Origin of the sequence: Actinomadura rudentiformis, from assembly GCF_008923185.1 — a bacterium.
GTDB classification, from domain to species: Bacteria; Actinomycetota; Actinomycetes; order Streptosporangiales; family Streptosporangiaceae; genus Spirillospora; species Spirillospora rudentiformis.
Genome location: NZ_WBMT01000003.1, coordinates 1 through 456,515, shown reverse-complemented (window position 1 = coordinate 456,515; position 456,515 = coordinate 1). Strand labels below are relative to the sequence as shown.

At 69.8% G+C, this 456,515-nt stretch carries 421 protein-coding genes, 6 tRNA genes, 2 pseudogenes and 2 riboswitches (1 of these 431 running past the window's edge); of the genes and pseudogenes, 276 read left to right on the top strand and 153 right to left on the bottom strand.

Translation table 11 applies throughout. The features are described from left to right. The 3 genes from F8566_RS08645 to F8566_RS08635 all read left to right on the top strand — a co-directional run. Window positions 1–529, top strand: partial view of a MerR family transcriptional regulator gene (locus F8566_RS08645; RefSeq protein ID WP_151559401.1) — the 3' portion only. It extends 233 nt beyond the left edge of the window; 529 of the gene's 762 nt are visible here — the last part of the coding sequence; its start codon lies beyond the left edge, outside the window; its stop codon occupies window positions 527–529. A 107-nt stretch (window positions 530–636) separates the two neighbouring features. Then, window positions 637–2,421, top strand: a complete 1,785-nt coding sequence (locus tag F8566_RS08640; protein WP_318836395.1) for an SDR family oxidoreductase — start codon at window positions 637–639, stop codon at window positions 2,419–2,421. Between the two features lie 414 nt (window positions 2,422–2,835). Further along, window positions 2,836–3,789: an LCP family protein gene (locus F8566_RS08635; protein WP_151559399.1), complete on the top strand. Its 954-nt coding sequence runs from the start codon at window positions 2,836–2,838 to the stop codon at window positions 3,787–3,789. An 88-nt stretch (window positions 3,790–3,877) separates the two neighbouring features. Here the strand turns inward: F8566_RS08635 and F8566_RS08630 are convergent, their stop codons facing one another. Continuing rightward, a complete protein-coding gene (locus F8566_RS08630; protein ID WP_225992968.1) occupies window positions 3,878–5,203 on the bottom strand; it encodes a GH1 family beta-glucosidase in 1,326 nt (441 codons plus the stop codon). A gap of 202 nt (window positions 5,204–5,405) precedes the next feature. Here F8566_RS08630 and F8566_RS08625 point away from each other — a divergent pair, with 202 nt between their 5' ends. Continuing rightward, window positions 5,406–6,029, top strand: a complete 624-nt coding sequence (locus F8566_RS08625) for a TetR/AcrR family transcriptional regulator (RefSeq protein ID WP_151559531.1) — start codon at window positions 5,406–5,408, stop codon at window positions 6,027–6,029. A gap of 62 nt (window positions 6,030–6,091) precedes the next feature. Further along, window positions 6,092–6,691, top strand: a complete 600-nt coding sequence (locus F8566_RS08620; protein ID WP_151559397.1) for an LURP-one-related/scramblase family protein — start codon at window positions 6,092–6,094, stop codon at window positions 6,689–6,691. Between the two features lie 42 nt (window positions 6,692–6,733). On the opposite strand, the gene F8566_RS08615 is transcribed toward F8566_RS08620, so the two are convergent. Next, entirely contained in the window at window positions 6,734–7,720 is a 987-nt protein-coding gene (locus F8566_RS08615) for an alpha/beta hydrolase family esterase (RefSeq protein WP_151559396.1), read from the bottom strand. Window positions 7,721–7,956: 236 nt separating this feature from the next. Between F8566_RS08615 and F8566_RS08610 the strand changes: the two genes are divergently transcribed. The 3 genes from F8566_RS08610 to F8566_RS49705 all read left to right on the top strand — a co-directional run bounded on the left by F8566_RS08610 (window position 7,957) and on the right by F8566_RS49705 (window position 11,662). Then, window positions 7,957–9,066, top strand: coding sequence for a ferritin-like domain-containing protein (locus F8566_RS08610; RefSeq protein WP_151559395.1), 1,110 nt, complete (start codon window positions 7,957–7,959; stop codon window positions 9,064–9,066). Window positions 9,067–9,420: 354 nt separating this feature from the next. Then, a complete protein-coding gene (locus tag F8566_RS08605) occupies window positions 9,421–10,581 on the top strand; it encodes a hypothetical protein (protein ID WP_151559394.1) in 1,161 nt (386 codons plus the stop codon). A 502-nt stretch (window positions 10,582–11,083) separates the two neighbouring features. Beyond that, a complete protein-coding gene (locus tag F8566_RS49705) occupies window positions 11,084–11,662 on the top strand; it encodes a septal ring lytic transglycosylase RlpA family protein (protein ID WP_192809580.1) in 579 nt (192 codons plus the stop codon). Between the two features lie 179 nt (window positions 11,663–11,841). Here the strand turns inward: F8566_RS49705 and F8566_RS08595 are convergent, their stop codons facing one another. After that, a complete protein-coding gene (locus tag F8566_RS08595) occupies window positions 11,842–12,786 on the bottom strand; it encodes an alpha/beta hydrolase family protein (protein WP_151559393.1) in 945 nt (314 codons plus the stop codon). Between the two features lie 177 nt (window positions 12,787–12,963). Continuing rightward, complete coding sequence (locus F8566_RS08590; protein ID WP_151559392.1) at window positions 12,964–13,323, bottom strand: nuclear transport factor 2 family protein; 360 nt, start codon at window positions 13,321–13,323, stop codon at window positions 12,964–12,966. A gap of 209 nt (window positions 13,324–13,532) precedes the next feature. Between F8566_RS08590 and F8566_RS08585 the strand changes: the two genes are divergently transcribed. Then, window positions 13,533–13,895: a YkvA family protein gene (locus tag F8566_RS08585; RefSeq protein ID WP_151559391.1), complete on the top strand. Its 363-nt coding sequence runs from the start codon at window positions 13,533–13,535 to the stop codon at window positions 13,893–13,895. A gap of 193 nt (window positions 13,896–14,088) precedes the next feature. Here the strand turns inward: F8566_RS08585 and F8566_RS08580 are convergent, their stop codons facing one another. Then, window positions 14,089–14,838 carry an IclR family transcriptional regulator gene (locus F8566_RS08580; protein ID WP_192809579.1) on the bottom strand — a complete coding sequence of 250 codons (750 nt, stop codon included), beginning with the start codon at window positions 14,836–14,838 and terminating at the stop codon, window positions 14,089–14,091. A gap of 701 nt (window positions 14,839–15,539) precedes the next feature. Beyond that, window positions 15,540–16,115: a hypothetical protein gene (locus F8566_RS08575; RefSeq protein WP_151559390.1), complete on the bottom strand. Its 576-nt coding sequence runs from the start codon at window positions 16,113–16,115 to the stop codon at window positions 15,540–15,542. A gap of 19 nt (window positions 16,116–16,134) precedes the next feature. On the opposite strand from F8566_RS08575, the gene F8566_RS08570 reads away from it, so the two are divergent. The 4 genes from F8566_RS08570 to F8566_RS08555 all read left to right on the top strand — a co-directional run bounded on the left by F8566_RS08570 (window position 16,135) and on the right by F8566_RS08555 (window position 22,459). After that, window positions 16,135–16,359: a hypothetical protein gene (locus tag F8566_RS08570; RefSeq protein WP_151559389.1), complete on the top strand. Its 225-nt coding sequence runs from the start codon at window positions 16,135–16,137 to the stop codon at window positions 16,357–16,359. A 327-nt stretch (window positions 16,360–16,686) separates the two neighbouring features. Continuing rightward, window positions 16,687–18,549 carry a fatty acyl-AMP ligase gene (locus F8566_RS08565; RefSeq protein WP_151559388.1) on the top strand — a complete coding sequence of 621 codons (1,863 nt, stop codon included), beginning with the start codon at window positions 16,687–16,689 and terminating at the stop codon, window positions 18,547–18,549. A 120-nt stretch (window positions 18,550–18,669) separates the two neighbouring features. Beyond that, window positions 18,670–21,441, top strand: coding sequence for an MMPL family transporter (locus F8566_RS08560; protein WP_151559387.1), 2,772 nt, complete (start codon window positions 18,670–18,672; stop codon window positions 21,439–21,441). After that, window positions 21,431–22,459, top strand: a complete 1,029-nt coding sequence (locus F8566_RS08555; RefSeq protein ID WP_151559386.1) for an alpha/beta hydrolase — start codon at window positions 21,431–21,433, stop codon at window positions 22,457–22,459. Before F8566_RS08560 ends, F8566_RS08555 begins: the two co-directional genes overlap by 11 nt. 2 nt (window positions 22,460–22,461) lie before the next feature. On the opposite strand, the gene F8566_RS08550 is transcribed toward F8566_RS08555, so the two are convergent. Continuing rightward, entirely contained in the window at window positions 22,462–23,697 is a 1,236-nt protein-coding gene (locus F8566_RS08550; RefSeq protein ID WP_225992967.1) for a glycosyltransferase, read from the bottom strand. A gap of 19 nt (window positions 23,698–23,716) precedes the next feature. Then, a complete protein-coding gene (locus tag F8566_RS08545; protein WP_264159291.1) occupies window positions 23,717–26,410 on the bottom strand; it encodes an MFS transporter in 2,694 nt (897 codons plus the stop codon). A gap of 312 nt (window positions 26,411–26,722) precedes the next feature. Between F8566_RS08545 and F8566_RS08540 the strand changes: the two genes are divergently transcribed. After that, window positions 26,723–33,430 carry a type I polyketide synthase gene (locus F8566_RS08540; protein ID WP_151559384.1) on the top strand — a complete coding sequence of 2,236 codons (6,708 nt, stop codon included), beginning with the start codon at window positions 26,723–26,725 and terminating at the stop codon, window positions 33,428–33,430. 42 nt (window positions 33,431–33,472) lie between these two features. Then, window positions 33,473–34,792, top strand: a complete 1,320-nt coding sequence (gene ccrA / locus F8566_RS08535; RefSeq protein ID WP_151559383.1) for a crotonyl-CoA carboxylase/reductase — start codon at window positions 33,473–33,475, stop codon at window positions 34,790–34,792. 106 nt (window positions 34,793–34,898) lie between these two features. Here ccrA and qcrB read toward each other — a convergent pair whose 3' ends face one another. Next, window positions 34,899–36,548 (bottom strand): cytochrome bc1 complex cytochrome b subunit, encoded by a 1,650-nt coding sequence (qcrB, locus tag F8566_RS08530; protein WP_151559382.1) that lies wholly within the window; start codon window positions 36,546–36,548, stop codon window positions 34,899–34,901. 342 nt (window positions 36,549–36,890) lie between these two features. Here qcrB and F8566_RS08525 point away from each other — a divergent pair, with 342 nt between their 5' ends. Then, window positions 36,891–38,090, top strand: a complete 1,200-nt coding sequence (locus tag F8566_RS08525) for a helix-turn-helix domain-containing protein (protein ID WP_151559527.1) — start codon at window positions 36,891–36,893, stop codon at window positions 38,088–38,090. Between the two features lie 9 nt (window positions 38,091–38,099). On the opposite strand, the gene F8566_RS08520 is transcribed toward F8566_RS08525, so the two are convergent. From F8566_RS08520 to F8566_RS08510, 3 genes are all read right to left on the bottom strand, one after another. Further along, window positions 38,100–39,140, bottom strand: coding sequence for a HAMP domain-containing sensor histidine kinase (locus tag F8566_RS08520; RefSeq protein ID WP_151559381.1), 1,041 nt, complete (start codon window positions 39,138–39,140; stop codon window positions 38,100–38,102). Beyond that, entirely contained in the window at window positions 39,137–39,793 is a 657-nt protein-coding gene (locus F8566_RS08515; RefSeq protein ID WP_225992965.1) for a response regulator transcription factor, read from the bottom strand. The genes F8566_RS08520 and F8566_RS08515 overlap by 4 nt, the downstream gene beginning before the upstream one ends. Before the next feature lie 185 nt (window positions 39,794–39,978). Next, a complete protein-coding gene (locus F8566_RS08510; RefSeq protein WP_151559379.1) occupies window positions 39,979–41,460 on the bottom strand; it encodes a glutamate--cysteine ligase in 1,482 nt (493 codons plus the stop codon). Between the two features lie 229 nt (window positions 41,461–41,689). On the opposite strand from F8566_RS08510, the gene F8566_RS08505 reads away from it, so the two are divergent. After that, window positions 41,690–43,021 (top strand): sensor histidine kinase, encoded by a 1,332-nt coding sequence (locus F8566_RS08505; RefSeq protein WP_151559378.1) that lies wholly within the window; start codon window positions 41,690–41,692, stop codon window positions 43,019–43,021. 75 nt (window positions 43,022–43,096) lie between these two features. On the opposite strand, the gene F8566_RS08500 is transcribed toward F8566_RS08505, so the two are convergent. Next, on the bottom strand, window positions 43,097–43,645 hold the full coding sequence (locus F8566_RS08500; RefSeq protein ID WP_151559377.1) for a YceI family protein: 549 nt from the start codon (window positions 43,643–43,645) through the stop codon (window positions 43,097–43,099). A gap of 132 nt (window positions 43,646–43,777) precedes the next feature. On the opposite strand from F8566_RS08500, the gene F8566_RS08495 reads away from it, so the two are divergent. Together F8566_RS08495 and F8566_RS08490 are read left to right on the top strand one after the other, a co-directional pair. Next, window positions 43,778–44,395, top strand: a complete 618-nt coding sequence (locus tag F8566_RS08495) for a TetR/AcrR family transcriptional regulator (RefSeq protein ID WP_151559376.1) — start codon at window positions 43,778–43,780, stop codon at window positions 44,393–44,395. Between the two features lie 134 nt (window positions 44,396–44,529). Next, on the top strand, window positions 44,530–46,125 hold the full coding sequence (locus F8566_RS08490; protein ID WP_151559375.1) for an acyl-CoA synthetase: 1,596 nt from the start codon (window positions 44,530–44,532) through the stop codon (window positions 46,123–46,125). 6 nt (window positions 46,126–46,131) lie between these two features. On the opposite strand, the gene F8566_RS08485 is transcribed toward F8566_RS08490, so the two are convergent. Together F8566_RS08485 and sigE are read right to left on the bottom strand one after the other, a co-directional pair. Then, complete coding sequence (locus F8566_RS08485) at window positions 46,132–46,716, bottom strand: GDSL-type esterase/lipase family protein (RefSeq protein ID WP_151559374.1); 585 nt, start codon at window positions 46,714–46,716, stop codon at window positions 46,132–46,134. Window positions 46,717–46,821: 105 nt separating this feature from the next. Next, a complete protein-coding gene (sigE, locus tag F8566_RS08480; RefSeq protein WP_151559526.1) occupies window positions 46,822–47,358 on the bottom strand; it encodes an RNA polymerase sigma factor SigE in 537 nt (178 codons plus the stop codon). Between the two features lie 383 nt (window positions 47,359–47,741). Here sigE and F8566_RS08475 point away from each other — a divergent pair, with 383 nt between their 5' ends. After that, window positions 47,742–49,328 carry an acyl-CoA synthetase gene (locus F8566_RS08475; RefSeq protein ID WP_151559373.1) on the top strand — a complete coding sequence of 529 codons (1,587 nt, stop codon included), beginning with the start codon at window positions 47,742–47,744 and terminating at the stop codon, window positions 49,326–49,328. On the opposite strand, the gene F8566_RS08470 is transcribed toward F8566_RS08475, so the two are convergent. Then, on the bottom strand, window positions 49,286–50,440 hold the full coding sequence (locus tag F8566_RS08470) for a glycosyltransferase family 4 protein (protein WP_225992963.1): 1,155 nt from the start codon (window positions 50,438–50,440) through the stop codon (window positions 49,286–49,288). The genes F8566_RS08475 and F8566_RS08470 overlap by 43 nt on opposite strands. A 128-nt stretch (window positions 50,441–50,568) precedes the next feature. Here F8566_RS08470 and F8566_RS08465 point away from each other — a divergent pair, with 128 nt between their 5' ends. From F8566_RS08465 to F8566_RS08455, 3 genes are read left to right on the top strand one after another with little or no spacing between them, the layout of a single operon-like run. Next, window positions 50,569–51,432 carry a PIG-L deacetylase family protein gene (locus F8566_RS08465; protein ID WP_151559371.1) on the top strand — a complete coding sequence of 288 codons (864 nt, stop codon included), beginning with the start codon at window positions 50,569–50,571 and terminating at the stop codon, window positions 51,430–51,432. Continuing rightward, window positions 51,429–52,472, top strand: a complete 1,044-nt coding sequence (locus F8566_RS08460; RefSeq protein ID WP_151559370.1) for a lysylphosphatidylglycerol synthase domain-containing protein — start codon at window positions 51,429–51,431, stop codon at window positions 52,470–52,472. Before F8566_RS08465 ends, F8566_RS08460 begins: the two co-directional genes overlap by 4 nt. Then, entirely contained in the window at window positions 52,469–54,070 is a 1,602-nt protein-coding gene (locus F8566_RS08455; RefSeq protein ID WP_151559369.1) for a serine/threonine-protein kinase, read from the top strand. Before F8566_RS08460 ends, F8566_RS08455 begins: the two co-directional genes overlap by 4 nt. Window positions 54,071–54,088: 18 nt before the next feature. Here the strand turns inward: F8566_RS08455 and rho are convergent, their stop codons facing one another. From rho to F8566_RS08440, 3 genes are all read right to left on the bottom strand, one after another. Beyond that, window positions 54,089–55,330, bottom strand: coding sequence for a transcription termination factor Rho (gene rho / locus F8566_RS08450; RefSeq protein ID WP_151559368.1), 1,242 nt, complete (start codon window positions 55,328–55,330; stop codon window positions 54,089–54,091). A gap of 318 nt (window positions 55,331–55,648) precedes the next feature. After that, window positions 55,649–56,662, bottom strand: coding sequence for a hypothetical protein (locus F8566_RS08445; RefSeq protein WP_151559367.1), 1,014 nt, complete (start codon window positions 56,660–56,662; stop codon window positions 55,649–55,651). Beyond that, a complete protein-coding gene (locus F8566_RS08440) occupies window positions 56,659–58,758 on the bottom strand; it encodes a PEP/pyruvate-binding domain-containing protein (RefSeq protein WP_192809576.1) in 2,100 nt (699 codons plus the stop codon). Before F8566_RS08440 ends, F8566_RS08445 begins: the two co-directional genes overlap by 4 nt. A gap of 218 nt (window positions 58,759–58,976) precedes the next feature. Here F8566_RS08440 and F8566_RS08435 point away from each other — a divergent pair, with 218 nt between their 5' ends. Next, entirely contained in the window at window positions 58,977–59,789 is an 813-nt protein-coding gene (locus tag F8566_RS08435; protein WP_151559365.1) for an enoyl-CoA hydratase/isomerase family protein, read from the top strand. Here the strand turns inward: F8566_RS08435 and F8566_RS08430 are convergent. The 3 genes from F8566_RS08430 to F8566_RS08420 all read right to left on the bottom strand — a co-directional run bounded on the left by F8566_RS08430 (window position 59,764) and on the right by F8566_RS08420 (window position 61,559). Then, a complete protein-coding gene (locus tag F8566_RS08430) occupies window positions 59,764–60,678 on the bottom strand; it encodes a hypothetical protein (RefSeq protein WP_151559364.1) in 915 nt (304 codons plus the stop codon). The genes F8566_RS08435 and F8566_RS08430 overlap by 26 nt on opposite strands. A 120-nt stretch (window positions 60,679–60,798) precedes the next feature. Continuing rightward, a complete protein-coding gene (locus tag F8566_RS08425; RefSeq protein ID WP_151559363.1) occupies window positions 60,799–61,113 on the bottom strand; it encodes a winged helix-turn-helix domain-containing protein in 315 nt (104 codons plus the stop codon). After that, window positions 61,110–61,559: a hypothetical protein gene (locus tag F8566_RS08420; protein ID WP_151559362.1), complete on the bottom strand. Its 450-nt coding sequence runs from the start codon at window positions 61,557–61,559 to the stop codon at window positions 61,110–61,112. The genes F8566_RS08425 and F8566_RS08420 overlap by 4 nt, the downstream gene beginning before the upstream one ends. 85 nt (window positions 61,560–61,644) lie before the next feature. Here F8566_RS08420 and merB point away from each other — a divergent pair, with 85 nt between their 5' ends. Further along, a complete protein-coding gene (gene merB / locus F8566_RS08415; RefSeq protein WP_225992961.1) occupies window positions 61,645–62,343 on the top strand; it encodes an organomercurial lyase in 699 nt (232 codons plus the stop codon). Here merB and F8566_RS08410 read toward each other — a convergent pair. Both F8566_RS08410 and F8566_RS08405 read right to left on the bottom strand, forming a co-directional pair. Continuing rightward, window positions 62,340–62,987, bottom strand: coding sequence for a LuxR C-terminal-related transcriptional regulator (locus F8566_RS08410; RefSeq protein WP_151559361.1), 648 nt, complete (start codon window positions 62,985–62,987; stop codon window positions 62,340–62,342). The two genes, merB and F8566_RS08410, sit on opposite strands and share 4 nt — an antisense overlap. Continuing rightward, entirely contained in the window at window positions 62,951–64,285 is a 1,335-nt protein-coding gene (locus F8566_RS08405; RefSeq protein ID WP_151559360.1) for a sensor histidine kinase, read from the bottom strand. The genes F8566_RS08410 and F8566_RS08405 overlap by 37 nt, the downstream gene beginning before the upstream one ends. A 254-nt stretch (window positions 64,286–64,539) precedes the next feature. On the opposite strand from F8566_RS08405, the gene F8566_RS08400 reads away from it, so the two are divergent. After that, window positions 64,540–65,166 (top strand): SLATT domain-containing protein, encoded by a 627-nt coding sequence (locus F8566_RS08400; protein WP_151559359.1) that lies wholly within the window; start codon window positions 64,540–64,542, stop codon window positions 65,164–65,166. 655 nt (window positions 65,167–65,821) lie between these two features. Here F8566_RS08400 and F8566_RS08395 read toward each other — a convergent pair. Next, complete coding sequence (locus F8566_RS08395) at window positions 65,822–66,655, bottom strand: polysaccharide deacetylase family protein (RefSeq protein ID WP_151559358.1); 834 nt, start codon at window positions 66,653–66,655, stop codon at window positions 65,822–65,824. A 157-nt stretch (window positions 66,656–66,812) separates the two neighbouring features. On the opposite strand from F8566_RS08395, the gene F8566_RS08390 reads away from it, so the two are divergent. Next, a complete protein-coding gene (locus F8566_RS08390; RefSeq protein WP_151559357.1) occupies window positions 66,813–67,568 on the top strand; it encodes an ABC transporter permease in 756 nt (251 codons plus the stop codon). Here the strand turns inward: F8566_RS08390 and F8566_RS08385 are convergent. Next, window positions 67,565–67,969 (bottom strand): RidA family protein, encoded by a 405-nt coding sequence (locus F8566_RS08385; protein ID WP_151559356.1) that lies wholly within the window; start codon window positions 67,967–67,969, stop codon window positions 67,565–67,567. The genes F8566_RS08390 and F8566_RS08385 overlap by 4 nt on opposite strands. Before the next feature lie 186 nt (window positions 67,970–68,155). Here F8566_RS08385 and F8566_RS08375 point away from each other — a divergent pair, with 186 nt between their 5' ends. The 3 genes from F8566_RS08375 (at window position 68,156) to F8566_RS08365 (ending at window position 72,434) form a co-directional block, all read left to right on the top strand. Then, the gene (locus F8566_RS08375; RefSeq protein WP_151559355.1) at window positions 68,156–69,409 is read left to right on the top strand and encodes an amino acid deaminase; all 1,254 of its coding nucleotides are present in this window, start codon (window positions 68,156–68,158) and stop codon (window positions 69,407–69,409) included. Continuing rightward, window positions 69,409–70,998 carry an N-acyl-D-amino-acid deacylase family protein gene (locus F8566_RS08370; RefSeq protein ID WP_151559354.1) on the top strand — a complete coding sequence of 530 codons (1,590 nt, stop codon included), beginning with the start codon at window positions 69,409–69,411 and terminating at the stop codon, window positions 70,996–70,998. Before F8566_RS08375 ends, F8566_RS08370 begins: the two co-directional genes overlap by 1 nt. 254 nt (window positions 70,999–71,252) lie before the next feature. Beyond that, entirely contained in the window at window positions 71,253–72,434 is a 1,182-nt protein-coding gene (locus F8566_RS08365; RefSeq protein ID WP_151559353.1) for a GH25 family lysozyme, read from the top strand. Window positions 72,435–72,690: 256 nt separating this feature from the next. On the opposite strand, the pseudogene F8566_RS50950 reads toward F8566_RS08365, so the two are convergent. From F8566_RS50950 to F8566_RS08340, 5 genes and pseudogenes are all read right to left on the bottom strand, one after another. After that, a pseudogene (locus F8566_RS50950) lies at window positions 72,691–72,819 on the bottom strand (ClpX C4-type zinc finger protein); the annotation flags it as partial. A gap of 79 nt (window positions 72,820–72,898) precedes the next feature. Continuing rightward, window positions 72,899–73,534 carry a TetR/AcrR family transcriptional regulator gene (locus F8566_RS08355; protein WP_151559351.1) on the bottom strand — a complete coding sequence of 212 codons (636 nt, stop codon included), beginning with the start codon at window positions 73,532–73,534 and terminating at the stop codon, window positions 72,899–72,901. Between the two features lie 283 nt (window positions 73,535–73,817). Continuing rightward, a complete protein-coding gene (locus tag F8566_RS08350) occupies window positions 73,818–74,699 on the bottom strand; it encodes a helix-turn-helix transcriptional regulator (protein WP_151559350.1) in 882 nt (293 codons plus the stop codon). 67 nt (window positions 74,700–74,766) lie between these two features. Next, entirely contained in the window at window positions 74,767–76,413 is a 1,647-nt protein-coding gene (locus F8566_RS08345) for an AMP-binding protein (protein ID WP_151559349.1), read from the bottom strand. Window positions 76,414–76,468: 55 nt separating this feature from the next. Further along, window positions 76,469–78,151 carry an AMP-binding protein gene (locus F8566_RS08340; protein ID WP_151559348.1) on the bottom strand — a complete coding sequence of 561 codons (1,683 nt, stop codon included), beginning with the start codon at window positions 78,149–78,151 and terminating at the stop codon, window positions 76,469–76,471. A 400-nt stretch (window positions 78,152–78,551) separates the two neighbouring features. On the opposite strand from F8566_RS08340, the gene F8566_RS08335 reads away from it, so the two are divergent. Further along, entirely contained in the window at window positions 78,552–79,115 is a 564-nt protein-coding gene (locus tag F8566_RS08335) for a Uma2 family endonuclease (RefSeq protein ID WP_151559347.1), read from the top strand. A 41-nt stretch (window positions 79,116–79,156) separates the two neighbouring features. Further along, window positions 79,157–79,372 carry a hypothetical protein gene (locus F8566_RS08330; protein WP_151559346.1) on the top strand — a complete coding sequence of 72 codons (216 nt, stop codon included), beginning with the start codon at window positions 79,157–79,159 and terminating at the stop codon, window positions 79,370–79,372. Here F8566_RS08330 and F8566_RS52195 read toward each other — a convergent pair. After that, complete coding sequence (locus tag F8566_RS52195) at window positions 79,343–81,676, bottom strand: SCO7613 C-terminal domain-containing membrane protein (protein ID WP_151559345.1); 2,334 nt, start codon at window positions 81,674–81,676, stop codon at window positions 79,343–79,345. The two genes, F8566_RS08330 and F8566_RS52195, sit on opposite strands and share 30 nt — an antisense overlap. Before the next feature lie 157 nt (window positions 81,677–81,833). On the opposite strand from F8566_RS52195, the gene F8566_RS08320 reads away from it, so the two are divergent. Together F8566_RS08320 and F8566_RS08315 are read left to right on the top strand one after the other, a co-directional pair. Then, complete coding sequence (locus tag F8566_RS08320) at window positions 81,834–82,361, top strand: VOC family protein (RefSeq protein WP_151559344.1); 528 nt, start codon at window positions 81,834–81,836, stop codon at window positions 82,359–82,361. Next, entirely contained in the window at window positions 82,354–83,157 is an 804-nt protein-coding gene (locus F8566_RS08315; protein ID WP_151559343.1) for a MerR family transcriptional regulator, read from the top strand. Before F8566_RS08320 ends, F8566_RS08315 begins: the two co-directional genes overlap by 8 nt. A gap of 41 nt (window positions 83,158–83,198) precedes the next feature. Here the strand turns inward: F8566_RS08315 and F8566_RS08310 are convergent, their stop codons facing one another. Then, entirely contained in the window at window positions 83,199–83,573 is a 375-nt protein-coding gene (locus F8566_RS08310; protein WP_151559342.1) for a DUF4267 domain-containing protein, read from the bottom strand. Between the two features lie 87 nt (window positions 83,574–83,660). Between F8566_RS08310 and F8566_RS08305 the strand changes: the two genes are divergently transcribed. Further along, the gene (locus F8566_RS08305) at window positions 83,661–84,227 is read left to right on the top strand and encodes a TetR/AcrR family transcriptional regulator (RefSeq protein ID WP_151559341.1); all 567 of its coding nucleotides are present in this window, start codon (window positions 83,661–83,663) and stop codon (window positions 84,225–84,227) included. A 71-nt stretch (window positions 84,228–84,298) separates the two neighbouring features. On the opposite strand, the gene F8566_RS08300 is transcribed toward F8566_RS08305, so the two are convergent. The 7 genes from F8566_RS08300 to F8566_RS08270 all read right to left on the bottom strand — a co-directional run bounded on the left by F8566_RS08300 (window position 84,299) and on the right by F8566_RS08270 (window position 89,868). Further along, on the bottom strand, window positions 84,299–85,066 hold the full coding sequence (locus F8566_RS08300) for a group II truncated hemoglobin (protein ID WP_151559340.1): 768 nt from the start codon (window positions 85,064–85,066) through the stop codon (window positions 84,299–84,301). Window positions 85,067–85,139: 73 nt separating this feature from the next. Beyond that, window positions 85,140–86,240: a YeiH family protein gene (locus F8566_RS08295; protein WP_225992960.1), complete on the bottom strand. Its 1,101-nt coding sequence runs from the start codon at window positions 86,238–86,240 to the stop codon at window positions 85,140–85,142. After that, window positions 86,237–86,794, bottom strand: a complete 558-nt coding sequence (locus F8566_RS08290) for a cysteine dioxygenase family protein (protein ID WP_225992959.1) — start codon at window positions 86,792–86,794, stop codon at window positions 86,237–86,239. The genes F8566_RS08295 and F8566_RS08290 overlap by 4 nt, the downstream gene beginning before the upstream one ends. A 93-nt stretch (window positions 86,795–86,887) precedes the next feature. After that, on the bottom strand, window positions 86,888–87,793 hold the full coding sequence (locus F8566_RS08285; protein ID WP_151559338.1) for a LysR family transcriptional regulator: 906 nt from the start codon (window positions 87,791–87,793) through the stop codon (window positions 86,888–86,890). A gap of 79 nt (window positions 87,794–87,872) precedes the next feature. Further along, window positions 87,873–88,475, bottom strand: coding sequence for a copper resistance CopC family protein (locus tag F8566_RS08280; protein WP_151559337.1), 603 nt, complete (start codon window positions 88,473–88,475; stop codon window positions 87,873–87,875). Continuing rightward, complete coding sequence (locus F8566_RS08275; protein WP_151559336.1) at window positions 88,472–89,194, bottom strand: YcnI family copper-binding membrane protein; 723 nt, start codon at window positions 89,192–89,194, stop codon at window positions 88,472–88,474. The genes F8566_RS08280 and F8566_RS08275 overlap by 4 nt, the downstream gene beginning before the upstream one ends. Window positions 89,195–89,268: 74 nt before the next feature. Next, on the bottom strand, window positions 89,269–89,868 hold the full coding sequence (locus F8566_RS08270) for an MFS transporter (protein ID WP_151559335.1): 600 nt from the start codon (window positions 89,866–89,868) through the stop codon (window positions 89,269–89,271). A 183-nt stretch (window positions 89,869–90,051) separates the two neighbouring features. Further along, window positions 90,052–90,267: riboswitch (cobalamin riboswitch) on the top strand. A 190-nt stretch (window positions 90,268–90,457) separates the two neighbouring features. On the opposite strand from F8566_RS08270, the gene F8566_RS08265 reads away from it, so the two are divergent. The 3 genes from F8566_RS08265 to F8566_RS49700 are packed head-to-tail and all read left to right on the top strand — an operon-like array spanning window position 90,458 to window position 93,941. Continuing rightward, entirely contained in the window at window positions 90,458–92,737 is a 2,280-nt protein-coding gene (locus F8566_RS08265; protein ID WP_151559334.1) for a ribonucleoside-diphosphate reductase subunit alpha, read from the top strand. Then, window positions 92,734–93,756, top strand: a complete 1,023-nt coding sequence (locus F8566_RS08260) for a ribonucleotide-diphosphate reductase subunit beta (RefSeq protein ID WP_225992958.1) — start codon at window positions 92,734–92,736, stop codon at window positions 93,754–93,756. Before F8566_RS08265 ends, F8566_RS08260 begins: the two co-directional genes overlap by 4 nt. Window positions 93,757–93,791: 35 nt before the next feature. Continuing rightward, window positions 93,792–93,941: a hypothetical protein gene (locus F8566_RS49700; protein WP_192809574.1), complete on the top strand. Its 150-nt coding sequence runs from the start codon at window positions 93,792–93,794 to the stop codon at window positions 93,939–93,941. A 130-nt stretch (window positions 93,942–94,071) separates the two neighbouring features. On the opposite strand, the gene F8566_RS08255 is transcribed toward F8566_RS49700, so the two are convergent. Then, window positions 94,072–94,818, bottom strand: a complete 747-nt coding sequence (locus F8566_RS08255) for a hypothetical protein (protein ID WP_151559333.1) — start codon at window positions 94,816–94,818, stop codon at window positions 94,072–94,074. A gap of 65 nt (window positions 94,819–94,883) precedes the next feature. Here F8566_RS08255 and F8566_RS08250 point away from each other — a divergent pair, with 65 nt between their 5' ends. Continuing rightward, a complete protein-coding gene (locus F8566_RS08250) occupies window positions 94,884–95,303 on the top strand; it encodes an acyl-CoA thioesterase (protein WP_151559332.1) in 420 nt (139 codons plus the stop codon). Window positions 95,304–95,312: 9 nt separating this feature from the next. On the opposite strand, the gene F8566_RS08245 is transcribed toward F8566_RS08250, so the two are convergent. Continuing rightward, window positions 95,313–96,041, bottom strand: coding sequence for a PaaX family transcriptional regulator C-terminal domain-containing protein (locus F8566_RS08245; protein ID WP_151559331.1), 729 nt, complete (start codon window positions 96,039–96,041; stop codon window positions 95,313–95,315). A 66-nt stretch (window positions 96,042–96,107) separates the two neighbouring features. Here F8566_RS08245 and F8566_RS08240 point away from each other — a divergent pair, with 66 nt between their 5' ends. From F8566_RS08240 to F8566_RS08195, 10 genes are all read left to right on the top strand, one after another. Next, on the top strand, window positions 96,108–97,835 hold the full coding sequence (locus tag F8566_RS08240) for an acyl-CoA dehydrogenase family protein (RefSeq protein WP_151559330.1): 1,728 nt from the start codon (window positions 96,108–96,110) through the stop codon (window positions 97,833–97,835). 44 nt (window positions 97,836–97,879) lie between these two features. Then, on the top strand, window positions 97,880–98,362 hold the full coding sequence (locus F8566_RS08235; RefSeq protein WP_151559329.1) for a PaaI family thioesterase: 483 nt from the start codon (window positions 97,880–97,882) through the stop codon (window positions 98,360–98,362). Then, window positions 98,359–99,126 carry a crotonase/enoyl-CoA hydratase family protein gene (locus F8566_RS08230; RefSeq protein ID WP_151559328.1) on the top strand — a complete coding sequence of 256 codons (768 nt, stop codon included), beginning with the start codon at window positions 98,359–98,361 and terminating at the stop codon, window positions 99,124–99,126. Before F8566_RS08235 ends, F8566_RS08230 begins: the two co-directional genes overlap by 4 nt. Before the next feature lie 254 nt (window positions 99,127–99,380). Beyond that, entirely contained in the window at window positions 99,381–100,154 is a 774-nt protein-coding gene (locus F8566_RS08225; protein ID WP_151559327.1) for a hypothetical protein, read from the top strand. Further along, the gene (locus F8566_RS08220; protein WP_151559326.1) at window positions 100,151–100,651 is read left to right on the top strand and encodes an RNA polymerase sigma factor; all 501 of its coding nucleotides are present in this window, start codon (window positions 100,151–100,153) and stop codon (window positions 100,649–100,651) included. Before F8566_RS08225 ends, F8566_RS08220 begins: the two co-directional genes overlap by 4 nt. Window positions 100,652–100,730: 79 nt before the next feature. After that, window positions 100,731–101,930, top strand: coding sequence for a L,D-transpeptidase (locus F8566_RS08215; protein ID WP_151559325.1), 1,200 nt, complete (start codon window positions 100,731–100,733; stop codon window positions 101,928–101,930). An 80-nt stretch (window positions 101,931–102,010) separates the two neighbouring features. After that, entirely contained in the window at window positions 102,011–103,264 is a 1,254-nt protein-coding gene (locus F8566_RS08210; RefSeq protein ID WP_151559324.1) for a cytochrome P450, read from the top strand. 5 nt (window positions 103,265–103,269) lie between these two features. After that, entirely contained in the window at window positions 103,270–104,370 is a 1,101-nt protein-coding gene (locus tag F8566_RS08205; protein WP_151559323.1) for an NAD(P)-dependent alcohol dehydrogenase, read from the top strand. Beyond that, window positions 104,363–105,004 carry a TetR/AcrR family transcriptional regulator gene (locus F8566_RS08200; protein ID WP_151559322.1) on the top strand — a complete coding sequence of 214 codons (642 nt, stop codon included), beginning with the start codon at window positions 104,363–104,365 and terminating at the stop codon, window positions 105,002–105,004. The genes F8566_RS08205 and F8566_RS08200 overlap by 8 nt, the downstream gene beginning before the upstream one ends. 2 nt (window positions 105,005–105,006) lie before the next feature. Further along, window positions 105,007–105,450 (top strand): DUF4334 domain-containing protein, encoded by a 444-nt coding sequence (locus F8566_RS08195; protein WP_151559321.1) that lies wholly within the window; start codon window positions 105,007–105,009, stop codon window positions 105,448–105,450. Between the two features lie 19 nt (window positions 105,451–105,469). Here F8566_RS08195 and F8566_RS08190 read toward each other — a convergent pair whose 3' ends face one another. After that, window positions 105,470–106,378, bottom strand: a complete 909-nt coding sequence (locus tag F8566_RS08190) for an NAD(P)-dependent oxidoreductase (protein WP_151559320.1) — start codon at window positions 106,376–106,378, stop codon at window positions 105,470–105,472. A 62-nt stretch (window positions 106,379–106,440) separates the two neighbouring features. On the opposite strand from F8566_RS08190, the gene F8566_RS08185 reads away from it, so the two are divergent. Further along, complete coding sequence (locus F8566_RS08185) at window positions 106,441–107,415, top strand: helix-turn-helix transcriptional regulator (RefSeq protein WP_151559319.1); 975 nt, start codon at window positions 106,441–106,443, stop codon at window positions 107,413–107,415. Between the two features lie 5 nt (window positions 107,416–107,420). Further along, window positions 107,421–108,464, top strand: a complete 1,044-nt coding sequence (locus F8566_RS08180; protein WP_151559522.1) for a nitronate monooxygenase — start codon at window positions 107,421–107,423, stop codon at window positions 108,462–108,464. A gap of 18 nt (window positions 108,465–108,482) precedes the next feature. Here F8566_RS08180 and F8566_RS08175 read toward each other — a convergent pair whose 3' ends face one another. Next, entirely contained in the window at window positions 108,483–109,520 is a 1,038-nt protein-coding gene (locus tag F8566_RS08175) for a YihY/virulence factor BrkB family protein (protein WP_151559318.1), read from the bottom strand. A gap of 63 nt (window positions 109,521–109,583) precedes the next feature. Then, window positions 109,584–111,047: an aminotransferase class I/II-fold pyridoxal phosphate-dependent enzyme gene (locus tag F8566_RS52600; protein WP_151559317.1), complete on the bottom strand. Its 1,464-nt coding sequence runs from the start codon at window positions 111,045–111,047 to the stop codon at window positions 109,584–109,586. 115 nt (window positions 111,048–111,162) lie between these two features. Between F8566_RS52600 and F8566_RS08165 the strand changes: the two genes are divergently transcribed. Next, window positions 111,163–111,510, top strand: a complete 348-nt coding sequence (locus F8566_RS08165) for a DUF3140 domain-containing protein (RefSeq protein WP_151559316.1) — start codon at window positions 111,163–111,165, stop codon at window positions 111,508–111,510. 85 nt (window positions 111,511–111,595) lie between these two features. Here the strand turns inward: F8566_RS08165 and F8566_RS08160 are convergent, their stop codons facing one another. From F8566_RS08160 to F8566_RS08150, 3 genes are read right to left on the bottom strand one after another with little or no spacing between them, the layout of a single operon-like run. After that, entirely contained in the window at window positions 111,596–111,790 is a 195-nt protein-coding gene (locus F8566_RS08160) for a hypothetical protein (protein ID WP_151559315.1), read from the bottom strand. A 32-nt stretch (window positions 111,791–111,822) separates the two neighbouring features. Then, complete coding sequence (locus F8566_RS08155) at window positions 111,823–112,269, bottom strand: MarR family winged helix-turn-helix transcriptional regulator (RefSeq protein WP_225992957.1); 447 nt, start codon at window positions 112,267–112,269, stop codon at window positions 111,823–111,825. A gap of 10 nt (window positions 112,270–112,279) precedes the next feature. After that, window positions 112,280–113,281, bottom strand: a complete 1,002-nt coding sequence (locus F8566_RS08150) for a nucleotide-binding protein (RefSeq protein ID WP_225992956.1) — start codon at window positions 113,279–113,281, stop codon at window positions 112,280–112,282. 200 nt (window positions 113,282–113,481) lie between these two features. On the opposite strand from F8566_RS08150, the gene F8566_RS49695 reads away from it, so the two are divergent. Genes F8566_RS49695 through F8566_RS08140 form a run of 3 tightly spaced genes read left to right on the top strand, consistent with a single transcriptional unit; the run spans window position 113,482 to window position 117,148 of the window. Next, window positions 113,482–113,826, top strand: coding sequence for a nuclear transport factor 2 family protein (locus F8566_RS49695; protein WP_192809573.1), 345 nt, complete (start codon window positions 113,482–113,484; stop codon window positions 113,824–113,826). Next, the gene (locus F8566_RS08145) at window positions 113,823–114,431 is read left to right on the top strand and encodes a DsbA family oxidoreductase (RefSeq protein ID WP_192809572.1); all 609 of its coding nucleotides are present in this window, start codon (window positions 113,823–113,825) and stop codon (window positions 114,429–114,431) included. The genes F8566_RS49695 and F8566_RS08145 overlap by 4 nt, the downstream gene beginning before the upstream one ends. Window positions 114,432–114,445: 14 nt before the next feature. Further along, on the top strand, window positions 114,446–117,148 hold the full coding sequence (locus F8566_RS08140) for a LuxR family transcriptional regulator (protein ID WP_151559313.1): 2,703 nt from the start codon (window positions 114,446–114,448) through the stop codon (window positions 117,146–117,148). 23 nt (window positions 117,149–117,171) lie between these two features. Here the strand turns inward: F8566_RS08140 and F8566_RS08135 are convergent, their stop codons facing one another. The 4 genes from F8566_RS08135 to metE form a co-directional block, all read right to left on the bottom strand. Then, window positions 117,172–118,077, bottom strand: coding sequence for an alpha/beta fold hydrolase (locus tag F8566_RS08135; RefSeq protein ID WP_151559312.1), 906 nt, complete (start codon window positions 118,075–118,077; stop codon window positions 117,172–117,174). 88 nt (window positions 118,078–118,165) lie between these two features. Next, window positions 118,166–120,916, bottom strand: coding sequence for a helix-turn-helix transcriptional regulator (locus F8566_RS08130; RefSeq protein WP_151559311.1), 2,751 nt, complete (start codon window positions 120,914–120,916; stop codon window positions 118,166–118,168). Window positions 120,917–121,030: 114 nt separating this feature from the next. Then, window positions 121,031–121,465, bottom strand: a complete 435-nt coding sequence (locus F8566_RS08125) for a hypothetical protein (protein ID WP_151559310.1) — start codon at window positions 121,463–121,465, stop codon at window positions 121,031–121,033. 268 nt (window positions 121,466–121,733) lie between these two features. Next, entirely contained in the window at window positions 121,734–124,049 is a 2,316-nt protein-coding gene (metE, locus tag F8566_RS08120; RefSeq protein ID WP_151559309.1) for a 5-methyltetrahydropteroyltriglutamate--homocysteine S-methyltransferase, read from the bottom strand. A 141-nt stretch (window positions 124,050–124,190) separates the two neighbouring features. Here metE and F8566_RS08115 point away from each other — a divergent pair, with 141 nt between their 5' ends. Next, window positions 124,191–125,108: a LysR family transcriptional regulator gene (locus tag F8566_RS08115; protein ID WP_151559308.1), complete on the top strand. Its 918-nt coding sequence runs from the start codon at window positions 124,191–124,193 to the stop codon at window positions 125,106–125,108. 13 nt (window positions 125,109–125,121) lie between these two features. Here the strand turns inward: F8566_RS08115 and F8566_RS08110 are convergent, their stop codons facing one another. Next, window positions 125,122–126,018 carry an NAD(P)-dependent oxidoreductase gene (locus F8566_RS08110; RefSeq protein WP_151559307.1) on the bottom strand — a complete coding sequence of 299 codons (897 nt, stop codon included), beginning with the start codon at window positions 126,016–126,018 and terminating at the stop codon, window positions 125,122–125,124. A 127-nt stretch (window positions 126,019–126,145) separates the two neighbouring features. Here F8566_RS08110 and F8566_RS08105 point away from each other — a divergent pair, with 127 nt between their 5' ends. Further along, window positions 126,146–129,475 carry a BTAD domain-containing putative transcriptional regulator gene (locus tag F8566_RS08105; protein WP_151559306.1) on the top strand — a complete coding sequence of 1,110 codons (3,330 nt, stop codon included), beginning with the start codon at window positions 126,146–126,148 and terminating at the stop codon, window positions 129,473–129,475. On the opposite strand, the gene F8566_RS08100 is transcribed toward F8566_RS08105, so the two are convergent. After that, window positions 129,447–130,436 (bottom strand): zinc-binding dehydrogenase, encoded by a 990-nt coding sequence (locus F8566_RS08100; RefSeq protein WP_318836393.1) that lies wholly within the window; start codon window positions 130,434–130,436, stop codon window positions 129,447–129,449. The genes F8566_RS08105 and F8566_RS08100 overlap by 29 nt on opposite strands. Window positions 130,437–130,711: 275 nt before the next feature. Here F8566_RS08100 and F8566_RS08095 point away from each other — a divergent pair, with 275 nt between their 5' ends. From F8566_RS08095 to F8566_RS08085, 3 genes are read left to right on the top strand one after another with little or no spacing between them, the layout of a single operon-like run. Beyond that, window positions 130,712–131,938, top strand: coding sequence for an ABC transporter permease (locus F8566_RS08095; RefSeq protein WP_151559305.1), 1,227 nt, complete (start codon window positions 130,712–130,714; stop codon window positions 131,936–131,938). A gap of 31 nt (window positions 131,939–131,969) precedes the next feature. Beyond that, window positions 131,970–133,028 carry an efflux RND transporter periplasmic adaptor subunit gene (locus F8566_RS08090; RefSeq protein WP_151559304.1) on the top strand — a complete coding sequence of 353 codons (1,059 nt, stop codon included), beginning with the start codon at window positions 131,970–131,972 and terminating at the stop codon, window positions 133,026–133,028. Continuing rightward, complete coding sequence (locus F8566_RS08085; RefSeq protein ID WP_318836392.1) at window positions 133,025–133,807, top strand: ABC transporter ATP-binding protein; 783 nt, start codon at window positions 133,025–133,027, stop codon at window positions 133,805–133,807. Before F8566_RS08090 ends, F8566_RS08085 begins: the two co-directional genes overlap by 4 nt. 18 nt (window positions 133,808–133,825) lie before the next feature. Here F8566_RS08085 and F8566_RS08080 read toward each other — a convergent pair whose 3' ends face one another. Further along, complete coding sequence (locus F8566_RS08080) at window positions 133,826–134,737, bottom strand: LysR family transcriptional regulator (RefSeq protein WP_192809570.1); 912 nt, start codon at window positions 134,735–134,737, stop codon at window positions 133,826–133,828. Window positions 134,738–134,841: 104 nt separating this feature from the next. Here F8566_RS08080 and F8566_RS08075 point away from each other — a divergent pair, with 104 nt between their 5' ends. Next, the gene (locus tag F8566_RS08075; RefSeq protein ID WP_151559302.1) at window positions 134,842–136,137 is read left to right on the top strand and encodes an aspartate aminotransferase family protein; all 1,296 of its coding nucleotides are present in this window, start codon (window positions 134,842–134,844) and stop codon (window positions 136,135–136,137) included. 8 nt (window positions 136,138–136,145) lie between these two features. Here F8566_RS08075 and F8566_RS08070 read toward each other — a convergent pair whose 3' ends face one another. Continuing rightward, entirely contained in the window at window positions 136,146–136,493 is a 348-nt protein-coding gene (locus tag F8566_RS08070) for a DoxX family protein (RefSeq protein WP_151559301.1), read from the bottom strand. 136 nt (window positions 136,494–136,629) lie between these two features. Between F8566_RS08070 and F8566_RS08065 the strand changes: the two genes are divergently transcribed. Continuing rightward, window positions 136,630–137,493 (top strand): helix-turn-helix domain-containing protein, encoded by an 864-nt coding sequence (locus F8566_RS08065; protein ID WP_151559300.1) that lies wholly within the window; start codon window positions 136,630–136,632, stop codon window positions 137,491–137,493. 71 nt (window positions 137,494–137,564) lie between these two features. On the opposite strand, the gene F8566_RS08060 is transcribed toward F8566_RS08065, so the two are convergent. After that, window positions 137,565–138,548, bottom strand: a complete 984-nt coding sequence (locus F8566_RS08060) for a hypothetical protein (protein WP_151559299.1) — start codon at window positions 138,546–138,548, stop codon at window positions 137,565–137,567. Between the two features lie 102 nt (window positions 138,549–138,650). Here F8566_RS08060 and F8566_RS08055 point away from each other — a divergent pair, with 102 nt between their 5' ends. Further along, a complete protein-coding gene (locus tag F8566_RS08055) occupies window positions 138,651–139,325 on the top strand; it encodes a TetR/AcrR family transcriptional regulator (RefSeq protein ID WP_151559298.1) in 675 nt (224 codons plus the stop codon). Here F8566_RS08055 and F8566_RS08050 read toward each other — a convergent pair. Beyond that, complete coding sequence (locus F8566_RS08050) at window positions 139,251–140,069, bottom strand: hypothetical protein (RefSeq protein ID WP_151559297.1); 819 nt, start codon at window positions 140,067–140,069, stop codon at window positions 139,251–139,253. The genes F8566_RS08055 and F8566_RS08050 overlap by 75 nt on opposite strands. A 106-nt stretch (window positions 140,070–140,175) precedes the next feature. On the opposite strand from F8566_RS08050, the gene F8566_RS08045 reads away from it, so the two are divergent. After that, the gene (locus F8566_RS08045) at window positions 140,176–140,757 is read left to right on the top strand and encodes a TetR/AcrR family transcriptional regulator (protein WP_151559296.1); all 582 of its coding nucleotides are present in this window, start codon (window positions 140,176–140,178) and stop codon (window positions 140,755–140,757) included. An 18-nt stretch (window positions 140,758–140,775) separates the two neighbouring features. Here F8566_RS08045 and F8566_RS08040 read toward each other — a convergent pair whose 3' ends face one another. Then, window positions 140,776–141,405: a DJ-1/PfpI family protein gene (locus tag F8566_RS08040; RefSeq protein WP_151559295.1), complete on the bottom strand. Its 630-nt coding sequence runs from the start codon at window positions 141,403–141,405 to the stop codon at window positions 140,776–140,778. An 89-nt stretch (window positions 141,406–141,494) separates the two neighbouring features. Here F8566_RS08040 and F8566_RS08035 point away from each other — a divergent pair, with 89 nt between their 5' ends. After that, window positions 141,495–142,430 (top strand): GlxA family transcriptional regulator, encoded by a 936-nt coding sequence (locus F8566_RS08035; protein ID WP_151559294.1) that lies wholly within the window; start codon window positions 141,495–141,497, stop codon window positions 142,428–142,430. Between the two features lie 12 nt (window positions 142,431–142,442). Here the strand turns inward: F8566_RS08035 and F8566_RS08030 are convergent, their stop codons facing one another. Both F8566_RS08030 and F8566_RS08025 read right to left on the bottom strand, forming a co-directional pair. Next, a complete protein-coding gene (locus F8566_RS08030; RefSeq protein WP_151559293.1) occupies window positions 142,443–143,426 on the bottom strand; it encodes a Clp protease N-terminal domain-containing protein in 984 nt (327 codons plus the stop codon). Further along, window positions 143,423–143,653 (bottom strand): ribbon-helix-helix protein, CopG family, encoded by a 231-nt coding sequence (locus F8566_RS08025; RefSeq protein ID WP_225992955.1) that lies wholly within the window; start codon window positions 143,651–143,653, stop codon window positions 143,423–143,425. Before F8566_RS08025 ends, F8566_RS08030 begins: the two co-directional genes overlap by 4 nt. A 93-nt stretch (window positions 143,654–143,746) precedes the next feature. Here F8566_RS08025 and F8566_RS08020 point away from each other — a divergent pair, with 93 nt between their 5' ends. The 3 genes from F8566_RS08020 (at window position 143,747) to F8566_RS08010 (ending at window position 145,932) form a co-directional block, all read left to right on the top strand. Then, window positions 143,747–144,097, top strand: a complete 351-nt coding sequence (locus F8566_RS08020) for an ArsR/SmtB family transcription factor (RefSeq protein ID WP_151559292.1) — start codon at window positions 143,747–143,749, stop codon at window positions 144,095–144,097. Then, window positions 144,094–144,729 (top strand): SRPBCC family protein, encoded by a 636-nt coding sequence (locus F8566_RS08015; protein ID WP_151559291.1) that lies wholly within the window; start codon window positions 144,094–144,096, stop codon window positions 144,727–144,729. The genes F8566_RS08020 and F8566_RS08015 overlap by 4 nt, the downstream gene beginning before the upstream one ends. Window positions 144,730–145,014: 285 nt before the next feature. Continuing rightward, window positions 145,015–145,932 (top strand): nitroreductase/quinone reductase family protein, encoded by a 918-nt coding sequence (locus tag F8566_RS08010; RefSeq protein ID WP_151559290.1) that lies wholly within the window; start codon window positions 145,015–145,017, stop codon window positions 145,930–145,932. Window positions 145,933–146,004: 72 nt separating this feature from the next. On the opposite strand, the gene F8566_RS08005 is transcribed toward F8566_RS08010, so the two are convergent. The 6 genes from F8566_RS08005 to F8566_RS49690 all read right to left on the bottom strand — a co-directional run bounded on the left by F8566_RS08005 (window position 146,005) and on the right by F8566_RS49690 (window position 154,289). Further along, a complete protein-coding gene (locus F8566_RS08005; RefSeq protein ID WP_151559289.1) occupies window positions 146,005–148,851 on the bottom strand; it encodes a DUF5682 family protein in 2,847 nt (948 codons plus the stop codon). Then, on the bottom strand, window positions 148,848–149,966 hold the full coding sequence (locus F8566_RS08000) for an ATP-binding protein (RefSeq protein WP_151559288.1): 1,119 nt from the start codon (window positions 149,964–149,966) through the stop codon (window positions 148,848–148,850). The genes F8566_RS08005 and F8566_RS08000 overlap by 4 nt, the downstream gene beginning before the upstream one ends. A gap of 80 nt (window positions 149,967–150,046) precedes the next feature. Beyond that, window positions 150,047–151,339 (bottom strand): VWA domain-containing protein, encoded by a 1,293-nt coding sequence (locus F8566_RS07995; RefSeq protein ID WP_151559287.1) that lies wholly within the window; start codon window positions 151,337–151,339, stop codon window positions 150,047–150,049. Beyond that, a complete protein-coding gene (locus F8566_RS07990) occupies window positions 151,336–152,724 on the bottom strand; it encodes a hypothetical protein (RefSeq protein WP_151559286.1) in 1,389 nt (462 codons plus the stop codon). Before F8566_RS07990 ends, F8566_RS07995 begins: the two co-directional genes overlap by 4 nt. Continuing rightward, entirely contained in the window at window positions 152,724–153,218 is a 495-nt protein-coding gene (locus F8566_RS07985; RefSeq protein ID WP_151559285.1) for a hypothetical protein, read from the bottom strand. The genes F8566_RS07990 and F8566_RS07985 overlap by 1 nt, the downstream gene beginning before the upstream one ends. Before the next feature lie 162 nt (window positions 153,219–153,380). Next, entirely contained in the window at window positions 153,381–154,289 is a 909-nt protein-coding gene (locus F8566_RS49690) for a DUF6010 family protein (RefSeq protein WP_192809569.1), read from the bottom strand. 103 nt (window positions 154,290–154,392) lie between these two features. On the opposite strand from F8566_RS49690, the gene F8566_RS07975 reads away from it, so the two are divergent. After that, on the top strand, window positions 154,393–155,520 hold the full coding sequence (locus F8566_RS07975) for a sensor histidine kinase (RefSeq protein ID WP_225992954.1): 1,128 nt from the start codon (window positions 154,393–154,395) through the stop codon (window positions 155,518–155,520). Further along, window positions 155,517–156,122 (top strand): response regulator transcription factor, encoded by a 606-nt coding sequence (locus F8566_RS07970; RefSeq protein ID WP_151559283.1) that lies wholly within the window; start codon window positions 155,517–155,519, stop codon window positions 156,120–156,122. Before F8566_RS07975 ends, F8566_RS07970 begins: the two co-directional genes overlap by 4 nt. Before the next feature lie 18 nt (window positions 156,123–156,140). On the opposite strand, the gene F8566_RS07965 is transcribed toward F8566_RS07970, so the two are convergent. The 5 genes from F8566_RS07965 to F8566_RS07945 form a co-directional block, all read right to left on the bottom strand. Beyond that, entirely contained in the window at window positions 156,141–156,581 is a 441-nt protein-coding gene (locus F8566_RS07965) for a nuclear transport factor 2 family protein (protein ID WP_151559282.1), read from the bottom strand. Window positions 156,582–156,742: 161 nt separating this feature from the next. Next, entirely contained in the window at window positions 156,743–159,199 is a 2,457-nt protein-coding gene (locus tag F8566_RS07960) for an ABC transporter permease (RefSeq protein WP_151559281.1), read from the bottom strand. Then, complete coding sequence (locus F8566_RS07955) at window positions 159,199–159,981, bottom strand: ABC transporter ATP-binding protein (RefSeq protein WP_225992953.1); 783 nt, start codon at window positions 159,979–159,981, stop codon at window positions 159,199–159,201. The genes F8566_RS07960 and F8566_RS07955 overlap by 1 nt, the downstream gene beginning before the upstream one ends. A gap of 56 nt (window positions 159,982–160,037) precedes the next feature. Beyond that, window positions 160,038–162,182: a sensor histidine kinase gene (locus F8566_RS07950; RefSeq protein WP_151559280.1), complete on the bottom strand. Its 2,145-nt coding sequence runs from the start codon at window positions 162,180–162,182 to the stop codon at window positions 160,038–160,040. Window positions 162,183–162,218: 36 nt separating this feature from the next. After that, window positions 162,219–163,055 carry an aldo/keto reductase gene (locus F8566_RS07945; protein WP_225992952.1) on the bottom strand — a complete coding sequence of 279 codons (837 nt, stop codon included), beginning with the start codon at window positions 163,053–163,055 and terminating at the stop codon, window positions 162,219–162,221. 224 nt (window positions 163,056–163,279) lie between these two features. Here F8566_RS07945 and F8566_RS07940 point away from each other — a divergent pair, with 224 nt between their 5' ends. Next, window positions 163,280–163,546, top strand: coding sequence for a hypothetical protein (locus tag F8566_RS07940; RefSeq protein ID WP_151559279.1), 267 nt, complete (start codon window positions 163,280–163,282; stop codon window positions 163,544–163,546). 105 nt (window positions 163,547–163,651) lie between these two features. On the opposite strand, the gene F8566_RS07935 is transcribed toward F8566_RS07940, so the two are convergent. From F8566_RS07935 to F8566_RS07920, 4 genes are all read right to left on the bottom strand, one after another. Then, window positions 163,652–163,828 carry a DUF397 domain-containing protein gene (locus tag F8566_RS07935; protein ID WP_318836391.1) on the bottom strand — a complete coding sequence of 59 codons (177 nt, stop codon included), beginning with the start codon at window positions 163,826–163,828 and terminating at the stop codon, window positions 163,652–163,654. Window positions 163,829–163,885: 57 nt separating this feature from the next. Next, window positions 163,886–164,935 (bottom strand): NAD-dependent epimerase/dehydratase family protein, encoded by a 1,050-nt coding sequence (locus F8566_RS07930; protein WP_151559277.1) that lies wholly within the window; start codon window positions 164,933–164,935, stop codon window positions 163,886–163,888. A 22-nt stretch (window positions 164,936–164,957) separates the two neighbouring features. Beyond that, complete coding sequence (locus tag F8566_RS07925; protein WP_151559276.1) at window positions 164,958–165,461, bottom strand: hypothetical protein; 504 nt, start codon at window positions 165,459–165,461, stop codon at window positions 164,958–164,960. A 73-nt stretch (window positions 165,462–165,534) separates the two neighbouring features. Further along, window positions 165,535–166,053, bottom strand: a complete 519-nt coding sequence (locus F8566_RS07920; protein WP_151559275.1) for a DinB family protein — start codon at window positions 166,051–166,053, stop codon at window positions 165,535–165,537. A gap of 91 nt (window positions 166,054–166,144) precedes the next feature. Here F8566_RS07920 and F8566_RS07915 point away from each other — a divergent pair, with 91 nt between their 5' ends. Further along, complete coding sequence (locus F8566_RS07915) at window positions 166,145–167,644, top strand: outer membrane protein assembly factor BamB family protein (protein ID WP_151559274.1); 1,500 nt, start codon at window positions 166,145–166,147, stop codon at window positions 167,642–167,644. Between the two features lie 117 nt (window positions 167,645–167,761). On the opposite strand, the gene F8566_RS07910 is transcribed toward F8566_RS07915, so the two are convergent. Then, window positions 167,762–168,991: a CU044_5270 family protein gene (locus F8566_RS07910; RefSeq protein ID WP_151559273.1), complete on the bottom strand. Its 1,230-nt coding sequence runs from the start codon at window positions 168,989–168,991 to the stop codon at window positions 167,762–167,764. After that, window positions 168,984–169,583 (bottom strand): RNA polymerase sigma factor, encoded by a 600-nt coding sequence (locus tag F8566_RS07905; protein ID WP_151559272.1) that lies wholly within the window; start codon window positions 169,581–169,583, stop codon window positions 168,984–168,986. The genes F8566_RS07910 and F8566_RS07905 overlap by 8 nt, the downstream gene beginning before the upstream one ends. 199 nt (window positions 169,584–169,782) lie before the next feature. On the opposite strand from F8566_RS07905, the gene F8566_RS07900 reads away from it, so the two are divergent. Then, on the top strand, window positions 169,783–170,226 hold the full coding sequence (locus tag F8566_RS07900) for a hypothetical protein (RefSeq protein ID WP_151559271.1): 444 nt from the start codon (window positions 169,783–169,785) through the stop codon (window positions 170,224–170,226). Window positions 170,227–170,367: 141 nt separating this feature from the next. Here the strand turns inward: F8566_RS07900 and F8566_RS07895 are convergent, their stop codons facing one another. From F8566_RS07895 to F8566_RS07880, 4 genes are all read right to left on the bottom strand, one after another. Continuing rightward, window positions 170,368–172,794, bottom strand: coding sequence for a SpoIIE family protein phosphatase (locus F8566_RS07895; protein WP_151559270.1), 2,427 nt, complete (start codon window positions 172,792–172,794; stop codon window positions 170,368–170,370). Window positions 172,795–172,928: 134 nt separating this feature from the next. Further along, window positions 172,929–173,813, bottom strand: coding sequence for an ABC transporter ATP-binding protein (locus F8566_RS07890; protein ID WP_404800274.1), 885 nt, complete (start codon window positions 173,811–173,813; stop codon window positions 172,929–172,931). Then, entirely contained in the window at window positions 173,810–174,883 is a 1,074-nt protein-coding gene (locus F8566_RS07885) for a FecCD family ABC transporter permease (protein ID WP_151559269.1), read from the bottom strand. Before F8566_RS07885 ends, F8566_RS07890 begins: the two co-directional genes overlap by 4 nt. Then, window positions 174,880–175,902, bottom strand: coding sequence for a FecCD family ABC transporter permease (locus tag F8566_RS07880; RefSeq protein WP_225992951.1), 1,023 nt, complete (start codon window positions 175,900–175,902; stop codon window positions 174,880–174,882). Before F8566_RS07880 ends, F8566_RS07885 begins: the two co-directional genes overlap by 4 nt. A 97-nt stretch (window positions 175,903–175,999) precedes the next feature. Here F8566_RS07880 and F8566_RS07875 point away from each other — a divergent pair, with 97 nt between their 5' ends. After that, window positions 176,000–176,980 carry an ABC transporter substrate-binding protein gene (locus F8566_RS07875; RefSeq protein WP_225992950.1) on the top strand — a complete coding sequence of 327 codons (981 nt, stop codon included), beginning with the start codon at window positions 176,000–176,002 and terminating at the stop codon, window positions 176,978–176,980. Window positions 176,981–177,180: 200 nt separating this feature from the next. Continuing rightward, window positions 177,181–177,594 (top strand): YybH family protein, encoded by a 414-nt coding sequence (locus F8566_RS07870; RefSeq protein WP_225992949.1) that lies wholly within the window; start codon window positions 177,181–177,183, stop codon window positions 177,592–177,594. Window positions 177,595–177,648: 54 nt separating this feature from the next. On the opposite strand, the gene F8566_RS07865 is transcribed toward F8566_RS07870, so the two are convergent. Then, a complete protein-coding gene (locus tag F8566_RS07865) occupies window positions 177,649–178,839 on the bottom strand; it encodes a sensor histidine kinase (RefSeq protein ID WP_225992948.1) in 1,191 nt (396 codons plus the stop codon). Between the two features lie 49 nt (window positions 178,840–178,888). Continuing rightward, complete coding sequence (locus F8566_RS07860; RefSeq protein ID WP_151559265.1) at window positions 178,889–179,563, bottom strand: response regulator transcription factor; 675 nt, start codon at window positions 179,561–179,563, stop codon at window positions 178,889–178,891. 124 nt (window positions 179,564–179,687) lie between these two features. Here F8566_RS07860 and F8566_RS07855 point away from each other — a divergent pair, with 124 nt between their 5' ends. From F8566_RS07855 to F8566_RS07840, 4 genes are read left to right on the top strand one after another with little or no spacing between them, the layout of a single operon-like run. Continuing rightward, complete coding sequence (locus F8566_RS07855; protein WP_151559264.1) at window positions 179,688–180,233, top strand: hypothetical protein; 546 nt, start codon at window positions 179,688–179,690, stop codon at window positions 180,231–180,233. Next, a complete protein-coding gene (locus F8566_RS07850; RefSeq protein WP_151559263.1) occupies window positions 180,230–181,477 on the top strand; it encodes a peptidoglycan-binding protein in 1,248 nt (415 codons plus the stop codon). Before F8566_RS07855 ends, F8566_RS07850 begins: the two co-directional genes overlap by 4 nt. Continuing rightward, a complete protein-coding gene (locus F8566_RS07845; RefSeq protein WP_151559262.1) occupies window positions 181,474–182,211 on the top strand; it encodes an ABC transporter ATP-binding protein in 738 nt (245 codons plus the stop codon). Before F8566_RS07850 ends, F8566_RS07845 begins: the two co-directional genes overlap by 4 nt. A gap of 1 nt (window position 182,212) precedes the next feature. After that, a complete protein-coding gene (locus tag F8566_RS07840) occupies window positions 182,213–183,442 on the top strand; it encodes an ABC transporter permease (RefSeq protein ID WP_151559261.1) in 1,230 nt (409 codons plus the stop codon). 145 nt (window positions 183,443–183,587) lie between these two features. On the opposite strand, the gene F8566_RS07835 is transcribed toward F8566_RS07840, so the two are convergent. Both F8566_RS07835 and F8566_RS07830 read right to left on the bottom strand, forming a co-directional pair. Beyond that, entirely contained in the window at window positions 183,588–184,151 is a 564-nt protein-coding gene (locus tag F8566_RS07835) for a dihydrofolate reductase family protein (RefSeq protein ID WP_151559260.1), read from the bottom strand. 278 nt (window positions 184,152–184,429) lie between these two features. Then, window positions 184,430–184,960, bottom strand: coding sequence for a cysteine dioxygenase family protein (locus F8566_RS07830; RefSeq protein ID WP_151559259.1), 531 nt, complete (start codon window positions 184,958–184,960; stop codon window positions 184,430–184,432). Window positions 184,961–185,052: 92 nt separating this feature from the next. Here F8566_RS07830 and F8566_RS07825 point away from each other — a divergent pair, with 92 nt between their 5' ends. After that, window positions 185,053–185,910, top strand: a complete 858-nt coding sequence (locus F8566_RS07825) for a LysR family transcriptional regulator (protein WP_225992989.1) — start codon at window positions 185,053–185,055, stop codon at window positions 185,908–185,910. A gap of 380 nt (window positions 185,911–186,290) precedes the next feature. Here F8566_RS07825 and F8566_RS07820 read toward each other — a convergent pair. Beyond that, window positions 186,291–186,376: transfer RNA gene (locus F8566_RS07820), tRNA-Leu, on the bottom strand. 120 nt (window positions 186,377–186,496) lie between these two features. On the opposite strand from F8566_RS07820, the gene F8566_RS07815 reads away from it, so the two are divergent. The 3 genes from F8566_RS07815 (at window position 186,497) to F8566_RS07805 (ending at window position 191,104) form a co-directional block, all read left to right on the top strand. Further along, window positions 186,497–187,807, top strand: a complete 1,311-nt coding sequence (locus tag F8566_RS07815; protein ID WP_225992947.1) for a M20/M25/M40 family metallo-hydrolase — start codon at window positions 186,497–186,499, stop codon at window positions 187,805–187,807. A gap of 114 nt (window positions 187,808–187,921) precedes the next feature. Further along, window positions 187,922–188,728, top strand: a complete 807-nt coding sequence (locus tag F8566_RS07810; RefSeq protein ID WP_151559256.1) for a hypothetical protein — start codon at window positions 187,922–187,924, stop codon at window positions 188,726–188,728. Window positions 188,729–188,935: 207 nt separating this feature from the next. Continuing rightward, complete coding sequence (locus tag F8566_RS07805) at window positions 188,936–191,104, top strand: chaplin family protein (protein WP_151559255.1); 2,169 nt, start codon at window positions 188,936–188,938, stop codon at window positions 191,102–191,104. 370 nt (window positions 191,105–191,474) lie between these two features. On the opposite strand, the gene F8566_RS07800 is transcribed toward F8566_RS07805, so the two are convergent. Continuing rightward, entirely contained in the window at window positions 191,475–191,660 is a 186-nt protein-coding gene (locus tag F8566_RS07800) for a DUF5703 family protein (protein ID WP_151559254.1), read from the bottom strand. Between the two features lie 190 nt (window positions 191,661–191,850). Here F8566_RS07800 and topA point away from each other — a divergent pair, with 190 nt between their 5' ends. The 9 genes from topA to F8566_RS07755 all read left to right on the top strand — a co-directional run bounded on the left by topA (window position 191,851) and on the right by F8566_RS07755 (window position 203,467). Further along, the gene (gene topA / locus F8566_RS07795; RefSeq protein WP_151559253.1) at window positions 191,851–194,544 is read left to right on the top strand and encodes a type I DNA topoisomerase; all 2,694 of its coding nucleotides are present in this window, start codon (window positions 191,851–191,853) and stop codon (window positions 194,542–194,544) included. A gap of 181 nt (window positions 194,545–194,725) precedes the next feature. Beyond that, entirely contained in the window at window positions 194,726–196,798 is a 2,073-nt protein-coding gene (gene tmk / locus F8566_RS07790; RefSeq protein ID WP_151559252.1) for a dTMP kinase, read from the top strand. A 19-nt stretch (window positions 196,799–196,817) separates the two neighbouring features. Then, the gene (locus F8566_RS07785) at window positions 196,818–197,957 is read left to right on the top strand and encodes a DNA polymerase III subunit delta' (protein WP_151559251.1); all 1,140 of its coding nucleotides are present in this window, start codon (window positions 196,818–196,820) and stop codon (window positions 197,955–197,957) included. 736 nt (window positions 197,958–198,693) lie between these two features. Beyond that, window positions 198,694–199,239, top strand: a complete 546-nt coding sequence (locus F8566_RS07780) for an RNA polymerase sigma factor (protein ID WP_225992945.1) — start codon at window positions 198,694–198,696, stop codon at window positions 199,237–199,239. After that, complete coding sequence (locus F8566_RS07775) at window positions 199,236–199,799, top strand: permease-like cell division protein FtsX (RefSeq protein WP_151559249.1); 564 nt, start codon at window positions 199,236–199,238, stop codon at window positions 199,797–199,799. The genes F8566_RS07780 and F8566_RS07775 overlap by 4 nt, the downstream gene beginning before the upstream one ends. Before the next feature lie 52 nt (window positions 199,800–199,851). After that, window positions 199,852–200,328 carry a low molecular weight protein-tyrosine-phosphatase gene (locus F8566_RS07770; protein WP_225992944.1) on the top strand — a complete coding sequence of 159 codons (477 nt, stop codon included), beginning with the start codon at window positions 199,852–199,854 and terminating at the stop codon, window positions 200,326–200,328. 6 nt (window positions 200,329–200,334) lie between these two features. Beyond that, window positions 200,335–201,186 (top strand): fructosamine kinase family protein, encoded by an 852-nt coding sequence (locus tag F8566_RS07765; RefSeq protein WP_151559248.1) that lies wholly within the window; start codon window positions 200,335–200,337, stop codon window positions 201,184–201,186. Between the two features lie 106 nt (window positions 201,187–201,292). Further along, a complete protein-coding gene (locus tag F8566_RS07760; protein ID WP_151559247.1) occupies window positions 201,293–202,336 on the top strand; it encodes a TolB-like translocation protein in 1,044 nt (347 codons plus the stop codon). Window positions 202,337–202,588: 252 nt separating this feature from the next. Further along, window positions 202,589–203,467 carry a PSP1 domain-containing protein gene (locus tag F8566_RS07755; RefSeq protein WP_151559511.1) on the top strand — a complete coding sequence of 293 codons (879 nt, stop codon included), beginning with the start codon at window positions 202,589–202,591 and terminating at the stop codon, window positions 203,465–203,467. 202 nt (window positions 203,468–203,669) lie between these two features. On the opposite strand, the gene F8566_RS07750 is transcribed toward F8566_RS07755, so the two are convergent. Then, window positions 203,670–204,521 carry an AfsR/SARP family transcriptional regulator gene (locus tag F8566_RS07750; protein WP_192809567.1) on the bottom strand — a complete coding sequence of 284 codons (852 nt, stop codon included), beginning with the start codon at window positions 204,519–204,521 and terminating at the stop codon, window positions 203,670–203,672. Between the two features lie 194 nt (window positions 204,522–204,715). Beyond that, a complete protein-coding gene (locus F8566_RS07745; RefSeq protein WP_151559245.1) occupies window positions 204,716–205,687 on the bottom strand; it encodes a hypothetical protein in 972 nt (323 codons plus the stop codon). Window positions 205,688–205,970: 283 nt separating this feature from the next. On the opposite strand from F8566_RS07745, the gene F8566_RS07740 reads away from it, so the two are divergent. Together F8566_RS07740 and F8566_RS07735 are read left to right on the top strand one after the other, a co-directional pair. Further along, window positions 205,971–206,834: a M23 family metallopeptidase gene (locus tag F8566_RS07740; RefSeq protein ID WP_151559244.1), complete on the top strand. Its 864-nt coding sequence runs from the start codon at window positions 205,971–205,973 to the stop codon at window positions 206,832–206,834. Window positions 206,835–206,878: 44 nt separating this feature from the next. After that, complete coding sequence (locus F8566_RS07735; protein WP_192809566.1) at window positions 206,879–207,799, top strand: M23 family metallopeptidase; 921 nt, start codon at window positions 206,879–206,881, stop codon at window positions 207,797–207,799. A 338-nt stretch (window positions 207,800–208,137) separates the two neighbouring features. On the opposite strand, the gene F8566_RS07730 is transcribed toward F8566_RS07735, so the two are convergent. The 4 genes from F8566_RS07730 to F8566_RS07710 all read right to left on the bottom strand — a co-directional run bounded on the left by F8566_RS07730 (window position 208,138) and on the right by F8566_RS07710 (window position 212,560). After that, window positions 208,138–209,250, bottom strand: a complete 1,113-nt coding sequence (locus F8566_RS07730) for a fatty acid desaturase family protein (RefSeq protein WP_151559242.1) — start codon at window positions 209,248–209,250, stop codon at window positions 208,138–208,140. Between the two features lie 17 nt (window positions 209,251–209,267). Beyond that, window positions 209,268–210,704, bottom strand: coding sequence for a flavin reductase family protein (locus tag F8566_RS50930; protein WP_225992988.1), 1,437 nt, complete (start codon window positions 210,702–210,704; stop codon window positions 209,268–209,270). Window positions 210,705–211,373: 669 nt separating this feature from the next. Next, window positions 211,374–211,622: a hypothetical protein gene (locus F8566_RS49685; protein ID WP_192809565.1), complete on the bottom strand. Its 249-nt coding sequence runs from the start codon at window positions 211,620–211,622 to the stop codon at window positions 211,374–211,376. Window positions 211,623–211,798: 176 nt separating this feature from the next. After that, a complete protein-coding gene (locus F8566_RS07710; RefSeq protein WP_151559241.1) occupies window positions 211,799–212,560 on the bottom strand; it encodes a DUF427 domain-containing protein in 762 nt (253 codons plus the stop codon). A gap of 810 nt (window positions 212,561–213,370) precedes the next feature. Between F8566_RS07710 and F8566_RS07705 the strand changes: the two genes are divergently transcribed. Further along, entirely contained in the window at window positions 213,371–214,051 is a 681-nt protein-coding gene (locus F8566_RS07705; protein ID WP_151559240.1) for a YceI family protein, read from the top strand. A gap of 391 nt (window positions 214,052–214,442) precedes the next feature. On the opposite strand, the gene F8566_RS07700 is transcribed toward F8566_RS07705, so the two are convergent. Next, window positions 214,443–215,447: a glycoside hydrolase family 6 protein gene (locus F8566_RS07700; RefSeq protein WP_225992943.1), complete on the bottom strand. Its 1,005-nt coding sequence runs from the start codon at window positions 215,445–215,447 to the stop codon at window positions 214,443–214,445. 113 nt (window positions 215,448–215,560) lie between these two features. On the opposite strand from F8566_RS07700, the gene F8566_RS07695 reads away from it, so the two are divergent. The 3 genes from F8566_RS07695 (at window position 215,561) to F8566_RS07685 (ending at window position 217,508) form a co-directional block, all read left to right on the top strand. After that, the gene (locus tag F8566_RS07695; protein WP_151559239.1) at window positions 215,561–215,785 is read left to right on the top strand and encodes a hypothetical protein; all 225 of its coding nucleotides are present in this window, start codon (window positions 215,561–215,563) and stop codon (window positions 215,783–215,785) included. A 94-nt stretch (window positions 215,786–215,879) separates the two neighbouring features. Beyond that, window positions 215,880–217,376 (top strand): alpha/beta hydrolase, encoded by a 1,497-nt coding sequence (locus tag F8566_RS07690; RefSeq protein WP_151559238.1) that lies wholly within the window; start codon window positions 215,880–215,882, stop codon window positions 217,374–217,376. 56 nt (window positions 217,377–217,432) lie between these two features. Next, window positions 217,433–217,508 (top strand) — tRNA-Thr (locus F8566_RS07685). 120 nt (window positions 217,509–217,628) lie between these two features. Here the strand turns inward: F8566_RS07685 and F8566_RS07680 are convergent. Beyond that, window positions 217,629–220,823, bottom strand: a complete 3,195-nt coding sequence (locus F8566_RS07680; RefSeq protein ID WP_151559237.1) for a BTAD domain-containing putative transcriptional regulator — start codon at window positions 220,821–220,823, stop codon at window positions 217,629–217,631. Window positions 220,824–220,942: 119 nt separating this feature from the next. Here F8566_RS07680 and F8566_RS07675 point away from each other — a divergent pair, with 119 nt between their 5' ends. After that, window positions 220,943–221,788 (top strand): NAD(P)-dependent oxidoreductase, encoded by an 846-nt coding sequence (locus F8566_RS07675; protein WP_151559236.1) that lies wholly within the window; start codon window positions 220,943–220,945, stop codon window positions 221,786–221,788. Between the two features lie 222 nt (window positions 221,789–222,010). After that, complete coding sequence (locus F8566_RS07670) at window positions 222,011–222,817, top strand: SDR family oxidoreductase (protein WP_151559235.1); 807 nt, start codon at window positions 222,011–222,013, stop codon at window positions 222,815–222,817. Here the strand turns inward: F8566_RS07670 and F8566_RS07665 are convergent. Both F8566_RS07665 and F8566_RS07660 read right to left on the bottom strand, forming a co-directional pair. Then, window positions 222,795–224,393, bottom strand: coding sequence for a PP2C family protein-serine/threonine phosphatase (locus F8566_RS07665; protein ID WP_151559508.1), 1,599 nt, complete (start codon window positions 224,391–224,393; stop codon window positions 222,795–222,797). The genes F8566_RS07670 and F8566_RS07665 overlap by 23 nt on opposite strands. 448 nt (window positions 224,394–224,841) lie before the next feature. Further along, on the bottom strand, window positions 224,842–225,222 hold the full coding sequence (locus F8566_RS07660; RefSeq protein WP_151559234.1) for a MarR family winged helix-turn-helix transcriptional regulator: 381 nt from the start codon (window positions 225,220–225,222) through the stop codon (window positions 224,842–224,844). Window positions 225,223–225,324: 102 nt separating this feature from the next. Here F8566_RS07660 and F8566_RS07655 point away from each other — a divergent pair, with 102 nt between their 5' ends. Then, entirely contained in the window at window positions 225,325–226,767 is a 1,443-nt protein-coding gene (locus F8566_RS07655; RefSeq protein ID WP_225992942.1) for an MFS transporter, read from the top strand. A 55-nt stretch (window positions 226,768–226,822) separates the two neighbouring features. Here F8566_RS07655 and F8566_RS07650 read toward each other — a convergent pair whose 3' ends face one another. Both F8566_RS07650 and F8566_RS07645 read right to left on the bottom strand, forming a co-directional pair. After that, on the bottom strand, window positions 226,823–229,411 hold the full coding sequence (locus tag F8566_RS07650; protein ID WP_151559232.1) for a VIT domain-containing protein: 2,589 nt from the start codon (window positions 229,409–229,411) through the stop codon (window positions 226,823–226,825). Continuing rightward, window positions 229,408–230,103, bottom strand: a complete 696-nt coding sequence (locus F8566_RS07645; protein ID WP_151559231.1) for a MerR family transcriptional regulator — start codon at window positions 230,101–230,103, stop codon at window positions 229,408–229,410. The genes F8566_RS07650 and F8566_RS07645 overlap by 4 nt, the downstream gene beginning before the upstream one ends. Window positions 230,104–230,231: 128 nt before the next feature. Here F8566_RS07645 and F8566_RS07640 point away from each other — a divergent pair, with 128 nt between their 5' ends. The 4 genes from F8566_RS07640 to F8566_RS07625 all read left to right on the top strand — a co-directional run bounded on the left by F8566_RS07640 (window position 230,232) and on the right by F8566_RS07625 (window position 235,439). Continuing rightward, the gene (locus F8566_RS07640) at window positions 230,232–231,020 is read left to right on the top strand and encodes a nuclease-related domain-containing protein (protein WP_151559230.1); all 789 of its coding nucleotides are present in this window, start codon (window positions 230,232–230,234) and stop codon (window positions 231,018–231,020) included. Between the two features lie 304 nt (window positions 231,021–231,324). After that, entirely contained in the window at window positions 231,325–233,304 is a 1,980-nt protein-coding gene (locus tag F8566_RS49680) for an RNA polymerase sigma factor (protein ID WP_192809564.1), read from the top strand. 41 nt (window positions 233,305–233,345) lie between these two features. Then, window positions 233,346–234,107, top strand: a complete 762-nt coding sequence (locus F8566_RS07630; protein ID WP_151559229.1) for a hypothetical protein — start codon at window positions 233,346–233,348, stop codon at window positions 234,105–234,107. Between the two features lie 138 nt (window positions 234,108–234,245). Then, window positions 234,246–235,439, top strand: a complete 1,194-nt coding sequence (locus tag F8566_RS07625; protein WP_151559228.1) for an NlpC/P60 family protein — start codon at window positions 234,246–234,248, stop codon at window positions 235,437–235,439. A gap of 158 nt (window positions 235,440–235,597) precedes the next feature. On the opposite strand, the gene F8566_RS07620 is transcribed toward F8566_RS07625, so the two are convergent. Further along, window positions 235,598–236,098, bottom strand: coding sequence for an inorganic diphosphatase (locus tag F8566_RS07620; protein WP_151559227.1), 501 nt, complete (start codon window positions 236,096–236,098; stop codon window positions 235,598–235,600). Between the two features lie 111 nt (window positions 236,099–236,209). Between F8566_RS07620 and dacB the strand changes: the two genes are divergently transcribed. From dacB to F8566_RS07560, 12 genes are all read left to right on the top strand, one after another. Then, the gene (dacB, locus tag F8566_RS07615) at window positions 236,210–237,643 is read left to right on the top strand and encodes a D-alanyl-D-alanine carboxypeptidase/D-alanyl-D-alanine endopeptidase (RefSeq protein ID WP_192809563.1); all 1,434 of its coding nucleotides are present in this window, start codon (window positions 236,210–236,212) and stop codon (window positions 237,641–237,643) included. A 130-nt stretch (window positions 237,644–237,773) separates the two neighbouring features. Continuing rightward, window positions 237,774–238,886 (top strand): zinc-dependent metalloprotease, encoded by a 1,113-nt coding sequence (locus F8566_RS07610; protein WP_151559506.1) that lies wholly within the window; start codon window positions 237,774–237,776, stop codon window positions 238,884–238,886. 115 nt (window positions 238,887–239,001) lie between these two features. Continuing rightward, window positions 239,002–240,117, top strand: coding sequence for a tRNA lysidine(34) synthetase TilS (gene tilS, locus F8566_RS07605; protein WP_151559226.1), 1,116 nt, complete (start codon window positions 239,002–239,004; stop codon window positions 240,115–240,117). Window positions 240,118–240,197: 80 nt separating this feature from the next. After that, window positions 240,198–240,761 carry a hypoxanthine phosphoribosyltransferase gene (gene hpt / locus F8566_RS07600; RefSeq protein ID WP_151559225.1) on the top strand — a complete coding sequence of 188 codons (564 nt, stop codon included), beginning with the start codon at window positions 240,198–240,200 and terminating at the stop codon, window positions 240,759–240,761. Between the two features lie 254 nt (window positions 240,762–241,015). Then, window positions 241,016–243,019 carry an ATP-dependent zinc metalloprotease FtsH gene (ftsH, locus tag F8566_RS07595; protein WP_151559224.1) on the top strand — a complete coding sequence of 668 codons (2,004 nt, stop codon included), beginning with the start codon at window positions 241,016–241,018 and terminating at the stop codon, window positions 243,017–243,019. 5 nt (window positions 243,020–243,024) lie between these two features. Then, a complete protein-coding gene (gene folE, locus F8566_RS07590) occupies window positions 243,025–243,636 on the top strand; it encodes a GTP cyclohydrolase I FolE (RefSeq protein WP_404800273.1) in 612 nt (203 codons plus the stop codon). Between the two features lie 128 nt (window positions 243,637–243,764). Further along, a complete protein-coding gene (folP, locus tag F8566_RS07585) occupies window positions 243,765–244,637 on the top strand; it encodes a dihydropteroate synthase (RefSeq protein ID WP_151559223.1) in 873 nt (290 codons plus the stop codon). Next, window positions 244,634–245,065: a nuclear transport factor 2 family protein gene (locus F8566_RS07580; protein WP_151559222.1), complete on the top strand. Its 432-nt coding sequence runs from the start codon at window positions 244,634–244,636 to the stop codon at window positions 245,063–245,065. Before folP ends, F8566_RS07580 begins: the two co-directional genes overlap by 4 nt. Continuing rightward, window positions 245,062–245,427, top strand: coding sequence for a dihydroneopterin aldolase (folB, locus tag F8566_RS07575; RefSeq protein WP_151559221.1), 366 nt, complete (start codon window positions 245,062–245,064; stop codon window positions 245,425–245,427). The genes F8566_RS07580 and folB overlap by 4 nt, the downstream gene beginning before the upstream one ends. Then, window positions 245,424–246,017, top strand: a complete 594-nt coding sequence (folK, locus tag F8566_RS07570; RefSeq protein WP_151559220.1) for a 2-amino-4-hydroxy-6-hydroxymethyldihydropteridine diphosphokinase — start codon at window positions 245,424–245,426, stop codon at window positions 246,015–246,017. The genes folB and folK overlap by 4 nt, the downstream gene beginning before the upstream one ends. Next, window positions 246,014–246,487, top strand: a complete 474-nt coding sequence (locus F8566_RS07565; protein WP_151559219.1) for a DUF3180 domain-containing protein — start codon at window positions 246,014–246,016, stop codon at window positions 246,485–246,487. The genes folK and F8566_RS07565 overlap by 4 nt, the downstream gene beginning before the upstream one ends. Before the next feature lie 122 nt (window positions 246,488–246,609). Continuing rightward, window positions 246,610–246,813, top strand: coding sequence for a hypothetical protein (locus tag F8566_RS07560; protein WP_151559218.1), 204 nt, complete (start codon window positions 246,610–246,612; stop codon window positions 246,811–246,813). A 17-nt stretch (window positions 246,814–246,830) separates the two neighbouring features. Here the strand turns inward: F8566_RS07560 and F8566_RS07555 are convergent, their stop codons facing one another. Beyond that, window positions 246,831–247,979 (bottom strand): NADH-quinone oxidoreductase subunit D, encoded by a 1,149-nt coding sequence (locus F8566_RS07555; protein ID WP_151559504.1) that lies wholly within the window; start codon window positions 247,977–247,979, stop codon window positions 246,831–246,833. A 223-nt stretch (window positions 247,980–248,202) separates the two neighbouring features. Between F8566_RS07555 and F8566_RS07550 the strand changes: the two genes are divergently transcribed. The 3 genes from F8566_RS07550 to F8566_RS07540 all read left to right on the top strand — a co-directional run bounded on the left by F8566_RS07550 (window position 248,203) and on the right by F8566_RS07540 (window position 251,612). Beyond that, window positions 248,203–248,814 (top strand): PH domain-containing protein, encoded by a 612-nt coding sequence (locus tag F8566_RS07550; RefSeq protein ID WP_151559217.1) that lies wholly within the window; start codon window positions 248,203–248,205, stop codon window positions 248,812–248,814. Between the two features lie 203 nt (window positions 248,815–249,017). Beyond that, a complete protein-coding gene (locus F8566_RS07545; RefSeq protein ID WP_225992941.1) occupies window positions 249,018–250,355 on the top strand; it encodes a PH domain-containing protein in 1,338 nt (445 codons plus the stop codon). Between the two features lie 48 nt (window positions 250,356–250,403). Then, entirely contained in the window at window positions 250,404–251,612 is a 1,209-nt protein-coding gene (locus F8566_RS07540; RefSeq protein ID WP_151559216.1) for a cytochrome P450, read from the top strand. A gap of 47 nt (window positions 251,613–251,659) precedes the next feature. Here the strand turns inward: F8566_RS07540 and F8566_RS07535 are convergent, their stop codons facing one another. Beyond that, a complete protein-coding gene (locus F8566_RS07535; protein WP_151559215.1) occupies window positions 251,660–252,661 on the bottom strand; it encodes an SAM-dependent methyltransferase in 1,002 nt (333 codons plus the stop codon). A 133-nt stretch (window positions 252,662–252,794) separates the two neighbouring features. Between F8566_RS07535 and F8566_RS07530 the strand changes: the two genes are divergently transcribed. The 11 genes and pseudogenes from F8566_RS07530 (at window position 252,795) to lysX (ending at window position 266,389) form a co-directional block, all read left to right on the top strand. Then, window positions 252,795–253,958 carry a sensor histidine kinase gene (locus F8566_RS07530; RefSeq protein WP_151559214.1) on the top strand — a complete coding sequence of 388 codons (1,164 nt, stop codon included), beginning with the start codon at window positions 252,795–252,797 and terminating at the stop codon, window positions 253,956–253,958. Between the two features lie 77 nt (window positions 253,959–254,035). After that, window positions 254,036–254,710 carry a response regulator transcription factor gene (locus F8566_RS07525; RefSeq protein WP_151559502.1) on the top strand — a complete coding sequence of 225 codons (675 nt, stop codon included), beginning with the start codon at window positions 254,036–254,038 and terminating at the stop codon, window positions 254,708–254,710. 164 nt (window positions 254,711–254,874) lie between these two features. Then, window positions 254,875–255,645: an ABC transporter ATP-binding protein gene (locus F8566_RS07520; protein WP_151559213.1), complete on the top strand. Its 771-nt coding sequence runs from the start codon at window positions 254,875–254,877 to the stop codon at window positions 255,643–255,645. 5 nt (window positions 255,646–255,650) lie between these two features. Next, window positions 255,651–258,173: an ABC transporter permease gene (locus tag F8566_RS07515; protein WP_151559212.1), complete on the top strand. Its 2,523-nt coding sequence runs from the start codon at window positions 255,651–255,653 to the stop codon at window positions 258,171–258,173. A gap of 237 nt (window positions 258,174–258,410) precedes the next feature. Further along, entirely contained in the window at window positions 258,411–259,355 is a 945-nt protein-coding gene (locus F8566_RS07510) for a Rossmann-like and DUF2520 domain-containing protein (protein WP_151559211.1), read from the top strand. 36 nt (window positions 259,356–259,391) lie between these two features. Then, window positions 259,392–260,255, top strand: a complete 864-nt coding sequence (gene panC / locus F8566_RS07505; protein ID WP_151559210.1) for a pantoate--beta-alanine ligase — start codon at window positions 259,392–259,394, stop codon at window positions 260,253–260,255. Then, entirely contained in the window at window positions 260,255–260,671 is a 417-nt protein-coding gene (gene panD, locus F8566_RS07500; protein WP_151559209.1) for an aspartate 1-decarboxylase, read from the top strand. Before panC ends, panD begins: the two co-directional genes overlap by 1 nt. A gap of 76 nt (window positions 260,672–260,747) precedes the next feature. Further along, window positions 260,748–263,287: pseudogene (locus F8566_RS07495) on the top strand (L-aspartate oxidase). Between the two features lie 14 nt (window positions 263,288–263,301). Continuing rightward, window positions 263,302–264,084, top strand: coding sequence for a type III pantothenate kinase (locus F8566_RS07485; RefSeq protein ID WP_151559206.1), 783 nt, complete (start codon window positions 263,302–263,304; stop codon window positions 264,082–264,084). A 115-nt stretch (window positions 264,085–264,199) separates the two neighbouring features. Next, window positions 264,200–264,808 carry a hypothetical protein gene (locus F8566_RS07480; RefSeq protein WP_151559205.1) on the top strand — a complete coding sequence of 203 codons (609 nt, stop codon included), beginning with the start codon at window positions 264,200–264,202 and terminating at the stop codon, window positions 264,806–264,808. A 126-nt stretch (window positions 264,809–264,934) separates the two neighbouring features. Continuing rightward, window positions 264,935–266,389 (top strand): bifunctional lysylphosphatidylglycerol synthetase/lysine--tRNA ligase LysX, encoded by a 1,455-nt coding sequence (gene lysX / locus F8566_RS07475; protein WP_404800281.1) that lies wholly within the window; start codon window positions 264,935–264,937, stop codon window positions 266,387–266,389. Window positions 266,390–266,423: 34 nt separating this feature from the next. On the opposite strand, the gene F8566_RS07470 is transcribed toward lysX, so the two are convergent. After that, on the bottom strand, window positions 266,424–267,428 hold the full coding sequence (locus F8566_RS07470) for a LacI family DNA-binding transcriptional regulator (RefSeq protein WP_192809562.1): 1,005 nt from the start codon (window positions 267,426–267,428) through the stop codon (window positions 266,424–266,426). A gap of 547 nt (window positions 267,429–267,975) precedes the next feature. Between F8566_RS07470 and F8566_RS07465 the strand changes: the two genes are divergently transcribed. After that, window positions 267,976–268,206 (top strand): LuxR family transcriptional regulator, encoded by a 231-nt coding sequence (locus F8566_RS07465; RefSeq protein WP_151559203.1) that lies wholly within the window; start codon window positions 267,976–267,978, stop codon window positions 268,204–268,206. A 315-nt stretch (window positions 268,207–268,521) separates the two neighbouring features. Here F8566_RS07465 and F8566_RS07460 read toward each other — a convergent pair whose 3' ends face one another. Beyond that, window positions 268,522–269,484, bottom strand: a complete 963-nt coding sequence (locus tag F8566_RS07460) for a C40 family peptidase (protein ID WP_225992940.1) — start codon at window positions 269,482–269,484, stop codon at window positions 268,522–268,524. Window positions 269,485–269,487: 3 nt separating this feature from the next. Further along, window positions 269,488–269,668: riboswitch (cyclic di-AMP (ydaO/yuaA leader) on the bottom strand. Window positions 269,669–269,880: 212 nt separating this feature from the next. Here F8566_RS07460 and F8566_RS07455 point away from each other — a divergent pair. The 9 genes from F8566_RS07455 to F8566_RS07415 all read left to right on the top strand — a co-directional run bounded on the left by F8566_RS07455 (window position 269,881) and on the right by F8566_RS07415 (window position 278,999). Further along, window positions 269,881–270,396, top strand: coding sequence for an amino-acid N-acetyltransferase (locus F8566_RS07455; protein ID WP_404800272.1), 516 nt, complete (start codon window positions 269,881–269,883; stop codon window positions 270,394–270,396). A 3-nt stretch (window positions 270,397–270,399) separates the two neighbouring features. Then, window positions 270,400–271,182 (top strand): RDD family protein, encoded by a 783-nt coding sequence (locus tag F8566_RS07450; RefSeq protein WP_225992939.1) that lies wholly within the window; start codon window positions 270,400–270,402, stop codon window positions 271,180–271,182. Window positions 271,183–271,668: 486 nt separating this feature from the next. After that, a complete protein-coding gene (locus tag F8566_RS07445; protein WP_151559201.1) occupies window positions 271,669–272,118 on the top strand; it encodes an RDD family protein in 450 nt (149 codons plus the stop codon). A 622-nt stretch (window positions 272,119–272,740) separates the two neighbouring features. Then, complete coding sequence (locus tag F8566_RS07440) at window positions 272,741–273,061, top strand: histone-like nucleoid-structuring protein Lsr2 (protein ID WP_151559200.1); 321 nt, start codon at window positions 272,741–272,743, stop codon at window positions 273,059–273,061. Between the two features lie 396 nt (window positions 273,062–273,457). Beyond that, complete coding sequence (locus F8566_RS07435; protein WP_151559199.1) at window positions 273,458–275,971, top strand: ATP-dependent Clp protease ATP-binding subunit; 2,514 nt, start codon at window positions 273,458–273,460, stop codon at window positions 275,969–275,971. 134 nt (window positions 275,972–276,105) lie between these two features. Beyond that, complete coding sequence (locus F8566_RS07430; protein WP_151559198.1) at window positions 276,106–276,909, top strand: N-acetylmuramoyl-L-alanine amidase; 804 nt, start codon at window positions 276,106–276,108, stop codon at window positions 276,907–276,909. Between the two features lie 156 nt (window positions 276,910–277,065). Further along, the gene (locus tag F8566_RS07425; RefSeq protein WP_151559197.1) at window positions 277,066–277,641 is read left to right on the top strand and encodes an ArsR family transcriptional regulator; all 576 of its coding nucleotides are present in this window, start codon (window positions 277,066–277,068) and stop codon (window positions 277,639–277,641) included. A gap of 106 nt (window positions 277,642–277,747) precedes the next feature. Next, entirely contained in the window at window positions 277,748–278,119 is a 372-nt protein-coding gene (locus tag F8566_RS07420) for a S24/S26 family peptidase (protein WP_151559196.1), read from the top strand. A 136-nt stretch (window positions 278,120–278,255) separates the two neighbouring features. Further along, a complete protein-coding gene (locus tag F8566_RS07415; protein ID WP_151559195.1) occupies window positions 278,256–278,999 on the top strand; it encodes a class I SAM-dependent methyltransferase in 744 nt (247 codons plus the stop codon). Window positions 279,000–279,006: 7 nt separating this feature from the next. Here F8566_RS07415 and F8566_RS07410 read toward each other — a convergent pair whose 3' ends face one another. Then, complete coding sequence (locus F8566_RS07410; RefSeq protein WP_318836390.1) at window positions 279,007–279,900, bottom strand: A/G-specific adenine glycosylase; 894 nt, start codon at window positions 279,898–279,900, stop codon at window positions 279,007–279,009. A gap of 68 nt (window positions 279,901–279,968) precedes the next feature. Between F8566_RS07410 and F8566_RS07405 the strand changes: the two genes are divergently transcribed. Next, window positions 279,969–280,631, top strand: a complete 663-nt coding sequence (locus tag F8566_RS07405; protein ID WP_225992938.1) for a hypothetical protein — start codon at window positions 279,969–279,971, stop codon at window positions 280,629–280,631. 19 nt (window positions 280,632–280,650) lie between these two features. On the opposite strand, the gene disA is transcribed toward F8566_RS07405, so the two are convergent. The 4 genes from disA to F8566_RS07385 all read right to left on the bottom strand — a co-directional run bounded on the left by disA (window position 280,651) and on the right by F8566_RS07385 (window position 285,346). After that, on the bottom strand, window positions 280,651–281,733 hold the full coding sequence (disA, locus tag F8566_RS07400; protein ID WP_151559194.1) for a DNA integrity scanning diadenylate cyclase DisA: 1,083 nt from the start codon (window positions 281,731–281,733) through the stop codon (window positions 280,651–280,653). Between the two features lie 173 nt (window positions 281,734–281,906). Continuing rightward, window positions 281,907–283,412, bottom strand: coding sequence for a DNA repair protein RadA (gene radA / locus F8566_RS07395; RefSeq protein WP_151559193.1), 1,506 nt, complete (start codon window positions 283,410–283,412; stop codon window positions 281,907–281,909). Between the two features lie 48 nt (window positions 283,413–283,460). After that, window positions 283,461–284,522 carry an alpha/beta fold hydrolase gene (locus F8566_RS07390; RefSeq protein WP_151559192.1) on the bottom strand — a complete coding sequence of 354 codons (1,062 nt, stop codon included), beginning with the start codon at window positions 284,520–284,522 and terminating at the stop codon, window positions 283,461–283,463. A 122-nt stretch (window positions 284,523–284,644) separates the two neighbouring features. Continuing rightward, on the bottom strand, window positions 284,645–285,346 hold the full coding sequence (locus tag F8566_RS07385) for a class I SAM-dependent methyltransferase (RefSeq protein ID WP_151559191.1): 702 nt from the start codon (window positions 285,344–285,346) through the stop codon (window positions 284,645–284,647). Between the two features lie 199 nt (window positions 285,347–285,545). On the opposite strand from F8566_RS07385, the gene F8566_RS07380 reads away from it, so the two are divergent. The 11 genes from F8566_RS07380 (at window position 285,546) to F8566_RS07325 (ending at window position 295,728) form a co-directional block, all read left to right on the top strand. Further along, complete coding sequence (locus tag F8566_RS07380) at window positions 285,546–286,430, top strand: sugar phosphate isomerase/epimerase family protein (protein ID WP_192809561.1); 885 nt, start codon at window positions 285,546–285,548, stop codon at window positions 286,428–286,430. After that, window positions 286,427–287,050, top strand: a complete 624-nt coding sequence (locus tag F8566_RS07375; protein WP_151559190.1) for a TetR/AcrR family transcriptional regulator — start codon at window positions 286,427–286,429, stop codon at window positions 287,048–287,050. The genes F8566_RS07380 and F8566_RS07375 overlap by 4 nt, the downstream gene beginning before the upstream one ends. Window positions 287,051–287,175: 125 nt before the next feature. Then, the gene (locus tag F8566_RS07370) at window positions 287,176–287,910 is read left to right on the top strand and encodes an ABC transporter ATP-binding protein (protein ID WP_151559189.1); all 735 of its coding nucleotides are present in this window, start codon (window positions 287,176–287,178) and stop codon (window positions 287,908–287,910) included. Beyond that, window positions 287,907–288,641: an ABC transporter permease gene (locus F8566_RS07365; protein ID WP_151559188.1), complete on the top strand. Its 735-nt coding sequence runs from the start codon at window positions 287,907–287,909 to the stop codon at window positions 288,639–288,641. The genes F8566_RS07370 and F8566_RS07365 overlap by 4 nt, the downstream gene beginning before the upstream one ends. Window positions 288,642–288,700: 59 nt before the next feature. Further along, window positions 288,701–289,936, top strand: a complete 1,236-nt coding sequence (locus F8566_RS07355; RefSeq protein ID WP_192809560.1) for an LCP family protein — start codon at window positions 288,701–288,703, stop codon at window positions 289,934–289,936. A 133-nt stretch (window positions 289,937–290,069) separates the two neighbouring features. After that, window positions 290,070–290,990 (top strand): proline dehydrogenase family protein, encoded by a 921-nt coding sequence (locus tag F8566_RS07350; protein ID WP_151559187.1) that lies wholly within the window; start codon window positions 290,070–290,072, stop codon window positions 290,988–290,990. A 51-nt stretch (window positions 290,991–291,041) separates the two neighbouring features. Then, a complete protein-coding gene (proC, locus tag F8566_RS07345) occupies window positions 291,042–291,836 on the top strand; it encodes a pyrroline-5-carboxylate reductase (RefSeq protein ID WP_151559186.1) in 795 nt (264 codons plus the stop codon). Between the two features lie 94 nt (window positions 291,837–291,930). Continuing rightward, window positions 291,931–292,353 carry a hypothetical protein gene (locus tag F8566_RS07340; RefSeq protein ID WP_151559185.1) on the top strand — a complete coding sequence of 141 codons (423 nt, stop codon included), beginning with the start codon at window positions 291,931–291,933 and terminating at the stop codon, window positions 292,351–292,353. A gap of 111 nt (window positions 292,354–292,464) precedes the next feature. After that, complete coding sequence (locus F8566_RS07335; protein WP_192809559.1) at window positions 292,465–293,847, top strand: efflux RND transporter periplasmic adaptor subunit; 1,383 nt, start codon at window positions 292,465–292,467, stop codon at window positions 293,845–293,847. After that, window positions 293,844–294,530, top strand: coding sequence for an ABC transporter ATP-binding protein (locus F8566_RS07330; protein ID WP_151559183.1), 687 nt, complete (start codon window positions 293,844–293,846; stop codon window positions 294,528–294,530). The genes F8566_RS07335 and F8566_RS07330 overlap by 4 nt, the downstream gene beginning before the upstream one ends. Next, window positions 294,499–295,728, top strand: a complete 1,230-nt coding sequence (locus F8566_RS07325) for an ABC transporter permease (protein WP_225992937.1) — start codon at window positions 294,499–294,501, stop codon at window positions 295,726–295,728. The genes F8566_RS07330 and F8566_RS07325 overlap by 32 nt, the downstream gene beginning before the upstream one ends. A gap of 78 nt (window positions 295,729–295,806) precedes the next feature. Here F8566_RS07325 and F8566_RS07320 read toward each other — a convergent pair whose 3' ends face one another. Beyond that, a complete protein-coding gene (locus tag F8566_RS07320; RefSeq protein ID WP_225992936.1) occupies window positions 295,807–296,364 on the bottom strand; it encodes a helix-turn-helix domain-containing protein in 558 nt (185 codons plus the stop codon). 67 nt (window positions 296,365–296,431) lie between these two features. On the opposite strand from F8566_RS07320, the gene F8566_RS07315 reads away from it, so the two are divergent. Genes F8566_RS07315 through F8566_RS07305 form a run of 3 tightly spaced genes read left to right on the top strand, consistent with a single transcriptional unit; the run spans window position 296,432 to window position 299,543 of the window. Continuing rightward, window positions 296,432–297,115, top strand: coding sequence for an AzlC family ABC transporter permease (locus F8566_RS07315; RefSeq protein WP_151559180.1), 684 nt, complete (start codon window positions 296,432–296,434; stop codon window positions 297,113–297,115). Continuing rightward, entirely contained in the window at window positions 297,115–297,423 is a 309-nt protein-coding gene (locus F8566_RS07310; protein WP_192809558.1) for an AzlD domain-containing protein, read from the top strand. Before F8566_RS07315 ends, F8566_RS07310 begins: the two co-directional genes overlap by 1 nt. Before the next feature lie 32 nt (window positions 297,424–297,455). Next, window positions 297,456–299,543 (top strand): HEAT repeat domain-containing protein, encoded by a 2,088-nt coding sequence (locus F8566_RS07305; RefSeq protein WP_449691190.1) that lies wholly within the window; start codon window positions 297,456–297,458, stop codon window positions 299,541–299,543. A gap of 96 nt (window positions 299,544–299,639) precedes the next feature. Here the strand turns inward: F8566_RS07305 and F8566_RS07300 are convergent, their stop codons facing one another. Further along, on the bottom strand, window positions 299,640–300,608 hold the full coding sequence (locus tag F8566_RS07300) for an alpha/beta hydrolase (protein WP_225992935.1): 969 nt from the start codon (window positions 300,606–300,608) through the stop codon (window positions 299,640–299,642). A 275-nt stretch (window positions 300,609–300,883) separates the two neighbouring features. Here F8566_RS07300 and F8566_RS07295 point away from each other — a divergent pair, with 275 nt between their 5' ends. The 6 genes from F8566_RS07295 (at window position 300,884) to F8566_RS07270 (ending at window position 306,056) form a co-directional block, all read left to right on the top strand. Next, entirely contained in the window at window positions 300,884–302,101 is a 1,218-nt protein-coding gene (locus F8566_RS07295) for an acetoin utilization protein AcuC (RefSeq protein WP_151559177.1), read from the top strand. Then, window positions 302,101–302,961, top strand: a complete 861-nt coding sequence (locus F8566_RS07290) for a phosphatase (protein WP_151559176.1) — start codon at window positions 302,101–302,103, stop codon at window positions 302,959–302,961. Before F8566_RS07295 ends, F8566_RS07290 begins: the two co-directional genes overlap by 1 nt. 349 nt (window positions 302,962–303,310) lie before the next feature. Continuing rightward, entirely contained in the window at window positions 303,311–303,514 is a 204-nt protein-coding gene (locus F8566_RS07285) for a helix-turn-helix domain-containing protein (protein ID WP_026414196.1), read from the top strand. 432 nt (window positions 303,515–303,946) lie between these two features. Continuing rightward, on the top strand, window positions 303,947–304,045 hold the full coding sequence (locus F8566_RS07280) for a 30S ribosomal protein bS22 (RefSeq protein ID WP_018654693.1): 99 nt from the start codon (window positions 303,947–303,949) through the stop codon (window positions 304,043–304,045). 47 nt (window positions 304,046–304,092) lie between these two features. Next, window positions 304,093–305,109: an NAD-dependent epimerase/dehydratase family protein gene (locus F8566_RS07275; protein WP_151559175.1), complete on the top strand. Its 1,017-nt coding sequence runs from the start codon at window positions 304,093–304,095 to the stop codon at window positions 305,107–305,109. Window positions 305,110–305,126: 17 nt separating this feature from the next. Beyond that, window positions 305,127–306,056, top strand: coding sequence for a lysophospholipid acyltransferase family protein (locus F8566_RS07270; protein ID WP_151559174.1), 930 nt, complete (start codon window positions 305,127–305,129; stop codon window positions 306,054–306,056). A gap of 126 nt (window positions 306,057–306,182) precedes the next feature. Here the strand turns inward: F8566_RS07270 and F8566_RS07265 are convergent, their stop codons facing one another. Together F8566_RS07265 and F8566_RS07260 are read right to left on the bottom strand one after the other, a co-directional pair. Then, complete coding sequence (locus F8566_RS07265; RefSeq protein ID WP_151559173.1) at window positions 306,183–307,058, bottom strand: HAD family hydrolase; 876 nt, start codon at window positions 307,056–307,058, stop codon at window positions 306,183–306,185. A 357-nt stretch (window positions 307,059–307,415) separates the two neighbouring features. Then, on the bottom strand, window positions 307,416–308,060 hold the full coding sequence (locus F8566_RS07260; RefSeq protein WP_151559172.1) for a sigma-70 family RNA polymerase sigma factor: 645 nt from the start codon (window positions 308,058–308,060) through the stop codon (window positions 307,416–307,418). A 196-nt stretch (window positions 308,061–308,256) separates the two neighbouring features. Here F8566_RS07260 and F8566_RS07255 point away from each other — a divergent pair, with 196 nt between their 5' ends. The 11 genes from F8566_RS07255 to F8566_RS07205 all read left to right on the top strand — a co-directional run bounded on the left by F8566_RS07255 (window position 308,257) and on the right by F8566_RS07205 (window position 320,516). Beyond that, window positions 308,257–309,663, top strand: coding sequence for an antibiotic biosynthesis monooxygenase (locus tag F8566_RS07255; RefSeq protein WP_151559171.1), 1,407 nt, complete (start codon window positions 308,257–308,259; stop codon window positions 309,661–309,663). 7 nt (window positions 309,664–309,670) lie between these two features. Beyond that, window positions 309,671–309,916 carry a glutaredoxin family protein gene (locus tag F8566_RS07250; RefSeq protein WP_151559170.1) on the top strand — a complete coding sequence of 82 codons (246 nt, stop codon included), beginning with the start codon at window positions 309,671–309,673 and terminating at the stop codon, window positions 309,914–309,916. A gap of 294 nt (window positions 309,917–310,210) precedes the next feature. After that, window positions 310,211–310,981 (top strand): redox-sensing transcriptional repressor Rex, encoded by a 771-nt coding sequence (locus F8566_RS07245; protein WP_151559169.1) that lies wholly within the window; start codon window positions 310,211–310,213, stop codon window positions 310,979–310,981. Next, on the top strand, window positions 310,978–312,426 hold the full coding sequence (locus tag F8566_RS07240; RefSeq protein WP_151559168.1) for a glutamyl-tRNA reductase: 1,449 nt from the start codon (window positions 310,978–310,980) through the stop codon (window positions 312,424–312,426). The genes F8566_RS07245 and F8566_RS07240 overlap by 4 nt, the downstream gene beginning before the upstream one ends. Next, the gene (gene hemC, locus F8566_RS07235) at window positions 312,423–313,337 is read left to right on the top strand and encodes a hydroxymethylbilane synthase (RefSeq protein ID WP_151559167.1); all 915 of its coding nucleotides are present in this window, start codon (window positions 312,423–312,425) and stop codon (window positions 313,335–313,337) included. Before F8566_RS07240 ends, hemC begins: the two co-directional genes overlap by 4 nt. Beyond that, on the top strand, window positions 313,324–314,916 hold the full coding sequence (locus tag F8566_RS07230) for a bifunctional uroporphyrinogen-III C-methyltransferase/uroporphyrinogen-III synthase (protein WP_404800271.1): 1,593 nt from the start codon (window positions 313,324–313,326) through the stop codon (window positions 314,914–314,916). Before hemC ends, F8566_RS07230 begins: the two co-directional genes overlap by 14 nt. A gap of 21 nt (window positions 314,917–314,937) precedes the next feature. Then, a complete protein-coding gene (hemB, locus tag F8566_RS07225) occupies window positions 314,938–315,933 on the top strand; it encodes a porphobilinogen synthase (RefSeq protein WP_151559166.1) in 996 nt (331 codons plus the stop codon). A 424-nt stretch (window positions 315,934–316,357) separates the two neighbouring features. Next, complete coding sequence (locus F8566_RS07220; RefSeq protein ID WP_151559165.1) at window positions 316,358–317,383, top strand: hypothetical protein; 1,026 nt, start codon at window positions 316,358–316,360, stop codon at window positions 317,381–317,383. A 32-nt stretch (window positions 317,384–317,415) separates the two neighbouring features. Further along, the gene (locus F8566_RS07215; RefSeq protein ID WP_151559164.1) at window positions 317,416–318,111 is read left to right on the top strand and encodes a response regulator transcription factor; all 696 of its coding nucleotides are present in this window, start codon (window positions 317,416–317,418) and stop codon (window positions 318,109–318,111) included. Then, on the top strand, window positions 318,111–319,511 hold the full coding sequence (locus F8566_RS07210; RefSeq protein WP_151559163.1) for a sensor histidine kinase: 1,401 nt from the start codon (window positions 318,111–318,113) through the stop codon (window positions 319,509–319,511). The genes F8566_RS07215 and F8566_RS07210 overlap by 1 nt, the downstream gene beginning before the upstream one ends. Window positions 319,512–319,541: 30 nt before the next feature. Next, window positions 319,542–320,516, top strand: coding sequence for a TAXI family TRAP transporter solute-binding subunit (locus tag F8566_RS07205; RefSeq protein WP_151559162.1), 975 nt, complete (start codon window positions 319,542–319,544; stop codon window positions 320,514–320,516). On the opposite strand, the gene F8566_RS07200 is transcribed toward F8566_RS07205, so the two are convergent. Further along, window positions 320,511–321,515 carry a hypothetical protein gene (locus F8566_RS07200; RefSeq protein WP_151559161.1) on the bottom strand — a complete coding sequence of 335 codons (1,005 nt, stop codon included), beginning with the start codon at window positions 321,513–321,515 and terminating at the stop codon, window positions 320,511–320,513. The genes F8566_RS07205 and F8566_RS07200 overlap by 6 nt on opposite strands. A 266-nt stretch (window positions 321,516–321,781) precedes the next feature. Here F8566_RS07200 and F8566_RS49675 point away from each other — a divergent pair, with 266 nt between their 5' ends. From F8566_RS49675 to F8566_RS07165, 7 genes are all read left to right on the top strand, one after another. Beyond that, a complete protein-coding gene (locus F8566_RS49675; RefSeq protein WP_192809557.1) occupies window positions 321,782–322,228 on the top strand; it encodes a peptidase inhibitor family I36 protein in 447 nt (148 codons plus the stop codon). Between the two features lie 71 nt (window positions 322,229–322,299). After that, window positions 322,300–322,731 (top strand): hypothetical protein, encoded by a 432-nt coding sequence (locus tag F8566_RS07190; protein WP_151559159.1) that lies wholly within the window; start codon window positions 322,300–322,302, stop codon window positions 322,729–322,731. 313 nt (window positions 322,732–323,044) lie between these two features. Then, window positions 323,045–324,259 (top strand): peptidoglycan-binding protein, encoded by a 1,215-nt coding sequence (locus F8566_RS07185; RefSeq protein ID WP_151559158.1) that lies wholly within the window; start codon window positions 323,045–323,047, stop codon window positions 324,257–324,259. Further along, on the top strand, window positions 324,256–325,074 hold the full coding sequence (locus F8566_RS07180; protein ID WP_151559157.1) for an ABC transporter ATP-binding protein: 819 nt from the start codon (window positions 324,256–324,258) through the stop codon (window positions 325,072–325,074). Before F8566_RS07185 ends, F8566_RS07180 begins: the two co-directional genes overlap by 4 nt. After that, window positions 325,071–326,336: an ABC transporter permease gene (locus tag F8566_RS07175; protein ID WP_225992934.1), complete on the top strand. Its 1,266-nt coding sequence runs from the start codon at window positions 325,071–325,073 to the stop codon at window positions 326,334–326,336. The genes F8566_RS07180 and F8566_RS07175 overlap by 4 nt, the downstream gene beginning before the upstream one ends. A gap of 115 nt (window positions 326,337–326,451) precedes the next feature. Further along, window positions 326,452–326,904 (top strand): hypothetical protein, encoded by a 453-nt coding sequence (locus F8566_RS07170; protein WP_151559156.1) that lies wholly within the window; start codon window positions 326,452–326,454, stop codon window positions 326,902–326,904. A 274-nt stretch (window positions 326,905–327,178) separates the two neighbouring features. Beyond that, on the top strand, window positions 327,179–327,826 hold the full coding sequence (locus F8566_RS07165) for a bifunctional DNA primase/polymerase (protein WP_151559491.1): 648 nt from the start codon (window positions 327,179–327,181) through the stop codon (window positions 327,824–327,826). On the opposite strand, the gene F8566_RS07160 is transcribed toward F8566_RS07165, so the two are convergent. After that, window positions 327,827–329,500, bottom strand: coding sequence for a serine/threonine-protein kinase (locus tag F8566_RS07160; RefSeq protein WP_192809556.1), 1,674 nt, complete (start codon window positions 329,498–329,500; stop codon window positions 327,827–327,829). Between the two features lie 148 nt (window positions 329,501–329,648). Here F8566_RS07160 and hemL point away from each other — a divergent pair, with 148 nt between their 5' ends. After that, window positions 329,649–330,950 (top strand): glutamate-1-semialdehyde 2,1-aminomutase, encoded by a 1,302-nt coding sequence (gene hemL, locus F8566_RS07155; protein WP_151559154.1) that lies wholly within the window; start codon window positions 329,649–329,651, stop codon window positions 330,948–330,950. Between the two features lie 15 nt (window positions 330,951–330,965). On the opposite strand, the gene F8566_RS07150 is transcribed toward hemL, so the two are convergent. Further along, window positions 330,966–331,847 (bottom strand): 4-hydroxy-tetrahydrodipicolinate synthase family protein, encoded by an 882-nt coding sequence (locus F8566_RS07150; protein ID WP_151559153.1) that lies wholly within the window; start codon window positions 331,845–331,847, stop codon window positions 330,966–330,968. 54 nt (window positions 331,848–331,901) lie between these two features. Beyond that, window positions 331,902–332,825, bottom strand: coding sequence for an EamA family transporter (locus F8566_RS07145; RefSeq protein WP_151559152.1), 924 nt, complete (start codon window positions 332,823–332,825; stop codon window positions 331,902–331,904). 72 nt (window positions 332,826–332,897) lie between these two features. Between F8566_RS07145 and F8566_RS07140 the strand changes: the two genes are divergently transcribed. From F8566_RS07140 to F8566_RS07130, 3 genes are all read left to right on the top strand, one after another. After that, the gene (locus F8566_RS07140) at window positions 332,898–333,806 is read left to right on the top strand and encodes a LysR family transcriptional regulator (RefSeq protein ID WP_151559151.1); all 909 of its coding nucleotides are present in this window, start codon (window positions 332,898–332,900) and stop codon (window positions 333,804–333,806) included. 131 nt (window positions 333,807–333,937) lie between these two features. Then, the gene (locus F8566_RS49670) at window positions 333,938–334,471 is read left to right on the top strand and encodes a hypothetical protein (protein WP_192809555.1); all 534 of its coding nucleotides are present in this window, start codon (window positions 333,938–333,940) and stop codon (window positions 334,469–334,471) included. A gap of 15 nt (window positions 334,472–334,486) precedes the next feature. Beyond that, window positions 334,487–335,086 (top strand): hypothetical protein, encoded by a 600-nt coding sequence (locus F8566_RS07130; RefSeq protein WP_151559149.1) that lies wholly within the window; start codon window positions 334,487–334,489, stop codon window positions 335,084–335,086. Window positions 335,087–335,142: 56 nt separating this feature from the next. Here the strand turns inward: F8566_RS07130 and F8566_RS07125 are convergent, their stop codons facing one another. Genes F8566_RS07125 through F8566_RS07110 form a run of 4 tightly spaced genes read right to left on the bottom strand, consistent with a single transcriptional unit; the run spans window position 335,143 to window position 338,790 of the window. After that, window positions 335,143–336,354, bottom strand: coding sequence for an ABC transporter permease (locus tag F8566_RS07125; protein ID WP_151559148.1), 1,212 nt, complete (start codon window positions 336,352–336,354; stop codon window positions 335,143–335,145). Next, window positions 336,354–337,046: an ABC transporter ATP-binding protein gene (locus tag F8566_RS07120; RefSeq protein ID WP_151559147.1), complete on the bottom strand. Its 693-nt coding sequence runs from the start codon at window positions 337,044–337,046 to the stop codon at window positions 336,354–336,356. The genes F8566_RS07125 and F8566_RS07120 overlap by 1 nt, the downstream gene beginning before the upstream one ends. Continuing rightward, window positions 337,043–338,242, bottom strand: coding sequence for a peptidoglycan-binding protein (locus tag F8566_RS07115; RefSeq protein WP_151559146.1), 1,200 nt, complete (start codon window positions 338,240–338,242; stop codon window positions 337,043–337,045). The genes F8566_RS07120 and F8566_RS07115 overlap by 4 nt, the downstream gene beginning before the upstream one ends. A 5-nt stretch (window positions 338,243–338,247) precedes the next feature. Beyond that, a complete protein-coding gene (locus F8566_RS07110; RefSeq protein WP_151559145.1) occupies window positions 338,248–338,790 on the bottom strand; it encodes a hypothetical protein in 543 nt (180 codons plus the stop codon). Window positions 338,791–338,943: 153 nt separating this feature from the next. On the opposite strand from F8566_RS07110, the gene F8566_RS07105 reads away from it, so the two are divergent. The 7 genes from F8566_RS07105 (at window position 338,944) to ccsB (ending at window position 345,844) form a co-directional block, all read left to right on the top strand. Then, window positions 338,944–339,600 (top strand): response regulator transcription factor, encoded by a 657-nt coding sequence (locus F8566_RS07105; protein WP_151559144.1) that lies wholly within the window; start codon window positions 338,944–338,946, stop codon window positions 339,598–339,600. Next, window positions 339,597–340,877, top strand: a complete 1,281-nt coding sequence (locus tag F8566_RS07100; protein ID WP_151559143.1) for a sensor histidine kinase — start codon at window positions 339,597–339,599, stop codon at window positions 340,875–340,877. The genes F8566_RS07105 and F8566_RS07100 overlap by 4 nt, the downstream gene beginning before the upstream one ends. Window positions 340,878–340,954: 77 nt before the next feature. Beyond that, entirely contained in the window at window positions 340,955–341,596 is a 642-nt protein-coding gene (locus F8566_RS07095; RefSeq protein WP_151559142.1) for a histidine phosphatase family protein, read from the top strand. Between the two features lie 48 nt (window positions 341,597–341,644). Further along, a complete protein-coding gene (locus tag F8566_RS07090) occupies window positions 341,645–342,238 on the top strand; it encodes a TlpA family protein disulfide reductase (RefSeq protein ID WP_225992933.1) in 594 nt (197 codons plus the stop codon). Between the two features lie 111 nt (window positions 342,239–342,349). Next, window positions 342,350–343,099: a cytochrome c biogenesis CcdA family protein gene (locus tag F8566_RS07085; RefSeq protein WP_151559141.1), complete on the top strand. Its 750-nt coding sequence runs from the start codon at window positions 342,350–342,352 to the stop codon at window positions 343,097–343,099. Window position 343,100: 1 nt separating this feature from the next. Further along, window positions 343,101–344,831 carry a cytochrome c biogenesis protein ResB gene (gene resB, locus F8566_RS07080; RefSeq protein ID WP_151559140.1) on the top strand — a complete coding sequence of 577 codons (1,731 nt, stop codon included), beginning with the start codon at window positions 343,101–343,103 and terminating at the stop codon, window positions 344,829–344,831. Window positions 344,832–344,836: 5 nt separating this feature from the next. Continuing rightward, window positions 344,837–345,844, top strand: a complete 1,008-nt coding sequence (gene ccsB / locus F8566_RS07075) for a c-type cytochrome biogenesis protein CcsB (protein ID WP_225992932.1) — start codon at window positions 344,837–344,839, stop codon at window positions 345,842–345,844. Window positions 345,845–345,869: 25 nt separating this feature from the next. On the opposite strand, the gene F8566_RS07070 is transcribed toward ccsB, so the two are convergent. Continuing rightward, window positions 345,870–346,163 (bottom strand): PLDc N-terminal domain-containing protein, encoded by a 294-nt coding sequence (locus F8566_RS07070; RefSeq protein WP_151559139.1) that lies wholly within the window; start codon window positions 346,161–346,163, stop codon window positions 345,870–345,872. A gap of 114 nt (window positions 346,164–346,277) precedes the next feature. On the opposite strand from F8566_RS07070, the gene F8566_RS07065 reads away from it, so the two are divergent. Both F8566_RS07065 and F8566_RS07060 read left to right on the top strand, forming a co-directional pair. Further along, a complete protein-coding gene (locus tag F8566_RS07065) occupies window positions 346,278–347,222 on the top strand; it encodes a hypothetical protein (RefSeq protein ID WP_151559138.1) in 945 nt (314 codons plus the stop codon). 85 nt (window positions 347,223–347,307) lie between these two features. Further along, the gene (locus tag F8566_RS07060) at window positions 347,308–347,574 is read left to right on the top strand and encodes a hypothetical protein (RefSeq protein WP_151559137.1); all 267 of its coding nucleotides are present in this window, start codon (window positions 347,308–347,310) and stop codon (window positions 347,572–347,574) included. 74 nt (window positions 347,575–347,648) lie between these two features. On the opposite strand, the gene F8566_RS07055 is transcribed toward F8566_RS07060, so the two are convergent. Beyond that, complete coding sequence (locus F8566_RS07055) at window positions 347,649–347,849, bottom strand: BldC family transcriptional regulator (RefSeq protein WP_151559136.1); 201 nt, start codon at window positions 347,847–347,849, stop codon at window positions 347,649–347,651. Between the two features lie 244 nt (window positions 347,850–348,093). On the opposite strand from F8566_RS07055, the gene F8566_RS07050 reads away from it, so the two are divergent. From F8566_RS07050 to F8566_RS06950, 21 genes are all read left to right on the top strand, one after another. After that, window positions 348,094–349,053 carry a threonine ammonia-lyase gene (locus F8566_RS07050; protein WP_151559135.1) on the top strand — a complete coding sequence of 320 codons (960 nt, stop codon included), beginning with the start codon at window positions 348,094–348,096 and terminating at the stop codon, window positions 349,051–349,053. 90 nt (window positions 349,054–349,143) lie between these two features. Beyond that, window positions 349,144–349,392 (top strand): DUF4229 domain-containing protein, encoded by a 249-nt coding sequence (locus tag F8566_RS07045; RefSeq protein WP_151559134.1) that lies wholly within the window; start codon window positions 349,144–349,146, stop codon window positions 349,390–349,392. Between the two features lie 83 nt (window positions 349,393–349,475). Continuing rightward, window positions 349,476–352,706, top strand: a complete 3,231-nt coding sequence (locus F8566_RS07040) for a S8 family serine peptidase (RefSeq protein ID WP_151559133.1) — start codon at window positions 349,476–349,478, stop codon at window positions 352,704–352,706. Window positions 352,707–352,791: 85 nt separating this feature from the next. Then, window positions 352,792–354,033, top strand: coding sequence for a glycosyltransferase family 4 protein (locus F8566_RS07035; RefSeq protein ID WP_151559132.1), 1,242 nt, complete (start codon window positions 352,792–352,794; stop codon window positions 354,031–354,033). Window positions 354,034–354,108: 75 nt separating this feature from the next. Further along, the gene (locus F8566_RS07030) at window positions 354,109–354,810 is read left to right on the top strand and encodes a demethylmenaquinone methyltransferase (RefSeq protein WP_151559131.1); all 702 of its coding nucleotides are present in this window, start codon (window positions 354,109–354,111) and stop codon (window positions 354,808–354,810) included. A gap of 122 nt (window positions 354,811–354,932) precedes the next feature. Then, complete coding sequence (locus tag F8566_RS07025) at window positions 354,933–356,189, top strand: geranylgeranyl reductase family protein (protein ID WP_151559130.1); 1,257 nt, start codon at window positions 354,933–354,935, stop codon at window positions 356,187–356,189. A gap of 183 nt (window positions 356,190–356,372) precedes the next feature. Beyond that, a complete protein-coding gene (locus tag F8566_RS07020) occupies window positions 356,373–356,732 on the top strand; it encodes an NADH-quinone oxidoreductase subunit A (protein ID WP_151559129.1) in 360 nt (119 codons plus the stop codon). Between the two features lies 1 nt (window position 356,733). Next, window positions 356,734–357,282: a NuoB/complex I 20 kDa subunit family protein gene (locus F8566_RS07015; protein WP_151559128.1), complete on the top strand. Its 549-nt coding sequence runs from the start codon at window positions 356,734–356,736 to the stop codon at window positions 357,280–357,282. Beyond that, a complete protein-coding gene (locus F8566_RS07010) occupies window positions 357,282–358,061 on the top strand; it encodes an NADH-quinone oxidoreductase subunit C (protein WP_151559127.1) in 780 nt (259 codons plus the stop codon). The genes F8566_RS07015 and F8566_RS07010 overlap by 1 nt, the downstream gene beginning before the upstream one ends. Then, the gene (locus F8566_RS07005) at window positions 358,058–359,407 is read left to right on the top strand and encodes an NADH-quinone oxidoreductase subunit D (protein ID WP_151559126.1); all 1,350 of its coding nucleotides are present in this window, start codon (window positions 358,058–358,060) and stop codon (window positions 359,405–359,407) included. The genes F8566_RS07010 and F8566_RS07005 overlap by 4 nt, the downstream gene beginning before the upstream one ends. Next, on the top strand, window positions 359,407–360,192 hold the full coding sequence (nuoE, locus tag F8566_RS07000) for an NADH-quinone oxidoreductase subunit NuoE (RefSeq protein WP_151559125.1): 786 nt from the start codon (window positions 359,407–359,409) through the stop codon (window positions 360,190–360,192). The genes F8566_RS07005 and nuoE overlap by 1 nt, the downstream gene beginning before the upstream one ends. After that, complete coding sequence (gene nuoF / locus F8566_RS06995) at window positions 360,189–361,490, top strand: NADH-quinone oxidoreductase subunit NuoF (RefSeq protein WP_151559124.1); 1,302 nt, start codon at window positions 360,189–360,191, stop codon at window positions 361,488–361,490. The genes nuoE and nuoF overlap by 4 nt, the downstream gene beginning before the upstream one ends. Beyond that, the gene (locus tag F8566_RS06990) at window positions 361,487–363,913 is read left to right on the top strand and encodes an NADH-quinone oxidoreductase subunit G (protein ID WP_151559123.1); all 2,427 of its coding nucleotides are present in this window, start codon (window positions 361,487–361,489) and stop codon (window positions 363,911–363,913) included. The genes nuoF and F8566_RS06990 overlap by 4 nt, the downstream gene beginning before the upstream one ends. Further along, window positions 363,910–365,295 (top strand): NADH-quinone oxidoreductase subunit NuoH, encoded by a 1,386-nt coding sequence (gene nuoH / locus F8566_RS06985; RefSeq protein WP_151559122.1) that lies wholly within the window; start codon window positions 363,910–363,912, stop codon window positions 365,293–365,295. Before F8566_RS06990 ends, nuoH begins: the two co-directional genes overlap by 4 nt. Further along, window positions 365,282–365,905: an NADH-quinone oxidoreductase subunit NuoI gene (gene nuoI / locus F8566_RS06980; protein WP_151559121.1), complete on the top strand. Its 624-nt coding sequence runs from the start codon at window positions 365,282–365,284 to the stop codon at window positions 365,903–365,905. Before nuoH ends, nuoI begins: the two co-directional genes overlap by 14 nt. Continuing rightward, window positions 365,902–366,831, top strand: a complete 930-nt coding sequence (locus tag F8566_RS06975; RefSeq protein WP_404800270.1) for an NADH-quinone oxidoreductase subunit J — start codon at window positions 365,902–365,904, stop codon at window positions 366,829–366,831. The genes nuoI and F8566_RS06975 overlap by 4 nt, the downstream gene beginning before the upstream one ends. Beyond that, window positions 366,828–367,127, top strand: coding sequence for an NADH-quinone oxidoreductase subunit NuoK (nuoK, locus tag F8566_RS06970; protein WP_151559120.1), 300 nt, complete (start codon window positions 366,828–366,830; stop codon window positions 367,125–367,127). The genes F8566_RS06975 and nuoK (F8566_RS06970) overlap by 4 nt, the downstream gene beginning before the upstream one ends. 21 nt (window positions 367,128–367,148) lie before the next feature. Next, complete coding sequence (gene nuoL / locus F8566_RS06965; RefSeq protein WP_151559487.1) at window positions 367,149–369,059, top strand: NADH-quinone oxidoreductase subunit L; 1,911 nt, start codon at window positions 367,149–367,151, stop codon at window positions 369,057–369,059. Next, complete coding sequence (locus tag F8566_RS06960) at window positions 369,059–370,633, top strand: NADH-quinone oxidoreductase subunit M (RefSeq protein ID WP_151559119.1); 1,575 nt, start codon at window positions 369,059–369,061, stop codon at window positions 370,631–370,633. The genes nuoL and F8566_RS06960 overlap by 1 nt, the downstream gene beginning before the upstream one ends. A gap of 40 nt (window positions 370,634–370,673) precedes the next feature. Then, complete coding sequence (nuoN, locus tag F8566_RS06955; protein WP_151559118.1) at window positions 370,674–372,260, top strand: NADH-quinone oxidoreductase subunit NuoN; 1,587 nt, start codon at window positions 370,674–370,676, stop codon at window positions 372,258–372,260. Between the two features lie 20 nt (window positions 372,261–372,280). Next, complete coding sequence (locus tag F8566_RS06950) at window positions 372,281–373,285, top strand: polyprenyl synthetase family protein (protein WP_225992931.1); 1,005 nt, start codon at window positions 372,281–372,283, stop codon at window positions 373,283–373,285. Window positions 373,286–373,292: 7 nt separating this feature from the next. On the opposite strand, the gene F8566_RS06945 is transcribed toward F8566_RS06950, so the two are convergent. From F8566_RS06945 to rarD, 9 genes are all read right to left on the bottom strand, one after another. Next, window positions 373,293–373,892 carry a GTP-binding protein gene (locus F8566_RS06945; protein ID WP_151559117.1) on the bottom strand — a complete coding sequence of 200 codons (600 nt, stop codon included), beginning with the start codon at window positions 373,890–373,892 and terminating at the stop codon, window positions 373,293–373,295. Continuing rightward, the gene (locus F8566_RS06940) at window positions 373,873–374,280 is read right to left on the bottom strand and encodes a DUF742 domain-containing protein (RefSeq protein ID WP_151559116.1); all 408 of its coding nucleotides are present in this window, start codon (window positions 374,278–374,280) and stop codon (window positions 373,873–373,875) included. The genes F8566_RS06945 and F8566_RS06940 overlap by 20 nt, the downstream gene beginning before the upstream one ends. Further along, window positions 374,277–374,699, bottom strand: coding sequence for a roadblock/LC7 domain-containing protein (locus F8566_RS06935; RefSeq protein WP_151559115.1), 423 nt, complete (start codon window positions 374,697–374,699; stop codon window positions 374,277–374,279). The genes F8566_RS06940 and F8566_RS06935 overlap by 4 nt, the downstream gene beginning before the upstream one ends. Beyond that, the gene (locus tag F8566_RS06930; RefSeq protein WP_151559114.1) at window positions 374,696–377,077 is read right to left on the bottom strand and encodes a sensor histidine kinase; all 2,382 of its coding nucleotides are present in this window, start codon (window positions 377,075–377,077) and stop codon (window positions 374,696–374,698) included. Before F8566_RS06930 ends, F8566_RS06935 begins: the two co-directional genes overlap by 4 nt. A gap of 209 nt (window positions 377,078–377,286) precedes the next feature. Next, window positions 377,287–379,005 (bottom strand): prenyltransferase/squalene oxidase repeat-containing protein, encoded by a 1,719-nt coding sequence (locus tag F8566_RS06925; RefSeq protein WP_225992930.1) that lies wholly within the window; start codon window positions 379,003–379,005, stop codon window positions 377,287–377,289. Continuing rightward, entirely contained in the window at window positions 379,002–379,928 is a 927-nt protein-coding gene (locus tag F8566_RS06920) for a terpene synthase family protein (protein ID WP_151559113.1), read from the bottom strand. Before F8566_RS06920 ends, F8566_RS06925 begins: the two co-directional genes overlap by 4 nt. Beyond that, window positions 379,925–381,382: a cytochrome P450 gene (locus F8566_RS06915; protein ID WP_151559112.1), complete on the bottom strand. Its 1,458-nt coding sequence runs from the start codon at window positions 381,380–381,382 to the stop codon at window positions 379,925–379,927. Before F8566_RS06915 ends, F8566_RS06920 begins: the two co-directional genes overlap by 4 nt. A gap of 463 nt (window positions 381,383–381,845) precedes the next feature. Beyond that, on the bottom strand, window positions 381,846–382,256 hold the full coding sequence (locus F8566_RS06910; RefSeq protein WP_151559111.1) for a hypothetical protein: 411 nt from the start codon (window positions 382,254–382,256) through the stop codon (window positions 381,846–381,848). A 112-nt stretch (window positions 382,257–382,368) separates the two neighbouring features. After that, window positions 382,369–383,274, bottom strand: coding sequence for an EamA family transporter RarD (gene rarD, locus F8566_RS06905; protein WP_151559110.1), 906 nt, complete (start codon window positions 383,272–383,274; stop codon window positions 382,369–382,371). Window positions 383,275–383,350: 76 nt separating this feature from the next. Between rarD and F8566_RS06900 the strand changes: the two genes are divergently transcribed. The 5 genes from F8566_RS06900 (at window position 383,351) to F8566_RS06880 (ending at window position 385,948) form a co-directional block, all read left to right on the top strand. Next, window positions 383,351–383,974 (top strand): class I SAM-dependent DNA methyltransferase, encoded by a 624-nt coding sequence (locus F8566_RS06900; RefSeq protein WP_192809554.1) that lies wholly within the window; start codon window positions 383,351–383,353, stop codon window positions 383,972–383,974. Between the two features lie 4 nt (window positions 383,975–383,978). After that, the gene (gene msrA / locus F8566_RS06895) at window positions 383,979–384,659 is read left to right on the top strand and encodes a peptide-methionine (S)-S-oxide reductase MsrA (protein ID WP_151559108.1); all 681 of its coding nucleotides are present in this window, start codon (window positions 383,979–383,981) and stop codon (window positions 384,657–384,659) included. Between the two features lie 52 nt (window positions 384,660–384,711). Further along, the gene (locus F8566_RS06890) at window positions 384,712–385,068 is read left to right on the top strand and encodes a hypothetical protein (protein ID WP_151559107.1); all 357 of its coding nucleotides are present in this window, start codon (window positions 384,712–384,714) and stop codon (window positions 385,066–385,068) included. A gap of 209 nt (window positions 385,069–385,277) precedes the next feature. Beyond that, window positions 385,278–385,517 carry a type II toxin-antitoxin system VapB family antitoxin gene (locus F8566_RS06885; RefSeq protein ID WP_151559106.1) on the top strand — a complete coding sequence of 80 codons (240 nt, stop codon included), beginning with the start codon at window positions 385,278–385,280 and terminating at the stop codon, window positions 385,515–385,517. Next, window positions 385,514–385,948 carry a PIN domain nuclease gene (locus F8566_RS06880; RefSeq protein WP_151559105.1) on the top strand — a complete coding sequence of 145 codons (435 nt, stop codon included), beginning with the start codon at window positions 385,514–385,516 and terminating at the stop codon, window positions 385,946–385,948. The genes F8566_RS06885 and F8566_RS06880 overlap by 4 nt, the downstream gene beginning before the upstream one ends. Window positions 385,949–386,385: 437 nt before the next feature. On the opposite strand, the gene F8566_RS06875 is transcribed toward F8566_RS06880, so the two are convergent. After that, on the bottom strand, window positions 386,386–386,778 hold the full coding sequence (locus F8566_RS06875; protein ID WP_318836389.1) for an NUDIX hydrolase: 393 nt from the start codon (window positions 386,776–386,778) through the stop codon (window positions 386,386–386,388). 503 nt (window positions 386,779–387,281) lie between these two features. Between F8566_RS06875 and F8566_RS06870 the strand changes: the two genes are divergently transcribed. The 3 genes from F8566_RS06870 to F8566_RS06860 are packed head-to-tail and all read left to right on the top strand — an operon-like array spanning window position 387,282 to window position 388,824. Continuing rightward, window positions 387,282–387,638: a hypothetical protein gene (locus tag F8566_RS06870; protein WP_151559104.1), complete on the top strand. Its 357-nt coding sequence runs from the start codon at window positions 387,282–387,284 to the stop codon at window positions 387,636–387,638. Continuing rightward, the gene (locus tag F8566_RS06865) at window positions 387,635–388,282 is read left to right on the top strand and encodes a hypothetical protein (protein ID WP_151559103.1); all 648 of its coding nucleotides are present in this window, start codon (window positions 387,635–387,637) and stop codon (window positions 388,280–388,282) included. Before F8566_RS06870 ends, F8566_RS06865 begins: the two co-directional genes overlap by 4 nt. A 41-nt stretch (window positions 388,283–388,323) precedes the next feature. Continuing rightward, window positions 388,324–388,824 carry a flavoprotein gene (locus tag F8566_RS06860; RefSeq protein WP_151559102.1) on the top strand — a complete coding sequence of 167 codons (501 nt, stop codon included), beginning with the start codon at window positions 388,324–388,326 and terminating at the stop codon, window positions 388,822–388,824. A gap of 228 nt (window positions 388,825–389,052) precedes the next feature. Here the strand turns inward: F8566_RS06860 and F8566_RS06855 are convergent, their stop codons facing one another. After that, window positions 389,053–389,544, bottom strand: a complete 492-nt coding sequence (locus tag F8566_RS06855; RefSeq protein WP_225992987.1) for a DUF4352 domain-containing protein — start codon at window positions 389,542–389,544, stop codon at window positions 389,053–389,055. 163 nt (window positions 389,545–389,707) lie between these two features. Between F8566_RS06855 and F8566_RS06850 the strand changes: the two genes are divergently transcribed. Genes F8566_RS06850 through F8566_RS06840 form a run of 3 tightly spaced genes read left to right on the top strand, consistent with a single transcriptional unit; the run spans window position 389,708 to window position 390,832 of the window. Next, entirely contained in the window at window positions 389,708–390,100 is a 393-nt protein-coding gene (locus F8566_RS06850) for an NUDIX hydrolase (protein WP_151559100.1), read from the top strand. Continuing rightward, window positions 390,097–390,462: a thioesterase family protein gene (locus tag F8566_RS06845; RefSeq protein ID WP_151559099.1), complete on the top strand. Its 366-nt coding sequence runs from the start codon at window positions 390,097–390,099 to the stop codon at window positions 390,460–390,462. The genes F8566_RS06850 and F8566_RS06845 overlap by 4 nt, the downstream gene beginning before the upstream one ends. Then, window positions 390,455–390,832: a nuclear transport factor 2 family protein gene (locus F8566_RS06840; protein ID WP_151559098.1), complete on the top strand. Its 378-nt coding sequence runs from the start codon at window positions 390,455–390,457 to the stop codon at window positions 390,830–390,832. The genes F8566_RS06845 and F8566_RS06840 overlap by 8 nt, the downstream gene beginning before the upstream one ends. Here F8566_RS06840 and F8566_RS06835 read toward each other — a convergent pair. Then, entirely contained in the window at window positions 390,793–391,314 is a 522-nt protein-coding gene (locus tag F8566_RS06835; RefSeq protein WP_192809553.1) for a GNAT family N-acetyltransferase, read from the bottom strand. The two genes, F8566_RS06840 and F8566_RS06835, sit on opposite strands and share 40 nt — an antisense overlap. A gap of 41 nt (window positions 391,315–391,355) precedes the next feature. On the opposite strand from F8566_RS06835, the gene F8566_RS06830 reads away from it, so the two are divergent. Together F8566_RS06830 and F8566_RS06825 are read left to right on the top strand one after the other, a co-directional pair. Further along, complete coding sequence (locus F8566_RS06830; RefSeq protein ID WP_151559096.1) at window positions 391,356–391,634, top strand: FBP domain-containing protein; 279 nt, start codon at window positions 391,356–391,358, stop codon at window positions 391,632–391,634. Window positions 391,635–391,802: 168 nt separating this feature from the next. Continuing rightward, a complete protein-coding gene (locus F8566_RS06825; protein ID WP_151559095.1) occupies window positions 391,803–392,147 on the top strand; it encodes a VOC family protein in 345 nt (114 codons plus the stop codon). Window positions 392,148–392,581: 434 nt separating this feature from the next. On the opposite strand, the gene F8566_RS06820 is transcribed toward F8566_RS06825, so the two are convergent. Beyond that, on the bottom strand, window positions 392,582–392,923 hold the full coding sequence (locus F8566_RS06820; protein WP_225992929.1) for an MmcQ/YjbR family DNA-binding protein: 342 nt from the start codon (window positions 392,921–392,923) through the stop codon (window positions 392,582–392,584). Between the two features lie 20 nt (window positions 392,924–392,943). On the opposite strand from F8566_RS06820, the gene F8566_RS06815 reads away from it, so the two are divergent. After that, window positions 392,944–393,483, top strand: a complete 540-nt coding sequence (locus tag F8566_RS06815) for an isochorismatase family protein (RefSeq protein WP_151559093.1) — start codon at window positions 392,944–392,946, stop codon at window positions 393,481–393,483. A gap of 36 nt (window positions 393,484–393,519) precedes the next feature. Here F8566_RS06815 and F8566_RS06810 read toward each other — a convergent pair whose 3' ends face one another. The 3 genes from F8566_RS06810 to F8566_RS06800 all read right to left on the bottom strand — a co-directional run bounded on the left by F8566_RS06810 (window position 393,520) and on the right by F8566_RS06800 (window position 397,972). Then, complete coding sequence (locus F8566_RS06810; protein ID WP_151559092.1) at window positions 393,520–394,404, bottom strand: ABC transporter permease; 885 nt, start codon at window positions 394,402–394,404, stop codon at window positions 393,520–393,522. Beyond that, window positions 394,404–397,016 carry a CocE/NonD family hydrolase gene (locus F8566_RS06805; protein WP_225992928.1) on the bottom strand — a complete coding sequence of 871 codons (2,613 nt, stop codon included), beginning with the start codon at window positions 397,014–397,016 and terminating at the stop codon, window positions 394,404–394,406. The genes F8566_RS06810 and F8566_RS06805 overlap by 1 nt, the downstream gene beginning before the upstream one ends. A gap of 290 nt (window positions 397,017–397,306) precedes the next feature. Further along, complete coding sequence (locus tag F8566_RS06800) at window positions 397,307–397,972, bottom strand: TetR/AcrR family transcriptional regulator (protein WP_225992927.1); 666 nt, start codon at window positions 397,970–397,972, stop codon at window positions 397,307–397,309. 130 nt (window positions 397,973–398,102) lie between these two features. On the opposite strand from F8566_RS06800, the gene F8566_RS06795 reads away from it, so the two are divergent. Continuing rightward, window positions 398,103–399,704, top strand: a complete 1,602-nt coding sequence (locus F8566_RS06795; protein WP_151559482.1) for an MDR family MFS transporter — start codon at window positions 398,103–398,105, stop codon at window positions 399,702–399,704. Window positions 399,705–399,728: 24 nt separating this feature from the next. On the opposite strand, the gene F8566_RS06790 is transcribed toward F8566_RS06795, so the two are convergent. From F8566_RS06790 to F8566_RS06770, 6 genes are all read right to left on the bottom strand, one after another. Beyond that, complete coding sequence (locus F8566_RS06790) at window positions 399,729–400,757, bottom strand: SecDF P1 head subdomain-containing protein (RefSeq protein WP_151559091.1); 1,029 nt, start codon at window positions 400,755–400,757, stop codon at window positions 399,729–399,731. 224 nt (window positions 400,758–400,981) lie between these two features. Then, window positions 400,982–402,001 carry a 2-oxoacid:ferredoxin oxidoreductase subunit beta gene (locus F8566_RS06785; protein ID WP_225992985.1) on the bottom strand — a complete coding sequence of 340 codons (1,020 nt, stop codon included), beginning with the start codon at window positions 401,999–402,001 and terminating at the stop codon, window positions 400,982–400,984. A gap of 109 nt (window positions 402,002–402,110) precedes the next feature. After that, window positions 402,111–403,952 carry a 2-oxoacid:acceptor oxidoreductase subunit alpha gene (locus tag F8566_RS06780; RefSeq protein ID WP_151559090.1) on the bottom strand — a complete coding sequence of 614 codons (1,842 nt, stop codon included), beginning with the start codon at window positions 403,950–403,952 and terminating at the stop codon, window positions 402,111–402,113. Window positions 403,953–404,373: 421 nt separating this feature from the next. Then, window positions 404,374–404,475 carry a putative leader peptide gene (locus tag F8566_RS52830; RefSeq protein ID WP_404800280.1) on the bottom strand — a complete coding sequence of 34 codons (102 nt, stop codon included), beginning with the start codon at window positions 404,473–404,475 and terminating at the stop codon, window positions 404,374–404,376. Between the two features lie 79 nt (window positions 404,476–404,554). After that, complete coding sequence (locus F8566_RS06775; RefSeq protein ID WP_151559089.1) at window positions 404,555–405,847, bottom strand: hypothetical protein; 1,293 nt, start codon at window positions 405,845–405,847, stop codon at window positions 404,555–404,557. 180 nt (window positions 405,848–406,027) lie between these two features. Further along, a complete protein-coding gene (locus F8566_RS06770) occupies window positions 406,028–407,155 on the bottom strand; it encodes a hypothetical protein (RefSeq protein ID WP_225992926.1) in 1,128 nt (375 codons plus the stop codon). Window positions 407,156–407,463: 308 nt separating this feature from the next. On the opposite strand from F8566_RS06770, the gene F8566_RS06765 reads away from it, so the two are divergent. Genes F8566_RS06765 through F8566_RS06745 form a run of 4 tightly spaced genes read left to right on the top strand, consistent with a single transcriptional unit; the run spans window position 407,464 to window position 410,754 of the window. Further along, a complete protein-coding gene (locus tag F8566_RS06765; RefSeq protein ID WP_151559087.1) occupies window positions 407,464–407,835 on the top strand; it encodes an NADH-quinone oxidoreductase subunit A in 372 nt (123 codons plus the stop codon). Between the two features lie 39 nt (window positions 407,836–407,874). Continuing rightward, window positions 407,875–409,230: an NADH-quinone oxidoreductase subunit NuoB gene (gene nuoB / locus F8566_RS53250; protein WP_318836387.1), complete on the top strand. Its 1,356-nt coding sequence runs from the start codon at window positions 407,875–407,877 to the stop codon at window positions 409,228–409,230. Next, entirely contained in the window at window positions 409,227–409,805 is a 579-nt protein-coding gene (locus F8566_RS06750) for an NADH-quinone oxidoreductase subunit C (protein ID WP_151559085.1), read from the top strand. Before nuoB ends, F8566_RS06750 begins: the two co-directional genes overlap by 4 nt. After that, window positions 409,798–410,754 (top strand): complex I subunit 1/NuoH family protein, encoded by a 957-nt coding sequence (locus tag F8566_RS06745; RefSeq protein WP_151559084.1) that lies wholly within the window; start codon window positions 409,798–409,800, stop codon window positions 410,752–410,754. The genes F8566_RS06750 and F8566_RS06745 overlap by 8 nt, the downstream gene beginning before the upstream one ends. A gap of 14 nt (window positions 410,755–410,768) precedes the next feature. On the opposite strand, the gene F8566_RS06740 is transcribed toward F8566_RS06745, so the two are convergent. Beyond that, entirely contained in the window at window positions 410,769–411,587 is an 819-nt protein-coding gene (locus F8566_RS06740) for a helix-hairpin-helix domain-containing protein (protein WP_225992925.1), read from the bottom strand. Between the two features lie 78 nt (window positions 411,588–411,665). Here F8566_RS06740 and F8566_RS06735 point away from each other — a divergent pair, with 78 nt between their 5' ends. From F8566_RS06735 to htpX, 7 genes are all read left to right on the top strand, one after another. Continuing rightward, complete coding sequence (locus F8566_RS06735; RefSeq protein WP_151559083.1) at window positions 411,666–412,256, top strand: NuoI/complex I 23 kDa subunit family protein; 591 nt, start codon at window positions 411,666–411,668, stop codon at window positions 412,254–412,256. Continuing rightward, complete coding sequence (locus F8566_RS06730) at window positions 412,253–412,822, top strand: NADH-quinone oxidoreductase subunit J family protein (protein WP_151559082.1); 570 nt, start codon at window positions 412,253–412,255, stop codon at window positions 412,820–412,822. The genes F8566_RS06735 and F8566_RS06730 overlap by 4 nt, the downstream gene beginning before the upstream one ends. Beyond that, window positions 412,822–413,241 carry an NADH-quinone oxidoreductase subunit NuoK gene (gene nuoK / locus F8566_RS06725; protein ID WP_151559081.1) on the top strand — a complete coding sequence of 140 codons (420 nt, stop codon included), beginning with the start codon at window positions 412,822–412,824 and terminating at the stop codon, window positions 413,239–413,241. The genes F8566_RS06730 and nuoK (F8566_RS06725) overlap by 1 nt, the downstream gene beginning before the upstream one ends. Beyond that, the gene (locus F8566_RS06720) at window positions 413,238–415,181 is read left to right on the top strand and encodes an NADH-quinone oxidoreductase subunit 5 family protein (RefSeq protein ID WP_151559080.1); all 1,944 of its coding nucleotides are present in this window, start codon (window positions 413,238–413,240) and stop codon (window positions 415,179–415,181) included. Before nuoK (F8566_RS06725) ends, F8566_RS06720 begins: the two co-directional genes overlap by 4 nt. After that, window positions 415,178–416,683, top strand: a complete 1,506-nt coding sequence (locus F8566_RS06715) for a complex I subunit 4 family protein (protein WP_318836386.1) — start codon at window positions 415,178–415,180, stop codon at window positions 416,681–416,683. The genes F8566_RS06720 and F8566_RS06715 overlap by 4 nt, the downstream gene beginning before the upstream one ends. A gap of 19 nt (window positions 416,684–416,702) precedes the next feature. Beyond that, entirely contained in the window at window positions 416,703–418,238 is a 1,536-nt protein-coding gene (locus F8566_RS06710) for an NADH-quinone oxidoreductase subunit N (RefSeq protein WP_225992924.1), read from the top strand. A 114-nt stretch (window positions 418,239–418,352) separates the two neighbouring features. Then, window positions 418,353–419,210 (top strand): zinc metalloprotease HtpX, encoded by an 858-nt coding sequence (gene htpX / locus F8566_RS06705; protein ID WP_151559079.1) that lies wholly within the window; start codon window positions 418,353–418,355, stop codon window positions 419,208–419,210. Between the two features lie 39 nt (window positions 419,211–419,249). On the opposite strand, the gene F8566_RS06700 is transcribed toward htpX, so the two are convergent. Next, complete coding sequence (locus tag F8566_RS06700) at window positions 419,250–419,600, bottom strand: hypothetical protein (protein ID WP_151559078.1); 351 nt, start codon at window positions 419,598–419,600, stop codon at window positions 419,250–419,252. Between the two features lie 234 nt (window positions 419,601–419,834). Then, a complete protein-coding gene (locus F8566_RS06695) occupies window positions 419,835–420,323 on the bottom strand; it encodes a YajQ family cyclic di-GMP-binding protein (RefSeq protein ID WP_151559077.1) in 489 nt (162 codons plus the stop codon). A 151-nt stretch (window positions 420,324–420,474) separates the two neighbouring features. Between F8566_RS06695 and F8566_RS06690 the strand changes: the two genes are divergently transcribed. Next, window positions 420,475–420,556 (top strand) — tRNA-Tyr (locus tag F8566_RS06690). A 181-nt stretch (window positions 420,557–420,737) separates the two neighbouring features. Here the strand turns inward: F8566_RS06690 and F8566_RS06685 are convergent. Then, on the bottom strand, window positions 420,738–421,622 hold the full coding sequence (locus F8566_RS06685) for an NmrA family NAD(P)-binding protein (RefSeq protein ID WP_151559076.1): 885 nt from the start codon (window positions 421,620–421,622) through the stop codon (window positions 420,738–420,740). Window positions 421,623–421,737: 115 nt separating this feature from the next. Between F8566_RS06685 and F8566_RS06680 the strand changes: the two genes are divergently transcribed. Further along, complete coding sequence (locus F8566_RS06680; RefSeq protein ID WP_151559075.1) at window positions 421,738–422,247, top strand: PH domain-containing protein; 510 nt, start codon at window positions 421,738–421,740, stop codon at window positions 422,245–422,247. A 50-nt stretch (window positions 422,248–422,297) separates the two neighbouring features. Further along, the gene (locus F8566_RS06675; protein ID WP_151559074.1) at window positions 422,298–423,038 is read left to right on the top strand and encodes a protein phosphatase 2C domain-containing protein; all 741 of its coding nucleotides are present in this window, start codon (window positions 422,298–422,300) and stop codon (window positions 423,036–423,038) included. Here the strand turns inward: F8566_RS06675 and F8566_RS06670 are convergent. Continuing rightward, window positions 423,035–424,069: a hypothetical protein gene (locus tag F8566_RS06670; protein WP_151559073.1), complete on the bottom strand. Its 1,035-nt coding sequence runs from the start codon at window positions 424,067–424,069 to the stop codon at window positions 423,035–423,037. The genes F8566_RS06675 and F8566_RS06670 overlap by 4 nt on opposite strands. A gap of 135 nt (window positions 424,070–424,204) precedes the next feature. Between F8566_RS06670 and F8566_RS06665 the strand changes: the two genes are divergently transcribed. The 10 genes from F8566_RS06665 to F8566_RS06620 all read left to right on the top strand — a co-directional run bounded on the left by F8566_RS06665 (window position 424,205) and on the right by F8566_RS06620 (window position 431,245). Further along, window positions 424,205–424,277, top strand: a tRNA-Thr gene (locus tag F8566_RS06665). 111 nt (window positions 424,278–424,388) lie between these two features. Continuing rightward, window positions 424,389–424,462: transfer RNA gene (locus tag F8566_RS06660), tRNA-Met, on the top strand. A 122-nt stretch (window positions 424,463–424,584) separates the two neighbouring features. Then, the gene (rpmG, locus tag F8566_RS06655; protein ID WP_026404241.1) at window positions 424,585–424,749 is read left to right on the top strand and encodes a 50S ribosomal protein L33; all 165 of its coding nucleotides are present in this window, start codon (window positions 424,585–424,587) and stop codon (window positions 424,747–424,749) included. 365 nt (window positions 424,750–425,114) lie between these two features. Continuing rightward, window positions 425,115–425,552, top strand: a complete 438-nt coding sequence (locus F8566_RS06650) for a MaoC family dehydratase N-terminal domain-containing protein (RefSeq protein ID WP_151559072.1) — start codon at window positions 425,115–425,117, stop codon at window positions 425,550–425,552. Further along, window positions 425,552–425,977, top strand: coding sequence for a MaoC family dehydratase (locus F8566_RS06645; protein WP_151559071.1), 426 nt, complete (start codon window positions 425,552–425,554; stop codon window positions 425,975–425,977). The genes F8566_RS06650 and F8566_RS06645 overlap by 1 nt, the downstream gene beginning before the upstream one ends. A 245-nt stretch (window positions 425,978–426,222) precedes the next feature. Then, entirely contained in the window at window positions 426,223–427,290 is a 1,068-nt protein-coding gene (locus F8566_RS06640; protein WP_151559070.1) for a UDP-N-acetylmuramate dehydrogenase, read from the top strand. A gap of 301 nt (window positions 427,291–427,591) precedes the next feature. Then, window positions 427,592–428,185, top strand: coding sequence for a TMEM165/GDT1 family protein (locus tag F8566_RS06635; RefSeq protein ID WP_151559069.1), 594 nt, complete (start codon window positions 427,592–427,594; stop codon window positions 428,183–428,185). Between the two features lie 238 nt (window positions 428,186–428,423). Further along, the gene (locus F8566_RS06630) at window positions 428,424–429,083 is read left to right on the top strand and encodes a GntR family transcriptional regulator (protein WP_225992923.1); all 660 of its coding nucleotides are present in this window, start codon (window positions 428,424–428,426) and stop codon (window positions 429,081–429,083) included. 28 nt (window positions 429,084–429,111) lie between these two features. After that, window positions 429,112–429,645, top strand: coding sequence for a TetR/AcrR family transcriptional regulator (locus F8566_RS06625; RefSeq protein ID WP_151559068.1), 534 nt, complete (start codon window positions 429,112–429,114; stop codon window positions 429,643–429,645). 106 nt (window positions 429,646–429,751) lie between these two features. Continuing rightward, window positions 429,752–431,245, top strand: coding sequence for a DHA2 family efflux MFS transporter permease subunit (locus F8566_RS06620; protein WP_151559067.1), 1,494 nt, complete (start codon window positions 429,752–429,754; stop codon window positions 431,243–431,245). On the opposite strand, the gene F8566_RS06615 is transcribed toward F8566_RS06620, so the two are convergent. Further along, a complete protein-coding gene (locus F8566_RS06615) occupies window positions 431,224–432,279 on the bottom strand; it encodes an adenosine deaminase (RefSeq protein WP_151559066.1) in 1,056 nt (351 codons plus the stop codon). The two genes, F8566_RS06620 and F8566_RS06615, sit on opposite strands and share 22 nt — an antisense overlap. A 236-nt stretch (window positions 432,280–432,515) precedes the next feature. Between F8566_RS06615 and F8566_RS06610 the strand changes: the two genes are divergently transcribed. The 3 genes from F8566_RS06610 to F8566_RS06600 all read left to right on the top strand — a co-directional run bounded on the left by F8566_RS06610 (window position 432,516) and on the right by F8566_RS06600 (window position 434,841). Then, the gene (locus F8566_RS06610; RefSeq protein WP_151559065.1) at window positions 432,516–433,481 is read left to right on the top strand and encodes a hypothetical protein; all 966 of its coding nucleotides are present in this window, start codon (window positions 432,516–432,518) and stop codon (window positions 433,479–433,481) included. 97 nt (window positions 433,482–433,578) lie between these two features. Then, window positions 433,579–434,088, top strand: coding sequence for a SigE family RNA polymerase sigma factor (locus tag F8566_RS06605; protein ID WP_151559064.1), 510 nt, complete (start codon window positions 433,579–433,581; stop codon window positions 434,086–434,088). A gap of 3 nt (window positions 434,089–434,091) precedes the next feature. Beyond that, window positions 434,092–434,841: a hypothetical protein gene (locus F8566_RS06600; RefSeq protein WP_151559063.1), complete on the top strand. Its 750-nt coding sequence runs from the start codon at window positions 434,092–434,094 to the stop codon at window positions 434,839–434,841. Window positions 434,842–435,020: 179 nt separating this feature from the next. Here the strand turns inward: F8566_RS06600 and F8566_RS06595 are convergent, their stop codons facing one another. Next, entirely contained in the window at window positions 435,021–436,232 is a 1,212-nt protein-coding gene (locus F8566_RS06595) for a pyridoxal phosphate-dependent aminotransferase (protein WP_151559062.1), read from the bottom strand. Between the two features lie 238 nt (window positions 436,233–436,470). On the opposite strand from F8566_RS06595, the gene F8566_RS06590 reads away from it, so the two are divergent. From F8566_RS06590 to F8566_RS06495, 20 genes are all read left to right on the top strand, one after another. Beyond that, window positions 436,471–436,543, top strand: a tRNA-Trp gene (locus tag F8566_RS06590). Between the two features lie 124 nt (window positions 436,544–436,667). Next, on the top strand, window positions 436,668–436,916 hold the full coding sequence (secE, locus tag F8566_RS06585; RefSeq protein ID WP_151559061.1) for a preprotein translocase subunit SecE: 249 nt from the start codon (window positions 436,668–436,670) through the stop codon (window positions 436,914–436,916). A gap of 125 nt (window positions 436,917–437,041) precedes the next feature. Next, entirely contained in the window at window positions 437,042–437,920 is an 879-nt protein-coding gene (nusG, locus tag F8566_RS06580; RefSeq protein WP_225992922.1) for a transcription termination/antitermination protein NusG, read from the top strand. Window positions 437,921–438,166: 246 nt separating this feature from the next. Beyond that, the gene (rplK, locus tag F8566_RS06575) at window positions 438,167–438,595 is read left to right on the top strand and encodes a 50S ribosomal protein L11 (RefSeq protein ID WP_151559060.1); all 429 of its coding nucleotides are present in this window, start codon (window positions 438,167–438,169) and stop codon (window positions 438,593–438,595) included. A 76-nt stretch (window positions 438,596–438,671) separates the two neighbouring features. Continuing rightward, window positions 438,672–439,388, top strand: a complete 717-nt coding sequence (gene rplA / locus F8566_RS06570; RefSeq protein ID WP_151559059.1) for a 50S ribosomal protein L1 — start codon at window positions 438,672–438,674, stop codon at window positions 439,386–439,388. A 200-nt stretch (window positions 439,389–439,588) separates the two neighbouring features. After that, complete coding sequence (locus F8566_RS06565; protein WP_151559058.1) at window positions 439,589–440,446, top strand: LppX_LprAFG lipoprotein; 858 nt, start codon at window positions 439,589–439,591, stop codon at window positions 440,444–440,446. Window positions 440,447–440,622: 176 nt separating this feature from the next. Beyond that, the gene (locus tag F8566_RS06560; protein ID WP_151559057.1) at window positions 440,623–441,462 is read left to right on the top strand and encodes a DUF6612 family protein; all 840 of its coding nucleotides are present in this window, start codon (window positions 440,623–440,625) and stop codon (window positions 441,460–441,462) included. 330 nt (window positions 441,463–441,792) lie between these two features. Continuing rightward, entirely contained in the window at window positions 441,793–442,398 is a 606-nt protein-coding gene (gene rplJ, locus F8566_RS06555) for a 50S ribosomal protein L10 (RefSeq protein ID WP_151559056.1), read from the top strand. Between the two features lie 73 nt (window positions 442,399–442,471). Further along, a complete protein-coding gene (gene rplL / locus F8566_RS06550) occupies window positions 442,472–442,858 on the top strand; it encodes a 50S ribosomal protein L7/L12 (protein WP_151559055.1) in 387 nt (128 codons plus the stop codon). Between the two features lie 628 nt (window positions 442,859–443,486). Further along, complete coding sequence (locus tag F8566_RS06545; protein ID WP_151559054.1) at window positions 443,487–444,512, top strand: ABC transporter ATP-binding protein; 1,026 nt, start codon at window positions 443,487–443,489, stop codon at window positions 444,510–444,512. Next, window positions 444,512–445,363, top strand: coding sequence for an MlaE family ABC transporter permease (locus tag F8566_RS06540; RefSeq protein ID WP_192809552.1), 852 nt, complete (start codon window positions 444,512–444,514; stop codon window positions 445,361–445,363). Before F8566_RS06545 ends, F8566_RS06540 begins: the two co-directional genes overlap by 1 nt. Next, entirely contained in the window at window positions 445,363–446,211 is an 849-nt protein-coding gene (locus tag F8566_RS06535; protein WP_151559053.1) for an MlaE family ABC transporter permease, read from the top strand. The genes F8566_RS06540 and F8566_RS06535 overlap by 1 nt, the downstream gene beginning before the upstream one ends. Before the next feature lie 7 nt (window positions 446,212–446,218). Then, window positions 446,219–447,568: an MCE family protein gene (locus tag F8566_RS06530; RefSeq protein ID WP_151559052.1), complete on the top strand. Its 1,350-nt coding sequence runs from the start codon at window positions 446,219–446,221 to the stop codon at window positions 447,566–447,568. Window positions 447,569–447,649: 81 nt separating this feature from the next. Then, window positions 447,650–448,684: an MCE family protein gene (locus tag F8566_RS06525; protein ID WP_151559051.1), complete on the top strand. Its 1,035-nt coding sequence runs from the start codon at window positions 447,650–447,652 to the stop codon at window positions 448,682–448,684. Next, window positions 448,685–449,779 carry an MCE family protein gene (locus F8566_RS06520; RefSeq protein WP_151559050.1) on the top strand — a complete coding sequence of 365 codons (1,095 nt, stop codon included), beginning with the start codon at window positions 448,685–448,687 and terminating at the stop codon, window positions 449,777–449,779. An 18-nt stretch (window positions 449,780–449,797) separates the two neighbouring features. Next, window positions 449,798–451,123 carry an MCE family protein gene (locus F8566_RS06515; RefSeq protein ID WP_192809551.1) on the top strand — a complete coding sequence of 442 codons (1,326 nt, stop codon included), beginning with the start codon at window positions 449,798–449,800 and terminating at the stop codon, window positions 451,121–451,123. After that, window positions 451,120–452,424, top strand: a complete 1,305-nt coding sequence (locus F8566_RS06510) for an MCE family protein (protein WP_151559049.1) — start codon at window positions 451,120–451,122, stop codon at window positions 452,422–452,424. Before F8566_RS06515 ends, F8566_RS06510 begins: the two co-directional genes overlap by 4 nt. Further along, complete coding sequence (locus F8566_RS06505) at window positions 452,421–453,851, top strand: MCE family protein (RefSeq protein WP_151559048.1); 1,431 nt, start codon at window positions 452,421–452,423, stop codon at window positions 453,849–453,851. Before F8566_RS06510 ends, F8566_RS06505 begins: the two co-directional genes overlap by 4 nt. Before the next feature lie 7 nt (window positions 453,852–453,858). After that, window positions 453,859–454,344, top strand: coding sequence for a hypothetical protein (locus F8566_RS06500; RefSeq protein WP_225992921.1), 486 nt, complete (start codon window positions 453,859–453,861; stop codon window positions 454,342–454,344). Further along, the gene (locus tag F8566_RS06495) at window positions 454,344–455,951 is read left to right on the top strand and encodes a hypothetical protein (protein ID WP_151559047.1); all 1,608 of its coding nucleotides are present in this window, start codon (window positions 454,344–454,346) and stop codon (window positions 455,949–455,951) included. Before F8566_RS06500 ends, F8566_RS06495 begins: the two co-directional genes overlap by 1 nt. Window positions 455,952–456,515 lie beyond the last annotated feature (564 nt).

The window sequence follows — 456,515 nt, the reverse complement described above, 5'->3', positions numbered from 1 at the left end:
CGCTCTGGAGGCGGTCCGGGACCGGATGCAGGCCGACCTCGCCCGGCGCCGTCACGCGCTCAGCCTGCTTGAACGCGTACTGGCCGAAGGGCTCCCCAGGGCGGAGGTGACGGTCGTACGCGAGCCGGCTCGCACGGTCTTCGTCGAACGGGACGCGGCGACGCCCACCACCATCGGCGAGGCGACGTCGCGGTGCGTGGCCCGAGTGCTGGCCGCGGCGACGCCGCAGGGGCCGCTGATCGGGCTCTTTCCGCTGGATCTGGCGGACGAGTTCGTGGTCGGCGTGGCGTCCGAGAGTGACGACGGCCGCGCCGACGAGGTCCTGCCAGGCGGCTCGTACGCGTTGGCCACGCACGTCGGGCCGTACGACCAGATCGCCCTGACCGCGCACGGCCTGCTCGCATGGTGCGGGGATCACGGCCACCTCCCGGCCGGGCCGCTGCGGGAGGTCTATCTCACCGCCCCCACCCTCACACCCCCCGAACGCCTGGTGACCCAACTGATGATCCGCCTGGAGGACACACCATGAAACCTGGCCTCGCGTCGCGTTCATGCCCTGGACACCTCGCCTGAGGGGCGTACGTTCGCAACAAAGGGCACCCTCAGCCGCGGAGGTGCAGGATGCGGGATCACCGCGTGAGATCGGGCGAAGTCGAGCTGGCCGTACGCGAACGGGGAGCGGAGCAGGGACCCGCCGTGGTCCTGATCCACGGGTATCCCGACACCAGCGCGATGTGGGACGAGGTGGCCGAACGGCTCGCGACCCGGTTCCGGGTGATCGCCTACGACGTCCGCGGGGCCGGCGCCTCCACCACTCCCGAGAATCCGCTCCACTACGAGCTGGACATGCTCATGGAGGATCTCGCGGCGGTGCTCGACGGGGTCGGCGTCGAAGGGCCGGTGCATCTGGTCGGCCATGACTGGGGCTCGATCCAGGGCTGGGAGGCGGTGACCGGTGATCGCCTCGCCGGCCGGATCGCCTCGTTCACCTCGATCTCGGGCCCGGCGCGGCAGCACGTCGCGCGATGGGCACAGGACACGGCACGGACCGGGCCGCGCGGCGTCCTGGAGGTGTTGGGACAGGTACGGCGCAGCGCGTACATGCCGCTGCTGATCGCCCCGCGTACGGGTGAACTGCTCGCGCGGACCATCCCGCTCGTGTTCGAACGCGGGATGCGGGCGATGGAGGGCGCCGAACCACGACCCGGCCACCCGGCGCCGACGCTGCACCGCGACGCTCTCAACGGGCTGGGGCTCTACCGGGCCAACATGGGACGGCAGAACCCACCCGAAGGCGAGGCGCGCACGGACGTGCCGGTCCAGCTGATCGTGCCGACGAAGGACCGGTACGCCGTGCAGAGCCTGCTGCTGTCGGCGCGCGGCAGGGCAAGCCGGCTGTACGTGCGGCGCGTGCCGGCCGGGCACTGGGTGGCCCGCAGCCATCCGGACACGGTGGCCCGGTGGATCACCGAGTTCGTCGACCACGTCGAGGGCGGGGCGGAGACCCAAGATCTACTGCGCGCCCGGGCGGCGGGCGAGCCGGGCAAGGACTTCGGCGGCCAGCTCGTGGTGGTCACCGGCGCGGGCAGCGGCATCGGTCGTGCCACAGCGGTGGCCTTCGCGGGCGCCGGGGCCAGGGTCGTGGCGGCTGACATCGACGAGGGCGCGGCCAAGCACACGGCGGACGAGATCGCCGCGAAGGGCGGCGAGGCCCACGTCTACCGGGTGGACGTGGCCGACGCCGACGGGATGGAGCGGTTCGCCGACTACGTGCGCGCCACGTTCGGCGTGCCGGACGTGGTCGTCAACAACGCGGGCATCTGGATCAGCGGAGCGCTGCTGGACACCGACGAGGAGGCATGGAACCGCATCCGCTCGGTCAACCTCGACGGTGTGTACCGGGGCTGCCGGCTGTTCGGGCGGCAGATGGCCGAGCGCGGCGAAGGCGGTCACCTGGTCAACGTGGCGTCGATGGCGGCGTTCGCGCCCAGCGCCCGCCTGCCCGCCTACGCGACCACCAAGGCGGCTGTGCTCCAGTTGAGCGAGTGCCTGCGGGTGGAACTGGAGCCGGACGGGATCGGCGTGACCGCGGTCTGTCCCGGCCTCGTCAACACCCCGATCAAACGCCACGTGCAGTTCGTCGGCATTGACCCCGCGGTCGCCGAGCAGCTGCGCGAGCAGGCGATACGGGTGTTCGAACGCCGCGGCTATCCGGCGGAACGGGTCGCCGAGGCCATCATGCGGGCCGTTCAGCACAACCGTGCCGTGGTCCCTGTGACTGCCGAGGCCCAGGCAGGCCGGGTGCTCTCCCGCCTCTCGCCAGGCGCCAGACGCGCGGTGGCGCGCTTCGGGCGCCGCGTGGGCGAACGGACCCAGCAGCGTCTCGAACGGCAGCGACCGGACGACGGGACCGGCCAATAGATCAAAGGTGTGTGACGAAGCCCCCGCCGGGTCCGTGATCCCGACCGCCGGGCCCAGCGGGGCCGTCCCCTTGGAACTGATCGTGGAGTACGGCCGTTGAACGGCTTGAAGGCACGCAAGGTGCTCGTCACCGGCGCCGAGGTTTCATCGGGAGCATCCTCGTCGACCGGCTGGCGGAGCCGGCGCGGGCATCCAGGCCCGCGTCCATGACGGTGTCCACGGCCGCGAGGTGTTCCCTCGCGGCCTTGATCCGAGTCCCTTGAGCCATGACGCGCCGTCTGCGTGCAGACCGGCTGACCAATGCCCAGCACGTGGCGGACGCCTGCCCACGGGCCCGGGTGAGCCTCTACGGGGGTCTGGCGCGTACCTCGGAGTGGGACAACCTGGACCAATTGGTTTCCGGAGGTAGGAGAAATGAGCAGGCACAGGGCCCCGCGAGGGCCGTCCAACCGTGTGCGCTGGTCGATGGGCATCGCGGTCGCCCTTCTGGGCCTGATGACGGCCGGCGCGTACGTCGTGTACAGCGGGCTGGACGGCAACATCCGGCATGTGAGCGCCGACGATCTGGGCGACCGGCCGCCCAAGCGCACCAAGGCCGAGAACTTCCTCGTCGTGGGCTCCGACAGCCGCGCGGGGGCCAACTCGCAGTACGGGAGGGAGGACGGCGCCCGCACCGACACCATGATCCTTTTCCATGTGCCGGCGAGCGGTCAGAACGTACGGGCGATCAGCCTGCCGCGGGACTCGGTGGTGCGGATCCCGTCCTGCCAGAACGCGAACGGCACGACCCTCCCGGCGCAGACCGGGATGATCAACTCGGCGTTCAACAACGCCGGGCTGACCTGTGCGTGGAAGACCGTCGAGGCCACCACGGGGGTACGGGTCGATCACGTCATGGAGATCGACTTCAGCGGGTTCACGAACATGGTCGACGCTCTCGGCGGGGTAGAACTCACCGTGCCGAAGGCCATCAACGACCCCAAGGCCAAGCTCCGGCTGGCCGCAGGCAGGCAGCACCTGGACGGCGAGCAGGCCCTTGCCTACGCCCGCGCCCGCTACACCGTCGGCGACGGCTCCGACCTCTCCCGGATCAAGCGCCAGCAGCAGCTCATGAGCGCCATGGCCACGAAGGCGAAGGCGGAGCTGGCCAACCCGGCCCGGCTCTACTCGTTCCTGCGGGCCGCGACCAAGTCGATCACCACCGACCCGGGGCTGGGCCTGCGCTCGATGTACGACCTGGCACGCAGCACCGGCGATCCGTCCACGATGAAGTTCGTCACCGTGCCGGTCGAGCCGTACCCCGGCGACCCGAACCGCGTCCAGTGGTCTCAGCCCGCCGCGCAGCGGCTCTTCGCGAGCCTGCAGTGATCAGAGAGTTGAGCCTGCAGTGATCAGAGAGTTGAGCCAAGGCGAACCGGGCCACCGGCCCCCGCCCGATGGCCCGGCACGTCCTGTCTCAACTCCGGAGTGAGCGGATCCGATCCCGGTACCAGGCGTACGAACGCTTCGGTGTGCGCCTGAGGGTCTCGTAGTCGACATGGACGAGGCCGAACCGCGGGCCGTAGCCCTCGGCCCACTCGAAGTTGTCCATGAGCGACCAGGTGTAGTAGCCGCGAACGTCGACGCCGTCGTCGATGGCGTCGCCCACGGCCGTGATGTGGGCGTCCAGGAACTCGATCCGGGCGGTGTCGTCCACGGTGCCGCCGGGCGCGATCTCATCGGGGAACGAGCAGCCGTTCTCGGTGATGTAGATCGGCGGCAGCACGTCCCCGTACCGCTCCCGGAGACCGCGGAGCAGGTCGCCGAACGCGGCGGGCACGATCGGCCAGCCCATGCCGGTGACCGGGTGGCCCTCGATCTCGGTGATCTCGAACGGCAGCGGGCCGTCCTGCGGCGGGGCGGCCAGGCGGGTCGGCTGGTAGTAGTTCACTCCGAGGAAGTCGATCGGCGCCGAGATGACCGCCAGGTCCTCGTCCTTGACGACGCCCGCCAGGTCAGGGGCTACGAGGTCGGGATAGGTCCCGCGCAGGACGGGATCGGTGAAGAGCGCGTTCATGAGGGCGTCGAACGCCCCGGCGGCGGCCTGGTCGGCGGCGTTCGCCGGGTCGGCGGGCCAGGCGGGTGAATAGTGGTTGGTGATCCCGACCGTGCGTGCGCCGCGGCCGCGCAGCGCGTTGACGGCGAGCCCGTGGCCCAGCAACTGGTGGTGCGCGGTGGGGAGCGCGTCGAGCATGAGCGCCCGGCCCGGGGCGTACACGCCGAAGGCATACCCGTAGGCCATGACCACGACCGGCTCGTTCAGCGTGATCCACTTGTCGACGCGGTCGCCGAGCCGTTCGGCCACGATGGAGGCGTACTCGGCGAACCGGTAGGCCGTGTCGCGGCTCATCCAGCCGCCGGCGTCCTCCAGCGGCTGCGGCAGGTCCCAGTGGTAGAGCGTGGCGGCGGGGGAGATGCCCCGTTCGAGCAGGCCGTCGACCAGGCGCTCGTAGAAGTCCAGGCCCTTGGCGTTCACGGCTCCGCTGCCAGCCGGCTGGACCCGCGGCCAGGCGACGGAGAAGCGGTAGGAGTCGATGCCGAGACCGGCCATCAGTTCCAGGTCCTCGGGCCAGCGGTGGTAGTGGTCGCAGGCGACGTCGCCGTTGTGGCCGTCCTTCACCCAGCCGGGGGTGTGCGCGAAGGTGTCCCATGTCGAGGGTCCGCGGCCGTCCTCGTCGACGGCGCCCTCGATCTGGTACGCGGCGGTCGCGACGCCCCACTGGAAGCCCGCTGGAAAGCCCACGTGATCCCCTCTGCCCACCCGAATCTCCCGCACGAACACGAATAACTCTCGCATTTTAGGCCCTGTTCAGGGCAGTCAGGTAGGCGGCAGGCGCAGCTTGTCTGGTGGAAAGGTGGCTGTGGCGTGGCTGTGGGGTGGCACGGTCGTGCACCTACGCAAGGTGCCGGTCCCGTAGCCCGCCGCCACGCGCGACAATGGGATGGTGACGGATATCCGGACCCCACTGCGCCGCCGCCCCGCCCAGCGTCGCAGCGCCGAACGAGTCCAGCGCATGCTCGACGCCTGCGCGGAGATCCTCGACGAGGACGGCTACGACGGGCTCACCACGACGCGGATCGCGCAGCGCGCGGAGGTCGCGATCGGCTCGGTCTACCAGTTCTTCCCGGACAAGCGGGCGGTCGCCCAGGCGCTGGCGCTGCGCAACCTGGAGCTCTTCGGGCAGCGCGTCTCCAGGCAACTGGCGGAGGGGGCCTTCTCCAACTGGTCCGACACGGTGGGCGTGATCATCGACATCTACGTGGACATGCATCGCAAGGTGCCCGGATTCCGGGTGCTGCGCTTCGGTGACGTGGCCGACATCAACCTGCTCGACTCCGCCGCCGACAACAACGCCGTGGTGGCCGACCGGCTCCGCAAGATGATCGTGGACAACTTCGCGGTCAACGACACCCCCCAGCTGGCGCTCGCCCTGGCCATCTCCGTCGAGACCGCCGACGCCGTCTTCAAGATGGCCTTCCGCCGCAACCCCGACGGCGACCCCGAGATCCTCGCCGAGGCCGAGCGCCTGATCCACGGCTATCTGGCGGGTTACATAGAGCAGACCTGATCGGATAGATGTGGCACACTCGCCACACTCCTCCCGATGCGCAACAGAACAGGACGCCTCCCGTGGATCTCGAGAAGCTCCAGACGCAGAGCCGCTTCCTGGTGCGCCAGCGTGTGCGGATGATGGTCAACCAGTACGAGGTCCGCGCCGAGGCGCCGGACGGCTCCGAGGGCGAGATGGTCGCGTTCGCCCAGCAGAAGCGGCTGGCCTTCAAGGAACAGGTCACCCTCTACACCGACGACTCCAAGTCCCAGCCGATCCTCGGCTTCAAGGCCCGCAGCGTCATCGACGTGGGCGCGACGTACGACGTCACCGACGCCGGCGGCCAGTCGATCGGCAACTTCCGCAAGGACTTCGCGAAGTCGCTCCTGAAGTCGACCTGGCACCTTGAGCAGCCTGGCCTGGGCGTGGCCACGGGCAGCGAGCGCAACAAGAACGTCGCGATCCTCCGGCGGGTCTGGGAATTCATCCCGTTCGCGAACAACATCCCCTTCGCCTGGCCGTACCACTTCGACTTCTACGCGGGTGAGCAGCTGGTCTTCTCCGTGGAGAAGAAGTTCGGCCTGCGCGACCGCTATGTGGTCGACATCAAGGACCCGAACCTCGACCGCCGCCTGATCCTGGCCCAGGCCGTGGCCCTGGACGCCCTCCAATCCCGCTGAGCCCGATCCGCGACCCGCGCTCGGGGGCGGCCGGTCGTTGACCTAGAGGGCCGAGAAGGTGTCGAGGATCACTTTCGTGGCGTCGATCTGGTCCGTGGTCCTCCCGATCCCGATCGGGAGGGCGCCGGGCCAGGTGTGACCGCCGCCGGTGATCGTGTAGAGGTCCACGCGGACGCCGTTCTGGCAGCCGGTGTGGCTCACCCGCTTGATCTCGTTCGCCGGGGCGTCGCGGGCGGTGCCGGTGCAGCCGAACGTCCGGGCCCATTGGTCGGTGAGAGCCGTCACGGGCGGCAGGGCGAAGACGCCGTCGACGGGGTCCATCCAGGCGGGGATCCGCGTGCGGTCACCGCCGAACGGGCTGCCGCCCCGGTACGGGATGATCTGGTCGGCGGTCCCGTGGAACGCCACGATCGTGGTGGGGCGGGCGCGCGGGCAAGGGCGGGCGAGGTTGAGCCCCGCCACGGGGGCCACGCCCGCAAGCCTTCCGTTCAGGCCGCAGACCAGCGCGGCCGAGAGCCCGGCGCCGTTGGAGAAGCCGGTCGCGAACACGCGCCGCTTGTCGACGCACAACGTCCGTTCGAGGTGGTCGAGCAGCGATCCGATGTAGGCGATGTCCGCCGAGCCTTCCGCCATCCCGGGCAGTTTCCAGCCCGTCCTGCCGCCGCCCCCCTCCGGCTCGACGACCGTGAAACCGCGTGCCGATCCTGTCGTCGCCATCCGGCTGTAGACGGCCTGCTCGAAGCCCGTCGACCTCAGCCCATGGAGATCGACGACCACCGGCATCGGTGTCCGCCCGTCGGACTTGGGCAGCGTCAGCAGGTAGGACCGTCCGCCGTACGTGTGCCGTCCCGTGGTGGCCTGGCGCCCGCATCCCGCGCTCGGCACGGCATTCGAACGCGCCGCCGGGACATGGGTGCGCGGCTGGCCGGACGAGGAGGGCCGGCCGGATGACGGGGGCTCGGCGGGATCCGAGCACCCGGTCAGGAGAGCGCCCACGAGCGCGAGCAGGGCGAGGAACGGCCGTCGCATCGCTTGATGCTATGCGGCCGGGCAAAGTCGGCCTCGGGGCGTGCGGGGGTGGATGCCCTTGATGTGGTTGCGATGGGGCTGTTGGGCGCGCTTGACGGCTGCCATGAGGCGGCGACGGATGCCTGATGCCGGACTTTTCGGGTCTGGTGGGTCATCGCTTTACATGTTACGAAGGTATGTAAAGCGGTGGGTTGATCAGAGACGAGGCCCACGGCGCGCCCGCAGGAGGTTCACACGTGAGTTCCTACGACCGCTACGTCACCCCGGTGCCGCAGGAGACCTGGAATGTGCCGATGGCGGGGGACGCCCGCTTCACCTGGGAGTACGACGACGGCCGCGACCGGCTGCTGAACCTGTACCAGAAGGGCAAGGACAAGCAGTGGGACGCGCAGAAGCGCATCGACTGGGACATCGAGGTGGACCCCGACAACGTCGCCGGGCTGCCCGAGCACTTCAACCCGCTCTTCGGGTCGGAGATCTGGGACCGGATGACGCAGAAGGAACGCGACGAGTTCGGCCGTCATCAGGGCGCGTGGCTGTTCAGCCAGTTCCTGCACGGTGAGCAGGGTGCCCTGAACGTCTCCGCGCGGATCGTCCAGTCGGTGCCGGACCTGGACTCCAAGTTCTACGCCGCCACCCAGACCATGGACGAGGCGCGGCATGTGGAGCTGTACTCGAAGTTCGTGCACGAGAAGATCGGCATGTACTACCCGATCAACCAGGACCTCGCGAAGCTCCTCGCGGAGTCGCTTGAGGACTCCCGCTGGGATCTGCCCTATCTCGGCATGCAGGTCCTCATCGAGGGACTGGCGCTCGCGGCGTTCGGGCTCTACCGGGATCTGTCGACCAACCCGCTGGTCAAGCAACTGCTCGCGTACGTCATGCAGGACGAGGCGCGGCACGTCGCGTTCGGCCGGCTGGCGCTCAAGGACTACTACGCCGAGCTCACCGAGAAGGAACGCGCGGAGCGCGAGGAGTTCGTCGTCGAGGGCTGCTATCTGATGCGTGACCGCTTCAAGGGCCGGGAGATCTTCGAGCAGCTCGACATGCCCGTCGACAAGTGCATGGAATACGTCGACAACTCCGAAATGCAGACGCTCTACCAGTCTCTGCTCTTCAGCCGGATCGTTCCATGCGTGAAGGATGTCGGGCTCTGGGGTGACAAGGTGCAGGCGGCCTACGCGGACATGGGCGTCCTCGACAACGCCAAGGCCGACCTGGAGGCGCTGATGCGCCAGGACGAGGAGATAGCCGAGCAGGTCGACGAGGAGCGGCACGCGCAGGAGCTCGCCGCCCGCAAGCAGGAGGTCGACGAGGCGATCGCCATGGGCGGCACTCAGGCATAGCCGCGTCAGGTAAAAAGCGAGGGCGTCCCGGACCCGTTCTGGGCACCCTCGCTTTGTCGTTTACGCAATTGCGGTGCCAGTGGCGATCAAAGTGGTCGTCATGGATGGGGGTGGATGTCGGAATATGTCTGCCCATTTGAATGGCGTCGATCCATTGTCGTAGATCTTTTAATGGGTCCTTCAATTCATCCGGGAATTCGCTGTGCGGCCACTGCGCGTGTACTAACGTCCCCGCTCGACGGTGCGGCGGAATGCCGGGACCGAAAAGGACCACCGGGTTCCGTCGCGCACGCACGTGCAGGGTCAATCGTCGAACCCCCGGGGGGGAAAATGAATCGAACTACCAGGAGTCTGGTGAGGGCCTCCGTCCTCGCTCCGGTGGCCGTGGTGGTGGGTGTCGGGTCCGTTCCGGCACACGCGAACGAGGGCCCGGTCGCCGGTCTGCTCAAGGGCGCCGTCATGAAGGTGGCGCCGCCGCAGGCGGCACCCATCCTCGACCCGGTGACCGGACTCGGCTCCGTCCGCCTGGACAGCGCGCTCTCGACCAACAAGGCAGAGAACCAGAGCATCGTGAACGGCCGGCGCGCCAAGGGCGGCTCGCAGAGCGCGGTCGCCGGGCTCGGCAAGAAGGCGCTCAAGGCCGCCAGCGGCGACATGGCCCTGGGAGGCCGCGCCGCCGAGTGCGCCCAGGTCGCCAATGGCCAGGTCAATGGCCCCGTCCGCGGCGCCACCGGCGTCGTGCAGCAGGGCACTGCGGGTTCCCTGTTGTCCAAGGTCCCCGCCGCGCCGCCGGCCGCCTTCCGTGTCGCGCCCACCGGCACGGTTGACCCGCTGGGCAGTGTGGCGAGCCTGGACGGCGGCCCTGGGGCCGATGGTGTCAGCCCTGACGCTCGCCCCGCCGACTGCCTGCAGGTGAAGGAGATCGTCGCCCAGGCCTCCGAGCTCACCAAGGACGTCCACGTCGCCGGGGTCGCCCGCGGCCTGCCGATCGGTGGCATCACCAGCGGCGTGCCGCTCAACACGGTCACCGACACCCTGCCGCTTGGCAGCATCACCAATGGCCTGCCTCTCGGAAGCCTGCCGGGCGACCTTCCGATCGCCGAACGCAAGCGAGCTCACGATGGGAAGACCGACACGGTCAAGAACCTGCTCGGCGCCGTGACCAACACCACGACCGCACTGCCGCAGGCCCCGGCTCTCGCGGGTCTCAGCAACGCGCTGCGCCTGCCGGCCGAGACGGCCCAGACCGGTGGCTCGCTGAGCAGCGCGCCCGGCCTGGCGACCGGTCACGTGACCGATGGCACGGGCAAGGCTCCCGGTGGCGCGGCCCGGTTGGCCGACGGAGAGCCGCCCGCGCCTGCACCCGCTCCCGCGTCTGACCAGGGTGGCCTGTTCGGGGGCTTGCCGGGCCTGGACCGCATCCTGCCGGCCAACGGGCTGTCGGACCTTCCCGCGCAGCTGGCGAAGTTCTCCAAGGGGCCGCAGGGCCCAGTCGATCCAGAAGAGAACGACTGACCGCTCATCCGGCGCGCGAACGGGGCGTCCGAGGTGCTCTGAGCACTCTCGGAACGCCCCGTTCGCGTTGGCGGGAATTGCCGTTATCGCTCCGAGATCGGCGTTCCACGTCCCGGTAAAGGTGATCTTCGTTGTGCTCAACACAGAGTGTTTGATCCACTCCATGGCGCCATAAAAGGGGTGATAAACCCCACAAAAGGGCCAAGATTTGTCAAAGGATCGAGATCCGCGACATACGGTCTGGGACTTGTGTGCGGACCCTGACATGAGAGCGATGAGAACCGGCGGGGACCGCACCAGCCGGACGCCAATACCGCGATGACGCGGAGCGCCTCTAGAGCGCACAGCGGCGGGAGCCCACGGGGTCGTTTCCCCTGGAGGGCCGTCCCGCGGGCGGCGATGGATTCGGGTCGACCTCAGGGCGCCTGAACGGCCGCAAGGAACGGCGGTGAGTCGACACGCCGGGCGTCCGGGGTTCTGTCCCCGACCAAAGGACTCCTCTGTGGGTAGGCCTGGAAAACATCGCCCCAAGACCCGTATCCGCACCATCCTGATCGCCACCGGCGTCGCCGTGGCGGTCATCGCAGCAGGAGGCTGGGCCGCCCTCGCCAGTGAGGGAACACCGAGATCCACCCAAGCCGCCCCGGCCCCCTCGTTCACCCCGCAGGCAGACCCGCCGCGGGAGACCCCCGGCCGCGCCAGCCGAGGCGGCGCCCGGGAGGCGGCCCCCACCCCGAAGCCCAAGGCCGTCAAGCCGTCCACGAAGCCCAAGAGGTCGCCGTTCAAGGTGATCGAGTCGGGCTCCTGTGAGGCCTCGTACTACTGGGAGAGCCAGCCGACGGCCAGCGGTGAGCAGTTCGACCCCAGCGAGCTCACCGCCGCGCACAAGACCCTGCCGATGGGTTCGAAGGTCCGCGTGACCAACAAGAACAACGGCAAGGACGTGGTGGTCCGCATCAACGACCGCGGCCCGTACGTGGGCGGCCGCTGCCTCGACCTCTCCAAGGCCGCAATGGCCGAGGTCGGCGGCACCGGATCAGGCGTCATCCCGGTCCGCTACCAAATCCTCGCCCGCCGCTGAGGACCTCGCACGCTAAGCGCGTCGCGCAAACCGAGGCCAACCGCAAGCCGAGCCCCCCGCACGACGAGCATCACCACGCAGTGAGGTCTGCCACGGTGGTGTCCGCCCCGCGCCCAGGTCTGCCACGTGGTGGTGCCTGCGGTGCGGTGGGGCTGGCGTGGGTGGATTTGGTTGCCTTGTCAGGTGCGGTGGCCGGCGCCGCTGGCGGGCTCCAGTTTGGAGCCTTCGAGGTGGAGGGGTACCGGTGCCTGTGCGGGCCGGTGTCCGGGTGGGCGCGCGGCCGTCCGGGCGAGCCGTTCGCGGAACCAGTCGGAGAGCGCGCCGTCCACCCGTACCGCCTCGGTGGTGGGCGGCAGCGGATCGGTGCCGGGCTCGGCCGTCAGGTGATGGCCCATCCGGAACGTCGCCGACTCGGCCGTCTCGGTGCCGTGCCGTCGCAGCGAGTCGCGCAGTGCGGTGATCTCGCTGGGCGGCACCAGGCGGTCCTTGGCGCCGCCGATGAGGAGCAGGGTGGCGCCGTGGCCGGCGATGTCCCCGGCGAGGGTTCCGAGGTCGAGCCGGTCGGCGAGGTCGCGGGCGCGGTCGGACCAGGCTCGCTCGCGGCCGGCCCGCTTTTCGAGGAACCGTACGGTGCGGGCCGGGGCGATCACAGGCGCGATGACCGCCGCGGTGCTGACCGGCACCAGACCCCGAGCCAGCGTCAGCAGTGCCGCGGCGCCGCCGACTGAGAATCCCGCCAGTGCGATGGGGCCATCGGTGATCCCGAGGTCGCGGCGGAGGCCCGCCAGCACGGCCGGGAGCCGCGTGGCCGCCTGTTCGACGATCGCTGCGTACCGTTCGATGCCCGCGTCCTCCAGCAGGTCACCCGAGGTGAGCGCGTTGGGCGGATCGCCGTTCACGGTCGGCAGGTCCAGGTGGACGCGCCATGTCGGCACGCCGGTCAGCGGCACCGCCGCTGCGAACGCCGCGCCGGTCCGGGGCGGATCGAAGCCGGGCCAGGCGATGACGAGCCGGGTGGGGCCCGCCGGCCGGGCGTCGACAGCGGTCGGAGGAAGTGCGAGATACGGTGTGCCGGCCGTGGTGCCGGAGATGATTCGGCTGGTGTTCGGACGCTCGCCGGTCATGCCTGAGTCAGCTCCCCGTGCTCGACGCTGGGGAGACCACGCCAGGCAGGAGCGGCGCTCTCCTGCACGTTCTCGGGTCTCGAAAGCCATGTTTCCAGCAGGCCCCGGGAAACGCGCCCAAATCACCGCCTTTGGTATGGGTACGTGATGGAACCCTTACCTTCGGTGACCGGATTCCTAGACCGTGCGACCGGGGAAGAGCGTCTCGCGGCGGATGATCTTGCCGTCCTGGAAGTGGTGCCAGTCGGTGAAGCGCAGCCGTACGTCCTGCCCGTCACGGAGACGGCCCTGGAACCTGCCGCGCACCGCCACCCAGGCGTCGCCGGGCAGCACCTGGTCGAGCTGGTGGACGCCGGTCTCGATGACGCGGCTGGACTCGTAGAACGTCCGCAGGGCGGGCAGGCCGACGATGGTGGGGGTGCCCTGCCGCTCGTACTCGATATCGTCGTGAAAGAGCGCGAGCAGCGCCTCCAACTGCCCGCGGTCCACATGGTCGTAGTAGCTCCGGACGATGGCCTCAAGGCTGCGTGGCCGCATCTCAGCTCCAAGGGAATTACCCGGGCAAAAGGGATGTGCACGCTACTCGCGATCATCGCCGTACTGCCGCCGCCTGACCGCCTCCGGTCAGGGGGGAGGGTGATCCGGATCATGCTCGATCAATGGAACAACTCGGGCATATCGCGCGTCGTAGATAGTCGTGGGCGCCGCGGGGGCGCGCCCTTGTTCGTGTGATGTAGGAGTGCCCGGTGAACAAGAAGCGCAGTGCTGCAGCGGCCGGCCAGGCCTGGCAGATCTACAGCGAGACACTCCAGCCCGACGCCCCGGGCCTGTTCGAGCGCGTCCGCGCGGTGCCGCGCATGATCAAGTCGGTGCTGTGCGGCAACTACAAGGGCATGTCGTACGGGACGCTCGGCCTGCTGGCACTGGGCCTCATCTACATCATCTCGCCGATCGACGCGATTCCCGAGGTCCTGCCGGTCGTCGGGATCGCTGACGACACCGGCGTGGCCCTGTGGCTGGCCGCCCTTCTGATCAGGTCGGCGGGGGACTTCGTCACCTGGGAACGCGGCGGCCGCCCGAACGTCGTGGTGGGCGAGGTCATCGACTGAGCGCAGGCCACAGAAAGCGATCGCCTATGCGGGGTGGTGCCGGAACACCGGTGCCACCCCGTTCACGTGCGGGACACGCCTTGGACCGATGCCTGCGTCAGAACTGCGAGCGGGACATGTCGGTTTCACCGGCGATCTTGGGCGCGCCGGGTCAAGCGGCTGGGACTTCCGGCGTGGCGCTGGGCGGCTGTCGTCAGGAGGTGGCGGGTTTCAGGTCGGCGGTGAAGCGGGCGGCGGCCTCCTGGACGACGGGGACGATCTCGGTGACGGTGTCGGCGGTCATGCGGGCGGACGGGCCGGAGACCGAGATGGCGGTCAGGGTCGGGGCGCCGGGCAAGGCGACGGCGACGCAGCGGACGCCGATCTCCTGCTCCTCGTCGTCGAGCGCGTAGCCCTGGGCGCGGATGCGGGCCAGCTCGTCGACCAGGGCGTCCGGGTCGGTGAAGGTATGGGAGGTCTGCGCGGCCATGCCCGTACGGGCGAGGATGTCGCGGACCTTGGGCTCGGGGAGCTGCGCCAGGAGGGCCTTGCCGACGCCGGTGCAGTGTGGCTGGACCCGCCGGCCCACTTCGGTGAACATCCGCATGGAGTGCCGGGACGGCACCTGTGCGACGTACACCGCCTCGTCGCCTTCCAGGACGGCCATGTTGGCGGTCTCACCGATGGCGTCCACGAGCTGGGCCAACGTTGGGCGGGCCCACGTGCCCAGGAGGCGGCTCGCCCCCTCGCCGAGGTGGATCAGGCGCGGCCCGAGGGCGTAGCGCTTGGACGGCTCCTGCCGTACGTAGCCGTGGTTCACCAGCGTGCGCATCAGGCGGTAGATCGTCGGCATCGGGAGCCCCGACGCCTCCGTCAATTCGGAAAGGGCCATCTCGCCTCCGGCGTCCGCCAGGTGCTCCAGCAGCTCGAAGGCGCGCTCCAGCGACCGTACGGCCTCCGCCACCGGGGGTCTCCTCTCTCCGCGAGTCTCGATTGTACGGAGAAATGATTTCGCTTAGCGAAAGCGGGTGGTCCCAAAGTCTGGATGATTGACGTTAACGCTGGTGCTGACGTGGCAATACTGACTAAGTCCGGTGTCGAACGGCGTCGTCCCCCCGACGAAGAGTGTGACAAGGGGGGACGGGTGCCTACGAGGGACCGAGCCGCATGGAGGCTCCGGCGATGGGGCGCGGTCGCCTTCTGCGGTGTGCTCGCCGTGCCGCCGGTGATCCTTTTTTCGTCGTCCTCCCGGGCGTCGGACGTACGGCTGACGACCGTGATGGCGCCCGCCGGCCCGGCGACCGGCACCGACCCGGTCCGCACGTACGACGTGGAGGTGCGGACCACCGGAGGAGTCGCCCGCGAGGCCACGTTGAGGCTCATCGCGCAGCGACCGCTGGTCTGGGGGGCCTACCCGGCGGAATGCGTGGTCGGCGGCGCGGGGCACCGGCTGCGGTGCTCGCTGGGTGATGTCGCGGGATCCCGGAATTTCCAGGTCGGCGTGCGGACGTCCGCGGCGATGCGTACCACGAGGGCGCCTCGCATCGTGGCGATCGCGTCCGCTGCCAATGTCAGGCGAGAGTCGACGCTCGCCGTCCAGTTGCCGACCGCACCAGAGAGGCCGGAACGTCCGCCGGAGGGGCCGGAACGTCCCCCGGAGGGTCCTCAGCGTCCCCCGGAGCGTCCGCCGGAGGCCCCGCAGCGTCCGCCGGAGGCCCCGCAGCGTCCGCCGGAGACTCCGGAGCATCCGCCGGAGGCCCCGGATCCGTCCAGCGGCCCCAGCCAGGAGCCGACCCGGTCGGGCAGGCACACCCCGTCCAAGGCTCCCCGCCCGACCGGAAAGTGGACCCCTACGCGGACACCCGGCGCGAGTCCCAGCGCGCGGCCACGGAAAACCGCCACGCCCAGCCGTAAGCCGACTCGGCGCCCCATCCAGAGCAGGCCTGAACGGTCGCCCTCGCTGATCACTCCGCGGGTGCCCAGGGCGATGCCGCCCACCCCGCAGAGCACTCCGCCGGTACCCAAGCGAAAAACACCGGCAGCATCGAAGACGCCTGCCGCGTCGAGGCCGCCTGCCTCGTCAAGGCCGCCCACGACGTTGCGGCCGCCGACCGCGCCGGTGTACCCGGCCACGCCGGTGCCGCAGCCTTCGGCGCAGCGGACTCCCCAACTGAAGATGACACCCCAGCCGGGCGCGCGGACCGATGCGGTCCTGCCACCGTTCAACGCCCCAGTGCCCACGCTGTCGCCGTCTCCCACGATGGCCGTGCCGCCAACGCCGAGCGTCCTCACCGGGCCGGACGGGCATCAGATGACCTTGATCTCGCCGAGCGGTTCGGAGGAGAAGCAGGACACCTCCTGGGCCGTCGTTCTCGGACTCGTGCTCGTCGGCGAGGTCGCGCTGCTGTGGGGGGTCGCGTGCCTGGGCGTCCTGCGGCGTCGCCTCGCGGCTCGGCGCCCCGGTTCCGCCCGCCGCCGTCCGTAGCGGGCTGCCATCGGCAGCGGACCGCCACCCGGAGCAAAAGGGACGAATGCTTGGCCTTACCGTGCCAGAACGGTGGTCAGATCACTAGGCTGGCCGCGTCACATCAAGCGCAATTCGACGCTTGTCACCGCCGTGACAAAACCAGCCGACTCTTATGTGTTCGCGAGCTAAAGCACCTCATGCTTACCATCCGGTAGCTTCACGCTGCACGATCATTCCGTGTGCCGGGGGGCGCCGTCCGCCGTCCGGCCATCGTGCTCACGTCCGCCGACCGCGCCCAACCCCCACGCCGGCGTCGTGAGGCCCCTTCCACCGGGAGATGGATCTATGGCATTGGGCTCTCTGCTCCCCGAACTCGGGCCCGGAGGCACCGGCCGTACGCCGCTGATCGAGCGCGTCGCCAAGTGGGCGGCGGAGAAGCCGGAGGCGCCGGCCTTCACTTTCGTCGACTACTCCGTCGACCCGGCGGGGTCCAAGATCACGCTGAGCTGGGCGGAGGCGCACCGGCGGGCGCGGGCGATGGCGGCGCGGCTGCGGCAGTCCGCCGAGCCGGGTGAACGGGCCGCGCTGCTGCTGCCGCAGACCCTCGAATACATGATGACGATGCTCGGCGCGCTCTACTCGCACGTCGTCGCGGTGCCGCTCTTCTCGCCGGACCTGCCCGGGCACGCGGACCGGCTGATCGGGGCCTACCGGGACTCCGAACCGGCCGTCATCGTCACGTCGCGGAACGCGCTGCCGCACGTGGAGAAGTTCCTGGCCGACCAGGACGTGCCGCGGCCCAGGGAGATCATCTTCGCGGAGGAGGTCGACCCGGGGCTCGCCGATCTCTGGCAGAACGAGCCGATCGGTTTCGACGACCTCGCGTACCTCCAGTACACCTCGGGCTCCACCCGCCGTCCCGCCGGCGTCGAGATCACGCACGGCAACGTGACGGCGAACGCGGCGCAGCTGTGGGCCGGGTGGGCTCCGGAGAAGCCCAACCCCGAGCTGGTCAGCTGGCTGCCGCTCTTCCATGACATGGGCCTCATCGCGACGATGGCGATGCCGCTGGTGAGCGGCGACCACGCGATCTACACCGACCCGGTGTCGTTCATCATGAACCCGATGCGCTGGCTGGAGCTGATCGCCGAGCGCCCCAACAAGAACGTCTACACGGCCGGACCCAACTTCGCCTACGAGTACGTCGCGTCCATGGCGACTCCGGAGAAGATCGCCAAGCTGGACCTGACCGGGCTGACGGCCTGCCTGAACGGTGCCGAGCCGATCCGCACCTCGACGTTGAGGACGTTCGCCGAGACCTTCGCGCCTGCCGGGCTGCGTCCGGGCGCGCAGGTGCCCGGCTACGGGCTGGCGGAGGCCACCGTCTTCGTCACCGCCCACGGAGACGACGAGCCACCGAAGGTGATCAAGGTGGACCGGGTCGCGCTGACCCAGGGCGAGCTGCGCCTGCGCGATGACGTGGATGGCGGTGCGGACCCGGATGGCGGCGCGGACGCGGGCGGCGGCGCGGACGCGGGCACGGGCGGTGCTGACGGGATCAGCACGCTGGTCTCGTGCGGCCGTGCGGTCGGGCAGCTGGTGGCGATCGTCGACCCCGAGACGCGGATTGAGCAGCCCGATGGCAGGGTCGGCGAGATCTGGGTGCACGGCCCCAACACGGCCCCCGGTTACTGGCGCAACTCCGAGCGCAGCCAGGACACGTTCGGCGGCGAGCTGGCCGAGCCGGGCGAGCTGCCCGCCGGTCCGTGGATGAAGACCGGTGACTACGGCGTGATCCACGAGGGCGAGCTGTACGTCACCGGCCGTATCAAGGACCTGATCATCGTCGACGGGCGCAACCACTACCCGCAGGACATCGAGGTCACCACGCAGGAGGCGCACCCGGCCGTCCGCCCCGACCACGTGGCCGCGTTCGCCGTCCAGGGTGAGGAGACCGAGCTGCTCGTCGTGGTCGCCGAGCGCAACCGGCGGGTGCCGCTGGCCCGCCTCGACCTGGCCGAGGTCGAGAGCGCGGTCCGCGGTGCCATCAACGTCGAGCACGAGATGAGCGTGCACGAGTTCCTGATGGTCGAACCGGGTGCGGTCGCCCGTACCTCCAGTGGGAAGATCGCCCGGTCGGCGACCCGCCAGCGGTTCGAGGCCGGAGAACTGCCGACCACGGCGGCCCGGCTGGCAGGACGCAAGTAGGGGTATCAGCGGTGGACATGCAGCGGCAGAGGTAAGCCAAGCAGAGGTAAGCCAAGCAGAGTTAAACGGGGCCGGGCGCGTCCGGCGCCGGACCACAAGGTCGAGGACCACAGGAGGATCATGCTCGCCGGGCTGGGGCGTCTCATTCATCGACGACGCTGGACCAGTCTCGTCCTGATCCTGATCATGACGGTCCTGGCGGGCGGCTGGGGCCTCGGCGTCTTCGCCAAGTTCAAGCAGGGCGGCTTCGAAGACCCCAAGGCCTCCTCCACGCTCGTCGCCAAGCTCGGCGCCACGTACTTCGGCAGCACCAACCCCGACGTCCTGGTGGTCTACAGCAGCGACACCACGACGGTGGACGACCCGCGCTACATGGCCAGCGTCGTCACCACCGTGTCGCGGCTGCCGAAGGACCGGGTCGCCGAGATCATCTCGTACTGGTCGTTCGACGCCGAGGACGCGGCCCCGTTCGCCTCGCACGACAAACGGCGCACCTTCGTCGCGTTGAAGCTGGCCGGGACCGACGCGGAGAAGGGCCTCCACTACGAGGAGATCAAGGACCGGCTCCAGGCGCCCGGCCTGACGACGCAGCTCGGCGGCGCGGTACCGCTCAACATCGAGTTCGGTGAGCAGGTCGTCAGCGACATCGTCAAGGCCGAGATCATCTCGATGCCCATCCTGCTGATCCTGCTCGTCGTGGTGTTCGGCGCGCTCACCGCCTCGGTACTGCCGCTGATCGTCGCGCTGTTCTCGATCGTGGGCGGCCTCGCCGTGCTGCACGTCGTCACGTACGTCACGGACGTGACGTCCATGGCGCTCGAAGTCGTCACGATGATGGGCGTCGGCCTCGCGATCGACTATTCGCTGTTCATCGTGAGCCGCTTCCGGGAGGAACTGGAACGCGGCATGCGAGCCGGTGGCATCGAACCCGGGAAGCCCTGGAAACGGGCACCCGACCGGCGGCAGCGCAGGGCGGAGAAGAAGGCGTACCGCAGAGCGCTGCGACCCGTGCAGCAGGCGGCGCTGGCCCGCACCATGGCCACCGCCGGCCGGACGATCGCCGTCTCCGGCATCACCGTGTCGGCTGCGCTGGGCGGCCTGCTGGTCTTCCCGCAGATGTTCCTGCGGACGATCGGCCTGGCGGGCATCGCGACCGTTCTCGTCGCGGTCTTCGGCGCGGTGGTGTTGCTCCCGACCATGCTGGCGCTTCTGGGCACGCGCGTGGAGGCCGGGCGGATGCCCTGGCGCCGCCACACCTCCAAGCGCGCCCGGCGTGATCCCGACAGCGGGTTCTGGTACCGCCTCGGGCACAGCGTCATGAAGCGCCCGTTGCCCTACTTCGCGGTGACCCTGGTCATCCTCGGCGTCCTGTTCGGGCCGTTCCTGAACGTTCAGTTCGGCAGCGTGGACGCGCGCGTGCTGCCGAAGGAGAGCCCGACCCGCGCCGTCGTCGAGCTCGTCAAGGAGGAGTTCCCGAACGGGTCCGCCGAGCCGATCGACGTCGTCGTGTCCGGTGACCTCATCCCGCGCGACTGGAAGCCGGTGCGCAGCGGCGACAACATCCCGCCCTACCTGGAGGAGTTCCGCACGCGGCTCAGCGAGATGCCGGGCGTGACGCAGGCCAAGTTCACCGGCTACTCCGGCTCGTACGGCGGCGTGCGGATCTCCATCACGCACAAGTACGAACCGCTGGACCAGCGGGCGCTGGACCTCGTCACGGGGATCCGCGCGATGAGCCTGACCAAGAACGGCTTCCCCATGCACATCGACGTCGGCGGGAGCACCGCCGCGCAGATGGACCTCATGGACGCCCTGATGCGGAGCCTGCCGAAGATGGCGGCGCTCGTCTGCCTCACCACGTTCCTGCTGCTGTTCATGTTCTTCGGCTCGGTCGTGCTGCCGCTGAAGGCGATCGTCATGAACGTGCTGTCCATCGGCGCCTCGTTCGGTGTGATCGTGTGGGGTTTCCAGTACGGGCATCTCGCCGGGCTGCTGGACTTCACCCCCACCGGCAGCGTCGAGGCCACCAGCATGATCCTCATCCTGGCGGTCGTGTTCGGCCTGTCGATGGACTACGAGGTCTTCCTGCTCAGCCGGATCCGCGAGGAGTGGGACAAGACGCACGACAACCGCGCCGCGGTCGCGGTCGGCATGCAGCAGACGGGCGGGATCATCACCAGCGCCGCCCTGCTCTTCCTCATCGTGATCGGCGCGTTCAGCATGGCGGGCCTCACGGTCGTGAAGCTGATCGGCGTCGGCATGTTCGTGGCGGTGGTCGTGGACGCCGCGCTGGTGCGGTCGCTGCTCGTTCCGGCCACGATGCGCTTCATGGGCGGGGCCAACTGGTGGCTGCCTCCCGCGCTGGCCGGCCTGCACGCGAAGATGGACCTTCGCGAACGCGACGATCTGCCCGGTGTCGCAGCCAACGTCGCGCCGCCACGTCTCCCCGACGAGCAGCCGTACCCGTACGCGATGCGCTGGGAACAGCCCGCCCCGGCTCCAGCTCCGGCTGCTGCGCCTGCACCGACTCCGCTCCCGCCGCCGCGTTCAAACGGAGCATCCGCTTCACCCGCGTTCGCGGACTACCAAGAGGCCGCACTACCGAACATCACGTTCCAAAGCGCGGCCCCGCCGAACACGGTCTCACAACAATTCTCATCAAGCTCTGAGGGGCCCGGCAGCGCGCCGGGAGACCCGACCTATCCGCCGACCTCGGTGGACCCGTCCATGCCGCCCTCCGCCACCGATCCGCAGACTCCCTGGACTCCGTGGGCGAACGGGCAGCCACAACCAAGACCCACCCGCACCACTCGCACCAAACGTGAGATAGTTCCCAATCCAAGTGGTTCGGGGTGGCGCTGGAGGACAGTGGAGGACAACGATGCCTACTGAGTCACGTCGCCGCGGCGTCCGGAAGACGATGGCCGTGTCCGCGGCCGCCGTCGTCGGTGCGACCGTGCTCCCCCTGGGCGTGGCCGCTCCCGCAGAGGCCGCCGCCTTCCGGAAGGCGGACAGCGGTGCCCGCATCACCACGTACAAGTGGCTGAACAAGGGCAAGACCGCGTTCGACTTCACGGTGCAGTCGCCGTCACTTGGAGGCAAGCAGAACGTTCGCGTGCTGCTCCCCAAGGGCTGGAAGTTCAAGTCCCGGCAGAGCTGGCCGGTCGTCTACGCCTACCACGGCGGCCGTGACAACTGGAAGTCATGGACCCGGAGCACCGACATCCAGAAGCTGGCCCGCAAGTGGGGCGTCATGGTCGTCATGCCCGAGGGTGCGAACGGCTCGTACACCAACTGGTACAACTACGGCAAGGGCGGCCGTCCGAAGTGGGAGGACTTCCACCTTCGCGAGGTGCGCCAGCTGGTCGAACGCAACTACCACGCGGGTGGTTCGCGGGCCACGATGGGCATCTCCTCCGGAGCTCAGGGCGCGTGCACCTACCCCGGCAGGGCTCCCGGCATGTTCCGCTACGCGGCGTGCTTCAGCGGGGTCCTCTCCATGAGCTCACCGGGCATCCCCGCGCTGCTGATGTACACCAACAGCGGCAACGGCGTGGACCCGTACCGCATCTGGGGCCGCCCGATGCTCGACCAGGCCAACTGGGACGCGCATGACCCGATCAAGCTGCTGCCGCGCATGCGCTCGACCCGCTTCTACGTGTCGGCCGGGACCACCGGGAAGCCCGGTCCGTTCGACAACCCCAACATGGCTCCCTGGGACATCGGCCTGATGAGCGAGCGGGCGATCGGCCCGACGGCCAAGGAGTTCGTCCAGCGCGCCAGGCAGCTCCGCGTGCCCATCACCTCGCACATCTACGGCAACGGCCGGCACAGCTGGCCGTACTGGAAGCGCGAGATGCACACCGCCTGGCCGCTGATGATGAAGGCCCTCGGCGCCAAGCGCCGGTAACCCTAGAGGGAGTCCAGCAGGGCGCACGCCTTGGCGACACCGCTCTCGGCCCTGATGCGGAGGCCCAGCTCAGTGGCCCGGGAGGCGATGTCCTGGGAAAGAGCGCCCCGGATCGCGGCGGCCAGCCGGGGGACGGTGAGCGAGGAGAAGGGCACCGGCGCTGGGCCCGCGCCCAGCGCCGCGACGCGTTCTCCCCAGAACGGCTGGTCGCCGAAGAACGGGGTGACGACCGTCGGGACACCGGCCCGCAGCCCCGCCGCCGTCGTGCCCGCGCCTCCGTGGTGAACGACCGCCGCCATCTGGGGGAACAGCCACGAATGGGGCACGTCCTCAACCGCGAGGATGTCGTCGTCCGACGTGGCCGGGTCGCCTTGGACGATGCCGCGGACCCCGGTCAGGCGAAGCGCGGTCCGGACGATCCTGCCGGTCATCTCGGCGTCCTTCGGCACCATGCTGCCGAAGCCCACATAGACGGGCGGTGGACCGGACGCGAGGAAGTCCGCCAGCTCACTCGGCGGCCGCCATTCAGGCTCCTCAAGGAACCAATAACCGGTCACATGAACGTACGAAGGCCAATCAGCCGGCCTCTGAACAACGGCAGGACTGAAACAAGCCAGCACGGGCCTGCGTTCATTACGCACCTTGTGCATGGGGCCGCGTAGCGAAAGTGGCGACAGGCGCAGATCATTGCGGCGCCATGGATTGATGAACGGCCGCGACAACTGCCACGCGATCTGGTCAACGGCCAGGAAACTGGCCTTGTTCGCCCATCCGCCGAGCAATCTCGCCTGCGGTACGAACGGATGCGGAAAGGCCCGTGTCGGCTGGCTCGGCTGGAAGTGGATGAACGCCCACGGAACGTCGAGATGCTCACCGATATGCTGGGGAAGAAACCCCAGGGTCGGCCCCAGAATCAGATCCGCGCCCTTACAGGCATCCAGGCATTCCGAAAGCAGCCGTTCGGCCATCGGCCCCAGAATCCGCCGGAACCCCCCGAGGAACTTCACCGGGTTACGTCCCCCCGCGAGCAGTTCCTGACCGGCATCCGATTCGAGGATCTCTGCCGGATCAGCGGTCAGCGGCGCGAGCTCCAGCCCAGCGGAGAACGCGAGCCGCGCATACCGGTTGCTTGCGACCAGCCGCACATGGTCGCCGCGAACGGTCAAGGCCTGCCCGAGCGCCAGACACGGCTGGATGTCCCCCCGCGACCCGGCAGCGAAGATCACAATACGGCGCACGATGCCCCTCCCAACGACGTCACCAGGCGTCCCCCCGAGACCGTTCCTCATCCTCAGGCTCGACCGCGTCGCCCGGCACATACGGCTGGTACCACCCCTCCGGCGGAGGCGGCGGCCACGTGTCCCCGGCATGCCGTACCGGGTACCGCGGCTTAGCCGGATAGCGAGGCACCACCGCAGAGACCCCCCACGCCCCAGGCCCGGCCGACGGCTTTGTCTCAGCCGAGGGGTCTGCCTTCGCTCGCCATACTGGCTCAGCCTGCAGCGTCGGCTCGGCTCGCTGGACTGGCTCGGCCTCCGGCTCGACTCCCGATGCCGACTCAGCCAGCCACGTCAGCTCAGTCTGCGGCACCGGCTCAATCTCGGCTTGTAGCACCGGCTCGGTCTGCCCGACTGGCTCAATCTGCGGCTCCGGTTCTGCGTGCAGCGCTGGCTCTGGCACGGCCTCGGGTCTCCGTGCCGGCTCGACTTGCAGTGCTGGCTCGGCTCGCACCGGCTCGGCGCTCGGTGTCAGCTCGGCTTTCAGCACCGGCTCAGCCCGGTCGGCCTGCGGTTCCAGCGCTGGGGCGGCTGGCGGCGCCTCGGCCTGCCAGGCTGCCTCTATCTGCGGTTCCGGCTCAGCTTGAGATGCTGGCTCGTCTTGGAGTTCTGGCTCGTCCCACGGGTTTGGTTTGTCGGGTGGTGCGGCCTCGGCTCGCGCCGTTGGCTCGTTCTTCAGCGCTCGTGCGGCCTGCGGTTCCGGCTGTGTGTGCGGTGTTGGCTCGCGCTGTGTTTCCAGGTCTGGCACGGGTCCCGGTGCTGGCTTGACCAGCGGCTCCAGATCACTTTGAGGCTTGGGCGTGGCTGGCAGTGCCTCCGCCCACCACGCTGCCTCGGTTCGCCATGTCGGCTCGGCCTGTGGCCCAGGCTCGTCTTGCAGTGCTGGCTCGGCTCGCACCGGCTCGGCGCTCGGTGTCAGCTCGGCTTTCAGCACCGGCTCAGCCTGGTTGGCCTGCGGTTCCAGCGCTGGGGCGGCTGGCGGCGCCTCGGCCTGCCAGGCTGCCTCTATCTGCGGTTCCGGCTCAGCTTGAGATGCTGGCTCGTCTTGGAGTTCTGGCTTGTCCCACGGGTTTGGTTTGCCTGGTGGTGCGGCCTCGGCTCGCGACGTTGGCTCGGGCTGCGTTTCCGGGTCTGGTGTGGCTCGCGTTGGTTCTGTTGCACGGGCCAGTTGTGGGAGTGCCATGGGCGGGGCGGGGAGGGGGGTTACTGGGAGCAGGGCTTCCTGGTCGTTGGCGCGGAGGGTGGGGATGGGGTCTGGGGTGGTGGCTCGAGGGGATGGCAGTGTGTCCGGGTAGGGGATTCGGTGGGATTGCTTGCCGTGTTTGGGGCCCAGCCAGCCGCGTTTGCTGGGGAGGGTGAGGCCGCTGATCAGGCCGCCTACCAGGACCAGGGTGGCGCCCAGGATCAGGCCTTTGGAGGTGCCGTCGCGGAAGGCTTCGAGGCTTTGGGGGGCGGCGTTCTCCGGGGGGACCTCGTGGATGAGGAGGCCGACGATGGCGATGCCGAAGGCGCCGGAGACCTCGCGGATGACGTTGAGGATGCCGCTGGCGACGCCGGCCTGGTCTTCGGGGACGGCCTTGAGGACGTACATGGCCAGGGGCATGCAGAGGGCGGCGCCGATGCCGACGATCATCACGCCGGGCATGAGGTCGGCGAAGCCGTCGCCGCGGTGGAGGGCGGAGAACATGACCATGCCGGCGGCCATCGCGGCCATGCCGCCGCCGATGATCGGGCGGGGGCCGAGCTTGGCGGCGAGCCAGAAGCCGAGCGGGGTCAGGACCATGATGGCGATGGCCGGGGGCATCATGACCAGGCCTGCCTGGGGCGGCGAGAAGTCCAGGTAGCGCTGGAGGAACGTGGCCGAGTAGAAGATCATGCCGTTGAAGCCGATGCCCCAGAGCATCTGGGAGAGCAGGCCGCCGACGAAGACCCGGTTGCGGAAGAACCGCAGGTTCATCATCGGGTCGGGTGCCCAGGTCTCGACGACGATGAAGCAGGTCAGGGCGATGGCCGCCAGGGCGAAGACGCTCAGGACCGAGGGGTCGGTCCAGCCGTGCTTGCGTCCGGTCTCCAAGCCGTACGCGAGTGCGAAGAGCATGGTGGCGGAGATCAGGACGCCCGGCAGGTCGACGCGGGCGTTCTTGTTCTCACCCTTGGAGGTCAGGACGACAAGGCCCAGGAGGATGACCAGGATGCCGGGGACGATGTTGATCAGGAAGATCCAGCCCCAGTGCCACTGCTGGACGATGAAGCCGCCGATGGCCGGGCCCAGGGCGGTGGCCCCGGAGGCCGCGCCCACCCAGACGATCGTGCCGATCGAGCGTTGCTTGTCCGTACGGCCGACCGTGACCATGACCAGGGTCGCGGGCAGGGCGAGCGCGGCGCCGGCGCCCTGGACGATGCGCCCCAGGATCAGGATCGCCTCGTCGCCTGCGAGGCCGCAGACCGCGGAGGACGCGGTGAAGACGGCCATGCCCGCGGTGAACGTGAGGCGGCAGCCGTAGACGTCGGTGAGGCGCCCGCCCGCGATCATCAGGCAGGAGAACATCAGGATGTAGCCGGTGGCGACCCAGTCCTTGGCGGAATTGGACATGCCCAGGTCGCGCATCATGGTGGGCAGCGCGTTCGCGACCACCGTGTTGTCCATGGTGATCATGAATGCGCTGACGGCCACGACCGCCAGCGCCCATCTGTACCGGCCCCGGGTCAATGCGTCACGCGGCGTGCGCCAATCGCCGCTTCCCCCCATATGCGTGAGTGAATATAGTTACAATTCGTTGGCACGTGGTCACCCTGACCCGCCTGTTGGTCGAGAGGTCCCAACTATCCCATCAGGCCACATTGGTTACCAGTGAGTCTTGTCATCGCCGTGACAAGTCACCAGTGAGAAAAGTGGTCTGGATGCGCATCGTGAGACGGTCACCGTAGGACAAAGTGGGCCCCCTCGCTTCGAACGATCCCAGGTTCAGTTGGGGGAACCGCACGTATGCAAACGACCGATCGTTCCGGAGCCGCGCAGGACGAGACGCGGATCAGTGAGGATTCGATTCGTCGCTATCTGATCGATCAGATCGCGCGTCGCTCCCGGATCCCCGCCGACGAAGTCGACCCCGATCGCCCACTCGAAGAGTTCGGTCTCGCGTCCCGCGACGCGGTGGCCATCGCCGGTGAGCTCGAGCAGATCCTCGGCCGTGCGCTCCCGGCCACGCTGGTCTGGGAGCACCCCACGATCAACCGGCTGTCGGTCGCGCTCGGCGGTGACGACCAGCCGGTGACCGTCGCGGCGGCCCCTGTCCGGCGCGATGACGAGCCCATCGCCGTCATCGGCATCGGCTGCCGGTTCCCCGGCGGCGAACGTGATCTCAAGGGTCCCGGCGACTACTGGCGTTTCCTCACCGGACGCGGCGACTCGATCCGCACGGTGCCCGAGGGCCGCTGGGACGCGTTCGACGACGGCTCTCCCGAGGTCGGCGACCTGCTGGACAAGACCACCCGCCTCGGCGGCTTCCTGGACGACATCGCCGGCTTCGACGCGCAGTTCTTCGGCATCACCCCGCGCGAGGCCGCCGTCATGGACCCGCAGCAGCGCCTCGTCCTGGAGGTCGCGTGGGAGGCGTTCGAGCACGCGGGCATCGGGCCCGCGGCGCTCCGCGGCAGCCGTACGGGCGTGTTCGTCGGCGTCTCGGCGCCGGAGTACGCCGCGTTCACCGCGTCCGACCTCGCCTCGCTCGAACCGTTCACCGCCACCGGCGCCGCGCTCAGCATCATCGCCAACCGGCTGTCCTACCTGCTCGACCTGCGCGGCCCCAGCATGATCGTCGACACCGCGTGCTCGTCGTCGCTGGTCTCCACGCATCTGGCCGTCCAGGCGCTGCGCAACGGCGAGGCCGATGTCGCGCTCGCCGGCGGCGTCAACATCCTGCTGTCGCCGACCGTCACGATGACGTTCGACCTGGCGGGCGGCACGGCGCCGGACGGCCACTGCAAGGCCTTCGACGCCTCCGCCGACGGCATGGTCCGCGCTGAGGGCTGCGGCGCCGTCGTCCTCAAGCGCCTGTCCGACGCCGTCCGCGACGGCGACCGGGTGCTGGCGGTGGTCAGGGGTTCGGGCGTCAACTCCGATGGCCGTTCCAACGGGCTGGTCGCGCCCAACTCCGACGCGCAGCGGGCGCTGCTCCGGGACGTGTACGCGGCGGCCGGCATCGACACCCGCGACGTCGACTACATCGAGGCGCACGGTACGGGCACGTTCCTCGGCGACCCCATCGAGGCCAAGGCGGTCGGCGAGGTCCTGGGTGTGGGCCGCGACGCCGACGCGCCGCTGCTCCTCGGCTCGGTCAAGTCCAACCTCGGTCACATGGAGTCCGCGGCGGGCATCGCCGGGCTCATCAAGACCGTGCTGGCCCTCCACCACGGCACGATCCCGGCCTCCAATCACTACAAGGAGCCGAATCCGCACATCCCGTTCGACGAGCTGAGGCTCGCGGTGGTCGCGGAGGAGACGCAGTGGCCCGAGCGGGGCCGCCCGCCGCGCGCCGGCGTCTCGGGGTTCGGCTTCGGCGGCACGAACGCGCACGTGATCCTCGAAGCCGCCCCGTTCCCGGCCGCTCCGGCCCGGGAGCCCAGGTCAGGTTCCCTGCACACGTTCACCTTGTCGGACACCGCCGACGACAGGATCCGTGACCACGCCGCCGTGCTGGCCGGATGGCTGGAGGCGAACGACGACGTCGCGCTGGCGGACGTCGCCCAGACCCTGTACCGGCGGAACGGCCGCGGCCGTGCCCGCGCGGCGGTGTCGGCCCGTGACCGCGACGGCCTTCTGGCCGGGCTCACGGCGCTGGCCGAGGGTCGCCCGCACCCCGGCGTCGTCTCCGGCACTGCCCTGGGAATGCCGGGCAGGCCGGTGTGGATCTTCTCCGGGTACGGGGCGCAGCGGGCCGGCATGGCGCAGCGTCTCCTGGAGGAGGAGCCCGCGTTCGCCGAGGCCATCGACGACCTCGACACGCTCTTCGCCGAGGAGGGCGGGCCCGAGCTCTGGACGCTGCTCGAGTCCGGCGACAAACCGGCCGACGTCGCCGTGACGATGCCCGTGCTGTTCGCGATCCAGATCGGGCTGGCCCGGATGTGGACGGCGTACGGCGTCACGCCGGGTGCCGTCATCGGCCACTCGATGGGCGAGATCGCGGCGGCGGTGGTCGCCGGCGCGATCACCCTTGAGGGCGCCGTCAAGGTGATCTGCCGCCGGTCCCGCCTGCTCACCCGGATCGTCGGCGGCGGCGCGATGGCCGTGCTCGGCGCGTCCGCGGAGGAGGTCGCCCGTCTCGGCCACGACCTCCCCGAGGTGTACGCGGCGGTGCACTCGTCGCCCAGGCAGACCGTGGTGACCGGCGACGCCGGCCAGATCGCCACCATCGTGGAGCGGGCCGAGGCCGAGGGCCGCCTCGCCCGCATGGTCCAGGCCGAGGGCGCCGGCCATTCGCCCCAGGTCGACCCGCTGCTCGACGACCTGCGCGAGCTCCTCACGGATGTCGGGACCGAGCGCGGTCTCCCGTTCGCCGAAGGCATCCGCCTCTACACGACCGCCCTCGACGACCCCCGGACCTTCATCAACGCCGAGACCGACACTGAGGGCGCCCGGCTCGACGCCGGCTACTGGGCCCGCAACCTGCGCAACCCCGTCCGGCTCACGGACGCGGTCGCGGCGGCGTCCGAGGACGGGTTCCGCACGTTCATCGAGCTCAACGCGCATCCGATCCTGGCCCACGCGGTCGGCGAGACCCTGGACGGCACCGGGGCCCTGGTCACCCATACGCTCAAGCGTGCGCCGAAGGGCCAGGAGCCCGACGACGTCCTGACGTTCCACTCCCAGCTGGCGCTCCTCGCCGCCCACGGCCTTCCGGTCGGTGCGCCGGCCGGTGGCTCGGTGATAGACGTGCCGTCGTCGCCGTGGCGGCACGAACGCCACTGGTTCGACACGTCCACGCGGCGCACGGGCGGCCGCGACGAGCACCCGCTGCTCGGCGCGCACGTCGAGCTGCCCGGTGAAGACCGGCATGCCTGGCGCGCCGACGTCGGTACCGCCGCCCAGCCGTGGCTTGCAGGGACGCGAACCCACGGCCTCGCCACGCTGCCGGTCGCCGCGTTCGCCGAAATGGCCCTCGCCGCAGGAGCCCAGGCGCTCGGCACCGATTCCGTGCGCGTCAACAGCCTGTGGATAGAGCGGCCGCTCGCGCTCGCCCAGCAGACCACCGTCACCACGACGTTCACCGAGGCGGAACAGCGGGTCGAGATCCACGCGCTGACACCCGCCGGCACCTGGGTCCGGCTGGCCAGCGCCGATGTCGGCGACGACCACCTCGGCCCGGCCGTGCCGCTGACGGGTGCCGCCACCGAGGTCGCGGCCGCCGAACACGGCAGCAGGCACTACCGCGTCCACCCCGAGGTCCTGGACCGTGCCCTGTCGGTGCTGTACGCGGAGGCGGGCGACGGGGTCTGGCTGGCCGAGACGGTGGGCAGCCTGCGGGTGTACGGGCCGACGCACCGGGGCGGGCACGTCCGCGCCGAGATCGTCCGGGACGAGGAGGAGACGGTCGGCGCGCTCCAGCTCGTCGGCCCCGACGGCGAGGTGCTCGCGGACGTCACCGGCGTCGTGCTGCGCCGTGTGGAACGTCCCGACCTGCCCGTTCCGTTGGCGGACAAGCTCGTCGAGCTCGTCTGGGACGAAACCGGCGTCCCCGAGCCCACCTGTGATGAGGGCAACTGGCTGCTGCTGGCCGAGGCCGACGACGCGCTCGCCGCGGCGGTCGCAGCCGATCTGGAGGCGCGCGGGCACCGTGTCGCCCGCCGCGTTCTCGCCACCGATCCGGTCGCCGAGGAGGCGGAAGAGCCACCGGCCGGCGTGGTCATGATCCCTTCCGCCGATCTCGTGGACGAGGAGCTCGTCCTCGCGGTCACCGACGTCGCCAACGCGCTCCCCGACGGAACGCGCCTCTGGATCGCCACCCGCAACGCCCTGCCCGTGCGCGAGGGCGAGGCGGGCGAGCCCGCCCAGGGCTTCATCAGGGCGATCGTCCGGGTGCTGGGCTTCGAACGGACCGTGCTCCGTACGACCCTTGTCGACGTCGACCGCCCGTCTGACCTGGTCGGAGAGCTCCTCGCCGATGACACCGCCCGCGAGGTCGCCTACCGCGGCGGCGTCCGGTACGTCGCGCGTCTCGACCAGGCCACCCTGACCACCGACACCGACACCGACACCGGGACCGGCACGGGACGCAAGGCGCGGCGGATCGTGCGGCGTGGCGGCGCCTACATCGTCACCGGCGGCTATGGCGGCATCGGTCTTGTGACCGCCCGTCTGCTCGCCGAACGCGGCGCCGGGCGGATCGTGCTCTCCGGCCGGTCCGGGCCGGACGCCGACGCCGAGAAGGTCATCGCCAAGCTCCGGGAGTGCGGTGTCGACGTCGGTGTCGTCCTCGGCGACATCGCCGCGCCAGGCATCGCCGAACGGCTCATCCAGGTCGCCCAGGAGGGCGGCAAGAAGCTGCACGGCATCGTGCACGGCGCGGGCGCCATCGACGACCGCCTGATCGTCGACCTCGGCCGTGAGGACCTGCACCGGGTGTGGACGGCGAAGGTCGAAGGCGCCCGGCTGCTCAGCCGGGCGACCTGGGACCTCGACGAGCTCGACTGGTTCGTGACGCACTCGTCGGCCGCCGCCCTGCTCGGTTCGCCCGGCCAGGCCGCGTACGCCGCCGCCAATGCCGCGATCGACGCGCTCGTCGCCTACCGCCGCGCCCACGGCCGCCCCGGCACCACGATCAACTGGGGTACCTGGTCGCAGGTCGGCGGGGCCGCGGATCTCAAAGTCACCGTGATCGAGCCCATCACCCCGGACGAGGGCGCCGAGGCGCTGGAGGCATTGCTGGCCGGCGGCCGTGCCGCGACCGGTGTCCTGCGGTTCGACCCGGCCGCCGCCGTGGGCCTGTTCCCCGAGATCAAGAACATGCCGTACTTCGCGGCGCTCACCGCCGCGGCCGCCGACGGTGACGGCACGGCGGACGCGGGCGACTGGCCGGGCATCGACGCGGTCAAGGAACTCGAGCCCGCCGCCGCGCGCGAGCGCATCGCCGCGCAGGTGCGCTGGCGCATCGCGACCGTCCTCGGCTTCGACGCCGAACGGCTCGACCCGTCGATCCCGCTCACCGATCTCGGCCTGGACTCGCTCGTCGCGGTCCGGATCAAGAGCGGCGTCGAGCACGACCTCGGGCTCACCGTCCCGGCGGCGGTCCTGCTCAAGGGCGCCAGCGTCAACGTGTTCGAGGAGTGGGCGGCCGAGGAACTCGGGCTCGCCGGCGCGCCCGCGCCCTCGGCGGGTGCGAGCGCCGTCTCCAACGCCGAGGCCGGGTACGTCATGGCCCGCGACGCCGCCGAACGCCTGGCCGTGCGGATCATCGAGGACGTCCTCGGGCTCGACCGGGTCAGCGTCACCGCCGACTTCTTCGCCGACCTGAGCGGCACCGAACGCCAGGCCGACGAGGTCGTCGCGCAGGTCGCGGCCGAGTTCGGCGGGGAAGTCACGCGAGGCGAGCTGTTCGCCACGCCGACCGCCGAGCACATCGCCGAATACCTGCGCGCCGCCGACGAGGAGGCCGCGCGGCAGACCGTGCGGCCGCTGAAGACGGCGGGCACCCGCCGTCCGATCTTCATCGCGCATCCGGCGGGCGGCACCACGGCCTGCTACCGGCAGCTGATCGACCTGCTCGGGCCGGACCAGCCGGTGTACGGGCTGGAGCGGTTCGACGACGCCCCCCCGGTGGAGGAGCGGGCCGCACGGTACGTCGAGCACCTGCTGGAGGCCCAGCCCGAGGGCGCCTTCCGGCTCGGCGGCTGGTCGTTCGGCGGCGTGCTGGCGTACGAGACCGCCCGGCAGCTCACCGCGGCCGGCCGCGAGGTGGAGTTCGTCGCGCTGTTCGACGCCGGGCTGCCGCTGCCGGTCGACGACGAGTCCGACACCCTGGCCCGCCGGTTCGCCGCGTTCACCGACTACATCAACGAGACCTACGACCTGAAGGTGGACCTCACCTACGAGGAACTGTCCGGGCTGGCCGAGGAGGCGCAGTTCGCGCTGGTCATGGAGCGGGCTGCGGCTCTGGCCGACCTGATCCCGCCGGCTGCGCTGCACCACCAGCTGACCTCGCACCAGGACACCCGATCGCTGGAGGCCTACGAGCCACAGCCGTACGACGGCCGTGTGATCCTCTACTACGCCCCGGAGGAGACTCCGTGGGCCGTCCGGGACGCGCGGTACGTGCTCGATGGGATGAACGGTTTCGGTGAGCTCTGCGGTGCCCTGGAAAAGGTCACGATCCCCGGAGCGCACCACCTGAATCTGCTCGACCCGCCCGGTGTGGAGGCGCTGGCCGCCCACCTGGAGGAACAGCTCGCCGCGAACGAGGACCGGCCCGCCGACGCCCGCAACGGGACGAACGATTCCCGCAGCGGGACGAAGGAACTCCTGAACGGGACGACCAACCCCCGCAACGAGGCGGTCAACGCCCCTAACGGAGTGAACGGTGCCCGGCCCGAGCTCAACGGCGTGAACGGCGTGCGCGACGCGCGCGCGTCACAGGACGTACCGGAGGCCGGGGGCGCGTACGAGGCCGGCCTCTCCGTGTCCGACATTCCGGCGCCCTGACCGGGGCTCCTTCCCCCACCCCCGCCTCAACGGAGGAGATCAATGTCCGACCCCCTGCTCGAAGCCGTACGGTCCGGCGCGTCCGAGAAGGAGCTGCTGGACTGCGAACTGCCCACCCGTTTCCGCGCCGCCTACACCTTGAAGAACGAGGTGGGCATCTTCGAAGGGCAGACCGACAAGGACGTGCGCCGCTCCCTGCACGTCGGCGAGGTCGACATGCCCGAGCTGGCCCCCGACGAGGTCGTGGTCGCGGTCATGTCGGCCGCGATCAACTTCAACACGGTCTGGTCGGCGATCTTCGAACCGGTGCCGACGTTCGCGTTCCTGGAGAAGTTCGGCCGCCAGGGCTGGTACGGGGCGCGGCACGACCTCCCGTACCACATCCTCGGCTCGGACGGCTCGGGCGTGATCGTCCGCACCGGTGCCGGCGTGAAGAGCTGGAAGGTCGGCGACCGCGTCGTCCTCTCGCCGTCGTACGTGGACGAGGAGGACCACGGTTCCTACGACGACGGCATGATGAGCGAGACCCAGCTGGCCTGGGGGTTCGAGACCAACTTCGGCTCGCTGGGCGAGTACTGCATCGCCAAGGCCAACCAGCTCATCCGCAAGCCCAAGCACCTCACCTGGGAGGAGTCGGCGTCCAACACGCTGTGCGCGGCCACCGCGTACCGCATGCTGGTCGGCACGCACGGCGCCCGGATGAAGCAGGGCGACGTCGTGCTGATCTGGGGCGCCACCGGCGGCCTCGGCTCGTACGCCACCCAGCTGGTCAAGAACGGCGGCGGCATCCCCGTCGCGGTCGTCTCCTCCGAGGAGAAGGCCGAGATCGTCCGTGCGCAGGGCTGCGACCACGTCATCAACCGCAACGAGCTGAACCTCGGCGAGCAGGGCCTGCGGCACCCCAAGGCCGGCCGTGTCCTCGGTGAGGCCATCCGCGGGCTGGTGGGCGAGGACCCGGGCATCGTCTTCGAGTACCTGGGCCGTGAGACCTTCGGCGCCTCGGTCTACGTTGCCAAGCGCGGCGGCAAGGTCGTCACGTGCGGCTCGTCCACGGGCTACAAGCACGAGTACGACAACCGCTTCCTGTGGATGCGCCTCAAGAGCATCATCGGCTCGCACGGCTTCAACTACCACGAGGCCGTCGAGGTCAACCGGCTCATCGGCCTCGGAATGATCCACCCGACGCTGTCGACGGTCTTCCCGCTCGACGGGGCCGGTGAGGCCACCCGCGCGGTGCAGACCAACCAGCACATCGGCAAGGTCGCCGTTCTCTGCGGCGCGACGGCCGAGGGCCAGGGCGTGGACGACCCGGCGATGCGCGAGCGCATCGGCGAGGAGAAGTTCCACCTGTACCGCCGCTGAACCACCCCCTACGCCCGTGGTGTGCCGGGGCCTCCCGATGGATTCGGGAGGCCCCGGCACAGCTGATTGAGCCTTGTCGGGGCTCCGGTGCGTATAAAGCGATGTGTCAGGGCTCCAGTGCTTTGTGCTCCGCAGGAGCGCGTTCACCGTCCGGATGTTCGCCGTCATGGCCGTTCGGCGGTGTGGGTGGCTCCGCGAGATCGGCCATGAAGTGCCGGTTGAGGGCCGCGCGGACCTTGCCGAGCCGGCCCCGGAGCTCGGGTGCTTCGACGCCCTCGCGTTCCGGCCGTCCCATCGGCAGGGCGGGCCGTGGCCGGGGATCGGTGATCGCGCCGATCTCCTCGACGGGCAGGGTGCGTTCGACCTCGATGTACTCGCCGCTCGGCCGCTGCCGGATGACGCCGGTCTCCAGTCCGTGCTCCACCAGGGCCCGGTCGCGGCGCTGCAGGCCCAGGCAGATGCGGTACGCGATGACGTAGCCCAGCACCGGTCCGAGGATCACCAGCCCGCGGAAGAACCACGTCGTCCAGAACAGCGGGATCTCGAACCGCTCCGCGATCACGTCGTTGCCGCCGGCCGCCCACAGCCCGCCGTAGAAGATCACGCCGGCGACGCCGATCCCGGTCCGGGCGGGCACGTCGCGCGGCCGGTCGAGCAGGTGGTGGATCTCGTGGTCGCCGGTCACCCAGCGTTCCAGGAACGGGTAGACCGCCAGCCCGGTGAACAGGACGCCCGGCACGACCAGGGCGGGCACGATCACGCTCATCGGCAGCGTGTGCCCCCACGCGGTGATCTCCCACGAGGGCATGATCCGCAACGAGCCCTCCAGCCACCCCATGTACCAGTCCGGCTGGGAGCCCGAGCTGATCGCGCCCGGGTCGTACGGGCCGAACAACCAGACCGGGTTGATCTGGAAGAACGTCGCCAGCAGCACCGTCACGCCGAGGACCCACAGGAAGAACGCCGTGGTCTTGCCGATGAACACCGGGAAGAACGGGCCGCCCTGGACCGTCCGGTTGGTGCTTCCCTTCCCCGGGAACTGCGTGTGCGTCTGGCGCCAGGTCAGCACCACGGCGTGCAGCGGGATGAGGGCGAGCAGGATCCCCGGTATCAACAGGATGTGGATGACGTACAGTCGCGGGATGATCAGGTCGCCCGGGAACTCCCCGCCGAACAGGAACATCAGCGCGTACGAGCCGACCACCGGGATCGACAGGATCACGCCCTCCAGGATCCGGATGCCGGTGCCGGAGAGCAGGTCGTCGGGCAGCGAGTAGCCGAACAGCCCGTTCACCATGACGAGCATGAACAGCACGATCCCGATCAGCCAGTTGAGCTCGCGGGGCTTGCGGAACGCGCCGGTGAAGAAGTTGCGCAGCAGATGGACGACGATCGCCGCCATGAACAGGATCGTCGACCAGTGGTGGATCTGCCTCACCAGCAGCCCGCCCCGCACGTCGAACGTGATGTGCAGCGTCGACGCGTACGCCTCGCTCATCCGCACCCCGCGCAGCGGCTGGTACGACCCCTCGTAGACGACCTCGGTCATGCTCGGCTTGTAGAAGAAGGTCAGGAAGACCCCGGTGAGCAGGACGATCGCGAACGAGTACAGCGCGATCTCGCCGAGCAGGAAGCTCCAGTGGTCCGGAAAGGCCTTGCGCAGGGCCTTGCGGGCGAACGAGCCGCCGCCGAGCCGATCGTCGATCGCGCGGCCGGTCGCCGCAAGCGCCTTCGGAGACTGCGGGGACGCGGGCATTCGGGACCTCCTGCACCGGTGGCCCGGAACCGACCACCTTTCGCATTGGTCGTTCGTCTTGCCTCTACCAATGTCGCATTACCCGCAAAGAGGGGCCAGAGCCCAGCCCTGTGGCGTGTTGTCTTCCGGTCCGGCCGAATCTGGTCGCGGCTCGACTTAGACTTTGCGCCCGGGTGACCAAAGGGACATGATTTCCACCACACGGTGCACATAAGTAATCAATTACCCCTTGTGTCCGGCGCTGTACGCGGGGGAGCGAACGGTGGGGAGGCGCACGTGGTCAACGGTGCCGAGGTGAGCGGAAGACCTTGGACGGACCTGCCTCGTGAGCTGGCGGACCACATGCGGCCGCACCTCGACGAGGTCGCGGACGACATGATCCAGGAGATCCAGACGCGCGTGCGCGAGTACGACCGGCCCGGGGAGGGGCCCTATTCGAGCACGCTCCGTCTCGCCGTCGAGCGCGTCCTGCACTACTTCGTCGAGCGGGTCGCCGATCCGAAGGAGCCGGACTCCTCGGTGATCGACTTCTTCCGGACGATCGGCCGTGGCGAGGCCGGGGAGGGCCGCAGCCTGGACGCCGTCCAGACCGCGATGCGGGTCGGCGGCATGGTGGCCTGGCGCCGCATGGCCGAGGGCGCCGCCGCCCTGGAGGTCCCCGCCCGGACACTGGGCGCCGTCGGCGAGGCGCTGATGTTGTTCCAGGACGAGCTGGCCGCCGCGGCCGGCGAGGGGTACGCGCAGGCCAAGGCCGCCGTGGCCGGTGAGATGCAGCGGCGGCGCAAGCGCCTGCTCGACCTGCTGTTCGCCGACCCGCCCGCTGCGCCCGAGGCCATCGCCGACCTCGCCGCGGCCGCGCACTGGCCCATCCCGCGCACGGTCGCCGCCGTCGCCCTCGGCCAGGAGACCCGCCAGCCGACGGCGTTCCCGCCCGACATCCTCTCCGACCTCGGCCGCCGCACGCCGGCCCTGATCATTCCCGATCCCGACGGGCCGGGCCGCGCCAAGCTGGTGGACCGCGCCCTGAGCGGGTCACTGGCCGTGGTCGGGCCGACCGTGCCGCTGAACGAGGCGGCACGTTCGATCGAATGGGCCCGCAAGACCCTCGGCCTGGCCGAACGCGGCGTCATCGGGGCGACCACCGGCGTGATCCGCAGCGTCGAGCACATGTCCACGCTGATCCTCTTCCAGGACGAGGAGCTGATCACGTCGCTGGCGCGGCTGCGCCTGGCTCCCCTGTCCCACCTGCGTTCGAGCCAGCAGGACCGGCTCGCCGAGACCCTCCTCGCCTGGCTCCAGTCCGGCCGGAACGCCAACGAGGTCGCCATGCGCCTCCACGTCCACCCCCAGACGGTCCGCTACCGGCTCCGCCAGCTGGAGGAGCTCTTCGGCGACCAGCTTCTCGACCCCGACCTGCGCTTCGACCTGGAGATCGTCCTCCGCGCGCGGGCCCTGCTCGGCGACCGTCCCGGCGAGCAGATCATCCCCTCCACCGGAGAGGCCGTCGGCGACACGGCGGAGGTCGTCAGCTTCCGCCGCTAGCCTCCGTCGCTAGTTTCCATCGCAGGCTGCGGCCCGCGGGATGAGGACGCGGATCCGGCAGCCGCTCGGGCTGTCGACGACGAAGATGTCCCCGCCGTGCAGGTCGACGGCCCAGCGGGCGATGGCCAGGCCCAGCCCCGTGCCGCCGCCGGGGGTGCCCACGCCGGTGCCGGACGCGGCTCCGCGGTTGAAGCGTTCGAAGACCTGCGAACGTTCGGCCTGCGGGATTCCGGGGCCCTCGTCGGAGACCTCGAGGCTGAGCCCGCCGTCCGGCGCCGGGCGCGCGGTCACCGTGACGGTGCCGCCAGGAGGGCTGTGGCGGACGGCGTTGTCGAGCAGGTTGGCCAGGACCTGGTGCAGGCGGTCCCGGTCGGCCACGGCCGCCAGACCTGGCGCGACATCGATGTCCAGGCGGGCGTCCGGATACGCGGCGGTCGCCTCGGCGACGAACGCGGCCACGTCGAGGGTGGTGCGTTCCAGGGTGTCGGCGCCGGCGTCCACACGGGAGAGATCGAGCAGCTGGGTGACGAGGCGGCCGAGCCGTTCGGTCTGCTCGACCGCGGATTCGAGGACCTCCGGGGTGGCCGGGGTGACGCCGTCCGCGACGTTCTCCAGCACGGCGCGGAGCGCGCTGATCGGGGTGCGGAGCTCGTGCGACACGTTCGCCACGAACTCGCGGCGCTGGCGGTCCACGGCGGCCAGGTCGGCGGCCATGCGGTTGAACGCCTGGGCGAGCTCGCCCACCTCGTCCCGGGAGCTGGCGCGGACACGGCGGCTGTAATCGCCCCGGGCCATGGCCCGGGCGGCGGTGGTCATCTCGCGTAGCGGCGCGGTCATGCCGTGTGCGATCAGCTGCACCACCCCGAGGGAGATGAGGACGCCGACGGGCATGGTCTGGCGGGCCCGGAAGCCCAGCGCGTACCCCCAGAGCACGATCAGGACGGCGGTGCAGGCGGTCACCACCGTGACGACCCCGAACTTGACCTTGATCGAGCGCAGCGGGTCGAGCGGACGGGGCAGCCGCGCCCACAACCCGTGAAGAAATCTCATGACGGGACCTCGAACGAGTAGCCGACCCCGTGCACCGTGCGGATCAGGTCGGCGCCGAGCTTGCGGCGCAGTGCCTTGACGTGGCTGTCCACGGCGCGGGTGCCGGACGCGTCGGCCCAGTCCCACACCTGTTCCAGCAGCAGCGCGCGGGTGAGCACGGTGCCCGGATTGCGGACCAGGCATCCCAGCAGGTCGTATTCGGTCGGCGTCAGATGTACCTCATGGCCGTCCCGCCGGACGCGGCGCGCCCTCTGGTCGATCTCCAGCGGGCCCAGGCGCAGGACGTCCGGGGCGGCGGGCGCCTCGGCCCGCTCGAACCGCCGCAACACCGTCCGGACGCGGGCGACCAGCTCCCGCATGCTGAACGGCTTGGTGATGTAGTCGTCGGCGCCGACACCGAGGCCCACGAGAAGGTCGGTCTCGTCGTCGCGGGCGGTCAGCATCAGGACCGGGACGCTGCGTTCGGCCTGAACACGGCGGCAGACCTCCAGGCCGTCGAAGCCCGGCAACATCACGTCGAGCACGATCAGATCCGGCTCGTACGAGCGGGCCCGCTCGACCGCCGACGGGCCATCACCGGCGGTCTCCACCGCGAACCCCTCCGCAGTGAGCCGGTCCGCCACCGCGCGCGCGATCGTGGGTTCGTCCTCCACGACCAGAATGCGCGGCGCAGCGGCGGCGGGGGGTGTGGGGGGTCGACCTCCCTCGGGCGACCCCGCGCGCTGCCTGCCTACAGGCTGTGCCTTCTCTGCCACGGCCCGACTTTAGGCGGGCGTCGTGGGTGCTTTGGGAGCGAATTGTGGCGAATCTGTGAAGATCAGCCCCTCAGGCGCGCGGCCTAGGGGCCGGGGGTCCAGGTGTGGACGGGCTCGTTGGTGTTCATGCGCTCGATGTAGCTGCGGGTCATCAGGCGGAGGGCCTCATGCCGTTCGGTGCCGAACGAGTCCTCGATCGCCTGCACGGTCTCGATCTGCCACGCCGCACCGGTGCGGCCGGTGATGCACCGCCGCTCGATGATGCCCATGAGCCGGTCGCGGCGGGCCGGCTCGACGCCCCAGCGGTCCAGTCCCTCGTACGCCAGCGGCAGCAGGCGCCGGAGCACCAGCTCGGCGGCGGGCACGTCGCCCAGGCCGGGCCAGTAAAGGGTCGCATCCATCCCGTCGCGGGCCGCGCGGTGCAGGTTGTCGGCCGCGGTCGCGAACGACATCCGGCTCCACACGGGGCGTTCCTCCTCGGCGAGCATGCGCAGGACGCCGTAGTAGAACGCGCCGTTGGCCACGATGTCGGCCACCGTCGGGCCCGCCGGGAGCACGCGGTTCTCGATGCGCAGGTGCGGACGGCCGTTCACCACGGCGTAGATGGGACGGTTCCAGCGGTAGACCGTGCCGTTGTGCAGCGAGAGCTCGCCCAGCTCCGGGATGCGGCCTTCCTGCAGGGTCTCCAAGGGATCTTCCTCGTCGCACAGCGGCAGCAGCGCGGGGAAGTAGCGGGTGTTCTCCTCGAAGAGATCGAAGACCGAGGTGATCCAGCGTTCGCCGAACCACACCCGTGGGCGCACACCCTGCGCCTTGAGCTCGTCCGGCCGGGTGTCGGTGGCCTGCTCGAACAGCGTGATGCGGGTCTCGTGCCACAGCCGGTGACCGAAGAGGAACGGAGAGTTGGCGGCCATGGCCACCTGGGGCCCGGCGATGGCCTGGGCTGCGTTCCAGTGCGCGCCGAAGTGGTCGGGGCTGACCTGGAGGTGGAACTGCACGCTGGTGCACGCGGCCTCGGGCGTGATGTTGTCGGCGTGCATGCTCAACGGCTCGGGGCCGTTGATGTCGATGTGCAGTTCCTCGCCGCGTGCCGCGAAGATCTGCTCGTTGAGGAGTTTGTACCGTGTGTTCGACGAGAGCGTCTCCTCGCCGATGTCCGAACGGCGCAGCGTCGGCAGGATGCCGATCATCGCCAGCGAGGCACCGACCTCGCGGGCCGCTCCGTCCGCGTGGTTGAGGTGCTCGCGCACCTCGGTCTCCAGTTCGCCGGTGCCCTCCCCGCCCAGTTCCCGGGGCGGGATGTTGATCTCAAGATTGAACTGGCCGAGCTCGGTGGCCCAGGCCGGATCCGCGATCGCCTTCAGCACGTCGTCGTTGCGCATCAGCGGATCGCCCAACCCGTCCACCAGGTTGAGCTCGATCTCCAGCCCGATGTGCGGTCGCTCGAACTCGAACTGCGACTCGCTCAGCATGCGGGCCAGGACATCCAGGCAGCGCCGCACCTTGTCGCGATAGCGCCGCCGATCCTCACCACTGATGGCGACGGCCGATACATCCCTGCCCATGGTCCGTCCCCTACGATCCGGGTGAACTACTACAAAACGGATGTCCCGCCAGGGGCCAGGTGAAACCCAAGGGCGGTTTGCGGTCGTCCCGAAGTGTGTACTGGCGGGTACCTTGTGTCATGGGTCCGGCGCGGGACCAGCGTTCGTGACACTCTGTGATTGGCTGCGGCCGACAGGGCGTCGTCGCCAGGCACCAACGCGAGGACACGTGCGCGGAGCAGGGGGATGGATGCGGCTGCGGCCCCGGTCGATCAGGGCGCGGGACACCCTTGTCGCCGCAGTCCTCGCCCTGCTGGTCTTCGGCGGGGTCGCCGTCGCGGTCGATCTGGGCATCCGGAGCGGCACAGAGGCGCGCATCCTCCAGGAGACACAGCTCGCCGCCCGCCGCGCCAGCGCCAGCGTGCGTGACGGGACGCTGACCAGCCCGATTCCGGACGACTCGGGCGGCCGCATCCTGATCCAGGTCGTCGGTCCGGGCGGCCGCGTGCTGGACTCGACCCCCGCCGCCTCCGGTCTCCCGCCGTTGAGCACCCGGTGGCCGCCGGTACAGGAACGTGTTCATGACTGGATCGAGTGCGACGACGACGGCTGCATGATGATCGAGGCCATCCGGGTCACGACCGCGCCCGACTCGGTGGTGGTCTACGCCGGGACGCCGATGCCCGGGTTCATCGTCTCGGGGCTCCTCGAAGTGCTGCTCGGCGTCGCCGTGCTGATCCTGTCCACCCTCTCGGCCTGGATCACCTGGCGGATCGTGGGCCGTACCCTCCGCCCGGTCGAGGCGATCCGCGCCCAGCTGGCCGAGATCAGCGGCAGCGACCTGTCCCGCCGGGTGCCGGAACCCGCCGGCGACGGGGAGATCGCCGAGCTGGCCCGGACCGCCAACCAGACGCTGGACCGGCTCGAACGCGCGGTGGAACGGCAGCGCCAGTTCGCCTCGGACGCCTCGCACGAGCTCCGGACGCCCATCGCCGGGCTGCGCGCCAACCTCGAGGACGCCGCGATGCATCCCGACGACACCGACCTGAACGACGCGGTCCGGTCCGCTCTGCGCGACACCGACCGGCTGGAGTCGATCGTCACCGATCTCCTGCTCCTCGCCCGCATCGGCACCGGCGGCATCACCGCCCATGAGGAGATCGATCTGGCCGCCCTCGTCGGCGCCGAGGTCCGCCAGCGCGGTTCGAGCCTGCTCGTCTGCACCCGCCTGGACCCGGAGGCGAAAGTGCGCGGCGTACGCATGCAGCTGGTCCGTCTCCTGGGCAACCTGCTCGACAACGCCGAGCGGTACGCGGACAAACGCGTCGAGATCGAGGTGGCCGCCGAGGCGTCCGAGGCCGTCCTCACGGTCACCGACGATGGCGCCGGCATCGACCCCGGCGACCGCGAACGCATCTTCGAACGCTTCACCCGCCTGGACAGCGCCCGCAGCCGCGGTGCCGGCGGTACCGGCCTGGGCCTGGCCATCGCCCGCGAGATTGCGCAGGCGCACGGCGGCCTTCTCGACCTTGAAGACTCCCCGCGCGGAGCGCGCTTCGTGCTCCGGCTCCCCCTGGGCTGAACGCGAAGGGCCGTCCACAGGGTGTGGACGGCCCTTTCGAGACGCGCTGTTCAGGTGCGCTGGCAGGTGCGCTGGTCAGGCGCGCACAGCCTGGACTTCGAGCTGGATGTCGACCTTGTCGCCGAGCAGGGCCTTGTCACCCTTCAGCGGGACGTTGAACTCGATGCCCCAGTCCTTGCGGTTGATGGTGGTCTGGGCGGAGAAGCCGGCGCGGGTGCCGCCCCACGGGTCCTCGCCGACGCCGTGGAACTCCAGCTCCAGGGTGACGGGCTTGGTGACGTCCTTGATCGTCAGCTCGCCGTCGACGAGGTAGTCCCCGCCCTCGGCGCGCACACCCTTGGTGACGAACGTCATCGTGGGGTGGTTCTCGACGTCGAGCACGTCGGCCGTACGCACGTGGGCGTCGCGGTCGGCGTTGCGGGTGTCGATGGACGCGAGCTTGATCTCGGCGGTGGCCTTGGAGTCGGCGGGGTTCTCGGCGATCTCGACGGCGCCGGAGAACTCGGTGAAGCTGCCGCGTACCTTGGTCATGAGGTGGCGGATGGTGAAGGTCACCTCGGAGTGGGCGGGGTCGATGTTCCAGGTGCCGACGGTCAGTTCCTTGGCAACGGTGGCGAGGCTCATGGGTGTCTCCGTAGTTCTTGAAGTTTCAACCAACGGGTCCGAGATTAGTTGAGACTTCAATCGATTGTCAAGCGCTGGGGACCGGTACCTACATACAGCGCGTACTGTTTGTTTGCTGGTTACACTTCCGGCATGTCCACGCAGACGCGGCGTACGCAGGAGGAACGCACCGCGGCAACCCGCAAGGCCCTGCTCGACGCCACGATCGACTGCCTGGTGGAGCACGGTTACCACGGCACCACCACCACCCGTGTGGTCGAACGGGCCGGGGTCTCCCGCGGCGCGCAGGTGCACCACTTCCCGACCAAGAACGACCTGGTTCTCGCTGCCGTGGAGCATCTGGCCCGCAAGCGCGCCGACCAGTTCATCGAGCAGGACCTCGGCCGGCTTCGGGCCGCCGAGGACGGGATCGGCGAGGCCCTCGACCTGGTCTGGGAGGTCCACCAGGGACCCCTCTTCGACGCCTCCATGGAGCTGTGGATCGCGGCCCGTACCGATCCCGAGCTGCGCACCCACGTCGCCTCGCTGGAGCGCACGGTCACCGCGGGCATCCTCGATCTGGGTCGCCGCCTGATGGGCGACCGTGTGGACGACGCCGAGTTCCGCGGCGATCTCTACCTCATGCTGGAGACCATCCGCGGCCTGCGGCTCCTGCAGTTCGTGCACCCGACCTCGCCCGAACGCACCCGCGAACGCTGGCTGAGAACAAAGTCCCGCCTCCGCCTGATGGCCGAGGGCCACATCTCCTGACACCGCCACATCTCCTGACGGGTCACGTGGTTGCCTGCTCTGGTCGATAGGCGCAACGCTAGACCTGTCTAATAAACAGTCCAGATTGTATGTTTCTGTCTGTCGAGTCCCATGAGCGGCGCCCCGGAGGACGGATGTCTCGCAGCTTCAACCTGGCCGACCTGTTCGAGATCGTGGCCGATTCGGTGCCCGGCAAGCTCGCGCTCGTGGCGGGCGAGGTGCGGCTGACCTATCGGGAGCTCGATGAGCGTGCCAACCGGGTGGCCCATCACCTGGCCGCGGCGGGCGTGGGGCCTGGCGATCATGTCTCGATCCTCGCCTACAACCGGGCCGAGTGGCTGGAGACGCAGATCGCGGTCTGGAAGATCCGTGCGGTGCCGGTCAACGTCAACTACCGCTACACGGCGGATGAGCTGGCCTATGTGATCGCGGACTCGAACTCGGTTGCGCTGGTGGGCGAGCGCTCGCTCATCGCCCGCCTGGGCGAGGCCAGGGGCAAGCTGGCGGATCTGCGCCATGTCGTGGTGATCGAGGACGGGTCGGGCGACGAGGTGCCGGACGCGGTCGCGTACGAGGAGGCGCTGGCGGGTGCCTCAGCCGCGCGTGACTTCGCCGAACGGTCGAGTGACGACCTCTACCTTCTCTACACCGGCGGAACGACCGGCATGCCCAAGGGCGTCATGTGGCGCTGTGAGGACATCTTCATCGCCGCCATGGGTGGTGGGAACATGCTCGGCGATCCGGTCTCCACCCCTGAGGAACTCGCCGGCAAGGCCAAGGACGGCGGCCTCACGACAATGGTGTGCGCGCCCATGATGCACGGCGCGGGCATGTGGGTGGCGTGGGCCTCGCTCACGGCGGGATCGACGGTCGTGTTGTGGTCGGAACGCAGGTTCGCACCGGAACGGGTGTTGTCGGTCGCCGCGGCCGAGAAGGCGCAGGTGCTGCTGCTGGTCGGGGACGCGATGGCCCGGCCGATCGCCGACCTTCTGGCGACCGAGCCGGGGGCCTATGACCTCTCGTCCCTCCTCGTCATCGCCACCGGCGGGTCGGTCACGTCGCCCGACGTCAAGGCCAGGCTGCAGGAGGCCGTCCCGTCCCTGATGATGATCCTCGACGCGTTCGGCGGCTCGGAGACCGGTGCGTTCAGCCAGGCGGTCGAGCCGGCGGCGGACGGGTCGCCGCGCTTCATGCCGCGCGACGGGAACGTGGCCGTGCTGGACGCCTCCCTGCGGCGGATACCTCCCGGCTCGGACGAGATCGGCGTCGTGGCCCGCACGGGACGGATCCCGCTGGGTTACTGGAACGACGCGGACAAGACCGCCAAGACCTTCGTCCTCGACGAGGAGGGCACCCGCTGGGCGCTGCAGGGTGACATGGCGCGGATGGACGAGGACGGGGCGATCCTGCTGCTCGGCCGGGGTTCGCTCGTCATCAACACCGGCGGCGAGAAGGTCTTCGTGGAAGAGGTCGAGGCGACGCTCAAATCGCATCCGGCCGTTTACGACGCGCTCGTGGTCGGTGTGCAGGATGAGCGGCTGGGATCACGCGTGGCCGCCGTCGTCTCATTGAACGAGACGGTCCCGGTCGAGGAACTGATCGCGCACTGCCGCAAGACGCTCGCCGGATACAAGGTCCCGCGCGACATCCAGATCGTGGACGAGGTCAAGCGCTCTCCCGCAGGCAAGGCCGACTACCGCTGGGCGAAGGACGTCTGTGGCAATGAGTGACGCGCCCTAACCCGTCATCAGGTCCGCGAAGTTGTCGGCCAGCAGTTGATGGCCGCGCGAGTTGAGGTGTGGCCGGTCCTCGCTGTAGTTGGCGGGGTCGGCCATGCCTGGCAGCGCCCACGCGTCGACGCACAGCGCGCCGTGCGCCGCCGCCTCGGCCCGGATCGCCTCACCGGCAAGGCGAACCCGGTCCTGGACCATGGGGACGAGCACCGACGGTATGTGGAGCCGTTCGGCGATGTCGGGGAGGGTGCAGGTGATCAGTGTGGCCGACATCGCGGCGAGACCGTCGAACAGCCACTTCAGGTCGCTGCTGAACCGGGACTCCTCGAACTCCGGGTCCAGGATGTCGGTCATGCCGGCGGTGAGGCTGATCAGATCGGGCCGGCGCGCCGGAACGGCGGGGAACTGGTCATCGATGATCTCCGTCACCGTCGCCCGGTCGGCGCTGAGGTCGGTCAGCGCGCAGGGGCGCCCGGTCCGCTCCGCGAGCGTCCGGGCCAGCCGCGCGTGCCAGTCGAGATCGTTGTGTCTGCCGCTGGGGCCGGCGCCGAGCCGGTCGCCGAGCGCCACGTAGATCGGCCAGGCCATGGTCGGCCTCCCGTCCAGAGGGGTGCCGTTCTTCTCATGACACTCGTCCTCGGAACGCGGCCTGGCAAGGTCGGCCGTCCGGCAAGGTTCGTCGGTCTCGCTCGATCAGGTGACGGGGATCGTCTCGTGGGCCGGGCGGCGGTGCTCCAGGGCGGCACGGAGCTGGGCGCGGCCCCGGTGGATGCGGCTGCGGACGGTGCCGAGTTTGACCCCGAGGGACGCGGCGATCTCCTCGTAGGTGAGGCCCTCGATGTCGCACAGGACGACGGCGGCGCGGTATTCGGGTGCGAGGGCGTCCAGCGCGGCCTGGATGTCGGCGTCCAGGTGGTTTTCGTCGTAGGCCTGCGCCGGGCTGGGCTCACGTCCCTGGAGGCGTTCGGCGGCGTCGTCGCCCAGCGCGTCGAAGCGGATCCGTGCCTTGCGGCGGGCCCGGTCGAGGAACAGGTTCGTGGTGATCCGGTGCAGCCAGCCCTCGAACGTGCCGGGGCTGTAGGAGGACAAGGATCGGAAGACCCGGACGAAGACGTCCTGGGTCAGGTCTTCGGCGTCGTGCCGGTTTCCCGTGAGGCGGTACGCCAGCCGGAACACCCGTGTGGAGTGTTCGCTGACGATCTCCTCCCATGTCGGAGGCGTCCACGCCATAGCGCCTGCGCTCACCACTACCCCCGTCTGATACGAAATCGTTACGGCACAGCATGCCGGTACCCGGATAAGAGCCGTGTAAGAACGATCCTCGCTGGCCGGAATCGGCGCTTACATACCGTGATACGGGTCCCGCGTGCGGCCGGTTCACCTGGGGATTCACGGGCAGGTCATGGGGTGGCCACTTGGGCCCTCGATCTCTCAGCGTGACAGAGGACACATTGATTACGCTGGATCGGCCTCGGCAGGCGCCGCCCGAAGGGTCACCAACGACGTGTGACCCAACTCATTAGATCAGTTGTCAACAATAATTGAAACCTTATCGGCCGGGTGACGATGATCGGGGCACTGCACACCCACCCCCCGAAACGCGAGGCAGTGGCATGGCGCGAAGCTACAACCTGGCCGACCTGCTCGAGATCCTGGCCGAGGCCGGCCCTGACCGCCCCGCCCTGGTGGCGGGGGGCGAACGCCGCACCTACAGGGAACTGAACGAGCGGGCCAGCCGCGTCGGCCACCATCTGGCGGCCGCCGGAGTCCAGCCGGACGAGCACGTCGCGATCCTCGCCTACAACCGGGCCGAGTGGATCGAGAGCATGCTCGGCGCCTTCAAGATCCGGGCGGTCCCGATCCCGGTGAACTTCCGGTACGTGGCCGCCGAGCTCCACCATGTCCTGTCCGACTCCGACTCGGTCGCGCTCATCGGGGAGCGCTCGCTGCTGGCCAAGGTCGAGGAGATCAGGGGTGACCTGCCGCGGCTGCGGCACGTGATCGTGATCGAGGACGGCTCCACGGCAGAGATCCCGGGCGCCGTCGAGTACGAGAAGGCGTTGTCGGAGGCGTCCCCAGGGGACGACTTTCCTGAACGTTCGAACGACGACCGCTACATCATGTACACGGGCGGCACCACGGGCTACCCCAAAGGCGTCGAGTGGCGCTGTGAGGACATCTTCTTCGGAGCCCTCGGCGGCGGGAACGCCCTGGGCGACCCGATCGACAGTCCCGACGCCATCGCCAAGAACGCCGAGCAGCCGCCGATGGCCGTGCTCGACTGCGCGCCCGTCATGCACGGCGCCGGCCAGTGGGTCGCGTTCATGGGCCTCTTCACCGGGGCCAAGGTCGTGCTCTACACCGACCACGCCTTCGACCCGGCCACGGCGCTGAACCTCCTGGAGGAGGAGCAGGCGAACGTCATGATGCTGGTCGGCGACGTGATGGCGCGGCCGGTCGCCAAGGAACTCGCCGACGGCTCGTACGACACGTCCTCGCTCTTCGCGATCGCCTCCGGAGGCGCGCCGCTCACCGAGAGCGTCAAGGACGCCCTGAAGGTCCACCTGCCGAACGTCATGTTCCTCGACAACTACGGGGCCTCGGAGACCGGCGCGACCGGACCTTCCGTCGGCGGTAAGGAAGGCACGGCCCGGTTCATGATGAAGCCCGAGGTCAGCGTGCTCGACGACGACCTCAAGCCGGTCGCTCCCGGTGAGATCGGCAAGCTGGCCCGGCGCGGCCACATCCCGATCGGCTACTACAACGACCCGGAGAAGACGGCCACCACGTTCTTCACCGACGCCGAGGGCACCCGCTGGTCGGTCCCGGGCGACTTCGCCATGCTGGAGGAGGACGGGACGATCACGCTGCTCGGCCGCGGCTCCCTGGTGATCAACACCGGTGGCGAGAAGGTCTACCCCGAGGAGGTCGAGGTGGCGATCAAGGACCACCCCGACGTCTATGACGTGGTCGTCGTGGGCCTGCCGGACGAGCGTTTCGGCCAGCGCGTCGCCGCAGTGATCGCGCCGCGCCCGGGAACGAGCCCGACGCTCAACGAGCTCACCGGCTACCTGCGCGGGCGTGTGGCGGGCTACAAACTGCCGCGCCAGATCCATCTGGTCGACGAAGTACAGCGCACCGCCGTCGGCAAGTCCGACTACAAGTGGGCCAAGGGCGTCTTCGCCGACGCCAGCTCGTAACACCCGTCGAAGGCCTCCAGCACGGCGGGCCATGTGCACCGCATGGGCTCGGTGGCCCGGTTGTGCGCGGCGATCCGGTTTCGCAGCCGGTGGTCATCGGCCAGCCGCAGCAGCGCCGCCGCCATCTCGGGGAACGTCCGGCCGAGGAGTCCCTCCCGGCCGGACTCCACGAAGTCGGCGACGCCGCTGCCCGTCTGCGCGATCACCGGCAGGCCCGCGAGCCGTGCCTCCAGCGCGGCCAGTCCGAACGACTCGCGTGCCGCCGGTGCCACGAAGACGTCGGCCTGGGCCAGGACGACCCGTACGGCGGAACGGTCCAGCCGCCCCGTGAGCCGCACCCAGCCGGACATCCCGTGGCGGCGCAGGTAGCGCTCCATCCTGGTGCGCGCCGGGCCGTCACCGACGATCGTCGCGCGGATCGGCACGACGGAGCCCACATCGCGCAGCAGCCGAAGCAGGTTCATCGGCTCTTTGCGCGGCGCCAGCCGGCCGACCGCGACCACGTGCAGCGCGTCGCCGGCCGTCCGGAGCCGCGTCGGCGCGTGCGTGAAGTCGTGCCAGCGCGACGTGTCGATCCCGTTCGCCACGACCAGGACGGGCAGCCTGCCGCCCACGACCTGGCGGATCGGCGCGGCGGCGGCCTCGCTCACCGCGGTCACGACCAGGCCGCCGGCGGTCCGCGCCCAGCTCGCGAACAGCCCGCGGTAGACGCTGCGGCTGACCGGGCCCCAGAGGCTGTGGACGGTGAGGACGACGGGCACCGCGGCCCGCCTGGCCTGCGGGACCGCCCGCCAGGCGAACGGAGAGGCCGCACCGGCGTGAACATGCACGACGTCCGGCTTGCGCTCCTCCAGTACGGGCCGGAGCGACCGGCCGACCGGAAGCTCCCAGGGCATCGGCGCGACGAGCCGATCCACGGGCGGCCGCCCGGCGCACGGCCGGCCGGCGGCGAACGGACTCCCGGCCGCGAAGGCCTCGTCCTCCGGCAAGGCCGTGCGGCACGGCGTCGCGGTGGCGATCGAGACGTCGTGGTCGGCGGCGAGCTGCGCACGGGACAGCTCGTCGACCTGGACTTCGATGCCGCCCAGCCGTGGCAGGAAGCAGTCGCTCACGTGGAGAATCCTCACCCCACCGAAGTGTTGGTCGCGGCGGGCCCCGGACACGGCTCGCGCCGTCCTGGTGGTTCAGGTTTGACCGAACGCAGGCATGATCTTCAAGTTGATCAGGGAATCCTGATTCCGTGCGACGGACCTGTGTCTTCTTCCACGCCCATCCCGATGACGAGGCACTTCTCACGGCGGGAACGATGGCCCGGCTGGCGGCCGAAGGGCACCGCACGGTGCTTGTGGTCGCCACCGCTGGAGAAAGGGGCCTCGCGGCGGAGGACGGCGACGGGCGTTCGCTCGGGGAGGCCCGTACAGACGAACTGCACGCGTCGGCACGCGCGCTTGGCTGCTCCAGAGTGGTGTTCCTCGGCTACCAGGACTCCGGGTTGGACGGGAACGCTCCGGGCGGCTTCGCGAGTGCGAACGTGGCTGAGGCCGCTGCCCGGCTCGCCGAACTGCTCCGCCAGGAACGCGCGGACCTTCTCACCGTGTACGACCCGGCGGGGGGCTATGGACATCCCGACCACGTCCAGGTGCACCGTGTCGGCGTCGAGGCGGCGCGGCTGGCCGAGACACCGGTGGTCCTGGAGGCGACCGTCGACCGTGATCTGCTGCTGCGCGTCCTCCGCCCGCTCGCACGGCTGCGGCTGGCGCCTCGCGCGCTGGACGTGCGGAGCTTCGAAAGCACGTACGTGCCGAGCTACCAGATCACGCATCGCGTCAAGGTCGCGGCGTACGCGGAGGCCAAGCGCGCCGCCATGGAGGCGCATGCGACCCAGGCCACGGGGGGCGACTCGATCCGCACCCTGGCGGCGTTGCTCAAGCTGCCGCGGGCGCTGTTCCGGCATGCACTCGGCACCGAGTGGTACGTACGGCGGGACCTGTCACAAGGAACCGTGCTCGGCCATCCGCTGCAGGCCTGGCCGGCGGCACGGCAGGGCGCCCGTCCGGTGCCCGAGCCCAACGTCTCCGCGTTCGGCGATGTGGCCGACGGTTGAGCAGGCCGGCGAGAGTCGTTCTATCAGCCGTCTCGCTCCTCGGCGCCGCGGCACTCCTGATCGCCCTTCCCTACGTGGTCGGGGTGAACTGGAAGGAGATCGTCACTGAGATCGGCGGTCTCAGCACCATTGAGATCGCTTTGCTGACCCTGCTGTGGCTGGGCGGGCTCTCGGCCTACACGTTCGTGCTCACGTCATCGCTGCCGGGCCTGACCCACCTGCACGCGTTCATGCTGAACGCCGTCGGCAGCGCGGTGAGCAACCTGCTCCCCTTCGGCGGCGCGGCCGGCGTGGCCGTCACGTTCGCCATGGCCCGCGGCTGGGGCCACCGTAACGCGGCGATCGCGGTGTCCACGCTCGTCACTGGCGTCTGGAACGTCCTGTCGCGGCTGCTGCTCCCGGCGGTGGGCATGGTGGCGCTCCTGATCGCGGGTGAGCTGCCCGACCGGCGGATGGCCGTGATGGTGGCGCTCGCCGCCGCCGCTCTGGTCGGGATCGTCGTCCTGCTCGTGCTCGCACTCCGCTCCGAGGTGGCTGCGCGCACGGTGGACCGGTGGTTGCGCGGCGCCGTGCGACGACTGCCCCTCCGGCTGCGCGGGCTGGTGTCACGCGCGGACGGCGCGATGCTCGACGTACGTCACAAGACCGTCGGCGTGCTGCGCACCGGCTGGCGGGGCCTCACCGCCGGCATGGTGGCCTACCTGCTGTTGCAGGCACTGCTTTTGAAAGGTTGTCTCTTCGCGGTGACGGCCGATATAGGCCTCGCCGAGGTCGTCGCCGTCTTCGCCATCAACCGGATGCTCACCACCGCCGTCATCACGCCGAGCGGGGCGGGCATCAGCGAGACCGGCACCGCCGCGTTGCTCGTGCATTTCGGTGTGCCCGCGGCGCCCGCCGCCGCAGCGACGATTCTTTACTCCTTCTACACGTATGCGATCGAAGTACCTGCAGGCGGCCTTGCGTGGACAGGTTGGACATTGCGTCGGAGGCGCAAGAAAAGCGACGCTTTGGAGCTAACCCGGACATTGGTCAAGAAATGATTCCGCCGTGGCGAGTGTGGCTTGGGATGCCTCGGGCGCATAACCACCACATGGGGAGAGAACGGATGGTACCCCTCGCGCAGCGGTATCGGATGCTCTCGGTGATGGGCAGCGGAGGGATGGGAACTGTCTGGCGCGCCTATGACGAGATGCTCGACCGCGACGTGGCCATCAAGGAAGTACACCTGCCCGAACGCCGGACCATCGGCGAGCGCCGCGTGCTGTGCCGCCGTCTCATCGAGGAGGCCCGCGCCACGGCGGCGCTGCGGCACCCGGGCGTGGTGGCCGTCCACGACATCGTCATCGAGAACGGCCGCCCCTGGATCGTCATGGAGTTCCTCGAGGCCCGGTCGTTGCACCAGATCCTCAGCGAGGACGGTCCGCTCGCCCCGCACCGCGCCGCCGAGATCGGCGTGGCGGTCCTCGGCGTGCTGCGTGTCGCGCACGGCGCCGGCATCCTGCACCGCGACGTGAAGCCCAGCAACGTGCTCGTCTGCGAGGACGGCCGGGTACTGCTCACCGACTTCGGGCTGGCCGTGCACATGCACGAGGGTCGCGAGATCGCGGACACGATCGTCGCCGGGATCGAGGGGTCGCCCGCGTACCTGTCACCCGAACGGGTGCGGGGCGAACCGAGCGTCGAGGCGTCCGACCTGTGGTCGCTGGGCGCGACGCTCTACGCCGCCGTCGAGGGCCGCTCCCCCTTCCTGCGCTGCCATGCGCTGGCCTCGATGGTCGCGGTGCTCATGGGGGAGTACGAACCGCCCGCGCGCGCGGGACCGCTCGCACCGGTGATCGACGGCCTGTTGCGTCAGGAAGCCGATGACAGGCTCTCGCTGGCCGAGACCTCGTGCCGGTTGACCGACGTCGTGCTCTCCGGATGCACACCCGGGACGGCGCCCGAGAGGGCCGTGGCGGCCGCCGCGGCGGCGGAGGCGGCCGGGGTCGCGGGGGCCGCGGCCGCCGCGAAGGCCGGCGGGGCGGCGGAGAGATCCAGCGAGGAGGCTTCGTTCTGGCGCGGAGCACTGGCGATGGTGGCGGTGGCCGACCGTCCGAGGATCGGCGTGGTCATCAGTGTGGCCACCATGGCCTTGCTCGTCGGCGCGATGGGCGCCTGGACCGCGCGGTGGAACTCGGTGGGCCAGAGCGCCGCCCTGGCGTTGCTGCGGCCCGGTTCCGGGGTCCCGGTGGCCACGAGCGTCAGGTACCACGAGTCAGACGGCTACTCGGTGAAGGTGCCGTCCGGCTGGAAGCGCGAACGGGTGCCGGGGGGCGTTCAGTGGAGCGACCCCGGCAGGCGGCAAGGTCTGCGCATCTCTCCGGTCCGCGGCGACGCGCTGGAGGGGCTCCGGTCGGCCGAACGCAGGGAGGTCAACGAACGGTCGTACCCCGGCTACCGGAGACTGCGCCTGGAGCCCGTGCCCGAGCTCTCGAAGGGCGGCGCGGAGTGGGAGTTCACCTGGGAGAAGGACCGGCACGGTCTGCGCAGCCGCACGGCCGGCTATGAGTTCTACTTCTTCGCACCGGACTCCCGCTGGACACCCGGGCAGCGACAGTATGACGAGATCCTCCAGACCTTCCGGCCCGAGCGATCGTGACACCGAGCGCGCAGAGGCTCAGGTCGTCTGCTGCACCTTGAGCAGGAACTCGGCGTTGGACGAGGTGTCCTTCATCTTGTCCAGAAGCACCTCGATGGCCTGCTGCCGTTCAAGGCCCTGGAGAACGCGGCGGAGCCGCCAGTTGAGCGTCAGCTCTTCGGAGGACATCAGCAGCTCTTCGCGGCGGGTGCCGGAGGCGTCGATGTCGACCGCGGGGAAGATCCGCTTGTCGGCCAGGCCACGGTCGAGCTTGAGCTCCATGTTGCCGGTGCCCTTGTACTCCTCGAAGAACACGTCGTCCATGCGCGAGCCGGTCTCGACGAGGGCCGTGGCGAGGATGGTCAGCGAGCCGCCGTTCTCGATGTTGCGGGCGGCGCCGAAGAACTTCTTGGGCGGGTAGATCGCGGTCGCCGCCACGCCGCCCGCCAGGATGCGGCTGCTGGAGGGAGCCGCGAGGTTGTAGGCCCGGCCGAGCCGGGTGATGGAGTCGAGCAGCATGACCACGTCGTGGCCGAGCTCGACCAGGCGCTTGGCCCGTTCGACGGCCAGCTCGGCCAGCGCCGTGTGCGCCTGGGCGGGCTTGTCGAAGGTCGAGTGGATGACCTCGCCGCGGACGGTCCGCTGCATGTCGGTGACCTCCTCCGGCCGCTCGTCGATGAGGAGGACCATGAGGTGGCACTCGGGGTTGTTCTCGGCGATGGAGTTGGCGAGCGACTGCATGATCATCGTCTTGCCGACCTTCGGCGGCGACACGATGAGGCCGCGCTGGCCCTTGCCGATCGGCGAGACGAGGTCGATGACGCGGGTCGCCATGGCGCCGGTGTCCAGCCGCAGCCGCTCGTCCGGGTACAGCGGGGTCAGCTTGCCGAACTCGGGCCGGCCGGCCGCCTCCTTGGGCGTGATGCCGTTGACCGTCTCGACGTGGACCAGGGCGTTGTACTTCTCCCTGCCCGAACGCGGTGCGCGTGCGGTGCCGGCGACGGCGTCACCGGGGCGCAGGCCGCTCGCCTTGATCTGGGCGAGCGACACGTAGACGTCGTCCGGTCCGGACAGGTATCCGCTGGTCCGCACGAACGCGTGCTTGTCCTCGACGGCCAGGATGCCGTGGAAGGGAAGGATCAGATCGTCGCCGGGGGTGGCCTGAGTCTTGGCCGCCTGGGTCCTGGCGGCCTGAGTTCTGGCGGCCTGACTCCTGGGGGCCTGAGTCTTGGAGGCCTGCTTGGAGCGCTCGGCCGTGATCGTGGTGGTGGTGTCGGGCATGTGCATCCCTTCTGCACACCTGAGAAGAGCGGAGGTACAGCAGCTCGGTTCGCCGGGCTGACGGTGGCTCCCTCGGTGCGGAGGCCCGGGGCCTGCAACGGATCCTGGGCGATGATGAATGGGGAACTCGCATCTCCGGACGCTCAGATGGCCCGGGCGGGGAAGAGACACCTTCGGTTCGTCATCAACGTGTCACGGATCACGAAGGCGTTACTTTGACAGTACAGCACAACGTGGCCGTCGCGCATTCCCCGACGTGGTGACGTGTTTCATGCCGGCCGCTGGGCCAGGCGCCAAGCCGGCCGCTGAGCCGGCCGTTCAGTCGTCTGCGGGCTCGGGCTGGACGGAGACGACGCGGAACGAGCCGTGGTCGATGACCGCGTCCTCCAGGCACCCGCGCAGCCGCCGCAGCGCGTGCTCGCCCAGCGCGGGCCGCACGACGAGCGCGTACTGCCGGTCGCCGAGCGGCGCGAGGCCGCCCTTGTCCAGGTACGGCCTGGTCGAGCCCCGGCAGTACTCCCACAGCCGTGTGGCCAGCGGGTCGACGGTGGCGGCTCCGGTCGGGCCGTTGGTGCTGGCCTCGATGATGAGCGTGCTGGCGGCGGCGTCGACGGGCGAGTCCGGCCGATCCTGCGTGTGCTCCGCCATCTCGATGACGATCAGCGCGGCGACCGCGAGGACCGCCAGCGCGATCGCCGCCACCTTGAGCCGCCGGCGGCGGTCGGGACCGGGCGGGGGCGACAGGTCCGGCGCGCCCGCGAGGACGCCGCCCGAAGGAAGGGCGAGAGACGCCGGTGCCCGTACCTGCCCGAAGGCCGTCCCGGACCCGGCGCCGGCCCGGCGCGCGGAACCGCCGAGCGCCGCCGCCATGCGTTCCACGAGTGCCGCGAGGCCGGACACCATGATCCCCGCGCCGAGCAGCACGGGGATGAAGACCTTGTACGACTCCGGCTCGGGCGCAAGCCACCGGAAGCTCGGCGTCTCAGCCGCCTCCTCGCCCGCCGCGTAGGACCGTTCGGCTTCCCGCGGTGACGGAACGGCGGACAGGCGAGGCTCGTGGACGCCGGGCGGCGCAGGCCGGCCCTGCGTGTTCTCGATCAGCGTGTTCTCGATCAGCAGGCTCAGGCGTCGCTCCAGCCGCGCCAGCCGGTGCGCGCCCGCGACCGCGAGCAGGACGACCAGGCTGATCAGCAGGAGCTCACCCGCCATCAGGGCGCGCTGCCACTCCCAGCGCGCCAGGTAGACCACGACATAGCCACCGGTGAAGACCACCATCGCGCCCAGTCCGGCGTAGACCAGACGCGTGGTGCCTTTCACCGTCGTGCCGTTCACGCCACCGACTCCTCGTCCGGTCGCTGGTCGGCGACCAGCGCGAGGATCTCGACCCGGCCGGTGTCGCCGTCCACCAGGAGGTCGGTGCCGGGCGGGAAACGATCCAGCGCGCCGCGGAGGCCGACGACCGTTGGGACGTTCAGTTCGCGCGCGAGGATCGCCAGGTGGGAGAGCGGGCTGCCGGTCTCGGCGACCAGCCCGGCCAGCTTCGGCAGGGAGGTGGCGAGGGACGGCCGGAGGGTGTCGACGACGAGCACCGATCCTGCCGGGGGAGCGTCCGGGCCGGAGTGCACCGGCCCGGAGCCCCGGCCGCCGCCCGCGGGACGCGCCCCGTCCCCTGTCGGCGCGGCCTCCGCCACGATCCGGTCGCCCGCCAGCCGGAACACGGTGGGCAGCGGCGCGGAACGCGGCGGCGGCACGGGGCGGCGGTCGATGGTCGCGCCGCTGGTGAGCGCATTGTCGAGCTCGTCGAAGCGCAGCGTCCGGACGAGCTCGGGTGACGGCAGCACTCCCGACGCCGTGAGCCGTTGCCCTGCCGCCCACGCGAGCCGCGCGCCCAGCTCCTGGACCCAGCGGATCCGGAGCCGCAGGATCTCGCGCGGTGGCAGTGTCCCGGTGACGGCGGGCGGGTCGAGCGGGTCGGCGGTCACGGCCGGAAGGCGCGGCGCGGAGGTGATGGCGGGCGGGGTCAGGGCGAGGACGGTGGGTTCCGCGGCCAGGAGTTGCGCGTCGTCCTGGCCACGGGAGCGCCCCCGGTGCAGCGCGGCCAGCCCCTGTGCGGCCGCACTGCCGGTGTCACCGCCGGTGCCCTCGGAGAGCAACGACCCCGCGAGTGCCTCCTGTCCGTGCAGGGCGGCGAGCGCCGCCCGGGTCCAGCGCAGCGCCGCGATGAGCTGCGCATCGGTGATCTCGGCGAGCGGCGGCACGGCCGCGAGGTCGGCGTCCACCGCCGCCGCCGTCTGCGCCGCAAGGTCCGGCAGGTCGGCGCGGAGCCGTCCGACCCGCCAGGCCACCGACAGCCGCCGTACGGCGGGCACCGGGTTGAGCATCCGCAGCCGGGACCGGCGTCCTGGAGCGGCCCCCAGCCGCTGCAGGTCGGCCGCCGCCCGGCCGCCGACCGCGAGCACGGTCGGGCTCTTGCGCAGCGCCCGCCGGGACACCGCACCGGCGGTGGCCAGCGCCTCGCCGATGCCGTGGTTCAGCGGCGCGAGCCAGAGGTCCTCCTCCAGCGGGGCGAGCGGATCGGGCAGCGTCTCGGCGACAGGCCCCGGACCGAGCAGCGTCGCCCGTCGTGGCGGGACGGGCGCGAGCGCGGTCACCGGACGGCTCTGCAGCAACCAGAGCCGTCCGTCGTGGTCGAAGGCGAACTCCACGTCCTGCGGCCCGCCGAACACGGCCGCCGCCTTCGCCGCCAGCCGCGCCAGCGCTCGCAACTGCATCCGGGTCAGCGGCCCCTGATCCACCTCGCCGGTGTCGCCGGAGTCGCCGGTGGACCTGCCGTCGTCGTGCTCGACGCTGATGACGCGGCCGCGTCGCGTGAGCGCGTACCGGGTGCCGTTGACCTCGCCGCCGACCAGGGCCTGCGGCCCGCCGGGCACCGCCGAGACGATCACGCGGTCGGTCCGGCCGTCCACCGGGTCGGCGCCGAACATCACTCCGCCGGCCGCCGCCGTCAGCTGCGGCTGGACCAGCACGGCCATCGTGCCGGGGGCCGAAGACGACTCCTGGACGGCGCCGACTGCGGTCAGGAAGGGTTCCCAGCCGGTCACGTCGAGCACCGAGACGAACCGTCCGGCCATCGAGGAGACCACGCCGTCCTCCATCGTGGAGGACGAACGGACGACCAGTGGGATCTCACCGCCACGGCTCAGCTTCGCCCAGGCCTCGCGCAGCTCGCCGGTGTGCAGATAGCGATCGCCATCGGCTTCGGCGCTCGTGGTGTCGCTTCTCACCGGGATGACGAACCCGGGCAGTACGGGCAGGTCGTGCCGCGCCGCGCGGGCGAGATTGGCGGCCTTGGCCCCAGCCCAGTCGGCGGCGGACGCCATGACGTCGTCGAGTTGAATGGTCCAGAAGACGCGTGTGCTTTGTGGCACCACGAACTCCGATCCTCGGGGCCGCCCGTCCATTTAGAATCCGCTGAACCCCCGGTGAATTCCTCCCTCGTAAGGGGTGTCTTACATCTCACCCCTGGGTGTACATCGGGCGGCGTGTCATCGTCCGCAGGGCGGAGAATCCCCGGCCCGGTCTCGGGGTCGAGATCTCCGGGTACGTACGATGACCGCGCGCCGTAGCGAGACCCGAGGGGGAGCCGATGCCCGATGAGCAGCCGGTGGCAGATGGGCCGGTGGCAGATGAGCAGAGCCTGCGCGCTGACGTGGCGGAAGGCGTCGGCACGATCACGATCGACCGGCCCGCCAAGCGCAACGCCATGACGGCGGAGATGTGGCGCGAGCTGCCCGTGCTGCTGGACCGGCTGGCGGCTGATCCGTCCGTGCGCGTCGTCGTCCTCACCGGCGCCGGCGGCGACTTCTGCGCGGGCGCGGACATCGGCGAGCTCGCCGACATCAACCGGCACGACGAGGGGCACCTGTCGACGAAGGCCGAGGAGGCCCTCGCCGCGTTCCCCAAGCCCACCATCGCGGCCATCGAGGGCTTCTGCGTGGGCGGCGGCTGCCAGCTCGCGGCCGCGTGCGACCTGCGCTTCGCGGCGGAGGGCGCGCGGTTCGGCATCACCCCGGCCAAGCTAGGCATCGTCTACCCGGCGTCCGCGACGACGCGCATCGTGCGGCTCGTCGGCCCGGCGGCCGCCAAGTACCTGCTCTACTCCGCCGACCTCATCGGTACCGAGCACGCCCTCCGCATCGGGCTCCTGGACGAGGTGGTCCCCGCCGGATCGCTGCGCGCGCGGGTCGCGGAGTTCACCGCCACGCTGGCCTCCCGTTCCCTCCTCACGCAGCAGGCGACCAAGGAGATCGTCGACGCCATCGCCGCCGGCGCTCCGGTGGAGCAGCGCGTACGGGCATGGCTGGATGAGGTCGTCGCGGGCGGTGATGTGGCCGAGGGCGTCGCGGCGTTCCTCGAACGCCGGAAACCCAACTTCACCTGGAGCGCTCCGACCCGTTGAAGGCCGACAGGTCGCAGAACCGGCTCTCCGGCAGGCCATGCAGCCGTACCGCCGCGCCGACCGGATCGGCCAGCAGCCGCGCCGGTCCGGCCTTGCGCAGCTCGGCGAGCGACAACACGCCGCAGAGCATGGCCTCCGGCGTACGGACGAGGACGAACGGGCCGACCTGAGCGCCGCCCATCTCGATGCCGTGAAGGGAACGCAGCAGCGCGTTCGCGGCTTCGGTCTCCGTCCCGTTCGGTGTGCCGCTGGACGCGCGCAGCCGCCGGACGAGGTCGATGAAGTCGCGTTCGAGATCGCGCGGGCTGCGTCCGGACAGGTAGTAGCGGGCCTTCCAGCTCGTGTCCTCCCCGGTGGGGTCGGACAGCTCGACGCGCAGGCCGTACCGTTCGGCGAACCGCTCGTACGCCCGGATCAGGCCGGACGGTGCCTCCGCGCCCTCGGTGCCGAGCCCGCCCGCGACCGTGTCGATCGGGCCGGCGCCCAGCGAGGCCGCGACGGCCTGGTCGAGGCGCCCGATCAGATGGCCGCGCAGCCGGGCCACCTCTTCGGCCAGCCGGTCGACGGAGTCGCGCTGCTGCGTGAGCCGGTCATTGATCTCGGGCAGCATCCGGTCGTTGATCTGGGAGATGAGCGAGCGGATGCGGGCATCGGTCTCCTGCAGCGACTCGGCGTGCGTGACCTGCCCGGCCGCCAGCCGTTCGAGCTGCTCGCGCTGGACGCCGCGGAACTCCTCGAGTTCCTCGCGGGTGCCCTTGAGCGCGGTGAGCTGGGTGCGGATGTCGGCGATCTCGGGCGCCGGCGCCGTTCCGGTCCGTTTCCTGTCGAACGACAGATAGAGCTCGCGTCCGGCGATCGCCAGGCAGAGGAGGATGAGAATCGCGGTCATGGCGCCCCTCCAGAAGGGCCTTCTTCTGCCTGGCAAGATAGAACACCATGTACCGACCCTGATAGCCCGAAATGGCGGGAAGGCAAGACCAACGCGTGAACATCCGCCGGTTCCGCCTCGCTAGGAGGGCGTCACGTCGCCCGCGGCCTCAGTGATCGCGCGCAGTGCCGCGACATGCGCCGCGAACGCCGTCCGGCCACGTGCGGTCAACGACAGCCAGGTGCGCGGGCGTTTCCCGACATAGCCCTTGGTGATTTTGACGTAGCCCGCCTTCTCCAGCGTGGTCGCCTGCTTGGAGAGCACCGAGTCGCTCACCTCGACGGCGTCCCGGACGTACGCGAACTCGGCCTTCTCCGCCGCCGCGAGGGTTGCCACGATGGAAAAGCGCACCGGTGCGTGGATGACTTCGTCGAGTTCGTGCCGGGGGTGGTTCACGGTCGCGCCGCCCGGCCGGTCACACGCCGCGACGTCAGGTACGCGGCGACGAATCCCGGCAACGACACCGCGACCGCGCCCGGAACCCACCAGCCGGGCTCGCCCTGCATCTGTGTGCCGGGCATGAGCACCGCCAAGTAGAGCACCGTCCAGGCCGCCATCATCACCAGGTGGGAGCGTGCCATGCCGCGGTGCGCGACCGGTTGCCGCACCGCGTAGAAGATCAGCGGCGGGAGCGTGACGGCCCAGAACGCCACGCTGATCACGATGCCGGCGGGCCAGTCGACCAAGCCGAGCATCAGGACCGCCACCAGGGACATCGCGCCATAGGCCAGCTGGAACCGGACCAGCCAGCGCCCGCGCTCGCGCACCGACGCCCGCAACTCGTCCGCGCGGGCCAGCGCGGCGGCAGCGCCCGCCGAGGTCAGTCCATCTCGCTCGCTCATTTCGCCTCCTTGCCGATGGTTCGAGTCTGGCAAGTACTTTCCAATGTGGCAAGTACTTTCCATTCGGCCGGTTTAGGGTGGCGGGGTGGCGATCGACAACGAGGATCTGCGCTTGGCCGTGTATCGCGGCTTCGCGGAGACCGGACGGGCACCGGAACTGCCAGAGCTGGCCGAACGGTTCGGAGTGCGTCCCGAAACCGTCCGTGGTGGTCTCCGGGTCCTGGCGGAGCTGCGTCATGTCGTGCTCGATGACGAGGACCGGGTGGTGATGGCACACCCGTTCTCGTCGATCCCGCTCGGCTTCGCCGTCATGGGGACATCCACGTTGTGGTGGGGCGGGTGTGCGTGGGATTCGTTCGCGCTCGCCCATCTGCTTTTGGACGAGCCGGACGTCCTGGTCTCCACACGCTGCCCCGGCTGCGACCGGGCGCACGCCTGGGTGGTCCGCAGGGAGGCGCCGCCCGCCGGAGAGCAGGTCGCGCACTTTCTCGTTCCGGTGACACGGATGTGGGACGACGTCGTCCACACCTGCGGACACCAGCGGCTTTTCTGCGGGGAGCGTTGCGTGGACGACTGGCTTGAACGCTCGGGCAACGAGCGCGGCTACGTCATGGACCTCGCCACGTTGTGGCGGCTCGCGCGCGGCTGGTACGCGGGCCGCCTCGACCGCGGGTACACGCGCCGCGAGCCCGCCACGGCCGCCGCCTACCTGCGCGACGCCGGGCTGCGCGGCTCGTTCTGGGGATTGCCCTCGGATCCGCCGGACGCGCCAGGCGCGGACTAGGAGCGGTTGAGGTACGCGAGGACGGCGAGCACGCGCCGGTTGTCGTCGTCTGAGACCGCCAAGTCGAGCTTGCTGAAGATGTTGGCGGTGTGCTTGGTGACGGCCCGTTCGGTGACGACGAGCTGCTGGGCGATGGCCGCGTTCGAACGGCCCTGCGCCATCAGCTCCAGGACCTCCAGCTCGCGCGGGGTCAGCCGGCCCAGCGGCTGGTCCCGGGTGCCGCGCGCCACGAGCCGCGAGATGACCTCCGGGTCCATCGCGGTGCCGCCCGCCGCGACCCGGCGGACACCGTCGATGAACTGCTCGGCGTCGAACACCCGGTCCTTGAGCAGGTAACCGATCCCGCCGCTGCCGTCGGCCAGCAGCTCCCGCGCGTACAGCTGCTCGACATACTGGGACAGGACCAGGACCGGCAGCCCCGGCACCTGGCGGCGAGCCTCCAGCGCCGCCTGCAGCCCCTCGTCGGTGAACGACGGCGGCAGGCGCACATCGACCACCGCCACGTCGGGGCGGTGGTCGAGCAGTGCCTTGAGGAGCGAAGGGCCGTTGTCGACCGCGGCGGCGATCTCGAAGCCGTGCGATTCGAGCAGGCTGACCAGGCCTTCCCTCAGGAGGGCAAGGTCTTCGGCGAGGACAACTCGCACGGCAGCTCCAGGGTCACGATCGTCGGGCCGCCCACGGGGGAGTTCAGGGCGAGTACGCCGTCGAATGTACCGATCCTGCGCTCGATTCCGCGCAGGCCCGTGCCGCCCTCCAGGGTCGCGCCGCCGTGGCCGTCGTCGGTGACGGTGATCCTCATGAAGCCGCTCTCGTAGCGCAGGTCGATCCAGACGCGGCTCGCGCCCGAGTGCTTGGCGGCGTTGGTGAGGATCTCCGACACCGCGAAGTACGCGGCGGACTCGACCGGCGGCTGGGGGCGGCCGGGCAGCGTGGACTCGACCTCGACCTGGAGCGGGTGGTCCAGGGCCAGGGCCTTGACGGCGTCGCCGATGCCGCGGTCGGCGAGGACCGGCGGGTGGATGCCGCGGACCAGGTCGCGCAGCTCGTGCAGCGCCTTGGCCGACGACTGGCGCGTCTCGGCGAGCAGCAGCCGCGCCTTGGCCGGGTCCTTGTCGAGGAGGTGCTCGATCGCGCCGAGCGTCATGCCCATCGCGACCAGCCGTGCCTGGGCGCCGTCGTGCAGGTCCCGCTCGATGCGGCGGAGCTCGGCGGCCGACGCGTCCACGGCCTCGGAACGGGTCTCGGTCAGGTGCTGGACGCGCAGGGCCAGCTTCGACTTCTCGGTCGGCCCGAGGAGCGACTGCCCCCACCGGCCGTACACCTTGAGCAGGCGCGGCCCGGACAGGAAACCGGCGACCATGAAGACCGTGCCGAGCAGCACCGTGGCGGTCACCTTCGCGCCGTCGTTGCCGTAGCCCTGCTGGATGGGGATGAAGCCGTACCACTCCTGCCCGCCGGCGTTGGCGATCACATCGCCCATGCCGCCCGCCAGGATCAGGCCCCACAGGCCGTAGGCGACCAGGTAGAACGGCAGCGCCGCGGTGAAGAACACGACGATCGGGTCCGCGACCAGCCAGGCCATGTCACGCCAGGTCGCGGGGTCCGAGGACAGCCGGACGAAGCGGTTCCACTGGCCGACGAAGCCTGGGTCCTCCTCTTCCGGCGGCTCGGGCAGGTACGGCCGCTCGATCTGAACGCCGGTCCACTTGCCGATCAGGTCGCGGTACACGTTCATGAGCGACCGCGCCAGCATGACCACCGGCGGCACCATCAGGATGCCGACCACGCTGGTCACCAGCGAGTACGAGGTGATCAGCAGCGTCGCCAGGGCGATTGCGGGAAAGGCCAGCAGGCTCAGCCGGAACCCGCGCCACGGCGCCCTCAGCCGCTCCGCGGCCCAGTTCTCCTTCGCCAACTCACTGCTCGTCGTGTCACTGCTCATCGTGCTGCCTCCGTGGCTCGCCGTCTTCGAAGTCCAGTCTCCGACGAGGGCCTGCCGCCCACAGTGTGCCCGCAACCCGGACCGGGGGTGTACCTGAGTACACCCCCTCCGGCCAGTCGAGGACGATCTATTCGCGGGCCTGCGTCCCGATGCCTCGGCAAAGGCGACGCCCGGATTGTGTATCGGCGGATGAGGGCGGCGGCCCGTTCCCTGACCATGGCGCTGACCACGCAAGCGCACAGGGGGGCCTCGTCATGGCGGACACGGATCCGAGCGGCGGCACATCACCCGGCGGAGCCGGGCCGGGACCCGGCCGCGCACTCGAGTACTCCTGGCGCGGGGCGGTCGGTGCGGAACTGTTCTGGATCGAGGAGACCTGTTCCTGCGCGACGTTGTGCCAGGAGGAGACCGCGCGGGTGTGGCGCGCGCTCAACATCTGCCTGGCAGTGAGCGCGGTGCTGGCGTCCGGAGTCGCCGGGAGCATGATGCTCGCCGGCAACCGGCACGAGATCGTCGCAGGCGGGCTGGCCCTCGGAGCGGCACTGCTGTCCGCTCTCCTCGGGATGCTCGGCCCGGCGCGCCGGGAAGGCCAGGCGAACGAGTCGGCGGAGGCGTTTCAAGAAGTGCAGGCGATGGCCCGCCAGGCTCGCCAGGTGGACTTGCAGGCACAGTACTTCGAACAGGCCCGCGAGTCCCTCGCCGCCCTCACCGACCGCTGGCAGGCGGTCAACCGGTCGGCGGTCCCGGTGTCCCGCTGGGCGCGGCTGAGGATCAGGAAGCAGACCGTGGCCTCAGACGCGGCGGAGGAACGGATGGCCAAGCGGCTGAGCATGGTCGGCGCCATCGTGCCGCCGCCCCGGGCCGCCGACCAGATCTCCTGACCCGTGCGAAACCGACCCGTGAAATTGACCCGTTCATAACTGGCGCGGGCAGAACAACGGCTCCGCGCGGCGCACGGAGCCGTTGTTCGTGCTCATCTACGAGAAGTCGTCGCCGGGAAAGCCAAACCCGAACCGAACCAGGTGTGGGCGGTATACCCACTTTCCAATGAACCTCGGCCTGACGTTTCCGCGAAGCTTGACCCAGCCGTGTGACCGACGGCATTGCGCCAGCACGACCTTTCCGTGGCGGAGGTGACCGATCCTCCTGCCCCACGGCGTCCTGTGGACGAAAGTGCCGCGCCGGGGCCAGACATAGTAGCGGCACGTCCGCTCGGCCTCCGGAGCGATGGTGGATGCGGTGGTCGTCGCGGCGGCGGGTGTCTGCGTGGCGGCGGCCTCGGCACTGCCGGAGGTGAGCACGGCGGTACCGCTCATGGTCAGCGCCGAGATGGAAAGCGCCACCCCAGTGCGAATGCTCGTACGCATTTCTTCTCCCTCGTGGTGCAGATTGGGCGTATTGGCCGCAATCTCCTCGGAGGGAGACTGTCCTCGTTTCCCTGACGATAGACTTCATGCCGGGCAAACACTGTGTAGATCCCACTCTGAAATGCGCCCAATGTCCGAAATGCCGCAAAGGTACGGCGGTCGATCCGGATCAGAGTGAGACGAAGGTCAGACCGCGCTTTTTCAGCTTGGGAATGGCGCCGCGCAGCGCCTTCACCGTCTGCGAGCGGTCGCCGCCGCCGTCATGGCAGAGCAGGATGTCACCGGAGCCGCACTTGAGGAGTCCGCGCCGGATGCTGCCCACACCGGGCCGTCTCCAGTCCTGCGGATCGACGGCCCAGTCGACCGGCAACATCCCGTGCTCGCCGATGATGTCGAGGGTCGCCTTCGACCAGTTGCCGCCCGGCGCCCGGAAGAACGTGGGCACGATGCCGGTCGACTGCGCGATCCGGTCGTGCGCCTCGACGATCTCTTGCCGCACCTTCTTGGTGGACAGGCGGCCGAGTGAGAGCGGGTGGGTCATGGTGTGGTTGCACACCTGATGGCCCGCGTCGGCGATGCGCCGGGTGAGCTTCGGGTATTCGATGACCTGCTCGCCGATGATGAAGAACGTCGCGCGCACCTCGTGCTCGGCCAGCACGTCGAGCACCTGCGGTGTGTAGAGCGGGTGCGGGCCGTCGTCGATGGTCAGCGCGATCGTCTTCGGCGGTGGCGGCGGCACCAGATCCTGCAGGTCGCGGAGCGGCTTGCGTGGCTTGGGCGTGGTCAACCTGGCGGGCGACCAGGACGCGGCCCGGGGCGACGGTGGAACGGTCGGCGTCGGCGGGGGCGGCGCCGGCTGGTTCGGCGCGACCGTGGACGATGGTGGCGAGGGATGGATCACCGCCCGCGGCCTTGGTACGGCCGTGTGCGGCGCGGCCTTGCCCGGCTCCGAGGAGCCGAGCACGCTGTCGGCGCCCAAAGCGAAGAAGCCGGCCACGCCCATCAGTCCGAGCGCCTTCCGGCGAGATGGCCCACTCGACTCGAGATCCCCCACAAGGCAACGTTAGCGGGGTTTGCGAGGGTTACGCGGTGCCAGTCAGATCACAATCGCTTCAAATGAGTTGGCGGACGATGCGCGTCGTTTGGTTCGGGGGGAAGTCATGAGTGCGGCGCCCGACGTCGGGCCATTGCTCGGCCTGGTCCTCGTCGTCCTCACGGTCGCGGCGGCATGGCTGGTGCGCCTCGGCGGGCTGGGACTCGGCCGCGAGGTCGTGGTCGCCGCGGTGCGTGCGACCGCGCAGCTCGCGGCCGTCTCGCTGCTCATCGCGGCGGTGCTGCGCAGTGCGGGATGGACGGCGGTGTTCGTCGCCGGCATGGTGGTCATCGCGGCCGCCACCGCGGGTCGCAGGATCACCGGATCGACGCGTGGCCGGGCCTGGTGGGCGATGCTGCCGATCGCCGCCGGCGTCGCGCCCGTCCTGGGCCTGCTGCTCGCCTCGACGCTGGTGCCGTTGCGCCCGGTGGCGGTGCTGCCGATCGCCGGTATCTTCATCGGCGGCGCGATGACCGCCTGCGCGCTGACCGGCCGCCGCGCGCTGGACGAGTTGCGAACGCGGCGCGGGGAGTACGAGGGCGGGCTCGCGCTGGGGCTGCTTCCCCGCGACGCCGCGCTGGAGGTCTGCCGGTCGGCCGCCGCGCTCGCGCTGATCCCCGCGCTGGACCAGACGCGCACGGTCGGGCTCGTCACGCTCCCCGGCGCGTTCGTCGGTGTGCTGCTGGGCGGCGCCGACCCCTTGGAGGCCGGAGCCACCCAGGTGCTTGTGCTCATCGGCCTGCTCGCGATCGAGGCCGTCGCTGTGCTCATCACCCTGGAACTGGTGGCCACCGACCGGCTGAAGGACGACCGGCCCGGCTAGTCCACGGCGGCGAGGGCGTCGATCTCCACGAGCATCTGCGGGAGCGGCAGATCGACGAAGACGGTGGTGCGGGAGGGCAGCACGCCGCTGGGGCAGTGCTCCTGGACGAACTCCTCGTACGCCTCGTTCATCGGCCCGAAGTCCTCGCGCTTGGTCAGGTAGCAGCGGAACATCAGCACGTCCTCGACGCTCGCGCCGCCCGCCTCCAGGATCGCCCGGACGTTCTCCAGCGTGCGCCGCGTCTGCGCCTTCACGTCGCCCTCGTGCACGAACGCGCCGGTGCCCGGCTCCATCGAGCCCTGGCCCGACACCTGGAGCAGCGGCCCCTTGCGAACGCCCTGCGAGAACACCGGCAGTGGCGCGGGGGCGGCGTCGGTCTTGATGGCGGTCTTGTCGCTCACACTCTCTCCTCGTATCCGCAGTCGGCGGAGATGGCCCGGGTCGTGGCGAGCAACTCCGGCAACAACTCCAGCACCTGATCACGATTCAACACGACGTCAGGCACCGAGATCGAAGTGGCCGCGAGCACCCGGCCCTCGCAGCAGCACATAGTGAATGTTGCATCATGTGCAACAGAGGAGGTCGGTATGGGTATCGACAGCGCCGCCGTCGACGCGCAGCGCACCGAGCATCTCGACTGGCGGTTCAAGGCGATTCCGGCCGCCGCCCATGGCTCGACGGTCGAGGAGTATCTCCGTGGTCGGCCCACCCTCGACGACTTCGGTACCCCGTTGCTCACGCTCGATGCCGGGGCCCTCGATCACAATCTGCGGCTGATGGCCGGCTGGTCCGAGCGGGCGGGCGTGCGCCTCGCTCCGCACGGTAAGACGACGATGGCGCCAGAGCTGTGGCGGCGGCAGCTCGACGCCGGGGCCTGGGGCATCACCCTCGCCAACCTGCCGCAACTGCGCGTCGCCCGCGCGTTCGGCGTGCAGCGGCTGCTCCTGGCCAACGCGCTCGTCGACCCTGCGGGGCTGGCATGGATCGGGGGTGAGCTGGACACAGACCCGGACTTCACGTTCGTCTCCTGGGTCGACTCACCTCGCACGGTCGAGCTGATGGATGAGGCGCTGCGGGCCGCACGCGTCCAACGTGCTGTCCATGTCTGCGTCGAGCTCGGTGGCCCGCACGGTCGTACGGGCGCCCGTGACGAGGGGACGGCGCTGGCGGTCGCCGAGGCGGTCCGCAAGGCCCCTGCCTTGAGGCTGGCAGGGCTCGGCGGATACGAGGGCGCGCTGGCGCACGACGCGTCAGAGGCGGGACGCGCCGCGGTGGACGCGTACCTCCGCAGGCTGGCCGATCTGCACGGGCGGCTGGAGTACGAGACGGACGAGCCGATCGTGACAGCGGGCGGCAGTTCCTTCTTCGACCAGGTCACCGAGGTGCTGACCGGCCTGGACGGTTGCCAGGTGGTGCTGCGGTCGGGCGCCTACGTCATTCACGACGACGGCTTCTACCGGCGGATCTCGCCCTTCGCGCGCGGTGCGGCGGAGGAACGGCTCCGCTCCGCCATGCACGGCTGGGGCAGGGTCGTCTCACGGCCGGAGCCCGCACTCGCCCTCCTCGACACCGGCAAGCGCGACCTGCCGTTCGACGAGGGCATGCCCAAACCCCAGCTGGTCCGCGGCGCCGGGCCGGAGCGGCTCGCGGGCGCCCGCGTCACCGCCATGAACGACCAGCACACGTTCCTCGAAGGCGGTGACGTCGAAGTGGGCGACGTGGTCAGGCTCGGCCTGTCCCATCCGTGCACCGCGATCGACAAATGGACGTTGCTTCCGGTCGTCGACGACGCGGGCGCCGAACAGCCCGTCGTGGTCGATCTGATCCGGACCTGGTTCTGATGTCCGCCCTGGTGATACGTGGCGCCACGGTGGTGGACGGCACGGGCGCGCCCGGCCGCGTCGCCGACGTCGCCGTGACGGACGGGCGCATCGAGGCGATCGGCCTGGGGCTTGCCGGCGGACGGATCATCGACGCGACGGGGCTCGTGCTGGCCCCCGGATTCATCGACATGCACGCCCACTCCGATCTGGCGCTGCTGGTGGAGCCGGATCACCTCGCCAAGGTCAGCCAGGGCGTCACCTGCGAGGTCATCGGCCAGGACGGCATGTCGTACGCGCCGGTGGACGACGGCACGCTCCCCGCGCTGCGGCAGACGATCGCGGGCTGGAACGGCGACCCGGCGGGCTTCGACTGGAACTGGCGAAGCGTCGGCGAGTACCTCGACCGGCTCGATCAGGGCATCGCGGTCAACGCCTGCTACCTCGTGCCGCAGGGATCGGTGCGGATGCTCGCGATGGGCTGGGAGAACCGCGCGCCCACTGCGGCGGAGCTCGACCGGCAGCGTGACCTCGTCGCGACCGGCATGCGCGAGGGCGCGGTCGGTATGTCGAGCGGACTGACCTACGTGCCCGGGATGTTCGCGGACGACGAAGAGCTGATCGAGCTGTGCCGGGTCGTCGCGTCGCTCGGTGGTTTCTATGCGCCGCACCATCGTTCGTATGGCGCGGGTGCCCTGGAGGCCTACGCCGACATGGTGCGGGTGTCGCGGGAGTCGAGGTGCCCGCTGCATCTCGCCCACGCGACCATGAACTTCGGCGTCAACCGCGGCCGCGCTCCTGAGCTCCTGCGGCTCCTGGACGAGGCCATCGCGGACGGCTGCGACATCAGCCTCGACACCTATCCCTACCTGCCGGGTGCCACGACGCTCGCCGCCCTGCTGCCGAGCTGGGCGTCCGAAGGCGGCCCGGCGGCGACCCTGGCCCGGCTCGCCGACCCGGAGACGCGGGAACGGATCCGCCACACGATGGAGGTCGAGGGCTCCGACGGCTGCCACGGCGTCCCGTCGGAGTGGGAGACGATCGAGATCTCGGGCTCCCGGGACCTGAAGATGATCGGCTGCACCGTGGCCGAGGTGGCCGCCGTGACCGGTCGGCCCGCGTTCGACGTCTACTGCGAACGGCTCGTCGCCGACGAGTTGTCGACCACGATCCTCCAGCATGTCGGGCATGAGGAGAACGTCCAGGCCATCATGCGACATCCCGCGCACACCGGCGGGAGCGACGGGCTGCTGGCCCCGGCCAAGCCGCATCCGCGCGCGTGGGGGACGTTCCCTCGCTATCTGGGGCACTACGTCCGCGAACTCGGTGTGCTGTCACTCGAAGAGTGCGTCTCGCACCTGACCGGGCGGGCGGCGCGACGGCTCAAGCTCGCGGACCGCGGCCTGATCCGCCCCGGTTACCACGCCGACCTCGTGTTGTTCGACCCCGCCTCCGTGCGGGACACGGCGACGTTCGCGGAGCCCCGCCAGCAGGCGGAGGGCATTCCCTACGTCTTCGTCGGTGGCGTCGCGGTCATGGGGGACGGCCGGCACACCGGCGCCTTGCCGGGCCGGTCGCTGCGCCGCGCACCGGACGGAGTCACCCGCTAGGTCCACCCGCAGTTCGCAATGGCGGGCCTGCCCAGCCTGGTCATCTGAGAGAGCTCTCCGGGATCGGGCCCGGAGGACCACTTGATCACAGTTTGGCCCAGTATGTCCGAACGACCATCGCCCTCACCTGCATCGATATCCGATCTCTCATCACTCGTGCATTGATACGTACGTGGACAACGATGCAGGTGAGGTGCTGTGCTGCTGCTCCCCGCGATCCCGATGGACCGTCAGCAAGAGCAGGAAGCCAAGAAATGAAGCGTCTGACTGTGCCGGCCCGCGTGGGCCTGGCCGCTGCCACCGCCGTTTCCGGCGTGGCGATCTCCGGTTCCGCGTTCGCCGACCCGTCTCCGCCCCCCTCCGCGTCGGCAGGGCTCCGTCCCGGCGACGCATACGCCGGTGTAGGGCAGGCCGCCACGGCGCCGCGCGGCGGCTACTCCGCGAAGGCCGCCCCTGCAGGCATCCGCGGCGTCGACGTCGCCTCGTACCAGGGCCCGAGCATCGACTGGGCGAAGCACTACCGGGACGGGATCCGATTCGCCTTCGTCAAGGCGACCGAGGGCGCCGACACCAGGGCCGAGCCTGACGGGGGCTACGTCAACCCGTACTTCGCCGCGCAGTACAACGGCTCTCGCAACGCCAAACTGCTCCGCGGCGCCTATCACTTCGCGCTGCCGCACAAGTCGAGCGGCGCCGTCCAGGCCGACTGGTTCATCAACCACGGCGGCGGATGGCGGCAGGACGGCTGGACCCTGCCCGGCGTCCTCGACGTTGAGAACAACCCGTACAGCAACAACCTCGACACCTGCTACAACCTCAAGCCGGCGCAGATGGTGAACTGGATCCGCGCGTTCAGTGACCGCTACTTCCAGCGCACCGGCCGGCGGCCGATGATCTACACCAACACCGCCTGGTGGGTGAAGTGCACCGGCGCCAATGCCACCTTCGGCTCGCACCCGCTCTGGGTGGCCAGGTACAACACCACGCCGGGCGCGGTCCCGCCTGGATGGAAGACGCACACCATGTGGCAGTACGCCCCTGGGACCGCCGGCAATCCCTACCCGACCGGCAACTGGAGCGTCTTCAACGGCTCGTGGGCATCGCTGCAGAAGCTGGCGGTCGTGGCCCGGACTGGCTTCGCCGGCGTCAACGCCGGCCCGGAACCCGTCCGTCGCGGCCGCGCCCTGACCGTGCTCGGCCGGCTGTACGCGTTCAACGGTGGCTGGAAGGGACTGCCCGGCAAGCGGGTCAACGTCTACTTCCGGGCGAAGGGCTCCGCCAAGTGGGTGTACGCGGGTGCGGTGACCACCGACCGCTATGGCAAGTTCCGCAAGCGCTTCACGGCCAAGAGGGACGGCTCATGGCGCGTGGCGTTCTGGGGTGGTCCACGCTACTTCGGCACCACGAGCGGCTCCGACTACGTGGATGTTCGCTAACGCGGTTTCGCGGATGACGCCCTGACGCCTACTTCTCGCCGGAGAAACGTTCCCAGGCCGACTGCCTGGTCACGCCCAGGGCCTCTCCGATCTTCGCCCAGGTGACGCCGCGGCGGCGCAGCTCCTGGACCCAGGAGCGCAGGTTGGCCTCGACCTGGTCCGCCGCGGCGGAGATCCGGGGAATCTGAGCGAGCATCTGCTCGTCGGTGAGCTCACCCCAGAGGGGGAGCTGCGGGTTGAACGACGTGCCGCGGTACTCCTCGACGATCGAGTCGGCGAGGTCGACGCACTCATCGCAGATGTAGACGCCGGGGCCGGCGACCAGCTTGGCGACCTCGAAGCTCCACTTGCCGCAGAACGAGCATTGCAGGGGATCGTCGGGCATCTCGGGCTCCCGTTGTCAGGATGTCCCTGACACACTAAGGACGTCAGGGGCACCCTGACAACGCCATGGCCGGGGCCGGTCAGCCGGCGGGATCGATGAGGCTGCGGACGTGAGCCATGATCGGCTCGGCGAGGGCGGGGAGGCCGCCATGGTCGCCCTCGGCGACCTTGCCGGTGACCAGCGCGGCGACGCCGCCCACGACGATGCGAGAGGCGAACTCGGGATCCGGCAGCCGCAGCCACCGATCGTCTTCGCGCAGCAGGCCGTTGATGAGCGCGACGAAGCGCTGCTGAATCTGGAACCGGCGCGCCGCCGCGGCGGGGCCGACGGCGTAGACCTCCAGCAGGAACGTCCGTGCTCCCGCGGGATCGTCCGCGAGCCCTTCCAGATAGGCGGCGAGAGTGCGTTCGAGCCGTGTCAGGGCTGGATCGCCCTCCGGGCCCGCGGCCTTCTCGACCATCGCCAGGAGCAGCTCGGCGCCCTCTTCGAACGCCGTCAGGAAGCACGCCTGCTTGTCCGCGAAGTGTTCGTAGAAGGTCTCCCTGGAGACCCGGGCGCGCTTGATCACGTCGGCCACCGACGTGCGGAGGTAGCCCTTCTCGGCGACGACCTCCGTGATGCCCTGGAGCAGGCGTTCGCGCTGGGAGGCGACGACCTGCTCACGAGTGAGGTGATGGCGTCCCCTCGGCAGTGCCTCGTAGCCCGGGGAATCCACGTGACAAAGTTACCAACCGGTCGGCCGGGACGACAGAGAACAATCTCGTACGTCACGAACACATGTGTTCGTGAAGGTGTTAACGTCTTCGCATCGGGGGCGGCCGTCCATGATTCGCGGAGTAGCCCGGACGGCTCGAACGATCATGGCCCGGCGCAGCGGGCTCGTGGTGACCACTCCGCTTCGCAGGGCGCCACGGGGGCCGCGCTGCTGAGCGTCCGGACACCACGCGTCGCTGACCCCGTCGCCGGGCTGATCGGTTCTCCCGCCCCCGCCCTTCCGGTCAGGGCAGGAGGCCTGCCCGGCGTGCGGCGGTGACGGCCTCCAGCCGGGTGTGGCTGCCGAGCTTGCGCATGGCCGACCGCAGATAGCTCTTCACCGTCTCGGGGAGCAGCCCCAGGCGCTGCGCGGCCTCGGCGTTCGTGCAGCCGATCGCCACGTACGACAGGACGTCCACCTCGCGCGGCGACAAGGCCGGACCGGGCGGTGGCACGTCGCACCTGACCGGCCGTCCCTCCATGCCGTCGTCGTCCTGGTTCGCGATGGCCAGCCGGGTGGACGCTTGGAGCAGCCGCGCCTTCACCTCCGGGTCGGCGACCTGCTCTGCGAGCCCGCGCAGTTCGGCGTGGACGGCGCGGACCTCCTCCCAGCGCGCGGCGGAGGCGGCACCGGAGGGGTCACCGCCACCGGCACCCGGATGCTGGAGACGGGCAAGGGCCTCGTCCGCCTCGTCACGCACGGCCAGGTCCTGTTCGAGGTCGCGCACGGTCTCGACCGCGGTCGCGATCACCCGGTCGGCGAGCGACAGCGGCTCGCGCAACGCCCCGTACAGCACGCCGCGCACCCGGCGCCGCACCACGACCGGCACCGCCACCACCGACAGCAGCCCCTCCCGCGACACCGGGGCGTCGTAGTCGTGGCTGATCGTCGCTGCGTGCGGATAGTCGCTGACCCAGACCGGACGGCCCAGGGCCATCGCCTTGCCGCCCAGCCCGCTGCCCTGCCTGACCACGAGCCCGGACAGGGAATCGGTCGTGTTGCCCACCATCTCGGTGATGCGGAGCCTTTCCTGCCCGGCCAGCGCACCGCCGAAGACCACCGGGAGCCCTGTGGTCCGGTGGAGTGACAGCACCGCGGAACGCACCGCTCCGGCGTCGTCTCCCATGCATGTCAGCATGCCTCCCAGAGCTCCGCTTCACCAGTCCGTGCCGTCCGTTCGTGCCGCCCGTCCGTCAGGCATGACTGGTCGAGGCGATCTCGGACAGGCCGAGGATGTCGATCGACTCCGCCCGCATCTGCACCTTCCGGATCTTGCCGGTGACGGTCATCGGGAACTCGTCCACCACGTGGACGTAGCGCGGGATCTTGTAGTGCGCGAGACGTCCGGAGCAGAACGCGCGGAGGGCCTCGGCGGTGAGCGGCTCGGCACCCGGGCGCAGCCGCACCCAGGCCATGAGCTCCTCGCCGTACTTGTGGTCGGGGACGCCGATCACCTGCGCGTCGAGGATGTCGGGATGGGTGTAGAGGAACTCCTCGATCTCCCGCGGATAGATGTTCTCGCCGCCGCGGATCACCATGTCCTTGATCCGCCCGGTGATGTTGACGTAGCCGTGCTCGTCCATGACCGCGAGGTCGCCGGTGTGCATCCAGCGTGCCTGGTCGATCGCCTCGACCGTCTTCTCCGGCTCGCGCCAGTACCCGAGCATCACCGAGTAGCCGCGGGTGCAGAACTCGCCGGGCGTGCCGCGCGGCACCGTCACCCCGGTCTCCGGGTCGACGATCTTGATCTCCAGGTGCGGGTGGACGGTGCCGACCGTGGACACGCGGCGGTCAAGCGAGTCGTCGGCGCGGGTCTGGGTGGACACCGGCGAGGTCTCGGTCATGCCGTAGCAGATCGTCACCTCCTCCATCCCCATCCGCTCGATGACCTGCTTCATCACCTCGACCGGGCACGGGGAGCCCGCCATGATGCCGGTCCGGAGCGAGGAGAGGTCATGGGAGTCGAACGACGGCTCGTTCAGCTCGGCGATGAACATCGTCGGCACGCCGTAGAGCGAGGTGCACTGCTCGACGGCGACCGCTTCGAGGGTGGCCGCCGCGTCGAACGCGGGCGCCGGGATGACGATGCACGCGCCGTGGCTGGTGGCCGCCAGGTTGCCCATGACCATGCCGAAGCAGTGGTAGAAGGGCACCGGCACGCAGATCCGGTCCTCCTCGTCGTAGCCGCACAGCTCGCCGACGAAGAAACCGTTGTTGAGGATGTTGTGGTGCGAGAGCGTGGCGCCCTTGGGGAACCCGGTCGTCCCGCTGGTGTACTGGATGTTGATCGGATCGTCGGCGCTCAGCGTGCGCCCGATCTCCGCGAGCCTGGCCCGGTCGCCGCCCGCGCCCGCGTCGAGCACCGCCGTCCATGAGTTCTGGCCGATGAGCAGGACGTCCCGCAGGTCGTCGCACTTCGGCCGCACCTCGTCGATCATCGCCGCGTAGTCGGACGTCTTGAACGAGGGGGTGGCGACGAGCGTGCGGATCCCGGCCTGGTTGAGCACGAACTCCAGCTCGTGCACGCGGTAGGCCGGGTTGATGTTGACCAGGATCGCGCCGAGCTTGGCCGTCGCATACTGCACGAACACCCATTCCGCGCAGTTCGGCGCCCAGATGCCGACACGGTCGCCCTTGCCGACGCCGAGGTCCAGCAACCCGAGCGCGACCGCGTCCACGGTCTCGGCCAGCTGCGCGTACGTCCATCTGCGGGCGGTGGTCCGGTCGACGAGCGCGTCCCGGTCGGGGTGGGCGGTGACCGTCCGGTCGAGGTCGGCACCGATCGTGTCGCCGAGCAGCGGCGCGGCGGACGGGCCGGAGGCGTAGGAGAGGTGGGTCATCGCAGTGCTCCTCGTGGGGAGGCGACCCCCCGCGCCCCCCGGTTCGCTTCGCTCATCACTGTTCTTCCTCGCGGAACTCGCCCGTGGGCCGGGCATCGGCGTCGGGGTGTTTGTCGATCTCGCTGCCGCGCAGCTCGACGCGGCGGATCTTGCCGGAGATGGTCTTGGGGAGCTCGGCGGTGAACTCCAGCAGCCGGACCCGTTTGTACGCCGACAGCTGCGCGCGGCTGTGCGCGAAGATCGACGCGGCGGTCTCGGCGTTCGGCTCCCAGCCGGTGGCGAGCGTCACGTACGCCTTGGGCACGGCCAGCCGCACGGGATCGGGGGAGGGCACCACGGCGGCCTCGGCGACCGCCTCGTGCTCGATCAGCACGCTCTCCAGCTCGAACGGGGAGATCTTGTAGTCGGACGCCTTGAAGACGTCGTCGGAGCGGCCGACGTAGGTGATGTAGCCGTCGGCGTCACGCGAGCCGATGTCGCCGGTGCGGTAGAAGCCGCCGGCCATCGCCTCCTCCGTACGGCCGTCGTCGCCGTGGTAGCCCTTCATCAGGCCGGTGGGGCGATCTTCAAGGTCGAGGCAGATCTCGCCCTCGTCGGCGGGCCGGCCGGTCACCGGATCGAGCAGCGTCACCTTGTAGCCGGGGGCCGGACGGCCCATCGACCCGGGTTTGACGGGCTGTCCCGGACTGTTGGCGATCTGCACGGTCGTCTCGGTCTGCCCGAAGCCGTCGCGGATCGTCACGCCCCAGGCCTCACGCACCCGTTCGATCACTTCCGGGTTGAGCGGCTCGCCCGCCGCGACCACCTCGCGCGGCGGCGTGGCCAGGCGGGAGAGATCCGCCTGGATCAGCATCCGCCAGACGGTGGGCGGGGCGCAGAAGCTGGTCACGCCGCAGCGGTCCAGCTCGCGCAGGAGCCGGTCGGCGTCGAACCGGGTGTAGTTGAAGATGAAGACGCAGGCTTCGGCGTTCCAGGGCGCGAAGACGTTGCTCCACGCGTGCTTCGCCCAGCCCGGCGAGGAGATGTTGAGGTGCACGTCGCCGGGGCGCAGCCCGATCCAGTACATCGTCGAGAGGTGACCGGCGGGGTAGGAGGCGTGCGTGTGCTCGACCAGCTTTGGCTGGGCGGTCGTGCCGGAGGTGAAGTAGAGCAGCAGCGTGTCGTTCGCCATGGTGGTGCCGTACGGGCTGAACGCCGCGGGCTTGTCGTAGGCGGCCTCGTAACTGAGCCAGCCCGCGACGGGCGTGCCGACGGCGATCCGCGTGTACTCCCCGGGGACCTCGTCGAACTTGCCCGTCTGCGCTGAGGCCGTCACCACGTGTCTGGCCTTGCCTCTGGTCAGCCTGTCGCGCAGATCAGTCGGCCCGAGCAGCGGCGTGGCCGGGATGATCACTGCACCCAGCTTCATCGCGGCCAGGATCGTCTCCCAGAGTTCGACCTGGTTGCCGAGCATCAGGATGATCCGGTCGCCGCGCCGCACGCCGCTGGCGCGCAGGTGGTTGGCCACCTGGTTGGAACGGCGGGACAGGTCGGCGAACGAGTGGCGTTTCTCCGAGCCGTCCTCCTCGACGATCCAGAGCGCCGGGGCGTCGTTGTCCGTCGCGATCTTGTCGAACCAGTCCAGTGCCCAGTTGAACCCCGTGAGGACGGGCCACCGGAACTTCTCGTACGCCGTGGCGTAGTCCTCCCGGTGGGCGAGCAAGAAGTCGCGAGCCGACTGGAACTCGACTGCGGGCATGGTTCCTCCTCGTAACGCCGTACCACCGGTTAGAAGGATCGTCAGCCCAGGCTGTGACCTGCACCACCCCCGAACGGGGGTAGCCGGGGGTGGACTCCGCCTAACGCCCGACGAACGTGGACCGGAGGAGGATCGCCATGTGCTCGCCGAGTCCGGCCCGTCCCGGACCCCGAGCCGGGACGGAAGCTCGCGGCCTCGTCAGCCGAGCCCGGTGACCGCGTCCCGTAGGCGCCTCAGCGGCGCCGCTGTTGGCTCCCGTCCCGGTAGCCACGCCGGTGCGGTCCCCTGGCAGTAACACCCGGTGACGGTGCAGCCACGCCACCGACCGCTCGAACAACGCCACCGCTGCTAAGTTGGTGGATACGACGCGACCAACGCTGAGATCACGAGGAGACCTGTGATGACGGCGATGCCCGAAGAGCCGCCGTTCGTCCGTGACGATCTGCGCGAGGCGTTCGCCACGCTCGACGTGATGCCGGGCTTCCGCGCCGAACTCGTGGATGGAGAGATCATCGTGTCGCCGACCCCCGACGGGCAGCACGAGACGATCGTCGTCGCGGTCGATGACTGGGTGCGCGAGATTCACGGTCTCCGTTTGCACCGCAACCTGACGTTGATCAGTCCGGAGGGCGAGTACGTGCCCGACGGTATCGCCGCCCCCAAGGGGGCGTTCGCGGGACGGGACTGGCACAGCAAACCCGACGGCGTGGTGATGGTCCTGGAAGTGACCTCGGGTCGGCGAGGAGAGCGCAAGGCCGCCGAACGCGACCGGGGGCCCAAACGCCGGGGGTACGCCGCCGCCGACATTCCGCTGTACCTGCTGATCGACCGGCTCGACGGCAAGGCCACGATCTTCTCCGAGCCGCGCGGCGGCGACTACACCCACAGCGCCTCAGTCGCCCTCGGCGAGGACCTGCTCATCCCCGAACCGCTGGAGAGCGTCCTTCCCACCGACGAGTTCTGACCGTTGCTACGTTGTGGGCAACCTCGGTCCGACCTGGGCACATGACGGCGGCGCCCGAACGGCTCCAGGGCACCGCGGGGGTGACGCAGAGCCTGGCCCGGCAGCTCGGATTCGCGTTCGGCCCCGCGCTGGCGACGGCCGCAGGGATCCTCGGGTTGGTCATCCTCTGGCGCACCGCAGTCCGTCCCGTCCCGGCCCCCGAGCCGGGACGGAAGTTCGCGGCCTCGTCAGCCGAGCCTGGTGACCGCGTCCCGTAGGCGCCTCAGGTCACGCAAGCGATGTTCGTACGTCGCGCCCACGACCAGGACGGCCAAGCCGATCACCGCGACGGGGAACCAGCCCGGCAGCCGCACGAGCGCCTCCACGGCGTACGGGGCGAGCTGCAGGCCTGCGTCGAGCACCAGCACGGTGCCTCCCAGGGCCAGCGGGGCCTGCAACCGGGTCCGCGCACCCACCAGGGTGATCGCGAGCGCCGCGACGGCGAGGATGAGCGCGCGCGGCTCGCCGGATTCAGCCGCCCACGCCGCCATGAGACTCGGGACCAGGGTCGCCGCCAGCGCCGGACCGTAGGCGGCCCAGGAGGATGGGGGCTCCACTGACCTCCGGCGCAGGAACCCGAGGACCATGAGAGCCACGGAGATGGGCAGGGTGTAGGCCTCGGGAGCCGAGATGTCGCTCGCGCCAAGCCGGACCCACCATGCCGCCACCATCAGCACCGAGCAGACCCAGCCCGCCGCCGGGCGGCGATCCGCCCGCAGAGCCACGGCGAACGCCAGCACGCCGCCGACCGACAGCGCCAGGCTGAGATAAGCCGGATGGCCCGCAGCCATGACGATGCCGGCCGCCCCGACGACACAGGTGGCGACCTCCGTCGGCACATCCCGCAGCCAGGCCGACGCAGCCAGGCCGAGCGCGGCTGCCGCGAGCACACCGAACGCCGCTAGGTGAACGGGCAGGTCGGCGGTCAGCCCGAGCGTCGCCGCGAACCCGCCCAAGGCGAGCGTGGTGGTGACCGCGGCCCCCGAACGCAGCACCGGGACCACAGCGCACACGATCCCGCCCACGGTCACCGCGCCCAGCACGCCGAGGGTCGTCTCCTCGGTCGCGAGCGCCTCCGCTGTGGCCCACGCGCTTGTGGCAACCGCTGTGAGCCCGGCGGAGACCTGCACCTCGCGATCAAGTGCCGCCCAACCCGCCAGCGCCAGCGCAAGCACGACCATCAATGCCGGAAGCACCGGATACGCAAGGTCCGGGATCATCAACACCGCCAGCGCCCCCACAGGAGGAGCGACCGCACGGAAAGCCACACACAAAGCGACGGCAAGGAGCGCCAGGACGACAGGAGCAGAGGGCAGGATCAGCTCAGACTCACCCGGCGCCCACACCGCCGTTCCCGACCAGACATCGTCGAGATGCCGGAGCGGGCTCAGCAGCGTAAGGGTCGTGCCAGGTATGACGATCAGCGTCGAAAGACCCAACGTCAGCAAGCCGCCGACGCCTGCCATCTTTCGTAGCCGCTTCGGCAGGAGCAGCGCCCCTGCCACGACCGCGAGCGCGAACGCGGCCGCCGCGGCCGGCTCCCACCGGTCTGAGAGCGGAAGTGCCACCGTCGCTCCAACCGAAAGCGTCAGTCCGGTCGCAATCGCGAACCTGCGTTCAACGACCGCCGCCCAACCCAGCGCGACCGCCGCAGCGAACACGAGCAAGGCCGCAGACTGCCGGGAGGAGGATGTATAGGCCATCAGCAAGGCCGTGAGCCCGCTGATCGACAGCGTCAGGATCCCGAGCGCTCCGGCGACGCCCCGTTCACGCGTCGTGGTGACCACGCCCCAGACGCCGAGGTCCAGCAGCGAGAGCAGGAGCAGCGTAAAGACCATCCCGCTCACCGGGACATCGAGCGCGAACGCCCCGAGCGGCAGCGGCAGCTGACCGATCACAACCGCCAACGGACGCGGCATCCGCAGCGGCGCCGCCCACGCATAAACGCTCCAGCCAACGGTCACGGCCGCCGCCGCCCACGCCGCGTACCACCGACCGTCCACGTCTTGGAGACCGAAGAGACCACCCGCGTACGCGGCGTAGCACTCCAGCCCGACCAGCAGCAGCCCGACCACCGCGAGCGTCTCGGCAGTCGCGGACAGGCCCCGGCGGGCGAGCGGCCAGACCACGCCGAGCGTCACGCCCGTGACCGACACCAGGATCAGCGCTCGTGCCCCCAGGCTGAGCGATCCCCAGCTGATGACGGTGAACGCGACGGCTGCGATGCCGAGCAATAGCCCGCCGAGCATGAGCAGCACATTGCGCACCCCGAGCCGCGAGACGTCCCCGTGAGCCGGCTGGAAACCGGGTGGCGGCACCGGCACGGCAGGCCAGGCCACCGGCGCCGGGCCGTAGAGCCTCGCGATCAGCTCGCGCCGCCGCCGGGTCAGCCGGGCGAGCTGGTCGTCGACCCACCACAGTTCCTGCGCGTCCGGACCGGTGAGGACCAGCTCGCAGACCGGGCAGGCGACCAGGCCAGGCCGGGTCATCGGGTTTCGGCAGCCGGGGCAGGTGATGCGCATGGCCGAACACTCCCAGCCCGCCCGGCGCGGCCTCATCCGCTCAAATACTCAGATCCCCGAGCGGCGTACTCATCGCCATCGGTGGCCAGAGGCGATCACAGGGAGATCCACGGACTCGGCTTGACTCTCACGTTGCGTGAGGCTGGAGGGTGAGTGCATGAGCGACCACTACAACGCGTTCGAGATGAGTCCCGTGCCCGAGCCCGGCCCGGATGCGGTTCCGCCGGAGCCGTTCCGTGGCATCTACGGAATGCCCGCGTTCGTGACGATACCCACGAGTGACATGGCGGCCTCGGTCGACTTCTGGACTCGTGGGCTCGGGTTCTTCGAGCTGTTCAGCATCCCCGGCAGGCTTGTGCATCTGCGCCGATGGGCGTTCCAGGATGTACTCCTGGTCGAGGCGGCGAGCGTTCCGGAGCAGGCACCGGCGATGAGCTTCAGCTTCGCGTGCGTGCTCAGCCAGGTCGATTCCGTTGCCGAGGCCTGTCGTGCGCTGCGCCCGGACTCGGTCGACGGGCCACGGGACACTCCCTGGAACACCCGCGATGTGTCGGTGATCACCCCAGAGAACGCACGCATCGTTGTCACGGCGGCGAAGCCCTTTGATCCGGCCAGCCAGGAGGCGCGGAACCTTGAAGCCGTCGGAATCGCCCCACCGGGCGGCGACAATGAGGGTCATGCCTGATGCCACTGGCGCCGATGGCCTGACCGTCGGACAGGTCTCGACGCGTCTGGGCGTGACAGTCCGCGCGCTGCACCACTGGGATGAGATCGGTCTGGCGCGACCGTCGCTGCGCACGGCTGCTGGATACCGGCTCTACACCGCTGGTGATCTGGAACGCCTCCACCGCATCGTCATCTACCGTGAGATCGGTGTCGGCCTGGACCAGATCCGGGCCATCTTGGACGACTCGACCGCGGACGTGTCCGGCGCATTGCGCGCGCAGCGCACCCAGGTCGCTGAACGGATCGACCGCCTCCAGCGGCTCAGCGCCGGACTGGATCGGATGATCGACGCCCACGAGCGCGGCCTGCTGCTGACCGTCGAGCAGCAGGCCGCGATCTTCGGCCCCCAGTGGGACCCGGAGTGGCCCGCCCAAGCTCATCAGCGCTACGGAGACACGACGCAATGGCTGCAGTACGCCGAACGCTCAGCCACTCGCGGTCCGGAGGAATGGCAAGCCATCGCCGGTGCTGTTGCCGATCTCGACCGCGCCCTCGCCGATGCGATGGACGCCGGCGTCGCACCTGGTAGCCCGGAAGCGAACCAGCTCGTCGAGCGGCACCGCGAAGTCTCTGCTTCGTACTATCCCCTCACCAGGCAGATGCAGGTCCGTCTCGGCCGCATGTTCGAGGCCGATCCGGCATTTGCCGCCCACTACGACGGCATCCGCGCTGGCCTGGCCACCTGGTTGCGTCAAATCATCGACGCCAGCGCCCGCGCCCACAACATCGACCCCGACACCGCGACCTGGCAGTAGAGCGCGGCTCCCCACGCCTGCACCCGTGAGTGGCCGCCCGATCAGACCGCGAAGAGGAGGGCGGCGCTGATGAGGATGACCACGGCGGTGGCGAAGTGGATGCCGTACGCCGTCGCCTTGCTGCCGCCGTTGCGCAGCACGTGGACGGTGTCGAAGAGCGGGTTGAGCGCCACGACCAGCATGAACCACGCGCCCGCTTCCGCACCGGCGAAGGCCAGCAGGGCGAGGCCCATGATGCCGTAGCTGCCGTCACGGATTCCCTTGATGGCCAGGTAGGGGCCCGCCTCGCCGTCCTTCTTGGCCGGAATGCCGTAGCCGGTGGCCGCGGCCTCGGGCGTGCGGAGGAAGTTCAGCCCGATGAAGACCACGAAGAGGTTGAGGACGACGGCCAAGCCGTAGGCGATGACGGTGAGCATGAGGATCTCCAACTTCTAGCACTGCTAGGAACGGTATCGACGTTAGCATAGCCATGACAGTTCAGCTAGCAGTGCTAGAATGCAGGCATGTCGATTCAGTCGCGCCGGGAGCGCGAACGAGCGGAGCGGGAACGCCTGATCGTGACGGCCGCGCGCGACCTCGCCGAGACCGAGGGCTGGGACGCGGTGACCACCCGCCGGCTCGCCGCGGAGATCGAGTACAGCCAGCCGGTCCTCTACAGCCACTTCAAGGGCAAGGACGCCATCCTGGCAGCGGTCGCGGTGGAGGGGTGCGCCGAGCTCGCCGCCGACCTCCGCGCCGCCCGCACGGCCGCGTCCGGCCTGGCCCTCGCCGACGTCGCGGCGGCTTACGCCGCGTTCGCCGAACGCCGTCCCGCTCTCTACGACGCGATGTTCACCCTCGCCGTCGACCTGCCGTTCGCCACCCCGGAGGCGCCCGCTCCGCTGAAGGACGCGTTCGGCGAGCTTCGAGAGACGGTCCGCCCGATTGCCGGGGACGATGATGTGGAGGTCCTGACCGAGCTCTTCTGGAGCGGCCTGCACGGCCTGCTCACACTCATGCGCAACGGCCGCATGCGTCGCGAAGACCACGAGCGGCGCCTCGCCCTCTTCCTCAAACGCTTCTCAGGCTGAGCACACGAAGCTGAGCACACGCGAAAGGGGCGGCGCCGGTGTGTTCCGGACGCCGCCCCTCTCGTTGCCGGTCAGGGGTTGGGGATGTAGGGCGGGGCCACGCCCCAACCCCAGTGGGGGACGGGGGCATGCATGGGCGGCTGGGCGTCCGTCTGGGAGTTGCCCAGGGCGATGCGGGTGCCCCATTCGATGTAGCCGGCGAACGCGGCGCGGAACTCGGGGTCGCCGGGCAGGCCGACCTCGTCCGCGGCTTCCATGAGGAGGTTGACCCAGCGGCGGCGCTGGGGCTCCTTGATGGCCTTGCCGAGATGCTGGGTGACCATGTGGTGGTAGCCGCCGCGTTCGTCGGTGTAGCGGGTGGGGCCGCCGAAGACCTCGGCGAGCCACATCGCGACGTACTTGGGGTGACCAGGGTCCATGTGGGCGAAGAGCGGCCCGACGAGCTCGTCCTCGCGGACCTTGGCGTAGAAGGCCTCGGTGAGACGCTGGAAGGCTTCTTCGCCGCCCGCCCAGTCGTAGAGCGTGGGAATCGAGGAACCGGTGCTCCGCACGGGGGTCTGCTCGTAGTGGCGCATCTCCTCGATCTGCTCCACGTACGGGCGGATCTCGGCGAAGAAGGCCGTGAAGTGCTCGCCGCCGCGGAAGACCTCCAGGTGGTCCTTCGCGGAGGTCCAGGTGATGCGCAGGATGTACGACTCGGGCTCGTCCACGCACCGGGAGAGCTCGTAGTCGACACATTGCGGCGCCGCTGCCAGTGGGACGGCGGCGCGTGCGTAGGCGGCCTCGAAGTCGGCCGACCGGGCTTCGGGCACCCGGTAGCGGATGTATTCAACGATCATGAAACGGCCCCCTGCGGCTCGTGATGGGCCGAGTGTAATCTTGTAATCTTCGCCGGTCCAGAGGAATGATCATTCAAGCCGTGACGATCACGCCCAGGTAGGACAGCCCGGCGATGACGATCCAGGACGCCAGGCCGAGGAGGGCCATCCTGCCGCCGGTCCTGGTCATCGACGGCAGATGGATGGAGCTGCCGAGACCGAAGAGCGCCGCCGCGAGGAGCAGGTGCTGGACGCTCGCCGCCTGGGCGAGTGCCGCCTCAGGGATGTGGCCGCCGGTACGCAGCAGGATCATCATGAGAAAGCCCGCCACGAAGAGCGGGATGAGCGGCGGGCGCACGGACGCGTTCTCGTCGGATGCGCTTTCGACGGACGCATGTTCAGCCGTTCTGCGCCGGGCACTGATCGCGATCAGGGCGACCAGCGGCGCGAGGAGCGCCACCCGCATCAGCTTGACCAGGACGGCCTCCGTCAGGGAAGCCGGACCTGCCGTCTGGGCGGCGGCCACGACCTGCCCGACATCGTGGACGCTCGCGCCCACCCAGCGGCCGAAAGCGGCGTCGGTCAGGCCGAGCGGGTGGTGAAGCAACGGCAGCACCGCGATGGCCAGGGTGCCGCAGAGCGTCACCACGGCAACGGCGTTGGCGACATCCTTCTGATCACTCCTGGTCGTCTGGCTCACCGCACCGATCGCGGAGGCGCCGCAGATCGAATATCCGGTGGCCACCAGCAGCGGCTGGTCTCCCGGCAGGCCGAGGCGGCGCCCCAGCCAGAGCGTGCCGGTGAACGTCACAGCCACGACGACGAGCACCATCAGAGCGGTGACCCAGCCGAGACCGACCACGTCGGCCAGGCTCAGTTGCAGGCCCAGCAGCACGATCGCCACCCGCATGAGGCGCTTGGCGGCGACGCCGAGCCCCGGCCGCGCGACGCCCTGTGTGATCGTGCGCAGGGCAGGCAGATGGGCCGCGATCATGCCGAGCACCATGGCCGCGGTGAGAGTCGGGACCATGGGCAGCAGGTCGTGGACGAGCCGCGCACCAGCCACGCCGCCAGCGGCCAGGCACAACCCCGGAGCGTTGCTCCGCAGGGCGGGAGGCCAGCGCAGCCGGGACGTGGCGGAACGCGTGACAGGTCGTGGAGGCCGTGCCCGTAGGGCGGGATGGGCCTGACTCACGACTCCTCGGCCGGTTCCGCGTAGGTCCGGCGGATGCTGGTGCCGAGCTTGGCGATGTCCGCGCCGTAGAGGTGGATCGAGATCGCCTTCGTGGTGCCCCCGTTCCACACCCTGTGGATATCGCCCGGCGGGGCGAACGCGGCGACCGCGCCGGACGGGTTGACGACCTCCTCGATGGCGACCAGGCGGGAGCGCCGGCCGTCGGATTCGAGCAGGTAGCGCCGCTCGGTCTCCTCGCCCTCGTACACGCCGGTCACGCACCAGGACACGTGGTCGTGGATCGGTGTCCGCTGGCCGGGCAGCCAGACCAGCGCGACGACCGAGAAGCTGCCGTCAGGCTCGGCGTGCAGGACGTGCTGCCGGTACCGCTCGGGGTCGCCCGTGCGCTGCTCGGGCGTCAGCAGGCCGGGCCGCTCCAGGAATCGCCGCAGCGCCTGGCCTGCCAGATGTGCAGTCGGCTCCGGCGCCAGACCACGCTGGACGATCTCGCGGACGGCGTCGATCACGTCGGTGAGGACGGGTGTGATCGGTGTGGTGGCGGTGATTGCGGCCATGACCCCAGGTTCGGGGCGCCGGTCCATAACGTCTAACGACGATCTGTTAGATCCTTCAAAGCAGTGCTTATGGATCGTGCCTGGATCGGCTCGTCAGCACCCCACGCGGGTGGCCGCCGCGGCCTTGAGCTCCTCTGTCACCAGTTCGACGGCGGGGATTCGCAGATGGTCGCGCAGGACATATGCCGAGACCTTTCGGGTCGGCTGCCGGGCCACGACCCGTCCCGTCACCTTGGAGTGGCAGAGGAAGGACAGGACGAGCGCGGGCATGAGGGCGATGCCGACCCCGGCTGCGACGAGGCTCTGAACAGCGAGGTTGTCGTCGGTGCTGAAGACGATGTCCGGGACGAACCCCTCCTCCGCGCACAGATGCAGGAGGTTGGCCCGGCAGCGCGGACAGCCCGCGATCCACCGTTCGTTCGACAGGTCCTCCAGGCGTACGGCGTGGTGGCGGACCAGCGGATGCCCGGTCGGCAGCAGGACGGTGAGCAGGTCCTCCATGAGCGGGACCTCGACCAGCTCTTCGGGCATCTCGGCCTGAGGTCCCGGATAGGTGAACGCAAGGGCGATGTCGCTCTCGCCACGGACCAGCCGATGCACCGACTCGGGTGGCTCGGCCTCCTGCAACTCGACCCGTACGCCCGGATGAGTGGCGAGCAGGCGGGCCATCGCGTCCGGAACGAGCGTGGCGTTCGCGCTGGGGAACGCGCAGATCCGGACCAAGCCGGATTCCAGCCTCGCCAGCGCCCGCAACTGCTGCTGCGCCGCCGTCAGGTCGCCGACGATGACCTCGGCGTGCCTCGCCAGGACCGTGCCCGCCTCGGTCAGTTGGAGCCCGCGGCCGGCCCGGACGAACAGCGGCATCCCCACCGCCCGTTCCAGCGCCTTCATCTGCTGGGTGATCGCGGGTTGGGTGTACCCGAGCGCGCGTGCGGCGCCCGAGTACGACCCCTCCCGGACCACTTCCTGGAACGTACGGATATGCCGTGATTCGAGCATTCCTGAATCATAAGGAGTGCTTTGACATGCCTCCAGAGAAGATCACTTGGTGTATCGAAGTGATCTCCGTCCGTTCCACTCAGCCGGTGCGGCGCCGTTTGAGCAGGCTCCCGGCCCCGGCGGCGGCCGCGACGGCCAGGGCTATCAGGCCGATCCACAACCAGCCGGACGAGCCGCCGGAGTCCTCCGCCGCGGCCGGCGCGGTGGTCATTTTCACCGTGAGCGTCGGGACCGGCGCGGCGTCCTTGCTCCGAATGATCCCGGCCGGCGAGGACGAGCCCTTCACGGTGAACGTGAAGCTGCCGCTGACCGGATGGCCGTCGGCCGAGACGACCCGCCAGCCCACGGTGTAGTCGCCGTTGGGCAGCGTGCCGGCGACCGGCTGCGTGACCTTGTTGTCGACCGCCTTGGGCGTTCCCGAGGTGTGCTGCTCGCCCTTGTCGTCGGTGAGGATGACCCGGGGGATCGTGACCGGCTGGTTGTAGGTCAGCGTGATCTGGGTGGGCGACTCGACCGTGGACTTCGCCTTGGGGTCGGAGTCCCGCAGCGCGGTGTGGGCGGAGGCGGGCGCGGCGGTCAGGGCCAGCACGGCGCTGACGGCACCGGTCGCCGCGGCGGTGCGGATCAGGGCGGTGCGGATCAGGGCGGTGCGGATCAGGGCGGTGCGGATCAGGAACGTCATGACCGGCTCCGCGCACGCGAGATGCCGTACCCGCCGATCGCGATGCCGATGAGCCCGGTGGCCAGGCCCAGGCCGCCGAGCAGCCGCGCCGTGCCGTCGTCGGCGTTCTCGGACGTGGTGCCCGCCGCGACCGTCTTGACCGTCGGCGCGCCGGAGGCCCCGGCGCCCGTGGCCGTGGCGCCCTTGGGCGTCAGCTTGAGGATCGGGGCCGGGTGCTCCGGTTCCTCCTGGCCGTCCTTGGGCACCTGGTCCCACTTCACGACCTCGCCGCCGGAGTAGGTCTGCTCGGCCTTGAAGATCAGCCGATCGGTGTCGGTGGGCATCCGGCCCATCGAGACGTCGAACTCCTGGAACTGGCCGGGCTCGATCTTGCCGCCGGACCAGGTGATACGGGAGACGGCCTCGGTGAGCTCGCCGCCGTGGGCCTTGATCGGGGTCTTGAGCTTGGACTTCTCGACCTTGATCTTCCAGCCGGGAACCGGCCGGACCGACACCGACGCGAGCGGGTGGTCCATGGGCAGATCGACCTGGACCTTGGTGGTGCCCGCGTTGTCCCGCTCGTTGGGTACGCGGAAGGCGACCTTGACGTAACCGTCCTGCTCGGCCTCGCGGGGGTTGACCGTGACATGGGCGGACGCGGCGGTGGCAAGCCCGAGGACCGAGACGAGAGCGAGGCCGGTGACGGCGGCGCCCCTGCGGGCGTGCAGCGATATGGACATGCGGAAAGGCTCCGTTCGAGGGAGTACGAGGAGAGGCCGGAGCGCCGGGGGCGGCGTCCGGTGACGTACGGCGCTCAGCTGTGCGCGAGCGCCCTCGAACGGTGCGGAGGTCCGCGGCGGACCACCTCGTGCCGCAGCACGCGTCCGGTGGGGCCGATGGCGACCCGTGCCCGCCGCACAGGGGTACGCACGGGCGGCGCCACGGGTTCGGCGGCGGCCAGGAGAACAGCGAGCAGATCACGGACGGGCCGTCCGACCTGCGCCGCGAGCCGCCGGGTCAGCGCCCAGACGGTCCGTTCACCACGCCGCAGCCACCACGCCGAGATCACGGCGGCGACCACATGCGCCAGCGTCATGCCCAGCCCGGAGCCGTGTTCCGGTGCGGGCGCGGCCATGCCCGGCTGGACGTGGTGCTCGACCGGCGCCGACGCGTTCGCGAACAGGCTGTGCAGCACGAACTGCCCGCCCAGCAGGCCACCGGTGATGGTCGCCAGCGAACGTTCGTGCCCGGCGAGGGCACCCGCCACCACCAGCACCCCGGTGAAGCCCACGATGACCGCCCAGGCCGGAACCGCGGCCGGAGACATCAGGGAGTGCCCGATCGTGGCCAGCGTCACGCAGACGGTGGTGAAGACCACCGCCCTGCCGAGGCGGAAGAACGGACGTGGCGACATTGCGGGCCCATCGTGCCATCTCTCCCCGATGATCTCCATGCCCCCTCCGGACTTCCTGAGGCGGCGGCCTGTGACACGCCCAACATGTTGGGTGTCGGCGATGGTGATGACCAACATGTAGGGTCTTGCCCGTGCTGGTTCGCCCCCGCCGTCGGGGGTGGACTGCGGCGAGATCACGCCGAGTCCCCGTGATCTCGCGGCAGGCCACCCTGCCGGCGGGGGCGTCGTAAGAGGGAACCCGGTGAGAATCCGGGACTGCCCCGCAGCGGTGAGCGGGAACGACCGCCGTCATCAAGCACTGGCCCGTCGAGACGAGCCGGGAAGCGACGGCCATTAGGCCGCACCTCATCTGGTGCGTTGCCCGCGAGTCCGAAGACCTGCCTGCATCGGATGGAGACAGGCGACCAGAGCGACGCGTCAGCGGCGTGAGGATCGCCTGTCGCCCCTTCGGGGGTCTGGGGATCGTCCCCCAGTCCTGCAGAGTCCACAGAGGCCTCGTGGGAGGGTCGCTGGGCAGGTTTGCGGCGGTGAGCCGTGCTCTTGTTCGCGTGCGCCCTCGACGGGGCGAGCTCGCGAGGGAAGAGAGCACGTGACACAGGAACTGATCGCTCCACCGCGTCCTGGCATCGACGCCGAGGTGGTCCGCGCGTGTGCGGGCCTGCCCGACACCGATCCGCAGCGCGTTCTGATCGCCATCCGGGCCGGTGACGATCTCGGTGCGGCGGGGTTGCGGGAGCTGGCGATCGGCGAGGCAGCCGCGCTGGTGGCCGTCGAGCCCGCGTACTCCAAGGTGGCGGCGCGGCTGTTGAGCGCGCTGATCGCCGACGAGGCCGCCGACGAGGGCGTGCGGTCGTTCGCGGGCTCCGTGGCCGCCTCCCACTCCGAGGGCCTGCTGAACGGCGCGACCGCCGGGTTCGTCGCCGCGCACGCCGAGGCACTGAACGCCCTGATCGACGAGTCCGCCGACGATCGTTTCGAATACTTCGGGTTGCGCACGCTGTACGACCGGTATCTGCTGCGGCACCCGCGTTCGCGGCGCGTTCTGGAGCGGCCGCAACATTTCTTGCTGCGCGTGGCCTGCGGGCTGTCCGACACCGTCGACGAGGCCGCCGAGCTCTATGGGCTGCTCAGCACGTTGTCGTACCTGCCGAGCTCGCCGACGCTCTTCAACTCGGGTGCGCGCCGTTCCCAGCTGTCGTCCTGCTTCCTCCTCGACTCGCCGCGCGACGAGCTGGAGTCGATCTACGAGCGGTACGCGCAGGTGGCGCGGCTCAGCAAGTACGCGGGCGGCATCGGCATCTCGTGGACGAAGGTGCGGTCGCGCGGCTCGCTGATCCGCGGCACCAACGGCCACTCGAACGGGATCGTGCCGTGGCTGCGCACGCTCGACTCCTCGGTCGCCGCGGTGAACCAGGGAGGGCGGCGCAAGGGCGCGGCCTGCGTCTATCTGGAGCCGTGGCACGCCGACATCGAGGAGTTCCTGGAGCTGCGCGACAACACCGGCGAGGAGGCGCGCCGTACCCACAACCTCAACCTCGCCAACTGGATCCCCGACGAGTTCATGCGCCGGGTCGAGGCGGACGCGGACTGGTCGCTGTTCGACCCCAAGGAGGTGCCCGAGCTCGCCGACCTGTGGGGCGCGGAGTTCGACGGCGCCTACCGGGCGGCCGAGGCCGCGGGACGGTTCGTACGGCAGGTCCCGGCACGGCGTCTGTACGGCCGGATGATGCGGACGCTCGCCGAGACGGGGAACGGCTGGATGACGTTCAAGGACGCCGCCAACCGCGCCTGCAACCAGACCGCCGAGCCCGGCAACGTGGTCCACCTGTCCAACCTCTGCACCGAGATCATCGAGGTGACCAGCGACGGCGAGACCGCCGTGTGCAACCTCGGCTCGATCAACCTGGCCGAGCACGCCGGGTCCGATGGCATGGACTGGGAGCGGCTCCGCGCGACCGTGCGCACCGCCGTGCGCTTCCTCGACCGGACGATCGACCGCGGCTTCTACCCGACGGACGAGGCGGCGTCCGCCAACCGCACGTGGCGCCCGGTCGGCCTCGGCGTGATGGGCCTCGCCGACGTCTTCTTCAAGCTGCGGCTGCCGTTCGACTCGGCCGAGGCGCGCGAGCTGTCCACGGCGATCGCCGAAGAGATCGCGCTCGCCGCGTACGGCGCGTCCGCCGACCTGGCCGCCGAACTCGGGCCGCTGCCCGCGTACGACCGGACGCGCACGGCCCGTGGCCGGCTGCATGTGGACCACTTCCCAGGTGCGACGCCGCGCCGGACGGCCGAGTGGGAGGCGCTGCGTGCCCGGATCGACGAGACCGGGCTTCGCAACTCGCTGCTGATCGCGATCGCGCCGACCGCCACGATCGCGTCCATCGCGGGCTGCTACGAATGCGTCGAACCGCAGGTCTCCAATCTCTTCAAGCGCGAGACCCTGTCCGGCGAGTTCCTGCAGATCAACAACTACCTGGTCGCGGATCTCAAGGCACTGGGCCTGTGGACGCCCGCGGTGCGCGACGCGATCAAGCAGGCGAACGGCTCCGTCCAGGGCATCACCGACCTGCCCGAGGAGATGCGGAGGCTCTACCGCACCGCGTGGGAGCTGCCACAGAAGGCGCTGATCGACCTGGCTGCGGCCCGTACCCCCTACATCGACCAGAGCCAGTCGCTGAACCTCTTCATGGAGACGCCGACCATCGGGAAGCTCTCCTCGATGTACGCCTACGCGTGGCGTGCGGGCCTGAAGACCACCTACTACCTGCGTTCACGTCCGGCCACCCGGATCGCGCAGACCACCATCTCCGCGACGGAGGCGGTCGTGTGCTCCCTCGAAAACCCCGAAGCCTGCGAGGCCTGCCAGTGAGCGAGCGAACCGGAGGGCACAGCATGCTGCTCGATCCCGGTATGGACCTGACCCTGCGGCCCATGCGTTACCCCGACTTCTACGAGCGCTATCGCGCCGCGATCCGCAACACCTGGACGGTGGAAGAAGTCGACCTCGCCACCGACCTCGCCGACCTGGCCCGCCTGACACCGGCCGAACTGCATCTCGTCAACCGGCTGGTCGCCTTCTTCGCGACCGGCGACTCGATCGTGGCCAACAACCTCGTGCTCAACCTCTACAAGCACGTGAACGCGCCCGAGGCGCGGCTCTACCTGTCGCGGCAGCTCTTTGAGGAGGCCGTGCACGTCCAGTTCTATCTGACGTTGCTCGACACCTACCTGCCTGATCACGACGAGCGCGTGAAGGCGTTCGCCGCCATCGAGCACATCCCCTCGATCAGGGCCAAGGCGGAGTTCTGCTTCCGCTGGATCGACTCGATCGACAAGCTGGACGAGTTGCGCACGGCCGACGAACGGCGTGCGTTCCTGCTCAACCTGATCTGTTTCGCGGCGTGCATCGAGGGGCTGTTCTTCTACGGCGCGTTCGCCTACGTCTACTGGCTCCGGTCGCGCGGCCTCCTCAACGGGCTGGCCTCCGGCACCAACTGGGTGTTCCGCGACGAGTCGATGCACATGGAGTTCGCGTTCTCGGTCGTCGACACCGTGCGCTCGGAGGAGCCCGGCCTCTTCGACGCGCGGCTGAACGAGGAGGTCACGCGGATGCTGGAGGAGGCCGTCGAGGCGGAGATGGCGTTCGCGTACGACCTGTGCGGCGACGGACTGCCCGGCATGAGCGCGACCGACATGCGCGCCTACCTGGAGTACGTCGCGGACCAGCGGCTGGCTCGGCTCGGCATGCCGGCGCGGTACGGCACGGCCAACCCTTTCGCCTTCATGGAACTGCAGGACGTGCAGGAGCTGTCGAACTTCTTCGAACGCCGGGTTTCGGCCTACCAGATCGGCGTGGAGGGAACTGTGGCGTTCGACGAGACATTCTGAGGGTAGGGGCGAACGAAGGACGGCTAGGAGGACACGTGGCTTCACTCATAGCGAAGATCAAGGCCTGGATGCGAAGTCCGCAGGGCCAGCAGGCCCGCGCCAGGGCCGAAAGGATGGCCCGGGACCCCCGCACCAAGGCCAAGGCCCGCGGTCTGCTGACCAAGTTCCGCGGAAAGCGCCACTAACCGAACAGTTTGGACTAGGACATCGGCCCGGGATCTTGTCCCGGGCCGTTCGAGCGTGGAAGGCACGGCCCCTTGGTTCTTTGTTCTTCGCCGGCGCAGATGGCAACCGGACGTAGTCGCCAGTGAGGGCTTAGCTCCAGATCGCCACGGCGGTGGTCTCGGCGTGGATGAATCCGCCGCCTCGGTTGGCGATGCGCTGCGCGTCCTTCTGCCGGGGCGACACCGCGGCGGTGACGACCGCGTACCGGGTGCCGGATCCGACCTTGCCGAACCGCGCGCCGATCCGCTTGGGCACCGAGGCCGTCGTCACGAACCGCATGCCTGCGGCCTTGAGTTGCGTCTCGGCCGTCTCGGCGGCCGCCTTGTCCTTGAGCCGCAGCACGTGCACGCTGACCTGAGCCTTGCTCGGTGTGGTGAACGAGGCCTCGATCCGGCCGTCGCACCCAAGGTTCGACAGCAATGTCCGTGTCGCCGCGTCGATGGCCCCGGCCAGGCAGCCCGCGGAGCCCTCCAGCACTTTTTCGCCGGTCCGGTCATAGGTCTCGGTCGTCTGGTTGATCCGCATCGTGAAATGCCGTTCGTCCTCGAAGAACGTGGTCCAGGTGAAGGGCGAAGGCTTCCGCTCCAGTTTCTCCGTGATCTTGTCGGGCCGTTGGACGAACATGATCGAGGCTATGGCGATGCCGAGGAGTAACGTCGCGCCGACGTAGATGACCGAGAACCCCTTGAGCCCCAGGATGAGCCTCTTTTGGGCTGATCGCCGGCGGCCCTGGTACGGCGGGGCGGGTGTCTCACCTCCGGAACGTGCCTGGGGCGGCTGGTCGAATTGGCCCGGCAGCGGGTAAGGCGAACGGTCTTGCGGTGGAGTTCCCTTCATAAGCGGACATCGAAGCACAGGGCCGTCGCCCCTTGGGGTTACCCGGCAGTACGTAGACTGCCGGCGTGAACAACGGCGAGTACCTGCACTGGCAGAGCGTCCCCACGCGGTGGAAGGACAACGACGTGTACGGGCACGTCAACAACGCCGTCCACTATTCGCTGATGGACACCGCGATCAATGAGTGGATGATCAGGACCGCCGGGTTCGATCCGCTGAGCAGCGATCCGATCGCGCTGTGCGTCGAGTCGCATTGTGTCTACAAGGCCGAGGTGGCCTTCCCCGACACCGTCGAGCTGGGCCTGAGGGTCGGCAAGCTCGGCCGGTCCAGCGTCCGCTGGGAGGTGGGTCTCTACCGCGGATCCGACGAGGCGTTGATCGCCGAGGGCTATTTCGTGCACGTCTTCGTCGGACGCGAGGACCGCCGCCCCGCGGAGATCGTCGACCCGGTCCGCGCCGAGATGCAGAAGCTGCTGATCGCCTGACCGCGCTGGTCAGGGGGCGAGGACGTGGTCGGTGAGGAGGCGGTTGAAGTCGACTTCGAAGCGTTCGTAGTGGGCGCGCAGGCCGGGACCGGGCCAGTCGGCGGGGAGCAGCTCGGCGGGGAGGAGCGGGTCGTTCAGGAGGTGGCGGAGGACGGCGGCGGCCACCGTGAAACGGTCGGCGAGGCTGTCGGCCTCGTCGAGGGCGGTGGTCAGGGCGTGCGCCTTGGCCGTCCACTCGTCGAGGTCCCAGAGGGTGGCGGTGAGGTCGTCCTCGGGGCGGCCGGTGAGGAACGTGCACTGCTGGGCGACGATGTCGGGCCGGGGACGGCTCAGGTTGGCGGGGCGCAGCCAGGTGCCCTCGCGTAGTTCGGCCAGGCGGAGGGCCGCCATGGCCTGGCGGAGGGCGGCACGGTCGGCGGCGGGGCGCCGCTCGGCGGTGATGACGGCGATCTCCCAGGTGCCGTCCCAGGAGGGGGTGCGCGGGAAACGGCTCTCGTCCTGGCGGGCCTGCCGGGCCAGGAGTCGTTCGGTCAGCGCGTACTCGCCGTCGCTCTGGACGAGGTCGCCCGCCGCGACCATCCGGGAGAGCGCCACCCGGATCGTGCCCTCGGCGATGCCGAACAGCTCGCCCACGCGGACCAGATAGCGGGCGCGCAGGCGCGGCGGGTGCGAGCCCAGCAGCGTGCTCAGGACCACGGACCGGGCGGTCAGCGGTCGGAGGCCGAGAGTGTTCGACATGACTGACCGGGACTGTACCCGGATTACAGACTTCCGTCGCATACAGAAAAAGCGTAATGTCCGGGCATGGGCTCATATCTGATCGAACCGGTGGACCGGCTTCCGTTCGGCGGAGCCGAGAAGGCCCGGCGGTACGCGACGGAGCGCTATCAGGGCGCGGTCGGCCTCAACTGGTACACGTGCGATCCGTCGCTGCGGTTCCTGATGCGGCGGCACCTGGGGGACAAGGGGCTGGCCTGGGCCGAGCCCCGGCTGGAAGCCCTCGGTGAGCTGGTGGGCGGGCGGGTCGCCGTGTGGGCGGAGGAGACCGACCGCAACCCGCCGAGGCTGGAGAAGTACGACCGGTGGGGACGGGACATCAGCGAGGTCGTGATGCCTCCGTCGTTCGAGGCCGCGCGAAGCGAGCTGGTGGCGACGAGTTTCACACGACCGGAGTTCCTCGCGGAGGCGCGGGCGGCCGGGGTGGATCCCGCGCCGATGGCGGTGGCGTGGAGCTACCTGCTCGATCAGGCCGACATCGGGATGGCGTGCGCCCTCGGAACGGGCGGGGACATGGTCGTGGGGCTGACCGAGCTCTTCGCGCCGGAGGACGTCAAGGCGCGGGTGCGGGAGTTGTTCTCGGCGGGGATGTTCTCCGGCGAGGCCGCGCAGATGCTGACGGAACGTTCGGGCGGATCCGACCTGGGGGCGCTGGAGTCGACCGCCGCACGCGACGGTGACGCCTGGCGGTTGAACGGCCTCAAGTGGTTCGCGTCGAACGCCAACGGCTCGGCGTTCGTGGTGTTGGCCAAGCCGGAAGGCGCCGAAGACGGTGTACGGGGAATCGCGCCGTTCCTGGTCCTCCGCGAACAGCGCGACGGCTCGCGGAACGGCATCAGGATCCGGCGGCTCAAGGACAAGCTGGGCACCCGCTCGGTGGCCTCAGGTGAGATCGAGTTCACCGACGCCGAGGCGTTCCTGCTGGCGCCCGAGTCGGGAGGCCAGGGCGACGGCAAGGGGCTCGCCCGGATGATGGAGCTGACGAACGGCGCGCGGCTGGGCATCTCGATGATGGGCCTGGGATGCGCACGGCGGTCGCTCGTCGAAGCGCTGTGCTACGCCCGTGCCCGCGAGGCGTTCGGCGCGCCGCTGTACGAGCAGCCGCTGATGCGCCGCAAGCTGGCGGAGCTGATCGTGGAAACCGAGGCCGCCCAGGCGATGGTCTTCGACGGATACCTCGGAAAGCCACGGCTGCGGATCGGAGCTCCTCTCATCAAGCTGCGGGCAGCACGCCTGGGCGTGACCGCTGCGAGCGACGCCATCGAGATCCACGGCGGCAACGGCTACATCGAGCAGTGGCCGGTCGCGCGGATCCTGCGCGACGCCCAGGTGAATCCGATCTGGGAGGGCGGGGACAACATCCTCTGCCTCGACGTCCGGCGAGCCATGCTCCGCGAGCAGGCCCACGAACCGTTCTTCGAACGGTTGGAGCAGGCCGTTGACCACGCACAGGGCGACGACGCCACCGTCTCCCTGGTGAGCGAACGGATCGGACACCTCCGCCAGGCGGTGAAACTGTGGCAGACCCTCGACGCCGAAACCGCCGAGGCGCGTCTCTTCCCTCTCGCCCAATACATGGCGGACGTGTACGCGGCGGCCCTCCTGCTGGAGCACGGCAAGGCCCTCGTCGCCCGCCTGTACGCGCGGAACCATCTCGCCGACCGCGGACCGCTGCGTGGCATCGACGCCCCCGCCGAGGATCTCGACCGGTTCGACGAGCTCGTGGCAGGCGCCCTCATCGACGATCGGGACTGAGCGTACCCTTGAGACCGAATCGGATTCGCCTGCGAAGGAGCCCCGTGACCACGCCTGCCTCGGCCAAGACCACCCCACCGACCGGAGCGGTCGTGCCCGCCCTGAAGGAGCCCCCGCCGACCGAGTACGACGGCTGCTTCGGATGCGGTGACCAGGCCTCGGACGGCATCCGGCTCAAGCACACGGGCCTTGACGGCAAGGTCGCGGAGACGGCGTTCACCGTGGTGGAGGCGCACCAGGGCGCGCCGGGCCTCGCCCACGGCGGGATCCTGGCGGCTGCCCTCGACGAGGCGCTCGGCTCGGTCGCGTGGATGCTCGGCAAGCGCTACGTCACCGGACGCCTGGAGACCGACTTCCTTACTCCCGTACCCGTGGGTTCCACGGTCCAGCTCCGCGCCTGGTGCACCGGAGTGGACGGCCGCAAGGCCTACCTGGAAGGCGAAGGTCATGTCGACGGCAAGCTCGCCGTCCGCGCCGCCGCCCTTTTCATCGAAGTCCCCGAAGAGCACTTCGAGGAACGCCCGTGACCGTTCGCACCGAACGCCAAGGCCCTGTCACCACCGTCATCCTGTCGCGTCCCGAGGTCCGCAACGCGGTCGACGGCCCCACGGCCGCCGAACTGGCCGCCGCCTTCCGCGCCTTCGACGCCGACGATGACGCCTCCGTGGCCGTCCTCTGGGGCGAGGGCGGCACGTTCTGCGCCGGAGCCGATCTCAAGGGCCTCGGCGCCGGACGCGGCAACCGCGTGGACCCCCTCCCCGCCGACGGCCCGATGGGCCCGACCCGGATGAAACTGTCCAAGCCCGTCATCGCCGCGGTGTCCGGCCACGCCGTCGCCGGCGGCCTGGAACTGGCACTCTGGTGCGACCTCCGCGTCGTCGAAGAGGACGCGACGTTCGGCGTGTTCTGCCGCCGCTGGGGCGTCCCGCTGATCGACGGCGGGACCGTACGCCTGCCCCGCCTGATCGGCGAGAGCCGAGCCATGGACCTGATCCTCACCGGTCGCCCGGTCTCCGCCCAAGAGGCGTTCGACATCGGCCTGGCCAACCGCCTGGTGCCACCCACCAAAGCACGCGAAGCCGCCGAGGAACTGGCGGCCGGCATCGCCCGCTTCCCCCAGACCTGCATGCGCGGAGACCGCCTCTCAACCCTCGAACAGGCAGGACTCCCCGAAGAGGAGGCGCTCGCGAACGAGCTGAGCCACGGGTCCAACGCCGCGCACGAGGCCATCGCCGGCGCCGCCCGTTTCGCCTCCGGCACCGGCCGCCACGGCGACTTCACCAACATCTGAAGGCTCGGCGGTCAGTCCTTCTCGTACGGCGAGAACGCGCTCGTCTCGATCTGGTACGCGCCCGCCTGAACCAGGAGCTCCATGAGCTCCTGCGCCACCGGCCGCAGACGGTCGTATGCGCGCACCTGTCAGCCCTCTCGCGCCCGCCGCCCTGGGGTGCTGGGCCGTTACTTGATTGTTATTTGGGGGTGTCACGTTGCCTCTGGTGCCGGACATGTCTGTTGCGAGTGCCGACACTACGGGGGAATGTACGCATGAAATCCGCACCAGGGGACGAGTTGAGCGTCCTGAGGACGGCGGCGCGGGCTGATGATCGAGATCTGGCCTCCGACGGCGCGCTTCAGGAGGTGCTCGGTGATCTCTGCGGCGACATCATGGCCGCGGGACGGCCGCGCCGCAGGTTGCGGTTGCCGATCGGACGGAACGCGGTGGCGGTCGCCGCGGCGTTCGGGATGGCGCTGCTCCTCCTTGGCGGAGTCGGCTTGAAGCAGCTCCAGTCCGCGCCGCGCCCGGAACGGCCAGCGGTGCCGGTGTCCTCTGGCCCGCCGCTGAGGACCGGGGACTTCAGGCAGGCCATGACCGTTGGTCCTTCCGAGGCGACGGACACCAGCGAGTGGCTGAACCTCGGCAGTCCCGCGCTCCAGGTGTTCATGGCGTCGACGACCTCCTCCATCTCGTTGCCCCCCGGCCGCAGTTGGGCCGCAGTCACCCGGGCGCTGACGTTGCCCGGGAAGCGTCTGCAGGCCACCTTCGTGATCGCCAACCTGGCGCGATATGGGATCTGCCAGTGGGGCGGCTACTGGCAGGACCTCCGCCTTCGCGGTGACGTACAGGGCGCACGTGCGGCGGACATCGTGATCAAGCGGCTTGTGTCGCGACGATTCGCTCCGGTCGATCCTGAGACGGGCAGGGCCATCAGGGTCGGGTGGCCGCCGCTCGACAGGAAGCTCGGTGAGTCGTGGCGGCTTGAGCGGTTCATGCGGTCGAGCTGCGGGCCGGCGTGGCGGCTGGTCGGAGCGTTCCGATGAGCCACGAGCAGCGTTTCGAGGCGCTCTTCAAGCAGCACAGCACGAGCATCCTCGGCTACCTCGTCCGCCGGGTCGATGCCGCCGAGGACGCCGCCGATCTCATGGCGGAGGTCTTCGCCATCGCGTGGCGGCGCATCCACGACGCGCCACCCGGTGATGAGGGACGGCTCTGGTTGTACGGGATCGCGCGCAAGGTGCTGGCCAACCACCGGCGCGGCAGTACGCGGCGGGGGCGGCTGGCGGATCGCCTGCGCGAGCAGTTGCGGGCGCAGCCCGGAGACGACGGAGGCGGTCAACCGGTCCGCGCGGCTCTGGAGCGGCTGTCCGTAGCGGACCGGGAACTGCTCACCCTTACAGCTTGGGAGCAGATGTCACCCGGCGAGATCGCCGTGGTGCTCGGCCTCGAACCCGCCACGGTGCGAACGCGGTTGAGCCGTGCCCGCGCCAGGTTGCGGGCCGTACTGGACGAGCACGCGCGGGCCGCGGCCCCCTGCTGATCACTCTCCGGAGCGAAACAAATCCGGTCGATCGGGCAATACCTAGTGTCCCCCTTGTTGATCACCCCCTGGAGACGCCTTGAAGTTCAGGTCGGCCGCGCTCGCGGTCCTGCTCACCTTGACCACCGCGTCGGCTTGCACCGGTGGAGATTCGAAGTCCGGGCGCGGTTCCACCGTGTCCGGGGAGGATGGAGCGCCCTCGGTCACCGTCACTCCGGGTGACGGTACGTCGCGGGTGCGTCCGGACAGCCGGGTCAGCGTGACGGCGGGCGGCGGCACGCTCGCCGAGGTGACCGTGCGGACCGGCGGCGGGCTGGTCGTCGCGGGCGGGTTCACGGCGGACCGCACGGGGTGGCGGGCGAGCCGCGGGTTGAAGCCGGACGCCGCGTACGAGGTGACAGCCAAGGCGACCCGGGGAGGCAAGACCACGACGGTGACCAGCCGTTTCCGTACGCTCAAGCCCGGTAAGACGTTCGGCATCGCCGATATCACCCCGATGAGCGATCGCTCGGAGAAGATCGGCGTTGGTGCTCCGATCATCGTCACGTTCGACCGGCCGGTGTCCGATCGCGCGGCCGTCGAGCGGGCGCTGGAGGTCAAGGCGCAGAAGCCGGTCGAGGGCGCGTGGCGGTGGGTGAGCTCCACGCAGGTCGTTTACCGGACGAAGAAGTACTGGCCCGCGCACCAGAAGGTCCGCTTCACCGCGCGGCTCACCGGCGTCGCTGCGGCGAAGGGCGTGTACGGGGTGGCGGATGTGTCGCGGCGGTTCGCGGTGGGGGCGGCGCAGATCAGCACGGTCAACTCCCGGACGCATCGCATGACGGTGAGAAGGGACGGCCGGGTGATCCGGACGCTACCGGTCAGCCTGGGCAGTGGCGGCAGGGTCGTGAACGGGGAGGACATCTTCCTCACCGCCAGCGGCGTGCACCTTGTCATGGACAAGAAGCGGGTCGAGCGCATGACGTCGGCGGGATCCGGGATCGACCCGAAGGACAAGATCAACGGCTGGGACACGATGGTCAACTGGGCGGTGCGGATCAGCGCCTCCGGGGAGTACGTGCACCAGAGCAACGGGCAGTACCAGTACCTCGGGAACTCCAACCAGAGCCATGGATGCGTGCGGACGACGCCAGACGGAGCGCAGTGGTTCTTCGGGATCGCGCAGCGGGGTGATGTGGTCGACGTCACGGGTACCGCGCGCCGCCTGCCGTGGACGAACGGCTGGAGCTACTGGCAGCTGAGCTGGAAGCAGTGGCGGTCCGGCAGCGCCCTGGCTTAGATGATCATTGGAGCTTGACCTGTAAGAGTTTGCTTACTAGCGTCCTTTCAGACGGAATCCGTCCGGAAAAGGGGACGCCCATGAGCCTGACCGTGGACGAGGCGGGCCGCGCACTCGCCGACCCGCGCTCGTACGCCGACGACAAGCGCCTCCACGACGCCATGGCGTTGCTGCGGCGGGAGGCGCCGGTGCACTGGGTCGCCGACCCGCCGGGCTACAACCCGTTCTGGGCGATCACCAGGCACGCCGACATCATGGAGATCGAGCGCAACCACGCGCTCTTCCTGAACGCGCCGCGCCCGATCCTGGGCACCGCCGAGTACGACGCGATGAACCGGGAGCGCGCCGAGCAGGGCATCGCGCTGCGCACGCTCGTCCACATGGACGACCCGGACCACCGCGTGATCCGGGCGATCGGCGCGGACTGGTTCCGGCCCAAGGCGATGCGCGCCCTGGAGGACAGGGTCAAGGAACTGGCCAGGCGATACGTCGACCGCATGATCGAGCACGGCGGCGAGTGCGACTTCGTCCAGCAGATCGCCGTGCACTACCCGCTGTACGTGATCCTGTCGCTGCTCGGGCTCCCGGAGTCGGACTTCGACCGCATGCTCAAGCTCACGCAGGAGCTGTTCGGCGGCGACGACTCCGACATGCGGCGCGGCACGACCCCCGAGGAACAGCTGACCGTCCTGCTCGACTTCTTCGCCTACTTCCAGGAGCTCACCGCGGCGCGCCGCGCCGAACCCACCGACGACCTGGCCTCGGCGATCGCGAACGCACGCGTCGACGGCGAGCCGCTGAACGACTTCGACACCGCCTCGTACTACGTCATCATCGCCACGGCCGGGCACGACACCACGAGCTCCACGATCTCCGGCGGCCTGCACGCCCTCATCGAGCACCCCGACCAGCTCGGACGGCTCCGCGCCGATCCCGCGCTGATGCCGTACGCGGTGGACGAGATGATCCGCTGGGTGACGCCGGTCAAGGAGTTCATGCGCACCGCGACCGAGGACTACGACCTGCGCGGCGTGACGATCCGCAAGGGCGAGTCGGTGCTGCTGTCGTACCCGTCGGCCAACCGGGACGAGGAGATCTTCGACGACCCCTTCCGCTTCGACGTCGGCCGTGATCCGAACAAGCACCTCGCGTTCGGCTTCGGCGTGCACTACTGCCTGGGTGCCGCTCTGGCCCGGATGGAGGTCCGCGCCTTTTTCGAGGAACTGCTGCCGAGGCTGGAGTCGATCGAGCTCGCCGGGGAGCCCGAGAACGTGGCCACCACGTTCGTCGGCGGGCTCAAGCGCCTGCCCGTCCGCTACTCCCTGAAGGGCTGACCGATATGCGCATCGACGCCGCGGTGCTGCGCGCCGCCGAGGCCCCGTACACCGTCGAGCCGGTCGAGCTCGCCGACCCGGGCCCGGGCGAGGCGCTGGTCCGGATCGCCGGCACCGGGATGTGCCACACCGACCTGCTCGGCCGCGTCCCCGGTGACCTGGTGGGCAAGCCGGTCGTCCTCGGTCACGAGGGTGCCGGAGTCGTCGAGGCCGTCGGGCCCGGTGTGACCGACGTGGCGGTGGGCTCGCACGTCGTGCTGTCCATCGACTCCTGCGGGGCCTGCACCAACTGCCGTGCCGCCCGCCCGGGCAACTGCGTCAAGATGGCCGAGCTCAACATGTTGCCCATGTCGCTGGACGGCGTGCCGCGCGCACATGACGCGGAGGGGGCGGCGGTCGGCAACCGCTGGTTCGGGCAGTCGTCGTTCGCCTCCCACGCGCTCACCACCGTCCGCAACACGGTCACCGTCGATCCGGACGTGCCGCTGGAAAAGCTCGGTCCGCTCGGCTGCGGCATGCAGACCGGTGCCGGGTCCGTGCTGATCTCGCTCGGCGTGGGGGCCGGTGACAGCATCGCCGTCTTCGGCGTGGGCGCCGTGGGCCTCGCGGGAGTGATGGCGGCCCGGGTCGCCGGTGCCACCACCATCGTCGCGGTCGATCTGCATGAATCCCGGCTCGACCTGGCGCGCGAACTCGGCGCCACGCACACGCTGAACGGGGCGGACGACGACCTCGCCGGGCAGATCCGGGCGATAGCGGGTGGCGAGGGCGTCCAGTACTCCTTCGACACGACCGCCGTGCCGGCGATCGTCTCCGCCGCGGTCGCCTGCCTGCGCACGACCGGCGTCTGCGGCCTGGTCGGCGTCGGCAGCGAGGAGTACCGGCTCGACCCGTCGTTGCTCCTGATGGGCCGCACGGTCAAGGGCATCATCGAGGGCGACGCCGTTCCGCAGCTCTTCATCCCCAGGCTCGTGGAGCTCTGGCGCCAGGGCCGATTCCCGTTCGACAAGCTCGTCACGACCTACCCGCTCGGCCAGATCAACCAGGCCGAGGCCGACTGGTTGTCCGGGAAGGTCGTCAAGCCCGTGCTGCTGCCCGGTGGCTGAGCCGGCCAGCCGCCCTGCCCCGGCGACCCGCAAGGGCCGCCCGCCGGACCCTGAGATCGACCAGCGGGCGCTGCGCGCGGCCCTGCAGGTGTACGGGGAACTTGGCTGGGCGGGTTTCAGCTTCGACGCCGTCGCCCGCCGGTCCCGCGTCGGCAAGGCGGCGCTGTATCGCCGCTGGCCCGACAAGGAGCACCTCCTCGCCGCCGCGCTGGAGCTCCTGGCCGAGCCGCCGCCCGACTGGGCCGACCCCGCCGACCTGCGGGCCTGCCTGACCCTGATGGCAGAGCAGGTGGTGGACATGTTCGTCGGCCCCAAGGCGCTGGTGTTGCCGCGCGTCCTGATCGAGGCCTCGCTCTACCCGCCGCTCTTCGACGAGACGGTGCTGACCATCGCGCGGGCCCGCTTCGACGCGGCGCGCGAGCTCGTCCGCGCCGCCGTCGAACGCGGCGAGCTGCCCGCCGGAACCCCGCCCGAGCTGGTCATCGACGCGATCACGGGCCGGGTGCTCAGCGCGATCGTGCTCACCCCCGGCCGCGAACGACCGCGCATCGCCGCCGACCCCTCCCGGCACGCCGCCGCCGCGGTGGACTTCGTCCTTGCGGCCCTGAACGATGCGTCTTCGAGCAAGGAGTGACCATGAACGCCGAATCCCGGGTGCTGGAGCTCGTCCGGAACGGGACCTCCGACACCGCCGAGCTGGAGAGGCTGTTCGGAGAGCTGGCTCCCGTCGATCCCGGCTTCATGCTGGGCACGTGGGAGGGCGGTGTCTTCGACCAGCATGATAAGGCGGCCGGTCTGCTGGTCAAGCTGGGCTGGTACGGCAAGCGGTTCCACGACGCCGAGAACGTCGACCCGCTGCTCTGCCGGGCCGAGGACGGCACGATCTACTCGTTCGACGGCATGGGCCTCGCCCGCCTGCGCGAGGTCGTGTTCCGCGGCACGGTCTCGGCCGCGATGGTGTACGACACCCAGCCGATCATCGATCACTTCCGCCGGGTCTCCGACGAGGTCGTGCTCGGCGCGATGGACGCCAAGGGGCAGCCGGAGACCCTCTACTTCCACCTCACCCGCGCCCGCTGAACTCGCCCGCGCCCACTGGTCAGCGCACGCGGTGGAGGAGCTCCTCGCCGGCGGCCAGGCGGCGGACGTTCTCGGTCGCCACGGTGAAGTAACGCTGCCATGTCTCGGTCGTCACCCAGGCCACGTGCGGCATGACGACCACGTTGTCCAGGGAGAGCAGCGGATTGGTCGCCTTGACCGGCTCCTCCTCGAACACGTCGAGCCCGGCGCCGCCGAGGTGGCCCGAGGTCAGCGCCTCGACCAGGGCGGCCTCGTCGATCACGGCGCCGCGCGCGGTGTTGACGATGACGGCCCCGGGCGGGAGCAGTGCGAGCCGGCGTTCGTCCAGCAGATGGCGGGTCTCGCCGGTCAGCGGGATGTGCACCGAGACGATGTCGCTGGCCCGCAGCAGGTCGTCCAGCTCGCGCCAGGCGGGATCGTCGGGCCGCGGCGTCCGCGAGGTGAAGAGGACCTCCGCGCCCATCGCCTCCAGCATGCCGCGCAGCAGCCCGGCGATCTCCCCGCCGCCGAGCAGCCCGACCGTACGGCCCGCGATCTCACCCCCGACCAGCCCGGGGTTGGCGGGCCAGCCCCGGCCCTCCCGGGTGAGGCGGTCGAACGTGACCACCCGCCGCAGCGTCGCCAGCATCAGCAGCAGCGAGGTCTCCGCGACGGCTTGCGCGTTCTGGCCGGGCATGTTCGCCACGGCGATCCCGCGTTCCTCTGCCGCATCCAAGTCGATGGTGTTCACTCCGCTGCCGAGCTTCTGGATCAGCTTCAGCTTCGGGGCCCGGTCCATGTCGGCGGCGGTGAACGGCCGCAGGACGTGCCAGAGGACTTCAGCCTCGGACAGCAGCTCGTACAGCCGCTCGTCGTCCTCCTCAGGACAGCTCACCACGTCCAGGCCAGGCTCGCTGTAGTCCATGTCGTAGTGCAGCAGGATTCGCATACGCCCCATCTTGCCAATCTTGGTGAACGCCCAGGCCACGCACTCTGCGAGAGGATTGCTCCATGCTGGAGACGTCCGTGCGGCTGCTGAAGCTCCTCTCGCTGCTCCAGGCCCGGCGTGAGTGGTCGGGTGCCGAGCTCGCCGAACGGCTGGAGGTGACGACCCGCACCGTGCGCAACGACATGGAGCGGCTGCGCATCCTCGGCTACCAGGTGCATTCCACGACCGGCACCGCCGGCGGCTACCGGCTGGGTGCGGGCGCGCAGCTCCCGCCGCTGCTGCTCGACGACGAGGAGGCCGTCGCGGTCGCCGTCGCGCTGAGCACGAGCGCGTCCGGAACGGTCGAGGGGCTGGAGGAGACCTCGGTCCGTGCGCTCGCCAAGCTTGAAAGCATGCTGCCGTCGCGGCTGCGACGCCGGCTGAGCTCGCTGCAGGCGGCCACGGTGTCGGTGGCGAGGCGCGGTCCCGGCGTGGACGCGGCGGCCCTCACGGGTATCGCCGCGGCCGTACGCGATCACGAGACCCTGCGCTTCGACTATCTGAATCAGGACGGAGCGCCGACCGTACGCGCCGCCGAGCCGCACCGTCTCGTCTACACCGGCCGCCGGTGGTACCTGGCCGCCTGGGACACCGACCGGAAGGACTGGCGGACGTTCCGGGTGGACAGGATGCGGCTGCGGACGCCGAACGGCCCGCGGTTCACGCCGCGCGAGCCGCCCGAGGGCGATGCCGCCGCGTACGTCATGCGGGGCGTGAGCTCGAGAGCCAGGAGTCACCAGGCGCGGATCAGGCTCCACGTCTCACTTGCGGTCGCTTCGGAACGGCTTCCACCCGAGGCGGGGATGCTGGAGGCCATCGATGAGACCTCCTGCCTGTTCATCACCGGGGCGGACGACATCCACGACCTCGCCTCGTTCCTGGGGAGTCTCGGCTTCGGGTTCAGCGTGATCGAGCCCGCAGCGCTCGCCGACCACCTGCGCGTCCTGGCGGACCGGTTCCGGGTGGCGGCCACTCCATCGGAGACACTGGACGCGTGAACGAGATGTTCGGCGTACCCGAGCTGTCCGAAGTGCTGGCGAGTCCCCTCGTACAGGCGCCGATGGCGGGTGGTGGATCGACCCCGGCGCTGGTGGCGGCCGTGTCCGAGGCCGGTGTCACCGGCTTCCTGGCCGCCGGGTACAAGCCCGCGGCGCGGATGCGCGAGGAGATCGAGGAGACGCGGAAGGCCACCTCCCGTCCGTTCGGGATGAACCTCTTCATGCCCTCGCACGATCGTGCTGACGAGGCGGCGGTCGCGGCCTACCGGGAGCGGCTCGCGCCCGAAGCCGAACGCCTGGGGATCGAGCTCGGAGGGGCCGGTGATCGTTCCGACGACTGGGACGCCAAGGTCGCCGATCTGCTGGCCGATCCGCCGGCGCTCGTCGGCTTCACCTTCGGCTGCCCGGAGCCCGAGGTGCTCAGGGCGTTCGGTGAGAAGGGCACGGTCACCATCGTCACGGTGACCTCGGTGGCCGAGGCGCGCACGGCGGCGGCTGCGGGGGCCGGTGCGCTGTGCGTTCAGGGGAAGGAGGCCGGAGGGCACAGCGGCACGTTCACCGGTGCCGAGGGCACGCCGCTCCGGGAGTTGCTGCCGGCCGTACGGCAGGCGACCGGCCTGCCGCTGCTCGCCGCGGGCGGGCTGGCGACGGGCGCGCACATCGCCGAGGTCCTTGCGCTCGGGGCGGACGCGGCGCAGCTCGGCACCGCCTTCCTGCGTTGCCCGGAGAGCGGCGCGAGCGCCGTGCACAAGGCCGCGCTGGCCGATGAGAGGTTCACCGAGACCGCGATGACCAGGGCTTTCAGTGGCCGTTCCGCACGCGGGCTGGTCAACCGGTTCCTGGTCGAACATTCGCCGTTCGCGCCGGCTGCGTACCCGGACGTCCACTACATGACCGCCCCCCTGCGCAGGGCCGCGGCGGCGCGCGGAGACGCCGACGTGGTCAACCTCTGGGCCGGCGAATCGTTCCGCCTCGCCACCGAAGCCCCCGCGGCCGAGGTCGCGGCCCGCCTGCTGGACGAACTGGCCGCCACCATCCAGAGCCGGTAGAGCGGCCGAACAGGTGCGCTAGAGCTTGCCCAGGCCACCTTCACGGCCGTTCGTGTCATCGATCTTGCGGGTGTCGCGCGGTTCCGCGTAGGGGACGGCGTCCTCCGGCACGCCCTCCTCGATACGCCGCGCCCGCACCAGCTCGGCGTCGAGCTCGGCGCCCAGCAGGATCGCCACGTTCGACACCCACATCCAGACGAGGAAGATGACGACCGCCGCGAGCGCGCCGTAGGTCTTGTTGTACGAGCCGAAGTTCGCCACGTACAGGGCGAAGACCCCGGAGGCGGCGATCCACGCCAGGATCGCGAACGCGCTGCCCGGCGTGATCCAGCGCCATCCTGGCTGCCGCACGTTCGGCGCCGCCCAGTAGAGCGTCGCGATGGCCACCATCACCACCAGCAGGATCACCGGCCACTTGACGATGCCCCAGATCGTGACGAAGGCCGAGCCCAGCCCGAACAGATCGCCCGCCCACTCGGCGAACCGGCCCGTGAACGTGACCGCGAGCGCGCTGGCGCCGAGGAGCACGACCATGGTGAGCGTCAGCGCGAGTCGCAGCGGCGCCAGCTTCCACAGCGGCCGCCCCTCGGGCATCTCGTAGATCGCGTTGACCGCCCGGATGAACGCCGCGACGTACTTCGACGCCGACCACAGCGCCACGACCAGGCCGATCGCGGCGAAGACGCTCGCCGTCGGCGCGGTGCCCTGCAGGCTCTGGATGATGCTGATCACGGTGTCCCGGGCCTGGCTCGGGGCGAGCTGCCGCACGTTGTCCACAAGCGTCTGGGTACCGGAGACACCGGACATCCCGACCAGTGAGACGACAACGATGAGGGCAGGGAAGACCGAAAGGATCCCGTAGTAGGTCAGCGCTGCGGCCCAGTCGACGAGATTGTCCTTCTGGAACTCCGCAACGGTCCGCTTGCTGACGCCCCACCAGCCGCGCAGGCCGATCTGCGCCGGCCCCTCGCTGGGCTCCTCAGAGCGCCGCGTGCTCTTCTCGGCCGCCTCATCGCGGGCTGCCTTCTCCTTGCCGGTTGTCGCCTTCTCAGCCATCGGACCCACCTCCTTGCCGCGTTGCCGCCTCTTACCCGCTTAACCCGGGGGGATGCCGAGGGATCAGGTCTCGATGTACGCGCGGACGCCGCCCAGCTCCGGGTCGGCGGCGTCCGGCACGACCATTCCGGCGGCCACGCCGCTCCGCAGGTAGTCCAGAACGGGCTCGGTGATGCGTTCGCCGGGCAGGACAGCCGGGATGCCCGGCGGGTAGGGCGTCAGCATCTCGGCGCTGACCCGGCCGACGGCCTTGTCGGCGGGCACCTGCTCGGCGGGCCCGAAGAAGGCGTCGCGGGGCAGGACGACCAGTTCGAGCTGCAGCTCGTCGGGATCGGCGACCTTCACTTTGGGCCCGCCGCGCAGCTCGTCCGCGTGGTCGGTCAGGTCCCGCAACGCCGTCAGCAGCGTGGCGGCCGTGTCCTTGTCGTCGGCGTACGTCAGCTGGGCGCTGATGCGCCGGTGGTCGGACAGGTGCAGGTTGACGTGGTGGTGCTCGCGGATCCAGTCCGCCGCCCGGTAGCCGAGCACGCCGAGCTCGGAGATATCGATGATCACTTGCAGCGGATCCAGGTCGTACGCCTTCCCGGGGGCGACGAACTCGTCCCGGTCAACGTGCATGCCGGGCAGGCCTTCGATCTCCTGACGCACGTCGGCGGCCAGGTCCAGCGCCGCCTGCAGCAGCTCGTGACCCTGCTCGACCATCTGGCGCCGCCAGCCGTCCAGGCCCGCGTACAGCAGCACGGACGGGCTCGTGGTGCCGAGCAGGTCCTCGCGCGCCTTCAGGACGGTCGGATCGACCAGGTCTCCCTGCTGGTGGAAGACCGAGCCCTGCTCCAGGCCGCTTCCCATCTTGTGGACGCTGGTCACGCAGACGTCCGCGCCCGCGTCCATGGCCCACGACGGCAGATCGGGATGGAACGGCAGGTGCGCGCCCCACGCCTCGTCCACGATCAGCGGTTTGCCGTACCGGTGGCAGATCTCGGCGATCTCGGCCAGGTTCGCGCAGGTGCCGTACGGTGTGGGACTGGTCACCAGTGCGCCCCGGACGTCCGGGTGCTGCTCGAACCGCCGTGCGAACGCCTCAGGCGACGGCGGATGCGCCACGTTGCGCTCGGCGTCCCAGCTGGGCTCGACCCAGATCGGCCGCACCCCGCTGATGATCAGCCCCGAGATCACCGACTTGTGCGCGTCGCGGCCGATGAGCAGCTTCTCGCCGGGGCCGGCGACCGACAACATGGCCGACTTGACCGACAGTGAACTGCCGCAGGTCGAAAAGAACGTCCTCTCCGCGTGCACGGCGTCGGCCATCAGTTCCTGCGCCCGTTCCAGCACCCTGTGCGTGGACCGCCGGTCGTCCAGCCCGGAGACGGCCAGAGCGTCATGGGTGAAGACCGCGTCACCGAGAATCTCCCGGACGCGGGGATCGGCCCCCCGTCCCTGCTTGTGCCCGGGCGGGGTGAACGGGGTGTCGCCCCGCCTGTGGTAGGCGGCGAGCGCGTCCAGTACCGGAGTCTCCGAATGGTCCATAGGCTGCACGTTCCCGTCCAGTCCGCTTGTTAACTTTGCCCCCGGAGCATCGGCGCGAATGGCCCGGCCACCCTCGGGTGCGAATGGCCCGGCCACCCTCGGGTAGGGGGCGGGAATGAAGGAACGGATCCCTGGCGAAACGGAGCTCCTCTGGGAGGAGTTCCACCAGATCGTGAACATGACTTCGGACGAACTGCGGACCTGGCTCCTCACGGACGCCTCGGGCGAAGACGCGCTCCCCGCCGATCCGGACCTGAAGCTGCCGGAGCTCGGCACCCGGGTGATCGAGGTGCTTCGCAAACGCAAGGTCGATCTCACGGCCGCCGACACCGAGACCATGCGGCAGGTCGTGGACTTCGTCGAGGACAAGCTGGACGGCAGCCCCGCCGGTGCCGAACAGGACGACCACTGGCGGCGGGAGCTGATGACCGTAGGCCACGACCCGCTCAAGCCGACACCCTGAGGGACCTGCCTGAGAGGATCTGCCTGACGGGCCTGGGAGAACGCTGACGGACCTGGGAGAACGCGGATCCGCGTTCTCCCAGGTCTCATGGTCCCTTCGGGATCTCGGTCTGCGGGCTGTAGCCCTCGTCCTCGCCACCGGGCGCGTCCGCCGTGGCGTTGGGTGGGTCCGTCGGGCCCGGCGAGTGCTCGTCACCGAAATCGGGCTCGGCGTCCTCCTGAGGCGCTTCGGCCTCGGCGCGGCGGTCGGCCAGGGGCTTGGCTTGATCCTTCTTCTCCATGGCCCTCTCCTGCCCGCGGAGGCGCAGGACAATCAACCGTCGAGCGCCCGCTCGTACGCGAGGAGGGTGTCGACGAACAGCCTCCGCTGCTCGGGCGTCAGCGGGTCGAGCGCACGGCGCCACGCCTCGGCGCCCTGCCCGAGCCATTCCTTGATCGCCGCCTCGTGGGCCGGGGCGATGCTCACGATCGCCCGGCGCCGGTCGTCCTCGTCCGTCCGGCGGTCGAGGATGCCCTGGCGGCTCAGCTCGCCGACCATCAGGCTGACGGTCGCCGGGGTGACCTCCAGCCGCGCCGCCAGCTCGTTCACCGTCATGGCGCCGTCGAAGAGCAGGTAGGCGAGCAGCGAGAGATGCCGCGGCGCCAGGGAGAACGACGCGAGCTCCTTGGGCACGCCGAGCTTCTTCGCGCGGCCGACCACCCGGGGCATGAGGAGCAGCAGCGCGCGGATGCCGGACTCGACGTCCAGTCCATCGTCCACGCCCGCGAGCCTACCCGCCGAAGCCGTCCCCCACGGTGGCGGCGAGCACGAGGAACGCGTCCCGCGTCGCGGGAGCGAGCAGATCGAGATCGACCTCCGCGTCCTCCGCGAGATGGGGGTCGAACGGCACGTCCACCACGGCCCGGCACCGCTTGTCGAAGTGCGCGCGGAGAGCGTCCACATCGACCCCGGCGCCGCCCCCTGGCCGGATGCTGGACAGGGCGACCGTCGCCGACCGGGCGAGATGGCCGCGACCGTGCGCCTCCAGCCAGTCCAGCGTCGCGCTCGCCGACCGCGCCGCGGCGACCGACGGGATGGTCACCAGCACGATCTGGTCGGCCAGTTCGAGCACCGCCCCCATCGCCGAGTGCAGGAGCCCGGTGCCGCAGTCGGTGACGCAGATCGAGTAGTAGTTCTCCAGCAGGCTCGCGACGGCCCGGTAGTCCTCATCGGTGAACGCCTCGGACAGCTCGGGATCCCGCGACGACGCAAGGATCTCCAGCCTGCTGCTGACCGACTGGGAGGTGAACGCGCGGACATCGGCATAGCGCGGCGTCTGCTGAGCCGCCATCTGGAGCAGGTCCCGCACGGAGGCGGACGTCTCCACCCGCACCTTTTCCGACAGCGTGCCGTGGTCGGGATTGGCGTCCATGGCGATGATCCGGTCTCCCCGTACCGCCGCGAGCGCCGTCCCCAGCCCGACCGCCGTGGTCGTCTTGCCCACACCCCCCTTGAGGCTGAGCACCGCCACCCGGTGGTGACCGCCGGCGACCGGCGTGCGAACCCGCGCGATCAGCTCCCGCCGCCGTGACACGCCGGCCGACTCGGGCGGATGCACCCGCCCCCGCGAGAGCATGTAGACCGTCCGCCGCCACCCGTGCTCGGGCGCGTCGCGCCGCCCCAGGAGCAACCGATCCGGCGTGAGTGCCTCGATGTCGACACCCGGCACGCACAGCGCAAGCGGAACCGTGGCGTCCCCCGGCCCAGCCGCCGGCCGATCTTGAAGCGTCACAACACCCTCCCGAAGAACCGATACGAAGAGTAGCTAACCGTGCACGCTCCGTACCGCCACACAAAGATTGTTAAACAGGAATCGCCCGGGAGCCAGGCAGCGCTTCTCGACTCCTGACCAGTCAGGTGACAGATGCCGAGGCCAGGGGAGCGTTCGTAACGTCTTCCATGTTGAACAGTCGGCACTGGAAGGACGGAACGATGGCCCTCGCCACCACACAGTTGGAAACGTTCGTGGACCGGGTTCGGATCACTGAGCTGATCGATCGGTACATGCTCAGCCTGGATGAGGCCGTGATCGATGAGGAGTGGGCGGCCGCCTTTCACACCGAGGACGTCTCGGTCTCGACGCCTCTGGACAAGAGCACCGGGTTGGTGGGGTTCGCGGAGGCCACGCGGGAGGAGCTCGGCGGGCATTTCGATGTCGGGGGGATCTTCCAGGGAGAGGTCGTGCGTTCCGGGGAAGGGTGGAGGTTCCGGCGGCTCGACGTGCGGCCGGTCTGGTTCTCCGGGCGGCCTCCGATCTTCGAGGGGAGCGCGTCGTGAAGGTTGAGATCATTCTGGATGTGCCGTGCGTCTGGTCGTACTTCGCGTTCAACCGGTTCCAGCGGGTCGCGGCGCGGGTGCGGGAGGCCGGTGGAGAGCTGGAGGTGGGATTCCTGCCCTTCCAGCTCGCCCCGGAGGCGACGCCGGAGGGCGAGTTCAAGGTGGACGTGCTGCGCCGGTCGTTCGGGGACGGCACCGCGGACGCCATCACGGGGATCACCGCCAAGGCCGCGGAGGAGGGGCTGGTGTTCCGGCACGAGCGGGCCATCTACTCCAACACCTTCGAGGCGCATCGGCTGATCGCGGTGGCGAGTGCGCAGGGCAAGGGCGAGGAAATGGTGGAACGGCTGTTCCGCGCGCACCACACCGACGAGCTGAACGTCGGGGATGTCGATGTGCTGCGTTCCCTGGCCGAGGAGGTCGGCGTGACCTGGAGCGATGAGGGCGCCGAGAAACTGCGGGCCGAGCTTGGGAGGGTCCGCGGGCTAGGGGTGCGGGGAATTCCTGTCTTTCTCGTCGACGGAAGGGAATTGGCCGGTGCGCAGTCGGAGGAGGTCCTCTTCGCGGCGCTGGCAGGGACGAAGGGTCGCGTTCGCGCGGGATGAGTAGGGTTGCGGACATGCGGCTTTACGGGCGTGATGCGGAGCAGTCGACGATCGAGCGCCTGCTCCAGCGCGCCCGTTCAGGCCGGAGCGGTGTCCTGGTCCTGCGGGGCGAGGCCGGGATCGGCAAATCGGCTCTGCTGGAGGTCGCGGAGGGTGCGGCCACCGACATGCGGGTGTTGCGCGGCACGGGCATCGAGCGTGAGAGCGGGATGCCCTACGCGGGACTGCATCTTCTCTTGCGCAAGTATCTCGATCGGATCGACGCCCTTCCGGAGGGGCAGGCGCGGGCGCTGAGGGGCGCCCTGAATCTCGGGACCGGCGACGAGACGCGCGGCGACCGGTTTCTGGTCGGTCTGGCGGTGCTGACGCTGTTGTCGGACCTCGCCGAGGAACGGCCGCTGCTGTGCCTGATCGACGACGCCCATTGGCTCGACCCCGCCACCGCCGAGGCCCTGCTGTTCGTGGCGCGCCGGCTGGAGGCGGAGGCGATCGTCCTGCTGCTCGCGGTGCGTGATCCGGACGCGCCGGAGTTCACCGCGGAGGGCCTGCCCGAGCTACGGGTGGGAGCGCTGGACAAGGACGCGGCCGCCGACCTTCTCAATGCCCGTGCCGCTGAGCTGCCCGGGCACGTTCAAAGCGAGATCCTCGTCGCGGCGATGGGCAATCCTCTGGCACTGCTGGAGCTGCCCACGGCCCACGCGTCCGCTGAGCCGTCCACGACGTACACCAGACTGCAGCGGACCTTCGCTGACCGTGTCGCGGCGCTCCCCGAGCAGACTCAGCTCCTGGTCTTGATGGCCGCCATCGACGACCAGGGTGATCTGTCGATGATCCTCCCGGCGGCGGAGCGGTTCGGCGCCTCGGTCGCCGATCTCGAACCGGCCGAGCGCGACCGGCTGGTGCGCACCGGCGAGGGCAGGCTGGAGTTCCGCCACCCGTTGATCCGGACCGCCGTGTACGGGGAGGCGACGCTGAGCCGTCGCTTGAGCGCGCACAGCGCTCTTGCCGAGGTCTACCGCGCGGGAGGCGACCGGTGCCACTTCGCGTGGCACCTCGCGAGCGCCACGACCGGGCTGGACGAGAAGACCGCCGCCGTGCTGGAGGAGACCGCCGAGCTCGAACGTGACGGTGGCGGCCATGCCTCCGTGGCCGCGATGTACGAACGTGCGGCCATGCTCTCGCCGGATCCCGGGGAGCGCGGCCGGCGGCTGTCGGTGGCGGCCAAGGCGGCTGCCGACGCGGGGATGTCCGAACAGGCGATCTCACTGGCCGAACGTGCCACGGCCGACGTGACCGACCCGCTCGCACGCGCGGATCTGGTCCTGCTGCGGGCCGGGCTGGCGGACGAGCAGGACCGGACGAAGGAGGCCCATCGGCTGCTGAGCGGCACCGCCGAGTCGGTCGTCGGCCTCAACGCGCAGACCGCGGGCTACCTCTTCTTCCAGGCGGGTTCGGCCGCCGCGAACGCGGGCGACTTCGCTCTCCTCGACCGCACCGCGGCGCGCGCGGAGGAGCTCGGGGTGCCGAACGCCTCGCTCGTCCGCGCCCTGGCCAGGGCGTTCGCCGGGCTCAATCCGGGCGGGCACGGCGACACCGCCGACGGGGTGGCGGCCCTGCGCGAGCTGATGGGGAGCAGGAACGACTGCCTCGGCCCGCGCGACGCCGTCCGGACCGTGATGTGGCATCTGATGATCGGTGATCTGGACGGCGGTCTCGAAGCGGCGGCCGAGCTGGAACGCCGCTATCGCAGGGAGGGGGCCCTGGGCCTGCTCTCGCTGGTGCTGATGCCGCTGGCGCGGTTGCAGCTCATGCTCGGCCACACCCGCGACGCGCTCACGACCGCGACGGAGGGCATGCGCATCGCGGCGGACACCGGGCAGCACCGGATCCGGATCTACCAGGCCACGACCTTGGCGCAGCTGGCGGCCATGCAGGGGGACGAGCAGCGCTGCGAGGAGCTGACGACCGAGGCGCTCGCGCGCGGCCTGCCCCCCAGCAACGTGCACGCCGCGACCGCGCGCAGCCTGCTCGACCTGGGGCTGGGCCGTCACGAGGCGTCTCTGAACCGCCTGGCCGGTGTCGTGGCGGGGACGAGCCGCGCGGGCGTCATCGCCGCCCTCCCCGATCTCGTGGAGGCGGCCGTACGGGTGGGGCAGCCGGAACGAGCCCACGAAGCCGCACGGTGGCACCAGGATTGGGCCATGCAGGCCGGGCAACCATGGGCCCGCGCGATAGCCGCGCGGTGCGCCGCGTTGCTCGCTCCCGACGACAAAGCCGAAGCCCTCTACGAGGAGGCCGTTCACCTGCATCTTCAGGGCGGCCCACCGTTCGAGCATGCCCGTACCGAGCTGCTCTACGGCGAGTGGCTGCGCCGTTCCCGCCATCGCAACGAGGCGCGCGGCCACCTGCGCACCGCCCTGGAGATCTTCGAACGACTGGGTGCGGACCAGTGGTCGGAGCGGACGCGCACCGAGCTGCGTGCGGCCGGGGAAAGCCTGGGCGACGCCATCCCCGACCGTTCGGACGTGCTCGCCCTGCTGACACCGCAGGAGCTGCAGGTAGTGCGGCTGGCCGCTGCGGGGCTGAGCAACCGGGAGATCGGAGCCCAGCTCTTTCTCAGCCCCCGGACCGTCGGCTACCACCTCTACAAGGCCTATCCCAAACTGGGCGTGGCATCCCGAAACGAGCTGTCCCGCCTGGAACCAGCGAAGACCTGACCCCGCTCAGCCGCCGCTTCGGATCAGCGTGTTCGGGTGTGGGCGAGGATGGCGTCGGCGACCTGCGCGTGGATCTGCGGCGGCAGCGTGTGGCCCATGCCCTCGATCATCAGGAGCTCCGCGCCCGGGATCGCGGCGGCGATGAGCTCGCCGTGACCTGGCTTGGCGGGCTCCTCCGTGCCCTCGATGACGAGCGTGGGGGCGGTGATCCGGTCGAGGACGCCGACCGGCTCGAACGCGGGGTCGGCCATGGCGGCGAGCCGGTGGTTGCCGACGGTGGCGGGGTCGCGATCCCGGTCGAAGATCTTCTCCTCCAGCCGTCGCTGCTCGTCCTCGTCGAACGGGATCGCCGGGCCGTGCAGCACCCGGGCGGTCTCGATGGCGAAGTCGATCTGGGACCGGCGGTCGGGCCCCGGCGGGCTGGCCATCGCCTTGGAGAAGTGCTCGATGAACGCGGGAGTCGGGTAGGGGAGCGCGTCCGGCAGCGGGTCTTCGCCCATCAGGGCACGCATGAGGTTCGCCCCTTCCTCACGGCCGAGCGGCGAGGAGCCGATGACCGTCAGGGACAGGACCCGCTCCGGGTGCTCCACGGCGATCCACTGGCTGATCAGCCCGCCCGCGGAGTGCCCCACGAAGTGGGCCTGGTCGATGCCGTACCCGTCCAGTACGGCGAGCGCGTCGCCGCTGATGTCGGCCCAGGTGTACGGGGTGGTCTCGAAGTCGATCGCGCTCGACTTGCCGGTGTCCCGGTGGTCGTACCGGATGACCCGGCGCCCGGCGGCGACCAGCCGCCCGACGAACGCGTCGGGCCAGAGCACGCCCTGCGACATCGACCCCATCACCAGCAGCACCGGCGGGTGGGCCGGGTCGCCGAACTCCTCGGTCCACAGCTCGACGTCCCCGTTAACGATCATGCGCTCGGCAGCCATGTCCAGCTCCTTCTCGCGGTTCTCACCAGGCCGTTCCTGCTGACAAGGACGAGCATGGCCGGTGCCGACACCGGTGCCATCCGTAGGACTACTGGGTTCCACCGACCCCGTGGTCGATCAGGCGTGCGAGCTCGGTGCGGGAGGAGATGCCGAGCTTCGGATAGATCTTGTAGAGGTGGTACTCGACGGTTCGCGGGCTCAGGAACAGGCGGGCCGCCACCTCGCGGTTGGACACGCCCTCTGCCACAAGGCGGGCGATGCGCAGTTCCTGCGGGGTGAGGTCGTTCAGGGCGACCGGCTCTGGGCGGGCCACCGACTCGCCGGCGGCGCGCAGCTCGTTGTGGGCGCGTTCGGCCCATGGGTCGAGGCCGAGTCGCTGGAACGTCTCCATGGCGGTACGAAGCGGGCCGCGCGCGTCTCCTCCCCGGTGGCTCCGGCGGAGCCGCTCTCCGTAGAGGAGCGATGAACGGGCTTCCTCGAACGGCGAACCTCTGTCTGCGCCTCCGTCTGTGGCGTGCAGACGCAGCGCCTCCTCGTACTGCGCGAGCGCCTTGTCGGCGTCCCCGGCCAGGAGAGCTCGGCAGCGTGCGACCAGCGCCTGCGCCTGCGGAGTCAGCGCGTTGGCGGCCCAGCGTCCGTACGACGTCAGGATCGAACGGGCCGCGTCGAGCTCACCGCAGCCGACCGCGGCCTCGATACGGTCCGGACTGGAGCGCCAGGTGGAGATCGGATGGGCGGCTCCCAGACCGGCGTTGACCATCGACTCGAAACGGGCGTGCGCCGCCGCGAACCGCCCCAGGGTCAGGTCGAGGAGCCCGAGGGCGTACATGGCGACGCTCGCCTGCAGCCCGACCCGATGCGGAATGGCGATGGCGAGGGCCTCGCGCGCCTGCCGCTCGCAGTCGTCCGCGCGCCCCTGAACGGCCGCGATCACCGCGAGATTCGCCAGGTGCGCAGCCGCGGAGTTGGTGTATCCGGCCTCGCGGGCCAGCGCCAGCCCCTCCTCATTGATCGCCGCGCTCAGCGTGAAACGGCCGCTCAGGCGCTCGGCCCGCGCCACGAACTCCAGGACGACCGGGAACTGACCGGTCATCCCCGAGACGCGGGCGACCCGACCCGCCTGGATGATGTAGCCGGCCGAGGCGTCGATGTCCCCCAGCTGACCGGCCGCGGCGGAGGCCCACAGCAGGTGGGCGGCCTGGTCGAGCCCGTCGGCCGTGGCCAGCGCCGCGCGCAGAACCGGCACACCGCCCTCAGCATCGCCCTCGATCATCGCGCCGATGCCGACCAGCATGGCCCGGAGGAACGGATCGCCCCCGCCGAACGAGGCCGCCCGGCGTCCGATATCGGCGAGAGCCCCGTGGTCGCCGACATTGCCGGCCGCTTCGGCGGCGTCGGCCAGCATCTCCAGGGCACGACCGGGATCGGTGTCCTTGGCGCGTTCGGCGCCCTCGGTGAACACACGCTGAGCCTCGGCCGCGTCGCCGGAGTGGAGCTCGAATCGGCCGCGCAACTGGGTCAGCTCGGCGAGGAGCCGCGGATCGTCTGCCAGCTCGCGCGCTTCAGCGAGACATGTCTCAGCCTGTCCAGGTCGGCCGCCCAGCCAGGAGGCGGTGGCCGCGTCCGTCAGCCGCCGGGCTCGTACCGCCCGATCGGGTGTGAGCTCGGCCGCCCGCGCCAGAGCGACGCCCGCATCCGCGTAGCCACCCCGTTCCCGTGCTCGTTCTGCCGAGGCTGCCAGTTCGGCCGCGACGGTCTCATCCGGCCCGACCGAGGCAGCGGCCCGGTGCCAGGCCCGCCGATCGAGGTCACCGCCCAAGGCACCGGCGAGTGCATTGTGCGCAGCCCGGCGCTGGACGGAATCCGCCGTCGCGTACACCGCTGATCGCACGAGCGGATGCCGGAAGCGGATCGACGCTCCTGCGACAATGACCAGCCCGGCGGACTCCGCCGGGGCCAGGGCCGCCGCCGGATCGTCACAGCCCAGTCGTTCCGCCGCGTTCAACACCAGTCCAAGCTCGCCCGACCCCTCCGCCGCCGCGATCAGGAGAACACGCCGCGTCAGCTCGGGCAGTTCGTCGGCCTGGCGGCCGAAGACCTCGCTGATCCCGGAACCGACCGGCAGCGGATCGGGGAGCGGCGCACGACCTGTGAGCTGCTCGGTCGTCAACGATGCGGCCGCCTCGCCGAGCGCCAGCGGGTTGCCTCCGCACAACGCGACCAGCGTGCCGAGCACGGGCCCGGACGGGGCGACGGCCGCCCGTTCAACGAGCAGCTTCGCCGCGCTCGCCTCGTCCAGTCCACCGACACGAAGCTCCGGGATGTCGCGGACGGGCACGCCGGTGTGGTCGCGGACCGCGAGCAGCATGCCCACGCCCTCCTCGCGCAGCCGCCGGGCCGCGAACAGCACCGCATCCGCCGAGGCACGGTCGAACCACTGGAAGTCGTCGATGACGCAGAGCAGCCCGCCGTCCACAGCCGCCTCAGTGAGCAGCGACAACACCCCGGCCGAGAGAAGGAACCGCGCGTCGGCGGACGGCGCGGCGGCAAGGCCGAGCGCACCGCGCACGGCGTCGCGCTGGGGCTCGGGCAGCGCGTCGAGCAGGTCGCTGACAGGCGACAGCAGCTGGTGCAGCGCGGCAAAGGCCAAGCTCGCCTCGGGCTCCGCCCCCGTAGCCCGCACCATCCGCATCCCCGCCCCAGCGGCGGCGTGGTCGAGCAGCGCCGACTTGCCGACGCCTGCCTCCCCGCGGAGCACGAGCGCCCGGCTGGCTCCCGCGCGGACGGCGGCCACCAGCTCGTCGATCGCCGCCCGTTCCGTCCCCCGTCCGTGCAACATGTGCCGATTGTGTCGCAGATGCGCCGGTCATCGGACGACCGGGAGCGCCTCCGAAAGCGCGAGAGCCCTCGACCTACGGAAAGGTCGAGGGCTCGTCGGTGTGCGGGCCGTACGTCAGCGCTTCTTCAGAGGACCGAAGTCGTCGCAGTGCGGGTCAGCGCCCGAGTGGTCGAAATCGAACTTCACGTAGAGCTTTGCCTTATTGCTGCGACTGTAGTCCTTCTCCCTGAACTTGTGCCACTTGTTGTCGCCCTTGCCATTGTCGCCGGTCTTGCTCACGACATCGGTTTTGCCGGGCGCGGCTTTGTAGTCGTGTACGTAGACGTTGTTGTGGTGACGCTTTGGGCCGGCCAGCTTGATCTTGTAGTGCATGCTGGTCACCTTGAAGGTGTCCTTTGAATGGAAGACGCGCACAGTGCCAACGTCGCCCTTGGGGCTCTTGCAGGTGAAATCGGTGTGAGGCGCAGCGGCCGAGGCCTGGGGCACACTCGTCGCGAGAAGGCCCACTCCGATTGCGGTCGCGATGCTGAAGCGTGCGTACATACGCATGCGAGAATTCTCCCCCTACTATTTCCGTCCGGACGTGATCAGTCAGAGACGCTCGCACATGTGGAGTGCGTCTGCTTGCAGAGGCGGCGAGCGCTGACTACCCCTGAAACGATCATTGATCGTCCAAGTGCCGCACAAGGCACCTGGGCACTAACTGAAGACAGGGAGACATGGGCTCGTGGCACTAGGGCCTCAGGTGATCGGGATACCACGGATAGTGGGAGGAAGCCCCTGAAGTGTGGGTCGCACCACATCGCGGCCTTTGGAGTCATCCCACAGATCGGTCCCGGCAGTTATCAGAAGAACTGAGAAGTACTTCAGACACTTCGCGGAGTTCGGCTGTGGCGGTGACGATGTTGGTGAGGGCGGCTTCTACCTGGTCGTAGGTGCGGGTCTTGAGGCCGCAGTCCGGATTGATCCAGACCTGGTCCGCGGGGAGCACGCGCAGGATCTTCTCGGCCAGGCCGGTGATCTCCGGCACCGCGGGGACGCGGGGCGAGTGGATGTCGTAGACGCCGGGACCGAGGCCGCGGGCGAAGCCTTTCATCGCAGGATCGTCGAGGACGCGTGCGTTGGAACGGGCCGACTCGATCGTCGTCACGTCGGCGTCCAGAGCGTCGATGGCGGTGAGCACCTCGGCGGCGTCGGAATAGCAGAGATGGGTGTGGATCTGGGTGCGGTCGGCCGCGACCGACGTGGCCCGCCGGTACGCCCCGACGGCCCAGGAGAGGTAGGCGGCCTGGTCGGCCCGGCGCAGCGGCAGCAGCTCACGCAGTGCGGGCTCGTCCACCTGGATGATCGAGACGCCTGCGTCCTGGAGGTCGGCCACCTCGGCGCGGATCGCGTCCGCCACCTGGTCGAAGACGGCTCGCAGCGGACGGTCCTCCCGGACGAACGACCAGGCGACGATGGTCACCGGCCCGGTGAGCATGCCCTTGACGGGCTTGCCGGTCAGCGACTGCGCGTACCGCGCCCAGCCCACCGTGATCGGGGCGGGCCGGTCGACGTCGCCGTGCAGGATGGGCGGGCGCGTGCAGCGGGAGCCGTACGACTGCACCCAGCCGTGCCTGGTGATGGCGAAGCCGTCGAGATGCTCGGCGAAGTACTGCACCATGTCGTTGCGCTCGGGCTCGCCGTGCACGAGGACGTCGAGGCCGAGCCGCTCCTGGAGCCGGACGGCGCGCTCGATCTCCGCCTTGACCAGCGCCTCATAACGTTCTTCGCTGATCTCCCCGGCGGCCAGTGCCGCCCTGGCCGCCCGGACGTCGCCGGTCTGCGGGAACGACCCGATCGTGGTCACCGGCAGCGGTGGGAGGCGCAGGTGTTCGGCTTGTGCCACGGCACGGACGGGATAGGGGCTGCGCTCGGCAGGCTGCGCGCTGTCCGGCGACGACGCCTGAGGCCGCTGCCGTACGGGCGGGGCCGTCACGGCGTCGTCAGGCGCAGCCGCGAACAGCCGGGCAAGCTCGATGACCTCGCCCACCTTCTGGTCGGCGAAGGCCAGGCGCTTCCGCAGCGCGGGATCGAGATCGTCCTCCGATTCGAGGTCATGGGGAACGTGCAGCAACGAGCACGAGGTGCTCACGGTCACGTCGCCGGCCTTGCCACGCAGATACCGCAGCGTGTCCAACGCGTCGTTCAGGTGAGTCCGCCAGATGTTCCGGCCAGGCACGACACCGGCCACGACGGTCTTTCCCGCCAGGGAAGCCAGGTCACGCCGGGCCAGTACGTCGCGTCCCCGGTCGAGATCCAAGCCGATCGCCTCGACGGGGCAGTCGGCGAGCACGGGCAGAGCCGCACCCAGCTCCCCGAAGTAGGAGGAGACGAACAGCTGCGGCCGCTCAGTGAGGTCGAGGCCGCCAAGCCGTTCGTACGCCACCCGTACGGCCACCAGCTCCTCGTCCGAACGATCGGCGACCAACGCGGGCTCGTCCAGCTGCACCCAGTCCACGCCTTCTGCGGCGAGCGCCCTCAGCAACTCGGAGTACACGCCGAGCACGTCGTTCAGCCGATGCAGCGGCGTGAAACCGGCCGGACTCCCGGCGGACGCCTGCGAGAGAAGCAGGAAGGTGACCGGGCCCAGCAGCACCGGCCGTGTGGAGACGCCGAGCTCCCGCGCCTCGGCGACCTCACGGACCGGCTTGTCGTCTGCCAGCCGGAAGGCCGTCTCCGGGCCGATCTCTGGAACGATGTAGTGGTAGTTGGTGTCGAACCACTTGGTCATCCGCAGCGGTGCCACGTCGTCGGTGCCGCGCGCCATCGCGAAGTACACATCGTCGGCCGCCCGGTAGCGGGCGGGTACCGCGTCGAGCATGAATGCGGTGTCGAGCACGTGGTCGTACAGCGAGAACGTGTTGGACGGCGGCTCCGCCAACCCCAGATCCGTCAGCCGCCGCCAGGTGGCTTCCCGGAGCCGGCGACCCGCCGAGTTCAACTCGTCACGGCTTGATCGGCCGTTCCAGTACGACTCCAGTGCCCGCTTGAGCTCGCGGCGCGGTCCGATCCTCGGGTAGCCGAGGATCGTGGCGGAGGGAAAGGCGGGAAAGGTGGGAAAGGTGGAAACGGCGTTCGGCCGGGCGGTCATGCGCTCTCCTTCGAATCCTGCGATGGCAAGGGAACGCAGTGTGCACAGCCTGGTCCACGGCTGCCGGATCCATCAGCGCCGGTTATCGCCCAGACTGGTCGCATGACCTCAGAGATCGCCTCCGCCCGGCAGTGCTGAGCGATGGACCTGCCTGACTGGAGAGCGGCCCCGCCGCTGCGCGACATCGGATGCTTCGTGGCCGTCGCGTGCAATCTGAGCTTCTCCCGGGCGGCGGTCCAGCTCGACATGTCCCAGCCTGCGGTGAGCCAGGCGATCGCCCGTCTCGAACGGGTCCTTGACGTGCGCCTCTTCGAGCGAACGAGCCGCGAGGTCCAGCTGACGCCGGCAGGGCGGACGCTGTTGCCGCATGCCGAGGCTCTGCTGCAGCAGGCTGCCGCGTTCTCGGCGGAGGCGAGCCGTCTCGCCGGCCCCCGCGGGAAGTCCATTCGGTTCGCTTATGACCCGCTCGTCGGGACGCTCGCCGCGCAGGTCGCCCGGCGCCTCGCCCGGAACGCGCCGGACGCCGAGGTGGAGCTGCGCCCGGCGGTCTGGACGGAGGCCACGGCGGAGTTGAACCAGGGCACCGCCGCGGTCGCGATCATGAGTGCGCCGTTCCCGCCGGGGCTCGCGACCACCGCGCGGTTCCACCTGCCCGTGACGCACCTGGCCGTCCCGGCGGGCGGCCCCCTGGCGACCGCCTCGTCCGTACGGCTGGAGCAGCTGACCGGGCATCCGGTCCTCCTGCCGCGCGCCCTGTGGGTGCAGCTTCCCGGACGGTTGCGCGCGGCCCTCCAGTCCCAGGTCGCCGCGTACGACATCGACGACCTGGCGGGGGCCCTCGATCTCGTCGCGGCCGGGCGGGGGCTGATGCCGGCGCCGCGCCTCCTCACCGAGACCGTGCGCCGCCCCGACATCGGCTTCCCGCCGCTCGGCGACGGTGACCTGGGCGACCTGCGGATGACGTATGGCCTGGTCTGGGATCGGGAGAACGCCTCTACGCAGGTGATGGCCCTCGTCCAGACCGTCCAGGAGGCCCTACGCCGCCGCAACGTCGCCTAGGCCGCAGCGTGAATTATGCCTTGGGCGGGTTCTTGATGGCCTCGTAGAGGCTGCCGAGCCCGTCGGCCCCGTGGCCCCGGTCTACCGCGCGCCAGAAGAGGTCTCGGAGCGCCGTCGGGAACCCGGTGTCCAGACCGGCGGCCTTGCTGGCCTCGACGACGTGGTCCGCGCTCACGGCCTGCATGAGCAGGCTGTTGAGCTCGCCCGGGTACTCACCCTTCTCGATCTCCTCGGTGAGGATCTTCACGAAGCCCATGGGCCCGTCGCTGGCGAGGTCCCCGATGGTCGCCGCACCGTACGGGCGGAACGCCTCGGGCGCGACACCGGCCGAGCCGACGAGCGCGACCGCGTGCATGTAGCTGGCCAGCGACGACCAGAAGATGAACAGCTGCGCCGTGTAGTACAACATCGCCAGGCCGTGGTCCTCGCCGACGTACGTGACGTCGGTCAGGACCTTCAACGTCTCGCGGTGCTTCTCCAGAGCCGCCTCGGAGCCGCTGTAGAACGTGTAGGCGCCCGGCTCACCGATGCCCGGCGGCGGAGTCATGATGCCGCCGGTGATCAGGTCGGCGCCGTGCCCGGCCGCCCAGTCGTTCGCCGCGCGCAGCTTCTCCGGGGTGTCGGAGCTGAGGTTGACCAGCACCTTGCCCTTGAGGGCGTCCGTCGCGGAGCCGATCGAGTCGTACATCGCCTGGTAGTCGATCTGGCTGATGACGACCAGCTCGTTCGCCGCGAGCGCGTCGGCGGGGGTGGCGGCGAGCGTCGCGCCCTGGGCGACCAGCGGCTCGGCCTTGCTCGCCGTGCGGTTCCAGACCGTGACCGGGTGCCCTGCCTTCAGGAACGTCTGGGCCATCGTCGCGCCCATCGGGCCCAGCCCGATGACCGTCACCGGGGTCTTGTGCGTCGCCATTGTCTTCTCCAAAGTCGTCGTCTCTGACGTTGTGGCTTCAGAGTGCGGCCGAGCCCTTCGGGGTCGCTTCCGATGCGCTACGGGCCGCCTGGGATGGAGTGTCCGGGTGCTCCATTAACCTGGGGGAATGCGCTTCGGGGTGCTCGGTCCGCTGGCCGTCTGGACGGATGACGGGACGCGGGTCACGATTCCCGAGGCCAAGGTCCGTGCGCTCCTCGCCGACCTGCTGACCCAACCGGGACGTGTGGCGTCCACGGACCGGCTCATCGACGATCTGTGGGGCGACCGGCCGCCGCGCAACCCCCTCGGGACACTCCAGGCACGGGTCTCCCAGCTCCGCAAGGCCCTGGCGGACGCCGAGCCGGGCGGCCGTGACCTCGTGGTCTCCCGGGCGCCCGGATACCTTCTGGAGGTCGCGCCGGACGCCGTCGACGCCGGCCGCTTCGAGACCCTGGTCGCGCAGGCGCGCCAGGCCGGGGACCCGCGATCGCGGGCGGCCCTGCTGGCGGATGCTCTCGCGCTCTGGCGCGGCCCCGCCTATGCGGACTTCGCCGACGACGCGTTCGCCCGGGCCGCGATCGTACGCCTCGACGAGCTGCGGCTGGCCGCACTCGAAGCGCACGCCGAGGCACGTCTGGAGCTCGGCGAGCACAGTCTGCTGACCGGGGAGCTCGCCGGCCTCGTCGAGCGCCATCCGCTCCGCGAACGGCTCCGCGCCGCGTACATGCGCGCCCTCTACCGGGCCGGACGCCCGAGCGAGGCGCTCGCGACCTACGGCGAGCTGCGCGACCGGTTGCGGGATGAGCTGGGGCTCGACCCCGGTCCCGAACTGGCCGCGCTCCACCAGGCGATCCTTGAGCAGGACCCCGCGCTGACTCCGGCCACCTCGGTGGCGGCCCGGGCGCCGCGGCTGCCCGCCGCCCTCAGCGGCCTGATCGGCCGCGCCGAGGCCGTCAGCGAGGTCGGCGTGCTGCTGAAGACGGGCCGTTACGGCGGTCCGCGGCTGGTGACGTTGACCGGTCCGGGCGGCGTCGGGAAGACGCGGCTGGCGATCGAGACCGCCAGGGAGGCCGGCGACGCGTTCCCGGACGGCGTGTGGCTGGTCGAGCTGACCGCTCTCGCACCCGGCGGTCGCGACGTGGCCGAGCTGGTCGCGGCGACCCTGGGCGTGCGCGAGGAGAACGCGGCGGGAACGGACCCAGATGAACGGCACGAGCCGTCCGACCGTGTGGCCGACGCCCTCACCGCCAGGCGGGCGCTCCTCCTGCTCGACAACTGCGAGCACGTGATCGAGCCGGTCGCCGAGCTGGTGGAGCGTCTGCTGAAGGCCGCTCCCGAGCTGCAGGTCCTCGCGACGAGCCAGGAGCCTCTCGGCCTTGCCGCTGAACGTGTCGTCGCCGTACCGCCGCTCGACCTGCCGGACAGTGACGCCGGGGCGCCGGAGGAGCTGCGGAAGTCCAGCGCCGTACGGATGTTCGTCGCGCGGGCCGAGGCCGCCGCACCGGGCTTCGCCTTCGACGCGGAGAGCGCCCCCGCGGTCGCGGCGATCTGCCGGAGGCTGGACGGCATCCCGCTGGCTCTGGAGCTGGCGGCCACCCGGGTCCGCCTGCTCGGCGTTCATGAGCTCGCCGCGCGCCTGGACGACCGGTTCCGGGTGCTCGCCGCCGGGCACCGGGGCGCGCCCGCCCGCCAGCAGACGTTGCGCGCGATGATCGACTGGAGCTGGGAGCTGCTGTCCGACCCCGAACGCACCGTGTTGCGCCGCCTCGCCGTGCACTCCGAAGGGGCGACGCTCGACAGCGCCGAAGCGATCTGCGCGGGTGACGGTGTGCAGTCCTCGGACGTGCGGGCCGGCGATGTCCTCGACGTGCTGGCCCGCCTTGTGGACCGGTCGCTCGTCGTGACCGCCGCTCCCCTTCCACTGCACGGCCCTCGATATCGCCTCCTGGAATCGGTGGCGGCATACGCCCTCGAACGTCTCCAAGATGCCGGTGAGGAGCGGCTCGTCCGCCAACAGCACGCTCGCTACCACGCGGACCTGGCAGAACGAGCCGCCGAGCGGCTGCGCGGGCCGGAGCAGCGGCGCTGGCTGGAGCGGCTCGACATCGAGAGCGCCAACCTGCGCGCCGCGCTCGACCATGCGGCGCGGGACGGCGACGCTCACCTGGCGCTCCGGCTCGTCAACGCCCAGGCATGGCACTGGTATCTGCGCGGGCGGTTCAGAGAGGCCCGGCGGTCGCTGGACCGTGCGCTCTCCGTCGAAGGCGAGGCGCCACCCTCTGTACCTCCGAGGCCAGAACGGGCCGCGGCGGTGAGCTGGCGCGCCGCCATGACGATGATCTCCGGCGACGGCGCGGACCCGACTCGGCTGATCGAGACGGCGCTCCGTGCGTACGAGGGCGTGGACGACCCGCGTGGCCGTGCGATGGCGGAGTGGTTCCTGAGCTTCGTGCACTGGGCCTACGGGGACATGGCGGCGACGGCGGCGCGGATCGAACGCGCGCTGGCGACCTTCCGTTCACTCGGCGATCGCTGGGGTGTCGCGGCCGCCCTGAGTTCACGGGCCACCCTCGCGGTGGTTCCCGGCGATCTCGCGAGGGTGGAATCGGACGGCGCAGAAAGCCTCTCGATTTTCGAGGAGCTGGGCGACGCCTGGGGACGTCTGGTCGCCATGGACCCGCTCGAACGGGCCGCCGAGATCGCCGGGGACTACGAACGGGCCGGCCGGCTCCGCCAGGAGGGCGTCCGCATCGCCGAGGAGCTCGGCCTGTGGCCCGAGGTGTCGTTCAAGGTCGCCGGTCTGGGCCGGATCGCGCTGCTGACCGGGGACCTCGACCGGGCCCGGGAGCTGCACGAACGGGCGTTGCGGCTCGCCGTCGAGCATTCGAGCAGGTCCTCGCGGGAGTTCGCCGAGATCGGGCTCGGGCTGGTGGCCCGCCGCCAGGGCAGGCTGGCCGAGGCCGAGGCCCATCTGCGCAGCCCGCTCGTGTGGCTTGAACGGGTTGGCGGCCGGGCGGGCACCGCGTTCATCACCGCCGAGCTCGGCTTCGTCGCCGAGCAGCGCGGCGATGCAGAGCGGGCCCTCGCGCTGCATTTGGACAGCTTCGACGACGCCGCAGCCACCAACGATCCGCGTGCGATCGCCCTCGCCCTCGAAGGGCTGGCCGGGGCGCGGGCGCTCGACGGTCGTCCGGAGAGTGCCGCGAGCCTGCTGGGCACGGCCGCCGCGACCCGCGAATCCGTCGGGGCGCCGCTTCCCGGCGCCGAACGCGGTGACGTCGACCGCATCACGGCGTCCGCACGGCAGGCCCTCGGCGACGAGGCCTTCGCGACCGCGTTCGCCGAGGGCCGGGCCCGCACCCCGGAGGAGCAGCGAGCAGCCGTCAGGAGTGATGAGCCGTCAGGGGATGAGCATCAAGGAATCAGCATCAAGGAATCAGCAGGGTCTTGCCGATGACTGAGCGGGCCTCGATCGCGGTGTGCGCCTCGGTGGCCCGTTCGAGCGGGAAGGTCTGGCCGATCAGCGGCCTGAGGCGGCCCGCCGCGGCCTCCTCCAGCACCGGCGCGGCGACCCGCTTGCGGTCGATGAGGCCCATCCGCATGTCGCCGATGCCCTGCACGGTCACCTGCCGCCGCACCGCCTCCTCCGGGTCGATCACGCTGAACCCGCCGGTGGAAGAGCCGTGCGCCGACATCCATCCGCCATTCGCGACGGCGTCGAAGGCCGCCCTGCCGATCTCGCCGCCGACTCCGTCGAGGACGACCCTGGCGCCCGCGCCCCCGGTCGCGTCCCGCACGTGTTCGGCCCAGTCGGGCTCGGAGTAGTCCACGACGATGTCGGCGCCGAGCCCGCGCGCGAGACAGAGCTTGCGCTGCTCGCGCGCGGCGGCGATGACCGTGGCGCCCGCGGCGCGCGCCAGCTGGATCAGCAGGACGCCCGCGCCGCCGGTGGCCCCGACGACGAGCACCCGGTCCCGCGCCTTGATCTCGGCGCGTTCGAACAGCCCGTATGCGCTGACGCCGTCGTGCACCAGCGCGGCGGCCTCCCGCAATCCGAGGTCGCCGGGCACGGGGATGAGCCCGCAGGCGGAGACCACCGCCAGTTCGGCATAGCCGCCGTGCCCCTCGAGGCCGCCGGTGTAGGCGATGACGCCGCGGCCGATCCAGGCCGGGTCGACGCCCGCGCCCACCGAGACCACCTCGCCGGACACGGCGCCGCCGGGCACGTACGGAGGCTTGACGTCGAAGAACTCCCGGGCCGCGCCCAAGCGGATCTGGGTGTCCACGAACAACGTGTCCGCGGCCGTCACCTTCACGACGACCTCGCCGGGGCCCGCCTCCAGGTCCGGTACCTCGCGCGGGACCAGGACCTCCGGCCCGCCGAACTCCTCGACCTCGATCACCAGCACACCGACCACGCTCCTTTGCGTCATTCAGTTCGCTACGTTCCGGCTCGGTCTCCTCGACCTTGACAGCAAGTCTGAAACATCAAGCTATGTTGAAGTCAAGGCATGCGAACGTGGCCCATCCCACTCGGAGAAGTGCTTTTCGAAATGGCCCTCTCGCGATAAGAACGGTCCAATTTCGGTCAGGGGAATACTCGGTATGGCATACGCCGAATGGTCTGTTGTAGGGTCCTTGATCACTACATTCCGGGAGAACATTCGCCGACGCCGTATCGGGGGCCCTAGCGATGCCCATCTGGGGGATGGTGCTGTCCGCGCTGGCGGAGATCCGCACCAGCAAGGTGCGGGTCACCCTCTCCTTGCTGTGCGTCTCCGCGCTCGTCGCCGTGGTCACGCTCGCGATCGCGCTCGGCGGCCTCGCCCAGCAGTCGCTGGTCCAGGTCTTCGAACAGCAGGTCGGACGGCCGGTGACGCTCACCATGGAGGGCCCGCCGTCCACCCAGGGCATGTCCATGATGTCCGATGGTGTGATCACCCGGATCGAGTCCGATCTACGCCGCTACCGGGTCGTCGGCAGCCCGCTCGGGACCACCCAGCAGATCTCCTACCGTCAGGTCCTGCCGGGCGGTACGCGCCCCATCAAGGGGAGCGAGGACCAGGGCGGTCAGCTCAACACGATCGGCGCCGACCCCGAGCTCGACCGGATCCGCCGGTTCCAGCTCGCCTCCGGACGCTGGCTCGCACCGGTCGACAGCCAGCGGTTCGAGCCGCAGCTCGTGGTCAGCAAGAAGTTCGCCGACCAGCTCGGACCCGATCCGTTCGGCGCGGTCATCGAGATCGCGGCGCCGCGGAAGTGGGTGCGGGCGCGGGTCGTCGGGGTGCTCTCCGGCGGGACGCCCTGGTCACCCACCGAGATCTTCATGCCGTACCGGGCGATGGTGCGCTGGCAGCTCGGTGTGGAGAGCACGTCGTACGTCGTCCGGGTGCCGAAGGGGCAGGCGGACGCGGTCAAGGACCAGCTCAAGCTCGACGCGGCCAGGTCCTGGGGCCTGGGCAGCGTCATGATCCATCGGGATGAGGGCGACACCGGCTTCATCAGCGGCACGATGGGCAAGGTGCTGGTCGGGTCGGCGGTGTTCCTGCTGATCCTCGGCTCCCTCCCGGTCCTGGTCCTGGGCCTGATGGCGGTCCGGCAGCGCCGCAGCGAGCTCGGCGTGCAGCGGTGTTTCGGCGCCACCGGCTCGGACCTGTTCCTGACCGTGCTTCTCGAAGCGCTGATCGTGTCGTGCGCGGGCGGGCTGCTCGGCATCGGCTCGGTGTACGCGATCAGCGGGCCGCTCTTCGACGTCCTGTCCCACCGCGGGCCGTTCGCCGAAGCCGAGCTGAGCGCGACCTTCCCATGGCGGGCTGCGCTGCTGGGCATGGGCGTCGCGGTCTGCGTCGGCCTCTTCACCGGGCTCATCCCGGCGCTGCGCGCGATGCGGCGTTCGGTCATCCAGGCGATCCGCAGTTAAGGCGATCCGCAGACAGGGGAGACGACGACTTATGCCTCGATGGGCGAACCGCCTGGCCAAGGGCGGCATCATCGCGGTCGTTCTGGCGGCCGTCGGCGGGACGGGCTGGCTCGCCGGCAACGGCGGCGCCACGCCCGAGACGCCGCCCGACTCCTTGCCCGCCGCCGATCTGTCGCCCAAGGAGATCAGTGTCAAGGAGGGATCGATCGTCAGCCGCCTCACCGTCGCCGCGACGATCAAGGCCGATCCGTCGATCCCGGTGCGGTCCACCAAGGCCGGCACGGTCACCGCGGTGCACCGCAAGAACGGGCAGCGCGTCACCAAGGGCCAGAGCCTCCTGACCGTCAAGCTGCCCGGTGCCGAGCCGGACGGTGAATCCGGCTCCAAGAAGAAGGCCAAGGCCAGATACCTCGCGGTCGTCGCGCCGGTCGCCGGGAAGGTGACCGGGATGACCGCGACCGTCGGCCAGGAGATCACTCCGGCCGAGGCGGTCGCCCAGCTTGACCGGGGGCGTTTCCAGGCGGTCGCGGCCATCGACGCCAAGGACGTCTACAGGTTCTACAGACGGCCCGAGTCGATCCGGCTGGCGATCGACCACGGTCCGGCGCCGTTCAACTGCCGCCTGATCGCGTACGGCGCGGGAGCATCGGGCGCGCCGCCCAAGGGCGGGGACGGTGGCCCGCCGGATGGCGGCGGTGACCCGAACCAGGGCGGTGGAGGCGACGCCGTCGAGGTCACCTGCCGCATTCCGAGCAGCCAGCGGGTCTTCGCCGGGATCCGCGGCAAGATGGCCATCACCACCGACTCGGTGCGCGACGCGGTGGTGATCCCGCTGTCCGCGGTGCTCGGCGAGAACGACCAGGGCCGCGTCACCGTGGTCGGGTCCGGCGGCAAACGCGAGGTGCGCAAGGTCAAGCTCGGGATCAACGACGGCAAGCAGGTCGAGGTCGTGGACGGCCTGCGCGTGGGCGAGAAGATCCTGGACCGCGCGCCCGCCGATGACGCCTTCGACGTGCCGCAGCCGGCGGACGGCGGGCCACCGGCGGATGGCGGGCCGCCGCCGGGCGACGAGATGCCGGGTGGCGAGTGAACCCCGAACACGGCCCGCTGGGCGTGCGGCAGCCTCCGATGGCCGACGACGTCCGGGTCGCGGGCCCGCCGCCGGCCGTGGAGGCGGAGCCGGTCCTTGAGGTCACCGGTGTCACCAAACGGTTCAAGGTGCGCCGCCGAAAGGAGCCGCTCACCGTCCTGGACGAGGTCTCGCTGACCGTACGACCGGGTGCGTCGGTCGCGATCGTCGGCCTGTCGGGCGCGGGGAAGTCGACCTTGCTGAACGTGCTCGGCCTGCTGGAACGGCCCGACGCCGGGACCGTGCGCATGTACGGCAAGGAGACCACGACGATGCGGGAACGGGACCGCGCGCAGCTGCGCGGCGAGGCCATCGGCTTTGTGTTCCAGCAGCTCAACCTGTTGCAGCGGCGCAGCGCCCGCCAGCAGGTCGCGGCCCCTCTGATGTATGCGGGCGGCGAGCGGTTGCGGCGGCGGTACGACCTGGCCGACGAGGCACTGCGTCGCGTCGGCCTGGGTGAACGGCTGCACGCCACCCAGTCGAGCCTGTCGGGCGGCGAGCAACAGCGGGTGGCGATCGCCCGGGCGCTGATCCGCGAGCCGCGGCTGATCCTGGCCGACGAGCCCACCGGCGCCCTGGACCCGGTGACGGCCGGGCAGGTGATGGACCTGCTGTTCACGCGCGCCCGCGAGGAGGACCGCGCCCTCGTCCTCGTCACCCACGACCACGCCCTCGCCCGGCGGGCCGACGCCGTCTACGTCCTCGACAAGGGACGGCTCACCGAAGGCCCACCGTCCTGACCCCGCCCAACCGCCCTGTCAACGGACGAGCTTCGCTCGGCGCCCTTCTCGGAGCGCGGCCAGGACGGCGGCCAGGGCCGGACGGGCCAGGCTCTCCTCCCGTACGGCCGTGAAGATCCGGCGGACCACCGGCTGCCCGGCGATGGGGAGCACGGCCACGGCGGGATCCCGTTCTGGCCGGGCCAGCTCGGGCAGGAGCGTGACGGCCTGCCCGGCGGAGACCAGTGCGAGCAGGGCCAGCACGTCGCAGGTCTGATGGCGGCGGTCAGGCGTGAACCCGCCGTGCTTCCGGCACACCTCGATGATCAGACGGCCGTGGCTCTCGGTGGGCGCCCCGCCCGCCCACACCTCTGACTCCAGATCGCGGATCCGTACCGGCGTACCGCCCGCCACCCGATGGTCGCGTGGCACGACCAGCTTGACGCGCTCGACGTGGAGCTCCTCGAACGCGAATCCGGCGGGCCGGCGCCGCGGTACCGCCTCGTACTCGTCACAGATCGCCAGGTCGCAACCGCGCCGTTCGAGCGCCTCCAGGGCCTCGTCGGGCTCGGACATCACGGTCTCGATCCGCAGCCCCGGATGGCGTGCCGCCAGGTCGGCCAGCGCGGGCGCGAGCAGGAAGGCGGCCGTCTGGAACGCCACGATCCGCACGACGCCGGTGACCGCGCCGGCGGTGGCCGCCACCTCGGCCTCGGCCAGCTCGACCCGGGCGAGCAGCACATCGGCATGGCGGGCGAGGACGTGCGCGGCCTCGGTGAGCCGCAGCCGCCGCCCGTCCCGTTCGAAGAGCGTGACGCCGACCTCCCGCTGCAGCTCGGAGAGCTGGTGGGACACCGTTGAGGGGCTGTAGGAGAGGGCGTCGGCGACGGCGGCGATCGTGCGCCGGCTGCGAAGCTCGTTGAGCAGCCGGAGCCGCTGCAGATCCATCATGCTTCGAAATCTTCCACGGATATCGCTCGAAAACATGCGATAGACCCGATGGGTTGCTCCGGGTGACGATCGGCTCAGGACATCCCTGCGGGAGGAGTGGGCAGATGGATCCACGAGCCGAGCTCCTGATCCGTTACACCGGCGGCGAGTTCTGGCCGGACCTGATCGAGAGCGCCTCCGGCTCGTGGCTGCGGACCACGGACGGGCGCCGGATCCTCGACTTCACCTCGGGGCAGATCTGCGCCACGATCGGGCACAACCATCCGCGCATCGTGGCGGCGATCGAACGGTCCCTGGACGACGTCGTTCACCTCAACTCGACGATGTTGTCGCCGCCGGTCCTCGACCTGGCCGAGGGCCTGATCGCCACGCTGCCGGGCGGCCTTGACCGGGCCATGTTCCTGAGCACCGGTGGCGAGGCCAACGAGGCGGCCGTACGCATGGCCAAGCTGGCGACGGGCGGCTTCGAGGTCCTGGCGCTCGGGCGCAGCTGGCACGGGATGACCGCCATGAGCCAGGCGCTGACGTTCTCCGCCGGGCGCCGCGGTCACGGGCCCACCCAGCCGGGGATCTTCGCGCTGCCGGCACCCTACTCCTACCGCTGTCCCATCAAGCACTGCTCCGACACCTGCGACACCACCTGTTTGGAGGTCGGCTTCGAGCAGTACGACGAGCAGTCGGTGGGTGCCCCGGCGGCCCTCATCGCCGAGCCCGTGCTCTCGGCCGGGGGCATCCTCGTGCCGCCGCCCGGTTACTTCACCCGCCTCATGGAGCTGGCGCACGAACGCGAGCTGCTGTTCATCCTCGATGAGGCGCAGACCGGCTTCGGCCGGCTCGGTGCGATGTACGGGATGGAGCTGTTCGGGGTCGTTCCCGACTTCGTGACGCTCTCCAAGACCCTCGGCGGCGGACTGCCGATCAGCGCGGTCGTCACGTCCGCCGAGATCAGCCGCACGGCGCAGGAACGGAACCTGCTCTACTACACCTCCCACCAGTCCGATCCGCTGCCCGCCGCGGCCGCGCTCGCTGTGCTACAGGTCGTTCAGGAGGAGGACCTGCCCGCCCGGGCCCGCGAACGCGGCGAACGTTTCAGCGGTCACCTGCGCGAGATGGCGGAGCGGCACGAGACGATCGGCGAGGTCCGCGGCCACGGTCTGCTGTGGGGCGTGGAGCTGGTGACCGACCGGGAGACCAGGGAACCGGCCACCGAGCTCGGCACGGCCGTGACGCGGGCCTGCGAGCAGGCCGGGCTCTGCATGAACATCGTCCGCAGCCCCGCGGGCGCGGGCATGAGCGCCTGCCTGCGCATCGCCCCGCCGCTCACGGTCACCGAGGACGAGATCGACACCGCCGCCGGGATCCTCGACGAGGCCCTGACCAAGTCCGCCTCGACGACCTGAGGCCGTTCTCACGCGGCGGCCATGCGCAGGCCCAACGCGACGGCACCGACGAGGGCCAGGACGACGGCCGGGGCGAGCGCGAAGTCGCGGGCCCGCAGGTGGGTGATGACCGCACCGGCGAAGTAGAGGATCACGCCGATCGCGGCGGCGATCCCGATCAGCGGCACGGCCAGACCGACCAGCAGACCCACCGCGCCCGCGAGCTTCAGGAGGGCGAGCCAGAGGAACCACGACTCTGGAACGCCCATCCTGATGAGGTCGCCGGTCACCTGTTCCTGGCGGGTGAAGAGCAGCATGGCCGAGATCGAGAGAACGATCGCGAGCAGGACACCGGTGATCGAGTAAGCGATGAACATGAGGACTCCTGAAACCGTCCGGTCTTGTTGTCTGGCTTCCAACCTGCTGCGACTGCGGCGGCCTAGGGAGGCCAAGCTCAGGCTGGCCCCAGCAGGGCCACGATCCGGAACCGGGCGAGCGGGTACATTGCGGCTTGTGAGCGAGAACGAGCTGGGGACCTTCCTCCGCCTCCGCCGGGAGGCCGTGAAGCCCGCCGACGTCGGGCTGCCCGAAGGCACGCGGCGCCGCACGCCGGGCCTGCGCAGGTCGGAGCTGAGCACGCTCGCCGGCATCAGCGTCGAGTACCTCACGCGCCTGGAGCAGGGCCGCGACCGCCATCCGTCCGCGCAGGTGCTCGCCGCGCTCGCCGACGCGCTGCGGCTCGGCACGGACGACCGGGTCCATCTCCGCCACCTGGCCAAGGCGAGCAGCGGCGGGCTCGGGGCGCTCTGCCCGGGGGCGCTCTCCGCGCCCAGCCGGTCCGTACGGCCGAGCGTGCGCATGTTGCTCGAACGGCTGGAGCCCGCGCCCGCCGTGTTGCTGAACCGGCTGGGTGACGTGCTCGCCTACACGACCGGCTATGAACGGCTCGCGGGGCCCATCGGCCTGCTCGACGCCGAGCGGCCCAACGTCCTGCTGTTCACGTTCACCGACAGCAGGGCGCGCGCCGTCTACCTGGACTGGGAGCGGATCGCGGACGAGCTCGTCCTCGACCTCCGGTACCGGTCCGACTGCACCGATCCGCACGTCACGGGTTTCGTCGAGGAGCTGATGATCCTCGGTGGCCCCGCGTTCACCGATCGCCTGACGATACCGACCCAGCCGCCGAAGCCCCTCGGGGTCGAACGCATCGCCCATCCCGAGGTGGGGGAGCTGCGGCTCTCCCGCGAGGTCCTCGAACTGACCGAGAGCGACGCCCAGCAGCTCATCGTCCACCTGCCCGCCGACGACGCCACGTCCGCCGCGCTCGACCACCTCACCGGCCGCCAGCCCGGGGCGTTGCGCGTCGTCACGGCCTGAGGGCGCCCGAACGGTCCGAGGACGCCGAAGAGGCCGGTACCCGGGTGGGCACCGGCCTCTGGAGACGGGGATCAGGACGCGAGAGCGGGTTCGCGGCGGTCGGCCGGCTCTGCCTCCTGCGGGCGCCGGGACCGGAGGGCGCCGATGCCGAAGAGGGCCAGTGCGGCGGCGGCCCAGGCGAGCAGGACGGTCAGCGGGCCGCCCGCGTTCGCTCCGTCGAAGAAGGCCACCGAGCGGAGCAGCGAGACCGCGGCGCCCGGAGGCAGCAGCTGGCCGATCATGCCCCACGGCTCGGGCAGCAGTTCGGGTGCCGAGGTGGCGGCCGACAGCGGGTTGCCCAGCAGGAGGAAGGTCAGCGCGCCGAGACCGATGCCCGCCCGCCCGATCGCGGCGGCGATCCCGGCGACCGTGCCGGTGACGGCGAGGATGGTGAGCGCCATGACGCCGGAGACCGCGAGGTAGGAGCCGGGCAGGATCGACAGCCACCCCTGCGCGAGCCCGGCGGTGGCGAGGCCGCCGAGGACGGCGAAGGTGATCGTGCCGGTCAGCCGTCCCGGCACCGACGGGATCAAGAGGGTCAGCAGCACCGCACCGGCGATTCCCGACATGACCAGCGGCAGCGCCATCGCGCCGAATCCGGAGCCGCGCGGGTCGTCGGCATCCGCGGCGACCACATCCTGCACCGGCACCGTCTTGACGCCCGCCATCTGCTGGGCGACCTGGGTGAGCTGCTGCGACACCAGCGGGCTCGCCGCAGAGGCCACGATCACGCGGGGCCCGGCCGGGGTGGTGACGATCGCACCGTAGGCCTCACGGTCGGCGAGGGCCTGCCGGGCGGCGGCCTCGTCGGCGCGCTCCTCGATGTCGAAGGCGCCGGGCTGGCGCTGCTCAAGCTGCTGGGCGACGGCGGCGGACTGCGGGCCGGCCACGACGAGGGGCACGTCCCGGGGCTCGATCTGCGTCGCCGGCCAGGCGAACGCGATGACCATGGTCAGTTGCACCAGTGTGGCGGCGACCCCGAGGAGCAGGGCGCGGGCCGTGGGCGAGGACGTCATGATGGCTCCTACTCTAAAATCGGATGTCCGTTCTCTTATGGTGGAAGCCTCACACGGCGGCGGTCGGTTGTCAAGAACGGACGTTCGTTTTTATATTGGGCCATGCCTCGAGTCAGTGAAGAGCACCGTGAACGCCGCCGCCAGCAGATCCTCGACGCGGCGCAGCGCTGCTTCGTGCGCAAGGGCTTCCACAAGACCTCCCTGCAGGAGATCTTCCGGGAGTCAGGCCTTTCGGCTGGTGCGGTCTACGGGTATTTCCGCAGCAAGGACGACCTCATCAGGGCCATCGCCGCCCGCAGCGAGCCGCAGGTGAGCGCCATACTCGAGGAGATCCTCGACACCGGCGAGCTGCCCCCGCTCGACGAGATCGTGGCGCGGTTCGCCGCCGGAGTGATCGAACGGATGGGTTCGGGCGGCGGGATTCTGATCGCGCCGCAGGGATGGGCGCTGGCCACGTACAACCCCGCCGTCCACGAGGCCATGGCCAGGATCTTCAGCAACACCAGGAGCTGGTGGACACGCGTCGCCGAACGCCTCCAGGACGACGGCCGGCTCGCGCCGGACGCCGACCCGCACGCCGTCGGTGCCGTGCTGACCAGCATCATCACCGGATTCATCGTGCAGCGCCTGCTGCTCGGCGACGTGGACGCCGAGACACTCCGCGAAGGCATGCGGACCCTGCTCTCATCGGATCTCGGCAGCTCAGAAGCAGTCGGTGTGGGCAACGAGCTCGATCGAGCGCTCGCGCTGCCCGTACGGAGCCTTGACGCCGGCTGACAGGCGTCCCGCGCCGGAGAGGGCGGCACTGACCAGGTCGTCGTTTCCGGAATACAGACCGCTGGTGTCGACGTCGAGCCCGAGGCGGGACCAGTACGTCACCAGCCTGGTCAGCGGAACGATCTCATGCGTGCCGCCGGGGAGCGGGGCGAGCAGCCTGCTGGAGGCCCGGTGCTTCCCGTTGGGGTCGATGCCGAGCATCCCGCCCATGCATTCCTCGCGTCCGCCCTCGACCGGCGCACGGCCCCGCCCGAAGATCTCCTGGGAGGTCCTCCGCAGCACCTCGCCGGTGATGGCGAGGCTCTGGCGCAGGTCGCGTGCGTCGTTGTCGCGGTACGGGCCGTCACCCCGCGCCGGACGCTCGCGCGGCTTGGGATCCCGGCCCTCGTCGAGGCCGGCGAGCCGCGGGCCGAACGCGGCCTCCAGGTCCGCCCGCCGCCACGCCCGGGTGTGGGAATGCCCGCTCTCGTCGCTGATCGCCACGTTCATGCTGTCCACCCGGCCAGGGTGCGTACGCCACGCGATCTTGGCGGCCCGGCGGTTGAAGCCCGCCTGGTTCGCCTCGTCGTCCAGCGGCAGGTCCGTCTGCGCCTCGACCGCCAGGCTGTTGCCCGGACCGGTCCTGAGTCGTGGTTCGGCGACGCCCGCGCTCGTCCACGGGTCGCTCTGCCTCGCGCGATCGGAACATCCTGCGGCCAGCAGCGCCACGCACACGACCGCGGCCACCGTTGTTCGCGGATGCACCGAACCCTCCGTTGTCGCGCCATCGAGTCGAGCCCAACCTATCGCCGTGACCAGGCGTTTTGTTGGTTCGGCGCGCTGGCTGGCACGACTGTGCTATGAAAAGTCCATGCCGAGAGTCGTGGATCCCGTGGAGCGACGGCGCGAGCTGGCGGAGGCGGTGTGGCGGGTCATCCGCCGCGATGGCCTGGAGCAGGCGTCGGTACGGAACGTGGCGCGCGAGGCGGGCCTGTCGATGGGATCGCTCCGGCACTACTTCGACAGCCAGAGCAACCTGCTCGCGTTCGCGCTCAACATGGTCATCGAACGCATCGAGCAGCGGATCTCGGCTCTGGACCTGCAGGCCGATCCTCGGCTGCGCGCCGAGAGGGTGCTGGCGGAGCTGCTGCCGATGGACGCCGAGCGCCAGGCGGAGAACGAGGTGTGGCTGGCCTTCACCGCACGGGCCCAAGCCGACCCCGAGCTCCGCGCGCTCCGCGACCGCGGTTACGACGTCCTGCACGCCGGTTGCCGCCGGCTCGTCCAGGACCTGCTCGGTGCCGGGGCGTCCACGGACGACGTCGATCTGCAGGCCGAACGCCTGCACGCCCTCGTCGACGGCCTGGCCGTTCACGCCGCCACGCGCCCGGACCGCAACGGTCCCGAGCGCATGGCGGCACTCGTGTCACGCCATCTCGACGATCTCGCCTAGGTCGGGTTGAGACACGTCCTAGCGTTGGAGCGTGTACTGCCGGGCGAATTCGACGATCTCCGCGGGCGCCTTCTCGACCGATCCCGCGTCGAACGGCGGCTGCGGGTCGTACTCGGCGAGGAGCTGGATGAGCATCGCCCGCGCGTCGTCGAACAGGCGCGAGGTCAGCGTCAGGCCCATGTCGAGCCCGGACGACACCCCTGCCGCCGTCATCACCTTGCCGTCGACGACCACCCGTTCGGTGCTGACCACGGCGCCCAGCTCCTCGAGCAGTTCCCGTGCGAGCCAGTGCGTGGTCGCGGGCCGTCCGGCCAGGATGCCCGCCTTGGCCAGCAGGGTCGATCCCGTGCACACCGACGTGGTCCAGGTCGTGTTCGGATGCGCGGAGGCGAGCCACTCCACGAGCGCGTCGTTCTCCTCGAGGACCGCGGTCCATTGGCTGCTGCCCGGCACCACGATGACATCCGGCCGGGGCAGGTCGTCGAACGTGCTGGTCGCGTTGAGCTCCAGCCCGGAGTCGGCCCGCACCGGCCCGCGCCGCGCACCGACGAAGTGCGCATTGACCTCCGGGTGAGGGGCCAGCATGTCGTAGGGCCCCACGAGGTCGAGGGCCGTCAGCTTCTCGTACAGAACAAAGGCAACGTCCATGGCCACCAGCATGTGCCCGCCGCCGACCCGGCATCAATGACACGGATCCCTCGTATCAGGACGTCCGCGTTTCGGGAGAGCATGGCCTCATGCGCGACGTGCTCATCGTCGTTTACGACGGCATCCAGATCCTCGACGCCGCCGGGCCGCTGGAGGTGCTCCACGGCGCGGGCTACCACGTACGCCTGGCCTCACCGGGCGGGAAGGACGTGACAGCGGCCTCGGGTGTGCGCCTCGGCGTGCACTGCGACCTGGACGTCGAGCCGCCCGACACCCTCCTCGTCGCAGGCGGCTGGACCTACCACTCGACTGATCCCGCTCTGGTCGAGGGCATCCGCCGGCTGGCCGCCGGGGCCCGCCGCGTCACCTCGGTCTGCACAGGCGCGTTCCTCCTGGCCTCCGCGGGGCTCCTGGACGGACGCCGCGCCACGACCCACTGGGCGTTCACCTCGGAACTGGCCACCACCCATCCATCGGTCACGGTGGTCCCTGACGCGATCTTCGTACGGGACGATCCGATCGTGACGGCAGCCGGTGTCACCGCCGGCGTGGATCTCGCGCTCGCCCTGGTGGAAGAGGACGAGGGCGCCGGCATGGCCCGCGAGATCGCCAAGTGGCTCGTGGTCTTCCTCCAGCGGCCCGGCGGGCAGTCGCAGTTCAGCGTCCACAACCGGACACCGCCGGTCCAGGACACCGCGCTCCGGCGGCTCCTGGAGCACATCACCGCCAATCCCGGCGCGGATCTCTCCATCGCCGCCATGGCGGACTGGCTCTCCATGAGCCCGCGCCATTTCAGCCGCATGTTCACCAGGCAGGTGGGGTGCAGTCCTGGCCGCTATGTGGAACGAGCCCGCGTCGAAGCGGCGCGGCTCCTCCTGGAGAACGGCGACGATGGCGTCGAAGTGGTGGCCCGCCTGAGCGGCTTCGGCACCCCCGAAACGATGCGCCGCGCGTTCCTCCGCGAGCTGGGCGTCCCACCCAGCGCCTACCGCAGCCGCTTCCGCACCACCGCCAGGCAGGTGTGATCGGACGGATGATCAGGCGCTACGGGAGGTGCCGTTGTCGGGTTCGATGCCGTGCCGGCGCAGGAGGGCGCGCAGCCGGTCCACCTCACCGTGCAGGCGTTCGTTCTCCTCGAAGACCTGCTCCAACTCCGCCAGGATGTATTTGCGGCGGTGGCTGCGGGAGGGCGCATCCTCGGCGCGGACGAGGTCCATCACCGTCCGCATGACCGTGACCCGGTCGGTGCCCACGCGTTCGTGCAGGATTTGCGCCGCGAGCCCCTCTCCCTCGCGGAGGATCGCCAGCAGGATGTGCTCGGTGTCGACATGGTCGGAGCGCAGGCGCCTGGCCTCGCGCCGGGCAAGGTCAAGGACCTTCTTCGAGCGCGGCGTCAGGTGCGGGTCTGTGCCGCTGGCGGTGCCGTAGCCCACGATCCGCTCGATCGCGGTACGGATCTCCTCCGGCGTGAGGCTCAGCCGGTCGAGCGCCTCGCCGCCGATGCCGCCCGCGTCCAGCAGGCCGAGGAGCAGGTGTTCGGTGCCGACGTAGTTGTGGCTCATGGCCGTGGCGGCGGAACGCGCGGCCGCTACGGCGTTATGGGCACGTTCGGTGAAGTGGGCGGGCTTCTTCGACATGTCCGGCCTCTCGTGGGAACGGAGCCGCGCGGCGATCCACGCGGCGACGGCGGCTCGGCCGGTGGTCCCGGCCGCGATCGAGTCGATGAGGTCGCGGGCGTCGGCCGGGCGCAGGTCGAGATCCACACCGCGTTCGCCGAGGAACTGCAGCGTGGCGAGCAGCGCCACCTGCCGGTTGGCCCGGGCGAACGGGCGGTGGCGGACGAGGGCCACCAGCAGCGCGGCGGCCTGCTCCCCGACCGGGAGATCCAGCTCCGCGGTCTCATTCAGGGCGGCCTCGCTCAGGGCGGTCTCGGCGGCTTCAAGGTCGACGAGCGCGAGGGCCTGCGCGGTGTCGAGGCCCAGCAGCCGGGCCGCGATGGCGACGAGGTCGGCGGGTGTCATTCCGAGTCCCGCAACATGCGCAGCGACGCTTCGTGGCGGGCGAGGTTCTCTTCGAGCAGCGCCTGGAAACGTTTGTCGGCACGCCGCTGGTCGACCAGTGCGGCCACCGCCTCGCGTGCCACGTCCGACACCGTCCGGCCCTCGACCTCGGCGACCAGCCGCAGCCGTTCGGCGAGCTCGGGATCGAGCCGCAGCACCATGTTCTTGGTAGCTTGTCCTTTAGACATCGTGATATCACGATAGCTCCCAATGGCCGCCGGCACAACGGCCAATCTCTATCGGCGTTGACTTATATAAGTGGCGGCAAATATTCTCTCCTCGTGCATGCCTTTGACGTCCTCGGTGATCCGGTGCGCCGCCGGATCCTTGAACTGCTCGCGAACGGGGAGATGACCTCCGGGGCGGTCTGCGCCGTCGTCCAGGAGGAGTTCGGGATCTCCCAGCCCGCCGTGTCACAACACCTCAAGGTGTTGCGAGACAACGGCTTCGCGACGGTCCGCCCGGAGGGCACCAGACGGCTGTACGCGGTGAATCCCGCGCCCCTGCGGGACGTGGACGAGTGGCTGGACCGCTTCCGCCGTTTCTGGACACCGCATCTGGACGCGCTCGGCACCGAGCTCGCCCGGGGCAAGCGTGAGCGCCGGCTCAAAGAGCAGAGGAGCGATCAATGATCGACGTGAACCACCAGATCAACGCCGTGCGGCGCCGGGTCGGCAGCCGCGTGCTGGAGGCGGGCGAGGCCCGCACCATCACCATCAGCCAGAGCTACGATGCCGAGCTCGACGACGTCTGGGACGCCTGCACGAACGCCGAGCGCATCCCGCGCTGGTTCATGCCCGTGTCCGGTGATCTGCGGCTGGGCGGCCGATTCCAGCTCGAGGGGAACGCCGGGGGCACGGTCGAGCGCTGCGATCCGCCGAAGAGCTTCGCCGCGACCTGGGAGTACGGCGGTGAGATCAGCTGGATCGAGGTGCGGCTGACGCCCGAGTCCGACGGCCGTACGCGGTTCGAGCTCGAGCACATCGCCCATGTCGACGACGAGCGCTGGGCCGAGTTCGGCCCGGGCGCGGTCGGCATCGGCTGGGACATGGGTCTCGTGGGGCTCGCCCTCCACCTCTCGGGTGCGCCCGACGTGACGGAGGAGGGCGCCGCCTGGGCCATGTCGGAGGAGGGCAAGACCTTCGTGACCCTCAGCAGCGAGAGCTGGAAGGACGCGAGCATCGAGGCCGGGACCGACGCGGCCGAGGCGAAGGCCGCCGGCGACCGGTGCACCGCGGCCTACACCGCGACCCCCGAAGAGTGATCAGCCGAGAGGGGGCCGCCCGCCGGATCTGTGATCACTCGCACCTTGACCCGGGGGTCCGGGCGGGTTCTAATGACCTCCGTGCTGCGAGAGATATGACGCTGACCGGGAGGCGGCGCTCAGGCGGGCGGCACACCTTCACAGCCTGCGCATGACGACCACTGATTCCGTGCGATGGCTTCCTGATTCACCCTGACCCTTCGCGGGGCGTTCAGCCCTGGTTTCTAACGGCCGTGCCACGTGGCCGTTCACAGATGACCCCGAACAAAGGAGAACCGCCAGAACATGACCAATGACTTCAACCGGCAGATCATCGAGGAGTTCCGCGCCAACGGCGGACGCGTCGGCGGCCCGTTCGAGGGCGCGGTGCTGGCGTTGCTGACCACCACCGGGGCCCGTACCGGCAGGTCCCGTACCAGCCCGGTCGGCTTCGTCCGCGACGGTGACCGGCTGCTGGTCGTCGCGTCCGCCGCAGGGGCGCCGGCGCATCCGGCCTGGTACCACAACCTGGTGGCCAACCCCCGGGTCACCGTGGAGATCGGGGACGGCACGCGCGTCGAGTCGGCCACGATGATCGCCGTGCCCGCCCGGGGCGAGGCGCGTGACCGGCTCTTCGCGCAGGTGGTCGAGGCCGCGCCGGGTTTCGCCGACTACCAGGCCGGTACGTCCCGGGTGCTGCCCGTGGTCGTCCTGCATCCGACCGACGCGGCCGAGGAGGCCCGGCTGCGCGCGGTCGGGGACGAGCTGGTGAAGCTGCACGGGTGGTTCCGTGAGGAGCTCGCCGCCATCCGCGCCGAGGTGGCCGACCACCTCGACGGGTGTGCCGCCACCGCCACAATGCCCGTACCCACGCTGGAGTCGGCGTTGCGCACGCGCTGCATCGAGTTCTGCGACGGGCTGGAGCGGCACCACACCGGCGAGGATCTCGTGGTGTTCCCCCATCTCCAGGGGCTTTTCCCGGAGCTGGGCCCCGCGCTGGCAAAGCTGCGCGACGAACACCATGTGGTCGCGCAGATCCGCGCCGAACTGCGCGCCCTCCTCGACGGGCTCGGCTCGCTCGACGAGGCGGACGCCGGGCAGGTCGTGGCGGACTTGGACCGGCTCGGTGAACGCCTTGTGGCGCACCTCGACCATGAGGAGGCCCAGCTCGTCCCCGTGCTCAACGCGCTGGGCGACGCCCCGTGGCCGGATGTCACCGGCTGACAGCCGGACGGCCACCCCGCCGGCGGCATGCCCGTCGCCTGCGGGGTGGCCCTCGCCGTGCTCCGGCCTCGGTCACAGACGCAGGACTGCCGTGAGCGCCCGGGCGGTCTCGGGGTGATCGGTCATGAGGGCGGTCACCTCGCGCATCCCGGGCCCGCCGGTGGGCTCGACGGCCGGCCGCCACTCCGCCTCGTACCCGAAGAGGCCGGCCACGGCGTCACAGGCGGCCGGGTGGCTCGCGAGGAGATCCGTGGCCGGGCCGGCGACCTGGATGGACGCCGGTGACGAGGGCGGCCGGGGCTTGGACGTCCACGGCGGCACCCAGGAGTCGACGGCGGCGAGGGTGGCCGGGAAGGTGCGGCCCGCCTCCCGGACGAGCACGGGCACCAGCTCGTGCGCCTGATCGCGCAGCGTCGTGATCAGCTTGGGCAGCCACGGAAGGAGAACGGTGTCCGGCAGGCGCGCGAAGGCCTTTGACAACACCTCGACCATGAACGGCGCCAGGGCCGGGGCGGGCTCGAGCGCCTGCACGAACCCGCTCATGTACTGCGGGAACGACGGCACGACGAGCGGATTGCCGAGGAGCTCGTCGCACTTGGACCGGAGTTCGGACATCGGCATCAGGCCGAGCTGCGACTTGGCCGCCCACAACAGCGCGACCTTGGCGGGCGCCTCGGGATGTGACTGCTGAACGGCGAGTTCGAGCTGGGCGTGGTCACAGCCGAAGGAGAGCGCGAGGCTCTCCATGCCGAACAGGAATCCGAGCATCGCCGCCACCTGGCGAACGCCGGTCTCCTCGTCCACGAAGGCGGTCGGCAGCAGCGTGCAGTAGTGCGCGTAACCGGCCGTGACGAACGACTGGCACCACTCCGGCAGCTCCGGCTCGGTGGCGCGGTAGTGGGTCAGCAGCCGCCGGATGCGGCGCAGAACCTCGGGTGCGTCGTCCACGGTGCGTTCGGCGGCGAGCAACTCGACGGCCCGCGTGCCGAGCTCGTCGGTGAACCGCCGGCTCCCCAGATAGAGGATGGAATCCTCCACGGCCGCCAGCGCCTGTGCGGCAGTGGCCTTGGGCGCCCACACGGCACGGCGGAGGCGCCTCTCCAGCACCTGCTCAAGGGTGACGCCCTCATAGCCGAGCTCGACGATCGACCGCTGGTGACGGCCGATCGCCAGATCCCAGCTCTCCTGGATCGAGCGTTCGCCCAGCCTGCGCGAACCCATGATGGGGCGCACGGCATCACTCGGCAGCAGGCGGCGCAGGACCCAGAGCAGATCCGAGCACGGCACCAGCTCGGGGCGCGCGTCGAGATCGAGCAGGGCACGCTGGATCGTCCGCTTCTCCAGGTCGAGCCCGAGCGGCTTCAGCCGGTCGAGCACATCGCGGGCGAGCGGTGGCAACGCGTCGTACCCGACCTCGCCCACCCGGTCGCCGCCGAGCAGGATCTCGCACAGCCGCCGCACGTCGCAGCGGCCCGGCACGGCGTCCTTCTCGATGCAGGTGATCGCCGCGTCCTGGAAGTCGTACGGCGTCGGGCGGGCACGGCCACGCATGCCCGCGAGCAGGATGGACGTCTCGAACACCGCGATCGCGTCGGCGGTGCTGGCCAAGTAGCCGTTGCGCCGGGCCAGGCGGACGATGTCGACGCACCACCCGAGCAGCTCGGCCTCGTCGAGCGCGTCCAGCGCGGGCGGGCGCGCCAGGAAACCCGACAGCCGGTCGGCGACCGGCTCCCGGGGCGCGGGGGTGCCGAGCTCGCGCTTGCGGCGCGACCGCTTGCGCGTGCCCTTCTGGCCGTCGAGCTGGAACGGGGTGAGGCCACCGCGGGTCACGGCCTTGGTCCAGGTGGCGGCGGCGATCGACACCGACCCGGAGGCCAGGCCGAACTGTGCCTCGATGGCGGAGTGGCTGGACGGGATGAGCCCGTACTGCCAGCGCGTCGCCGTCCGCGGGCTGATCTCGAACTCGGTCACCTCCGCCCGCAGCCCGAACTGCTCGACGCGGCTGGCCGCGTGGAAGGCACCGCAGATGTAGAGGCACTGCTCCGGATCGGCGCCGGACGTGGCCAGGTGCTCGCGCATCCGGGTCCACATGTAGCGCTCGCGGTCCTCGTCGCGGGCACGGGTCCGGTCGCCCGCGTCGGGGCGCAGGCGGCGGAAGAGGCTGCCGATCAAGACCATGACCTGGCGGTACGTGGCGTAGTCGGCATCGGCCAGGGGCTGCTCGACGTACTGGTCCCACCACTCCGACCAGTGCCGGACCTTGCCGTGGTGGAGCAGGTACGCCTCCAGCTCGGCGAAGCCCGGCCGCAGGTCACCGATCTCGATGCCGACGGCGTCACCGTGCAGCGCGGCCTCCTCGCCCTCTTCGGGCGCGGCCGCCTCGGGCTCGACCTTCTCGGGCTCGACGTTCTCCGGCTCGGGCTCGACGTTCTCCGGCTCGGGCTGGTCGCGCGGCTCCCACTGGAAGACGTGGTCGGTCGAACGGTCGACCAGCACCAGCTCGACGCCGGGGGTGTCGAGCGCGTACGCGATGGCCTGGTATTCGGCCGACGCTTCGGTGATGGGCGCCACCACGCTCAGCGGTGCCCACTCGGCAGGGAAGCCGTCGATCTCGCTGGCGAACGCCTGCAGCGCGACCGGGAGCCGGCAGTTGCGCAGCTCGTCGAGCAGCGGCCGCAGATCCTCGCACAGCTCCATGTAGATGACCTTGGGCTGCTTCTCGCGCAGGCGCCGCACCATGGCCAGCGCCGACGCCGGCGAGTGATGGCAGACCGGGAAGATCTCAAGTTCCTCGCGCAGCGCCCGATCGACGTCGTCGACCAGGCCCGACAGAAGGTCGGGCACGGCGCCGGGGCCACCGGCGAACGCCTGGGCGGCGTCGAGCAGTTGTGCGCGCAGGGCGCCGAAGGGTTCGCTCATGAGAGCTTGGCGATCGCCTCGCGGCCGCCGTCCAGGAACTCGGTCCAGGGTCCGTCCTCGTCCTTCTTGCTCCGCGGCTCGATCACGCCGTGCCAGAACTTGTTGAGGATGGCCAGGTCTTCGGGGGTGCGCCGGGCGAGCGAACCGACCAGCGAACCCGCGAGCGTCCCCGCCCGCAGCGTGCGGTCTCCGAAGAACTGGCTGTGCAGGATGGCGTCTTCAAGGACGCCGATCTGCTCGGCGGTGGACAGCGCCGACTCCAGCCGTTCGTCGTCGCTGGTGGCCGACGCCGCGGCGGCCCGCAGGTCGGCGAAGCTCTGCAGCAGGATGTCCAGGAGGGTGGGCGGCAGCTCCAGCTCCATCTGATGCCGTTTCAGCAGCTCCGTGGTGCGGAAGCGGACGATCTCCGCCTCGCTGCGCTTGTTGGTCACCACCGGGATGCGGACGAAGTTGAACCGGCGCTTGAGCGCCGACGAGAGATCGTTGACGCCGCGGTCCCTGCTGTTGGCGGTGGCGATGATGGAGAAGCCGGGCTGGGCGAAGACGATGTTGTCGTCGTCGAGCTCGGGGATCGACACGTACTTCTCCGAGAGGATCGAGATCAGCGCGTCCTGCACGTCGCTGGTCGACCGGGTCAGCTCCTCGAAGCGGCCGATGACGCCCCGCTCCATCGCGGTCATGATCGGTGAGGGGATCATCGACTCGCGGGACTGGCCCTTGGCGATCACCATCGAGACGTTCCACGAGTACTTGATGTGGTCCTCAGTGGTGCCCGCCGTCCCCTGCACGACCAGCGTGGAGTTGCGGCTGATGGCGGCGGAGAGCAGCTCGGCCAGCCAGCTCTTGCCGGTGCCGGGGTCGCCGATCAGCAGCAGCCCGCGGTCGGACGCCAGCGTGACGATGCTGCGCTCGACGAAGCTCCGGTCACCGAACCACTTCTGCGGGATCTCGCGGTCGAGCCCGTCGGAGGGCTCGGAGCCGAGGATGAACAGCCGGACCATCCGCGGGCTCAGCCGCCACGAGAACGGCTTGGGCGCGTCGTCGACGGACTCCAGCCAGTCGAGCTCCTCGGCGTACTTGACCTCGGCCGGGGCGCGCAGCATCTCGTCGGTCATTCTCCGGGTCTCCAATGCGTCCTGTGTGGCCCGCGAGGGCCTGTGAGTGTGAGAAGGGCCGGCCGTCCGTGCCGGACGAGCTAGCCGATGAAGTTCTTGAGCTCGAAGACGAGCTTGCGGATGTGGCCTGAGATCACGGGTGTGCCCAGGTCCTTGAGCTTCTGCCGGAACCACGGGTCGACGCTCTGGTGCCCCGAGCTGTTGACCGAGCCGACCGGGATGAACTTCACGCCCGACCGGTGCACCGCCTCGATGCCGTCGAACAGCGGTTGCGAGCGGTCGAACTCGTAGAAGTCGGAGATCCACACCATCACCGTGTTGGCCGGATCGGTGATCTTGGGCCGGGCCATCGCCATCGCGACCGGGCCGTCGTTGCCGCCGCCGAGCTTGGTGCGGAGCAGCACCTCGAACGGGTCGTGCACCCAGGGCGTCAGGTCGAGCGCACGAGTGTCGAATGCGATGAGGTGCACGTCCACCTTGGGCAGGCCGGCGAAGATCGACGCCAGGATGGTGCAATTGACCATCGAGTCGACCATCGAGCCCGACTGGTCGACGACCACGATCATCTTGGCCGGTGTGGTCCGCTTGGCGGTGTGCCGGTAGAACAGCCGGTCGACGTACAGCCGCTCGTCCTCGGGGCTCCAGTTGGTGAGGTTCTTCCAGATCGTGCGTTCGAGGTCGAGATTGCGGAACACCCGCTTCGGCGGCACCGACCGGTCGATGGTGCCCGCGCTGGTCTGCTGGACCTGCGTGCGGAGCACCTCGGCGACCTCGTCGACGTACCTGCGGATGAGCGACTTGGCGTTGGCGAGCGCGACGCCGGACAGGTTGGACTTGTCGCGCAGCAACTGCTCGATGAGCGACATGCTCGGGGTGAGCCGCGCGGCGAGCTTGGGGTCGGCCAGCACCTCGCGCAGCTTCATGCGCTTGACGAGGTCGCCTTCCATGCCGGACAGGACGCCCGACATCTCGCTCGCGCCCTCCTCGCCGAGCGCCTGCTTGAGCCAGCCCGCGTCCTGCTGCCATCCGGCCAGCTGCCCGGCGGTCACGCTGCCCGAGCCGGTCGAGAAGACGTTGAGCAGCAGCTTGGAGACGAGGGCGGCCCTGCGAACCTGATCCTCGGAACCTGCGTCCACGTCCTTGGGCGCCATCAGCCCCTGCAACTCGGGGCCCAGGGCGGGGAAGCGCTGGACGATGTTGTCGACGGAGACACCAGGGTCGAGCAGCGCCGGAGGCAGGCCGAGGTCGTCGACGATCGCCACGCTGGCCGCCTCAAGCGAAGGCTGCTCGTCGCCGTCGAAGAGCCGGGCCAGGAGCCGCCAGTAGAGCACCTGCCGCCGGTTGGCGTCGGAATCCACGATGGAGTCGTTCATTCCCGCAGCAACCGTCCCGCCCGCTCGCGCAGCACGGCGACCGCGTCACCGGCCTTGGCCTCGGCCTTCACGACCTTGGGATCGGTCGGGCCCTGGGCCCAGTCGCCGGTGTGCGCCTCGACCGGCTTGCGCTTGACCGTGGCCTGCACGGCGAGCGGCTGGACCCGCCAGCCGCCGGCGTCCCAGCGCACCAGACCGATGCAGGCAGAGGAGGCGGCCACCAGCTCGGGCGTCAACGGACCGGATGCCGGTAGCCGATCGAGGTCGACCCTGATGGAGTGCCCGTCCAGCGTCCAGCGGTCGCCGTCGGTCTCGTAATCCTCCAGAAGGACCGGCTCGGAGATGCGGATCGGATGGCGTTCGAGCGGGGGTACGGCCGGCGCGTTGGCGTTCGCGAGCTGGAGCCGCGCGGTGGCGAACGGATCGGCCGGGGCGCCCACGGTCGCCTTGTCGTCCTGCCAGGCCAGGTCGCCGCTGCTCGACAGGGGCATGTCCGCGAGATCGAGGCTCCGGCGCTCGGCGAGTGCGGTGAGCAGCACGGGATGTCCGGCCAGCAGCCGCCAGACGGCCGGGCCCACGATCGTGTCGACCTTCGCCGCCGCGACACTGGCGCGGACGAGGCGCGTCGGCGCGCCGCCTGCGGGCTCCAGGACGCCATGAACCTGGACCTGGACGGCGGTGCCGTGCTCGTGCACGTCCGCCCCGAGAACGAGCAGCCGTCCGGTCACCGGTTCGACGGAGGCGGCAGGCCGCGCGCCCGGCTGTGACAGCAGCACGGCTCGCGTCCACAGGTCGGCCCATCGCCGGACGGGCAGCCGTGCCATGGTCGCGATCGGGCAGGACGCCCGGAGCTCCGCCGCGAGCCCGTCGAGGAGCACCGCGAGGCGCCGCAGGCGGGGCTCGGCGAGTAGTGCCTCCAGCGTCTGGCCGGACGAGGAGACGAGATCGTGGTCGACGCCGCGCCATCCGGTGATGCCGAGCTCATGGAGCCAGGATCGTGAGCCACTGAGGAGGTTGTCCGCAGGCGCCGCTGTGGACGCACTCTCCTCCCATGCGGCCCGGGTACGTCCGAGCGCGGTGTCGAGCCGGTCGAGCAGCGCGTCGTGCACGGCCCCGAGAAGGGCGGTGCGCGCCCCGGCCAGGGCGGTGAGGTGCTCTTCACCGATGGAACCCGCAGCGACCTTGTCCGCGGCCTCGCTCACGGCGGGCCCGAGCGGGCTCGCCGCCACGGCGCCGGCCAGCGCGGTCAGTGCGGCGGCACGCTCCTCGCCCAGCCGGGCGAACCCGTGCACGAGGGCGTCATCGAATCCCGCAACCAGATCAAGTGCCTCCGCGACGCCCGGCCGGTCGCCGTCGTGGAGTTGGGCCAGCTGTACGCCGAGCATCAGATGACCGCCCTCGTGGCCGGGAACCAGTGCATCTCTGCCACGGGCTCCGTCGTGACGGGCAACTCCAGGTAGGCCAGGTGACGCAGGAACCTGCTGAAGACCACCGCCGCTGGAGCGGACTCGCGCGTCCCCTCCAGCCCCTCCATCAGATGGTCGTCCTCACCGACCTCGATCTGCAGGTAGCGGGCCACTCGCTCTCGTCCGTACTGCAGCACCGCCTCGTCCACCAGCGATCGGAGGTGCTTGCACGGTGAGGAGCCGCCCAGACCGCCGCAGGGCCGATTGTTGTTGGTGCTGCAGTTGAAACCGTGTGTCCCGGCGGTGATCGACGAGACGTACACGCGGGCGATGTCCGACCCGCTCGACACGACTCCCTGCAACCGGCCGTCCGCCATCTCGACGAAGGGCACCTTCGCCAGCTTGCGGGGCTGGACGGGTGGCACCACCCGTACGCCGCTGCCCCGTTCCCACGCGTCTTCGTCCGCGTTCACGATCCTCCTCCGCCCGGTGCCCGCACGAACCCGCCGACCGCGTTCGACGACGCGGTCGGCAACCTATCCGGAGGCGGCCCCGGCGGATGCCGGAACCGGTTCGCTCACCGTCAGGACGATCCTTTCGAACGCCTCCGACAAAACCGGTCCTGTCGGCTGGGGTCACCAGGCGACCGCGAGGAGGATCGTCGCGCCGATGGCCACGTCGAAGACCGTGCACCACTCGGCGTAGCCGCGCGGGACGACCTTGCCGGTCCGGTGGTGAACGACGTCCCAGACCGCGTGGAGCAGCCACCCGGCCGCCACCAGATAGGGCGTGAGGTCCGGGTCCACCGACATCGCCGCCGCTGCCAGGGCGAGGTAGCCCAGGAGGCCGCCCAGCTGGATCGCCACGTCGCGGGAACCGGTCAGCGTCCGGCGTACGGCGCCGATCAGCAGGTACGCGCCCGGGAGTACGAGCAGCGTCCACGCGGGCGGGACCGCGGGCTGTACCCAGAGATCGATGGTCATCAGGAGCGCCAACCCCGTCGGCCAGCGGTGCTTGAGCTCCGCCATGACGCGGCGTCCCCTGGAGGCCGGGGTTGTCTCGGGTGCCGCCGTCGCGACTGCTTTCGCCCGTCCGTGGTCATGCTCGTGGTGGGAGCCCGCGTACTCCGTACGGCGGCGCAGCATCACCAGGAGCATTGCCCCCATCATCAGCATGTGCCCCCACATCATGAAGTCGGAGGCGGAGAGCGCGCCGGTCCAGAGGGCCGGGAAGAGCACGAGGAACGGCACGTACATCGCGGCGCTCATCTCCGCGATGCCAGGCCACGCGTGACCGCGGACCCGCATCCAGATCGCCATGCCGAGGCTCATGTTCGTGGCCATCACGAGGGAGTCCACGTCGGGCCGGGTGAGGAAGCCCGGTTCGCCCAGGAGCACCGAGCCGGTGGTCCAGACGCCGGCGAAGAGCATCTCACCGACGACCATTGCGATGACCATCTCGACGTAGTGCCCGATGAAGCGAAGTGCGCTAGAGGAGGTCTTCTGCCGTGTCTTTTGCCGTGTCTTCTGAGTAATGGTTGTCATGGCTTCAGAATCCGGCGGGCGCGGTGCAAGCCACAGATGCGGATTGTCATCGGTCGCCCGTGCGGATCACATGACGTGGCCGGGCGTTCATACAATCGCCGATGTGCCCGACCCCCGGATGCGCAGGGCCAGGATGGCGACGTTGGCCATGCTGGGCATGGGCGTGGCCACCACTTTGATCATGCCCGCCCTCGGCGCCTTGAGCGAGCCCAGCGCCGTGCGCATCGTCGCCGGGCTGGCGTCCATCGTCGCCTTCACGGCCGCACAGGCGTGCGTGCTCTACTCAGCGGTCACGCCGTCACTGTCAAGGTCCTTGCATCGTCGCTTCGCTGTGGCCTTCGCAGCCACCGCGTTGCTGACCGTTCCGCTGGCCGGGCCGCTCGGCGAGGGGTGGGAGACGTGGGCCTGGATCGGCGCCGCCGTCATCGCCACCGCACCTCTGCTCGCCGGCCGTCGGCTGGCGGCGCCGGTCATGGTCGCGGCGCTCGCGACCGTGGCGGGGGTGGCGTGGTGGACCGGCGGGGAGGTCGTCGACCAGGTCGTGCTGGCCGTGAGCGTCGGCCTGACACTGATCTTTGGTGCGGGGCTGCACGTGTGGTTGTGGAATCTCCTGCTGGAGGCCGAGGCGGGGCGCGCGGCGCAGGCGAAGCTGGCGGCCGCCGAGGAACGGCTCCGCTTCGCGCGGGACGTCCATGACCTCCTCGGCCATGACCTGTCGGTGCTGGCGCTGAAAGCCGAGCTGGCCGAGCGCCTCGGCCCGGTCTCGCCCGAGCGTGCCACCGCGGAGGTCGCCGAGCTGCGCCGCCTCGCGGTGTCGGCACTCGACGATCTACGGCGGACGGTGCACGGTTACCGCACGGTCGACCTGCGCGCCCAGCTCGACGCGACCCGGCAGGTCTTCGAGTCGTCCGGCGTTCGCTGTACGGTCACACATCCGGCGGAGGAACTGCCGCCCGACGTCGCCGCGCGGCTCGTCCCGTTGTTGCGGGAGGCGAGCACGAACGTGCTCCGGCACAGCCGGGCGGGCTGGTGCGACATCGAGATCGTTCAGCGGGAGGGCGAGGTGCGGGTGACCGTGACGAACGACGGGGCCGGGACGCCCGAGCCGGACCGGCACAGCTCGGGGCTGCCGGGGCTGGCCGAACGGATGGCCGAGGGCGGCGGCAGCCTGTCCACGGAGGCCGTGGACGGCCGGTTCACGCTGCGGGCCGTCCTGCCGGTGCAAGCATGATCAAGGTGTTGCTCGCCGACGACGAGGAGCTGATCCGGACCGCGCTGGCCGCGCTCCTCGGGCTCGAACCCGACCTGGAGGTGGTCGCCCAGGCGGGCGACGGCCGGGCGGCGGTGGAGCTGGCGTTGTCCCACCACCCGGACGTCGCGGTCGTCGATCTGGACATGCCCGGGCTCACCGGTCTGGAGGTGAGCACGGAGCTGGCGAGCGCCCTGCCGTCGTGCGCGGTGGTCATTCTCACCGGGCACCGCAAGGCCCCGCTGCTCAAGCGGGCGCTCGACGCAGGGGCCAAGGGTTTCCTCCCGAAGGGGTCCCCGGGCGGGGCGCTTGCCGACGTGATCCGGCGGGTGCACGCAGGCGGCCGTTATGTCGACCCGGCGCTGGCGGCCGACGCGCTGACCGCTCCGGAATGCCCGCTCACCGATCGGGAGCTGGAAGTGCTCCGCCTGGCGGAGTACGACACCCCCGTCGCGGTGATCGCCAAGCGGACCCACCTGTCGAGTGGCACGGTGCGCAACTACCTGGCCAGTGCCGTCGCCAAGCTCCACGTGGGCACGAGAGGTGAGGCCTACCGCCTGGCCAAGGACAACGGCTGGCTCTGACGGGCCATCAAGGGATCATCAACGGACCATCGTGGAGTCCGGGGCCCATCCGTCCACCCCGACCAGGCGCCGTTCGAACAACCACCGATCGCCGACCGGCACCAGGGCGTCGCGGTAGCGTCCCCAGTGGTCGGGGCCGTGTGCGTTCATCACCAGGAAGTACGCCGAGGTCCGCACGCGGAGCGGTGTGACCTCCTCGAACCGCACGTTGGTGACGAAGTGCCGGATGACGCCGGGCCGCTCTGCGCGCCCCGGCGCCGAGCCGCGTTCGACCGCCTCCGCCACCATCGCCGCGATCGAGGCCCGGCCGGTGTGGGTCTCGCCGCCGCGGATCTCCAGGACGCCGTCCTCGGTGAACGTCGCGGCCAGTTCCTCGGCCCGGCCGCGGTCACCGGCGTTCGTATAGGCGGCCAGCGTGTCGCGGACACGCTCGCGCGCCACCAGCTCCCAGATCTCCACCGGCCCTCCGATGATCGTCGCAGGGGGAGCGTAGCTCGTAGCTCGTAGCTCGTAGCTCGTAGCTCGGACGCGAGGACGCGAGGACGCGAGGACGCGAGGACGCGAGGACGCCATGGCGCGGTATGCACCATGGCGTCCGTGTGGGTCTGCCTCATCGGGCCCTACTCGCGGGCGGCTATGACTCCGGCCGGAGCGGCGCGAAGGGCGGCCCGGGCCGGGACGGTCGTGGCCAGCAGGGCGAGCAGCGCCGATCCGGCGATGATCGCCGCGTAACCCGCGAGCGGGATGTGCGGCGTGGCCGAGCCGGTCATACCGGTGCTGAACGCGGTGAGCGTGACGAGGGCGATCGCGGTGCCGAGCACGGCGGCGATCAGGGCGACGGCCCAGGTCTCCAGGCCCAGCGTCCGCAGGACCTGGCGCTTGGTCGCACCGGCGAGCCGGAGCAGGGCGATTTCACGGACGCGGCCCGCGATCGCCATGGCGAGGGTGTTGACCATCGAGATGGCGGCGAACGCGACGATCAGCGCGAGCGACAGGTAGTTGACCGCGGTGCCGCCGTCGGCCTTGTCCGGTGCGGTGGCGCGTTCCTGGACGTTGAGGCCGGGGAAGGCGGCGGTGGCCTTGCTCAGCGCGTCGCGGCTCACGCTTGGCGCGGACACCAGGACGGTCCCCATCGGAACGTCCACGTGGGCGGCCACGAGGGCGTGCGGGAGGGTGAAGTCCCCGAAGCCCAGCCCGCGCTTGTAGACGGCGACGACGCGCAGGGTGACGGGTGTGCCGTCGGCCATGGAGAACGACTTCTTGTCGCCGACCTTGAGGCCGAGATTCTCCCGTACGGCCATGGTGCCGTCGCCGAACTCGGCGAGCGAACCCGATCGCACGTCCAGGTCCATGGTGTGGTTGAGCCCGGCGGGGGTGACGCCCTGGACGCTGTAGGGGCTGTTGGTGGAGCGCACCCGGCTGTGCAGGATCTCGGTGACCGCTCGTACGCCGGGCACGCGGCGCACGGACTCCGCGGCCGGGGCCGGGACCGCCGGACCGAGGATGAAGTCGGCGACGTTGCCCGCCTGGGCCTGGGAGTCGGCGGCGCCCTTGACCGTGGTCTGCGCGAACAGCAGCGTCGAGGCCAGCGCGATCATCAGGGTGAGCGGGGTGATCACGGCCGCGAGGCGGCGTGCGCCGGTGCGCAGGTTGGCGGCGGCGAGCCCGCCGACGCCGCCCGCCATGCGCAGCGGCAGCGCGACCAGCCCGACGGTGACGCGGGCCAGGACCGGACCCAGCAGGCCGATCGAGGTCGCGTAGAGGAGCGCCGTCAACGGTGTCAGCGGTCCGGAGCCCGCCTCGGTGTGGATGCCCCGCAGCACGAAGGTCAGCACGACGGCGCCCGCGAACACGACCACCCCGGCCACGACCCGGAGCCACGGCGTGCGCGCCGGGGCGAGCGCGGCCTCGCCCAGCGCCTCGACCGGGCGGAGGCGGGCGACGCGGCGGGCGGAGATGCGGGCGGCGAGCCAGGCGGCAGCCACCGTCACCGTGACGGCGACGATCGGTGCGAACGGGCCGACCACGAGCGGCAGGTTGGCGGGGATGGCGTCGAGGTCGGCGAACGCGCCGTGCAGCCAGGATCCGAGGAGCAGCCCCGTCACGGCGCCGGGGATCGTCGCCCCGAGCCCGACGAGCAGGGCCTCCTTGCCGATCATCTGGCGGAGTTGCCGGGGCGTGGCGGCGATGGCGCGCAGCAGCGCCATCTCACGTTCCCGCTGCTGGATCGCCAGGCCGAACGTGCCGACGACGGCGAGGAGGGCCACGACGAGCGAGGTGCCGCCGAGGGCCGCGCCCATGCTGATGAGCTTGACGCGTCCGCTGTCACTGCCAAGGAACTCGACCCGGCCGCGGTCCTTTCCGGTCTGCACGGTCGCGCCAGACTCGCGCACCGCGTTCCGCACCGCCGTGGCAGTGGCCGCAGTGGCGTCCGCGTTAGCGGGCCAGACACCGATCGCGCTGACCTTCCCGGGGTGGCCGGCGAGGCGGCGCGCCTCGGCGCCGGCGAAGAACATCACGGTCTGGTTGTCGAGGCGCTGGGCGGTGACGCCGACGACGCGGTAGGTGCCCGCGCCGAGGGACGTCAGCACGTTGATCTTCGCGCCGACGGGCCGGCCCGCCGACGCGTCCACCACGATCTCGTCGGGTGCCGCGGGTGCGCGGCCCGCCTTGAGCGTGAACGGGGTCAGCGCGGCGGACTCCCAGCCGTGCCCCTCGACGGCGCCCGCGCCGGGAACCATGACGGGAAAGCTGACCTCGGTGACGATCGAACGGACACCGGGGACGGCGCGGAGCCGGGCGGCCGTGGCTTCGGGGATCCAGGCGCGGGCGGTGTTCGGCTTGGACTTGCGCTTGAACTCGCCGTCGCCCTTGTCCTTGAGGAAGTGCGACTGGGGATCTCCGGCGACCACGACCGGGGTGCCCGCGTAGCGTTCGGGTGACACCTTGCCGCGCAGGCCGGTGTCCATCAGCATGCCGCAGGCGGTGACGAGCGCGGCGGCGCAGAAGAGGGCGACGAACGCGCCGGCGAACGCGGCGCGGCGGTGCCGCAGGGTGCTCAGTGCGAGAGAGAACATCAGACGTACGCCCCCAGCCGGGTCATGCGCTCGGCCACGGCGGTGGCCGTCGGCGCGCTCAACGAGTCGACGATGCGGCCGTCCGCCAGGAACAGCACGGTGTCGGCGTACGAGGCGGCCACCGGGTCATGGGTGACCATGACGACCGTCTGGCCGAGGGTGTCCACGGTCTCGCGCAGCAATGTCAGCACGTCCCGGGCGGTCATGGTGTCCAGCGCACCGGTCGGCTCGTCGCCGAAGACCACCTCCGGCTTGGTGATCAACGCCCGGGCGATCGCCACCCGCTGCTGCTGCCCACCCGACAGTTCGGCAGGCCGGTGGGTGGTCCGGCCACCGAGCCCGACCCGCTCCAGCGTCTCGTTCAGCCACGCTCTGTCAGTGAGGGCACGGTCAGTGCGGCCGCGCGCCAGCCTCAGCGGCAGCGTCACGTTCTGCTCGACGGTCAGCGAAGGCACGAGGTTGAACGCCTGGAACACGAAGCCGACCCGCTCGCGCCGCAACTCGGTCAGCTTCGTCTCGTTCATCCCGGACAGGTCCGTGCCGCCCAAGCGCACGGTGCCCGCGGTGGGCTTGTCCAGGCCGGCCGCGCAGTGCAAGAAGGTGCTCTTGCCGGACCCCGACGGCCCCATCACCGCGGTGAAGCCACCCTTGGGCAACGTGACCGAGACCTCGCGGAGGGCGGCCACCGCGCTCTTCCCCTTGCCGTAGACCTTGCTGACGGCGTTCATCTGTACCGCGTCGTTATTCTGTGCCGCGTCGTTGATCCCGACTGCTTCGCTCATGCCCTCTACTCTGCTGACCTGCGGCTTCGGTCAACAGAGACGTGATCACCGATCACCTATGACGTCGTCATGGGTGCGACCGTGACGGAATCGGTGACGGGGTCAGCGGCGGACTCCAGCAGCGCCGTGACCCGGAACCGCCCGTCGCCGGCCAGGCGCGCGTCGAGCCGCCCGCCGAGGGCGTTCAGCCTGGTGGTGAGGTTGCCGATCCCCGAGCCGGGCGGCGTGACCTCGGACGGGCTGCCGTCGTTCTCCACGACCAGCCGGTCCGCGCCCACCGTGATCTCGCAGTGGCGGGCCGCGCTGTGCCGGAGCATGTTGGTGACGGCCTCCCGGAGGACCGTGCTCAGCACGCCCTCGGCGGCGGGCGGCGGGACGCCGTCCCGGACCACCCGGACCTCGATCCCCGCCGCGCCGAGCACGGAACGCGCCGACTCCAGCTCGGGTTCGAGCTCCAGACGCGGGGCGGCCCCGGTCACGGCCTCCATGTCGGCGCGGGCCCGGACGGCCATCTCGACCACGTCGGAGAGCTCGGCCTCGGCGCGGTCCCGGTCGACGGCGAGCAGCCTGCGGGCGAGCTCACCCTTGAGCAGCAGCGCGGCGAGGCTGTGCCCGAGCAGGTCGTGCAGGTCGCGGGCGGCGCGCAGCCGCTCCTGCACGATGGCGGCGCGCGCGATCCCGTCCCCGGCGGCCCGCAGTTCGTCGGCCAGCTGGGCGAGCCGGACCAGCCCGTACACGACGAGCCCGGTCACCAGCACGCTGACCACGGAGTTCACGATCACCGGGGTGCTCTGGTCCAGGTGCCACGCGATCAGGCCCATGCTCGCCATCACGGCGACGGTCAGGGGCCAGGCCACCGCTGAGGGCAACGCCACCAGCAGCGTGCCCGCCAGAAAGCCGGGCAGCCCGCCCCACGCCTTTCCGAACCACACCAGCGGCACGTAGCTCAGCACGGCTTGCAACAGCAGCAACCAGGCCCAGTGGTCTCCACGAGGCCGGGTCCAGCGAAGCTGGAGCAGCACGATGAGAGTGAGGCAGGGCACTGCGGCCAGCAGCGTCCAGGGGACCGTCAGCAGGAGGAACGCCTTCGCGCAGAATCCGGCGAGCACGACGGTGAGCAGCCCCGCCGCCAGCCGGTGTTCACGGCTCGCCTTGGCGGCGGGTGCGGGCGCGGAGGTGATCGCGGCTTCGACGGAGAAACGACCGTCGGGCCCCAGCCCGGTACGCAGGTGACCGCCGACCGCCTCGACCTGTTCGGCCAGCGGGACGAGCGCCTCGGCCCCGAGCGCGGCCGTGGGCACCCCGTCGTTGGTGACCCGCAGGACGACGAGGCCCTCGCTCTCGGTGGTCTCGATGGCGCAGTGCCGCGCCGTGCCCTGCCGTACGACGTCGGTGACGGCCTCCCGCAGCACGGTGGCCAGCAGGGCGCCCGCCTGCCCGAGCGGCTCCTCGTGCCCGACCCGCACCGTGACCTCGATCTCCGCCGCCGACAGCAACCCGCGGGCTGCGGAGATCTCCGGGGTCAGCGAGAGGCTGCGCAGGTCGGCGGCGGCCGACCGGGCGGTGGCCAGCGACCGGCGGGCCACCGCGAGCACGTCCTCCAGATTCTCAGGCCGCGCGGCGGCGATCGTGTCCAGCCCGCGGCCGACGCTCTCGTTGAGCTCGGCCGCCATCCGGAGCCGTTCCTCCTCGACCGCCGCCAGCGCCAGGGTGACGCGCGCGGCGTGCACCTCGTCGATCCGGTCGGTCAGCCTGGACAGTCCGTACGTGACGAGGGCGATCAGCACCGGCGTGATCGTGAAGTCGAGAAGGTTCGGGATGGACTCGGCCCGGGTCGCGTGGATGACGGGCACGGTGAGCCCGGCCACCAGGGCGGCCCGCCATGCCGAGGCGAGGAGCAGCGATCCGATCAGGAGCCCGATGATCCCGACCGAGACCCCGAAGGCCAGCACCGCCACGTACACCAGGAGGGCCTGGAGCGCCGTCACACCGAGGGTCTGGAACCGCCGGAGCGACGACAGCACGTACCGGAACTGCAGCCCCAGCACCGCGAGGATGAGCGGGACGATGACGGCGGCCCTGCCCGGCCCGCTGATCGCGCCGAGCGCGTATACGCTCACCAGGCTTCCGAGCACGGCGATGGCGATCGTCCGCGCCGTGCGCGGATGCACCTCGGCGCGTGCCGCCAGACTTCCCTGCAACCGACCCCCAAGCCCTCGACGAGGACAAAAGGGATCTTACCGACCGGCGGCGGTCATCTGGTCCAGCCTCCGGAGCTGTTCATCGGACAGTTGGAGGTCCGCGGCGGCGACGTTCTCCTCCAGGTGCGCGATCGTCGCGGTGCCGGGTATCGGCAGGACGACCGGCGAACGATGGAGCAGCCAGGCGAGCGAGACCTGCGCCGACGTGGCGCCCAGCTCGGCCGCGATCTCGCCTATTTCGGACGACCCCACCGCAGGATGAACGGGCCGCCAAGGCAAGAAGGCGATGCCCGCCGCGTCACAGGCGTCGAGCACAGCCTCATGCTCCCGATCGAGCACGTTGTAGCGGTTCTGAACGCTGACCACGTCGATGATCTGCCGCGCTTCCTCAAGTTGGTCCACGGTGACCTCCGACAGCCCGATGTGGCCGATCTTGCCCGCCACCTGGAGCTCCCGCAGCGCCCCGACCTGGTCGGCGAGCGGCACCTCCGGGTCGACGCGATGCAGCTGGAGCAGGTCGAGCCGTTCCACCCGGAGCCTCCGAAGACCCTCCTCGACCTGGTCGCGCAGGAAGTCCGGCCGCCCGCAGAGCGCGGCCTCGCGCGGCGGGTCCGGCGGCGCGACCCCGACCTTGGTCGTGATGAGCAGGTCGTCCGGATACGGATAGAGCGCTTCGGCGAGAAGCTCCTCGTTGGCGCCCCAGCCGTACAGGTGCGCGGTGTCGATCAGCGTGACCCTCAGCTCGACCGCCCGCCGGGCCACCGCGATGGCGCCCTCCCGGGCCGGCCCGGGCTCGGTCGGGAGCCGCATGGCCCCGAACCCGAGCCGCCGGACACTGCGTTCACCAATGCGAAATGTCTGCTCTGTCGTCACCGTGGCAGGATATCGGCGATCTTTGGCCGATAGTGATCTGGATGCGCTTCGAGCATCATTATAAAGTCAAATATTTAGCCGAAATCGGCTGCTTGGCGATTACCTGAGTCGCCCATTGTTATTCATCCGAAGTTTTCCCCGTAATGGCGCGCTCTGATCGAAGATCGACGCAACGGTGCTTCTGTGGATCGCACGGAGGCCAAAGGGAGGCGGAGGATCCGTACGTGAAAAAGATGTTGGCGATCGCCGGTATTTGCGCGGCCTTGACGGCAGGGGTCGTCACGGCCCCGCCTGCCGGAGCCGCGACGGCGTCCGTCGCCCAGCAGGCGGAGTCGCCGTTCCGCTATTACGACTCCTACTACGGGTCGAATCCATGGTGGTCGTGCTATCAGCGCGGCAACCTCGGTCTTCAGCGGGGAGAATGGTGGGACTACGACTGCAGGGAAGGGACGTATTGGGTGGAGCTCTGGATTCAGGTGCGGCCTGACTAGTCCGGGAAAGTCGATGCAATAAGCCCCCTGGCCTCGGGTCAGGGGGCTTAATTTGAATTTCGCTCAGCGGGAAGGACCGCACCTAGAGGTCCAGCTCGTCCCGCTTCACTCGGGCGACGAGGTCTGGAAGCCTGCCGCCGACAACGACAGGTGCCCCGCCTCAGGAGCCTTCGAGTCCCGAACGCCCACGGCGGCGCGGAGGTCGGCGACCTCGACGCATTCGCCGCCCTCGTGAGCGCTGTGACTACTCTTGCGCCACTGGGCGGTGGACAGATCCAACATGCCCATACTTCCTCTGGGTCGGAGCCCCCACACCGGGGTTTGGCCTCGCAGGACTTTTCAGGGCTTTCGGCCGACTCCCGTGACGAACTCCCGGATCCGCGCTGGCCCGCCCGTGGCCGGTGACAGTGGCGGCGTCTCCATCCCCTCGCCGGCGCGCAGCCCGCTCATGAACTCCTGCAACGCCTCGCGCGCGGTGCGCACCGGTGTCCAGCCGAGCTCGTCACGCGCACGTGCGGTGTCCATGATCGGGACCCGCAGCGCCAGGTCGAGCAGCTGGGGCGAGGCGGGGACGAGGTGCAGCGACCAGGCCGCGGCCAGGGGGGCGCGGGCGGCCTGGAGCGGGATCCGCACCACGCGGGCGCCGAAGAGGTCGGCCAGCTCGGCGGGGTCGATGACGGGTTCGGCCGCGATGTTGAACGGCCCGCGCACGTCCTTGGTGGCCGCCAGCCGGAAGGCCTCACCCGCATCTGCCGAGTGCAGCACCTGGAACCGCAGGCCGGGCAGGTCGGGAACGATCGGGATCAGTCCCGGGCGGGCCAGCCGCCCGGGCAGCAGGGGCCCGGCGAACAGGCGCCGCTGCTCGGGTGCCGATTCGTGCATGAAGCAGAATCCAGGCCGCATCCGTACGACCCGGCACTCCGGATGGTCACGCTCGAATCCGTCAAGGAGGCGCTCGACGTAGGCCTTCTCCCGTCCGTACGCCGCCGTGGGCCAGCTGTGCGTCGGCCAGGTCTCGTCCACGGCGCGGTTCTTGGGCCCCGGCGAATACGCCCCGACGGACGAGGAGTAGACGAGCGCCGGGACCCCGGCCTCGGCCACGGCACGCATCACCCGTTCACTGCCCAGCACGTTGGTGCGCCACGTGGCGATCGGGTCGTGAGTCGGCTGGAACAGCCAGGACAGCAGAACGACCGCGTCCGCACCGCGCAGCAACGGGACCAGATCGGTCTTCCGCACGTCGGCGACGGCCCAGTCGGTCTTCTCGGCCTTCCAGTCCGGCAGCCGGCGTGCCAGCCCGCGGATCGAGGTGACCTGCGGGTCCTTGCTCAAGGCTCGTATGGTGCTCGTCCCGATGTTGCCGGTGGCTCCGATGACGACGATCCGCATGACGATTCCCTTCCCCCCCGAGTTATCGCAACGCTTCGGAGGCGACGCGCAGGCGCAGGTCTTCGATCACTTCGGACTGGCGCCGCGCCCGCGAGAACAGGTCGTCCAGCCGTTCGCCGTCCAGCGCCGGATGGCTCCCGGCCCGGGTCCGCAGCGCCGCCCACAGGGCGGACTTGCCCTCCACACCGAGCCGCAACGCCTCGAGCTCGACGAGGTCGCTCAGCGGCGACCGCCGGACGATCCTGCCGTTGGGCTTCAGCCGGCCCGCCTTCTCGGCCGCCCAGCCACCGATGACCTTGTAGCGCCGGACCGGGACGCCGAGCGCGGCCATGATCTTCAGCAGCGCCGCGCGATCCTCGGCGATCTCGTTCGCCAGCCCGCGCAGCACCTCGCCGCCCGGGTCGTCGCGCTTGGCGGCGGCGACCCGCCGCGCCAGCTCGACCCCGGTCGTGGCACCCGCCAGGTGATCATTCAGATAGATCCCCAGTAGACCCGTCTGACCTGCGGTCCTACCGGTCTTCACCATGATCGAGACCCTCCTCCGAGCGTTCTCCTCGAAGGTCTCTGCCCGCCAGAACCGCAGCGAACCCCGGGCGGGGTCAGCGGGCGGCGTGCTGGAGCCGGACCGAGCCGATCTCGGCGGCGTTCTTCATGAGCTCTGCGTTCACCCAGCCGAGCATGTGGGCGACCGTGTGGCCGGGGTCGCCCTGCCAGGGGAACGGGGCGGTGGCGTCGAGATCGGAGTCGGTGAGGCGGTCCAGGACGGCCAGCCAGTCCTTGCGGAGACCGTGCAGCCACTCGACGGCCGCGCTCTCGCCCGGCCAGGTGATCGCAGTGCGTTCGCGCGGCGGCCTGCCCTCGGCGTGATCGATGGTGGTGCTCCACCACCAGCCGATATGCCAGGTCAGCCATGCGATCGTCGGGACGGGGACGGGGTCCGGCTCGGTGTCCGCCCAGTCCGGCACCCACGTCCCGTCGGCCGCGGGGCGCACGGTCCAGCAGTGCGATACCGGCTCCCAGAGGAAGTCGTCGGGTACGAGCCGTTCCAGGTGGTACTCGAACAACGACCAGGTCAGCTCGAACTGCCAGCGCAGCAGATCACCTCGTGATGTCTTCATCGGGCCGACCCTGGCACACCGTAGTGGCGACCGTGAACCGATTATTTGATCTATCCTCCTGCTGATCATCGGGTGAGGGCGAGGGGCGACGTTGCGCTTCAAGGAGCATGAGCCTTCCGCCGGCCGTACGGTCGCCCAGTTGCTCGTCTGGGCCGTGCTGGGGATCCTCATCGGCGCGGCCATCGTCATCTCCGTTCTGGGCTGGATCGCCGTCAACATCGAGTCGGGCGGAAGCTGCGGGAGCGGCTCCTGCCCCAACGGCTCGGGCCTGCACTTCGCCGCGTTCTTCTTCGCGATCGTCTGCTGTGTCCCGATCGTGGGGGCGGTCGTTCTGGTGGGCATGCGGCTGCCTGCAGCCATCGCGCTGGTCGTCGCACTGGTCGCGGGCGGCTACGGGGGGACCGTCCTGTGGGCCGGCGTGCACGGCGAGACCTACGACGAGGCCTGGTCGGCCGAGCCCGACCGGCCGAGTTCGTTGCGCGGGAAGGGCGCGTGGGCGACCGCGAAGCTGGTCGTACGGGTCCGTACCGATGGCGCGATCGCTTATGACCTGGGCAATGGCACGCAATCGTGGGCCTACCAGGTGCCCGAGCCGCATGTCGTCTGCACGATGGCCGAGACGGCGGCGGACGGGATCGGGTTGCTCGCGTACGGGAGCGACAAGGGACCCTGCAATCAGGTCGCGGCCGTCGATCTCACCAGCGGCAAGGAGCTGTGGAAGACGGGACTGGGCAAGGTGATGCGGTACTGGCGCCCTGGAGCCACCGGGATCCTCGCCACGAGCACGGGCTCAGCCGTGCTGCCCACGGACCGGGGCCTGCGCGGCCTGGACCTGCGCACGGGTCAAGCCCGTTGGACGTGGAAGGCCCCCAAGTCCTGCGTCTTCGACTCGGGGCTCAATGCGCTGACCGCCTCTGGCGCGGCCGTCGCGACCACCGTCCAGTGCGGGCCGGACGCGGCGAAGACGACCGTCGCCGTCGTGGACCCCCGCACCGGTGCCCTGCGCTGGTCGGCTCCGCTGCCCACTGCGGCCAAGGCCGAGGACACCTCCGTTGTGTCCGCCGATCCGGTCGTCGTCTACAGCAAGGAGCCTGGCGAGCGGGGCAGGCAGCAGCTGGTCACCTTCACACCGGACGGCCGCCAACGCGCCGCGTTCCCCACGTCCACCAGCGAGGGCGACCTGCAGTTGTACGCGAGAGACTACGGCGGGATGCCCATCCGGACTCTGCGGGTCCAAGGGGACGTCATCGTCGCCGTCGCCGAAGGCCACCGGAAGTACTCCTGGGAGGCCGATCTCGTCGCGTTCGACTTCACCGGCAGGGAACTCTGGCGGCACAAGACCAGCCATGGCGTCGACGGCCTGCTCACAACGGCCGATGCGGTCAGCCTGTTGACGCCGCGCAGCCTCAGGAACAAGGCGGCCGAGCTCACCGTCCTGTCCCTCGCGAGCGGCAAGGTCACCAGGGAAATCACGTTGCTGCACGGGTTCGCCGGCGACCCCGCCTTGGTGTTCACAGCCCCGGGGCGCTACGTGTTCGTCCAGGGCGGCGAGGATCCCAAGGTCCCGCCGGTGACGGCCTTCCGCCGCTAACGGCCTCCGCTGCCGGCCTCGCTGCTGGCCTGCGTGTCCGGAGCGCCGCGGGACGCGGGGCAGATGACGGCTCTCTGCCCCGCGCCCTGGTCGTCGCCGTTGCCGGTCGCCGCCGGGTTACTGGCCCGGCAGCTTCGGCTCGGTGTCGGTCCACTCCCCGAGCTCGAACACCTTGTACGAGACGATCTCGCCCGGCTTGTGGAATCGGTCGGGCATGTCCTTGACCTGCAGGCTGCGCGGCTTGCCATTGTCGCCGGGACGGAGCTTCCGGCTGCCGCGTGGCGGTGTCACCACCAGGTCCCGGACGGCCAGCAGCGTCCCGGTGCCGGGGTCGATGATCCATTGGCGCCGGTAGGTGCCGAGCTGCTTGGGCGCGGTGTAGAGCCCGAGCGGCACGGTCGAATCCACCGGGAGCGAGATCGCCGTGCCGGTACGGCCGAGGGGGTCGGTCGTCCTGCCTTCGGCCTTGACGCCGGGCAGGGCGGCGAGCATCCGGTAGGTGGCGGCTCGAAGCGCCGGGGGAGTGGGCGCGGTGGCCAGCAGGGACTCGGCCACATCGCTCAGCGCCCGGCTGCGCGCCTTGCCACGCAGGGCCCGCATCGGCTGCTCCGGGCCGTCGGGCTGGTACGCGCGCCAGTGACCCTTGAGGTTCAGCAGCGCGTTCTCCAACTGTGCGGGCTCGGCCGGCAGTGCGGCGAACTGTTTCTGTGTCAGCCCGTAAAAGACCCCGTCGTCGTCGGGCGGGCTCGGACGTACCGACATGCCCGTGCTCGCGCCCTTCAGGAACATGACGACCGGTCCTTCAGCCGACGGGACCTCCAATTGTGAGGGAGATCCGGCCGCCTGCCATTTCTGCTTGTCCTGGTCGGTCCAGGGACGGTCGGGCAGGTCCTGGTTGCCCCACCAGCTGTTGCCGTCCCGGCCCATCCAGCCTTCGCTCCGCTGCAAGGACACGATCTTGTAGTGATCCGCGGCGCTCTTCCCGGCCGCGAAGATCTCGCCTCTGATCGAACTCGAGTGCCAGTACTTCCCGGCCTTGCCCTTCTCTACGCTGGTCGCCGCGACCAGCAGCGCGTTGCCCGGCGCGCCGACCTTGCCCGGACCGCCCGTACCGGTGCCGGCGGAATCAGACGGCAAAGTGAGAACGGCCACCGAGCCGGCCGCCACGGCCGCCACGGCCGCCAGGCTCACCATCGGCAGCTTGAAGGTCGATGGCAGTCTGAAGGCGCGCCGCCGCCGCTGGGGCGAGACGCCCGCCCGCCAACCGACCCTCATCGCGAGCTGATCCGAGTTCTCCTCGCGTGCGAGCGTTGTCCGCATCCGCCGCAGCGCGTCGAGCTCATCCATCGTTCTTCTCCTCGAACTTCTCCTGCGGGAGGGCTTTGCGGAGCTTCGCCCGGACCCGGTGAATCTTGGCCTTGACGGTGCCGAGCGGCAGATCCAAGGTGGCTGCGATCTCGGCGTACGACAGCTCGCCCCACGCGAGCAGCAACACGGCGTTGCGGTCCTGTGCGCTCAGCCCGGCGAGGGCCTTCGCGAGGCGCGGCCCGAGCGCGGCGGCCGCCGCACGGTCGCTGGCGAGTTCCGCGACGCCGTCCTCAGCGGGGTCGACGCCCGTGCGGGCGAACGCCCGGTACATGCGGCTCTCCTGCCGGTGGTGCTTCGCGATCAGGTTGCTCGCGATGCCCCACAGCCAGGCGCTGAACTCCGCCCGCCCGTCGAACCGCTCGCGCTGCTTGAACGCGATGGCGAACGTCTCGGACACGAGGTCGTCGGCGAGCGGCGGTCCCAGGCGCCGTTTGATGTAGGCGTGGAGTCGTGGCGCGTGGCGGCTGAACAGTTCGCCGAACGCCTCCGGGTCATCCAGGGAGACCTCGACGATCCTCAGATCGTCCAGCTTCTCCCCGGGATGACCGCTCACCGCTCTCGCCGTGGCCATAGGCCGGCGTCTTCCTTCATGAGGTGGGTCCTCCGGGGACTCGGGGTGGCTGACAACCTCCTCTATCCCGAACCCCGCGCCCCGGTTGCGTGTCCAGGTATTGAGTGAACATTCCGTCTCGTTCCGTATGCGAAGGAAGCCGAGATCTTCTATGTTCGATCTTGCTCCCGCAAAGATCGACTACAGAGGACGACACCATATGAAGACCCGTCTCATCACCGCCGCCGCCGCGTTCGCCGTGGCAGGCGGCGCGATGGTCGCCACCACCGGAACGGCTCACGCCACCGACGCCGTGCGCGTCGCGTCCGTCCAGGCGGACTCCTCGTCCGCGACCATCGCCGCCAAGAGGTTCAACGCTGTCAGGCCCTGGGGTGCCGCCCGCGGCTACGCGAGCCTCAAGGCCATCAAGGGCGTGATGACCGACCGCATGAACGACCGCCAGTGTGTCCGGGTGACCGTCTACTGGGCCATCGCGGTGAAGGGCAAGGACGGCAAGAAGAAGGCCAAGATCCTCGACGTCGACCGCGGCACCGTCTGTGGCAAGGGCAAGTCGAAGAAGTTCACGTCCACGCCGGACTACAGGAAGCGCCCGTTCAAGGCGGACGGCGCCCTCCTGACCATGAAGCGGGTTCCCCAGCGCTAGCCAAAGACCCGCTGACCGGCGACGCGGTGAACGACAGGCAGGGCGGATGATCATCCGCCCTGCCTTCCGTTCATGAGCCAGAATCGCCCTCACCACCTGGCGACTTCTCAACAGCTGAACCGTCGGCACTCGGCCCGGGTTTCAGCCGAGTGCCGGTGCGACCTCGGCCCAGATGGTCTTGCCGTGCGGGGTCTGGCGGGTGCCCCAGCGCTGGGTGAGCTGCGCGACCAGCAGCAGGCCGCGCCCGCCCTCGTCGAAGGCACGGGCCCGGCGCAGGTGCGGGGCGGTGTCGCTGGCGTCGGAGACCTCGCAGATGAGGGTCCGGTCCCGGATGAGGCGCAGCTGGATCGGACCCTCGGCGTACCGGATGGCGTTGGTGACGAGCTCGCTGACGATCAGCTCGGTGACGAAGGCGGCGTCGTCCAGGCCCCAGTCGGTGAGCTGCTTGGTCGCCAGTTTGCGGGCGTCGGCGACGTGGGCGGGATCGGCGGGCACGCCCCAGGTGGCGACCCGGTCGGAGCCGAGAGCGCGGGTGCGGGCCACAAGCAGGGCGACGTCGTCCATGGGACGTTCAGGCAGCACGGCTTCCAGGACGGTGTCGCAGGTGGCCTCCAAGGACGGGTCCGGGTGGGACAGCGCGCGGCGCAGCCGTTCGAGCCCGACATCGATGTCGTGATGGCGGGACTCGACGAGGCCGTCGGTGTAGAGGGCCAGGGTGCTGCCCTCGGGCAGTTCGACCTCGGTGCCTTCGAACGGGAGGCCGCCCAGGCCGAGCGGCGGGCCGGCGGGCAGGTCCAGGAAGTCGACGTCACCGTCCGGGGTGACCAGCACGGGCAGCGGGTGGCCGGCGCGGGCCAGGCTGCACCGGCGCGACACCGGGTCGTACACCGCGTACAGGCAGGTGGCGCCGATGTCGCCCTCGTCATCGTCGCCGTCGGCCGCCGCGTCGGCGGCGAGCCGGGCGACCAGGTCGTCAAGGCGGGTGAGCAGTTCGTCGGGCGGCAGGTCGACGTCGGCGAGCGTGCGCACGGCGGTGCGCAGCCGGCCCATGGTCGCCGAGGCGTGCAGGCCGTGGCCGACGACGTCGCCGACGACCAGGGCGACCCGGGCGCCCGACAGCGGGATCACGTCGAACCAGTCCCCGCCCACCCCGGCATGGGTGCTGGCCGGCAGGTAATGGGTGGCGACCTCCACGGCCGACTGCTCCGGGAGCCGCTGCGGAAGCAGGCTGCGCTGCAGGGCCAGGGCGGTAGCGCGCTCGCGGGTGTAGCGGCGGGCGTTGTCCAGGCAGACGGCGGCCCTGGCGGTGAGCTCCTCGGCGAGCAGCACGTCGTCCTGCTGGAAGAGGTCCGGGCGGCGGCCTCGAGCGAGGACGGCGACGCCGAGGGTGACTCCGCGGGCGCGGATCGGTACTGCCAGGACCGAGTGGATCCCGTGCGCCCGGGCGCTGGCCGCCCGCGCCGGGTTGAAGCTGAGCGAGGCCATGAACGCCGGATCGTCGATGGTGGTCAGCACGGCCGTGCCGCTGGCCAGGCAGCGCGCCATCGGGGAGTCCGCCGGATGGAAGTCGACCTCCTCCGGAGCGACCACGGCTTCGGGGACGCCCTCGTGGATGGACTGGTGGGCGACGCGGCGCAGCGCGATCGTGCCGGTGAGCGGTCCCAGGATCGGCTCGTCGCCGCTGAGCATGGCGCCGAGCAGATCGACGAGCGCGAAGTCGGCGAGCCGCGGCACGAACGTGTCGACGAGCTCCTCGGCGGTGCGGGTGACGTCCAGGGTGGTGCCGATGCGGGCGCCGGCCTCGTTCAGCAGGGTGAGCCGTTGCCGGGCCCAGTACTGCTCGGTGATGTCGAGGACCCCGGTCCACAGGGCCAGCGTCCGGCCGGTCTCGTCCTTCAACGGGGAGATCGAGACGGACCAGGCGCGTTCGCGGGTCTCGCTGGGGACCCGGCGGTAGGTCACCCGCTGCACCGGCTCGCCCGTCTGGAGGACGTAGCGCATGTACAGCTCCAGCGCGTCCCACTGAGGGCCTGGCAGGACCTCGGTGACGCGCCGTCCGCGTAGCTCGTCCTCGGTGACCCCGCACATCCGGCACATGCGTTCGTTGACTCGCAGGCACCGCAGGTCCATGGCGTTGATCGCGAGGGCGAACGACGACTGGGTGAACGCGCGGTCCATGAGGGAAACGTTCTCCCCGGTGTTGGCGTCCAGCCTGGCAGGCGGCGGCGCGGTGAGAGTGACCAGAAGCCACCGTAGGGAACCGTCGTCGCGGCTCGGGTGGGCCAGCAGTTCCACGTTCACGTGGCTGCCGTCCCGGTGCCGCAGCCGGACGAGGCCGTTCCAGGACCTCCGCTCGTCCAGGCACCGGCGGGCAGGCTCCGGAAGATCCGCTGCCAGCAGGTTCGCGGCCGGACGTCCGGTGACCTCTTCGGCGGCGTATCCCAGCAGCCGCTGGGCGGCGCCGTTCCAGGACACGACGATGCCCCGCTCGTCCACCACGGCCATGGCGGCGTCGACCTCGGGGCCGGACCCCCCGGTGCCGGCCAGGGTGTTGGTATCGGTGTCCATCGCCACCCGTTCCGCCCTCGCAGGGGACCACCAACGGTTCTCGCAGGTCAGGGTATATAACCTACATCACACCCCACCAGATGTACTACAAATCACAATATCGTCATCGCCGTCCGTAACCATGGGCCTCCTGGCTACCCGGCCGCCTGATCTGAGTCGCGCGGGGTCGCGTGCGAGCCCAGCGGGATGACCAGTGGCGCGCCGGTGACCGGGTCCTCGATCACGCGGGCGGGCAGACCGAACACCTCCTCCAGCATCCCCTCGGTGAGGACCTCGGCCGGGGCGCCCTGAGTGACGACGGCACCCTCTCGCATGGCCACGAGACGGCCGGCGTAGCGGGCTGCGAGGTTGAGGTCGTGCAAGACCATGACGATGGTGCGGCCGTCGTCGGAGTGGAGGCGCTGCACCAGTTCCAGGACCTCGACCTGGTGGGCCAGGTCGAGATAGGTGGTCGGCTCGTCGAGGAGGAGCAGGCCGGTGTCCTGGGCCAGTGCCATGGAGATCCACACGCGCTGCCGCTGCCCGCCCGACAGCTCGTCCATCGGCCGTTCGGCATGCTCCAGCATGTCGGTCTTGGCCAGCGCCGCGTTCACGACCTTTTCGTCGCCGGTGGACCACTGGCGGTACCACGCCTGGTGCGGATGCCGCCCGCGCGCGACCAGGTCGGAGACGGTGAGGCCCTCGGGGGCCTGCGGGGCCTGCGGCAGCACCGCCATCCGCCGGGCGACCTCCCGGGTCGGAAGGCGGGCGATGTCGGCGCCGTCCAGCACGACCTGGCCGCCGCGAGGGCGCAGCAGCCGCCCCAGCCCGCGCAGCAGGGTGGACTTGCCGCAGCCGTTGGGTCCGATGATCGCGGTGATGCCGGCGCCGCTGAGGTCCAGGGACAGGCCGTCGACGACCAGCCGATCGCCGTACCCGAGACGCAGTTCCCGCGCCTCCAGCGAATGAGCCTCCAGCGAATGAGCGGGGGTGTCCGGGGTGGGGGTCCCAGGGGTGGGGGTCCCAGGGGTCGGGGTCACAGGATCGCCTTTCGCCGGGACCGTACGAGCAGGTAGACGAGCAGGGGCGCGCCAAGGACGGCGGTGACGACGCCGACGGGCAGTTCCACCCCGCCGAACGCGGTGCGGGCGATGAGGTCGGCGCCGACGGTGAGGACGGCCCCGGTGACCAGCGACCCGACCAGCGGGGGCTGGCCCGTGCCGGCCAGCCGCATCGCGATCTGCGGAGCGGCCAGGGCGACGAACTCGACCGGCCCGGCGGAGGCGGTGGCGATCGAGGCGAGCACGATGGCGGCCAGGACCAGCAGCGAGCGGGACAGGTTCACCCGCAGCCCGAGGCCGCGGGCGGGCTCGTCGCCCAGCCGCAGCGAACCGAGGGCGAACGCGCCGATCAGGACGGCCGGGACGAGCACGGCCAGGGCCAGCGCGACGGGCCGGACGTGCTCCCAGCCGCGCGCGTTCAGCGTGCCGGTGATCCAGGCCATCGCGCGGCTCGCGTCGTTGACGTCACCCAGGGCCAGGAGCCACCACTTGATGTTGGAGGCCACGCCGGCGAAGCCGATGCCGACCAGGACGAGCCGGTAGCCGTCCAGACCGCTCCGCCAGGCCAGCATGTAAACGAACACGCCGCTGACCAGGCCGCCCGCCAGCGCGGCCAACGGAATGCCGATCCCGGCAAGCGCGCCGCCCGCGCCGCCCGCGGCACTGCCGGTCGCGACGGTGAGCGCAACGACGACGACGCTGGCGCCTTGGCCGACGCCCAGGGTGTCGGGGCTGGCCAGCGGGTTGCGGGTGATCGACTGGGTGAGCGCGCCGGACAGGCCGAGCGCGGCGCCGACCAGCGCTCCGGTGAGGGCACGCGGCAGCCGCAACTCCATCACGACGAACCGGTTCTCCGGGCTGCCGAGCAGCGTGCGGACGACCTCGCCTACGCCGATCGGGTAGTCGCCGCGCCCGATGTTCAGGGCCATCAGCAGCGCCAGGACGGCGAGCCCGGCGGGGACCAGCAGAAGAGGACGGGGCCGTACCCGGAACGACGCCGGGCCCGCCCGCAGCGCCCGTGGCCCGCCCAGCCGCTTCACGGTGGTCACAGCCGCATCGCCTTTCTGCGCCGGACCAGCGCGATGAAGAACGGCCCTCCGAGCAGGGCGAGCATGATGCCCACCTCCACTTCGCCGGGACGGGCCACCAGGCGCCCGGTCACGTCCGCGGCCAGCAGCAGCGTCGCGCCCAGCAGCCCGGAGAACGGCAGCAGCCAGCGGTGGTCGGGACCCGACAGGGCGCGGGCCAGATGGGGGACGATCAGCCCGAGGAACGCCAGCGCCCCGCAGGCGGCCACGGCGGCACCCGTCAGCAGCGTGATCGCGGCTACGCCGACGGCGCGGGCGAGCCCGATCCGGTGCCCGAGCGAGCGGGCCACGTCCTCGCCCAGCGCGAGGGCGTTGAGGCCGGACGCGTTCGCCGTCGCCAGGACCAGCCCGGCCAGCACGAACGGGAGCAGCACGGGCAGCGCGTCGGCGTCCCGTCCCGCCAGCGCCCCGGCCTGCCAGAAGCGGTAGGTGTCCATGGCCTGCTCGTCGAGCAGCACCAGCCCGGCGACCAGGCCGTGGAGGAACGCGGTCACGGCGGCGCCCGCCAGCGCGAGGGTGAGCGGCGTGGCGCCCCCGCGCCCGGAGCCGCCGAGCACGAAGACCAGCACGCTGGCGGCCAGCGCGCCCGTGAACCCGAACCAGATGTAGGTGCCCACGCCCGTGACGCCGAAGGTGAAGATGCTCAGCACCATCGCGAACGCCGCGCCCTGCGTCACGCCGAGCAGCCCGGGGTCGGCCAGCGGGTTGCGGGTGTGGCCCTGCACCAGCGCACCGGCCACGCCGAGCGCGGTCCCGGCCAGCACTCCGAACGCGGTGCGCGGGAGCCGCAGGGACCGTACGACGATGTCCTCCTCGGTCCCCGAGGGGGCGAAGATCGCGTCCCAGACCGCGGCCGGCGGGACGTGCCTGGCACCGATCATGACGCTTGCCAGCGCCGCCAGGGCGGTCATCAGCACCAGGCAGAGCAGCACGGCCGGCCGGTGCCGGAAAGCCCCTCTCCGGACCGCCTCAATCAGCACTGCAGCACCGGGTGCCTCTTTCCGCGCAGGTCACGATGTGGTTAGGTAAGCCTCGCCTAAAACAGGCAAGCCTGACCTAAATCGAGAAGGATACTAAATGAGGATGTCGCCGCTCCGACGCGCGGCCGCCGGGATCGCCGTCGCCGCACTCACCACCCTCGGCCTGACGGCCTGCGGTTCCAGCGACAGCGGCGAGGGCGGAACGCCGCTGCGAACGATCCAGCACGCCATGGGCACCACCAAGATCTTCAAGGAGCCGAAGCGGATCGTCGCGCTCGACCAGTCCTTCCTGGACGCCGCGATCAGCCTGGACACCGACGTGTACGGCTACACCACCTACCGGACCGTCACCGAGAAGCTGCCCGACTACCTCGGCGAGGCAGGCCGCAAGCACGCCTCGAACGCGCAGCCGGTCGGCACGCTCTCCGAGCCCAGCCTGGAGAAGATCAGCGCGCTCAAGCCCGATCTGATCCTGTCGGCCAAGATCAGGCACGAGGCCCTCTATGGCAGGCTCGCCCAGATCGCACCGACGGTCTTCACCGAGACCACCGGCGCGACCTGGAAGGACAACGTGCGGCTGGTCGGCAAGGCCCTGGGCAAGGACCAGCTCGCCGAGCAGCGGATCAAGGCCTACGAGACCCGCGCCCAGGCCATCGGCGCCGCGATCAAGAAGAAGGACGACGGACTCCCGTCGATCTCAGTGGTCCGCTTCACCGACGAACCGACCGTGCGGCTCTACACCGAGCGCAGCTACTCGGGAATCGTCCTCAAGGACGTGGGCTTCCCCCGCCCGAAGGGCCAGCCGACCAGCGACAAGATCGCGGTCGACATGAGCGAGGAGCGCATCAGGGAACTGGACGCCGACCAGATCTTCATCACCACCTACGTTGACGACGCCGGCAAGGCCCGCCAGGTCGAGGCCAAGTTCAAGAACAACCCCCTGTGGGGCCGGATGAAGGGTGAAAAGCGCCAGGTGAACGACGCCACCTGGATGACCGCAGTAGGCCTGCAAGGCGCCCACTCCATGCTCGACGACCTGGCAAAGTTCTTCGAAGTCCCCCCGGCCCGCACGCCCTGACGACCGCGCGGGCGGCGGGCGGAAGCAGACCTTCGCCCTCGGCCGCCGGACCTGGTCGCTTGACGGATGCCTCGGTCTCCTGACGGATGCCTCGGCCGCCGGACCTGGTCACCTGACGGATGCCCCGGTCGGCGTGCTGCTCGTAGCGTCCTTGGCATGACATGCCGAAGAGGCGCGGCCGAGGATTCAAGGAGCCGGCGATGACTGTGAGGCCCGAGGTGCACACCACACCCGTCAGCGATCAGGACTTGGCGGAGCTTCAGGCGCTCGTCGCCGATATCGAGGACGGCTTCAACCGGAAGGAGGTTGCCGTTCTCGACCGGCCGTTCTCCGCGGACACGGTCGTCGTGGTACCGGACGGCACGATGATCCGGGGCTGGGACGAACTGTTCGCCTACCACACAGACCGGATGGCCAACGTGGTCTCAACATGGAAGACCCGCATATCGGTGCTGAGCGCCGTGATGCCCGGTCCGGACACGGCCGTCCTGCACTTCCGGCAGGAGACCACCACGCCGGACGGCGGCTTCGCCAACCACGGAACCGTCGTCGCGATCCGCCGGGACGGCAGGTGGTGGATCGGCGCGCTCCACAACACCAACATCGTTCAGTGATCGGGACTCGGCGGACGACGTCAAGGCACCCGGCAGTGACCGGGAAGGGCAGATTCACATGTGGTTCGACGCCGGTCGCTGGCCGGGTGAGGAGGTCGCGGGCGCGGCCGGAGTGGTACGCGGGCCGCGTGGCCGCGGGTTGTCAGGCTTGCGCGGATACTGGTGCCCGGGTACGACAGGTGCGGGGAAGCTGATCTCGACGGAGAGGCCACCGCCCGGGCGCGCGTGTGCGGTGATGTCGGCGCCGTGCGCCGTGGCGATGGCGCGGACGATCGAAAGGCCGAGGCCGTGGTGGCCGTCGCTGCGCGCCGTCCGTCCGCCGAGCCGCTGGAAGGGCTCGAAGAGCCGGCCGACCTGCTGCGGGGAGATGACCGGACCGCTGTTGACCACCCAGACGAACGCCCGCCCGGCCCTGGTCTCGGTCGCGACTTCCACGTGGCCGCCGGGCACGTTGTGGTGCACGGCGTTGTCGATGAGATTGGCGATCAGGCGTCCGGCGAGCGCGGGGTCGCCGGCGGACGGGGCGGGCGTGATCTGGGCATAGAGGCGCACGCCGCGTGCATCCGCCTCCAGGCGTGATGAGTCGAGGGCCTGACGGGCGAGGTCGGACAGATCGAAGGGTTCCTGGCGGTCGAGACCACGTTCGCTGCTGGCCAGTGTGAGCAGGGCTTCCAGCAGCCGCGCCTGGTCCTTGCTGATCGCGAGCAGTCGCTCCGAGGTCGCCCGGTAGGACTCCAGCGTGGCCTCACGGTCGGTGAGTGTCTCCTCCAGGAGCGCGCGCTCCAGGGTGAGCGGCGTGCGCAGTTCATGTGCGGCGTTGGCGACGAAGCGCTTGTGCGCGTCGAGGGCGGTCTCCAGACGGCCGAGCAGGCCATCGACGGTGTCGGCGAGGTCTTTCATCTCGTCGCGGGGTCCTGTGACGGCGAGCCGTTCGTGCACGTTACGAGCGGAGATCTGCTGGATCGTGGCCGTCATCGTGCGCAGTGGCCGCAGGACGCGTCCGGCGACCAGCCAGCCCAGCGCGATCGAGATCACCACCATGATCGCGAGTGCGATCCCGGACTGAATCAGCAGGTCGCGCAGCTGTGCTTCCTTCATCGGCTTCAGAAGCTCGCGGATTTCCCGTGCATTGCCGGAGGTGTCAATGACCACCCACTTGGCGCGGCGCTGGAGCAGGTAGGTGATCGTGAGAAGGACCGCGCCGGAGATCATGAACAGTGCGCCGTACAGGGCCGTGAGACGCATGCGCACGGTCCGGAGTGACAGAGAAGGGGAGATGCTCGGCCGGAGCGGGTCACGAAGGCGCATGGGCATCACCTATCCGGTAGCCGCCCTGCTGGACGGTTTCGATCAGTGGTGGCGGGCCGAGCTTTGACCGCAGCCGGTTCATCGTGGCCTTGACGGTGGTGGTGAACGGGTCGGTCGCCTCGTCCCACACCCGTTCCAGCAGTTCCTCGGCGGGCACGACGCGGCCGCCGGCACCGAGCAGGTATTCCAGGACCGCGAACTCCTTCGGGCTCAGTGCCAGCCGCATTCCCGCCCGGGTCGCGATCCGCTGCGCCGGATCCAGCCGCAGATCACCGTGGACGAGGACCGGCGGCAGCGCCGGTTGCGCCCGGCGGCCGAGCGCCCGGATCCTGGCTACGAGCTCGGCGTACGCGAACGGTTTCGGCAGATAGTCGTCGGCGCCCAGACTCAAGCCGGACACGCGGTCCGCGATCGTGCCGGACGCGGTCAGCATCAGGACACGGGTACGGCGCGTCCGGCTCACCAGAGAGCGGCACACCTCGTCGCCGTGGACGCCGGGCAGGTCCCGGTCGAGCACGACGACGTCGTAGTCGAGCAGCGAGGTCCGTTCGATGGCCGCCGCGCCGTCGTGGACCACGTCGACGGCCATTCCCTCGCGGCGCAGGACTCTCGCCACGGACGCCGCGAGCTCGGCGTGATCCTCGGCCACCAGCACTCTCATCGTGTGATCAGGATGCCCCTGGCGCGGTCACAGCCGGGTCACAGGAGCTCTGACCGCGGTGTGACCGCCCGTTGCCTAGAACTGGCCTCCAACGCTCATCCACTGACGCTGGGGAGACCACGACATGTTCAAGGCGAAGCCGAAACGGACCCTGGCGCTGCCGCTGGTGGCGCTCTCGATCTTCCTGCCGGTGCTCGCGGCCTGCGGTGGATCGGACGACTCCTCCGGCGGTTCGGGTGCGGCGGCGGGCGGCGGTTCGAGTGCGGCGGCGGGCGGTGGTACCGCGGGTAAGGGCAACGACCAGTATGTGAAGTTCGCGCAATGCATGCGCCAGAACGGAGTCCCGCAGTGGCCTGACCCCGTTGACGGGACGAAGTTCCGTATGCCGCATCGGGGGGCCGTTGATCCCAATTCTCCGCAGGTCAAGGCCGCGGGGCGGAAATGCAGGCCGTTGGCGCCGCCAGGATGGGACGGGAGCTCCCGCCAGGATCCGGCCAACCAGGCCCAGATGCTGAAGTACGCGCAGTGCATGCGCAAGAACGGGGTGCCCACGTTCCCCGACCCCCAGGGCGGATCACTGGACATTGGTGACAACAATCCCGACTCGCCGCAGTTCAAGGCCGCAGCGCAGAAGTGCAAGTCACTGCAGCCGACGGGTGGTGGCGGATGAGCACCGACGCCAAGGAGGCGCCTTCCGGTGTGCCCGGTGCCGCCGACACCGCTGCCGACCCCGCCGACACCGCTGCCGACCCTGCCAATGCCGCCGCCGACACTGCCCCCGGCGTCCCGGCCCTGGACCGCAGGAAGCCGCGCCGGCGCAGGCGGTGGAAGGTGCTCGCAGGGACAGGGGCCGTGGTGCTGTTGGTCGCCGCGGGTGTCGCCGCCGCTGTCATGGATCCCTTCGATGACGGGGGCACCCAGCCCGCGTCCTCGACGGATGGCACCTCGCTGGCGGCCGTACGGGAAGGACCACTGTCCACGCAGGTGACGCAGAGTGGGACGCTCTCGTACGCGGCCCGTGGTGACGGGACCCCGTACGCCGTGGTCAACCAGGCCAAGGGCATCTACACCTGGGTTCCCAGCGAGGGCAAGGAGATCGACTGCGGCAAGACCCTTTACCGGGTGGACGAGAAACCGGTGTTGCTGATCTGCGGGGGCACACCGGCTTACCGCGCTCTGTCGGTGGGCGACGAGGGCCGCGAGGTGCGCTACCTCAACGAGAACCTCGTGAAGCTCGGGTACGCCGAGAAGTCCGAGCTCGATCCGGACTCGGACTACTACGGATCGGAGACCGCGGAGGCGGTCGCCGAACTGCAGGATGAGCTGGGCGTCGACGAGACCGGGAATCTGGACCTCGGGGATGCCGTATTCCTGCCGGGTCCGCTCCGGGTGACGAAGGCAACGGCCAAGGCCGGAACGGCGGCCGCGCCAGGAGCCCAAGTGGCCCAGGCCACTTCGTCCAGGCGCCAGGTGATGGTGGAACTCGACCCCGGTCAGCAGTCCCAGGTCAAGGTCGGTGACCGTGCCCAGATCACGCTTCCTGACAACAGGACGACCCCGGGCAAGGTGAGCCGCATCGGTACGGTCGCGAAATCCAGTGACGACGACAAGGACTCGTCCAGCTCCACGCTCCCGGTGTACATCACGCTCACGCGCCCCAAGGACGCGGGGAAACTGGACGAGGCCCCGGTTCAGGTGCAGATCACGACCGACGGGGTCAAGAGGGCGCTGACCGTCCCCGTCACCGCGCTCATGGGCCAGGCCGGAGGCGGCTACGTCGTCGAGGTGGCCGACGCGGCGGGTGGCCGGCGTCTGGTTCCCGTAAGGCTCGGCATCTTCGACAACGACAACGGGCTCGTGCAGGTGTCCGGAGCCCTGTCCGTCGGAGATCAAGTGGTGGTGCCGGCCTCATGAGCACGACTCATGATCAAGACGGCCGGGCTCCCGCGCTCGAGCTGGAAGGCGTCACCAAGATCTACGGAGGGCAGCCACCCGTGCCCGCGCTGCGGGGCGTGAGCTTCACCGTCCGCCACGGCGAACTGGCCGCCATCGTCGGGCCGTCGGGGTCAGGGAAGACGACGCTCCTGCACGTCATGGGGACGCTGGAGCGACCCACCGACGGGTTGATCCGGATCGACGGAGTCGACGCGGCGGGGCTCGGTGACCGGCAGCTCGCGGCATTGCGCGCCCGCAGCATCGGTTTCGTCTTCCAGCAGTTCTTCCTGGCCGAGCACTCCACCGCCCTGGAGAACGTCGCGAACGGCCTCCTGTACGCGGGAGTCGAGGTCGGCGAGCGACGGCGCCGTGCCGCCGAAGCACTCGATCGTGTCGGGCTCGCGCATCGCCGCGACTTCCGTCCCACGAAGATGTCCGGAGGCGAGCGCCAGCGCGTGGCCATCGCCCGCGCACTGGTGGGCAGGCCGGCGATCGTCCTGGCCGACGAGCCGACGGGCAACCTCGACAGCGCCACGGGAGCCTCGATCCTCGAACTGCTGCGCGAGCTCAACGCCGAGGGCGCGACGATCATCATGATCACTCACGACGGTGACCTGGCCGCGCGGCTGCCTCGCCGGCTGCACGTCCTGGACGGCCGCATCGTCTCCGACGACGGCGCGTTCGCGTACAGCGGGCCAGGAGAGGTGGAGTGACATGCGGATCCCATCCCATCTCGTGCCGGCACGCCTGCGCGCCGGAGACCAGGCCCGGGTGGCGAGCACCGGGCTGCGTGCCCGGCCGCTGCGCGCGGGGCTGTCCGCGCTCGGGATCGCGATCGGCACCACGGCGATCGTCGCGGTCCTCGGGCTGTCGTCGTCGTCCCAGGCGGGACTGCTGGCGGAGATCGACCGGCTCGGCACGAACCTGCTGACCGCGAAGAGCGGCCAGAGTTTCACCCAGGAGGCAGCGGTCATGCCGGTCGCCGCACCCGCCCGGGTGTCGCGGCTCGGGTCCGTCGAGCAGGTGGCGCATACCGGCACGGTCAGCGACGCGAAGGTGTACCGGAGCCCGTTGATACCTCCGATCAGCACCAACGGGCTGAAGCTCCAGGCGGCGAGCCTGAACCTGCCGCAGGTGGCCGGCACTGACCTCGCCCATGGCCGCTGGCTCAACGAGGCGACAGCGACGCAGCCCGCCGTCGTGCTCGGCGCGGCGGCGGCGGAACGACTGGGGTTCAGCCGCGTCCATCCCGGGCAGCGAGTGTGGCTGGGCGGGCAGTGGTTCTATGTCGCCGGGATCCTCGCCCCTGCGACGCTCGCGCCGGACATCGACACGAGCGCGCTGGTCGGATATCCGGCGGCGCGGCGCCACCTCGGCCACATGACCCGCGGCAAGCCGGCGGACGGCCCGCCGAGCACGCTCTACGTCCGGTCGAAGACCGACGCGGTCGAAGAGGTGCAGTCGGTGCTCGCGCAAACCGCCAATCCCGAGGCGCCGAACGAGGTCAATGTGAGCCAGCCCTCCGATGCGCTCACCGCTCGCGCCGCAGCGAAGGGAGCGTTCAACAGCCTCTTCCTGGGACTCGGCGTGGTGGCGCTGATCGTAGGGGCGGTCGGCGTGGCCAACATCATGATCATCTCCGTCCTGGAACGCCGCTCGGAGATCGGCCTGCGCCGTGCGCTCGGAGCGACGCGGGGACAGATCCGCACACAGTTCCTCGCGGAGGCGATCATGCTGGCGGTGCTCGGTGGCGTGGTCGGCGTGGCCGCCGGCGCCGTGGCGACCGCGGTGTACGCCAGCGCCAAGGACTGGACGGTCGTCATTCCCACCGAGGCGTGGGCGGGCGGTATCGGCTCGGCCATCCTCATCGGCGCGATCGCCGGCTTGATGCCCGCGCTGCGCGCCGCCCGCCTCTCCCCGACCGAGGCCCTGCGCACAGCCTGACCTGCCGGGCGAATCCAACCTCGGCGTGGATTCGCCTGGAGTTCCCCTGCCCGCCCCTGCGAAACAGCGGAAGAATTGACGCCGGCTGATGCCCAATAACGAGCAGCATCGCCGGCGTCCGATTCTTCGACAGAGCGGACTTCCCTTATTTCTTGATCTCGTAGCGCAGAAGTACCACGCCGTTTTCGTACCCGGCGGCCTCGACCAGCTTCAGTTCTCGCCGGTCCTCGAAAATACGCGTTCCCTTGCCGCGTGACGCCGGGCAGACGAGCAGGGTGATCTCGTCGACGACACCGGCGTCCAGCAGGGACTGCATGAGTTGCAAGCTCCCCCACAGCCAGATGTCCTTGCCGCTCTGCTCCTTGAGCTCCCGGACGGTGGCGGCCGGGTCACGCGTCACGGTCGCGGCGGGGAAGTCGCCCCAAGGTGCCTTCTCCAGCTTCGACGAGGCCACGAACTTGGTGAGGTTGTTGAGCTTGTCGCCGTACTCACCCTGCTCCTCGGCGTACGCCCAGCCCGTGGACTGGGCGTAGGTGTTCGCGCCGAGAATCAGCGTGTCGACCGCGTCGATAAGCCCCATCACCCTTGCCTTGAACGCAGGGTCGGTCTTTTCGGAAAAGGGCTCCACTGACACGAAGCTGAGCCCGCCGTCCTCCTCCGCGGCGATGCCGTCGATGGTGACCCACTGCTGGACTATGAGTTTTCGCATTACTGACCGTACCTTTCGGGTATCTGTCGGTTGGCAATGTCCGCCGGTACGGAGCCTTAGTGACGGATCCGACGCCGGAGGAACTGGAGCGGTTCTTCTTTTTGGACGAGACCGTGCGTCACACGCGCCGGCAGGAGCCGGCCTTCCGCGCACCGCGGTGGGGGTGGATCGTCATGCCGGGTCTCCTTCGTCGCGGCCGGTTCGTGGTCGCTGGTGTCCCTGGGACGGAACCGGCACCGCGTTCTCGACATCCTCCACGGCTCGTTCCCAGATCTGGGTCAGCGAGCGTGCCGCCGCTCATAGGTGCGGCGCACGCTGGTGCCTTTGCTGAGGTCCGCGCCGTACACGTGCAGCGTGATCGCGACCGTGTCACCGGTGTTGCGGACGCGGTGGATGTCGTCGGGCGGGGCGACGCCGCTGACCGAGCCGGCGGGCCGCTGTCGCTCGCCGATCTCGACCAGGCGGTCGCCGTCGATGTCGTACAGGGTCTCGGTCTCGGCGCCCTGGAGCACCATGAACGAGCACCACACCAGGTGGTCGTGGATCTCCGTCACCTGGCCCGGCCGCCACACCACCGCGGACACCGAGAACGCCGCCTCGGTGTGCAGGGTGTGCCGGGTGTAGCCGTCGGGCGAGCCGGCCCGCTCGGATGTGGTGAGCAGGTCCACGCTCGGCTTCATCTCCACCAGGACGTCGGCCACCTGCTGCGCGATCGTCCGCGGGTCCGCCTGCCGCCGGGCGCACGGCTGGATACGTGCGACGAGCTCGGACAGGCCGGGCCTGGGCCGCGCGTCAAGAGAGGTAGTCATCTGATCGGCCATGAGAACGATGCTCGTCCAATAAGCATCATGACGTCTAATGCCAAGATCCAGCGACCCTCATTGATAAACTTAATAACGTGATGAACCTGACGCATCTCCGGGTGCTGGAGGCCGTTGCCCGCCACGGGTCGGTGACCGAGGCGGCCAAGGAGCTGCACTACTCCCAGCCCTCGGTCAGCCACCACCTCGGGCGGCTGGAGGCATCGATCGGGGCCCGGCTCATCCAGCGTGCGGGCCGCGGCGTCCGGCTCACCCCCGAGGGCGAGCTCCTGGCCCAGCGAGCCAGGGAGATCGTCGGGCGGGTGGAGGCGGCCTCCGTCGAGATGGCCGCCCAGATCGGGCTCCGGGCCGGGCGGGTCCGGGTCGCCGGTTTCCAGACGGTCCTCAGCACGATCGTCCCCAAGGCGGCGGCCCAGCTGTCCGCGTCGTACCCGGGTATCGAGCTGAACCTGGTCGACGTGCACCCGGTCGAGGGACTGCGGATGCTGCGCGCCGGGCACGTCGACATCGCCCTGGTCTTCCGGCACGCCGACACCCCGGACGAGGAGCAGGGCTTCCGGCTGACCCACCTGCTGGACGACCCGCTCTACCTGATCAGCCAGGAGCCGGACCAACGCCTGCAGGACCACCGCGACTCCGCCTGGGTCGGCGGGTGCGAGCGCTGCCGCGCGGCGATGGTCACCGCTTGCCGGCAAGCCGGCTTCACCCCGCGGATCGCGTACTCCACTGACGACATGGTCGTGGTCCAGTCGCTCGTGGCGGCCGGCATGGGGGTCGCCACCCTGCCCGGGCTCGCGCTCAAGGCGCACCGCACGCCGGGCGTCCACGCCACCGAAATCGCAGGCAACACCCGGCACATCTTCGCCGCCACCTACGGCGAGCCGCCGGACCCGCCCGCGACCACCGCACTGATCGAGATCCTCAAGACGACCACATAGAGCATGATGACGACCTTCCCGAGCCGCACCTCAAGGCCCCGACTTTGCGGTATTCCTCCGTAGGAATGGGCTGGACACCTTGGCGCATTCAGGACGTCAGTGATGGTCGACCCGTGACCGACGAGGCCGCTGGCGACGGTGACGGCGGGTCGTGGTGCATGGGCTCGACGGTCCCCCGGCGCAACGCGGGAAGGCAGTCCCGAGCGAAGCGAGGGGCGATTAGCCCAAGCGAAGCGAAGGGCAAAGGGGCGAAGCCCTAAGGGGGGTGCGGGGGGCGGAGCTCCCTGCGTCGGGGGTCCGGGGGTCGCCCCCCGGGTGGAAATGACGATGGGATAGAGGGAAGCGGCTCGCCGCGACCACATCTATCCCAATCCCAAGAGTGTCCGAGGGGGGACTTGAACCCCCATGCCCCGTAAAGGGCACTAGCACCTCAAGCTAGCGCGTCTGCCTATTCCGCCACCCGGACAGGTGTGCACGCCGCAGTGCGCTGCGGCGGGCTTCACCATACCAAAGGTCCCGACTCGCGGCGAAGTCGAACGAGGGGGCACCATGGTCGGATAGGAGTCGGGACGAAAAGGTGATCACTGTGGCTCAGGTTCCCACCGCCGAGGACGAGGTCGTCCAGCTCTGCCAGGAGCTGATCAGGATCGACACCAGCAACCCGGGGGATCACTCGGGGCCGGGGGAACGGGAGGCCGCGGAGTATGTGAAGGCCAGGCTCGAGGAGGTCGGGCTGGAGTCACAGATCTTCGAGTCCCATCCGGGGCGGGCCAGCCTGGTGGCGCGGATCGAGGGGGAGGACCCCGGGAGGGACGCGCTGCTCCTGCACGGGCACCTGGACGTGGTGCCGGCGCGTAAGGAGGACTGGACGCGGGATCCGTTCGGCGGGGAGATCGCCGACGGGTGCGTCTGGGGTCGCGGGGCCGTGGACATGAAGGACATGGACGCGATGATCCTGGCGGTGGTCAGGCAGCGGCTCAGGGAGGGGCGCAAGCCTCCGCGGGATGTCGTTCTTGCTTTCTTGGCCGATGAGGAGGCTGGGGGCAAGTGGGGCGCGCAGTGGCTCGTCAAGGAGCATCCGGAGCTGTTCGAGGGGTGCACCGAGGCCGTGGGGGAGGTCGGCGGGTTCAGCCTCACCGTGCCTGGCGACAAGCGGATGTATCTCATCGAGACGGCCGAGAAGGGCATCGCGTGGATGCAGCTGACCGCGCAGGGGACGGCGGGGCACGGGTCGATGGTGCATCCGGACAACGCGGTCACGGCGCTGGCTGCGGCGGTCGCGCGGCTGGGGTCGCATGAGTTCCCGGTACGGCTGACCAAGACCGTGCGGGCCTTCCTGGAGCGGGCCTGCATGGCGTACGGGGTGGAGTTCGATCCGGAGCGGCCGGAACGCGCGCTTGAGGAGATCGGGCCGCTGGCGAGGATGATCGGCGCCACGCTCAAGAACACGCTCAATCCGACGCGGCTGGATGCCGGATATAAGACGAATGTCATACCGCAGGGCGCGACGGCGCAGGTGGATGGACGGTTCCTTCCTGGACATGAGGAAGAGTTCTTCGCGACGGTGGATGAATTGCTTGGGCCGGACGTAAAGCGCGATTTCGTCCATTACGACTGGGCCGTGGAGACCGACTACGAGGGTGCGCTCGTCGCGGCCATGGAGGCGGCTCTGATCTCGGAGGATCCCGGCGCGCTGCCCGTTCCGTACTGCCTGAGCGGGGGAACGGACGCCAAGGCCTTCGCTCACCTGGGCATGCGATGCTTCGGCTTCGCGCCGCTGAGGCTTCCGCCAGAATTGGACTTTTCGGGAATGTTCCACGGAATCGACGAGCGGGTCCCCGTTGACGGGCTGCGCTTCGGGGCGCGCGTTCTTGACCATTTCCTTGATCGTGCTTGAGGGCTGACAGAAAAAGGTTCCCGGAATTGCCGCCACGCATGCTCACCGTGGTGCTACGGTCACCATCCGTAGAGAGTGGATCGACTTACTCTTGGCGACTTCCGAGGAGAACCCGTGGCTCACGACCCGGCACGCAGCAGGACGGTCTCCGTCCTGCTGCGCCGTGTCGTCGGTAGCCGTCTGGTTCACCGGCTGCTGGTGCTCGCGGGCATCGCGGTCACCTGCTGGCTGACCGGCGCCGCCGCCGAGGCGCACGCGGAGGATCACCCCGCGTCCCGGATCGTGGCGCAGACGCCCGTGGTGAGCGGAATCCCGCCGGTTAAAGAAGCCGCTGCGCCTCGAGAAGCCACTGCGGCCGATGCGGCCGTCCGGGATGCCGCCAAGGGCGCCATGGCCGTCCCCGCCAAGGATGTCGGCGGCACGGCCGAGACTGTGCTGCGCCCCAAGGACCTGAACGCGACGCGCCCCGACCTTCCCCTGCCTGTGCCCTCCCCGGGCCTGGCGGGCGGCGTAGGGAATGACGTCGTGGGGTCCGCAACGACGGCCCAGTCGGTGACGCACGACTCGTCCAGGGCTTCAGAGCACGCCGCCGACGCGATGTACAGCGACCGGCAGGGCCCTCTGGCTCCGCACGCAACGGGGACGTCCAAGAACGCCCCCAAGGCCAGCCCGGCCGTCTCGTACGCGAAGGTGTCGCATCCGGAGCCCGCGCCGGCCCCGATCTCCCCGCTCAACGCGCTCGCCAAGGCCGGAACGGCCGGTCCGGCAAGCGGTGTGGGCCTCCTAGCCGGACTCGGCGGCCTCCTCGGCCGCTGGTCCTGGACCGTCGCCCGGCCGCGGCCGGTGCTCATGCCCGCCTTCGGGGCGGTCCCCCCGGCTGTCCGCACGGCGGCGGACGAGCCGACCTTCTCACCCGACTAGATCGCCACAGACTCCGGCTCTGGGTCCGTGCGGTTCGGACCACCGGGGCCGGGACGTGCCGTCCCCTGGCGGCACGTCGTCCCCGAGATCTCGCGACCCGGCGCGCACACGGCGCGGACAGCAACAGCACGCGATGGCGCGCGACAAGCGACCGGTCTCATCTGTCCATCTCATCCAGCATCACTTCATCCTCCCGAACGGAGCATCATGCGAACGTGGGCCAAGGGCACTGCTCGTGCCGCCATGCTCACTGCGAGCTTCGTCGCTCTCGGTGCGGGCACCGCTTTCCCCAGCGGTGCGCTCGCCGACACGACCAGCGGCGACTCCAGCGTGCTCGGCGGTAACCAGGTCAACACTCCGGTCTCGGCGCCGATCGACGCCAGCGGCAACGCCGTCGCCGTCCTCGGCGCGGCGGACGCCGCCTCCAGAGGCGGCGCGAAGGTCGACGGCGGCAGCGGCGGATCCGGCCAGCGGACCTCCGGCGACAACGGGATCGGCTCGGGCAACCAGGTCAACGCCCCCATCTCCGCTCCCATCAACGCCTGCGGCAACGCGGTCGCCATCTTCGGCACCGCGGACGCCGGGTGTAAGGGCGGCGCGAAGGTCAAGAACAGCGGTGGCCAGTCCGGCCAGCGGACCTCGGGCAAGGGCGGGATCGGCTCGGGCAACCAGGTCAATGCCCCGATCTCCGCCCCCGTCAACGCCTGCGGCAACGCGGTCGCGGTCTTCGGATCGTCCGAGGCGGGCTGCGAAGGCGGCGCGAAGGTCCTGAACGGCGGCAGCGGCCAGCAGACCACCGGCGCCAGCGGCGTCATCGCGGGCAACCAGGTGAACGCGCCCATCTCGGCGCCGATCAACATCTGCGGCAACTCCGCAGCCGTCCTCGGCGAGGCCGTCGCCAGCTGTGAGGGCGGCGCGAAGGTCAAGAACGGTGGCCACACCGGCGCCGGTCAGAAGACCTCCGGCAAGGGCAGCATCCTCGGCGGCAACCAGGCGAACGCGCCGATCTCGGCGCCCGTCGACGTCTGCGGCAACGCCGTCGGCGGCGACGCGGTGGCCGACTGTGAGGGTGGCGCCTCGGTCCGTAACGGCGGGCACGGCTCCGGCGGGCAGACCACCAACGGTGACGGCAGCATCCTCGGCGGCAACCAGGCCAACGCTCCAGTGAGCGCTCCGGTCAGCATCTGCGGCAACGCGGTCGCGGTTCTGGGCGAGGCCGGCGCCTTCTGCGAGGGTGGCGCGCACGTACGCAGCAGCTCCGGTGGCAGCCAGACCACCTCGGGCAAGGACAGCGTCGCCGGGGGCAACCAGGTCAACGTGCCGGTGACCATTCCGATCAACGTCTGCGGCAACGCGGTCGCGGTTCTGGGTGACGCCGCCGCGGGCTGCGACGGCTCCTCGGTCGTCAAGGGCTCCAAGGGGTCGGGCGCCACCACTTCCGGGAACTCCGGGATCGGATCCGGCAACCAGACCAACGCCCCGGTGAGCGCGCCGGCAAGCGTGTGCGGCAACGCCGCCGCGGTGGCCGGGCACCCCGAGCCGCAGTGTGGCGACGGCCCGAGCCACGGCGGTTACGAGCCGTACTGGCGCACCACCAGCTCGCGTCTCCCTGGCCCGGTGAACGGGAAGTCCCTGGGCCTGCCCACGCTGCCTGGGACCAAGGGTCTGCACTCCGGGCTGACCTCGGCGCTGCCGGTGCTCCCGCAACTGCCCGGCAAGACCCCGGCGCTGACCGGCAAGCCGGTGCTTCCGGGCAAGACCCCGGTGCTGCCCGGCAAGCCGGTGCTCCCGGGCAAGACCCCGGTGCTGCCCGGCAAGGTCGGGCAGCTGCCGACCGGCCGTTCGGTCGCTGGGCACGAGCTCACCGGCACGTCCCCGGCCCTGCCCGGCGTTCCCAAGGACGCCACCAAGCTTCCTCACGTGAACGCCTACGGCACGGAGACCTCACGGGTGCCCAGCACGGACATCCCGGGTCTCGACCAGGTGGCCGGCGTGCTGTCCACCGACGTGACCAAGATGCTGCCCGGCGTTCCGGCCAAGCAGCTCACCAAGGTCCCGGCCGTGCCCGTGAAGGTCCCGGCGACGACCGTGAACCCGTCGAACGCCCGTACCACCACGCCGGTCCCCGAGACGGAGCTGCCCAGCACCGGCCAGCTGCAGCTGCCCGGCCTGGGCAAGCTGCCCATCACCGGTGACGTCAAGGCCCCCGAGGTCGGCCTCACCGACCTCGGGGCGATCAAGCCGATGGCCGCCGCGGAGCCGATGACGACCGACACCGGCTCGTCGATCTGGGTCCTGGCGACCGCCGCGTTGCTGACGGCCATGTCCGGCGCGGTGGCGCTCACCCGCCGCGCCCGCCTGGGCGGCCGCCGCTGACCGGTACGGCCGGTTCACCGCGCACCGGATCGTCCGGTACGCCCGACCTGAGACCTATGCCAGGTCTTTGATCAAAAATTTCACAAGGACGCTTTGCCCGTGTCGGTGCCGCCGCGGTCTCCGGACCGCAGCTCACCCTCCAGGCAAAGTCGCAGGACGCTTTGCCCGTCCCGGAGGCGCGGTCCGGGGCGGGCAAAGCCCTGTCCGGAGCGGGCAAGGCCCTGTCCGGATCCGGCTTCAAGCCCTGTCCAGATCCGGCATTCAAGCCCTTTCCGAGGTTAGTGTGGACGAAGCTCTCGGCGGGATCGGGCATTATGATTACGGCACGTCATAGCGGTCGTACATAGTGCTACTCTCCGGACGAGAGCGGTCAGAAGGTCCGGACCTGGCGAATGATCTTGCGCCTGAGTTGGATTCGGCGGCTACCGTCGGGGTAGAGGCGCACTCTGTGGAGCTCCCAGCCACCGTGTTCGGCGTGCTCGGTCAGGACCTGCCGGGCGGTATCACGTGTGGTACCGCGGGGCAGCCGCAGGACGAGGTAGGTGTACTCCACCATTGCGGACCATTATGACGCCTGGATGTACGACAGGGAACGCGTCGGTGGTGGCCTTGGTCCGCAACCCCGCCGGGGACGTGTCATCCTGTCGGAGGTTTGCAGCGGCGGGAACTCACGGGCATGAACGCGTCGTCTTCGAATGTTGTAGTTAGCCCGTGCAAGAGAACCAGACAGCGAGGTTGGAGCGACTGTGCCAGCCAAGAACGGCACTGCGAAGCGTGGTGGCCAGGATGCGGGTGGAGGAACCCGCCTGGTGATCGTCGAGTCGCCTGCGAAGGCGAAGACGATCGCCGGTTACCTGGGCGGCGGCTACATCGTGGAGTCCAGTATCGGCCATATCCGGGATCTGCCCGGGAGCGCCTCCGAGGTGCCGGCCAAGTACAAGGGCGAAGCGTGGGCCAAGCTCGGCGTCAACGTCGACCACGAGTTCGAGCCGCTCTATGTCGTCAACGCCGACAAGAAACAACAGGTCGCCAAGCTCAAGAAGGCGCTGGCAGAGGCCGACGAGCTCCTTCTCGCGACGGACGAGGACCGGGAGGGCGAGGCGATCGCCTGGCACCTCCAGGAGGTGCTCAAGCCCAAGGTCCCGGTGCACCGGATGGTCTTCAACGAGATCACCCGGGACGCGATCAGGGCGGCCGCCGCCAACCCGCGCGAGCTCAACCTCCGGCTGGTCGACGCCCAGGAGACCCGCCGCATCCTCGACCGCCTCTACGGCTACGAGGTCAGCCCGGTGCTCTGGAAGAAGGTCATGCCGAAGCTGTCGGCGGGCCGCGTCCAGTCCGTGGCGACCCGTCTGGTCGTCGAGCGTGAACGGGAGCGGATCGCCTTCGTTCCGGCGCACTACTGGGACATCCAGGCCGAGTTCGACACCGGTAAGAACGATGAGCCCAAGGCGTTCAAGGCCGGGCTGATCTCGGTGGACGCCAAGCGCGTGGCCCAGGGCCGCGACTTCGCCTCCGACGGCACCCTCAAGACCCGTGACGCGCTCCACCTGGACGAGGAGGCGGCGCGCGCTCTGGCCGGACGTCTGACCGGTCGGCCGTACGAGGTCAAGTCGGTCGAGCGCAAGCCCTACACCCGCAAGCCCTACCCGCCGTTCCGCACCACCACGCTGCAGCAGGAGGCCAGCCGCAAGCTGGGCTTCTCCGCCAAGTACACGATGTCGGTCGCGCAGAAGCTGTACGAGAACGGCTTCATCACCTACATGCGCACCGACTCGATCCAGCTGTCGGAGACCGCGATCACCGCGGCCCGGCGCCAGGCGGCCTCGCTGTTCGGCGCCGAGTACGTGCCGGACAAGCCGCGCGTCTACGCCAGCAAGGTCAAGAACGCGCAGGAGGCGCACGAGGCGATCCGCCCCGCCGGTGACAGTTTCCGCACGCCCGGCGAGACCGGCCTGTCCGGCGACCAGTTCCGGCTGTACGAGCTGATCTGGAAGCGCACGATCGCCAGCCAGATGAACGACGCGCGCGGCCAGTCGGTGTCGATCCGGGTCACGGGCATCTCGACGCAGAACGAGGTCGCCGAGTTCGGTGCGACCGGTAAGACGATCACGTTCTACGGCTTCCTCAAGGCCTATGTCGAGAGCGCCGACGACCCGGCCACCGACCGCGACGACCAGGAGCGGCGGCTCCCCAACCTGGACGAGGGCGACCCGCTCACCGCGCTCGCCATGGACGCCGAGGGCCACTCGACCCGTCCGCCGGCCCGCTACACCGAGGCGAGCCTGGTCAAGGAGCTGGAAGAACGCGAGATCGGGCGGCCGTCCACGTACGCCTCGATCATCGGCACCATCCTCGACCGCGGCTACGTCTTCAAGAAGGGCACCGCGCTCGTCCCGTCGTTCCTGGCGTTCGCCGTGGTCAACCTGCTGGAGCAGCACTTCAGCAACCTGGTCGACTACGACTTCACCGCCCACATGGAGGACGGCCTCGACGAGATCGCGCGCGGCGAGGCCGAACGGGTGCGCTGGCTGACCCGCTTCTACTTCGGCGACAACGGTGAGGAAGGTCTCAAGGACCTCACCGGCGACATCGGCGACATCGACGCCAAGGAGATCAGCTCGTTCCCCATCCGGGGGACCGACATCATGATCCGCGTCGGCCGGTACGGGCCCTACCTCGACCGCGAGGGCGAGCGCGTCAACATCCCCGAGGACATCGCGCCGGACGAGCTGACCGCGGAGAAGGCCGAGGAACTGTTCGCGCAGCCGAGCGGCGACCGCGAGCTGGGCGCCGACCCCGAGACCGGGCACATGATCGTCGCCAAGTCGGGACGGTTCGGCCCGTACGTCACCGAGATCCTGCCCGAGCCCGAGCCGCCCGCCGACGGCGAGAAGAAGCGCACGAAGAAGGCCGACGCGCCCAAACCGCGCACCGGTTCGCTCTTCAAGTCGATGTCGCTCGACACCGTCACCCTCGACGACGCGCTCAAGCTGCTCTCCCTGCCCCGCACGCTGGGCGATATCGACGGCGAGCCGGTGACCGCGCAGAACGGCCGCTTCGGCCCGTACATCAAGCGCGGCACCGACAGCCGTTCGCTCGGCTCGGAGGACGAGCTGTTCACGGTGACGCTCGAGCAGGCCAAGGAGCTGTTCGCGCAGCCCAAGCAGCGCGGGCGAGGCCGGGCCGCGGCAGCCGCGCCGCTGCGCGAGCTCGGCAAGGACCCGGCGAGCGACAAGCCGGTGGTGGTCAAGGAGGGCCGCTTCGGCCCGTACGTCACCGACGGTGAGACCAACGCCAGCCTGCGCAAGGGCGACGAGGTCGAGTCGATCACCATCCAGCGTGCCGCCGAACTGCTCGCCGAACGGCGCGAGAAGGTGGCCGCCGGTGGCGGCAAGAAGAAGGCGCCCGCACGCCGCAAGGCCCCGACCAAGTCGTGATCAAGCACCTCGCGAGATCCCGGCCGAGTCGTGATCAAGTCCGTACGCCGAGCTGAAGATCCGGACACCGTCGATGCTCGATCTCGACATTCCGGTGACCAGATGACACCGAGTTGAAGTCGAGGTCCTCAGGACGCAAAGTCTTACTCCTGAGGACATCGGCGCCGATACCCTGACCGACATGACGAGAACGGGCGCCGTCCAGCCGCCAGTCGCCGCAGCGCAAGGGCTTTCCTCGATCAAGCCGTTCCGGCGGCTCCTGATCGCGGTGTCGCTGTCCAGCCTTGGCCATTGGCTCAGCGTGCTGGCGCTGACCGCGATGGCCGGTGCCCTCACCCGAGACAAGGACGTCCAGGGTCAGGCACAGATCATCGCGACCGTCCTGCTGGCCATGGTGGTGCCGGCGGTGATCTTCGCGCCGCTCGCGGGCGCGCTCGCGATCCGGCTCGACCGCCGCACGACGATGATCGCGGCCGATGTCGTGCGGTTCGCGCTGCTGGTGTCGGTCCCGCTGATCGACTCGGTGGCGTGGACGCTGGCGGCGGCGTTGCTGGTGGCCTGCGTCACGTTGCTGTGGATCCCGATGGTGAGCGGTTCCGGGCCGGAGCTCGTCCCCGAGGACCGGCACGACGACGCCCGCCGTGCCGGCCGGATGGCCGCGTACGGCACGGCTCCGGTCGCCGCCGGGCTCTTCTCGGTGCTGGCGTTGATCGCGGGCAGCGTGTGGGGTGCGGCCGACCGCGCCGACCTCGCCCTCTACCTGACGGCCGTGGTCTTCCTCGCGTCGGCGGCCGCCGTCTCGGCGCTTTCCGGGATGCCCGCCGGCGGCGGGGTCTCGGTGCCCTCGCCGCTGCGACTGGCCTTCCAGGGCCTGCGTTCCGCCCCCGCCGAGGGTGAGGCCGGGCCGGCGCCGCTGCGCGGCCTCGCGCTGGGCGTCGTCGGCGTGGCCCTGAGCTGCGGGGCGGTCATCTCCGTGGCCAAGGTGTACGCGCGTGAGCTCGGCGGCGGCGACGCCGGGTACGGAGCGATCGCCACCGCCCTGTCCCTCGGTCTCGCGTTCGGCATCTTCCTGGCCCCCCGCATTCTCGGCCCGTTCAGCCGCCGCCGCCTGCTCGGCCTGGCGGTCGTGGCCGTCGCGCTGGACCTGCTGCTGATCTCCCTCGTGCAGAACCTCGTCGTGGTGGTGTTCACCGCGGGCTTCCTGGGCGTCGCCGCCGGGGTCGCCTACGCCGCCGGGACGATCCTGGCCGGCGATGACCAGGAGCGTGCGTTCGGCTACCTGAGCTCCGTGGCGCTGATCTCCGTGCTGGCGGCCGTCGCGGTGGTGCCGCCGGTGGCGGGCGTGGTGGGCGACCACCGCATCAAGCTGCTCGGCGACGGCGTCTACGACCTCACCGGGGCGGGCGCCGCGTTGTTCATCGTCGCGGTCCTGGTCCTGCTGTCCGGGCTGATCGCCTACCGCCGGCTGGACGACCGGCGCGGCATCCCGCTGCTGCCCGACCTGGCCGCCGCCTTGCGCGGCGAGACCTACACCCTCCCGGCGCCCGAGACTCAGACCGTCGCCACCCCGGCCGTCCGCGACCGCGGCATCTTCATCGCGTTCGAGGGCGGCGAGGGCGCGGGCAAGACCACCCAGGCGCGGCTCGTCTCGATCTGGCTGCGCGACCACGGCTTCGAGGTCGTCTCGACGCGCGAGCCCGGCGCGACCAAGACCGGCATGCGGCTGCGCGCGCTGCTGCTCGACAAGGAGACCACGGGCCTGTCCGACCGGGCCGAGACGCTGCTGTACGCGGCGGACCGCGCCGACCACGTCGCCAACGTGATCCGGCCCGCCATGGAACGCGGCGCCATCGTGGTCAGCGACCGCTACATCGACTCGTCACTCGCCTACCAGGGTTTCGGCCGCCAGCAGCGGGTCGACGACATCGCGCGGCTGAACGCCTGGGCGACGGCGGGCCTGATACCCGACCTGACCGTGCTCCTGGAGCTCCCGCCCGAGGCCGGGCTGGGCCGGCTCACCAGCCCGGCCGACCGCATCGAGTCCGAGTCCCAGGCGTTCCACGAGCGGGTCCTGGGGGGCTTCCGCGCCCTCGCCGAGGCCGATCCCGAGCGCTACCTCGTCATCGACGCGTCCCGTTCGCAGGCCGAGATCAGCCGCCTGATCCAGGACCGCATCCGGGCCATCCTCCCCGACCCCATCCCGGCCGGCACCGAGGACATCACCAGCACCTTCCCCGCCATCACCGACGCCTGAAGGCAATAGCCTGGTCCGCATGAGCGTATGGGATGACCTGGTGGGCCAGGAGCCGGTCGTCGAGCAGCTGAGCTCCGCGGCCGGGTCGGGCAAGATGTCGCACGCCTGGCTGTTCACCGGGCCGCCCGGGTCGGGCCGTTCCACCGCCGCGCGCGCGTTCGCCGCCGCGCTGCAGTGCGCCGAGACGCCGCGCGGATGCGGCCACTGCGCCTCCTGCCACCAGGTGCTGCAGGGCACGCACGCCGACGTCGAGGTGATCCGGCCAAGCGGGCTCTCGTACGGCGTGAAGGAGACTCGCGAGCTGGTCCTGCGCGCCTCGTCCTCGCCGAGCGGCGGACGCTGGCAGATCGTGCTCTTCGAGGACGCCGACCGCGCCACCGAGGCCGCCGCCAACGCCCTGCTCAAGGCGATCGAGGAGCCGCCGCCGCGCACGGTGTGGCTGATGTGCACGCCCTCCCCGGAGGACATGCTCATGACGATCCGTTCCCGCTGCCGCCTGGTGACCTTGCGCACACCACCGGTCGCCGCCGTCGCGAACGTACTCGTCCAGCGGGACGGCATCGCCCCGGACCTGGCCGAGCAGGCCGCGCGCGCAGCGCAGGGTCACATCGGCCGGGCCCGCCGCCTGGCCACCGACCCCGAGGCGCGCAAGCGCCGCGGCGAGGTCCTGGCCGTGCCACGCCGCCTCACCTCCGTCGGCCCCGCCGTGTCCGCCGCCGAAGCACTGGTCAAGGCCGCCGAAGCCGAGGCCAAGACGACCAGCGAGGGGCTGAACGAGTCGGAGACGGCCGCGCTGCGCCAGGCCCTCGGCGAGAGCGCCAAGGGACGCATGCCGCGCGGCACCGCCGGAGCCCTCAAGGAGCTCGAAGACCGCCAGAAGTCCCGCGCCACCCGCGTCAAGCGCGACGCGCTGGACCTGGCCCTCCTGGACCTGGCCTCCTACTACCGAGACGTACTCACGCTGCAACTAGGCGCGAGCACCGACCTGGTCAACATCGACCTGGCCCCCGAGCTCCGCACAGCCGCCGCCGCAGGCCCTCCCGAAGCCACCCTCCGCCGCCTCGACGCCATCATGGAATGCCGCGAACGCCTAGAGGCCAACGTCAACCCCCTCCTAGCCGTAGAAGCCATGGCCCTGGCCCTCCGCATCCCCCGCTAACCCGGGACCTCAAAAACACACGCCCTCCACGCCGCCTGCGCACAACGTCAGTGTCACGCGCCCTCCACAACGCACGCCTTTGACACGCGCCTCCAGCGACGTGCCTCACGCCTCGCGCGACGCGTGCCGTCGGCCTCACACGCCCTCAGCGACCCGCCGCCGTCTCAATGACCCGGTCGCGTGCGCTCAGCGACGTGCGTCCGTGGCGCCGCGTGCCCCTCCGCGCCACGCGCGTCAGCAGCGCTTTGCGGCGTCCTTGGCTGCGCGCGTCAGCAGCGCCATGCGGCGCCCTTGGCTTCGCGCGTCAGCAGCGCTATGCCCTCAGCCACGCGCGCCAGAGCGCTTTGCGGCGCCCTTAGCCGCGCGCGTCAGCAGCGTTATGCGGCGTCCTTGGCCGCGCGCGTCAGCAGCGCTATGCGGCGCCCTTGGCCACGCGCGCCAGAGCGCTTTGCGGCGCCCTTGGCTGCGCGCGTCAGCAGCGCTATGCGGCGCCCTCAGCTACGCGCGTCAGCAGTGCTCTGCGACTGTGCGACGCGTTGTCTCCGCGCCAGGTGTCTTCTACGCGGCGCTGCGTCAGGTCAGCGTTGGCGCCTCTGCCCACGTGTCCTTCGGTGCCAAGCTGCCTTCAGCGCGACGTGGCTAGCGCGACGCAGGCTGTTGGCGACGTGTTCGTAGCGACGATGGTGGTTTCTTGGTGCGGGAGGCAACCTCTGGGTGCTTATGGCGTCTCTGGGATATGGAAGTTGAAGCGGTGCTGATGAAACCCGGGGGCGAACGGGCGCGTGCGGCGCGGGAGGACGAGGCGACCATTGCGGTCACCGAGCTCTACCGCGGGCACGCACTCGGCCTCATGCGGCTCGCCCTGATGATGGTCGGCGATCGCCCCACTGCCGAGGACGTCGTCCAGGAGGCCTTTCTGGGGCTCTACCGGCGTTGGCCGAACGTTCAGGACCGGGCGAAGGCGCTGACCTATGTGCGTTCGGCCGTGCTCAACGGCTGCCGTTCTGCGCTGCGACGGCGCCGACGGCCGTTCCGTGGCGAGCACCTGCCACCGGTCTGGTCGGCAGAGGCTCAGGTCATGGTCGGCGAGGAGCGGGCAGAGGTGATGGTCGCGCTGCACCGGCTTCCGGTGCGGCAGCGCGAGGCCCTGGTGCTGCGCTACTTCGCGGAACTGAGCGAGAGAGAGACCGCCGAGGCCATGGGCATCAGCAGCGGCACGGTCAAGTCCACTACGTCCCGCGCCCTGGCGGCGCTCGGCCGGATCCTGGAGGGGGAGAGATGAACACCAGCATCGAAGAACGGCTCGTCGACACGTTGAAGACCGTGGGTGACACGCTCGGCCCCGAAGACGTCCCGTCTCTCGAACTCGGCCGGGCCCATGGCGGCAGGTCGCTCTTCGCGCGGCCGATGCTCATCGTCGCGGCGGCTGCGGCCTCGGTCGCCGTGGCTGTTGGGGGAGTCGCCGTCGTCCGTGGCGAGGGCCCGCTCGTTGAGCGACCGCTCGCTCGGCCGTCGGGGACCCACCAGGTGCAGGTGTTCCTGTGCCGGAAGACTTCGAGCAATCCGACGTGCAGGCATCGGAACGCCACGCAGCAACAGAGGAGCGAAGTCCGCCGGGCCATCACCTCGATGGAGGGTGTGGAGAAGGTCGAATACGAGTCCTTGCAGGATGCGTGGGAACGCTTCAACGACAGATTCGCCGGGTCGGCCGCCAAGGTGGACGCCAAGGTGGGAGACATCCCGGACTCCTTTCGGGTGATGACTCGCACCGCGTCGGACGCCCGGAAGGTCCGCGAGAACGCGCTGGGCCGGGATGGCGTGGATCAGGTCGTGATTCTGTAGGCATCGGGGCGCACCCCTTAGCCTGGTCCCAGGACCGGGAGGAAGGGTCGGATTGCTGCGCATCACGTTCGTCTGCACGGGCAACATCTGCCGCTCGCCGATGGCCGAATCGATTTTTCGCCATCATGTCGAGGAGGAGGGCCTGGACGTCGAGGTGGACAGCTCGGGCACCGGCGGCTGGCATGTCGGTGATGACGCGGACCACCGGACGGTGCGGGCGCTGCAGCGGGCCGGGTACCGGTCGGCGCACGCCGCGCGGCAGTTCGAGGACTCCTGGTTCGACACGTACGACCTGATCATCGCGCTGGACGAGGGTCATCAGCGGGAGTTGCGGGCGATGGCCCCGGACGCGGCGGCGCGCGACAAGATCCGGCTGCTCCGGGAGTTCGACCCGGTGGCGGGGGACGATCTCGATGTGCCCGACCCGTACTACGGCGGGCGGAGCGATTTCGAGCACGTCCGCGACCTGATCGAGGCGGCGGTGCCGGGGCTCCTCGACGAGGCCCGGGCCATGCTGAAGGAACGCTGAGCCTCCGTGCTCGATCCGCAGCGTGTCGGTGAGCTCCTCGGCGTTCCGGTCGAGGAGGTCACCGATCGCGGCTCCAGCCACTCCTGGACGTTGCACCAGGCCCGGATGGCCGACGGCCGCGAGGTCTTCGTCAAGGCCGCGCACGATCAGGCCGGGGTGTTCGCGGCGGAGGCGGCGGGCCTGCGCTGGCTGGCCGAGGCGGGCCCCGGCGCGCCCGTGGCCGAGGTGCTGGCCGCGGACGACCACCATCTGATCCTGCCGTGGCTGGCCGCCGAGCCGTCCACGCCTGCCGCCGCCGAACGGTTCGGGCGCGAGCTTGCGGCGCTCCACACGGCGTCGCCGCCATCGTCGTACGGGGCGTCATGGGCCGGCTATATCGCCGATCTTCCGCTGGACAACACGCTCACCGACGCGGAGGCATGGCCGCGTTGGTATGCCGACAGGCGGCTCGCCCCTTTCCTCAGCCGTGCCGCCCGCCATCTCAGTGAGTCCGACGTGGCGCTGGTCGAACGCGTCATCACTGAGATCGAGTCCCTGGCCGGACCGCCGGAGCCACCCAGCCGCATCCATGGCGATCTGTGGTCCGGCAACGTCCTCTGGTCGGGCGGTCGCGGATGGCTCATCGCCCCTGCCGCGCACGGCGGCCACCGTGAGACCGACCTCGCGATGCTTGCTCTCTTTGGCACTCCGCACATCTCGTACGTCCTGGGCGCCTACGATGAGGTCGCCCCACTTGCCGGAGGCTGGCGCGAGCGGGTGCCTTTGCACCAGTTGCACCCGTTGCTCGTCCATGTCGCCCTGTTCGGTGGCTCGTACCGTTCGGCCATGATCGAGGCGGCACGTTCGGCTCTGGGCTGACCTGGGCGTGAACAGCCCGGAATGGCTGTTTGTCATGAGGTAGATGAGATAGAAACTACCTGGCGGAAACGGGGCGAAACGCGAGAGGCGGGTGCGGCGCAACCCCATGAACGGCGAGCGTGAGGGCAAGCACAAGGGGCCCGGCAGGGCGGGCGGTGGTGCGTGGCGTGCCGCGGTTCCGGTGGCAGCCGCCATAGGCGTGGCTCTCGTCGTCGGTGGTGGGGTGGATTTCGTTCATTCGAGGCAAGACTCGGACGAGCCCAAGCCGAAAGCCGCCAAGACGAAGGCCGTGGGCAAGGCCGACGTCAAAGGCCCGCGCTACGTCGTCGGCGTCCGCCGTACTGGCACGGCTCTGGTCGTCAGGGACGTCCGTACCGGAGACGACGTGGGACTGCCCGTCGCAGCTCCGCAGGGCCAAAGCTTCCAGCGGATCGCCTCCGGCGGTGACGGCTCGTACGTCGTGGCCGCCAAGACCGCCAAGAAGGTGACCTTCCAGCGGCTCAACCTGGACAAGAACGGTCATCCCAAGGAGCTCGCCGAGATACCCCGCGTGGCGGTCGCCGGCATCTCCACGCCGTGGTCCGACCTTGCGGTGGCCGCGGACGGCGACAAGATCGCGTACGTGACGTACCGCGGCACCCGGAGCCGCCTCGACGTCATCTCGATCGACACCGGGCAGCGCAAGACCTGGACGACCAAGGCCTCCGCCCGCCTCAGCAGCCTGTCCTGGGCGGGCGACACCCTCTCCTTCGTCTGGAATCCCCTTCGCAAGGTCAACGGCAAGCTGGTGGAGATCCGCCACCAGGTGCACACGCTCGACACCGGCGGCCCCGCAGGCGATCTCGCTCTCAGCAAGCCGGTGCTCAAGCTGCCCAAGGGCAGCGAGACCGCCGTGCTCAGCCAGGACGGCCAGACCGTCGTCGCGGGCGTCACCGATCAGTCGCAGATCGCGCTGCAGGCGTTCTCCGTGGAGACCGGACGGCCGACAAAGGTGCTCTGGCAGAAGCAGGTCAAGGGCACCGGCGACCTCACCGGCCTGGATTCCGACGCGACCGGCGGGCATCTTCTGATCACGGGTGGCGACGGCCGCCTGTACATCCAAGGCGCCCCCGCCGTCCCCGCCGGAGACTTGGCCGACGCAGCCTGGTAAACCCCGCCGTCCCCGCCGAAAACCTGGCCGACGCAGCCTGGTAGACCCCGCCGCCCCGGAGGATGGGCGCGCCGGGTGGCGTTGACCTCCTACCTGACGGAGAGCGCGGAGCTGTCCGGCCGGGACGTCCAGTGGCCTGCGGCTCTTGACGCCGCTGGGACCCGGGTCTGTTGATCTTGATTGAGCACAGCTTGGGCGTTGGACGACGTAGGGTTGGGACACGAAACCGGGCGAACGGAGCGAACTGTGGGCATGGTGATGGCCGTCAGCTTCACCCGTTACGGCCGCCTCTACTACCTCGATCCAGGGCCGCATTCGCCCAAGGTAGGCGACAAGGTCCTCGTTCCCACCGACTCGGGGCATGAGGTGGCCGAATGCGTGTGGGCGCCGCAGTGGGTCAGCGAGGACATCGACGGTCTCCCCATGTGCGGGGGTCCGGCCGCCGATGAGCATCTCACCCGGGACGAGACCAACCGGCGCCGCCGGGCCGAGGGGCGCAGCATCGCCAAGCGGCTGATCCGCAAGCACGAACTCCCGATGAAGGTCATCGGCGTGGACTATCTCGACGCCGACAACGTGTTCAAGGTCTACTTCTCCGCGCCGCACCGCGTCGACTTCCGCGCGCTGGTCCGCGATCTGGCGCGCAACATCAAGGCCCGGGTGGAGCTGCGCCAGGTGGGCCCGCGCGACGAGGCCCGCCTTCAGGGCGGCATCGGCCCGTGCGGCCGCGATCTGTGCTGCGCCACGTTCCTCAAGGACTTCGAGCCGGTCTCCGTCCGCATGGCCAAGGAACAGGACCTTCCGGTCAACCCGTTGCGCATTGCCGGGGCCTGCGGCCGGCTGATGTGCTGCCTCAAGTACGAGCACCCGCTCTATGTCCAGGCGCACGAACGGATGCCCAAGCTCGGAGAGCGCGTGGAGACCCCGGAGGGGCCCGGCCAGGTCGTCGGCCGCAACGTCCCGTCCGACCGCGTGACCGTCCGCCTCACCAGCGGGGGCCGCTGCTCATGCCCTTCCGCGTCCGTCTGCTCGCCCCGCCAGCAGCATGACGCCCTCTACAACGATGGCGGAGACACGACCGCCGCCAACGGCGAAGCCCCCGCCGCCAACGGCGAAGCCCCCTCCGCATAATCAAATCCGCATAGTCAGCCCAGAACGAACGACCGCCGAACGCCGTGAGGGCGCTCGGCGGTCTCGGTCGGAGGCGGTCGGTCGGCGATCTCGGTCGGCGGCGATCGCCGTCGCCAGCGTCAGTCGGCGTTGGGTCAGCGGCGCTCGGCATCGGTCGGCGGGTCGGCGTCAGTCAGCGGCGCTCGGCGTCGGCGTCGGTCGGTCAGAGACCTGAATGGTGGACGGCCGCGCGGCGGAGGCCGCCGGCGCGGTGACGTCCTCGATGGCGGCACGGTGCGGCCAGTCCTGCTCGTACGGCCGTCGGCGCAGAGACGTGAAGTGGCGTCGGCCGTTGCTGAACGGACGGCGCGTCCTTGAGGATCGCCTCGTGCAGGTCCCGCAGCGCGCGGCCCGGCTCCAGGCCGAGCTCGTCCTTGAGGATCCGGCGTCCCTCCTGGTAGACGGCGAGCGACTCGGCCTGGCGGCCGGAGCGGGCCAGCGCCGTCATGAGCTGGGCGCGGAGCCGCTCGCGGAACGGGTTCTCCGCGACCAGGGCCATCAACTCTCCGGCCACCTGATGGTGATGGCCGCGGGCGAGGTCGAGCTCGGCCAGCTCTTCCACGACCGTCAGCCGCAGTTCCTCCCAGCGCAGTCCGCACGTTATGATCCGCGAGCTGTCCAGCCCGGCGAGCACAGGGCCGCGCCACAGCGCCAGCGCCTTCCGGTAGAGGACGGCGGCCTCCTCCGCGCGTCCGTCGGCCGCGGCGGCACGCGCCGCCGCGACGTGTTCCTCGGCGATGCACGCGTCGATGCGTGCCCCGGCTTTGATCCGGTAACCCGGACTCACGGTCTCGATCACGTCGCCGAGGCCCGCCTCGCGGAACGTGCGCCGCAGGGCGGAGACCGCGATGGCGATCTGCGTCCGCATCGAGGCCGGCGGTTCGCCGTCCCAGACCGTCTCGACAAGGCGGTCCACCGAGATCACCCGCCCGGGTTCGAGGAGGAGCACTGCCAGAACGAGCCGTGGTCTCGGCCCGGGGAGCCTGATCTGCCGGCCCCCGTCGACGGCTTGCAACGGTCCCAAGATATGGAACTCCACCGGATCCGATTTCCCTTCTCTGCTGGGCCGAACCCCCTGTGCGGCCGCTGCGTCACTGCCCCCTGCAGGACTGCAGTAGACAAACATGGGCCGGTTGCGATCCGCCTGCCAAACCGGTCAGCGGGCTGTTCATTGTTGTTCTGAATGGCGTTCACGCAGGTGGCGGCGATTCAGCTGAACGGGCACTCGCGTTCCACACCGGGATTGGGGTGCTTTGTGGTCACCAGCTGGGAGGCGGGCATGAATCCCCACGCGTCGAGTTCGGGCTTGTCGGCCGACCGGTCGCCCTGGGTGTAATACCAGATGTCGTTTCCGCCGGAATGTTTCTCGCCGCGCGCCCAGCAGACGAACCAGCTGTTCTTGGTGTACATGAAGCTGATCTTGGGGCCTTCGCGCGGATGCTCGTAGAGGGCGGAGTTGGGATGGTTCGCGCACTGGAAGACCTTCTTCCAGAGCCTCTTCTGTCGAGTGTCGGACTGGACGGTGTTGACCAGTGGCCGGCAGATCTCGTTCGTGCCGCCGGTCGGGTTGCCCACAGGCTTGGCGTCCGGCCCCGCCGTCGCACCGCCGTGCGCGCCCGGCGCGTCGTCGCGGCCGGTGAGGACCACGATGACGGCCACGGCCGCGAGCACGACGAGCGCGGCGACGCCCGCCAGCGCAAAGGGATGAACCGCCGGACGCCGTCGTTCCGGGGGGATCTGACCGAGCGAGGGCACGGTCACGACGGTCGGATCCGGCGCCTGCGCCTGCTCGTGCGGGGGAGGTGACTGGGGGACCGCCGCGCCCGATGGCTCCGGCTCGGTTGGGGGACTCGGCGATCCGATGGCGTTCGCCTGCTGTTCGGAGAGGGCATCCCACTGTGCCTTCCAGCGGGCGAGTTCGCCTTCCGGATCAGGATGCCCGCGGTACGTGAGGCATGCCTCGACGAAGCGCACGCAAGCGGTCTCCGGCGGCCTTACCAGGGGATTTCGGCCGATGAGATTGGAAATGGCCGCCGGGGAGAGGCCCGTGACCCGGCTGGTCAGAGTGCGGTATTTCGGTGAGTCGCACCACTCGTACAACGCGCGCAGTCGGGCCGTGAATTCGGTCCAGGACTCGGCGCCTTCAGGGCCGGGCGGTGGTGGTGGGGCTGGGCTGGACACGTGACGCTCCAATGGAACGTGGGCTGGTTTGCGATCTATGGGACGAAACGGTGACATCTCTGGTTCGCTCCCGCCACCCGCCGATCATGCCATCCGCCGGCCCCGAGCCCGTGCGGTCAATGTCAGACCAGGTCAGTCCGGGCGCTAATCGATCGTTTAGCGGAGCGAAAAGAGATCGATAACGCCCGTCCCTACGGTGATCAACGCCGGACGGGCAGGGCTTTCTCCTTGCCGCCCGTCCGCCGCAGTCCTCCTTCACAGCCCCTCGACGAGGAGTGATCACATGTCCGGAAAGTGGCGTACACGACGGGCCCGGATGTCCATCCCCGTGGTCGCGGCGGCGGCCCTGGCCGGCGGCCAGCTGACCGCCGGCGCAGCGGCCCAGACCGTCGACCAGGACACGGCGCGGACCGCCGCGCGTCCCAAGTTCCAGCTGCCGCTGCCCTGCGGCCAGAAGTGGTGGACGTCCACGCACAAAGGCCACGCCAGCAAGTACATGGTCGACATGATTAACAAGAACGGGAAGACCCAGGGGACGCCGGTGCTGGCCTCGGCCGCCGGCAAGGTCACCGAGTCGAAGTTCTACCGCGACGCCGGCAACGTCATCACGGTCAACCACGGCGGTGGGTGGAGCACCCGCCACATGCACCTGGACATCCGTTCGGTGAAGGTGGGCGCCAAGGTCAACCTGGGCACCAAGCTCGGCACCGTCGGCAACACCGGCAGCTGGACCTCAGGAGCGCACCTGCACTACCAGCAGCAGCTGAACGGCAAAGTCGTGCAGGCGAAGTTCAACGGCCGCACGCTGCCGGTGAAGTGGAAGTACGGGCAGCACTACGAGACCAGCAAGAACAAGTGCGGCCCCGAGCCGCCGAAGAAGTACTACGTGGTGACCAAGGCCAAGACCAGCGGTTACACGTCGACCAACGGCAAGATCAAGGTCGGGTTCCTCAACAAGGGCAAGAACTACGTCTTCTGCACGGCCAAGGGCGCCAGCAAGAAGTACAGGAACACCACGTCGAGCTGGTGGCTGAAGACCGACCTCGACAGCGGCCACGTCAACAAGTGGGTGCCCGCCGCGTACCTCGGCAAGGGCGGCGGCCAGCCGAAGGACACCAAGGGCAAGACCATCCCCCGCTGCAAGTGATCACTTCCTCCCGGAACAGAACCCGACAGCAAAGGACAAGGTCCATGCGTACCCCTCAGCTGAACCGGCTGCTCGTCGCCGGTGCCGCCACGGCCGCCCTTGGCGGCGGCCTGGTCGCGGCCACCCCCGCCACCGCCGCCACTGCGACGCCCGCCGCGCCTGCGGCTCCCACCACCGCCGCGGCCACCGCGAGCGGCCCGGCCAAGGCACAGGCAGCGCCGAAGTTCCAGCTTCCCTTCGCCTGCGGGCAGAAGTGGCAGCTCAACACGTGGGGGCACTCGCCCGCCCTGGACATGGTCAAGGAGCCCACCCAGCACGGCACCGAGGGGGCGGCGCTGCTGGCCCCGGCGTCCGGCACCGTGGTCGCCTCGTTCCGGCACGACAACGGCGGCCACGTGGTCCAGATCCGGCACACAGGCCGTCACTACACGACCTACCTGCACATGAAGTACCGGTCGGTCAGCAAGGGCACCTGGATCGCCAAGGGCACCAAGATCGGCGCCGTGGGCAAGACCGGCAAATTGGGGAACAATCACCCGCACTTGCACTACGAGCAGGGCTACGACAAGAACAACAACGGCAGCGTCACTTGGGGATCCCCAGCAGCCGAACGCGTCGCCGCATCCTTCAACGGCAAGAAGTACACGGGCAAGTTGAAGCAGTGGGACAACGTCAAGAGTGCCAACAAGTGCGCGCCCAAGAAGTACTACGTGACGACGAAAGCCGCGGCCACCGCCTACGCTTCGCCGACGAGCAAGAAGGCGGTCGGCAGGCTTGGCAAGGGCAGGAGCTATGTCTTCTGTGCGGCTAAGGGCCGGTCGTTCTCCTACAAGGGAACGAGCAAGTACTGGCTCTACACCGAGCTCGACTCGGGAAGCAAGTCCGGCTGGGTCTCGGCGGCCTACCTGGGCAAGGGCGGTGCGCGTCCCAAGGACCTCGCTGGCCGGCACATCCCCTACTGCTAAATGATCTGCACGACCTGAATCGCCCGCGGTCGTACGGGACAAGCTCCACGTCCAAGTGGTGGCTGAAGACCGACCTCGACAGCGGCCAGACCGGAAAGTGGATTCCCGCTGCCTACCTCGGCAAGGGCGGCGGTCAGCCGAAGGACATCAACGGCAAGACCATCCCCCGCTGCAAGTAGCAGGAGCTCGGTCACGCACGCGGCCTCAACGCTCCCATCCAGGTCGCCTGCGTGCTTCGGAGAGAGCGCGTCGCCCACGGTCAGTGGCCCGTGGGCGACGCGCTCTCGTGTCGGTACGGGCACTGCGCGTGGGCGACCGAAACCGTGCCGCGCGTCCCTCTACGCCTGATCCTCGTTCGGCCGGCTCCCGCCGGGGAAGGCGTAGCGGACGATCTTGCCCCAGGTGCTGGTGACCTGCTTCCGGAGAGGACCCGTGTGATACGGAAGGTCGTACTTCTCGCACAGGGCCCGCACGCGGGGCGCGATCTCGGCATAACGGTTGCTGGGCAGGTCGGGGAAGAGGTGGTGCTCGATCTGATGGCTGAGATTGCCGGTCATGAGATGGAAGAGCCGCCCGCCGGAGATGTTGGCCGAGCCGAGAAGTTGCCGCACATACCACTCGCCCTTGGTCTCGCCCTCCAGCGTCTCTTCTTCGAACACCTCGACGTCGCCGGGGAAGTGACCGCAGAAGATGATCGTGTGCGCCCACACGTTGCGGGCGACGTTAGCGGTGAAGTTGGCGGCCAGCGTGGACAGGAACTGCGGGCCGGTGAGCAGCGGGAACGCGACGTAGTCCTTGGTCCACTGGCGGCGGATCTTACGGCCGATGGCGCGCAGCTTCTCCTTGGTCTCCTCCGGGTCGTTCGTGCCTTCCCGCACCTTGTCGATTTCCAGGTCGTGCAGCGCCACCCCGTACTCGAAGAACATCGCCAGCAGAGCGTTGTAGATCGGCTGCGGGATGTTGGCCCAGTGCCACTTCTGCTCGGGCGTGACGCGCAGGATGCCGTAGCCGACGTCGTTGTCCTTGCCGAGCACGTTGGTGAACGTGTGGTGGACGAAGTTGTGGGAGTGCTTCCACTGTTCGGCGGGCGAGACGTTGTCCCACTCCCACGTCGTCGAGTGGATCTTCGGGTCGCGCATCCAGTCCCACTGGCCGTGCATGACGTTGTGCCCGATCTCCATGTTCTCCAGGATCTTGGCGACCGTGAGGGTCGCGGTCCCGGCGAGCCAGGCGGGTGGCAGCGAAGAGGCGAACAGCAGCGCCCGGCCGCCGATCTCCAGGCCGCGCTGCAGCCGGATGATCCGATGGATGTACGCCGAGTCGCGTTCGCCCAGATCAGCGCTGATCTCGTCGCGGACGGCATCCAGCTCGCGCGCGATCGCCTCGTAATCCTCAGGCGACAGATGCACGGTGGTTCGAGAACCGAACGGATTGATCGTCGCAACGGTCATGACGCCTCCTTCGGTGGTCAGAGTTCGATTTCCACGGGGCCGGCGGCCGCCGAGACACAGGTCTGGATGAGATGGCCCTCTTCGCCGTGCACCTCGCCGGTGCGCAGGTCACGGACCTTGCCGGAGCAGAGACGCCCGACGCAGCTGTAGCAGATGCCCATCCGGCATCCGCTCGGCAGCAGCGCGCCCGCGCCCTCACCCGCCTCCAGCAGCGGGGTGGCGCCGTCGGCGTCCACCGCGACACCGCTCTTGGAGAAGGTCACCCGGCCGCCCTCGCCATCGGTGACCGCGAGCACGGGCTGGAAACGTTCCATCCGGAGACGCCCATCGGCCCCGGCCGCCCGCCAGTGCTCGTCGAGCTCGTCCAACAGTTCACTTGGCCCGCAAGCCCATGTGTCACGTTCCGCCCAGTCAGGACAGATCTGTGCAAGCTCAGCTGGCTTGAAGCGCCCGTCCTCTGCGGTGTGCCGCTCGTACAACCGCAACCACGGAGCGCGCCGCGCCAACGCCCGCAACTCGCTCCCGAAGATGACGTCTCCAGCCGTACGAGCCGAATGCACCACCACAACGTCCACGTAGCGCCCTGCGCTGGAGTCAGTCACGTGGCTCGAGTCCGCCGAGTGGTCGCTTGCCTGGCGGAAGCGTGGCGAGGGACTCAGACCAGTGCGGTCGTCCGTCGTCGCGCCGAACTCTTCGCCGGGGCCCGTCGCGTGGCCCGGGTGCATCGAATCTGTGTGGCCGCATACCTGTCGCGAGCTTGGCGCGGAATCCGGTGCTGCCGAGTCGGTGCGGTCGTCCGCCTGCTCAGGTGCCGTTGCACGGTGAGGGCAGGTCGCTTTGTGTCCGTTGAGCGCTTCGCTGGTGATATCCCCATGGCTCAAGCGCGTCGGACCTGTGTGGTCGTTTGCGTCGGCAGTATCGGGTGCATGCCGCGGGCTTGGCACGGTGCTCAGGGCTGTCACGTCCGGGTGGTCGTTTGTCTGCTCTGGCGCCGTCGCATGGCGGGAACCGGTCGCGTTGAGCGCATCGCTGGAGTCAGCCGCGTGGCTTGGCTCGCCTGCTTGAGCTGTGCTGAACGGGTTGCCCGGCGCGTCAGTTGCCTGTGCGGACGCGAGGGCGGGGTCTTTGTCCAGGGCTCGCAGCATGGCCATGACAGGGGTGATGCCGCTGCCGGCCGTGATGAAGAGCATGCGCTCGGGGAGTTGGTCGGGTAGGACGAAGTCGCCCTCGGCCGTAGCCAGGCGGACGATTGTGCGGGGACGGACGCGGTGCACGAGGTGCCGCGAGACGATGCCGTCGGGCGTCGCCTTGACGGTGATGCTGAGAAGCCCGTCCTCGCGGGGCGGCGAGGACAGCGAGAACGTGCGCCAGTGGCGAACGCCGTCGATGTCGACGCCGATCTTCAACCACTGACCGGGCCGGTGCCCGGGCCAGTCGCGTCCCGGCCGGATCACGATGGTCGCGGCGCCGGGCGCCTCGTGCCGGATCGTCTCGATCCGTCCCCGCAGCTCGGCGGTCGACCAGAGCGGGTTGACGAGTGCCAGGTAGTCCTCGGGCAACAAAGGGGTAGTGAGCCAGCGGGCGGCGTCGCCCAGCCGACGTAGCGGGGTCGTGGTCAAGAGGGGCCTCCCCCGGGACGCTCGCTAACTTACGCTTGCGTAACCTACGCTTACGTAGGCGTAGCCTCAGTGGCAAGTTCTCCCGGGCAAAAGGGACGGGCATCACACCATCCCAAGATGTGACATCAGTTGGTGTAATGCCTGCTGATAAATTCGCCCGCCGACTTGTGAGCCGGCTGAGCCCCGTACCCGCGTCCAGACCCTCGTTTGGACGCCCCTGCCAGCAGGGTGACGCCGCTGGCGACCGTGAACCGGTGCAACTCGACGTTGTGAACCTCACTGGGGAGTAGTGTCGCGCTCCGGCCAATTGCGCTATGCCCGGCGGTGGCTACTGCCGACGATGTACGCGAGGTGCCGCCCTGACAACCCGGTGCGGCCGCACGAGGTGGTGCTTGTCGCGCCTAGAGCCAAGCTGGAACCGGCCCGCCTTCCCCTTGCGAGGGAAGGCGGGCCGGGCATCAGATCACTTGCGCCCCAGAGGCCGCTGATCTCGGCGTTTGCTCGCTACTTGGCGCTAGAGCCACCACCGACGAGGCCCCCGAGAGCGCCCCCGAGGCCGCCGCTTCCGCTTGAGCTGCCCCCAAGAACACCGCCGAGGCTGCTGCTTCCGCTGGAGCCGACCCCGCCGAGAAGGCCGCCGAGGAGATCGCCTATGAGGTCATTGTTTGATGCCGCGGCGCTGGCGGGTGTGGAGATGGCGAGCAGGGCTGCGGCTAGTGTGCCGGTGACCAGGAGCCGGAGGGGGGTGCGCATGGTCGCGTCCTTCCATGGTGGCCGCGGCCCCACGCCGCGGTCGTCGGCCCGCTACGTACCCGACCTGTCACCGTCAATCACTTATTGTAACGAATGATTTACTCTCCGTGTCATGGTGGCATCCATTCGGCATCTCTGTTCCCTGTCCAAGGCCGAACAGGCGTGGCGGACGGCGATCAGGAAAACGGTGTCTTTGGACGCTCTTGCCTGACCCCGTCGACGAAGACGTCGACCTTCTCGTCGTAGAAGCAGACCAGCCCGGCGACCCGTTCGCTCTCGGGGAGCGGCGTGGGGTATGACCACGCGAGATCCTTGTGAACGTTGTCACCAGCGCGGATGGACCAGTATTCGGCGGTGCCCTTGTAGGGGCAGCCCGTCGTGGTCTCGCTGCGTTCGAGCAGGTCCATCCGTACGTGGGTCTTCGGCAGGTAGTAGCGCACCGGCAGCCCGGTCTCGAACAGCAGCCGCGCGTTGCTCGACTCCGCCACCGTCACACCGTCCACTTCGACGCGGATGTGCCGCGAGCTGGGCAGGATGTCGATCCGGCTGTACGGACTGCGCGGATGGACGAACACCTCCTCGTCCTCTTCGAACCAGGCGTCCATCGCGTCCCACTCAAGGCGTACGAGGTCCCGGAGCTCTTCAACCGGGGAGTCCGTGTACCGCAGTGCCGCACCCTGCGCCTCCTGCCCGTCCACCTTCACCGTGTAGGTGGTGGCGTCGCCCCGGCTGGGCGAACGCTTGCCGACCCCGTCTTCCACAAGTTCCGCCCGTACGTCGGACAGCGGAAGGTAGTAGGTCGGGTAGTAGGGGATTTCCCAAACAAGGGCGGCGTGGAGCGTGTCCACGACCACCTGTCCGCCGAGGTAAGCACGAACCCTCTTGGCGCTCTGCTCGATCCGCACGCGAGTCTTGGCCGACTCCTGTTGTGTGCCCATGTCCGAGCAACAGCCCCTAGGCCACACCTATTTCGGCGAACGGCCCCGTCACGTGCCGCAATCGAGATGAGAACAGAACGACGCGGCATGAAATCGCCGTTCAAGCACAGAACCCTGCTGGTCAACGGCACCCAGCGCGCTACCAGCCGGTGGCGTTGCCAACGCCAGGCAGCACGTCACCTGAACAAATGCCTTCCTCGCGCAGTGCGTGTTCCGTACGGTGCGTGGCCCGTGCGGTGCGTCACCCGCGCGGTGCGTCACCCGCGCGGCTCCTGCATGGTGCGTCACGCGTGTGGTGAGTCACCCGTGCGGTGCGTCGTTCACACGGCCCCTGCATGGTGCGTCATGCGTGCGGTGCTTCTTCTGCGCGGCGCCGCGCCTGCGTCATGCGTGCGGTGCCTCGTCGCATGGTGCGTATTCCGCGATGCTCCATCTGCGCGGTGCTTCATGCGCGCAGCCTTGCCTGCGCGGTGCGCGCCATCCGTGCGGAGTCTCACCGTGCGGTACTTGATCCGTGCAGCGCCTCACCGTGCGGTGCTTCATCCGCGCCGGTGCCTTTACACGTGCGGTGCATCCCCTGAGCCGCGCATCGCCCGTGCGCGCGCGTCACCTGTGCGGCGCGTCACGTGTGCACATCATCTGCGTGCGGCCGCAGAACGATTGGGGCTTGGGGTGTCGGCCTCCAGGCACATTTGCTCCAGCGGCTGAGCGTCGTTCGCACCCAACAGCAGGTCGGGCTGCTGGTCTCTCATGCGATTCTCATGAACGCTTTATGCGGCCTTACCAAGTGGTCACGTATTCCTTGTTCTCATGAAACGGCATTGGAAGCGCTGGACCCTGATCGGGGCCATCGTGGCGGTGGTCCTCGTGGTGGGCGGCCCGTACGTCTACATCAATTTCATCCAGAGCGACGCTCCCGAGCGGCTGTCGGTCTCGTCGGGCGCGACCGCGAGCGGTCCCGCGACCTCTGTCGACGGCACGTGGAAGTCGGCCTCCGGCTCGCAGGCCGGATACCGCGTCAAGGAGGTCCTCTTCGGCCAGAAGGTCGAAGCGGTGGGCCGCACGAGCGATGTCACCGGTGAGCTCGCGCTGAGCGGCACCAAGGTGGCGACCGGCTCGTTCACGGTGGACCTGAGTGCGGTCAAGAGCGACGAGGACCGGCGTGACCAGCAGTTCAAGGGCCGGATCATGGAGGTCTCGAAGTACCCGAACGCCACGTTCAAGCTGACCCAGCCCATCGACCTCGGCACGGTCCCGGCGGTAGGCGCGAAGGCCACCGCCAAGGCGACCGGAACGCTCAAGCTCAAGGACGCCGAAAAGGCGGTCACCTTCGACGTCACCGCCTCCCGCACCGGCGACGGAACGGTCGAGGTGAGCGGCTCGATCCCCGTGAAGTTCGCGGACTACGGCATCGCGAACCCGAGCATCGGCCCCATCCAGACCGAAGACAACGGCCAGGTCGAGTTCCTTCTCAAGCTCACCCGGTCCTAACAGCTCCAGCGCAACCGCTCATGACCACTCAAGTACGGCCGCTCGTGGCGGCTCACGTTCACCCGCTCGTGACGACCGTTCGGGACTGCGGCTGGGAGTCGGAAAGCCTGCGGAGTCGGTGTCACTCACCACCCTCCGGCCGGGATCTGACGGCTTGGACTGGAGTGGATGAGGGTTTGCGCCTGGCTTTGCCAGGGGCCTTGGGCTGGTGGCGGCGTTGGTGGGAGCCGCGTCGCGCCTGGCTTGGGGGATTGGACCAGGGGCGGTGTCTTTCGACAGCGCCGTCCCTGATGCACGGCCCGGTCGGGGGAGCCCCCGATCCCGGCCGGGCCGTGCGAAAGGCCGGCGGGTTCCGGACGCCAAGGAGCGGGTGCGTCCGGAACCCGACCGGTCAGGAGCCCTTGATCAGGCGGGTGGCCAGCACGGGGCTGAACGTGCCGGCGGGGATGCCGGCGCCGACGCCGCAGGGGCCGTCGGAGTCACCCGGGACCTTGATCCACAGCAGGTACTCGGCGCCGCTGGTGCCGCCCAGGCGCGAGGTGGCGCCGAGCTTGCGGCCCGCGGGGTTGCACCACTGGCCGGGGACGCCGCCCTTGCCGTTGCGGCTGGTGTCAACGACGAACCGCTTGGTGTAGCGGTACTTGCTCTTGAGCGCTGCGTTCACCTTCTTGCCGTAGCCGGCGGACTGGGCGGTGGTGAAGAAGTTGGAGACGTTGATCGAGAAGCCGCGGACGTTCTTCACGCCGGCCGCGTTGAGGCGCGTCGCCATGGTGGCGGGCGCGATCCAGTTGGAGTTGCCGCCGTCCAGGTAGGCGCGGGTCTTCTTCGCCTTGGTCTGGAACTGCTTGGTCGCGTACGAGAGAAGGGCGGTCCGGGTCTTGCGCGACCCGGCGGGGAGGCAGTCCAGCTGCGCGACCGCGTCCGGCTCGATGATCACGACGGCGGGGCGGTTGCCGATCGCCGACGCGAACTTGGAGATCCAGGTGCGGTACTTGGCCGCGCTGCCCGCGCCACCGCCGGAATGGCCGCTGCAGTCGCGGTCGGTGATGTTGTAGGCGACGAGGATCGGGGTCTTCTTCGCCCTCTGGGCGGCCGCGACGTACGCGGAGACCGACTTGCTGATGTCTCCGCTCCAGTTGCCGAACCACTTGGCGCCCGGCTTGGTGGCGATCGACTTCTTGATCGCCGCGGCGCGCGCGTCACGGGGGTTCTTCCGCACCCAGACGGCGGGGTTGGAGTTGGGGTCTACATAAAAGGGACTGGCAGCCTCCGCGGCGGCGTCCGACCCTGCTCCGGTCTGCTGGTTCGCGGACTTGAGGTCCGCGGAACCCTGTGAGCAGCCGGTCAGGGCCAGCGCCAGCGCGCCGACGGCCAGGGAGGTTTTCCTGATCAGCACTTGACGTCTCTCCTCTGAAACCGGGGGAGACCATCACGCACGCGTGATGATCAACTGTGCCGAGAGGTCAGTGTGGTACGAGCCACCAACTTCTGTGCCCGAAATCACCAAAATTGTCGATCTTCAGGGCTGAGGAAGAGCAGTGGAAGCCGATCGCCGCTATGCCTGCCGCCCAAGGTTGCCGCTCGCGTCAGGGACGTGGTCGCGACCTCATCTTCTCGGGTGAGCTCCCTCACCTGGAGGACGCCTTCAGGCGCGGCATCTGCGGCGAGCAACACCTTGAGCAGGGCATCACCTGGCTGCTGGACGGTATCGAGCGGCAGTACGGTGTTGCGTGAAGCGTGGATGTACTAGCGGGAAACCCGTAGCGTAGGCGGGGCTGTACGAGCCGCGACGACGAGACGGGGACTCCAGGTGCGGGCAACGAGGTTCATGAGTACGGCCGTCGTGCTGACGCTCGTCATGGCGGGATGTAACGCACAAGATCCCGAAAAACCGCCCGCCCAGTCCCCCTCCGCGAGCGCACCCGCCGGGCTCGGGACGTACTACAACCAGAAGATCGACTGGTCGGACTGCGGCGGCGGCTTCCAGTGCGCCACCGCCGACGTTCCGGTCGACTACACCAAGCCGGCCGACCGGCAACTGAAGCTTTCTCTGATCCGCCTGCCCGCCCAGGACCCGTCGCGTCGCATCGGATCGTTGTTCACCAATCCGGGCGGTCCCGGAGGCTCCGGCGTCGAGTTCATCCGTTCCACAGGCCGCGCGTTCGGCGCCGATCTGCGGTCCCGTTTCGACATCATCGGCTTCGACCCCCGCGGTGTCGGCAAGAGCGATCCGGTGCGCTGCATGGACGGCCCGCAGCTCGACCGCTTCTTCGCCACCGACGCCTCGCCCGATGACCAGTCCGAGATCGACAAGGTCTCCGCCGAGAGCAGGACGTACGCCGACAACTGCAAGGCCAAGGCCCCGGATCGCCTGCCCTACGTGGGCACCCTCAACGCGGCCCGCGACATGGACGTCCTCCGAGCCGCCCTGGGCGACCAGAAGATGACCTACTACGGCGCCTCCTACGGCACCTACCTGGGCTCCTTCTACGCCGAACAGTTCCCGCAGAACGTCAGGGCCCTCGTCCTCGACGGCGCCGTCGATCCCAAGGAATCCTCCACCCAGACCCTGGTCGAGCAGTCCAAGGGCTTCGAGACCGCCCTCCGCGCGTTCGTCGCCGACTGCGTCAAGCTTCCCGACTGCCCCCTTGGCACCGACCCCACCGCCGCGCTCGCCAAAATCGCCGCCCTCCAAAAGAAGGCTGACCAGAAACCCCTCACCAACAACCGCGACTCCCGCCCCGTCACTGAGACCCTCGTCACCATGGGCATCGCCCTGGCGCTCTACCTCAAGCAGCTCTGGCCCACGCTCCGCCAAGCGCTGACGCAGGCCATCCAGAACGGCGACGGCACGTTCCTCCTGGCCCTGGCAGACCAGATGGTGGAACGTGAGCAGAACGGTACCTACAGCAACCAGACCGACGCCAACATGGCGGTCAACTGTGTCGACAAGCCCAGCCCACCGGACGTCGCGACCTACAAGAAGTCGGTAGACGAGGCCGCCAAGGCCTCACCGCATTTCGGCCCATTCGTCGTCTGGGGCGGCCTCCCCTGCGTCTACTGGCCTGCCAAGACCAAGCAGCAGCCCAAGCCCATCACCGCCAAGGGCTCGGCCCCCATCCTGGTCATCGGCACCCTTCGCGACCCCGCCACCCCGTACAAGTGGGCCCAGTCCCTGGCCGCCCAGCTCGACTCGGGGGTCCTCCTCTCTCTGGACGGCGACGGCCACACCGCCTACCTCCAGGGAAACTCCTGCATCATCCAGGCCACCGACCAGTACCTGGTAACCGCCAAACCGCCGAAGGACGGCACCCTCTGCCGCTGATGCGCACACACCGCCCAAGACCCGGTAGACTGCTGCCCGCCGTCCTAACACGGCAAGCCGCCTTAGCTCAGTCGGCAGAGCGATTCACTCGTAATGAATAGGTCATCGGTTCGATTCCGATAGGCGGCTCCAGGTCAACGCCCTCTTGCGATCATCGCAAGGGGGCTTTGTCGTTGTGGGCGTATCCGGGGGACTCGTTGTGCGAGGTCTGTTGGGGTCCCAGCCGTTCGGGCCCTGTAGGCCTGCCGTTTGCTAATGCCGGGGGTGGGTTTGGCCATTGGTGAAGGCGGTGGTGAAGGCGGCGGGGCCTAGGGCTGACGTTAGGGCTTGGGTGATGCGGTCTACGTCTCCGCGTTCGGCGGCGGGGAGCGGGACGCCGATCGAGTCGCGGGTGGCGGTGGCGGCGCCTAGGAGTTCGGCGGCTTTGGTGTGATGGCCGGAGAGGGCGTGTGCGCCTGCGAGGCCTTCGAGGGCCAGTGCGATTGCTCGCGGGTCATTGGTCATGCGGGCGTGGGTAAGGCCTTTGGTATGCAGAGCCAGGGCTTCGGCGGCGTCGCCGCGTTGCTCGTAGAGGAACCCTAGTTCGGCCAGGATGAACGCGGCTCCGGAGTCGCCCTTCACCCGACGGCACCAGTCGAGCCATTTGCGCAGGTATTTCTCGGCGAGGTCGAGCTTTCCCTGGCGCCGGGCACTGAGAGCCAGGCCGGTCTCGGCGAACTCCTCGCCAAAGGTGTAGCCCTGTGCGGCGGCGGTCTGGGCGGCACGGGTGTGCAGTTCGTCGGCCCGTGCGTGGTCGCCGGTCAGAAGGGCGATGCGGCCGAGGCCGGAGAGCCTGTCGGAGACCTCGGTCCACAGCCTGAGTTCCTCGGCGACGAGGAGCCCTTCGTCGTGCAGGCGTACGGCCTCGGTGTAGTCGCCGGTGACCTCGGCCAGATGACCGAGGATCCGCCCGGACTGGAGTTGGCCCCAGCGGTCGCCTAGATCACGGAACGTCGCCAGGCTCTCTTCGCCATAGCGGCGCAGTGTTATGAGGTCGCCGCGGAGCAGGGCATGTACGGCGCCGGTGCAGAGCGCGGCGGCGTTGCCCCAGCGGTCGCCCACGGCACGGAAGCCGGCCAGGGCCCGGTCCGTCAGCTCCTCACTGATCGACACGTCGGAATAGCCGAGCATTGCGAACCCGAGGAACCATTGGGCGTGTGCCAGGCCCTGGGGGTCGTTGATCTCCTCGTACGGTTTGAGGCCCGCCATGGCTTGGTCGGCGGCAAGGGCCGTGTCGGCCGTCCGCAGGGTCAGGCCTGCCTGCCAGGCAGTGGCTCTCGCGCGTACGGCCTCGGAGGCGTCGCCGTCGATTTCAAGGGCGGTCTCCAGGGATCTCAGCGCCTCGCCGATGCGGCCGTGCAGGAACCAGTACCACGACAGCGCGTTGACCAGGCGGAGTGCCGATTCGACGTCGTGCTGCGCGGCGGCGCTTTCGAGGGCGGTACGGAGGTTGCCAGTCTCTTGATCGAGGCGTTCCAGCCATGGTTGTTGGTCGTGGCCACGGAGGTGTGGGTCGGCCTGCTCGGCTAGGGCGCTGTAGTACCGATAGTGGCGTTCCCGCACGTGATGAAACTCGCCGGACTCTCGCATGCGCTCTGTGCAGTAGGCGGCGACGGACTCCAGCAGGCGGTAGCGGGGGCCTTGGGTGACGGCAACCAGGGAACGATCCACCAGGCGGGCGAGCAAGTCGAGGACCTCGCTGGATTTCACACCCTCGCCCGCGCAGACGTGCTCGGCCGCTTCCAGGGTGCAGCCGTCCGCATGTACGGCGAGACGGCGCAGAACGATGCGTTCGGGCTCGGTGAGGAGCTCCCAGCTCCAGTCGATCATCGCTCGGAGTGTCTGCTGGCGGGCTGGCACGCCACGCTGGGCTGCTCCCAGGACGCGAAAGCGATCGTCCAGGCGGGCGGCCAGGTCCCGTACGCCCAACGCGCGTACGCGGGTCGCGGCCAGTTCCAACGCCAACGGGATTCCGTCCAGGCGACGGCAGATCGCGGTAACGGCCTCGGCGCTGGACGCGTCGAGCACGAAGGCCTGTGAAGCGGCGGAGGCGCGTTCGACGAAGAGTTGGACTGCGCTGGATTGTTGCAGGGCTGCCAGGTCGTCATCTGGGTTTGGCAGATCCAGCGGAGGAACCGACCAGATCTGTTCGCCGGCGAGGCCGAGCGGTTCCTGGCTGGTCGCGAGGATCCGAAGGCCGGGTGCGGACCGCAGGAGGAGCGCGGCCAGTTCGGCGACCGGCTCGACGACATGCTCACAGTTGTCGAGAACGAGCAGCATGCGCTTGCCCCGCAACGCCCTGAGGAGGCGTTCGGCGGGTGCGCCCGTGGCGCGGGGTGCGTTTACGGGGCGGTGGGACGAGGCGTCGTCATCGCGGATTCCGAGCAATGTTGTTAATGCGCCAACGACGCCTTCGAGGGAAGGGGCGTGCAGGCTGGCCAGCTCAACCAGCCAGACTCCGTCGGGGTAGGCGTCGGCCTGCTGCGATGCGGTCTCTATGGCTAGGCGCGTCTTGCCTACGCCGCCCGGTCCTGTGAGCGTGACAAGTCGTTTCGCGCGGAGGACGGCGCCTATCTCAGTTACTGCATCGGCCCGGCCGATCAGATGGGTGAGCGGGTTCGGAAGGTTTGTACGGGGACGTGCTGGGGGCGGAAGGAGCCCTAGTGCAGGGTCTTGTTCCAGGATCGCCTGGTGTAGAGCCTTCAATTCGGGGCCTGGGTCCAGTCCGAGTTCGTCTCTGAGCCGGTCACGTAGTTCGCCGTAGCTCGACAACGCCTCGTTCTGCCGACCTGACATGTAGAGGGCCTGGACATGCGCCGCCCGCAGACGTTCGCGCAAAGGATGCTCGGCTACCAGGTCGCCCAGCTCACTGGCCAGAAGACTGTGCTGGCCCAACTCCAGCCGCGCTTCGGCCAGATCTTCCATGGCGACCAGGCGCTGTTCCTCAAGCCGCCGGATCTCCGCTCGCGTGAACTCGCTGTCCGCGAAGTCGGCGAACGCCGGTCCCCTCCAAAGCGCGAGCGCCTCGCCCAGCAACGCGGCTCTCGTATGAGGGTCATCGGTCTCCTGCGCCTGCCGCGCCAATGCCTGGAACCGGCCCGCATCCACCGCGTCGGCGTCCACCTGGAGTACGTAGCCCGACGGCAGGTACGCGACGAGTTCGCGCCCGCCCGCCTCGGCCTCGTCCAGGACCCGGCGGAGCTGCGACACCTTCGCCCGCGTGGTGCTGACCGGACTGCCAGGCGGCTTCGTAGCCCAGAGGTCATCGATGAGCCGGTCCACGGAGACGGGACGCCCCCGGTGCACGAGCAGGTCGGCGAGCAACGCGCGGACCTTCAGCTCGGGCACCCGTACGGGACGTCCCTCCGCCGACCACACCTCAAGCGGACCGAGCACCCCGAAACGCATACCGATCACGGTAACGCCGCGCCTCACCCCCGGCAGACCACAAACCAACCCGAAATCAACCGGAACCCCTCACCCGCACAGTGGCAGGACCTAACGAAACCACTGAAAGAGGGATCGACATGACGACCCGTATCCCGGTGACGATCATCGGCCTCGGTTCGATGGGATCCGCCCTTGCCCAGACGCTCCTCAGGGCAGGCCACCCCACGACGGTCTGGAACCGTACCGCCTCGAAGGCCGATGACCTCGTCACCCAGGGCGCCGTTCGAGCCGAGACCGTCCGCGACGCCGTGGCCGGGACCGACCTGCTGATCGCCGTTGTCGTCCAGTACGAGACCCTGCGCGGGATCCTGGACTCGGCCGAGGGAACGCTGGCCGGCAAGACTCTGGTCAACTTCACCAACGGGACGCCCGAACAGGCCCGCGAACTCGCCGCCTGGGCCGAGCGGCAGGGCCTGGAGTACGTCGACGGCGGGATCATGGCCGTCCCGGCGATGATCGGCGGGCCCGAGGCGTTCATCCTCTACAGCGGATCCCAGGCCGCCTTTGACCGGTACCAGCCGACCCTGGCCCGCCTTGGCGCCACCCGGTATCTGGGGACGGACCCCGGCCGGGCCCCGCTCTACGATCTCGCGCTGCTCTCCGGCCTGTACGGCCTGGCGGGCGGTGCCGGCCATGCCGCCGCCATGGTCGGAGCCGACGCCGCCGAGTTCACCGAGACGCTCTTCGTTCCCTGGATCAAGGCCCTGGTCGGGATCCTCGCACCGGAGGTCACCGCCGGCTCCTCGGAGGGCTCGCCGCTCGACATGCAGGCCGTGGTCATCGACAACATCGTCCAGGCCAGCCGGGGCCAGGGCCTCGGAACCGGCACCCTCACGCACCTGCTCCCCATCATGCAGTTGATCGTCGGCACGGGCGTCGGGGCGCAACTCAAGCCGCTCATCGAGCAGATCAAGGAGGCTTGACAGCTCCCTGCACCCGCCAGAAGGCCGTCGTGATCAGCGGCACGACATGGCACCGATCGGCCCCCTCGGCTCACGCGGAGGGGGCCTTCACCAGACCGGTCAACGCGGGTTCCCTGAAAAAACGTGGGTTCCTGAAATTGGGTGGGCGGGGCCGTCACATCCGGTCGGGACGAGCCGTCAGTGCAGTAGATCGACGAACCTCGTAACGAATCGGAGAGAGCCATGACGATCCTGCTCACTGGTGGCACGGGAACGCTCGGAAGGCTTGTGACGCCGCTTCTGGTGAACGCGGGCCACAAGGTGCGGGTGCTCAGCCGGAGCAGCCACGAGGCCAAGGACGGCGTCGAGTACGTGACCGGGGATCTGGCGACCGGTGAGGGACTCAAGGCCGCGATCAGTGGCGCCGACACCATCGTGCACTGTGCTGGAAGTGCCAAGGGGGACGAGGTCAAGGCACGGAACCTCGTGGAGGCCGCAGCACGGGCCGGTTCCCCGCACATCGTGTACATCTCGGTCGTCGGCGCCGACAGGATCCCCATCGAGAGCAGAGTCGACCGGACGATGTTCGGATACTTCGCCGCCAAGCGGGCCGCGGAGCTGGCCGTGGCTGAGTCGGGACTACCGTGGACGACCCTTCGGGCCACTCAGTTCCATGACTTCGTGCTGACGGCGGTGCAGGGAATGGCCAAGATGCCGGTCATTCCGGTGCCGGCGGGGATGCGGTTCCAGCCCGTCGACGCCGGGGATGTGGCGGCCCGGCTGGCCGAGCTGGCGCTCGGAGAGCCGGCCGGTCTGGTGGCCGACATCGCCGGGCCGAAGGTGTACGGGATGGACGAGCTCATCCGCGGCTACCTGAACGCCGTCGGCAAGCGCCGGTTGATGATGCCGGTCAAGATTCCAGGCAAGGCCGCCCGCGCGTACCGCGACGGTGCCAACCTCTCCCTCGACCCGGCCACCGGTCAGCGGACCTGGGAGGACTTCCTGGCCGACCGAGTGGGCCGAGGTGTCAGTGGCCCTGGGGTGGGGTGATCGCGATGACGGCCATGTCGTCGTGATGCCCGTCACCGACCCATTCGGACGCCAGCATCTGGACGTGCTCCACGAGCGCGTCCGGTGTCATCCCACCGCATCGGGCCAGCTCCTCGTGCAGCCGGTCTTCACCGAACATCTCGCCGTTGGGGCCGCCTCTGGCTTCGGTGACTCCGTCGGTGTGCAGGAGGCAGGTCTCCCCTGGCGCGAGCTCGACGGTGACCGTGTCGGTCGAGAGCTGTTCCATGACGCCGATGAGGGTGCCGACGGTCGGTACCTCCTCGACGGTGCCGTCGGCCCGGATGATCAACGGTGCCGGATGCCCGGCGCTGGTGAGCCGCACCCGCACCCGTTCGCCATGGCGGCGTACCGAGGCCAGCACCAGGGTGACGAACTTGGTGGGGTCGCCGTTCAGCAACATCATCTGGTTCAGCCGGCTGAGGACATGGTGGTGGTCGTCGGCCAGCGGCAGGAGCACCTGGAGGGCGTTGCGGATCTTGCCGGTCAGCACGGCGGCCTGGAGGCCCTTGCCGCACACGTCGCCCAGCACCACCAGCGATTCCCGGTCACCGCTGCCGGCCGGGTAGAGGTCGTAGAAGTCGCCGCCGACCTGCTCGCCGCTCCCGGAGGGCCGGTATCTGGCGGCCAGCTCGACCCCGTCGAGATCACGGGCGCGGGGAGGCAGCAGCTCGCGCATGAGGATCTCGGTGATGGACGTCTGCTCGGCGTACAGGCGCGCGGCCGACACCGCCGCACCGGCCCGGATCGCGACCATCCGCGCGAACGCCTCCTCGCTCTCGGTGTAGGCGGCCCGATCGGCACGACGTACGAGCACCATGGCGCCGGCGGGTGCTCCCGCGCCGGGCAGGGTCGCCACCATCATCGAGCCTGGCGTGTCGAGCAGGCCACGGAAGAACCGTTCCGGAACGGTCGCGGGATCAATCCAGTGTGCCGCCGCCGAAGGGAATCCTCGCAGTGCCTCAGCCAGTCCGGGCACCTCACCGGGATCAATGTCCAGGTCTTGGTTCACCACGTGACCGTCGGGACCGCAAAAGACCGCCGAGTACCCACGGCCGGTGCCCGGTGCCACCACAAGTGCCAGATCCGCCAGATGCCGCGCCGCCAAACGCACGGTCGCATTCAGGCAGAGACCGACGTCCAAGGATGCGAGGTCGTTCGACACCTCGGTCAGGAATGCCGCCCGCTCGCGCTCGATTCGCAGCGCATCCGAGGCCGACTGCCGATCCGTGCTGTCGACAAGCCACCAGACGGTATTGGGAACGCCCTTATCGGTCCAACGCGTCGGATGTGCCTCGAATGTCCGCTCGCCTATCGGGCCCCGTACGGGGGTGGCCGAAGCCGCGTCGCTCCCACGCATGATCTGCCGATGTGCCTGGTGGAGCCAGTCCGGTACGGCGTCCGCCAGCGGTACGCCGAGCTCCGCGGTGCCGAACAACACGCGCGCCGCGTCGTTGATCTGGCTGATCACGCCGTCGCCGTCCGCGGCCAGAGCCGGATAGGGGGCAAGGGCCCAGATCGGCTCGTCCGCCTCACGGTCCGTGTCCTCGGATCGCATCACGAAAGCGTTCACGTCCACAACTCCGTGGAGGGCTCCGTTCCTCAACATCAAGAACGTGGTGCGGAAGTTCGGTTTCCCACCCTATCCAGGACGGCCAATCTTCTTTGTCATTTCCGTCCGATTTCTCTCACACCATCATAGATGGAATAGCGGGATCCTGAATTATGGCCACCCGGTCATGTTCGGGTATTGGGCGATCAAGCTCAGGGATGGCGACATCGCACCGGATTCCACGGCAGAACGGAGATTATTGACCGCCATCACCACGCCCGATTTCGGCCGGGACATTGACGCCTTTAACGACGCTCATTCAAGGAGCGCGCCGCGCTGGTCACGCGGGGGCGAGCCCGGCGATGCGCGGTCGGGTGGAGGTGAGCCCGGCGACGCGGTCAGGCGGAGGGGGCTCCGGTGACGCGGTCAGGCGGAGGTGAGCCTGGTGACGCGGTCAGGCGGAGGGGGAGAGGTGCTCGCTGAGAATTGTGAGATGGGTCTCGCGGGCCTTGGCGTGGAGCTCGATGCCGGCCTCGGTGGGCTTGACGAAAACGCCGCGGCGGTCGGCCTCGCAGAGACCGCGCTGCACCAGGCCGTGCTTCTCTAGACGGGCGACCGTGCGAGATAGGGCACTCTGGCTCAGGTACATGTCGGAGGCAAGCTCCTGCATGCGGCACTTCTCCGACTGAAGTCCGATGAGGCGGTCCAGGGCTTCGAACTCGCTCATGGACAGGCCGTGCTGCGCCTGCAACTCCCGATCGAGGTGGCAGGCGACCTGGTTGTAGCAGGCCGCGAGGTTCCTCCAGCGGCCGACCAGCTCCGGCTCCGGGTTCATGGGCGCATCCTAGGGGACGGTGAAGGGTGGATGCAAGCGCATTAAATGCGGCAGAAATTTGTGCGTAGACATTTGATGCGTGTGCATGTACTGTCCTCCGACGTGACTATCACCGAAACGTCTCCCGTCACCCCGACGGCCCAAGCGACCGAGCCTGGCGAGCAGCGCTGGACCCCGCGACTGTGGGGCGTCCTCGCGGTGCTGTGCGCCGTGTTGTTCCTTGACGGTCTCGACGTGTCGATGGTGGGTGTGGCCCTGCCGTCGATCGGCGCCGAGCTCGGCCTGTCGACCACTTCGCTGCAGTGGATCGTGAACGGCTATGTGCTCGGATACGGCGGTCTGCTCCTGCTGGGCGGTCGCACGGCCGACCTGCTGGGCAGGCGCCAGATCTTCCTGATCGCCTTGGCCGTCTTCGCTCTCGCGTCGTTGATCGGCGGCCTGGTCGACAACGGCACGCTGCTCATCGTCACCCGCTTCGTCAAGGGACTGGCGGCCGCGTTCACCGCGCCCACCGCGCTGTCCATCCTGACCACGACCTTCCACGAGGGTCCCGCGCGCAACCGGGCACTGTCTGTGTTCTCGGTGTTCGGCGCCAGCGGCTACTCGTCCGGCCTCATCCTCGGTGGCCTGCTCACCAGCTTCGGCTGGAGGTGGACCTTCCTCACTCCGGTTCCCCTCGCCGTGCTCGCTCTGGTGGCCGGCTACTTCTTGATCCCCCGTGACAAGCGCGCCGAGGAGGGCGGCCACGACCTGGTCGGCGCGATCACCTTGACCGCAGGCATGTTGCTGGCCGTGTACACGGTCGTGTCGGCTCCCGAACGGGGCTGGCTCGACCCGCTGACCATCGGCTCCGTGGTGCTGGCCGCGGCGCTGCTGGGAGCGTTCTTCTACACGGAGAACAAGGTTGCCCACCCGTTGATCCGCCTGGGCATCCTGAAGGTCGGCACGATCGTCCGGGCCAACCTGAGCGTCGTCGCGCTGATGGGCTCGTACCTCAGCTTCCAGTTCATGATGACGCTCTACCTGCAGGACGTGCTGCACTGGTCGCCGCTGAAGATGGCGATGGCGCTGCTGCCTGCCGGGCTCCTGGTCGCCTTCGGCTCACCCTTCATGGGCCGCCTGATCGACCGCTACGGGACCTCGCCGCTCATCCTGACCGCGATGATCTCGATGTCGCTGGGCTACGTGTGGTTCCTGTCGACCGCCGGGAACGCGCCGCACTACGCGTTCACCGTGCTGCCGACGATGCTGCTGCTGGGTGGCGGGTTCGCGTTCGGCTTCAGCTCCATCATGGCTCAGGCGACGGAGGGGATCGACGACTCCGAGCAGGGGCTGGCCTCCGGCCTGGTGCAGACCGCCATGCAGGTCGGTGCCGCTCTCGTCCTGGCCGTCGTGACCGCGCTGCTGGCGAGCGGTTCCGTGGGAGGGAACGACTTCGGCCAGTTCCACCCCGGCATCAACCTCGTCACCGGGGTGGCTTTGGCCGGGCTCCTGTTCAACCTCGTTCCGATGATCCGGCGCCGCTACCAGCCGCAGCACGCCTGATCTTTCCGTCGACGTGGGCGTCCTCCTTCTGACCCGGGAGGACGCCCACGTTTTTCTAGTTGTTGCGCTTCCAGAAGGCACGCCTGGTGTCCTTGCCGGTGGCGCTCTTGCCGGAATCGCCGGTGAAGTCGGCTAGGACCTGCAGGGCACGCTCCCAAAGCGCGTCGAGATCCGCGAGGGCGGTTCCGGCTCGTACGACCTGGAGGTCTGTCGCCAGCGCCGCGAGCGGTGCGACGAGTTCGCTGTCGACACCTCGCCCTTCCAGGCGTTGAACGATCGGCGCCAGCCTGGTGAGCAGTTCCTTGAGGTGCTGTACGTCGCGTTGCTCGCCGACCTGCCGGAGCCGCTGGAGCACTTTGCTGAGTTCACGGCGGGCTTCGGACAGCGCCTGGGCTGAGCGGACACTTCCATGCCTGCCACCTGGCCTGCCAGCGCGGCGACGTCCGGACGCCGGTGAGGCAGAAGCGGCAGACTCCGGAGCGCTTCCGGGTTCTACTGGCCGCGCACTGCTCCCACGGAAACCGCCGGGAGCGGCAGGGGCCGCTGGGGGTGCTCCAGCGGCTGGCGGCGCAAGGGGTGCTCCGAAAAGGTCTGCCGCAGGGGCCGAGCCCTGGGCGGACAGCGGCGCGCTCCCATAGGCCATGGGCAGGGCCGCCCCAGGTGCGGCCAGCCGCATCGAATCCCCTGGCGCCATGGCGGCCTCCGCGCCCCATCCATCAGGCATCTCGACCGGCTGGACGACTTGATGGGGTGAGCCTTCGCGTTCGGCCACGACCCGGCTGTCCACCGCCACGAACGCGGTGAACCTGCAGAGCACACCGAAGCGCAGTGACGTGTCGACGATGCGGCGTTCGAGGTCGTCGCCGCCGTCGACCGCATAACGGTCCTCAAGGTCGCGCAGATGCGCGCGGGCCCAGACGGCCGCGGTTGCGGCGTCCTTGGTCACGGTGCCGGCTGCGGTCTGTTCCCATGGCGTGCGGTCGGATGCGACGCCGCGTACGGTCAGGGCCCCGGACGGCGAGGCGCCGCGGTACCGGCCGGAGATCACCAGCGGTACGCCCGGGAACAACGCGCCGAGGCGCCGAGGCGCGACCGTGTCGGGCACCAGCTCGAGACCTTCGGGATGCAGGGTCAGATCGGTGGCGATCGGGGCGCCGATGCGGTGGTGGATGTGCTCCATCGCCTCGTCGAGCCGGTCCTCGGACTCGACGAGCTCGCATCGCCCTTCGCCGTCGGCGGCGAGGCGGCGCAGGAAACCCGCGTTCACGGCCCGGTCGATGCCGACCGTGTGGACGCGGACGCCGCGCAGGCGCGGTGCCAGGTGCCGGAGGATCTGGTCCTCGTTGCCGACCTGGCCGTCCGTGATGAGCACGATCACCCGGTCGTTGGCGGAGTCGGCCAGCAGCGTGCACGCCTCCTCCAGCGGCTGCAACATCTGCGTGCCGCCACGAGCCTGGACCGAGGCGAGGTGCTCGACCGCACGGAACCGGTTGCGGTCGGTCGCCGGGGACAGCCCGGTGTCCAGGTCGCGCGGCCGTTCGATGACGTTGTCGAAGGAGAGCACAGCGAAGCGGTCATCGCCGGTGAGCGTGTCGACGATCCGCGCCGCGGCGCGCCGTGCCGCGATCATCTTCCAGCCGTGCATGCTGCCGGAACGGTCGAGGATGAGGACGACGTCACGGGAACGCCGCTGGGACGCGCCCGACGGCAACACCGTCAGTGTGAACGTGCCTTCCCCGGCGAACGTGTCTTCCCCTGTGTCGTCCTTTTCCTCTGATTCGTCCGGAGTGAGAGCCAGCGCCACCGCCTCGTCACCGCCGTCCTGCGGCGCGTAGGCGAGGCGCAGGATGAAGTCCCTGTTGAGGCGTTCGCCGGGCTGAAGGCGGACGGTCGTCCGGCCGCCCTGGCCGGTCTCTCGGCTCTCGCCGTTCTGCCGGCTTTCGGCGACGACGTGCAGCGCGGAACGGATCTCGGTGAGCGGCAGCCCGGCCGGATCGATGTCCGTGGTGACCGACATGCGCACCGGATTGGGGAAACCGGGCAGCAACACCGGAGGGCTGATCCGCGAGGCGTCCGGCACCGCGTCGGTGTCGGGTGAGACGCCGTTGCCCGCGGGCGCGTCGTCCAACGGGGCGCCGGGGATGAACCGCGGGGCCACCACGAGCGGGAACCGGAAGGTCGCGGCATCGTCCTCGTACGGCAACGGCTGGTTGAGGGTCAAGCGGATCGTCACCCGCTCGCCGGGGAGGATGTTCCCGACCCGCATGGTGAAGACATCGGGGCGTTCCTCCTCGGCGATCGCAGCGCGCTTGCCCGCGGCGATGGCGTCGTCGTAGTCCTGGCGCGCCTGGCCGCGTTCCTTGAGCATGCCTTCGATCACCCGGTCGGCCGCCTCCATGCGCATCGCGGTGACGGCCGCGCGGTCCGGCAGCGGAAAGATGTACGTGGCCTCCAGCGGTACGTCGAACGGGTTGCGGAACCCCTGCACGACCTCGATGCCGGCGGCCAGGCCGGTGATGGCGGCGTGCACGTCGACGGAGTCGAGCGGCAGGTTGCCCTTGTCCGTGGCGAGTGCGCCGAGTCCGCCGTCAGGTGCCGGGGACGGCGCTACGGGCTCTGGCAGCGGTGTGATGTGCACGGTCACGAGGACCTCCCGGGAGTGGCGGCGGACTGGGGATGGGTGTCTTCGCCGATCAGGCCGCGCCGCCGGAGCTCGTCCAGCAGGGGCCGCGCCGCCGTCTCGATCGCGGCGAGGTCGGCTTCATCGAGTGACGGAACGTTCAAAAGCAGCGTGAGGTCAGGCCCCAGCCGTACACCTTGCACGATCTGAGCGCTCTCCGACGCGCCCTCCGACTGTGCGGCTTCCTGCCGACCCGCGGGCGGGTCGTACGGCGTGGGCGAACCATCGAACGTCGCGGCGGCTTCGGAGGTGACTGCGCTGCTGGGGGGCGTGGTCCAGAAGCGGCCACGGGTCGGGGTCGCCGCTGCCGGTAGGGGCCCGTTGCCGGGCTCGTCGAGAGGGGCGGGGAGCTGGGCGATCTCCTCGAGGGTGGCGTCAGGCGCGCCGGTGAGCTCGGTCTGGATCTCGGCGATCGAGCGGCCGGCGGCCTGGCGGCGCTTGATCGCGACCAGCTGGAGGAGATGGCGGTGACCGTACAGCGCGGTGCGGCCGCGGCGGCCCAGGGGCGGGTCCACCAGGCCGATCGTGGTGTACCAGCGGATCAGCCGCTCGTTGGGGAGATCGCGCACCCGGCCGTTGGCCCGCGGGGAGCCGTCGGCGGAGAGGGCCGCGACGGCGCGGTCCGCCAGCTCGGTGATGGTCCAGGTGCGCTCCATGGTTCCGATAGTGACACTGTAATAATGACAGTGTCAACTGCGTTGAGTGATCATGGACTTTCCCCCGAGTCGGCATCAAGAAGGTCAAAGTCCTTGAACTCGCGACGTCAGGGGCTCACGCTGGCGACTTGGGCAGCCCTGGACGGCTGGAGGAGAAGGGGCGTTCGGTGCGGATCATCGGTGTCGGCACGTCCAACGCCGGAGCCTCTGCCTGGTCGCGATATCGCATGCTCGTCGCGGAACACCGGCAGGAACGGCTCCTGCTTCGTGGCGTCCTGGCCTGCGGCATCGGGGTCGTCGTGGCCGGATTCAGCGTGTGGTGGGCCGGTCCGGGCACCGCCATGGCCGCGTTCGCCGCGTTCACCGTCTACGAGCGCACCCGCCCGAGCCCGGCGACCAGCTGGCGGCAGGGCGCGGTGGCTGAGCGCCGCACCGGGCGCAGCCTCGCGAGGCTGGATCCCTCGGGTTTCAAGGTTCTGCACGACCGGGCGCTGCCGGGGGCACCGGCGACCAACCTCGACCATCTGGTCATCGGGATCACCGGCGTGTACGCCATCGCCAGCCGGCGGTGGCGCTGGGGCCTGCGGTTGCGCTCCGAGGGGCGACGGCTGTGGGTGGGCAACAAGCCCGCGGGGGACCTTGCCGGTGCCGCCACGCGAGCCGCCCGGACGGTCGCCGAGGTGCTCTCGCTGGAGCTTGACCACGAGGTGCCGGTGACGCCGATGGTCTCGGTCCATGGGGCGAAAGTGCCGCGGAGCGGGCTGCGTCATGGCGGAGTGCTCTTCGTGGCGGCCCGTCCACTGCCGGATGTGCTTTCGGCCCGGCCCGTGGTGTTCACCAGCGCGCAGGTCGCGACAGTGACAGCCGCTGCGGAACAGATGCTTCCGCCGATGTTGGAGACGCTTTTCCGCAAGTAGGAACGTCGGATGCCGGATCCCCGTATCGCAATTTCGATCTGTCATTAATGCCGGGCCCTGCCGCTCGACCAGCCCCATAGCTCCCCGTGTTTCTCTGAATGCGTTGAGGTAGGCGACGCAGGTCCGGGCTATCGATCTCTATAGTCCGACAAGCCGTACAATCCCGACTAATGCCATTAAGTACATCACTCTTGGATGGAATAGCGGTTCACGCTCCATGGTCGGCCCAAAACATTGCGGCCATTGGAGCTCGATCCTTTGAAATCGCCCATGAAGAGACTGCGGAACCTTTAGTTTCAGTAGCATGAATGACCACCTCCTGGTCGAGGCTTTGCGATCACGAGACTCCGGTGCGCCCGCCGCGTTGTACGAGGCGTACGCCGACCGCCTTTACGCGTACTGCTGGTTCCAGTTGCGCGGCCGTGACGCCGCCCAGGTGGCGCTGCGCGACACGTTCATCGTTGCCGAGTCGCAAATCGACAGGCTGCGCGATCCGGACCGCTTCGGGCCGTGGCTGTACGCCATCGCGCGGCTGGAGTGCGGGCGCCGGATGCCGTACGGCAGTCAGCCGCCGGACCTGCCGGTCGCCAGCCATGATCAGGAGGACGTCGACCAGCGCATCATGGCGTGGCAGGCCGTGCTGGGCTTGGCGCCGCTCAGCCGGGAGATCCTGGAGCTGCGCGTGCGGCACCAGCTCTCCGTGCCGGACCTGGCCGCCGTGTTCGACCTGCCGGTCAAGGAGGCCCAAAGCGCACTTGAGCAGGCGCATGACGAGCTCGGCGTGGCTCTGACAGCCGAGATCCTTGCGCATCAGGGGCCGTACGGCTGCCCCGAACGCGGCGTGATCCTCCGGGGACGCCGCGGTGAGATGGACCACGATCTGCGCCTCCGGCTGCTGCGTCACGCCGAGGAATGCCCGCTGTGCGGGGCGTTCCGGCCGCGAACGGTCTCGGCCGCCAAGGTGTACGGGCTCCTGCCGCAGGCCGAGCCGCCGGACGCGCTGCGCCTGCGCGTCATGAGCTGCTTCCTTGACCCAGAGCTCGTGGGATACCGGCTGTTCGTGGCGACCCGGATCACCGAGTTCACGCCGGGTGGCTTCCCGGTACAGCCGCGCCGCACCGTTCTCCCGCGCCGCCCCGGCCTCTCACGCGGCGGCGCCTTGCCCTGGTGGCAGGGCGGCCGCCGCCGCCCTGGGCTGCGACGGGGCGAAGGGCGCCGCACACCATCCGGCGCGGCGCCACCCGGCGGTGCGCAGCCCAGCGGCCCTTCGGCTGTCGGCTCGTCGCCCGGCGGCACGTCGCCCGGCACGGGGGCGGACGAGCGCCGCATCTCCATGGTCGGCTCCGTGGTCGGCCCGGTGGCCGGCGTCGTGCGGGACGGGCGTTTGCTGGCAGGCGCGCGAGGATTGGCAGTCGCCGCGGTCGTCATCCTCCTTCTCGGCGCCGGAGCCGCGGCGTTCAACTGGCTCGTCGGCGCCAACGACCGGCAGACCGGAACGATCGCGTCGGGGCGCGTACCGAGTCCTGGCGTGGCCCCGATCCTCCCGCCCACCGGAGCGCCATACGATCTGCCTGCCGACCCTGGAGCGGGTGAGTTCGCCGGTTCGCCGGTGTCCGCGACCTTCCCCCTCGGGGCGCGCCGTTCGGCTGCCCCGCCCACCGCACTGCCGTCACCGCCGCGCAGGGAGTACCACGCGGCCCCCGATGACGGTGGGCGATCCCCAGGCCGGCCCGGTGGCAGCGGAACGCTTTCGGTGTCCCCGCTGTACGTCGACCTGGCGGGCGGCTCGGAGACCGCGGTCACCCTCCGAGCCGATGGCGGCCCGGTCACGTGGCGCGCCAAGGCGTGGGGTCCCGTGCGGCCGAGCAGCTCCTCCGGCCGCCTCCAGAACGGCCAGTCGGTCACACTCGCCGTCCGTGTCTTCCGCCGGCCCGGCGGTCACGGAGAGGGCGGCATCACCTTCCTGCCCGGCGGCCAGCAGGTCCACATCACCTGGCGCCCCGAGCCTCGCCCGTCTCCCACGCCCACGGACCCCGGCACGCCGTCACCCACGCCCACCTCGCCGGGTACGCCGCCCCCATCGAAACCCAGCACCCCGCCGCCTTCCTCGCCCCAGCCTTCGTCGCCGCCGAATTCCGACCCGCCCCCGCAGTCGGACCCGCCACCGTCGAGCAGCGAACCCCCGCCCCCACCGCCCCCGCCACCGTCGACACCGGCATCCGACCCGCCGCCGCAGTCGCCGCCCGCCTCGGAGCCCACCCCCGAACCGAAGGGCTCCGGATGACCCTGAGTGGGCCTGCGTTCGCGCAACGACCGGAGTCACGGGTGAGCCCACGCCCTGTCCCGCCCGAACTGGCCCGCCTCGTCGCCCAGATCCAGCTGGTCGAATGGCCCCTCTGGACCGAGCCCGCCGCCCGCACCCGCCGCGAGGTCGTCGAACTCTGCCGCCTCCAAGCCGCCCGCGGCCTCACCCTCCTGTCCTGGCTGGCACAGGACGGCCTGGATGGGACGACCCCGCACGCCATCCGCCCGGCCCCGACCCTTCCCGCGCCCTCGAATCACCCACCCGAAACCCCAACTGCGATCCCGCCGGTCGGCTCCGCTATGAGGAGCCGCGCTTCGGGGACCCTGGCGGTTTGGGAGCAGGACTTGGGGTGGTTGCTGGACACGCGGCGGCTCGGGGGTGGACGGCGGGAACGGATGTACGCGGCGGCGGACGGCTTGCCGTTGGAAGTGCGGGAGCTGGTCGTGGCCAACTGGACGTGGGCACTGGGGACTCCGCATGGGGGCCAGGCGACCGCCGCATATCTCGCGGGCGGTGCCTATCCGGACGACGGGTACTCGGCGGCGCGCGCGACCGTGGCGTTGCTGCGGCTGTGGGAGCGGCGACCCGAGTACCGGACGGCGATGGCGGCCGCTTGGGCGGCGACGCGTACACCTGCGGACTGGTGCAAGGCGGCCGAGTTGCGGGCCGCTTACGGCGCGGCAGTCCCGATTTTCAGCTATCCGCGCGTGCCGTTGCCGCGTACGACCGTGCGGCCGTGGATAGTACGGCTGCTGGGTGTGCGAAAGGATCACTGCGGGTAATAACCACTGCGACCTCTGTGACGGGAGTTCGTTGCTGGTGCCTGTGTGAACTACTCTCTGTCACAGATCACTTTCGGCAGGTGATTCACGGCAGGGGGGACCGTGTTTCCATCACCGAGCACAGCACAGCGCCGTCTGATGGCCGTGTCGTCCGGGATCGCGTTGGCGGTCGCGGGGCTGTACGTACCGGCCGTTCAGGCGAAGCCCGCGCCGAGTGCGCGCGACGTCCGCGAGAGCCGGCGTGAGGTCGACGAACGGGCCAAGGACGTCGGCCGCACCAAGGCGCTGCTCGCCCAGGCCAATTCGGGGCTTGAGCGTCTCGCTGTGGCGGCGGCCGTGGCGGTGGAGCGTTACAACGGCGAGGTCGTCAGGCTGCAGCAGGCTGGTCAGGCCTATGCCGACACCCAGGCTCGACTGACTCAGGCCAACGGGCGTCTGGCGGCGGCCCAGGCGGAGATGGCGACGTTCGCCGCCGAGGCCTATCAGGCCGATACCGGCTACAACCCCTGGTCAGCTGCAGTGGCGGGGAACGGCGGCCCGCAGGGCTTCATGGACCGCGCCGGGATGATGGAGATGCTGGCGCGCAAACGTACCGGCGCCGTTCAGAAGGTGGAGGCTGCGAGGAACGTAGCCGACGTGTTCCGCAGGCAGTCGCAGGTCGCGCTCAACGAGCAGAACGCGGCGACGCGGCGGGCGCAGGACGCGCGGAGCATCGCGGTCAGCGCGGTGGAGCGCCAACGGGCGGCCGTCGGCCGGATCGGGGCCGAGAAGCGGCGTCTGGAGCAGCGCCTCGGCGCCGCCGAGCAACGTGCCGCCCGCCTGCAAAGGGCACGTGCGGCCGCGCTGGCCAGAGCAGAGGCACGGCGGGTGCGGCTGGCCTACGGCGGTTCGGGGCGTTCGGCGATCGCGCTGGCGCGGGGGACGGGCCGGGGCTCGGTGGTCGTGCGGGCGGCGCTCAAATGGCTCGGCACGCCGTACTCGTGGGGCGGCGGAAACTCCCGCGGGCCCAGCTACGGCATCGCCCACGGTTCGAACATCTTCGGCTTCGACTGCTCTGGACTGGCGCTGTACGCGTGGAGCAAGGCGGGCGTCCGGCTCGACCACTGGACGGGCACGCAATGGACCTCAGGCCCGCACGTGCCGCTCAGCAATCTGCGGGCCGGTGATCTGGTCTTCTTCGCGAACAACACCTCGAACCCCGACACCATCCACCACGTCGGCATCTACATCGGCCAGGGACGCATGGTCGAGGCGCCCTACACCGGCGCCCGGGTGCGCATCTCCACCATCCACCGCCACGGCCTCATCGGCGCGACGCGTCCAGCGGGCTGAAGGCGCGGCCAGCGGCCTGAAAAGCGACGTTCCCAGCGGGCTGAAGGGTCTCCGGAGAGCGGAACGCTTCCGTACGAGCCGTCTCGTACGGAAGCGTTCCGATGTCCTGTCTCGAACGGCGGCGCGGGGAGCAGACCGGCACCGTCCGGCGCGACGGGTCAGTGGCCGCCCTGCGCGACCCTCTCCGCCTGGCGCTTGAGGGAGCGCTCGATCTCGGCCTCGGCCTCGACACGCCCGACCCAGTTGGCGCCCTCGACGGACTTGCCGGGCTCGAGGTCCTTGTAGACCTCGAAGAAGTGCTGGATCTCCAGGCGGTCGAACTCCGGGACGTGGTGGATGTCCCGCAGGTGCTCGCTGCGCGGGTCGGTCGCGGGTACGCACAGGACCTTGTCGTCACCGCCGGCCTCGTCGGTCATCCGGAACATGCCGACGGCGCGGCACTTGATGAGGCACCCCGGGAACGTCGGCTCCTGGAGGATGACCAGCGCGTCGAGCGGGTCACCGTCCTCGCCGAGCGTGTCCTCGACGAACCCGTAGTCGGCCGGGTACTGGGTGGACGTGAAGAGCATGCGGTCCAGCCGGATGCGGCCGGTCTCGTGGTCCACCTCGTACTTGTTCCGGCTGCCCCTCGGGATCTCAATGACGACGTCGAATTCCAAGATGTCCTCCGCTCCCCGCGTGTTCGCAGTGTTTAGGCTTTCGGGAGCCTGTGCGGCCGCAGGCGGCCCGCACAGGGTGGGTGTTCCCATATATAAGGATGTCGCACGTTGATGAGTGCTGAGTGGGAGAGGGGCGGTTACGTGCGCGGAAGGGCCCTCACCCTCGCCATGATCACACTGTCCCTCCTTAACGTCTTCACTCTCGGCGCGGGCGTCGCAGTGGCGAAACTCACACCTGATCGGCGGCTTTCCCCGTGGCCGCCGACGGTGGCGGGCCGTGAGGCCGTGCTGGCCGCGGCCGTGCTGCCGGCCATGGACCGGGCCGCCCGGGTCCCGAACGCGGGCGTCCTGGCCACCCGCCTGAACGCCCTGATCGGCGGCCCCGGCGAGAAGATCAACGCCGTGGTGATCGACGCGACGACCCGCCGCGTCCTGTTCCAGCAGCGTGCCGACCGTCCCGCCACCCCGGCCTCGACCACCAAGCTGGTGACCTCGGTGGCCGCTCTGGCCGCACTGGGCCCCGCGCACCGGATCACCACACAGGCGGTCAAGGGCTCTGGTGACAGCGTGGTACTGGTCGGCGGCGGGGATCCTACCGTGACTGCGCACCCCTCCACGCCACGTTCGGAGTCAGCTTCGGGCTCGGGAGATCCAGAGTTCGCCTCGTTCGTCGATCTGGCCCGGCAGACCGCGACGGCGCTCAAGGCAACCGGTGTACGGCGCGTGCGAGTGGATTTCGACGTCTCGGCCTACCAGGGGCCTCGCACGGCCGCTACCTGGAAGCCCAACTATCTCCCGGACGGCGAGGTCGCCCCTGTTTCCGCGTTGACGGTGGACGCGGGTCGCCTGGCTCCCGGTGATCCGGAGAAGAACACCCGTGTTGGAGATCCGCCCCGGGCCGCCGCCGCGACGTTCGCCACGCTACTGAGCCGGAACGGGGTGAAGGCCACGGCCGGACGGCAGACGCAGGCGCCAACCGAGGCCCGGCGGCTGGGGGCCGTGCAATCGCCCACGCTGGCCACGTTCGTCGAATACCTCATGACGCACAGTGACAACGATGTGGCGGAAGCCGTTCTGCGCCAGGTGGCGGTCAAGCGTGGCCAGCCCGTCACGTTCGCCGGTGGAGCACAGGCCGTACGCGAGGTCCTGGGTGCGCTGGGCGTCGCCGACGGAGTGCTGACCAACGACGGCAGCGGTCTCTCGCCGCGCAACCAGATCACTCCCCTCGCCCTCGCCCGGATCGCCGCCCTGGCCGCGTCCCCCGAACGCCCTGAGCTGCGAGCCGCGGTCACCGGAATGCCGGTCGCGGGCTTCTCCGGCACCCTCGGCCCACCCCGCTACAGGGGCCCCGGCAGCCAGGCCGGAGCCGGGATGGTCCGGGCCAAGACCGGAACCCTCTCCGGAGTCAGCACCCTCGCCGGGATCGCCCACGACGCCGACGGACGCCTGCTGGCCTTCGCCTTCATGGCCGGCGACGGCAAGGGTCCCGTCGATCCAGGCAAGCTGGATCGGTTGGCCAGTACCCTCGCCGCCTGCGGCTGCTGACTGCCCCCAACTGGGGCAAGTGTGGGAAAAGGCCCCGCGGGAGATAACCAAAACGGTTGTTCGTTGAACGTGTGTGCAGGGGCGCCCGGGCGCCGTGTCGAAACGTACGGTGGGATGTATGAGCGCCTCAATGATCGACTGGAACGTGGCCGTCCAGACGGGGACCCGGCTTGTCCGGCCGGGCCCGCAGGTCAGCCACGAAGAGGCCCGCCAGGTCGTCGACGAGCTCCGCGCGCTGTCCAGGGTCGCGCAGGGGCACGTCCTCGACTTCACGGGCATCCAGGCAGAGCAGGATCCCGCGCCGGCCACGATCGTGGACCGTCCGGGCTGGATCCGGGCCAATGTGGACGGCTTCAAAGTGGTGCTCGAACCGCTCATGGAGCAGATGCAGGAGCGGCGTGGCACCGGTCTGCTCAGCAGCGGAGCGGGTGGCGTGATGGTCCAGGCCGTCGGCTCCCGGGTGACCGGGATGCAGGTCGGCGCCATCCTCGCGTACATGGCGGGCCGCGTGCTGGGGCAGTACGAGCTGTTCCTGCCGCCGGATCCGTCCGGGCGCGCGCCGACCGGCCGGCTCACTCTCGTCGCGCCCAACATCGTCCACGTCGAGCAGGAGCTCGGCGTGGACACGCGTGACTTCCGGCTGTGGGTGTGCCTCCATGAGGAGACGCACCGCACGCAGTTCACGGGCGTGCCGTGGCTGCGCGAGTACGTGCAGGACCAGATGACCAAGTTCCTGCTCGCGTCCGACCTGGATCCGGGCGCGATGCTGGACCGGCTCCGGGACGCGGCCGAGGCGGTCGCCGACGCCGTCCGGGGCGGCGACTCCACGCTGATCGACGCGATCCAGTCGCCCGAGCAGCGCGAGATCCTGGACCGGCTCACCGCCGTCATGACGCTCGTCGAGGGGCACGGCGACTACGTGATGGACGCCGTCGGTCCCGAGGTCGTGCCGTCGGTGCAGCAGATCCGCGCACGCTTCCAGGGACGGCGTGACGGCGGCTCGCGGATGGACAAGACGATCCGCCGCGTCCTCGGGATCGATCTCAAGATGAAGCAGTACGCGGAAGGTTCACGCTTCGTTCGCCGCGTCGTCACCGAGGTCGGCATGGACGGCTTCAACAAGATCTGGCAGTCCCCGGAGACCTTGCCGACGCACGCCGAGATCAAGGAACCGGCCGACTGGATGAACCGGGTCATCGGCCCCCGCGAGCTCGACGCCCCGCCCGAGGTCAACGAGGCCTGACCCCACCCGACCCGCTCGCCCGGCGTGCCTCGCGTCACCGCCGGGGTCATTGTCGGTGGCGCGTGGTTTCGTTGACCTGCGGCGTCCTGGCCGCAGGTTGACGAGAGGGGAGCTCATGGGGCCCGATCCGGCCGTCGCGGCGGTACGGGTGGCGGTCCGGCAGGCGCTTGACGCTGTGCCGCCGGGCGCCTTGGTGCTGGTGGCCTGCAGCGGTGGCGCCGACTCGCTGGCGCTGGCGGCGGCGCTCGCCTTCGAAGCCCCGCGCCACGGTCGCCGTGCTGGCGGGGTGACGATCGACCATGGCCTGCAGCAAGGCTCGGATGAACGCGCGGCACGCCTCGTCCGGACCATGGCCGACCTCGGGCTCGACCCCGCCGGATCGGTCGCGGTGACCGTCGGCCGGGAGGGCGGCCCGGAGAACGCCGCGCGAGAGGCGAGGTACGCGGCCCTGGACAAGTCCGCGGCCCGGCTGGGCGCGGCCGCCGTTCTCCTCGGGCACACCCGCGACGATCAGGCGGAGACGGTCCTTCTCGGCCTGGCGCGCGGTTCCGGCGCCCGTTCCCTGGCCGGAATGCCCTCCGCGTTCGAACGGCCGTCAGGGGTCCGATACCTGCGGCCTCTGCTGGAGACCGAACGCGCCACCACTCGCCGAGCCTGCGAGGCATTGGGCCTCGAACCGTGGGACGACCCTCACAACGAAGACCCCTCCTACAAGCGTGTTCGCGTACGGAATGAGGCACTGCCCGTACTGGAAAAAACCCTCGGCCCCGGGGTGGCCGACGCCCTGGCGCGCACCGCCCGGATGCTCCGCGACGATGCAGACGCCCTGGAGTCCTTGGCCGAACGCGCCTACCAGGACCTCCTGACGGCCCAAGACCCCCAGGCGACGACTCAGCGCGCCGCCGAGCCCTCCGCCGAGCCCTCCGCTCCGCCCTCAGCCGACCCCTCCGCTCCGCTCTCAGCCGAATTGCTGGCGGTTGAGGGCCTGCCGGTGGAGGGGCTCGCGGAGTTGCCTCGCGCGCTGCGGACCCGGGTATTGCGGATGGCGGCGATCGAGGCGGGCAGCCCACCGGGTACGCTCGCGGCCGTCCATGTTGATGCAGTGGATCGGCTGGTCACGGCCTGGCACGGCCAGCAGCACGTCGACCTTCCAGCGGGCGTACGAGCGTTCCGCCGGTATGGGAAGCTGCTGTTCGGGACAGGCCTCCCGCCGCGCCGCGTCCAGCAGTAGGTGCTGTGGCCTGCGTGCGGACGGAGCCGTGCCGTGTGCGCGCTGCCACGCAGCGCATTCGTCTCCATGAGGGTGGGTTTGTGGACGAGAAGGATCTGGGCGCCGACCTGGCGAAGGTGCTCATCCCCGAGGACCAGCTGCAGGCCAAGGTGCGCGAGCTGGCCGCGCAGATCGACGCCGACTACGCCGGCAAGGATCTGCTGCTGGTGGGCGTGCTCAAGGGCGCCGTAATGATCATGGCCGACCTGGCGCGGGCCTTGCACGCGCCCGCCTCCATGGACTGGATGGCGGTGTCCTCGTACGGCTCGGGCACCAAGTCGTCCGGCGTGGTGCGGATCCTCAAGGACCTGGACACCGACATCCTGGACCGGCACGTCCTCATCGTCGAGGACATCATCGACTCGGGGCTGACGCTGTCCTGGCTGGTCAGCAATCTGCGTTCGCGCGGGCCCGCGTCGCTGCAGATCTGCGCGCTGCTGCGCAAGCCGGAAGCGGTCAAGACAGAGATTGACTGCAAGTACCTTGGATTCGACATTCCGAACGAGTTCGTGGTCGGTTACGGGCTGGACTACGCCGAGAAATACCGGAACCTTCCGTTCGTCGGGACCCTGGCGCCACACGTGTACGGCGGCGACGGGGCCTGACCGGGAACAAGGCGCCTGCGCGGATCGTTGCAAGGGGCGTTGAAGGGTATATCGAACGGATCAGGGGATCGGCGCAGGCTGCGTCCCCTGTGCTGCCGGTGTACCTTCGGTATCCCGGGCCTCGGCCGGGGACACTGCTTGACGAAGGCCGCCCCGGCGGGCGACGGGCCCCGATTCGACGGGCCTGACGTGCTCGGAGCCGGTTCACAGACGTTGGTCAGGAGGGACGGGCCCCGGAAGGGGTGACCGGATAAATGGACGTGAAGCGCTACTTTCGCGGGCCGCTGCTGTGGATCCTGCTGTTCGGCCTCTTGATCGCCCTCGTGATGTGGGGGATCAACCCCGGCCGTTCGTACGAGAAGACCGACACCTCCAAAGTGGTCTCGGAGATCCAGAGCGGGCAGGTGAAGTCCGCCAAGATCATCGACAAGGACCAGCGGATCGAGGTCACCCTCAAGGACGGCAAGCAACAGCAGGCCTCCTGGGTCGACGGCCAGGGCATCGAGCTCCAGCGCGCGCTGCAACAGCAGGCGCAGGCCGGGAGCCTTTCGGGTGGCTACAACGTCGAGGTTCCCAAGCAGAGCTTCTTCTTGAACCTGCTGTTCAGCCTGCTGCCCATCGTGGTCATCGTGCTGATCTTCCTGTTCATCATGAACCAGATGCAGGGCGGCGGCTCTCGCGTGATGAACTTCGGCAAGTCCAAGGCCAAGTTGATCACCAAGGACACGCCGAAGACGACGTTCGCCGACGTCGCGGGCGCGGACGAGGCACTGGAAGAGCTGGAGGAGATCAAGGACTTCCTCCAGAATCCGGCCAAGTTCCAGTCCATCGGTGCCAAGATCCCCAAGGGCGTGCTGCTGTACGGCCCGCCCGGTACCGGTAAGACCCTGCTGGCGCGTGCCGTCGCGGGCGAGGCCGGCGTGCCGTTCTACTCGATCTCCGGTTCGGACTTCGTCGAGATGTTCGTCGGTGTCGGCGCGTCCCGCGTTCGCGACCTGTTCGAGCAGGCCAAGGCCAACGCCCCCTCGATCATCTTCATCGACGAGATCGACGCCGTCGGCCGGCACCGCGGTGCCGGGCTCGGCGGTGGCCACGACGAGCGCGAGCAGACCCTCAACCAGCTGCTCGTCGAGATGGACGGCTTCGACGTCAAGGGCGGCGTGATCCTGATCGCCGCGACCAACCGGCCGGACATCCTCGACCCGGCGCTGCTGCGCCCGGGCCGCTTCGACCGGCAGGTCACGGTCGACCGCCCCGACCTGGAAGGCCGCAAGGGCATCCTCCGGGTGCACGGCCGCGGCAAGCCGTTCGCCCCGGACGTCGACCTCGACGTGATCGCGCGCCGGACGCCGGGCTTCACCGGCGCCGACCTGGCCAACGTGATCAACGAGGCGGCGCTGCTCACCGCTCGCTTCGATCGCAAGCTGATCGACATGGACACCCTTGAGGAGTCCATCGACCGCGTGATGGCCGGGCCGGAGCGCAAGACCCGCGTCATGTCCGAGAAGGAAAAGAAGATCATCGCCTACCACGAGGGCGGGCACGCTCTGGTGGCGCACGCGCTGCCGAACGCCGACCCCGTGCACAAGGTGACGATCCTGCCGCGCGGCCGGGCCCTGGGTTACACCATGACCCTGCCGATGGAGGACAAGTTCCTCACCACGCGCTCGGAGATGAACGACCAGCTCGCCATGCTGCTGGGGGGCCGTACCGCCGAGGAGCTCGTCTTCCACGAGCCCACCACGGGCGCGGCCAACGACATCGAGAAGGCGACCTCGATCGCCCGCAACATGGTCACCGAGTACGGCATGAGCGAGCGCCTCGGCGCCCGCAAGTTCGGCACCGGCGCGGGCGAGGTCTTCCTCGGCCGCGACGTGGGCCACGAGCGGGACTACTCCGAGGACATCGCCTCCGCGATCGACGACGAGGTCCGCCGCTACATCGAGGGCGCCCACGACACCGCCTGGGAGATCCTGGTCGAATACCGGGACGTTCTGGACGACCTCGTGGTCAACCTGATGGAGAAGGAGACCCTCTCCAAGGACCAGGTGTTGGAGATCTTCGCGCCGATCCAGAAGCGGCCGCTGCAGAAGTCCTACACCGGTTACGGCAAGCGCCTGCCGTCGGACCGCCCGCCGGTGCTGACGCCCAAGGAGCTCGCCCTGATGGGGCCTCAGGACGTCGCCGACCTGACCAAGGGCAACGGCCAGTCCGCCGGTGACCCGGAGCCGGCCGTCGATCCGGCACCTGAAAGCTGACCGAATTGGTTTTTCCGTACGACGAGGACGAGGCCCTGGGGGATCTTCCCCCGGGCTTCGACCATGCCCGGATCGAAAAGGCCGTCCGCGAGATCCTGCACGCCATCGGCGAGGACCCCGACCGTGACGGCCTGCGCGACACCCCGGCCCGCGTCGCCCGCGCGTACGCCGAGCAGTTCGCCGGCCTCCACCAGAAGCCCGAGGACGTCCTCAACAAGGTCTTCGAGGCCGACCACGACGAGATGGTCCTGGTCAAGGACATCGAGGTCTACTCCGTCTGCGAACACCACCTCGTCCCCTTCCACGGCGTCGCGCACGTGGGCTACACGCCCAACGACAGCGGCCAGATCACCGGCCTCTCCAAGCTGGCCCGCCTGGTCGACGTCTACGCCCGCCGCCCCCAGGTCCAGGAACGCCTGACCAGCCAGGTCGCCGACGCCCTCATGCGCATCCTGGAGCCCCGCGGCGTCATCGTCGTGATCGAGGCCGAGCACCTCTGCATGACCATGCGCGGCGTCCGCAAGCCGGGTGCCAAGACCGTCACCTCCGCCGTCCGCGGCGACTTCCGCGAACACGCCGAAACCCGAGCCGAGGCCATGGGCCTCATCATGGGTTAGCGTCCGCTGACGCCCTGTGTCGCCGCTGGGCGGCCCAGCCGCCATGTTGGGTGTGATCTGTTGCGCGGCCTTCCACAGCAGGGGCCGCGAAGCAATGAGCACTTCGATCAAGGCATAGGGTTGATGGCATGACCACAGCCGGTGTGCCTGGGCTCCCAACGGCGGGGCGATGCCTTGTCATGGGCGTGGTCAATGTGACTCCGGACTCGTTCTCCGACGGTGGGGCCTGGTTCGATCCGGACAAGGCGATCCGGCATGGGATCGACCTGGTCGCGGAGGGCGCCGACGTGGTGGACGTGGGGGGCGAGTCCACCCGGCCCGGGGCCCAGCGGGTCTCGCAGGAGGAGGAGCTGCGCCGGGTCGTGCCCGTCATCGAGGCGCTGAGCGCCGAGGGGGTGCCGGTCAGCGTCGACACCATGCGGGCCGAGGTGGCCGAGGCCGCGGTGGCCGCGGGGGCCCGGCTCGTCAACGACGTCAGCGGCGGGCTCGCCGACCCCGGCATGGCACGGGTGGTCGCCGCGACGGGCGTGCCGTACGTGGTCATGCACTGGCGTGGGCACAGCCATGACATGCAGACGCGCGCCGTCTACGACGATGTCGTGCGCGAGGTGCGGGACGAGCTGCTCGGGCGCGTGGACGCGATCCTGGGCGCAGGAGTCGATCCGTCGATGATCGTGCTCGATCCCGGGCTAGGTTTCGCGAAGAGTCCCGAGGCGGGGCACAACTGGCGGCTGATCGCCCGGTTGGACGCGCTGCTGGACACCGGCTATCCGGTGCTCGTGGGGGCCTCTCGCAAGCGGTTCCTGGGGCGGTTGCTCGCCGCCGACGACGGGACGCCGCGTTCGTTCACCGACTGCGATGACGCCACCGTGGCGATCACGTCGCTGGTCGCCGCCGCGGGCGCGTGGTGCGTCCGCGTCCATCGGGTACGGCCGAACGCGGACGCCGTGCGCGTCGCGGCGGCCGTGCGCGCCGCATCCGACGGGAGCCCCGAGCAGTGAGCCCAGCCGACCTGGTCGCCGCCCTTGAGGAGGCGAACGCGGAGTTCTACGCGGCGTTCGAGGCCGGAGATCTGGACCGGATGGCGGCGCTCTGGGCGGACGGCCCGTACGCGCCCTCCGTGACCTGCGTTCACCCTGGCTGGCCGATGTTGCGCGGCCGTGACGAGGTGCTGCGATCGTGGGCGTTGATCATGGCGAATACGAGCTATATCCAGTTTGTGCTGACCAACGTGGAGGCAGATATCCACGGGGACCAGGCCGTGGTGACCTGTTCGGAGAACATCCTCACCGCCGACGAGGACACCGAGGCCGGTTTCCTCGCTGGCGGAGAGGTCGTGGCGACCAATATCTTCGTCCGCGCGGACGGCGCCTGGCGCCTGCTGCTCCACCACGGATCGCCCATTCTGAACACCGCAGAGGAAGAATGAGTCTCGACCGGATCGAACTGCGCGGCCTGCGGGCCCGGGGACGGCACGGCTGCCTGCCGGCCGAGCGCGAGCTCGGCCAGGAGTTCGTGGTGGACGTCGAACTGGGCCTCGACACCCGCCCCGCCGCCGCCGGTGACGATCTATCCCGTACCGTCGACTACGGATCGCTCGCCGGCCGTCTGGTCGCCGTCGTCGAAGGGGAACCCGTGAACCTCATCGAGACACTGGCCGAACGGCTGGCAGGGATCTGCCTGAAAGAGGCCCCTGTGGCGGAGGTCGAGGTCACCGTCCACAAGCCGAGCGCCCCCGTGCCGCACCCCTTCACGGACGTGGCCGTGAAGATCAGGAGGAGTCGCCCATGACCGCGTCCGACCCCATCCACACGCCCGAGCGCACCGCGACCGGTGGCCACATGCTGGTCCAGCACCGTGTCGTGTTCTCCCTTGGCAGCAATCTCGGCGACCGCCTGGACAACATCCAGGAGGCCGTCGACGCGCTGTTCGACGCTCCCGGCCTGACGTTCGTGGCACTGTCGCCGGTGTACGAGACCACGCCGTACGCGCCGCCCGGGGTCTCGATGCCCGAGCAGGGCGACTTCCTCAACATCGTGCTGGTGGCCGACACCCGGCTCCCACCGGAGAACCTCCTCGAACGCGTCCTCAACATCGAGAACTCGATGCAGCGAGTACGCGAGGTCCGCTGGGGCCCCCGCACGCTCGACATCGACATCGTCGTGTTCGGCAACGTCACCATGGACGACCCGGACCTCACCCTGCCGCACCCCCGCGCGCACGAGCGGGCGTTCGTCCTGGTGCCGTGGGCGGACATCGAGCCGGACGTCCTCCTGCCCGGGCACGGGCGGGTCGGCGACCTGGCCGAGGCCCGGCAGGCGGAGGGAGGCCCCTCGACCGTGCGCCGCCGTGACGATCTCACCCTGCAGCCACCTGCATGAAGCCCACGCGCGTCCCGTTCCTCGCCGGCCTGGTGGTCATCATCACGTTGATCACCTGGGCGGTGCTGCGCACCGCCTACGTCTCCCTGCCGCCGCTGCCGTGGACCGCCGTGCCGACGCTGCTCCTGCTGGCGCTCGGCGAGGCGGTCACCGCCGTCAACACGCTGCGCCGGATCCGCCGCAAGCCCGGCACCAAACCGGTCGAGCCGCTCGTCGTCGCCCGCATGGCGGCGCTCGGCAAGGCCACGGCGCTCGCGGCGGGCGTCCTGGCGGGCGTCTTCGCCGGGTTCGCGCTCAGCCTGACCGACGCCCTGGACAAGCCGACACCGAGGAACGACTTCTTCGTGAGCGGCGGCACGTTCCTGGCCGCCCTGGTGCTGGTGGGTGCCGCGTTCTTCCTGGAGTACGCCTGCCGGGTCCCCAAGGACCCCGACGCGGAAGACCAGGACCGCGGCGCCTCCCGCGCCTGATTGCGTTAAGTGTTGTGGTCGTCGCATGCTGTATCGAACGCCTGCGTGGTGACATTCACGCGGCGTACGCTGGTCCGGTCTTGTTGGGGCATGCGATGCCATCGCCCGCCAAAGGAAGGGAAGTGAGCAGCGTGGCGGCATCGATGAGCGAGATCGAGATGCGTGTCCGAGCCTTGGAGACTCGAGTGGGTCGACATGACGAGGACATGGGAGCGGTTGTCGACACGACCAGCAAGACATTCACGGTCGTGTCCGCGCTCGCGAGGAATGCGGGACTCGATGTCGATGAGCTCCTGGCAGAGGAGGATGACAACATCCAGGCCTGATCCCCGCAGGGCATGGGTTATTTGTCGATGTCGCCCACGACGAAGAACATCGAGCCGAGGATGGCGATCATGTCGGCGATGAGGGTGCCCGGGAGCAGCTCCGACAGGACCTGGATGTTGTTGAACGAGGCTGAGCGCAGCTTCATGCGCCAGGGGGTCTTCTCGCCGTGCGACACCAGGTAGTAGCCGTTGAGGCCCAGTGGGTTCTCGGTCCAGGCGTAGGTGTGGCCCTCCGGGACCTTGAGGACCTTCGGCAGCCGCTGGTTGATCGGGCCGGGCGGGAGCTCGCCGAGGCGGTCCAGGCAGGCGTCGGCCAGGTCGAGTGACGCGTACACCTGGTCGAGCAGGCACTCGAAACGGGCCAGGCAGTCGCCCTCGGTCCGGGTGACCACCCGGACGTCGAGGTCGCCGTAGGCCAGGTAGGGCTCGTCCCGGCGCAGGTCGAAGTCCACTCCGGAGGCACGGGCGATCGGGCCGGACACCCCGTACTGCAGGATCTGCTCCTCGGTGAGGACGCCCACCCCGCGGGTCCGGGCGCGGAAGATCTCGTTTCCCATGATCAGGTCTGAGATCTCGCTCATCCGGGAGCGGACGTCGCGGACGGCCTCGCGGGCACGGTGCGTCCATCCGGCCGGCAGGTCCTCCTTGAGGCCGCCGACCCGGTTGAACATGTAGTGCATGCGGCCGCCGGAGATCTCCTCCATCACGCGCTGGAGGTGCTCGCGCTCCCGGAACGCGTAGAAGATCGGCGTGATCGCGCCCACTTCGAGCGGGTACGAGCCGAGGAACATCAGGTGGTTGAGCACCCGGTTGAGCTCGGCGAGCAGGGTGCGGGCCCAGGTGGCGCGGTCGGGCACCTCCATGCCCAGCATGCGTTCGACCGCCAGCACCACGCCGAGCTCGTTGGAGAACGCCGACAGCCAGTCGTGCCGGTTGGCCAGCACGATGATCTGGCGGAAGTCGCGCACCTCGAAGAGCTTCTCGGCCCCCCGGTGCATGTAGCCGATGATCGGCTCGGCCGACGAGATGCGTTCGCCGTCCAGGGTCAGCCTCAGCCGGAGCACGCCGTGCGTGGACGGGTGCTGGGGCCCGATGTTGAGGGTCATGTCCTCGGTGGCGAGTTCCTTGGCCCCCGCCCCGATGCCGACGATCCGCTCTCTGCCCATTGCCTCGCCTCCGGCGCGGCGGCTCGCGGGCTCCATCGCGCGATCTTCCCTCGTCACGTGCTCGCTCCTTCGTCGCTGCGCGCGCTCCTCAGTCCAGATCGCACGGCCCACTCGCGCTCATGGGCTGGTTCACCGCCTTCGCCTGTCCGGCTGCTCACGCTTGACATCGTGCCATGGACAAAGGCTCGCGGTATTCAGCCGGTTTCGGGTTGACTATGCAGTGATGAATCCGACCCATGATGAGCAACCGCCCTTTTCTGGACCGGGTGGCGGCGGGCAGGGCGCGCCCCCGTACGGCGGTACGCCTGCGTCCGCGGCGCCCGCGCAGGCGCCGAGCTACCCGGCCGACCAGGCGTTCGAGCCCGGGGGCGGCTTGGCATGGGCCCACATCTCCAAACGTTTCACCTGGCACCGGCGGATCAGCGCGCTGCTCTGGGCAGTGCCGATCGGGCTCGTCGGCGGCTTCCTCATGTCGCGCAGCGGCGGGGCGCTGGGAGCGCTCCTGTGGGGCGTCGCCGTGCTGCTGTCGGTCGCGCTCGCGTGGATCGTGGCCGAGCTGGCCTACCGCTCGTGGGGGTACGCGGAACGGGCGGACGACCTGATCCTTTCGCATGGAGTGTTCGTCAAGCGGCTCATCGTCGTCCCGTATGGGCGGATGCAGTTCGTGGACGTGACCGCGGGCCTGCTGGAGCAGTGGCTGGGCGTGGCGACCGTCCGGATGCACACCGCCGCGGCCGCCACCGACGCCGTGATCCCCGGGCTGCCCGCGACCGAGGCCGCGATGCTGCGCGACCGTCTCGCCCAGAAGGGCGAGGAACGGAGCATGGGACTTTGAGCGGCCCGTACGGCCCGCCGCCCCCAGGCGGATACGGCCCTCACCCACCACACGGCGTGCCGGGGCGGCCTGGCCCCTACGGCCCATACGGCTCTCCAGGGCCGCAGGGGCCGCTCGGACGTCCGGGGCCGCCCTATGGTCCCCCTCGGCCGCCGGGGCCCGCAGGACCGCCCTACGGCCCGCCGGGCCATGGCCCTCCCGGGATGTACGGCCCGAGGCCGCCCGTGCGCTTCTCCGAGGGCGTGCACCGCCTGCACTGGGCGACCGCCCCGCTGCGTGCGTTCATCATCTTGATCATCTACTTTGTGCTGCTGGGCTTCCCGCTGCTGCTGACCCGGACCGAGAGCGGCGCCGCGCTGGTGCTCAGCCCCGAGGTGCTCGGCCGGTTCCTGGTCGTGTCGGTGCCGATGGCGGCGATCGCCGTGGCCGCGGGGCTCTGGGGCTGGCTGGGCACGCGCTTCTGGATCTCCGGCGACGATCTGGTCGTGGAGACCGGGATGTTGCGCAAGCGCAAGCGCCAGGTCCCGCTGTCGCGCATCCAGGCCATCGACCTGGTCCGGCCGCTGGTGACGCGGGTCTTCTCGCTCGCCGAGGTACGGGTGGAGCTGGCGGGCGGCGAGAAGAGCGAGATCGTCCTCCGCTATCTGGGCAGGAACGCGGCGCACCAGCTTCGGGCGGAGCTCCTCGCCCTGGCCGCCGGACTGCCCAGCCATACGCCGGAGGCGCCCGAACGCCCGCTCTGGCGGGTGGGCTTCGGCACGCTCCTCGGTTCGCTGCTGTTCCGCCTGCCGGTGATCGGGACGGCGATCCTCTTCGTTTTCTCGCTGGTCTTCCTGGTGGTGTACGCCGAGCTGGGCATGCTCGCGGTCGCGATCCCGGCGCTGCTCGGGCTGATCCGTGCCGTGATGGCGCCTCTGGTGATGTACGCGAACTTCACCGTGGCGATGTCCCCGGACGGCGTACGGCTCCGCTACGGGCTTCTGGAGACCCGTATGCAGACGGTCCCGCCGGGTCGCGTGCAGGCCGTCAGCATCGTGGAGCCGTCGCTCTGGCGCGCGTCCGGGTGGGCGCGCCTGGAGGTCACGGTCGCCGGCTACGCGGGGGAGCGGCAGGCGCTGTCCTCCGTGCTCCTCCCCGTGGCCCCGCGCCATATCGCCCTCAGCCTCGTCTCCCAGGTCTTCCCCGGCACCAACGTGGACGCCGTGGCCCTCCTGCCGTCGTCCTCGAAGGGTGTCTCGCTGGACCAGGCTGATGGCGCGGGCACCGACGACGTGGTGTTCGTGTCCCGCCATGGCTGGCCCTGCCGCCGTACGGACGTGATCGCCCACGCCCGGGCACAGAGTGTCCGCCTCACCGCCAATCTCGTGCAGCGCATGCTGGGCCTGGCGACGGTCCATGTGGACGCACCGCCCGGTCCCGTTCACGTGTCCGCTGCGGACCGCGACCTCGGTGAGGCCCGCGCGATCGTCGAATCCACGGCGCGCCGAGCCCGGGCCGCCCGCCGCGCGGGCGGCGATCCGGGCCGGTGGGCCACCCGCTGACCACGCCGGATGTGCGATCCAGCGGCTGGCCGGGCGTATTGTCCGGTCATGAGCGATGTGGTCTATGACCCGTGGTCGCCCGGTTTCGTGGCCGACCCGTACCCGGCGTTCGAACGGCTCCGGATGGAGGAGCCCGTCTTCTTCCACGAGCCGACCGGCCAGTGGGTGATCACCCGGTATGAGGACGTGAACGCGCTGCTGCGTGACCGGCGTCTTGGCCGGACGTACCTGCACGTGGGCGGCCACGAGGAGTTCGGCCGGGAGCCGGAGGCGGAGTTCCTCAAGCCGTTCTGGGACCTCGTGCGCGCCGGGATGCTGGACGTCGAGCCGCCCACGCACACCCGGCTGCGGCGCCTGGTGTCCAAGGCGTTCACCGCCCGCATGGTCGAGGGCCTCCGGCCGATGGTGCGCGGCCTCGCCGAGGAGCTGGCCGGGGCGTTCGTCGCCAAGGGCGGCGGCGACCTGCTGGCCGAGGTCGCCGAGCCGCTGCCGGTGAACGTGATCGCGGAGATGCTGGGTGTGCCCGCCGCCGACCGCCATCTGCTGCGGCCCTGGTCCGCCGACATCTGCGGGATGTACGAGCTGAACCCGTCCGAGGAGGCCCAGCGGACCGCCGTCCGTGCGGCCGTGGAGTTCTCCGGCTACCTGCGGGAGCTGGCGCGCGCCCGCGCGGCGGACCCGCAGGACGACTTGATCAGCGCGCTCGCGCAGGTCGTGGACGAGGGTGACCGGCTGACCGAGGACGAGCTCATCGGCACCTGTGTCCTGCTCCTGAACGCGGGCCACGAGGCGACCGTCAACACGACCGGCAACGGCTGGTGGTCGCTGTTCCGCAATCCCGGCGAGCTGGCCCGGGTGCGCGCCGACCGGTCGCTGATCCCGACGGCGGTGGAGGAGCTGATGCGGTACGACACGTCAGCGCCGATGTTCGAGCGCTGGGTCCTGGAGGACATCCAGGTCGCCGGGGTGGACATTCCGCGCGGCAGCGAGGTCGCGCTCCAGTTCGCCTCCGCCAACCGCGACCCGGAGGTCTTCCCCGACCCGGATCGGTTCGACGCGGGCCGCGATCCCAACCCGCACATCACGTTCGGCCTCGGCATCCACTACTGCCTGGGTGCGCCACTGGCCCGCATCGAGTTGAACGAGTCGTTCGGCGCCCTGCTGCGGCTCGCCCCGGATCTGAAGCTCGTCAGCGAACCCGAGTGGAAGCCCGGCTTCGTCCTGCGCGGCTTGGAATCCCTTCACGTCGAGCCCTGACCGAGAGGCCCCGGCTCGGCTGGTCTTGCCGGCCGCCGACCTGTCGATCAGACCGGGCTGGGGACGGGTGACAGGATGCTGGGCACCGAGATGCCCACCGACTGCGCCAGCCAGCCGAAGCCGCCCAGGCCGCCGGGATCGATGAGCTCGGCGTCCTCGCCGGCGGCGCACAGCGCCCTGACGTAACCGCGGGGGTCGCGGTGGGCGAGGTCGATCGGCGGGCGGGTGCCCGACAGGCCCAGCGAACGGAGGGCGTCACGCTGGGTCGTGAGGAGCGTGTCCGAGACCCCGGCTCTTTCTCCGGAGGCACAGCAGGCGTCGAGGGCCACGTGGGCGGTGACGTCGCAGGAGCCGTCCGGCACGGCGGGCACGGTCGCGCCGTCACGGTAGCCGGTGAGTGTGCCGTACGGCGGGCGGGATTCGCGGGTGTGCGAGTAGTCCACCGCGACCGCGAGCCCGCCGGCCAGCCGTTCGATGACCGATGACCAGGCGAGGCAGCGCGGGTGCCCGAGCTCGGCGCGATCACCGGGCTCGCGGAGCGGCCACCAGCGGGCCAGCCAGTCCAGATCTTCGGGGGAGGGCTCGGGACCGGTCCGTTCGGCGCCGGTGGCGGGGTCGACGAGCACCAGGCGCGGGCCGGCCGGGGTCTCCTCCACCACGTCGAGCGCGATGTTGTCGAGCCACTCGTTCGCGATCACGAGCCCGGTGATCTCCGGCGGGAGCTCGTCCCGCCACCTGATCCGGTCCGGCACCTCGGGCGGTCGCGGGGCGATCTCCACGGCCGTGGGCACGAGGCGTTCCGCCAACCCGGGGTCGGCGGTCCGGAGGATGTTGATCAGCAGCTCGGCGCGGCCGGCACCCACGTCGACCAGGTCGAGCCGGGCGGGGTGGCCAAGCGCGGCGTCCACCTCGGCCAGGAGACGGCCGAGGGCCGCCGCGAAGCGGGGCGACGCGTGCACCGAAGTGCGGAAATGCTCCCCGGGACGCTCACGCCGGTAGAACCCGTCCGTTCCGTACAGCGCACGCTCCATCGCGGTGCGCCAGGTCATCCAGACCGCCACCCTTGCGACGTTACCGCGCCGTCCCCTGTCCGGCCGCCCGTCTCGATGGCATCCCAGAGTCGTAGGCGCGTCCGACCTCCGGTTGATACAGCACTGAGCTCGGCAAACGTACGCTGAACGCATGCTCGGCAGACTCTGGGACTGGTGGCGCACCAAGAAGCCGCTGGTGGACGCGGCGTTCATGGCGCCCCTGCTTCTGATGTCCGCCCTGATCATCTGGAACGGGTCGGGGTTCCCGGTGCCGGACATCGCCCTGGTCCTGGCCCTCTGCCTTCCGCTGGTCCTGCGCCGGACCTACCCGCGCGCGGTCTTCGCCACGGTGGCGTTGTCGTCGTTCTTCCAGTGCGTGGCGGGCGTCGATCTTCTGCCCGCGAACATCGCCGTTCTCATGGGCATCTACACGCTTGCTGCAGACCAGCCTCGGATCTGGGGTCTCGCCGCGGCAGCCGTGGGCGAGCTGGGCGCGGCGATGGCGGCGCTGCGCTACGGGGGCGCTGGCGACGACTCCAAAGGGATGTTCATCATGCTCTCCATCCAGGTGTGGAGCGTGTGGATCCTCGGCACCTACATCAGCACGCGCCGCGCCTACACGCGTTCGGTCGAGGAACGCGCCGAACGGCTGGAGAAGGAACGCGACCAGGAGGTCCAGATGGCCATGGCCGCCGAGCGGGCCCGGATCGCCCGCGAGCTGCACGACGTGGTGGCGCACAACGTCAGCGTCATCGTGGTCCAGGCGGACGGCGCCTCGTACGCCATCGAGACCGACACCGCCCGCGCCAAGGAGGCCCTGGAGACGATCTCGGTCACCGGGCGCCAGGCGCTGGCCGAGATGCGGCGGCTGCTGGGCGTGCTGCGCGAGGGCGACGACGCGGGGTCGTACGCGCCGCAACCGGGCGTCGGCCAGCTGGGCGATCTGGTGGAACAGGTCCGCACGTCGGGCCTGCCTCTCGACTTCGAGGTGACGGGCACGCCGCACGAGATGTCGGAGGGCCGCCAGTTGACGGTCTTCCGGATCGTGCAGGAGGGACTGACCAACACCCTGAAACACGCCGGTCCCAAGGCCGCCGCGCGGGTCCGCCTGCACTACGGTGACGAGGCGGTCGAGGTACGGATCGTCGACGACGGCCGCGGCGCCGCGGCCGCGAACGACGGCCGGGGGCACGGCCTGGCGGGCATGCGGGAACGCGCTGCGGTCTACGGGGGCACCGTCGACGCGGGCCCCCGCCCGGGTGGGGGCTTCGAGGTGATCGCCCGGATCCCCGTCCGCGAGGAGGTGCCGGCGTGACCGATCGTGACCGATCGTGACCTATGACGACAGGACGGACGGATGGAGACGCCATGGGACCGGACGGGGAGCACGGCTTGATCCGGGTGATGCTGGTCGATGACCAGGAGCTCGTGCGGGCGGGCTTCAAGATGGTGCTCGACGCCCAGCCGGACGTGGAGGTCGTCGGCCAGGCGGGGGACGGCGCGCAGGCCCTGGAACTGCTGCGGACGACACGGGCGGACGTCGTGCTCATGGACGTCCGGATGCCGCGGATGGACGGGATCGAGGCGACCCGGCGGATCACGGCGGACGGCGGTCCGGACGGGCCGAAGGTCATCATCCTCACCACGTTCGACCTCGACGAGTACGCGTTCGCGGCCATCAAGGCGGGCGCGGGCGGCTTCCTGCTCAAGGACGCCGGTCCCGCGCAGCTGATCGAGGCGATCCGGGCGGTGCACTCCGGCGACGCCGTGGTGGCGCCCAGCACGACCAAACGGCTGCTGGACAGGTTCGCGCTGCACCTGCCGGACAAGGAGCAGCAGGCGACCGGTGCGCTGGACACGCTGACCGAACGGGAGTCGGAGGTGCTGCACCTGGTCGCCCGCGGGCTGTCGAACGCCGAGATCGCCGATCGCCTCTACGTCTCCGAGGCGACCGTCAAGACGCACATGGGCCGGATCCTGATGAAGCTGGGGCTGCGGGACCGCGTCCAGGCCGTGGTCTTCGCGTACGAGTCAGGTCTGGTCAAGCGGGGCCGAAGCGACGCGTAGACCAGGGTTGGACGGAAGTGGGACGGATTCGTACGTCTCAGGTCGTACGAGAGCCGGCGGGCCAGCCGAAGTGCTGACCTGAAGCGTGGACGCACGGTCGATGGCGGCGGGGACGCCGATCCCTAGCGTGGATCACGAAGCCAGAGATCCACGAAGGAGTCGCTGTGACCAGCACGTACGCCAGTCCGCCCGCGGGAGGGTCCGCCCTCGCCACACCCGCCGTCGTGGCCACCGAGGTGAGCAAGGTGTACGGCACGGGTGACGCCGCCGTGCACGCGCTGCGCGGGGTCAGCGTGGGATTCGCCAAGGGCGCGTTCACCGCCATCATGGGGCCGTCGGGGTCCGGCAAGTCCACGCTCATGCACTGCCTGGCCGGCCTCGACACCGTCAGCGGCGGCAAGGTCATGCTGGGTGACTCCGAGGTCACCGGGCTCAACGACAAGCAGCTCACGTTGCTGCGCCGGGAGCGGATCGGCTTCATCTTCCAGGCGTTCAACCTGCTGCCCACGCTGACCGCCGAGCAGAACATCCTGCTGCCGCTGGAGCTGTCCGGGCGCAAGCTGCACCAGCAGTGGTTCGACCAGGTCGTCGAGGTCGTCGGCCTGCGCGACCGGCTCGGGCACCGTCCGAACGAGCTGTCCGGCGGACAGCAGCAGCGGGTCGCGTGCGCCCGTGCCCTGGTCTCGCAGCCTGAGGTGATCTTCGCGGACGAGCCCACCGGCAACCTGGACTCCCGTTCGGGCGCCGAGGTGCTGAGCTTCCTGCGTTCGTCCGTGCGCGAGATGGGCCAGACGATCGTCATGGTCACGCACGACCCCGTCGCCGCCTCGTACGCCGACCGCGTGGTCTTCCTGCGCGACGGACTGATCGTCAGCGAGCTCTTCCAGCCGACGCCGGACACCGTGCTCGACCGCCTCAAGGGCCTCGAGGGCTGAGCACGATGCTGAAGACCACACTCGCGGGCCTGCGGGCCCACAAGCTGCGGCTGCTCCTCACCGGGCTGGCCATCACCCTGGGCGTCGGTTTCATCGCCGGCACGTTCGTCCTCACCGACACGATGGAGAAGGGAGTCGACAAGAAATTCGCCAAGTCCGCCGACAAGGTCGATGTCGCGGTACTGCCCAAGGGATCCTCGGGGCCGTCGGACTCGACGGAGGGGCAGCTCCCCGCCGCCCTGCTGGAAAAGATCCGGGCGCTGCCCGGCGTGACCGAGGCGCAGGGCGCGGTCCGCGGTGACGCGCCGCTGGTCGGCAAGGACGGCAAGGTGGTCGGTGACATGCCGACGGTCGGGCTCTCGGTGCCGGGCGGGCGGCTGCAGCGGTACGAGCTCGACAAGGGCCGGGTGCCGGCCGGGCCGAACGAGGCCGTCGTGGACACCAAGACCGCCGAACGGGAGGGCTTCACGGTCGGCCAGGCGATCACGGTCCTGGACGGGAAGCGCACGCCGCACCGGTTCACGCTGGTCGGGATCGCCGACTTCGGCATCGATCCGGACGCGGGGTACCGGGGCGCGGTGGGCTTCGACCCCGCCACCGCGACGCGGATGACGGGCAGCACGACGTACGAGGAGATCGACGTGGCGGGCGGGGGCCTCGACGCGGTCACCCGTGCCGCCGGCGGCTCGTACGACGTCGTGACCGGCGCGCAGCTCGGCGACCGGCTGGCCAAGAGCGCCGGCGCCGACATGAAGGTCATCCGGAACGGCCTGCTCATCTTCGGGCTGGTGTCGCTGGTGGTGTCGGCGCTGGTCATCTACAACACGTTCTCGATCCTCATCGCCCAGAGGATGCGGGAGATGGCGCTGCTGCGCTGCGTCGGCGCCACCCGGCGGCAGATCTTCGGGAGCGTCCTGACCGAATCCGCGGTCGTCGGGTTCGTCGGCTCGCTCACCGGCCTGATCGCCGGGCTCGGACTGGGCGGCGGGGCGCTGGCGCTGTTCAACGCGCTGGGCGCGGGCATCCCGACGGCCGCGGTCACGCTGGCGCCGCGGACGATCGTGGTGGGCCTGCTGGTCGGCGTCGTCGTCACCGTGGTCTCGGCGCTGTTGCCGGCCCGCGCCGCGACCCGCATCGCGCCCATCGCCGCGCTGCGCACCGACCTGGAGCCGGGCAGCGGAAGGTTCCGGCTGGGCTGGCCCCGGACCGTTCTCTCCGCGCTCCTGGGGCTCGGCGGGCTGGGGCTGGGGGTCTTCGGCGCGCTGGTCATGGCGAAAGGCCAGGCCGCGATGTTCACGGTCGCGGTGTCGGGCGGCCTGGTCTTCCTCGCGGTGATCACGCTGATGCCGGCGCTCGTCCGCCCGCTGGGCCGGCTGGCCGGGGCGATCCCGGCGCGGCTGGGCGGTGTGCCGGGCCGGCTCGCGGTGGAGAACGCGCGTCGCTCGCCCCGCCGTACCGCCACCACCACCATCGCACTGACGATCGGTGTCGGCCTGATGAGCCTGTTCGCGGTGGTCGCAGCCAGCGGCAAGGCCACCACGGACGCCCAGCTGGACAAGCAGTTCCCGGTGGATTACCAGCTGACGACGCAGTTCAGCGGCGGCGACGCCGGCGATGAGCCGGTGCCGCGGGCCCTGACCGCGGTCCTGCGCAACGTTCCGCAGGTGGCCAGCGTCACCGAGTTGCGAACGAAGGAGACGCTGGTCGGGGGGACCGAGGAGCGCGTCGGCAGCGTCACGCCCTCGTCGCTCGGCACGGTGCTCAAGCCGGAGTTCGCCACCGGATCGCTGGCGGACCTGCGGCCGGGAACGGTCGCCGTGGACCAGGAGACCGCGAAGGGCCGCGGCCTGCGAGCCGGGCAGACGGTGCAGGTCAAGACCCGGCAGGGGAACGTCCCGCTGAAGGTCATCGGCACCTTCGGCACCGACGCCCCCGTCACGCCCTTCCTGGTGACCGAGGCGGACTTCAACCGGTACTTCGCCGCGCGGGACCCGGAGATGATCTTCGTCAACGCCAAGGAGGGCGCCGCCAGCAAGGGCGCGCGCACCGCCGTGGAGAACGCCGCCCAGCCGTACCCGACCGTGAAGGTGATCTCGTCGGCGGAGCTGCGGGAGCAGTTCTCCAAGGCTATCGACATGGTCCTGATGATCTTCGGTGGGCTGCTCGGCCTGGCGATCATCATCGCGCTGTTCGGCATCGCCAACACGCTGACGCTGTCGGTGGTCGAACGGACCCGCGAGTCGGCGCTCCTGCGCGCCCTCGGCATCACCAAACGCCAGCTGCGCCGGATGCTCTCGGTCGAGGCCTTCGTGATGGCCGTGATGGGTGCGTTCACCGGAGTGGTCCTGGGCGTCGCGTTCGGGTGGGCCGCCACGACCGCGATGGCTGCGAGCGCGGTCTTCGCCCTGCCCTGGCTGCAGGTGATCGGGTTCATGGTCCTCGCGGGCCTGGCGGGGATGGTCGCCGCCGTCCTCCCTGCCCGCCGCGCGGCCAAGGCCTCCATCGTGGAGTCCCTCGCCCACGACTGACCCGTGGACGACCCGCGGATGACCTGCGGACGCGGCAACGGTGGGGTGGGGCCCGGACAGGGCTCCACCCCACCGGTCGTCGTTGTGCCGGTGGCGAGGGCGCGCGGTGACGGTCATGACCATCAGTAGTCAAATCCTCACTCCTTTGCCAGGCTGGACCGGTGATGTGCCGCCCTCGGACTCGCGGGTACGCTGGTCGCGCACGTCCGGTACCCACCTGAGGACTGGAACGGAGACATGGACTCTGGAGTCACGCCTGCCTCCGGCGCGCCCGGAAACAACGCGGCAGGAAACGGCGCGACCGCGCCCGAAGACCGGCCGGCTCGCCTTTCGGTGGGCGTCATCGGTGCGGGCCGCGTCGGCACCGCGCTCGCCCAGGCGCTCGCCCGTGCCGGGCATCGGGTCGTCGCCGCCACCGCGGTGTCCGAAGAGTCGCGCCGCAGGGCCGAGGAACGCCTGCCCGGCGCCGAGCTGCTCACGCCGCATGAGGTCGCGGCGTCCTCCGATCTCATCCTGCTGACCGTCCCGGACGACGCCCTGGCGGAGCTGGCCGCCGGGCTCGCCGCCACCGACGTCCCTGTCGGCGGCAAGCTCGTCGTCCACACCAGCGGCCGGTACGGGACAGCCGTCCTGGACCCCGTCACCCGGGCGGGCGCGCTGCCGCTGGCGCTGCACCCGGTCATGACGTTCACCGGCAGGCCGGACGACCTCCACCGGCTGACGGGCATCTCGTTCGGCGTGACGGCCCCGGATCCGCTCCGGCCGGTGGCCGAGGCCCTGGTGCTCGAAATGGGCGGCGAGCCTTCCTGGATCACCGAGGAGCAGCGCCCGCTGTACCACGCCGCGCTGGCCGGAGGCGCCAACCACCTGGTCACGATGGTCGTCGAGTCCATGGACCTGCTGCGGTCGGCCGGTGTGGCAGAGCCCGGGCGCATGCTCGGGCCGCTCCTCGGCGCCGCGCTCGACAATGCCCTGCGCCTCGGCATCGACGGCCTGACCGGCCCCGTGGCACGCGGCGACGCCGACACGGTGGCCGGCCACGTGGCGGAGCTCGCCCGTGTCTCTCCCGCCGGCCTGCGCGCGTACGTGGCCCTGGCCCGGCTCACCGCCGACCGGGCGCTCAGCGCCGGGCTGCTCAAACCCGAGGCCGCCGAACGGCTCCTCGAAGTACTGGCCGACTGAACGAGCCGACCGTCTGGATGAGAGGGGGCGGGCCTGGTGACACCCGTCATCGCGACGACCCGCGAGGAGCTGGCGGTCGTCCGCTCCGGGGTGAAGGGGACGGTGGCGCTCGTACCGACCATGGGCGCCCTGCATGAGGGGCACCGCTCACTGATCCGCAAGGCACGGGGCCTGGCGGACGTGGTGGCGGTGAGCATCTTCGTCAATCCGCTCCAGTTCGGGCCCGGGGAGGACCTGGACCGCTATCCCCGGACGTTCACCGACGACATCGAGGCCTGCGCGGCGGAGGGCGTGGACATCGTCTTCGCCCCCACGCAGGACGTGATGTATCCGCATGAGCCGCAGGTCAGGATCGATCCCGGGCCCATGGGCGAGATCGTGGAGGGGGAGACCCGGCCGGGGCACTTCGCCGGAATGCTCACGGTCGTCATGAAGTTGTTGAACCTGGTGCGCCCGGACGTCGCCGTGTTCGGCGAGAAGGACGCCCAGCAGCTGGCCATGATCCGCCGGATGGTCGCCGACCTGGACGTTCCGGTGCGGATCGTGGGCGGCCCGACCGTGCGGGAGCTCGGCGGGCTGGCGCTGTCCAGCCGCAACCGCTACCTGTCGGAGGCGGAGCGGCAGACCGCGCTGGCGCTGTCCCAGGCTCTCCAGGCCGGTGCCGACCTCGTGACGGACGGGCCGGTCGCCGTGGTCGGCGCGGCCCGGGCCGTGCTCGACAAGGCGGCGCGCGCCGAACCTCCCTTGATGCTCGACTACCTGGTCCTGGTCGACCCGTCGACCTTCACCGAGGTCCTGGCCGGATACACCGGCGAGGCCGTCCTGGCCGTGGCCGGCCGGGTCGGCTCCACCCACTTGATCGACAACGTCCCGCTGTTCTTCGCCCCCAAGGAGTCCTGATGTTCCGGACGATGTTCAAGTCGAAGATCCACCGCGCCACGGTGACCCAGGCCGACCTCCACTACGTGGGCTCGCTCACCATCGATCAGGACCTCATGGACGCCGCCGACCTGCTGCCGGGCGAGCAGGTGCACGTCGTCGACATCGACAACGGCGCCCGGCTGGAGACGTACCTGATCGCGGGCGAGCGCGGCTCCGGGGTGATCGGCATCAACGGCGCCGCCGCCCGTCTCGTCCAGCCCGGCGACCTTGTGATCATCATCAGCTACGCGCAGATGAGCGATGCCGACGCCCGCGCGTTCGAGCCGAGCGTCGTCCATGTCGACCGGGACAACAAGATCATCTCGCTGGGCTCCGACCCCGGCGAGCCCGTGCCGGGCTCCGGCCAGCTGCGCGGCGATCTCGTGCACGGCTGATTTCCGGCGACCCGGGCGCATCACCACTCCAGGGTTAATGTCACAATGACGAGAACAACCCCCTGGAGGAGGGCTCATGATCCCTCGACTACTCGCCGCCCCCGAGCCGGGCTGGACCGTGGAGGCCGACGTCGTCGTGGTCGGCTCCGGCATCGCGGGCCTCGTCACCGCGTTGCGCTGCCGCCCGTACGGCACGGTCCTGCTCGTCACCAAGGCATTGCTGGACGAGGGCTCGACCCGCTGGGCCCAGGGCGGCATCGCGGCCGCGCTCGCCCCTGACGACAGCCCGGAAGAGCACCTCGCCGACACCCTCACCGCCGGCGTCGGGCTCTGCGACGAGATGGCCGTGCGGACGCTGGTCACCGAGGGGCCCGGGGCGGTACGGCGGCTCATCGAGCTCGGGACCGAGTTCGACCGTACGGCCGAAGGGGAGGTCGCCCTCACGCGCGAGGGCGGGCACCACCGGCGCCGCATCGCCCACGCGGGCGGCGACGCCACCGGGGCCGAGATCAGCCGGGCCCTGCTCGCCGCGCTCAAGGAATCGGACATCAGGGTCATCGAGCACGCCCTCGTCCTCGATCTGCTCACCGATGACGCGGGCCGGGCGGCCGGGATCACCCTGCACGTCATGGGCGAGGGCCAGCCGGGCGGGGTCGGTGCCGTGCGCGCGCCGGCGGTCGTCCTGGCCACCGGCGGGCTGGGGCAGGTGTTCTCGGCCACCACCAATCCCTCCGTGTCGACCGGCGACGGTGTGGCGCTCGCGCTGCGGGCCGGAGCCGCGGTCACCGATCTGGAGTTCGTGCAGTTCCACCCGACCGTCCTGTGGCTGGGGGACGGAGCGCGGGGGCAGCAGCCGCTGATCTCCGAGGCGGTGCGCGGCGAGGGTGCCCACCTGATCGACCACTCCGGTGAACGGTTCATGGTGGGCCGCCATGAACTGGCGGAGCTCGCCCCGCGTGACGTCGTGGCCAAGGGGATCATGACGCGGATGCGGGAGACGGGCGCGTCCCACATGCTCCTGGACGGCCGCCACCTCGGCGTCCGCATGTGGGAGGACCGCTTCCCGACGATCCTCGCGGCCTGCCGCCACCACGGCATCGACCCCGTCAAGGAGCCGATCCCGGTGGTCCCGGCCGCTCACTACGCCAGCGGCGGCATCCGTGCCGACCTGAACGGGCGTACCTCCGTGCCGGGTCTGTACGCCTGCGGGGAGGTCGCCTGCACGGGGGTCCACGGCGCCAACCGTCTCGCCTCCAACTCCCTCCTGGAGGGTCTGGTCTTCGCTGAACGGATCGCTGCCGCCATCTCCCGGACGCCTGATGTCTCCCGCACCTCCGCTGTCCCGCCCGCGCCGGAACGCGGCGTGGCAGAGGGTGGAGCCTTGCTGGACCCCTCGGTCCGGGGCGACATCCAGCGAATCATGACCTTGTGTGCCGGTGTGCTGCGGAACGCCGAGGGGCTCACCACAGCGGAACGTGAACTCGCGGCGATGGCGGATGGTGCCGTCCGCGAGCCGGCGGCCGACGGCGTTCGCGTGGCGCCTTGCGCCGAGGCGTGGGAGGTCACCAACCTGCACACGGTGGCCACGGCGATCGTGGCGGCCGCCCGGCGCCGGGAGGAGACCCGCGGGAGTCACTGGCGGGAGGACTTCCCGGAACGCGACGACGCCGGTTGGCGCGGCCACCTGGTCACCCGCCTGGGCGACCACGCCCTGTCCACCACTGATGACGCCCTGTCCACCACCTACGAGGAGATGACATGACGCCGGAGCTGCAGGCACGGCTGGCCGAGGCCGGGCTCGATCCACAGGCTGTGGAAAACCTGGTGCGAGTCGCACTGGACGAGGACGGGCAGGTGGACGTCACCAGTGAGCCGATCTTCTCGCCGGAGGACACCGCGAGCGGAGACTTCACCGCGCGCGAGGACGGGATCGTTGCCGGCATTCCCGTGGCGGAGGCCGTCTTCGAGGCGCTGGACGTCGCGTACACGGCGAAGGCGGCAGACGGCGATCGTGTCACCGCGGGCCAGGTGCTGATCTCGGTGAACGGGCCGACGCGCGCCCTGCTCCGCGCCGAGCGGACCGCCCTCAACCTCCTCACCCACCTCTCGGGCATCGCCACGGCCACGGGGCGCTGGGTGGACGCCATGGAGGGCACCAAGGCGAAGGTGCGCGACAGCCGCAAGACACTGCCGGGCCTGCGGGCCCTGCAGAAGTACGCGGTGCGTTGCGGCGGCGGGGTCAACCACCGGATGGGCCTGCACGACTCCGCGCTGATCAAGGACAACCACGTGGCGGCGGCGGGCTCGGTCACCGCCGCGTACCGGGCGATACGCGACGTCTACCCGTCCCTCCACATCCAGGTCGAGTGCGACACTCTCGCTCAGGTCGAGGAGGCACTGGCGGTCGGCGCGCGTTCGATCCTGCTGGACAACATGACGCTCGATCAGATGCGCGAAGCGGTGCGCCTGGTGAACGGCCGGGCGGAGCTGGAGGCGAGCGGCGGACTCGCCTTGGACAGGGCCCGAGATGTGGCCGTGACCGGTGTGGACTACCTTGCAGTAGGTGCGCTGACCCACTCGGCGCGCGTGCTCGACATCGGCCTTGACTTCACCTGACCAGCGGGGACCTGATGCTGCTCACGATCGACGTCGGTAACACCCATACCGTCCTCGGCCTGTTCGAGGGCGAGGAGGTTATCGAACACTGGAGGATCAACACCGATCCGCGACGGACAGCCGATGAGATAGCCGTCGTCCTCCAGGGTCTGGTCCAGCAGAGCCCGCTGCTGGCCGAGACCGACATCAGCGGCATCGCTCTGTGCTCCACGGTCCCGTCGGTTCTGCACGAGATGCGGGAAATGTGTCGCCGGTACTACGGCGACGTGGCCGCGGTGATCGTCGAACCCGGGGTCAAGACCGGCGTTCCGGTACGGATGGACAACCCCAAGGAAGTGGGGGCCGACCGCATCGTCAACGCGCTCGCGGCCGTCCACCTGCACCGCGGTCCGGCGATCGTCGTCGACTTCGGCACGGCCACCACGTTCGACGCCGTCTCCGCCAAGGGCGAGTACGTCGGCGGCGCGATCGCCCCCGGCATCGAGATCTCCATCGACGCCCTGTCCGTACGGGGTGCCCAGCTTCACAAGATCGAGCTCCAGCGGCCCCGGAACGTGATCGCCAAGAACACCGTCGAGGCCCTCCAGTCCGGCATCATCTTCGGCTTCGCCGGCCAGGTGGACGGGATCGTCGAGCGCATGTCCGAGGAACTGGCCGAGGACCCCGACCAGGTCACCGTCATCGCCACGGGCGGCCTGGCACCCCTGGTACTCGACGAGGCCCGCAGCATCGACGCGTTCGAGCCCTGGCTGACCCTGGTGGGCCTCCGCCTGATCTACGAGCGCAACACGCCCTGAGACAGGGTGTGTAGTGCCTGAGGGCCAATCTGGCGGCAGCGGGTGTTGCGCGGGGTTCAAGATCGGCATAGTGGATCATCAAACTCATGATCCCGATCTCCCCCCAGGAGTCCTCGTGAATATCGTTCAGCGCACGATCGCTGTAGGCGCGACGGCCGTCGCCGCCGGAGCGATGGTCCCGGCCGCGCACGCCGCCGCCCCCGGTACCCAGGCTGCGGCCCGCGCCCAGGCAGCCGCCGGCGCTCAGGCGGCCAACGCCTGCGACGCCAAGAACCTGAAGGTCATTCCGGTGTCGAAGACACTGCCGAAGACCAAGGACCCCAAGGTCGGCCTCAAGATGCGCCTCTACAAGGAGCGCGGTGAGGGCGGGATGGACCACTGGGCCGAGTTCGTGGTCACTTACTGCCCGAACAACGTCAACCCCGCACATCTCAAGGACCCCAAGAAGCAGCTCAGCAAGATGGTCGTCCTGAAGTTCACGATCACCAGCGGGAAGAAGAAGGAGTCCCGCACCTGCGACCGCGGCCAATACTTCTGGCGGCACGCGGCCCACCAGCGGAACGCGACGAAGCCCAAGCCGATGTCCTTCCGCTGCCAGATCCCGCTGCCGAACCACAAGACCAAGTGGAAGGGCGCCGCAACGCTCACCTACAACGTCTACAACGCTTCCACCGGCAAGCGGAAGCAGCACGCGTTCCCGATCAAGACCGCCGTCGTCAAGTGATCGGCGTCGTCTTCACGTGATCAGTGTCGTCTCAAGTGATCGCGGGGAAGTCGTTCGCGGGGCATCGACCCGGCTCGATAGCCTTGTGCCGTGAGTGACGAGACCTACGACGACCTTCCGGAGCAGATGCGGGTGCGCCGGGAGAAGCTCGACCGGCTCCGCGAGAGCGGTATCGACCCCTACCCGGTGACCTTCCCCCGCACGGCGACGATTGCCGAGATCCGGGAGAAACACCCGGATCTGGAGCCGGGCACCGAGACGGGCGAGAAGGTCGGCGTCACCGGTCGCGTCATGCTGGTCCGCAACACCGGCAAGCTCTGCTTCGCCACCATCCGCGACGGCAGCGGCGACATCCAGGTGATGTTGTCGCTCGCCAAGGTGGGGCAGGAGTCGCTGGACGCCTGGAAGCGCGACGTCGACCTCGGCGACCACGTCGGCGTCGAGGGCGAGGTCATCACCTCCAGGCGCGGCGAGCTGTCAGTGATGGCCGACTCGTTCGCGATCACTTCGAAGTGCCTGCGGCCGCTGCCGGAGAAGCACGCCGGGCTCACCGATCCCGAGGCGCGCGTCCGGCAGCGGTACGTCGACCTGATCGTGAACGACGAGGCCCGCAAGATGGCGCACGTCCGCAGCGCCACCGTGCGGGCCGTCCGCGACTTCTGGCACAACGAGGGTTACCTCGAGGTCGAGACCCCGATGTTGCAGCCGATCCATGGCGGCGCGGCGGCGCGCCCGTTCAAGACGCACATCAACGCGTACGACATGGAGCTCTACCTGCGCATCGCGATCGAGCTCTACCTCAAGCGGCTCGTCGTGGGCGGCATCGACAAGGTCTTCGAGATCAACCGGAACTTCCGGAACGAGGGCGCCGACTCGACGCACAACCCCGAGTTCACGATGGTCGAGGCGTACGGCACCTACCTCGACTACAACGACATGGCCGACCTGACCCAGCGGATGTACCAGGACGCGGTCGTGGCGGCGCTGGGCACATCGGTCGTGGTGCACGAGGGGCAGGAGATCGACCTCGGCCTTGCCGAGTGGCCGCGCATCACCCTCTACGGCTCGGTGTCGGGGGCGCTCGGCGAGGAGATCACGCCGCACACGCCGATCGAGCAGGTGCGCAAGCACGCCGACGCGCGCGGCATCTCCTGGGACCCCAAGTGGGGGCAGGGCAAGCTCGTCCAGGAGATCTTCGAGGAGCTGGTCGAGCACACGCTCGTGCAGCCCACGTTCGTCATGGACTACCCGGTGGAGACCTCGCCGCTGACGCGGCAGCACCGCGAGGAGCCGCTGCTCACCGAGAAGTGGGACCTGATCGGCTTCGGGACGGAGCTGGGCACCGCCTACTCCGAGCTCGTCGACCCGGTCGAGCAACGCCGCCGCCTCACCGAGCAGTCGCTGCTCGCGGCGGGCGGTGACCCGGAGGCCATGCAGCTCGACGAGGACTTCCTGCGCGCCCTGGAGTACGCGATGCCCCCGACCGGGGGCATGGGCGCCGGCATCGACCGGATGATCATGGCCTTCACCGGCAAGAACATCCGCGAGACGATCCTGTTCCCCCTGGTCAAGCCGGAGTAGGTCAAGCCGCGGCAGGTCAGACCAGAGGGATCGGTCAGGCGGACTCGCGGATGACGATCTCGGGTGTGAGAACGACCTGGCGGTGGCGGTGGCGCTTGCCTTCCGCGGCTTCGGCAAGCGCCAGCTCCGCGGCCTCGTAGCCGATCTCCTGGCGCGGCTGGCGGATGGTGGTCAGGGGGACCGCGGCGCTGGTGGCCAGCTCGATGTCGTCGTAGCCGATCACGGCGATCTCCTCCGGGACCCGGACCCCCAGCCGCAGCAGCTCGTTGATCAGGCCGATGGCCAGCAGATCGTTGGCGCAGAAGACGCCGTTGGGCATGGCCGGCAGGTCTATCAGCCGCTGGGCCGCCGCGCGGCCCTCGGTCGGCGTCAGCGCCTCCTGGATCAGTGTGATCAGCTCGCCGCCGCCGGCCTTGGCCAGCGTGCGGGCCGCGCCGTTGCGGCGTTCGACGCAGGGCAGCGGCTCGGGAAGGCCGGTCACGAACGCCAGCCGTTCCCGCCCGAGGGCGAGCAGATGCCCGGCGGCGATGTCCCCGCCCGCGACATGGTCCACCTGGGCGAAGCACACATTGGGGGCCGAATGGTCGAGCAGCACCACGGTCATGCCCGAGGCGCGCAGCCGGTCGATCTCCTTCGGGCCGACACCCACCGGAATGATCAGCACGCCGGCGGCGCGCTGCTCCTCGAGCAACTCCAGGATCCGGCGCTCCTTGGCGGCCGAGTGGTCGCTCGTCAGCCACAGCGCGTCATGGCCCGCCTCGTTGAGCGCCATCTCCGCGCCGCGGGCGACATCGGTGGCGTACGGGTTGGTGAGGTCCTCCACGACGATCCCGAACGCGCGGGCACGACGCGGCCCGGCGTTGGCCTGACGGAGCCGTCTGGCGGACTCATTGCGGACGAATCCGAGTTCCTCGATCGCCGCACGAACGCGATCACGGGTGGCTTCGGCCACGAGATCTGGCCGGTTTAGGACATTCGAAACGGTCCCAACTGAGACTCCGGCACGTCTCGCGACTTCCCGAATACTGGTGGCGGGCAACTCACTCCTCGTCGACCCCGGATCTGTTTTCGCAGGTTATCGAGCTTTCCCCGCGAACCCCCGTGAGATCCATCACGGTTGGTAGCCATACAAGCACACAAAGTGCCCAATCGGCGCTTGACGGGCCGGATCCGGCCGCCTAGCGTTCCGAGCCGAAGCGTAGCTTGAAACGATTCACGATCATCGTTGGCGTACGGGTCGGAGAATCGGACGACGAAGGGATGGGGCTGAAGTGGCTGGCGATCATGACCCGTCCCCGCACGAGACGTTCCCGGGACCGTCCACATCCTCGTGGGCGAGTCGGTTCCGGGTTCATCCGCGTTCGGTTGGCCAACGAGTGAATCGTTACCCGGAGTTCCCGCACGGCGCCCCGCAATCGACCCATCGGCCACCTCCGGCCAAGCATGCGACAAGAAGAGGAAACAGATGATCTAAGTCCGGAGGCTCCGGACCCGGCAACCCAACGCGTACAGATCGAGGCCTACCCGTGCCTGTGCAGCGGACGGCTGCATCCCCGCGGTCATCACCACGGACGAGGGAGGACGGAGTGGAACAGGCCACACTCGCACGTCGTGGCACCGACGATCTGCGACTGAACGAGGAGGAGATCAAACTGCTCGCTCAGATCGCCAGCGGTGTCACAGCCGATGTGGCGGCACGCAAACTCGAGCTGAGCGCGCGGACGTTGAGGCGTCGTCTGCGCACGATCTGTGATCGGCTCGAAGTCAACACCCCTATCGAGGCCGTGGTGTGGGCGGCCCGAAGGCAACTCATCTGAGCAGTCCGGTAGCGAGAGAAGAACTCCGTCCACCCCCGCAGCGGCGGCGCTGACGCCCTGACAGGTAGGTCCCTGCAGGCGGCGTCGCCGCGGACGAGGTTCAACTGACAAGCGGCGGCCACGGGGGGACGCCGCGCTTCCGGACAAGGCGTCGTTGACCACATATGGAGCATCCGTTAACCGCATGCGCATGGGCGCGCCAAGTGCGCCGCCGCCGCGACGTTAACGGCGAGATTTCACGGCGAACCGTGTGTCCGTGTTGCGTACCGTGGCGTCCGCGCTGCGTACGGTGGCGTCCGTGCTGCGCGCCGTACGTCAAGCCACTCGGACGGCGCCGGCGTAGGGACGTCCTGCCAGGGGGGAGATCTTGACCACGTCGCCGGTCTGCGGGGCGTGGAGGAACTTGCCGTCGCCCACGTACATGCCCATGTGGTGCAGGTCGCCGTGGAAGAAGACCAGGTCGCCCGGCTGGAGCTGGCTGCGGGAGATATGGGTGCCTGCGTTCCACTGGCTGCCGGTGTAGTGGGGGAGGCTGATGCCCACCTGCTTGTACGCCCACATCGTGAGGCCGGAGCAGTCGAAGGTGGAGGGGCCGGCGGCGCCCCAGACATAGGGGCGGCCGATCTTGCTCATCGCGTAGCGGAGGGCTTGAGCGGCCTTGCCGCTGCCCACGACGGGAAGCTTGGCGAGCTGGGTGGGGTCCTTCTTGACCAGGCGGCCGCGGACCTTCTCGTAGAGAGAGGTGACCTTCTCGCGCTGGGTTTCGAGCTGGGCTCGGAGCTGGGAGACCTGCTTGGCGCGTTCCTCGGCGGACTTGCGCGCGCGCTGAGCGGCCTGCATGGCTTGCATGAGGCCCTGGACGCGGGTGCCGTCCTGGGTCGCGAAGAAGTGCAGGGTCGCGGCCTGGTCGAGGAGGCGTTGGGGGTCCTGGGAGGCGACGAAGGAGACCGTCGGGTCAGCGCCACCCTGCATGTAGCTGGTGGCGGCCAGGCTGCCGACCTTCTCGCGGACGCCTTCGAGTGACTTCTCCTGGCGCTTGGCGTTGTCGGTGGCGACCTTCGCGGCGCGCTGGGACTGCTGGAGCTTCACCTTGAGGCCGTTGTACTGCTCGGTCAGCTGCTCGAGCTGGTCGGCGAGCTTGTACGCCTGGGTCCTGAGCTCCTTCGTGGACGGCTCGGGGTCGGCGTGCGCGGGAGTGGCCGTGACGATCAGCGCGCCCGTGAGGGCGACGGCCCACGAAAGGCGGCGCGAAAAGGATGCAGGCCGCAATGGCTCCACTCAATCTCCTCTCCTCGTCCGCCTACCGAGTTAGCTGACGGGTTGGGGCCGGAGCAGCCCTTCCGCGTTCGCGCGCGGATTCACCCCAGGCGGGATCGGAGGGCGATCCCCCCAAACCATCCAAAGTGGGTTCCCGGCTCCTCGGAACGCTGGTTTGCGGCCGTGGATTCGGCGGTTCGGCCAGTGGCCGATGTCAGCGCAGGAGACTAACGGAGTCGGACCTCGATGCCAACCAGAACATGCGAAATCGCGGGTGCGTCACCCCGTGTCAGTGTGCTTCTCGTCACCGACGGGCCAGGGGTGTGGTCTTTTTTGTCTAGACACCCGCGTCACTACTTACCGTAAGGGGGGATCCACCACCGGTAAAGGGCGCACGTTCGATAATGTCGTCTGTTTGTGGAAGTAGTGATCCGGCGAGCTCGTACCGCCGATGTGCAGGAGATCCGTCGGCTGGTCGATTTGTACTCCGGTCCGGGGCGGCGTCTGCTCAGGAAGACCACGGTGACCTTGTACGAGGACGTCCAGGAGTTCTGGGTCGCCGAGGACCGGCAGGGAGAGCCGCGGATCGTGGGATGCGGCGCGCTGCATGTGATGTGGGAGGACCTGGCCGAGGTCCGTTCGGTCGCGGTGGAGAAGGGACATGGCGGGCGGGGCATCGGGCACCGCATCGTCAGCAAACTCCTTCAGACCGCCCGGGAACTCGGCGTGGAACGGGTGTTCTGTCTTACCTTCGAGGTGGACTTCTTCGCTCGCCACGGGTTTCAGCCGATCTTGGGCACACCGGTCTCACCCGAGGTGTATGAGGAACTTCTTCGTTCGTATGACGACGGCGTGGCCGAGTTCCTGGACCTTGACCGGGTCAAGCCGAATACGTTGGGAAATACCCGGATGTTGCTTCGCCTGGAGGACTGACCGATGAGTGAATCCCCTTATCGCGGGAGGCCGCCGTACCCGCAGTCGGGCCCTGGGCAGCACTGGCAGGGCGGACAGATGCCCCCTCAGCAGCAGTGGCAGGGCGGCCAGCCCCCGCCCCAGCAGCAGTGGCAGGGTGGTCAATCCCCACCTCAGCAGCAGTGGCAGGGCTCCCAGCCGTACCACGACGACACGGCCGCGGCGGCCGATCTCCCGCTCGCGCCGATCATGAGGCGAGCGGGCGCCCGCCTCATCGACAACGCTCTCGTGGCGACCTTCGGCTTCGCCCTGGTGCTGCCGATCACGCTGGGGGTGATCGGCCTCGACACGGCCGGCGACAAGGCCAACACCGAAGGCGGCATCTGGAACTGGCCGATCCTCTTCACGCTCTTCACCGTGCTGTCGGTGCTGCCTTTCATCTATGAGGCGGTCCAGCTGGCCATGTGGGGACGGACGATCGGAAAGCGCGTCCTCGGGCTGGGGGTGGTCCAGGTGAGCCCCGCGGGCGAGGCCCTCACGACCTACCAGGCGTTCTGGCGCTCGGCCATCAACAACGTCGCCTACCAGATCGGCGTCTTCGTCTTCCTGGCGCTCGCGGTCATGATCTGGGACTACCTCGCGTACGGCATGCTGCTCGTCTGGGCCGGCGCCCTGATGGCCTACCTGTGGGCGATCTGGGACCAGCCGCTGCACCAGTCCCTGCACGACCGCATGGCGGGCACGATCGTCATCGACGAACGCGGGCAGTACGCGGAGTACGACGAGACCGCCGAGTACGAGGTCTGACGGCGCGGCACGGTGTCCATGTCCGAACCCCCCACCCCGGATCCCGCTGCGCCGCCGCCTGGATCCGCCACAGCCGAGCCGACCGGCTCGCCCGGAGAAGAGACGCCTGGGACCGCTGGGGACGCCCCAGCTTTGGTCTCAGAGTCGCCTGAGGATGAGGCTCGCGGCTCTATGGAGGCCTTCGGGACCGAAGAGCCCGTGGCCGGTGGATCTCTTGGCAGGCCCCTAGGCGGCCCCCCGGGCGGCAGCCAGAGGCCTGGCATGGCGGTTCCGTGGGCTGTTTCAGGGCGCTTGGCCGGTGAATACGCCGGCTCCTCCAAGTCTCGCCCTGGCGATTATCTGGTTGGGAGATCTGGGGGCGTTTCGGGCGTTCCACCGAGGGTCGCGGCAGCCGGTATTGGCGCGGCGGTTTCCAGGGAACGGGCGGCCTCCGTTCCAAGCCCCGTTCCAAGCCCCGTTCCAAGCTCTGTTCCTTCAAGCGCGGCGATGGAGCTTGCTGAGCCAGGGCAGAGATTGCTGGCCCGCATCGTCGACACGCTCGTGGTCGGGTTGCCTGTCGCGATGGTCGTTCGGGAGGTCTTCCCCGGGCGGGAGACCGACCTCGTCTTGCCGCCAGCCGTTGCTGGCGTCCTCTTTCTTTATGAGTGGCTTCAGCTCGCCGTGTGGGGGCGCACGATCGGCAAGCGCTTCGCGGGCATCCAGGTCGTCCGAATGAATTCCGGCAAACCGGGCGTGTGGCGCGCCTTGCCGCGTGCGGCGGTGTACTCGGCGCCGATCGCACTGCGCCCGGTGGCGATCCTGGGCGTTCTGGCGGGCCTCTTCTGGGTCGCGAACGTGGCGGCAATGTATGAGGGCTCGCAACGGCAGGCGCTTCACGACCGTCTTGCGGGGACGGTCGTGGTCAAACGCTCCAAGCGCACGGGGTACGGCCGCTGACGTCGGCTGGTACGAGGCGTGCCTGCGACGGTGTGACGGTATTGAGGACTTTTCCGCTGATATAGGTATGCCGTCCAGGTGCGGCTACCGCGCTTGCGTGGGCGGATGGCAACGGATTTCGTCGAGATCGTCAGGAGCGGAATCTATCGACATCGAGGTGGACGGTCGTGATCACCTCCGGGTGACCGCGGCAGAGGTCCATTCGGTCGGCGGCGGCGGCGGTTAGTACCGTTACGTGGGGGTTAAACGATGGCTCCGGGATCGGTGTTGCCGCGTCCGTTAAGGTGCCGCCGGGCGTATTTCTCTCCCGGTTGCACGGTCCCGGGAAAGCCGGTCGCGCGTGAATGCAAGATCGATGGCCCAGGTCAGGTGGCTGATGGTGACCCCCGTCACCCCGAAATCATCCCGTGTGCCGCGCCCGGACAATTCATGCACCCGTGGTCCGGCGGCCCTGGTGTCAGCCACTGCCTATCCGGTGGATGGCTGATTCGGTGACCATGATTACGTGGAGTTACCGCCAGGGAAGGAAACTTCATCGTGAGTGTTGAATTGTCATCGGCCAACGTCGCGGTATATCTTTGTCAACCGAATGCAGTTTGCTCCAGCTGAAAGGTCTGTCCCCATGGCACAGAAGGTTCAGGTGCTTCTCGTCGACGACCTCGACGGTGGCGAGGCGGACGAGACCGTGGCGTTCTCGCTCGACGGCGCCTCCTACGAGATCGATCTCAGTAGCGCCAACGCAAAGAAGCTGCGGGATTCTCTGCAGCCGTTCGTGGAGAAGTCGCGTAAGGCCGGCACCGTTCGTCGGCGCCGTCCGCGTGGCGCGTCCAGCCGCGAGCGGAGTGCCGACATCCGCGCCTGGGCCAAGCAGCGCGGCATCAAGGTCAACGAGCGTGGCCGTATCCCGCAGAACGTGGTCGAGCAGTACGAGGCGGCTCACTGACCCACCTCGCTTCGGCGGCCCGTCCCGAGAAGGGACGGGCCGTTCGCTTTGAGGCCGCTCGCCTTGACAGGGGGCGGGGCGTTCGCTTGTGGCGTAGCGTTCTGTGGGTTGCGTCGCCCCCGAGGAGGTAGACAGCCCTCATTCGGCTAATCCGTCCCTGTACGGCATGAACAACCCCCTTGCCGTGAACGACCTGCTGAAAAGCCCCGTTCGCTTGCGGCGTAGCGGGAACATGACGCACCGGTGGGGTAGTTGGATGAGGATGAACAGCGCTTAGCTGGGGAACGTCTCCTGGTGGGAGTGCACCGGGTTGGCCTCCTCGGGGCGGGCTAGCATGCGGAAGGACAGTTCCGGACGTTCCGGACTCTGCCCAACCGCTCTGTGAGGAGCGACGAGATGTTCGAGAGGTTTACCGACCGCGCGCGGCGGGTTGTCGTTCTGGCTCAGGAAGAAGCCAGGATGCTCAACCACAACTACATCGGCACCGAGCACATCCTCCTGGGTCTGATCCACGAGGGTGAGGGTGTCGCTGCCAAGGCTTTGGAGAGCCTGGGGATCAGCCTCGAGGCGGTGCGCCAGCAGGTCGAGGAGATCATCGGCCAGGGACAGCAGGCGCCGTCGGGCCACATCCCGTTCACTCCGCGTGCCAAGAAGGTCCTTGAGCTGTCACTGCGTGAGGCATTGCAGCTGGGCCACAACTACATCGGCACTGAGCACATCCTGCTTGGGTTGATCCGTGAGGGCGAGGGCGTCGCCGCCCAGGTCCTGGTCAAGCTCGGCGCTGACCTCAACCGGGTCCGCCAGCAGGTGATCCAGTTGCTGCACGGCTACCAGGGCAAGGAGCCTGCGGCCTCCGGCGGGCCGACCGAGTCGGCGCCGTCCACCTCCCTTGTGCTGGACCAGTTCGGGCGCAACCTGACCCAGGCCGCGCGGGAGGGCAAGCTCGACCCGGTGATCGGCCGGGACAAGGAGATCGAGCGGGTCATGCAGGTGCTGTCCCGCCGTACCAAGAACAACCCCGTCCTGGTCGGCGAGCCGGGCGTCGGCAAGACCGCCGTCGTCGAGGGGCTCGCCCAGAAGATCGTCAAGGGCGAGGTGCCCGAGACGCTCAAGGACAAGCAGCTGTACACGCTCGACCTGGGCGCGCTGGTCGCTGGCTCCCGCTACCGCGGTGACTTCGAGGAACGCCTGAAGAAGGTCCTCAAGGAGATCCGCACGCGCGGCGACATCATCCTGTTCATCGACGAGCTGCACACGCTCGTCGGGGCGGGCGCCGCCGAGGGCGCGATCGACGCCGCCAGCATCCTCAAGCCGATGCTGGCCCGCGGTGAGCTGCAGACCATCGGGGCGACCACGCTGGACGAGTACCGCAAGCACCTGGAGAAGGACGCCGCGCTGGAGCGCCGCTTCCAGCCGATCCAGGTCGCCGAGCCCTCGCTCAGCCACACCATCGAGATTCTCAAGGGCCTGCGGGACCGGTACGAGGCGCACCACCGCGTCTCGATCACCGACAGCGCCCTGGTCGCGGCCGCGCAGCTGGCCGACCGCTACATCAGCGACCGGTTCCTGCCGGACAAGGCGATCGACCTCATCGACGAGGCCGGTTCGCGGATGCGCATCCGCCGGATGACCGCGCCGCCGGACCTGCGCGAGTACGACGAGAAGATCGCCGACGTGCGGCGCGAGAAGGAGTCCGCGATCGACGCGCAGGACTTCGAGAAGGCCGCCGCGCTCCGTGACTCCGAAAAGCAGCTTCTCGGCCAGAAGGCGCAGCGGGAGAAGGAATGGAAGGCCGGCGACATGGACGTCGTCGCCGAGGTGACCGAGGAACTGATCGCCGAAGTCCTCGCCACCGCGACCGGCATTCCGGTCTTCAAGCTCACCGAGGAGGAGACCACGCGGCTGCTCCGCATGGAGGACGAGCTGCACAAGCGGGTCATCGGCCAGGAGGACGCCATCAGGGCGCTCTCGCAGTCCATTCGGCGTACCCGCGCCGGTCTGAAGGACCCCAAGCGTCCCGGTGGCTCGTTCATCTTCGCCGGCCCGTCCGGCGTCGGAAAGACCGAGCTTTCCAAGACGCTCGCCGAGTTCCTCTTCGGTGACGAGGACGCGCTCATCCAGCTCGACATGAGCGAGTTCATGGAGAAGCACACCGTCTCGCGTCTGTTCGGGTCGCCGCCCGGATATGTCGGCTACGAGGAAGGCGGCCAGCTCACCGAGAAGGTGCGCCGCAAGCCTTTCTCGGTCGTGCTGTTCGACGAGATCGAGAAGGCCCACCCGGACATCTTCAACTCGCTGTTGCAGATCCTGGAGGACGGTCGCCTGACCGACGCCCAGGGCCGGGTCGTGGACTTCAAGAACACCGTCATCATCATGACGACGAACCTCGGTTCCAAGGACATCTCCAAGGGCGTCTCGATGGGCTTCGCCCGTTCGAACGACGACCAGGGCTCGTACGAGCGGATGAAGGCCAAGGTCTCCGAGGAGCTCAAGCAGCACTTCCGGCCCGAGTTCCTCAACCGTGTCGACGACACGGTGGTCTTCCACCAGCTCACGCCGAAGGAGATCATCGAGATCGTGGATCTCATGATCGCCAAGGTCGACGAGCGGCTGAAGGACCGGGACATGGGCCTGGAGCTCAAGCAGGAGGCCAAGGATCTGCTGGCCGAGCGGGGTTACGACCCCGTCCTGGGCGCCCGGCCGCTGCGCCGGACCATCCAGCGGGAGATCGAGGACAACCTGTCCGAGAAGATCCTCTACAACGAGCTCAAGGCCGGCCAGATCGTGATCGTCGGCACCGAGGGCTCCGGCGAGGAAGCCAAGTTCACGTTCAAGGGCATGACCAAGCCGACCGGCGTGCCGGACAGCCCGCCGCCCATCGAGGGCGCGGTCAACTTCAACAAGGACTGACCCGAAGTCCTGAGGCAGGGCCCGTACCGACCCGTTCGGTACGGGCCCTTTCCTTTCGCGATGGGGCTTGTCTTTGCGTCCTCTTGCGGTCAGGGGAGGGCGAGGGGCGGCGAAGGGCGATACCGTCCTTGATCATGTTGACTCGACGGATCGTGGGAACCGGAACGGTCGCGGTCGTGGTCGCGACCACGGGTGTGGTCCTGGTGGGGCTGAACGTGGGGGCCGCGTCGTCGGACGCCCGCCCGGCCGCGGCCAAGGCCCAGCCGGTCGCGGCGAAGCCCCGGCCGCTCGCCGGCAAGGTGATCGTGATCGATCCGGGGCACAACGGGCTCAACTACAAGTACCCGAAGGTGATCAACCGGAAGGTGCCGGCGGGGCCGAAGAAGAAGGCGTGTGACACGACGGGCACGGCGACCAGTTCAGGCTATGCCGAGCACGCATTCACCTTCGACATGGCCCAGCGGCTGGCCAAGATCCTGCGCGCGCAGGGGGCGACGGTGCGGCTGACGCGGCCGAACAACCGCGGCGTCGGCCCGTGCATCAACGAGCGGGCCGCGATCGCCAACCGGCTGCGCGCCCACGCGGCGATCTCCATCCATGCCGACGGCGCGCCGTCGTCGCGGCGGGGCTTCCACGTGATCCTGCCTGGATACGTGAAGGGCTACACCGGGCCGATCGTGAAGCCGTCCAAGCGGCTCGGGTACGACGTGCGCGCGGCGTTCCGCAAGGTGCAGCCGTACGCGAACTACGTCGGTGGTGACGGGCTCGACGTACGAACGGACCTCGGCGGGCTCAACATGTCGAAGGTGCCCAAGGTCTTCATCGAATGCGGCAACATGCGCAACCGAACGGATGCGTCGAGGCTGAAGAGCGCCGCATGGCGGCAGAAGGCGGCGCAACGCCTCGCGGTCGGCCTGGGGGTCTACCTCCGCCGCTGACACGTTCGCCGCTGACACGTTCTGTCAGACCCGCACCGTACAGTTTCGAATATGCGTTCGAATGAGTTGTGTGCGGCAGCGGACTTCCGGCGAGGACCGGGACGGCGGCGTGGCCCGGTCCTTCACTCTGACGTGGCACAGCTCTTCATGCGCGACATGAAGGAGAGTGCCCCTCCACAACTCCCGATCTTCCGATCGCGGCTGCAGGGCGAGCTTCTGGCGCGGCTGCTTCTCGGGCCGGACCGGGAGATGACCATGCTGGACCTCGCCGTCATGCTTCGCACCGATCTGGGCTCGGTCGTGCGCGAGGTCGACCGGCTCGCCCGCGCGGGGCTGCTGGTGCTGCGGCGCACCACGGCCGGGCGCGTGGTGCGGCGCGACACGGCGACGCCGCTGTACGAGCCGCTCGCGCGCTTGCTGATGCTCACGTTCGGCCCCAGGGCCGTCGTCGCCGAGGAGTTCGCGAGGCTGCCCGGGGTCGTGGAGGTCCTGATATTCGGGGCCTGGGCTGAACGTTACGAGGGCGACGCCGGTGATCCTGCCGGGGATGTTGAGGTTCTTGTGATCGGAGAGCTCTCCCACGCACGCGCCTTCGACGCCGCGCAGGAGGCCGCCGCGCGCCTCGGACTGCCTGTCCATCCCGTCGTGCGGTCGGCACGGTGCTGGCAGGAGGACGACGACCCGTTCCTACGCGAAATCCGCGCCGGATCCCTTTATCCGATCAGTGGTTGAGCCAGGCGCGAAGGTGGTCGGGGGCCGCACCGCCGAAAAGCACCGCCGAAAAGCACCGCCGAAAAGCATTGGACGGCGGCATCCTCAAGCCCGCATCCTGCCCTCGATGGGAAAGATGGACGCGATCGCGGCGCGCGTGGCCGGAGGCGCCACCGTGCGCTTCCGCCCGACGGGCTCGTCGATGGTGCCGCTGATCCGGAGCCGCGACCTGGTCACGGTCGCACCCGTCGATCCCGCCAAGCTCGAAGTCGGCGACATCGTGCTCGCCAAGGTCGCCGGGACGGTGTACCTCCACCTGGTCTCGGCCCTCGATCCCGCCCGCGGCCGGGTGCAGATCAGCAACAACCGCGGACGCGTCAACGGCTGGACGCACCACGACCGCGTCTACGGCATCTGCCTGTCCGTCGAGGACACCCCTCGTCCCCGGGCTCTGGACAAGATCGCGACCAAGCTCGATAAGGTGAACGGCGAGTCCTGAGGAGGTGGGTTGATGACTGTCATGTGGAACGCCGGTGTTGCCATGCCCGGCGACGGTTCCGTCCCCACCTTCCCGGCTCGCGGCTGAGGCGGCGAAGCACCCACCCCCGCGAGCCCTCATCACCAAGGATTCTCCGTTGTCTGACAACGCTGCCTCTCATGAGGCCTTTTTCGCTCTGCACCACGGCCTGCCGCGGCAGGGCCCCGGCTCGGACGCGACGACGCGGCATCTGCTGTCCCTCGCGGGACCGCTGCCGCAGCGTCCGCGGGCGCTCGACCTGGGCTGCGGCCCCGGGAGTGCCGCCCTGGTGCTGGCCGAGGCCGGTGCCGATGTGACGGCCGTCGATCTGCACGAGCCGTTCCTGGACGAGCTGAACGCGGCGGCCGCGGCACGCGGTCTCGCCGGTTCGATCACCACACTCCGTGCCGACATGGCCGATCTCCCGTTCCGCGACGGGTCGTTCGACCTGGTGTGGGCCGAGTCCTCGGTCTACAACGTCGGCTTCGACACCGCGCTGCGTGCGTGGCGGCGGTTGCCGGCCCCGGGCGGCACGCTGGTCGTGACCGAGTGCGAGTGGACGGCGGACGAGGTGTCCCCGGAGGCTCGCGCGTTCTGGGACAAGATCTATCCGCTGCGCGGCACCGCGGACAACACGCGCGCCGCACGCGCCGCCGGCTACGAGGTGGTCGGCGTCTACGGCCAGCCTGAGTCCGACTGGGACGAGTATTACGGGCCGTTGGCAGAACGCGCGGACGCGGCCGACACATCCGTGCCCGGTATGGCCGAGGCGCTCGCGGTCACCCGAGAGGAGACCGCCATGCGCCGCGACCACGGCACCGAGTACGGGTACACCGGCTACGTCCTGCGTCCGGTGACCTGACGCCGGCTCAGCCCGGAAGGGCGTAGCGGCCGTCCTCCAGGGGATCCACCAGGCCATCCGCGATGAGGGTGTCCAGGGCCCGCTCGCGCTGGAGGGCATCGGACCAGACGATGTCCAGAGCGGGCTTCTCCACCGGGCCTTCGGCCTGGCGGAGGACGGCCAGCAGCCGGCCCCGGCACTGGCGGTCCGTCCCCGCGTACGTCTGCCCCCGGCGGGGCGGGCCGTCGTACGCGGGGCGGCCGTTGAGGTGCCAGGTGCACCGGTCGAGGACGGGGCAGTCCACGCAGCGGGGCGTACGCGCCGTACAGACCAGGGCGCCCAGCTCCATCACGGCGACCGACCAGCGGGCCGCGGTAGGGGGATCCAGCGGGAGGACCGACTCGGCCTGGGCCACCTCGGCCTTGGTCTGCGACTTGGGCGGGTATTCGTCGCCGGACAGCAGCCGTGCGAAGACGCGGCGGACGTTGGTGTCGAGGACGGCATGGCGCTGGCGGAACGCGAAGCTCGCGACGGCGGCCGCCGTGTAGGAGCCGATGCCGGGAAGGGCCAGCAGGTCCTCGTGCGACGACGGGACCTCGCCGCCGTGACGTTCGACGATCGCCTGGGCGCTGCCGTGCAGGCGCAGGGCGCGGCGCGGATAGCCGAGCCGGCCCCACGCCCGCACGGCCTCACCAGAGGGTTCGGCGGCCAGCGCGGCAGCAGTGGGCCAGCGTGCCGTCCACTCGTGCCAGACGGGCAGTACGCGGCTGACCGGGGTCTGCTGAAGCATGATTTCGCTGACCAGGACGCCCCACGGGGTGGCGCTGGGCGCACGCCAGGGGAGATCCCGGGCGTTCGCCTCGTACCAGGCCAGGATCGGGTCGGTGTACCCGTTGTTCATCGCGATTGAACCTGTCTCCATCGGAACTGAACCTATCGGGCCCGGCGGGTCGCCATGGCAACGAAGATCAAGTAATGCATACTGCCCGTATGGGGACGGACACTGGACGTGATCCCGGGGACTGGTGGCGGGACCAGTACTGGCAGCGGCGGATCATCGTGCTCGGCGCGGTGCTCGGGACCGTGGGCCTGGGAGCCTGGGCGTGCACCGCCGGTGAGGGCGGGCAGAAACAGTCGGTGAAGAACGCGGTGGCCGCCGTGGGCTCGGGAAGCCCCTCGGCAGGTGCGGCGATTTCGAGCCTTCCCGCGGCGGCGCCCACGGTCACCGTGACGGCGAAGGTCACCCCGGAGACTTCCAAGGACGGCGACGCCTGTGAGAAGAACGATGTCGTCGTCAACATGACCTCGGCACGCGAGACGTACGCCAAGAACGAGATGCCGCAGTTCCAGCTGACCGTCGTCAACACGGGTGACCATGCCTGCACGTTCGACGTCGGCTCCAAGTCGCTGGACGTGCGCGTCACCTCGGGTGGCGATCGCATCTGGTCGGTGTCCGCGTGCGAGCAGGGAGGCGGGTCGTCCATCCAGATGCTGCGCCGTGGCATCCCGTACGTGAGAACCGTGACCTGGGACCGCAAGCGCGCCGACGGCCGATGCCGCGGCAAGCGCGAGGCGGCTCGTCCCGGCACCTATGTCGCAAGCGTCAAGGCCGACAGGATCAAGGTCACGAGGCAGGTCTTCCGCCTCCGCTGACCGGCGCCGGATCGGACGGTCAGACGTAGCGTTCCAAGATCGAGGATTCGGCCAGCCGCGACAGCCCTTCGCGGACGCTGCGGGCGCGGGACTCGCCGACGCCGCCGACGGCCTGGAGATCGTCGATGCTGGCGGCCAGAAGCTTCTGCAGGCCGCCGAAGTGCTCCACGAGCCGTTCGACCACCAGCCCCGGGAGGCGCGGGACCTTGGCCAGCAGGCGGTAGCCCTTGGGGCTGACCGGCAGGTCCAGGGCGTCCGGCCCGGCGAAGCCCATCACCTCGGCGACCGTGGACAGGTCGAGGAGCTCGGTGGCCGACAGCAGGTCCAGCGCGGACAGCGTGTCGGTGACCGTGCGGGTGCGGGCGTCGGGCGGCGGGTAGTCGCGGACGATCAGCTCGCGGTCGATGTCGACACCGGAGACCAGCTCGTCGAGCTGGAGTGACAGGAGCCGGCCGTCGGTGCCGAGCTCGACGACATAGCCCTCGATCTCGTCGGCGATGCGGCGGACCATTTCGAGGCGTTGCACGACCGCGCTGACGTCGCGGACGGTGACCAGATCCTCGATCTCCAGTGCCGAAAGGGTGCCCGAGACCTCGTCGAGGCGGAGCTTGTAGCGCTCAAGGGTGGCCAGGGCCTGGTTGGCCTTGGACAGGATCGCCGCGGAGTCTTCCAGGACGTAGCGGATGCCGTCGAGGTAGAGCGCGATGATGTGCATCGACTGGCTGACCGAGATCACCGGATGCCGGGTCTGGCGGGCGACCCGCTCCGCAGTGCGGTGCCGGGTGCCCGACTCCTCGGTCGGGATCGTGGAGTCCGGCACGAGGTGCACCGCGGCGCGGACGATGCGGTTGCGGGTGCTGTCGAGCACGATCGCACCGTCCATCTTGGCCAGCTCGCGCAGCCGCGTGGCGGAGAACTCGACGTCGAGCTCGAAGCCGCCGCTGCACAGCTCCTCGACCAGCCGGTCGTAGCCGAGGACGATCAGAGCGCCGGTGTGGCCGCGCAGGATGCGCTCCAGGCCGTCACGGATCGACGTGCCCGGGGCCACCGCGGCGAGCGTCGCGCGGCGTCGTTCGTCATGGCCCTTTTCGTATGTTGGCACCTGGCCCCCGGAGGTCGCTGGACGGCGTCAGTTTACCGAGGAGCCCCGAGCGGCGGTTCCTCCCCTGGTAGCAAGCGTGCTGCTGTGGCGTAATACTCTGGCGTGACCCCTGTTATGTAGCCGTAAAGTCCCTTGTCATGGAGGGCCGTGGCCGCATCGGGCCATCGGGCGCTCTATGGGGCGGTGAAGGCCACCCGCAGCGCCTGCTGGAGGTTGTCGACCTCCATGACCTTCATGCCCTCATGGCTGGTGAGCTGGGGATCGGCCTTCTTCAGGGGGGAGCCGTCGCCCAGCGACAGCGCGCCGCGCGGAACGATCGCGTGCTTGAATCCGAGCCGCGCCGCCTCCGCCAGCCGCCGCTGCACGCCCGGTACGACGCGTACCTCACCGGCGAGGCCGACCTCGCCCAGCCCGATCAGCGTGCCGGAGAGGGCCTGCTCGGCGGTGGAGCCCGCGACGGCGAGCGCGAGGGCCAGGTCGACCGAGGTCTCGCTCAGCCGGACGCCGCCGACCGTCGAGACATAGACGTCCTGCTCGTGCATGGAGATCTTGCAGCGCTGGGCGAGCACCGCCAGCACCATCGCGACCCGAGAGGGGTCGAGGCCGGACGTGGCGCGGCGCGGGGCCGGCAGCTGCGACTTGGCGACCAGGGCCTGGACCTCGGCGACCAGCGGGCGGCGGCCCTCCAGCGTGACCGTGACGCAGGTGCCCGGCACCGGCTCCTCGCGGCGCGTCAGGAACAGCCCGCTCGGGTCGGGCAGCCCGACGATGCCCAGCTCGGACAGGTCGAAGCACCCGAGCTCGTCGGTGGGGCCGTAGCGGTTCTTGACGGCGCGGATCATCCGCAGCCGGCTGTGCCGGTCGCCCTCGAAGTAGAGCACCACGTCGACCAGGTGCTCCAGCAGCCGCGGCCCCGCGATCGCGCCCTCCTTGGTGACGTGGCCGACCAGGTCCACGGTGACGCCACGTTCCTTGGCGACCCTGATCAAGTTGGCCGTGACCTCGCGGATCTGGGTGACGCCGCCGGGTGCGCCGTCGACCTCGGACGTGCCGATGGTCTGGATCGAGTCGACCACCATGAGCTTGGGCTCGACCGCGTCGACGTGTCCCAGCACGGCAGACAGCTCGGTCTCGGCCGCCAGGTAGAGGTCGTCGGTGACCGCGCCCACCCGGTCAGCCCGGAGACGCACCTGCTCGGCCGACTCCTCGCCCGTCACGTACAGCACGGGTGTACGACCCGCGCCGCCACCGGCCCTGCCACCACCGCCACTGCCACCACTGGCACCGCCGCCATTGGCGGCGCCGTCGGCCGGACGCTGCTGCGGGACGGGCGATTGTGAGGCCAGCGCGGCGACCTCCAGCAGCAGCGTCGACTTGCCGATGCCCGGCTCGCCGGCCAGGAGCACGACGGCCCCGGGCACCAGACCGCCGCCCAGCACCCGGTCGAGCTCGTCCAGGCCGGTCGGCTTGGACTGCGCCGAACGTACGTCAACCTCACCGATCGGCCTTGCCGGGGAGCTGACAGGGCCCGCCGAGACCACTCGCGCCGGTGTCGCCGATCCGGCCTCGGTGACCGTGCCCCAGGCCTGGCACTCGCCGCAGCGCCCCACCCATTTGGAGGTCTGCCAGCCGCACTCGGAGCACCGGTATGTGGCCTTAGCCGTCTTCGCCTTCGCCATGTGGACAAACAGTAGGGGTCACCAGTGACACAACGTGCCCACCGGGTCTCAGGCGGCGGTCACGGACTTGCGCGCACGCTCGATGAGATCGCCCAAGTGGTCGGAGACCACGCCGGGGCGCTCCAGCATGGCCATGTGGCCGGCCGTGGGGACGACCTCCAGACGGGCGGACGGAACGCAGGCTGCGATCTTGAGGCTGTGCTCGATCGGCGTCAGCAGGTCGTTCTCCGCGCCGATCACCAGGGTGTCGACCCTGCCGAGCTCCGCGCACTCGCTGATCACCTCGTACGAGAGCATCGAGTGGAAGAAGTCCATGAGCGCGTCCATCCGGGTGTCGGCCAGCATCTCCTCGGTGAACGCGACCGCCGCCGGGCTGGCGTCGGGGCCGAAGATGAACCGGTCGAGGAAGAGCAGCGTGCCCTCCCGGCCGAGGTGCCGGACCTTCTCGATCACTGCCGAGCCCGCACCGGCCGCCCGCAGGGTCCGCGGCAGTACGCGCTGCGTCGACCGGGCCAGGAGCGCGGGCAGACCCAGGGTCACTTCGCCGAGGCCTCCGGAGGAGGTGTTGAGCAGACCGACCGCCTGCACCTTGGCCCCGAGCTCGTCCGGGAAGGCGTCGGCGTAGCGCTGGATCGTCATACCGCCCATCGAGTGGCCGACCAGGACCACGGGAGTCCCGGCGGGCACGGTCTGCTCGATGACCGCGGCCAGATCATGGGCCAGCTGGGCGAGGTCGTTCTCGGTCCGGTCGCCGCCGTCGGAACGGCCGTGGCCGCGGTGGTCCCAGAAGACCAGCCGGCCCAGGCCGCGCAGGGCCTTGCGCTGGAAGTGCCAGGCGTCCTGGGTCAGCGTCCAGCCGTGGCAGAAGACGATCGCGAGGTCGGTGCGGTCTTCGCCATCGATCTCCGCGTACAGCCGGGTGCCGTCCGCGGCGCGCACCGGCACAGGCCGGCCGCGCAAGGAGCCGAACGGTTCGCCCGCGTGCGCGTCGGGGCGCAGCTGCAGGCGCCTGACGGCACGGCGCTGTCCGGCCAGCCCGATGCCGGCGGCACCGGCGCCGAGCGCGGCGGTGGCGAGAACGGTACGGCTCGCCCTGGCGGCACGGCCCATGGTCCCAACCCCCTGATGTCGATCGTCGGTCCTGAGACGGTACGGGACGTCATTGTTGTACGGCGATTCAGTAGCAGGCCAGACCCTGGGCGCGAATGTGACCGACTAGTCAGTAACCTCCCTCAGGGGAGACGGTGCCACCACATGTTGACGGCGTAGTCCACTTCGCAGCCCTCGTGCTCACGCAGGAACTCCGCGGCCAGCTCCTCGGGGAACTCGATGCGCAACACCGCGGCGAGATCCTCCCGGCTCTCGAACGACCACCGGATCATCAACGGCTCCCGGGCGAAGCCGCGGCGCGTCCAGAAACGTTCGACTGCCCCGGGGTCGTACGACGGCAGCCCGCGCCGGAACCAGCCGCCGAAGGTCGACCGGGTCGCGTCGTTGTCGATGATGAAGATCGCGCCGCCGCGCCGCACCACCCGGTCCAGCTCGGCCAGACCCGGCTCGCATCCCGGCCCGAAGAAGTAGGCCCAGCGGACATGGACCACGTCGATGGACGCGTCCGGAAGTGGCAGGGCCTGGGCCGCGCCTACACGCACCGTCACATTTGGTATATCGGCCACGCGCCGCCGGGCGGCCGCCGCAAGACCGCTGTGCGGCTCGACACCGACCACCTTGGCCGCGTCCCGCGCGAACATCGGCAGGTGGAAGCCCGTACCGCAGCCGAGATCGAGCACGGTCGCGCCGTCCCACGGCCTGATGGCGCGCATCGCCGACTCGAGCGCGCCGTCCGGGTCGACGGCGCGATTCTCGATCTCGTAGACCCGCGGGGAGTTCCAGATGTTCGGGCTGGGCACGGCGCCCGGTGCGATCTCGACCACGAGGACAGAGCGTAGTCATTACCCACGTCAAGAAATGCGGATCACTATGGCCCGGAGGTTTCGTCAGCGCCTTCAGCGCATAGGCTTTCCGTTGCGTGAGCGCCGCGGAGCGGGGCAGGGTCAGGGAGAAGGCCCGGCCGGGCCCCCTCGGGCGGGGCACGCGACGGACACTGCCGAGCGAACATCTGGCGAGGGAGCCTTGACCCCGCAGCACAACGGCGTCGTTTCCCCGGGCATCCGGGTCCCGGATGCCCCGATCACGCTGTCCACCGCGTCGGTCTATCCGGAGAAGGTCCCGAGCGCCTTCGAGATCGCGGCGCTGCTGGGCTACGACGGCATCGAGGTCATGGTCTCGACGGACGCCTCCTCGCAGGACCTCAACGTCCTGCGGCGGCTGTCCGACTACCACCAGATGCCGATCAAATCGATCCACGCGCCCTGCCTGCTCCTGACGCAGCGGGTCTGGGGGCGCGAGCCGTGGGGCAAGCTGGTGCGCTCCAAGGAGGTCGCCGAGGAGCTCGGCGCCGACGTGGTCGTGGTGCACCCGCCGTTCCGCTGGCAGCGGGACTACGCGCGCGAGTTCGTCGAGGGGCTCGGCCGCATGCAGGAGGAGACCGACATCCTCTTCGCCGTCGAGAACATGTTCCCCCTCAAGGCCCGCGGGGCCGAGGCCGGCATGTACCTTCCCGACTGGAACCCCGTCGACCAGGACTACCCCTACGTGACCCTGGACCTGTCGCACACCGCCGTCTCCCGCTCGGACGCGCTGGAGATGGCCGGGCAGCTCGGCGACCGGCTGCGTCACGTCCACCTCGCCGACGGCGTCGGCATCACCAACAAGGACGAGCACCTGGTGCCCGGCAGGGGCAACCAGCCGTGCGGCCCGATGCTCGAACAGCTCGCCGACGACGGCTACCGGGGCCACATCGTCCTCGAGGTCAACACCCGCCGCGCCGCCACCCGCGCCGAACGCATGGAGGATCTCGCCGAGGCCCTCGCGTTCACCCGGCTGCACCTCGCCGCCGCCGAACGTACGTGGGAGGTCACTTCGGGCGGAGAGGTCTCGCCCCGGGGTGCCCGGTGACCGAGTCCGCTCAGCGCGACACCGCGCGGAACGCCGCGCGCAAACCCGCACGCAGGCCGCCGGGGCGGCGGCCGGGCCCGACCGAGACGCGCGAGGCGATCCTGGCGTCGGCCCGTGAGCTGTTCGCCGACAAGGGCTACGACGGGGCCTCGCTGCGCGCCATCGCCCGTGGCGCCGGGGTGGACCCGGCGCTCGTGCATCACTTCTTCGGCAACAAAGAGGGCGTCTTCATCGCGGCGATGCAGTTCCCGGTCGATCCAGGCGAGCTGCTGCCCAAGATCTTCGGCACGCGCCGGGAGGACCTCGGCGAGACGATGGTCCGCATTTTCCTGTCCGTGTGGGAGATGCCGGAGCGCCGCGCGCCCATCCTCGCGATGCTGCGTTCGGCGATGACCAACGAACGCGCCGCGGTGATGATGCGGGAGTTCGTGTCCTCCGCGCTGTTCGCCCGTGCCGCCGAGCTGCACGGCATCCCGCTGCTGAGGATCCAGGCCGCCGCAGGCCAGATGATCGGCGTCATGATCCTGCGGTACGTGCTGGAGGTCGAGCCGATCGCCTCCTCCACGCCGGACGAGATCGTCGAGCTCCTGGCTCCGACCATCCAGCGTCACCTGAGCTGACTCTCCCCTCCCCCTTCCCGTGCCGGTCTCCGGCACGGGTTTTCCGGCATCCCGAAACACCCCGAAGGCTTCTCTGGAAGTCCGGAGAGCTTGACGCGGACATGTCGCCGACATAAATTCAACACATGATGAGTTCTAGTCCGGCGGCGGTGAGCGTGCGTGACCTGACGGTGGTGCGAGGTGGCCGTGAGGTGCTGCACGGGCTCACGTTCGATGTTCCGCGCGGCTCGGTGGTCGGGCTTCTCGGCCCGAGCGGATGCGGCAAGACGACGTTGATGCGCGCCCTGGTCGGCGTGCAGATCGTCAAGAGCGGCACGGTGAGCGTGCTGGGCGACACGGCGGGCTCCAAGGCCCTGCGCAAGCGCGTGGGTTACGCGACCCAGAGCCCGGCCGTCTACGACGACCTGAGCGTTCACGAGAACCTGCGCTACTTCGCCTCGGTACTGGGGGCGCCGAAGGAGGACGCAGACCGGGTCATCGAGGAGGTCGGGCTCACCCGGCATCGCGACCAGATCGTCGCGACCCTGTCCGGGGGCCAGCACAACCGCGCCAACCTGGCGGTCGCCCTGCTGGGCACGCCGGAGTTGCTGGTGCTGGACGAGCCGACGGTCGGCCTCGACCCGGTTCTGCGCGAAGAGTTGTGGCGGCTCTTCCGGCAACTGGCCGAGCGGGGCACCACGCTCATCGTCTCCAGCCACGTCATGGACGAGGCGGGCCGCACCGACCGGCTCCTGCTGATGCGCGAGGGCGAGATCCTCGCCGACGACACCCCGGACGGGCTGCGCGCCCGCGCCGGCATCGACGATCTGGAGAAGGTCTTCCTCCAGCTGATCACCGAACGGGAAGGAGCCCGGGCGTGAACCTCTCCATCACCTTGGCGACGACGCAGCGGATCCTGGCCCAGCTGCGCCATGACCACCGCACGATCGGCCTGATCGTCGGCGTGCCGACGCTGCTGATGATCCTGCTGCGCTACGTGTTCGACGCCCCCGCGCTGTTCGACCGGATCGGCCCGCTGCTGCTGGGCATCTTCCCGTTCGTGATCATGTTCGTGGTGACCTCGGTGGCCACGCTCCGCGAGCGGACGAGCGGCACGCTGGAACGGCTGATGACCATGCCGACCGGCAAGCTCGACCTGCTCCTCGGCTACGCGCTGGCGTTCAGCCTCGTCGCCCTGCTCCAGGTGGGGGTTGTGCTCGCGATCTCGCTCACCTGGCTCGGCCTCGACCTGAACGGCTCACTGTGGTCGCTGGTCGTCTCGGCACTGCTCTGCTCGGTGCTCGGTGTGGCGCTCGGCCTGTTCTCCAGCGCGTTCGCCCGTACGGAGTTCCAGGCGGTGCAGCTCATGCCGGCGTTCGTGCTGCCGCAGATGCTGCTGTGCGGCCTGTTCGTCCCGCGCGACCAGATGGTCGGCTGGCTGGAGGGCATCTCCAACGTCCTGCCGCTGTCGTACACGGTGGACGCGATGAAGGAGGTCACCGTGAGCGCCGACGTCACCGGGAATCTCGTCCGCGACATGGTGGTCATCGCGGGCTTCGCCCTGCTGGCCCTCGTCTTCGGCGCCGCCACGCTCCGCCGCCGCACACCGTGACGATGGAACCTTTTTCCCTTGGCTAAAGCGGACCCAACCGGCTGATAACCTCCGGCGCCATGAGCCCACTAGACTCACCGGGCCCCCAGGCGCCGCACCCGCAGCCAGCACCGCCGCAGTCGCAGGGCCAGCCGCCGCTGGGGCAGCCGCCGCAGGGGCAGGGGCAGCCGCCGCAGGGGCTAACCGCAGGTCTCTTCGAGCCCGCCGCCGAACCAGGCGGGCCCGGTGAGCACGGCACGCCCGGGGCACCTGGCCTGCCGGACGACGGGGAGGACGGCGTCAAGCGGAAGCGCCGGTGGCCCCGCGTCCTGGCCGCCGTGCTGGTCTTCGTGCTCCTCGTGGTGGCGGGGATCGGCGGGCTCCTCTGGCAGCGGCAGTCCTCGTACAACGGCAACATCGACCGCATCCGCGGCGCGATGCCGACCGGCAAGAACCGTCCCGGGCCGAACGTGACCGGCACCGAGAACTGGCTGCTCGTCGGCTCGGACACCCGGGCCGACATGGGCACCACGGGTGACGGCGGCCAGGTGTGGAAGCCGGGCAGGCAGCGGTCGGACACGATCATGCTGCTGCACCTGCCGGCCGACCGGAGCAAGGCGTACGTGGTCTCGTTCCCCCGCGACTCGTGGGTCGAGATCCCCGGATACGGCAACCAGAAGATCAACGCCGCGTTCTCGTTCGGCGGCCCGCCCCTGCTGATCGATACCGTCGAGAAGCTCACCGGCGTCCGGATCGACCACTTCGGCGCCATCGACTTCGAGGGCTTCAAGTCCATGACCGACGCGCTCGGCGGCGTCGAGGTGGACATCGCGCAGAGCGTGTACGACCCGGCCCGCAAGGTCAACTGGCCCGCCGGGCGGCAGAAGCTGGACGGTGAGAAGGCCCTGCTCTTCGTGCGGCAGCGCTACAACCTGCCGAACGGCGACTTCGACCGGATCAAGCGGCAGCAGGCGTTCCTGGGCGCCCTGGCCAAGAAGGCCGCGGACGGCGGCACCATCTCCAACCCGCTCAAGCTCGACCGTTTCCTCTCGGCGTTCACCAAGTCGATCAGCGTGGACGAGGAGGTCGACGCCGGCAAGCTCCGTTCGCTGGCGATCAGCCTCCGCAACATCCGGGCCTCCAACGTCGCGTTCATCACCGCGCCCAACAAGGGCAGCGCCCAGCGCGGCAAGCAGAGCGTCGTCCTGCTGGACCGGACGAAGGCGGGCGCGCTCTTCAACGCCGTGAAGACCGCGGGGATGGCCGAGTACGTGGCCAAGTACGGCGGCGTCAACCGCGTCGGCACTGTCTCCTGAACCACCAGGGCCTTCCGGGCCGATCCGGGTTTCCGGCCGGCCGACCGGCTCTGCCCGCGTGATCGTCGTTCCCGCCCGGGCATTAACCTGAAGAAGGGGACAGAGTCGTCCCCACCGGACAAGGGGATGTGAAGTGCTTCGTCAGGCCCTGCTGGTCGCCTCGCGCAGTGGCGGCGTACGCAAACTCGTGGAGACCGCGCCCCTCACGCGCGGCGTCGTGCACCGCTTCGTGGCGGGCGAATCGGTCGATGACGCCCTGCGCGCCACCGAGAAGCTCACCGGCGAGGGTCTGCTCGTCACCCTGGACGTGCTCGGGGAGGACACCCTCGACGCCGGGCAGGCGGAGGCGACCGTCAAGGCCTATGTCGAGCTGCTCGACCGGCTGGCCGGCGCCGGGCTGGGCACGCGGGCCGAGGCCTCGCTCAAGCTCACCGCGCTCGGCCAGGCGTTCGACGAGGACCTGGCCCTGGAGAACGCGCGGCGCATCTGCACTGCGGCCCGCCAGGCGAGCACCACGGTCACCCTGGACATGGAAGACCACACGACGGTCGACTCCACGCTGCGGATCGTGCACGAGCTGCGCCGCGACTTCCCGGATACGGGGGTGGCCATCCAGGCCTACCTGCGGCGCTCCGAGGAATACTGTGCCGAACTCGCCTACGAGGAATCCCGCGTACGGCTCTGCAAGGGCGCCTACGCAGCCCCCGAGGACGTGGCCTTCGCCGACAAGGACGAGGTCAACAAGTCGTATGTGCGCTGCATGAAGGTCCTGATGGCCGGCAAGGGCTACCCGATGCTCGCCACGCACGACCCCCGCCTGATCGACATCGCCGGTGCCCTCGCCGTGCTGAACGAGCGCGAGCCCGAGAGCTTCGAATACCAGATGTTGTACGGGATCCGCCCTCAGGAGCAGCGCCGCCTTGCGGGCCAGGGGGCCCAGATGCGCGTGTACGTCGCGTACGGGCAGGAGTGGTACGGCTATTTCATGCGCCGCCTGGCCGAGCGCCCTGCCAACCTCGGCTTCTTCCTCAGGTCGCTGGCCAGCAAGTCCTGAGCCCGTGCGGCGCTAGGGTGGGGAACGTTCGTTCCCTATCCGAGGTGCAAAATGATCGCGATTCTGGGCGCCGGCAAGATGGGCGAGGCGCTGCTCTCCGGTGTCCTCCGGGCCGGGCGCCGCCCCGCCGAGCTGATGGCCACGGCCCGCCGCGAGGAACGCGGCGCGCTGCTGCGCGAGCGCTACGGCATCGACATCGTGACCAACGTCGAGGCGGCCACCACCGCCGACGTGCTCATCCTCGCGGTCAAGCCGCAGGACATGGGCGTGCTGCTGGACGAGGTGAGCGGGCACATCCCGGCGGGCCGGCTCGTGATCTCGATGGCGGCCGGCATCACCACCGCGTTCATCGAGGATCGGCTGCCCGAGGGCGTGCCGGTCGTCCGGGTCATGTCCAACACCCCGGTGCATGTGGACGAGGCGATGAGCGTGATCTCCGCCGGGTCGCACGCCGGTGAGGAACACCTCAAGCTGGCCGAGGAGCTGCTGAGTCCCGTCGGCAAGGTGCTGCGCATCCCCGAGTCGCTGCAGGACGGCGCCACCGCGCTCTCCGGCAGTGGCCCGGCCTACTTCTACTACCTGGTCGAGGCGATGGTCGACGCCGGGATCCTGCTCGGCATGCCGCGCGCCGCCGCGCTGGAGATGGTGATCCAGTCGGCGGTGGGCGCCGCGGTCATGTTGCGCGACTCCGGCGAGCACCCCGTGCTGCTGCGCGAGGCCGTGACCTCCCCGGGCGGCACGACCATCGCCGCGATCCGGGAGCTGGAGAAGCACGGCGTCCGGGCGGCGGTGCTGGAGGCCATCGAGGCCGCCCGAGACCGTGGCCGCGAGCTCGCGGGCGGCTGACCTCCGCGAACGACCCCGGTGGCAGGGGCATATTTCCGTAGATAACTCCGTGCGGCCATTGATCCGAAGAGGGGGTTGTGGCCGTGTAGTGAGTATGGGAATCCTGCTGCGTCTCCTCGTGGCCGCCGGACTGGCAGCCGACGCATACGTTCACTGGCAGTTCGCGCCCGACATGAAGGGCAGCCAGGGTGGCTCCATCGACGGCGAGGTGCTCTTCCAGGCCCAGGCGATCGTCGCCGGCCTGGTCGCCGTTCTCGTGCTCGTGCTGGCCAACCGCGTGACCTACGCGATCGCCTTCCTGGTGGCGGCGAGCGCGGTCGGGGCGCTGCTCCTCTACTACTACGTGGACGTGGGCCGGCTCGGTCCGCTCCCGGCCATGCACGAGCCGGTCTGGTACATGGAGAAGACCATCAGCCTCGTGGGGGAGGGCATCGCCGCGCTGGCGGCCCTGGTCGGCTTCTTCACCGTGCGCTCGGGCGCGAGACACGACTCGGGGGCTCATGCCTCCAGGGTGTGACCCCCCAGAGGGTGACGCAGATCTCACTCGATGACCGGGAGAGGCCAGCCGGGTGGAGATCGCCCGCTAAGGGCCTTACGTGGGGATCGGCACGCTTTTACGATGACGCGCATGTCAGTGCGGCGTTACATCCCCGCGGTCGCGGTCGCCGTGCTGCTGGCCGCGCAGCTCAGTGCCTGCAGCGGCGACGACGACACCGACCGGGTCCGGCTGGGCAAGGTGCTGCGTTCCGATGTCGCCGAGGTCGTCGAGGCCCCGGCCACCGTCTCCGCGCGTGCCGCCGCGACGCTGCGCGCGTCCGCCGAGGGCACGATCGAGCGCCTGTACGTGGGGGACGGCGACCGGGTGCAGGAGGGCGACGTTCTCGCGAAGATCGGCTCGCCCACCGCCCGGGAGCAGCTCGCCCAGGCTCGCGAGGCCGACGGCTCTCTCGCCGGGGGCGGCGTCGACATGCCCGCCGCCCTCGACATGTCGGGCTTCCAGCGCAAGACGGACCGGAGCGCGCGCCAGGGTTTCTCCGCCGCCCGGAAGGTCGCGCTGAAGATCCCTGACCTGCGCCAGCGCGCGCTCGTCCTCGCCGGGATCACCAGGGCCGAGGGCGAGTACCGGGCCGCCGCCGCGGCCGCCCGCGACGCCGTCGCCCGCCTGAACGCGGGCCTCGGCAGTGTCGGCAACGCGTTCTCCTCGATCACCGCGGCCCAGCGCGTGCAGACGCGCGCCGCGGTACGGGCCGCCGAACGCACCGTCAAGGCTCTCACGATCAAGGCTCCGTTCGACGGCGTCGTCAGCCTGGGCGGCCCCGCGGGCGGCGGTGGCGGGCTCGGCGACCTGGCGAGCCGGCTGCCCCAGCAGCTCGCAGGGCAGGGCGGCGGTGCGGGCGGTTCGGCGGCCTCCGGCCTCGCGGCGCTGGGCGGCCTCGGTGGCGGCACCGCCAAGGACGCCTCCTCGATCGCGACCGGCGCCCCGGTCTCCAGCGGCGACGCGGTGGTCACGGTCACGGACGTCTCCCGGCTCTCCCTCGCCGCCGACGTCGACGAGACCGACGTGCTGCAGATCAGGGAGGGCGTCGAGGCCGATGCGGAGTTCGACGCCGTCCAGGGCGGCACGTACACCGCCGAGGTCACCGGCGTCGGCGTCACCCCGAAGGAGTCCACCGGCGGCGGTGTGACGTACAAGGTCACGCTCGTCCTCAAGGAGGGCACGCTCTCCGGTGGCGGCCGGGCGCCCATGCCCAAGCCGGGGATGAGCGCGGTGGTCAACCTGCGCGTACGCGAGGTGACCGACGTGCTGTCGGTGCCCTCCGCCGCGATCGTCAGCAGCGGCCGCGACTCGGTCGTGTGGGCGGTGGTCGGTGGCCGGGCGCAGCGGCGCGTGGTCCGGCTCGGCGCCCAGGGCGACACGACCGTCGAGGTCACCCGCGGTCTGAGGGAGGGCGAGGAGGTCGTCGTCCGCGGCGCCGACTCGGTCCGGCAGGGCCAGGAGCTCTCCACGTGACCGAACCCGCGCTCGAAGCAGTGGACGTCACCCGTACGTACACGATGGACGGCGTGGACGTGGAGGCCCTCCGCGGCGTGAGCGTCCGCATCGACCCGGGGGAGTTCGTCGCGATCCTGGGCCCCTCCGGCTCGGGCAAGTCCACGCTCATGCACCTGCTCGGCTGCCTCGACCGCCCGACCCGCGGTCTCCTGCGCATCGGCGGCAAGGACGTCGCCACGCTCACCGAGACCGAACTGGCCGAACTCCGCAATTCGCAGATCGGCTTCGTCTTCCAGTCGTTCCACCTGCTCGCCCGTACGAGCGCGCGGGAGAACGTGGCGCTCCCGCTGGTCTACCGCGGGATCGGGCGCGGCGAACGCCGCCGCAGGGCCATCTCCGCGCTCGACACCGTGGGGCTGGCGCACCGGCTCGATCACCGGCCCAGCCAGCTGTCCGGCGGTGAGCAGCAGCGCGTGGCGATCGCGCGGGCGCTGGTCGGCGATCCCGGGGTGGTGCTGGCGGACGAGCCCACCGGCAACCTCGACACCCGTACCGGCCACGAGGTGATGGACCTGCTGGAACGGCTCAACACCGAGCAGGGTGTGGCGATCGTGCTGGTCACGCACGAGCCGGACGTGGCCGAACGGGCCCGGCGGCAGATCCACATCCGTGACGGCCTCATCGAACGCGACGTCTCGTGAGGCCGGGCTGATGAGGCTCGGCGAGTCGTTCCGGGTGGCGCTGGAGGCGTTGCGCGTCAACCGGCTGCGCAGCGCGCTGACGATGTTCGGCGTGGTCGTCGGGGTCGCCGCGGTGGTGGTGCTGGTGGCGATCGGGACCGGCGCCCGCAACCTGGTGGAGAACGAGATCGAGGGCCTCGGGTCCAACATCATCTTCGTCGCGCCGGGGGAGTTCTCGTTCGGCGCGGCGCCCACGATCAGCCGCATGCAGCTGGAGGACGTCACCTACCTCGGCCGGGTGACGGGCGACGAAGGGCAGATCGCGGTCGCCCTCAACTCCGGCGAGACCGTACGGGCGGGCCGTGCGCAGACGTTCTCCAGCATCGTCGGCGCGAACGAGAACGTGCAGAACGTCTTCGACCGCCCGCTGCGCCGGGGCCGCTACCTCAGCCGTACGGACGTCGAGACCCGCCGCCGTGTCGTCGTGCTCGGGTCGGACATCGCCCGCCGGCTCTTCGGGGACGTCGATCCGGTGGGCCGCCAGGTCGCGATCGCGAGCGGCACGCGGTTCCGTGTCGTCGGGGTCTTCGAGGAGGTCGGGCAGACGTTCGGGCAGACGCGGGACGCCGAGGTCCACGTTCCGGTGACCACGGCGCAGCGGATGTTCGGCGTCGACCGGATCGACTTCCTTGCCATCCGGGCGCCGACGAGCGACGACATCCCGCGCCTCCAGAAGGACGTCGTGGACGCCCTGCAGCGCAAGTACCAGGGCGAGCAGTTCTCGGCGATCACGCAGACACAGCTGCTCGGCACCATCGGCACCGTGCTGAGCGCGCTCACCGGCGTGCTCGCCGCGATCGCCGCGATCTCCCTGCTGGTCGGCGGGGTCGGTGTCTCCAACATCATGCTGGTCAGCGTGCGCGAGCGGACGAGGGAGATCGGGCTGCGCAAGGCCCTGGGCGCCCGGCAGCGCGACATCCTGGCCCAGTTCCTGGTGGAGGCCGTGCTGCTGACCACGATCGGCGGCACGGCCGGGATCCTGCTCGGCGCGGGCCTCTCGCTCACGATCACGGCGTTGTCGCCCGTCCCGGCCGCGATCACCTGGTGGTCGCCCGTGCTGGCGTTCGTGGTCTCGGCCGGGGTCGGGATCTTCTTCGGCGTCGTCCCGGCGCGGCGGGCGGGCCGCCTCGACCCCGTCATCGCCCTGCGCACCGAATGAGCCGGGCACCGAATGAGCCGGGCACCGAATGAGCCGGGCACCGAATGAGCGCGGCACCGGCACCCGAAGGCCGTTCCGTCAGATGTGCTCCATCAGGATGACCGCCGTGGTGTCCGGCTCCAGCGCCCTGAAGATGTGCGGCGCGTCGCCCGGATAGCTGATGTAGTCGCCGGGGCCGAGTTCGACGGGCTCCTCCACCGGTCCGACGAGTGCGCGGCCGGTGCCGACCACGACGTGCTCGGACGTGCCGGCCATATGGGGCTCGGAGATCCGGGGCTCGCCGGGCTGGACGTCCAGCCGGTAGAGATCCCGGCGGGCGTTGGGCGGGCACGACGCCAGCAGCGTGGCCGCGTAGTTGGCCTGCTCGGAGTGGGTGACGGGTCCCTCACCGGCACGGATCACCTGCACGTTGCGGCGCGGCGGCTCGACCAGCCTGCTGAACGGGATGTCCAGCGCGACACCGAGAGCCCACAACGTCTCCACGCTCGGGTTGCCGGCGCCCGACTCCAGCTGGGACATCGTGGACTTGGCGATGCCCGCCCGCCGCGCCAGCTCGGTCTGCGACAGGCCGGCACGCTCGCGTTCCCGCCGGATCGAGGCCGCGATGAGGTCAAGGGGCGGGCCTTGCTGCTCCACGTGTTCGCTCCAGACTATCAGTTGTTCGATTTGACGAACTCCGCCACGTCTGTCCATCCTAATGGACATGCGTTCATTCTGGCGAACTCTCGATCGGCAGACCATTCGCGACATCGCCCTGGTCTGCGTCGCCGACGCGCTCGTCGGCGCCTCGTTCGGCGCCATCGCCGTCTCCGGCGGGCTCGACGCCTGGGTGCCCGTCGCCATGTCCCTGCTGGTCTTCGCGGGCAGCGCCCAGTTCGCCGCGATCGGCGTCGTGCTCGCCGGTGGCGGTGTGATCGCGGCCGTCGTGACAGGTCTGGTGCTGAACGCCCGGCTGCTCCCGTTCGGCTTCGCCGTCTCCGACGTGCTGGCGGGCCGGGGCCGGCTACTGGGCGCGCACCTGATCATGGACGAGGCCGTCGCGTTCACCATGCGGCAGACAGGCCCGCGCCACCGCCGCGCCGCGTTCTGGGCCTGCGGCATCGCGCTGTTCGTGGTCTGGAACGTCTCGGTCGTGCTCGGCGCGTTCGCCGGCGAGATCATCAGCGACACCGGCGCCCTCGGCCTCGACGCCGCCTTCCCCGCCGTCCTCCTCGCGCTCGTCCTGCCCGCACTGCGCGACCGAGGCACCCGGCACGCCGCTCTCCTGGGCGCCGCCGTCGCGCTCGCGGCCACGCCCTTCCTCCCGGCCGGAGTGCCGGTGCTGCTGGCACTGGCTGGTCTGGTGCTCTACGTCCCCGAGATGAGAAGGCAGGAGGTGGCTCACTGATGCCGCTGCTCGCCATCGTCGTGCTGGCGGCCGGGACCTACGCGTTCCGGCTGGCCGGGCCGGTCCTCCAGGACCGGGTGGAGATCCCCGAACGCCTGCGGCGGCTCCTGCCCGTGGCAGCCGCCGTCCTGCTGATCACACTGGTGGTCACCGCCGCCCTCACCGAGGGCCACGGCTTCGCCGGCTGGGCCAGACCGGCCGGGGTGCTCGCCGCGGGCGTGCTGGCCGTACGCCGCGCGCCGTTCCCCGTGATCGTCATCGCCGCCGCCGCGACCACGGCCGTGCTGCGCCTCTGCGGCATCGAGTGATCCCGCCCGGGAGCGGCCCTGATTACACCAGAATGCCTGGCGTGTTCAACGAGCTCGACGAGGTCGACTGGGCCTCCATGAAGCACGCCTACGGGCCCGCCACCGACGTGCCGGACCTGCTGCGCGGCCTGCTGTCGGCGGATGCCGCCGAACGCGAGATCGCACTCGACGGCATGTACGGCGCGGTGCACCACCAAGGGGACGTCTACGCCTGCACCCTCGCCGCGATCCCCTTCCTCCTGGAAGCGGTCGCCGATGCGCGAGTGCACGATCGGGGACGAATCCTCGGTCTCCTGGCCAGCATCGGCGGCGCGGGCGGTGAAGAGGACGACGCGGACGACCACGACGAGGACGAGGAGGACGGCGAGGACGCTGAATGGGCGCGGAACCACCGCATGGCACACGAAGCGGTGTCCCTCTCGAAGCCCCTCTTCCTCAGCCTGCTCACCGATCCGGACACGGCCGTCCGCAACGGTGCGTTCCGTGCGCTGACGGCATGCCGTGAGCACGCCGACGAGATCGTTCCGGCTCTTCAACACCACTTCGCGGCCGAGACCGATCCGCAGAATCGACTGGATCTCGTCGATGCCATCGGGGCGCTGGGCAAGGGAACGGCAGGCGCTTGGCTGGCCGCCGTCGCGGCCGAGCACGCCGATCCGGCCGTGCGGTTGGCCGCATTCGTCCAGGTCGCCCGGGTCGCTCCCGAGGCCCTGCCGGGCGGCATCGTCTCGACCGCCCTCGGGCTGATGGACGAGACCGTCGAGACGGCCGGGCCGCCCCGGGCACCTCAGGGCCTTCCGGCGACACCGACGCTGGTCGGCGCACTGCGGGAGATGCGCGAGAACGCCGATGCCGGGCGCCGGGCTCCGGAGCTTCAGCAGCTCATCCGGGGGCTCGACCGGGCCTTGGGTGATCGTGTGACGGATCGGATCGAGTTCCTCTCCGCGCTTCTCCAGTCGCCGGACTGGGGACGGCGGGTCGACGCCGTATGGACGTCCGCCGGGCTCCTCCGCGGCTGGCGAGCACCGTACGACGATCTGGTGAGGCTGCTCGGCCGCCAGCTCGCCGACCCCGAAACACGGCTGTCCGCCGCCGCGGCGTCCGTCATCACCGACCTTTTCGGACTGGCGGCTCCAGCCGCCGACGATCTGGCGGCGTACCTCGCCGGGGCCCCGCGCGAGTCCCAAGGCGGCTTCGGCCGGCGATCCGGCTGGATCTCGGTCTACCCGCAAGGCCCTTCCACGCTCGGCGCGCCGCTTCTGGCGCTGGCCCGTCTCGGCGATCCGCGCGCGCTCCCCATGCTGCGCTGGGCCCTGGATCGGCCCGAGCCACCCCGCGACATCGGTGCAGGGATCAGTGGCATGGGTGAGCAGGCGGCGGAGCTCATCACTTCGATCACGCGACGGCTGCGTGACCTCCCCAGACCGGACGGGTACGACGAGCGCCGCAGTGGGCTCGCCAGGGTGCTCGGAGGGCTCGGCGCGCTCGCCGCACCTGCGGTGCCCGAGCTGATGGACATGCTGCGCCGGGATCAGCGCGCGGACGCGGCGATCGGGGCACTGGGCCGGATCGGCCCGGAGGCCGCCCCTGCGGTGCCGGCACTGCGTGGGCTCCTCGCGGACGAGCGCGCACAGACCAAGGCCGCCCAGGCGCTCTGGGAGATCGAGGGCGATCCGGATGAGGTGCTGCCGATCCTCCGGCGGTGCATCACCGAGGGCGGTGGCCAGGGGCGCTACGCGGCCATCGCGCTGGCGGCGATGGGGGCGGACGGTGCTCCGGCTGCCGACGACCTGCGCGGCCTGCTCGGCGACGGCATCCAGCAGTGGACCAGGCTGGACGCGGCGTTGGCACTGTGGCGGACCGTCGGCGACGCCGAGACGGCACTGCCTGTCATGCTCGGCCTCTGGAACGCGAATGCCCATTCCCGTCAGCACATTGCCCGCGCCGCCGGGGAGATGGGTGCGGCTGCCCAAGCCGCGCTGCCGGTGCTACGCCGCGAGGTGGCGAGCACGCGCCGCCACAATCATGAGGTCCACAGCAGCCACACAATCCACGACGACGAACTGCTCCTGCGCGAGTGCGCCAGTGCTCTGGCGCGCATAGCACCCGGCGACGGCTGAGCCAGTTGAAACGGCCGCTGGAATTGGCGAAGCACCTCCGCGGACCGCGGTCGGGGGCACCAGGCGGTCGGCGGAGGTGCTTCAAGTCCAAACTCGTCAGGCGACGGCCTCCGATTCGGCCGCCGACGCGGCGGTGATGGCTTCGCGGATGAAGCGGGCCGTCTCGCGCATGGCCGCGCTCGCCTCCGGCAGGACACGGTTGAGGATCTGGAAGACGTGCATCTGCCCCTTCCAGACCTGGAGTTCGCAGCTGATGCCCGCGCCGGTGAGCGCCTCGGCGAACGCCTCAGCCTCGGGCCGGAGGACCTCGGTGCCGCCCACCTGGATCAGGAACGGCGACGTATCGCCCCACGGACAGGTGAGCAGGGCCAGCCGCGGGTCGTCGAATCCGGCTGGCCCCACTACGAGGCGCGCGACCCGCTGGGCCGCGTAAGCGCTGATGTACGGGTCCCGGGCGCGGCGCTGTTCCGCCGTGGACAGCTCGCAGGTGAGATCGATCCACGGGGAGAAGAGCACCGTGCCCGCGGGGCGGGGAAGGCCGGTCCGGCAGATCTCACCGGTGAGGGAGGCGGCGAGGTGCCCGCCCGCCGAGTCGCCCGCGATGACGATGCCGCTCGCCGGGACGCCGCGGGCCAGCAGCCAGCGGTAGGCGGCCAGGGCGTCTTCGAGTGGCGCCGGGAACGGGTGCTCGGGTGCCATCCGGTAGCGCGGGACCAGGACGGGGAGCCCGGTGTCCAGGGCCAGCCGCGTCGTGATGGGCCGGTGCGTCCGGGGGGAGCAGACGACGTAGGCGCCACCGTGCAGGTAGAGGATCGCGCCGTCGTTCCGGCGTTCGCCATGGCGCGAGGTGACCCATTCGCCGATGACCGGGCGTTCGACGCCACCGGTCTCGACCTGGGGATCCACCAGCGGCTTGATCTGCACGTTACGTCCGGCGGGAATCAGGAGGGCCGCGGCGTTCACCGTGGAACGGGCGGTCCGCAGGCTCGGCGGGAAGCTCGGCACATGATGGATGAACGGGCGGAGGCTGAGCCGCAGCGCCTGGGAGATGGCGCGGCTCCGCACCGTCGGACGGCGGGAGAAAGGCGGGGTGCGGGGGGCTGCGGAGACTCCCGGCAGAGGGGTGACCTCTGCCGGCAGATCTTTCGAGGCGATCGGGTCCATCTACACCCCAACGTTTTGTTTCCTTCGTGTTACTTAGATGCCCTTTTCTTTAGATAGTTCACGTAACAACTTTGTGTCAGCGTGGGATGTTTGGCCCCGGTCACCACGATCTTGGCGGGCCGGCTGTGACCCAGGCCACGAGTAAGCGGCTGTGGACAGGGCGATACCGTGAGGGCATGAGCAGCGCCGATTCGCCCCAATCTCCCCGGAACTGCGGGCTCAAGGTCTTCTGGGACGACCAGCTCATCTCGTACGACTTCGGCCCGAGCCATCCGCTCAACCCGGTCCGGGTCGAGCTGACGATGGCGCTGGCCCGTGAGTACGGCCTGCTGGACGCGCCGAACGTGAGCGTCGAGCAGTTCGCCACCGCCGGCGACGATCTGCTCGGCCTGGTGCATGAGGACGCCTACATCGCCGCCGTGCGCCACGCGGGCGCGACCGGGCTGCCCGAGTTGAAGCACGGCCTCGGCACCCCCGACAACCCGGTCTTCCTCGGGATGCACGAGGCATCGGCGCTGGTGGCCGGGGCGTCGGTGGCCGGAGCGAGGGCGGTATGGGCGGGTGAGACCGAACACGCCGCCAATGTCTCGGGCGGCCTGCACCACGCGCTACGCGGCGCGGCGAGCGGCTTCTGCGTCTACAACGACGTGGCGATCGCCATTGCCTGGCTCCTGGACAACGGCGCCGAACGCGTCGCGTACGTCGACGTGGACGTGCACCACGGCGACGGGGTTCAGGCGGCCTTCTACGACGACCCGCGGGTGCTAACGATCAGCCTGCACGAGTCGCCGCGCACGCTCTTCCCGGGCACCGGCTTCCCGACCGAGATCGGCGGCCGCGGCGCGCACGGCTCGGCGGTCAACGTCGCGCTGCCGCCGGGCACGAGCGACGCCGCCTGGCTGCGCGCGTTCGACGCGGTGGTGCCGCCTCTGCTGCGCGAGTTCCGGCCGCAGGTCCTGGTCACCCAGCACGGCTGCGACAGCCACGCGCTCGACCCGCTCGCGCACCTGTCCCTCAGCGTGGACGGCCAGCGGACGGCGTACGCGGAGCTGCACCGGCTGGCCCACGAGGTCTCCGGTGGCCGCTGGCTGGCCACCGGCGGCGGGGGGTACGAACTGGTCCAGGTGGTGCCGCGGGCGTGGACGCATCTGCTCGCCGAGGCCGCTGGCCGCCCGATCGATCCGGCGACGGCCACCCCGGAGCCATGGCGTGACTTCGTACGGGAGCGGACCGATGAGATCGCGCCGAGGCGCATGACGGACGGGGCGGGCACGGTGGAGGTGCACACGTGGGCGGAAGGCTACGATCCGGCGAATCCGGTCGACCAGGCGGTGCTGGCGACCCGGCGGGCGGTGTTCCCGGAACACGGCCTCGATCCCATGATGGACATCTGATGGCGGCCGTCTTCAGCGATTCCGGTGGTCCGACGCGCGACGAGCTGCGCGCCCACCTGGTCCGGACGATGATCGCCGGTGACGTGGCCACGCCGCGGCAGAACAACCTGCTCCACTACCGGCGGATGGCGGCGCGCAATCCGTACTACCTGTTCGGGCTGGACCTCAAGCCGACCTGGACCGAGCAGGAGATCCTGCGGGTCATGGTCGAGCGCTGCGGCGTCGATCCCAACCCGCTGTACCTGTACGGGGACGACACGATCGACCCCGAGCTCACCCTCGACGCGCTGGAGGCCATGGGCGACCGGATCGGGCTCGCGGCCGAACGCCGGGAGCGGGTCGTCCTGGCCACCGGACACCCCGCCACCCTCACGCCGATCTACCAGGCGGTGGCGCGGGCCCTCGCCGGGCGCGGCTGCCAGATCCTGACGCCGGCGGCCGGCTGGACCTACGAGATCGAGACCTCCTACGGCACCGAGGTGCGGCGCATCGTCTACGCACCCGAGGGGGTGGCGATGCTGGAAGGCGACGACGGGCGCACGCACCACACCCACGACGCCGCTCCGATGGAGGCGATGCTCGCCGATCTGGTGGGCGCCGCCCCTACCCCTGCGGAGGGATCTCGGGAACTCGAACGGAGTAGTTGGCCGGATCTGGCCATCGCGGATCATGGCTGGGCGGGCGCGGCCGGGCAGGCGGGCATCGACACGGTCGGCTTTGCGGACTGTAACGATCCAGCGCTGTTCGCCGGGGCCGACGAGGGCAAGATCGACGTCGTGGTGCCGCTCGACGATGGTGTATCGCCGCACCATTACGGCCCTTTGACCAACTTTTTGCTCAACCGAGCCGGTCTTTCCTGAAGGGAAGAGTGCACTGACCCCCTGGCGCGGGATGCGTCCAGGGGTCACGGGGTGTGACGTGGTTGCCGTACCGGGGCTGTTGGTTCGGTCCACCGCCATCGGGGGCGCCTGAGTCGCAGGTCATCGCCTGGTTTTGACTTACATGCGTTCGTTGTGTGACGCCGTGTGCCGTCATGTCCACGCTGTGTACGGAAGCGTACTGTGGCCGTTCCGTCAGGGCGGGATACAGAATTGGGTGGAACTCCCCTCTTGCGACTGTGGATACACGATTTACGCTGGAGGAAGTACACGTGCGTGATCAAAGTCACCCAAAGGGCCGGTGCGCGGCACGTGTGGAAGAGGGCGTCCGATGAGCTCAGGCGAGCGACCTCTGAGTGAGGTCAGGTTCCTGACTGTGGCCGAAGTGGCGGCGGTGATGCGGGTGTCCAAGATGACCGTCTACCGCCTCGTTCACTCAGGCGAGCTGCCCGCAATCCGTGTGGGACGTTCGTTCCGGGTTCCCGAGCAGGCCGTTCACGACTACTTGCGCGACGCGTTCATCGAAGCCGGATAGGCGGTACACCACCGCAGACGGAGGCATACTCGCCGTCCACGGAGGTGGTACCCACCGCCCACGGAGGGTATGGCGGGGTCATGCTCCACGACCCCGCGACGTTCTTCACATCCGGCCGTGCAGGGGGCATTTGCACGGAATCTGCTGGAAGCACACGGGGACGGATAGAAGGGCAGGGACATCGACCGGCCGGCGGCCTCGGCGAGGCCGCCGGGACCGGCGCCCGGGAAGCCGGGGACCGCACGGGTCCCCGTGGCGACCCGGGCATCGGCGTGTCCGTGATCGCGGGTGATCCGGACGCGGTGACCACCGGTGGCCGGAACGACACCAGGGCAGCGGTACCCTTGGGCAGCGGACCGTGCGCGCTCGTCGAGACATCGCCGATCGCACGTCCATCTCCTGTACGACTCCGGATACGCCGAGCGAGGTCTCGTGGGCTCTGTCATCAAGAAGCGCCGCAAGCGGATGGCTAAGAAGAAGCACCGCAAGCTGCTGAAGAAGACGCGTATTCAGCGTCGTAACAAGAAGTAAACACGCAGGCTACTCAGCCGTAAGGGGTGGGGCGCACAGTGTCCTCTATGCCCTCCGCCGCGGCTCGCGTCGTACTGGTGACGGGTGTTTCCCGTTTCCTAGGGGCGCGGGTCGCCAACACCCTCCAGGCCGACCCGGGCATCGAGCGGGTCATCGGCGTGGACACGGTCCCCCCTGCGACGTCGCTCGGACGCACCGAGTTCGTGCGCGTCGACATCCGCACGCCGAGCATCGCCAAGGTCATCTCCGCCGCGGAGGTCGACACGGTGGTCCACCTGAACCTGGTGACCTCCCCGGTCGGTCCGCGGTCGAAGATGAAGGAAGTCAACGTCATCGGCACGATGCAGCTGCTTGCGGCGTGCCAGCGGTCGCCGGACATGCGCAAGCTCGTCGTGCGGTCCTCAGCCGCCGTCTACGGCTCCTCGCCGATGAACCCGGCGGTCTTCGGCGAGCACGACGAGCCCGTCGAGGCCCCGACGTCCGGCTACGCCAAGGACGCCGTCGAGGTCGAGGGCTACGTGCGGGGGCTGCGGCGGCGGCGGTCGGACCTCACGGTCTCGGTGCTGCGCTTCGCCAACTTCCTCGGGCCGGGGGTCGACTCCCCGCTGACCCGCTATTTCCGCATGCCCGTCGTGCCGACGGTCCTGGGGTTCGACCCGCGGCTGCAGTTCGTGCACGAGGACGACGGCATCGAGGTGCTGCGGCGGATGACCGTCGAAGACCACCCCGGCACGTTCAACGTCGCCGGTGACGGCGTGCTGCTGCTGTCCCAGGCGCTGCGCCGGGCCGGCCGCTCGTACGTGCCCATGCCCGCGCCCTCGGTGTCCGCGCTCGGCGATCTCGGCAAACGTTTCGGCGGCCTGTCCGGCTTCTCACCCGAACTGCTTCGCTGGCTGATGTACGGGCGGGTCATCGACACCGCCCGGCTGGAGAGCGAACTCTCCTGGCGGCCCAAGTACGGCTCGGAGGCGGCGTTCGCCGACTTCGTCTCGGCCCAGGGACTGGGGCGCACCGCACCGCTCGAGTTGTTCGACCGCCTGGCCGCGGCCCTTGCCCGCGACTGACGTGCACGGAGGTTCCCATGAACGCGCACCACGAGGACGAGCGGTTCGGCGGGGACGAGGGCGCCCAGGTGATCCCCCTGAACGCGGCCCGGTATGACGAGGAACCCCGGCGCAACCCGGTCGAACGCAAGATCGCCTCAGGGCTGGCGTTCCTGCGCCGCCGCCTCGCGGGCGACTACGACGTCGACGAGTTCGGCTTCGACCCGGAGTTCAACGGCTCGGTCCTCCTGCCGGTGGCCCGCGCCCTCTACGAACGCTGGTTCCGGGTGGAGCTCTTCGGTCTCGACAACGTGCCGGAGAAGGGCGGCGCCCTCATCGTCGCCAACCACTCCGGCACGCTGCCCATCGACGGGATCATGCTCTCGGTGGCGGTGCACGACCACGTCCACCGCGACCTCCGCCTGCTCGGCGCGGATCTCGTCTACCAGGTGCCCGTCCTCGGCCACCTGTCCCGCAAGGCGGGTCACACCCTGGCCTGCCACTCCGACGCGGCCAGGCTGCTGGACAAGGGCGAGCTCGTCGGAGTCTTCCCGGAGGGCTTCAAGGGCGTCGGCAAGCCGTTCGCCGACCGCTACAAGCTGCAGCGCTTCGGCCGCGGCGGCTTCGTCGAAACGGCCCTCCGCGCGAACGTGCCCATCATCCCGTGCGCCATCGTCGGCGCCGAGGAGATCTATCCCAAGATCGCCGACCTCAAGCCCCTGGCCCGCCTCCTCGGCGTGCCCTACTTCCCGATCACGCCCACGTTCCCCTTCTTCGGCCCCCTGGGCCTGGTGCCGCTGCCCTCCAAGTGGATGATCCAGTTCGGCGAGCCGATCCCCATGGACGAGTACGACGCGAACGCCGCCGACGACCCGATGACGCTCTTCAACCTCACCGACCACGTCCGCGAGAACGTCCAGCAGATGCTCTACGACACCCTCCTCCGCCGCGGCAGCGCGTTCTTCTAACTACCTGGAAGCTCACAACACTGTGTTTATGGCTTCGCCTGCGGCTCGCTTCACGACCCGTTAGCGCGCTCGCGTGCGGGCTGAGCTTGATGCGTGGTGACCGAGCGGGGTCGGGTCAGCGGGCTCTCAGCGCTTGTTGTAGTGCTTGCGGAGGGCTATGCCTGCGGCCACTCCTCCGGCGAGGGCTCCGGCGCCTGCTGCGGCGGGCAGGGCGACCATGGTGACCTTGCGGCCGGTGCGGAAGTCGTGGATCGGCCAGTCGTGCTCTTTGGCGTGGTCGCGCAGGTCGGAGTCGGGGTTGACGGCGTGCGGGTTGCCGACGGCGGTCAGCATGGGCAGGTCGTTGATCGAGTCGCTGTAGGCGGCGCAGCGGCTCAGGTCGAGGCCCTCGCGCTGGGCGAGGGCGCGGACGGCCTCGGACTTGGCGGGACCGTGCAGGAGATTGCCGACCAGGCGGCCGGTGTAGACGCCGTCGCGGGTCTCGGCGACCGTGCCGAGGGCGCCGGTCAGGCCCAGGCGGTGGGCGATGGTGCGCGCCACCTCCACGGGGGTGGCGGTGACGAGCCAGACCTGCTGGCCGGCGTCCAGATGCTGGAGCGCGAGGGTGCGCGTGCCGTGCCAGATGCGGTCGGCCATCACCTCGTCGTAGATCTCCTCGCTGAGCCGGACCAGGTCGGTGACCTTCTGCCCGGCCACGAAGGCCAGGGCGGCCTCGCGGGCGCTGCTGATGTGATCGGCGTTCTCCGAGCCGCGCAGCCGGAACGCGGCCTGGCCCCAGGCGAACATGGCCAGATCGCGCATCGTGAAGAGCTTGCGGCTCGCCAGCCCGCGCGCGAAGTAGTAGATCGAGGCACCGCGCATCATCGTGTTGTCGACGTCGAAGAACGCCGCGGCCGTCGGATCGGGTTCGGGCAACGGCTCGTTCGCGGTCGCCGCCGCGGCGGCCGCCTCACCCGCGCTCACCGGGTCCTCGTCCTTGTCGCGCTGCCAGAATCGACGCATGCCCCGAGCCTAGTCAACAGCCTCTGTCCGGCCGTCACCTCGCCCGGAATTGCGACGGTCCTCACCTCCGTTCAGCACTGCCGTCATCAGCCGCTCGCGCAGGACCGCGCGGAATTCCGGATCCGGTTCCGCCCTGCTCACCCGCAGACCCGACAGCGGATTGACGCCGTCACCCTCTCCCTTGGCCCGCCGTGTGTTCATGCCCGCCTTCCCATAGCCCCCGCCCAGCCGTCCTTGTAAGACGAGCCGCGCCGGCGCCCCCACGCCGCGAATGCGTTATGCCCGAAAGAACGAGCGTGTGCTTTTGTGGGTACGGGATGGCGGTTAATGGACGGTAGGTCCAATGATCGCGGGTGGTCAGGACCGCAGATCGTCGGGGAGCATGCGGGCGAGGGACCGGACGGCACGATATTGCAGTGCCTTGATCGCTCCGCCCTTCTTGCCCATGACCAGCGCCGTCTCGGCGACGGAGAGACCGTGCAGGAAGCGCAGCACCACGCATTCCTGTTGCTCGGAGCCCAGCCTGCGGACCGCGGCGAGCAGGGTCTTGTTGGTCATCGAGTCCAGGACCGCCCGTTCCGGGCCCTCCTGGGGGCGGTCGGGTTCGAGCAGCTCGGCGGTGCAGACCTCCAGCCGGTAGCGGCTGGACTTGAAGTGGTCCGCGACGAGGTTGCGCGCGATGGTCACCAGCCACGCGCCGAAGTCCTTGCCCTGCCAGTTGAAGTCGCGGATCCGCCGCAGTGCCCGGAGGAAGGTCTCGCTGGTCAGGTCCTCGGCGAGGGAGTGCCCGCCCACCCGGTAGTACACGTACCGGTAGACCAGCTCCACGTAGTGGTCGTAGAGCGTGCCGAACGCCTCGGCGTCACCGTCCCGGGCCCGGAGGACGAGCGCCTTGATGGTCTCGCCGCGTTCTTCCGCCGCGGTCTCCTGTCCGGAAGCGGCGGGAGGAGGGGTCGGTCGGCGGAGCAACGTCACTCGGACATCGAGGGTCAAGCTGCTCATGCAGTTCTCCTCGGGGCGTACGCGACCTCCGGCGTGAAATGCCACTCTAGATACCGATGGGTACGCCAGGCAATGGTGTGCTGTCGGCAAAGCCCGTCCATAGGGGGCGTTCGGGCGGTTGGAACGTTGTGGTTCCCCGCACTTCCTTCGGCAGCGGTTACCCGTCATCGCTCCGAATCGGGCACCATGGGGCGCGATGGTCGATGCTGTTCTCGCGCTGCTGGCGACCCTTGGCGCTTTAATCGCCACCGGGTTGCTCATTTCGCGCGCCTTCAAGGACCGGCTGCTCTACCTGATCGCGTGGTCGCTGACCTCGGTCGGGATCGCGGTCGCGCTCCTGGCGATGACGCTGGGGTTCCTGCTCGGCTTCAACGACGCGTTGTTCCGCGTCATGGAGCTGGGCGGCGCGCTCATCGCGCCGGTCTGGCTGGCGCTCGGCATGGTCGAGCTGATCGCCCGGATCGTCCAGGTGCGGTTCGCCGCCTGGCTGTTCGCGGTGTCCTACACCGTCGTGGCGACGGTGATCCTCCTGCTCGACCCGCTGCGCGGCTCGTTCAGCAAGAAGCTGCCCAAGCCCGACGAGATCTATGACGCGCTGCCGCCGCTGCTGATCAACGGCGCGCACCTGGTGGCGGTCATCGCCCTGGTCGCGTGCGCCATCGTCACCGCCCTCCTGGCGAGCAAGCAGGACCGTGAGGCGTACGAGCTGCTCATCCCGATCGCGCTGGTGGCACTGGCCGGCGTGCTGGTCGTCGCCGGCACCCGGGGCTTCCTGCCCGGGTCGATCGCCGTCGTCGCCCTGGGCGGCGCCGCCGGGCTGGTCTGGTACGGCGCGATGCGGACCCTGCCGGTGTACGCCGACGACGACGGCTATGCGGGCGAGGAGTACGGCGACGAGGGTGCCTCCGGCTACGCGGACCAGGCTTACGCCGCTCCGCACCCACCGCCGGTCGACGCCCAGCACCCCGCCGTCGCACCCGGCCCGCCCGTTCCGCCCGCCAAGCCCGCGACCAAGCGCGGCGAGCTCCGGTTCCCCGACCCGGCCGCGAGCGAGGAGCTCCGCTTCCCCGAGCCGCCCGCCCCGACCGCGATCGACGACATGAAGGTCGCCGGGCCGTCCGGAATGGACGGCTTCGGTGCCGGCTCACTGGCCGCGAGCGCTCTCGGCGCTGCGGGTTCGGCCGGCCTCGCCGGCGCGGGCACCGCGCTCGGCGGTGCGCTGGGCGGCCCCCTGGGCGGCCCGGGCCACGGCGATCTGTCCAGGGCGTGCGGCCAGATCACCGTCTACACGTTGCTCGACGGCCGGGAGGAGGCGTTCGACCGGCTGGCCGACGAGCTCGTCCGCGCGGCGCGCGCCGCCGAGCCGGACACGCTGATCTTCGCCTGCCACGAGGTGGTCAACGCCCCCACGCAGCGGATCTTCTACCAGCTGTTCCGGGACGAGGCGGCGTTCGCCTCCCACCGGCAGCAGCCGCACCTGCAGCGGTTCCTCACCGACTCGCGCACCCACGTGATCGCGACCAACGTCATCGAGCTCAAGCTCGGCCCGGCCAACCTGGCGCCGCTGCCCTCCCCGGTGGCGCCCGATCATCCTCGCCTGTGAGCTGATCATGGATGTTCTCATCACCCTGCTCGGGAAGCCCGGCTGTCACCTGTGCGACGACGCCCGGGAGGTGATCCGGCGGGTGGCGGCGGATCTCGGCGTCCGCTGGGAGGAGCGGGACATCACCCGGTCCGAGGAGGACACCCGGGAGTACTGGGAACAGATCCCGGTCACCCTGATCAACGGGGTGCAGCACGACTTCTGGCGGGTGGACGAGGCACGGCTGCGCAAGGCCATCAAGGAATTGCGCTGATCCCGTACTGAGACCGTAAATTCCCCTGAAACGGGAATGTCTACTCAGTCACATCTTCCGGACGAGTACCGTGGGGCCAGAGCGTCCCGGCTGCCCCGCTGAATCCTGCCTGGTCAGGGCTTTCGGCGGAGCGACGGCCGGGCGGACGGTTCTCGTACGCCGGGGGCGACTTTGTGCATGTATTCACAAAGGCTTAATCTGGTGGACAGCCCTGGGCTGTCGCCAGCCCTGGTCTGCCCGGGGCCAGGGGTTCTCGGGCCCCACCCCAAGCGTCGAGCCCCCGAAGAGCAGGCCGTGACTTCTCGCCAGACCCGTACGCGCGATCGCTCCGATCGCGGCATTCCCGAAGCCACCGTGGCGCGCCTGCCGGTCTACCTGCGGGCGTTGCACAGCCTGCAGGACCGCGGGGTCGCCACCGTGTCCTCGGAGGAGCTGGCGGTCGCCGCCGGAGTCAACTCCGCCAAGCTCCGCAAGGACCTGTCCCACCTCGGCTCGTACGGCACCCGCGGGGTCGGCTACGAGGTGGAATATCTCGTCTACCAGATCTCTCGTGAACTCGGCCTGACCCAGGATTGGGTCGTGGCGATCATCGGGGTCGGTAACCTGGGCCGGGCGCTGGCCGGCTACGGCGGCTTCGCCTCCCGTGGCTTCCGCGTGGCAGGCCTCCTCGATGCCGACGACGAGATCGTCGGCGAGGAGATCTCCGGGCTCACCGTGGAGCACATCGACCGGCTGGAGGACATCATCGGCGAGCGCGGCGTCTCGATCGCCGTCATCGCCACGCCCGCGGGCGCCGCCCAGGGGGTGTGCGACCGGGTGGTGGCCTCTGGAGTCACGAGCGTCCTCAACTTCGCGCCCGTCGTGCTCTCGGTGCCCGAGGGCGTGGACGTGCGTAAGGTCGACCTGTCGATCGAGCTGCAGATCCTCGCGTTCCACGAGCAGCGCAAGGCGGGCGGCCCCGACGAGTTCGACGCGCTGGACGGCGCCGCCCCCAAGGCGGCCGCCCCGCCGGGTCCCCCGCCCGGCGCCACGCCCACGCAGTATGTGGAGGCGGTAGAAGCATGAGCGTCTTGGTGGTGGGCCTCAGCCATCAGAGCGCACCCGTGGCGATGCTCGAACGCGCCGCGGTGACCGGCGACGATCTCGGCAAGCTGCTGCACGCGGTCAACGACTCCCCGCACGTGGCCGAGACGGCCATCGTGTCGACGTGCAACCGGGTCGAGGTCTACGCCGTGGTCGACAAGTTCCACGGTGGGGTCTCCTCGATCTCCGAGCTGCTGTCCCTGCATTCCGGCATCCCGCTGGACGAGCTTTCCCGGCACCTCTACGTGCACTACGAGGACCGTGCCGTCCAGCACGCCTTCTCGGTGGCCTGCGGCATGGAGTCGATGGTCGTCGGCGAGGGGCAGATCCTCGGCCAGATCCGGGCGGCCTTCCGGCACGCCCAGGACGAGGGCACCATCGGCCGGGACCTGCACGACCTCCTGCAGCAGGCGCTGCGGGTCGGCAAGCGCGCCCACCACGAGACCGGCATCGACCAGGCCGGTGCGTCCCTGGTGAGCGTGGGCCTGGACGTGGCGCGGCAGCACCTCGGGCCGCTGGATCGTGTGAACGCCCTGGTGGTGGGCGCAGGCGCGATGAGCGGCCTGGCCGTCGCCACGCTGGCCAGGACCGGTGCCCGCGAGATCGTGGTCGCCAACCGCACCTACGACAAGGCCGTCCGGCTGGCCGCCGACGCCACCGCGGCCGGGGTCACCGCGCGTGCGATCCCCCTGGCCGACCTTGATCACGGGCTGGCCGGTGCCGACCTGATCGTGTCCTGCACCGGCGCCGCCGGGCTGGTCATCAGCAAGGGACAGATGGAGGCCGCCGGGGCGGGCGCGGACGGCCGCCGCCGGTTCTTCCTGGATCTCGCCCTGCCGCACGACGTCGATCCGGGCGTACGCGACCTGCCCGGAGCCGCCCTCTCCGGGCTGGCGGAGCTGCGGACCGCCGAGCAGGCCGCCGAGGCGATCGGGCCCGAGGCCATCGAGGCCGTCCGGACCATCGTCGCGGGCGAGGTGTCCACGTTCCTCGGCGCCGCCCGCGCCGCCGCCGTGGCGCCGACCGTGGTGGCGCTGCGCAGCAAGGCCGCCGACGTCGTCGAAGCCGAGCTGGCCCGCCTGACCGGCCGGCTGCCCGAGCTCGACGACAAGGCACGCAAGGAGATCTCCCAAACCGTCCGGCGCGTGGTGGACAAGCTCCTGCACGCACCGACCGTCCGAGTAAAGGAACTGGCCGCGGCCCCCGGCGGCGACACCTACGCCGACGCCCTGCGCGAACTCTTCGACCTCGATCCGAAGGCACCCGAGGCGGTGACGCGAGCCGACATCGCGAGCGAAGCGAGTGATGGCGGCGCAGCTGCTCTTGCCGGGGGGTCTGGGGGGTCGCCCCCCCAGATGGGCACAGCCGACATCGCGAGCGAAGCGAGTGACGGCGGCGCAGGCCATATCGAAGGAAGCGGCACGTGACCGTACTCAGGCTCGGAACTCGTAAGAGCCTCATGGCGATGACCCAGTCCCAGCTGGTCGCCGACGCATTGTCGGAGCGTACCGGGCATGCCGTGGAGCTCGTCGGGGTAACGACCGAAGGTGATGTTTCCAAGGCTCTGCTCGCGCAGATCGGGGGCACCGGGGTCTTCGTCAACGCGCTCCGGGACACGCTGCTGGGCGGCGAGGTGGACTTCGCGGTGCATTCGCTGAAGGACCTGCCCACCGGTCCGGCCGAGGGGATCGCGCTCGCCGCCACGCCGCGCCGTGACGACCCGCGGGACGCCTTGTGCGGTCCGGTCAAGCTGGCCGATCTGCCCACCGGGGCCCGCATCGGCACCGGTTCGCCGCGCCGGGTCGCGCAGTTGCGGGCGCTGCGCCCGGACCTGAACGTGGTCCCGATCCGCGGCAACGCCGACACGCGGCTGCGCAAGGTCACCGATGGCGAGCTCGACGCGGTGGTGCTGGCCTACGCCGGGCTCAAGCGGATCGACCGGCTGGAGGCGGTGGCCGAGATCTTCGAGCCGGATCAGATGTTGCCCGCGCCGGGCCAGGGGTCGCTGGCCCTCGAATGCCGGGCGGACCGGGCCGACCTCCGCGAGCTTCTTGGAACGGTCGACGACCGTGCCACCAGGGCCGCGGTCACCGCCGAACGCACGGTCCTGGCGGTGCTCGAAGCGGGATGTTCGGCGCCCGTGGGAGCATACGCTGCCGAAGTAGAACAAAAGTTGCACCTGACCGCTGCCGTCGTCGCGCACGACGGGAGCCGCCAGGTGCGGCTGTCCGCAAGCGGCCACCTAGACGAGGCAGAGCAACTGGGGCGCGATCTCGCCGCCCGGTTGCTCGGCCAAGGGGCCGACCAGTTGATGGGGGAGCGCCTTGAGCCCCAGTAAGAGCCCCGCCGAGCAGAAGGACGGCCGCAGCGCCGCCGGTCTCGTCTCGCTCGTCGGCATGGGCCCGGGCGACCCGGGCCTGCTGACGCTGCGTGCCGCCGACGTGCTGGGCCGCGCCGACGTGGTCATCGCCAATCGCGCCGCCGTCCACCCCGAGGTCCTCGCGCATTGCCGTCCGGAGACCGAGATCCTCGACTCCGCCGACGCCGACCCCGCCAAGCTGGCGGCCAAGGCCGCCAAGACGGGCAAGCGCGTCGTCCGGCTCTTCCAGGGCGATCCCGGCCTGGCCTGTGGTCTGGCCGCCGAGGGCGGCGCGCTGTCCAAGGTCGGCATCCCTTTCGAGGTCGTGCCCGGTGTCTCCGGCGTCACCGGGGTCCCGGGGTACGCGGGGATCCCGCTCACCGACAACAAGCACCGTGAGGTGCGGATCATCGACGCGACCGGTGGCGGTGTCGACTGGGAGGCCTTCTCCGCACCCGACGTCACCCTGGTGATCCTCGGTGCCGAGGGCGCCGTCAGCGAGGTGGCCAAGGGCCTGATCGCCGCCGGCCGGCCGGACTCGACGCCCGCCGCCATGACCAGCCTCGGCACCACCACCGAGCAGGAGACCGTGGTCTCCACGCTGCAGCGGCTGGTTCCCGACACCAAGGGCATGGAGGCGCCCGCGCTGATCATCGTCGGGGACGTGGTCGGCTGGCGTGACAAGCTGTCCTGGTTCGAGACCAAGCCGCTCTTCGGGTGGCGCGTGCTGGTGCCGCGCACCAAGGAGCAGGCGGCCTCGCTGTCCGACCAGCTCCGTTCGTACGGCGCGGTGCCGGACGAGGTGCCGACGATCTCGGTCGAGCCGCCGCGCACGCCGCAGCAGATGGACCGTGCCGTCAAGGGCCTGGTGACCGGCCGCTACGAATGGGTGGTCTTCACCTCCACCAACGCGGTCAAGGCGATCCGGGAGAAGTTCGTCGACTACGGGCTGGACGCCCGCGCGTTCGCCGGGCTCAAGGTCGCCGCGGTCGGCGAGCAGACCGCCGCCGCGCTCGTGGAGTTCGGCATCCAGCCCGATCTGGTGCCCACCGGCCAGCAGTCCAGCGAGGGCCTGGCCGAGGTGTGGCCGCCGTACGACGAGGACCTGGACCCGATCAACCGGGTGCTGCTGCCGCGCGCCGACATCGCCACCGACACCCTCATCGCCAAGCTCACCGACCTCGGCTGGGAGTGCGAGGACGTCACCGCCTACCGGACCGTGCGGGCCTCGCCGCCGCCCGCGCCGATCCGCGAGGCGATCAAGGGTGGCGGGTTCGACGCGGTGCTGTTCACCTCGTCCTCGACGGTCAAGAACCTCATCGGCATCGCGGGCAAGCCGCACAACGTCACCGTGATCGCGGTGATCGGCCCGCAGACCGCCAAGACCGCGGAAGAATACGGTCTGCGGGTGGACGTCATGGCCGAGAAGCCGTCGGTTTCGGCGCTCGCCGAGGCGCTGGCGGAGTACGGTTCGAAGCGGAGGGCGGCCCAGGTCGAGGCTGGCGACCCGTTGCGCAAGCCCAGCCAGATGCGCAGGGGCGCCCGCCGCCGCAAATAGCTCGCGGAGGAAAGAAGGGTCATGTCCGCATCGTTTCCCGTCGCGCGTCCCCGGCGGCTCCGCCGCACGCCGGCGCTGCGCCGGCTGGTCGCCGAGACCCGTCTCGCCCCGGCCGACCTGGTGCTGCCGATGTTCGTCAAGGAGGGCATCGGCGAGCCCAACCCGGTGAGCTCCATGCCGGGCGTCTACCAGCACACCCGCGACAGCCTGCGCAAGGCGGCGCACGAGGCGGCCGAGGCCGGCGTCGGCGGGATCATGCTGTTCGGCATCCCGGCGGTGAAGGACGGCACCGGCGTGGCCGCCGACGACCCCGACGGCATCGTCCAGGTCGCCCTGCGCGACCTGCACTCCGACATCGGTGACGCGATCGTCCTCATGGCCGACCTGTGCCTGTGCGAATACACCGACCACGGGCACTGCGGCATCGTCACCCCGGCCGGTGAGGTCGACAACGACGCGACGCTCGAACGTTACGCCGCCATCGCCGGAGCCCAGGCCGCCGCAGGAGCCGCTGTGGTGGCGCCCAGCGGGATGATGGACGGCCAGGTCGGCGCGATCCGTGCCGCACTGGACCGGGCGGGACACCCTGAGACCTCCGTCCTCGCCTACTCCGCCAAGTACGCGTCGGCGTTCTACGGCCCGTTCCGCGAGGCGGCGGAGGGGGCCCCTCAGTTCGGCGACCGTTCCACCCACCAGCAGGATCCCGCCAACGCCGACGAGTCGCTCCGCGAGGTCCTCCTCGACCTCGACGAGGGCGCGGACATGGTCATGGTCAAGCCGGCCGGCGCCTACCTCGACGTCGTCCGCCGGGTGCGCGACGCGGTCGACGTGCCGGTGGCGGCCTACCAGGTGAGCGGCGAATTCGCGATGATCGAGGCCGCCGCCGAGAAGGGCTGGCTGGACCGCGAGCGCGCCATCAACGAGTCGCTGATCGCGATCCGCCGCGCCGGCGCCGACATCATCCTCACCTACTGGGCGGTAGAAGTCGCGCGCAGTCTCCAGGCAGCGAACCGCTAGGCGGCGAGCGCCAGGCGGCGAATGTCAGTGCAGCGGATGGTGACGGGGGCTCTACGGCCCGTCGGCGGATGTTAGGGAACGATCAATAAATTTCCCGTGACATGGAGGTGTCACGGAGGTCTGCGCTTCATTTGTGGCGTGCTGCCGAGCCCGCAGAGCCGCCATCGCCACCGCCGTTCGTGCCCTGTCCCCGCACCCGGCCACCAAGGCCGCGGCAAAGATCGGTCGACCGTGCCGCCGTGGTCCGCACGGGTGCTCACCGGCACATGGGCACGCTGGGGGCTCGCGTTGGACCGTGCCCGGCGCCACCGCGGTGGCGATCATCTGGAACCAATTCGTGACATGCGGACCGATGGCATCCGGATGCAAACGATCTAGTCTTCGTCCGAAGCGATCGAATCGCTTCGATGCCAGAGGAGAGTCGATGAGGTCGGACCTCACGAGCGGCCTGCGGCTCGCTTCGATGTCAGCTGCGGTCCTGGTCCTGGGCCTGACCGCCGCCGGTTGCTCGGGTGGGACGGACGAGCCCAGGGCGGCGCGGCCGACCTTCTCGCCGCCCACCATCACCACCACGCCGGCGCCGCAGTCGGCCGACGGCCTCTCTCTCCCGCTGGAGGCGTACTTCCTGACGCCCGACCAGACCCGCACGGTCGCCCGGGCGCAGAACATGCTCATCTCCGACTGCATGCGGCGTTTCGGCTTCTCCTATCCGGTGAACGCCAACGGCGGCAGCGAGCTCTCGCCGGTCAAGGAAGTACTCAGGCCGTTGTTCCTCACCGAGAGCAAGGCCGCCCGATGGGGCTACCACGCGACCACGGAACGGCGGGCACAGATCAATCAGGGCCAGGCGGGCACGGCCCCGAAGCTGAGCCCCGCCGCGCAGGCCGTGCTGACGGGGACGGCGAAGTCCCATGGCGGCCAGGACGTGCCCAAGGGCGGGTGCTTCGCGCACGGCCGGGACTCCATCGAGTCCGGTGCGGCGAAGGTCAAGCTGCCGCCGTGGATGAAGGGCGCCGACGATGACAAGCCGCCTCCCGGTGCCGCGCCGGCGATGCGGTCGGCACGGGCCGATCCGGGGTACCTGCCGCAGTCGATGCTGAACGGCGCGTTCGACCTCGCGCTGTCCGACCCGCGCACCAAGCAGGCGGACGCCGGATGGAGCGCCTGCATGAAGCAGTCGGGCTACGCCTACGCGAGCGTGGATGCGATCCTGCGGGACGGCCGGTGGGCCGCGAGCGACGTGCCCTCCGCCCCCGAGATCGCCACCGCGGTCACCGACGCCCGGTGCCGCGTCAAGGTGAAGTACGGCGGGCTGATGTACGCGCTGCAGCTCGGCTACCAGAAGGCGATGATCGACATGTACGCGGACTCGCTGAACCAGGTGAAGCAGGCCAACGAGGCGATGGTCCGCAACGCCACCAAGGTGCTCAGCGGCAACGCGGCGGACTGACCGGGCCGAGGCGACGAGGGGATCTGGTGCCGATGCGGATTCTGCTCGTGGAGGACGACCGGCGCTTCGCGATCGCGCTGGTCAAGTCGCTGAGCCAGTGCGGGCACGAGGTCGAGTACGTGGACAGCGCCGCGGCCGCGCTGGCCAGCCCGGCCTGCGATCTGGTCCTGCTGGACCTCGGGCTGCCCGATCTCGACGGGCTGGAGGTCTGCCGTCGGCTGCGGCGGCGCGGCGACGTCGCGATCATCATCCTGTCCGCGCGCGGCACCGAGCGGGACCGGGTCACCGGCCTGCGTTGCGGAGCCGACGACTACCTGGTCAAGCCGTTCGGCGTCGCCGAGCTCCAGGCGCGGATGGACGCGGTGCTCCGGCGGGTTCGGCCCAGGCCCAACGGCGTCCACACGGTCGGCGGCCTGGAGGTCGACCTGGACGCCCGCGTAGCCCGCGTGGACGGCGACCGGGTCAAGCTGACGCCGAAGGAGTTCTCCCTCCTGGCGGCCCTCATCCGCGAGCAGGGCGTCGTCCTCATGCGCGAGCAGCTGCTCCGCGAGGTGTGGGGCACCACCTGGCAAGGCAGGTCCCGGACGCTCGACGTGCACGTGTCGACACTGCGCACGAAGATCCGCACCGGTGCCCGGGTGGAGGCGGTGCACGGGGTCGGCTACCGGCTGGTGCCCGTCGGCGCGCTGCTCCAGGGCGCCGGAGACCGTCCCGCCGAGGAACTCTGATGCGGTTCCGGCTGCTCGGCGTCCTGCTGGCACTCCTGGTGCTCGTCCTGGGCGTGCTGACCGTGCCGCTGGCGACGGCGGCCGCGTCCAGGGACACCCAGACGATGTTCCTGGACCGGGTGAACGACACGGTCCGGTTCGCCTCACTCGCGGAGACCGCGTTGCGCACGGGGCAGACGTCCGCGCTGCGGGCGGAGCTGAGCCGGTACGAGGAGCTGTTCGCCATCGGCGTCCTCATCGTCGGCCGGGACGGCGAGGCGGTCATGGCCTCGGGGCCGGGCGTGGACCTCGGTGACCGCTCGGTGCGTTCCAAGATCGATGAGGGGCTCTCCGGCAACCGGTCGGCCACCGCCGGGGTGGTCTGGCCCTGGCGCGACGACCCGCTGATCGTCGTCGAGCCGGTCGGGCGGGGCGGTGAGGTCATCGGCGCCGCCCTCACGGTGTCGCCGACCGAACGGCTGCGCGGCGCCACGGTGCGAAGCTGGACCGCGTTGCTCGGGGAGGGGCTGCTGGTCCTGATGATCGGGGTGGTCGCCGCGACCTACCTCACCCGCTGGTTGCTACGGCCCGTACACCGCCTCGACGCCACCGCGCAGGCACTGACCGAGGGGCGCTTCGGCGAACGTGTCGGTACCGTGTCCGGTCCACCGGAGCTGCGGCGGCTGGCCACCTCGTTCAACGCGATGGCGGAGCAGGTCTCCGTGCTCGTCGAGCGGCAGCGGGCGTTCGTGTCGTACGCGAGCCATCAGCTGCGCACCCCGCTGGCACGGCTCAGGCTGTCCATGGACAACCTCGCCTCCCAGACCACGCCGGAGGGCCGGGAGGACCACCAGATGGTGGTCGAGGAGATCGAGCGGATGGCGCGTCTCTACGACGCGTTGCTGGCCTACGCGCATGCGGAGGCCACCTCGGCCGAGGCCGCCGACATCGATGTGGGGGGCGTCGCCGACGCCCGGGTCGCCGCCTGGCAGGCGGTGGCGGCGGACGCCGGGATCGGCGTGGTGCGGACGGGCGCGGCCAGGAGCGTGGGCCGGGCCGCGGCGGACACGCTGGACCAGGTGCTCGACGCGCTGATCGACAACGCCGTCAAGTTCTCCGGTGCGGGGAGCACGGTCACCGTCGAGGTGAAGAAGCCGGCCGGGGGATGGGTCGACGTGCACGTCGTCGACACGGGGCCGGGCATGCTGCCCGACGAGCTGCGCCGGGCGGCCGAGCCGTTCTGGCGGCATCCGCGGGACCAGAACCTCGACGGTTCGGGGCTCGGTGTGACCATCGCGCAGGCCCTGGTCAGCGCGTGCGGCGGCGCCCTGGACCTGCTGCCGGCCGAGCCGCACGGGGTGAACGCCAGGATCAGGTTGCCCGCGTCCACCAGCCCCGACGACAAGGAGGCCTCGTCATGAAGGCAGCGCAATCATGAAGGCGGCACGGTCATGAAGGCGGCGCAGGCCGCGGCGGTGCTCGCCGTGCTCATCCTCACCGGACTGGTCGGCTTCGCCCGCGGCGCCTCGTCCGCGCCGGTGAGCCGCCTGGTGATCGCCACCGGCGGCGAGGGCGGTGTCTACCACGCGCTGGGCACGGCCTTCGCCCGGGCCGCGCGGCACCGCTGGGCCGCCGACACCGCCGTGCTCACCACGGCGGCCTCGGTGGAGAACCTGCGGTTGATCGCCGACGGCAGGGCGCATCTGGGGTTCGCGACGGTGGACTCGGCCGCGCTCGCGGTGCGCGGCGAGGGTCCCTTCGGCCAGGCCCTGCCGATCGTCGCGCTGGCGGGGCTCTACGACGACTACCTGCAGATCGTGGTGAGCGCGGACGGGCCCATCCACGAGATCGCCGATCTGCGTGGCCGGCGGGTGTCCACCGGGTCCGCCGGGTCGGGTACCGAGATCGTGGCGGCGCGGGTGATGGAGGCGGCCGGGCTCGACCTCGACCGGGAGATCCACCGGCATCGCCTGTCGGCGGCCGCGTCGGCCGCCTCGCTCGGCCGGGGCGAGATCGACGCCTTCTTCTTCACCGGCGGGCTGCCGACTCCGGCGGTCGCCGAGCTGGCCCGCGACCACCAGATCCGCATCCTGCCCGTGGGCCGGCTGGTCCACGGGCTGCAGGCCAAGTACGGCGAGGTGTACCAGCTTCGTTCCATCCCGGCGAACCTCTACTCCCTGGCCGGGGAGGTCACCACCGTCGGGATCGCCAACGTGCTGGTCGTGCGCGCTGACATGCCGGCGGCGGAGGCACAGGCGTTGACCGCCCTGCTGTTCGAAGCGAAGGCCACGCTGAACGCCGCGCACGCCGAGGCCAGGCGCCTGGACCACCGCACGGCTCTCGTCACCTTCCCCGTGCCGCTGCACCCCGGCGCGGCCAACTACTACCGGGAGTCGAAGGTCATGGCCGCCGGCTCGGGCTCATGAGGTGGAGCCCCCGTTCAGCACCTCCGCCGCGTTGCGGACCATCGTCTCGTTGGTGCGCCGCACCTGGACCAGGGCCTCGGCGTTCTGTTCGATCAGCGCCTCCTGGTACGCGACCTGGAGTGCGTACATCGTCCCCGCGTAGTTGACCCGCGCGCGGCAGCGGGCGTCGGCGCGAGCCGTGGCGATCTCGGCGGTGGAAGGGCCCTCGCCTCCCTCCCAGCGCCGGTCGCGAAGCACGGCGTCCACGTTGGGGTAGGCGTGGCCGGCCTCGTTCATGCACGTGCTCCAGGCGGCCTCGACCTTCTTCATGCGCGCGTCCGCCTGGGCGTACTTGAACGCGCCGTCGAGCAGAGTCTCCGGGAGGTACGACGGCTGCTCCGAGGCGAGCCGCATCGAGGGAGGCGCACCGGGCGGCAGTTTCTGATCCCCGCGATCGGCCCAGGTGGGCAGCTTGATCTTCCCCGCTCCCGCCTCGATGCCGTCGCGGCCCTGGGAGAAACATCCGCCCTTGGGCACGGCCGTTCCCTGGTAGGAGGCGGCGGTGCCGGTCATGACGGCCTTGGCCGCGCCGCTCAGATCCGTGCCGTTGCCACCCTCCTGGGCCCGCTGGATCTCCGCCCGGCGCTCCGGGCTCTGGTGATAGCCCCACTGGGCCGCGGTGCGTTCGGAGAGGAAAAGCCAGTTCACCGTCTCGCGTGCGGCCGACAGGCCCCGCGCCCCGGCCACGGGATAGGAGAAGCCGTAGCGTCGCATGCAATCGGCCGTGAGCATGCTCTGCGCGCGATGGACCGTGGCGTTCTGCTCCGGGGTGAGCAGGTACGCCTCCAGCGGCAGGGAGAGCCCGTCCGCCGACGCCGGGGCAGGAATCGTCGCGATCGGCGGCGGTGGGATCGAGGGCGGCGCCTCTGCTTTCGGCCGTCCGTCGCCGGAGCAGCCGGCCGTTGTGACGATCAAGGTCAGTCCGGCGAACGCCGCGGTGCCCGCCCAACGTGCTCGCATGCCCGCCTCCCTCGGTCAGGGTCCAACGCAGGTCAGGATCCAACGCAGGTCAGGATCCAAAAGGGAGCGTCGCAGGCCACCTGGCCCGGCGGGCACCCGCCACGGCTTTTCTTTACACAATGCTAAGAACCGGGAATTCCGCGCCCGACTTGTTAGGGATCGGTCAAATTCGCAGGCCCACGCTTGTCTCTCGAACGGGCGGTCCGCTCAATGGGATCGAGCCGATCCGGGCCCGTGTCATCCGGGCCCATTACCGGAGGGACAACGTGATCCAGAGATTTTCGACTCGGCTGGCGGGCGTGGCGGCCAAGACCGCCGCGGTGGCCGGGCTGACCATGACCGCGGCGGGCGGGGTTCTCACCCTTGCTCCGGCGGCCTCGGCGTCGCACGCGTGCGACGACTACGTGCACAACGAGATCTGCTTCTACCGGAACGCCGGTTACGGCGGTGCCAGCCGGGCCTTCACCAACAACGACACCACCTACACCAACGACAACTACACCGGTACGAGCGTATCGCTCAACAACACCATTTCCTCCTACATCAACCGGCACTGGGACCGTGGTTATACCGAATGCCGTTACGTAAGCCAGGAAGGCTGCACCAAGGGAATTCTGTCGCTCACGATGGACGGTGACCTGACCAACAATTTCTGGGCCCCGTGCTGCGACATGAACGACACGTTCAGCTCGCACGTGTGGTTCCCGAGCTGATCCGAAGGCACGTGCGCCACGGACATCTGGCGCAAGGCAGGAAATCGATTCCCGACGAACGGAGTATGAGCATGCCCGGATTCTCGACCGGCGTCACCGCGAAGACCATGAGAGGGGTGGTGCTGGGCGCTCTGGCCATTGGCGCCGTTCTCGTCGCGGCTCCGCCCGCGTCCGCCTCGCACAGGTGCGACAGGGAGCAGGAGATCTGCTACTGGCGGCTCGCGGGCTACACGGGGGGATCCCGCGCCTTCACGCTCGAGGACGCCACCTACGCGAACGACTATTACGACAACCTGTCGCCGACGAAGTCCCTCAACGAGACGACCTCGTCATACGTGAATTACCACATCACGAAGTCCTACCGGGTCTGCCAGCGGGTCAACCAGGCCTTCTGCACCAAGTCGCTGTATCCGATGTCGGCGGCGTCCGACCTGAGGGACAAGCTCTGGTACGACGGCATCGACATGGACAACTCCATCAGTTCTCACGTCGTCTGGGACTGACCGGAAATTCCAGGCCCGCATTACCGGTGGGTGACGAGCCGGTCGCGTACCGGGATGAAGTGTTAAAGAGGCTTCAAGTTATGTCGCCCATGGTGGCGGGGTGTGCCGCGCCACCGGTTGCCTGGTCGCACCCCGCAAGGTGGCTGGCCGCTACCCCCGGCCAGCGCCCGTCACCACCCCCGGTGGATACCGCCCGCGGACGCGCCGCCGAACGCGCTGAGGCGTCCGCGGGTAGACCTCCCCGGTCCCGTTTCTCCAGCGAGAGGGAAACCCATGAAACCGTTCCCGCGGCGCCCTGAGAGCCGGGCCGTCGATGTCGTCCCCCTCTGACGACGGGCCGCTGCGTTCTCGCCGGCGGTTCCTGCTCAGCATCGTCGCGGCCTCGGTGGTGGCGTCGGTCGCCAGCCTGGGCGCCTCGACTCTGATCAAATCGCCGCAGCAGGTGGCGGCGGACGCCGGTCCGCCGCGGGCCTCGGTGATCTCCGCGCCGGTGGAACGCCGCGTGCTGAAGGAGTCGGTGATCCTGCGCGGCACCGTGGCGCCGGGCCGGACGATCGAGGTGACCCCCGCGGCGGCGGCCGAGGGCAGGTCGGTGATCACCCGGACCACCGTGAAGAAGGGGCAGCGGATCAAGGCGGGCGCGGTCGTCGCCGAGGTCTCGGGGCGTCCGGTGATCGCTCTGGCCGGTGCCATTCCCGCGTACCGGGACATCCGGCCAGGTGGCAAGGGACCGGATGTGAAGCAGCTGCAACGGGCGCTGCGCGGCCTTGGATATTCCGTGCGCGACGCCGAGGGGACTTACGGCTCGACCACCCAGGCCGCGGTTCGCAAGCTGTATGAAGACCGCGGCTACGAGCCCCCGGCCGCCCAAAGCCCGGCGATCGGGGAGCCGGAGAACGAGGAGCCGGAGGGCGGTGCGGCCGCGGACGGCGACCCGGCCTCGGCGCGGACCCGCGCGAAGCCGAAGCCGAGCGTCTACCTGAAGGCCGGAGAGGTGGTCTACGTTCCGCGGTTCCCCGCCCGGGCCACCGAGGTGAAGGCGACCCTGGGCGCTCAGGTGACCGGCGCGATCCTCAAGCTGGCCACGGGTGAGCTGGAGGTCAGGGGCACGCTGACGGCGCCGGACCGCAAGCTGGTGAAGCCCGGCATGGATGTGACGATCTTCTCGGAGGAGTCCGGGCGGTCCGCGCGGGGGCGCGTGCGCAGCATCGGGGCGTTCACCGCCGACGGCGGAACGGCCGGCGCGGGGCATCCGGTCAGGGTGGCGGGCACGACCCAGCTGCCGGAGGGCTTCGCCGGGCAGGACGTGCGGCTGACGATCGAAGCGGCGTCCACCGACGGGCCGGTCCTGGTCGTGCCCGCCTCGGCGGTCTACGGGGCGGCGGACGGATCCACCCAGGTGATCAAGCTCGCGCCGGGCGGCGCCCAGGAGCGGATCGCCGTCACCGCCGGCGCGACGGGCGGCGGGTTCGTCGAGGTGCGCGGGGACGGCCTGGCCGAGGGCGATCGCGTGGTGGTCGGGAAGTGAGCGCGCGGGCACCGGTGATCGAGTTCGCCGGGGTCGGCCGGACGTATCCGGGTCCGCCGCCGGTACCCGCGCTGCGGCCCGCCGACCTGGTGATCCGGCGCGGCGAGTACGTGACCGTGGTCGGTCCCTCGGGGTCGGGAAAGTCGACGTTCCTGAACGTCGCGGGGCTGCTGGACCGGCCGAGCGAGGGCGTCTACCGGCTGGACGGCATCGACACCGCCACGTTGAACGAACGGGACCGGACGGCCCTGCGCGGGCGCCGGATCGGGTTCGTCTTCCAGTCCTTCCACCTGCTGCCGCACCGCAGCTCGATGGAGAACGTGATGTTGTCCCTCCTCTACACCGGGGCCAAGCGCAAGGAGCGCCGAGCCCGCGCTCTGGAGACGCTGGAACGGGTCGGGCTCGGGCACCGCGCGCACGCGCCGGCCGGGCGGCTGTCGGGCGGGGAGCGGCAGCGGGTCGCGATCGCCCGCGCCCTGGTCAACCGGCCGAGCCTGCTGCTGTGCGACGAGCCGACCGGCAACCTCGACACCACCACCGCGCGGACCGTGCTGGCGCTGATCGACGAACTGCACGCGGACGGCTTCACGGTCCTGGTGGTCACCCACGATCCCGGGGTGGCGTCGCGCGGCGAACGTGCCGTGGTGATCCGCGACGGCGTGCTCCGGGAGACCGATCCGGCGAGTCTGACCGCGGAGGCGGTGCAGGCCGTGCAGGACGCGCAGGCCGTACAGGTTGCGCAGGCCGTACAGGTCGCGCAGACCGTTCACGAGGAGCAGACCGTTCACCAGGCCCAGAGCCGGTGTGTCCGGTGAAGGGCCGGGGCAAGGCCGCGCCGGTCAAACAGACACGGTTCGCGGCCCGGGACGCGCTGGACGAGGCCACCGCGGCGATGCTCGCGCGTCCGGCCCGGGCCGCCCTGACCGTTCTCGGGACCCTGCTCGGCGTGGCCGCGTTCGTCGCCGTGCTCGGGCTGACCGCCACCGCCAGTGGCCAGATCTCCAAACGTTTCACCGCGCTGGCCGCCACCGAGATCACCGTGGAGGACGCGCCCGAGGACCGCGCCACGGCGGACTTCGCGTTCCCCTCTGACACCGAGCAGCGGCTCACCGCGCTGAACGGGGTGCGGGCGGCCGGCATGTTCTGGCGGCCGACGATCCCCACGTCCGAGGGGAGCGAGTCCGGCGTGCTCGTCTCGGCACGTCCCCCGTCGATCGCGGCGGGCCAGGGCGAGCCGCTGACCGTGACCGCCGTGTCCCCGGGATATCTGGAGGCCGTGCACGCCCGGGCCGGTGCCGGACGGCTCTTCGACTCCTTCCACCAGCGGACCGGGCAACGGGTGTGCCTGCTGGGCCGGGCGGCGGCGTCCCGGCTGGGGATCACCCGGCTGGACGGCCAGCCGGCGGTGTTCGTCGGGCCCACCCCGCTGACCGTGATCGGGATCATCGACGAGGTCGACCGGCAGTCCGCCACGTTGTTGTCGGTCCTGGTGCCCTCGGTGACGGCCACGAACCTCTGGGGCCTTCCCGGCGGGCTGCAGGGGGAGGCGCCGAAGGTCCTGGTCGAGACCCGGCTCGGGGCGGCGCCGCTGATCGGCCGGCAGGCAGCCCTGGCGATCCGGCCGGACCAGCCCGAACGCTTCAAGGTCACGGTGCCGCCGGACCCCAAGCAGCTCAAGGAGCAGGTCGACACCGACCTGGGCACGCTCTTCCTCGCCCTCGCCGGGATCTGCCTGGTCATCGGGGCGGTGGGGATCGCCAACACCACCCTGGTCGCCGTACTCGAACGCACCGGCGAGATCGGCCTGCGCCGTTCTCTCGGCGCCCGCGGCAGGCACATCGCCGCGCAGTTCCTCACCGAGTCCGCCGCCCTCGGCCTGCTCGGCGGGCTGGTCGGCACGAGCCTCGGTGTCGCCGCCGTCGTGGGCGTCGCCATCAGCAAGGACTGGACCCCGATCCTCGAACCCCTCGCCGTCCTGCCCGCCCCGGCCGTCGGAGCGCTCACCGGCCTGCTCGCCGGCCTCTATCCCGCCTGGCGGGCCAGCCGCATCGAACCCATCGAGGCCCTGCGCCGATGAACCCCGGCGACTCCCGCCGGCCCCAGACCGGCGCCTCCCGACCGGCACCCGCCGGCCGGCGGGTGACCGAAGTAAGGCAACACAGATGATCACGACGAAGACAAGGAGTGTGCTCATGCGGTCGTATCGGAAAGCCCTCGGTGGCGGCGCCATCAAGGTCGCCATGGTGGGCGTGGCGGTGGCCGGTTCCATGGTGGCGCTGACCTCGCCGGCCTCCGCCTCCCACAAGTGCGGCGACCCGGCCTTCGACTACGAAGAGGTCTGCTACTACCGGCACAAGGACTACAGCGGTGGATCGCGGGCCTTCACCGGTGAGGACAAGAACTATACGAACGACTACTACGACTACGCCAGCGGTACGGTCGCCCTCAACAACACGATCTCGTCGTACAACAACAGGCACTGGGCCCCGTACCACGCCCATCGTTACGTCGGCCAGGAAGGCCCCCTCTACTACATCAAGGCGGAGAGCTGGGACAGTGACCTGGCCTCGTCCGACTGGTGGGGCAGCGAGACGGGCGACGTCAACGACAAGCTGAGCTCGCACACCGGTCCCTACACGGGCTGAGCCCGGCCGCCCGACCTCCGGAGTGTCCGTCTTCAACCCCGGGAGCGTCCGTCACGGTGCGTGGCGGGCGCTCTCGGTTTCTGGTGAGGGACTGGTCGTGATGGCCGTCACGTCAGGTGATCACTAGGTCACTGGTCGACGATGTGATTCTTTGCTGGTGATCACGTGGGTCTAGTCACTTAGGGTCGTTTCCAGGGGGTTGGCGTGTCCGTCTCTCGCGGTTACCTGCATCATCGTTAGTAGGGAGCAACGTTCGACCACAGGGGGGCGCATGATGCTGGCTGTCTCGGGCGGAAGGCGGCAGAAGGCACGAAACCGGATGGTCGCGGCCGCACTCGAATACGCGGAGCTCGGGTGGCCCTCCTGTCTCGGCGCCCATCCCCCCGTCGATGGTGACAGAGCGTGTTCGTGCGACCGGATCGGGTGCCCCGACCCAGGAGCGCACCCCGTGTCGGCCGCCTGGGCGATCCAGGCCTCGACCGATCCCGCGGTGCTGAAGCGCTGGTGGTCGGAGCGTCCTCAGGCCAACATCATCCTGCCCACCGGGCGGGTGTTCGACGTCTTCGACGTACCGGCCGCCGCCGGAAAGGTCGCCCTCCGGCGGATCGCCCGGGACGGGCTGCAGGTCGGCCCGGTCGCCGCCATCGGTGAGGATCGTCACCTCTTCTTCGTGGCCACCCGTGGCGCCCCCGCCGACGAGGACGAGTGGTGGTCGTGCCATCTGGACTGCTCGCCCGAGAGCATCGCCGAGACACCCGGCATGCGCTGGCACTGCCGTGACAGCTATGTGGTCGCCCCGCCGTCGATGCTCCCGTACGACCGTGAGGTCGCCTGGATCAGGCCGCCGGACGGCGGCCCGCTGCCCGACCCTCTCCGGCTCCTGGAAGTGCTCTCCGACAGCTGTGAGGCCGCTGAACGGTGATCACTGCGGAGCGTTGATCGAGCCGGCCTTGCCCCAGTTCGAGTACGACGTCTGCAGCAGCTGGGAACGGCCGCCCTGCCCGACCTTGATCCGGATCTGCACCGGCAGTCCGTTCCGGTCGAGCCGCAGCGCGAACTGCACCTGCTTGGCCTTGACGGCCGAGGCGAGCTGGGTCAGCTCGGGGCTCTGGGTCAGCGCGCTCACCGGCACGGTGCCGCGATAGATCCCGCCCGCCTCCTGGAGGCTGGTGGTGGCCTGCAGCAGCGCCGCGACGTTGCCCGCCGCCGAGCCCGCTCGCACCTGACCGGCGAGCGCCGCGTATCCGCGCCCACCGCCGGCGAGCGACGCGTTCTGCCACCGCTTCCCGGCTTGGACGTAGGCCGAACCACCCACCAGCACGGCTCGCGTGCGCTTGCGCAGCGCCTTCGTGCTGGCGCTGACGGTCATCGAGTAAGAGGGCGCGGCGCCCTGGACGATCCGGAACGAGCCCTGCGCCCAAGCGGGACCGCCGCAACATCCGCTGCGCCGGTAGCTGAACGAGGCGCCCGGAGTCTCCGCTGTCGCCTTGCTGACCTTGTCCGCGAGGGTCGCGCCCGGCGTGGCGCCCGGGGAGGCCGGGGCGGGGCTGCCGCTGCCGGCCGGGGACGGGTCGGGCCGTGGCGCATCCTCGTCCTGGCTGGCGTGCACCACCGCGGCGCCCAGGACGCCGCCGATGATGACCACGCCCGCCACCAGGGCGGCCACCAGCCGCGACCGGGACGACCGGACGGGCTGCGAGATGGGGTTGCCGCGGGGCGTGGTGATCCGGGACGGCTTCGGCTCGGGGCGTTCGGCGGTCTGCGCGGCCAGCTCCGTCAGCCGGCTCCGGCCCTGCGCCTCCCAGGAGAGGCCGTACGCGGCGACCGCTGCCTCCTCGACCGCGCCGAGCATGTCGGCGGCGGTCTTGGGCCGTTCGGCCGGGTCCTTCGCCAGGCCCCGCGCGATCAGGTCGCGCAGCGGACCGGGCACCTCCTCCACTGGGATGGCCGCCTCGCGGTGGGCCTTGGCCAGCCCCGACTGGCTGCGGGCGCTGAACGGCGGCCGCCCGGTCAGGCACTCGAAGAAGATCGCCGTGGCCGCGTAGAGGTCCGTGGCGACGCTCGCGGGCGCTCCGTTCCACAGCTCGGGCGCCGCGTACGCCGGTCCGGACTGCGCGATCGACGCGGCGGGCGCCAGCCCGAAGTCGGTGAGCCGCCCGTTGCCCGCGCCGTCCACGATGACGTTGGCGGGGCGCACGGCGCCGTGGACGACGCCGCGGTCGTGCCCGGCGGCCAGCCCGGCCAGGATGCCGCCCAGCATCGCCAGCGCGGCCAGCGGGCCCGTCGGGCCCTGCGCGGCGAGCATCCACCGCATGCTGACCCCGTTGACGCGTTCCATGACGACCGCGGCCCCCTCCGGGGTCTCCACGAAGTCATAGAAGTCGACGACGTTGGGGTCCTCCAGCTGGGACAACCGCTGTGCCGTCGTGCGGAAGTCCGAAAGGAACGCGTCGTCCCCCCGGAGCCTCCGGTCCAGATACTTGATCGCGACCTTGGTCTGGGTGAGGTCGTCGACGGCCAGCACGACCCGCCCCGACGAGCCGCTCCCGAGGTCCCGGACGTGGGTGAAACCCGGGACAGTCCAGCCGTCAACCACGTTGAGAGCCCATCCCTCCGATACGGCCGGCGCCGCTACGAGTGAGGCGTCGGTCATCAGCCGCGACGCCGGTGTACTTGGTGGAATATCGGCCGGTTACGGGCGAGGTCAAGGGCTGTCGCCAAACTGGAACTGAGAGACTGGCCGCGTGACTGGCATCGAAGACTCCAAACGGCTTTTCGAGCGCGCGAACGAGGTGGTCCCGGGCGGGGTGAACTCCCCGGTACGCGCCTTCCGGGCGGTGGGCGGGACGCCGCGGTTCATGACGTCGGCGAAGGGCCCCTACCTCACCGACGCCGACGGAAACGAGTACGTCGATCTCATCTGCTCGTGGGGCCCGATGATCCTCGGGCATGCCCACCCCGCCGTCGTCGAGGCGGTCCAGCAGGCGGCCGGGCGTGGCACGTCCTATGGCGCCCCGACTCCCGGTGAGGTCGAGCTGGCCGAGGAGATCGTGGCCCGGACCCCGGTCGAGAAGGTCCGGCTGGTCAACTCGGGCACCGAGGCCACGATGTCGGCGATCCGGCTGGCGCGGGGGTTCACCGGCCGATCCAAGATCGTGAAGTTCGCCGGGTGCTACCACGGGCACGTGGACTCGCTGCTGGCCGCGGCCGGATCCGGCGTCGCCACGCTCGGGCTGCCCGACACCCCCGGGGTGACCGGTGCCACGACGGCCGACACGCTGGTGCTGCCGTACAACGACGTCACCGCGGTCGAGGAGGCGTTCGCCGAGTACGGGCACGAGATCGCCTGTGTGATCACCGAGGCGGTCCCCTGCAACATGGGCCTCGTCCCGCCGCTGCCGGACTTCAACGCGCTGCTCAAGGCGCTGTGCGGGCGCAGCGGGGCGCTGCTGATCATCGACGAGGTCCTCACCGGCTTCCGTGCCTCCAGGTCGGGCTGGTACGGGATCGAGGGCGTGCCCGGCGACCTCGTCACGTTCGGCAAGGTCATGGGCGGTGGGCTGCCCGCCGCGGCCTTCGGCGGCCGCGCCGACATCATGGATCACCTGGCCCCGGCCGGTCCGGTCTACCAGGCGGGCACGCTGTCGGGGAACCCGCTCGCCACCGCCGCGGGCCTGGCCACGCTCCGGAACGCGACGGACGAGGTGTACACCGCGATCGACCGGTCGGCCGCGCTGGTGGCCGAGGCGGCGTCGGCCGCGCTCGCCAAGGAGGGCGTCCCGCATCGACTCCAGACCGCGGGCAACCTCTTCTCGGTCTTCTTCACCGACGAGGTGGTCGGGGACTTCGCGGCTGCGCAGCGCCAGGATTCCAAGGCCTACGCCGCGTTCTTCCACGAGGCGCTCGACCGCGGCGTCTACTTGCCGCCGTCTTCGTACGAGGTGTGGTTCCTGTCGGCCGCTCATGACGAGGCGGCCCTGGAACGCATCACCGACGCCTTGCCGCATGCCGCGCGTGCGGCGGCGGAGGCCAGGTCGGCGGGGTAGCGCTCGCCGGGACCGTCAGTGGATCAGGGAGCCCACACCGGCCAAGGCCGACAGCGCGGCTGCCACAGGCTCTGTGGCGGGCGAATGGAGCGGAGCCCGGACCGAGGGTGAGTCGATGATGCCGCGATCGGCCAGGGCCGCCTTGAGGACCGCGGGTGACGGCTCGCTGAAGAGGGCGTCCGCGAGCGGCAACAGGGCGTTGTGCAGGGCCAGGGCGCGGGCGTGGTTGCCGTCGCGGACGGCCAGCGCCATCGCTGCGTACGCACCGGGCGCGAGGCAGGCCGACGCGGTGATCCCGCCTGCGCCGCCCAGTTGCAGCATCGGGTAGAGGTACGCGTCGTCGCCGGCGAGGATCGCCTTGCCCGTCCTGGCGGCGAGGAGCCGCAGCGTGTCCGCGTCGATCGCGCCGGCGCACTGCTTGATCCCGGTGACGCAGTCGAGGTCGAGCAGGCGGAGCAGGGTGCCGGACGACAGATGCTTCCCGGTGCGGTACGGGATGTTGTACGGGATCAGCGGCACGTCCGCGGCGGCGCCGATGGCGGCGAAGTGGTCCAGGACGCCCTGGTCGGAGGGCCGCAGGTAGTAGGGGACCACCACGAGCAGCGCGTCGGCCAGGCAGGCGCGTTCGCGTGCCTGCTCGATCGAGGGCGCGGTGCCCATGGTCCCGGCCCCGACGATCAGCGGGGTGCCGTGCTCGATCGACACCGCGCGGCAGGTCTCCAGGACCGCGCGCTGCTCGGCGCCGGTCAGCATGGCGGCCTCGCCGGTGGTGCCGAGCACGACCAGCCCGGCCGCGCCCTGCTCCAGGCAGTGCCGGGCGAGGCGTTCGAGCGACTTGGTGTCGATCTCGCCGGAGTGGGTGAACGGGGTCACGAGCGACGCGTGGACGCCATGCATGAATCTCACCTTGATCACTTGGACGGCGCAGGGATCATTTGACGAGCGCAGGGATCACTTGGACAGCGCGGGTTCGGGTTCGAGGAGGGGCGGCTCGGCGGCGAGGGGCACGCGGCGGCGGACGCTGCCGAGGGCCACGCCGCCGACGATGAGCGCCGCGGCGAAGAGCCGCAGGGCGCTGACGCTCTCGCCGAGGACCACGACCGTCGAGATGATGCCGAACGGGGGGACGAGCAGCGCGTACATCGCCACCGTGCCCGCCTCGTACCGCCGCATGAGCCACCCCCACGCGCCGAACCCGACCAGGGTCGACAGGTAGGCGATGTAGGCCAGGGACGCCCAGGCCTCCCAGGGCACGTGGGCGAAGGCGTCCAGGCCGGCGCTCGGCCCCTCGAAGATCAGGGAGAGCGCGAACAGCGGCAGCGGCGGCACCAGGGACATCCACACCATGAAGGCGAAGCCGTCGACGGGCTCCTCGGTGGACTGGTTCGTCATCCGGATGAGGACGTTGCCCAGCCCCCAGGAGGCGGCGGCGCCGATGGTCAGCAGGAAGGCCAGGATCGGGCTGCCCTGCCCGAAGTCGACACCGATCAGCGTCACGCCGAAGAGCGCGACCAGCATGCCGACCGCGGTGATCGGCCGGGGCCGCTCGCCCACCAGCCCGAACGCGAAGACGGTCGTGAAGAGCGCCGCCGACTGCAGCAGCACCGACGCCAGCCCGGCGGGCATGCCCTCCCGCATGCCGAGGAACATGAGCCCGAACTGGCCGACCCCGATCGCCACGCCGGTCAGCAGGATCCACTTCCAGGCCACCGGAGGGCGCCGCACGAAGAAGACCGCGGGCAGCGCCGACACCACGAACCGCAGGCCGGCGAACAGCAGCGGCGGGAAGGTGTCCAGGCCGGTCTTGATCGGCACGAAGTTGAAGCCCCAGATCGCGGCGATCATGACGGCGAGGAGCAGATGGCGCGGTGACATGCCCATATGCTCTCGGGGACCTCGTTTTAGGACAATCTAGAATTAGTTGACAGCTCGCTTTAGAGTTACTTCATGCTCGATTTGGAACGCCTGCGCGCACTGCACTCGGTCGCCACCTACGGCTCGGTGAGCGCCGCGGCCGACGTGCTCCACGTCACCACCTCCGCGGTCTCCCAGCAGCTGGCCAAGCTCGAGCGCGAGACCGGGCAGAAGCTGCTGGAGCGCAACGGCCGCGGAGTCCGGCTGACCGACGCCGCCGAGCTGCTCGTGACCCACGCGGACCGCATCCTGTCCCTGGTCGAACGGGCACAGGCCGATCTGGAGGCACACCGGGGCGCCGTGGTGGGCGAGCTGGCCGTCGCGGCCTTCCCGACCGCCATCCGCGGTCTCATGCCGGCCGCGCTGCGCGCCCTGCGCGCGGACCACCCCGACCTCCGCGTGATCGTGGGTGAGGAGGACCCGATGCAGAGCATCCCGCGCGTCGTGCGCGGAGATCTCGACATGGCGGTCGTCCAGGACTGGAACAACGAGCCGCTGCCGATTCCCGAGGGCCTGCTCCGCGGCACGATCTGCTACGACGTGGCCGACGTCGCGCTGCCGGGCGGCCACCCGCTCGCCGATCGCGACGAGGTGGAGCTCAAGGAGCTGGCGGGCGACTCGTGGATCAGCTCGACACCGGGCAGCATCTGCTGCGACTGGCTCACGCACACGCTGCGTTCGATCGACGCCGAGCCGCGCATCGACCACATGGCCTACGAGTTCGCCACCCAGCTCGCCCTGGTCGAGGCCGGTCTGGGCAACGCCGTCCTGCCCCGTCTGGGTCGCTGTGACGTGCCCGAGGGCGTACGCGTCGTGCCGCTGAAGACCTCCCTGTCCCGCCGCATCTACGCGGTCTGGCGGGAGGAGGCGGCCCGGCGCCCCGCCATCCGCGCCGCCATGGACGCCCTGCGCGCCGCCGCCCCCGACGAGGCCGCCAAATGATCATTTGAGTCGCGGGTTGCGAGCGGCCCGGGCGGCGCCAGGACGTGCCGAGCGGCGTGCCCGGCGGCCGTCCGGGAGCGGTCACGGCGAAGCCTTCCGGCCGGTCGAGAGAGATGGCAGGCTCCGTGCGCATGGACACCGTTCGGGTCCTCACAGTGATCGCCGGTCTGCTCCTCCTCCCCGCATGCGGTGGCGGTGATGATGGCTCCTCCACCGGGAAAGGGCGTTCCTCATCGGCCAGTCCGTCCGCGTCCTCCGCGTCGCCGGCGTCCTCTCCGCCGCCGTCTCCCGCGCAGGCACCGCATCCGTACGCGGGGCGCACGATCGAGGGCGTGTTCATGAACGACCGCTCCTCCGGCGGGCTCGTCTTCGCTCCCGCGAAGGTCGACTTCCTGGAGCCGGGCATGTACGACGTGATCCGCACCGGCGAGTTCAGGCCCGTCGTGCTCGCCCCGTCGGCGCGGTTCTACGGGGTCGGGCTCTCGGTGGAGGGCGGCCAGAGCAAGATCACCAAACCGCGGATGAGCCGGGCCGCCTTCGACACGGCCGTGGCCAGGACGCGGGAGAAGGCGGGCCGCAAGATCATCGGTGGCCTGACCTGGAACGCCCGCTTCGACGCGGCGGGACAGGTCTTCGAGGCGGCAAAGCAGCCACAGGACCTTTGATGGGATCATGGCCTTGTGACGTACGAGCTGGTCATCTGGCACGAGGACGCCCCGGTCGACCGCGAGCAGGCAGCGACGGCGTTCGAGCAGGCCACTCCGCATCCGGCGGTCGCCGCGTTCGCAAAGGAGTTCGGCGGGCGCTTCCCGGATGTGGAGATGTCAGCCGAGCATGAGCGTTTCGCTCGCGTGCGGATGGATCCGGAACGCGCGGACGAGGTCTCCGCACAGGTCTACGCGCTGGCGCGGGCGCTCGGGCTGACCTGCTACGACCCGTACCGCCGGCTGGTGCACAATCTCGGGCCGACCGGGGCGTACGAGGGCATGCAACTGCACACGGGCGACGGCGTCCAGGTCGTCGATCCCGATCTGGGCCTCGTCCGGGACGTCCTGGAACGGCTGTCGGACCAGAACCCGTTCGCCGCGCTGGTCGTCTTCGGCGAGCATTTCGTGCAGGCCGCGCCAGAGCCCGGCGGCTACGAGCTTGAGTACAAGGACAGCCGCCAGAACAAGCTTCACCGGACCCACGTGACCGATCTCGCCGTGGTCCAGCGGGCCTTCGACGAGTACGCGCGTGGCGACCGGGCCTTCCTCGATCGCCACGCCTGGGAGGGGTGATCCAGGGCCCGAGGGGAGGCGGCCCCTCGGGGGAGTGGGGGCCCTGAATCACCGGCTCATGTGGTGGCGAGCGCCTCTGTCGGCGAAAGCCGGGACGCACGGACCGCCGGGTAGAGACCCGCCAGCGCGCCGATGGCCAGCGTCGCGCCGATCCCGCCCAGCACCGCCCACGCCGGGATGATGATCGGCCAGCCCTGGTAGATGGCGTAGCCGCCGGTCACCAGGCTGCCGATCAGCGCGCCGCCCGCCCCGCCCAGCGCGGAGAGCAGCAACGACTCCGCCAGGAACTGGGTGCGGATCTGCCCCTTCGTCGCTCCGAGCGAGCGCCGCAGCCCGATCTCCGAACGCCGTTCCAGCACCGAGATGACCATGGTGTTGGCCACCCCGACGCCGCCCACGAGCAACGCCACCGCGCCGAGCCCGAGCAGCAACCCGGTGAGGGCCTCGTCGGCGGCCTGCCTGGCGGCGAGCGCGTCCGAGGGACGCGACACCTCCACCTCGTTGGGCGCCTCGGGGTTGGCGGTGGCCCCGAGCACGGACCGCACCGCCTCGACGCTCGCGTCGTCCGAACGGGTGAAGACCGTGGTCGGATGCCCGTCGAAGCCCAGCTCCGACTTCGCCACCGGCCAGCCGACCAGCGCCGCGCTGTTCAGCTCCTCGGCGAGCGGAGCCGGTTCGAGGATGCCGACGACCGTGAACAGCTCGCCGCCGATCACCACCTGGGTGGCCGGACCGGCCTGGCTGATGCCGAGCTTCTCCGCCGCGGCCGAGCCCAGCACCGTCGCCGGGTACGTGCTCGTCGCCTCGTTCAGCCAGGTGCCCGCGCGCAGCCGTGCGCCGATCGCCTCGCGCAGCCCGGTGCGGGCGGCGTACGTCGCGATCCCGCCGGTCTCCGCCTCGTCGATCTTGCTGTTGCGGTAGACCTTCGCCTCGTCGATCAGGCCGATCGCCGACACCGTCCGCACCGGCGCGATCCGGGCCACCATCGCCTCGGACTCGTTCGGCAGCTGGGCCTCGTCCCCGGTCAGGGTCTGGCCGGGCGATACCTTCAGCAGGTTGGTCCCCAGCGACGCCAGGGTGCGGTCGAGGTCGGCCCGCGACGACGAGGAGATGCCGACGACGGCGACCATCGCCGCGATGCCGATGGCGATGCCGAGCGCGGACAGGAACGCCCGCATCGGGCGGGTGCGCAGGCCCACCGCGCCGACCTTGACCACGTCGCCCGGCCACATCCGGGCCGGTCTGAGCGAGGGGCCGATCGCCGCCATCAGCCCACCACCGCCGGGACGAGATCGGGCCGTCCCGAGTCCGCCACCACCAGGCCGTCGCGCATCCGGATCTGCCGGGGGAGCGTGGCCGCGATGTCCCGGTCGTGCGTGATGATCACCACCGTGGTGCCGGCGGCGTGCAGCTCGCGCAGGAGCGACATCACCCCGGCCCCCGAGGCCGAGTCGAGCGCCCCGGTGGGCTCGTCCGCGAGCAGCAGGGCGGGCTCTCCCGCCACGGCCCGCGCGATGGCGACGCGCTGCCGTTCACCGCCCGACAGCTCGTGCGGGTGGTGATCCATGCGATGTCCCAGCCCGACGCGTTCCAGCGCGGCCTCCGCACGACGGCGCCGGACGGCCGGGCGGTAGCCCGAATAGAGGAGCCCGTCCGCCACGTTGTCCAGCGCCGGCGTGCCCGGAGCCAGATGGAACTGCTGGAAGACGAAGCCGATCCGGCTCGCCCGCAGCGCCGACAGCTTGGCGTCGGACAGCTTGCCGACCTCGTAGCCGTCGATGTGCACCGTGCCCGAAGTCGGCCGGTCCAGCGTGCCGAGGACGTTCAGCATGGTCGACTTGCCCGACCCGGACGGGCCGACGATCGCGGTCAGCTCGCCCGCGCCGATGTCCAGCGAGACGCCGCCGAGCGCGGTCACCCCGCCGGAGTAGCGCTTGGTCACGTCCCGAAGGGAGATCATTTCGGCATCCCCACGATCGTTCCCTCGGTGATGCCCTCGCCGGACACCTCGACCTTGCCGTCCGCGAACAGCCCGGTCTTGACCGGCACGTAGGACGTGGTGGCGCCGTTGACGACCTCCACGCCGAACCCGCCCTCCTGGAGCGCCAGCAGTGCCGCGACCGGCACGGTCAGCACGTCCTTGCGGGTCCCGGCCGTGAACGTGACGTCCACCGAGGCCATCGCGTAGTCCGCGGCCGCCTTCTGGGCCTTGGCGCCCTTGAGCTCGACGATCACCTCGACCTTGGTCGTGGCCTCCTCGTTCCCGCTCGCCGGCTGGATCACCGTGGAGACCTCGTCGATCCGGCCGGGCACGCTGGTGTCGTCGGGCAGCGTCACCTCGACGGTCGCGCCCTTCTTGGCCAGCCGCTGGTCGGCGGTCTCCAGCTCCACGGTGACGGCCTTGTCGGTCCCGGTGTACGAGAGCACCTTGCCGCCGGGACGCGTCGGATCGCCCTCGCCCGCGTGCAGGCTCTCCACCCGGATCTCGCCGGGAACGAAGACCACCCGGCCGAGCTCGACCTCGCCGGTCTCCTCCAGGCCCTTGTCGTCCTGCCACTCGCGTACGGCGTCGGCGGTGTCCCCGGTGTACTCGTCGTCCACCGTGAACCCGTCGTAGCCGAGGGCGCTCAGGTTGCGTTCCAGCTGCAGGACGTCCGACCCCTCGACGCCCGATCGCAGGGTCCGGTACGCGGGCTTGGACCCGTACATGAGCAGGACGGGGTCGTCGTCGACCTTGTAGAGCGGCTTGCCACGGCCGATCTCGCTGCCGCTGTCGGGCAGGGCGGTGAGCGTGCCCGACAGCCTGCTGGTCGCGGTGCTGGTCGTCCCGAAACCGAGCTGCCCGTCGGCCTCCTGGGTGTCCTCGAGCGTCTCCTTGGAGACCTTTGCGGTCTTCGGCGGCAGGTTGCTCGCCGTCGTGCCGCTGGACCCGTCGCCCTGGCCGAGGGCCAGCGCCGCCGCGACGGCCACGCTCCCAGCGGCCACCACGGCGACGGCCACGATGAGCTTCTTCCGGGAACGTCGCCGGCGGGGTCGCTTGTCCGCCGCCCGCCCCGCCGGAACTGGAGGCTCCTCGGGCGGGGCCGGCCTGGCCTGCCCGTCGACCCCCTGCCCGTCGGCGGCGGGCGTCGGCCCGCCGCCCCCGTGCTCGCCCACTGCCGTCACTGCCCGGCCCCGCCGCCGTTGGCGCCGCCGCGCTGCATGATGGACATGCAGGCCTTCTGGGCGGCCTCAAGGTCGGGGTCGTCCCCGATCTGCTCCTTGTTGATCATGACGCCGCGCTGGCCCGGCTTGGGGTTGGGGAACTTCTCCACGCCGTTCTTCCGCATGCATTCGGCGAACTGGAGGCTCCGCTTTTCGGCCTCGGGGTCCGAGCCGGGGGCGGCGTCCTGCATCGGGTTGAACTCGCGGCAGGCCTCCTGCGCCTTGTCCACCGTGGACTTCGGGGTCTTCCCGTCCAGCTTGAGCTGGATCCCGCCGCCCGGCTTGGGGTCGTCCATCGGGACACCGTTCTTGCGCATGCACTCGGCGTACTTGGCTCCCCGTTCCCCCGGGCTGAGCGTCGCGCCGCCGGTGCTGCCCGCCTGCTTGCCGTTGTTGACGGTCGCGACGCCGGGCTTCTCCTCGTCCCCGCCGCACGCGGTGAGGGTGAGGGCCATTGCCAGCGGAAGGGCCGCCAGCACACTGATCTTCTGCAGTCGCATGTGTCTTCTCCTCGATCGAACCGGATCGGTTCCGGTGGATGACGGGCATGCAACCGGGTCCCGCGTTTCCCCTCCGTTTCTCGCGTCCCTAACAGAAAAGAAACAGCCCGATCGTCACGATGGCCGCTGGGAGTCATCGGAGGGACGGGACAGATGCGGGTGCTGGTGGTGGAGGACGAGCGGTTGCTCGCGGACGCGATCGCCGAGTGGCTGCGGGACGAGGCGCACGCGGTCGATCTCGCCTACGACGGGGCGGCGGCGCTCGAACGGGTCGCGGTCAACGACTACGACGTCGTCGTCCTGGACCGTGACCTGCCGCTCGTGCACGGGGACGAGGTCTGCCGGGAGCTCGCCGAGGCGGAGTCGGTGGTCCGCGTCCTCATGCTGACCGCCGCCGCCGAGGTCACCGACCGGGTCGAGGGTCTCGGGATCGGCGCGGACGACTACCTCACCAAGCCCTTCGCCTTCCCCGAACTGGCCGCCCGCGTACAGGCGCTCGGCCGCCGGTCCCGCCCTGCCGCGCCGCCGGTGCTGCGCCGCGCCGGCATCACGCTGGATCCGGCGCGCCGGGAGGTGTTCCGGGACGGGCGCTACGTTCCGCTGGCCCGGAAGGAGTTCGCCGTGCTGGCGGAGCTGCTCCGCGCCGAGGGGACCGTCGTCTCCGCGGAACGGCTGCTGGAGAAGGCGTGGGACGAGCATGCCGACCCGTTCACCGGCGCCGTCCGGCTCACCATCCTCAAGCTGCGCCGCAAGCTCGCCGACCCGCCCGTGGTCGAGACCGTCAAGGGAGTGGGGTACCGGATCCGATGAAGCTGAAGCGCCTGCGGCAACGCCGTCTCTCTCTCCGCGCACGGCTCACGCTGACCTACGGCGGGCTGTTCTTCGTCGCCGGGCTGCTGCTGCTCGGCGTCACCTACGTCCTCTTCGACCAGCAGCTCGCCCAGCGCGGCCAGAAGTTCCTCGCGATCACCAAGTCGGACCCGTCCGGCGAGAGGACCACGGTGGCGCCGCAACCACCGAACGCGGTGCGCCCGGAAGACCGGCTCATCTCCCCCGATATGGACCGTTTCCTCAAGGCGGAGCGGGACAAGCTGCACGACGCCGCCGTGACCTCCCTGGTCACGCAGGGCGGGCTGGCGTTGGTGGCGGTCGGCGGGCTGGCGGTGGGCTTCGGCTGGCTCATCGCCGGTCGCATGCTCGCCCCGCTGCACAAGGTCACCGACACCGCGCGGCGCATCGCGAGCGCGCCCGCCGCCGACCACAACCTGCATGAACGGATCGCGCTCCGCGGCCCGAACGACGAGGTCAAGGAGCTCGCCGACACCTTCGACACCATGGTCGAACGGCTCGACCGGTCCTTCGACGGGCAGCGCCGCTTCGTCGCCAACGCCTCGCACGAGCTGCGGACCCCGCTCACGCTGGGCCGCGCCCTGGTCGAGGTCGCCATGCACCGCAAGACGGCCTCGCCCGACGTCATCCAGCTGGGCGAGACCCTGCTGGAGATCAACTCCCGGCACGAACGCCTGATCGGCGGCCTCCTGCTGCTGGCCAGATCCGAGAACGAGATCACCGACCGTGCCCCGGTCGACCTGGCGGACGTCGTCGGCCACGTCACCGCCCAGACCGCCCGCGAGGCGGCGCACGCCGAGATCACCGTCCGGGAGGAGCCCGGCGAGGCCCTCACCTCAGGCGACGCCCTCCTGCTGGAACGCCTCGTCCAGAACCTCGTCGAGAACGGCATCCGGCACAACTCCGGTCCCGGCGGCTGGGTGGAGGTGACCAGCCGCGCCGACGCCGGCCAGGTCGAGCTGACCGTCAGCAACTCGGGTCCCGCCGTCCCGCCCTACGAGATCCCCGCGCTGTTCGAGCCCTTCCACCGCTTCGACAGCGACCGCCTGGTCACCCCCAAGGGCGCCGGTCTCGGCCTCTCGATCGTCCGTTCCATCGTCGGCGCCCACTCGGGCCGGATAGCCGCGAGCCCACGCCCGGGCGGAGGCCTGGTGGTCACCGTCACCCTCCCCGCCTGCCCGCCCGACACCCGTGAGGCCCTCCGCCCGGACCGCCAGATAGAGATCATCCGCTCGTAGGTCTCATGTGGCGGGGTGGCCGGGGGGTGAGGTCGGGGGCGGGTACACAAGGGGCGCGCGGGTAACCTGGCGACGCCATGACTGCTGATAAGACGATCGTTCACCTGCTGCGGCACGGTGAGGTGCACAACCCTGAGGGTGTGCTGTACGGGCGGCTGCCGGGGTACCGGCTGAGTGAGGACGGGATCCTCATGGCCAAGGCCGCAGCCAGGTGGTTCGCCGAGCGGGACGTCACGGCGGTGTTCTCATCGCCGATGCAGCGCGCGCTGGAGACGGCGGCGCCGCTGGCGGACGCGCTCGATGTGCCGGTGACGGTGGACGACCGGCTCATCGAGGCCGACAACCACTTCGAGGGGATGACGTTCGGGGTGGGGTCGGGCTCGCTGAAGCGGCCGGAGCACTGGCGTTACCTGCTGAACCCGCTCCGCCCCTCCTGGGGCGAGCCCTACAAGGAGGTCGCCGCCCGGATGAAGGCCGCGGTGATCCGGGCGAGGGACACCGCCAGCGGGCACGAGGCCGTCTGCGTCAGCCACCAGCTGCCCGTCTGGGTCCTGCGGCTGCGGGCCGAGCACCGGCGGTTGTGGCACCATCCCGCGAAGCGCCAGTGCGATCTGGCCAGCGTCACGTCCCTGGCCTTCGAGGGCAGCCGGCTGGTGGAGGTCTCCTACCACGAGCCCGCCGCCGGGATCGCCAAGGGCCCCAGTGTCGCAGGCGCCTGACCCGGCCGCTACATTGAGTACTACAAGCTGTAGTTGTAGGAGGGTCCGTTGAACCCCCGCACCTCCCCCGGGCTGTTCGCCGCCGTGGTCGCCCTGTCGGTCGCTTCGTCCACGGCGCTGGCGGGCTGCGCGGGATCGTCGGCGTCGGGTCCCGACGGGAGCGGCAACCGCTTCGTCGGGGGCGACGGCAACGCGCAGGAGATCAAGGTCGCCGACCGCAAGGCCGCCCCGCAGGCGGAGGGCACGACGCTGGAGGGCAAGCCCCTCAAGCTCGCCGAGCTTCGCGGCAAGGTCACCGTGGTCAACTTCTGGGCCTCGTGGTGCGCCCCCTGCCGGGGCGAGGCGCCCTCCTTGGAGCAGGTCTACAAGGAGAACAAGGCCAAGGGCGTGGAGTTCGTCGGCGTCGGGTTCAAGGACAGCCGCGACAACGCCAAGGCCTTCGAACGCAAGTTCAAGATCTCCTACCCGAGCCTGTTCGACGAGAGCGGGCAGATCACGCTCGCCTTCCGCGACGTGCCGCCGAACGCGATCCCCAGCACGCTGATCCTCGATCGGCAGGGCCGGGTCGCCGCCCGCATCGTGGGTGCGACGACCTACTCCAAGCTGGGCCCGCTCGTCGCCAAGGTCGCGGCCGAGAAGTGATACGGCGCGGAGTGAGCCAGTGATACGGCGCGGAGTGAGCCAGTGATACGGCGCGGAGTGAGCCAGTGATACGGCGCGGAGTGAGCCAGTGATACGGCGCGGAGCGAGCCCATGATCGCGGCCGCGGTCGGCGAGACCGTCACCAGCGGGTCGTTGCTGCTGGCCGCGCCGCTGGCCGCCCTGGCCGGGCTGGTCTCGTTCGCCTCGCCGTGCGTGCTGCCGCTCGTGCCCGGCTACCTCTCGTACGTGACCGGCATGAGCGGGGCGGACCTGGCCGATCAGCGGCGCGGACGGCTGGTGGCGGGGGCCGCGCTCTTCATCGCGGGCTTCACCCTGGTCTTCGTGAGCTACGGGATGGTGTTCGGCGGGCTCGGGCGCTGGCTGCTGGAGTACCAGGACCCGATCACCCGGGTGCTCGGGGGCGTCACGATCGTGTTCGGGCTGGCGTTCATGGGTTTCGTGCCGGGGCTCCAGCGGACCGTGAAGTCCGGGAGGCTCCCTGAGGCCGGGCTGGTGGGCGCGCCGCTGCTGGGCGTGCTGTTCGGCGTCGGCTGGACGCCCTGCATCGGCCCGACGCTCGGCGCCGTCCAGGCGCTGTCCATCACCGAGGCGAGCGCGGGCCGCGGCGCGCTACTGTCGCTGGCGTACTGCTTGGGACTCGGCCTTCCCTTCGTGATCACCGCGCTGGCGTACCGGCGGGCCCTCGGGACCTTCGGGGCGGTCAAGCGGCACTACCGGCTGGTCATGCGCATCGGCGGCGGCATGCTCGTCGTGATCGGGTTGCTGCTGGTGACCGGCGTGTGGAGCGACCTGACCATCCAGCTGAAGTCGTGGATCAGCGGCTTCGAACCGGTGATTTGAGATGAACGACACCGACAGCGCCACCGAAATCGAACCCGGCGTCGCGGCGCCCCCGGAGCGGCAGGCCGCCGAGGAGACGCCGCGGCCCAAGGGGCTGGGCCCGATCGGGTGGCTGCGCTGGTTCTGGCGCCAGCTCACCACGATGCGCACGGCGCTGATCCTGCTCTTCCTGGTCGCGCTGGGCGCCGTGCCGGGCTCGATCCTGCCGCAACGACCGCAGGCCCCGGAGAAGGTCGACCAGTACTTCACCGACCACGCGTCGCTCGCGCCGTGGCTGGACAGGTTCTCCCTGTTCGACGTCTTCGGCGCGCCGTGGTTCGCGGCGATCTACATCCTGCTCTTCGTGTCGCTCGCGGGGTGTGTGATCCCGCGAGCGTTCAAGCACTACCGCGCGATGCGCGCCCGCCCGCCGGCCGCGCCTCGCAACTTGATGCGGCTGCCGCAGTCCGAGTCGTACGAGACGGACGCCGAGCCGGACGAGGTCCTGGAGGAGGCGCGCAAGCTGCTGCGCGGGCGCCGCTTTCGTGTGGACGTGGCAGACGGAGCCGACGAGAACGGCAGGGGCAAGAGCTCGGTCGCGGCAGAGAAGGGCTACCTGGGGGAGACCGGCAACCTGGTCTTCCACCTCGCCCTGCTGGCGCTGCTGTTCGCGCTCGGCCTCGGCTCGTCGTTCGGCTACCGGGGCAATGTGCTGCTGACGGAGGGAAACACCTTCGCCAACTCGTTGTCGCGGTACGACCAGTTCATGCCGGGGCGCGAGTTCGACTCGGACGATCTGCCGCCGTTCACCATGACCCTCGACGACTTCAGGGCGACGTACGAGACGCAGGGGGCCAAGCGCGGCCAGGCCACCGACTACCTGGCCAAGGTGCGCTATCGCGAGACGCCGACCTCACCGGAGAAGTCGTACGACCTGAAGGTCAACCACCCCCTGAAGGTGGGCGGCGCCAAGGTCTACCTGCTCAACCACGGCTACTCGCCCGTCTTCACGGTGCGCGACGCCAAGGGCAACGTCGCCTTCCGGGACGCGGTGCCCTTCCTCCAGATGGAGAACCGCAACCAGACGGCCGAGGGTGTGATCAAGGTCCCCGACGCCGAGCCGGACCAGCTGGCCTTCTACGCCATCCTGTGGCCGACCGCGGTGGCCACCCCGGACCAGAAGCAGATCGTGTCCGCCTTCCCCGCGCCGCTCAATCCGATGATCACGATCTCCTCGTTCAAGGGTGATCTGGGCCTGGACTCCGGCACCCCGCAGTCGGTCTACAAGCTCGAAGGCATCGGCAAGACGCTGCAGCCCCTCGGCCGGGACGGCCAGAAGATCATGAAGCCCGGGGAGACGTTCACGCTCCCGAACGGCGCCGGGAGCGTCAGGTTCGAAGGCCTCAGGGAGTGGGCGAGCCTCTCGGTCAACCGCGACCCGGGCCGGATGCCGGCGCTGATCGCGGCGATCCTGGCGATCGCGGGCGTGGTCGCCTCCTTCATGGTCCGCCGCCGCAGGGTGTGGGTCCGTGCGACCGCCGGAGAGGACGGGCGTACCGTGGTCGAGGTCGGCGGGCTGACGCTCGGCAACCCGACCTCCGAGTTCGACGACATCGTGGCCGCGCTCCGCGGCGAGCAGGACAAGCCCGGCACAGACAAGTCCGGCGACGACAACGCAAGCACCGATCAGGCCGCCGGCGACAAGGCAAGCAACGATCAGGCCGCCGCTTCGGCAACCGAATCTGAGGAGTGACGAGGGTGAGCACTGCCGACCTCGCGGAACTGAGCGACAAGCTCATGCTGAGCACTGTCGTGCTCTACATCGTCGCCATGGTCGCCTACGCGGCCGATCTGGGCTTCGGGCCGAGGCGGCGAGCCGAGGCCAGGACCGAGGCCGAGGCCAAGGTCCTCGTCGGCGCCGGCGGCGCCGAAGTGGCCGACGACACGCCCGCCAAGAGCGCCGCCACCGAGGAAGAGCCCGAGAGCCGCGACTGGGGGCGGCTGGCGGTCCTGCTGAACGTCCTCGGCTGGGGTGCGCACCTGGGATTCATGGTGACCCGCGGGCTGGCCGCCGAACGCTGGCCGTGGGGCAACATGTACGAGTTCCTCACCGCCATCGCGTTCGCCGCCGTGAGCGCCTACCTCGTCGTGATGTTCCGCTACAAGGCCCGCTTCCTCGGCGCGTTCGTCATGCTCGCCGCGGTGATCGCCCTCGGCATCGCCAACATCTGGCTGTACGACAAGGTCGGCCCGCTCGTGCCCGCCCTCAACTCGTACTGGATCGCCATCCACGTCAGCGCCGCCATCATCGCGACCGGCGCGTTCACCGTCGCCGGCGCCTCGACCATCCTGTACCTGTTCAAGGCGCGCCAGGAGGCCCGGGTGGCGGTGGCGGCGGGTGCCGACGGCCCCAGGCTCGCGCCCTCCGACGCGGCGGGCGGCTTCCTCGCCCGGGTGCCATCGGCCGACAATCTCGACCGGCTGGCGCTGCGCGTCACCATGTTCGCGTTCCCGATCTGGACCGCCGCGATCATCATGGGCGCCATCTGGGCGGACGAGGCGTGGGGCCGCTACTGGGGCTGGGACCCCAAGGAGATCTGGTCGTTCATCACCTGGATCGCGTACGCGGCCTACCTGCACGCGCGGGCGACCGCCGGGTGGCGCGGACGCAAGGCAGCGATCCTCTCGCTCGTCGCGTTCGGGTGCCTGCTGTTCAACTTCTTCGGTGTGAACTACATGTTCTCCGGCCTGCACTCGTACGCGTAAGCCTCGTACGTATGTGAGCAGGATCTCACTCGTCGTCGCGCAGGCGGCGTTCGAGATCCTCCAGGAACGCCGGGTCGTCGTCCGGGCCCTTCGGTGCGCCTGAGGCGCCCGGCGGCGGCCACACGGCCTCCTCGGGCGCGCGCCGTGGTCTGCCCCACAGCAGCCATGCCCCCGCACCGAGCAGGGATCCAAGCAGAACGACAAGGAACCAGCCGAACTTGGGCAGATGCCGTACGTCGGTCTCATCGGTGCCGAGGACGTCGAAGAGGCAGAACAGCCAAACTCCTACAAGGATGAGCACGAGCAGCACAAACGCCATCCCTTGAGATTAGTCCGTGACTCGTGGGGATGACGCGGTGTCGGGTTCCGGCTTACCCTGCCACGGGGGCCCTGGCGCTTGATGATTCGGGGGGCCCGCTGACAGAGGAGCCCGATGCGCTTCAGAGGCATCCATCGCAAGTCCCGGGAACTGAGGGACACCTCGTATTCGCCGTCGCCCGCGCCTCCGGACTCGGGGCAGCGTCCGGAGACCCGGCAGTTCCGCCCGCGCAGCAACCAGCCACGGGATCGGTTCGGCAGGTTCCGCAAGGCGGGGCGGGACGACGACTTCGCGGTGCGGGCCGCGGCCGACGCGGCCTCCGACGCCGCGGTCGGGCCCCGGCGCCCCGGAGGCGCCCGTAGGGATGCGCGCCCGGTCGGCTATTCGTGGCGTGACTTCGAGCTCGACGACGAGCTGCCGCGTGCCGAGCCGCATCCTCCCGGCATGCCGAATCCCGCCGCCGACGGCCGCCTGCACTGTGGCGTGCTGGAGGGGATCCTCTACCGCCAGTGGGACGCCCGGCAGGGCCCGCCGACCCCCGAGGTCGTCCGGGCCGTCGAGAGCCTCGCGGGCCTGCCCGACTCGCTCAAGGAAAAGCTGGCGAGCGGGCTCGACGGCATCTACGTGGGCCCGGGCGGCGTCCCGCAGCTCGACGACATGGGTCATCTGCGCGACCGGCCGCTGCCGTCCGGCCGCGCGACCTGGGACATCTGCGCCGGCGCGTACGGCGACCGGAAGATCGTGGTGGGGGACCGCCCCTCACCCACCCCCGACGTGATGATGCACGAGGTCGGCCACGCCCTCGACGACATCGACGGCGGGGACGGCGGCTGGCAGTCCGACAGCCCGGCGTTCCGGGCGTTGTACGACCAGTGCCGGCCGTTCCTCGCCAGCGATTTCCACCTGCAGCCGGATGATCTCGGCCGCCGGGAGTTCTTCGCCGACGCGTTCGCCGCGATCTCCGCCCGGCAGCGACCCGCCCTGGTCGATATGCTCGCCGGCAACATTCGCGCCGCCCTCGACGTCATGCTCTTCTTCAACCGAAGATACGGAATCTGACGGACCAGCGATATCTGACGGACCAGCGATGGAAACCCCGAACGGAACCTCAAGGCTGCACGACCAGCACCGAAGGTGATCGACGATGTACGTGATCCGGCTACCCGACGGAACGCTCCGGGTGCCCCAGAGCGTTCTGCTCAACCCCGACGAGGGCACGGACGAGGGACGGATCATCGCCCAGGCGTACGTGGAGATCGGCCCCGGCGACCCCGACTACGACCGGCTGCTCGGCCAGTCACTGACCGAGGCGGAGCTGGAGGAGAAGCGCCGCGGCTGGCGCGACGGGGACGCCGACCTGCTCCGTCAGTTCGAGGAGTGGAAGGCGGGCAGGGACGACCAGTCCCGGTGAGGGATGAGGTCTTGGCGGTGAAGGAGAAGAGGGCCGCCGCGGGGGAAGGGCGGACCGAGTCGGGTCTCAGGTGCTCAGCGCACGTGCTCGGCTACCGGCTCTTCCCCGCGCAGCAGCGCGTGTACTTCGGACTCGCGGAAACGGCGGTGCCCGCCGGGAGTGCGGATGCTGCTGATCCTGCCGGCCGCGGCCCAGCGCGTCACGGTCTTGGGATCGACCCGGAAGAGGGCTGCGACCTCTCCTGGGGTGAGCAGACGCTCGCTCGTGCTTTCCACGTTATCTCTCCCCCTTTGTCCCGCTCTCGGTGCGGGTGGACTGTTTCCTAGTGTGGCGGGTCAAGACCGATTTCTCCCTTGTTTTCGCAAAACATCACCGTGAGTGATCGCGCGAACAGCAGAAATAACGTGAAGTAAACATGGCATTGGGCACAGTGGTCACGTCGATCTCTATAACCGCGCCGTGTCCCGATCGGAACCGCCCCTTAACCACCTCAGAGGACATCCCCGTAGGCTCGGTCGCATGTCCGATCTCGTGCCTCTGGAGGAGGTCGAACGCGCGGCCGCGCAGCTCGCGGGTGTCGCCGTCCGAACCCCGCTCGTGCCCTTTCCGCTGAGCGATCCGCGGCTCCTGGTGAAGGCCGAGTCGCTGCAGCCGATCGGTGCGTTCAAACTGCGCGGTGCATACGCGACGATCGCCGCGATGCCGGAAGACCAGCGGCAGAAGGGTGTGGTGACGCATTCCAGTGGTAACCATGCGCAAGCGGTCGCCTATACGGCACGGGCATTGGACATTCCGGTGGTACTCGTCATCCCGCACACCACCCCCGGTGTGAAGGTCGAGGCGTGCATGGCGCTGGGCGCGGAGATCGTGTACGTCGAGCCCACGATGGAGGACCGGGTCGCCACCGCCGAACGGCTGGCCGAGGCGCACGGATTCACGCTCGTGCCGCCCTTTGACCATGCGGGAATCATCGCGGGTCAGGGCACCGTCGGCCTGGAGATCGTTCAAGATTGCCCGGAAGCCGGAGTCGTGCTGGTCCCGGTCGGCGGCGGGGGCCTCATCGCCGGCGTCGCCGCCGCGGTCAAGCAGCTGAGCCCGGAGACCAAGGTCATCGGGGTGGAGCCCGAGCTCGCCGCCGACGCCCGCGCCTCGTTCCGCGCGGGCAAGCCGGTCGCCTGGTCGGCCGAGGAGACCGGCCGCACCATCGCCGACGCGCTGCGTGCCCAGCGGCTCGGCGACCTGCCGTTCGCCCACATCAACGAGTTCGTGGACGACATCATCACGGTCACCGAAGACGAGATCCGGCAGACGATGCGCAGGCTCGCCCGCCAGACCCGGCTCATCGCCGAGCCCGGCGGCGCCGTGGCGACCGCGGGCTATCTCTTCCACCGCCACGAGCTCCCGGCCGCGGAGACCTATGTGTCGGTGCTGTCCGGCGGCAACGTGGACCCGGCGCTATTCCTGGAGGTGCTCGCGTGAGGGCGGCGCTCATGTGAATCGCTCACGTGAACGTCGTAAGGGCCAGGTGGCGGACGGGCTGCGACCGGGCGCGGGTAGTCTCGAAGCGTCATGCGTTCCGTCATCTCCTACACCGCCGCGCGGCTGGGCATCTTCGTCGCCACCGCCGCCGTCCTCGCGCTCTTCGGCGCCCGCGGCGTGCTGCTGCTCCTGCTGGCCCTGCTGATCAGCGGGATCATCAGCTTCGTCCTGCTGTCCGGCCAGCGGGACGCGATGTCGTCCGCCGTCACCTCCGGGCTCCAGGCGCGCCGCAAGAAGTTCGAGCAGTCCCGCACCAAAGAGGACGGCCAGACCAACTAGCCGGCATCTCCTTCTCCGGCGCCTGCAACGTTCCGCCTCGCCGGGCCACTTCCTTGTGAATGATCACAAGGAGGAGCCCAACGATGCGACCCCCTGCCTATCGCGCGAGAACGGCCGGTGCCATCGCGCTGGCCACGCTCGCCACCGCGCTGTCACCGTTGACGGCAGACGCCACGGCCACCGACGGGCCGGTCCCGTCCCCGGACCAGCGCGTGAGCGTGACCCTGGTGACCGGCGACAAAGTGCATGTGAACGGCCGGTCCGTACGGATCGAGCCAGGTCCCGGCCGCAAAGGCCTGGTCTTCTTCCGCCGGGTGCACAGGCGCGAGCTGACCATCGTCCCGGCCGACGCCGCGCCCCTGGTGACCGCCGGACGCCTGGACGCCGGGCTCTTCAACGTCAGCCGTCTCCTCCGCGACGGATATGACGACCGGAAGCGCCGCGACCTGCCGCTGATCGTCGCCGGCGCGGCGCGGCCCTCCGGCACCCGGGTCACCAGGACGCTGGGGGCGCTGAACGGGGCGGCCGTCAGTACCCGCAAGGACCAGGCCGCGACCTTCTGGGCCTCGGTCAAGGCCGGGAACGCCAGAGTGTGGCTGGACGCGCGGGTACGGGCGAGCCTCGACAAGAGCGTGCCGCGCATCGGGGCGCCCGCGGCATGGGAGGCGGGCCGTACGGGCAAGGGTGTGACGGTCGGGGTCCTCGACACGGGCATCGACGCGGGCCACCCGGACCTCGCGGACGCAGTCGCCGCTTCCAAGGACTTCACCGGGAACGCCAAGGGCGTGCAAGACGGCAACGGCCACGGCACCCATGTCGCCTCGATCATCACCGGTGACGGTGTCGCCGACCGGCGTTTCCGGGGCGTCGCGCCCGACGCCAAGCTGGTTGTCGGCAAGGTGCTCGACGATGCCGGCAACGGCACCATGTCGCAGCTCATCGCGGGCATGGAGTGGACAGCCGGGCAGCGACTCCGCGTCGTGAACCTGAGCCTCGGGGTGTCCCTGCCCAGCGACGGCACGGATCCGGTCTCCGCCGCCGTCAACACCCTCACGGCTCGCACCGGAACCCTCTTCGTCGTCGCTTCCGGCAACGCAGGCGCCGACGAATCCGTCGGCGCGCCCGGCCTCGCCGACGCCGCTCTGACCGTGGGTGCCGTGGACGGAGACGACAGCCGGGCGCCGTTCTCCAGTAGCGGACCGCGTCCAGGTGACGGCGCCGTCAAACCCGACATCACCGCGCCCGGCGTCGACATCGCCGCCGCTCGCGCGCAGGGCACCGAGCTCGGTGAGCCGGTCGGCGACCGCTATGTGCGCGCCAGCGGCACGTCGATGGCGACGCCGCACGTGGCGGGTGCCGCCGCCCTCATCGCCCAGGCCAATCCCGGCTGGGCACCCGCACGTCTCAAAGCCGCTCTGATGAACACCGCCAAGCCCAACGACACCGACACCGTCTACCGGCAGGGCGCGGGACGCGTCGATGTCGGCCGGGCCGTCTCCCAGCGGATCTGGACCGACGAGGGCAGCCTGTCCTTCCACGTCAAGGCGAAGGCCGGCAAGGCCGTGACCTTCCGCAACGACTCCTCGGCCCCGGTGACCCTCGATCTCGACCTCGCCGCCCGGAACCCGTCCGGTGAACCGGCCCCCGAGGGCATGTTCGAGGTCAGCCCCGCGAAGATCGAGATTCCCGCCAACGGAACGGCGTCCGCCTCCGTGACCGTCGACCCCGCCAAGGCCTCTGCGACCGGTTCGTACAGCGGCAGGCTCACCGCCGGTCAGCTGACGCTGCCGGTCGGAGCCTTCGTGGAGCCGCCCCTTCACACCGTGACGCTGAGCGGCATCGACAGGACGGGACAGCCCGTGGGCGGCACGGTCGAGTCGCTGCCCTGGGTCGGGCTCATCGATCTGAAGACCGGTGAATACGCCCGCACGTTCGTCAGCGGCGGCAAGGTCGTCGCACGCGTCCCGGCCGGCCGGTACGGGCTGACCGCCGCCGTCAACACCCTGGCCGCTGACGGCACGTTCAAGGACAGCACTCTTTTCTCCCGGCCCGTCCTCGACGTCGATCGCGACATCACGATCCACGCCGACGCCCGCCGTGGCAAGCGCGTCTCCGCCCGGCTGGACAGCCGTACCGCGGTGCAGAGCGGATTCGACGAGGCAGGGGTGTCAGAGACCGTCGCCGGGAACGCGGCCATCTTCGGCATCGGCTCCGACAGCCCGGCCGTCGGACTCTTCGCGGAGCCGTCCGCGAAGACCACCGATCACCCGTACGCCTTCTACTTCGTGACCACGCGCGTCGAGCCGGACGGACCCCGCGCTTACCATCTCGCTCTGCTCAGCCAGAAGCGAATCCCGGCCAATCCCACATTCCGTGTCCCGGACCGCCGACTCGCGCGGCTGGACTCTCGCTATCACTCCGACAAACCGCTCTCCGGCCGCCGCACTACGGGCGTGGTCTTGCCCGGTCAGTTCTTCCCGAGTGGAGGAGGCGAATACGCCGTTTCGTTGCCCGGCCGCCGCATCGAGTTCTACTCGCCGGTACAAAACGTGAACTGGGCTCGCTATCTAGAAACCGGCGAGTCGAACACAGGCTTCGTGGAGAACGCGCTCGACCCGCCGATGTCCGCCGGCCGTTCGCTGCGCGCCGACTGGAACAAAGCGGCGTTCACCACGTCCTCACGAGGCATGCGCAAGTGCGCCAGGTGCCCCATGGCGGTCACCGTCGGGCCCTTCGACTCGGCGAACGCCTCATGGCAGACGAAGCCCGAGACCCAGACCACCGTCACCGTCCACCGGGACGGGCAGCTGCTCGGCTCCGCCGACTCCCATACGGTCGCCGTCACCACCCCGCCGGGCCGGGCCTCCTACTCTGTGCATGCGACGGCCACCCGCCAGGTCGCGTGGACGGCGCTGGGCACCAGGTCAGAGGCCCGCTGGACCTTCCCCTACACCCCAACGTCCAAGGCGGGCGAGGAGCCCCCGCTCTACTCCCTGCGCGCCACCGGCCCGTTCGACCTCGACAACCGCGCACCATCCGGCCCGTTCCAACTGACCGTCAAGGTCGTCGACACGCGCCTGGACACCCAGGCCCATCCCCTGCCCACCCTGCGGACACTGACGGCCGAGGTCTCGTACGACGACGGCAGGACATGGCACGAGACCAAGGTGACTGCTGACGGGACCAACCGCTGGCAGGCCCAGCTCGTTCACCCGACAACCCACCAAGGCCACGTTTCGCTCCGCCTCCGCGCCTCCGACGGCGACGCCGCCTCGGCGGAGCAGACCGTCCTCCGCGCCTACGGCCTGCGCTGATCGATATGCGTGAATCGGCTCCGCCAGGCAACCTTTGCCCCGCTCCGAACGGGTACTAGTACACAACCCTGGACGGAGCCGATTCATGCGACGACGACTTCACCGGATTCTGCGCCGGATGGTGCTGTTCACGGTGCGCCAACTGCTGTTGCTGCGCCGGGTGCCCAGACCCGGAGAACGACCGCGGGTGCGCGTTCTTCTCCAGCACGCGCACGGGATGGGCGGCACCATCCGCACGGTGCTCAACCTCAGCGGCCACCTCGCCCGCGACCACGACATCGAGATCGTCAGCGTGGTCCGCAGCAAGCCGGAGCCGTTCTTTCCCATCCCGCCGAACGTCCACGTGCGCTTCGCCGACGACCGCACCGCCGGCCCAACATTTCTTGCCCGGCTCCTGTCCCGTCTGCCGAGTGTGATCACGCCCATCGGCGACCCCACCTTCAAGAGGATGAATCTCTACACGGACCTCCGCCTTCTCCTCATCCTCTGCGGACGCTCCCCGAGCGTCCTGGTGGGCACGCGCCCGTCACTCAATCTCCTGGCCGCCGAACTCGCACCGCGCGGCACGGTCTCGATAGGCCAGGACCACATGAATCTCGATGCCTACCACTCCAACGTCCGCCGCGAGATCACGCGCTCCTACCACCGCTTGGACGCCCTCTCCGTCCTGACCGAACACTCGCGTGCGGCCTACACGTCATTGCTCCAGGGCTCACAGGTGCGGATCGAGCTCATCCCGAACGCCGTGCCCAAGCTGGCCGGGGGCCCATCCGCCCGCGACGCCAAGGTGATCCTCGCCGCGGGCCGCCTGACCACCCAGAAAGGATTCGACCTCCTCATCCAGGCGTACGAGCCGCTCGCCGCCGAGTTCCCCGACTGGACCCTCCGCATCTTCGGCTCGGGCCCGCAGCGGGCCCACCTCAAGACGCAGATCGCCGAGAAGGGCCTCAAGACCCAGATCGCCCTCCGGGGCCGCACCCCTCACCTCGCCGACGAGATGACCCGGGCCTCCATCCACGTCCTCTCGTCGCGCTTCGAGGGCCTGCCCATGGTCATCATCGAGGCCATGAGCAAGGGTCTCCCGGTCGTCGCCTTCGACTGCCCCACCGGCCCCGCCGAGATGATCATCGACGGCGTCGACGGCGTCCTCGTACCGGCCGAGGACGTCCAGGCCCTCACCGCCGCCCTGCGCAAGCTGATGGCGGACGCGGCCCTCCGCCACCGCCTCGGCGACCAGGCCTGCCGCTCATCCCAGGCCTACGACCCCGATCTGATCGCCACTCGCTGGACCACCCTGATCCGCGAACTGATCACCCGGCCGTCCTGAGATGACTCGCCGGTCCGGCCGTAGGGGCGGCCCGCCTTCGCATTCCGGGTGGCGGGGCCTTCTATGGTTGGGGGCATGACCCGCGCTTCACTCGACAAGCAGCCCGCCGACGTCGCCGCGATGTTCGACAGCACCGCCGAGCGGTACGACCTGCTCAACAGCCTGATGACCGGTGGACAGGACCGGCGGTGGCGGCGGGAGGTGGTCAGGGCCGTGGACGCCCGGCCGGGGGAGCGGATCCTCGACCTGGCCGCGGGGACGGGGACGTCGTCGGTGCCGTTCGCCGAAGCGGGGGCGGAGACGGTGGCCTGTGACTTCTCGCTCGGGATGTTGCGGGTCGGTGTCCGGCGGCAAGCGGGCGTCGAGCGGCTGCGGTTCGTGGCGGGGGACGCGTTGAGGCTTCCGTTCGGGGACGGTTCTTTCGACGCGGTGACGATTTCGTTCGGATTGCGCAACGTCGCGGACACGGATCTCGCGCTCCGGGAGCTGCGGCGGGTCGCCAAGCCGGGTGGACGGCTGCTGGTCTGTGAGGTCAGTCACCCGCCGAACGGATTGCTGGCGACGGGCCACAAGATGCACATGCGGTACGGGCTGCCGCTCCTGTCCAGAGTCAGCTCAAACCCCGATTCCTACAGGTACTTGGCCGAATCGACGCTGGCGTGGCCCGACCAGGCGGCGCTGGCCGGGCTGATCCAGAAGGCGGGCTGGGAGAAGGTCCGCTGGCGCAATCTGACGTTCGGGGTCGTGGCCCTCCACCACGCCATCAACCCGGGCTGACGTCATGGGACCGGTCCAAATCTCTGGATGCGCAGAGGTACCCACGGGCCGCCAATAAGGAATAGACTCCCCAACGGATCCTTGTGAAGTACTTCACAAGCGAACGAGCTAAAGAGGACGCTGTGACCGACTCCACCCGCACGGCAGACGTCATCGTCGTCGGGGCCGGCCCCGCCGGGTCCGGGACCGCCTACTGGCTGGCGCAGGCCGGCCTGGACGTGTTGCTGCTGGAGAAGGCGACGTTCCCGCGCGACAAGATCTGCGGCGACGGGCTCACGCCGCGCGCCGTGCGGGCACTGGTCGGCATGGGCGTGGACATCAACGCGCCCGGATGGGCCCGCAACAAGGGCCTGCGCATCTACGGCGGCGGCACCAAGATCGAGCTGCCGTGGCCGGAGCTGGCGAGCTTCCCCGACTTCGGGCTCGTGCGGACGCGCATGGACCTCGACCAGCTGCTGGCCGAGCACGCGGTCAAGGCCGGGGCCAAGCTCCTGCAGGGCTGCAACGTCCAGGCGCCGATCCTGGACGAGCGGACCGACCGGATCATCGGTGTGACCGCCAGGTACGAGGACGAGGACGTGGAGTTCCACGCGCCGCTCGTCGTGGCCGCCGACGGCAACTCGTCACGGTTGTCGCTGGCCATGGGCCTGCGGCGGCGCGAGGACCGGCCGATGGGCGTGGCCGTCCGGCGCTACTTCGAGAGCCCCCGCTCCACCGACGAGTACATGGAGGCCTGGCTGGAGCTGTGGGACGGCCAGCGCCTGCTGCCCGGCTACGGCTGGGTCTTCCCGGTGGCCGACGGCACCTGCAACGTCGGATTGGGCCTCCTCAACACGAGTAAGTCGTTCCAGAACGTCGATTACCGGGGCATGCTCAAACGCTGGTGCGCCAACATGCCCGAGGAATGGCAGTTCGATGAGGAGCACGCGACCAGCCCGATCCGCGGCGCGGCGCTCCCCATGGGCTTCAACCGGCAGCCGCACTACACGCGCGGCATGCTGCTGGTCGGCGACTCCGGCGGGATGATCAACCCGTTCAACGGGGAGGGCATCGACTACGCCCTCGAATCCGGCCATCTCGCCGCCGACATCATCGTTCAGGCGCTCGCCCGGCGGACCCCCGCGCAGCGGGAGCGGACGCTGTACGAATACCCCCGCATTCTCAAGGACGAGCACGGCGGCTACTTCACCCTCGCCCGCGTGTTCGTCCAGGCCATCGGCGACCCGCGGGTCATGAAGTTCCTGACCACGCACGGCCTGCCCCACCCCACGTTGATGCGGTTCACGCTCAAGCTCCTGGCGAATCTCACCGACCCCAAGGGCGGTGACGCGATGGACCGGGTCATCAACGCGATGCAGAAGGTGGCTCCCGCCGCTTGAGACCGACCCCCCGGAGGGGAGTGCTATTGATCGCCTTGGCTAAGGTGGCGACCCGTATTCGTGACGGACGTCACGAACTTGGACCGGGATGCGCCATCGAGACGTGTCCGAGAAATGCCTCCGGGCTGGACTCGCGGCACGCCCCGTACAACGTCGTACGAACCGAGGAGGGGCTGTAGAGGCATGGATCTCTATGTTCCGATCATCGTGCTTGGAGTGCTCGCCTTCGCCTTCGCGGCGGGTTCGGTGGCGATGGCCGCCTTCACGGGTCCCAAGCGCTGGAACCGGGCCCGGCTGGACGCCTACGAATGCGGTATCGAGCCGACCCCGCAGCCGGCCGGCGGCGGGCGTTTCCCGGTGAAGTACTACCTGACGGCGATGCTCTTCATCGTCTTCGACATTGAGATCATCTTCCTTTATCCCTGGGCGGTCGCCTTCGACCACCTCGGAATTTTCGGTCTTGTGGAGATGGTCCTGTTCATCCTCACCGTGCTGGTGGCGTACGCCTACATCTGGCGGCGCGGTGGTCTGGAGTGGGACTGATATGGGTCTTGAAGAGAAACTCCCCAGCGGCTTCCTGCTGACGACCGTCGAGCAGGTCGCCGGGTGGGCGCGCAAGAGTTCGGTGTGGCCCGCCACCTTCGGCCTCGCGTGTTGCGCGATTGAGATGATGGCGACCGGCGACCCCCGCCACGACTTCTCCCGCTGGGGGATGGAACGGGCGTCGGCGACGCCGCGGCAGGCCGACCTGATGATCGTTGCCGGCCGGGTGAGCCAGAAGATGGCCCCGGTGCTCCGGCAGATCTACGACCAGATGACCGAGCCCAAGTGGGTCATCGCGATGGGCGTGTGCGCCTCCTCCGGCGGCATGTTCAACAACTACGCGATCGTGCAGGGCGTCGACCACATCGTCCCGGTGGACATCTACCTGCCCGGCTGCCCGCCGCGGCCGGAGATGCTCCTGGACGCGATCCTCAAGCTGCACGACAAGATCCAGAACACCAAGCTCGGCCCGCAGCGCGCGAAGCAGATCGAGCAGCTGGAAGAGGCCAAGCGCCGCCAGCTCCCGCTGCTTGGACAGGGGACCCTCTGATGAGTTCTCAGCATCCAGAGCAGCAGGCGGAGCAGGCCGCGGACCAGTTGCCGGCGCACTCCGAGGAGGAGCGCAAGGAGCAGCCGGTCGCCCGCATGGGCATGTTCGGCGCCAAGACCACCGGTGACACCTCCGGCTACGGCGGCCTGGTCGTCCGGCAGTCGCCGAAGGTCTCCACTCCGCGCCCCTACGGCGGGCCGGAGGGCGCCGCCGAGGCGGGCGTCTTCGACGAGGTCGCCGACGAGCTGGAACGTGCTCTTGGGGGTCCGGGGTCGTCCCCGGAGAAAGCGGGGCCCGACTTCGGCGATGCGATCGAGCGTGTCGTGGTCGACCGGGGCGAGATGACGTTCTTCGTCAAGCGCGAGCACCTGGCCGCGGTCGCCAGGACCATGCGGGACGAGCCGTCGCTGCGGTTCGAGCTGTGCTCCGGCGTCTCCGGCGTGCACTACCCGCAGGACACCGGCGCCGAGCTGCACTCGGTCGTGCACCTCCTGTCGATCACGCACAACCGGCGCGTCCGGCTGGAGTCGACCTGCCCCGACGCCGACCCGCACATCCCGTCGCTCGTCCCGGTCTACCCGACCGCCGACTGGCACGAGCGGGAGACCTACGACTTCTTCGGGATCGTCTACGACGGGCATCCGGCGCTCACCCGCATCGAGATGCCGGACGACTGGGTCGGCCACCCGCAGCGCAAGGACTACCCGCTCGGCGGCATCCCCGTCGAGTACCGCGGCGCCGAGATCCCGCCGCCAGATGAGCGGAGGTCGTACGTATGAGTCCGTCCACGAAATACACCGAATACGACGCGTACGCCGCCGAAGAGGCCGCAGAGGGCAAGGTCTTCGACGTCGGCGGCCAGGACTGGGACAAGGTCGTCGGCGCCGCGGAGGACCTGGGCGACGAGCGCCTGGTCGTCAACATGGGCCCGCAGCACCCGTCCACGCACGGCGTGCTCCGGCTCATCCTGACGCTCGACGGCGAGACCGTGAACGAGTGCCGCGTGGGCATCGGCTACCTGCACACCGGCATCGAGAAGAACATGGAGTTCCGCACCTGGACGCAGGGCACCACGTTCTGCACGCGCATGGACTACCTGGCGCCGATCTTCAACGAGACGGCGTACTGCCTGGGCGTGGAGAAGCTGCTCGGCGTCACCGACCAGGTGCCGGAGCGGGCCCAGATCATCCGCGTGATGATGATGGAGCTCAACCGCATCTCCTCGCACCTGGTCGCGATCGCCACGTTCGGCCTGGAGCTGGGCGCCACGACGGTCATGCTCAACGGGTTCATCGAGCGCGAGTACACCCTTGACCTCTTCGAGGAGATCACGGGCCTGCGCATGAACATGGCGTACGTGCGTCCCGGCGGCGTCGCGCAGGATCTGCCGAGCGGGGCCCTGAGCTCGGTCCGCGACTACCTGGACCGCATGCCGAAGCGCATCCAGGCGCTGCGGAAGCTCATGGACTCCAACCCGGTCTACCTGGCACGCACCAAGGACATCGCGTACCTCGACCTGACCGGCTGCATGGCCATGGGCATCACCGGCCCCATGCTCCGCGCGACGGGCCTGCCGTGGGACCTGCGCAAGTCGCAGCCCTACTGCGGCTACGAGACCTACGACTTCGAGGTGGCCACGCAGGACACCAGCGACGTCTACGGCCGCTATCTCGTGCGCATGCAGGAGATGGAGGAGTCCCTGAAGATCGTCGAGCAGTGCGTGGAGCGGCTGCAGTCGGTCAAGGGCCCGGTGATGATCGAGGACAAGAAGATCGGCTGGCCGGCGCAGCTGGCCATCGGCGCCGACGGCATGGGCAACTCGCCGCGCCACATCGCGCACATCATGGGCACCTCGATGGAGGCCCTCATCCACCACTTCAAGCTGGTGACCGAGGGCTTCCGGGTCCCGGCCGGGCAGGCGTACGCGGCCATCGAGTCGCCGCGCGGCGAGCTCGGCGTGCACGTGGTGAGCGACGGCGGCACCCGCCCCTACCGCGTGCACTTCCGCGATCCGTCCTTCACCAACCTGCAGGCCACCCCGGCGATGGCCGAGGGCGGAATGATCGCCGACGTCATCGCCGCCGTCGCATCGATCGACCCCGTCATGGGGGGAGTGGACCGTTAATGGCTTATGAACCCGACGTGCGTGAGCGCCTCGAAGCGGACGCCAAGGAGATCATCGGGCGCTATCCCAAGCCCCGGTCGGCGCTGCTGCCGATGTTGCACCTGGTGCAGTCGGTGGACGGGCACATCACCCAGGACGGCATCGAGTTCTGCGCTGAGCAGCTGGGCATCACCCCCGCCCAGGTCACCGGCGTCAGCACCTTCTACACGCAGTACAAGCGGGCCCCGGTCGGCGAGTACCACGTGGGCGTCTGCATCAACACGCTCTGCGCGGTGATGGGCGGCGACCAGATCTGGAACGAGGTCAGCGACCACCTGGGCGTCGGCCACGATGAGGCCACGCCGGACGGCAAGGTGTCGCTGGAGCGCATCGAGTGCAACGCGGCCTGCGACTTCGCGCCGGTGATGACGGTCAACTGGGAGTTCTTCGACAACATGACTCCCGGCAAGGCCAAGGAACTGGTCGACGACCTGCGTTCCGGTAAGGAAGTGCTTCCTTCACGCGGGCCCAAGAGCCTGTGCAGCTGGAAGGAGGCCTCCCGCGTGCTGGCGGGGTTCCCGGACGGCAGGGCCGGCGAGGGGCTCCAGGCCGGAGCCGAGTCGCTGGTCGGTCTCGCGCTCGCCAAGGAGCGCGGCTGGACCGCCCCCGAGCCGAACGGGGACAACGGGCAGCAGCCGCACGAGCCGGTCAAGCCGCGCGAGATCACCGATCCGCCGCCGAACGAGCCCGGCAAGCCCATCGGCGGCGCGGTCAAGCCCGGCAGCCAGGAAGGTGAGAACAAGTGACGACGCTGACCCCCGTTCTCACCAAGAACTGGGACCAGAGCGACTCCTTCACGCGCGCCGCGTACGAGCGCGAGGGCGGCTACAAGGCCCTGCGCAAGGCGTTCGACATGGAGCCGGACACCATCGTGCAGGCGGTGAAGGACTCCGGTCTGCGCGGCCGCGGCGGCGCGGGCTTCCCCACCGGGATGAAGTGGGGGTTCCTGCCGCCGACCAGCCCCAACCCGCGGTACCTGGTCGTGAACGCCGACGAGTCCGAGCCGGGCACGTGCAAGGACATCCCGCTGATGATGGCCAACCCGCACGTGCTGGTCGAGGGCGTCATCATCAGCTCCTACGCGATCCGCTCCAACTACGCGTTCATCTACGTGCGCGGCGAGGTGCTGCACGTGATCCGGCGCCTTCAGGCGGCGGTCGCGGAGGCATACGAGGCCGGCTACCTCGGCAAGGACATCCTCGGCAGCGGCTACGACCTCGAACTGGTCGTGCACACCGGCGCCGGGGCGTACATCTGCGGCGAGGAGACGGCGCTGCTCGACTCGCTGGAAGGGTTCCGCGGCCAACCTCGGCTGAAGCCCCCCTTCCCGGCGGTCGCGGGACTCTACGGCGGTCCCACTGTGATCAATAACGTCGAGTCGATCGCCTCGGTTCCCTCGATCGTGGAGAACGGCGCGGACTGGTTCGCCTCGATGGGCACCGAGAAGTCCAAGGGCTTCGGGATCTTCTCGCTGTCGGGGCACGTGACCAAGCCCGGGCAGTACGAGGCGCCGCTCGGCATCACTCTGCGCGAACTCCTCGACATGGCGGGCGGGATCCGCGAGGGCCACCGGCTGAAGTTCTGGACGCCCGGCGGGTCCTCCACCCCGATCTTCACCGACCAGCACCTGGACGTTCCCCTCGACTTCGAGTCGGTGGGAGCCGCGGGCTCGATGCTCGGCACCCGGGCGCTGCAGATCTTCGACGAGACGACCTGCGTCGTCCGGGCCGTGCTGCGCTGGTCGGAGTTCTACGCGCACGAGTCGTGCGGCAAGTGCACGCCGTGCCGCGAGGGCACCTACTGGTACAAGCAGATGCTCAAGCGCCTGGAGGCCGGGGACGGCAAGGAAGAGGACCTGGAGACCCTCCTCGACCTGTCGGACAACATCCTCGGCCGCTCGTTCTGCGCGCTGGGCGACGGTGCGACGAGCCCGGTGGTCTCGTCCATCAAGCTCTTCCGCGACGAGTACCTCCAGCACTTCGAGCAGGGCGGCTGCCCGTTCGACCCGGCCAAGTCCACGCTGTGGGGAGGTGCCGCCCGATGACCGTCACCGATGACAAGAAGGCGGTGACAAAGGCGGAGGAGATGGTGCCGGTCACCATCGACGGCTTCGAGATCGAGGTGCCCAAGGGCACGCTGATCATCCGGGCCGCCGAGCTGCTCGGCATCCAGATCCCGCGCTTCTGCGACCATCCGCTGCTCGACCCCGTCGGGGCCTGCCGCCAGTGCCTGGTGGAGATCCCGGACGCGGGCAACGGGCGGGGGATGCCCAAGCCGCAGGCGTCCTGCACGACCACCGTGATGCCCGGCATGGTCATCAAGACCCAGCTGACCTCGCCGGTGGCCGACAAGGCGCAGCACGGCGTCATGGAACTGCTGCTCATCAACCACCCGCTGGACTGCCCGATCTGCGACAAGGGCGGCGAGTGCCCCCTGCAGAACCAGGCGATGTCCAACGGCAGGGGCGAGACGCGGTTCACCGAGACCAAGCGGACGTTCCCCAAGCCGATCCCGCTGTCCAGCCAGGTGCTGCTCGACCGGGAGCGCTGCATCCAGTGCGCCCGGTGCACCCGGTTCTCCGACCAGATCGCCGGCGACGCGTTCATCGACCTGTTCGAACGCGGCGCCAAGGAGCAGGTCGGCGCGGCGGAGGACAAACCGTTCCAGTCCTACTTCTCCGGCAACACCGTGCAGATCTGCCCGGTCGGCGCGCTGACCGGCGCGGCCTACCGGTTCCGGTCGCGGCCGTTCGACCTGGTGTCGACGCCGACCACCTGCGAGCACTGCGCGTCCGGCTGTGCGATGCGCGCCGACTCCCGGCGCGGCAAGATCACGCGGCGGCTGGCCGGTGACGACCCGCAGGTGAACGAGGAGTGGAACTGCGACAAGGGCCGGTGGGCGTTCACCTACGCCACCCAGCCCGACCGTCTCAACCACCCGCTCGTCCGCAACGAGGAGGGCGTGCTGGAGCCCGCCTCCTGGCCGGAGGCGCTCACGATCGCGGCCGAGGGCCTGGCCCGGGCGCGCGGCAAGGCGAGCGTGCTGACCGGCGGGCGGGTGACCCTGGAGGACGCCTACGCGTACGCCAAGTTCGCCCGCATCGCGCTCGGCACCAACGACGTCGACTTCCGCGCCCGGCCGCACTCGCGCGAGGAGGCCGAGTTCCTGGCCTCCTCGGTCGCGGGCCGCGACATCGAGGTCTCCTACTCCGATCTGGAGAACGCGCCGGCGGTCCTGCTGGCCGGGTTCGAGCCGGAGGAGGAGTCGCCGATCGTCTTCCTGCGGCTCCGCAAGGCGTTCCGCAAGAAGGGGCTGAAGGTCCTGGCGGTCGCCCCCTACGCCACCCGGGGTCTGGAGAAGGTCGGCGGCACGCTGCTGCCGGCCCGGCCGGGCGCCGAGGCCGAGGTGCTCGGCGAGCTGGTCACCTCCGCCGGCGACACGCTGCCGGCCGGGTCGATCATCATGGTCGGCGAGCGGCTGGCGGCCGCCCCCGGCGCGCTCTCCAGCGTGGTCCGGCTGGCGCAGGTCACCGGCGCCCGGCTGGTCTGGGTGCCGCGGCGGGCGGGTGAGCGCGGCGCGATCGAGGCCGGGGCGCTGCCCGGGCTGCTGCCGATCGGCCGCCCGGTCACCGACGCCGACGCGCGCGCCGAGGTGGCGCGCACGTGGGGCGTCGCCGAGCTGCCGTCCGCGCCCGGACGCGACACGGGCGAGATCCTCGCGGCCGCGGCGACGGGCGACCGGGAGGCGCTGCTGGTCGGCGGCTTCGACCCGTACGACCTGCCGGACCCGCAGGCGGCGCTGGCCGCCCTGGAGGCCGCGCCCTTCGTGGTGAGCCTGGAGCAGCGGGTCAGCGCGGTCACCGACCGCGCCGACGTGGTGCTGCCGGTCGCGGCGGTCGCCGAGAAGTCCGGCACGTTCGTCGACTGGGAGGGCCGCGGCCGCCCGTTCGAGGTCGTGCTCAAGTCCACCGGGCGCATGTCCGACCTGCGAGTCCTGGACGCGCTGGCGAACGAGATGGACGTGCACCTGGCGCTGCCGGGACCGGAGGCCGCGCGGCGCGAGCTCGCCATGCTCGGCGCCTACCGGGGTGAGCGGCCCGCGGCGCCGAACGTGGCGCAGGGCGCCCAGCCGCAGCCCGAACGCGGCGAGGCACTGCTGGCCACCTGGCGGCTGCTGCTCGACAAGGGCAGGATGCAGGACGGCGAGCCGTACCTGGCCGGCACGGCCAAGCCCGCGGTGGTGCGGCTGTCGCCCGCGACCGCCGCCGAGATCGGCGCGACCGGCTCTGACGCCTCGGTCGTCGTGTCCGCCGGGCACGGCGAGGTCACGCTGCCGCTGGAGGTCACCGCCGACCTGCCGGACCGGGTGGTCTGGCTGCCGACGAACTCGGCCGGCTGTGCCCTCTACCGCGATCTTGGCGTGGCCGCGGGAACCGTGGTCAAGATCTCCTCTGGAGGCTCCCGATGAGTCTGCACGCCACCCTGGCCACGGCCGCCGCGGAGGTCACGGCCGTTGCCGGACCGGCCGCCACCGACCCGACGCTCACCACCTTCGGCAAGGACCCGTGGTGGCTGATCGGCGGCAAGGTGCTGGCCATCTTCGTCTTCCTCGTGGTCACCGTGCTGATGTCCATGTGGATGGAACGCCGCGTCATCGGCCGGATGCAGCTGCGCGTCGGGCCCAACCGCGCCGGCCCGTTCGGCCTGCTGCAGGGCCTCGCGGACGGCGTGAAGCTGGCGCTCAAGGAGGACATCGTCCCCCGCCAGGTCGACAAGATCGTCTTCATTCTGGCGCCGATCATCTCCGCGGTGCCGGCGTTCATCTCGTTCGCCATCATCCCGTTCGGCCCGACGGTCTCGATCTTCGGTCACCAGACCGCGCTGCAGGGCACGGACCTGCCGGTGGCGGTCCTGCTGGTGCTGGCGATGTCGTCGATGGGCGTCTACGGGATCGTGCTGGCGGGCTGGTCGTCGATGTCGCCCTACTCGCTGCTCGGCGGGCTGCGCTCGTCGGCGCAGGTCATCTCGTACGAGATCGCGATGGGCCTGTCGTTCGTCGCGGTGTTCCTCTTCGCGGGGACCATGTCGACGACCGGCATCGTCAACGCGCAGGCCGACAAGTGGTTCGTGCTCCTGCTGTTCCCGTCGTTCCTGGTCTACGTGATCACGATGATGGGCGAGTCGAACCGCATCCCGTTCGACCTTCCCGAGGGTGAGGGCGAGCTCGTCGGAGGCTTCCACACCGAGTACTCGTCGCTGAAGTTCGCGATGTTCTTCCTCGCGGAGTACATCAACCTCGCGACGCTGTCGGCGCTGTGCACCACGCTCTTCCTGGGCGGCTGGCGCGCCCCGGCGCCGATCTCCACGGTGTGGGCGGGAGCCAACCAGGGCTGGTGGCCGGTGCTCTGGTTCGTCCTCAAGCTCGTCGCGTTCATCTTCTTCTTCATCTGGCTGCGCGGCACGCTCCCGCGGGTCCGCTACGACCAGCTGATGAAGCTCGGCTGGAAGGTGCTGATGCCCTTCTCGCTGGGCTGGATCCTGCTGGTCGCCACCATCCGGGCCTTCAAGAACGAGGGCTACGACATGGGCCAGATCTCGATCTACTCCGCGATCGTGCTGGGTGTGATCATCGTCGTCACGCTGGTCTGGGAGACCGCCCGCGGCGACGGCGACAAGGAGAAGCAGATCGTGCCGGACCTGGCGGGCGGTGGAGCCGGCGCCGCCGGGCAGCCCGCCGCTCCCGCCGACGTGGCCGCGGCGGGCGGATTCCCGGTGCCGCCGATGGACGCGCCCCACTACCACGGAAAGACCACTACCTCTCGTAAGGAGGTCACCAGTGGGCTTCACTGACTTCCTGAACCCGGTCAAGGGGTTCGGGGTCTCGTTCCACCAGATGTTCACCAAGAGCGAGACCGTCCAGTACCCCGAGGTGAAGAAGCCGACCGCACCGCGGTTCCACGGCCGGCACCAGCTCAACCGCTGGCCCGACGGGCTGGAGAAGTGCATCGGCTGCGAGCTGTGCGCCTGGGCCTGTCCCGCCGACGCCATCTTCGTCGAGGGCGCCGACAACACCGAGGACGAGCGCTACTCGCCGGGTGAGCGGTACGGCCGCGTCTACCAGATCAACTATCTGCGCTGCATCCTGTGCGGGCTGTGCATCGAGGCGTGCCCCACGCGGGCGCTCACGATGACGAACGAGTACGAGCTCGCCGACGACAGCCGCGAGAGCCTCATCTACACCAAGGACATGCTGCTGGCGCCGCTCCGCGAGGGCATGGAGACGCCGCCGCACGCGATGCGCCTCGGCGAGACCGAGGAGGACTACTACCGCCTCGGCCTCCAGCCGGACGAGGGTCCGGGCGTGCCGAGCGAGGGCGGCGGGCGCGCGAGCGTGGACGCCGCGGTGGCCCGCGAGAAGCGTGCCCGCAGGAAGCGTCGCGAAGAGGGTGAGAAGAAGTGAGGGCGGACGTGGTCACGGTCGCCCAGGTCGCCGACGCGCAGCCGGGCGAGCCGTTCTTCTTCTGGGTGCTGGCGATCGCGTCGGTGCTCGCCGCGCTCGGCATGATCTTCATGCGGCGGGCGGTGCACTCCGCGCTGATGCTGGCGGTCGTGATGTTGTCGCTGGCGGCGCTGTACGCGATCCAGGACGCGCCGTTCCTCGCGTTCGTCCAGGTGATCGTCTACACCGGCGCCGTGCTGATGCTCTTCCTGTTCGTCCTGATGCTCGTGGGGGTGAGCTCCACCGACTCGCTGGTGGAGACGATCCGCGGGCAGCGGCTGTGGGCGGGCGTCGCCGGGATCGGCTTCCTGGTGCTGCTGGTCTTCGGTCTCGGGGACGCGGCGGTGAGCGACTCGGCGGGCCTCAAGCAGGCCAACGGTGAAGGCAACGTGGTCGGCCTGGCCCGGTTGCTGTTCGGCAAGTACGTGTTCGCGTTCGAGGCGACGAGCGCGCTGCTGATCACCGCCGCGCTCGGCGCGATGGTGCTGGCGCACCGCGAGCGCACCACGCCCAAGCCGACCCAGCGGGACCTGTCGAAGAAGCGGTTCGAGACGTATGCGGCTGGAGCGGCCGGCGTGTCGGGTCAACACCCCGGACCGCTGCCCGGCCCCGGTACGTACGCGCGGCACAACGCGGTCGACATGCCCGCGCTGCTGCCCGACGGGACGCCGTCCGAGCTGTCGGTCAACCCGGTCATCGCGGCCCGCACCGACACCGCCTCCCGGCACGCCGACCTGTACGGCGGGACCGAGGAGGAGGCGCTCGAGCAGGACGTGGCCGCCGTGAAGGCCGTGACGGAAGAGGCCGAGGGCGCGGAGGCCGAGGCGCGGGAGGTCAAGGCCGGGACACCGGTGCTCCCGTCGAACGAAGGCGAGGCTGGTCGATGAGTCCCGGGCACTACCTGGCCCTCTCGGCGCTCCTGTTCACCATCGGCGCGGTCGGCGTGCTCGTGCGCCGCAACGCGATCGTGGTGTTCATGTGCGTCGAGCTCATGCTCAACGCCACGAACCTCGCGTTCGTGTCGTTCTCCCGCATGCACGGCAACCTCGACGGCCAGATCATCGCGTTCTTCGTGATGGTGGTGGCGGCGGCCGAGGTCGTGGTGGGCCTCGCGATCATCATGACCATCTTCCGGACCCGCAGGTCCTCGTCGGTGGACGACGCGAACCTGCTGAAGTACTGAGGTGCGCTGGTGAAGGCTGGATTGGAAGCAGAAGGAGTTCAGGCGCTCGCCTGGCTCCTCATAGCGCTCCCGCTGGCGGGCGCGGCGATCCTGCTGCTGGGCGGGCGCCGCACCGACAAGTGGGGACACCTCCTCGGCGTGCTGATGTCGGTCGGCTCGTTCGTGGTCGGCGCGGTGATGTTCGTCCAGATGCTCGGCTACGGCGCCGAGGAGCGCCGCCGGACCCTGCACCTCTGGGAGTTCTTCGACGTCGGCTCGTTCAAGGTCGACATGGGGCTGCTGGTGGACCCGCTGTCCATCAGCTTCGTGCTCTTGATCACCGGGGTCGGCTCGCTGATCCACATCTACTCCATCGGCTACATGGCGCACGATCAGGAACGGCGGAAGTTCTTCGCCTATCTGAACCTGTTCGTCGCGGCGATGCTGCTGCTGGTGCTCGGTGACAACTACGTCGCGATGTTCATCGGCTGGGAGGGCGTGGGTCTCGCCTCGTACCTGCTGATCGGGTTCTGGCAGTACAAGCCGACCGCGGCCACCGCGGCCAAGAAGGCGTTCGTGGTCAACCGGGTCGGCGACTTCGGCCTGGTCGCGGCGATCATGCTGATGTTCGCCACGTTCGGCACCGTCTCGTTCGACCAGATCCTGGGCACGGGCGCCGAGCACGTGGGGCTCGCCTCCAAGCTCGGCACCGGCACGGCGACCGCGATCGGCCTGCTGTTGCTGCTGGGTGCGTGCGGCAAGTCGGCCCAGCTCCCGCTGCAGTCCTGGTTGCTGGACGCGATGGAGGGCCCGACGCCGGTGTCGGCGCTCATCCACGCGGCCACCATGGTGACCGCCGGTGTCTACCTGATCGTGCGGTCCGCGGCGATCTTCGAGATGTCCGAGACGGCGCAGCTCGTCGTGACGATCGTCGGAGCCGCCACGCTGCTCGCCGGTGCGATCATCGGTACCGGCAAGGACGACATCAAGAAGGCGCTGGCCGGCTCGACGATGTCGCAGATCGGCTACATGCACCTGGCCGCCGGGCTCGGCAAGGCCGGATACGCCTTCGCCATCGCGCACCTCATCGCGCACGGCTTCTTCAAGGCGGGGCTGTTCCTCGGAGCCGGGTCGGTCATGCACGGCATGAAGGACGACGTCAACATGCGCCACTACGGCGCGCTCCGCTCGATGATGGTGCTGACGTGGGCCACGTTCGGGCTCGGCTACCTGGCGATCATCGGTTTCCCGGGGCTGTCGGGCTGGTTCACCAAGGACGGCATCATCGAGGCCGCGTTCGAGAAGGGCGGCACCTCGGGGATGATCCTCGGTGCGTGCGCGCTGCTCGGCGCGGGCATCACCGCGTACTACATGTCGCGCGTGATGTTCATGACGTTCTACGGCGAGAAGCGCTGGGACGAGGACGCGCACCCGCACGAGTCGCCCAAGGTCATGACCGTGCCCCTGATGGTGCTGGCGGTCGGGTCGGTGTTCGCCGGCGGCTTCCTGATCCTCGGCGGCTTCTCCGACTTCCTGGCGCCGGTCGTGGGCGAGCCCGAGCACCACGGCTTCAAGCCGATCACCGGGCCGGGCATCGCGACGTTCGTGCTGATGCTCATCGGCGTCGGGATCGCCTGGCGGCAGTACGGGGCCCGGCCGGTGCCGCGTGAGGCGCCGAAGGGCTCGTTCGTCACGGTCGCCGCACGCAAGGACCTCTACGGGGACGCCCTGAACGAGTCGCTGCTCATGCGGCCCGGCCAGTGGCTGACCCGGCTGGCGGTCTGGTTCGACAACCGGGGCGTGGACGGCGCGGTGAACGGCCTCGCGGCTGGGATCGGCGGCACCTCGGGCCGGGTCCGGCGCGTCCAGACCGGCTTCGCCCGTTCTTATGCCCTGTCCATGTTCTTCGGCGCAGCTCTTGTCGTGGCGGCGCTCCTGGTGGTGAACGTCTGATGGAAGACTTTCCCTGGCTGAGCGTCCTCATCGCGTTGCCGCTGCTCGGCGCGCTGATCGTGGGGCTGCTGCCACGCGGGGGCGATGAGCTGGTCAAGCGGGTCGCGCTCGGTGTCTCGCTGGTGGTCGCGGTGGTCGCCGGTGTGATGGCGTCGCAGTTCGACACCGGCGGGGCGCGGTTCCAGTTCGACGAGACCTACTGGTGGATCAAGCAGTTCGGGGTCCACTGGGCGGTCGGCGTGGACGGCGTCGCGCTGACGCTGGTGCTGCTGTCGGTGGTGCTGGTCCCGCTGGTCATCCTGGCCTCGTGGAACGACGCGGACCGGTCGGGCGGCGTCGACGTGCCCGCCAGGCGCTCGGTGAAGACGTACTTCGTGCTGATCCTGGCGCTGGAGTCGATGATGATCGGCGTCTTCGCGGCGACCGACGTCTTCCTCTTCTACGTCTTCTTCGAGGCGATGCTGATCCCGGTGTACTTCATCATCGGGTCCTACGGCGGCGCGCAGCGCTCGTACGCCGCGGTGAAGTTCCTGCTCTACTCGCTGTTCGGCGGGCTGATCATGCTCGTCGCGGTGATCTGGCTCTACCCGCTGTCGGCCAAGCCGGCGAGCGAGGGCGGGCTCGGGCAGGGCACGTTCCTGTTCAGCGAGCTGAGCAAGCTCAACATCGACCCCACCACGGCCAAGTGGCTCTTCGTGGGCTTCTTCATCGCGTTCGCGATCAAGGCGCCGATGGTGCCGGTGCACACCTGGCTGCCGGACGCCGCCGGGCAGTCCCCGGCCGGCGCGCTGGTACTGATCGTGGGCGTGCTGGACAAGGTCGGCACGTACGGGATGCTGCGGTTCTGCCTGGAGCTCTTCCCTGGCGCGGCCAACTGGGCGACCCCGGTGGTCCTCACCCTGGCCGTGATCAGCATCATCTACGGCGCGGTGCTCGCGATCGGGCAGGTCGACCTGAAGCGGCTGGTCGCCTACACCTCGATCTCGCACTTCGGGTTCATCGTGCTGGGCATCTTCGCGATGACCTCGCAGGGCCAGTCGGGTGCCGCGCTCTACATGGTCAACCACGGCTTCTCCACCGGCGCGCTGTTCCTGATCGTCGGCTTCATGATCGTCCGGCGCCGGTCGGCCCGGGTCGACGCGTACGGCGGCGTCCAGAAGGAGGCCCCGAGGCTCGCCGGGATGTTCCTGGTCGCCGGGCTGTCGGGGTTGTCGCTGCCGGGCCTCGCGCCGTTCGTGTCGGAGTTCCTGGTGCTGACCGGGACGTTCACCCGCTACAAGGTGCCGGCTCTGATCGCCACGACGGGCATCATCCTCGCCGCCATCTACATCCTCTGGATGTACCAGCGGACGATGGGCGGGCCTCCCACCGAGAAGGTCAAGGGCATGGCCGATCTGTCCACCCGCGAGGTGTGGGCGGTCGGGCCGATCATCGCGCTCATCGTGGTGATGGGATTCTTCCCGCAGCCGGTGCTGAACGTGATCAACCCGTCGGTGGAGCAGACCCTGAGCCGGGTCGACAAGAAGGATCCGGCCCCCACCGGCAACGTCGCCGAGATCGGAGCGCGCCCGTGATCGTCTTTGCTGGGTCCGTGACGGAGAACGGAGCGCGTTCATGAGTACGACCGAGCTCGTGCTGGCCCGCGGGACCGCGGTGCTGGCGCAGGGGGACATCTCGGCGCCGCACATCGAGTACGGGCAGCTCGCTCCGATGTTGCTGGTCTTCGGCGTCGCGATCGCGGGTGTGCTCGTCGAGGCGTTCGTCGGACGCACCTGGCGCTACTCGGTGCAGGTGCCGCTGGCCTTCCTCGGGCTGATCGGCGCGTTCGCCTGGACGTGCGTGCTGGCGTACACCGACAAGCCCTTCCACGTCGCGGCCGAAGGGGCGCTGGCGGTGGACGGGCCGACCCTGTTCCTGCAGGGCACGATCCTGGTGCTGGCCCTGATCTCCCTGTTGCTGATCGCCGAGCGCGGCACGAAGGCCCACTTCGCGCCGCAGGCCGCGGCGCTGCCGGGCAGCGAGGCCGAGCAGGAGACGATGGCGGCGGGGATCACCCAGACCGAGGTGTTCCCGCTGATGATGTTCGCGGTGGGCGGCATGCTGGCCTTCCCCGCCTCGAACGACCTGCTCACGATGTTCGTGGCGCTGGAGATCCTCTCCCTGCCGCTCTACCTGCTGTGCGGGCTGGCGCGGCGCCGGCGGCTGCTGTCGCAGGAGGCCGCGGTCAAGTACTTCCTGCTGGGCGCGTTCTCCTCGGCGTTCTTCCTGTACGGCGTGGCGCTGCTGTACGGCTACGCCGGCTCCGTGCGGCTTTCGGTGATCGCCGACCAGCTGAGCAAGAACGCGGGCAGCGAGACCCTGCTGCTGGCCGGGGCGGCGCTGCTCTCGGTCGGGCTGCTGTTCAAGCTCGGCGCGGTGCCGTTCCACATGTGGAAGCCGGACGTCTACCAGGGCGCCCCGACCCCGATCACCGCGCTGATGGCGTCCTGCACCCTGGTGTCGGCGTTCGGTGCGTTGCTGCGGGTGTACTACGTGGCGTTCGAGAACCTGCGGTGGGACTGGCGGCCGGTCATGTGGGGTGTGGCCATTCTCACAATGGTGGCCGGGGCGATCATCGCGATCACGCAGACCGACGTGAAGCGGCTGCTCGCCTACTCCTCGATCGCGCACGCGGGCTTCCTGCTCACCGGTGTGATCGCGACCTCGCGGGACGGCCTGTCGAGCACGCTGTTCTACCTGGCGGCGTACGGCTTCACCACGATCGGCGCGTTCGCCGTGATCACCATGGTCCGGGACGCGGGCGGCGAGGCGGGCCATCTGTCCCGCTGGGCCGGGCTGGGCAAGCGTTCCCCGGTGGTCGCCGGGGTGTTCGCCTTCTTCCTGCTGGCGTTCGCCGGTATCCCGCTGACCAGTGGTTTCACCGGGAAGTTCGCGGTCTTCAAGGCCGCCATCGAGAGCGGCGCGACCCCGCTGGTCGTGGTCGGCGTGCTGTCCTCGGCCATCGCCGCGTTCTTCTACGTCCGGGTGATCGTGGTCATGTTCTTCAGCGAGCCGGAGGCGGACGGGCCCACGGTCGTGGCCGGACCGGCGACCGCGGCTGCTGTCGCCCTCGGGCTGACGGCTACTGTGGTACTCGGCGTCCTGCCCCAGCCCATGCTGGACCTCGCAGGACAAGCCGCGACACAGATGTTCGTCCGGTAGTGCTCCGGTAGGGGGTTTGGGTGAGTAGCAGCGCCGTTCCGTTCGGTCTGGCCGTGGACGACGGCCTCGCCGCCGACGTGCAGGAGCGGCTCGCGGCCGTCGAGAGCCTGCTGCTCGAGTCGGTCCACAGTGAGGACCCACTGCTCACCCAGGCCTCCAAGCACCTGGTCGAGGCCGGAGGCAAACGTTTCCGCCCGATGCTGGTGCTGCTCGCCTCCCACTTCGGCGACCCCGCCGCGGCCGGCGTCGTCCCGGCCGCGGTGGTGGTCGAGCTGACCCACCTGGCCACGCTCTACCACGACGACGTCATGGACGAGGCGACCGTGCGCCGTGGCTCGCCCTCGGCCAACGCCCGCTGGACCAACACCGTCGCCATCCTCACCGGCGACTACCTCTTCGCCCGCGCCTCCGACCTGCTGGCCGACCTCGGCCCCGAGGCCGTCCGCATCCAGGCCCGCGCGTTCGCCCGGCTGGTCCGCGGCCAGATCCAGGAGACCGTCGGCCCGACCCCGGACGCCGACCCGCTCAAGCACTACCTGCAGGTCGTGGCCGACAAGACCGCGTCCCTCATCGCGGTCTCCGGCCAGTTCGGCGCCCTCCTCGGCGGCGCCCCCTCACACGTGGTCGACACCATCACCTCCGCCTGCGAGAAGATCGGCGTCGCCTTCCAGCTCTCCGACGACATCCTCGACATCGCCTCGGACGCCGAGCAGTCCGGCAAGACCCCGGGCACCGACCTCCGCGAGGGCATCCGCACCCTGCCGATGCACCTCGTCCTCGCCGGAGCCGGCTCCGGCCCCGACGACGCCCGGCTGCGCGAGCTCCTCACCCAGGACCTCACCGACGACACCCTGCACGCCGAGGCCCTCGCCCTCCTGCGCGCCCACCCCGCCATGGACCGCGCTCGCACCGACCTCCGCCGCTGGGCCGAAGACGCCCGCGCCGAGCTGGAGACCCTCCCCGACATCCCCGTCCGCGCGGCCTTCACCGGCCTCTGCGACTACGTCGTCTCCCGCACGGGTTGATTCGCGGTCAAGCGTTTTGCGGCTCGGCTGAGGGCAGGCCGCGGACCTTCATGGCGTGGAGGACCATGTTGACCAGGACCTCCTTGCAGGAGTCGAGCCTGCGGGCGTCGCAGAGCATGACCGGCACGTTCGGGCCCAGGTTGAGGGCCTGCTGGATCTCTTCCAAGTCGAACCGGCGGGCCCCCTCGAAGCAGTTGACCGCCACGATGAACGGGGTGCCCCGGCGCTCGAAGTAGTCGACCGACGGGAAGCACTCCGAGAGGCGTCTGGTGTCGGCGAGCACGACGGCACCGAGCGCCCCCAGCGACACCTCGTCCCACATGAACCAGAAACGTTCCTGGCCCGGGGTGCCGAAGAGGTAGAGCACATACTCGTCGCGCATCGTGATGCGGCCGAAGTCCATCGCGACCGTGGTGGTCTGCTTCCTCTCGACGCCGGACACGTCGTCGACGCCCACGCTCTGGTCGGTGAGGATCTCCTCGGTCCGCAGCGGCGCGGTCTCCGACACGGTGCCGACCATCGTGGTCTTGCCCACCCCGAAACCGCCCGCGATCACGATCTTGACCGCCGTCGGGAGTCTGCGCTCGTTAGAGGGCCCGGAGACCATCGATCACCGCCTTGTAGAGCCTGATGTCGTGCATGTCCGCCTCCGGTTCGGGTTCCTGCAAGGTGATGAGGCCCTTGTCCAGGAGGTCGCCCAGCAGCACCCGGACGGTGGCCACCGGCAGGTCGAGATGGCCGGTGATCTCGGCCACCGACATCACCGACTGGCACAGCCGCGTGATCGCCAGATGCTCGGGACCCAGCCCCACCTCGCTCGCCGTCTCCGGCGCGAGCGCCACCACCAGTGTGATCAGGTCGAACTCTCCGCGGGTCGGCTCGATCCGCCCGCTGGTCATCACGTACGGCCGCACCATCGGCCCGGCATGCTCGTCGAGCCACCGTTCCTCGGGCTGCTGCGGACCCTCCGGCCAGGGATCCTCTGGGGGCATCATGACGGGGTCTGATCCTCCGTGGCGGTTCGCGACGGGCTGGTCAGGTGGTGCCCCATGCTGGTGACGAGCATCGCCATCTCGTAGGCGATGAGCCCCACGTCGGAGTCCTCGTCGCTCAGCACCGCCAGGCAGGCCCCCTTGCCCGCCACCGTGACCAGCATGAAGGCCGACTGCATCTCGATGATCGTCTGCCGTACCGGCCCGCCTCCGAACCGCGTTCCGGCTCCCTTGGCGAGGCTCTGGATCCCCGCCGCCACCGCGGCCAGATGCTCGCCGTCGTCCTGCTCGATGCCCCGCGACGACGCCATCAGCAGCCCGTCCGCGGACAGCACCACCGCGTGCCGGGCATGGGGCAGCCGACTGATCAGGTCGTCCAGCAACCAGCTCAGGTCCGCCGGGGAACCCGTCTTCTGCGTCACTGCTCGTCCTCACCTTCCGCCGTGTCTGTCCTGGCAGCCGCCTCGTTCCGTCCACGCACCGAGCCACGCTGGTACGAGCCCATGATCCGCTGGATCTCCTCCGGAGACCGCCCGGGATCCTCCTCGTCCGGCTCCTCGGCCACCACCGGCTCGTCGGTCTTCAACGCCGGCGCCAGGCTGGCCTGCGGCACCCGCACCGGCAATCCACCCGGAGTGCTGGAGACCTCAGGCATGGGACGTTCCTCCTCGGGCGCCGTGTCCTTGGCATCGTCCGGTCCCGGATCCTCGTCGAGGGGCGCCTTGACCGGTGGAACCTCGGCCAGGGGCGGCGGCTCCGGCACGGGCGGGGCTTCGGCCGCAGGCGAGATGGCCGTGACCCGCGCCGTATCGGTCGCCGTGCCTGCCGGCGCGGTGGTGAGCACGGGCTGCCGGACGGCCAGGCCGTTCTCGGTCGTCTTCGCACCTGCGGGAAGGCGCCGTGGGCCGGTCGACCCGTTGTCGCCCTCCGTCACGAGCTCGCGGGGGATCACCACGACGGCGGTCGTGCCGCCGTACGCGGAACGTTTGAGCGACACCTGCAGCCCGTACCGCTCGGCCAGCTTGCCGACGACGAACAGGCCCAGCTGCACCGAGCTCTGCAGGTTGAACTCCGGAGGATCGGCGATGCGCTGGTTGATCTCGGTGAGCTTCTGGTCGTCCATGCCGAGGCCGCGGTCCTCGATGTCGATCGCGAACCCGCTCGCCACCGCGTGACCGCCGATCTGGACGACCGTGTCGGGCGGCGAGAACGTCACCGCGTTCTCGATCAGCTCGGCCAGGAGGTGGGTGACGTCACCGACGGCACGCCCCGTCAGCTCGACGTTGCCGATGGGCATGACCTCGACCCTGGTGTAGTCCTCGACCTCCCCGACCGCACCGCGGATGACGTCCACCATCGGCACCGACCGCCGCCAGCCGCGCGCCGGGATGGCGCCGGAGAGGACGATGAGGTTCTCCGCGTTCCGCCGCATACGGGTCGCGAGGTGGTCCAGCCGGAACAGCTCCTGCAGGTCCTTGGGATCGATGTCGCGCTTGCGCTCCATCTGGTCGAGCATGCTGAGCTGCCGGTGCACGAGCGTCTGCGTACGCCGTGCCAGGCTCAGCAGGACGTCCCGGATGCCGCGCCGCAGCTCGGCCTGCTCGACCGCGGTGCGGATGGCGGTCTCCTGCACGGCGTTGAACGCGCGCCCCACCTGGCCGATCTCGTCCGAGCCGAACTCCAGCGGCGGTGCCTCCTTGGCGACGTCGACCTTGGCGCCGTGCCCCAGCCGTTCCACGACATCGGGCAGCCGCTGCTCGGCCAGCTCCCAGGCGGCCTGCCGCAGCTTTTCCAGCTGCCGTACGAGCGCGCGGGCAGTGGTGATCGACACGATGATGGACGCGATGACGGCGATGAGCCCGAGGCCTCCTGCCAGCAGAAGCCGGACGACCACCCAGATGGCGATCGGCATGGCACGCTCAACCAGCCGGTCGCCCGCACTCTGGATGGTCTGCCGCATCTGCGCGATGGCGGGTTCGGTGGTCGCACGCCACTGCTCGGCGGTGATCCGCGGTCGCTGGCCGGGGAGGGGCTTCTGGAGCAGCACGTTCTCCAACGACCTCACCTCGGCGAGCCGCCGGTTGGAAAGCAGCTCCCGGTGCGCCTTGGTGTCGGCGTCCGGCAGGTCGGCCAGCGCCCGGTCGGTGACCAGATGCCGCGCGCCGACCAGCTTGCTGATCTCCAGCTGGTCGGCCGGTGTGAGCCGGCCGGTCGTGAGCACCCCGGCCACCACCGCGTCCTCCTGCGCGAGCAGCTCCCAGGACCGGTTGACCGCGATCTCGATGCGCGTGTCGTTGGCGAAGTCCTTGTCGTCGAGACTGCCGGCCGCGTCGTACATCCGGAAGACGGACTCGATCATGTCCGAATAGATCTTGTTGGCGCGGGCGCGATCCAGCAGGCCGTTGTCGATCGCGCGCCGGTTCTCATCGAGGGCGTCCAGGAGCCGCAGCATGTTGCTGGTTCGCCGTTCGAGCTCCGGACCGGCCGCGCGCCGGAACGCGCCCCCTCTGGCTTTGCGGATCACAAGCTGCTTGCTCTTGTCCGTGCGGGCTCGCTGCGCCGCCAGGATCGCGCTCCGTTGCCGGTGTGACCCGGCGAGATGGGTTATCGAGAGCCTGCGCTCGCGCTGGAGGTCCGCCAGCATGGGGTCGGTCGGCGCGACCACGCCGTCGACGGCGGTCACGCCGAGCAGGTTCACGCCTTCCCGCAGTGTCACCCAGGCCGCGAACGCCCAGAGAGCGATCAGTGACAGGAGCAGGGCCACAATCTTGGTCCGCAGTCGGGAGTTGCGGAAGCGCATTACGATCGCCCAAACAATTGTCAGGGTGCCTGCAATGCGTGGTCTCTGGACCTGGCTACAAGCACGTGGCTGCGGGAGGGGTGCGGCGCGTCGGTATTGGGTTGTTCTTCACGCCCGGCAGAACCTTACCAACGGGACCAAACCCACTCAAGGTGAATCGTTTACAAGAGAATGATTTGGCTCGCCCACCTCCACGCGTGTGGCGGAATTCACTTTTTTGCAACAAACCTTCCGGCGGAAGTGAGGTGGAGCGCCGCGAGTATCGCCGCCCGCACGACGGCGATCGGCCTGTACAGATCTTTGTCATGCCAGAGCGGTGGATGTTCAAGATCCTTTTCCAATGGCCATGCGGCCGAACGCAAGAACGCGCCGCCCCGGCTGACGGCTTCGTCAAGCCGCCCATCGCTGATCGTCGCGCCCGGCCGCCTGCCCTGTGTCGTGCCCGGTGGCATGTCCCGTGTGGCGCTGTGGCGGGACGGGTCCGTGCGCATGAGCAACTGGAGGGCGTACGCCGTTTCCTCGGCCGTCCCTCCCCAGCATCCCCATGAGCCATCGGGATGCTGAGTGTCGAGCACCCATCCACGGGCTCGTTCCACGGCGGGCGCGCACCGCGCACCACCGAAAAGATCCAAGGCCACGGCTGCGCAGGCGGTCGCATAGTAAGGCGACGCATGCCAGCGGTCGAGCCAACTGCCGTCGTTCGCCTGCCGGTCGATCAGCCAGGCGGCGGCCTTTTCCGCGGCGGCCGTATAGCGGCCGGAATCCGTGTCGCCGGCCACGCACCCCAGGTAATGCCCGAACGCCTCCAGGACGTGCGCATTGGTGGTCACCGAGTAGCCGTTTTCCCCCCGCCAAGTGCAGAAATGCGAATCCGTCTCGTAAGCGAAGAGCGCGTCCGGCGGTTGGGGATGACCGAGCATGGACAACGTGTAGAGGATCCCGGAGGTGGTGTCGGCGTCCACCGGCAATCCCGACCCTCCGGACGTGCCTGCCGGTCCGAGCGTCGCACGGAGCCCGGAAATGAGCTCCGCGGGCACGTCGAGCGGTATCCCTGCGGCGGCCAGCCAGCCCAGGACCCAGCCGCGCTCGAAGTTGGTGATCGGGATCACCGACGGGGCCGGCCCCGCGTAGGGAGAGGTGGTCTCCGCAAGGAACCGGCGTGCTCGGAGCTCGTGCTCGTCGGCCTCCCCGCCGGTTTCGCGGAAGCCGAGCCAGGCCGCGGTGGCGGCCGGGGAGGCGCCGACGGCACCGGTGGGCTCGGGGCGCACGGAGGACGCCCGGGACGCGTCCGGCCCCCCTATCTCGAGCGCGTGCAGGAGCTTCTGGGGAACGGCACCGCCATCCCGCAAGCGAGCGCGGACCATCGCCACAGTGCGGCCGTCCAGGTCGGCCGGCAAGGACAGCCTTGCCGCACGCCACCGCTCCCTGAGTCCGGGGATGGGGTCCTCGGCAAGCTCGTCCAGGCGAACATTGATCATCTCGGTCAGGTACGGGGCGAGGTGCTCGATCGCCGGCATGTCGGGCAGCTTGGCCGGGTCCACCTGGTTCACCAGCCGGAACAGGCGGTCCAGACCTTGGTTGGCGGCCTTGATGAGGTCCGGGCGCAGTGCGGACGGGTTGCCGTGTGCGTCGACCGTGCTCGCCTCCGACAGCAGAGCCTCGGTGGCGCTCAAAGTCGGAATCAGCGCGTAGCCGACGTGTGGGGAGACCCAGCCTCCGTCAGGCCGCTGAGCGGCCAGCAGATAACGAACTCGTTCACCATGCCCGCCGAGCCACGGCGCCAGGCTCACCAGGCGCCCGGTCTCGTACACCGACGGAGTGACCTGGCCCCATGGTCTCGCCAGAAGGCCGGTGACCAGCTCGTGGACGCTTTCGCTCAGGTCTTCGGTGCGCAGGCTTCCGCAGGCTTCGTAATCGTTGATGGTCACAGCGATCCCCAGTAGTCACCTGAGTCGTAGAAACCCGTGTTGAAACCGATCTGCCGCGCCAGATACGTCGCATGCTCGGGGCAGTGAGGCCGGAGGGGTTCGATCAGGTCGTGGCAGTCCTGGGTCATCTCCGTGATGCGGTCGGACAGCTCCGAACGATCCATGCCGAGCATCAGGGCGTTGAAGTCGCCCCAGGCCAGGTCGCGATCGTAGGTGGCCAGATCGTTCAGGAGCCGCAGCACGCGTTGCACAGCGTGGCTCGCCGTCCGCAACTCGATGAGCCGGTGGACGACCACAGGATCACCGCAGGCGATCCAGTGCGAGAGGTTTATCCAGGCCGCACCGTAGTTGTGCGAGACATCGAGATAGCGGTCAAGCGTCGGGAGGTCTCCGGGGCTGCGGGTGATCTTCCAGTCCCATTCCAGGGCCATCGCGTCCGTCGTGCGGCGCAACTGTGCCGCCCACTCATCGTGGAGAGCCTCGAACGTGGGCGACTGGGCGAGTTCTTGGCGGATCTCGGCGAGGAACAGGGCGAGTTCGTCGTCTGCGGCGGGCCGTCCTCCCTCCGCGACGGTCAGGCAGCGCCGTGCGATGTCGTCCACTTCCGCCTTCGAGGTCGCCAGGTGGTCCACCAGCCAGTCCAGACCGCTGAACCAGAGGGAGACACGGTTGACGAGACGTAGTTCCTCAGCGGATCGCCAGGGGGAGCCGAACGCGTTTCCACAGGCCACAGCGTGGAAAAGGGTGGCGTTGATCGGCTTTGCGGAGAACAGCCGCGGATAGGACTCGGCCCAGCCCGCCATTTCACCCGCACACTGCATCGCCGTGGCCATGACCTTGCCGGCTTCGTGGGCATTGTGGGTCTCGCGGGTGCTGTTTGCCTCGTACATGTCGGTGTGGTGGTCGCGCATGGAGGGTGTCACGGCATCTCGTGGTTCACGGAGAGGGTCCGCGCCGCGACGCTTCCTTGGGACTTTCTGGGCTCTTGTGGCTCTTTGGGCTTTGGGGGCTCGTTGGCTGCTTTGGGGGTGAGGGTGAGCTTGATGTCCTCGCGCGGGCGGAGGGTCGCACCGATGCGCGGCATGGCCGGGATCGGATGGGTGATCGTCGGCCGGAACCGGCTGAGGATGCTCGTGAGGATCATCTGCGCCTCGACGTTGAACACGTGCCTGCCGATGCACTGGTGCGGCCCGCCGCCGAAGGGGAAATAGGCGTAGCGGTGCAGCGTCCGCGCGTTCTCCGGGGCGAAGCGGTCCGGATCGAACTCCAGCGGCCGCTCCCAGACCGACGCCAGGCGGTGGGTGAGGAACGGGCTGATCAGGACGGTTTCCCCTGGCTTGATGGATACCCCGCCAATGGTGGTCGGCTTTGTGGCCATTCGCGGGAACAACCAGCCAACGGGGTAGAGGCGCAGCAACTCCTGGACGACCTGCTTGACGTACGGAAGTTCGTGGAGGTGTTCGGCTCGGACCCGTTCGCTGCCCACGACGCGGTCAATCTCCTCGTGGAGCCGCGCGGAGACGTCCGGGTGGTCATTGAGCAGTGGCCAGAGCCAGGTGAGCGCCAGCGTGGTGGTCTCGGTGCTGGTCGCGAACATGGCCAGGAGATTGTCGCGTACCCACGTGTCGGTGAGCCCGCTGCCGGGGGCCCTCCGGGCCTCGCAGAGCACCGTGAAGATGTCGCCGCCGTCGCCCGGGTCGTCCCGATAGCGGTCGACCAGCTCGAACAGCGTCTCGTCCATGATCTTGACGCCCGCCCGGAAGGACCGGTCGCCGGGGAGCGGGATCACGCGGGGGACGAAGGGCAGCAGGAAGCGGTAAGCGATCGACCTGGCGACCTGGTCGAACGCCGGGATCATCCGGTCCGCCTCGACCGGTGAGATCTTGTCGCCGAAGAGGACCTTGATCACCGTCTCGTTGACGATCCGGCTCATCTCGGGGAGCCCGTTGACCGTGCGACCGGCGCGTTCCTGCCCCCTCAGCTTCTCGACCGCGTCGTTGATCGCGGTGGCCATGAGATCGGTGAGCCGGTTGACGTTGCGAGTGGTGAACACCGGCTGCAGCACGCGCTTGCTGAGCTCCCAGTCGTCGCCTTCGGCGAGGATGCTCGTGCCCATCAGCCTGTTGAGCGGGCGCCAGAAGACGCCATCACGGAGAAAGTTCTCCGATTCGCGGCGCAGGATCTGCTGTACGTGGTCGGGATGCGTCGCCAGATAGGGGCGTGAGGCGCCAAGGCCGAGCCGGGCCAGTTCCCCGTCCGCCGCCTCGTTGATCCGCTGGAGCTGAAGAAGTGGATCTCGGACGAATCCGGCGACCGTGCGGTAGAGCGGGAAACTCTTGGCCTTCTTGACGGGAACGGTGTCGGCGGAGACGGGCATTCTCGACAGCCCCTCAGTGTGAAATTAGCGTGGCGATGTGCCCCGGGTAGCCATGGGCAGATGGTGAGACTGGCAGCTCAGCGGACGAATTTTACGTTTTGAGAGGCTTGTGCCTTATGGGCGTTTCCGGGGAAGTATCACATGATCAACAAAGTCGTTCAAGTGCTGAGACGGTAGAAGATTCATATTCCTGAGAGTGGTGTTCGTCACTCTCGTGGCCCTTATTGCCCCGGTCTGTACCCGGTTGTCGCCAGGTGTGGAACACGTTCTGTGACCGCACCTCTTGTCTCAATTTTTGAGACGGTGCATGGTCGGCGGCGTGCATGCCCGGCCGCCACCAGAATTGGATCTTGTGGGCGGCCTCCGTCTTTACGCGTGATTGTGTAATCGCGTGTAAAGGGCTTTGGTGCACGCAAAGAGCCCCATTCGAATAAGAATTCGAATGGGGCTGGAGTGGTCGGCGTTACTTGCCCAGGGTCACTTCAGGGCGCTTCAGCCCGGTGGGGTCGAGGACCGGCCAGGAGCGCTTGGTCGAGACCTTCAGCCGTCCGGAGACCTTCCGGCCGTCACAGTGAGCGACGATGGCGTAGGTGCCGGAGGCGAGGCCGCGCTTGACAGTGGCGGTGCCGTGGCCGCTGTCGGCCTTGCCGCCCAGTGTCACGTCCTGGGCGAAGGCCTTGGAGGTCGCCCAGTGGCGCGCGCGGCCGACCGAGCAGCCTGGGACCGTCAGGTCGACGCTCTGTCCTGGGCGGGCGACGCTCGGGGTGGTCGTGACCCCGTTCACGCCGCCGACCGTCGCCTCGCCCAATGCAGGGGCGACGAGACCGGCCGAAATGAGGGCCGCTCCCAAGGCGCTGAGGCTGAGCAGGCGCAAAGGTACTCCTCGGATCAAGATGGCGGGGGTGTGACGTCCGGCACTCTAGTGGCTCTGCGGTGTTTCACAATAGAGATGCACGGAAACGCGGGAAAGTTGGCTCGGCGCTCGGTCAGGCCGACTCGGGAACCGGATCCGGTGTGATCCGCTCCATGCGGGCCTCGCGCCGCGTACGGCGTCCGGCGCGTACACCGTCGGTCGTCAGGATGATCAGCGCGGTCCACACCAGGAGGAAGCCCGCCCAGCGGCTGGGCGGCATCTCCTCGTGCTGCACCAGCAGGCCGATGAGGAACTGCAGGACCGGGGCGAGGTACTGCAGCATGCCGATCGTGCTCAGCGGGATCCGGACGGCGGCGGCGTTGAAGAGCATGAGGGGGATCGCGGTCACGATCCCCGCGGCGGCGAGCAGCGCCATGTTGCCGCCGCCCTCATGGCCGAACGCGGCGTCACCCTGGGCCTGGAGCACGAGGGCGAAGCCGAGGGCGGGGAGGAAGAGCAGCGTCGTCTCCACCGCCAGGCTCTCCGCCGACGGCATGTTGGCGAACTTCTTGAACAGCCCGTACGTACCGAACGAAAAGGCCAGCACCAGCGCGATCCACGGCAACCGGCCATAGTCGGCGGTCAGCACGGCGACGGCCACCACGCTCAGGCCCACGGCGACCCATTGCCAGGGCCGGAGCCGTTCGCGGAAGATCACCACCCCGAGGAGCACACTGATCAGAGGGTTGATGAAGTACCCGAGGGCCGCCTCGATGGTGTGCCCGGTGTTGACCGCGTAGATGTACGTGCCCCAGTTGGCCGTGATGACCACCGCCGCCACTGCCAGGATGCCGAGCTTGCGGAGCGTGAGGCCGCGGATCCAGGCCCAATTCCTGCGGACGGCCAGGATGGCGAGCACCGCGACCAGCGACCACATGATCCGGTGCGCGAGGATCTCCATCGCGCCCGCCGGCTTCAGCAGGGGCCAGTACAGGGGGAAGAGGCCCCACAGGACGTAGGCCGTAATGCCGAATACCATTCCGCGACGGGTCACCACAAGCTGCACAGTATCAGGTGTAAGCAGCCAAAATAGATACAGTCATGACGGGGGACCGATGAGCACGCGTGACAGCTATGACGAGATCGCGGAGGACTACGCCGAACGGTTCATGGACGAACTCTCGGGCAAGCCGCTCGACCGTGCCCTGCTCGACCTCGTCGTGGCTCAGGTGAACGGCCTGGGCCCGATCGCCGACATCGGCTGCGGCCCCGGCCACGTCGCCCGCTACCTGCATGAACGCGGCGCTCCCACGCTCGGCATCGACCTGTCACCGCGCATGGTGGAGATCGCCACATCCGCCCACCCCGGCATCGGCTTCCACACCGCGGACATGCGCGAACTCCACGTCCCCGACCAGGCCTGGGGCGGGATGGTCGCGTTCTACTCGATCATCCACATACCGCCCCCCGAACTCCCCGCGACCTTCGCCGAGTTCCACCGGGTCCTCAAGCCCGGCGGAGTGGCTCTGATCTCGTTCCACCTGGGAGACGAGGTCCGGCACCTGGACGAGATGTGGGAGCACCCCGTATCGCTCGACTTCCAGTTCTACCCGCGCCCCGAGATCGAGTCCGCCCTGCAAGAAGCGAACTTCGCCATAGACGCCTACATCGAACGCCACCACTACCCCACAGAGGTCGAGACCACGCGGTCCTACCTCCTGGCCCACCGCGTAGCCTGAAGACGTGTTCGGATTCGCGAAGACCGAGATGATCACCCCTGACAAGGCTCTCCCAGGCCGCGACGAGCCCATGCCGGTGCCGCCGCGCCACGAGGTCCTGGGTGGCCCCCTGGCGCCCCCCTACCCCGACGGAGCGGAGATCGCCGAGTTCGCCCTGGGCTGCTTCTGGGGCGCTGAACGCAAGTTCTGGCAGACCCCTGGAGTCCTCTCCACAAGCGTCGGCTACGAGGGCGGCTACACCCCCAACCCCACGTACGAAGAGGTCTGCAGCGGCCGCACCGGCCACACCGAGGCCGTCCGCGTCGTCTACGACCCCGCCAAGGTCTCCTACGAGGACCTCCTGCGCGTCTTCTGGGAAGCCCACGACCCCACCCAGGGCATGCGCCAGGGCAACGACGTAGGCACCCAATACCGCTCAGCCATCTTCTACCGCGACGAAGCCCAGCAAAAAACCGCCGAAGCCTCCCGCGACGCCTACCAAGCCGTCCTGACCGCAGCCGGCTACGGCCCCATCACCACCGAACTGGCCCCAGCCACCGAGTACTACTTCGCTGAGGACTATCACCAGCAGTATCTTCACAAGGTCCCCAACGGCTACTGCGGCCTGGGCGGCACCGGTCTACCCCTAGGTGACCCTCCCGAAGGTGGATGGTGCCCGACCGGAATCACCCCGGCGGGTGAATAGTCAAGCCGCAGGTTCTCCGGGATTGCCGGACGTCCCGACTTCGATCCTGCGGTTGGCTGAGACCTTGGTGATGCTGGCCGCGTCCGCTCCGTTGCAGATCGCTTGGCGTGAGCGCCACGGATGGAGTGAGGATGAGCTCGGGCTCGACTTCGACTGGGCGGCGAGCTGGGTAGTGCGGAGTGTCGATGAGCGCGCTCCGGGTCTGCTCCCTGACGCCCTGAAAGACCTGCTGCGGCAGATTGACGGGCAGCTCGACGAGATGAGCGGCCCTGACGGCTCGGCGCGATGGAGTTCTGAGGGCCTGGCCGAAGACCGGCCGTGGGAGGAGATCCGGCAGCTGGCTGCACGTGCCCTCGATGAGATCGTCAAGCTCGACCTCATCGCAATGCCCAACCCTGCCGATCTCTAGCGGACCGGGACGGTCACATGGCAGGGGAGACCTGAGCGCACCGGTCTACTCCTAGGTGACACTCCTGAAGGCTCTTGGGTGTCCAACGGGCATCGCTCCGGCGGAGTGAGAACTACAAGCGTCGCGCGGTTGGCCTGGGGCGGGCCCATGCGGGGACCAGTCTCGTAAGGTATATACTGATCCCGAGGTTGGATATATGGGGGTGCGTCGTGGCCAAGAAGCTGATCGACATCGACGAAGACGCTCTTGCCGCTGCAGCCGAGGTCTACGGCACTGACACCATGAAGGACACCGTCAACACGGCGCTTGCCGAAGCTGCTGCCGTCCTGCGCCGCCGCCAGGCACTTTCGCGGCTCCGCCGGCGCGCCCTGGCAGGGCAGTTCGACGACCTGTACGAGAAGGACACCTACCGTCCCAAGCCTGTCGACGTCGGAGCAGCTGCCCGTTGACCGCCCACTGGCTCGCGGACACCTCTGCTGTCGTCCGGCTGCTTCGCGACGAACGGGCGTACGTCCAGTGGGAGGACATGCTCGCCCGCCGCCTCGTCGCCATCTGCCCGATCACCGAACTGGAGATCCTCTACAGCGCGCGATCGCCCGCCGACCGTGCCGACCTGGTCGACGACCTGGGCGAGGTGTTCGGCTGGCTCGCCGTACCCGATCGGGCGTACGAGCGCGCCCTGGCGGTTCAGGCGGAACTTACCGCACGCGGGCAGCACCGAGCCCCCGGCCCCGTTGACCTGCTCGTGGCCGCAACCGCTGAACAGCATGGTGTCACCCTGCTGCACTACGACCGTGACTTCGACCAGATCGCTGAGGTGTCCAGCCAGGCTGTGCAGTGGCTCGCCGAACCCGGCATCCTTGACCGGCCCAAAGGGTGAACATGGCCGTGCAAGCTCGCCTGACTGGTTCTACGGTCACATGGGAGCACAGACTCGCGGGCACGGGCCTGTCCTGCCCAGTGGGCATCGCCCCAGCCGAGTGATCGGAGGTGCGTGATGGCGTTGCTAGAGATCAAACTCTGGGAGCGCGGTGACTTCACCACGGGCAGCAAGAGTGCTGAAGGCAGGTGCGCGTGGGGCGGTGTTTCCTGCACGAAGAAGCCCGAGTTCACTGTGACCGACCGGTCGGGCACGAACTTTGGGGCCTGTGAAGGGCATGTCCTCAGCTACATACGGGATCGGCTGAAGAACGGGCCCGCTGGAAAGTAGAGCGCCGGTGGCGCGTTGTAGGTGAGCTCTAACCGAGGTACGGGGCGTCCCGTCCTTCGAGGTAGTGAGCGATTCTGAGGCGCTGCGTGTGATGCGTGGGCAGCGCCTCAAGCTCGTCCTTTGGGCACCCATCGGATCTCTAGGGACTCGTCGCTGAGCTGCGGCTCGCCACCGACCAGGCGGGCGCGGAAGCAGACGTTGAACTGTCGACGGACCTCGCCGTCCGAGTAGGCGATGATGTGGCGCGGGTCGATGTAGGTGCCGATCAGCCCGGTGATCTCGATGTCATAGCCGGTCTCTTCCTTCACCTCGCGTACGGCGGTTCCCTGTAGCGAGTCGTCCATCTCCATCCCACCGCCCGGCAATGCCCACAGACCAGAGTCGGCGCGCCGCTGGATGAACACCTCGCCGCCCTCGTTTGTGACCACTGCTGAGGCGGAGACAACGAGCGAGTTGGGTGCTGGTGCTGCCCGGTCGTCGTAGTACTCGGTTCGCGCCACCTGATCACTCCTTAGGTCGCCGGACGGGAGAGACCCCACACTGACTCGAAGCGAATCCCATCCCCGGGCGCAAAAGAGATACCCGCGATCGTCATTACAGGCTGCGGCCCGTCCGGCTGTTGTTCGGTAGATGGCCGCGGGCCACCCGGAGGGAGTCAGCCGGCGCCGTGGGGCTGCGGGCAGGTGTCGCGCTGCGAACGGCACCCCAGCGCCGCACGCGCATAGCGCGGGCGGTCGCGAGGCGCTGTGGCCAGGCTCAGCCACGCGCTTCGATGACGCGGGCGTACCGACAGGCGGGCTCCTGGGCCTTCGCAATCCTTAGAACGGCGCCCTCCACGACGATCACGCTGAGGCGTCTGCTTGTTGACCTGGTGCAGGGGCTGGATGTCATGCTCGTCTCGTTCTTGGTCCGCAGATGCGCGCGTAGGAGACGACAGGAATGTGCTCACGCTTGGCAGCTTCCGCCCTCATGCCTCCATGGCAGGACTGCATCGTTCAGGCAGATGACTGACGATTCCCGGTCTCCCGCTGCGCTGCTGCTTGCTGAGGCCATTCGATGGGTCGATCGCAGTGGCTATCCCGATGTCGTCGAGGTCGTTTTCGAGGATGCGGACGGCAGACAACATTCGATCATCGACAAGACGCCGCTCTTCTGGGATGCCGATGATGAGCCAGACCCTGATGCCGAGCTCCCGGTCCCGGTATACCTGGACGTGGTTCTCCTCGAGCGTGACCTCCCTGGAGGCCGGGTCCGTGTCGCCATCGATCACCGATCGGTGAACGACGAAGGGTATGCCGAGTTCATCGTCCCGGCTGACTTGATTAGCCAGGTTGGCGGCACAGGCTCCTCCGAGCAGTGAGCTTCGGGAAGTACGCGCGGCGCGTGCGGGATGAGAGCCTGCCGAGGGCCTACCGTTATCGCGCGCTCAGATGCGCAGTCGGCCATTACCATCCGCTTGGTTTCCATGCGACGTGGGCGTACGTCACAACCCTCGCGGTCCCCTCGCACGACATCCGCCGCGACGTTCCGGCGCTGTTGAGGGCCCTCGATGTGCTGGAAGCAAGCCGCACGATCTGGCTGGCGGAGATGGAGACCTTCGCGGCCAACCGGCGAGCCGAGAAGTCTGCGGGCCGACGGTCACCCCGGTCCGCCGAGAAGACTGCCCTTGCCATGCCGAGGTGGCCTGGACGGCCTTCCCGGTTGGGCCTCATCGCTGCCGTGGCGAACCGTCACCGCTGGTTCCGCCAGCTTCCGTTCCCTGACGAGTCCTTGTCAGACGGCCAAGCCGGCGATCTCGCTGCTCTGCACAGTGTTCTGGACACAGTCGCTGTGGCCTACCTCGCGCAACCCGGTCCTCTGAGCCGCACAGCGCGCGAGGCCATTATCGCGATCGACTGGTCCGTGAGTTCCGGCCTGAACTCGTCCGTGCTCCCATGGCGACAGTTCGCCGCCCTCCTCGAATATGCGGCAATCTGGAGTGTGCCCTCACAGACATGGAGCTGAACCTTGATCGGAAACTACTGCGGCCTAGGCCCCGCTGAGTCATGACGAAGGTTCTCTACGCGGTCGCGTGCGGTGCTCCAGCGACCGCCGACCTGGAGACCTTCGTGCGCTTGGCGCAGGCTGAGGGCTGGCACGTCCGGGTGATCGCAACCCCGATGGGGGTCAAGTTTCTGGACGTGGATCGGCTCGCGGCTCTGACCGGACCGGTGCGGACCGACTTCCGATTGCCGCATGAGACGTCGAACGGTCTGCCGCCCGCCGATGCCGTCGTGGTGGCTCCGGCCACATTCAACACGATCAACAAGTGGGCGCTGGGCATCACGGACACGGTCGCCGTCGGCATGCTCTGTGAGCATGTCGGCATGGGCGTCCCGATCCTTGCGGTCCCGCAAGTCAAAGCCGAACTGGCCAGCCACGTGGCGTTCAAGCCGAACCTGGACGCCCTGCGTTCCATGGGCGTCCACGTGCTCTTCGATCCCGCAGAGCCCATGCCCCGCTGGGAAGACATTCTCACAGAGTTGAGCGCCATCCTCGCCGGTTGAGCAGGCCGTGGACGGGTGGCTCCTGGTCCGCTGACGGTGTGCGTCGTTCGGGCAAGATCGACGGCGCTCGCCGCATCGACAAGGGCAAGTGCGGGTGAGCGGCTTGCGGATCGTTGCCAAGAACAGGCCGCAAAAAGCGCTCATGGTGACCGGTGTCTTCTTGGCATCGGGATCGCCACCCTGTGATGGTCCGGTTTCCAGTGTTCTTGAAATGGCAACTCGTCCCGGCTACTTGATTTGCCACACTGCGCCGGCGCTGAAACCGTACAGGGCTCCGAAGCGGATTCGTTCCGGCTTGGCGTTCTTGTCCACCTCGAACGTGACACAGCCGACCTGCGTCTCACCACTTGAAAGCCAGATTTCGCTGCTCCCGAATTCCTCGCAGTCGGAGGCTGCGCTGGACGCGCTGTCGTACGCCTGACCCGATTCGTCGATCAGGCGTACGCCGCCACCCCGCGCGTCCTTGTAGTCCTTTGTGCCATTGTTCCTTATGCGGAACTGGGCGGCTATGAAGCGTTTTCCGGTAGTTGGCCTCGCTGGATCGACGACCTTGGTCAGCGTCACCTGCAGGGCGATGTCCCGGTACTTGTCGGTGATGTTGACCGCCTCCCCTATCCTCGCTGCCTTGGGGGGCCGTATTGCCTGGGCGCCTCCATCGTCCGGTATCGAATGGACGGCGCAAGACGTAAGGGTGATCAAGATGGCTGCTGAGAGCGGCATGTTCACCTAACTGGTGTTCCCGTATGCCTCCGGAGGCACCTACCCATCACGGTTATAGAAACATCTCATTGAAGGTGCTTCGCGAACGCTTAATAAGGTCGTTCCCTGCATTCATATTGCGGGTTCTTGGCCTGTGGGTGCTCGTGCGGGTAAGAATGGGGGCATGATCGACAAGGTTGCCTGGGTGCGGGTGGAGGGCGGCAAGGTCCTCAGTACGCGGTCGCGGGGCAAAGACACCTTCTACTTGCCCGGAGGTAAGAGGGAGCCGGGGGAGACCGACCTCCAGACGCTGCTCCGGGAGATCGAGGAGGAGCTGACGGTGGCGCTCGCGCCGGACTCCGTGGAGTTCCTCGGGGTGTACGAGGCGCAGGCGCACGGTCATGCGGACGGCGTGATGGTGCGGATGACCTGCTATACCGGCGACTACTCCGGATCGCTTGAGGCCAGCAGTGAGATCGAAGAGGTCGTCTGGCTGTCGTACGCCGATCGTGAGCGGGTCGCGCCGGTGGATCAGATCATCTTCGACGACCTCCGGGCCTCCGGGAAGTTGGAATGAAGCGCGCCGAGCTGGTCGTCGTCGTGGAACGGGACGACACCGCGGAACGAGTCGGGAGCGGTGACGTCCCGGTGCTGGCCACGCCCCGCCTGCTCGCATGGGCGGAGGCGGCGACCGTGAAGGCTTCACCTGTGGCGGAGGGGCAGACCTCTGTCGGCACGCGGGTCGAGCTGGAGCACCGGGCGGCGAGCCCGGTCGGGACGCGGATGACGATCAGTGCCGAGCTCGTCGAGGCCGACGGTCGCCGGCTGGCCTTCGCCGTCAAGGCGGTGGACGAGCATGGCACCGTGGTCGGTGAGGGCCGGATCGAACGTGTCGTGGTCGATCGGGCGAGGTTTCTTTCGAGGGTGGGGAATGCCTGAAGACAGAGTGGCTGCTTATCTGGAACGGCTCGCGGCGGGTGATCTCGACGGAGTGCTGTCTCTCTTCGCCGACGACGCGGTGATCGAGTCACCGCTGTACGGGCGGATGACCGCGGCCGACTTCTACACCGGCCTGTTCGAGGACACCGAACGCTCCGAGATCACCCCGGTCGACACGTTCACCTCGAACACCGATCCGCGACGCGTGGCGGTGCGCTTCCGGTACGACTGGACGCTCGCCGACGGGAGCCCCACCACGTTCGACTGCGTGGACGTGATCGACTTCGGCCGCGACTGGCAGATCGAACGTCTCACCATCGTCTACGACACTCATCCGCTCCGTTCAGTCTGGGCGGGCTCCCGCCGCTGACCGTAGATGTGGACGGGTTCGCCCCTGTATTCGGTGTCGCGCAGGTGGCGGTGGCCGATGCGTTCGGCCACCGCGATCGAACGGGTGTTGCCGGGCACGATCAACGAGATGACCTCGTCCGCGTCCAGGGCGCTGAAGCAGTACGCGATGGAGGCGCGGGCGGCCTCGGTGGCGTATCCCTTACCCCAGTGTTCGCGGGCCAGGCACCAGCCCACGCCCAGGCCAGGGAACCCGTGCGGCCGCCATGGTCCGGCGCGGCCCGCGAAGCGGCCCGTGGACTTCTCGACGACCGCCCAGTGCGAGAAGCCGCGGATCTCGCGGTGGCCGATGAACGTGGCGAGGTTGCGCCAGGCGTCTTCGGGGGAGGTGCCGACGGGCTCGGCAAGGCCGCCAGCCACGTCGGGATCGGCCATCATCGCGGCATAGTCGTCGAAGTCGCTGCCGGCGAGGGGGCGCAGAATCAGGCGTTCGGTCTCGATCACGGTCCCAGTATGCGGATCTTGAGGCGTGTCGCCAGTCCTCTCTGCGGGATCCAAAGGCCCCCGGCCGCGCCTACCTGGTCACCGAGACGGGCGACCAGTTCATCGGGATCGCGCTGCGATTCGCGTCCGCGCCCGGCAAGCAGGGCAACACCGTCGGGAGGTACCTCTGCGCCGACCTGGCCTGCTCCCTTTACGCGCGGGGCAGGAAGCAGACCCTGTTGGGTGACGGCCCCGACGACGGTGTTCCCTTTGAGGAGAAGATCGCGCGCATCAGGGCGAACCTGGACGCCTTCGTCGCCTCGGTCGTCCTGGGCGCGTGATCGGCCGTCTGGAGCGTCTCACGGGCCGTATGGGAGGAGGGGCCTCGCCCGCGAGCCGTCCGACGCCTCCCGGGTGGGTCTGGTCAGCGGTGGTGCGTCCGCGGCCTTGGTCCCACTCGGTCATGGTACGAAGCCCGGAAGGGAGTCAACGATCTCGGAGGGTGTCAGATGAAGATCCGCCGGGCGGTGCCCGATCTGCGGTCCGCCGATCTCGAGGCCGGGCGCGCGTTCTATGCGCGGCTGGGGTTCGAGGAGGTCATGAACATGGGATGGGTGTCCACGCTGGCCTCGCCGGACAACCCCACCGCCCAGATCATCCTCATCCGGCACGACGAGCCGGCGCCACAGCCGGCCGTGAGCATCGAGGTGGAGGACGTGGACGTCGCGTACGCGGCGATGCTGGCGGCCGGGGCGGAGATCGTGTACGAGCTGCGCGACGAGCCCTGGGGCGTGCGCAGGTTCTTCGTCCGGGACCCCGACGGACACGTGATCAATGTGCTCGGACACCGGTGACCGAACGCCGCAGGGCCCCCTCGCCATCGAGGGGGCCCTGCGTCCTGTCTGACTCCGCACCGTGGGCGGAGGAAGCTGTCGTTATGGCGTCAGTACGTCAAGAGGCGCTCAGTAGGGCAGGAGACGACCGGTCGGAGTCCGGAGGTCGAGCGGGCTCGGTTGACGTGGGGGTCGTGGGCGCTTGATGAGCTGCTGCCGTGCCATGGTGATCATCTCCCCCGTTGCGGTCTGAGTTAACCCGCATATCGAGCCGATGTCGCGCTCACTCTGTACGACGGTGTCGCCCTCGGTGAGGTTCGCTGAGCTTATGCGACAACCTCGACCTCTTCGACCGAATTTACGGAAGCCGATATCGCCATGCGTATCTGCGTGTGTACGTTCCGTGTCTCCCGGTAGGGGAGGAGATCGTGCGGCCGATCCTGGCCACTGCCGGTTCAGTCGGCCTCGTACTCCGCCACGAGCCGTTTGGAGGCCAGTTGCCGCCAGGAGTCGACGATGATGTCGCGCAGCTCGTCATCGTCCAGCGCGGCCAGGTGCACCCGCAACCAGTTGTACCGATCGTCATGTCCGGGCTGGACGAAGAACTTCCGGGGCTCCGCCGCGATCATTTCGGTCCGCTCGTCTTTGGGAAAGCGGAACCCCATCGAGGTTTCGTCGTCCGACAGACTGGCGAAGATGCCTTTGGTGACGCGGAAGGTCACTTGACCCCAGGCCGGCTTTTCCTGGGCGCCAGGAAGTGAGAGTGCTATCTCGCGTACGGTCTGGGCTTCGGACACGCTCTCTAGAATGCCGCGACATGACTGACTTGACCATCGACGCCCCGCGCACTGCGCTCATCGTCATAGATCTCCAGGTCCGCATCGTGGGCATGGAGACCGGACCCTCTACTGGCGCGAACGTCGTCCGGCAGGCGATGCGGCTGGCCGACGGCTTCCGGGAGAACGGCGGCCTGGTGGTGATCGTCCAGGCGGAACGTCCGGGGGTGCCCGAGCAGCCGGCGGGCAGCGAGCTGGTCAGCGAGATGGAGCCCGGACCGGGCGACCTGCTGATCACCAAGCGCTCGTGGAACGCGTTCCACGAGACCGAGCTGCACGACAAGCTGGGCGGCCAGGGCATCGGCGCCGTCGTCGTATGCGGGCTGACGACCAACGCCGGCGTCGAGTCCACCGCCCGCACGGCGAGCGACTACGGCTACGACCTGCTGTTCCCGCGCGACGCCATGGCCTCGTTCAACGCGGAGATGCACGACTTCGCGGTCGAGAAGATCTTCCCGCTGCTCGGCACGGTCTGCACGACGGACGACATCCTGGGCGCGCTCCGGGCGAAGACGGGCTGAACGGCCCGCCTCCGTCCGGGGCCCGCCCCGGCACTGTCAGGAGACGACGTCACGCGTGCGGAAGCGGCGGAAGGCCAGCGCGAACAGGATGAGCGCGTAGGCCATCGAGATCGCGGTGCCCTTCGCCATGCCCGTCCACTGGATCTCCGGCTGCAGGGCGTCCATCCACGAGTACATCCAGTGCGTCGGCAGGAAGTCGCGCCAATCGCCCAGCGCCGTGACCGCGTCCAGGATGTTGCTCACGATCACCAGGCCGACCGCCCCGCCGACCGCGCCCAGGGGCGAGTCGGTGGTGACCGACAGCAGGAACGCCAGCGCGGCGACCACGAGCTGGCTGATCAGCGCGTACCCGACGATGATGCCCATCCGGCCGAGGGCGGTGGAGACCGGCACGGAGCCGCCCGTGGGCAGCTCGACCGATCCCCAGCCGAACGCGACCGTGCCCGCCACCAGCGACATCAGGGGCAGGCTCACGACCGCGACCGCCGCGTACCCCAGGGCGACGACCAGCTTCTGCCTCAGCAGCCGCGCCCGCGGGACCGGTGCGGCCAGCAGGTAGCGCAGCGACGACCAGCCCGCCTCGCTCGCCACGGTGTCGCCGCAGAACAGCGCCACCGCGACCACCAGCAGGAAGCCGACCGAGACGAAGAGGGCGAACAGCGCGAAGTTGAGGGCGCTGGAGGTCGCCACGTCCACCAGGCTCGGGATGCCGTCGGGTCCCGGATCGCCACCGATCTTGAACGCGGCGACCAGGATCCAGGGGAGGACGAGCAGGATGCCGAACGCCACGAGCGTGCGCCGCCGGCGGAACTGCCGGACGATCTCCACGCGCAGCGGCAATGTCCGCCGTACGTCGTAGCCGGGCCCGGTCTCCGGGGCGGCGGCGGCCTGGCGGCCGTTGAGCGGTGTGGTCGTGCTCATCACGCCTCCCCCTTTCCGTTGCCCGCGACCTTCGCGGTGCCCTCGACGCCCGAGCCGTTGCCGGCGCTGATGATCTCGAGGAACGCGTCCTCCAGCCGGCGGCCGGAGCCGACGATCTCAGCCACCGGCCCGGCGGCCACCCGCCGTCCGCGCGACATGACCACGGCGTGCGTGCAGGTCATCTCCACCTCCGACAGCAGGTGGCTGGAGACGATGACCGTCCGCCCCTCCGCCGCGTACCGGATCAGCACGTCGCGCATCTCGCGGATCTGGGGCGGGTCGAGGCCGTTGGTGGGCTCGTCCAGCACCAGCAGGTCGGGCAGTCCCAGCATGGCCTGGGCGATCGCGAGGCGCTGCCGCATGCCCTGGGAGTACGTCCGGACGGCGCGGTCCAGCGCGGCGCCGAGGTCGGCGATCTTCAACGCCTCGTCGAGATGCGCCTCCTCCGCCGGCCGCCCGGTGGCCCGCCAGTAGAGATCGAGGTTGTCGCGGCCGGACAGGTGCGGCAGGAACCCGGGGCCCTCGACGAACGAGCCCAACCGGGACAGCACCGGCGCGCCCGGCGTCACCCGGCGCCCGAAGATCCGGATCTCACCGGCATCGGGGTGGATGAGACCCATGAGCATGCGCAGCGTCGTGGTCTTGCCCGCGCCGTTCGGCCCGAGCAGCCCGAGAACCTGCCCCTTCTCGACGCTGAAGCTCAGGTCGTCGACGGCGAGGTGGCCGTTCTTGTACGCCTTGGTCAGGCCGGTGATCTGCAGCGGTACGCCGGCCCGCGCCGGGTCGAACGTCTCGGCCGAACCGAGCAGGCCGGCCCTTCCGCGCCCGCGCCGTCCGCGGCCGGTGACCAGGATCCCGGCGGCCACCGCGAGCGCGACGCCGGGGAGGATCCAGACCCAGGCCGGCAGCGGCGCGGCCGTGGTGTGCAGTGACGGAACGGCCGGCACGGTCAGCCCGGAGACCGCCGCGACCTTGAACGAGGCGGGCTGCGGCGGTGTCGCGAAGCCCATGTCGGTCGTGGCCACCACGAGCCGCAGCCGGTGACCCCGGTCGAACCGGTAGTCCATGGCGGGCAGCGTCACCGTGACCTCGCGGCCCGTGTCGGCCTTCTCCACGCGCAGTGGAGCGGCGAGTCGCCGCGCCGGAGACGCGCCGCCCGGTGCGACGTCGTACAGCTTGGCGAACAGCGGGATGTCGCCCTTGCCGGTCACCTTGATCCGGACGGTGGCGGCGCCGGTGAGCTGGACCGGCTGGGCGAGCGCGGCCGTGTCGAACGTGGCCGACTGTCCGGGCATGTCGACCGGGAGCTGGCTCGTCAGCCCCGCGCCACCCAGGTCGCCGAGGTTCCCGAGGGCGCCCAGGCCGGGCAGGGCCGAGATCGAGGCGGGGGAGCCGCCCGCCGGGTTGTGGATCGTCTGTTCGCGGCCGGTGAGGGCCAGAGTGCGGGTGCCGGAGGCCAGGCCTGGGTACGTGCGGGTGCCGGCGGCCTCGATGACCACGGACTGCGTCGAGGAGTCGATGCCTCCGGCACGCGTGACCGTGAAGCCGTCGTCCGCGCCGCCCGAAGGTGCCTTGCGTTCGAGGTACCGGTCGAACCAGTCGCGCACGAGACCCCGTACGCGGCCCGTCTCGGGGTCTCCGCCGTCGTGCCCGCCCTGGAACCAGACGACCGAGACCGGGGCGCCGTTGCGGGCGATGGCCCTGGCGTTGGCATCCCCATGGTCGAGCGGGAAGAGCGAGTCGGACTGCCCCTGGACGATGAGGCTGGGGACCTTGATCTGACCGGCCACGGCGGCCGGGCTCGACCGCTTCAGCATCTCGATCGCCGCCGGGGTGGGCCGCCCGGTCTCGGCGATCTCCTGGTACATGTCGCACACGGCCGGCATGAACCGCCCGCAGGCGTTCTCCTGCGCCGCGGGGCCCTCACCCATGCCGCTGGAGAAGAAGATCCCCGCCCACAGCTTCTTGAAGACGCCCTTGTCGGCCCCCTCGCCGGTGGCGTTGGGGAACAGCGCGTCCGCCAGGTCGTTCCAGGTGATCTGCGGCGCGATCGCGTCCACGCGCTTGTCGTGCCCGGCGGTGAGCAACGCGATGGCGCCGCCGTACGACTCGCCCGCCATGCCGACCCGCGGGTCGCCCGGCCCGTCGAGCTGCACCTCGGGCCGCTTCGCCAGCCAGTCGATCAGCTGCCGGACGTCCTTGACCTCGTAGTCGGGGGAGTTGAGTGCGATCTCGCCGGTCGACTTGCCGAACCCGCGGGCCGACCACGCCAGCACGGCGTAGCCCTCGCGCGCCAGTTCCTCGGCCTCCGCCCGGACGTCGTCCTTCGAGCCGCCGAAGCCGTGCCCGAGCAGCACCGCCGGGCCCTTGCCGCCGCCGACCGGACGGTAGAACGTGGTGTCCAACGTCACCCGCTGGTCGTCCTTCGGGCCGTCCATCACCTGGATGCGCTGCTGCAGCGTCCGTACCGGCGCGTCGCCGCCCGCAGCCAGACCCCAGACCAGGCCGCCGCCGCCCACGAGGACGAGCGCGCCACCCGCCGCCGTCACCCGCCGCGCGGTCCGGCCCACCCTGTCCCACCGTCCCCGGAGCCGCTCGATTGTGCTCGTCACCTTCACGACCCGGGGACCCCGCCTTCCGGCTCAGACCCGCGATCTTCCCTTGGAGCTCCGCCCGCGGCTCGCTCCAGGCTCAGGTAGCGCGCTCGCATGCGGCTTCCTTGCCTTTTGTGGCACAGCCTCATGGTTCACAACCCTATGCGGCTCACGAGGGCCGATCCTCCGCCCCGGTATGGAGGCCGCCTGCGCCCGCCGTGGTACGACCCGGCCCCTCCTTACGCCACAAGGTGTAGGACGGTGCTCCGTGGCGGCCGTTCCACCGACGGTCGGGGGTGCCCGCCGCTTCAGCGGTCTCGACCTGAGCCGTCGGGCACACCGATGTCGGACACGCTGATGCCGTCGGGCACGCTGATGCCAGGGGCCAGTGCCGTGTCGAACATGACGGTCAGGCGATCGATCAGGTCGGACGGGTCGGCGGTGCGGAGATCGTCCAGGCCGAGCAGGCGGCGGACCGGGCCGCCGCCCATGATGATCATGGCGGCCAGCGTGGCGCGGGCGCGGGCGTCGGGACCGGTGAGCTGCTCGGTCAGGGGACCGACCAGCATCTTCTCCATGTGCTGCTGGAGGATCGGGAGGATCTCCGGGTTGCCGATCGAGCGGTCGAGCATGCGCAGCACCGGGCTGGAAGGATCGCGCCGCGCCTGGCGTACGACGTGTTCGGCAAGGCGGCGGGGGAGCTCCTCGGGATCGCCCCGGACGACCTTCTCCAGGGCGGACTCACCCGCGAGGATCTCGCCGAAGAGGGCAGCCTTGGAGCCGAAGTAGCGGTTGACCAGGGCCACGTTGGCGCCGGCGGCGGCCGCGATCATCCGTACCGAGACGTGGTCGTAGCCGTGCTCGCGGAAGAGGTCGCGGGCGGCCTCCATCAGCCGTCGCCGGGTGGCCTCCCGGTCACGCTTCGGCCGCTTGGTCCCGGCCGGGTCCGTCCGCTCCTGATCAGCCTGCGTCAACACCGCTCCAGTATCCCTCCGCTTGCAAGTAAACAGGTGACTACATACGATATGTGCAAAGCACAGGTAATGGGTGAACGAAGGGGGCGCCGTGTCGCAGGCAGGCGTGGCGGGCCAGAGCCCGGGGGCGATGGCGACCCACGACCAGGCGCGGCCGGTCTACACCCATCGTCAGATCCTGGAGATCCTGGCCGGGCTGATGATGGCGATGCTGACCGCGATGATCTCCACCTCGGTGGTCGGCACGGCGCTGCCGACGATCGTGGGTGATCTCGGGGGTCAGGACCAGCTCTCCTGGGTGGCCAGCGCGTCGCTGCTGACCATGACGGCCTCGACGCCGCTCTGGGGCAAGCTGTCGGACATCTTCGGCCGCAAGCTGATGTTCCAGAGCGCCCTGCTGATCTTCGTGCTCGCCTCGATCGGCGCCGGGATGTCGCAGAACATGGCCGAGCTCATCGCGGCCCGCGCGGTCCAGGGCCTCGGCGTGGGCGGTCTCTCGGCGCTGGCCCAGGTCATTCTCGGCGACGTCGTCCCGCCGCGCGAGCGCGGCCGTTACGCGGGCTACATGGGTGCGGTGTTCGGGGTGGCCACCGTGGCGGGGCCGCTGCTCGGCGGGTTCATCGTGGACACCGACGGCCTCGGCTGGCGTTGGTGCTTCTACGTCTGCATCCCGCTCGCGGTGATCGCGTTCCTGGTGATCCAGAAGGTGCTCACGCTGCCCCGGGTCAAGCGGGACACCCGGATCGACCTCTTCGGCGCGTTCACGATCACGGGCAGCGCCACCGCGCTGATGTTGCTGCTCTCCCTGGGCGGCCAGGAGTTCGACTGGCACTCGACATGGACGTACGCGCTCGGCGCGATCAGCGCCGTCCTCCTGGCGGCCTCGATCTTCGCCGAACGGCTGGCGAGTGAGCCGATCCTGCCGCCGCGGCTCTTCCGTAACCGCACGTTCGTGCTCGCCGCCATCGCCTCGCTGTGCGTCGGCATCGCGATGTTCGGCGGCATGATCTACCTGCCGCAGTACCTGCAGATCGTCAAGGGCATGAGCCCGGCGGCCTCCGGCCTGATGACGCTGCCCCTGGTCATCGGCATGTTCGTCACCTCGACCGGCTCGGGCCAGATCGTCACCCGGACCGGTCGATGGAAGATCTTCCCGGTGCTCGGGCTGGTCTTCGTGGGCGGCTCGATGCTCCTGCTCTCACAGCTGCACACCGACTCCAGCAAGCTGGTCATCGGGGCGGACGTCGCGGTCCTGGGCGTCGGGCTCGGCCTCACGATGCAGATCCTGATCCTCGCCGCGCAGAACGCCGCCGCCCCCGCCGTCCTGGCCGCGACGACCGCGGGCGTCTCGTTCTTCCGCAACCTGGGCGGCGCCATGGGCGTGGCGGCGTTCGGCGCCATCCTCACCAACCGGCTCAACGCCGAGCTCAAGGACGCGATGGCCTCCGCGCACGTCACCGCGCCCGCAAGCGGCACGACCCTCGGCTCGCCCGACCAGGTGCACGCCCTGCCCGAGCCGTTCAAGGGCCTCGTGCTGGAATCCTTCACCAAGGCGCTGGAGTCGGTCTTCATGGTCGGCATCCCCATCGCGATCCTGGGATTCCTGGCCGTCCTCCTCCTCAAGGAGCTACCGCTGCGCGGATCCGCCGCCAAGCACGCAGGGCCGGACGGTGACGGCGACCTCCCCGAGCCGGCGGCCCCAGCCAGAACCCCGACCGCCACCGGAGGGTGAGCGTCTGGCCGCCGGCTCTCGAGGTCACTTCCCCTTGAGCTCGCGCAGGAGCTTGTCGGCCTCTCCCTTGGAGTTCGTGCCGGTGATGACGACCTTGCCATCGGAGATCGGCATCTCGACGCGGGGCACGGTGACCAGGCGGTCGCGGACCACGAACGCCAGATCCTTGCCCACCATCGCCCGGGTCAGGTCGGCGAACGCCCGCCGGTCGGTGGTCCGCAGCGTCAAGGCCACGTCGTACGCTCCCCGCGCCTTGCCGCGCTGGAGCCGGAGATCGGCGACCCGCCGGATGGCGATGCCCTGGGTCAGCACGTAGCAGGTCGGGCCGGTGGCGGTGGGCCAGCTGATCCCCTGCGTACCCGCCTGGCACTGGCCCGGGACCGTCGCCGCGACCGGGTAGATGTGCAGCGGCGCGGCCAGCGTCACCGGCCGGGTCCGCATGGACGAGGCGATCAGCCCGCCGGTGACGGCCACCGTCGCGATCAGCAGCCCGAGGGTGAGGATCATGACCAGCAGGGCGGACCGGTTCTCGCGGGCCACCCTGGTCTGCCCGCGGCCCTTGCCGCTCCGGTCCCGTTTGACCTGCGCGGCGAGGCGCTGGCGCTCCACGGATCGGGCGCGCCGTCTCTGGTCCGGATCGTCGGACGCCTTGGTGCCCGCACCGGCCGCGGCAGCCGCCGGGGAGGGCGAGGCCGCCTTGCCCGTGTCGGCTGCCTTGCCCGCGCCGGCGTCCTTGCCCATGCTGGCTGCCCTGCCCGTGTCAGGGTTCTTCTTGGCCGCCTTCTTCGCGGCTCGCCTGGTGGCCCGGGTCTGCCTGGGCAGCTTCCCCGAACGCGGCGGCACAGGTTCGTTCGCAGCGGCGGCGGGCAGTACGGCTGTCTGCTCGGGCGCCTTCTCCGGAGGCTCAGGAGATTTTGGAGACTCGGGGGGCTCCGGAGGTTTCGGGGGCGGTCGCTCCGCCGTCTCGCCGGCGACGGTGCCGCCATCCTTGACCGGCGGCTCCACGGCCTCCGGGCGCCGACGACCCTTGGTCCGGCGCGGAACGACCCGCATCGTTCATCTCCCCGTCTGCATGATCATCGATCGTCGGAGCAGTCGTCCAGCCGGCGACGGCGGTAACGAACGGCAACTTAGTCGCGTCCCGCCCGGGCCACCAGCCTGGAACGCGAACAACCGCATGATCGCGCGAGAACTCGCGTGATCATGCGGTTGTCGACCTCGTCCATACATCCGCTTTTATCAATGTGTGAGCAGGCCGCCGACGGCCAGGGTGTGCCCTAGTCGATCCGCCAGGTGTCGCCGCTGCCGAGCAGCGCGGCGAGGTCGCCCTTGCCCTGCTGCTCGACGGCCTCGTTCATCTGGGCGCGCATCTCCTGGTCGTACGACGGGCGGTCGACGTTCCGGAAGACGCCGATCGGGGTGTGCTCGAACGCCGGCGAGTCCAGCCGCGACAACGCGAACGCCTGCGACGGATCCGGGTTGTGCGCGTCGTGCACCGCGATCTCCGCCGGGTCGACGTCCGCCACGTTCACCACTTCGAACGAACCGCCCGGCGTGCGCCGCAAGGCCTTCTGCTGGTCGGCGCCGAAGGTGATCGGCTTGCCGTGCTCCAGCCGGATCGTGATGTCGTCGCGGACCTCGGCGTCCTTCAGCGGCTCGAACGCGTTGTCGTTGAAGATGTTGCAGTTCTGGTAGATCTCGACGAGCGCCGTGCCCTCGTGCTGGGCGGCCTCCCGCAGCACCGACTGCAGGTGCTTGCGGTCGGAGTCGATCGTGCGGGCGACGAAGGTGCCCTCCGCGCCGATCGCCAGCGAGATCGGGTTGAACGGCGCGTCGAGCGAGCCCATCGGGGTCGACTTGGTGATCTTGCCGATCTCGGATGTGGGCGAGTACTGACCCTTGGTCAGCCCGTAGATCCGGTTATTGAAAAGAAGGATCTTCAGGTTGACGTTGCGGCGCAACGCGTGGATCAGGTGGTTGCCGCCGATCGACAGCGCGTCCCCGTCACCGGTCACCACCCAGACCGACAGGTCAGGGCGGGAGGTGGCGAGGCCGGTCGCGATCGCCGGCGCGCGGCCGTGGATCGAGTGGAACCCGTAGGTGTTCATGTAGTACGGGAAACGCGACGAGCAGCCGATGCCGGAGACGAACGTGATGTTCTCCCGGCGCAGGCCGAGCTCGGGCAGGAAGGACTGGACGGCCGCCAGGATCGCGTAGTCACCGCAGCCCGGGCACCAACGCACCTCCTGGTCGGTCTTGAAGTCCTTCAAGGTCTGCTTCTGGTCCGTCTTCGGCACGAGCGAGAGCGCGGTCCGCCCGGTGCCGTTGGCAGCGCCAGTTCCGTTGGCAGTGTCGGCGCCGTTGGCGGTGCCGCCGCCATGGCCGTTGACGCCGTTCACGGAGTTGTCACTCACTGTCGATCACATCCTGGATGACGCCCGCGAGTTCCTCGGCCTTGAAGGGCAGGCCACGGACCTGGTTGTAGCTGATCACATCGACGAGGTAGCGGCCGCGCAGCAGCAGCGCCAGCTGACCCAGGTTGATCTCCGGAAGGATCACCTTGTCGTACGAGCGGAGCACCTCGGCGATGTTGGCCGGGAACGGGTTGAGGTGGCGCAGGTGGGCCTGCGCGACATTGTTGCCGGCCTTGCGAATGCGCCGTACGGCTGCGGAGATGGCACCGTAGGTGCCGCCCCAGCCGAGCACCAGCACCTTGGCCTCGCCGGACGGGTCGTCGACCGCGAGTGGCGCGATGTTGTTCGCGATGCCGTCGACCTTGGCCTGGCGGAGCCGGACCATCCGGTCGTGGTTGGACGGGTCGTAGGAGATGTTGCCCGAGCCGTCGGCCTTCTCCAGGCCACCGATCCGGTGCTCCAGCCCTGGCGTGCCCGGGATCGCCCACGGCCGGGCGAGGGTCTCCGGGTCGCGCTTGAACGGCTGGAAGTCCTCCTGGTCCGCTTGGGCGAAGCCAGGCTCGATCTTCGGCAGGGCGTTCACATCCGGCAGCTGCCACGGCTCGGAGCCGTTGGCCAGGTAGCCGTCCGAGAGGAGGATGACCGGAGTGCGGTACTCGACCGCGATCCGGGCCGCCTCCAGCGCGGCGTCGAAGCAGTCGGAGGGCGACTGCGGCGCGATCACCGGCACCGGCGCCTCGCCGTTGCGGCCGTGCATGGCCTGCAGCAGGTCGGCCTGCTCGGTCTTGGTCGGCAGGCCGGTGGAGGGGCCCGCCCGCTGCACGTCGATCACCAGCAGCGGCAGTTCGGTGGCGACGGCGAGGCCGATGGTCTCGCTCTTGAGCGCCAGGCCGGGCCCGGACGTGGTGGTGACGCCCAGCGAGCCGCCGAACGAGGCGCCCAGCGCCGCGCCCACCGCGGCGATTTCGTCCTCGGCCTGGAACGTCCTTACGCCGAAGCGCTTGTGCTTGGACAGCTCGTGCAGGATGTCGGAGGCCGGGGTGATCGGGTAGGAGCCGAGGTAGATCGGCAGCCCGCTCTGCACCCCCGCCGCGACCAGCCCGTAGGAGAGCGCGACATTGCCGGTGATGTTGCGGTAGAGCCCGGGCTTCTGCTCGGCCGGCTTGATCTCGTACGAGACCGAGAAGGCCTCGGTGGTCTCCCCGAAGCTCCAGCCTGCCTGGAAGGCCGCGATGTTGGCCTTCATGATCTCGGGCTTCTTGCCGAACTTCTTCTCCAGGAACGCGATCGTTCCCTCGGTGGGCCGGTGGTAGAGCCACGACAGCAGGCCGAGGGCGAACATGTTCTTGGCCCGCTCCGCGTCCTTCTTGGACAGGTCGAAGTCGGCGAGCGCGGTCACCGTCATCGAGGTCAGCGGCAGCGCGTGCACGTGGTACTCGCTGAGCGAACCGTCCTCGACGGGGTTGCCGGCGTAGCCGACCTTCGCCAGGGCGCGCTTGGTGAACTCGTCGGTGTTGACGATCAGGTCGGCGCCCCGGGGCAGGTCCCCGATGTTGGCCTTGAGGGCGGCGGGGTTCATGGCGACCAGGACGTTGGGCGCGTCGCCGGGGGTCAGGATGTCGTGGTCGGCGAAGTGCAACTGGAAGCTGGACACGCCGGGGAGGGTCCCTGCCGGGGCGCGGATCTCGGCGGGGAAGTTCGGGAGCGTCGACAAGTCGTTGCCGAACGCCGCCGTCTCCTGGGTGAAGCGATCACCGGTCAGCTGCATGCCGTCACCGGAGTCACCGGCGAAGCGGATGATGACGCGGTCGAGTTGCTGGACCTGTTTGGTCACAGAGGAAGACCTCCTCGACGCGCAGCACCGGTCCTGGGGGAGGCTCCCAGAACCGTGATGCTACTTAGGCTTACCTTCATGGTATGTCCGGTATGTACTGCTTGTTCCGGGGGGCTGGAGGCTGCGGAGGCCGGCGTGACGGCCGTCAGGCGTCGTGATGCCAAAGGCAGCGTTGCCTTCGGCGTGGTCACCGTCCGGCCGCGGTCAAGAGGATCAGCCGTGGCCGATGTTCCGCCCGTCATGTGACATCCCTCTTCCAGGGAGGTCTGGCCCCGTAACACAAGACGTATCACTTAGACCAGAGGTTCACGCGTCCTCACCGGATTCGGGCAGGTCCTAACCAGAGGTACGACCTAGGCGGTCCCGGGGTTCATCGGAAACCCGAGTTCATGGGCTTACGGAGAACGCTCACGGAGAACGCTCAGGGAGAACACAGGCAGCTGGCCAAGCGGCACAGGTCGACATGGAGCCGCCGGACGAGCCGCGGAAGGTTAGCCGAGGTGCCGAGGCTTCCCTGGGGCACGGAGTTCACGCACCGCACTATAGACAGCACGAATTCCGTTCGGATTCACCGGCCCCTTGGTTCGGGGGCCTCAGGCACGTCAGCGCTCCCGGTCGAGCGCCCGGAGAAGCTCGGCCACGTCGGTGCTGGCCACGGCCTCGCCCACGACCCGTGCGGTCGCGCCGTACGGATGCGCCCCGGGAGTGTCGCGCACCTGGCTCATCCACGCCCTCCAGGCACGACCGCCGGCCGTGCAGCGCAGCACCAGCTCGCGATTGTCCGGAACCGGTCCCGATCCGGTGCAGGAGCCGAGCCGCCGCCCCTCGGCGACGATCGTCGCACGGAGCGCGGCCCGGGCACCGGCCGGCACGGCGCCGTCGGGCGAGGTCAGCGACGCCGGCACCCGCACCGTGCAGCCGCTCATGTTGTCCTCGCAGTTGCTGAAGGTCAGCTTGCCGGGCCGGAACCGCAGCCCGGGATCGGCCGCGCCGCCCAGCGCCGCCACCCGCGGGCGCAACTCGGCGAGCAGCGGGCCGGTAGCGGCCAGGACCGTCGCTGAGAACCGCGGATCACCAGGGCCCGCCGGGTGAACGCGCAGCAGCCGGTACGGGGCCGCCGCGGTCACGAAGTAGTCGGCCCGTTGCGTGCGGAGCCGGTAGGCGGCCGTGCCGCCGATCGTCTCCCTGGCGGGCCGGGCGGTCGTCTTGGCCAGCAGGTCGGCGATCGCGCCCGCGCCGAGGACGTTCGCCACGTTCAGCCGGAACAGCGTCGCCGGCGCCTTGCTCCAGCGGCCGGCGTAGTTCTCCGGGTGCGAGCTCTCGCCGCCGTACGTGCGCCAGAACGCCACGCTCGCCTTGACGAACGTCCGGCCGTCCACCGAGACCAGGTCGGCCCGCTGGCCGCCCACGGTCAGCGAACCGGAGGCCGATCCGGCCCGGGTCACCCTGAGCCGCACCCGTGCGGGCTGGCCGTCGGCCGACAGCGTGCCGTCGTACTGCAGGCCCGGTGCCGCCCGCAGCTGCCGCGCGGCCTGCTGGGACCACCCCACGGCGACGCTGCCCTTCCCACGGGCCGTTCCGGTCGAGCCGTCCTCTCCGGAGAAGAACACGTACGCGATGGCGGCGGCCGCGAGGAGCAGCACTGCCAGCCCGCCCGCGAGCACCACCCGGGGCACCGGCAACCCAAGGGTCCGCTTGCCCGAGCCGGAGCCCTTGCCACTGATCGTGACCGTGGCCGTGGGTGTGGCCTGGCTCGTGGGCATGCCCTGGCCCGTGGGTGTGGCCTGGTCCGTGGGTGTGGCCTGGCCCGTGCCCGCAGCCGTGCCTCTGGCCGCCGTGCCCTCGGCTGGGGGCTCCTGGGGTGTGGGCGGTACGGGGGGACGAGGATCCGTCACGGACGACTCCTCATGTTCAACGCTCACGCACTAAAACTCCGCTCACGACAACCGATGCAGTCACACCGATGCCAGACATGGCCATCCACACCGGCGCCAGACATAGATTGCCGGACGATACCCGCCTGCGCAGCAGGACTGGGCATCGCCCGGCACTCATACGCCCCTGCGGGCGTCAGATCACTCGCGGTCGAGGCCGCTCTGGAGAGTCTCGACGTCGGCTTGGGTAGCGCCCTGCACCCGGAACGACGCGTTCTGCCGGTAGCGGGACTGGCCGCTGCGGGACCAGCTGGCCCACGCGCTGCTGGCGACCCGGCATTCCGCCCAATTGGCGTTCGAGGAAGCGTTGAACGATGTCGTGCAGTCACCGAGGTCCCGACCGGCGGTCGAAGTGAGTGAGAACTTCACTTCGACCTTCGCCGACCCTGATGTTGCAACTGGACGGAACCGGCCGCGCACCCGGCAACCAGAGCTGTTGGTGGTGCAGCGGGTGTTGGCCCACTCCATGAGCACGACCCTTGCCTCGCTGTCGAACGAGTCCTTGAGCTCGCCCATCATGCCGCGGATCTCGCTGATCGTCGTGGTGGCGGACGCGGCGCTGTGCGCGGTGACGTCGACCTGGACACGCGGGTACGAGCTCTCGTAGCGCAGCAGCTCGGGGGTCTTGGAGTCGGTGACGTAGAAGGTCACCGACGTGGTGCCGATCCGCAGCGCCTTGCGGCCTTGGACCGTGGTCGTGGCCTCCCTGAGCGTGTACTTGAGCGTGGAGGCCGACCGCAGCGCCCGCGAGAGTGCGGCCGGGGTGAGGGCCCTGCCCGCGTCCAGGCTCAGGTCGCTGGAGCTGACCTTGCCCCACTGGTCGCCGTCCTTGAGCATCGCCGAGGACGAGGTGACCTTGGTCGACCAGTACGACTTGGGTGCCTTGACGAAGAGCTTGTCGTCGGCGGACAACAGCGTCACGTTGTCGCCGTCCCAGGACACCTGACCGGCCGCGCGGCCGCCCCTGGTGACCTTCATCTCACCCTGGAGCGTGTCGCCGCCGCCGGAGAAGGTGCCCTTCAACGTCAGCGCCCGTGCGGTCGAGACCGAGGTCGCCGTCGCGGACAGCCGCTCCGAGGCCGTCATCTTGTCCTCTTGGAAGACCGTGAACGCCAGCACGAGCGCGATCACGACGACGAGGACGAGCCCGGCGCCGCCGAGCAGGGCGATCACCAGGCCGCGGCTCGAACCGCGCGGCGGCGGGCCGCCGGGCGGCGGGAAGAACGGGGGTGGTGTCCCCGGACCGCCATAACCACCGGGAGGGGGCATGCCCGGCCCCGGCGGGGGCGGGGCGCCGAATCCCCCGGGCCCGCCCGGCCCAGGACCAGGAGGCCCACCCGGCCCCGGAGGTGGCGGGGGTGGCCAGGAGGAACCGCCCGGGGGTTCCCATCCCGGGGGCGGTGGAGGGTTGCTCATCCGCTCACGTCCTTCCAGGTCAAGTGACCCCAAATGCACCTCTAGTGTGCAGCAACCGTCGGACTTTGTGTGTGGCCGTTTACGCCCACGGGCCGGGGTGTGGCGGATCTTTCCTTGGGAGATACTTGACGGGACGCGCTCCGCGAGGTTGGAAGGACACCGTGGCGGACTATTTCGACTCGTATGTCGTCCTGGTGGTGCTCCTGCTGGTGGGCGGCGGCATCGTGGGCGGCGGCCTGGCGGCCAACCGCCTGCTCCGGCCGCACCGGCCCACAGCCGAGAAGCTGACCACCTACGAGTGCGGTGTCGATCCCGTCGGGGACAACTGGGCGCAGTCCTACGTCCGGTACTACGTGTTCGCCTATCTGTACGTCGTGTTCGCGGTCGACGCGGTGTTCCTCTTCCCGTGGGCGACGGTCTTCTCGGCGCCCGGCTACGGCATGACGACCTTGGGCGAGATGTTCGTCTTCTTGGGCTTCCTCGCCGCCGGACTCGCGTACGCGGGCAAGAAGGGTGTGCTCTCGTGGGTCTGAGGCGATGGCGAGATCGGCACAGGCTGTAAGAATGCTTATGTGAGCACTGTCGATCTGCCCCCGCCAAGCGTCGGGCCGCTGTCGCGGCTGGCGCCCAAGCCGATCAAGTTCGTGCTCAACTGGGGCCGTCGCTATTCGCTGTGGGTCTTCAACTTCGGGCTGGCCTGCTGCGCGATCGAGTTCATCGCCACGTCGATGAGCCGCCACGACTTCATCCGGCTGGGTGTCATCCCGTTCGCCCCCGGCCCGCGCCAGGCCGACCTGATGGTCGTCTCCGGCACGGTCAGCGACAAGATGGCCCCCGCGGTCAAGCGGTTGTACGAGCAGATGCCCGAGCCCAAGTACGTGATCTCGTTCGGCGCCTGCTCCAACTGCGGAGGGCCGTACTGGGACTCGTACTGCGTCACCAAGGGCGTCGACCAGATCATCCCGGTGGACGTCTACGTCCCGGGCTGCCCGCCCCGCCCCGAGGCCCTGCTGCACGGCATCATCCGGCTCCAGGAGAAGATCGCCGCCGAGTCGCTCGGCGAGCGCTACAACGGCTCCGCCGAGCCGGTCACCCCACCGCCCCCGCCGCGACCGCTATCGGCCACCGTCCTCCGCCGCCCCCTCCAGCCCCCGCCCCTGCCCCACGTCCCCGACAACCTGTTCCACGACGAGGAACCCGCCCCGGACGCCGAAACCCCCGGCCCGGACGACGAGACCCGTCCGGTTCGAACCGTGGAGCCAGAGGCGCCGGGCCCGAACGACAAGACGCTTCCGGTGGTGCCGGTGGAGTCCGGCGCTCCCGGCCCGGATGACGAGACGCGCCCGGTGGCCACGCCGCAAACCGAGATACCCGGGCCCAATGACAAGACCCTCCCGGTCGCAACCGTAGAGCCGGAGACCCCAGGCCCGAATGACAAGACGCTTCCGGTGGTGCCGGTGGAGCCGGAGACATCCGGCCCGGCTGACGAGACGCGCCCAGTGGCCACGCCGCAAACCGAGACGCCTGGGCCCAATGACAAGACCCTCCCGGTTACGACCGTGGAGCCGGAGACCCCGGGGCCGAATGACAAGACGCTCCCGGTCGTGCCGGTGGAGCCCGACGCTCCCGGCCCGGATGACGAGACGCGCCCGGTGGCCACGCCGCAAGGTGAGACACCCGGGCCTGATGACGAGACGCGTCCCGTCCCGGTTGCGCCGGATGATGAAACGCGGCCTGTGCCAGTGGCGGACGAACCCGACGAGCCCGGGCCCGATGACCAGACGCGGCCGGTCACCGCGGTTGAGCCTGAGGCTGCGCCCAGCCCCAACGCCGAGACGCGGCGGGGGCGGCGGGAGCACGATCCGTCGATCATTCCGGGGCTGGCCGATCATGAGGGTGACGACGAGATCGGGCGGTCGGAGCGGTGAGCGCGGAGCTGGCCGCCGCCTGGACCGACCGGTTCGGCGACGAGGTGACCACTGAGGAGACGTTCGGCGGGCTGGCGGTGGGCGTTCCGCCGGAGGTGTGGGTCGAGGCCCTCACGTTCGCCCGGGGCGAGCTGTCCTGCGGCTTCTTCGACTGGCTGACCGGGGTCGACGAGCTGGCCGAGGGATTTGCGATCGTCGCCCATGTCTACTCGCTGGAGAGGCGCCACCATCTGCTGATCCGTACGCGGATCCCACGCGAGGCGCCAGTGCTGCCGACGGCCACGGGTGTCTACCGGGGTGCCAACTGGCACGAACGCGAGACGCAGGAGATGTTCGGGGTGGTCTTCGAGGGCCATCCGAACCCGCTGCCGTTGCTGCTGCCGGACGGGTTCGAGGGGCATCCGCTGCGCAAGGAGTTCGTGCTCGCCGCCCGTGTCGCCAAGCCGTGGCCGGGCGCCAAGGAACCCGGCGAGTCGGGCCACGGCGCGCCGAGCCGCCGCCGGGTGCGCCCGCCCGGGGTGCCCGAGGACTGGGGACCCGGCGCCGCACCCAGGAAGGCGGCGCCGGATGCTTGAGATCGTCGTCAAGCTCGCGCTGGTCGCGGCCGCGTTCGCGCTGCTGCCGCTGCTGGTCGGGCAGGCAGAGCACAAGGTCATGGCGCACATGCAGGGCCGCCTCGGCCCGATGTACGCCGGCGGCTTTCACGGCTGGGCGCAGCTCGTCGCCGACGGGGTGAAGTTCGCCCAGAAGGAGGACGTGATCCCGCAGGCGGCCGACCGCTGGGTGTTCAAGCTGGCACCCGGCGTGGCGCTCGTCCCGTATCTGCTGGTCCTCATCGTCGTGCCGGTCGGCCCGGACGGCCAGGTCGTGCTGGACCTGGGCGTCGGGCTCTTCTTCGCGCTCGCGGTCATGGGCGTCGGCGTGATCGGCGCGATCATGGCCGGCTGGGCCAGCGCCAACAAGTACTCCCTGCTCGGCGGCATGCGGGTCGCCGCCCAGCTCATGTCGTACGAGCTGCCGATGGTCTTCGCGGCCTCGTCCGTCGCGATGGCGGCGGGCACGCTGTCGCTCTCCGGCATCGCCGAGGAGTGGCGCTGGTACTGGCTGCCGTGGCAGGCGGTCGGCGCGGTCGTCTTCTTCGTGGCGGGGCTCGCCGAGCTGCGGCGGCCGCCGTTCGACATGCCGGTGGCCGACTCGGAGATCATCTTCGGTCCGTACACCGAGTACGGCGGGTTGCGCTTCGCGCTGTTCCTTCTGGCGGAGTACGCGGGGATCGTCGTGCTCTGCGCGCTGACCACCGTGTTGTTCCTGGGCGGCTGGAAGGGCCCGTTCCTGGACACCGAGCTCGGCTGGCTCTGGACGCTCCTCAAGGTCTTCGTGCTCGCGTTCCTGGTGATCTGGCTGCGCGTCAGCTACCCGCGGATGCGCGAGGACCAGCTCCAGAAGCTTGCCTGGGCCTATCTGGTGCCGCTGTCGCTGGCCCAGCTCGCCCTCACCGGCGTGCTCAAGGTCGCGTTCGCCTGAGGCCGCCCGTTCCGTCAGGGCAGGAAGATCGCGTACTCGGTCAGGTGCGGGAGCAGGTCGGGCGGGAGGTCGGCGTCCACCGTGAGCTCCTCGGCGGAGATGAAGCCGCCCTGGTCGTCGCGGCGGCGGACGATCCGTTCGACCTGCTCGGGGGTGATGCCGGGCAGCGTGCCCAGGAGCGCGGGCGGGGCGTGGTTGACGTCGATCAGCCCGCCGTCGTCGTACGCGCGCGGGAGATCGGGGCGGCCGATGCGCAGCTCGTGCGCCAGCGCGGGATCTTCGGCGGCGAGCTGCCGGGCGTCCTCACGGAGCATCCGGCGGTACTTCGCGACGTGGATCGCGTACTCGTTCTGGCGGCTGCGCGGGCCCGAGCGCGGGAACACCGACGGCCGGACGGTGAACGCGTGCACCGTGCCCGCGATCCACAACATCATCATCATGAAGCCGCCGAGCACGCCCGCCACGGCGTCGCCCACGTTCGTCAGCATCAGCGCCATGCCCAGCCCGATGCCGTAGCCGGCCGCGGACGCCCCGAGGCTCGCCGAGCCGCGCCGCACGGCGGCGTACATGAACGAGAAGGGCGTGCCGAAACCAAAGGTCAGAAAGGGCACGAAGGCCCACAGGACCCCGCTCGGCGTGTCCGGCGGAGGCGGCGGGATGGGCGGCGCCGGGGGCGTCGGAGGCACGGGAGGCATCGGGTACGGAGGGCGCCATCCAGGCGGGTAGGGAGCGCGTCCGGGATGGTGGTAGGGCCGTCCGGTGTGCGGGCGTGGCCGTCGTACCGGCGGGTCGTCCTCACCGGGGTCGTACGGGCCGTCGACGCCGTGGCTCACGTTCAGTTGGACGAACGTGACCCGCCTTGCGTTCCCTGCGCGTTCCCCCGCGGCGCTTCGTAAGGAATCATGGGGCGCGTGGGACGGCTACCAGGAAGCGGACTGGCCAAAGGGCTCGCGGTCACGTTGCGGACGATGACCCGGCGTTCGATCACGCGCCAGTACCCGGAAGTGCAGCCTGACCTGGCACCGCGCAGCCGGGGCGTGATCGCGCTGCTCGAGGAGAACTGCACCGTCTGCATGCTGTGCGCGCGTGAATGCCCCGATTGGTGCATATACATCGACTCGCACAAGGAGACGTTGCCGGCGGAGGGCGGTGGCCGCGCGCGGACGCGGAACGTGCTCGACCGGTTCGCGATCGACTTCGCGCTGTGCATGTACTGCGGCATCTGCATCGAGGCGTGCCCGTTCGACGCGCTGTTCTGGTCCCCGGAGTTCGAGTACGCCGAGTACGACATCAACGAGCTCACGCACGAGAAGGACCGGCTGCGGGAGTGGATGTGGACGGTGCCGCCGCCCCAGGCCCATGATCCTGGTGCGGAGCCGCCCAAGGAGGTCGCCGCCGCGGAGAAGGCGGCCACCCGCCCCAAGCGGACACCTGGAGAGCCACGGACACCTGGAGAGCCACGGACACCGGGAGGGCCACGGACGCCCGGAGGGTCCACGTGAGCGGGCAGGAGATCGTCTTCACGCTCCTCGGGATCGTCGCGGTCGGTTCCGGGCTGCTCGTGGTGACCACCCGGCAGCTGGTCCACGCGGCGTTGTGGCTGGTGGTGTCGTTCGGAGCGCTGGCGGGCGGCTACCTCGTCCTCACGGCGGAGTTCGTCGCGTGGGTGCAGGTGCTCATCTACGTCGGCGCCATCGTGGTGTTGCTGCTGTTCGGGATCATGCTCACCCGCGCGCCGATCGGGCAGTCCATGGATCTCGACTCCGGCAACCGGTGGATCGCGGCGGGCGTGGCGGTGGCGACGGCGGCCGTGCTCGTGACCGTGCTGGTGATGGGCTTCCGTGACGCGCACACGCCGTTGAAGCCGGGTGGCGGCTCGGCCGAGGAGCTCGGCGCCAGCGTGTTCCGGACGTGGGTGTTGCCGTTCGAGGTCCTGTCGGTGCTGCTGCTGGCCTCGCTCGTCGGGGCGATCGTCCTGTCCCGTTCGGACATCGGCCCGCGACTTCCCGGTCGCGCCGGTCATCCCGGTCATCCCGGCCGCGGCGGTCGTGGAGAGGGAGACGGCTGATGCACCTCGCCTATCCGCTGGTGGTCGCCTCGCTGCTGTTCTCGATCGGCGTGTACGGGGTGCTCGCGCGCCGCAACGCCATCCTGGTCCTGATGTCGGTCGAGCTCATGCTCAACGCCGTCAACCTCAACCTCGTCACGTTCGACATCTGGTGGCGCGACCGGCTGCACGGCGGCCAGGTGCTGACGCTGTTCACGATCGTGATCGCCGCCGCCGAGGTCGGGCTGGGCCTGGCGATCGTGCTGCTGGTGTACCGCAACCGCCAGATGATCGACGTTGACCGGCTGCGCGCGCTCGCCGAGGAGACCGGCGGCGACGTGCGCGGCGTTCGCGGCGACGGTGAAGGCGAGAGCGAAGGCGAGGGCGCGAAGGACGGGGACCACGCGGCGGTCGTGCCCTCCGAGGGGAGCACCACGTGATCGGGCTCGCCTCGGCAGTCGTCCTGCTGCCGTTCGTCGCCGCGTTCGCCGGGATGTTGCTCGGACCGCGCCTCAGCAGCCTCCTGGGCGCACGCACCACCACCGCCCCCGCGCCCGATCCCGTGCCGGGCGGCGGGCCTGAGGCGGGCGCGGAGGCGTGGCAGGGCGCCGCCACCGAGGCCGAACGTTCGTTCCTCAAGAACGGCCCGGCGATCATCGCGTGCGTGCCGATCGCCGTGTCGACGGTGCTCGCCGCCATCATCGGGCTCACGGTGTGGGGCGACCCTGGCGACCGGACCGGCGTCCTCACCCGCGTCGCCACCGGCACCGTCCCGATCGAGCTCGGCCTCCAGATCGACGGGCTGTCGGCCGTCGTGGCGTTCATGGTCTGCTGCGTGGCGCTGGCGGTGCAGGTCTACTCCGTCGCCTACATGAGCAAGGACCCGCGCTACTCCTCGTACGCGGCGTTCATCTCGCTCTTCACCGCCGCGATGTTGCTGGTCGTGTTCGCGGGCGACCTGCTCCTGCTGTACGTCGGCTGGGAGGTCATGGGCGTCTGCTCGTACTTCCTGATCGGCCACCACTGGGAGGAACGGGCCAACTCGCGGGCGGCGGTCAAGGCGTTCCTGGTGACGCGGCTCGGTGATGTCGGCTTCCTCTTCGGCATCTTCGTGCTCGGCATCGGCGCCGGGTCGTTCTCGATCGAACGCGTGCTGGACGAGGCGCCGTCGATGCCGCACGCGACCGTCACGGCGGCGGCGCTGTTGCTGCTCGCCGGAGTGGCCGGCAAGAGCGCGCAGTTCCCGCTGCACACCTGGCTGCCGGACGCGATGGCGGGCCCGACGCCGATCAGCGCCCTCATCCACGCCGCGACGATGGTCGCGGCCGGCGTCTACGTCGTCGCCCGCGTCTACGGTGTCTTCGTCGCGGCGCCCGCGGCGCTCACCGTGCTCGGCGTCCTCGCGGTCATCTCGATGCTCGGCTCCGCGCTGGCCGCGCTCGCCCAGGACGACATCAAGCGTGTGCTGGCCTACTCCACCGTCAGCCAGCTCGCCGTCATGGCGGGTGGCCTCGCGGTGGGAGCCAAGAACGGCGCGATCTTCCACCTGCTCACGCACGGCGCGTTCAAGGCACTGCTCTTCCTCGCCGCGGGCTGCGTCATCGTGGTCACCGGCTCCAACATGCTGCGCGACTACGGCGGGCTGCGGCAGGGCATGCCGATCACCTTCTGGACGATGACCGTCGGCCTTGCCGCGCTCGTCGGCGTCCCGCCCACCAGCGGCTGGTTCAGCAAGGACGCGGTCATCGAGGCCGCGCAGCACGCCGCCACGCGCGGTGACGCGTCGGCCGCCGACTGGCTGGTCTATGTGGGGTTGCTGGTCACCGTGGCGGTGACGGCGGCGTACGCGACCAGGCTGTGGCTGATGACGTTCTTCGGTGAGAACCGGGGGCAGGGGGCCTACGAGCTGAAAGAGGCGCCGATGCTCATGGCGGGCACGGTGACCGTGCTCGCCGTGCCGTCGGCGCTCGTCGGATTCTTCGGCGCCGGTGAGGCGGAGCTGCGGCCGCATGTCGGCTCGGCGGTGCTGGCGCTGCTGCTCGTCATCGCTGGGGCGGGTGCGGCGTTCCTGGTCTGGAACCGCGACCCGGCGCTCGACCCCGCCCGCGCCCTCGGCCCGGCGCGGCCGGTCTTCCTGCGGGCCTTCTACGTGGACGAGGTGTACGACGCGGTGATCGTACGGCCCGTACGGGCGCTGGCCCGCTACGTCATCACGTTCGACGATCGGGGGATCGACACCGCGGTGGTCGGCACCGCGCGGGGGGCGCGGCGGCTCAGCGAGCTGGCGCGGCTGCCGCAGAACGGCAACCCGCAGGCCTATCTCACCGGCGTCCTCGCAGGAACCGTCGTGATCGTCGCCGGGGTGGTGATCTTCCTGTGATCCTCCTGCTGATGGTGGGGACACCGCTCGCCGGGGCGCTGCTGCTGCTCCTGCCGGCAGGGCGCTTCCTGCCCGGTGACGTGGCGGTGCGCCGGTACGGGGTGGCCGTCTCCGGGGTGACGTTGCTGGTGGCCGCCGTCGCCCTCGCGGCGTTCGACTTCGGCAGCCCGACGCGGATGCAGTTCGGCGTGAACGAGGAGTGGGCGCTGTCCGTCGGGCTGCGCTTCCACCTCGGCGTGGACGGGATCTCGCTGCCGCTGGTCGTGCTGACCGCACTGCTGACGTTCCTGTGCTTCCTCTACACGATCAAACACCCTCCCGCTGGTGGCTCAACGCGACTGCTGACCGCGTTGTTGCTGGTGTTGGAAGTGGGGTTGCTCGGTACTTTCGTCGCGCTCGATCTCGTGCTCTTCTTCGTGTTCTTCGAGGTCGTGCTCATCCCCATGTACGTGGTGATCGCGCTGTGGGGCGGCGCGGGGCGCCGGGCGGCCGCGTACAAGTTCATCCTCTACACGCTCCTCGGGTCCGGCCTGCTGCTGGTCGGCATGCTGCTCGTCGCCGTGAACGCGGGCACGCTCGACATGACCGAGCTCGCCACGCGGCAGGGCGCCGGGCTCACCCACGGCATCCAAGTGACGGCGTTCCTGCTGATGGGGCTGGGCTTCGCGGTCAAGGCGCCGATGTGGCCGCTGCACACCTGGCTGCCCGACGCGCACACCGAGGCGCCGACGGTCGGCTCGGTGCTGCTGGCCGGCGTGCTGCTGAAGATGGGCACGTACGGCTTCGTCCGGATCGCGGTGCCCGGGGCGCCGGAGGGAGCCGAGTTCTGGGCGCCCTGGCTGGGGCTGCTCGCCGTCATCGGGATCGTCTACGGAGCGCTCGCCTGCCTGGCGCAGCGCGACCTCAAGCGGATGATCGCGTACTCGTCGGTCGGGCACATGGGCTTCGTGCTGCTGGGCATCGCGACGCTGACACCGGTCGGGCTGAACGCGGCGCTGTTCGGCAACATCGCGCACGGTCTGATCACGGGACTGCTGTTCTTCCTGGCCGGGGCGGTCAAGGAGCGGTACGGCACCGGTGATCTGGACGCGCTCGGCGGCGGGATGCTGGCGAAGGCGCCCACGCTGGCCTCGATCCTCACGTTCGCCTCGGTCGCGAGCCTCGGGCTGCCCGGGCTGGCCGGCTTCTGGGGCGAGATGCTCGCGCTGCTCGGCGCGTACAAGCCGCACGGCGACCTGCCGCGCGAGACGTTCATGACGTTCATGGCGATCGGCGGGCTCGGCGCGGTGCTGACCGCCGCCTACTTCCTGCGCATGCTCGCCAAGATCACTCACGGGCCGCCGTCCGAGGTGGTGGCGGCGCGGTCGGTGGCCGGGATCTCGGTGTACGAGTACGCCGCGTGGACGCCGCTCATCGTGCTGACGCTGCTGGTCGGCCTGTGGCCCAAGGCCCTGCTGGAAGTGACCACCGCCCCCGTGCGGGCGCTGCTGGGAGGTGGCTGATCATGTGCCGGGTGATGTCATGGGCGGTGATGTCATGGGCCAGGTGATCCAGAGCATCGACTACGCCGCCATCGCACCGGCGTTGATCGTGGCGGTGACCGCGATCGTGGTGTTGCTGGCCGACGCGTTCGACGTGCCGCGCCGCTTCATCGGCCTGCTCAGCGGCGGGGCGCTCGCGGTGGCGTTGCTCAGCGTCGTGCTGCTGGCGTTCGGCGACCGCCGCGCCACGTTCTGCCTGCCGGGTGAGCTGCGCGGCAACGGGCCGCGGTCGTGCTCGTACGTGGCGGACGACTTCACGCTCCTCTTCCAAGGGGTCGTGCTGGCTGGCGCCGTCATCGTCGTGCTGCTGTCGCTGCGCGAGATCGCCGAGGCCGAGATGCCGGCGGGGGAGTACCACTTCCTGCTGCTGTCGGCGATCGTCGGCGCGCTGAGCCTGGTGGCCGCGCGTGACCTGGTGCTGCTGGTCGTGGCGCTGGAGACGTTGTCGCTGCCGGTGTTCGCACTCGTCGCGTTGAAGAGGTACAGCGGCACGGGTTCGGAGGCGGCGCTCAAGCTCTTCCTGGTCTCGGTCGTCTCGGCGGCGCTGATGCTGTTCGGGATCAGCCTGGTGTACGGGGCGACCGGCGCGATGCACCTCGACCGCATCGCCCTTGCGCTGGACGACCTGCCCGGCGAGTACGACCCGGTCGTGGGCGTCGGCATCGTGCTCGTGCTGGTGGGCTTCGGCTTCAAGGTCGCCGCGGTGCCGTTCCATTTCTGGGCGCCCGACGTCTACCAGGGCGCGCCGCTGCCGGTCGCCGCGTTCCTCTCGGTGGTCTCCAAGGCGGCCGGGTTCGCCGGGCTGGCGATCGTGCTGGCGCTCGGCTTCCCCGCGTACGCCCATGTCTGGGGTCCCGTGGTCGCGCTGCTCGCCGCGCTGACGATGACCCTGGGCAATCTGATGGCCCTGCGGCAGGGCACCGCGATCCGCCTGCTGGCCTGGTCGTCGGTCGCCCAGTCGGGATACATGCTCGCGCCGCTGGCGGTCGGCACGGACCGGCTGCCGGAGGCGGTCGCGGCCACGACGGCGTACGTGGCGCTGTACGCGGTGATGAACCTCGGTGCGTTCGCCGTGGTCATCGGTTTCCGTGCGCGGATGCACCAGAGCCACGCCGAATATGGCGGCCCGGAGTGGGACTCCCTGGACGACTACCGCGGGCTCGCCCGGCGCAGCCCGGCGATCGGTGCCGCGCTCGCGTTCTTCCTGATCTGCCTGGCCGGGCTGCCGCCGGGCGTGATGGGGCTCTTCGCCAAGGTGGTGGTGTTCCGCGCCGTGGTCGCGGGCGACGTCACGTGGCTGGCGGTCGTCATGGCGATCAATACCGTGATCGGGCTCTACTACTACCTGGTCTGGGCCGTCCGGCTGTTCGCCGCACCCGAGGGCCGTCCGTACCTGATCGCCGCCGGGCCCGGCAGTTTCCCCGTACGCGCCGCCATCGCGGCGACCGCCGCCGGTGCCGTCGTCCTGTCGGTGGCGCCTCAGCTCGTCTTGCAAACGGTGAGCTCGGTGAGCTGACCACCCTCGTTCACCTGCGATCCCGCCCGTGTTTGACGATGTCTGACCGTGGAACATTCGGCCAGGTCAAACCGTTTTTACAGCGGGACGGATTAACGGGGAGGCAGGACAGAAGTGCAGTTCAACGGCGTCAAGACGGCGGCTCTGATCGCTGCGCTGTCGGCATTGATGCTCGCGGTGGGCTGGGTGCTGGGAGGCAACGCGGGCCTCTTCATCGCGCTCGTCATCGCGCTGGTCACCAACGGCATCGCGTACTTCTTCAGTGACCGGATCGCGCTGCGCTCCATGCGCGCCCATCCGGTCGGCGAGGTCGAGGCACCGGTGCTCTACCGGCTGGTCCGCGAGCTGGCGACCTCGGCGCGGCAGCCGATGCCCCGGCTGTACGTGTCGGAGACCATGCAGCCCAACGCGTTCGCCACCGGGCGCAACCCGCGCAACGCGGCGGTCTGCTGCACACGCGGCATCCTGCGGATGCTGGACGAGCGGGAGCTGCGGGCGGTGCTCGGCCATGAGCTGTCCCACGTCTACAACCGCGACATCCTCATCTCGTCCGTGGCCGCCGGGATCGCGACCGTCATCACCTACGTGTCCCATCTGGCGATCTTTCTGCCGATCGGCCGGTCCGACGACGATGACGGCCCCGGCATCCTCGGTGCGCTGCTGATGATGATCCTCGGCCCGATCGCCGCCGCGGTCGTCCAGATGGCGATCAGCCGCACCCGTGAGTTCGCCGCCGACGCCTCGGGTGCGCGGCTCACCGGCGATCCACTCGCCCTGGCGAGCGCCCTCCGCAAGATCGAGGCCGGGACGAAGGCGATGCCCCTTCCGCAGGACCCCGAGCTGGCCACCACCAGCTCCCTCATGATCGCCAACCCGTTCCGCGGCGGCGGCATGGGCAAGCTCTTCTCCACCCACCCGCCGACGGCCGAGCGCATCGCCCGCCTGGAGCGGATGGCCGGCCTCTCCCGCTGAGCAATGCCCGGCGACCGTGAGGCCGCCGGGCACCACGCCCTAGTTGGTGAGCCTGCCCCTGTTCACCAGGTGGCCGTGCCATACGGCGCCGGGGATCACCTGCTCGGGCTGGCCGAGCTTGTGACCACCGACGAGATGCCAGCCTTTGTACTTCTTGCAGGTGCCGACGGTCTCCTCCAGTGCCTTGAGGTAACCGATCGGCTTGCCGAGCGTGAGGCTCTCGCCCTTCTTCACGGCCTTACGCAGGTCCACCCGGGCGGGCTTCTTGCGGACCTTGAACTTGCAGACGGGCTCGGTGGCCGCCTCGGCAGTGCTTCCCCCCACGGCCATCGCACCACTGATGGCGAACGCGCTGAGAGTCAGGGACGCGAACAGCTTCTTGCTGAGCATGGTCTCCCCCGAATTCGGTGATCTGGTTGCCTCGGGCGAACGGGTCGCTCCGGGGTGACGGGCCCTTCCCGTAGATCACCCGGTAACTACTAACAGTAGTGAACGACTACCGCAAGTCACCGTCTCGCGGGCTGAAAATCGTTCTGAACCATCGGGCGCCCTCCCCCGTCATATGTAGTGCGGGCGCGCCGGGCGCCTTCTGCGGGGGAAGACGGCCGGCGCGCTCCGCGCTAGTCAGCGGTAGTTGACGAACTGCAGGGCGACGTCGAGGTCCTTGCCCTTCAGGAGCGCGATGACGTCCTGGAGATCGTCCTTCTTCTTCGAGCTCACCCGCAGCTCGTCCCCCTGGATCTGGGCCTTGACCCCCTTCGGCCCCTCCTCCCGGACGATCTTGCCGATCTTCTTGGCGTCCTCCTGGGAGATGCCCTCCTTCAGGGCCACGCTCAGCTTGTAGACCTTCCCCGACAGCTTGGGCTCGCTCGGGTCGATCGCCTTCAGCGAGATGCTCCGCTTGACCAGCTTGTCCTTGAGAACGTCCAGAACTGCGTTCGCCCGTTCCTCCGTATTGGCCTGTATCTCGATGGCCTCGCCGGACCACTTGATCCCGGCGTCCACGTTCCGGAAGTCGAACCTGTTGGCCACCTCCTTGGCGGCCTGGTTCAGGGCGTTGTCGACCTCCTGCCGGTCCAGCTTGCTCACGATGTCGAACGATGAGTCACCCATGGGACACCATTCTCGTCTGCTTCTTCTGGTAGTCCCCCGAGCGTAGCGAGACGACCGGCCCCACCGCCTGATCCACAACCGCCGACGCCGATGTCACGAGCACCGCCGGGGTCCGCTATTCTTTCCATTGCCGTCGCGAGAGCGACGCCACGGCGGGTTGCCCGAGTGGCCAATGGGAGCGGACTGTAAATCCGTCGGCTTAGCCTACGCAGGTTCGAACCCTGCACCCGCCACACCAACGCGAAACGGCCTGTCACCAGCTATGACACTGGTGACAGGCCGTTTCGCCATTCTCCGGCTGTTTCGGAACGCTACGCCGGATACGGCCGTGGGCCCGCGCCGCTGGCGCAATTGGTCGGCGCCGATGCGGAACGAGTGGCTGGCGCATGACGCTGATCGGCGCCTGCCGGTTTGTCAGGGGCTTGTGGCGTCTTTGAGGAGCAAGGGGCGTAGGTGCGTGTAAGCCCAGCCTGCCAGCGTGGTGGGGGTCGTGGTCACCAGGTCGCGTGGCTGTTCGGGGACCACGCTGCGCGATCCGGCGGCCATGCCGACGATGCCTTCCACGGCGCTGGGGGTCAGACCGGCTGAACGGAGGGCGGCACGGGCGTCGTCGTCGCCCACGGCGTTGAGCCGGATCGGGCGGTCGAGCACTTCGGTGAGGGTCTGCGCGACCTGCTCGAAGGTGAGGTCTTCGGGTCCGTGGACGGCTTGGACGACGCGGCCCTTCCATTCGTCGTTGAGCAGCCGTGCGGCGGCGACGTCACCGATGTCGCGCGGGTCGACCCACGGCATGGGCTGGTCCGGCAGGAACGATGTGGTCAGCTCACCGCGGGCCAGGCCGTCCAGATCCAGCAGGAGATTGGTGAAGAAGTAGGCGCAGCGCAGGTGGAGCGTGTCGGCGCCGGTGGAGTCGAGTTGTTCCTCGATCCGGGCCAGTCCGTCGATGTGGCCGACGCCGTGGCGCTTTTCCGCGCCGACGCTGCTCAGCAGCACCACCCGTGCGACGTCGCCCGCGCGGGCGGCCTCCACAAGGCCGGCGGCGGTCCGTTCCGAGGTCTCGATCGGGTCGTCGGCTGTGTGCGGAGTCGGGTCGACCCAGAAGACCGTCCGCGCGCCGGCCGTGGCCTTGCGGACGAATTCGGCATCGGTCAGGTCGCCGCGCCGTACGTCGACATGTTCGCGCGCGTCGAGCCGCGCCGGGTCGCGCACGAGTACCCGCGGCCGTACGCCGGCCTGCAGCAGCAACCGGACCACGCGCGATCCCACGCGCCCGGTCGGAGTGGTGACGACGATGGTCATCGTGATGATCCCCTCTTTCGGCTTCGGGGGAAGCCTACGAACGAAAGAGGACAGCTTCTGGCCTCTTTGCCGAGTCAATCGCGCTTTGGGTGGCTGCCGTGAAATCGTGTCCGGCATGTCAGCGAAAGACGCCGCAACGTACCCCCGAACGCTACGGTGCTGGCGATTCCTCGGCCTGCTGGTCGGCGTCACCGCGTTCTGTGGACTCACCACCACTCTGTTGGTCTCCGGGGCGACCTCGTCGCGGTCCAACCCCTCCGATCTCAGTCGGGCCATCTTGAGCGGGCTGTTCTTCGTGCTGACCGCGGTGTGCGTGATGTTCCTCATCCGCACGCGGGTGGTCATCGAGGAGTCCGGGGTCGGGGTCGTGTGGGGATTCCACCGGCGCCACCTGGCGTGGGACGAGATCATCGAGATCACAGCGGACTCCGCCGGGATCGGAGCGGGCTGGTTCCTCCACGTGCGCACGGCCGAACGCGAGCATGCCGCCGTAGCGTTCCCCACCACCCGTGGAAAGTCGCCAGAGCCGGGCACCAGGCTGTACGAGCCATCAGGGGATGAGCCGTACGGCCTCTACAAGCTGCACGCCGAGCTGTGGGAAGAGTGGCAGAGCCGCATCGCCTAGCCGTTGTCGTCGGGAGCCGCCTGGAGCGGTGTGAGGGGAAGGCCTTCAGCGTGCAGGTGAGTTATGCCAGCGAGGCGACGCCCGGGCGGGGGAACGAGGATTACATCGTCGCGGGGCCGGGATGGGTGGTCGTCCTCGACGGGGCCACCGCGCGCCCCGGAGTGGAGAGCGGATGCGTGCACGATCCGGCCTGGCTCGTCCGGCGGCTGGGAGCAGAGATCGGCGCGCGGCTGGTGCTGGAGAACGGGGCGCCGCTCGCCCACCTGCTGGCCGATTCGATCAAGGGCGTTCGCGAGCTCCACACGGGCGCGTGCGACCTGGACAATCCCGACAGCCCGTCCAGCACGGTCGCCTTGCTGCGGCGAGCCGGTGACCGGGTGCAGTGGCTGGTGCTGGCGGATTCGCCCGTCCTGCTCGACCTCGGCGACGAGATTCGGGTCATCCGGGACGGCCGGGTGGACGAGCTGCCGAGCTACACCGACGAGGCGGTGCGGGCCGCGCGCAACAGCCCGGGCGGATTCTGGGTGGCGAGCACCAGGCCCGAGGCGGCGTACGAGGCGCTCGCGGGTGAGATCTCGGTCGACCGGGTACGGCGCGCGGCCCTGCTGAGCGACGGCGCGGCCCGGCTGGTCGAGAGGTTCGGACGCATCGGGTGGCGTGAGTTGTTCGACCTGCTCGACCAGGCCGGGCCGCGTGAGGTGATCAGGCGGACCAGGGAGGCTGAGGCGACGGAGACGCTGCTCCGGGGGAAGCGCTACGACGACGCGACGGCCGTGCTGGTCCGCTTCTAACCGACGGGATTCCTGGCGGGCGTGATGTGCTGCCACCAGCCGGCGAGGTCCTCGGGCAGGTGCCTGCCTTCGACCGTCAGCCGCGCGGCCATCATCGGGTGCCTCCGGCCCGCCGGGAACGACCGCGCGTAGGAGGGCGGGTCGAGCACGACCACCCGCACGCCGTTGACGGCGGGGATGTCGGCGGGGACACCCTCGTTGTAGATCCACTCGCCGCGGGCGTCGACCAGGTTCCAGAAGCTGTTCACGATCGGGCCCGAGTCGGGCACGTCGGTGTCGGTGAACCACGAGACCATCTCGGCCGGCACCGCCTCGCCCGGCATGCCGCCGGGGTGGCCGAGGAGCGCGCCCCCGAGCAGGACGTGCAGCTGGAAGTTGTCGCCGATGCCGCCGATGGAGACCGTCCAGCCCTGACGGGAGGCACGGTCGAGAACGAGCAGCCGCTCGTTCTCCAGCACCCGGAGCAGCCGCGCCACCCAGTCCATCTTCGCGGAGTGCTCGGACAGCTGTGCGACGAGATCGGCCTTGCTCTCCCGGTCCGTCACGGAGGCGCGCAGGTCCGCCGACGCCGACAACATCGTGTTGGCCGACAGCGCGAACTTCTCCAGCGAGAACCACGACATCATCGCCGCCACCGGATCGTCGAAGTCCCGCGAGACGGTGTCGACGATCTCTTGCGACGGCCGGCCTTCGGGGTCGGGTGGCTGCTCACCGGTCGCCTTCTGCCATGCAGCGGCGAACGCGACGCCGCTCTCGGCGACGTTCAGCAGCCGGTCCAGCACGGGCTCCCCGGCGCCGAAGACCGTGGCGCCGTTCTCGACCCAGGACCCGGCGATCACCGCGAGCCAGCAGCCGAGATTCGGCGGGGCGGCGGCGATCCCCTCGCCCATCTTCGTCATCGCCATGTTCAGGACCGTGACGGGAGCGCCCTGCGATTCGCTCATCAGGCGGGGCATCAGATCACTGAAAGCCTGGTCCTCGGCGACGGCGGCCTGGACCGTGGCGTCCACGTGGCGGAGGAAGTCACTCATGGCGATCAGCCTGGCATATCGGGTGTGACCGAGGCCGTCCGGCATTCCCGGAGGCTGTGCGCTCGGGGGCCCGGATTTGATTTCGTATCCGGTGCGCGGGCCGTGTATGGTTACACCCGTCGCCAAGACGGCAAGGCCCCTTTAGCTCAGTCGGCAGAGCGTCTCCATGGTAAGGAGAAGGTCTACGGTTCGATTCCGTAAAGGGGCTCAAGGAAGTCCGCATCCCCCGGTCCGCTCGGAGCGGGCCGGGGTTGTTCGCGGTTTCCGAGGTGTTGCGACCATCAGGTATCCTGACCTATCGGTCCACACCGACCATCACGGCGGGGTAGCTCAGTCAGGCAGAGCAAGCGGCTCATAATCGCTGTGTCGCCGGTTCAAGTCCGGCCCTCGCTACTACCCGACCTCTCGTCCCCACTCCGGGCGGGCTGGCCGGTGCTCAAGATCAGGGGTTGTCCGCCCGGGCGGCCCAGGATTGCAACGTATGTCCAAGTCCCTAGTCAGAAAGGCACTCCATCGTGGCTGCCACCGACGTTAGGCCGAAGATCACGCTGGCCTGCCAGGAGTGCAAGCACCGCAACTACATCACGAGGAAGAACCGGCGCAACGACCCGGACCGCCTCGAGATCAAGAAGTACTGCCCCAACTGCCGGACCCACCGTCCGCACCGCGAGACCCGCTAGTCGCGCGGTCCGCAGTCGCGCACGACCCGCAGTCCGCAGTGGCTCGCGACCCGCAGTCCGCAGTGGCTCGCGACCCGCAGTCGCGCGGTCCGCGGCGGCTCCACGTAGCCGGCTGCGGGTTCTCACTCCACCGATCCGCCAGGCCGCACACCGGCCGCCCAGCCGTGATGGCCCTGGCGCCGACCGGCGCATCAGTTGGATGGCGACTTCCCATCGCTTGCTCTGACGTGTTCAGCCCGCCCTCGCGCATACCCGCGAGGGCGGGCTGAACGTCGTTCTGTTACGGTCCGTCGAGACGAGAAGCACGTGCTCGGCGCGGGCACGCGGGCTGGCACGGCCCTGTTGGACCTGGAGGGACGGATTGCATGGCACTCAACCGTGACTTCATCGGGCGGACGTTTCCGCCCAGTGAGCCGTACGAGGTCAGCCGGGTGAAGATCCGCGAGTTCGCGGACGCGATCGGGGACCGCAACCCGGTCTACCGCGACCCCGAGGCGGCCAAGGCGGCCGGGCACCCCGACGTCATCGCCCCGCCGACCTTCCCGATCGTGGTCTCGCTCGGCGGCCCCGCGATCGTGGACCCCGAGCTCGGCCTCAACCTCGCGATGGTGGTGCACGGCGAGCAGCACTTCGAGTACCGGCGCCCGCTCCAGGCCGGCGACGTGGTGACCTGCACGTCGACGATCACCGAGATCAAGGCGATCGGCAACAACGAGAAGATGACCATCGAGACCGACATCACGACGGTCGAGGGCGAGCTGATCGTCAAGACCTTCAACACGCTGGTGGAGCGGGGGGCCTGATGACCGCCAAGGTGAAGTACAGCGACGTCGAGGTCGGCACGGAGATCCCCGCGCAGACCTACCAGATCGACCGGCTCAACCTGGTCATGTACGCCGGGGCCTCCGGCGACTTCAACCCGATCCACTGGCGCGAGAGCTTCGCCACGCAGGTCGGCCTGCCGAACGTGATCGCGCACGGCATGTACACGATGGCCCAGGGCGGCCGGTTCGTCACCGACTGGGTGGGCGACCCGGGCGCGGTCGTCGACTACGGGGTGCGCTTCTCGGCACCGGTCGTGGTGCCCGACGAGGGCGGCGCGGCCCTGGAGATCAGCGGCAAGGTGGAGCAGAAGCTCGACGACAACAAGGTCGTCGTCGCGCTGACCGCCCGGTCCAACGACCAGAAGGTGCTCACGCGCGCCAAGGCCGTCGTCCGTCTCGCCTGAGCGCAGGCCGCGCTGCGCCATGCCGTTGCAGGGCGGTGGCGGTGGCGGCGACGGTGCGGCGAATCGATCGTTTGAGCCGGAGTCGTGTTCCGAGGTTCCGAGCGTTCCGCGCGTTCCGCGCGTTCCGCGTCCGGTGGTTCGCGGGCACGGGTCCGGCTCATACGATCGAAGCGTCAGGGAGGCGTGAGCGTACGGTACGTGACCGTCCTGGAGATGGGAACGAAACGTACGGGAGGGAAGACCGCGTGGCAGTGTTCGCTGAGGACGTGAACCTGGCCGGCTACACCACACTCCGGCTGGGCGGCCCGGCGCGCCGTTTCGTCGAGGCGACGACGGAGGCCGAGCTGGTCACCGCGGTCCGCCGGGCGGACGAGGCCGGCGAACCGGTGCTGGTCCTCGGCGGTGGCAGCAACCTCGTGGTCTCCGACGCGGGTTTCCCCGGCACCGTCGTGCACGTCGGCACCCGCGGCACCGAGATCATTCCGGCCGAGGGCGGCCGGGTGCTGGTCCGCGTCCAGGCGGGCGAGGAGTGGGACCCCTTCGTTGCGCGCTGCGTCGAGGACGGGCTCGCCGGGGTCGAGTGCCTGGCGGGCATCCCCGGGCGCGTCGGTGCGACCCCGATCCAGAACGTGGGCGCGTACGGGCAGGACGTCAGCGAGACGATCGTCGAGGTCCGGGCGTACGACCGCCAGACCCGCAAGGTCGTCACCCTCGACCGCGACGCCTGCCGGTTCACCTACCGGCACAGCGTCTTCAAGGGCTCCGACCGCCATGTGGTCCTGGACGTGATGTACGCCCTGCGCCAGGCCGAGGAGTCCCAGCCGATCGCGTACGCCGAGCTCGCCCGCAAGCTGAGGGCCGCGCCCGGTGATCGTGTCGCGCTCAAGGAGGCTCGCGACGCCGTCCTGGAGCTGCGGCGCGGCAAGGGCATGGTGCTCGACCCGGACGACCCCGACACCCGCAGCGCCGGTTCGTTCTTCACCAATCCGATCCTGGACGCGGCGCAGCTGGCCGATCTGGAACGCCGCGTCGCCGAACGGCTCGGCCCGGACGTCGCGTTCCCCCGTTACCCCGAGAGCGGCGGCCGCACCAAGACCTCCGCCGCCTGGCTGATCGACCGGGCGGGCTTCGCCAAGGGTGAGTCGCTCGGCCCGATGCGGATCTCCACCAAGCACACCCTGGCCCTCACCAACCCCGACGGCGGCCGCACCGAGGATCTCCTCGCGCTGGCCCGGCACGTCCGCGCCGGTGTGCGGGAGGCGTTCGGAGTCGAGCTGGTCAACGAGCCCGTCTTCGTCGGCGTCACCCTCTGAGCCACCCCGACCCGGGTCCCCGGCACCCTCTGAGCCACCCTCCGACCCGGGTCCTCGCACCCACTGCCCCCGATCCTCTGGTGTGAGGTGGCTGGTAGCCTGGCGATCACCCGAGGGGGAGTAGTCCCAATCGAGTGATCGACATACTGGCGGCCCGCACGGCTGGGCCGCCCGGTCACCCGGGCCCGCGCGTGCGCGGGCGGACGAGACCTTCGGCCTGGCAGTCATGCCGGGCCGAGGTCGAGCGCCCTGACCGGCGAGATCCCCGTCCTCCGCTCGGCATCCGAGCGAGAGGGAAGCGGTGTCCGCCTTCATCATCAGCCTGGTCGTGATCTTCGTCGCTGAGCTGGGCGACAAGAGCCAGCTCATGGCCATGACCTTCGCCACACGCTTCCGGACGCTTCCGGTGCTCGTCGGCATCACGGTCGCGACCGCGGTGGTGCACCTGGCCAGTGTGCTGCTCGGCGCCGCGCTGGGGGCCGCGCTCCCCACCGGGCCGATCTCGATCCTGGCCGGCGTGGCGTTCTTCGCCTTCGCGGTCTGGACCCTGCGCGGCGACGAGCTGGACGACGACGAACGTGCCAAGGCCCGCCGGGCCACCGGATCGGCGATCCTCGCGGTGGGCGGCGCCTTCTTCCTTGCCGAGCTCGGCGACAAGACGATGCTCGCCACGGTCACGCTCGCGGCCGACCACGGCGGCGTGGCCGGGCTGACCGGCGTCTGGCTCGGGTCCACGATCGGCATGGTGGCCGCCGACGCGCTGGCCATCGTGGTCGGCCGGGTGCTGGGCCGGCGGCTGCCCGAGCGGGTGATCCGGTACGGCGCGGCGGCGGGCTTCGCGATCTTCGGGGTGGTGCTGCTCATCGAGGGCATCGGGGGCATGGAGGGGCTCTGACCCGCACGCTTATCCCCAGTGACTCGCCGCGAGGAATTGCTGACAGGACGTACGCAGCGGTAACAATTGTTTTCTCAGGGTCGTACGTGCTCTGTGCGTTCCACATGTGCCGTTTCGCGCGCATCATGAGGGCAAGGCTCTTCGCACCCGTGGGATCCTGCCGCGGGAGGGCCTTGAGGGGGCGGAGCACGAGGTGGCCATTCCGCGACCCCAAAGGGGTCTGGGACTGCGTCCTCAGTTGAGCGATGAGGTCGCTGCCCGCATCCGTGAGCTGATCATGGAGGGACGGGTGCGTCCGGGGGAGTTCCTCCGGCTGGAGCGGCTCGCGCTTGATTTCGGCATCAGCGTGACGCCGGTACGGGAGGCGCTGCAGTCCCTGCGCAGTGAGGGTTTCGTACAGCTGGAGCCGCGGCGCGGGTTCGTCGTCGCGCCGCTGTCCAAACAGGATGTCAAGGACCTGTTCTGGGTACAGGCGACCATCGCGGCCGAGCTGACCACGCGGGCGGCCGGCCTGATGGGACCGGAGCCGCTCCGGGAACTGACCACGATCCACCGGGCGCTCGACCAGGCGGTGAGCGCCGGACAGGTGGATCACGTCGAGGAGCACAACCACGCGTTCCATCGGGCGATCAACCTGGCCGCGGACTCGCCGAAGCTGGCCTGGTCGCTGGGTTCGGTCGCGCGTTACGTGCCACGCGGGTTGTACGGGCGGCTGCCGGACTGGCCCGCCGTGGCCGTACGGGATCATGAACGGATCATGGTGGCGCTGCGCCTGGGCGACCCTGAGGCGGCGAGCGAGGCCATGCGGCTGCACATCACCCAGGCGGGCGAGCTCCTCATCGCTCATCTGGAGCGGCAGGGGATGTGGCCCGCCGCGCTTGACGAAGTTAGTGATTGAACACTAACTTGTCCGGGTGAGCCCTCGGATGAGTGCCGACGAACGGCGCGAGGAGACCGTCCGCGTGGCGATCTGCGAATTCGGCCGGAGTGGCTACGAGGGCACCTCGACCGCCGCGATCGCCAAGCGCGTCGGTGTGTCACAGCCGTACCTCTTCCGCCTCTTCCCGTCCAAGCGCGCGCTCTTCCTCGCAGCGGTGGAGCGCTGCTTCGACGACATGGAGGAGGCGATGCGCGAGTCCGCCGGCGGCAAGTACGGCCAGGAGGCGATCGTCGCGATGGGGATGCGTTACCGGGAGATGCTCGACTCTGGCGTTCAGCTGAAGTTCCAGTTGCAGCTCTATGCGACCGCGCTCGACGACAAGGAGGTCCGGCAGATCGGGAACGCCCGCTGGGCCAAGCTGTGGCGCACCATCGCCGAGCTCACCGGCGAGTCGGCCGACGACATCCTGCATTTCGTGTCGAGGGGCATGCTCCTCAACGTCCTGACCGCGCTCGACGTCCCCTACACCCCCGGCCCAGGGCTGGGTCGATCACTTCTCGAATGGTCCGAGAACGGCTGAGCCGTCCCGGCGTTTCAGCACCCTCCCGCACCCCGGCACCCGCAGCACTCCTTATTTTTTTTGGGCAACGAAGTTAGTGACTGATAACTAATCCTGGAGAACGGTCATGCGGCATCACGCAGCGAGAACGTTCATCGTGACCGGCATAGCGCTGTTCATGGTGTCCCTGGACAACCTGATCGTCACCAACGCGCTCCCCTCGATCCGGACCGACCTCGGCACCGGACTGGAAGCGCTCGAATGGACCGTCAACGCCTACACCCTCACGTTCGCCGTCCTGCTGCTCACCGGCGCCGCCGTCGCCGACCGGTTCGGCCGCCGCCGGCTGTTCGCGATCGGCCTGACCGTCTTCACCGCGTCCTCCGCCGCCGCGGCCCTTGCTCCCGGCATCGGCACGTTGATCGCCGCCCGCGCGGTCCAGGGCGCGGGCGCCGCCATCATCACACCGCTCACCCTGACCATGCTCGCCGCGGCGGTGCCCGCTGCCAAGCGCGGGCAGGCCCTCGCGGCCTGGGGTGCCATGAGCGGGCTCGGGGTCGCGCTCGGCCCGGTCGTCGGCGGCGCGCTCACCGACCACGCCGGCTGGCAGTGGATCTTCTGGATCAACGTGCCGATCGGCGTCGCCCTGCTCGCCCTCGTCCGGCCGTTCCTGAGCGAGAGCCACGGTCCGCGCAGGCCGCTCGACCTGGTCGGCACCCTCCTGGTGAGCGCCGGCCTGCTCGGCATCGTGCTCGGCTTGGTGGAGGGCAACGGCCGGGGCTGGACCAGCGGCCTCGTCCTCACGTCGCTGACCGCCGGCGCGGTCCTCCTGGCGGGCTTCCTGGTGTACGAGGCGCGCGCCGCCCATCCGATGTTGCCGCTGGCGCTCTTCCGCGGACGTGGCTTCAGCGCGGTCAACGGCACCGCGCTGGTGATGTCGTTCGGCATGTTCGGCTCGGTCTTCCTGCTCGCGCAGTTCCTCCAGGGCGTGCAGGGCATGTCCCCGCTCGAGGCCGGCGTCCGGACCCTGCCGTGGACGGCGATGCCCGTGCTCGTCGCCCCGCTCACCGCCCCGCTGATGGCACGCATCGGTGCCCGCAACGTGCTCGTGATCGCGCTGGCGTTCCAAACCGCCGGAATCGTCTGGATGAGCGCGGTGACGACCACCGACGTCTCCTACTCGGCGCTGCTGCCCGCCTTCGTCCTGGCCGGCATCGGAATGGGACTGTTCTTCTCACCGCAGGCCCGGCTGGTCCTCGCCTTCGCGCCGCAGGAGCTCACCGGCGTCGCCTCCGGTGTGAGCAACGCCCTCCGCCAGCTCGGCACGGTGCTCGGCATCGCGGTGCTCGGCGCGGTCTTCGCCGCCAACGGCGACTTCGAGAGCCCCGCCACGTTCACGGCCGGCCTCACCGCCGCGACCTGGAGTGGCGCCGCCGTCCTGGCCGTCGCGGTCGTCGTCGCCTTGATCATCCCGGCCCGGATGCCCGCCTCCGCCGCCACGGCCACCACTCCGGAACCAGCCGAAGCGGCGGAACTGCCCGAAGTGGCGAAACCGGCCCAATCAGCCCAATCGGCCCAACCGGACGGTCCGGCTCAGTCTCAGGCGTCCGCGCCGGCCTGAGGTCTCGCCAGCCAGCCGTCGATCTCGTCGAAGAGGCGCTTGCGGACGGCCTCGGGAGCGGCCGAGCCGCCGATCGACTGGCGGGCGAGCTCGGCCAGCTCCTCATCGGTGAATCCGTGGTCGGCACGGGCCAGCTCGTACTGCCGGACGAGCCGCGAGCCGAACAGCAGCGGGTCGTCGGCGCCCAGCGCGAGCCGGGCGCCCGCCTCGAACAGGTCACGGACGGGCACGTCGGCGGCCGTCCGGGCGACGCCGAGACCGACATTGGAGGACGGGCACACCTCCAGCGTGACGCCGCGGTCGACGATCTTGTCCAGCAGGCGGCGGTCCTCGATGGCCCGCACCCCGTGCCCGATCCGCTCCGCCTCCAGGGTCTCCAGGCACTCGCGGATGCTCTGGGGCCCGAGCAGCTCGCCGCCGTGCGGGACGGCCAGCAGGCCGCCGCGGTGCGCGATGCGGAAGGCCCCCTCGAAGTCGTACGCACGCCCCCGGCGCTCGTCGTTGGACAGGCCGAAGCCGACGACGCCCTGGTCGGTGTAGCGCACCGCCAGGCGGGCGAGGGTCTTGGCGTCGAGCGGGTGCCGGGTGCGGTTGGCCGCGATGACCACGCCGATCCCCACCCCGGTGGCCGCCTCGGCCTCGCGGGCGGCGTCGAGGACGAGCTCGACGGTCGGCGTCAGCCCGCCGAAGCGCGCCGCGTACCCGCTCGGGTCGACCTGGATCTCCAGCCAGCCCGACCCTTCGGCGGCCTCGTCCTCCGCCGTCTCGCGCAGCAGCCGGCGCAAGTCGCCCGGGGTCTGGAGCACCGAACGCGCGATGTCGTACAGCCGCTGGAACCGGAACCAGCCGCGTTCGTCGGTCGCCTGCAGGTGCGGAGGCCAGTCCTCGACCAAAGCGTCAGGCAGGTGCACGCCGCGCTCGGCGGCCAGCTCGACCAGCGTCGAGTGCCGCATCGAACCGGTGAAGTGCAGGTGCAGGTGAGCCTTGGGCAACGCGGCCAGGTCACGGGGTGCGGATCCAGAACGGGCCTCCATGAACCAATGTTGCCCGATCTTGCGACCGGCCGGTGCCTGGACGGCCCCTGGATGCCCCCAGACCACCCGTGACGGTCATCACCCATGGCCCGGAACGACCAGAACCCCATGGGCACCGGCCATACGGCGGCCCTCACCGAAAGTTCTCAAAATACTTCCGGTGACCGTGCAACCCCGGTCCGGGGTCGCGCGTATATGAGGGGCGCAAGAGGTCAGAGGGTCAGAAGGGACACACCATGTTCACCATGAAGGCAGGCCTGATCGCGGCGTCCACCATCGGTGCCGTCGCGATCGGCGGGGTCACGTGGGCCGCCACGGGTCAGTCGGGTCTCGGTCTCCCGGGCGGCTCCCCCAAGGCCCCGGTGGAGGCCCAGAAGGTGCAGGACGCGCTCCCCGCCGCGCCGCCCACCTGCCTGCCCAAGGCCGGGCTCCCCAAGGTGCCCGACGCCAAGGCGCCGGACCTCCCGAACGCGCCGAAGGCACCGGACGCCTCGAAGCCGAATCTTCCGAACGTGCCGAGCGTGCCGAACGCGCCGAAGGCTCCCGACGCCAAGCCGTCGAACCTCCCCAGCGTTCCCAACCCCAACGTCCCCGCCGTGCCGAAGGACGTCCCAGGCGCTCCCAAGGACCTCCCGGGGGCTCCCAAGGACGTCCCGGGTGTCCCCAAGGACGTCCCCGCGCTGCCGAACTGCCTGCCGGACACCGGCAGCCTGCCGTCCGGCGCGCCGAGCAACCTTCCCACCAACGCGCCGAAGCCGGGACTGCCCAAGCTCCCCGGCGCGCCGAAGCTCAGCTGTGACAAGCTGCCCGCCCCCGTGCAGATCGGCGGCTCGATCGAGAAGACCCTGATCCTGCCGAAGGGTCTGCAGTTCGCGTCCGCGAACCACGGCTCCATCGAGCTGAAGTCGCGGAAGATCTGCGCGATCACGCAGAAGTGGACCGGCAAGGCCGGCCAGTGGCTTACCGTCGAACGGCTAAAGGTGCCCGCCGGGATCACCGAGCAGGACCTGCGCAAGGCCCTCAAGCTTCCCGAGAAGGGCGGCAAGAAGATCTCTCTCAACGGAGGTCTCGCCTGGCAGAGCTCCGCGGGCACCGGAGTGCTCCTGTTCGACCAGGAGGGCTACTCGCTCTTCGTCAACGGCAGCCCGGTGATGGCCGGCAGTGTCCAGGACCTGACCGGAGCCCTGCACCGGGCGCACTGAGCACGGGGGCGGACGGCCTTAGGCGCGTGGGGCCGTCCGCCGCCGGTGACACAACCGAAAACCCTCCCAGCACCTGCTCACGTCCGGACGGAGCACAGTGGGTCGTCGAAACGACGAATCTTTCACCGAATTCGTGGTGGAGCGCGGGACCGCCCTGACACGGACCGCCGCGCTGCTCTGCGGTGCCCGCCAGGATGCCGAGGATCTTCTGCAGGCCGCCCTGGAGAAGGCGTACCGGCACTGGGGCCGGCTCGATCCCGAGACCGACCCCGAGCCGTACGTGCGGCGCATCCTGGTCAACCTGGCGATCAGCCGGTCGCGCAGGTGGAAGGTGCTGCGGGAGATCCATATGGCGCGGCCGCCGGACGAGCCGGTGGCCTCGCCGGTGCACGCGGTGGAGCTGCGCGGCACCCTCATGGACGAGCTGCGCAAGCTCGGCCCGCGGCAGCGCGCGGTGCTCGTCCTGCGCTTCTGGGAGGACCTTTCGGAGGCGGAGACCGCGCGAGTGCTCGGCTGTTCGGTCGGCACGGTCAAGAGCCAGGCGTCCCGGGGCCTCGCCAGGCTCCGAGAACGACTCGACACCAACATGGCGCCGCTGGGGAGATGAGCGATGGACCTGGAGAGCGAACTGCGTGAGGCCATGGCGGAGCACACCGCCGAGGCGTCGGCTCCGGCCTCGCTCGCGGCGGCGGTCCGGCACCGGCACCGCCGCCGCGTGGCCCGGATCCGCACGACGGTGGGCATCGCCGCCGTCGCGGTCGTGGCGATCGCCGCGGTGCCCTCCTACCGATCGATGAACGCGGGTCCGGTGAGCTCGTCCCGCACCCCGACGTCCACCGGCGCGGCGGCGGTGCCGCCCGGACCGGAGAAGCCACCCGCCTCGGGCCCGGCGCGGCCCCCCCACTCGACGGACGGGCCCGGGGCGGGATCGAGCAGGCAGCCGACGGCCCCCGGCACCACGCCGGGCCGGAACGGCGGTCCGCTCCCGACCGCCGGCGGGAGACCCGCGCCTCCGGCATGGGTGACCTATCTGCCGTCCGGCTTGAGCGCGGCAGGCCCCTGCCGCACCGAACGGAGCGGGCGCGAGACGTCCACGACGTGCCGGTGGCGCGGCGCGTCCGGCTCGGTGGAGGTACGGGTCGTCCGCGGCATGGGCCTTGACGGGCCGGAGAGCCTGGCCACGTTCCCGGGCGTGCCGAAGCCCACCACCGTCCGCGGCCGCCGCGCGGTCATGTCCGACCGGCCGGACTCGGGCCGTCAGGTCGCGTGGCTGGATCGTCCAGGTGTGGGGGTCCTCGTGGTGGCCGGCGGTGCCGCGCGCGACCGGCTGCTCCAGATCGCCGAGGGCGTCCGCCTCTAGGAACGGCACCACGAGGACGGCGGAGCGCCTACCGCGTGCTCGGCTCCGGCCACCCGGGCGGAGGCGAGGCGGAGGACACCGTCTCGACACCTGACGCGACGAGAGCGCCCTGGCGGGTTTCCGCCAGGGCGCTCTCCGTGACTACGGCGTCAGGTGACTTACGGCGTCAGTGGGCCATGTCAGCGGGCCTCGGTGAGGAGCTTGTTGACCCGGGAGACGCCCTCGACGAGGTCGTCGTCGCCGAGCGCGTACGACAGCCGGAAGTAGCCGGGGGTACCGAACGCCTCGCCCGGCACCAGGGCGACCTCGGCCTCCTCCAGGATCAGCGAGGCGAGCTCGACCGAGGTCTGCGGGCGCTTGCCGCGGATCTCCTTGCCGAGCAGCTCCTTGACCGAGGGGTAGCAGTAGAACGCGCCCTCGGGCTCCGGGCAGAGCACACCCGGGATCTCGTTGAGCATCCGGACCATCGTCTGGCGGCGCCGGTCGAACGCGGAGCGCATCTCGGCCACGGCCTCCAGGTCGCCGGTCACCGCGGCGAGGGCGGCGGCCTGCGCGACGTTGGAGACGTTGGAGGTGGCGTGCGACTGCAGGTTGGTCGCGGCCTTGACCACGTCCTTGGGGCCGATCATCCAGCCCACCCGCCAGCCGGTCATCGCGTAGGTCTTGGCCACGCCGTTGAGCACCAGAGTGCGGTCGGCCAGTTCGGGGACCACGACCGGCATCGAGTGGAACTCGGCGTTCCCGTACACCAGATGCTCGTAGATCTCGTCAGTGATCACCCAGAGCTCGTGCTCGGCCGCCCAGCGGCCGATCGCCTCGATCTCGTCGCGCGAGTAGACCGCGCCGGTCGGGTTGGACGGCGACACGAACAGCAGCACCTTCGTCCGGTCGGTGCGCGCCGCCTCCAGCTGCGCCACGCTCACCCGGTAGCCGGTGGTCTCGTCGGCCACCACGTCGACCGGCACGCCGCCCGCCAGCTTGATCGACTCGGGATAGGTGGTCCAGTACGGCGTCGGCATGATCACCTCGTCGCCCGGGTCGAGCAGCGCCGCGAACGCCTCGTACACCGCCTGCTTGCCGCCGTTGGTGACCAGCACCTGCGCGGCCTCGACCCGGTAGCCGGAGTCGCGCTCGGTCTTCTCCGCGATGGCGGTCTTCAGCTCGGGCAGGCCGCCGGCGGGGGTGTACTTGTGGAAACGCGGCACCCGGCACGCGGTCACCGCCGCCTCGACGATGTAGCCGGGCGTGGGGAAGTCCGGTTCGCCCGCGCCGAAACCGATGACCGGGCGGCCCGCCGCCTTCAGCGCCTTGGCCTTGGCGTCGACGGCCAGCGTGGCGGACTCGGAGATGGCGGCGATGCGCTTTGAGATGCGAGGACGGTCAGTGCTCATGTCCCTATCGTTACAGAGGACAACCCATGCTCACGTCCGTATTTCTCACTCCCTGGACGAAGATGTCTGCCGGGCATCGTGGCCGGTCGCGCCGCTCGGCGGCAGAGATCCCAGAGGATCTTCTGGCCGTCTGGTTCGACTAGCGGCCCCTCATCCACGTAGACTCACCCCGCAGTGACGCGCCACCGGCATACGGCCATGTCCTCAAAGGGCCGTAAGCTGGGACCGTCACTACTGAAGGGCAGTGGCTCAATTGGCAGAGCTCCGGTCTCCAAAACCGGCGGTTGGGGGTTCGAGTCCCTCCTGCCCTGCGAGGTGCGGTGCGCGCACCCGTGCCCGGCCAGGTCATGGCGCGCCGTCATGGCGCGTCGGTGGCGGGCAGGCGCTACAACCACATAGTGGTTGATCACGACCTATGAGGTGAACGGCGGCACAATGGCGACTGAGACCAGCAGCGGCGAAGCCGCTGCCAAGGATGAAGGCAGGAAGCCCGCAGGTAAGCGGACGTCTCCAGCTCTCTTCGTGCGCCAGATCATCGCCGAGCTGCGCAAGGTCATCTGGCCCACGCGCAAGGAGCTCATCACCTACACCACGGTCTGCCTGGTGTTCGTGCTGGTCATGATCGGGATTGTGGCGGGCCTGGACTGGCTCCTGACCAAGGGCATCTTCTGGGTCTTCGGCTGAGCCGACCGGCCTGGCCGCCGTCCCTGCCACAAGCAGCCGGTGTCACAAGCAGCCGGTCACAGGCACTGGTCACACGCATCGCCTGAAATTCCATCACCGGAAATCGTTCGAGAGAAAGAGTCACCGTGTCCGAGTCCACACAGCCCCACGACGAGGCCATCGAAGAGGCCCAGTCTGCAGCGGCTGCTGAGGCCGACCCGGCGGACGAGTTCGCCGCGCCGGCGGACGAGGCGACTGCCGAGCCCGCCGACGTCGAGGCCGCCGAGGCCTCCGCGGCGGACGCCGAGAGCGAGGACGCCGTGGTCGCCGACGCCGCGGCCGCCGACGAGGCCGGGGCCGACGCCCCTGTCGATGACGAGGCTCCCGCCGCGGACGAGGTCGACGCGGACGAGGTCGACGCGGGCCCGCCGGCCGACCCGTACGCGGACTTCAAGATGCAGCTGCGGCTGCAGCCGGGCGACTGGTACGTCGTGCACTCCTACGCGGGGTACGAGAACCGGGTCAAGACCAACATCGAGACCCGGACCCAGACCCTCAACATGGAGGACTACATCTTCCAGATCGAGGTCCCTCAGCACGAGGTGACCGAGATCAAGGGCGGTAAGCGGCAGAAGGTCAACGAGAAGGTCCTGCCGGGCTACATCCTGGTCCGCATGGAGCTCACCGACGAGTCGTGGGCCGCGGTCCGCAACACCCCGGGCGTCACCGGCTTCGTCGGCCTGTCCAACAAGCCGTCCCCGCTGAGCCTGGACGAGGTCGCCAACCTGCTGGCCCCCGAGCCGGAGGAGGGTGGCCCGGCCAAGACCAAGGAGCAGGCCAAGGTCGCCGCCACCGTCGACTACGAGGTCGGCGAGTCGGTCACCGTCATGGACGGCCCGTTCGCCACCCTGCCCGCCACGGTCAACGAGATCAACGCCGAGCAGCAGAAACTCAAGGTTCTGGTTTCGATCTTCGGCAGAGAGACCCCGGTGGAGCTGTCGTTCAACCAGGTCTCCAAGATCTAAGACTTGTGACGAACGCCCTCGCGTACGCGGGGGCGTTCGTCATGGCATAAACTTGCCAGTCGGCCCCGCCATCGCGGGGATCGTTCCGTGCACTTGCAGGCGGGTCAGGCGACGCCTGCGTCGGCCCCGCGAATGGCGGGGATGCGCGGCACCAGCAGGTTCCTACATCGTGATGGAGTCCCGGCCATGATGTTGCCCGCGAAGGCGGGAACCGGAACCAAAGCAAAACGGGACAAAGGGGTATGAATGCCTCCCAAGAAGAAGATCGCGGCAATCGTTAAAGTTCAGCTTCAAGCTGGACAAGCGACCCCCGCGCCGCCGGTCGGTACCGCGCTCGGTCCGCACGGCGTCAACATCATGGACTTCTGCAAGCAGTACAACGCTGCCACGGAGTCCCAGCGCGGCAACGTCATCCCCGTAGAGATCACCATCTACGAGGACCGCTCGTTCACCTTCATCACCAAGACTCCGCCGGCCGCGCAGCTCATCCTGAAGGCCGCGGGTGTGGAGAAGGGCAGCGGCGAGCCGCACAAGACCAAGGTCGGCTCGGTCACGCGCGACCAGATCCGCGAGATCGCCACCACCAAGATGCCCGACCTCAACGCCAACGACCTGGACGCCGCCGAGAAGATCGTCGCCGGCACCGCCCGTTCGATGGGCATCGAGGTCAAGTAGGTCTTCCCGCGGGGTATCCCGTGAGGACGTGGGAGGGCCGCACGCCGCGGCCCGCTCTACCACCAAGGAGCAGGACATGAAGCACAGCAAGGGTTACCGCAACGCGGCCGAGAAGATCGACCGGGACAAGCTCTACAGCCCGGCCGAGGCCGTCGCGCTGGCCAAGGAGACCTCGGTCACCAAGTTCGACGCGACCGTCGAGGTCGCCCTGCGGCTGGGCGTCGACCCCCGCAAGGCCGACCAGATGGTCCGCGGCACCGTCAACCTGCCGCACGGCACCGGTAAGACCGCCCGCGTGCTGGTCTTCGCCGGTGGCGCCAAGGCGGACGAGGCCCGTGAGGCCGGCGCCGACCTGGTCGGCTCGGACGACATGATCGAGAAGATCCAGGGCGGTTTCCTGGACTTCGACGCCGTCGTCGCCACCCCGGACCAGATGGGCAAGGTCGGCCGCCTGGGCCGCGTGCTCGGCCCGCGTGGCCTGATGCCCAACCCGAAGACCGGCACCGTCACCATGGACGTGGCCAAGGCCGTGTCCGACATCAAGGGCGGCAAGATCGAGTTCCGGGTCGACCGGCACGCGAACCTGCACTTCATCATCGGCAAGGCGTCCTTCAGCCAGCGCCAGCTGGTGGAGAACTACGCCGCCGCGGTCGACGAGATCCAGCGTCTCAAGCCGTCCGCAGCCAAGGGCCGGTACGTGAAGAAGGCCGTCATCACCACCTCGATGGGCCCGAGCGTTCCGGTGGACCCGAACGCGGTCCGCAACCTGACCGCCGAGCTCGACGAGGCCTGATCTCCAGCCTGATCACAGGTGCCCGAGAGGGGCGCTCCCAGCCGGGAGCGCCCCTCTTCGGCGTCTGCGCAAGGCTTTTGGGGGTACGCCCCGGGTCGTACCACGTCGGGCTCTATTGGTACCAGCGGGGGATGTGGCCCGAAGCACGCCGGACAAGACTGGATCTCATCGGGCAGGGCAACAAAGGAGGCTCATTCCTCATGAAGCGCCGATTCGCCGTGGTGGCCGGCGGCACCGCCGTGGGTGCCGCGCTGCTCGTCTCCGGATGCGGAGCCGAGAATGGCGCCAACACCGACAACATGAAGCTCAGTGCCGCCCAGGCGCTGACCAAGACCTCGGAGAGGACCAGCCAGGCCGACACGTTCAAGGCCGAGCTGACCGTGACCGAGAACGGTGACGGCGCCGGCAAGGTCCACGCCACCGGGCAGTTCAGCCTCAAGCCGACGCTGACGTTCAGTGCCCAGCTCGATGAGGTCAGCCGAGGCGGCCAGGCCGTGCCGGGCATCAAGGGGCAGGCCATCTTCACCGGCGACGCGCTGTACGCCAAGGTGCCGCAGCTGGCGAGGTTCGTCGCGAACGGCAAGCCCTGGGTGAAGATCGACGTCAACAAGCTGGGGCAGTCCACCGGCTTCGACGTCAAGAGCCTCATCGACCAGGTGCAGAAGGTCAGCCCGGCCGAGCAGACCAAGATGTTCACCGGCTCGAAGGACGTGCGCCGGGTCGGCCAGGAGAGCATCGACGGCGTCAAGACCACGCACTACACCGGCACGGTGACCGTGCAGGACGCGCTCAACCGGCTCGACGCCCAGACGCGCCAGAAGGTGCAGAACTGGTTCCCGAAGGGCACCCCCACCGAGAAGATCAACTTCGATCTGTGGACGGACAAGGACGGGCTGCCGCGCAAGCTGGAGTCCAAGGGCGGTACCGGCAAGGACTCGGGCACCGTGACCGTGCTCTACAGCGACTACGGCAAGAAGGTCAGCGTGAACCCGCCGCCCGCCGACCAGACCGGTGAGCTCTCCCTCAACGGGCTGCTGGGAGGCGGCACCCCCAACTAGCCCAACGAGGTCGACGACCGGGCCGACCAGGGACATGACCGGCATGAAGGGCCATGACGTACTCGTTGCGTCATCGGCCCTTCATCCGCGTTTGAACCCGATGGGGCCCGCCGGCGTCTAACATTTCGTCCGGTCGTCGCCGCCCGGACGATCTGGACGACAACGGAGGAGATCAGATGATTCGGCGCTTCGCAGCGGGCACGGCGGTGGCCACCGGCCTCGCTCTGTCGCTCACCGGCTGTCTTGGAGGTGCCAAGGACAAGGCGGGCGAAACCGGCAACCAGATCCAGCTCAGCGCCGCGCAGGTGCTCGGCAAGGCCGCGGAGAAGACCGGCCAGACCGACACCTTCAAGGCGGACGTGACCATCGACGGCACCATGTCCCAGGGCTCCATGAAGATGCACATGGTCATGCAGGCCCGCATCCGGCCGACGCTGGCCATGGCGATCAACATCGACTCGGCGAACATGGGTGGGCAGTCGATGCCCGGCGGCGGCATGGAGATGCGGCTCGTCAGCGACGCCATGTACATGAAGATCCCGGGTCTGGCGGCGCAGAACGGCGGCAAGCCGTGGAGCCGGATGCCCCTCTCCGCCCTGGGCGGGAACTACGACCAGCTCCTCCAGCAGGCGCAGCAGCAGAACCCGGCCGAGCAGACCAAGCTCCTCACCGGATCCAAGGACGTCCGCGAGGTCGGCACCGAGAACGTGGGCGGTGTCCAGACCAAGCACTACAGCGGCACGGTCTCGCTGGACGAGGCGCTCGGCAAGCTCGACCCCCAGAGCCGGCAGAAGATGGAGAAGGCCTACCAGCAGCTCGGCACCCAGAAGATCGGCTTCGATGTCTGGGTCAGCGACGACTCGCTTCCGCGCAAGATCATCAGCAAGGTGCAGACCGGCATGGGCGCCGTGAACACCACGATGCTCTTCAGCGACTACGGCAAGCCGGTCGAGGTGTCCGCGCCTCCGGCCTCGGAGACCGGCGAGTTCAAGATGCCGAACCTCGGCGGCAACTGACCATCGATCTGAGCGCCATGAGCGCCTGACCACGGGACCGCGTCCGCCACGGGCGCGGTCCCGATTTGGTGCAAGTCCGATTTGGTGCGAGCCCGATTTGGTGCAAGGCCGATCCAGCACGTACCCTGTTCTCTGCCGAAGACCGCCGGTCGTCACCTCACGGTGACCGAAGGACCCGATTCATTCGGGCGGCCCGCGTAGGTGAGACGAGAGCTTCCTGTACGACCTCCGCGTCGTGCCTGACGCCCCGTGCGCCTACGCCGGGGCGTTCGCTGTTTCTCCAAGCCTTTCGCCCCGGCGGCTTCCACCCAGGTAATCGGAAGGAGGCCCATGGCAAAGGCCGAAAAGGCTGCGGCGATCGCCGAGCTCAAGACCGAGTTCGAGAGCTCCAACGGCGCCGTGCTGACCGAGTACCGCGGGCTCACGGTGGCACAGCTCAAGGAGCTGCGCACCAACCTCGGCGAGACCGCGAAGTTCGCCGTGGTGAAGAACACGCTGACCAAGATCGCCGCTGACGGCGCCGGGCTGGACGAGCAGTTCAAGTCGCTGCTCGAGGGCCCGTCGGCCATCGCCTTCGTCAAGGGTGACGTGGTCGAGGCCGCCAAGGGACTGCGTGACTTCGCCAAGGCCAACGAGCACCTGGTGATCAAGGGTGGCTACATCGATGGCAAGTCGATGGACGCCGCCGAGGTCGCCAAGCTCGCAGACCTCGAGTCGCGCGAGGTGCTCCTCGCGAAGCTCGCGGGGGCGATGAAGGGCAACATGGCCAAGGCCGCTGCCGTCTTCGCCGCCCTGCCGACGCAGACGGCCCAGCTCGCCGAGGCGCTCCGCGCCAAGCGCGAGGCCGCCGGCGAGACAGCCGAGGCTCCGGCCGCGGCTCCCGCCGACGACGCCCCGGCCACCGAGGCCGCTGCCGACGAGGCGCCCGCCGAGTAACGGTCCGCCCGGACCAGGACCCCGCGGTCCACGTAAGACCCCACGTTTTTAAGCCATAGCGGAGGAACACATCATGGCGAAGCTCAGCCAGGACGAGCTGCTCGACGCTTTCAAGGAGATGACCCTCCTTGAGCTGTCGGAGTTCGTGAAGCAGTTCGAGGAAGTCTTCGACGTCAAGGCCGCCGCCCCGGTCGCCGTGGCCGCCGGCCCGGCCGGCCCGGCCGCCCCGGCCGAGGAGGCCGAGGTCAAGGACGAGTTCGACGTCATCCTCGAGGCCGCCGGCGACAAGAAGATCCAGGTCATCAAGGAGGTCCGTGCCCTCACGAGCCTCGGCCTCAAGGAGGCCAAGGACCTGGTCGACGGTGCGCCCAAGCCGCTGCTCGAGAAGGTCAACAAGGAAGCGGCCGACAAGGCCAAGGAGGCCCTGGAGAAGGCCGGCGCGACGGTCACCGTCAAGTAAGGCTTCTCCGAACTCCGGAGCTGTGACGGCTCCACTGCTCTCCAAGAGGCGGCCACCCCGGCGGGGTGGCCGCCTCTTCGCGTGAGGGGCCTTCATGGCGCGGGCCCTGCGCCTTGACACATTGGAAGGCTCTTCGTGCCGGAGGGGATCTGGGAGGCGTTCGGCGGGCTCGAACTTGTCCGAACGTGACAAAAACACGATCGAACCTGCTTTGGGGAGCTAGTTGTGGGCCTCAGCGCGTGCCCCGTAGCGTCACCCACTACCGAGCACGTCCATGCAGCCCGGCCACACCCGGCCGTAACCACCACAACCTCTGCTTGAAGCACCTCTTCACAGGCCAGTAGTCTCCCAAGCGACGTAAGTAACGATTGTCTTACGACGTCGCATTTTGCCCCTGATCTGGGCGGGAACCTCTTCCATTTCCAGAAAGGGCCGCTACGGTAGTGGCACCCGCCACAGCTACCGGGCGGTAGCAACGGGGCGGACACAAGATGTGACGACAACTTCACCCGTGAACTCCAGCTCGCCGCCACCCACCCCGTCCCCGCGGGCAGAGCGGCGTCACAGCCTGGGTTCGCTACTCGATCATTGGGTTCCGGATTCCCCCGGCCTGGACGAAAGGTGACGAGTGGGCGTCGAGATTCGCGTCGAAGGGCTGACGAAGGCCTTCGGCAGCCAGACCATCTGGCAGGACGTATCGCTAACGCTGCCCGCAGGAGAGATCTCTGTTCTCCTGGGGCCTTCGGGCACGGGCAAGTCCGTCTTCCTGAAGTCCCTGGTCGGGTTGCTCAAGCCCAATCGCGGTCACATCTGGGTCGGCGACCGGGACCTGCCGTACCTTCCCGAGGCCCAGCTCTACGAGACCCGCAAGCTGTTCGGCGTCCTGTTCCAGGACGGCGCCCTGTTCGGCTCGATGAACCTCTTCGACAACATCGCGTTCCCGCTCCGCGAGCACACGAAGAAGTCCGAGTCCGAGGTCAAGCGCATCGTCATGGAGAAGATGGAGCTGGTCGGCCTGATCGGCGCCGAGGGCAAGCTCCCCGGTGAGATCTCCGGCGGTATGAAGAAGCGCGCCGGCCTCGCCCGCGCCCTCGTGCTCGACCCCGAGATCCTCCTGGTCGACGAGCCGGACTCCGGCCTCGACCCGGTCCGCACGGCCTACCTCAACCAGACGATCGTCGACCTGAACGCCGAGCTGAACGCGACGTTCCTCATCGTCACCCACGACATCAACACCGCCCGGACCGTTCCGGACAACATCGGCCTGCTGTTCCGCCGCGAGCTGGTGATGTTCGGCCCGCGCGAGATGTTGTTGTCGAGCGAGGAGCCGGTCGTCCGGCAGTTCCTCAACGCCCGCCGGGTCGGCCCCATCGGCATGTCCGAGGAGAAGGACGTCTCCGAGCTGGAGGCCGAGGCCAAGATGGGCCTGGACGTGGGCAAGCTGCCCCCGATCCCGCCCCAGCAGATGCCCAGCAGCGGCCGCATCCGCCCGGCGCAGCACGCGCCCGGCGCCTGGTGCGCCGCGCACGGCGTCACGCCGCCTCCCGGCTCGTTCATCGACGACATGGGCCGTAACTGGGTCGAGGAGTGGCCGCGGTACGTCGCGGCCATGAGCCCGGTCGCCGGCCAGCAGCCCCCGGGAGCAAGGTACTGATGTCAACTCCTGGTATCGGCGCGAACCAGCGAGGGGGCAAGAAGGGCGACGGCTCTTCCGGCACGCTCCAGAAGGTCGGGGACGGCGCCGCGAACATCGCGATCAAGGAACCCGGACGCTTCTTCGCGTTGTGCCTGGACACCTTCCGCGCGATGTTCGTCTGGCCGTTCCAGTGGCGCGAGTTCGTCCAGCAGGCCTGGTTCATCGTCAGCGTGACCGTGGTGCCGACGATGCTGGTCGCCATCCCGTTCGGCGGCATCCTGTCGCTGCAGGTGGGCGGCCTCATCCGGCAGCTCGGCGCGCAGTCGTTCACCGGTGCGACCGCGGTGGTCGCGATCGTCCGCGAGGCCAGCCCGCTGGTGACCTCGCTGCTGGTCGCGGGTGCCGCGGGTTCGGCGATGTGCGCGGACATCGGCTCGCGCAAGATCCGTGAGGAGATCGACGCCATGGAGGTGCTGGGGATCAACCCCCTGCACCGCCTCGTCGTGCCCCGCATGCTGGCCTGCGCGTTCGTCGCGCTGTTCCTGAACGGCCTGGTGTCGGTGGTCGGCCTCATCGGCGGCTACGTCTTCAACGTCATGTTGCAGGACGGCACCCCCGGCGCGTACCTGGCGTCGTTCAACGCGATCGCGCAGCTACCCGACCTGTTGCAGGCCGAGTTCAAGGCGTTCGTCTTCGGTATCACGGCGGGACTGGTCGCGGCCTATAAGGGCTTGAACGCGAAGGGCGGCCCGAAGGGCGTGGGCGACGCGGTCAACCAGACCGTCGTCATCACGTTCATGCTGCTCTTCCTGGAGAACTTCCTGATCTCCACCCTGTACTTCCAGTTCATTCCCCAGAAGGGCATGTGATGGCTGCCCCTGGCAAGACGGGGAAGGCCGCCACCAAGGCGCTCAACGCCCCCCTCGACCGCATGGAGGACCTCGGTCGCCAGCTGTCGTTCTACGCGCGGGCGTTCGCCTGGTTCTTCCGGGTGCTGCGCCGCTACCGCACCGAGGTGCTGCGGCTGCTCGCCGAGGTGAGCCTCGGGACGGGCGGCCTGGCGGTCATCGGCGGCTCCGTGGTGATCGTCGGCTTCATGACGTTCTTCACCGGCAGCCAGGTCGGCCTCCAGGGCTACAACTCCCTGAACCAGATCGGCACGGCCGCGTTCACCGGCTTCGTGGCGTCGTACTTCAACACGCGTGAGATCGCTCCGCTGGTGTCGGCGCTGGCGCTGTCGGCGACGGTCGGCTGCGGCTTCACCGCCCAGCTCGGCGCGATGCGGATCTCCGACGAGATCGACGCGCTGGAGGTCATGGCGGTCCCGTCGATGCCGTTCCTGGTGACGACCCGCCTGATCGCCGGGATGCTCGCGGTGGTCCCGCTCTACATCGTGGGCCTGCTGGCCTCGTACGGCGCCACCCGGGTGGTCGTCACGCTGTTCTACGGGCAGTCGACCGGCACCTATGACCACTATTTCAATCTGTTCCTACCGCCCTATGACATCTTGTGGTCATTCGGCAAAGTGATCGTCTTTGCGATGCTCGTGATGCTCATCCACTGCTACTACGGCTACAACGCCAGCGGCGGCCCGGCGGGCGTCGGCGTCGCGGTGGGCCGCGCGGTGCGCACCAGCATCGTCGTCATCAACGTGGCCGACCTGCTGCTCGGCATGGCGATCTGGGGAGCCACCACGACCGTCCGGATTGCGGGGTGACGGCTCGATGACGCAAGTTGCTTCCGGGAAGGCGAGCGCGAACGGCATGTCCCAGCGTGTGCGCTACCAGTTGCTGGGCCTGTCGATGGTCATCTTCGTCGCGCTGCTGCTGGTGCTGACCGTCGCCCTGTTCAACAAGGCGCTCACGCCGGTGGTGAAGGTGAAGGTCGACGCCGAGCGCGCCGGACTCCAGCTGCTGCCGCGTTCGGACGTGAAGGTCCGCGGCCTGATCGTGGGAGAGGTCCGGGGGACGCACGCGACCGCCGACGGCGCCGTGCTGGACCTGGCGCTCGATCCCGACAAGGCCAAGCTGATCCCGAACAACGTCCAGGCCCGGCTGATCCCCAAGACGCTGTTCGGTGAGAAGTACGTCGACCTGACGATCCCGGCCCAGCCGGGCCCGCTCGGGCTGCGCAAGGGCCAGACGATCCAGCAGGACCGGTCCCAGACCGCGGTCGAGATCGACAAGGTGCTCAACAACCTGCTGCCGCTGCTGCAGGCGGTGCGGCCGGAGAAGCTGAACGCCACCCTGAACGCGCTCTCCACCGCGCTCCAGGGCCGTGGCGACCAGCTCGGACGCAACCTGGAGCAGGTCGACTCGCTGCTGAAGAAGCTCAATCCCGAGCTGCCGACGCTGGTGTACGACCTGAACGCGCTGTCGGACACCGCCGACATCTACAGCGACGCCGCGCCGGACCTGCTGCAGACGTTGCGCAACCTCAACGTCACCAACAAGACGATCGCCGACAAGCGCGCCACGATCGAGCAGATCATCCCCATGGTCACCGGCACGGCCGAGAAGGGCGACCGGTTCATGCAGGTCAACGGTCCCAAGATCATCGGGGTCAACGTCGCCAACCGGGCCGGGCTCGCGCTGTTCGCCCGCTACTCGCCGTCCTTCCCCTGCACGATCGCGGGCATGAACAAGCTGGCGCCCGAGACCGAGCGGACCGCCGGCGCGGGCGGTTCGACGACGTTCAACCTGACGGTCGAGATCGTCAAGCCGCGGCCGGCGTACAAGAACCCGCTGGACCTGCCCGACCCCCGGGACCACCGCGGGCCGCGCTGCTACAACATGCCCAACCCCAAGATCCCCTTCCCCGACTACCTCGCGCTGGACGGCACCGAGGACGACCTGTGGTGGAAGAACCCCGATCCGCCCAACGCCCCGGCCAACGCCGGCACCCGCGGCCGGGCGACCTCGGGCGTCTTCGTGGACCCGGGCTCCATGAGTGAGAAGGAAAAGATCAAGAATGTCCTCGGGCCGATGACGCGGACCCCGGCGGACGAGGTGCCGGACGTGGCGGAGTTGCTGTTCGGCCCGCTCCTGCAGGGATCGGTGGTGACGGTCAAGTGAACGAGCAGCGAGCCGACGAGCGCGCTCGGACCGTCGAGGCGCACCTTGTCGCAGGTTGTGCGCGAGGAGGTGAGCGCGACCATGGGTAAGACCACGAGCGCCGCGATCAAACTGGGCATCTTCGTCGTCCTGACCTCGCTGGTCACCGGCGTGCTGGCGATGACCATCTCGAACGTGCGGTTCGCCGACACCCGCAGCTACAAGGCCATCTTCACCGACGTGGCCGGGCTGCTGGAGAAGGACGACGTCCGGGTGGCCGGCGTCCGGGTCGGCCAGGTCGAGAAGATCAAGCTGCACCAGGGAAACAAGGCCGAGGTCACCTTCAGCGTCAACAAGTCCGGCGTGTTCGAGGCGGGCATCCCCACGTCCACCCTGGTGCAGGTGCGCTACCGCAACCTGATGGGCCAGCGGTACGTGGCGCTGACCGAGGGCCCGGGCGCGGCCAACGACTACCTGCGTCCCGGTGGCACGATCCCGATCACGCAGACCAAGGCGGCGCTGGACCTGACCGTCCTGTTCAACGGGTTCAAGCCGCTGTTCAAGGCCCTGGAGCCCGACGACGTCAACAAGCTGGCGTTCCAGATCGTCCAGACCCTGCAGGGCGAGGCCGGCACGGTCAACAGCCTGCTGTCGCACGTGGCGTCGCTGACCAACACGCTCGCCAACCGCGACCGGGTCATCGGCCAGGTGATCGACAACCTCAACAGCGTGCTGGGCACCGTCGACCAGCGGCACGAGGAGGTCAACCGGCTGATCGGCGACCTGCGCGGCTTCGTCAGCGGGGTGGCCGACGACCGCAAGGCGATCTTCGACTCGGTCGAGGCGCTCAACGACCTGTCCGGCACCACCTCCGGCCTGCTCTCCGAGGCGCGGCCCGGCATCCAGAACGACATCGCCGGCCTGCGGACGCTGGCTGCGACGTTGAACCGCCACGACGACAAGCTCGACCTGTTGTTGAAGCGGACCCCGCAGCGCCTGGAGGGGCTGGTCAACATCTCCTCGTACGGCGGCTGGTTCAACATGTACATCTGCGGCTTCGACGCCAAGGTGCGGTTGCCGGGCGGCCCGATCTACCAGACACCGGCGATCGTGAACGACAACGCGAGGTGCAAGTAGATGAGGATCCCCTTCCGGGAACGCAACCCGGTCCCCATCGGGCTTGGCGCCTTCGCCGTCATCATCGTCCTGCTCGTGCTGGCGATGAACCTCGGCAGCATCCCGTTCATCAACGGCACGCGGACCCACACCGCCGCGTTCGCCGAGGCCGCCGGGCTCAAGCCGGACGAGGAGGTCCGGATCGCCGGCGTCAAGGTCGGCAAGGTCACCGGCACCGACCTCGACGGCGACCACGTCAAGGTCACCTTCCAGGTGGACAACGACGTGAAGCTGGGCGACCTCACCCGCGCCGAGATCAAGATCAAGACCGTGCTGGGCGCGCACTACCTGTCGCTCGACCCGCGCGGCGGCGGCCGGTTGTCGAAGCAGATCCCGCTCGACCGGACGGCCACCCCCTTCGAGGTGGTCCCGGCGATCAGCCAGCTGAGCCAGCGGCTCCAGAAGATCGACTACCAGCAGGTCGCGAAGTCCTTCGACGTCCTGTCCGACACGTTCGAGAACTCGCCGGACGAGATCCGGGCCTCGCTCAAGGGGCTGCGGAGGCTGTCGAGCACCATCGCCTCCCGCGACGAGGAGCTGCACGAGCTGGCCGGCCGGGCCAGGAGCGTGTCGCAGCTGCTGGCCGACCGCAACCAGGACTTCTCCAAGCTGATCGAGGACGGCGACAAGATCCTTCAGGCCGTGCAGGCCCGGCGGGCCGTCATCCACCAGCTGCTGATCAACACGGTGACGCTCTCCCAGCAGATCAACGCGCTGATCAGGGAGAACCAGACCCAGCTAAAGCCGATGTTGCAGAACCTCTCCGGCGTGACCAAGGTGCTGCTGAAGAACCAGCAGAACCTGGACCGCACGATCGAGCTGTTCGCGCCGTTCGCGCGGCAGTTCTCCGACGTCACCGGCAACGGCCGCTGGTTCGACGCCTGGATCCAGAACCTGATCCCCATCCCCGCCCACATCGAGAACCCGCCGAGCCAGGGCGGCGGCCACGGAACCCGTGCCCCGAACCAGAACGGCGGTCAGAACGGGACGCGGGGCGGCCAGAACGGCGGTCAGAACGGCAACGACAAGGGCAACCCGCTGCCCTTCCTCCCGTAAGCGAGCAGGTAGGTATCCGTGCGCAATTCAGGAACCATCCTCCGGCTCGGCGGCGCCATCCTCGCCGTCGCGGTGCTGGCGGCCGCGCTCGTGCTCGCCCTGCGGGAGCCCAAGCAGCGGTACATGACGGCCTACTTCGCCAAGACCGTCGGCCTCTACAAGGGCGCCGACGTGCGCATCCTCGGCATCAAGGTCGGCCGGGTCGAGAGCGTGAGCCCGGTCGGCGACTCGGTGAAGGTCGAGCTGAAGTACGACGCCAAGTACAAGGTGCCCGTCGACGCCCAAGCCGTGATCGTCAACCAGACCCTGGTCGCCGACCGCTACATCCAGCTGACCCCCGTCTACAAGGGCGGTCCGGTCATGCCCGACAAGTCGACGCTGACCATCAACCGCACCGCGGTGCCGGTCGAGGTCGACGAGATCGGCTCCAGCCTGAACGACCTCAACAAGGCACTCGGGCCCGACGGCGCCAACAAGCCCGGCCCGTCCGGCCAGCAGGGCTCCCTGTCCCGGCTGCTGCAGGTCGGCGCCGACACCCTCGAGGGCCAGGGCACCGACATCCGTCAGACGATCAGCGACACCTCCAAGGCGCTCAGCACGCTCAGCGCCGACCGTGAGGACGTCGCCAAGACGATCGAGAACCTGCGGGTCATCACCGGCGCGATGCGGGCCAATGACGCGCAGATCCGGCAGTTCACCGGCCACCTCAACGGGGTGTCCGGGCAGCTGGCGGGGGAGAAGGAGGAGCTCAGCGCCGCGCTGAACACCCTCGGCCCGACACTGCGCAACGTCCAGCGCTTCATCAAGGACAACCGCGGCGAGCTGTCGAAGAACGTGCGCCAGCTCGCCCAGATCACCGGCACGCTGGTGAAGCAGAAGGACGCCCTCGCCGAGTTCATGACGGCCGCGCCGCTGGCGATCAACAACACGGCGCGCGCGTACGACCCGATCAGCGGCACCGTCCACCAGCGCGCGGACCTGCGGCAGTTCCACGACCTGGCCGACTGGATCTGCTCGCTCGCGTACTCGGTCGGGACCCCGGCCAAGCAGTGCCTGGACTTCGTCCGCCCGTACAACGGCATCGGCAAGGCGCTGACCGGGCTGAGCCTGGACCTGTCCTGGATCACCGCACTCACCACGCACTACGACCCGGTGCCGATCCCGCCGGACGCGTACCCGCCGGGCGAGGGACCGGGCACCAGGGGCTCCGGCGCCAAGGGCACCAAGACCAAGAACCAGCAGACCAAGACCGGCGGGCAGCAGGCGGGTGGCCGGCAGGCGGGTGGCCAGAACGATCACCAGCCCCGGGACATCAACGGTCTGCTGCCGGGAGGTGGCGAATGAGGCGGCCGTACATCAGGCTCGCCGCGGCGGCCCTCGCCGGAGTGACGGCCCTGTCGGGCTGCTCGTTCCGCGGCGTGGACTCGATTCCGCTGCCCGGCGGGCCCGACGTGGGCGACGATCCGCTCACGGTCAAGATCGAGTTCCAGAACGTGCTGGACCTGGTGCCGCAGTCGGTGGTCAAGGTCAACGACGTCTCGGTGGGCAAGGTCGAGAAGATCGACCTCGCGGGCCGGGACGGCAACGCGGCCCTCGGCGTGCCGGGCGGCCAGAGCGGCTGGCGCGCGGTCGTCACCGTCAAGATCCGCCGGGACACCAGGCTGCCCGACAACTCCGTGGCGACGATCGGCCAGACCAGCCTCCTGGGCGAGAAGTTCGTGGCGCTCTCCTCGCCGCCGCGGCCCGAGGCCCCGACCGGCCAGCTGGGTAACAACGACCTGATCCCGCTGGCCCGGACGACCCGCAGCACCGAGATCGAAGAGGTGCTCTCGGCCATGTCGCTGCTGCTCAACGGCGGCGGGCTGGAGCAGGTCTCGACGATCACTCACGAGCTCAGGGCCGCCATGGGCGGGCGCGAGGCGACGATCAAGTCGGTGCTGCACCGGGTCGACACGTTCGTGGGCACCCTCGACCGCAACCGGAGTTCGATCGTCCGTGCGATCGACAGCATCGACCGCCTGACCGGCAAGCTGTCGGCCGAGCGCGCGACGATCGCCGACACCATCGACAAGGCCGGGCCCGCGGTCGACATCCTCAACCGCAACCGCGCCGACCTCACCAAGATGCTGGTGTCCCTGGACAAGCTGAGCCGCCGGACCACCGGCGTGATCAAGGCATCCCAGGAGGACCTGCTGGCCAACCTGCGGGACGTCGACAAGGTCCTGCGCAACCTCAACAAGGCCGGCGACACGCTGCCCAAGACGCTGGAGGCCATGATCGCCTTCCCGTTCGCGCCCACGTTCAACAACGTGGTCAAGGGCGACTTCGGCAACGTGCGGCTCACGCTCGACCTGGACATGGAGAGCCTCGCCCGCAACCTGCTCGGCGGCACCGATCTCGAAGGCCTGCTCAACAGCGGCCAGGGTATGCGCAGTCTCCTGAAGGTCCCGAACATGGCCCTCCCGCAGCGGCCGCTGGGCGTCCTGCCGAACATGCCCGGCGACACCCCCGGCGGCGGTCTCCCCGGGCTTCCGGCGCCGAACGGCGGGCAGAACGGCGGCCAGACGGGCGGCAACACTGGCGGCAAGCCCCGTTCGATGGGCCAGTCCGATCTGGAGGCGTTGATGACGGGGGGCCTCTCGTGATCCTCAAACGAGGCGTCAAGATCCAGCTGGTCGTCTTCGCGATCGTCACGATCCTCGGCGTCAGCATCGTCGCGGTGAACTACCTCAAGATCGGCGCCGGCCTGCTGGGCCGCCAGTACACCGCGTACGTCGATCTGACCGACTCCGGCGGCGTCTTCACCAACGCCGAGGTCACCTACCGCGGTGTGGCCGTCGGCCGCGTCGGCCCGATCCAGCTCACCCAGGACGGCATCAAGGTCAAGCTCCAGCTCGACCGTGGCAAGCGCATCCCGCGCGAGGGCACCGCGGCCGTCGTGGCCAACCGCTCGGCGGTCGGCGAGCAGTACATCGACCTCCAGCCGAGCAAGAACACCGGGCCCTACCTCGACGAGGGCGACCCGTACACCATCCCGCGGCAGCTCACCCGGCTGCCGGTCTCGACCTCGGAGCTGCTGCGGAACGTCGACCGGCTGGTGACCTCGGTCAACCCGAAGGACCTCGGCACCATCGTGGACGAGCTGGACAAGGCGTTCGCCGGTTCCGGCACGGACCTGCAGAAGATCCTCGACGACACCGACCGGCTGCTGAAGACCGCCGAGGCGGCCTATCCCGACACCAAGCAGCTGCTGGACAACAGCAGGGTCGTGCTCGACACCCAGCGCTCTCAGGGCGCCGACATCAAGGGCTTCGCGCGCAACCTGAACGAGCTGACCACGCAGATCCGCCGGGACGACCCCGCGCTGCGGGCCACCATCGACGCCACCCCCGGCGCGGTCGACCAGGTGGACAAGACGATCACCGACCTGTCCCCGACGCTGCCGGTGCTGCTGGCCAACCTGACCACGACGGGCCAGGTCATCACCTCCCGCCAGGCCGGACTGCGCTCGCTGTTCATCCTCTATCCGGTGGCGGTCGCCGGTAACTTCACCGTGATGCCCGGCGACGGCACCCAGCACCTGGGGCTGGCGTTCAACATCGACTCGCCGCCGCCGTGCACCAGGGGCTACGAGAAGACCCAGCGCCGCTGGCCGCAGGACACCAGGCCCAAGAAGCCGCGCCTGGACGTGGGCTGCAAGTTGCCGAACAGCTCGCCCACCGACGTCCGCGGCTCCCGCAACGTGCCCAAGTCCGCGCTCACCAAGCCCCCGGCGCTCCCGCCGGGCGCCACCGACGGCGCAGGCTTCCCCGAGGGCGGCGCGACCGGTACCAAGGCCAAGGCCGGCCAGCAGCGCGCCTCGGTGAACGGCCAGGCCACAGGCCAGGACGCGAGCCAGATCTTCATTCCCTTGCCGTCGAACTCAGTCGAATTGGCCGGGTACGATCCAGCGACCGGCGCGGTCTATGGGCCGGACGGCAAGCGTTATGCCCTGCCCACGACCGCGGGATCCCGTCAGCTGGGGGAGGAGGCCTCGTGGAAGTGGCTCCTGCTCGGGCCGTTGGCACAGTGAGGATGACGTGAACAAGACCTCCAGGCTCACGACCCTGGTCCTCGGCGTGCTCGTGATCGGGCTCGCCGTGGCCGTCGCCTGGGTGGGCGTCATCGTCTGGCAGAAGAAGAGCGACGCCGACCAGCGCGCCAAGGCCGTCCAGGCCGCCCGCCAGACGGGCGTCAACCTGATGACCGTCGACCACGCCAGCGCCCAGAAGGACCTCGACCGGATACTCGCCGGCACGACCGGCGACCTGAAGAACCAGCTCGCGACGCAGTCCAAGGTCTTCATCGACTCCGTGACGAAGGCCCAGACCAAGTCCACCGTCAGCCAGGTGGACGCGGCCGTGGTCTCCATCGACGGCGACTCCGCCGAGGTCATGGTCTCTCTGAACGGCATGGTCACCAACCCCAAGGTCCCCGGCGGCGTGACCAGGCCCTACCGGTACCTGATGGATCTGACCAAGTCCGGTGACCGCTGGCTGGTGTCGAAGTTGGAGATGGTCCCGTAATGGCCAAGAACGCCCCCGCGACCCCGGCGGAGAGGGCCCGGGAGGCGGAACGCCGGGCACGCCTGGCCGAAGAGGCCGCCGAGCGGGCCCGCGAAGCCGCCAGGCTCGCCCAGGAAGCCGCCGCAGCCGCGGCCGCCGCCGAAGCCGCCGAGGCGGAAGCCGAGGCCGCAATGGCCGAAGCCGAAGCAGAGACCGCCGAAGCCGAAGCCGCCGCCGCCAAGGCCGAACTGACCGACCCCGACGTCGACGAGCCGGAATCCGACTCCACAGACAAGCCAGGCGCCGAAACCGAGGCCGCCACGGGCAAGTCCGGCAGTGTGATTGAGGCCGCCGCCAAGGCCGCCGATGCCGATGCCGCTGGTGTGGCTAAGGCCGACGTGGGCGAGCCCGCCAACACGGCCGCGGCCGACGACGGATCCAAGCCCGACGTCAAGAGAAGCGCCGCGGCCAACGGCCGTCAGGCAGGCAAGGCTGGTGGTGCGTCCAAGACCGACCCCGCAGACAAGGCGGGTGACACGGCAGATCCCTCTGGCGCGGCCAAGGTCGGCGTGGGCGATCCCGCCGACGCAGATGACGACGGCGGCGTGGACGAGGACGGGGACGCGGGCAAAGTCAGCGCCGCGTCAAAGGCAGATGCCGCAACGAAGGCCGCCGATGTAGACGAGGCTGATGGCGTCGGCAAGGCCAGCGGGGATGCTCCGGCTGTGGCCAAGGCTGGCCGTAAGCCCACGACCGAGGATGACGCTGCGGCCAAGGCAGACGTGGATGAGGCCGTCGACACCGAGCAAGCTGGCGCGGCGGATGATGCCGATGAGGCCTCCGACGCCGACGAGGCAGGTGACTCTGCCGGGGCCGGCGAGGATGCTCCGGCTGTGGCCAAGACTGGCCGCAAGTCCAGGTTCGGCCGTAAGGGCAGGGGGCGTAGCGGCGCCGATGGCGCTGAGACGGCTTCTGAGGCGGTCGAGGCCGAGGCGAAGAGTACGAGCGCGGATGCCGCGGAGGGCGCCGAGGATGGCGCTGACGCCGATTCAGAAGGGGAAACCGGGGCAGAGTCGGTCGTTCTGAAGAAGTCCGGCGCGTCCAAGACTTCTGGGGGTGACACCGACAAGTCCCGGAGGCGTGGTTCCGGAGTGTCGGTGCTGACCGTCGTGCTGGCCGTGCTGGCTGTGGCGTTGTCCGCCGGTGTGGTGGCGCTGGGGATGAACGTCCGGGAGCGGAGCGCGACCGAGCAGGCCACCCGCCAGGCGACGTTCGCGGCCTCGCGGGCGGCGCAGGACCTGTCCTCGTTCGACTACAGGACGCTTGAGGACGACTTCAAGAGCGCCTCGGCCCAGACCACGGGCAAGCTCCGTACCGACTACGACAAGCTCGCTCAGACGCTGCGCTCGACCGCGGTCAGCCAGCAGGCCGTGGCCACCACGACGGTCCTCAAGGTGGGGGCGGTCAGCGCCTCGCCGAAGAAGGTCGTCGTGCTGGTCTACGCCAACCGCTCCACGGCGAGGAACACCGACAAGGAGAAGCGGCTCCCCGAGTCGCTGCGCATGAAGATGACCATGCTCAAGGTCGGCGACAAGTGGCTCGCCTCCGAACTGACGGTGATCTCGTAACGCTCGCCGATCCAAGCCGAGCGATCACCCCGCGAGGGGTGGTCGCTCGCCTGTTTCCAGGGGCTTCTACAGGGCCTACTGGTGAGTAGGGGCAGGAACCTTAAACTATGGCCTTCCTCACTGCAGGTCAGAGCCCGAAAAGTCCATGTCCGCTCTTGACTCTTGGGCCTTCAGGGGCGATGCTCCAAGGCAACTGTGATGCATACTGCGGCGGTAGAGTTGCGAGCGGTGTGGTGGTCGGCTACACTGCCCCTTTGCGCTGCCCTTTGACTATCCTCGTGTGAGAGCAACCCTGCCTGGGCCCGTTTTGGGGTCTTCTGAGCCAGTCTCGCACCTGGATCGTCTGGCGTGCGTGTCGTCAGTTACGCCGCGAGCCCTCGGAAGGACCACTCTTGGCAGCCTCGCGCAACGCCTCGAATACCGCAACCGGTCCGAACCGCGTCTCCTTCGCGCGCATCAAGGAGCCGCTCGAAGTCCCGGACCTCCTTGCTCTGCAGACCAACTCGTTTGATTGGCTGCTGGGTAATGAGAGGTGGAAGGCCCGGGTCGAGGCGGCCCAGAAGG

Excerpts from the sequence above, each read along its gene's own strand:
- F8566_RS08635 (WP_151559399.1), top strand. The coding sequence starts at position 2,836 with ATGAGCAGGCACAGGGCCCCGCGAGGGCCGTCCAACCGTGTGCGCTGG.
- F8566_RS08615 (WP_151559396.1), bottom strand. The coding sequence starts at position 7,720 with ATGCGACGGCCGTTCCTCGCCCTGCTCGCGCTCGTGGGCGCTCTCCTG.
- F8566_RS08595 (WP_151559393.1), bottom strand. The coding sequence starts at position 12,786 with ATGACCGGCGAGCGTCCGAACACCAGCCGAATCATCTCCGGCACCACG.
- F8566_RS08590 (WP_151559392.1), bottom strand. The coding sequence starts at position 13,323 with ATGCGGCCACGCAGCCTTGAGGCCATCGTCCGGAGCTACTACGACCAT.
- F8566_RS08570 (WP_151559389.1), top strand. The coding sequence starts at position 16,135 with ATGGCCGTGCCGCCAACGCCGAGCGTCCTCACCGGGCCGGACGGGCAT.
- F8566_RS08565 (WP_151559388.1), top strand. The coding sequence starts at position 16,687 with ATGGCATTGGGCTCTCTGCTCCCCGAACTCGGGCCCGGAGGCACCGGC.
- F8566_RS08560 (WP_151559387.1), top strand. The coding sequence starts at position 18,670 with ATGCTCGCCGGGCTGGGGCGTCTCATTCATCGACGACGCTGGACCAGT.
- F8566_RS08555 (WP_151559386.1), top strand. The coding sequence starts at position 21,431 with ATGCCTACTGAGTCACGTCGCCGCGGCGTCCGGAAGACGATGGCCGTG.
- F8566_RS08540 (WP_151559384.1), top strand. The coding sequence starts at position 26,723 with ATGCAAACGACCGATCGTTCCGGAGCCGCGCAGGACGAGACGCGGATC.
- ccrA (WP_151559383.1), top strand. The coding sequence starts at position 33,473 with ATGTCCGACCCCCTGCTCGAAGCCGTACGGTCCGGCGCGTCCGAGAAG.
- qcrB (WP_151559382.1), bottom strand. The coding sequence starts at position 36,548 with ATGCCCGCGTCCCCGCAGTCTCCGAAGGCGCTTGCGGCGACCGGCCGC.
- F8566_RS08525 (WP_151559527.1), top strand. The coding sequence starts at position 36,891 with ATGCGGCCGCACCTCGACGAGGTCGCGGACGACATGATCCAGGAGATC.
- F8566_RS08520 (WP_151559381.1), bottom strand. The coding sequence starts at position 39,140 with ATGAGATTTCTTCACGGGTTGTGGGCGCGGCTGCCCCGTCCGCTCGAC.
- F8566_RS08510 (WP_151559379.1), bottom strand. The coding sequence starts at position 41,460 with ATGGGCAGGGATGTATCGGCCGTCGCCATCAGTGGTGAGGATCGGCGG.
- F8566_RS08505 (WP_151559378.1), top strand. The coding sequence starts at position 41,690 with ATGCGGCTGCGGCCCCGGTCGATCAGGGCGCGGGACACCCTTGTCGCC.
- F8566_RS08500 (WP_151559377.1), bottom strand. The coding sequence starts at position 43,645 with ATGAGCCTCGCCACCGTTGCCAAGGAACTGACCGTCGGCACCTGGAAC.
- F8566_RS08495 (WP_151559376.1), top strand. The coding sequence starts at position 43,778 with ATGTCCACGCAGACGCGGCGTACGCAGGAGGAACGCACCGCGGCAACC.
- F8566_RS08490 (WP_151559375.1), top strand. The coding sequence starts at position 44,530 with ATGTCTCGCAGCTTCAACCTGGCCGACCTGTTCGAGATCGTGGCCGAT.
- F8566_RS08485 (WP_151559374.1), bottom strand. The coding sequence starts at position 46,716 with ATGGCCTGGCCGATCTACGTGGCGCTCGGCGACCGGCTCGGCGCCGGC.
- sigE (WP_151559526.1), bottom strand. The coding sequence starts at position 47,358 with ATGGCGTGGACGCCTCCGACATGGGAGGAGATCGTCAGCGAACACTCC.
- F8566_RS08475 (WP_151559373.1), top strand. The coding sequence starts at position 47,742 with ATGGCGCGAAGCTACAACCTGGCCGACCTGCTCGAGATCCTGGCCGAG.
- F8566_RS08455 (WP_151559369.1), top strand. The coding sequence starts at position 52,469 with ATGATTCCGCCGTGGCGAGTGTGGCTTGGGATGCCTCGGGCGCATAAC.
- rho (WP_151559368.1), bottom strand. The coding sequence starts at position 55,330 with ATGCCCGACACCACCACCACGATCACGGCCGAGCGCTCCAAGCAGGCC.
- F8566_RS08435 (WP_151559365.1), top strand. The coding sequence starts at position 58,977 with ATGCCCGATGAGCAGCCGGTGGCAGATGGGCCGGTGGCAGATGAGCAG.
- F8566_RS08430 (WP_151559364.1), bottom strand. The coding sequence starts at position 60,678 with ATGACCGCGATTCTCATCCTCCTCTGCCTGGCGATCGCCGGACGCGAG.
- F8566_RS08420 (WP_151559362.1), bottom strand. The coding sequence starts at position 61,559 with ATGAGCGAGCGAGATGGACTGACCTCGGCGGGCGCTGCCGCCGCGCTG.
- F8566_RS08405 (WP_151559360.1), bottom strand. The coding sequence starts at position 64,285 with ATGAGCAGTGACACGACGAGCAGTGAGTTGGCGAAGGAGAACTGGGCC.
- F8566_RS08400 (WP_151559359.1), top strand. The coding sequence starts at position 64,540 with ATGGCGGACACGGATCCGAGCGGCGGCACATCACCCGGCGGAGCCGGG.
- F8566_RS08395 (WP_151559358.1), bottom strand. The coding sequence starts at position 66,655 with ATGGGCGTGGCCGGCTTCTTCGCTTTGGGCGCCGACAGCGTGCTCGGC.
- F8566_RS08390 (WP_151559357.1), top strand. The coding sequence starts at position 66,813 with ATGAGTGCGGCGCCCGACGTCGGGCCATTGCTCGGCCTGGTCCTCGTC.
- F8566_RS08375 (WP_151559355.1), top strand. The coding sequence starts at position 68,156 with ATGGGTATCGACAGCGCCGCCGTCGACGCGCAGCGCACCGAGCATCTC.
- F8566_RS08370 (WP_151559354.1), top strand. The coding sequence starts at position 69,409 with ATGTCCGCCCTGGTGATACGTGGCGCCACGGTGGTGGACGGCACGGGC.
- F8566_RS08365 (WP_151559353.1), top strand. The coding sequence starts at position 71,253 with ATGAAGCGTCTGACTGTGCCGGCCCGCGTGGGCCTGGCCGCTGCCACC.
- F8566_RS08350 (WP_151559350.1), bottom strand. The coding sequence starts at position 74,699 with ATGGGAGACGACGCCGGAGCGGTGCGTTCCGCGGTGCTGTCACTCCAC.
- F8566_RS08345 (WP_151559349.1), bottom strand. The coding sequence starts at position 76,413 with ATGACCCACCTCTCCTACGCCTCCGGCCCGTCCGCCGCGCCGCTGCTC.
- F8566_RS08340 (WP_151559348.1), bottom strand. The coding sequence starts at position 78,151 with ATGCCCGCAGTCGAGTTCCAGTCGGCTCGCGACTTCTTGCTCGCCCAC.
- F8566_RS08335 (WP_151559347.1), top strand. The coding sequence starts at position 78,552 with ATGACGGCGATGCCCGAAGAGCCGCCGTTCGTCCGTGACGATCTGCGC.
- F8566_RS08330 (WP_151559346.1), top strand. The coding sequence starts at position 79,157 with ATGACGGCGGCGCCCGAACGGCTCCAGGGCACCGCGGGGGTGACGCAG.
- F8566_RS52195 (WP_151559345.1), bottom strand. The coding sequence starts at position 81,676 with ATGCGCATCACCTGCCCCGGCTGCCGAAACCCGATGACCCGGCCTGGC.
- F8566_RS08320 (WP_151559344.1), top strand. The coding sequence starts at position 81,834 with ATGAGCGACCACTACAACGCGTTCGAGATGAGTCCCGTGCCCGAGCCC.
- F8566_RS08315 (WP_151559343.1), top strand. The coding sequence starts at position 82,354 with ATGCCTGATGCCACTGGCGCCGATGGCCTGACCGTCGGACAGGTCTCG.
- F8566_RS08310 (WP_151559342.1), bottom strand. The coding sequence starts at position 83,573 with ATGCTCACCGTCATCGCCTACGGCTTGGCCGTCGTCCTCAACCTCTTC.
- F8566_RS08305 (WP_151559341.1), top strand. The coding sequence starts at position 83,661 with ATGTCGATTCAGTCGCGCCGGGAGCGCGAACGAGCGGAGCGGGAACGC.
- F8566_RS08300 (WP_151559340.1), bottom strand. The coding sequence starts at position 85,066 with ATGATCGTTGAATACATCCGCTACCGGGTGCCCGAAGCCCGGTCGGCC.
- F8566_RS08290 (WP_225992959.1), bottom strand. The coding sequence starts at position 86,794 with ATGGCCGCAATCACCGCCACCACACCGATCACACCCGTCCTCACCGAC.
- F8566_RS08285 (WP_151559338.1), bottom strand. The coding sequence starts at position 87,793 with ATGCTCGAATCACGGCATATCCGTACGTTCCAGGAAGTGGTCCGGGAG.
- F8566_RS08280 (WP_151559337.1), bottom strand. The coding sequence starts at position 88,475 with ATGACGTTCCTGATCCGCACCGCCCTGATCCGCACCGCCCTGATCCGC.
- F8566_RS08275 (WP_151559336.1), bottom strand. The coding sequence starts at position 89,194 with ATGTCCATATCGCTGCACGCCCGCAGGGGCGCCGCCGTCACCGGCCTC.
- F8566_RS08270 (WP_151559335.1), bottom strand. The coding sequence starts at position 89,868 with ATGTCGCCACGTCCGTTCTTCCGCCTCGGCAGGGCGGTGGTCTTCACC.
- F8566_RS08255 (WP_151559333.1), bottom strand. The coding sequence starts at position 94,818 with ATGAAGGGAACTCCACCGCAAGACCGTTCGCCTTACCCGCTGCCGGGC.
- F8566_RS08245 (WP_151559331.1), bottom strand. The coding sequence starts at position 96,041 with ATGTCGAACACTCTCGGCCTCCGACCGCTGACCGCCCGGTCCGTGGTC.
- F8566_RS08240 (WP_151559330.1), top strand. The coding sequence starts at position 96,108 with ATGGGCTCATATCTGATCGAACCGGTGGACCGGCTTCCGTTCGGCGGA.
- F8566_RS08225 (WP_151559327.1), top strand. The coding sequence starts at position 99,381 with ATGAAATCCGCACCAGGGGACGAGTTGAGCGTCCTGAGGACGGCGGCG.
- F8566_RS08220 (WP_151559326.1), top strand. The coding sequence starts at position 100,151 with ATGAGCCACGAGCAGCGTTTCGAGGCGCTCTTCAAGCAGCACAGCACG.
- F8566_RS08210 (WP_151559324.1), top strand. The coding sequence starts at position 102,011 with ATGAGCCTGACCGTGGACGAGGCGGGCCGCGCACTCGCCGACCCGCGC.
- F8566_RS08205 (WP_151559323.1), top strand. The coding sequence starts at position 103,270 with ATGCGCATCGACGCCGCGGTGCTGCGCGCCGCCGAGGCCCCGTACACC.
- F8566_RS08195 (WP_151559321.1), top strand. The coding sequence starts at position 105,007 with ATGAACGCCGAATCCCGGGTGCTGGAGCTCGTCCGGAACGGGACCTCC.
- F8566_RS08190 (WP_151559320.1), bottom strand. The coding sequence starts at position 106,378 with ATGCGAATCCTGCTGCACTACGACATGGACTACAGCGAGCCTGGCCTG.
- F8566_RS08185 (WP_151559319.1), top strand. The coding sequence starts at position 106,441 with ATGCTGGAGACGTCCGTGCGGCTGCTGAAGCTCCTCTCGCTGCTCCAG.
- F8566_RS08180 (WP_151559522.1), top strand. The coding sequence starts at position 107,421 with ATGTTCGGCGTACCCGAGCTGTCCGAAGTGCTGGCGAGTCCCCTCGTA.
- F8566_RS08175 (WP_151559318.1), bottom strand. The coding sequence starts at position 109,520 with ATGGCTGAGAAGGCGACAACCGGCAAGGAGAAGGCAGCCCGCGATGAG.
- F8566_RS52600 (WP_151559317.1), bottom strand. The coding sequence starts at position 111,047 with ATGGACCATTCGGAGACTCCGGTACTGGACGCGCTCGCCGCCTACCAC.
- F8566_RS08165 (WP_151559316.1), top strand. The coding sequence starts at position 111,163 with ATGAAGGAACGGATCCCTGGCGAAACGGAGCTCCTCTGGGAGGAGTTC.
- F8566_RS08160 (WP_151559315.1), bottom strand. The coding sequence starts at position 111,790 with ATGGAGAAGAAGGATCAAGCCAAGCCCCTGGCCGACCGCCGCGCCGAG.
- F8566_RS49695 (WP_192809573.1), top strand. The coding sequence starts at position 113,482 with ATGGCCCTCGCCACCACACAGTTGGAAACGTTCGTGGACCGGGTTCGG.
- F8566_RS08140 (WP_151559313.1), top strand. The coding sequence starts at position 114,446 with ATGCGGCTTTACGGGCGTGATGCGGAGCAGTCGACGATCGAGCGCCTG.
- F8566_RS08135 (WP_151559312.1), bottom strand. The coding sequence starts at position 118,077 with ATGGCTGCCGAGCGCATGATCGTTAACGGGGACGTCGAGCTGTGGACC.
- F8566_RS08130 (WP_151559311.1), bottom strand. The coding sequence starts at position 120,916 with ATGTTGCACGGACGGGGGACGGAACGGGCGGCGATCGACGAGCTGGTG.
- F8566_RS08125 (WP_151559310.1), bottom strand. The coding sequence starts at position 121,465 with ATGCGTATGTACGCACGCTTCAGCATCGCGACCGCAATCGGAGTGGGC.
- metE (WP_151559309.1), bottom strand. The coding sequence starts at position 124,049 with ATGACCGCCCGGCCGAACGCCGTTTCCACCTTTCCCACCTTTCCCGCC.
- F8566_RS08115 (WP_151559308.1), top strand. The coding sequence starts at position 124,191 with ATGGACCTGCCTGACTGGAGAGCGGCCCCGCCGCTGCGCGACATCGGA.
- F8566_RS08110 (WP_151559307.1), bottom strand. The coding sequence starts at position 126,018 with ATGGCGACGCACAAGACCCCGGTGACGGTCATCGGGCTGGGCCCGATG.
- F8566_RS08105 (WP_151559306.1), top strand. The coding sequence starts at position 126,146 with ATGCGCTTCGGGGTGCTCGGTCCGCTGGCCGTCTGGACGGATGACGGG.
- F8566_RS08095 (WP_151559305.1), top strand. The coding sequence starts at position 130,712 with ATGCCCATCTGGGGGATGGTGCTGTCCGCGCTGGCGGAGATCCGCACC.
- F8566_RS08090 (WP_151559304.1), top strand. The coding sequence starts at position 131,970 with ATGCCTCGATGGGCGAACCGCCTGGCCAAGGGCGGCATCATCGCGGTC.
- F8566_RS08080 (WP_192809570.1), bottom strand. The coding sequence starts at position 134,737 with ATGATGGATCTGCAGCGGCTCCGGCTGCTCAACGAGCTTCGCAGCCGG.
- F8566_RS08075 (WP_151559302.1), top strand. The coding sequence starts at position 134,842 with ATGGATCCACGAGCCGAGCTCCTGATCCGTTACACCGGCGGCGAGTTC.
- F8566_RS08070 (WP_151559301.1), bottom strand. The coding sequence starts at position 136,493 with ATGTTCATCGCTTACTCGATCACCGGTGTCCTGCTCGCGATCGTTCTC.
- F8566_RS08060 (WP_151559299.1), bottom strand. The coding sequence starts at position 138,548 with ATGACGTCCTCGCCCACGGCCCGCGCCCTGCTCCTCGGGGTCGCCGCC.
- F8566_RS08055 (WP_151559298.1), top strand. The coding sequence starts at position 138,651 with ATGCCTCGAGTCAGTGAAGAGCACCGTGAACGCCGCCGCCAGCAGATC.
- F8566_RS08045 (WP_151559296.1), top strand. The coding sequence starts at position 140,176 with ATGCCGAGAGTCGTGGATCCCGTGGAGCGACGGCGCGAGCTGGCGGAG.
- F8566_RS08040 (WP_151559295.1), bottom strand. The coding sequence starts at position 141,405 with ATGGACGTTGCCTTTGTTCTGTACGAGAAGCTGACGGCCCTCGACCTC.
- F8566_RS08035 (WP_151559294.1), top strand. The coding sequence starts at position 141,495 with ATGCGCGACGTGCTCATCGTCGTTTACGACGGCATCCAGATCCTCGAC.
- F8566_RS08030 (WP_151559293.1), bottom strand. The coding sequence starts at position 143,426 with ATGACACCCGCCGACCTCGTCGCCATCGCGGCCCGGCTGCTGGGCCTC.
- F8566_RS08025 (WP_225992955.1), bottom strand. The coding sequence starts at position 143,653 with ATGTCTAAAGGACAAGCTACCAAGAACATGGTGCTGCGGCTCGATCCC.
- F8566_RS08015 (WP_151559291.1), top strand. The coding sequence starts at position 144,094 with ATGATCGACGTGAACCACCAGATCAACGCCGTGCGGCGCCGGGTCGGC.
- F8566_RS08010 (WP_151559290.1), top strand. The coding sequence starts at position 145,015 with ATGACCAATGACTTCAACCGGCAGATCATCGAGGAGTTCCGCGCCAAC.
- F8566_RS08005 (WP_151559289.1), bottom strand. The coding sequence starts at position 148,851 with ATGAGCGAACCCTTCGGCGCCCTGCGCGCACAACTGCTCGACGCCGCC.
- F8566_RS08000 (WP_151559288.1), bottom strand. The coding sequence starts at position 149,966 with ATGACCGACGAGATGCTGCGCGCCCCGGCCGAGGTCAAGTACGCCGAG.
- F8566_RS07995 (WP_151559287.1), bottom strand. The coding sequence starts at position 151,339 with ATGAACGACTCCATCGTGGATTCCGACGCCAACCGGCGGCAGGTGCTC.
- F8566_RS07990 (WP_151559286.1), bottom strand. The coding sequence starts at position 152,724 with ATGCTCGGCGTACAGCTGGCCCAACTCCACGACGGCGACCGGCCGGGC.
- F8566_RS49690 (WP_192809569.1), bottom strand. The coding sequence starts at position 154,289 with ATGACAACCATTACTCAGAAGACACGGCAAAAGACACGGCAGAAGACC.
- F8566_RS07970 (WP_151559283.1), top strand. The coding sequence starts at position 155,517 with ATGATCAAGGTGTTGCTCGCCGACGACGAGGAGCTGATCCGGACCGCG.
- F8566_RS07960 (WP_151559281.1), bottom strand. The coding sequence starts at position 159,199 with ATGTTCTCTCTCGCACTGAGCACCCTGCGGCACCGCCGCGCCGCGTTC.
- F8566_RS07955 (WP_225992953.1), bottom strand. The coding sequence starts at position 159,981 with ATGAGCGAAGCAGTCGGGATCAACGACGCGGCACAGAATAACGACGCG.
- F8566_RS07935 (WP_318836391.1), bottom strand. The coding sequence starts at position 163,828 with ATGTTGGATCTGTCCACCGCCCAGTGGCGCAAGAGTAGTCACAGCGCT.
- F8566_RS07930 (WP_151559277.1), bottom strand. The coding sequence starts at position 164,935 with ATGCGGATCGTCGTCATCGGAGCCACCGGCAACATCGGGACGAGCACC.
- F8566_RS07925 (WP_151559276.1), bottom strand. The coding sequence starts at position 165,461 with ATGGTGAAGACCGGTAGGACCGCAGGTCAGACGGGTCTACTGGGGATC.
- F8566_RS07920 (WP_151559275.1), bottom strand. The coding sequence starts at position 166,053 with ATGAAGACATCACGAGGTGATCTGCTGCGCTGGCAGTTCGAGCTGACC.
- F8566_RS07910 (WP_151559273.1), bottom strand. The coding sequence starts at position 168,991 with ATGGATGAGCTCGACGCGCTGCGGCGGATGCGGACAACGCTCGCACGC.
- F8566_RS07905 (WP_151559272.1), bottom strand. The coding sequence starts at position 169,583 with ATGGCCACGGCGAGAGCGGTGAGCGGTCATCCCGGGGAGAAGCTGGAC.
- F8566_RS07900 (WP_151559271.1), top strand. The coding sequence starts at position 169,783 with ATGAAGACCCGTCTCATCACCGCCGCCGCCGCGTTCGCCGTGGCAGGC.
- F8566_RS07895 (WP_151559270.1), bottom strand. The coding sequence starts at position 172,794 with ATGGACACCGATACCAACACCCTGGCCGGCACCGGGGGGTCCGGCCCC.
- F8566_RS07875 (WP_225992950.1), top strand. The coding sequence starts at position 176,000 with ATGAGGATGTCGCCGCTCCGACGCGCGGCCGCCGGGATCGCCGTCGCC.
- F8566_RS07870 (WP_225992949.1), top strand. The coding sequence starts at position 177,181 with ATGACTGTGAGGCCCGAGGTGCACACCACACCCGTCAGCGATCAGGAC.
- F8566_RS07865 (WP_225992948.1), bottom strand. The coding sequence starts at position 178,839 with ATGCGTCTCACGGCCCTGTACGGCGCACTGTTCATGATCTCCGGCGCG.
- F8566_RS07860 (WP_151559265.1), bottom strand. The coding sequence starts at position 179,563 with ATGAGAGTGCTGGTGGCCGAGGATCACGCCGAGCTCGCGGCGTCCGTG.
- F8566_RS07855 (WP_151559264.1), top strand. The coding sequence starts at position 179,688 with ATGTTCAAGGCGAAGCCGAAACGGACCCTGGCGCTGCCGCTGGTGGCG.
- F8566_RS07850 (WP_151559263.1), top strand. The coding sequence starts at position 180,230 with ATGAGCACCGACGCCAAGGAGGCGCCTTCCGGTGTGCCCGGTGCCGCC.
- F8566_RS07845 (WP_151559262.1), top strand. The coding sequence starts at position 181,474 with ATGAGCACGACTCATGATCAAGACGGCCGGGCTCCCGCGCTCGAGCTG.
- F8566_RS07840 (WP_151559261.1), top strand. The coding sequence starts at position 182,213 with ATGCGGATCCCATCCCATCTCGTGCCGGCACGCCTGCGCGCCGGAGAC.
- F8566_RS07835 (WP_151559260.1), bottom strand. The coding sequence starts at position 184,151 with ATGCGAAAACTCATAGTCCAGCAGTGGGTCACCATCGACGGCATCGCC.
- F8566_RS07830 (WP_151559259.1), bottom strand. The coding sequence starts at position 184,960 with ATGACTACCTCTCTTGACGCGCGGCCCAGGCCCGGCCTGTCCGAGCTC.
- F8566_RS07825 (WP_225992989.1), top strand. The coding sequence starts at position 185,053 with ATGAACCTGACGCATCTCCGGGTGCTGGAGGCCGTTGCCCGCCACGGG.
- F8566_RS07805 (WP_151559255.1), top strand. The coding sequence starts at position 188,936 with ATGCGAACGTGGGCCAAGGGCACTGCTCGTGCCGCCATGCTCACTGCG.
- F8566_RS07800 (WP_151559254.1), bottom strand. The coding sequence starts at position 191,660 with ATGGTGGAGTACACCTACCTCGTCCTGCGGCTGCCCCGCGGTACCACA.
- tmk (WP_151559252.1), top strand. The coding sequence starts at position 194,726 with ATGACGAGAACGGGCGCCGTCCAGCCGCCAGTCGCCGCAGCGCAAGGG.
- F8566_RS07785 (WP_151559251.1), top strand. The coding sequence starts at position 196,818 with ATGAGCGTATGGGATGACCTGGTGGGCCAGGAGCCGGTCGTCGAGCAG.
- F8566_RS07780 (WP_225992945.1), top strand. The coding sequence starts at position 198,694 with ATGGAAGTTGAAGCGGTGCTGATGAAACCCGGGGGCGAACGGGCGCGT.
- F8566_RS07775 (WP_151559249.1), top strand. The coding sequence starts at position 199,236 with ATGAACACCAGCATCGAAGAACGGCTCGTCGACACGTTGAAGACCGTG.
- F8566_RS07760 (WP_151559247.1), top strand. The coding sequence starts at position 201,293 with ATGAACGGCGAGCGTGAGGGCAAGCACAAGGGGCCCGGCAGGGCGGGC.
- F8566_RS07755 (WP_151559511.1), top strand. The coding sequence starts at position 202,589 with ATGGTGATGGCCGTCAGCTTCACCCGTTACGGCCGCCTCTACTACCTC.
- F8566_RS07740 (WP_151559244.1), top strand. The coding sequence starts at position 205,971 with ATGTCCGGAAAGTGGCGTACACGACGGGCCCGGATGTCCATCCCCGTG.
- F8566_RS07735 (WP_192809566.1), top strand. The coding sequence starts at position 206,879 with ATGCGTACCCCTCAGCTGAACCGGCTGCTCGTCGCCGGTGCCGCCACG.
- F8566_RS07730 (WP_151559242.1), bottom strand. The coding sequence starts at position 209,250 with ATGACCGTTGCGACGATCAATCCGTTCGGTTCTCGAACCACCGTGCAT.
- F8566_RS49685 (WP_192809565.1), bottom strand. The coding sequence starts at position 211,622 with ATGCGCACCCCCCTCCGGCTCCTGGTCACCGGCACACTAGCCGCAGCC.
- F8566_RS07710 (WP_151559241.1), bottom strand. The coding sequence starts at position 212,560 with ATGGGCACACAACAGGAGTCGGCCAAGACTCGCGTGCGGATCGAGCAG.
- F8566_RS07705 (WP_151559240.1), top strand. The coding sequence starts at position 213,371 with ATGAAACGGCATTGGAAGCGCTGGACCCTGATCGGGGCCATCGTGGCG.
- F8566_RS07690 (WP_151559238.1), top strand. The coding sequence starts at position 215,880 with ATGAGTACGGCCGTCGTGCTGACGCTCGTCATGGCGGGATGTAACGCA.
- F8566_RS07680 (WP_151559237.1), bottom strand. The coding sequence starts at position 220,823 with ATGCGTTTCGGGGTGCTCGGTCCGCTTGAGGTGTGGTCGGCGGAGGGA.
- F8566_RS07675 (WP_151559236.1), top strand. The coding sequence starts at position 220,943 with ATGACGACCCGTATCCCGGTGACGATCATCGGCCTCGGTTCGATGGGA.
- F8566_RS07670 (WP_151559235.1), top strand. The coding sequence starts at position 222,011 with ATGACGATCCTGCTCACTGGTGGCACGGGAACGCTCGGAAGGCTTGTG.
- F8566_RS07665 (WP_151559508.1), bottom strand. The coding sequence starts at position 224,393 with ATGCGATCCGAGGACACGGACCGTGAGGCGGACGAGCCGATCTGGGCC.
- F8566_RS07660 (WP_151559234.1), bottom strand. The coding sequence starts at position 225,222 with ATGAACCCGGAGCCGGAGCTGGTCGGCCGCTGGAGGAACCTCGCGGCC.
- F8566_RS07645 (WP_151559231.1), bottom strand. The coding sequence starts at position 230,103 with ATGGAGCGCACCTGGACCATCACCGAGCTGGCGGACCGCGCCGTCGCG.
- F8566_RS49680 (WP_192809564.1), top strand. The coding sequence starts at position 231,325 with ATGAATGACCACCTCCTGGTCGAGGCTTTGCGATCACGAGACTCCGGT.
- F8566_RS07625 (WP_151559228.1), top strand. The coding sequence starts at position 234,246 with ATGGCCGTGTCGTCCGGGATCGCGTTGGCGGTCGCGGGGCTGTACGTA.
- dacB (WP_192809563.1), top strand. The coding sequence starts at position 236,210 with ATGAGTGCTGAGTGGGAGAGGGGCGGTTACGTGCGCGGAAGGGCCCTC.
- F8566_RS07610 (WP_151559506.1), top strand. The coding sequence starts at position 237,774 with ATGATCGACTGGAACGTGGCCGTCCAGACGGGGACCCGGCTTGTCCGG.
- tilS (WP_151559226.1), top strand. The coding sequence starts at position 239,002 with ATGGGGCCCGATCCGGCCGTCGCGGCGGTACGGGTGGCGGTCCGGCAG.
- ftsH (WP_151559224.1), top strand. The coding sequence starts at position 241,016 with ATGGACGTGAAGCGCTACTTTCGCGGGCCGCTGCTGTGGATCCTGCTG.
- folP (WP_151559223.1), top strand. The coding sequence starts at position 243,765 with ATGACCACAGCCGGTGTGCCTGGGCTCCCAACGGCGGGGCGATGCCTT.
- folB (WP_151559221.1), top strand. The coding sequence starts at position 245,062 with ATGAGTCTCGACCGGATCGAACTGCGCGGCCTGCGGGCCCGGGGACGG.
- folK (WP_151559220.1), top strand. The coding sequence starts at position 245,424 with ATGACCGCGTCCGACCCCATCCACACGCCCGAGCGCACCGCGACCGGT.
- F8566_RS07565 (WP_151559219.1), top strand. The coding sequence starts at position 246,014 with ATGAAGCCCACGCGCGTCCCGTTCCTCGCCGGCCTGGTGGTCATCATC.
- F8566_RS07555 (WP_151559504.1), bottom strand. The coding sequence starts at position 247,979 with ATGGGCAGAGAGCGGATCGTCGGCATCGGGGCGGGGGCCAAGGAACTC.
- F8566_RS07550 (WP_151559217.1), top strand. The coding sequence starts at position 248,203 with ATGAATCCGACCCATGATGAGCAACCGCCCTTTTCTGGACCGGGTGGC.
- F8566_RS07545 (WP_225992941.1), top strand. The coding sequence starts at position 249,018 with ATGTACGGCCCGAGGCCGCCCGTGCGCTTCTCCGAGGGCGTGCACCGC.
- F8566_RS07540 (WP_151559216.1), top strand. The coding sequence starts at position 250,404 with ATGAGCGATGTGGTCTATGACCCGTGGTCGCCCGGTTTCGTGGCCGAC.
- F8566_RS07535 (WP_151559215.1), bottom strand. The coding sequence starts at position 252,661 with ATGACCTGGCGCACCGCGATGGAGCGTGCGCTGTACGGAACGGACGGG.
- F8566_RS07530 (WP_151559214.1), top strand. The coding sequence starts at position 252,795 with ATGCTCGGCAGACTCTGGGACTGGTGGCGCACCAAGAAGCCGCTGGTG.
- F8566_RS07515 (WP_151559212.1), top strand. The coding sequence starts at position 255,651 with ATGCTGAAGACCACACTCGCGGGCCTGCGGGCCCACAAGCTGCGGCTG.
- F8566_RS07510 (WP_151559211.1), top strand. The coding sequence starts at position 258,411 with ATGGACTCTGGAGTCACGCCTGCCTCCGGCGCGCCCGGAAACAACGCG.
- panD (WP_151559209.1), top strand. The coding sequence starts at position 260,255 with ATGTTCCGGACGATGTTCAAGTCGAAGATCCACCGCGCCACGGTGACC.
- F8566_RS07485 (WP_151559206.1), top strand. The coding sequence starts at position 263,302 with ATGCTGCTCACGATCGACGTCGGTAACACCCATACCGTCCTCGGCCTG.
- lysX (WP_404800281.1), top strand. The coding sequence starts at position 264,935 with ATGCGGGTGCGCCGGGAGAAGCTCGACCGGCTCCGCGAGAGCGGTATC.
- F8566_RS07450 (WP_225992939.1), top strand. The coding sequence starts at position 270,400 with ATGAGTGAATCCCCTTATCGCGGGAGGCCGCCGTACCCGCAGTCGGGC.
- F8566_RS07445 (WP_151559201.1), top strand. The coding sequence starts at position 271,669 with ATGGAGCTTGCTGAGCCAGGGCAGAGATTGCTGGCCCGCATCGTCGAC.
- F8566_RS07440 (WP_151559200.1), top strand. The coding sequence starts at position 272,741 with ATGGCACAGAAGGTTCAGGTGCTTCTCGTCGACGACCTCGACGGTGGC.
- F8566_RS07435 (WP_151559199.1), top strand. The coding sequence starts at position 273,458 with ATGTTCGAGAGGTTTACCGACCGCGCGCGGCGGGTTGTCGTTCTGGCT.
- F8566_RS07430 (WP_151559198.1), top strand. The coding sequence starts at position 276,106 with ATGTTGACTCGACGGATCGTGGGAACCGGAACGGTCGCGGTCGTGGTC.
- F8566_RS07425 (WP_151559197.1), top strand. The coding sequence starts at position 277,066 with ATGAAGGAGAGTGCCCCTCCACAACTCCCGATCTTCCGATCGCGGCTG.
- F8566_RS07420 (WP_151559196.1), top strand. The coding sequence starts at position 277,748 with ATGGGAAAGATGGACGCGATCGCGGCGCGCGTGGCCGGAGGCGCCACC.
- F8566_RS07410 (WP_318836390.1), bottom strand. The coding sequence starts at position 279,900 with ATGGAGACAGGTTCAATCGCGATGAACAACGGGTACACCGACCCGATC.
- F8566_RS07405 (WP_225992938.1), top strand. The coding sequence starts at position 279,969 with ATGGGGACGGACACTGGACGTGATCCCGGGGACTGGTGGCGGGACCAG.
- radA (WP_151559193.1), bottom strand. The coding sequence starts at position 283,412 with ATGGCGAAGGCGAAGACGGCTAAGGCCACATACCGGTGCTCCGAGTGC.
- F8566_RS07390 (WP_151559192.1), bottom strand. The coding sequence starts at position 284,522 with ATGGGCCGTGCCGCCAGGGCGAGCCGTACCGTTCTCGCCACCGCCGCG.
- F8566_RS07370 (WP_151559189.1), top strand. The coding sequence starts at position 287,176 with ATGATGAGTTCTAGTCCGGCGGCGGTGAGCGTGCGTGACCTGACGGTG.
- F8566_RS07355 (WP_192809560.1), top strand. The coding sequence starts at position 288,701 with ATGAGCCCACTAGACTCACCGGGCCCCCAGGCGCCGCACCCGCAGCCA.
- proC (WP_151559186.1), top strand. The coding sequence starts at position 291,042 with ATGATCGCGATTCTGGGCGCCGGCAAGATGGGCGAGGCGCTGCTCTCC.
- F8566_RS07340 (WP_151559185.1), top strand. The coding sequence starts at position 291,931 with ATGGGAATCCTGCTGCGTCTCCTCGTGGCCGCCGGACTGGCAGCCGAC.
- F8566_RS07335 (WP_192809559.1), top strand. The coding sequence starts at position 292,465 with ATGTCAGTGCGGCGTTACATCCCCGCGGTCGCGGTCGCCGTGCTGCTG.
- F8566_RS07315 (WP_151559180.1), top strand. The coding sequence starts at position 296,432 with ATGCGTTCATTCTGGCGAACTCTCGATCGGCAGACCATTCGCGACATC.
- F8566_RS07310 (WP_192809558.1), top strand. The coding sequence starts at position 297,115 with ATGCCGCTGCTCGCCATCGTCGTGCTGGCGGCCGGGACCTACGCGTTC.
- F8566_RS07305 (WP_449691190.1), top strand. The coding sequence starts at position 297,456 with ATGCCTGGCGTGTTCAACGAGCTCGACGAGGTCGACTGGGCCTCCATG.
- F8566_RS07295 (WP_151559177.1), top strand. The coding sequence starts at position 300,884 with ATGAGCAGCGCCGATTCGCCCCAATCTCCCCGGAACTGCGGGCTCAAG.
- F8566_RS07290 (WP_151559176.1), top strand. The coding sequence starts at position 302,101 with ATGGCGGCCGTCTTCAGCGATTCCGGTGGTCCGACGCGCGACGAGCTG.
- F8566_RS07285 (WP_026414196.1), top strand. The coding sequence starts at position 303,311 with ATGAGCTCAGGCGAGCGACCTCTGAGTGAGGTCAGGTTCCTGACTGTG.
- F8566_RS07275 (WP_151559175.1), top strand. The coding sequence starts at position 304,093 with ATGCCCTCCGCCGCGGCTCGCGTCGTACTGGTGACGGGTGTTTCCCGT.
- F8566_RS07270 (WP_151559174.1), top strand. The coding sequence starts at position 305,127 with ATGAACGCGCACCACGAGGACGAGCGGTTCGGCGGGGACGAGGGCGCC.
- F8566_RS07265 (WP_151559173.1), bottom strand. The coding sequence starts at position 307,058 with ATGCGTCGATTCTGGCAGCGCGACAAGGACGAGGACCCGGTGAGCGCG.
- F8566_RS07260 (WP_151559172.1), bottom strand. The coding sequence starts at position 308,060 with ATGAGCAGCTTGACCCTCGATGTCCGAGTGACGTTGCTCCGCCGACCG.
- F8566_RS07255 (WP_151559171.1), top strand. The coding sequence starts at position 308,257 with ATGGTCGATGCTGTTCTCGCGCTGCTGGCGACCCTTGGCGCTTTAATC.
- F8566_RS07250 (WP_151559170.1), top strand. The coding sequence starts at position 309,671 with ATGGATGTTCTCATCACCCTGCTCGGGAAGCCCGGCTGTCACCTGTGC.
- F8566_RS07240 (WP_151559168.1), top strand. The coding sequence starts at position 310,978 with ATGAGCGTCTTGGTGGTGGGCCTCAGCCATCAGAGCGCACCCGTGGCG.
- hemB (WP_151559166.1), top strand. The coding sequence starts at position 314,938 with ATGTCCGCATCGTTTCCCGTCGCGCGTCCCCGGCGGCTCCGCCGCACG.
- F8566_RS07220 (WP_151559165.1), top strand. The coding sequence starts at position 316,358 with ATGAGGTCGGACCTCACGAGCGGCCTGCGGCTCGCTTCGATGTCAGCT.
- F8566_RS07215 (WP_151559164.1), top strand. The coding sequence starts at position 317,416 with ATGCGGATTCTGCTCGTGGAGGACGACCGGCGCTTCGCGATCGCGCTG.
- F8566_RS07210 (WP_151559163.1), top strand. The coding sequence starts at position 318,111 with ATGCGGTTCCGGCTGCTCGGCGTCCTGCTGGCACTCCTGGTGCTCGTC.
- F8566_RS07205 (WP_151559162.1), top strand. The coding sequence starts at position 319,542 with ATGAAGGCGGCGCAGGCCGCGGCGGTGCTCGCCGTGCTCATCCTCACC.
- F8566_RS07200 (WP_151559161.1), bottom strand. The coding sequence starts at position 321,515 with ATGCGAGCACGTTGGGCGGGCACCGCGGCGTTCGCCGGACTGACCTTG.
- F8566_RS07190 (WP_151559159.1), top strand. The coding sequence starts at position 322,300 with ATGCCCGGATTCTCGACCGGCGTCACCGCGAAGACCATGAGAGGGGTG.
- F8566_RS07185 (WP_151559158.1), top strand. The coding sequence starts at position 323,045 with ATGTCGTCCCCCTCTGACGACGGGCCGCTGCGTTCTCGCCGGCGGTTC.
- F8566_RS07170 (WP_151559156.1), top strand. The coding sequence starts at position 326,452 with ATGCGGTCGTATCGGAAAGCCCTCGGTGGCGGCGCCATCAAGGTCGCC.
- F8566_RS07165 (WP_151559491.1), top strand. The coding sequence starts at position 327,179 with ATGCTGGCTGTCTCGGGCGGAAGGCGGCAGAAGGCACGAAACCGGATG.
- F8566_RS07150 (WP_151559153.1), bottom strand. The coding sequence starts at position 331,847 with ATGCATGGCGTCCACGCGTCGCTCGTGACCCCGTTCACCCACTCCGGC.
- F8566_RS07145 (WP_151559152.1), bottom strand. The coding sequence starts at position 332,825 with ATGTCACCGCGCCATCTGCTCCTCGCCGTCATGATCGCCGCGATCTGG.
- F8566_RS07140 (WP_151559151.1), top strand. The coding sequence starts at position 332,898 with ATGCTCGATTTGGAACGCCTGCGCGCACTGCACTCGGTCGCCACCTAC.
- F8566_RS49670 (WP_192809555.1), top strand. The coding sequence starts at position 333,938 with ATGGACACCGTTCGGGTCCTCACAGTGATCGCCGGTCTGCTCCTCCTC.
- F8566_RS07125 (WP_151559148.1), bottom strand. The coding sequence starts at position 336,354 with ATGGCGGCGATCGGCCCCTCGCTCAGACCGGCCCGGATGTGGCCGGGC.
- F8566_RS07120 (WP_151559147.1), bottom strand. The coding sequence starts at position 337,046 with ATGATCTCCCTTCGGGACGTGACCAAGCGCTACTCCGGCGGGGTGACC.
- F8566_RS07110 (WP_151559145.1), bottom strand. The coding sequence starts at position 338,790 with ATGCGACTGCAGAAGATCAGTGTGCTGGCGGCCCTTCCGCTGGCAATG.
- F8566_RS07105 (WP_151559144.1), top strand. The coding sequence starts at position 338,944 with ATGCGGGTGCTGGTGGTGGAGGACGAGCGGTTGCTCGCGGACGCGATC.
- F8566_RS07100 (WP_151559143.1), top strand. The coding sequence starts at position 339,597 with ATGAAGCTGAAGCGCCTGCGGCAACGCCGTCTCTCTCTCCGCGCACGG.
- F8566_RS07095 (WP_151559142.1), top strand. The coding sequence starts at position 340,955 with ATGACTGCTGATAAGACGATCGTTCACCTGCTGCGGCACGGTGAGGTG.
- F8566_RS07085 (WP_151559141.1), top strand. The coding sequence starts at position 342,350 with ATGATCGCGGCCGCGGTCGGCGAGACCGTCACCAGCGGGTCGTTGCTG.
- resB (WP_151559140.1), top strand. The coding sequence starts at position 343,101 with ATGAACGACACCGACAGCGCCACCGAAATCGAACCCGGCGTCGCGGCG.
- F8566_RS07070 (WP_151559139.1), bottom strand. The coding sequence starts at position 346,163 with ATGGCGTTTGTGCTGCTCGTGCTCATCCTTGTAGGAGTTTGGCTGTTC.
- F8566_RS07065 (WP_151559138.1), top strand. The coding sequence starts at position 346,278 with ATGCGCTTCAGAGGCATCCATCGCAAGTCCCGGGAACTGAGGGACACC.
- F8566_RS07060 (WP_151559137.1), top strand. The coding sequence starts at position 347,308 with ATGTACGTGATCCGGCTACCCGACGGAACGCTCCGGGTGCCCCAGAGC.
- F8566_RS07050 (WP_151559135.1), top strand. The coding sequence starts at position 348,094 with ATGTCCGATCTCGTGCCTCTGGAGGAGGTCGAACGCGCGGCCGCGCAG.
- F8566_RS07045 (WP_151559134.1), top strand. The coding sequence starts at position 349,144 with ATGCGTTCCGTCATCTCCTACACCGCCGCGCGGCTGGGCATCTTCGTC.
- F8566_RS07040 (WP_151559133.1), top strand. The coding sequence starts at position 349,476 with ATGCGACCCCCTGCCTATCGCGCGAGAACGGCCGGTGCCATCGCGCTG.
- F8566_RS07035 (WP_151559132.1), top strand. The coding sequence starts at position 352,792 with ATGCGACGACGACTTCACCGGATTCTGCGCCGGATGGTGCTGTTCACG.
- F8566_RS07030 (WP_151559131.1), top strand. The coding sequence starts at position 354,109 with ATGACCCGCGCTTCACTCGACAAGCAGCCCGCCGACGTCGCCGCGATG.
- F8566_RS07020 (WP_151559129.1), top strand. The coding sequence starts at position 356,373 with ATGGATCTCTATGTTCCGATCATCGTGCTTGGAGTGCTCGCCTTCGCC.
- F8566_RS07015 (WP_151559128.1), top strand. The coding sequence starts at position 356,734 with ATGGGTCTTGAAGAGAAACTCCCCAGCGGCTTCCTGCTGACGACCGTC.
- F8566_RS07010 (WP_151559127.1), top strand. The coding sequence starts at position 357,282 with ATGAGTTCTCAGCATCCAGAGCAGCAGGCGGAGCAGGCCGCGGACCAG.
- F8566_RS07005 (WP_151559126.1), top strand. The coding sequence starts at position 358,058 with ATGAGTCCGTCCACGAAATACACCGAATACGACGCGTACGCCGCCGAA.
- nuoE (WP_151559125.1), top strand. The coding sequence starts at position 359,407 with ATGGCTTATGAACCCGACGTGCGTGAGCGCCTCGAAGCGGACGCCAAG.
- F8566_RS06990 (WP_151559123.1), top strand. The coding sequence starts at position 361,487 with ATGACCGTCACCGATGACAAGAAGGCGGTGACAAAGGCGGAGGAGATG.
- nuoH (WP_151559122.1), top strand. The coding sequence starts at position 363,910 with ATGAGTCTGCACGCCACCCTGGCCACGGCCGCCGCGGAGGTCACGGCC.
- nuoK (WP_151559120.1), top strand. The coding sequence starts at position 366,828 with ATGAGTCCCGGGCACTACCTGGCCCTCTCGGCGCTCCTGTTCACCATC.
- F8566_RS06960 (WP_151559119.1), top strand. The coding sequence starts at position 369,059 with ATGGAAGACTTTCCCTGGCTGAGCGTCCTCATCGCGTTGCCGCTGCTC.
- nuoN (WP_151559118.1), top strand. The coding sequence starts at position 370,674 with ATGAGTACGACCGAGCTCGTGCTGGCCCGCGGGACCGCGGTGCTGGCG.
- F8566_RS06945 (WP_151559117.1), bottom strand. The coding sequence starts at position 373,892 with ATGGTCTCCGGGCCCTCTAACGAGCGCAGACTCCCGACGGCGGTCAAG.
- F8566_RS06940 (WP_151559116.1), bottom strand. The coding sequence starts at position 374,280 with ATGATGCCCCCAGAGGATCCCTGGCCGGAGGGTCCGCAGCAGCCCGAG.
- F8566_RS06930 (WP_151559114.1), bottom strand. The coding sequence starts at position 377,077 with ATGCGCTTCCGCAACTCCCGACTGCGGACCAAGATTGTGGCCCTGCTC.
- F8566_RS06915 (WP_151559112.1), bottom strand. The coding sequence starts at position 381,382 with ATGCCCGTCTCCGCCGACACCGTTCCCGTCAAGAAGGCCAAGAGTTTC.
- rarD (WP_151559110.1), bottom strand. The coding sequence starts at position 383,274 with ATGGTATTCGGCATTACGGCCTACGTCCTGTGGGGCCTCTTCCCCCTG.
- F8566_RS06900 (WP_192809554.1), top strand. The coding sequence starts at position 383,351 with ATGAGCACGCGTGACAGCTATGACGAGATCGCGGAGGACTACGCCGAA.
- F8566_RS06870 (WP_151559104.1), top strand. The coding sequence starts at position 387,282 with ATGACTGACGATTCCCGGTCTCCCGCTGCGCTGCTGCTTGCTGAGGCC.
- F8566_RS06860 (WP_151559102.1), top strand. The coding sequence starts at position 388,324 with ATGACGAAGGTTCTCTACGCGGTCGCGTGCGGTGCTCCAGCGACCGCC.
- F8566_RS06855 (WP_225992987.1), bottom strand. The coding sequence starts at position 389,544 with ATGCCGCTCTCAGCAGCCATCTTGATCACCCTTACGTCTTGCGCCGTC.
- F8566_RS06850 (WP_151559100.1), top strand. The coding sequence starts at position 389,708 with ATGATCGACAAGGTTGCCTGGGTGCGGGTGGAGGGCGGCAAGGTCCTC.
- F8566_RS06845 (WP_151559099.1), top strand. The coding sequence starts at position 390,097 with ATGAAGCGCGCCGAGCTGGTCGTCGTCGTGGAACGGGACGACACCGCG.
- F8566_RS06840 (WP_151559098.1), top strand. The coding sequence starts at position 390,455 with ATGCCTGAAGACAGAGTGGCTGCTTATCTGGAACGGCTCGCGGCGGGT.
- F8566_RS06825 (WP_151559095.1), top strand. The coding sequence starts at position 391,803 with ATGAAGATCCGCCGGGCGGTGCCCGATCTGCGGTCCGCCGATCTCGAG.
- F8566_RS06815 (WP_151559093.1), top strand. The coding sequence starts at position 392,944 with ATGACTGACTTGACCATCGACGCCCCGCGCACTGCGCTCATCGTCATA.
- F8566_RS06810 (WP_151559092.1), bottom strand. The coding sequence starts at position 394,404 with ATGAGCACGACCACACCGCTCAACGGCCGCCAGGCCGCCGCCGCCCCG.
- F8566_RS06795 (WP_151559482.1), top strand. The coding sequence starts at position 398,103 with ATGGCGACCCACGACCAGGCGCGGCCGGTCTACACCCATCGTCAGATC.
- F8566_RS06790 (WP_151559091.1), bottom strand. The coding sequence starts at position 400,757 with ATGCGGGTCGTTCCGCGCCGGACCAAGGGTCGTCGGCGCCCGGAGGCC.
- F8566_RS06770 (WP_225992926.1), bottom strand. The coding sequence starts at position 407,155 with ATGCCCCCTCCCGGTGGTTATGGCGGTCCGGGGACACCACCCCCGTTC.
- F8566_RS06745 (WP_151559084.1), top strand. The coding sequence starts at position 409,798 with ATGCTTGAGATCGTCGTCAAGCTCGCGCTGGTCGCGGCCGCGTTCGCG.
- nuoK (WP_151559081.1), top strand. The coding sequence starts at position 412,822 with ATGCACCTCGCCTATCCGCTGGTGGTCGCCTCGCTGCTGTTCTCGATC.
- F8566_RS06710 (WP_225992924.1), top strand. The coding sequence starts at position 416,703 with ATGGGCGGTGATGTCATGGGCCAGGTGATCCAGAGCATCGACTACGCC.
- F8566_RS06700 (WP_151559078.1), bottom strand. The coding sequence starts at position 419,600 with ATGCTCAGCAAGAAGCTGTTCGCGTCCCTGACTCTCAGCGCGTTCGCC.
- F8566_RS06695 (WP_151559077.1), bottom strand. The coding sequence starts at position 420,323 with ATGGGTGACTCATCGTTCGACATCGTGAGCAAGCTGGACCGGCAGGAG.
- F8566_RS06685 (WP_151559076.1), bottom strand. The coding sequence starts at position 421,622 with ATGACCATCGTCGTCACCACTCCGACCGGGCGCGTGGGATCGCGCGTG.
- F8566_RS06680 (WP_151559075.1), top strand. The coding sequence starts at position 421,738 with ATGTCAGCGAAAGACGCCGCAACGTACCCCCGAACGCTACGGTGCTGG.
- F8566_RS06670 (WP_151559073.1), bottom strand. The coding sequence starts at position 424,069 with ATGAGTGACTTCCTCCGCCACGTGGACGCCACGGTCCAGGCCGCCGTC.
- F8566_RS06650 (WP_151559072.1), top strand. The coding sequence starts at position 425,115 with ATGGCACTCAACCGTGACTTCATCGGGCGGACGTTTCCGCCCAGTGAG.
- F8566_RS06645 (WP_151559071.1), top strand. The coding sequence starts at position 425,552 with ATGACCGCCAAGGTGAAGTACAGCGACGTCGAGGTCGGCACGGAGATC.
- F8566_RS06625 (WP_151559068.1), top strand. The coding sequence starts at position 429,112 with ATGAGTGCCGACGAACGGCGCGAGGAGACCGTCCGCGTGGCGATCTGC.
- F8566_RS06620 (WP_151559067.1), top strand. The coding sequence starts at position 429,752 with ATGCGGCATCACGCAGCGAGAACGTTCATCGTGACCGGCATAGCGCTG.
- F8566_RS06615 (WP_151559066.1), bottom strand. The coding sequence starts at position 432,279 with ATGGAGGCCCGTTCTGGATCCGCACCCCGTGACCTGGCCGCGTTGCCC.
- F8566_RS06610 (WP_151559065.1), top strand. The coding sequence starts at position 432,516 with ATGTTCACCATGAAGGCAGGCCTGATCGCGGCGTCCACCATCGGTGCC.
- F8566_RS06600 (WP_151559063.1), top strand. The coding sequence starts at position 434,092 with ATGGACCTGGAGAGCGAACTGCGTGAGGCCATGGCGGAGCACACCGCC.
- F8566_RS06595 (WP_151559062.1), bottom strand. The coding sequence starts at position 436,232 with ATGAGCACTGACCGTCCTCGCATCTCAAAGCGCATCGCCGCCATCTCC.
- secE (WP_151559061.1), top strand. The coding sequence starts at position 436,668 with ATGGCGACTGAGACCAGCAGCGGCGAAGCCGCTGCCAAGGATGAAGGC.
- rplK (WP_151559060.1), top strand. The coding sequence starts at position 438,167 with ATGCCTCCCAAGAAGAAGATCGCGGCAATCGTTAAAGTTCAGCTTCAA.
- rplA (WP_151559059.1), top strand. The coding sequence starts at position 438,672 with ATGAAGCACAGCAAGGGTTACCGCAACGCGGCCGAGAAGATCGACCGG.
- F8566_RS06565 (WP_151559058.1), top strand. The coding sequence starts at position 439,589 with ATGAAGCGCCGATTCGCCGTGGTGGCCGGCGGCACCGCCGTGGGTGCC.
- F8566_RS06560 (WP_151559057.1), top strand. The coding sequence starts at position 440,623 with ATGATTCGGCGCTTCGCAGCGGGCACGGCGGTGGCCACCGGCCTCGCT.
- rplJ (WP_151559056.1), top strand. The coding sequence starts at position 441,793 with ATGGCAAAGGCCGAAAAGGCTGCGGCGATCGCCGAGCTCAAGACCGAG.
- rplL (WP_151559055.1), top strand. The coding sequence starts at position 442,472 with ATGGCGAAGCTCAGCCAGGACGAGCTGCTCGACGCTTTCAAGGAGATG.
- F8566_RS06540 (WP_192809552.1), top strand. The coding sequence starts at position 444,512 with ATGTCAACTCCTGGTATCGGCGCGAACCAGCGAGGGGGCAAGAAGGGC.
- F8566_RS06535 (WP_151559053.1), top strand. The coding sequence starts at position 445,363 with ATGGCTGCCCCTGGCAAGACGGGGAAGGCCGCCACCAAGGCGCTCAAC.
- F8566_RS06530 (WP_151559052.1), top strand. The coding sequence starts at position 446,219 with ATGACGCAAGTTGCTTCCGGGAAGGCGAGCGCGAACGGCATGTCCCAG.
- F8566_RS06525 (WP_151559051.1), top strand. The coding sequence starts at position 447,650 with ATGGGTAAGACCACGAGCGCCGCGATCAAACTGGGCATCTTCGTCGTC.
- F8566_RS06520 (WP_151559050.1), top strand. The coding sequence starts at position 448,685 with ATGAGGATCCCCTTCCGGGAACGCAACCCGGTCCCCATCGGGCTTGGC.
- F8566_RS06510 (WP_151559049.1), top strand. The coding sequence starts at position 451,120 with ATGAGGCGGCCGTACATCAGGCTCGCCGCGGCGGCCCTCGCCGGAGTG.
- F8566_RS06495 (WP_151559047.1), top strand. The coding sequence starts at position 454,344 with ATGGCCAAGAACGCCCCCGCGACCCCGGCGGAGAGGGCCCGGGAGGCG.